This is a genomic window from Bradyrhizobium betae (assembly GCF_008932115.1).
In the GTDB taxonomy this organism is placed as follows: domain Bacteria; phylum Pseudomonadota; class Alphaproteobacteria; order Rhizobiales; family Xanthobacteraceae; genus Bradyrhizobium; species Bradyrhizobium betae.
On record NZ_CP044543.1, the window covers coordinates 729699 to 1191071 of the forward strand.

The following is a 461373-nucleotide window of genomic DNA, read 5'->3' on the forward strand; positions in this document are numbered from 1 at the left end:
CAGCGAGGGATCGCCCCAGATCAGCAGCGCGACCTTGCCGTCACTGCCAAGATGGCTCGCGATCGTCCGCGACCAGGTCGCGGCAACCGCATCGTGCCAATCGTCTACGCCCTTGCGGTAGTCCGCCTCACCGGCGTCGCGCACGGGAAGATCGAACTCGGCGATCCCAGTCTTGTCGTTGGTCAGCACGTCCGTGCAGAGCGTCCGCCTGAGATCGGCGAGATCGGATTTCGCGCTTCCCTTGCGCGGGATCAGGACGAGATCGGCCGCGTTGATGGCACGGATCGCGGCGCGCGTGAGCTGCTCGGGATCGCCGCAACCGATGCCTATCAGGGAGAGCGTGAGCATCGCGAGTGCGAAGGGCGGCCGCGATGGCCGCCCGTTCGCTTGTCTCTCAGGCCGCGTTGTGCAGGCGCGGGGTGACGAGGCCGGGTGCGGTGACGCCGCGCAGCGACTTCGCCAGCGCCAGCACCGCCAGATCGGCCAGCGGCTCGATCACGATGACGAGCGCATAGGAGGCCGCAAAGGTCGCGATGTTGGCGAGGTTGCTCATGGCAAAGCCGGAGCCATACAGCGCCCAGAACGCGACCCAGCCGATCACGCCGGCCTGGTAGGTCGTCGAAAGCGCCAGCGCCTGGCGATAGCTGAGATCGACATAGGCGGTGTTGCGCGAAATGATCCGCGCCGCAATCGCCTGGATGGCGAACAGCGGCACCAGCAGCGTCGTGACGTTCATGCCGAATTGCGGCAAATCCGGCGGCTCGAAGAACACGCCCTGGAACAGCAGACCGAAGGCTAGGCCGAGAGCTGCGGGGGCCGCCCCGAACAGCAGGAACAAGGTCGAGCCGAGAATGAAGTGCACCTCGGAGACGCCGACCGGGAAGTGCGGCAGGATTTCGAAGAAGGTGAAGACGAGCGCGGTGGTGGCGAGGGTGCGCAACGCAAGCGAGCCGATGCCCTGCTCGCGCACGGTCTCGACCGCGAGCTTCAGGGCAACGCCGCCTGCGGCGATGCCCGTTGCGTAACTCAACACGAGCTTGGCGCCCGTCACGATCCCGGGTTCGATATGCATGGCTCAGATCCTTCCTGCCGTCACACCCGACGGCGTTGGCCTCAAAACACGCACGGCCGGTCTCCTGGCTCGCGGCTCACTGGGTTCTCCGGCCTTCCCGAGCCTTGCGGCCCAGTGGCGGTTCGGAGTCCCTTCACCGCTTACAGTCGCGGGGGCGGCTGGGGTTTGGGGCGCCGCAATTGGGTCCGCCCATCCCCATTCCCGATTATGCTCCGGCGCTTTGCGCCGCGTCGAGCACCATGCATCTCCTGTGTGCCCCTTTCGCGGAGCCTGCGTCAAGGGGCGAGCGGCGGCCGGAGCGATCATGACGGATAATCCCCCGCCAGCGCACCGAACAGGATCACGGCCGCCGTCGACGCCGCGCCGCCGCGCGCAAGCTGCTCCGCCAGTTCGGCAATTGTGGTGCGGACCAGCCGCTCATCGGGGCGCCCGAGAGATTCGGCGAACAGCGCCGGAGTGCCTGGCGCCAGACCGTGTTCGATCAATTTCGCGACAAGCGCCGGAAAGGTGCGGCGGCCCATATAGACCACGGTGGTCGCTTCGGGATCGGCCAGCGCCGCCCAGTTCAGGTTCTGCGGCAGCTCACCGGTGACATCGGCCCCGGTGACGAACTGCACCCGGCGCGAGGTGTGGCGCCGGGTCAGCGGAATGCCGGCTTGCGCCGCAGCGACGCAGGCCGTGGTGACGCCGGGAATGATCTCGTAGCCGATGCCGGCTTCGCGCAGCGTCTCGAGCTCCTCCTCAAGGCGGCCGAAAATGCCGGCATCGCCGGACTTCAGCCGCACCACACGGACGCCGGTCGCAGCATAGTCGACCAGCAGACGGTTGACGTGGTGCTGCTTGGTCGAGGGCCGCCCTGCCCGTTTCCCCACCGCGACGAGATTGGCGCCGGGCCGGGCGAGTTCGAGGATCGCGCCGGAGGCGAGATCGTCATAGAGCACGACGTCGGCCTCGCGCAGCCGCGCGGCCCCCTTCAGCGTGAGCAGCTCGGGATCGCCGGGGCCGGCGGAGACGAAAGTGACAAAACCGCTCACCGGTCCTCCGCGATCAGATGGAAGAACGTGCCGGTGGCGTGTCCGCGGCGCGAGCCGGTCTCGGCGATGACGGCGCCAGTCGCATCGTGCACCACCGCGAGCGGCGTATCCGGCTGCGCGACGATCGTCGAATAATGGAACTCGTGGCCGCGCAGCCGTGCGCCGACCCGATGCCCCGGCATCGGGGCAGCGAGCGCAGCGAGACGATAGCCCAGATGCATGCGGCGCTTGGCAAAGCTCGTCTCCAGGCCGAGCAGCCCCGTCATCTCATGGCGGATGCCGTCGGCGTCGGTGAGGCCTTCACCCAGCACCATATAGCCTCCGCATTCGCCGTGCACCGGCCGCGTTTCGGCGAAGGCGCGCAAACCACCACGGAACTGCGCATTGGCGGCGATCTTTCCGGCATGAAGCTCGGGATAGCCGCCGGGCAACCAGCACACATCGGCGCTTGCGTCAGGCACCTCGTCGGCCAGGGGCGAGAACGGCAGGATCTCGGCGCCCGCCGCGCGCCAGGCTTCCAGCATGTGCGGATAGACGAAGGAGAACGCGGCATCACGCGCAAGCGCGATGCGCTGCCCGGGCGGCGTGACGTTCAGGCCGTTCGCCGCAGGCTGCGGTGACCAGGCCGCGGCCGATCGCAACACCGCATCGAGATCGACATGCTCGGCAACGAAGCGCGCGGCCTCGTCGATCAGCGAGCCGATCTCCGCCTGCTCCTCGGCCTGCACCAGGCCGAGATGCCGCTTCGGCAGGCTGATCTCCGCATGGCGCGGCAGAGCGCCGAACATGGTGATGCCGGCCTCGAGCAGCGCATGCCTCACAAGGTTTTCGTGGCGCGGACTTGCGACGCGATTGAGCACGACGCCGGCAAGCCGCACGCCGGGCCGGTAGTCGCGCAGGCCTGCGGCGATCGCCGCCGCCGTCTGCGCCTGCCCGGAAGGGTCGATCACCAGCAGCACCGGCCAGCCCAGCATCTGCGCGATATCGGCGGTGGCGCCGGTGCCGGAGACGCCAGGCGCGGCGACGCCGTCGAACAGGCCCATCGAGCCCTCGGCAAGCACGACATCGGCATCAAGGCCGCGGCTGACGAGATGCGCGATCGTCGCGCGATCCATCGCCCAGCTATCGACGTTGACCGAGGCTCGCCCCGTCGCGGCGGCATGAAAGGCAGGGTCGATATAATCGGGCCCGCTCTTGAAGCACTGCACGTTCAAGCCGCGATTGCGCCAGGCGCGCGCGAGCGCCAGCGTGAGCGTGGTCTTGCCGACGCCGGAGGCCGGCGCGGAGATGACGAGCCCGGCCGCCATCACGACGCCTCCGGAAAGCGCGGCTCGGCGCCGACAGGCCGATAGCGGCGATCATAGTCGGCGGCATAGAGACGGCTCTCGTCAAAATTGGCTGCGCCGAGCGTCCTGCCGACCAGGATGAGCGCGGTGCGTTCCATCTCGGCGCCGACAGCGGCATCGAGCGTCGCCAGCGTGGCGCGGACGATGCGCTGGTCCGGCCAGCTCGCGCGCCAGACGATCGCGACGGGACAGTCCGCGCCGTAATGCGGCATCAGCTCGGCGATGACCTTGCCGAGCAGATGGATCGACAGATGGATGGCGAGCACCGCGCCGGTCGCTGCGAATGCAGCGAGATTTTCGCCCTCGGGCATCGCACTGGCACGTCCCGGCGTGCGCGTCAGCACCACCGTCTGCGCAAGGCCGGGCAACGTCAGCTCAGCCTCCAGCGCAGCCGCGGCCGCCGAGAAGGAGGGCACGCCGGGTGTCACCGTGCAGGGAATCCCGAGCGCGCGCAGGCGGCGGAGCTGCTCGCCCATCGCCGACCAGATCGAGAGATCGCCGGAATGCAGCCGCGCGACATCCTTGCCGTCCGCATGCGCGGCAGCGATCTCCGCGATGATGTCGTCGAGCGACAGGGCTGCGGTGTTGACGATGCGCGCGCCGGGCGGGCAATGCGCCAGCACACCCTCGGGCACCAGCGAACCTGCATAGAGGCAGACCGGACAGGCGGTGATCAGGTCGCGGCCGCGCAGTGTCAACAGATCGGGGGCGCCAGGCCCCGCGCCGATGAAGTGCACCGTCATGCGCCGTCTCCTTCGGCGATCGCCGCAGTCGCGGTCCGGTCCTGCGAGACCACGCGCGTCGCAATCAGTCGCGCGCGAGGGCCAGCGGCCGCGAGCGCTGCGGCTTCGGCGACCGAGCCCGTGCCGAACTTTTCCACAACGAGATTCGACTGCGTCGGCGTGTCGATCTTCGCGAGCACGTCGGCCGGAACAGCCTTGATCGGCACGCCGCATTCGCGCGCGAGCTGCTTGAGCACCTCCGCATCAGCCTTGTCGCTGACGGTCGCCACCGCCGCAAGGCCCGCGGGACCACCAGCCGCCAGAAGCGCCTCGCGCAGCGAAGCCAGCGTGACATCCTTCTTGAACCCAAGTCCGGCGACCTTCATCGAACCGTGCTCCACTGCACCACCGGTCGTGCCGCCTCCCACGACCGGAAGCGGCCGAGCGGCGCGGCGTGCGCAATCTCGACCCGCATCAGCTCGCCGCCATGGCGCTGGTGCAACTCGCCGAGCAGCGCCTCCGTTTCCAGCGTCACTGAATGAGCGACGAGGCGCGTACCGGGCGCGAGCAGCGGCCAGACGGCATCGAACATCGCGCCATCGAGGCCACCGCCAATAAAGACGGCATCCGGTGCCTCCAGCGCTGCAAGGGCCTCGGGCGCTTTCCCGGCAATGACGCTGACACGATGCGCCAATCCGAACGCCGCCGCATTGCTACGGATATTCCCGACACGATCCTCGCGCGCCTCGATTGCGGTCGCTGTCCCGCCGCACAGCGCCCACTCCACCGAGATCGAGCCCGAGCCGGCGCCGATGTCCCACAGCCGCTCACCCGGGCGCGGCGCCAACGCCGAGAGCGCGAGTGCGCGCACCGGCCGCTTGGTGATCTGGCCGTCGTGGACGAAGAGATCGTCCGGCAGTCCCGAGTTGCGGGGAATGCCCTGAGTTCCCCTCGCCAGCAGCGCGACCGCAACCAGTTTCTCCGAAAGATCATCTGCAAAGAGGTCGACGCGATGCTGGTCGATGCTTTCGCGTGGACCGCCAAGCGCAGCGAGAGTCCACAGGAGCGAAGAGCCCCACCCGCGCTCCGTCAGCCATTTCGCGAGATCGCCGACTGCCGCTGCGTCGCGCACCAGACAGATGATGCGTGCGTCTTTCGCCAGATGCGGCACCAACCGCTCGAACGGGGCGGCATGAAGCCCAAGACACGCGACCGATTCGAGACGCCAGCCAAGCCGCGCAGCAGCGAGCGAGAATGTCGAGGGACCCGGATACGCGATCCATTCGTCGCTATGGAGCTTCTCGGCAAGGCTCGCGCCGGCGCCATACCAGAACGGATCGCCGGAGGCGAGCACGGCGGTTGGCCGGCCACGGCGGCTCAGCACGATTTCCGCATCGAACGGCACCGGCCAAGGGCGACCGCGGCCGGTCAGGCCGGCGAGCGCCAGATGCCGCTCGCCGCCGAACACGGTTTCGGCATCGTCGAGCGCCTTTCGGCTTGCCTCGGACAGCCCGGCAAGGCCATCTTCGCCGATACCGATGATGGTCAGCCAGGGATCAGCCAAGGAACTAGCCATGAACCGCGCCCTCATTCTGGGCGGAATTGCCGATGCGAGCCTGCTCGCCGCGGCGATCGCGCGCGCGGGCATTGATGCCGTCTATTCCTATGGCGGCCGCACACGCGCGCCTGCCGACCAACCGCTGCCGATCCGCATCGGCGGCTTCGGTGGCGTGAGTGGGCTCTCCGACTACATTCGCGGTGAAGGCATCACGCATGTGATCGACGCGACGCATCCCTTTGCCGCCGAGATGAGCCGTCATGCGGTCGATGCGTGCACGGAGACCGGAACTCCGCTGCTGGCGCTGGAGCGCGCGCCCTGGACGAGGGCGCCCGGCGACACCTGGATCGAGGTCGCCGACGTCAATGCCGCCGTCGCCGCGCTGCCTGAGGCGCCGGCAAAAGTATTCCTCGCCATCGGCCGCCAGCACATTGCGCCATTCGCGGCCAAACCCCAGCACGCCTACACACTGCGTTTCGTCGATCCGCCCGAGGCCGCGCTGCCCTTCCCGGCCGACGTGATCGTGTCGCGCGGACCATTCACCTTCGACGGCGAACTGCAGATGATGCGCACGCGCGGCATTGCCTGGATCGTCGCCCGCAATTCCGGCGGCGACGGTGCGCGTGCCAAGATCGACGCGGCCCGCATGCTCGGCCTGCCCGTGATCATGATCGCGCGGCCACGATTGCCCGAACGATTGCGGGTCGAGAGCGTGGCGGAGGTCATGCAGTGGCTCGGTCATCGGACCTGCCTCGGCGCATAGACCCAGCGGCCGACACGGCGTGTCTGCGCGTTGCAGACAATCACGAGCGTACGCATGTCGGCCATCTCTGGCGTTGCGTCGTTCAGTATCACGGTCTCGATTGTCTCGTCAGCGGCACTGACCGCGCGGGCGAAGATCACCAGGTGCTCGCCGCAGCCGGCTTCTTTCAACACGGCGAGCGCGCGGACAAATCCTTCCGGCCGGCTCGCTGAACGCGGATTGTACATCGCAATGGCAAAATCGGCTTCGGCGGCAAGCCGCAGACGCTTCTCGATCACCGCCCATGGCTTGAGATTATCCGACAGATTGATCGCGCAGAAATCATGCCCAAGCGGCGCCCCGGCGCGGGCGGCCGCCGCCAGCATCGCGGTGATGCCCGGCAGCACGCGAATGGGAAGCTCCCGCCATTGCGGCGCTTGTTCGAGCGCCTCGAACACGGCCGCGGCCATCGCGAACACCCCGGGGTCGCCGGAGGACACGACCACGACCTGCCCGCCTTCGGCGGCAAGCCGCAACGCCTCGCTCGCGCGTTGCAGTTCCTCGCGATTGTCGGATGGGCGCAAGTTGAGACCAGGGCGCGGCGGCACGCGCGCGACATAGGGCGCATAACCCAGAATGTCGGTCGCAGCCGCAAGCGCGGCGGAGACCTCGGGCGTCACCAGGGCATCGCTGCCCGGCCCGAGGCCCGCGATGGTCAGCGTGCCCGTCATTCGGCGGCGTCCGGACGCCGGCCCTTGCCGTGCACGAGCACGATCGCGAAGTAAGGACAATCGGCGGCATCGATCTCGGCAAGACGCACCACGCGCTCGCCCGGCATGGTGCCGCGCTCGACCAGCCAGGCGTCATCGAGCCGGCCGGCGCAGGCGAGCGCGCGGCGTACCTTTGCGAGATTACGCCCGGTCTTCATGATCACGAGCGCATCGGAATCGCGCATGCGGCGTTCGAGCTCGCCTTCGGGAAGCGTGCCCATCAGCACCGTCGTCACGTCGTCGCCGAGCGCGATCGGTTGTCCCACGCCATTCCAGCAGCCGACCATGCCAGGAATGCCGGCAATCACCTCGAGCTCGACCCGGCCTTGCAGGCGCGTGTGCAGATGCATGAAGGAGCCGTAGAAATAGGGATCACCCTCGCAGAGCACGACGACGTCGACCGCGCGCGCCAATCTCGCCAGGCGCTCGGCCCATTCGTCGTAAAAGCCGGCCAGCAGCCGGACGTAGTCGGGACTGTCGAACGCAATTTCCGTCGTAACAGGATATTCCATGGGATATTCGGTGATGTCGGCCGCCAGCATACCCTCGACGATGCGCCGCGCCTGCCCGGGCCTGCCCTTCTTGCGGAAATAGGCGACATGCTGCGCGCCGCGCACCGTGCGGTCGGCGCGCACGCTCATCAGATCCGGATCGCCAGGGCCGAGACCGCAACAGATGATGCGTCCCATGGCTACTCGCTCCGGCTCGCCAGCGCGTTCACGGCGGCAACGGTCATCGCCGAGCCGCCGAGACGGCCCTCGACCGTCAGGGCGGCGACCTTCGGATCGGCCATCAGCGCCGCCTTGGATTCGGCTGCGCCGACGAAGCCGACCGGGCAACCGATGATCGCCGCGGGCCGCGGGCAATCCGGGTCATCCAGCATGTTGAGCAGATGAAACAGCGCGGTCGGCGCGTTGCCGATCGCGACGATCGCACCGCCCAGATGCGGCCGCCACAGCTCCAGCGCCGCTGCCGAGCGGGTGTTGCGCATGGATTGCGCGAGCGCCGGAACGGCTTCGTCGCCCAGCGTACAGATGACGGCGTTGGCCGCAGGCAATCTCGCGCGTGTAATTCCTTCCGAGACCATGCGCGCGTCGCACAAGATCGGCGCGCCCTTCTGCAAGGCCGCGCGCGCAATGGTCGCCATGCCTGATGTGAAACGGATATGTGCCTCCAGGCCGACCATGCCGGCGGCGTGGATCATCCGCACCACGACCTGCTCCTCATCCGCCGTGAAGCGCGCAAGATCCGCCTCGGCCCGGATGGTCGCAAAGGATTGCCGGTAGATCGCCGCACCATCGGTTTCGTAGACGTGCGGCATCAGTGCCCTCCGACCAGGATGGAGGGATCGCTGACGATATCGGCGCCGTTGAGCCCACGCAGGACGGGCTCGTCGCGCGTCGAGCCGCCGCGGACGAGGTCGAAGCCGGCGCTGGTCGCCACTAGCGTCACCGCGGACGCGCCGGAACGGGCGCAGCCCTTGGCGCAGCCGGAGACGTGCAGCCGCGTGTCGAGCGCGATGCGCGGCGCGAGCGCCGCCGCCAGCGCCCGCGTGTCGGCGTGGGCCTCGCGGCAGCGCGGCGCGCCGCTGCAGGCAATGACGCGTAGCGCCGGATCGAAGGGTTCGGTGATGAGGCCCGCCCCGCTCGGCATCTCGCGCTTGCCCTCGCTCAGCACCATCCGCCACGGCGTCATGCGCAGCGCATGACCGCAGCCGGAGAATTGATGCAGCGTCGTGTGCAGCATCTGTCCGAACGCAACGCCGACCAGGGCGCCGTGCGGATAGTGCCCAGGCCGCGACGCGGCCATCACGGGAGCAGGCTCGGTCTCGCCGTCCAATGCCTGGGGCAACGCCGCGCCGGCCGCGATGTGCGCCGCCATGCGCCCTCGCCCGCCCTTCGCGCCGCCGGAGGCGATGAACCAAGAAGCGAATGCGAGCGCGGTGCTCACGACCTCTCCACGCCCAACGGAACGGCCAAGCTTTGCGCCGTCGGCCCGTACCAGCAGACGGCCGTCCCGGTCGCGTTCGATGCGCACGTCGGCGGAATCGCCGGCGAGCACGCGCGATTTTCCGTCATCGATGGCGAAGCCGAATTTGGTGGGAAGCTCGAGCGCGCTGTCCGCCAGCGCTTCCTCGAGTTCCGCGGCAAGCGCCTGCGTCTCGTCGCCGGAGTTCCAGAACGGCGTCACCAGGATGTTGCGCCGGGCTTCGATGGCGGTGTCGGGATCGAGCAGCCTCAGCAATGCAAGTCCATCGAGCAGCCGGCGATGGCTCTGTTCGGTCACGCCCCTGATCTGGAGATTGGCGCGGCTGGTCACATCGACGAGGCCATTGCCGTAGCGTTCGGCGAGCTCGGCAAGCCCGGCGACCTGCCCGGCTTCGAGACGACCGCCGAACGGACGCACGCGGACCACGAGCCCGTCGCCCGATTGCATCGGGCGCAGTGCACCAGGACACCAGCCCTTCACCGAAGCCGCGCTCATGACGCCTCCCGCAATGCAGCCGCGATCGAATTGCGCCGCGTTCGCCAGAGCGAGGCGTCGTGCAGGCGCGCGAAGCAGCTTTCCATTGCGGCGAGCGCCGCCGGATTCTCGCGGGCCATGAAGGCGCGAACATCGGCATCGCCGAGCGTCGCATCGTAATAGAGATCGAACAGATGCGGCGGCACGGCGTCGGCCAGGTGGGCAAAAGCGGCCATGTGCTCCAGCGTTGCCGTGATCTCGGCGGCGCCGCGAAAACCGTGGCGCATCATGCCGGCGATCCAGCCCGGATGGGCCGCGCGCGCGCGAACGACACGGGAGATTTCCTCGGTCAGCGTCCGTGCATGCGGCCGCTCGGGCCGCGTCGTATCGAGGTGATAGAGCGACGGCGCCGTTCCGCCGAGATGCACGGCTGCCGCCGCAATGCCGGCTTCATGCGCGGCATAGTCGGCGGCAAGCAGCAGATCGGTTTCCGGCAAATCCTGAACGTGCACGAAGGCGTCGGCAGACGTGAGTCGCGCCTCGATGCCGGCGCGATCGGGCTTGATCTCACCATCGGCGGAGAACGCCCAGGACGATGCCGACAGCCAGGCCTCGCCGGCTGCATCGCGGGTCTCGGGCGTGAAGGCATCGGGGATCGCCGAGAGGCCGACACCATATTGTCCCGGCCGCGGCGCGAACACGCGGGAGGCGCGGTGGCGATAGGGATTTTCATCACCCTCCTCCTCGCGGCCCGCGAGCGCCTCGGCAGCGGCCTCGAACAATTGCGCAAGGCTGGAGAAGACATCGCGGAACAGGCCCGACACGCGCAGCGTCACGTCGATCCGGGGGCGGCCGAGTTCGGCCGGCGCGATGATGTGGTAACCGGTGACGCGGCCGGAGGCGTGGTCCCAGCGCGGCGCAAGCCCAGCCAGATGCAGCGCCATGGCGAATTCCTCGCCCGCGGTGCGCATCGTCGCCGAGCCCCAGAGATCGACGACGAGCCCTTTCGGCCAGTCGCCATGATCCTGCAAATGACGACGCAGCAATTCTTCGGCGAGCTTGATGCCCTGCGCGTGCGCCGACGGCGTCGGCACGGCGCGCGGGTCAACGGCAAACAGATTGCGCCCGGTCGGCAGCACGTCCTGGCGCCCGCGATAGGGCGAGCCCGACGGTCCCGGCGCGACGCGCTGGCCGGCCAGCGCGGCCCGCAGCGCGTCCCGCTCCGCGTCGCCGCAGGAGCCGCGGCCGAACACGTGCAGGCCGTCGCCGAACTGGCTTTCCTTGAGATCGCAGACGAAACGATCGATCCGCGGGATCGCCTCGGCCGGTGCGGCCGAGGCATCCAGACCAAGATCGTCTTCAAGACCCGCCGCGCGCGCCTCGTCACGGATCGCGGCGATCAATCGTTGGCGACGCGCGGGGTCGAGACCATCGGCCGTCGAATATTCGTCGAGGAGCTGTTCGAGACGGCGGAGGCTCTCCGGCACCGCAGACGCTGCGAGCGGCGGCGGCAGATGGCCGATGGTGATAGCTCCGATGCGCCGCTTGGCCTGCGCGGCCTCGCCGGGATCGTTGACGATGAAGGGATAGATGACGGGCACATCGCCGATCAGGGCTTCCGGCCAGCAGCTCGATGACAGCGCCACGGATTTCCCGGGCAGCCATTCCAGCGTGCCATGCGCGCCCATGTGCACGAGCGCGTCGCAGCGCTGTTCCCGGAGCCAGAGATAGAACGCGACATAGGCGTGGCGCGGCGTGCGGGCGAGATCGTGATAGTCGCCATCCCGCGTCGTCGTATCGCCGCGCTCGGGCTGGACCGCGATGGTGGATCGGCCGCAAGGGATCGCGGCGAAATGGAATGCGCCATCGCGGCAGCCCGGATCGTTCTCCGGAGCACCCCAGGCTTGCGCGAGATCATCCTGCAGGCCTTGCGGCAGGCGCGAGAGCGCTACGCGATACTCAGCGACACTCCAGGTCAAGTTTCGCTTCAGCAACGTCTTGCCAAGTGCCGGAACGGGCGCGACATCGAATCCGGCCGCAGCGAGATCGGAGAGCAACGCCTCGACCGACGCCAGCGCATCCAGGCCAACCGCATGCGCGATCTGGTGCGGGCGTCCCGGATAGTTCGACAGCACGATCGCCAGCCGCTTGTCGCCGGCGGGCGTCTCTGCGAGCCGTCGCCAGGCCGCGACGCGCGCGGCGACAGCTTCCACGCGTTCGTCATCGGCTTGATGGGCAAGGTGCGAGAATTGCAGGTCGGGATCGCGCATCCCGGCCGATTTGAAGCTGACCACGCCCGCGAACAGGCGGCCGTCGACCTCGGGCAGCACCACATGCATCGCAAGATCGCCCGGCGACAGACCGCGCAGCGAACTCGCCCAGTCATCGCGCCGTGCCGTGGAGAGCGCGACCTGGAACACCGGACAGGATGCGGCATCGAACGGCGTCGAGCCGTCGTCACCCAGCGCCGAGAACGCGGTCGCATTGACGATCGCAGCCGGAGGATTTGTCGCAAGATGCGCCCGCAGCCAATCCGCAACCCCTGGGGCCTTCAACGAGGTGACGAACACGCCGTAGGCATCAATCCCCTTCTTGCGCAACGCGGCGATCAGGGCATCGACCGGGCCGGTATCCGCGGCGGTGAGATAGGAGCGATAGAACGTCACGAGCGCGCGTGGCTTCGCGCCGCTCGCCGGCGTTGCCGCGATGACGCCGCGCGCGGGATCGTAAAAACCCATCTCGGGAACGGTCGTCTCGCCGACGACCGGTCCAGCATAGAGCCCCGAAGCCAGCGCGAGCTGCGCGATCGCGGCTTGAGCCGCGACAGGACCGCCGGTGTCGCACAGCACCTTCAGCCGCCGCAGCGTCGAGACCGGCAAGGTCGAATATGCGTCGAGCCGTGTATCGTCGCGGCCATCGGCCGGCAGCGCGGCGAGCACGATCCCACGATCCTTCGCGAGTTGCTGAAGAGCCGCGAGACCATACGACCAATAGGACTCGCCGCCGATCAGGCGCACCAGAATGCCGCGCGCCTGCGCCAGGGTGCGCTCGACATAGGTGTCGACCGACAGCGGATGGCGCAGCTCCGAAAGATTGGCGAGCCGCAGCGACGGCAGGCTGTCACGGCCGCGCCGCCAGCCGGCCGCGAACGCGGCCAGATCGGAATCCGAATACGAGAGCACCACGAGATCGGCCGCGTCCTGGCCGATGTCCCTTGGCGTCGCAGTCTCCTCGAGACCGCGGCTCTCGCGGAAGACGACGTGCATCAGACACCAAGTCCCGCTTTGATCGCGGCCTCGTCGATATCGCCGTGCTCGCCGATCACAACGAGCTTCGACTGCCTGCTGCCCGCGCCCCAGGGCTTGTCGAACTGGTGGCGCACGCGCTCGCCGACCGCTTGCAGCAACAGGCGCATCGGCTTGCCTTCCACTGCGATATAGCCCTTGACGCGCAGCACGTTCTGCTCGCGCGACAGACGCTGCACCGAGGCGACCAGTGCGTCGATGTCGGTGACTTCAGGAAGATCGATCACGACGGAGGCGAAATCATCATGCTCGTGATCCTCCTCGCCGTCATGATGCGAGGGGCGTGCGGAAAGATCATTCTCCGCGGCAGCGCCGAGACCGAGGATCACGCGGGCATCGATCGCGCCGTCGGTGACGGAGAGCATCGGCACGCGGCGCGGCATCTCGGCGGTGATCACAGCCCTGGCGGCTTCGAGTCCCGCCGCGCCGGCAAGATCGGCCTTGGTCAGCAGAACGATATCCGCACAGGCGATCTGGTCCTCGAACACTTCCGACAGCGGCGTCTCGTGATCGAGATTTTCGTCCGCCGCGCGCTGCGCTTCGACCGCATCCGGATCGGGTGCGAAGCGACCCGCCGCCACGGCCTCGGCATCGGCCAGCGCAATCACGCCGTCGACGGTGATGCGCGAGCGGATCTCCGGCCAGTCGAACGCCTTGAGCAGCGGCTTCGGCAGTGCCAGGCCCGAGGTCTCGATCAGGATGTGATCGGGCCGCACCGGACGCGCCAGCAGCTTCTCCATGGTCGGAATGAAATCATCGGCGACGGTGCAGCAGATGCAGCCATTGGCGAGCTCGATGATGTTGTCTTCCGGGCAATTGGCATCTGCACAGGACTTCAGGATCTCACCGTCGACGCCCTCGCTGCCGAACTCGTTGACGAGCACGGCGAGCTTCCTGCCGTCAGGGTTTGCGAGCAGGTGCTGGATCAGCGTCGTCTTGCCGGAACCGAGGAAACCCGTGACCACCGTCACCGGAACCTTTGCGAGCGAATTCATTCGGCTGCCTCCGGCACGACGACAATGGGGGGAATGCGCGCGAGCGACTGCTTGCGAAAGATTTCGGGGCGGCTGCGCCAGGGCACGAGACCGTCCGGCGCGGCCGCATAGGCGGCGACGCCGGCGACGACGTCGTTCGCATGGGCTTCCGAGAGGCGGCCATAGACATAGGACCAACGTCCGGGCGCGCTGAGCGCGACCGAACAACCCTGGCTGCATGCAGACAGGCATTCGACGGGAACCACCGCGACACCGTCGGGCACGCCTGCGTCGAGGATCGCACCATGCAGGCGCTTGCCGGGCGTGGCCTCGCCCTCGCCAAGCGTCTCGCCGGCGCGGCAGGTAATGCAGACGTAAAGTGTGACGGTCATCGCCTCTTCCAGGATATTCAGCGGGAGGCGAAGAGGCACACGGACCATTCCCCCGAAGGCCCGTTTTCCCCGTCGCGGAACACCCCGTCCGCCGGTCCAAAAATCGTCCGCGCTGGCAGGTCTCCCGGCTTGCGGAGCAGGGCTTTTGGCCCTTCGATCCCCGCCTTCCCGATCCCCTGGGGGGATCAGTGGCTTTGGACATCTCTCCGGTCACGGTCGCGGGGGCGGCTGCAGTTTGGACCCAAATCTTGCAGATTCGGACCCTATCGCATTCCCTCTTCGCCTGTCATAGGACAGGAACCAACGCCGGGCCACCATTTGCCCCCGGCCGCCTCTTGTCAAGCCGAAGGACCGGGACCGATGACGCCTGAACCGGATACCCAGACGGGTGAGCAAACCGACGCCCGACACGCCCAGAAAATGGCAAAGAAGAAGGCCGCCCGCGACAAGATCATGGCGACCAAGAGCGGCGAAAAAGGCCTCATCATCGTCCACACCGGCGCCGGCAAGGGCAAGTCCTCCTCGGCCTTCGGCATGATCGTCCGCTGCGTCGCCCATGGCTTCCCCTGCGCGGTCGTGCAGTTCATCAAGGGGGCCTGGGACACCGGCGAACGCCGCCTGCTCACCGGCCATTTCGGCGACCTCTGCCAGTTCCACGCCATGGGCGAAGGCTTCACCTGGGAAACGCAGGACCGTGCCCGCGACATCGCCGCCGCACGCGCCGGCTGGGAGAAGGCCAAGGAGCTGATCCTCGATCCCGATTTGCGCATGATCGTGCTCGACGAGATCAACATCGCGCTGCGCTACGACTATCTCGACATCGCCGAGGTCGTCGAATTCCTGACGACCTCGAAGCCGCCGATGACGCATGTCGTTTTGACCGGACGGAACGCCAAGGACGAACTGATCGAGATCGCCGATCTCGTCACCGAGATGACGCTGGTCAAGCATCCCTTCCGCTCCGGCATCAAGGCGCAAGCCGGCGTCGAGTTCTGAAGATAGTCGCGATGGCGCGCGCATTGATGATCCAGGGAGCCGGCTCGGACGTGGGCAAGTCGCTCATCGTCGCCGGCCTCGCGCGCGCCTTCACGCGGCGCGGTTTGCGCGTGCTCCCCTTCAAGCCGCAGAACATGTCGAACAACGCCGCCGTCACCGTCGATGGCGGCGAGATCGGCCGCGCCCAGGCGCTGCAGGCGCTCGCCGCCGGGGTCGAGCCGCACACCGACATGAACCCGGTGCTGCTCAAGCCCGAGACCGATGTCGGCGCGCAAATCATCGTCCACGGAAAGCGCGTCGCGACTGCGCGTGCGCGCGACTACGCGGCGATGAAGCCCTCGCTGATGGGCGCCGTGCTGGAAAGCTTCGAGCGCCTGAAGGCGCGCGCCGATCTCGTGCTTGTCGAGGGTGCCGGCAGCCCCGCCGAGGTGAACCTGCGCAAGGCCGACATCGCCAATATGGGCTTTGCCCGCAGGGCCGACGTCCCCGTCGTGCTGGTTGGCGATATCGATCGCGGCGGCGTCATCGCCCAGCTCGTCGGCATCAAGACGGTGATCGACCCGGACGACGCCGCGATGATCCAGGGTTTTGTCATCAACAAGTTTCGCGGCGATCCCACGCTGTTCGACGATGGCTACAAGCTGATCGAGCAGACGACGGCCTGGCGCGGGCTTGGCGTGTTGCCCTGGTTCGCCCGCGCCGGCGAGCTGCCGGCCGAGGACGCACTCGGTCTCACCGACGCGCGCAAGCCGGGCCAATGCAAGATGGCCTGCCTTGCGCTGTCGCGGATCGCTAATTTCGACGATCTCGATCCGCTCAAGCTCGAGCCCGGCGTCGATCTCATCATGGTGCGTCCGGGCGAAGCGATCCCCGGCGATGTCAGGCTCGTCATCATCCCGGGCTCAAAATCCACCCGCGGCGATCTCGCCTTCCTGCGCGCGCAGGGCTGGGACATCGATCTGCTGGCGCATCACCGCAGGGGCGGCCATGTGCTCGGCCTCTGCGGCGGTTATCAGATGCTCGGCCGCAGCGTCGCCGACCCCGATGGCATCGAGGGCCCCGCGGGCGACACGCCGGGCCTCGGGCTTCTGAACGTGGATACGGTGATGACCCCGCAGAAGACGCTGACGCGTGTCGCGGCCGTGCACGCCGCCACGGAGCAGCCGATCGAGGCCTACGAGATTCACATCGGCCGCACCGACGGGCCCGATCGCGCCCGCCCTTTCGCGAAGCTGAACGGCGAGCCGGAAGGCGCGATCTCGCGCGATGGGCGCGTGCAGGGCAGCTATCTGCACGGCCTGTTCACATCGGATGATTTCCGCAAGGCGTATCTCGCCAAGCTCGACATTGCCGCCGGCGACGAGCCCTATCACGCCAGGGTCGAGAGCGCGCTCGACGCGCTCGCCGATCACATCGAACAGCATCTCGACGTCGAGGGCCTGCTTGCGCTAGCGCGCTAGCAACTCGGCAAGGCGCGTCCATTCGGCTTCGTTGCCGGGAAGTCCGAGGCGCAGCCATCCCGGCTCTCTCGCGAACACACGCGACCAGATCTGGCCGCGCGCTAGTTGTTCCTGCGCGGCAAGCGCATCAGGCGTCTCGTAGAGACGAAACAGCGATGTGCCACCGACGAGACGCCAGCCTTGCGATCGCGCGATGTCGTCGAGGCGACCACAGTCGCGCGCCAGCCGCGCTGACGTCGCCTCGGCCCAGGCATCATCGCGCAAGGCGCGGCAGCCGATCGAGATCGCAGCTCCCGAGACCGGCCATGGACCCGACATCGTCGCCAGATTCTCGATGTCGGCCGCATTGCCGATCGCGAAGCCGAGCCGCAGGCCGGCCAGACCATAGAACTTTCCGAACGAACGCAGGATCAGCAGTCCCGGCCGATCCGCCTCACGCACCAGCGATAGTTGCGGAACGGCGTCGGCAAAGCTTTCATCGATGACGAGACGGCCGACGCGCGGCAGCAGCGTGAGCAGATCCTTTGCGGGATGGCATCGGCCGTCGGGATTGTTCGGGTTGACGACGATCGCAACATCCGCGCCCGCCAGCGCGGCGAGCTCGCCGACCTCCTGCACGTCCCAGCCAGCGGCCGACAGCACGCCCGCATATTCATTGTAGGTCGGCGCGAGGATGCGGGCCCGGCCGGGTGGCGCCAGTTGCGGCAACAGTTGAATGGCAGCCTGCGCACCGCCCGTCGCCACGACCGGCGCGCTGGTGCGATAGGCGTGATGCGCCGCGTCGTGCAGGGCTTCTATTTCGGCGCGCGACGGCAATGCCTGCCAATGATGCGCGCTCACCTCGCCCACCGGATAAGGCAGCCGGTTGATCCCCGTCGAGAGGTCGATCCAGTGCTCGGCGCGTCCGCCAAAACGCTGCTGGGCCAGATCGAGATTTCCACCGTGCTCGCGCATGCCCCGTTCTTTCACGCGAAGGCGAGGATCGCAAGCACAGCAGCGAGCAGCAGCATGGCACGGCGGTAGACCGTCAATCCTTCGCCAATATCGGCGGCGAGCGGATCGCGCGCGCCTTCGTTGAGCCAGGGCTCGTGGGTGGTGCTGCCGTGATAGATGCGGGGGCCGCTGAGCCGCACGCCGAGCCCGCCCGCCATCGCCGCTTCCGGCCAGCCGGCATTGGGTGAGCGATGCCGGCGCGCGTCGCGCGTCATGCACGACAGCGCCTCGGATCGCCTTGGCGCCAGCAGCACGAACAGGAATCCGGTCAGGCGCGCCGGAATGAAATTGGCGACATCGTCGATGCGGGCCGCAGCCCAGCCGAAGGCTGCGTGCCGTTCGCTGCGATGGCCGATCATGGAGTCGAGCGTGTTGATCGCCTTGTAGCCGAAAATCCCGGGCAGTCCGAACAGTGCGCCCCAGAACACCGGCGCGACGATGCCGTCGGAAGCATTTTCGGCAAGGCTCTCGATCGCTGCGCGCGCGATGCCGGCTTCATCGAGCGCCGCGGGATCGCGGCCGACGATACGCGAGACTGCGTCGCGCGCAGCGGCGATGTCTCCGGCGCGCAACGGTTTCGCGACGGCTGCCACATGATCATGCAGCGAGCGCAGCGCGACCAGTGGCCAGGCCAGCACGCCCACCAGCACGGCCTGCCCCCATCCCCAAGGCAGCAATGACTGCAGCAATGACTGGAGCACCCAGCCGAGCGCGACCGAGAGCGCGATCACCAGGAGCGCGCCGGCGACGCCGGCAACGCGGCGAAATGCCGGCGGATCGGATGGGCGATTCGACATGGCGTCGATGACGCTGATCAGCCGGCCGAGCCAGGTTACGGGATGGCCGATCCGCGCGAACAGCCATGCCGGCCAGCCCATGAGGGCATCCACCGCCATCGCCACCATCATCGCGCCCGCAAAGCCCACACCCACTCCCAAGGCTGCCTCCTGTCCCGCCCCTGTTGCGCAAAGCGACGGCGGAGCGCAAGCCCCTGCCCGTCTGATTTCGGCTTTGTCTTTGGCCGCGTTTGGTGATTAGTCAGGCCCGATAGGAGACCTTCATGGCCGTCATCTTGATCACGGGCGGAGCGCGATCGGGCAAGAGCAAGCGTGCGGAAATACGCACGCGCGCCTTCCCGGGACAGCCTGTCTATGTCGCGACGGCCGAGGCGCTGGATGCCGAAATGGAGGCGCGAATCGCCATGCATCGTGCGCGCCGCGGAACCGACTGGATCGAGCGCGAGGTGCCGCTCGACCTCGTGCCCGCGCTGGCCGCAAGTGATGGCGGCGGCGCCAGGCTGGTCGATTGCCTGACGCTATGGCTCTCCAACCTGATGCATGCGGAGCGCGACTGGGAGCGCGAGGTGAGCGAGCTCGCCGCCGCCCTGCCACGCCTCAAGAGTCCCGTCGTCCTCGTGACCAACGAAGTCGGCCTCGGCATCGTGCCCGACAACGCACTGGCGCGCAGCTATCGCGACGCCGCCGGGATCATGAACCAGACCATCGCGGCAATTGCCGACGAGGTCGAATTCGTGGTCGCCGGCCTGCCGATGAAACTGAAATGATGCCGCGCGCCGAATTCCTGAAGGACGTCGTCGCCGATCTCAGGATGGCAGCTTCGTTCGTGACGATCCTTCCCGTCGCGTCGTCGACGCCCGCGGCCGACGGCGCCGTCGCGCGCGCGACCTGGGCGCTGCCCGTCGCCGGACTGCTGGTCGGCCTTGCCGGCGCGTTGGTCTACAAGATCGCCAGCCGGTTCGGACTGGCGCCAAACCTTGCCGCCCTGCTCGCACTCGCGACGACCGCGCTCATCACCGGCGCGCTGCATGAGGACGGGCTTGCCGATACCGCCGACGGGCTCGGCGGCGGCCGCACCCGCGCGCGCAAGCTCGAAATCATGCGTGACAGCCGGATCGGCACCTACGGCACCTGCGCGCTGATCCTGTCATTCGGCCTGCGTTGGAGCGCGCTCGCAACAATCGCCAGTCCGTGGTTGGTCACGCTCGCGCTGTGCGCCGCGCACGCAGGCGCGCGCGCGGGCGTGCCGGCCTTCATGTCGCTGGTGCCGCCTGCACGGCCCGACGGGCTGTCGGCAAGCGCGGGCGCGCCGCCGGGCCGCAGCGTCGCCATTGCGTTTGCGCTCGGCACGCTGGTACTCGCTCTCGCGCTTGGGCCGGGCAAGGCCCTCGCCGGGCTGATCCTGCTGTCGCTCGCCGGCCTGCTGCTGGCGCGGCTTGCGATCCGCCAGATCGGCGGGCAGACCGGCGACATCCTCGGTGCGTTCGAGCAGCTCGGCGAGATCCTGATCCTGCTGGTCGCAGCGGCCTTCCTGGGGGGACGCTGACCTCATGGTCGAGTTCGACGACACCTTCCGCCAACACTTGCGCGAGCTGTTCGTGTGGCGCCGCGACGTGCGCCGCTTTCGCAGCGATCCGTTGCCGGACGGCGCAATGGATCGTCTGATCGAGACCGCCTGCCTTTCGCCCTCGGTCGGACTCAGCCAGCCATGGCGCTTCGTCATCGTCGATGATCCCGCGCGCCGCCGCGCCGTCATCGACGACTTCAAGGCGTGCAACGCCGACGCGCTGAATTGCTATTCCGGCGAACGCGCCGCGCGCTATGCCGCGCTGAAGCTGTCGGGCCTGGAACAGGCGCCCGCCCACCTTGCCGTGTTCGCCGACAAGGCCAGCGACATCGGCCACGGTCTCGGCCGCGCTACCATGCCGGAGACGACGGAATATTCCGTGGTCGCCGCCATCATCGCGATGTGGCTCGCCGCCCGCGCCGAGGGTATCGGGCTTGGCTGGGTCTCGATCCTGAACCCGGCGCGCATTCACACCGTTCTCGACGTGCCTGATACCTGGAAATTCATCGCCTATCTCTGCATCGGCTATCCCGAGGCCGAATGCGACCAGCCCGAGTTGGAGCAGGCGAAGTGGGAGCATCGGCGCGGCGCGGAGGAGTTCACGCTGCGGCGCTGAGCGCCGCGCCCACGCATCCATCCTCCGTCATTGCGAGCGCAGCGAAGCAATCCAGGCTGTCTCCGCGGAGAAATTCTGGATTGCTTCGCTGCGCTCGCAATGACGATGGAGAGAGCGGCGACCTGCAGCTACGACCTGCTCTTGCCCGCGACTGCCGCCACCGGTGCCGGGCTTTCCTGCTTCTGGAACATCAGCAGCGGCCGGAAGATGACGCGACCATAGGCCTCGTAGTGGTTCTGGGTCGACACCGCCATCTTCAGCGGCGTCGCGTAGTTCGCCTCGAACGTCATGAACGACGCGTAGGTCCAGGAGAAGCCGACGCCGACCGAGCCCATTTCCGTCACGCCAGGGAATGTCGAATACACCGCACCCCAGTCGGTGAAGATGTAGGTGTCGAATCCCCTGAGCCATTGCGACCAGTTGTAGTGCAGCTCGGCGTTGAAATAATAGCCGCTGTCGCCGGACGCCGCGTTGGAGGGATAGCCGCGCACGGTGGTGGGGCCGCCGATCGAGAAGATCTGGTCGCCCGGCAGCAGCTTTTCCTGCGTGTACTGCCAGCTCGCCAGCACGTTGGCGCTGAAGTTCGCCGGCCCTGCGGCGCTGGTCGCGATCAACGAGCCGGTATAGGTGTTGAACGTGCGGTTGTTGCCGAGCACGTGGTCCTGCCACTCGATGTAGTTCACCGCCGGCGAGACCGTGATCGAATAGGTGTTGCCGGAATTCGTCACCGAGACGCCGGCCGTGGCCTTGTCGTAGTGGTCGTTGGTGACGTCGACCGTGGCGAAGCGGCTGACCGTCTTGCCCTCGGTCTCGGCGGCATTGAGCAGCACCAGCCAGTTCTGCGACACCCAGACCGGCTGGCTGAAGTTGATCGCGGCCTGGCTCGAGCGTCCTGTGACGTCGAGCGCGACGAACGGTCCGTTGAGGATCTTGATCTTGCCTTCGGTGTAGCTGACGCCGACGCGGCCGCCCCACGGATTGACTGGAACGCTGTAGGCGACGTTGCCGTTGAGATTGCCGTCGGAGCGGACGCCGTAGAACGTCAGGCGATCGTCGACGCCGAACAGGCCGTGGCGCTTGTAGAAGGCCCCGCCCTCCCAGCGCCCGGTGTTCTCAGGGCCCTGGTTGTCGGTGAAGAGCTGCAAGGTGTCGACCGGCGGCTCGATCACCGCGAACTGGAGGTCGGTGAGGCCGAAGCTCGTGCCGGGCTGGAGCAGCGCCTTGATCTGCACGTCGTTGGTGCGGTTGAACCAGGTCACGTCGCGGTTGAGTTTGGGAACGTCGAGGACCTCGCCTTCGGGCTCCTTCACGCGCTGCAGGATGTAGTCGGTGCGGGTCTGCTTGTTGCCTTCAATGGACGTCTTCTGAAGCCGGCCCTCGGTCAGCTTGATGCGGACGACGCCGCCCTTGGCATCTTGATCTGGCAGCGTCGCGATGCCCGTGACGATGCCGCGCTCGGTGTAGATGGCGTTGATGTCGGCGACGAGCTGCAGCAGCGAGGCGATGTCGACGTTCTTGCCGACATACTTTCTGGCGATCTCGTCCAGCTCCGCCGGCGTGATGAACTTCGACGCATCGAATTCGACTCTGCGCAGGCGAAATTTCGGCCCTCCCGGCTTCAGCAACTGGGATTTCTCGCGCTCGCCGCCGATCACCGCGGGACCGGTGAGCTTGGGAGGCGCGCTCTGCTGTTCGAGCTGGCGGCGCTGCCGGTCGACGTCGTTCTGGATCACGCCGGGATTGATCGACTGGGCGCGCGCCGATGCGATGCAGCAAGCTGCAATCCCGACTCCCAACGCTGCCCTCCAAATCCGCATCCCGAATCCCGCTACCAGGCCTGTGCGAGGCGGCCGACGGCCGGCCGCGTCGTTTCGACAGAAGCGTCCTTCCAGCCGGGGCGACCGACGCGCTGTCCCTGACGGCGCAGCTTGCGCAGGTCGCTCAGTCCCTCGATGTTGACGGCGGGACCGGAGCCGATCGTCTCGACCGGCCGCGGCGTCATCAGCGCATCGAGCCGCGCCTTGCCGGAGAGGCCGAGCAGATAGAACGACCCTGCCCCGTCCTTCCTGGCGATCCAGGTCTCGATGCTCTCCTTGCCCTCGCCGTCGACCGGGATGTTGCGCACCATGCTGGCACCGGTGAAACCCTCGCAGCAGGTGTGGCCCGGCCCGTAATTGATCACGGTCGCCGAGACGTCGCCGCTGTAGAACACCACATAGGCATTGGTGACATTGGCGTTGCCGATCTGGGTCATCGTGAACACGCCGCCCGGCTGATAGAGCTGCAGCGTCGGCCAGCTGGACGGCGCCGGCGTGCGGTTGTCGAGCAGCACCTGCTGGGTGGCCGTGGTCAGCATCAGCTGGCCCGGGACATAGCCGTTCAGGATCGTGACCGCGTGCGCGTCGGTGAAGACGTTGGCGTCCACCACCCTGAGCTGGTTGATGATGATGCTGTCAGGGTCGATCGAGACGTTGGCGGACTTCGCGACGCCGCCGTTGTAGCCGGTGATGTTCAGGATCAGCGGGATCGCCGGGTTCGAGCGGATCTGCTCGCCCTTGACGTTGATCGTGTCGGCCGCAAGATCGAGCTCCCTCACGACGCTGACCCAGTTGATCGTCAGGTCACCCGACGACGTCATCTTGACGGTGTCGCCGCTGATCCGGTCGAACGAGGCCGATCCGGCAACATCGAAGCGCGTCTGGCCGTTGGCGGTGATCGATCCGCCATGGAGCGAGCCCGTGTCGGACTTGACGTTGAGGTCGCCCGCATCGCCCGGGATGCCCGTCGTGGTGAGCTGGCTGAAGACGATGTCGCCAAGGGCATGCAGGGTCTGCGTGCCGCCGCTGATGGCAGTGCCGACGGTGATCCCTCCGGCCGTCGCGGTGACGTCGAGCGTGCCGCCCACGTTGAGATTATCCCAACGAACGACCGTGCCGCTCAAGACCGCGTTGCCGGTCGCCGCCGTGAGGCTATGACCGGTGTTGGTGCCCGCCGCGATCAGCCGGGCCGAGCCATGAGCCGAGACCGAGCCGAGCGTGGTCACGCCACCGGACATCACCGTCTGCGCCAGGATGAAGCCGTTGTCGGCGGTGACGTCGATGTTGCCGGCGTCACTGGAGGAGCCGGTGGCCGTGAGCGATTTGAACGTCACATTCTGGCTGGCGTGAACCGTCTGCGAGCCGCTGCTGTCGACGGTGCCGACGATGATGCTGCCATTGTCGATGACGGCGCTGAATTTGCCGCTGGCGCCGGTCGCGGTGCCCGCCACCACCCGGTCGATCGTGAGCGCCTGGGTGCCGATGATATCGACGTTACCCTTCAGCGCCGACAGCAGCGTCGCTTCCGTGCCGGTCAGGGCCTGGAGATAGATACTGCCATCGGTCGTGCTTGCCGAGAGCAGCGACGCATTGAAGCCGAGCCGCCGCGTCGTGCTGCCGATGCCGTTCGACGCCGTGAGGTCGAGGCTGGCGCCGGCTCCTGAGCCCATGAAGGTGGTCTGGCCGTCGCCATTGCCGAGGATCGCACCAAGCGACGCCACGCCGCCGGCACTGACAACGATCGACGGTGCACCGCCGGCCGCGGCATAGGACAGCGGCGTGTTGAGCTGGCCGAGGATCGCGTCGCCGGTCGTGGCAATCGTGATGACCTTGGCCGCATCGATCGCGGAATAGGCGCCCATCGACAGCGTTGCGGCGGCCAGCGTCACGCCCTCCGCGCTGCTGGTCACGAGCACAGGCGCCGCGCTGGTGCCGCCCGCAATGGTGACGGCGCGGTTGGCGAGCAGCTGCATCAGCCCGTTGCTGGTGAGGCTGGTGTTGATGGTGAGCGCGCCGCGCGCCGCGTTCAGCGTCAGCGCGCCACCGGCGCTCAGCGTCCCATAGGCGCCGCTCGCACCGACCGCGAGATCGCCGGTCACCGCGAGGATGCTGAGATCGCCGACCGCCGAGCCGGTCACCGTGCCCGAGATATTTACCTGCAGCGGCTGGAAGGACGCGCCGTTGAAGCCGATGCTGCCGCCGGCGCGCAGGTCGAGGTCGGCACCCAGAATGTGGATCGCCGTACGGTCCGTGAAGCCGGCTTCGGCGTAGATGCTGCCGGCCGCGGCGATCTGGATCTCGTTGCCGGCCGAGATGTTGCCGAGAATGAGATCGCCGGTGGTCTGCTTCACATAGATGCCCTGCCCGGACGAGGCCTGGTCGAGCTGGTCGTTGGCGGGGTCCGAAAAAGCGATCTGGATCGCGTTCGCGTTGCTCGCGGGATTGCTTCCGGCGGTTCCCGAGGGGGCACCGATATTGCCGTGTTCGGCGATCAGGGTCAGGCTGGCGATATCGCCTGTGATCACGGGCACCCCGGTCACGCCGGCGGCCGCGGTGATGCCGGTCACGGCGTCGAGCTTGACGTCGCCGCGGCCCATTACCTGGATGCCGTTGGCCTGCGCCGCCGCGATCGGACCGTAATTCGCGGTGATGCCGCCGAGCGTGAGGCTGTTCTTGCTGCCGAGATAGATGTTCGACAGCGCCTTGGCCGAGATCGCGATCGGGTTGTCGACGATGACGAGGTTCTGCTGCGAAAGGCTGACCGTATAGGTCGTGACATGGGTGGTTGGGTCCGTGGTCGCGCCGACCGTGAGCTGGCCGGGACCGGCCGACGAGAGCAATGCCTTCTGCTCCGTCGAGAGCGCCGAGGAATCGACGCTGGTGAAGGTGAACGTCTGGGGCGCGGCCGAATTTCCGACCGATCCTTTCGGCGCGTAGAGCATGATCTGGCTCGCGCTGACATTGGCCGCGACGTCCGGATCGATCGGTGGCGGCGCCGCGCCGACGGCCGATGACGAGACCGTGTAGGCGAGCTGGTCATGCGTCCACTGCGAACCCGAAGTGATGATGCCGTAGACCCGCTCGGTCGACGCCAGCGTGTAGTTGTAATTCGCGTTGTAGGTGGTCAGCGCAGTCTGCAGCGCGGTGTTGGTGGGCAGGCGTTGATCGGCGGCGGCGACGCCCTGGAACAGGCTCGTGAACAGGCCCGACGAGAGCGTGGTGCCGAACACGGTCGCCAGCGCGTCGGTGGGCGCGCTTCCGAGCAGCGTCGTCAGCGAGCTGTTGAGCTCGGCGGTGGAGATCTTGCCGAGCAGGAACTGGTCCCTCAGGAACCGCGTCGTCGCCTCGACCTTCATATCCGTGGTCGAGACGTTGGCGGGATCGATGCCGAGCTTGGCGGCCACCTGCGCACGCAGCACCGTCAGGCCCACCGAGGTCGGATTGTAGGTGCCGTTCGCGAAGGCGATGTTCTTGAGCTGGAAGTAGTCGTTGTAGGCCGCCGTGACCATCGACTGGTAGCTGTTGACGGCAGCGGTGGCGGGATTGCCGTTGAGCAGGCCGAGATTGTCCCACACCGCCTGGAGATGCGCGCTTTCCGCCGCGCTGATACCGGCAGCCGGGCGGCCGTTCAGGATGCTGGCCGGGTTGTTGTCGGAGCCGGCCGCCTCGAGGAAGACCGGGCCGCCGCTCGACTGGATCGTGCCGAGGCGCAAATCGCCCTTGGACTGGACGATGTAAGTGCCGGTGGCCGAGGCGCTGTCGAGAACGCCGCCATCGACGGCGCCGCTGGCCTGGACCGTGCCCGTCGCCTGGATCACCAGCGGATTGATGTTGGTCAGGGTGGTCGCGCCATTGACGACGCTGCTCGTCGCGCCGATCGCGCCGCCGGAGGAATTGATCTCGATGTTCTTGCCGACCACGACCGGGTTCGTGACGTCGTAAGCGGCCACCGAGTTGATGTCGCCGGTCGCGGAGAGGAAGACGCTGCCCTGCGGTGTGGCGCCCAACGCATTCGCCTTGACATGGTCGATCGACAAGGAGCCGGTGGCCGCGATCGCGATGTCGCGGTCGATCGTATCGGCCTTCAGGCTGCCGCCATAGACCTGCACCTGGACGGGAACACCGTTCGTGCCGCGCGTCCCGATGCCACCATCCGCCGACAGCGTCACGTTCTTGCCCGAGATCATCGGATTGTTGGCACTCGCGCCCGACGTAATGGCCGAATTGGCACCGGTGGCGATGACCGTCGTATCACCCGAGAGGTTGTTGATCGGGCCGTTGATGACGATGCCGGAGTTCGAGCTGACATTGACCGTGCTCACGCCGCCGCCGCTGAACTGGATGTTGATCGGGTTCGACGCCTTCACCGTGTTGGTGAGCGTCAGGGTCAGGTGATCGTAAATCTGCTGGAACCAATCGTAATGACCATCCGCACCGCAGCACAGGCCAGCCGACGTGTTGTAGCCACCCCCATGATAGTTGCCGGTCGCCGTGACGACTTCCTGGAAGTTGGCGGTTTGCAATTGGCCGGTATTGCCGCCTCCGCCCGTGGCCTGCATCACGTTCTCGACCAGGCTGACGGTGCGGGTCCAGTTGTCTCCGGACGCGTTCGGCGTGTAGTGCCAGCCATAGTCGAACTGCGTGCTGGTCGTCGGACGATCCAGCGTCGCCGTGTCGACCCATTGGTAGTACATGTTTGGCTTCACGGCGTACTGGATGCCTGCCGTGCCGCTGAGGCTGGTCAGCATCGCAGGGTTGTACGCGCTCGCATTGACGCTGTTGGTCCGATACGTCGACACCTGCTGGCCGCCCGACGCGGATGGATTGTAGACGTACCACGTCGTCTGCTGCTGGAGCTGATCGACGATCTGGATCACGCTGGGCGCGCTGACGCCCGTATTGATCGTGTTGGTGACGAGCTGGAGTCCGGTCGAGTTGTTGACCGTGATCGTGCCGGCACCACCCTTGACCGCGATCGTTCCCTGGGCGGTGCCGTCGGTCGAGGTCGAGATGATCTTGCCGTTCAGGTAGACGTAGCCGCCCGAGCCCTGCACCACGCCGTTCACCATGATCTGGTCGGTGAGCGCGTTGTACTTCACCCCGATCTTGATATCGCTCGAGAACTGCGTCGTCGCAGCCGCCGTGATGTCGTAATAGCTGCCGTTGCGCGCATTAGCCTGGGCCTGGGCGAAGTCCGCGCCATTGTTGCTGGTCTTGAGGCCGTTGATGGCGGACAGCACGCCGCTGCCGATATCGACCGAGTAGTTGCTGCTGGTGCCGCTCTGGATGAGTCCGTTGACGTTGATGACCCCCGCCGAGATGATGATCGCCTGGCCGAGGATGAAGGGCGCGTTGGCGGGGTTCTGGTACCCCGACGGCGTGGTCGAACTCCAGTTCGAAGGCGCGTTCGAGCTCGCGGTCCTCGGCGTGATCACGTCGTTCTGGATATTGACGACCTGGAAATAGGCCGAACATCCCGAGCAATTGAACGGCGAGTAGAACGTGGACGTGTGGTTGGTGGTGGTGGTGTGCCCCTGGGCGTCTGTCGAGGTCGTCGTATAGTCGTAGGTCGTGTTGCTGTAGACGCCTTGGCCGGTATAGGTATTCCGCTCCCACGGCGCGGTCGAGATGGTCTGGACCGTCGGGCCTTCCATCGCCGCAAGCGTGGAGGTGCTGCCCACGCTGCCGCCGCCTCCGTTGGGCGAGCCGTTGCCCATCGGCAGGAAGATCGCCGAATAGAGCGACAGACCGTCATAATACGTCATCAGCATGCGCGCGGTGAAGACGGTGCTGTTGGCGGCGGTCTGCTGGACGCCGCCATGGCCGTCGACGCAGCAATAATAGAAATACGGGTGCTGGCCGCCGTCGCCGATATGCGGGCTGGTCGCGTAATCGCCATAGGCGCCGAGATAGGTCGCCGCCGCCATCACCGCCGTTAGCGTGTCGTTGTCGGCCGGCTTGTACTCGACCCCGGCCCATTGCGAGGTGACATCGTGGTTGGAGTTGTAGAAGCTGCCGACGCCGCCGAGGAAGATGAACGAGCCGTTGGGCGCCACCATCTGGATGGTCGCGGCATTGAGCGACTGCGACGCGACGACGCTGCCGAGCTGGCTGGTGATCTTGAGCAAGCCGTTCTCGTTGGTGACGATGCCGTCGAAGTAAATGTCGGGCTTGCGCGTCAGCTGGTTGCCGTTGCCGTCGACGCCGAGCCCGGTGCTGGGATCGACGCGGTTGTAAGTGGCCGAGATGTCGATGATCGGCGTCGCGCTCGGCGTGGCGGTGAAGGTCACGTTGGAATGCGAGTCGGCGTCGACATGGTCGATCTGACGATAGCTGATGTTTCCGCCGGTCACATTGGTGACTGTGAGATTCGCGAAATCCATGAAGTCGAGGCCGCGATTCTCGACCTTGATCTTCGGCGAACTCTGCGCGGTGACCGATGGCGCCGTGTGACCGGACAGGCTGTTTCCGGTCAGCTTCTGCGCGAGGATCGAGACATTGCCGGCGGACACCAGGATGTCGCCGAACGCGAAAGCGTTGCCGGCGGCGTCGGAGGTATACGGCGCCTGCTGGATAAGTGCGTTGATCTGGCGCTGGGCGTCGCCGGTCGGATCGGCGCCGGACGGCGCCATCGTGGCGGGATGTGCGGACGTCGAGGTCGAGAGCTGGGTCCGGATCTGCGTCGCGGTCAGGCCGGTCAGCGTGGCCAGCTGGTTGACGATGTTGTCATAGGGATTGAAGCCGCCGACGATGGTGTACTGGATCGTCTGGTGGTCCCAGCTCTTCACCGGGCTGAAATGATCGACGTCGTCGACGTATTCGAGCGTGGGCGGCGACGACAGGTTGGGCTTGAGCGGCGAATAGGGACTTGAGGTGCTCAGCGTCGGCGCGCTTGCACCAAGATCGATCGTGATCGTCACGTCGTTGTTGATGCCCGCGACCACGATGCCATTGAGCGCGACATCGCCGGTCCCGCTGGTGTGGCTGTGGTTGTCGCTGTTCTTCGCGCTGAAGATGTCCAGATACGGATTGTAGTTGCTGCCGTTGCCGGACGCGGTGACCTGCCCTTGCGTTGCGCCAAGATAGATATCCCGTACACCGAGCACCTTCGAGCTGTCGGCAAGCGTCAGGCTGGAGTCGTTGCCGGCATTGGCCGTGCCGCGGTACAGCGTGGAGATCGGAACGGCGGTGTTGTTGTAGACGACGGTTGTCGCGGTCGCCTGCACGCTGCTGAAGGTGATGGTATCGCCGGATATGCCGGCAAGGATGTTGATGTCGCGCCAGGCTTCGATTGTCGTGCTGCCGCTGACGGTGACGGCCTGGTTGGCGTGCACCCAGGTGTTGGTGCTGGCGCCGACGCCGGCGATCGCGCCGTAGAGGCTGGCATTGGCATTGTTGGCCGCCGCCATCTTCGCGGCCGAGCCGACATAGATCTTGCCGACGCTGAACAGCTCGCGGGCATTGATGTTGACCGCTAGCGTGGCGTTCGCCGTCATGTTGGATTCAGCGCCGCCGCCGGCGAAGAGAGCCGCCGTGGCGAGACTTGCCGTATCGACGGTGTTCAGCGTGTTGTAGGCCTCGATGTCGATCACCCCCGTCGCGGTCCGCGGATCGCCGTTGAGGCTCAGAACGGTGCCGGCACCGATATTGGTGGTGACGGTCTGGGTGACAGTGGAGTTGCTCAGCGCCGCAGCACCGGCGAACATGCCGCCGGAGCCCGAACGCGCACCGCCGCCGGCCTGATTGACGATGTCGTTCGAGATGACGGCGATGTTGCCGCCGTCCGAGTTGATGATCAGATGCGTTCCGATCTCGGCGGTGGTGGTGGTGTTGACGTCGTTCTGCGCCGCGCCGCCGGACACGCCGGCCGTGGACGCCTGGTAGGCGTCGCCGCTGGCCGCGTAGTTCGTGGTGTGCTTGGCCTTGACGCTGAGGCCGCCGAAATAGAGCGTGTCGTCCGTCGTGCCGCCGTCGAACCGCGCATTGGTGACGGCGGTCGAACTGGTCGTGGCGACCGCTGCGGCGCCGGCATAGGTACCGCCCGCGCCGACCGTCGCGTTGGAGACGTTGGCATCCGTGCCGGTCGCCGAGATCTGGAGGATGCCGGTGTAGTCGGTATGATTGAGATGGGTGGCGTCCATATCGGCGGGCGCGCCCAGATAGGCGTATGTGTGCGCGCTCGACGATGTCTGCGCCACTGTCGCGCCGAGCGCGAGGAAGCCCGTCGAAAGGCCGGTCGCCTCGGCGTATTGGGCGCTGTCGTTCTGGGCTGCGATCACCACGTCGGCATTGGGCAGCGCGATCCCCGTCCCGCCATAGGCGCTGACCGTCGCGTTCTCGGACGCCTGGGCCAGGCTGCCCTGCGCGCCGATCAGCGAGCCGCCGCCGCCGGCGAGCGCCCAGGCGTAGGTCGTCGTGCCGCTGGTGGGAACCAGCGCCATCGCGGTCACGGCGAGCGCTCCACCCGCGAAGACGACGTTGTCGCCGACATCGGCCGTAACAGTGGCTCCGACTGTGGACTTGGCGATGGCGATGCCGACGGCGCCGCCGCCGACGGAGACGCCGATCGCGCTGCTGGAAAGATTAGGCATGATCGACGCCGTCACCAGCGTTCCGACACCGGTCGCGGACGTGGTGATCGAGGCGCCGCTGCCGATCTCGGCGGTCACGCTCGAGTTCTCGTGGGCTTCCGCATCCGCACCAACGCCGGCAACGATCCCGCCGCCGAGCGCGGTCGCCGTCGTGGTCAGCCTGCCGGCGCCGGATGCACCGACCGCCAGGGTCAACATATCGACGACGGCGTTGTCCAGAACCTGCGCCGCGACCGTGCTCGATCGTCCCGCCGTGGCGACGGAAGCGCCAACCGCCGCGGCGCCGGCGGTAACGCCGCCGGTGAAGACGACCTGTGTCGTGGAATCCTGCGCCATCACGGCGGCGCCGGTGCCGCCCGTGCCGGTGACATGGCCGCCGAGCCGGGCCGTCACGTCGTTGGCCACGTTGCCGATCGCCACGGCCGCATCCGCGCCGAAGTAGAGCGCCGCGCCGCCGGCGATCGCCTCGGTGTCGATGGTCTTGCCGGCGTAGGGTCCGGTGCTGGCGTCCTTGACCACCGCGGCGACCGTTACGGAGGGCGCCGTCACGTTCGCGGTCAGATCCGCAAGCACGTAGCTCTTGACGCTGGTGTAGCCGATGCCGGCCCCGATGCCGACATTCTTGGCGAAGCCGGCGCCGAGCAGGTACATCTTGGCCGCGTTGGCGCTGGTGGCGGCGACATTGACCTGCGTGGCCGTGACATTGCCGCCAAGGACCTGCGCCGTGACGCCGTCCCGGCCGGCGTCGGTCAGCACACCGCTGACATTGTAGGTCGACGTTACGCTGGCGCCGTTCGGGTTGCCGGCGGTGCCGCTCGCGACCGCATCGCTACCGTGCGAAGTATTGGTTCCGGAGTTCGCGGCGCCGATGGTGCCGTCGAGCTGCGATTGCTCGTGCGTGTCGCCGAGATTGGCCCCGATGATGATGACCCCCACGGTCGCACCGATGCCGACACTGCCGCCGATCCCGGCGGTCACCGCGTAGGACAGCACCTCCTTGGTGCTGAGTGCGTTGACGTTGATCGCGCCGGACGAATTCAGGTTGCTGTTGATGCTCTCGGCCGTGGTCTGGCTCTTGAAGACGAGGACGTTGGCGGCGGCGCCGATACCGACGCCTCCCCCGCTGGCGCCAACCGCGAGCGCGCCGGCGATTTCCTTGATCGCGACGTCCTCGGTCGCGTTGATGGTGACCGCGCCGGCCGTGCCGCCCGTCGGCGACTGCAGCGTGACGTCGTAGACGCCCGCGATCGTGGTGTTGCTGGCGATCTCGATGTTCGCCATGCCCGCGATCGCGGCCGATCCCGTCGCGAGCGCGCCGCCCACCGAATAGGCCTCGAAGCGGTTCTTGGTTTTGGCCTCGACGTCGAGCGCGCCGGTCAAATTGATCGCCGTCGTGTGAGTCGCCGTGCCGCCGTGATAGGCGAACTCGTCGCCGACATGGGCCTCGGTGCGGTTCGAGGAGACCTGGACCAGGAAGGCGGCGCCGATCGCGGCCTGGCTGCCATAGGCGCCCGAGCCATTCGCGGAGAAGATGCCGGTGTTGTTGTTGGCGTTCACCGTCAGCGACGCGGCCGTCAGCGCGCCGCCGTCGACATAGGCCTCCGTCGTCGCCTGGAAGACGTTCAGCCCGACCGAGCCGGTGTTGAACCCGATCGCGATCGAGGACGCATCCTGCTCGGCATTGGCCTTCACGGTGACGGCGCCGACCGTCGGGCTCGACGACTGGACACCCCCGATGGTGGCATTGGTGATGGTGGCGAAGGTATCGCGCGACATCGTCGTGCTGATGATCGTGGCGCCGCCGCCGCCATTGCCCGTTGGCGGAATGATGCCGGCACCGAACGTTCCGGAATAGGAGAAGCTCGACGCCGCAACCTCGATCTGCGGCGCCAGCGTCGAAGACGTCAGGCGCGTGTCGATAGATGCGCTATCGATATAGGCCCGGGTCCCTCCGCTCATCACGTTGGTGATCGGGTTGATCATGATGGCGATGCCGCTGCTGGCGGCAAGCGAAGCGACGTTGGCCGTGACCGCCTGATGCGAGCTCGCGACGACGGCAAGGCCGCGGACGGCGTCCTGGTTCTCGGAGAGGTCAGGCGTGGTGTCGCTCGGCGCGTGGGCGGTGCCGAGATCAAAGCCATGGACGAGCGTGCCGTTGTTGACCGAGAGCGTGTCGGTGGTGCTGGTTCCGAGCGCGTCGACCTTGGTGTTGGCACCGCTGATATAGGCTGCCGTGGTCCCGGTGATCTTGTTGGTCACCAGCGAGCCCGCCCCGCCGCCCGCGCCCTTGCTGATCGACACGGCGCCGGCGAACACCGCCGCCTTGTCGTTGTTGCCGGCGGTCACGCCGACGTTGTTGGTGGCGGTCACGTCGGCGCCGTTGATACCGTTGGTGCCGGCAGCGGTGATGCTGGCGGTGACGTTGGTCCCCATCAGATTGGTGGCGACCGAGCCCGCCAGCCCGACCTGCGAGGACATCGCGATACCGACGGCAACGGTCGAGATATTGGCGTTCGAGTTCGCGCTGACGGCGACGTTGCCCGAGGCGGTCAGCTTGGAGCCGGTGACGCCGGCGCTGACATTGTTAGCTATGCTGCTGTAGACGAGTGCCAGACCCGCGGCGCTTCCTTGCGTCGAGGCACCCGCGACGGCGGCGGTTCCGGTGATGCTCGAATTGTCGGTCGCGGTCACCAGAATGCTCTTGGCTGTGATGGCCGATTGCGACGCGCTGGACAGGTTGTTGCCGATGGCCGCCGAAACGGTATTGGCGATGCTGCTGATCGTCGTGCCGCCGACGCCCGCAAACTGTCCGGTCGCCAGGCCAAAACCGATCGTGACCGACTGGATCTTCGAGGAATCGACCGCACTCACGCTGACATTGCCGTTGACACCCGCCGTCAGCAGCACGTTGGCGATGTAGGCCGAATGCGTCGTCGTGATGGTGTCGTACACCAGCGACGCACCGACATTGTTCTTGCCGGCCTGGATGGTGCCCGCAACGGAGATGATGCTGGCCCCCGGACCGTTGCCCGCACCGTCGTTGAGCGCCGCCGCGCTGAAGTCGATGCAATTCTGCCCGCCCGTGCCGCCGGCGACCGTGCAGGTGTCCGAAGCGAGATGGTTGTTGTTCGACTTCTTGACGAGGTTGCCGAGCGCCGTGTCCAGCGCCGACACCGCGCCGCTGTCCGCCAGCACCGTGACGCGTCCGATGTTGATGGTCACCGTCGCGCCGCTGTTGACGTAGGCGGTCGTGGTGGGCGAAATCTCGTTGACGACGATCGCGCCGGCCAGTCCGTTGGCGCTGGCCCCTCCCCCGCCCGAGGCCGCACCGGCCGCAATCACGCTGGCGCTGTCGGCCATCACCAGCAGGGTGTCGTAGTTCGAGAGCGCGGAGGTGCGGATGTGCGCGTCGGTGGCATTGCCCCCCGTGGGATCGGCGATCGACGCATAGGTCAGCCCGATGCCGACCCCGACCTGGCCACCCGACATATAGAGAGAACCGCCACCGATCGCGATGTTCGTGGTCTGGTAGGCATCGACCTCGAGCGCGCGATTGACGCCGCTCGCCTGCCCCGTGATCGTCGAGCTCTCGATATAGGCGTTGGCGCTGTCCGTCATGATGCCGACGGAGGCCGACAACGATGCCGAATTGGATTTCGATCCCGCCACGCCGAGGGCGACGACGGTTTCCGAGCCGCCATTGAGCGCCTGCACCGTCACCGAACTCTGATTGTTCATGGTGGTGCCGTAGATATAGGCGAGCGTGGCGTTGCTCGACATCGCGGCCGCGATCGCGCCGCCGATCGCAGCTCCCTGTGCGGATGCCCCGGCCAGATTGAACGCTGCGGAGCCGGAGCCGTTGCTGAGAATGGTGTCGTTGAGCGCCTGAACGATTGTATTGGTCGTGACGGCGCTGGCCGTGGTGTACTTGTTGACGCTCGTATTCTTGATATAGGCGCTGGTGCCGAGCGAGACGTCCGTCACCGACGAGCTGCCGGCGAGATCGACGCTGAAGCCGTCGGTGCTCGATCCCGAGGACGAAGCAATCTTGCTCGCGGCCGTCGTTATGGCGGCGGTGCCTCCGGTCGAGGCCGCGCCCGCGGCGCCCGCCTTGTCGGAGACATTGGACGCCGCCGGGTCTGAGACCGCTGCCGCGACGGCCGCGGCCGTGATGCGCCCCGACGTCGTTGCGCTGATCGTCAGATTGTCGACATTGACAGACCCGGCTCCGCCGCTGGTGCCGGCAAACGGATCATTCGCACTGAACACGCCGGGGCGGATATCGGAATGGTTGTCGCCGATATAGGCGGAGGTGTCGGCATTTGCGCCCAGATAGGCAACCGCCAGGCCGACCGCCGAACCGCCGCTGCTGTTGAAGTTCATCGCGCCGGACAGCGTCACGACCGACAGATCCTGCTGCGCCAGAACGTTCACGGTCGCGGCATAGACGGTGGCCTGGCTCGAGATCGACGCGTGCGTCGTATTGTTCAGGAAACCGAGCGAGGTGATCCCGTTCAGCGCCAGCGCGCCGGCAGCCTTGCCGGAGGATGGCGCGACGGCGACGAACTGGTCCGAGGTGATCGCGTTGACGGCGATATCGTCTGCCGCACGCAGCGTTGCGCGGTCCGAAACGCCGGCGATGGTGTTGGTGTTGAACTGGACGAGATTGACCGCACCGCCCACCGACGAGCCGCCCGAGGTGTTGCCCGGCAGGAAGCCGAGCGTGCCGACATTGCCGGCGGCGTCGATCGACGCCGTCGTCGTGGTGGCTGCAATCTGGATGCTGGCGTCGTAGGTGTGGACGTCGCCATTGTCCACCGTCGCGGCGCTGCCGCAAGCCGTCGTGCATGTGGCGGTCAGGCTGGCGCTGCCGGCCACCCACGCCGTCGTGTTGTTGTTCACGACGAAATGGTTCAGCGAACCGGCAAGACCGATCGTGTCGCCGGCGTCCGCCGTGGCGTTGGCATAGCTCGTCAGGATGTTGCCGCCGACGCCGAGATTGCCGTTGAGGTGGCCGAGGACCTCGGTCAGACCATCCCACTTCAACCAGGTGTTGGTGATTGGCATCCAGGTGCTGGCGTCCACGGCGATGTTGGCCGCGTTGATGGTGGTGCCGCTACCGATATAGGCGTCCGAATTGTGGTTGAAATTGCCCCAGGCGACCGCTGCGCTGATCGCGACGCCCTCACCGCTGGTGGCGTCCTTGGTGATCGCGGAAGCCGTCGCATTGCTGCGCACGCCCCGATCGATGAGGGTGCTGACGACCGCGACGTTGCCGCTGACATAAAGGCTGGGCGCGCCGCCGCTCGGATTCTGGCCGATCGATGCCGTCGCGTTTTCAGTGCTGTTGGCCAGCGACAGCGCACCGGCGGCCTTGAAATTGAAGTTCACCGGCATCAGCGAGACCATCTGCTGAGCCATCATCCCCGTCAGGCTTGGGCTGGAGACCAAGAACTCCTGGATCGCGCCGACCAGGGCCGGGGTACCGACAATGGTCGACGCCATGGTCGAGTTGCTCGTCGTGTTCGAGGTCGCCTCGACCAGGACGGAGCCGTTCATCCGCGACGACGCGCTGGTGCCCAGCGACGAGCCGAGCTTCGCGTTTGCGGATGTGGTGACGTCGCTGATCGCGAGCGCCCCGCCAACACCACCGCTGGCGGTCGGCGTGCTCAGTGCGACCGAGGTCGCACTGGTCGCGAACGAATTGTTGTTGATCGCACGCACCGTCAGCAGATTGCCGGATGCGTTCACATTGCCGACGGAAAGGTTCGCGCCAGTCGCGACATTGGCCGTGGTCGAGACCGAGCCGGTCGAGTAGGCCACCGTCTCGACGAACTGCGCGCTGGAGGTCGCCGCGACCGCAGCAACGCTCAGCGTACCGTCGTTGATGGCGTGGATGCCGAGGTTGCCGCCCGCGCTGATCGTAGCGCCGGAGGCAACGTTGGTGGTGACGTTGCCATCGATCTTGCCGACGACGGCCGAAGCGCCGATCGGCGAGCCGCCGAGCAAGGTGCTCGCAATTGCCGGATCCTGCGCCGTCTCCGAGCCGTGCGAGGCGATGGCGACGTTGCCGGTGCCGTTGATGTTGGCGTGGCCGTTGATATTGACCGAGGCAGTGGCGCTCGCGGCCACGTAGCCGCCGTTGATGCCGAGCATCGAGGCCGCTAGCGTGGTGCCCACCAGCGTGAAGAGGCCGGGGACCGAGCTCGTGAAGCTCGACGTCGCCGTCGAGACCGATGCGATCGTGATGTTGCCGCCGGTGATCCGGCCGTCGACCGTAATTGCTGTGGTCGCAGTGGCCTGGCCGGCCAGCTTGATGTCGCTCGCTGTCGCCCGCAGCGTCACATTGCCGTCGGCGTAGGTTGTTCCGCCGAAATTGACCGACTGGGCCAGGATCTGCGCGCCGTTCATGATCGCGATGTTCGGCGCGTCGATGATGACGTTGTTGGCATTTCCAGTCGAATGGCCGGAGCCATCGAGACGGCGGGCATCGATCATCGCGTGCGCGGCGAGCGTGATGGAATGATCGGCCTGGAGGAGGTAGTCGGCCCCGGCGCTGAGCCCGGCGAGCGCATTCACGATGGAGCTGTTCGACAGCGTCACGCCGGTGTCGCCCTGGGCGGCATCGCCGACGACCATGTCGGTCGGGTCGATCAGCAGCGTGCCGGCCTTGCCGCCGTCCGCGCTGAGGTTGACCTTGATGCCCTGGCCGATGTCGATGATCCCGTTCGCGCTGAAATCGACGAGGCCGGCATTGCCGGTCTTCGCGCTGGCGTCGAAACTGGCGCCGCCCGCCACGGTCAGGTTCTGTGCCGCCTTCAGGCGAATTTCGCCGGCATTGCCGGTCGTGCTCGCGATGTTCAGCCTGGCGTTCTTGCCGACATCGATGTTGTTGCCGGCCTGCACCGTGATGTTGCTCGGCGTCGAGGTCTTGCTCTGCGCGGTCAGGCGCCCGTTGACGCGTGCGTTGTTGACGGCGCCGATATGGATCGAGCCGTTGCTGACGGTGATGGCGCTGGCGCTGCGCAGGCCCTTCGAATTGACCGAGGCCGCGAACTTGGCGGCATGGTCGAGATTGGCGATGTCGCGTTGGGTGGCGCCGCCGACATAGACGTTCTGCCCGGTCAGCCGCACGCCGTCGATGGCGTTGATCCGGCCATAGATGCGGATGTTGCCGTCCGGCGAGACCGGGAACGATCCGGCCATCAGATTGCCGACCGCCGACTGGTTGATCGCACCGTTCGCGCCGATCAGGCTGTCGGTGAACTCGCGCGTCGGCGTCGAGACATTGAGGCTGCCGACGTTTACCGTGCCGGAACGGCCGACCACGAACCCCTTGGGATCGGCGAAATAGACGTTACCGCCGATCGCACCGTTCATGTAGGAGTTCAGCGTACCGTTGACGTAGACCGGCGCGTCGCGAACGATGTTGACGAGGTTTTGCGTCCCGGTCGGCAGTTGCAGGTTGACGGTGTTGCCCTGCCCGACGCTGAACTGCGAGAACGAGTTGAAGGCGTTGTTGCCCGAGACCGTCGACGTCGTGACGTTGGTGACGCTGCCGGAGGTCTGCAGGCTTGTGCCGGTGCGCCCGTCCGGCGTGATCACGTTCGCCGTCTGCGCCTGAACGCGGACGCTGTACACCGGCAGGAAGACCATCTGCATCGCGCAGAGCAGCGACATCGAACGGAAGTGCGAAAGCCTCCGCAGCGTCGTCGGCTCGTCATTGTCTCGCGTCGCAGACGGTCTGCGCATTTCAGATCCTCGTCATCGGCATTTGCGCCGATCAGAACTGGCCGGGCGGCAGCTTGAAGATGTCGGGGCTCTTGGCATCGGCCACGTAGAACAGCAGCAGGCTGGTGGGCGTCAGCACACGCTGGTTGTTCTCCTTGTTCTCGAACGTGCCCTGCAGCAGCAGGATCACCGAACGGTCCCTGGCGTCGCTGCCGCGGAACATCACGATGCCGCCAGCAACCGGCATGTTGACCGCGATGGAGTCCGGCTTGAAGCCTTCGCCCATGAAATGAGCGCGCAGGATGTTGGCGTTGGAAAACAGCTTCTCCGGCGTCATCGCCGTGTCGGTCCCCTTCGACCAGACCGCGCCGACCTGGATCAGCGACTTGGACTTGTAGCCGAACACGTAGGAGAGCTCGGCGGTGCCGCCGTTGGGCAGCAGTTCCGGAACGGCGAGCAGCAGGCTGCGCGTCAATTCCGACGCGTTGTCCTGGATCTTGATGGCGTCGGGCTTGGCGTTGAAATCCTTCGTCATCGCCGCGCGCACATCGGCCTCGTTCATGCCGAACTTGGCGGAGCGGAAGCCATCGATCGCCTTGGCCGTCTTGTCCTCGCCCGTGGGGGTCTCGGCCGCAGCCGTCGACGTCGCGCCAGCGGTTGGTGCGCCGGCTGCGGCAGGCGCAGCACCGGCCGCGGCGGCTCTGGGGACGGCCTTCTGCTTCGGCACCGCGCCTTGGGCCGCAAGCGGTCCGGCTGCAACAGAGGTGAGCAGGCCGACGAGGGCCGGGATGAGGTAGATTCTGCGCATCGTAAACCTTCGAAAAAGCTTGAAACAACGGCTCAAAAATCAGCAGTCACGAAATCGGCTTCCCCGAACCGTCGTCGAAACCGAGACGGGAATGTTGCAATGCCACAAGGCCTTACAAAACGTCACGGAGCAGACAAGGCTCGAAACAGCGACTCCCAAGGCGCGTAGGAATACGGTATCGGGCTGCCCAATGCTGCGAATGAACATTCATACGCGTCGATTTTCATCAATTGTGGCCGTTAGCCTTTCGCGTTATGCACACGGCTGGAAATAAGTTTTGCGAAACATTTCATGATCAAGCGGCCTGCTCCTGCCCACACCGTGCCGGCGCCTGCCCGCCGCGATTTCCTCCGCCTTGCAGGTACAACTGCCGCGGGATTCTTCGCGCTCGGCGCAACATCGGATCGCATGCGAATCGTGGCGTCGCTGACCAGCCTGTCGCTCGATGACGAGCTGACCAGAAGGAACATGTCCGACGGCAACACGACCTCTCGCCTCGGCGGCCTCATCGCAGGGTTGAAGCAGCGCGGCTGGGTCGAAGGGGTCAACTACCGCTTCGAGATCCGTTCGACCTTCGGCGGACCGGACAAGCTGAAGACCGCGGTGCAGGAGCTGATCGGGCTCAAGCCGGACGTCATCCTGACCGGCTCGACGATCGAAACCGCGGCGATGCTGGGTGCCACCAGGACGATTCCGATCGTTTTCGCGACCGCAAACGATCCCGTCGGCAACGGCTTTGTGGAAAGTCTCGCACGTCCCGGCGGCAACGTCACCGGCTTCACCAGCAGCACCGCCGAGATGGGCGGCAAATGGCTTCAGCTCATCAAGGAGGCCGTGCCTGATATCGCGCGCGTCGGCGTCCTCTACAATCCGGCGACGACACCGCGCGCCGGCCGCTTCTTCCTCGATTCCGTCGAGCAGGAGGCCGCGGCAGCCGGCGTCGGCGTGGTCCTCGCCCCCGTCAGCGCGCCCGCCGACATCGACGCCGCGATCGGCCGCTTTGCCGCGCCGCCGAAGGCCGCGATGATCTCGCTGGTCGACAGCTTCCTGGTGATCAACCGGCAGGCGATCGTCGCGACAGCCGCGAAATACCGCGTTCCCATGATCTATCCGTTCCACTATTTCATGGATGCGGGCGGCCTGATGAGCTACGGCCCGACGCTCGAAGTGCGCTCGGCCGATTATGTCGACCTGATCCTGCGCGGCACCAAGGCCGGCGATCTGCCGGTGCAATCGCCGCGAAAGTACGAACTGCTGATCAACCGCACGGTCGCCCGCACGCTCGGATTGACCATCCCCTTCACATTGCTCGCGCGCGCCGACGAGATCCGCGAGTGAACGAAGCGGTCGACCAGGAGCAGTTGCGGACGCCTCCGGGCCGGCTGTTCCGAAAATACCTCGTCTCGATCGTCGCACTCGTCTTTGCCGCCCTCGCCATCAACACAGGCTTCGACGTCTGGTTCTCCTATCGCGAGCAGAAGCAGCTGCTCGCGGCGACGCAGCGCGAGCAGGCCGCATCCGCGGCGATCCAGATCGGCCAGTTCATCGGCCAGATCGAGAACCAGATCCGATGGCTCTCGCGCCTGCCCGCGGAGCTGTCGACCAACGAAGACGATCGCCTCAACGCCATCCGCCTGCTGCGCCTCTCACCCGCGATCGCGGAGATTACCGAACTCGACGCGCAAGGCCGCGAGCAGGTGCGCGTGTCGCGTCGCGTCGCGGACAGGGTCGGCAGCAAGGTCGACCTCTCCACCTCGCCGGCCTTCCGCGGCGCCAACGAAAGCCGGGCCTATTACGGACCGGTCTACTTCTTCGGCGACACCGAGCCGTTCATGACGCTCGCCACGCGCGGGACCGGCCCCGCGCCGAATGTGGTCGTCGCCGAAGTCAATCTGCGCTTCATCTGGGACCTCGTCGCCGGGATCAGGGTCGGTAACACCGGCAAGACCTATGTGGTCGACCGCAAGGGCGTGCTGATCGCGCATCCCGATCTGTGGCCGGCGCTGCGCCGCTCCGATCTCTCCGGCCACGCCGACGTGCGCGCCGCGCTCGACGGTGTGGGGCCGTCCTCGAACGGCCTGGTCAAGGAGGACCTGTCGGGCCAGCGCGTGCTGTCGACCTATGCGACGGTCCCCTCGCTTGGCTGGGTGGTGTTCGTCGAGCTGCCGCTCACGGAAGCCTATGCACCGATCTACGCGTCGATCGGACGCTCGACGTTTCTCCTGGTCATCCTGCTCGCGATCGCGGTTCTGGTGTCGCTCTTCCTCAGCCGGCGCATGACCGTGCCGATCCAGATGCTGACGCAAGGCGCCAAACGGATCGGCAGCGGTGATCTCGGCCTGCGGCTCGCGATCAAGACCGGCGACGAGCTGGAGGCGCTCGGCGATCAGTTCAACCGGATGGCCGCGCATCTGCGCGACTCCTACGCCACGCTCGAGCGCAAGGTGATCGAGCGGACCTCCGAGCTCGAGAAGGCCCGCGACCACGCCCTCGCCGAACATGACTCAGCCGAACGCGCGCGCGGCGTTGCGGTTGCCGCCAACCAGACCAAGTCGCGTTTCCTCGCCGTCGTCAGCCACGAGCTGCGCACGCCGCTGAACGGCGTCATGGGGGTGCTGCAACTGCTCGATGACGGCAGCCTCGGCGACGCCGAGCGCCGACATCTGGCGACCGCGGCGGCGTCGGGCGAGACGCTGATCGCGCTGGTCGACGCCATCCTGGAATATGCCCGCCTGGAGGCCAGCACGGAGACGCTGGAAACGCGCGACTTCCGCCTCCACCAGCTGATCGAGACCGCCGTGGACCTGATGCGGCCGCAGGCCTTCGCCAAGGGCCTGACATTCGACCTCGCCTTCGACGAAACGATCAACACATCGGTGCATGGCGATCCTGTCAGGCTCAACCGCATCCTGCTCAACCTGATCGGCAACGCGATCAAGTTCACCCCGCGCGGCGGAATTGCCTTGAAGGCGACGGCCGAGCGGCACGTCGATGACGTGCTGCTGCACGTCACCGTCCGCGACACCGGCATCGGCATCGCGCCCGACATGCACGAGCGCATCTTCGACGATTTCGTCCAGGCCGACGACAGCATCGCGCGGCGGTTCGGCGGCACCGGGCTTGGCCTTGCGATCGCGCGGCGCCTCACGGGCCTGATGCGCGGCGAACTGACCGTGGAGAGCACGCCGGGCGCGGGCAGCACCTTCACGCTTAACGTGCCGCTCGGCCATGCCGCGAGCGGCATCGCGCAAGGTGCGCTTCCGCCGCCGTCGCGGCAGCTCCGCGTGCTGCTGGTCGACGACGATCCCGTCAATTGCGAGGTCGGCGAAGCGATCCTGAATCGGCTCGGCCATCACCCCACCATCGCGCGCAACGGCGCCTCGGCCATCGCGCTCGCCCGCGAGCAGGCCTTCGACGTCATCCTGATGGATCTGCACATGCCCGACATGGACGGCGTCGAGGCGGCCTCACGGATCGGCAAGCTCGGCCTGCCGAAGACGCCGCGCATCATCGCCGTCACCGCCGACGTGTCGCGCAGCGCCCGCGAGCGGCTCGCGGGCGCCGGCATCACCAGGATTGTCGGCAAGCCGATCCTGATCAATGCGCTGCGCGAGGCGATCGAAGACACCCCGGACGCGCCGGCAGCAGCGCAACTCGCCGCAGGTGCGTTGATCGACCGGCATTTCCTCGACGACCAGAAGGAGCTGCTGGGTCCGGCGCAAATCGCAAAGCTGCACCTATTGCTAGAAGAGACCAGCGACAAGCTGATCGAGGACATCGCCAAGGCCGCGGCGACCGGCGATCACAAGCAGCTTGCGCGCTCCGCGCACCAGCTCGGCAGCGCCGCCAGCGCGCTCGGCCTCGTCCGCCTGTTCGAGCGCTGCCGCGAGGTCGAGGAGGCCGCCAACTCGATGTCCCGGCCCGAGTGCCAAAGCGCCGCACGCCAGCTCGCCGCGCTTCGCGATGCTTCGATGAATGCGCTGGATGATCTGCTTGCCCCTGCCGAGCAGCGGTCGATCAACTAGCCGCTACTCCCCCAAACCGCTCCACCAGAAAATCGATGAACAGCCGCACCTTCACCGACAGATGTCGCGTCGGCGGATAGACCGCATAGAGCGCGAGCGGCGGCGCGGAATAATCGTCGAGCACCGTACGCAGCTCGCCCTTCTTCAACGCGTCGGCGGCGATGAAGTCCGGCAGCAGCGCGAGCCCCCTGCCCTTGATCGCGACGTCGCGCAGCACTTCGGCATTGTTGACGCAGAGTGTCCAGGCCGGCTGGATCCAGTGGTCGCCATCGCCGCCGGTGAGCTTCCACTGGTTGCCGGTGAGCAGGAAGCCGTAGGTTAGCGACACATGCTCGCGCAGATCCTGCGGATGCTTTGGCGTGCCGTGTCTTGCGAGATAATCCGGCGACGCGCAGATCATGCGCGCGACCGGCATGATTTTTCGCGCGATCAGGCTGGAGGATTCCAGCTCCGCGATCCGCAGCGTCACGTCAAAGCCGTCCTGCACGGGATCGAGCAGATCGTCGCTCAGCACGATCTGGAGCTGAAGCTCGCCATGGCTCGCCATGAAATCAGCGAGCACGGGACCCAGCCGCATGGTGCCGAACGACATCGGCGCGTTGACGCGGAGCAGCCCGCGCGGCACCGACTGGGCCTGCGTCACCGCCTGGTCGGCGGCCTCGATCTCCGACAGGATCACGACGGCGCGCTCGAAATAGCGCTGGCCGATCTCGGTCGGGCTGGCGTGGCGGGTGGTCCGGTTCAGCAGCTGGACGCCAAGGCTTCCCTCGAGGTCGGCGATGTACTTGCTGATCGCCGAGCGCGACAGCCGCAGCTGGCGGCCGGCCTCGGCAAAGCTGCCACTTTCGACCACCTTCACGAAGGCCCGGAGGCTGCCAACCTTATCCATGGGCCGGCCCCGGCGATTGTTTCCAAATCGTAGACATAGACGTCATATTTGCATGGATTGTCTCCAATCCAAACCGGAACGATATTTCCGCCCAGAGAGCGATACCGCTCGTACGAATTCTGGAGGACGACAATGTCTGGACTGCACCACGTCACCGCGATTGCCGGCGACCCCATCCGCAATTTCGGCTTCTACACCCGGGATCTCGGCCTGCGCTTCGTCAAGAAGACGGTCAATTTCGACGATCCCGGCACCTACCATTTCTACTATGGCGACGAGACCGGCCGCCCCGGCACCATCCTGACCTTCTTCCCCTGGGCTGGCGCGGCCCCCGGACGTCGCGGCGTCGGCGAGACCCATCAGACTGCCTTCCGTGTGCCGCAGCGCTCGCTGGGCTATTGGACGCAGCGCTTCACCGAGAAGGGCATCGCCTACGAGGCGCTGGAGAAGCGTTTTGGCGAGTCCGTGCTGCCGTTCACCGACCCTGACGGCATGGCGCTGGCGCTGGTCGGCATACCCGGCGCCGAGAACGAACCCGGCTGGAGCAATGGCGAGGTGCCGGCCGAGCACGCGATCCGCGGCTTCCACGGCGTGACCCTGCTGCTCGACAGCGCGGCGAAGACGGCTGCCGTCCTCACCGACGTGTTCGGCTTCAAGGAAACCGGCCGCGAAGGCTCCGTGATCCGCTTCAAGGCGCCGGGCGATGTCGAGGGCAGCGTCGTCGACATCTACGAGGCCAAGGGTTTTCTGCGCGGGCATCAGGGCGGCGGCTCGGTGCACCACATCGCGTTCCGCGCGGCTGACGATGCCGAGCAGGGCAAGATGGCGCAAAAGCTCGTGAGCAATCACGGCCTGCATCCGACCGAGCAGCGCGACCGCAACTACTTCCGCTCGATCTACTTCCGCGAACCCGGCGGCGTGCTGTTCGAGATCGCGACCGACATCCCCGGCTTCGCCGTCGACGAGCCCGTCGCGACGCTGGGACGGGACCTGAAGCTGCCAAGCTTCCTCGAGCAACACCGCAAGCAGATCGAGGGCGTGCTGCCGAGCCTGGAAGAGAGCGTGTCATGACCGAGAGTGCATTCATCCACCATTACGAGCCCGCGACCAGCGCGGGCTCTCCCCCGCTCCTGCTGCTGCACGGCACCGGCGGCGACGAGAACGACCTGCTGGGCCTCGGCAAGATGATCTCGCCCGGCTCCGCTCTGCTCTCGCCGCGCGGCCGCGTGCTCGAGCACGGCATGCCGCGCTTCTTCCGCCGTCTCGCGGAAGGCGTGTTCGATGAGGAAGACGTGCGCCGGCGTGCGCTCGAGCTTGGCGACTTCGTCACGGAGGCACGGAAGCAGTACGGCATCGCCGCGCCTGTGGCCGTAGGTTTCTCCAACGGCGCCAACATCGCAGCGGCGCTGTTGCTGCTTAAACCGGACGTGCTATCAGGTGCGATCCTGCTGCGCGCCATGGTGCCGCTGTCGGATCCGCCGAAGGCGGAGCTCAATGGCAAGCCGATCCTGCTGTTGTCCGGACAGACCGATCCGATCGTGCCGGCGAGCAATTCGGCAAAGCTGGCGACGTTGTTGTCGGAAGCCGGTGCACGTGTCGAGCACAAGGTGCTGCCATCAGGTCATCAACTGTCGCAAGCCGACGTGACGCTGGCGCGAGGCTGGATCGGCAAGGTCGACGCCAAGGCGGCTTGATCTCGAGGCCGCTTGAACCAACGAGCGGCGCATCGTTTTTAAGCGGTGCGCCGCTTCGTGTCGCCGGGCCGATGCACGCCCACAACAGGCGGCAAAAAATCCCCCGCTCGATACCGGCGGCCCGACGCGATTGTCGCTAGCCGGGCCTAAAGGTTCATGCCGAACGAACGGTACTCAGGAATTTCCCAACCTCGAGTTTAAGCCGGTTGCTGTCACCCGACAGTGACTTTGCGGCGGCGAACACCTGGGTCGACGCCGATCCCGTCTCGGTGGCCCCGTGCTGAACGTCGGTGATGTTTGACGAGACTTCCTGGGTGCCCACGGCAGCCTGTTGCACGTTCCGGGAAATTTCCTGCGTCGCGGCGCCCTGCTCTTCGACGGCCGAGGCGATCGTGGCGGAAATCTCCGAGAGCTTTTCGATTGTCCCGCTGATCTCCTTGATGGCACCCACCGAGTCCTGCGTAGCACGCTGGATGCCGTCGATCTGCTGGCTGATCTCGCCGGTCGCCTTGGCGGTCTGTTCCGCGAGTGCCTTGACTTCGGAGGCCACGACTGCAAAGCCACGGCCCGCCTCGCCGGCTCGCGCGGCCTCGATCGTGGCATTCAGCGCCAGCAGGTTGGTTTGACCCGCAATGGAGCTGATCAGCTCGACGACATCGCCGATCCTTGAAGCTGCCCGCGACAGCTCCGATACCCGATCATTGGTTCGTCGGGCCTGGTCGACGGCCTCGTTGGCCATCCGCGCCGATTCCTGAACCTGGCGGCTGATTTCGACCACCGAACTGGTGAGCTCTTCGGTCGCGGAGGCGACCGACTGGACGTTGGTCGAGGCTTCTTCCGAGGCCGCGGCCACCGCCGCCGTCAGGTCCTGGGCGCGTTCCGCGGTCGCCGTCAGCGTGCTTGCTGACGCCTCCAGCTCGGTCGAAGCCGATGAGACCGTATCGACGATCTCGCCGACCGCCCCTTCGAAGTCGTCGGCCATCTTGATCATGTCGGCCTTGCGCTGCTGCGCGACCATCTGCTGTTGCCGGGCCTGGGCTTCAGCCTCGTCGCGCGCTTTCTGCTCGGCATTTCGGCCGATCACCACGACCGTCTTGGCGATGTCGCCAACCTCGTCACCACGGTTTGAACCGGGGATCTCGACATTCAATTCGCCGTCGGCCAATTTCGTCAGGGCGCCGTTCAGCCGCGTCAGCGGCCGTGCGACGCCGACGAAGGTGAAGATCACCGCGCCGATCAACGAGATGATGACGGCAATCGCGGCTGCAAACGCGACGCGGTTGGCCTGGGTCAAATCTGCGGTCGCCTGCTCTTTCGCTTCGGCGGCCATTTTCTCGGCGATATCCACCGCGGTTCGCATCAGTTCGATGGCCCGACTGGCGCGCGGAAGCGTCTGGACCTCGACCATATCCTTCTTGACGATTTCCAACTGGAGGGCCTCAGCCGTTGCGGACGCAAAGCCTTTCGCGTCTGCTGAAAGTGTATCGACAAAGGCCGACAACTCCTTCGAGTCGGCAGCAACCTTTGCCGCCTTTCCGAGCGCACTGGTCAGTCGTACGCCGCGGGCCTCAATCGCCTTCTTTTGGGCCTCTTCGCCCTTCGACGCGAAACGCCAGGTCGCAGCACGCACCGCATTGAACATGGAATCCGCTTCAAAGAGAGTCTTCTCGATCTCGACCCGGTTCGTCGCTGCCGCCAGCGCGGGCGACGCCATCGCATCGTCCATCGCCTTGGCCCAGCTGGTGCTGAGCGCGTTCCTTTTCTCCAGGACGGCGAAGATCTTTGTCTGCGTATCAGCAAGCTCGGTAGCCGCCTTGTGATACTGTGCCATGAGCGCGTCGATGTTGACCAATCGTTCCCTGTTCTCGGGCCGGACGACGCGTTCGAGCGCAATCCCCAGCTCCTTCTTTGCCCTGGCAAACGCTTCGTTCAGCGCCTTTCCGTGCTTCTCCACGTCGGCGGACGTCGTCGACAGGCGGAGGTCGCGGACCGACAGCTGCATTCTTCGCAGCCCGACATTGGCCTCCAGCGCGTGATTGGCAATCGTCTCCTGGGCGTCGGCTCGCTGGTTCGACCGCACAATCGACACTTCGGACATCATCTGATTGACGAGCATTCCGCCCGCGAGCACGACGCCGAGTATTCCGACCGCGCCAAGCTTGTTGCCGATGCGATTGATCTTGATCATTGAAAATAGCCTTTAGAAAATCGGGAAAGACCTGCCTCATCAATATAGGCCTGTCCGTGCCGGTCGCCGTTAATCGACCCAACCGTGAAATTACGGAGGAAAACTCTGATCTGGATCAAATGCGAAAGCAAAGGCGTGCGTTTGCCGCCTGCAGTTCTGCCGGTTTCCGATACGCGCCGTATCCCCGCACCGCACGCCTATCGAAATTCCTCAATTCCTATTTTCTGAATTCATTAACGGCCGTTGCAGGCGCGGCGATACGCCGCAATCGTGGACTTCCGGAACGGCCGGGAATCTAAAGCGTCGATAACCGCGGCGGCGGCTTGCGCATGTTCGAGGCCTGCTCATAGGCGTAGGCCAGACGCAGCAGCTTGTGCTCGCTCCAGGCACGGCCCGCGAAGGTGATGCCGAGCGGATAGTCGGGCGTGTCCTTGTCGTCGGCCCCCGAGATGAATCCGCCCGGCACCATGACGCTGGGATAGCCCGCTTTCGCGGCGATCACGCAGCCTGCCGCGCCAGGAAACAGCACCGCGTCGAGCTTGTGCTGGTTCATGTAGGCGTCCATGCCGCGCGTCCTGGCGGAAAGCAGGTCCATGGCCCGAGCCGATTTGTACTCGCGCTCGCTGAGATCGCCTCTGGTCATCTCGGCGGCGAGAAACAGGTCCTGGCCGAAACGCAGCGCGTTCTTCGCATGCGCCGCGTTGAAAGCCACGATATCCGCCATGGTCTTCATGTCGGTATTGGTCGCCCAATCCCTGAGGTAAAGGTTGAGATCGCGCTTCAGCTCGTAGAGGAAGACGATCGGCGGCGTCGCCACATTGCCCTTGTGACGGCTCAGCGGATTGCGGTTGAGCACATTCATGCTCGTCCCCGGTCCGCCGATCCATCCAGGTGTGGGCATGTTGGCACGCACGATGACGGCACCGAGATCCTCCAGCACCTTGATCGCGTCGGCCATGACCTTGGCCGATCGGGGCGGCAGCTTGCCGTAATAGCGATCGTTCAGCGGATCGTCCGCGTCGCTCGGCACGCCGATGCGCGCGCCCTTCATCGCGTCGTTCGCAAGATCGGCGGTGTAGTCGGCCGGCCGCCGTTGCCGCTCTGTCGCGGGATCGAGCGGGTCCTTCGCCGCCAGCACGTTGAGCAGCAACGCCGCGTCACGCACGGTGCGCGTCATCGGCCCGGCGGTGTCCTGGCTGTGCGAGATCGGCACGATGCCGGCACAGCTGACCAGCCCGACGGTCGGCTTCACGGTAACGAGGCCGTTCATGCTGGCGGGATACAGCAGCGAGCCCGAGGTCTCGGTGCCGATCGAGGCCGCGCACAGGCCGGCCGCCACGGCGACCGCCGAACCCGCGCTCGATCCGCCCGGCAGCACGACCGGAATGCCGCGATCGTCCATCAACTCCGGCGCATAGGGGTTCTTCACCTGACCACCCAGCGAGGAGTAGCCCGCAGGCATGTCGGCCGCGAGGATGTTGGCGAACTCGGTCAGGTTTGCCTTGCCCAGGATCACCGCACCGGCCTTGCGCAGCAATTTGACGACGGTGGCGTCTCTCCTGGCGCGCGCACCCTCCAGCGCCAGCGAGCCCGCCGTGGTCGGCTGCGTGTCGGAGGTCGCGATGTTGTCCTTCACGAGGATCGGGATGCCGGCCAGCGGCCGCCTGGCCGACGGTTTTGTCTCGTCGAGCTTGCCCGCGATCGACAGCGCATCGGGATTGAGCGCGCGCACGGCGTTGAGTGCGGGCCCGCCGCGATCATAGGCTTCGATGCGCGCGAGGTAAGCCTTGGTCAGCGCCGCCGCCGTGACCCGCCCGCTGGCCAGGGCCTGAGCGATCTCGCTCATGGATGCATTGTCGAGTTGCAGATTGGCCGGCGCCCCGGTGCTGACAGCAGTCGCGGCGAGGCGAGCCTCGCGACGGGATGGCTTCTTCATGGCGTGCCTCGCCTGACGGCGCGTCCGAACCATGACGCCGCGATGATGCTATATTGCCAGTGTTTTGCCCGACGGGTCAACGACACCGCCGGCCCGCGCAAGCCGCCGCGTGGATCGCGCAAGCCATTGAAATTACTCACCCCGGCTACTGTGCATGGGGTTGTTTTTCAGCTTTTTGTTTTTGGGCTCACAAAAAATGACCTCTCTCCGATGGAGAGAGGCCATTGTTCAGCGACGACTTGATTTGATCGAGCGCCCTACTCCCAGGACCAGGTCGAGAAATCGTTCTCGTATTGCGGGATGTCCTTCCAGACGCCCTTCAGCTTCTTGTTGGTGATGGTGATCAGCTGCGGCTGGTAGAGGAAGCCGGCGACCGCGTCGGTCGCCAGCATGCGCTGGGCATCGCCGAGCAGCTTGGCGCGGCCGGCCTCGTCGGGCGTCGCGACGATCTGCTTGTAGAGCGCGTTGAACGCCTCGTTGTTGTAGCCGAGGTAGTAGTCGGGCTCGGTGATCTTGACGAGGTCGATCGGCTCGACATGGCTGACGATGGTGAGGTCGAAATTGTGCGGGCCGTTGCCGGCGAACACCTGCGACAGCCACTGCGCCCATTCGACGTTCTCGATCTTGGCGATGATGCCGACCTTGGCGAGCTGGGCTGCCAGGATCTCGCCGCCCAGTCGCGCATAGGACGGCGGCGGCAGCTTCAGCGACAGCTCGAGCGGCGTCGTCACGCCAGCTTCCGCAAGGAGCTTCTTGGCCTTCTCGGGTCGTAGGGGTTGATGCCGGTGGTGTCGACATAGCCGAGCGCGCCGGGCACGTAGAAGCTGCCGATCGGCGTGCCGAAGCCGTCGGCCGCGCCGTCGATCATCGCCTTGCGGTCGATCGCCGCGAGGATGGCGCGGCGCACGCGGACGTCGTCGAGCGGCTTCTTGCGTTCGTTGATGCCGACGATGGTCTTGGCGCGGGAGCCGCCGACCATGACGTTGAAGCGCGGATCGGCCTTGAACTGGCCGATGGCGCGCGCCGCCGCAACGCGCGGGAACGCATCCACGTCGCCCGAGAGCAGCGCCGCGGTCTGCGCCGCGGGATCGGAGATGAAGCGGATCGTCACCTTCGACAGCTTGATCGCGGCGGCGTTGCGATAGTCGGCCCATTTGTTCAACGTGATCGAGGAGCCCTTGGCCCAGGCCCCGAGCTGATAGGGCCCGGTGCCGACCGGCTGCGTGCCGTTGGTGCCGGCGCTCTTCGGCTCGACGATCGAGCCGCTCGCCTGTCCGAGCAGGAACGGCAGGTTCGGCTCGGAATATTTCACCGAGATCACGACCGTGTCGGCGTCTGGCGCGTCGACTTTCTCGAAAGCCTGGAACAGGCTCTTGTCCTTGTTGGTGCTGGTGGCAATCGCGTTGCGCTCGAACGAGAACTTCACGGCGGCGGAATCGAACACCTCGCCGTTCTGGAATTTGACGCCCTTGCGCAGCTTGAACGTGTAGGTCTTCAGGTCAGCCGATGCGGTCCAGCTCTCCGCCAGCAGAGGCGAGACCGAGCCGTCCTCGTTGATCTTGGTCAGCGTCTCGTAGATGTTGTAGAGCGTGACTTCGGCGATCGCGGCCGCAGCCGCAATGGTGGGATCGAGCCCCGGCGGCTCCAGCGCCATCGCCATGACGACGCTGTCCTTCTTGCTCTGCGCCAGCACCGGCAGCGGTGCCGCGACCAGCGCGGCGGCAAATGCGACGATCGATAGTTTCTTGAGCATGCGTAACTCCCCGGCCTTCTCTGCTTCCCAGCCTACGCCAATTCCATGGGGATACTAACCTTCCATGGCCGCTTGCGGCAACGCCATCACCGCCTCCGCCTTGTGGCAGGCGGCAAGATGCGTCTCGCCGACCTTGCGTAGCTCAGGCAGGACCTCGCGGCAATGCTGGTCGGCGAGCGTACAGCGCGCGACATAGGGACACCCGCTCGTCACAGCCGATTGCGAGGCGATCGCCTGGGCCCCGCGCCGTCGCCGGCCCCCGCCGGCGCGCGCCCGCGGCACGGCGTCCAATAGCGCCCGCGTATAGGGATGGGCGCAGCGCTCGAACAGATCATCCGGCCGTCCCTGCTCGACGATCCGGCCGAGATACATCACCGCGACCTCGTCGCAGAGATAGTCGACCACGGCGAGGTCGTGACTGATCAGGACGTAGCTGAGGCCGAACTGCTCCTGGAGGTCCTGCATCAGGTTCAGCACCTGCGCCTGCACCGAGACGTCGAGCGCGGAAACCGGCTCGTCGGCGACGATCAGCTTCGGCTGCGTGATCAGCGCACGCGCGATCGCGATGCGCTGGCGCTGGCCGCCGGAGAATTCGTGCGGATATTTGTCCATGTCCGCCTCGCGCAGGCCGACCTGTTTCAGCACCGCCGCGACGCGGGCGCCGAAGGTGGTGCGGTCGGCGCCGCCAAGCACGGTCAAGGGCTCAGCGACGATACGCGCGATAGTCTGGCGCGGGTCGAGCGATCCGTAGGGATCCTGGAACACCATCTGGAAGTCGCGGCGGGCGCGGCGCAGCTCGTCGGCGGAGATCTGATTGAGGTCGCGCCCGAGCAGCGCGACCTGCCCCGACGTCGGCCGCTCCAGCGCCATCACCACGCGCGCAAAAGTGGACTTGCCGGAACCGGATTCGCCGACGATGCCGAGGCTCTTTCCCGTGGCCACCTGCACGCTGACGCCGTTGAGTGCGCGGACCTGCCCCGGCGGACGGAACAGGCTTTCGCGCGGCAGCGTGTAGCGCTGCTCGAGATCTTTGACGTCGAGAAGCGGCGCCACCGTCATGCGGACGCCCCGACATTCGCGGCCATTGAGACATCGGTGCGCACGCAGCGCACGCCATGCCCGGCTCCGACCTCGACCACCGCCGGCAGCGCCGCGCGGCACTTGTCCTCGACCAGCGGGCAACGATCGCCGAACGTGCAACCGGCCGGCAGGTCGGCAAGCTCCGGCACCGTGCCCGAAATCGTCGTCAGTCGCGTCCCCTTGCGCGCACCGAGTTTTGGGCGGGCGCGGAACAGGCCTTGGGTATAGGGATGGCCCATGCGGCGAAACACCTCGTCGGTCGGCCCGCTCTCGACCACCGTCCCGCCATACATCACCATCATGCGCTGCACGTTCTCGGCGATGACGCCGAGGTCGTGCGAGATCAGGATCATCGACATGCCGCGCTCCTCGACAAGATCGGCGATCAGATCGAGGATCTGGCCCTGGATGGTGACGTCGAGCGCCGTGGTCGGCTCGTCCGCGATCAGGAGGTCCGGCTCGCAGGCGAGTGCCATCGCGATAGTGACGCGCTGGCGCTGGCCGCCGGAAAACTGGTGCGGATAGGCATCGATCCGCCTGGCCGGATCGGGCAGTCCGACCCGGTCGAGCAAGGCGATCGCTTCCCGCCGCGCCTGCGCTGCCGAATATCTCTTGTGACGCCGCAGCGGCTCGGCGACCTGATGGCCGATCGTGTGCATCGGATTGAGCGCGGTCATCGGCTCCTGGAAGATCATGCTGATGCGATTGCCGCGCAGCTTGCAATAATCCGCATCGGGCAAACCGGCGAGCTCGCTGCCGTCCAACTTGATGCTGCCGGTGACGACCGCGCTATCCGGCAACAGCCCCATCAGCGACAGCGCCGTCACCGACTTGCCACAACCGGATTCGCCGACGAGCCCGAGCGTCTCGCCGCGCCTGAGTGCAAAGCTGACGCCGCGCACCGCCTGCGCCGGCCCGCGGCTGGTATTGAGGCGCACGCCGAGATTGTCGACGGCGATCAGCGGCGCAGCTTCGTGTGCAGCCATCGTCAGCGCTCCCGCGCCAGTCTGGGATCGAGCAGGTCGCGCAGGCCGTCGCCGAGCAGATTGAGACCGAGCACCGCGATGGCGATCGCAGCACCCGGATAGACCGCGAGCATCGGCGACTGGAACAGCAGCGTCTGCGCGTCGTTCAGCATCCGGCCCCAGGATGGTTGCGGCGGCTGCGTGCCGAGGCCGAGATAAGACAGCGCGGCTTCGGCGAGGATGGCGAGCGCGAACTGGATGGTGACCTGCACGATCAGGATCGACAGGATGTTGGGCAGCACGTGCTCGATGGTGATGCGGAACTTGCCCTTTCCCGACGCGCGCGCAGCCAGCACGAATTCGCGCGCCCAGATCGCGTTGGCGGAGCCGCGCGTCAGCCGGGTCAGCGTCGGGATCTGGAAAATGCCGATCGCGACGATCGAGGTCACCATGCCCGGTCCCACGACCGCGGCGAGCATGATGGCGGAGAGCACGGCCGGAAACGCGAAGGCGAAGTCGGAGAACCGCATGATGATCTCTTCAGTCCAGCCGCGCCGGGCCGACGCGATCAGGCCGAGGCAGACGCCGAAGGTGAGACCGATGCTCACCGCGATGACGCCGACCAGGATGGTCGAGCGCGCGCCCGCGAGCAGCAGCGAGACGATGTCGCGGCCGAAGGAATCGGTGCCTAGCCAATGCGCGGCCGACGGCGGCCGCAGTTTCGCGGCGATGTCGATCTCGTAAGGCGACCACGGCGTCCACACCAGCGAGAGCAGCGCCGAGGCAAGCACGATGAGGCTGAGCGCTCCGCCCAGCACCAAGCTGCGGTGGCGCAGCGCGCGGGCCCAGAAGGTCCGCGCCGACAACCGGCGCACCACGACCGGCGCATCAACCGAACTGGTCAGGGGCGCGCTCACAAATCGTGGACCTTGATGCGGGGATCGATAAAGGCGTAGAGCACGTCGACCACGAAATTGACGATGACGACCATCGCGGCCAGCAGCATCACGCAGTTGCGCACGACGATGAGGTCGCGATTGGCGATCGACTGGAAGATCAGGCGGCCGAGCCCCGGCAGGTAGAACACGTTCTCGATCACGATGGTGCCGGCGAGCAGATTGGCGAATTGCAGCCCCATCACCGTCATCACGGGAATCATGGCGTTGCGCAGCACGTGGCTCCACAGCACCTCGCGCTTGCCGAGCCCCTTCGCGCGTGCGGTGCGAACGAAGTCTTCGCGCAGCACTTCGAGGACCGCCGAGCGCGTGACACGCGCGAGGATCGCAGCCTGCACCACGGCGAGCGAGACCGCCGGCAGCAACAGCGACTTGATCCCCAGCCAGATGCCGTCCTCCCAGCCGGGAAAGCCGCCCGCGGACAACCATTGCAGCCGCACCGAGAACAACAGCACGAGGAGAATCGCGAACCAGAAGTTCGGCAGGGCGATGCCGATTTGCGTCAGCGACATCACGCCGACATCGCCGAGCTTGTTGTGGTTGGCGGCGGTGTAGATGCCGGCCGACAGCGCCAGCGTCACCGTGATCAGCATGGACATGATCGCGAGCGGAATGGTCAGCACCAGCCGTTCCGCGATCAGGCTGCCGACCGGGGTGCCATAGACATAGCTGTTGCCGAGATCGCCGATCAGCAGTCCCTTGATCCATTGCAGATAGCGAACCGCCAGCGGCTGGTCGAGCCCGAGCTTGACCGTGAGCGCGCGGACCGCGTCCGCCGAGGCGTCGGCTCCCATCAGCATCTGCGCGGCATTGCCCGGAAGTGCGTCCAGCACCAGGAAAATGATCACGGATGCGCCGACCAGCGTCGCCAGCAAGGTCAGGACACGTCGGAGGACAAAGACGCTCATGCGTGCTCAGGTTCGGGGCTCATCGGCGGCACGATCAACATGTCCGGCCGCCGGACGCAAGCCCTTTGCAGCGCGCGCATCCGTTCAGCCGGGCCGGCGCGACAGAAGATCGTGCGAAGCCTCGAACAGCGCGCTGGCGCGCAGCAATTCCGCGTCGGCACGGAAGCGGCCGACGAGCTGGAGTCCGATCGGCAGGCCGTCGCTGCCGAAGCCGCAGGGCAGACTGATCGCGGGGTGGCCGGTCATGTTGAACGGCATGGTCCAGGGGAACCAGTGCGGCCGGACGCTGTCGAAATGCGCCCCGTCGATCTCGATGGTACCGAACAGGTCCTGGTCGATCGGCAGCGCGGTGCGGGTGATGGTCGGCATCGCCAAGAGATGCCCGCGCGCAAGCAGGGATTGCACGCGGCGGAACAGCGCGGTGCGCGCGAACATCGCCTCCTGATAGGCAACGCCGCTGACATTGGTGGCGAGCGCGACCTGCTTGACGAAGGCCTCGCTGAGGACGTCGCCATGCTCGGCAACCAGTTTGGCGAAGCGCGTGCGCCAGACGGTGTGATTGATCGCGCGCCAGATCGGCTCGACGTCAAACCCCTCGCCGGAAAATTCCTCGAGCTCGGCCCCGAGGCTTGCCAGCCGGTCGAGGCTCGCCTTGAAGCTGGCCGCGACATCGGCGGACACCGGCCGTCCGGGAGGCGAAGCGCAGAACAGGATCTTTTGCCCGCGCAGATCGCCGCGCGGGGCGGCCGTGCCGATGAAATCGGGCACGGGGACACCGATCGACCAGGGATCGCAGGAATCCTCGCCGGCCATGGCCTGCATCATCAGGGCGGTGTCGGCGACATCGCGCGTCATCGGCGTGACGTAGGTCTGGTTACCGAACGCATCGAGCGCCTGGCTATGTGCGATCACGCCATTGCTCTGCTTCAGCCCGACCACGCCGTTGCAGGCGGCCGGAATGCGGGTCGAGCCGCCGCCATCGGTCGCGATCGCCAGCGGCGCGATGCCGCTCGCGACGGCCACCGCCGCGCCGCCGCTGGAACCGCCGGAGGAGCGCCGCGCGTCCCACGCGTTGCGGGTCCGGCCGAACAGTGGTGAATCGGTCAGGCATTTGCTGCCGAACTCGGGCGTCGTGGTCTTGCCGATCAGGATCGCGCCTGCCGCGCGCAGCTTGGCGACCGCGACGGCGTCCTCGGTCGGCACATTGTCCTTGTAGGGAACGGCGCCGAACGTGGTCTTCACGCCGCGCGTGTTGACGATGTCCTTCACCGTGACGGGGATGCCGTGCAACAGGCCCAGCGGCTCGCCCGCCATAAGCTTGCGCTCGGCGGAGCGTGCCTGCTCCATCGCCTCCTCGCCGCAGAGCGTGATGAAACAGTTCAGCTTGGGCTGGAGCGCCTCGGCGCGCGCGAGGACGGCCCGCGTGACCTCGACCGGGGAGATCTTCTTGCCATTGATGCGCTCGCGCAGCTCGACGGCGGACAGGAAACAGAGATCGGTGCTCATGGATGGACGGGCTCGCGTCGGGACGCGCGGACCTTGCCAGCGCGCACCTCACCTGTCCATTTCGGCTGACGCATGGCCGCAGTCCGCCGGGACATCTCGGAGAATGCCTGGACGGCCTGCTACCAGCTTGAACTCACCTCGTGGCTCCAGGGCGGATCGGCGCCCGGACGGGTGCAGGTGATGCCGGCGCAATTGGCGGCAAAGGCCAGCGCGCGACGGAGTTCGTCGATGCCGATGTCCTTGAGCCGTTGCCGGGCGAGCCGCCCCTGCTTGTGCAGGGCAAACAGCAACGCCGCCTGAAAACTGTCGCCGGCGCCGATGGTATCGGCAACCGCGACCTTCGGCGCGGGAACTTCGACCTGCCCTGCCTTGGCGTGCCACGCGATCGCACCGTCGCTGCCGCGGGTGATGACGACGAGGCTGGTGCCTTGCCCGAGCAGCGCGCTCGCGCGTTGCTCGTAAGGCTCGGTTCCAAAGAGATAGGCGAAGTCGACGTCCGACATCTTGATGAGATCGGCGGCCTCGGCGAACTCGGCCATGCGCGCGAGATAAGCCGGCTTGTCCTTGACCAGATTGGGGCGGCAATTCGGATCGAAGCAGATCGTCGACGACGCCTGCGCATCCGCGACCAGCGCCTTCGTCTCGGCCGCGCCTTGATCATTGACCAACGTGGTCGAGCCGAAATGGACGGCTTCGCCATCTGCAAATGGTACTGTCCCTCGCCGGTACGTCCAGTTCCGGGCCGCGGTCGCCTCGTCGTAGAAGGCGTAGTTCGACTCGCCCGCAACGATGCGAACGAAAGCCAGCGTGGTCTGGTGATCGCTGCGGGTGGCGAGACCGAGCTCCACGTTGGAGGCTGCGGCGTGGTCTGCGATCATCCGCCCGAACAAGTCGGTCGAGATGCCGCCGACGAAACCGGTCGGCGCACCCAGCCGCGCCATGCCGATCGCGACGTTGAGGCAGGAACCACCAACCGCGGGCATCACGGCCTCACGCCCGTCGGCGTTTCGCGTCGGCACGAAATCGATCAGCGCATCGCCGCAGGATATCAGCATGTGGTCTCGCCGGAGTCGGCGCGAACCTACCAGCAAGTGCCGCCACCATCTACCCGCACGATACGACTGGCCGCCAGGCCCGCGGCCTTTGCCATTCAGTGAGCGACCTGCCTGTAGATCGCCGGCAGCGCAGCAGGCAGCCGGCGGATGTTGCCGACGATGGCGTAGCCGCTGCGGCCGAACAGCGTCGGAAAGTAGGACTGCGCCGCGGCATCGACGGTGACGCCGAAGACCGCGATGCCGAGCCGCCGCGCCTGATGCACGGATTTGCGGGTGTCCTCGACCGCGAACCGCCCCTCGTAGTGATCGACATCGTTCGGCTTGCCGTCGGTGAGAACCAGCAGCAATTTCTTGCGCTGCGGCTGGCGCGCGAGCTCGGCCGTCGCGTGGCGCACCGCCGCGCCGATCCGCGTGTAGTAGCCCGGCCTGAGCGCGCCGATCCGGCGCTCCACCGCCCCGCTCATCGGCTCGCCGAACGCCTTGACGGTCTCGAGCCGCACCCAGGAGCGCCGGCGCGAGGTGAAGGTCAGGATGCTATGGTGATCGCCGCAAGCCGAGAGCCCGTGCGCGAGCACGAGGAGCGCCTCCTTCTCGACATCGAGCACGCGATAGCCATCGACCCAGGCGTCGGTCGAGAGCGAGACGTCGACGAGCAGCGTCACGGCCAGATCGTGCCCCTGCGGCCGCATCGCCATGTGGACGCGATCGAGACCCGCACCATTGCCGCCAGCGCGAAGATCGCAGCGTGCGCGCACGAGGGCATCGAGGTCGAGGTCATGCCCGTCGGCCTGGGCACGCATCAATTCGTGACGCGGCCGCAGGATCTCGAAACGGCGGCGCACCTGCCGGATGTGCCTGCGCATGGTCTCGTCCGGCGTCCAGCTCTCGCCCAGCTCGGAGGCTGGCGCTGCGAGGACGCGGCAATGATCGGGCAGATAGGCGCCGGTGCGGTAATCCCATTCGGGATAGGCCAGGTCCGCGTTCAATCGCGAGGCATCGAGCGCTTGAGGCGGCAGATCGAGATCGAATTTGAGCCGGCTCGCCGGCTTGCCGCTGCGGCGGGTGAGCGTGATCTCCTCGAGATCGTCGGCCGCCTTCTGCGCGTCCTCGTCATCGCTGTCGTCGGCGGGACGGTCGACATTGACCATCTCTGCCATCGCCAGGATCTTTTCGAACCGGTTGAGCACGAACGGGTCGCGGCGATTGGCACCGTCCTCGCGCTCACGGACGGCGAAACGTTTGCGATCGTCCGAGGCCGCAGGCGCAGCGGCCGGGGCGCACTCATCGTCCCCGGCATGTAGCGGCGAGAGCTCGCGCGTCCAGCAATCGCCCCAGAGCGGGCACGGCAGGATCGAACGATAGCCGGGCGGCGCCTTGTCCGGCAGCGGCCCCGTCCCCATCATCGCCGGCCACAGCTGGCCCGCGGGCGGCGTATCGGCACCGAGCAGAGCGAGCACGATCTGCTCCACATCCTGCTCGATGCGCGGCAACGGGCGGTGCGGCCGCGCCATGGCGGTCGCCGCCGCCAGCTGCGCATAGTCGTCGGCAAGACCTGGACATTGGGTCAGCACGAGGACCGCGATTTCGCTCGCACGCCGCAACATCAGCAAATCCCGCCGCAGCGGATCGGCCTCCTCGATCGCCTCGGCGGGCGCGAATGCGAACCACGCAGCGAGCCATCGGTACAGCGCGGCGTTGAGCCCGCGGTCGGCAAAGATCGCAATGCTGTCGGGCAGAAAGATCGTCGCGGCATCGCGCCCCGGCTGATCGACGCGCTCGTCGCCGAGCCCGATGCGCTGCCGCCATCCGAGCCGGTGGCCGGTCCGGCGGGCACTGGCGCTCGCGATCTGAACGCCGCTCTCACCACCGAACGCGCGGAACATGATCGCGATCCGGTTGCGCATGTCCGCAAGTGACACCGCGTGCTCGGCATGGACCGGATAGCTGGCGGTACCCCCGACCAGACGATGCCAAGCGCGACCGACGGTTTCTTCAAGCTCGAGGAAATCGAGCATCACGCCACCCTCAGGAGATCACGGCACGCGCGACGTCGAGCAGCGCTGCCTTGACGTCGGCGTCATCCGTCAGCGGCTCGATCATGCCGGCGAGCACGGCATCGGCAATCGACGCGCCTGCGGCGATCAGGGTGGCGCAATAGACGACGAGACGGGTCGAAACGCCCTCCTCGAGATCGTGCCCCTTCAGCGCGCGCAGACGACCGGCCAGCAGGACCAGCGGCCGCACATAGTCGGGCGCAAGCCCGCTTTCGGCCGCGACCACCGCGATCTCCTGCTCCGGCGGCAGGAAGCCGAACTCGATGGCGACGAAGCGTTGCCGGGTCGACGGCTTCAGCGCCTTGAGCAGCGTCTGGTAGCCGGGATTGTAGGACACAACGAGCATGAATCGCTCCGGCGCGGCGAGTTCCTCGCCGGTGCGCTCCAGCGGCAGGATGCGGCGGTCGTCGGTCAGCGGATGCAGTACCACCGTGACGTCCTTGCGGGCCTCCACGACTTCGTCGAGATAGCAGATGCCGCCTTCCCTCACCGCGCGCGTCAGCGGACCGTCGGCCCATACCGTATCGCCGCCCTTCAGCAGATAGCGGCCGGTGAGATCGGCCGCAGTGAGATCGTCGTGACAGGCGACGGTGTGCAGCGGCAATCCCAACCGCGCCGCCATATGCGCGACGAAGCGCGTCTTGCCACAGCCGGTCGGCCCCTTGAGCAGGATCGGCAATTGATGCCGCCAGGCGTGCTCGAACAGCGCGCATTCGTTGCCGCTTGCGACATAGGCCGGCAGCGTGGGCGCGGGCGCCGCCAGGGCGTGGAGTGTTGCGTTCATGATCATTCTCCGAAAGATCGGTTTGAAAGGCGGCCGCGACGTTCGCGGCCGCCTTCGCGTTCACTCGGCAGGCTGCAAAGCAGCCGGGATCGTCGCCTGCCTCTCGCGGCCCGGTACCAGCACCGCCCAGACGAACATCAGCGCGGAAATCGCGACGAACACGCCGGAGCCGAGCCGGACCCAGTAGAACATCGCCAGTTGGTCCTGCACGTCCATGTAGCTCTGGCCAAGCACGCGCTGGAGATGGACCTGGACCACCCCGGCGAAGGTCAGCGCGAACGTCATGGTCATCATGGCCGTGCACATGATCCAGAAGCTCGCCATCGAGAGCCACTGATTATAGGGCGCGCGTCCCTTGAGCTGCGGGATCGCATAGGCCATCACCGACAGGTTCAGCATCACATAGGCGCCGAAGAAGGCGAGATGGCCGTGCGCCGCAGTGACCTGGGTGCCGTGTGTATAGTAGTTCACCGAGGACAGCGTGTGCAGGAAGCCCCAGACGCCCGCGCCCAGGAACGCCATGACCGAGCAGCCGACCGACCACAGCAGCGCAGCGCGGTTCGGATGCTTGCGGCCGGCCTTCCAGGTCATCTGCACCGTGAAGATCACCATGGTGAAGAACGGCGCAACCTCGAGGGTGGAGAACAGCGAACCGATCCACTGCCAGTAGCCGGGCGCGCCTATCCAGTAGAAATGATGGCCGGTGCCGAGGATGCCCGAGAACAGCGCAAGGCCGATGATCACGTAGAGCCACTTCTCGACGACCTCGCGGTCGATGCCGTTGAGCTTGATCATGAGATAGGCGAGCACGGAGGCCATGATCAGCTCCCAGACACCCTCGACCCAGAGATGGACGACATACCACCAGTACATCTTGTCGACGGCGAGGTTCGCCGGATTGTAGAAGGCGAACAGGAAGAAGATCGCGACGCCCCACAGGCCGAATAGCAGGATGTTGGTGACCGTGGTCTTGCGCCCTTTGAGCGCCGTCATGGTGACGTTGAACAGGAACATCAGGCAGACGACGACGATGCCGACCTTGATGATGAAGGGCTGTTCGAGGAACTCACGTCCCTCGTGGTAGTGGAAGAGATAGCCGACCACGGCCACACCCGCGGCGCCGAAGAACATCCAGAACTGGATCTTCGCCAGCAGCGGGCTGTACAGCTCGGTCTCGGTTTCCTCGGGCAGCAGGAAGTAGGTGGCCCCCATGAAGCCGATCAGCGACCACACGATCAGCGCGTTGGTGTGGATCATCCGGACGATGTTGAACGGGAGCAGCACCGACAGCGTATTGGGCAGGACGTAGATGGTCCCGGCGAGCAGGCCGAACAGGACCTGGGCCAGGAACAGGGTCAGCGCGCCGTAGAAGTACAGCATCGCGACTTTCTGGGTTTGGTATTTCATCTCGAGTTCTCTCTGTCTTGAAAGAGGCAAGGTCTTGAAGGAGGCAGGCCCTCAGCCGGCCTTGTTCGGCGGCCATTCCTGGCGCTTGATCTTGCTGGCCCATTGCAGGAAGTCGGCGAGATCGTTGAGCTCCTGGTCGGTGAGGTTGAACTGCGGCATCTGCCGCCGCCCTTCCACGCCGGAAGGCTGCGACTGCATCCAGGCTTTCAGCGTCTCGCGCGCGCCGGCCGGATCCTCGTTGCCACCCCAGCGATCCCAGACGTTGCCGACTTCGGGCGCGAAATAGGCGCCCTCACCCAGCAGCGTGTGGCAGTTGATGCAGGAGTTCTTCTCCCAGACATGCTTGCCGCGGGCGACCGACGACGTCAGCGTCGAGGCGTCCGTCGATGTCGTGACCATGTAGTAATGGCTGTGCGCCGTCAGCCCTAAGAAGATGGCGAAGAAAAAGGCCGAGCCGCCGTAGAAGACGTTTCGAGCGGCCGACTTGGTCAGGCGTTCAGCCATTGCCAATCCTTTCCGGTTTGATTCCTATCGGGAAACGCGATGTTGCGATTTATTGCCGCTTCGTACCGCCCGTTCTTTGTCAGGGCGCAATGAGCGCGTCAGATCAGGGCGACGACGGCGGATGCGAGCCAGGCAAACAGCACCACGATGAGAATCCACGCGCCGACGAGGCCGCGCCACAGCGTGGGAACGTTCCGAAGATCCATGAAATCGAGCGCAATCCTGCGACCCTTGATGGCGGCCAGGGCCAGCAACAGCGCATTGCCGAGCAGGGGCCGCGGCATCAGCGGAGGCAGCAGTATGGTTGCGAGCGCGAGGCCGATCAGCACGACCCAGGTGACGTTCAGGCGATCTGGCATCGTCACCGCACCAGGTACAGAATCGGGAACATGACGATCCAGACCAGATCGACCATGTGCCAGAACGCGGTCCCGGTCTCGACGCCGGATATCTCGGCGCGCCGGCAGACCACAGCGAGGATGACGATGCCGAGACCGACATGCAGGAGATGGAAGCCGGTCAGGAGGAAGTAGAGCGTAAAAAACGGGCTGGTTTCCAGGCCAGCGCCGCGACCGATCTCCCCGGCATACTCGGCGAGCTTGATCGCGATGAAGAAGCCGCCGAGCGCCATGGCGATCAGGAGCCAGCGGCGCGAAATCCGCTTCTCACTGGCCCGCGCGGAATTGGTAGCCCGGGCCGCAGCCCAGCCGCTGGTCACCAGCACGACGGTATTGAGGCCTGCGAGATTCGAATCGAGTGCCGCCTGCCCCGCCGCGAACACTGCCGGATGGATTGCGCGGGCGACCGTGAATGCACCGAGGAACAGACCGAACGCGACGAGCTCGCTGAAGATCAGCACCCAGATCATGGGATCGCCGGGGAGATCTTCCAGAATCCCCAGCCGGTTCCTTCTTGTTCGCAATCGGCCGTGGACATCGTCTTTCCGGATCAGGACACCGGCCAGACTTAGCTTGCCGGCTCCGATCCGAGTTTGTTGCCGGACAAACTGGCGGACACCGGATCGCGGTACGAACCGGCCCGGGGTCCCCAGAGAGCTGTGAGCGACGACATGAGCGATGCACAAATCGGGCTGATGACCGCCACACCCATCATCATCGTTTTCGCGATCGCGCTAAGGCGCATGGGGTATTGTCGACGGTAGCGACCGTATCGGCCGTGAGTCTCTCCGTCGCGATCGCCACTGTGCTGTTCACGACGCAGTAATAGCTGCCGTAGCCCGCATCACCGCCGCTGATTATACACGTCGATGCACACCGCCCCGAGCAGCACCAGGCCCTTGATGACCTGCTGGTAGTCGATACCGATACCGAGGATCGACATGCCGTTGTTCATCACACCCATGATCATCGCGCCGACCACGGCACCGCCGACGCGTCCGACGCCGCCATAGGCAGAGGCGCCGCCGATGAAGCAGGCGGCGATGACGTCGAGCTCGAAGCCCAAACCTGCCTTGGGCGTCGCGGTGTTGAGGCGTGCTGCAAAGACGAGGCCGGCCAGCGCGGCCAGCACGCCCATGTTGACGAAGGTGAGAAAGGTCAGCCGCTCGGTCTTGATGCCCGACGGGCTCGCCGCCTTGGCGTTGCCGCCGACAGCATAGATCTGGCGGCCGATCACGGTGCGGCGGGTGACGAAGCCATAGAGCGCGATCAGCCCGCCCATGATCACCAATACGTTCGGCAGGCCACGATAGGTCGCGATCAGATAGGTGAAGTAGAGCACCGCGCAGGCCAGCACGATGCTCTTGCCGAGGAAAAACGCGTAAGGCTCGACCTCGATGCCGTGCGAGAGCTCGCGCGTGCGGCTCCTGGCGCTGGCATAGACCAGCCCCAGCGCCAACAGAGCCCCAATGAGCATCGAGGTCGGATGCAGCGTGCCGGCTTCGGGCAGCAGTTCCGGAATGAAGCCAGACGACAACTTCTGGAAGGTCGGCGGGAACGGCCCGAGCGACTGGCCCTGCAACACCGCGAGCGCAAGGCCCTTGAACACCAGCATGCCGGCCAAGGTCACTATGAAGGACGGGATCTTGAAATAGGCGACCCAATAGCCCTGCGCCGCGCCGATGGCGGCGCCGACCGCGAGGCAGACGATGAAGGCGAGCGTGTAGTCGACCTTGTAGGTCACCATGAGAAGAGCGGCCACGGCACCGACGAAGCCTGCGACAGACCCGACCGAAAGATCGATGTGTCCGGTGACGATCACCAGCAACATGCCCAGCGCCATGATGACGATGTAGCTATTCTGCAGCACCAGGTTGGTGAGGTTGAGCGGCTGCAGCAGCGTGCCGCCGGTCATGACCTGGAAGAACAACATGATCGCGATCAGCGACAGCAGCATGCCGTAATTGCGCAAGTTGTTCTTGATGAAGCTGCCGTGCCGGCGCTCCTCGGGCAGCGAAACCGTCTTGTCGGTCATGGCTGCGATCCTCCCATCTCCGCGGCCTCGGGCGCGCTGTTTCCGTTGCTTCGTTCATTGCGCATGATGGCGCGCATGATCTTCTCCTGCGTCGCCTCCGCGCCCTTGAATTCCCCGACGAAGGCGCCGTCGTTCATGACGCAGATGCGGTCGCAGATGCCGAGCAACTCGGGCATCTCCGAGGAGATCACCACGACACCGCGGCCGGCCTCGGCGAGCTCGTTGATGATACCGTAAATCTCGTATTTCGCACCGACGTCGATGCCCCTTGTCGGCTCATCCAGGATCAGGACCTTGGGATCGGTCATCAGCCATTTCGACAGCACGACCTTCTGCTGGTTGCCGCCGGAGAGCTGGACGGTCTCCTGATAGACGTCGGAGCAGCGGATCCGCATCCGGTTCCGATAGTCGCTCGCAACCTTCAGCTCGGCGATATCGTCGATCACCCTGTTTGGCGCGACCTGGTCGAGGCTGGCCAGCGTGATGTTCTTGCGGACGTCGTCGGCGAGGATCAGGCCAAGCTGCTTGCGGTCCTCGGTGACATAGGCAAGGCCGGCGTCGATCGCGGCAGCCACGCTCGGCAGCACGATCTCATGGCCTTCGAGTCTGATACGGCCGCTGATATTGGTTCCCCAGGAACGGCCGAACAGGCTCATGGCGAATTCGGTGCGGCCGGCGCCCATCAGCCCGGCGATGCCCACGACCTCGCCGCGCCTGACACTGAAATTGACGGCCTTGATTACCTGCCGCTCGGGATGAATGGGGTGATGGACCGACCAGTTCGCGACCTCGAGCACGGGTTCACCGATGGTCGCGCTGCGCTCGGGAAAGCGATGGGCGAGATCGCGGTTGACCATGCTGCGGATGATGCGGTCTTCCTGGATCGGCTCGGCGTGGCAGTCGATGCTGTCGACGGTGCGGCCATCGCGCAGCACCGTGATGTGGTCAGCGACGCGGGCAACCTCATTGAGCTTGTGCGAGATCAGGATCGAGCCGATGCCCTGCTCGCGGAATGCCATGAGGCGCTCCAGCAGCGCGGCGCTGTCGGCCTCGTTGAGGCTCGCGGTTGGCTCGTCGAGGATCAGCATCCGCACCCGCTTGGAGAGGGCCTTCGCGATCTCGACCAGCTGCTGCTTGCCGACACCGAGATCGGTGATCAGCGTATCCGGCGATTCCTTCAGGCCGACCTGGGCCAGAAGCTCCCGCGTGCGCCGGTAGACCTCGTCGCGATCGATCACGCCGAATTTCGACGGCGGATGCGACAGGAAGATGTTCTCGGCGATCGACATCAGCGGGATCAGCGCCAGTTCCTGGTGGATGATGATGATGCCGAGCGCCTCGGAATCGTTGATGTCGCGGAAGCGGCGTTCCTCGCCGTCGAAGACGATGGTGCCCTCGTAGCTGCCATGGGGGTAGACGCCGCTGAGCACCTTCATCAGCGTCGACTTGCCGGCGCCGTTCTCGCCGACGAGGGCGTGGATCTGTCCGGCGTCGACCGAGAAGTTGACATCGCGCAGCGCCTGCACGCCGGCAAAGCTCTTGCTGACGTTGCGCATCTCCAGCATGGCGGTCATCGTGCGTCCCCGAGAATTCCAAGGCTTCAACCGTCAAGGCTTCAACCGTCGTTCCGGGGCGCCCGAAGGGCGAACCCGGAACCTCGAGATTCCGGGTTCGATGCTACGCATCGCCCCGGAATGACGGAACAAGATGGTCTACTGAAACTGCGACTTCTTGTAATAGCCGCTCTCGACCAGCAGCTTCTCCCAATTGTCCTTGTAGACCACGACCGGCTTGAGCAGGTAAGACGGGATCGTCTTGACGCCGTTCTCGTAGGTCTTGGTGTCGTTCACCGTGACCTGCTTGCCGGCGAGCGCGGCGTCGACCATGTCGGCGGTCACCTTGGCGAGGTCGCGGGTGTCCTTGAAGATGGTCGAATACTGGTCGCCGCGCAGCATGGCCTTGATCGAGGGCACCTCGGCGTCCTGGCCCGAAATGATCGGCATCGGCTGGCCGGCGCTGCCGTAACCGACGCCCTTCAGCGATGAGATGATGCCGATCGAGAGGCCGTCATAGGGCGACAGCACGGCGTTGACCTTCTTGTTGCCGTAGTAGGCGCTGAGCAAATTGTCCATGCGGGACTGGGCGGTGGCGCCATCCCAGCGCAAGGTCGCGACCTTGTCCATGCCCATCTGGCCGGAGGCGACGACGAGCTTGCCGCTGTCGATGTACGGCTTCAGCACGCTCATCGCGCCGTTGTAGAAGAAGTAGGCATTGTTGTCGTCGGGCGAGCCGCCGAACAGCTCGATGTTGAACGGACCCTTGCCGTCCTTCAGGCCGAGCCCTTGCTCGATCGACTGCGCCTGGAGCACACCGACCTGAAAGTTGTCGAAGGTCGCGTAGTAGTCGACGTTCGGCGTGCCGCGGATCAAGCGGTCATAGGCGATGATGATAATGCCTTTTGCTTTCGCTTGCTTGAGCACGTCGGACAGCGTGGTGCCATCGATCGCGGCGATCACCAGCGCTTTGGCGCCCTTGGTGACCATGTTTTCGACCTGCGAGAGCTGGTTCGGGATGTCGTCCTCGGCATATTGCAAATCGGTGTTGTAGCCGCGCTCCTTCAGCACCTTGACCATGTTGTTGCCGTCGTCGATCCAGCGCGCCGAGGATTTCGTCGGCATGGCGATGCCGACGGTCGCCTTGTCCTGGGCAGAGGCATTAGCGCCTACGGCCATCGTCGCAGCGCCGGCCAGTGCCAGTGCCAGGAATGTCGTCTTCAGTTTCAGCATGTTTCACTCCCTTGGGTGTCAGACTGTTTCTTGGTTTCGTCGCGAACGTCGGTCGTGGGCGGCCTCTGGTCTCCTATGCGAGCTTGACGTCGGGCTCCGCGCGACCGCGCGCGGATGCCTCCAACAGAAAAGTGCAGCCGGCCTGCGGATCATCGGCGCGCGCCGCGGCGTCCATGTCCTGCCAGGCCGAGGTGACGAGCAGACGCGACAGATTCGGGCCGACGAAGGCCGGGCAGCTCGCCTGCTTTGCCGGCACGCCGAGTGAGCGCAGACGCTCGCCTTGCGGCGAATAGACATCGATACGGCTCGCGCCCCAGCAGGCGTTCCAGATCTGTCCGTCGGCGTCGCACACCGAGCCGTCGAGCCCGCCAATGCCGGAGTGGCGCAGCAGCACCTCCGGCTCGCCGCGCGGCAGGCCGCTCGCAGGATTGAGCGGCACGGCGTAGAGCACGGCGCGGGCGGTGTCGGTGAAGTAGCCGGTGGTGCCATCCGGCGAGAAGCAGATCGAATTCGGAATGCTGATGCCGGGAAACAGCGTCGAGATCTTGCCGCGATGAAGCGCATAGATCGCCCCCGCCCCGCGCTCAGCCTGCTTGCCCATGGTCCCGATCCAGAAGGTGCCGGATTGGTGCACGCGGGCATCGTTCGAACGCGTGCCGGGATTGTCGGCTTCGAGCGGACAGAACAGCGCCATCACGCCATCGGCTATGTTGCGGATGTAGAGACCGTCCTCCGCGACGATCAGCTGCCGTTCGGCATCGACGCGCCCGAGCGCGCTCGCCATCCGGCCGAGTGGGTGGACGCGAATGCTGCCGCTGCCAAGATGTGCCTCGAACAGACGTCCCTCGCGAATGTCGAACCACCATGCGGTATCGGTTGCAACGTCATAGGTCGGCCCTTCGCCGAGATGGCACGGCTCGGCCGAGAGGACGGAGGTCGGCACCTGCTCCATCATGGCGCCCTTACCCCAAAGCGATAGACGGTGTGATGGCGATAGACACTGCCGGGATCGAGGCGCGGGCTCGGAAAGTCCGGCCGGTTCGGCGCGTCTGGCCAGATATGCGGCTCCAGGCACATCGCGTCCGACTGCCGGATCAGCTTGCCGCCCTTCCCCGAGATCGTGCCGTCGAGATAGTTGCCGGAATAGACCTGAAGCCCGGGCTGATTGGTGAAGAGCTCCATGATGCGCCCCGAGCGCGGCGCCTCCAGCCGCGCCGCGAATGCGAGCTTGCCATCGCGCCCCAGACAATAAGTGTGGTCGTAACCCTTGCCGTGGCGCAATTGCTCATCGTTGTCACGGATGCGCTCGCCGACGGGACGCGCATCGCGGAAATCGAACGGCGTACCGGCCACCGCGCGCGGCGGCTCCGGCAGCGGGATCGCGGTGGGGTCAATGGCGAGGAAATCATCGGCTGCGACTGTCAGCTTGTGGTCGAGAATGGGCGTGGCTGACGTGGCGCCTTCCAGATTGAAGAAGCTGTGGTTGGTCAAGTTGACGATGGTCGGTCGATCCGTTCGCGCCTCCATGATGAGCGACAGCTCGGTCGGGCCGGTGATGCGATAGGTCAGGCGCACATCGAGCCGCCCGGGATAATTCTCCTCGCCATGTGGGCTGACATAGGTGAGCGTCACCGCCGGCTCGGTGCCGTCGTCGATCCCGACAATCTCCCAGAGCTTGCGGTCAAACCCGTCCAGCCCCCCATGCAGCGCATTCGGGCCGTTGTTGACCGGAAGCTGAAACGTCTCGCCGTCGAGCGAGAACTGTCCCCTGGCAATACGGTTGGCGTAGCGGCCGACGGTAGCGCCGAGAAACTTTCGTTCGGCGAGATAACCGGCAAATGCATCATGGCCGAGCACGACGTCGTCGTGGTTTCCTTTGGCGTCCGGCGCGATCAGCGCCTGAATCACCGCGCCATGGGTGATGATGCGGGCTTCGAAGCCGCCCTCCCCGCGCAGCATGATGCGCTCGACGTTGCGGCCATCCGGCAGCGTTCCGAAGACGTCTTTTTCTGTTCTCGAGCCAGCCATGGTCAGTCCACAAAAGGTTCGACGATCGTGCGCTTGCCGAGCAGGAAGGCATCCGCGACGAGACGCAGCGGCGCCAGATCGACATCGCTCGCGCCTGTGACGGAGAGCTTGACGAAACGCCGATACAATTCGCGATATTCCTGATCCGGTGCCTCGGCGACGGCGTTGCCGTCGATCGACATGCGCCGCCCGCCGCCGGACAACGTCATCTGCCCCCGGTCGGTTTCCACGGCGATGTCCCAGCTCTGCGGACCGGTCTGGCGGAAGTCGAATTCGGCGGTGACCGGCAGACCATCGATGTCGGCCAGCGACAGCTTCGCGGCAATCGGCGCCTGGCAATTGGCGGGAAAGGCCAGTTCCGCCGCGGTGACGAAGACCGGCTTTGGTAGGATACGGGTCAGGATCGAGAGCGCGTTGATGCCGGGATCGAACACGCCGAGACCGCCCGGCTGCCAGATCCAGGCCTGCCCGGGATGCCAGATGCGGACATCCTCTTTCCAGTTGATGTGCACGGACTTGATGTGGCGCGCCATCAACCATTCGCGCGCGGGTTCGACCGCCGGCGCACAGCGCGAATGCCAGGCCGCAAACAGCGTCCGCTTCGCCTCCGCCGCCAACGCGATCAGGGGATCGAGCTCGGCAACGCCTGCGCCGGGAGGCTTCTCCAGCATGACGTGCTTGCCGGCAGCGAGCGCTGCCGCGGCCGCGGCACGCCGCGCTTGAGGCGGTGTGCACAACGAGACCGCATCGATCGGCGGCCCCTTCTCAAGCAACTCCTCGACGCCGGTGAAACACGGCACTCCCGGGAGCGAACCATCGTGGCTGGCAATGGCGGCCAGCGTCGCCCCCGGCGTCGCGGCGATGGCGCCGACATGCTGGTCGCGCGCGATCTTGCCGAAGCCGACGATGGCAATGCGGAGTTCGCTCACGCCGGCTCTCCCGTATCAGCGGATGGCAGCGCCCCGGCGGGCTCAACCTCGATCACAGTGCCTTCATGGCGCCGGATGCCGTTGTGAATGACATGGACCATAGCCTCCGACGCGGCTTCGGCATCGCCGGCCGCGATGGCATCGACGATCTTCTGGTGCCAGAGCAGTACGGTGTCACGGTCTTCCGGTGCGACCGGAGCGCTGAGCAGGAACGAGGCACGCAGCGCAGCCTCGATGACGTGCCCGATCGAGCGCATGAACAGATTGCCCGAGGCTCGCGCCACCGCGACATGCAGCGCGAGATCGGCATCTGCGAAGCCGACGGAATCGGACGCTTCAAGCCGCATGCGCTCCATGCTGCGACGAAGCTCGGCGACATCCTCCTCGGACCGCTGCGCCGCCGCGAGCACAGCCGCGCGCGGCTCGACCGCGAGACGGATCTCGGCGAGATCATTGAGGAAGCGCCTGTCGATGCCCGCATCCAGATGCCACGCCAGCACATCGGCGTCGAACATGTTCCAGGCCGCGCGCTCACGCACGACGGTGCCGACCCGCGCCTTGGTGGTGAGCAGGCCCTTGGCGACCAGCGTCTTCACGCTCTCACGCAGCACTGGTCGCGACACGCCGAACATCGCGATCATCTCGGCATCGCCCGGCAGCCGCATCCCCTCCGGATAGCGGCCGGCGATGATGTCGATGCCGATCGAGCGGGCAACTTCTGCGTGGTTGGAATGCGCGCGCTTGGTCGGAATGACCACGATGCGCGAGGTCATGAGACGCCTCTCCCGAATGCCGGCGAGCGTCCATTTTGGTAAGATGGCACCCACACGCGCTCCATTTGGAGCAATTTGGGCTAGTATTTCACGGAAGCTCAGGGCTGACTAGTCATATTATCTGACTATTCGTCTATCCCTTGGGATTGCGCGGGCGGCACATCCTATGACACGCCGAGCGCGATTTTGTTCCAGACATGCAACGCCAAGATGAAGGCGCAAACGCGACGGCCGACCGAAATCTTCGGCCGCCCGCGAACGCCGGAGCCTAGATCAGCTTCCGCTGCGCGAGGTTCTTCATCAGCGCGCCGATCCCGAAGGTCCAGGGCTCGCACTCGTCGCTGGTCCGCATGCGGTTGACGAGCTTGCCGAGCTGGGGTGCGGCGATCGTGACGATGTCGTCGCGCTTGTGGGTGAACCCCTGCCCCGGCGCATCGCGATCCTTCACCGGCGCGAACATCGTGCCGAGGAACAGCACGAATCCATCAGGATATTGATGCACCTTGCCGATGGTCTGCTCGACGAGGTCGGTGGGATCGCGGCTGATCATGCTGATCGAGGAATGGCCGTCGAGGACGAAACCATCCGCCCCCTTCACGTTCAGGCTGATGTCCAGCTTGCGCGCGTCGTCGAGTGAAAAACTGTCGTCGAAAAGGCGCAGCAGCGGGCCGATCGAGCAGGACGCATTGTTATCCTTGGCCTTCGACAGCAGCAGCGCCGAGCGTCCCTCGAAGTCGCGCAGGTTCACGTCGTTGCCGAGCGCGCCACCGACGATCTTGCCGCGGCTCGACACGAACAGCACAAGCTCGGGCTCCGGATTGTTCCAGGTCGACTTCGGATGCAGCCCCGCATCCATGCCGGTGCCGACCGAGGACAAGGTTGGCGCCTTGGTGAAGACCTCGGCATCGGGACCGATGCCGACCTCGAGATATTGGCTCCAGGCGTTCTGATCGATCAGCACCTGTTTCAGCCGCATCGCCTGGTCCGAGCCCGGCTTGAGCTTTGACAGATCGTCACCGATCAGCCGCGTCACCTCTTTGCGGATCGCTTCGGCTGACGCAGGATTGCCCTTCGCGCGTTCTTCGATGACGCGCTCCAGCATCGAGATGGCGAAAGTGACGCCGGCGGCCTTCAGCGTCTGGAGATCGACCGGCGCGAGCAGCCACGGCTTTTTCGGATCGCGCCGATCGGGCGGCGTGTTGGCGACGATCGCATCGAGATCGCCGATCCGCTCGCCCTTCGTCGCGGCAAGCGCCTTCGCCGGAGCATCCTCTTCGCAGAGCGCACTGACGGTTGGAAATCTCGCGGTGACGTCGAACACGCCGTCGCCGCGCACGGCGACCACGGCCGGGCCGTTCGCCTGCGGCAGCCAGACACGGCCCACCAACGTTCCCCGCGTGCCGTCCTCAGGGAGAAGATCCTTGGTCGTCAGTGTCGTCATGGCCGCGTCCTCGCTGTTTCTTGGCGAAGACCAATAAACGTCTGGCTCCGGAAGTCCAGAGCGGCAGGATGCCTCTCGGCTATGCCCCTGCCCGCGCCTTCCGGGCCGCGATCTGCTGGAGCGCCCAGCGCGCATTCTTGCGCACGTCGGGATCGGCGTCGTCGGCGATGACCGCCAGGAACGCCTCGCCGTCGGGATGGGCAATCTCGCCAAGCGCGGCGGCGGCCTCCTTGCGCAGATTGGCCTGGTCGTGATTGATGCAATTTCCGATCGGGCGTACCGCGCGCTCGATCTTCATCCTGCCGAGGCTGCGGATGGCTTTCAGCCGCACCTGCCAGAATTCGTCAGCGAGCGCGCCCACGAGCTGGTCGGCGGCGATCGAACCGTTGACGTTGAGGCCCAGCGTTTCCGCCGCCATCTCGCGGACCATCCAGTCGGAATCCTTCAGCGCGCGCGTGATCGTCTCGGCCGCCGGCTTCAGCTGGGAGAACGCCAGCGCGCTCACGGCGGCACGCCGCACATGCGCGTCCGGATCGTTGATCAACGCAGTCAGAGCGGGGATGGATTCTTCGAGCTTGAGGAATCCGATCACGCCGATCGCCTGCACGCGCACGGCAGCGTCCGTATCAAGCAACGCTTCCAGCGCCGGCTTCAGCGTGTCCTTGCAGCGCAGCTCCTTCAGCGCACGCAGCGCGCCCATGCGGACGAACGCATGGGCATGCTTCACCAGCGGCAGGATGATCTCGGCACAAGCGGGATTCTTGAACTCGGCTATGCTGTCGGCCGCGGCGGCAGCGACGATTCTCTCAGGATCGACCAGCAACTTGACCAGCGCGCTCGCAGCCTCCGGCCCGTCGAACTCGCCGAGCGCCATCGCGACCTGCTGGCGCACGCCCGCGTCGGGATCGGCGACCATATTGGCGAGATGAGGAACCGCTGCCGGATCACCGGAATGACCGAGCGCGATGACCGCGACGCGGCGCTCGCCGGGGTCGGCGGCCTGAAGCCGCTCGTCGGCGTCTTCGAGATCGTCGTAGGATTCGAACGGGCTCGACATGACTACCTCAGGAGATAGGGAATGTTGACGGTGACGGCGCCGGTCGGGCAATCCGCCTCGCAGGGCGCGCAGTACCAGCATTCGTCATAGGCCATGTAGGCCTTGCCGGTCATGTCGCTGATGCGCAGCACGTCGAGCGGGCAGACGTCCACGCACACGGTGCAGCCCTTGTCGGCGATGCATTTGGCGTCGTCAACGACCACCGGAACCGATGTCTGATAGGAAGCGAGAGGCATCGTTGATCTCCTGTTGCTAAGTTGCGGTGGATCAGGCGGAGGCGCGGATGCGCTGCTTGTCGTAGAGGTCCTTCTCGTCGTCGGCGATCGGGACGACGTACGGCTCCACTGCGCGCTTCTCGCTGGTCATCTTGCCGCTCTGCTTGGAGAGCAGCGTATGGCAGAACCAGTTTTCGTTGTCCTTCTCCGGGAAGTCCGTGCGCCAATGATAGAGGCCCCAGCGGCTCTCCTCGCGGTAGAGCGAGGCATGTACCGCCATGTCGGCGCAATCCATGATCGACTGCACTTCGAGGGCGCGGAGCAATTCGTGCGCATTGCGCGCAATCATATGCTCCTGCATGTCCTGCCGCGTCTCGGCGAGGCGGCGCATGCCGAGCTCGTATTTGCGCGTGACCTTCGGCGGCTGGAGGTAGTCGTTGACGAGACGCCGGGTCTTGTACTCGACCTGGTTCGGCGGAATGCCGTCCTCGCGCTTGGTCGGCGCCAGCACGCGGTCGCGCTCCCTGGCGACGTCAGCGGCGTCGAACTCCGCAAAGTCGTGATTGTCGGCGAACTCCATCGCGTCGATGCCGGCGACCGAGCCGTTGGTGAAAGCGCCGAGCATGTAATTATGCGGCACGCTTGCCATGTCGCCGGCGGCATAGAGGCCGGGCACGGTGGTGCGGGCATTGTCGTCGACGAACACGCCGGAAGCGCTGTGGCCTGAGCAGAATCCGATCTCGGAGATGTGCATCTCGATCGACTCGTTGCGATAGTCGACCCCGCGCCCCTGCTGGAACAGGCCGCGCGTCGGCCGCTCGACCTTGTGCAGCGTGGACTCGATCTCCGAGATCGTGTCGGGGTGCAGATGCTTGAGCTGGAGGAACACCGGGCCCTTGCCGGACAGCAGCTCGTTGTAGAACTCCAGCATCATCTGGCCGGACCAGTAGTCGCATTCGATGAAGCGCGAGCCCTCGTTGTTGGCGGTAAAGGCGCCGAAGGGGCCGGCGACATAGGCGCAGGCGGGGCCGTTGTAGTCTTTGATCAGCGGGTTGATCTGGTAGCATTCGAGGTTCGCGAGCGCGGCGCCGGCGTGATAGGCCATGGAATAGCCGTCGCCGGAATTGGCGGCGTTCTCATAGGTGCCGAACATGTAGCCGGAGGTCGGCAGGCCGAGGCGGCCGGCGGCGCCCATGCAGAGGATCACGGCCTTGGCCTTGATCACCAGCATTTCGGCGGTGCGGGTGTTGACGCTGATCGCGCCGGCGATGCGGCCGTCGCTCGATTTGAGCAGCCGCGTCGCCATGTAACGGTTGGAGATCAGGATGCGGGCACGCCGGAGCTGGCGATACAGCGCCTTCTTCACGGTCTCGCCGTTCGGCATCGGCAGAACGTAGGTGCCGATGTGGTGCACCTTCTTGACGGCGTAGTCGCCGTTCTCGTTCTTGAGGAAGCGGATGCCGAAGCTGTCGAGTTCCTCGATGATGCCAAAACAGTTCTGCGCGTATTTATAGACCGCCTTCTGGTCGACGATGCCGTCGTTGGCGATGGTGATTTCCTTGGTGTACTGCTCCGGCGTCGCATAGCCGGGGATGACGGCGTTGTTCAGCCCGTCCATGCCCATCGAGATCGCGCCGGAGCGCTTGACGTTGGCCTTTTCGAGCAGAACGACATTCGCCTTCGGGTTCTTCAGCTTCGCCTTCAGCGCCGCCATCGGGCCGGCGGTGCCGCCGCCGATCACCAGCACATCGCAGGAAACTTCCGAAAGTCCGTCGACGATCTGATCTAGTGCCATCGCTTGCTCCTGGTCCGCCGGCAGGTCCGGCGCCTTTGCATCAGATTTGTTCAGGGGGCTTTCCGGCGATAGCAATTAGTTGTCGCCGAAGATCGATTTGCGCCTCAGCGCTCGACGAAAGCCTTTTCGATCACGAAATGACCTGGCTGGCTGTGGTTCCCTTCGACGAAGCCCCGCGCGGAAAACATCGCCGGGAGTTCCTCGAGCATCGCCGGGCTGCCGCACAGCATGATGCGGTCCGTCTCGATATCGAGGCCGCCTTGTCCGATGTCATCGAACATCTGGTTGGAGGCGATCAGGTCGGTGATCCGGCCGCGATTCCTGAACGGTTCGCGGGTCACGGTCGGGTAATACACCAGCTTGTCGCGGATCAGGGGGCCGAAGAATTCGTGGTTGCGCAGGCCTTCCACGAGGTGCTCGCCATAGGCAAGCTCCGAGACCTGGCGGCAGCCATGGGCGAGCACGATGGTCTCGTAGTTCTCGTAGACGTCGGGGTCCTTGATCAGGCTGGCAAAGGGCGCGAGCCCGGTGCCGGTCGAGAGCAGCAGCAGGCGCTTTCCCGGAATGAGATTGCCGGTGATCAGCGTGCCCGTCGCCTTGCGGCCGACCAGGATGATGTCGCCTTCCCTGATCTTCTGGAGGCGCGAGGTCAGCGGGCCGTCCTGCACCTTGATCGAGAAGAACTCGAGCGCCTCTTCGTGATTGGCGCTCGCCATGCTGTAGGCCCGCATCAGGGGTTTGCCCTCGACCTCGAGGCCGATCATCGCGAACTGGCCGTTCTGGAAGCGGAAGCCGGGATCGCGCGTCGCGGTGAAGCTGAACAGGGAATCGGTCCAGTGCCTGACCGACAAAACCGTTTCCTTCTGAAATGCGCTCATCCGTCAGCTCTCCTTGCCTGCGTTGGCGCAAGGTTTCGGAGCGGGAGGAATCGGGCAATGCGGAAGTGGGATTCCCGGTCGATTAGTTTCACATTTCACCGGCGACGACCGGCGAGAAGGCAGCGCCGCTGCGCCGGCGCCGGCAATTAGTTGCTATTCGCGCTCGCCTGTAATGACGTAGAAGCCAGCATGACCATGATCTCCGTGGCACCAACCGTGGCCGACTACGAAGCCAGCGCCGATCTCGCGACGCTCCTCATCCGCACCACGCAGGACGATGCGCTGAGCCTGCCCGCCGAGCAGCTTCGCCTCTCCTGCAAATGCGCCCACTGCACCCGCGCCCGCTTCGACGGCCGCTTCCCCGAAGCGTTTCCGGGCATCGCGATTACCGGGATCGGCGATCTCGGTTATGGGCTGAACATCTCGTTTTCGGACGGGCACAACAGGGGGATTTATCCGAAGCCGTATTTGCTGAGTTTGGCGGGGCGGTAGGCACCTCCAACTCCACTGTCATTCCCCGCGAAAGCGGGGAATCCAGTACGCCGCGGCTTCTCCGTATCCCATTGACGTCTCTGGAATACTGGATCGCCCGCTTTCGCGGGCAATGACACCAGTGTGAGCGCTCCCACCCCATCTGGCACGGACATTGCTCCTCTTTAGAACGGTTTGAACGTTCCGGAGGCGGATGATGTTGCAGGCGGCCAATGTGGTTCGCGGGGCTGTTCCCCCGATCGTTCGGCCTGCGGGTGGTTCCTCGCTGCTACTCACCGAAAACCAGCAATGGATCGGCGGGCCGCCGCCGCTGATGGACAAGCTGACACCGCGCGAGCGGGAGCTGGTGTTGAAGCAGGGCCGCCGAAAGGTGCTCAACCGCGGCCAGACGCTGTTCAGCCAGGGCGGCAAGCACGACGGCATCTGGCTGATCGAGAGCGGCCGCATCCGCGTGTTCTACACCTCGCCGCTCGGGCGCGAGATTACGCTCGCCTACTGGCATGTCGGCAATTTCGTCGGCGGACCCGAAGTGTTCGAAGGCACCGTGCATCAATGGTCCGGCGTCGCATCCAGCAATTGCAGCGTCGTGCACCTGCCAGGGAAGGAGCTGCGCTCGCTCGCGGTCGAGATCCCGAATCTTGCGATCGGCCTGATCGAGGGTCTCACCTTCAAGGGCAAATGCTATTCGGCGCTGGCTCAGATGCTGGGAACGCGCTCGATCACGCAGCGCCTCGCGCATCTGCTGCTGCATCTCGTCGAGCTCTACGGCGTCGAGGATGCCGACGGCCGGGTGATTGCCGCCGCCTTCACCCATGCCGACATCGCCCACATGGTCGGCGCCACCCGGCAATGGGTGACGATCAGCCTGAAGCGGATGCAGGAGAAGGGAATCGTCGTGACCAAGCGCTCGCAGATCGTGGTGTGCCGGACCGACGTGCTGGAAGAGATGCGCGGCCAGAGCGGCGACAAGGGTTGGTGCACAGGCAAGCGGCTTTAAAGTGCAGGACTGCCCAAGGAGTATGCAATCAGCTTTTCCCGGCAACTAATCGACTGCGGTGCTCATTCCGGATTTGCCCTGCCCGAGCCCTCACCCAATCATGGCAACCACAGCACATCCAACGGAATGAGGATGAGAATGGTCCGCCATCTTCCCACGCTCTCGATCGCGATGTCGGTGACGTCGCTGGCGCTCCTGCTCGCGCAGCCGGCTTCGGCGGAAACCGTCACGCTTGGCATCGGAACGCAGGACACCACGACCAATACGGTGACCGCCGGCGTCGTCATCCGCCAGCTTCATCTTCTCGAAAAATATCTGCCGAAGGACGGCAAATATTCCAGCATCAAGTTCGAGATGGAGTGGCAGAACTTCACGTCCGGCCCGCCCGTCACCAATGCGATGATGGCGAACAAGCTGCAGATCGGCATGATGGGCGACTATCCGCTGATCGTGAACGGCTTCACCTTCGACAGTAACCCCGAGAGCAAGAGCCGCCTGATCGGAATTGCCGCTTACAGCCTGTCCGGTTCCGGTAACGGCATCGTGGTCCACAAGGATTCGCCCTACTACGATCTCGCCGATCTCAAGGGCAAGCTCGTCAGCGTTCCCTTTGGCTCCGCCGCGCATGGCATGGTGCTGAAGGCGATGCAGGATCGCGGCTACGCGTCCGATTTCTTCCAGCTCGTCAGCCAGAGCCCGGAGGTCGGTTCGACCAACCTCCAGGAGAAGAAGATCGACGCGCATGCCGACTTCGTCCCCTTCGCCGAGCTCTTGCCGTTCCGCGGCTTCGCGCGCAAGATCTTCGACGGCGTCGAGACCAATCTGCCGACCTTCCACGGCATCGTGGTGCGCACCGACTTTGCCGAGAAATATCCGGAAGTCGTGGTTGCCTATTTCAAGGCGCTGATCGCCGCCAACCAGTGGCTGCGCGACGATCCCAAGCTCGCCGCCGAAAAGATCCAGGAATGGACCGGGATCAACAAGGAGGTCGTCTACATCTTCCTTGGACCCAGCGGCAACATGACGACGGATCCGACGGTCAAGCCGGCACTGGTCGACGCAGCCACGACCGACGTCAAGGTCCTGCAGAATCTTGGCCGCATGAAGGAATTCGATCCGAAAAAGTGGGTCGACGACAGCTACATCCGCAAGGCCTATGCCGAGATGAAGCTCGACTATGATGCGCAGCTTGCGAGCACCAGCAATTACGAAATCAAGGGCGAAGACGCCTTCTGCAAGAAGCCGATCACCGATCCGCGCAAGGCCGGTGAGGTCTGGGTCGACGACGCCGGCATCCTGCCGTACTCGTCGGCGAGCTGCACCTTAGGGGCCTATGCCGACTTCAAGGCCAAGGGCAAGAAGATCAACGTTGCCTATGTCTTCGATACCACCCGCGGCATCAAGCTGTTCGCCGACCAGGCGTTCTTTGCGGTCGGCAATGGCGAGGTTGCGCCGTTCCTGCTGAAGAAGGACGCCGAAGCCCACGCCGCCAAGATCAGCGGCAAGGTGCTCGGCTTCGACGACGCGGTGAAGGCAGCGGTCGGCGGAGGCAAGACGTGAGCAGTCCCGCCATCCTCAGACATTCCGAGGACAGCATGCCGGCAAGCGCAATCGCAGAAGCGGGCCGCGCGCCCGCCGCTACACCACAAGCGACACCGCCCTCGTTCGGCACATTCGCGCTGCGCTGGTACCGGCTCAACCGGGCGGGGCTGCGCGCGACCGCGATCGGCATCATCTCACTGCTCGCGTTCTTGCTGGCCTGGCACCTGCTGACGACCTATCGCGTCGTGTTCTTCGTGCGCTTCACCAACGTGCCCACGCCGCTGGCGGTCTATGCGAGCTTCACCAAGGCGACGCACGATCCGAAATTCCTGATGCACATCGCCCTGAGCTGCCGGCGCATCCTCGTCGGTTTCTCGCTCGCGGCGATCGTCGGCGTGCCGCTCGGCCTGATCATGGGCCGCTTCAAGCTCGTGCACGAGATCGTCTTCCCGGTCGCGGAGGTGCTGCGGCCGATCCCGGCGATCGCCTGGGTACCGATGGCGATCATGCTGTGGCCGACCAACGAGCAGAGCATCGTCTTCATCACCTTCCTCGGCTCGTTCTTCCCGATCCTGATCAACACGCTGCACGGCATGTCGCTGGTCGACCCCGTCCTGGTGCGTGCCGCGCAGTGCCTCGGCGCGCGCGAGCGATCGATCTTCCGCGACGTGTATTTTCCGGCCTCGCTGCCGCACATCTTTACAGGCCTCACCGTCGGCATGGGCGTGGCCTGGGTGTCGCTGATCGCCGCCGAGATGATCTCCGGTCAGTACGGCATCGGTTACTTCACCTGGGAGGCCTATTCGCTGGTCCAGTATGCCGACATCGCACTCGGCATGATCGCGATCGGCGTATTAGGCCTCGGATCGAGCCTGCTCATCAGGGGCGCGGGACAATTGGTGATACCTTGGAGGTCGACATGAGCGAGATGCTTGCAAACCCGCCGAAGGGCCACATCGAGGTCAGGAATTTCTCCCTCAGCTATGACAGCATCGAGGGGCCGGTCCAGGCCGTCACCGACACGCAGATCCATGTGAAGCCCGGCGAATTCGTCTCGATCGTCGGCCCTTCCGGTTGCGGAAAGTCGACGCTGCTCAATGCGGTCGCGGGCTTCCTCAAGCCGACGACGGGTGTGGTCACCGTCGACGGCGAGCGTGTGAACGGCCCTGGGGCCGATCGCGGCATGGTGTTTCAGCAATATTCGCTGTTTCCCTGGAAGACGGTGCGGGAGAATGTCGAGTTCGGCCTGAAGATGCGCGGCATGCCGCGCTCGCAGCGCGAACGCGCCGCGCGCACGCTGCTGGGGCTTGCCGGGTTGGAGGCCTTCGAGAAGCACTATCCGGAAAAACTCTCCGGCGGCATGAAGCAGCGCGTCGGCATCGTCCGCGCGCTCGCGACGGGGCCCAAAGTACTGCTGCTCGACGAGCCTTTCGGCGCGCTGGACGCACAGACCCGCGTCATCATGCAGCAAATCCTCACCAACATGTGGCAGCGGCTGAAGATCTCGGTGCTGTTCGTGACCCACGACATCGATGAAGCGATCTTCCTCTCCGACCGCGTCTACTGCATGACCGCCCGCCCCGGCTCGATAAAGGCGGAGATCCCAATCCCGCTGGAGCGACCGCGACAGCAAGCGATGATGATGTCGTCGGAGTTCCTGGCGCTGCGCCGCGGCCTGATGTCACTGATCCGCGAGGAAAGCATCAAGGCGATGGGCGGCGAGATCACCGATCTCGGCATGCAGGGGCTGAACATCGAGCTGCAGGGGCACTCGCTGGCGGACGTGATCTAGGTTACCGCGCCCCGCTTACGCGGATGACGGCCTCGTAGGGTGGGCAAAGCGAAGCGTGCCCACCATTTTTATCACGAATGCTGATACATGGTGGGCACGGCGCTTTCGCGCCTTTGCCCACCCTACGGCAGTTACTCTCTATTCACTTGAACCAGTGCACCAGCGCGATGCTGATGCCGAGCAGCAGCATCAGTGACAGCGTCACCGCAGCCGTCACCCTACCCCCGACATTGGCAAGCACCCTCACGTCCACGCCCAGGCCCAGCGCCGCCATCGACACCACGGTCAGGAAGTTCGTGATCTTCGTCACCGGCCCCACCACCGTGCCCGGCACGATCTCCAGCGAGCGCAGGGTCGCGAGCGCGAGAAAGCCGAGGATGAACCAGGGCACGAGGCGGAAGAAGCCGACATTGGTCTTCTTCGCGCCGGTCTGCCACCGCGAGGCGGCGAGCGAGAGGCCGACGACGACCGGCCCGAGCATCAGCACACGCATCAACTTCACGAGCGTGCCGATCTGCGTGCTGACGAGCCCCGCCGGCACCGTCGCCGCCAGCACCTGCGGCACCGCGTAAACGGTCAGACCTGCCAGGATGCCGTATTGAGTAGCCGTCAACTGCAACAGCGGGATCAGCAGCGGTAGCCCCAGCACCATCATCACGCCGAGGATCGCGGTGAATGAAATCGAGGACGCGATCTCGTCGTTGTTGGCGCCAATGATCGGCGCCACCGCCGCGATCGCCGAATTGCCGCAGATCGAGTTGCCGCACGCGATGAGGATCGACAGCCGCGTCGAGAGGCCTAGCAGGCGGCTGAGGCCGAAGGACGCGGACAGCGCGACCACGACGACCGCGGCGATCGACGCCAGCAGCGCGATTCCCGACGCCGCGATGGCGGCGAAGCTGATGGAGGCCCCGAGCAGCATGACCGCGACTTCGAGCAGTTGTTTGGCGCTGAAAGCGATGCCGGCCTGCCAGCGCGGCGCGGGTTTCCAGAAGCTGCGGAGCGCCATCCCGAGCAGGATCGCCATCACCAGCGCCTCGACATAGGGATGCTCGAAAACGCCCAGTTCCGCCCGCTCGAGCAGGGCCGAGACACCGGCGACCAGGACGCAGAGGAGAATGCCCGGAATCAGCGTCGCAATGCGACTCGCGGCGGTGGCCGGCTTGGCGTCAGCCGGGCTGGATGCATGATTCTGCGACACAAATCTCTCCAAGAGGAGAAGGATTTATACGCAGGACGATTAGATTGGGGAATAAGTTTTCGGCATATCAGGGCCGAGGGAAGTTCTGTGCTCGGCCCGGAATAATCCGGCTCAGAAGATCAGGCATTTGGCAAGCGAGGCGACGCGGCTGAAGCCGTCATAGACGCCGGGCTCGAAGAAGGCCGCGCGCGCAAGCACGATGCCGGCGACCAGCGACCAGAACAAGCCCGTGCCGACCCGCAGCAGGATCTTGGACGCACGCGACCGCGGCTGGGTGTCCGTTGCGGACACCAGCTGCTCGCCGAAAGGTTCAAATCCAGTGCGTTCCATGGCCGTCAGTCCATCAATTTCTGGATGGAATGTCGTCGTTTCGGTCCCAAACGGCAATGGAAGCGATTGGCGTTTTTGCCCTCCGGAGGGAAAGCTCCTTCCCCAGGATGGTCCAGAGGCAATGGTTTTCTTCTTTCGGCCTATTCGGGCACCGGCGGTCGGCTTACAGGGCCAGATATCGCCGCCGGATTGCGTCATTGGCCTTCAGCTCGTCGATTCCGGCGGCGTAGACGATCTGGCCCTTGTCGATGACGGTGGCGTGGCTGGCCAGCCCCAGGCAGAAATGCATGTTCTGCTCGGCGATCAGCACGGTCGATCCGAGCTGGCGAAGCTGCCGCAGCAGTTCCCCGATCCGCTGCACGATGATCGGGGCGAGCCCCTCGCTCGGCTCATCCAGCAGTAACAGCGCGGGATTGCCCATCAGCGTGCGCGCGATCGCGAGCATCTGCTGCTCGCCGCCGGACAGCCGCCCCGCGATGCGGTGGCGCAGCGGCTCGAGCAGCGGAAAGACCTCGTAGATGCGCTTGATCGGCCATTCGTCCTGGCCCTCCGGCCCCTTCTTGCGACCGATGACGAGGTTGTCCTCGACCGTATGCTCGGGAAAGATCTGGCGATCCTCCGGCACGAAGCCGAGGCCGGCGCGCGCGATATGGTGCGGCCTCTGGCCGGAGATCACCGCGCCGCGCAGGCTCACTCTGCCGCGACGCGGCGGCGCCAGCCCCATGATCGCCTTCATGGTGGTGGATTTGCCGGCGCCATTGCGGCCGAGCAGCGCCATGGTCTCGCCCTGCCGCACCGAGAGGCCGACGCCGAACAGGATCTGGCTGGTGCCGTAATAAACGTCGAGATCGGCGACCTCGATGATGGCTGCGCTCATGCGGCGGCTCCCGCATGTTCGGTGCCGAGATAGGCCTCGATCACGGCGCTGTCGTTGCGGATTTCGTCCGGCGTGCCGGTCGCGAGGATGCGGCCGTAACAGAGTACGACGATCTTGGGCGCGATCATGAACACGATATCCATGTCGTGCTCGATGAAGACGACGGTGATCTTCTGCGTGTCCCAGAGCTCGCGGACCTTGTCGATCATGCGCCAGCGCTCTTCCGGACCCATGCCGGCGGTCGGCTCGTCCAGCAGCAGCACTTTGGGTTCGAGCACCAGCGCAAGGGCAATATCGAGCAGCTTCTGGTCGCCATGCGACAGCGTCGCGGCCGTGCGATGGCGTTTGCTCGCGAGGCCCAGCAGTTCCATCACGTGCTCGGCGCGGTCGCGCGTCTGCGGCAGCGGGAAGCGCTTGTGCAGCACCGCGGACGTCCGCTGGTCGGCGCTGACGGCGGCGAGCATGGTCTCCTGCACCGTCAGCGATTTGAAGATGCTGGCAACCTGGAACGCGCGGCCGATGCCATGGCGCACGATCTCCGGCGGCGAACGGCCGGCGAGATCGACGCCGTCGAGCAGCACCTGGCCGGAATCCGGCTTCAGCGCGCCGGTGATGAGGTTGAAGAAGGTGCTCTTGCCCGCACCGTTCGGACCGATCACGGCGGTGAGTGAGCCGTCGGGAAAGTCGAGCGATACGTCGTTGGTAGCCTTCACGCCACCGAACGATTTTGCGAGGTTACGGATCTCGAGCATGGCTAGCGCCCCTCGCCCGCATCGCGCCGATGCGCGAACCATTCGGCGGTGAAATCGAGCAGGCCCTTGCGCAGGCCCAGCGCGAAGAACAGGATGACCACGCCGAGCACGATGCCGTGATATTCGGTGAAGCGCGTCACGGTGTCGTTGAGCAGCAGCAGCAAGACGGTGCCGACCATCGGCCCCAGGAAGGTCGAGACGCCGCCGAGCATGTTGATGAAGATGCCCTCGCCCGAGATCGTCCAGTAGGCGAACTCCGGATAGGCGCCGGAGACGAACAGCGCCATCACCATGCCGCCCATCGAGGCGAACAGCGCCGCCAGCACGAAGACGGTGAGCTTGGCGCGCCAGACGTCGATACCGAGAAAACTCGCGCGCGCGGCGTTGTCGCGGATCATGCGCAGCGTGTAGCCGAACGGCGACTGCGCAATCTGGCGCATCGCGAGCAGGCCGAGGATCAGCAGCGCGCAGCTGGCGATGTAGAGATGCACATGGTCGGCGAGATTGATGCCGAGGAATGTGGGACGCGGAATGCCGCCGCGCAGGCCCTGGTCGCCGCCGGTGAAAGAGGCCCACGACAAAATGGTCGAGTGGATCAGCATCTGGAAGGCCAGCGTGACGAAGGCGAAATAGATCTCCTTCAGCCGCACGCAGATCGCACCGATGACGGCAGCAATCACCGCCGTAATCGCCAGCGTCGCGATGAAGGCCACGGGAATCGGCACGCCGAGCTTCTGCATGATCAGGCCGAAGCTGTAGGCGCCGAGGCCAAAGAACATGCCATGGCCGAACGAGGTCAGCCCGGTATAGCCGACCAGCAGATTGAGCGAGGTCGCGAACAGGCCGTAGGCTGAGCAGCGGATGACGAAATCGAGCAGCGCCTTACTGCCTGACAACAGCGGCAGGCTCGCCAGAACCGCGAAGGCGACAAGCGCGATCAGGACGTCGCGATAGCGATGCAGCGCCGCGCCATCGCGCGCCGGCACCAGCGTCTCGGCGCGCCCGGCCTCCAGCTCGGTCATGCCGCCTCCTTGCCGAACAGGCCGGTGGGTTTTGAGACCAGCACGATCACCATGAACAGATACATCAGCCCTTCCGTGAACAGGGGAAAGCCTAGCGAGCCGTAGGACCTGATCAGGCCGAGCAACAGCGCGCCGATCAGCGCGCCCAGGATCGAACCCATGCCGCCGATCACGGTGACGATGAAGGATTCGATCAGCACCGAAAATCCCATCCCCGGCGTCAGCGACCGCACCGGGGCCGCAAGTGCGCCGGCAAGGCCGGCCAGCATGCCGCCGAGCGCGAACACGCCGCCATAGATCAGGCCGGTATTGATGCCGAGCGCCGACACCATGCCGGGATTATGCGCGGCCGCGCGGATCACCTTGCCGATACGGCTGCGCGACAATCCAATGCCGAGCACGATGGCCGCGACCAGTGCGACGCCGATCAGTAACAGATAATAAGGCGGCACCACGCCGCCGGCGATGAACAGCGGCATCACCTGGAACGCCGCCGGCATGCCCATCGACCTGAATTCCGGCCCCCAGATCAGGCGCACGACATCGTCGAAGATCAACACGAACGCATAGCACACGAGAAGCTGCATCAGCACATCGGCGCCATAGACGCGGCTCATGAAGACGCGCTCGAAGATGAGGCCGAGAATCGCTGTGCCCGCCGCGCCAGCCAGCATCGCCAATGCAAAGCTTCCGGTGAGCTGATAGGCCGTCATCGCGAAATAAGCGCCAAACATATAGAAGGCGCCGTGGCTGAAATTGACGATCTTGAGCACGCCGAAGATCAGCGTCAGCCCGACCGCGACCAGGAACAGCAGCATGCCGATGATGAGGCCGCTGGTGGTTTGCGTCACCAGGCAGGAGGAACTGGAGAGGCAGCCGGCAAGCGCGTCGAGATCCACGGAAACACTTTCATTGCAGCGCGCCAGAAGCGGCGCGGGGAGCCAAACGAAAACGGCGGAGACGGTCGCCCGTCTCCGCCGCGTGTCGGATCAGGTGTAACCCTTGCTCTTCTTCCACTCGGCCTCGAGCTCGAAGATGGTCTTCCAGTCGCCGGCCTTGACCTCGGGCACGTAAGGCTCCTGCGGGATCGTGGTGCCCCAGCCGATCGCGTAGCCGACCAGCGTGTGGTCGTCGCCGCGCATCGTCACGGTGCCGTCGGCGCCGAACGGGCACTTGATGGTGAGGCCCTTCAATGTCTCCGCGATCTTCTTGCCGTCGGTGGAATTCGCCTTCTTCGCGGCTTCGGCGAGGAACATCACGGCGGTCGCGTTCTGCCACGACCAGTTGGTCGGGTACTCGTTGTACTTGGCCTTGTAGGCATCGCCCCAGGCCGCATTCTCCGGCGTGGTCGGGAAGGTCTTGATGTAGCGGTTGCCGGAGTGGATGCCCTTCGGCAGGTTCTTCACCACGGTGAGCGCGGTGTAGTCGGCCATGTTGACCGCGAACACCTCCATCTGGCCGAACATCGCGTAGATGTTGGCCTGGTCGATGTAGGAGGTGAGATCGCCGCCCCACAGGCAGGAGTACAGCGCCTGCGGCTTGGCCTGCAGAATCTTGGTTACCACCTCGGTGTAGTCGGGCTGGAACAGCTTCGGCCAGGATTCACTGATGATCTCGACGTCGGGCGCGAAGCGCTTCAGATACAGCGTGAACTCGCCGGTGGTGTCGCGGCCATAGGCATAGTCCGGCGAACAGGTCGCCCATTTCTTCAGGCCCTTGGCCTTGGAGATCGCGGCTGCATAACTGCCGCCGACGATAGAGTCGTGAATGCCCTGCCGCACACAGCGGAACGCGTTCGGGATGTGCTGCTTGGGATCGGCGGTGAGCGAGGACGCTTCCGAGCAGGTGTGGACACAGAGTACGCCGAGATCCCGAGCCACTTCGTGAACCGCGAACGATCCGGACGAGGCCTCACCGTCGATCAGCCATTCGCAGCCGTCGGTGTTGACGAGTTCGCGCGCGACGCGGGCGGCTTCCTGCGGCTGGCCCTTGGAGTCGCGGATCACCATCTCGATCTGCCGTCCGGCGAGTCCGCCGGCCGCATTGACCTTCTCGACCTCGAGCATCACCGCATTGCGCGACGACGTGCCGAGCTGCGCGACGCGGCCCGACAGAATCGTCGGCATGCCGACCTTGATGGTCTTGGCTTGGGCCCGCGCCACCCACGGCGCGGCAACACTCATCGCACCGGCGCCCATCAGCGCCAGCGTTGAACGGCGGCTGATGCCCGGCGTGCGGGTTCTCGTCATTTTTCCCTCCCTCTGTCGGGTCGGCGTGTCCTGATCCCTGTCGGAGATCGTCTCGTCTCCGTGGTCTCAAGGATTTCAGAGGTAGGGGGGTGACGTCAAGCCAAAGATGAATTACGAGTCAGAATTCATCGAGGGAGACAACGAGGCCACAACCGGCCCAAAACCCGCGCAATGATCAACCTGTCGAGCTTCATCGCCTTTCATGCCCGGCGCACGCCGGACCGGCCTGCGCTGAAATATCGCGGCGAGGAGATTTCCTATGCCGTCTTCGATGCGCGCATCCGCAAGGCCGCCGGCTGGCTCGCCGCGCAAGGCATCGGCGCCGGTGATGTCGTGGCGGTGCTGATGAAGAACAGCGCGGCATTCCTCGAGCTCGTCTTCGCCACCAGTCATCTCGGCGCGGTGTTCCTGCCGATCAATTTTCGTCTCTCCCGCGACGAGGTCGGCTACATCACAGCCAATGCCGGTGCGCGCCTCCTGATCGTCGATGAAGAGCTGGCTGCGAATGCCGCGGGCGCAAAGACTGTCGTGCTCGACGAGGCCGCCCAGCAAAGCGTCATACGCCTCGCGAGCGACGCGCCTGCCGCCCCGATGCATGTTCGCCAGCCATCCGACCTGATGCGGCTGATGTACACGTCGGGCACGACCGACCGCCCCAAGGGCGTGATGCTCACCTACGACAATTTCTACTGGAAGTCAGCCGACCAGACGATTGCGCTCGGCCTCAGCGCCGGCACGCGGCTGCTCGTCGTCGGCCCGCTCTATCACGTCGGCGCGCTCGACCTGCCCGGCATCGCCGTGCTCTGGCATGGCGGTTTTATCCGCGTCGAGCGTAATTTCGAGCCGGAGGCCGCACTCGCGGCCATCGCGGAAGACAAGCTCAACGCCGCCTGGTTCGCACCCGTGATGACCACCGCGATCCTCACCTGCCCGGCGCGCGAGAGCTACGACGTCTCCAGCCTGGCATGGGCGATCGGCGGCGGCGAGAAGACGCCGGAGGCGCGCATCCGCGCCTTCTCCGAATACTTCCGCAATGCGCGCTACATCGACGCCTACGGCCTCACCGAAACCTTCGGCGGCGACACGTTCATGGACGCCGGCCGCGAGATCGAGAAGATCGGCTCGACGGGGCGCGCCATCGCCCATGTCGAGATCGAAATTCGCAACGAGGACGGCAAGTCGCTGCCGGCGAACGTCAACGGCGAAATCTGCCTGCGCGGCCCCAAAATCACGCGCGGCTACTGGAAGGATCCCGACAAGACCGCGGCCGCCTTCTTCGGCGACTGGTTCCGCAGCGGCGATGTCGGCTATCTCGACGACGAAGGCTTCCTGTATCTGACCGACCGCAAGAAGGACATGATCATCTCCGGGGGCGAGAATATCGCTTCCTCCGAACTCGAGCGTGTCATCTACGATCTGCCTGAGGTGCGCGAGGTCGCGGTGATCGGCCTGCGCGATCCGCGCTGGGGCGAGCGGCCGGTCGCGATCGTGGTGCTGGCCGAAGGTGCGAACCTCGAGCTCCCTGCCCTCACCCAACATTGCCGCGCGCGGCTGGCGAGCTTCAAGGTGCCGAAACAGCTCGTCATCCGCGACAGCCTGCCACGCAACCCGTCGGGCAAGATTCTCAAGCGCGTGCTGCGCGCCGAGCTGGAGACGCCTGAATGACGCAAGCGAATGCAAAGGTCGCAAAACTCAATCGCGTCGAGCGCAACGCCTGGACCAAGCAGAAGATCTTCGAGGCCGCCACCAAGGTCGTCGGCAAGCATGGCTATGCCGAAGCCTCCGTCGCCCGCATCACCGAACAGGCCGGCGTCGCGCAAGGCACCTTTTACAATCATTTCGAAAACCGCCAGGCGCTGCTCGACCAGCTCCTGCCCAAGATCGGTCTCGACATGGTCGAGTTCATCCGCGCCCGCACCGGCAATGCCGATGCGGCCCGCCAGGAGATCGCGCGCTTCTCCGCCTTCTTCGACTTCATCCGCGAGGTGCCGGAATTCCTGCGCATCCTCAACGAAGCCGAGTTCTTTGCGCCCATCGGCTACCAGAAGCATCTCGACAACATCTCGGTCGCCTATGTTCGCATCCTGCGACGTGCCCGCGGGGCCGGCGCGATCGAGAATTACAGCGACGAGGAATTCGAGGCCATCGTCCACATGCTGATGGGCTCGCGCGGCTATCTCAGCCGCCGATACTCCTATTCGGAAGGCGGCGTCACCGCCGTGCCCGACCACGTCATCTCCGCCTACCGCAAGCTGATGACGCGCGGCCTGTTCAGTTCATCCGGAGATCAGAAAACGCCATGAACATCGAATCTCCACGCCGGCCGCTCGACCTCGCCTCGGCGATCGCCGAAGGCGACATCCGCTGCCTGCTGATGGTGCTGGTGCACATGACCGGCGATACGCGCTGGCTCGAGCCGCCGTACTTACCCAAGCGCGACATCCGCCTCATTCCCGATCCCGAAGCCGGGGTGCCGAAAGAGGTCCAGGACGAGATCCGCGCCGCTGTGGTCAAGCTCTTTGCCGACGGCACGCCCAGGCCCGTCATCGCCGATCCCGGCGAGGAGCTGCTGCTGAAGATGATGCGCACCTGCCTCGGCGAGAACGTCGCGCCGGAATACGCGCCCTTGATGCGCGAGGAGATGGGATTCGTGCCGCGCGAGCCGCGCTGGACCAGGCGTCCCTCCGACGAAAGGCTCGCGGAACAGCATGTCCTCATCGTCGGCGCCGGCGTCTGCGCCATCGCGCTCGGCGTCGCACTCGGCCATCTCGGCATTCCCTACACCATCGTCGAGAAGAACAGCGAGCTCGGCGGCACATGGTGGATCAACCGCTATCCCGGCTGCGGCGTCGACACGCCGAACCACTCCTATTCCTACTCGTTCGGCTCGCACAACGAATGGACGCGCTACTTCTGTCAGCGTGAGGAGCTGCTCGGCTATCTCCAGAAGGTCGCCGAGGAATACGGCATCCGCAAGCATCTGCGTGTCAACACCGAGCTGACATCATCGCGATGGGATGAAGCGAAACGACGTTGGATCTCGACGCTCAAGACCGCGAACGGCGAAGAGACATTCGAATCCACCGCGCTGGTCTCGGCCATCGGCCAGCTCAACGATCCCTCGCGCGCCCATTTCAAGGGCGAGGCAGACTTCAAGGGAACGATCCTGCATTCGGCGCTGTGGTCGGACGACGTCAAGATTGACGGCAAGCACGTCGCCGTCATCGGCACCGGCGCGACATCGATGCAGCTCGTACCGTCGATCGCCGGCCGCGTCGCTTCGGTCACAGTGTATCAGCGGAGCCCGCAATGGGCGCGGCCGGTGAAAGGCTATGCCGACCCTATCAGCGAAGGCGCGCGCTGGCTGCTCGCGCATCTTCCATTCTATGTGCAGTGGTATCGCTTCAACATGTTCTGGCGCTACGGCGACGGCCTGCTGCCCTTCCTGCGCAAGGACCCGGCCTGGCCGCATCCCGAGCGCGCCGTCAACAAGGGCAATGACCGGCACCGCCAGGAACTGACCGACTTCATCCTCACCGAGCTGAAGGACCGGCCCGACCTGATCGCGAAGTGCGTGCCGACCTATCCGCCCTACGGCAAGCGCATCCTGCTCGACAACAACTGGTTCAAGACGCTGACGCGGGACAATGTCGAGCTCGTCACCGACACGATCGATCATTTCGACGAGGGTGGCATCGTCACCGCCGACGGCGAGCGCCGTCCCGCCGACATCATCGTGGTCGCAACCGGCTTCAAGGTCACGGAAATGGCGGCGCGCCTCAACATCAGCGGTCGCGACGGCAAGGATTTGCGGCAGGCCTGGGCCAACGACAATCCGACCGCGTTCCTCGGCCTCACCGTGCCGGGCTTTCCGAACTTCTTCTGCATGCTTGGGCCAAACTCGGGCCCGGCACACGGCGGCAGCGTGATTTTCCAGTCGGAGTGCCAGAGCCGCTACATCTCCGCCTGCCTCGCCGACATGATCGAGCAGGACGTCGCCGCCGTCGACGTCCGTCCGGAGGTACTCGACGACTACGTCCGCAAGGTCGATGCCGAGCACGAGACCATGATCTGGACCCATCCGGGCATGAGCACCTACTACCGCAACTCGAGTGGCCGCGTGTTTTCCGCGATGCCCTGGCGGTTCGTGGACTACTGGCGCATGACGCACGATCCCGATTTGGGGCAATATAGGCTGACGAAGGCGTGAACGTTGATCGCGCGGCGATGACGGTGCACCCTCTCCCCTTGCGGGAGAGGGTGGCTTCGCAAAGCGAAGCCGGGTGAGGGGTTCTATCCTCACGAACGGTATTGCGAGTGGACAGAACCCCTCATCCGGCGCTTCGCGCCACCTTCTCCCATAAGGGGAGAAGTAAGAAGACGAGCTCCGCGGGAGGAATCATCTCATGCCCAAGCCGCTTGTGCGCATCTACACCGACTACAAGAGTCCCTACGCATTCGTCGCAAACAAGCGGCTGTTCGAGCTCGAAGAAGCGCACGGCGTCGAGCTGGAATGGCTCCCCTATACCCTGCGCGTCGCCGAATTCATGGGCACGGTGGAAGAGCGCACGCCACACTTCTGGCGGAAGGTGCGCTATGCTTACATGGACGCGCGGCGCTATGCCAACGCGCAGGGGCTCGTCATGAAGGGGCCTCGGCGAATCTACGACGCCTTCCATGCCAGCGTCGGGATGCTGTTCGCGCAGCGCCACGGCTTTTTCCGCCCCTACCACGACACGGTGTTCCGCAAATTCTGGAGCCATGAGCTGGAGATCGACGAGCTCGCCGACATCACCAGCGTCATCACCGCCTGTGGCGGCTCGGCCGGCGAGTTCGAGGCCTATGTCCACGGTCCTGCTCGCGCCGAACACGACCGCATCATCGACGAGGCCGAAGCTCTCGGCGTGTTCGGCGTGCCCACCATGGTGTTCAACGGCGAGCTGTTCTGGGGCGGCGACCGCATCGACCTGCTGATCGAGCGCATCGAAAATCCGGAGACGGCCGCGGCCGCGCTCGGCAGCCGCCACCGCAAGCCGATGTGATCCCCGTCATCGAATTGTCATCGAATGTGCCGAGACGTGTGGCGGGGCATATTCGGGACCGCACATGGATTATTTCAAGCGCTTCAACTTCCTGTTCGCCGCACCGGTTTTCGACGCCGACGACCTCGAAGGCAACCGCTTCAACCAGATCATCGAGGAGATCCAGCGCTCCGGCTTCGAGGTGGTCCGGGCCCGCAAGCTGGAAGACGCCGAGATGGCGGTGCAGACCGATGCCGCGATCGGTTGCATGGTGGTGGACTGGGGCAAGAAGGGCCTGGAGGGCAAGACCTCCGCGCTGATCAATTTGATGCGCCGCCGAGGCCTCGACTTCCCGATCATCCTCCTGATCCGGCGCAAGCGGTTCGAGGATTTGCCGGTCGAGGTGCTCGACTTCATCGACGGTTATGTCTTCCTGTCCGAGGAGACGCCGACCTTCATCGCCAAGAACCTGATCAGCCGGCTCAAGCAATATGCCGAGACGCTGAAGACGCCGTTCTTCGGCGCGCTGGTCGACTATGCCGAGGAAGGCAACCAGCTCTGGACCTGCCCCGGTCATAACGGCGGCGTGTTCTACAACCGCAGTCCGATCGGCCGGGTCTTCGTCGAGCATCTCGGCGAATCCGTGTTCCGGGACGATCTCGACAATTCCGTACTCGACCTCGGCGACCTGCTCACCCATGAGGGCCCGGCGCTGAAGGCGCAGAAGGAAGCGGCAGCGATTTTCGGCGCGGAGAAGACCTATTTCGTTCTCAACGGCACCTCGACCTCCAACAAGGTCGCGCTCGGCGCGCTCGTCACCGACGGCGACCTCGTGCTGTTCGACCGCAACAACCACAAGGCCGCCCATCACGGCGCGCTGATGATCAACGGTGGCATCCCGATCTACGTGCCGACCATCCGCAACGCCTGGGGCCTGATCGGGCCGATGCGTTGGGACGCGCTCGACGAAAAGGCACTGCGCGACGCCATCCGCAACCACCCGCTGGTCGAAGACAAGGACGCCTGGCGCAAGGAGCGGCCGTTCCGCGTCGCCGTGGTCGAGCAGTGTACCTATGACGGATCGATCCACAGCGCCGAGATGATTTTGAAGCGTATCGGCCATCTCTGCGAATACATCCTGTTCGACGAGGCCTGGGCCGGCTTCATGAAGTTCCACCCGCTCTACGCCGGCCGCTTTGCCATGGGGCTGGCCAACCTTCCGCCGGAGGCGCCCGGCATCATCGCGACGCAGTCGACCCACAAGCAGCTCGCGAGCTTCTCGCAGGCCTCGCAGATCCACATCAAGGACCGCCACATCCGCGGCCAGAAGCGGCGCGTCGAGCACCGTCGCTTCAATGAAAGCTTCATGCAGCACGCCTCAACCTCGCCATTCTATCCATTGTTCGCTTCGCTCGACGTCGGCGCCCAGATGATGAAGGGCCGCTCCGGCGAGGTGCTGTGGGACGACACGATTCGGCTCGGCATCGAACTTCGCAAGAAGATCCGTGCGATGCGCCGGGAGTTCGAGGAGAAGGAGCCAAATCCGGACCGCCGCTGGTTCTTCGAACCGTTCGTGCCCGATCGCGTCGCCATTCCCGACGTCAGCCGTCCCGGCGCCGCGCACAACGTCGCCTGGGAAACGCTCTCGACCGACGAGCTCGCCACCAATCCAGCCCTCTGGCAGCTCTCTCCCGATACCAGCTGGCACGGCTTTCCCGATCTCGCGGAAGGCTTTGCCATGACCGACCCGAACAAGCTGACCCTGCTGACACCCGGCTTCGACCGCGCCACCGGAGCCTATGCGGAGCACGGCATCCCGGCGCCGATCGTCGCGCAATATCTGCGCGAGAACCGCATCGTCCCCGAAAAGAACGACCTCAACTCCCTGCTCTTCCTGCTGACGCCCGGCGTCGAGGCGAGCAAGGCCGGCACGCTGATCTCCGGCCTCGTCGCGTTCAAACGGCTGCACGACGACAATGCACTGCTGGCCGACGCGATCCCGGAATTCTATCAGCGGCGACAGACGCGCTACGCCGGCGTCCGGCTGCGCGATCTCTGCGGCGAGATGCACCGCTTCTTCCGTGATGCCAATGTCAGCGCGCTCCAGGCCCGGCAGTTCCTGCCCGAGCACATGCCGGAGATCGCGATGTCGCCGCGCGATGCAGCGCGCCGCCTGATCCGCAACGATGTCGACTATCTGCCGATCGAGGCGATCGCGGGCCGCATCGCGACCACGCCCTTCGTGGTCTATCCGCCCGGCATCGCGACCATCGTTCCCGGCGAACGGCTGACGGAACGGGCCAAGCCCATGGTCGATTATCTCAAGATGTTCGAAAGCTGCTTCAATACATTTCCGGGCTTCGATGTGGAAATCCAGGGCGTCTACAAGGAGGTCGATGCCCATGGCCGCATCGGGCTCTATACCTACGTCGCCGTCGAGTAGGTGTTGATGACCGAAACAGCGATTGCGCGTCCAGACGACGAGCCGGTGCTGGTCCGGCCCTCACGCGAGAGCGATATCGAGGCGATGCTGGCGATCTACCGCCACCACGTCCGCAACGGCGTGCCGCGCGACGTCGAGGGAACCGGCGCGCCGGAGCCGGACGATCTACGCGACCGGCGCAAGAATCTGAAGCAGACCCGGCTGCCGCATCTGGTCGCGACCTTTCGCGGCGAAGTCGTCGGTTATGCCTATGCGGTGCTGTTCCGCAAGCGTCCGGCCTATCGCTTTACGGCGAAGCACTCGATCTACGTCCACCACGCGCATCTCGGCCGCGGTGTCGGACGTTTGCTGCTCCAGGAATTGATCGACGCCTGTGCGGCGGCCGGCTTCCGCCAGATGATCGGCTATATCGACGCCGACAACGCCCCCTCGCTGGCGCTGCACGAGAAATTCGGCTTCGCACGCGCCGGCCTGCTTTGCGGTGTCGCCTATCGCCACGGCCGCTGGTCCGACACCGTCATGGTGCAGCGATCGCTCGGAACCGGCGCGACCGCGCCGCCGCCGGGAACCGCGCCGGGACGATAAGCCTCAGGACGGAAAATCAGCCGGCTTCACATGGATGCGGTCGGCATGCAGCGACCAGTGATTCAGCGCCTGATCCTGGCAGAACTTTGCCTTGGCCCGCTCCTTGGCTTCGTTTTCGTCGGCCGCGTCGATCTCCAGCGTACCCTGGCAGATCTCGCTCTGCCGACCGTACTCCCCGAGCACGTCCTTCATGAACCTGACGACATAGATGGACATGGGACCTCCTGCTGCCCCGGCAGCCAATCTAATCCCATTTGGCCTGAATAGGGGAAGGAGATTTTGACGGGGATCAAGGTTGATGACCCTTGCGCGAGATGCATTGCGGAACTTTCCGCGCGGGTTTAAGGCCAAGCGCCGGCCACCGATGAGGATCTCGACTTGCACTTTGTCTCCGATACCGAAGTCACGAATGCCCTGACGTTTCCCGTCCTCATCGCGGCCCTGGAAGAGGCGCACCGCCGACCGAAGATGGAGGTTCTGGACGCCTTCCTCGGAGACGAGAAAGGGCAATACGTCATCCGCAGCGCCGTCGATCCCGGCCGGTACATGGCAAGCAAGATGTTCACCAGCTTTCCGACCAATCTGGCGGAAGGCAAGATGCCAGCGGTGCAGGCCGTCTGCGTGCTGTTCGACGGCACCAACGGACGGCCACTGGCGGCGATGGACGGCACCGAGATCACGCATTGGCGCACCGCCGCCGACTCCGCGCTGGGTACGAAACTGCTCGCCCCGTCCAATCCCGAGACCTTGCTTTGCGTCGGCGCCGGTGAGATGTCGGAATGGCTGATCCGGGGGCATCGAACGGTCCGGCCGTCGCTGCAACGCGTGCTGATCTGGAACAGGAGCGCGGAACGGGCGGATGATCTCGCCAGGCGACTGGCCGCGGACGGCGTGAAGACGGAAACGGTCGCGGACCTCGACGCCGCGACGCGCGAAGCCAACGTCATCACCACCTGCACCCGCGCGCATCAACCGCTGATCAAGGGCCGCAATTTGCGGCCGGGTACGCATCTCGACCTCGTCGGCGGCTATACACCGCAAACCCGCGAGGCCGATGACGAGGCCGCAAAGATGTCGCGTGTCTTCGTGGACCGGCGAGAATCCGCCTTCCATGGCGTCGGCGACATCCTGCAGCCGATCGCGAGCGGCGCGATCAGCGAAGAGGATGTTCTCGGCGATCTCTACGATCTCGCAAGCGGCCGCGTGCAGGGGCGCATATCACCCTCCGACATCACGTTCTTCAAGAACGCAGGCGGCGGCCATCTCGACCTCATGACTTGCGAAGCTGTGTTCAAGCAGCTCGGCGCAAAGCTGGGGTAGACGGACGGGATGCCGGCAAGACAGGGCCGGCATCAGCCATCACGCCTTGATATCGAGGAGTGTGGCTTCCGTCTCGGCGTAGGCCTGAATGACCTTCGCATTGGCAATGAAGCTGTACTTTGCGGTCGCCAGCTGAGCGAACTCATTGGCGAGATCGACATTCGGCGCTGCGACCAGGCCATCCTGGTTTGCGAAGGGAGCACTCGGGTCGGATTGCGCGGTGTAGCTCGGCGAAACCGTCGACACGGTCGCAACAGTACCGCCCGGTGTCGAGCCGCTCGATTGAGAGACCTGATCGACTCGCAGCGGCACATAGGCCGCCGGAAACGTCGGAGCAATGCCCGCACCGGCCGATGAGTTCGATCCGCCCGACGCGGGCAGCGGGCCGGTCGTGTTGACGTTGGCGATGTTGCTCGCGGCGACGTTCACGCGCAGGCTCGCTGCAGAAAGTCCGGATGTCGCAATCGAAAATATGCTCATGCCCCCTGATCTAGAGGACAAGTCATACGCGTTCCCTCACGCCATCAGTAAAATCCGCCGCATTCTGTTTGCACCCTCGTAACCAACGGCCAGAGCGCGATCAGACCTCGCGCGCCGCTACCGCGGCGCCACGCCAAAGGCCTGCTTGAAGCGCTCGGCATAGCGCGGCCAGACCTCGGGATTGATGATGCGCGGCGGGCGCTTGCCGTCGAGCGTGTCCAGTACCTGCTCGGCGGCGATGCGGCCCATGTTCTGGCGGGCCTCGATGGTGACACCGGCGGTGTGCGGGCTGGCCAGCACGTTGTCGAACTGGAGCAACGGATGCTCCGGCGGCGGCGGCTCCTTGGACCAGACGTCGAGGCCGGCGCCCGCAATGCGCTTGTCGCGCAAGGCCTGGAGCAGCGCGTCCTCGTCGTGGATGAAGCCGCGCGCGGTGGTGATGAAATAGGCATGCGGCTGCATCAGCGCGAATTCGCGCGTGCTGATCATGTTGCGGCTGTTCTTGTCGAGTGGACAGGAGATCGAAACGAAATCGGCGCGGCGCAAGAGCTCGTCGAGCTCGACCTTTTCGCCGCCCCGCTCGGCCATCACCTCTGCCGTGAGGTAAGGATCGTAGGCCAGCACGGTCATGCCGAACAGGCCCTTGCAGAGGGCGGCGATGCGGCGGCCGACATTGCCGAGGCCGATGATGCCGACGGTCTTGTGCTCGACCTCGTTGCCGACCAGTTCGTTGCGGTTGACGTTGGACTCCCTGCGGAGCTTGCGGTCGGACTGGATGATGCGCTTGGACAAAGTCAGCATCATCGCCAGCGCGTGTTCGGCGACCGAATGGGCGTTGCCGCCGGACTGGTTGACGACCAGCACGCCCGCATCGGTGCAGGCCTCGACGTCAACCGGGTCAAAGCCGGCGCCATTGCTCGACACGAGCAGCAGGTTCGGTGTTCGCTTCAGGAAGGCGGCGTCGACATGGAAATGCGGGGCAAGTTCGTCGCGGGCGGCGCCGATCTGGTAGACGTGGGCCGCGCTCAGGATCGGCGCGTAGAAGTCCTCGGTGCTCTCGTTCTCGATACGATCGAGCCGGACGTCGGGCCGCGCCTGCAGGATATCGATATAGATCGGATTGGCCAGATATTTGACGTAGAAGACGCGCTTGCTGTTGACGGACATCAGGACCCTTCCGGCTCTCTCGAGGTGACCCGCAAGGTCAGCGCGATGCGCGCCCCGTCCATGCGTCCCTCCCGTTTTCTCGTTATCGCCGCTTATGGCATGGCGGTGCCGGCCACGGCAGGCCGTCTGGCGCAGATCACGGTGTCGGCCCCGACATGTTGACAATCCCGCTGCCTGCGTCAAGTTCGGCAGACTGCCGCGACGGCCAGAACCAAGAAGCATGCGCGGCCCAAGGGAGAACGCAATGGCGATTGCGGAGCAGCAGACCTCGCCCCAGGTAACACAGGGGTCCAGCGACAAGAGCTGGCATGGCATCGTCCTGCAAACGCTGAAGCGGAACGAGATCAGCCTCATCCCCTACGTGCCCGACCGCGTGCTGACGCCGCTGATCAAGAATTTGCACGCCGACCCCTTCTTCACGACCTTTGCCACCGCCCGCGAGGAAGAGGCCGTCGGCATCGTCTCGGGCGCCTGGATGGGCGGACGGCGCGGCGCCGTGCTGATGCAGACGTCGGGCTTTGCCACGCTCGCCAACGTGCTGGCCTCGCTGGCGGTGCCCTACCAGATCCCGCTGATCATGTTCGTGTCCGAGCGTGGCACCCTCGGCGAGTTCAACTACGGCCAGTCGCTCGTCTGCCGCACCATGCGGCCGGTGCTGGACTCACTGGCGCTGGAGCATCACACCATCACCCGGCTCGACGAGCTCGAATTCATCGCCGACCGCTCGATCAAGCAGGCCGTCACCACCCAGGCGCCGGTGGCTCTGATCCTCAATCCGCTGCTCACCGGCGGCAAGACGTTCGACAAGTGAGGTCAGTGATGGACACGCGCAATACCAAGGTGATGAACCGCTTCGATGTCACCTCGCGCCTGATCGCAAAGCTCAAGCACGAGGAAGCCGTGATCGGCGGCATCGGCAACACCAATTTCGACCTCTGGGCCGCCGGCCACCGCCCGCAGAATTTCTACATGCTCGGCAGCATGGGCCTCGCCTTCCCGATCGCACTGGGCGTGGCACTGGCGCAGCCCGATCGCCGCGTCTTCGCGCTCGAGGGCGACGGCTCGCTGCTGATGCAGCTCGGCGCCCTCTCGACGATCGCGACGTTGAAGCCGAAGAATCTCATCATGATCGTGATGGACAACGGCATCTACCAGATCACCGGCGCACAGCCGACGCCGGCCGCTGGTATCGCCGACATCGTCGCCATCGCCGCGGGGTCGGGCCTCGCCAACAGCACGTGGGCCGCGGACGAGGAGGATTTCGAACGGCTGGTCGAAAAGGCGATGTCGGCCTCCGAGCCGAGCCTGATCGCCGTCCGCATCGACGACAAGCCGGGCGTCGGCGCCACAAGGCGCGATCCCGTGCAGATCCGGGAACGCTTCATGCACGGACTAGGCGTGCGCGAGCCACTTTAACGTTTCGTCATTAACTACACGACGATCTGATCCCGCCCGCGTAACAGGCTGTTGCAAATCCGTGCTATCCGCAACGGATGTCCATTTTCATTCGCTGTTTTGCCTGGTTGCTTGCCGCCGCCGTGACCTTTGCAACCCTCGGCCCGCCCGGCCTGCGGCCCCATTCCGACCTCGGCCAGGATGGCGAGCATGCGCTCGCCTTCATCCTGGTGGGACTGGCCTTTGGCCTTGCCTACCGGAATCGCCGCTGGGTCGTCGTCGCCATCGCGGTGGTCCTGATCGGCGTGCTCGAACTGATGCAATTCTGGGCGCCGGGACGCCACGCCCGTCTGGAAGATTTTCTCGTCGATGCCGGAACGGCCTGCATCGGCTTTGCACTCGCCGCTGTCGCCGACTGGGTCCTGATGCGCGTCCGCGCAAATCCCACCCTCACGAGCCAGGGCCCCGCGGAGTAACACTCCGCAGGGCCCGGCCCTTTAAGTTCGGCCTGCCGATCAGTCGATGATCTTGACGACACGGCGCGTACGCGGCTCGACGATCACGCGGCGATCGTTCACGACAGCATAGCGATACTCGGTGTAATTCGGCACGGGACGCAGCACCACAGTCGCGGGCAACGGCTCGCCGACCACGACGCGCTCCTCCACCACGACAGAGTCGGAGCGTGGGATTCCGCCGAGGATCGCGTTCGGGATTTCCAGGCCCGCGCCGACAGCCGCACCCACGGTGCCGCCGACCATCGCCCCGACCGGACCGCCGATGTCGCCGCCCGCGCGCGCGCCGTCCCTGGCGCCCTGTTCGGTCGTCGACTGGGCAAAGGCTGCGCTCGAGAACAGCAGCGACACGGCAGCCAACGAAATTGCAAGACGGGTCTTCATGTCCACACTCTCCAGTGTTTGTTGATGCGCCTTCAACCACGGGACCGGACCATTGTTCCAGTTCCCCCGCGACGAAAAATGCACCACTGCCGAAAGAGTGTTACCGCGTAACGGTTCAGGTCGCGGCGATCTCGTGCCCCGCCATCAGTTCCAGCGCCCGTACCATCGCCGAGTGATCCCAGCCCTTGCCGCCATGCGCGGTGCAGGATGAAAACAATTGCTGCGCCAACGCCGTGCTCGGCAACGACAGGCCGAGCGCGCGAGCGCCTTCGAGCGCGAGGTTGAGATCCTTCTGGTGCAGCTCGAAGCGGAAGCCGGGCTCGAAATTACGCTTCACCATGCGCTCGCCATGCACCTCGAGGATACGCGAGGATGCGAACCCTCCCATCAACGCCTTGCGCACCAGCGCTGGGTCGGCCCCGGCTTTGGATGCGAACAACAGCGCTTCGCTGACCGCCTCGATGGTCAGTGCGACGATGATCTGGTTGGCGACCTTCGTGGTCTGGCCGTCGCCATTGGAGCCGACATGCGTGACGTTCTTGCCCATTCTGTCGAAGATCGGCTTCATGGTGTTGAAAGCCCGCTCAGGCCCGCCGACCATGATGGTGAGGCTTGCAGCCTTGGCGCCGACCTCCCCGCCGGACACCGGCGCGTCGAGATAGTCGGCGCCGAGCGCCTCGATCTTCCTGGCGAACTCCTTGGTCGCCAGCGGCGAGATCGAGCTCATGTCGACGACGATCTTGCCCCTGGAAATGCCGCTCGCGACCCCGTCCTTGCCGAACAGCACCGCCTCGACATGCGGCGTATCCGGCACCATGATGATGACGGCATCCGCCTCCTCCGCGACCCGCTTGCCCGACTTGCAGGGTACGCCGCCGGCAGCGATCAGCTCAGGGGCAACAGGCATGACGTCATGCAGGAGAACACGATGGCCTGCGGCCAGGAGATGACCGGCCATCGGCCGTCCCATGGTGCCAAGTCCGATGAAGCCGATGTCGATCATGATCAGATGTCCTCAGGTCTCGAATGTCTGCGCTGCGTGCCATGACAGACCTTCCAGCGTCGTGGTGCGCGGCTTGTATTCGCAGCCGATCCAGCCGCGATAGCCGATCGCGTCGAGATGGCGGAACAGGAAGGGATAGTTGATCTCGCCGGTGCCGGGCTCGTTGCGCCCGGGATTGTCGGCAAGCTGGATGTGCGCAATCTGCGGCAGATATTCCTGCATGGTACGGGCGAGATCGCCCTCCATGATCTGCATGTGATAGATGTCGTACTGAATGAATAGATTGTTCGACCGCACCTCGGAGATCAGTTGCACTGCCTGCTCGGTGCCGCTCAGGTGGAAGCCGGGAATGTCGAGCGTGTTGATCGGCTCGACCAGTAGCCTGATGTTTTCGCGCGCCAGCGTCGAGGCCGCAAAACGCAAATTACCAACCAGCGTCTCCTGAAGCTCGCGCGGATCGGCATCGACAGGCGCGATGCCGACGAGGCAGTTGAGCTGCTCGCAGTCGAGCGCCTTGGCGTAATCGATGGCGCGGAACACACCGTCGCGGAATTCGGCGGTGCGATCAGGCAGGATCGCGATGCCCCGCTCGCCATTGGCCCAATTGCCCGCCGGCAGATTGTGCAGCACCTGCGTCAGCCCGTGAGCCCCGAGCTGCTCGCGCAACTGCGCCTTGTCGAAATCATAGGGAAAGAGATACTCGACCCCGGCAAAGCCCGCCGCTTTCGCCGCGGCAAAGCGGTCGATGAACGGCATCTCGTTGAAGAGCATGGTGAGGTTGGCGGCGAATTTCGGCATGATGCTGACCCCTATTCCGCCGGCTGAAGCACGCCGGGCCTGATGGTCCCGACCCCGTCGAGAGCCAGGTCCAGCACCTCCTCGAACTCGACGATGTTGTCGATCTCCGTGCCCATGGCGATGTTGGTGACGCGTTCGAGGATGAACTCGACCACCACGGGCACACGGTGCTTCGCCATCAATTCGCGCGCGGTCGCGAACGCCGCCCGGGAGTCTCTGGGGTCGGTGACGCGAATCGCCTTGCACCCGAGGCCTTCGGCGACGGCAACATGATCGACACCATAACCGCCGAGCTCGGGCGCATTGATGTTCTCGAAGGAAAGCTGGACGTGATAGTCCATGTCGAAGCCGCGCTGGGCCTGACGGATCAGACCGAGATAGGAATTGTTCACGACGACGTGGATGTAGGGCAGATTGAACTGCGCCCCGACCGCGAGCTCCTCGATCAGGAACTGGAAGTCGTAATCGCCCGACAGCGCGACGATGTCGCGATCAGGGCACGCCGCGCGCACGCCGAGCGCCGCCGGCAGCGTCCAGCCGAGTGGACCCGCCTGCCCGGCATTGATCCAGTGGCGCGGCTTGTAGACGCCGAGGAATTGCGCACCCGCGATCTGCGACAGGCCGATCACCGTGACATAGGTGGTGTCGCGGCCGAACGCCTTGTTCATCTCCTCGTAGACGCGCTGCGGCTTGATCGGCACATTGTCGAAATGGCTCTTGCGTAGCATCGTCTTCTTGCGATCGCGGCAGGCAGCGGGCCACGCCTGGCGCTCGCGCAGCCTCCCTGACCGGCGCCACTCCCTGGCGACGGTGACGAAGAGCTCGAGCGCCGCCTTGGCGTCCGAGACGATGCCGAGATCAGGATTGAACACGCGCCCGATCTGGGTCGGTTCGATGTCGACATGCACGAAGGTACGGCCCTTGGTGTAGGTCTCGACCGAACCGGTGTGACGGTTGGCCCAGCGATTGCCGATGCCGAGCACGAAATCGGATTCGAGCATGGTGGCGTTGCCGTAGCGGTGGCTGGTCTGAAGGCCGACCATGCCGGCCATCAGCACGTGATCGTCGGGGATCGCACCCCATCCCATCAGCGTCGGCACCACCGGCACGTTCGCGATCTCGGCGAACTCCACCAGCAACTCCGAGGCATCGGCGTTGATGACGCCGCCGCCCGCCACGATCAGCGGCCGCTCGGCCGCATTCAGCATTTCCAAGGCCTTCTCGACCTGCTTGCGCGTCGCCGCCGGCTTGTAGACCGGCAGCGGCTCGTAGGTCTCGTCGTCGAACTCGATCTCGGCGAGCTGCACGTCGAGCGGCATGTCGATCAGCACCGGCCCCGGCCGCCCCGAACGCATGACGTGAAACGCCTGGCTGAACACCCGCGGCACCAGCGCCGGTTCGCGCACCGTCACCGCCCATTTGGTAACGGGCTTTGCGATCGACTCGATGTCGACCGCCTGGAAGTCTTCCTTGTAGAGCCGCGCCCGCGGCGCCTGCCCGGTGATGCAAAGGATCGGAATGGAGTCGGCGATCGCCGAATAGAGCCCGGTGATCATGTCGGTGCCGGCTGGCCCCGACGTGCCGATGCAGACGCCGATATTGCCGGCCTTGGCCCGCGTATAGCCCTCGGCCATGTGCGAGGCGCCCTCGACATGCCGCGCCAGGATGTGGCGGATCGAACCGCGCTTCTTCAGCGCCGAGTAAAGCGGGTTGATCGCGGCCCCGGGAACACCGAAGGCCGTCGAGATGCCCTCCTTCTCCAGAATTCGCACGGCCGCATCGATAGCTCGCATCTTCGCCATATCGGACCTCGCTCAGGTTGCGTCAGCGAGCGAGATCATCAGGCGCACGGAAGCCGATCTCAACGAGATCGGTTTTATTTTCCACGATGCGGCAGCCGTGGAAAAAACGCGGCGGCCTCAGTCGGTTAGGTCGAGACATCCGTGAAAGCGGATCACTCGAACAGCGGCACAAGCTCCATCTGCGGGACCAGCACGAGACCCTTGTCGGTGATGCGAATTTCCGGAATGACCGATAGCGGAATCAAATTGAACCCCATGTAGGGGATGGTGCAGCCGGCTTCCGTCCATTCCTTCTTCAGCACCTTGACCTCTTCGGCGACCTCCGTGACGCGTTTGTCGGAGAGCAGGCCGGCAATCGGCAGCGGCACCAGCGCCCTCACCTCGCCGTCGGCGACGACGCAGACCGCGCCCTGATGCTGCTTGATGGCAGCGATCGCCACATGCATATCCGGCTCGTTGGTTCCGGCAACGATGATGTTATGGCTGTCGTGGCCGACGCTGGAGGCGACCGCGCCGCGCTTCAGGCCAAAATCCCTGAGCAGGCCATGAGCGACGTTGCCGGCCGATTTGCCGTGGCGCTCGACCACCGTCACGAAGCACAGGCCGTACCGTTCAAACAGCGACGGCCAGTCCTTGGCCGGTTCGACCGCGACCTTCTCATGGATCAGCGTGATCCCCGGCAACGCGGTCTTGATGGCGTTGACCGTGCAGGCCTTCGCCGGCAACTCCGGCGTCAGCTTCATCTTGTCCGGCAGCTTCACCGTCGCATAGGCCGCCTTCGGGTATTGATAGCGCTGCGACAGCGCCTGATCGAGACGCGGCGTGATCTTGCCGTGCTCGACCACCAGCTCGCCGCCGTACCAGGTGCATTGCGGCTTGAACTGATCGTCCATCAGCACGAGATCGGCGCGGCGACCTCCGCCGAGCCCGCCGATATTGCCGTCCATGCCGAAGCGCGTCGCGCCATGCAGCGAGCCCATCGACCAAGCTTGCTCCGGCGACATTCCGGCCTTCACCGCCTCGCGCACCACCCAGTCGAGGCCGAACAGCAGGAGGTCGTCGGCATCTCGGTCGTCGGTGCACACGGCGGTGCGCTTGTGCGAGGCGCCGAGCTCGGTGATGGTACGGATCGCCTGTGGCAGCGAATGCCAGGGCGTGGTCGGCGGCCCGCCGCGCAGAAACACCCAGACGCCGGCATCGAGCAGATCGTCGGCGATATCGCGGTCGATCGCCTCGTGCGTGTCGGTGACGCCTGATGCCGCATAGGCCGCAACGAATTCGCGGCCGTAGACGTGGCCGGACACCGGCCGCCCCCGCTTCAAGGCAGCAGCGAGAATCGCGTGGCTGCGCTCGTCGCTCATCGTCACCGGCACGAAATCCATCTTCTCGCCGAGCGCCACCGCCTCAGGCCAGCGGTCGAACAGGCCGGCGATCTTGTCAGGCGTGAGATCGCCGCCCGCCGTCTCCAGTTCGGCCGAGGTCGCCGGAACAGTCGACGGCACCGTCAGAAAGATCGAGAGCGGCGCCTCGCGCGCGTCCTCCAGCATTGCCTCCACGCCGGCGACATCCATGACGTTGCCGATCTCGTGGCTGTCGCAGAAGATCGTGGTGGTACCGTTGAGAAGGGCGGCCTCCGCATAGGCGCAGGCCGTCACCATCGAGGATTCGATGTGGATGTGCGGGTCGACCAGGCCCGGCGCGACAATGCCGCCGGCCGCGTCGTAGAGCGGAACATCGCGCCAGACCTTCTTCGCCGCCCCGGCCGGCTTCACCGCAGCAATGCGGCCGCCGGTGATCCAGACCTCGCGGTTGGCGTGGATGCGCTCTGAATAGGTCGAGAGCACCCGTGCACCCGTGAGGACGAGATCCGGCGCGACGCGCGCGGACGCGGCATCGGCCAGGCGCCGGGTCATCGCATGCAGCGGTGCGACGGCGAAGCGGGTAAGTTTTGTCATCGGGACCCTCGCGTGGCGTTACAGCCAGGCGATGGTTACGCCCTGCACTCAACCGGGCAAGCGCAAATATAGCGGCACGCCCTGCTCAGGCCTTAGGCGCCGAACCGCCAGCCGTGACCGCCTTTGCAGGTCTGCGCGGGTTCCGCCGTCTTGGCGATGGTGCGGCAGTGGGCTTGACCCGAATCCGCATCGACCGGCCCTTGGATTCATCGATCTCGAAGGAATTTGTCTTTCGCACAAGATCGCTCAGCTTGCGGGAGCCGTAGGTTCTCGAATCGAAATCGGGGGCGAGGTTGGTCAACCCTTTTCCGACTTCCCCGAGAGAGACCCATCCGTCTTCGCTTTCCATCTGGGCGATGACTTTCTTGATCATGGGGATGGCTGCGTCAGGGGGTTGAAGCAGCGGCGACCTCGAGGCGGCATCCTGGGTGTTCGCCGGGACAGCAAGCAGATTCTCGGTGTAGACGAACCTCCGGCAGGCCTGCCGGAAGCTTTCCGGCGTCTTCTGCTCGCCGAACCCGAAGACGTCGACGCCCTGCTCCCGGATGCGGGCGGCCAGACGGGTAAAGTCGCTGTCGGAGGACACCAGGCAGAAGCCATCGAAGCGGCCGCTATGAAGCAGGTCCATGGCGTCAATGACCAGGGTTATGTCGGACGCATTCTTTCCCGTCGTATAGGCGAACTGCTGCTGCGGGATGATGGCGTGTTTCGACAGGATGTCGGCCCAACCCTTCGATCGCGCATTGGAGAAGTCGCCGTAGATGCGGCGAACGCTGGCCTCGCCGATCTTGGCAATCTCCTCGAACAGCCCATCCGCGATTTTCGCGGAAGCATTGTCAGCATCGATCAGGACGGCGAGACGGGGCGAGCGAAGTTCCGACGGCATGGCATTTCCCCAGGAGATTGACGCAGCATTAGACGACGCGAGCGCAGCGACGGCTAGTCCTCGTTCGCCTTGAAGCGTCCCATCCCCTTCAGCACGAATGGGGCCAGCAGTGCAATCAGCGCGAGGCCGAGCAGCGTCGCCGAGATCGGGCTCTGGAGCAGCGTCATGGGATCGCCGAGGCTGATCGCGAGCGCGCGGCGCAACTGGCTCTCGGCGATCGGGCCGAGGATCAGGCCGACGACGACGGGCGCGATCGGAAAATCGAACCGGCGCATCAGGAAGCCGAGCACGCCGAAGCCGGCCAGCATCGACAATTCGACCACCGACGGCTTTGCCGCGATGGTGCCCATGGTCGCGAACACGAGGATGCCGGCATAGAGCCAGGGCTGCGGGATCGCGAGCAGCCGCACCCACAGGCCGACCAGCGGCAGGTTGAGCACGAGCAGCATGCAATTGGCGATGAACAGGCTTGCGATCAGGCCCCACACCAGGTCCGGCCGCTCGGCGAACAGCAGCGGCCCCGGATTGAGTCCGTATTGCTGGAAACCCGCCAGCATCATCGCGGCGGTTGCCGAGGTCGGCAGCCCGAGCGTCAGCAACGGCACCAGCGTGCCGGCGGCGGAGGCGTTATTCGCGGCTTCCGGCCCCGCGACACCTTCGATCGCACCCTTGCCGAATTCTTCCGGGTACTTGGTCAGCCGTTTCTCGCAGGAATAGGACAGGAAGGTCGGGATCTCCGCGCCGCCCGCCGGCAGCGCGCCGATCGGAAAGCCGAACATCGTGCCGCGCAGCCATGGCTTCCACGACCGTTTCCAGTCTTCCCTGGTCATCCACAGCGAACCGCGCACCGGCTCGAGCTTTTCCTCAGTGTGGTGACGACGCGATGCGACGTAGAGCGCCTCCCCCAGCGCGAACAGGCCGACCGCGAGGGTCGTCACCTCGACGCCGTCGAGCAATTCAGGGACACCGAACGCAAGCCGCGCCTGACCGGTCAGCTTGTCGATGCCGACGAGGCCGAGCGTCAAACCGATGAACAGGCTGGTGAGGCCGCGGACCGGGGAATCGCCGAAGGTCGCCGACACCGTGACGAAGGCGACGCACATCAGCGCAAAATAGTCCTCAGGTCCGAAGCGCACGGCGAAATCGACCAGCCACGGCGCGAGGAACGCAAGACCAATGGTGGCGATGGTGCCGGCGACGAAGGAGCCGATCGCCGAGGTCGCGAGCGCCGGCCCGCCGCGGCCGGCCTTGGCCATCTTGTTGCCTTCGAGCGCGGTCGCCATCGAGGCGCTCTCGCCGGGCGTATTGATCAGGATCGCGGTGGTCGATCCGCCATACATGCCGCCGTAATAGATGCCGGCGAACATGATCAGCGAACCGCCGGGGTCGAGCTTGTACGTCACCGGCAGCAGCAGCGCGACGGTCAGCGCCGGGCCGATGCCGGGCAGCACGCCCACGGCGGTGCCGAGGAACACGCCGATCAGCGCATAGAGCAGGTTCATCGGCTGGACGGCGACCGCCATGCCATGCGCCAGCGCCGCAAAAGTGTCCATCACAGCAGTCGCTCCAGCGGGCCGGTCGGGAGGCTCAGCGTCAACAGCCGGTCGAACGCGAGATAAATCAGGGTCGACATCACGAGGGCGATGATGGAGTCGACAAGGATGGCACGGCGCCCGAACGCCGCCGACGTCGTCACGAACAGCGCCGACGTCGCCAGGATGAAGCCGCCGCCGAGGCCGATGATGGCGATCAGCAGCGCAAGGCCGACGAGGATCAAAACCACCGGCACGGGATCGGCGCTCTCGCGCGCCGGCAAATTGCCGCGCAGCGCGTCGACGAAGTTGCCGATCGCGAGCAGCGCGAGACCGCAGGCGATCACGACCGGCATCGCCTCGGGCCCCATCCCGTACATCGTCGTGGATTGCAGACCGTGCGCATCCCAGACCAGCACCGCGGCGAGCGCGGCGAGCAACGCAGCGATGACGATGCCGGCGCGATCGACGCGCCGCGGCGGCTGGGCGGGATCGCCTGAGGTCATGACTTGACGAGGCCGACCGACCTCAGCACGTCGGTGACGCGCACCGTTTCCTTCTTCAGGAAGTCGGCGAAGGCGTCGCCGCCGAGATAGGCGTCTTCCCAACCCTTCTGCTTGAGGATTTCTTTCCAGGCGTCCGACTTCACCATCTTCTCGACCGCATCGCTCAGGGTCTTGCGCTGCTCCGGCGTGATGCCGGGAGGCGCGACCACCGAGCGCCAATTGGCGATCACGAGGTCGATGCCCTGCTCCTTGAAGGTCGGGATGTCGCTGCCTGGGATGCGCTTCTCCGAGGTCACGCCGATCGCGCGCAGCTTGCCGGACTTGATCTGCCCGTCATATTCGCTGAGCCCCGAAATACCCGCGGTGACCTTGCCGCCGAGGATCGCGGCGAGCGACTCGCCGCCGCCGGAGAACGGAATGTAGTTGATCTTCTTGGCGTCGGCGCCCACGGCGCCGGCGAACAACGCCGCCATCACATGATCGACACCGCCGGCCGAGCCGCCGGCGAAGGTCACCTTGGCGATATCGGCCTTCACCGCGGCAGCCAGATCCTGCGCGGTCTTGATCGGCGAATTCGCGGGGACCACGATCACCTGGATTTCCTCGGTCAGGCGCGCGATCGGCGTCACCTGATCGAGGGTGACGGGCGATTTGTTCATGGCGAGCGCACCCACCATGACGAAGCCGTTGACCATGAGCTGGTTGCCGTCACCCTTGGCACCGTTGACGAACTGGGCGATGCCGACGCTGCCGCCGGCGCCGGGAACGTTGACGACCTGCACGCTGCGCGCAACACCCGCGGCAACCAGCGCCTGCTGCATCGAACGCGCGGTCTGGTCCCAGCCACCGCCCGGTGCCGCCGGCGCCATCAGCTTCAGCTCGAGCTGCTGGGCCAAGGCCGGCATGCCCATGGCAACGGTCAACGCGACGGCCGCGCCGACAAGGCGCGCGGGAAACTGAAACATGAGGGCATTCTCCAGGCTCGTGCGGACGCTCGCCGCATTGTGTCGTTTGGTCGCATATCAGCCAAAATAGCCGATGCTGTCCAGCGACAGGCCTGTGTTCCAAGCTAGCCGGAAGCCGGCATCCTTCCGCCAAGCGCGACCGTCAGCTCGCCTGCGACTTCGCGCACGATCTGGCCGATTTCCGGCAATCGGTCGTCGGTCATGCGGCTGGTCATGCCGGAGACGGAAATCGCCGCGAGCGGCTCGGCACAGTCGTTGTAGACCACTGCGGCAATACAGCGCAGGCCCATGCAAGCCTCTTCATCGTCGAGCGCGTAGCCCTGCTTGCGGATTTTCTCGAGCTCCTTGAACAGGTCGCTCGGCCGCACGATCGACTTCTCGGTCAGCCTGGGCATGCCGTGATGACGGATGACCGCGCCGACATCCGCGTCGGAATAGGTCGCGAGCACCGCCTTGCCGACGCCCGACGTCACCATGGCGACGCGGCCGCCGACCTGGGTCAGCGAGCGCATGATCTCGCGGCTCTCCATCCGGGTCAGCATGATGATGAATTCGTCGTCGACCATGGCGAGGTTGGCGGTCTCGCGGGTGAGATCGCGCAGCTTACGCAAATAGGGAATCGCCTGCGCCGAGAAATTGCGCCGCCGCGCGAAGCTCGCACCCACCGTGAAGCTGCGCACGCCGACATGCCATTTGGATTCGGCGCGGTCGAACTGGACGAAACGGCGGCTCTCGAGCGTCGCCAGCAGGCGGTGGACGGTGGAGGCCGACAGTCCGGTGCGGACGGCGAGATCGCTGAGACGATAGCCTTCGTCGTCTTCGGACAGTGTCTCGAGGATCGACAGCGCGCGGTCGACCGACTGCACGCCGCCGTCGCGATCGGCGTCCGACGAAGATCGAGGCTCGAGCGATTTGCGCCGGATCACGTTCTTGCTCATCGCGACCTGACTTTTCTCACCTCTCCCTATCTTTTTTCCCTCTCCCCGCTTGCGGGGAGAGGGTCAGGGTGAGGGGGAGTCTCCGCAAGGACGGTGACAGTCTGACTCGTGGAGAGTCCCCCTCACCCGAATTCGAGCTTCGCTCGAATTCGACCTCTCCCCGCACGCGGGGAGAGGTGAAGTAGCAGCTCAGAGCAACCCTGCCCCGCGCGCCCATTTGTACTTGGCACCTAGCACCTCGACCGGCAGCTCGGTCGAGTAGGCATAGGCCGGGATGCCGTTCTGGTAGAGATATTCGGCGGCTTCCTCGACCTCGACGTCGCCAGCGAGCGAGGCGACGATCGGCTTCACGAAGCCCTTGGCCTCCATCTCCTTCTTCACCTCGACCATGTTGCGGGCGAACACCATCGGCGGCGTGACGATGGTGTGCCAGTAGCCGAGGATCAGCGAATGGATCCGCTCGTCCGACAGGCCGAGCTTGACCGTGTTGACGTAGGTGATCGGCGGCTCGCCGCCGGTGATGTCCACAGGATTTCCCGCAGCACCGAACGGCGGGATGAACTTGCGGAAGGCCGCATCCAGATCCGGCGGCATCGACATCAGCGACAGGCCGTTGTCGACACAGGAGTCCGACAGCAGCACGCCCGAGCCGCCCGCGCCGGTGATGATCAGCACGTTCTCGCCCTTCGGCGTCGGCAGCACCGGCACGCCGCGGGCGAATTCGAGCAGTTGCCGCAAGCTGCGGGCGCGGATCACGCCGGACTGCGCCAGCACGTCCTCGTAGATCTTGTCGTTACCGGCGAGCGCGCCGGTGTGCGAGGACGCCGCCTTGGCGCCGGCCGAGGTGCGGCCGGCCTTGAGCACGATGACCGGCTTTTTCTTGGAGACGCGCTTGGCGGCTTCCGCGAAGGCGCGGCCGTCCTTGAGGTCTTCGCAATGCTGCGCGATCAGGTTGGTGTTCGGATCCTGTTCGAAGAAGGCGAGCAGATCATCCTCGTCGATATCAGACTTGTTGCCGAGACCAACGATCGCCGACACGCCCATCTTGGCCGAGCGCGAGAAGCCGATGATGGCCATGCCGATGCCGCCGGACTGCGACGACAGTGCCGCATGGCCCTTGACGTCGTAGGCGGTGCAGAACGTGGCGCAGAGATTGGCTGGCGTATAATAGAAGCCGTAGATGTTCGGCCCCATCAGGCGGACATTGTACTTCTGGCCGATCTCGACGATCTCGGCCTGCAGCTCCGGCGCGCCGGCTTCAGCAAAGCCCGACGGGATCAGGACCGCGCCCGGGATTTTCTTCTCGCCGCATTCGACGAGCGCGCCGGCAACGAACTTCGCGGGGATCGCAAACACGGCGGTGTCGATCACGCCCGGCACGTCCTTGACGCTCTTATAAGCCTTGTAGCCGAGGATCTCGGCGGCCTTCGGGTGAATCGGATAGATGTCGCCCTTGTAGCCGCCGTTGATGAGGTTCTTCATCACGGAGTTGCCGATCTTGCCGTCTTCGGCCGAGGCGCCGACCACGGCAACCGCCTTCGGCTGCATGATGCGGTTCATGGCCGCGACGATTTCTTCAGTCGGACGCGGCTTCGGCTTGGGCTTGTAGGCGAAGTCCACCACGATGCGCACGTCGGCGGCGATCGCGTCCTTCGCCGTCGCGAACACCGGGTTGAGGTCGAGCTCGACGATCTCGGGGAAATCGGTCACGAGCTGCGAAACCTTGACGATGACGTCGGCGAGCGCGGTGCGGTTCACCGGCTCGCCGCCGCGAACACCCTTGAGGATTTCATGAGCCTGGATGCCGTCGAGCATCGACAGCGCGTCTTCCTTGGTCGCGGGCGCGAGGCGGAAGGTGATGTCCTTCAGGACTTCGACCAGCACGCCGCCGAGACCGAAGGCGACCAGCTTGCCGAACGAGCCGTCGGTGATCGAGCCGACGATGACTTCGGTGCCGCCGGCCAGCATCTGCTGCACCTGGACGCCCTCGATCTTGGCATCGGATCTATATTTCCTGGCGTTCCCGAGAATGGTCTCGTAAGCCTTCTCGGCATCCTCGGCCGTCTTGAGGCCGACGATGACGCCGCCGGCTTCGGTCTTGTGCAGAATGTCGGGCGAGACGATCTTCATCACGACAGGGAAACCCATCGAAGAGGCCATCTTGCCGGCCTCGCCCGCCGACCTCGCCACGCCCTCCTTCGGCACCGGAATGCCGTAGGCGTCGCAGACCAGCTTGCCTTCCGGGGCCGTCAGGCTGGTGCGGTTGTCCGCCTTGACCTGGTCAAGCACCTTGCGGACAGCATCTTTGGAATTGGACATGTGGCTTCTCCCTTGACCTCAGTTAGTTCTTTTCAAAGCGCGCGCGTGTTGCGGCGGCCCGTCATGCTTGCCATTCGCCGCGCTCTGTTCCATGTCGCGGAACGGAGTGGCATAAAGCCCGAGATGACTCCGCCTGCTTGGATCGAAAATGGCTGACGATGGCATTTGGTATGCCAGAAGCCAACTTGTCAAGCTGCGGAGCACCCTAGAAGGCTGCAAAAAATAGGCAGCTTGACATTCTGGCATTTGGTATGCCAAAAACTTTCCCGTTAATAATCCTGTAAAAGACGACTCCCACTGGAGGAGATTCGTCGTGTCACTGCGGAAACCAACCAAGGCGTTGCCGAACATGGCCGAGGCAGATATCGCAATCGTTCGTATTGCCCCGGAGAGCAGCTTCAAGAACAAGGCGTATGACGCCTTGAAGGAAGCCATCCTCAAGATGGACATCTACTCGACGCCCGAGCCGGTGATGCTCGACGAGCGCGCGCTGTCCGAGCGCCTGGGTGTCAGCCGCACGCCGATCCGCGAAGCGATCGCGATGCTCGAGCAGGACGGCTTCGTGAAGACCGTTCCGCGCCGCGGCATCATGGTGGTGCGCCGGACCAAGAGCGAGATCGTCGACATGATCCGCGCCTGGGCGGCGCTGGAGAGCATGGCGGCGCGCCTCATCACCACCACCGCGCGCAAAAAGGACATCACGGCGCTGCGCGACTATTTCAAGGACTTCAGCAAGGACCGTTTGCCTGAGGATCACGTCGAGGAATATTCGCGAGCCAACATCGCCTTCCATCAGGCGCTGATCTCGCTGTCGGAATCGCCCGTGCTGGTCGATCTCACCAACGATCTGCTGCTGCACGTGCGTGGCTATCGCCAGCTGACCATCGGACGCAAGGACCGCACCGCGACCTCCCTGCCCGAGCATCTCGGCATGATCGAAGCGCTGGAAGCGCGCGATACCGAACTCGCCGAGAAGCGCGCCCGCGACCACACCCTTGGCCTTGCCGCTTACGTCGAAGCGCACGGGCAGGAACTCTTCTAGCAACGTTCACCAGAAGGGCGAAAAACTCGCCCCAGTACTGAGAGACCAGGGAGACAAGGCCCATGCTGAACACCGCGACCAAGTCCGAGGCACCGGGCACCGAGCAGGAACTGACGGATGGCTTCCATCTCGTCATCGACGCGCTCAAGCTGAACGGCATCAACACCATCTATAATGTGCCGGGCATCCCGATCACGGACTTGGGCCGCATGGCGCAGGCCGCCGGCATTCGCGTGATCTCCTTCCGCCACGAGCAGAACGCCGGTTACGCCGCGGGCATCGCCGGCTATCTCACCAAGAAGCCCGGCGTCTGCCTCACCGTCTCCGCGCCCGGCTTCCTCAACGGTCTCACCGCGCTCGCGCACGCCACCACCAACTGCTACCCGATGATCCTCGTGTCCGGCTCGTCCGAGCGCGAGATCGTCGACCTCCAGCAGGGCGACTACGAGGAGATGGACCAGCTCGCCATCGCCAAGCCGCTGTGCAAGGCGGCCTATCGCGTGCTGCACGCCCAGGACATCGGCATCGGTTTTGCCCGCGCCATCCGCGCCGCCGTCTCGGGTCGTCCGGGCGGTGTCTATCTCGACCTGCCGGCAAAACTGTTCGGCCAGGTGATGGACGCCGAGGCCGGCCGGAAATCGCTGGTCAAGGTGATCGATGCTGCGCCCGCGCAGATCCCCTCGCCCGCTTCGGTGAAGCGCGCGCTCGACGTGCTCAAGAGCGCCAAGCGTCCGCTGATCATCCTCGGCAAGGGCGCGGCCTACGCGCAGGCCGACGAAGAGATCAAGACTTTCGTCGAGACAAGTGGCGTGCCTTTCCTCCCCATGAGCATGGCCAAGGGCCTCCTCCCCGACACGCATCCGCAGTGCGCCGGTGCCGCCCGCTCGACCGTGCTGAAAGAGTCCGACGTCGTCATGCTGATCGGCGCGCGGCTGAACTGGCTGCTCTCGCACGGCAAGGGCAAGAGCTGGGGCGAAGCGCCCAAGAAATTCATCCAGGTCGACATCGAACCGCGCGAGATGGATTCCAACGTCGAGATCGTCGCGCCCGTCGTCGGCGACATCGGCTCGGTCGTCTCGGCCTTCAACCAGGCGATCGGTGCGGGCTGGACTGCGCCTCCGGCCGAATGGACCAAGGCCATCGCGTCAAAGCGCGACGAGAACGTCGCCAAGATGGCGCCGAAGCTGATGAACAACAAGTCGCCGATGGACTATCACGGCGCGCTCGGCGTGCTGAAGAACGTGATCAAGGATCATCCCGAAGCGATCCTCGTCAACGAAGGCGCCAACACGCTCGACCTCGCCCGCGGCGTCATCGACATGTATCGCCCTCGCAAGCGTCTCGACGTCGGCACCTGGGGCGTGATGGGCATCGGCATGGGCCAGGCGATCGCCGCTGCGCTCGAGACCGGCCACCCCGTGCTCGCGGTGGAAGGCGACAGCGCGTTCGGCTTCTCCGGCATGGAGGTCGAGACCATCTGCCGCTACAATCTGCCGATCTGCGTCGTCATCTTCAACAATGACGGCATCTATCGCGGCACCGACGTCAACGGCGCCAATTCAGATCCGGCCACGACGGTGTTCGTCAAGGGCGCGCGCTATGACAAGATGATGGAAGCTTTCGGCGGCGTCGGCGTGAATGCCACCTCACCCGACGAGCTCAAGCGCGCCGTCAACGAGGCGATGGCCTCACGCAAGCCGACGCTCATCAACGCGGTGATCGATCCGGCCGCGGGCTCGGAGAGCGGCCGCATCGGCAACCTCAATCCGCAGAGCGTTCTGCAGAAGAAGAAGTAAGTCCACCGCCGGGTCATTCCCCGCGCAGGCGGGGAATCCAGTAACCGCCAGACCACATGGGTGGCGAGCACTGAGCCCAACTGAGACGACAGCGAATACTGGATGCCCGCCTTCGCGGGCATTACGAAAACAAAGTGGTAACAGGAGCAACACGATGACCAAAGCGCTCGAGGGCGTTCGCATTCTCGACTTCACCCATGTCCAGTCCGGACCGACCTGCACACAGCTGCTCGCCTGGTTCGGCGCCGACGTGATCAAGGTGGAGCGTCCGGGCGTGGGTGACATCACCCGTGGCCAGCTGCAGGACATCCCGAACGTGGACAGCCTGTATTTCACCATGCTCAACCACAACAAACGCTCGATCACGCTCGACACCAAGAACCCCAAGGGCAAGGAAGTCCTGACCGAGCTGATCAAGAAGTGCGACGTGCTGGTCGAAAATTTCGGCCCCGGCGTGCTCGATCGCATGGGCTTCCCCTGGGAGAAGATCCAGGCGATCAATCCGAAGATGATCGTCGCCTCGATCAAGGGTTTTGGCCCCGGCCCCTACGAAGACTGCAAGGTCTACGAGAACGTCGCGCAGTGCACCGGCGGCGCCGCCTCCACCACCGGCTTCCGTGACGGTCTCCCGCTCGTCACCGGCGCGCAGATCGGCGACAGCGGCACCGGCCTGCATCTGGCGCTCGGCATCGTCACCGCGCTCTATCATCGCACCCACTCGGGCAAGGGCCAGCGCGTCACGGCCGCGATGCAGGACGGCGTGCTCAACCTCTCCCGCGTCAAGCTGCGCGACCAGCAGCGCCTCGCGCACGGTCCGCTCAAGGAGTACAGCCAGTTCGGCGAAGGCATTCCGTTCGGCGATGCCGTGCCGCGCGCCGGCAACGATTCCGGCGGCGGCCAGCCCGGCCGCATCCTGAAGTGCAAGGGCTGGGAAACCGACCCCAACGCCTACATCTACTTCATCACCCAGGCCCCGGTCTGGGAGAAGATCTGCGACGTGATCGGCGAGCCGACCTGGAAAACCGATCCGAACTACGCCAAGCCGGCGGCGCGCCTGCCGCGGCTAAACGAGATTTTCGCCCGCATCGAGCAGTGGACGATGACGAAGACGAAGTTCGAGGCGATGGAAATCCTCAACAGGGACGACATCCCCTGCGGCCCGATCCTGTCGATGAAGGAGCTTGCCGAAGACCAGTCGCTGCGCGCGACCGGCACGGTGGTCGAGGTCGACCACCCCACCCGCGGCAAGTACCTCTCGGTCGGCAACCCGATCAAGCTGTCGGACTCACCGAGCGACGTCGAGCGCTCCCCGCTGCTCGGCGAGCACACCGACGAGATCCTGCGCTCGGTGCTCGGCTTCAGCGACCACCAGGTCGCCGAGATCCACAAGTCCGGCGCGCTCGACCCGCCGCAAAAGCAGGCTGCCGAGTAAACGGCTCTGTCAGAGACACGAAAGGCCGCCAGATTCGGCGGCCTTTTTGTTGGCGCGGAGAGAGAACGGACCAACCAACACTGGCTTGAGAACCCGTCCAAGGGAACAAAAGTCGTTCCAGGCCGTTATCGTTTCGCCGGCGCGTTCTCGGAAATGCGTACCGCACACCCAGCGAGCGACCCGGCCTCGCAAAAACCTGCCCACAAACGAAGAAATTGTCCGCCTTGTCTTCTTGATGATGACAGGCCGGTCCATAGTGAGAGGCGCTGCCCGGCCAGAGTCGAGGCCCCGCTCGTCGATCAAGTCGAGGACGACATGTTGAAAGATCAATCCACCAATCGCGCCAAGCTTGAAGCCAACAAGGCGTTCAAGCCTGTCGAGACGCAGAAGCCGGTCAATGACTATGCCAGGGATCAGCACTCCTTCAACGAGAACCGCGAGCGGCTGAAAGCGGAGCGATTGGCCCGCGAGGCCAAGCCCAAAGGTCACGCCGAATAGCGAGCGTTTCGAGCGAGCGACATCGACCTAGAGCATCGAGAGCACGACGATCCCGTCCTCGAGCTCGCCTGAAGCCAGTCGTATCCGCGCGATACGCTCGAACTCCGTCCGGTATTTCTGGAGGTAGCTGAAGGCCTGCTTCTGGGTTCGAAAATTGGTGGCCAGCCGGCACGTCTGTCGACCCGCGCCCAGCGCGAGGAAGAAGGTGATTGTGCCGCCGCCATCCGGCTTGATCCTAGGCACGATCCGCAATCTCTGGCATGTGATCGGCCTTCCTGGAATGATCGTCGGCGCTATGAAACGCGACTATCGCGGCGATTTCTTCGCACGCTTCTTCGGCACAGGGGCCGGCAACGATGCGCGAAGATTTGCATCGGCGATTTCCTTGGCCTCACGCAACTCGCGAAGCCGCGCCATGTTCTTGCGGACATCGAAGGACTGCCGCTCGGCATCCGCCATCGCCCGCGCGCCCTCCTCGGCTGCCGCGCGTTGACGCTCGGAACGCGCGATGCCTTCGGGTGACGGGCCGGCCGATCTCTTGGTGCTCATCTTCCACCCTGTTCAGCAACGGACAAAACCCGCTCAATCCTTACGATCGAGCGGGTCGCATGGCCGTTTCAGTACATCCGTGAAACGGCACTGGAGAGCTTAGGCCAGCGAGAGATTCTCAGCGCTGACCTTGCCCCGCATCTTGTCGGTCTTGGCCTCGAAGTTGACCTTCTGGCCCTCGGCGAGACCCGCCAGACCAGCACGCTCGACCGCGCTGATGTGAACGAACACATCGTTGCCGCCGTCGTCGGGCTGAATGAATCCGAAGCCCTTCTGGCCGTTAAACCACTTCACTGTACCTGTCGGCATTTTTCTTCTCCAAAGCGCACATGCGTGCATTCCGCGTGACACTCACGCGGAACCGATTCAATTCGTCGATGTCGATGGAAAAGGAGCCCGCGGGCGCATTCAACAAGGCACAGCGGCTGAACGAACAACCCTAAGGTATACCTCCCCGGCGTTACTTGCAAGGCTTGCCGAGACTTAATTGCCGCAGCGTCTCGGCCGAGCAGGTTCAAGGCAGACTTGCCGAGGCAAGATCCGCACACCGGTACCGGGCTGGTAACGTATCCTTGTGGACAGACCTGACGCCGGTTTCATGTTAAGGTTTGTCATCACCGCCCGGCATGTGGCTTTTACCGGTGATGAGAACGCTAGTTGCGCTCCCGCCTCATCAGCAAGGGAGATGCGCCATGGAACGGCGTCGTTTCAAGCAGACTGAAACTCTCAGCCAGAGGCTCACGAAGGAAGTCGAACGCTTGCGCCAGGAGATGCGCACGCTTCCGCCAGGTCGTCGCCGCGAGCTGCTGCTGCGAAAGGTCCGACAGGACGAGACCGCCATCCAGATCGAAGCATGGATCGGCTCTCCGGGGCTGAGAGCGCCGACCTGACGCAGCCTTTCGCCTAACCTGAGACGCCGTGTCGGATCGGCAGCGTCTCGATCGTCCTCGGGACATGAACGGGCCGTAGACGCCAACGTCGGGCCCATCAAGTCACAGGGATGACCACCATGCCGAACACCGTCCGCCTGCACCGCGTTCTCTCCACCAGCCCGGATAAACTCTATCGCGCCTTCATCGAAGCGGACGCACTGGCGAAATGGCTGCCGCCGAACGGCTTCACCTGCACCGTGCATCATCTCGAGCCGAAGGTTGGCGGCACGTTCAAGATGTCGTTCCGCAACTTCACGACGGGCGCCGGCCATTCATTCGGCGGTGAATATCTCGAGCTCGTCCCCGGCGAACGTCTCCGCTACACCGACAGGTTCGACGATCCCAACCTGCCCGGCGAGATCGAGGTCACCGTGATCCTGAAGAAGGTCTCGGTCGGCACCGAGCTTGATATCACCCAGGCTGGCATCCCGGACGTCATTCCTCCGGAGGCCTGCTATCTCGGCTGGCAGGAATCGCTACGGAATCTGGCAAGGCTCGTCGAGCCCGAGATCAATCAATAACATCCAGACGGCGCCAGCGTCGGGACGGCCGAGGCTACGCGCCCGCCTTCGGTTCGAGCCCGCCGCTCGCGGTCCAGCGATCCGGATCGGGACTGTGCCCGATCAGCGCGAGCCCGTAGGCGATCGATTCGAACTGGTCGCCCGACATCAGCCGTTCGTTGCCGAACCGGTCGGCGAACAGCTTTCGGACGGCGGGCACGAACGAGGTCCCGCCGGTCAGGAACACCTTCTCCACTTCGCGCGCGGTGATGCCGGCTTCGTTCAGCACCTTGTCGACGGTGGACCCCAGCCGGGCGATGTCGTCGGCGATCCAGGAGTCGAAGTTCTTTCGCGTGATGGCCGCGCCGATGTCGACGCCGCCGCCCTTGAAGCGGAAGTCGACTTCGTCCTTTGCCGAAAGCGCGACCTTGGCATCCGACACCGCTCGATAAAGTGAGAAGCCGAGGTCGAGGTCGACGATGGTGATGAAATCCTCGAGCAGCTGCGGTTTCAGCGCACTGCGGGCAAGCTCGCGAAGCTCGCGCAGATCGCCGTTGCTCTTCATCATCGCGAGCTGATGCCAGCGCGCGAGGTTGGTGTAGTGGCCGGTGGGGACCGGCAGCACCTTGTCGAACGAACGGAAGCTGGAGCCCTTGCCCAGCCGCGGCGAGACGACGTGGTCGACGATGCGGTAGTCGAACGTGTCGCCCGCGATCCCGATGCCGGCATGGCCGAGCGGCTCGGCGCGCAAGACGCCGCCCGTGCGCGAGAAACGCATCACCGAGAAATCGCTGGTGCCGCCGCCGAAATCCGCGACCAGCACGGTCGCATCGCGCTCCAGCCGGCGGGCGAAGGAGAACGCGGCGCCCACGGGTTCGTAGACATAGCGCGCGTGGCCGGCGCCGAGACGCTCGAACGCGGCCCGGTAGCGCTGCATCGCCAGCGCTTCGTCGGGATTTCCGCCGGCGAAGCGCACCGGACGGCCGACCGTGATGGTGGAGGTCTCGAAGCTGAATTTGTCGCCGCCATGGCGCGCCAGTGTCCGCAGGAACGCCGCCAGGATGTCCTCGAACTTGAAGCGCTGCCGGAACACCTGCGTTGTGTTGAAGCTGCTGCTCGCGGCGAAGGTCTTGAACGACTGGAGGAAGCGGTAGACGTGGCGTCCTTCGAGGAACGTCTCGATCGCCCACGGGCCGCCTTCGGCCTGGGCGCCGGCTCCCGGCCGGTCCTCCCAGAAGCACAGGGCCGACACATAGACGCTGTGCCGCTGGCCGCCATGGTCGAAGCGGATGGCCTCGACCCGGCGGTCATCCGCCGCGATCGCGACGACCGTATTGCTGGTCCCGAAATCGATGCCGATCGAGACAGCGGACGAACCGCTCGACATGAACCACTCTGACGCTTGATTGGAAAAGGGGGCAGACCACTAACGGCTTTGACCTGCTCTGCCAAGGCCGCAGATGCTGCAGCGCGGTCGGAGGGACGCTCCGAAATGTTGCCTATCCTGGCAATGCGAGCCAAGAGCGCGAAGCATTTTCCGGGCGTTTCGGCACCAGATCCGCCGTTTCGGGACGTTACTTAGCTATTTTAGGCCCAAGGCGGCCGCCTTGACGGATGATTATGCTGCAATGCGGGAGCGTGCATGCTGCCATGCAATGGCATGCATAGACACTGGCATCTGGTATACGTAGATTGCCTTTCGAAATGAGACAGCAATACTGACTGTCTCGAGAAAGGAATTCCGATGTCCAAGACCGCTTCCGTCGCCCTCGCCCCGTCCTCCTCGCTGTTCGCGCGCTTCATGGCCGCGGTGGACCGCTTCCTGATGGCGAGCGCCGAAATCTCCAATCACAACGGCGACCTGCCCCGCTTCGGCCTGTAAGCAGCGCCGCCCGCACTGCGGAGCGCGACGCGCCGGTTTCCGGACCGTCGATATACTACTTTTGATGAATGGCCCCGCACGACGGGGCCATTTCTATTTGCGTTGTCCGATTCACAGCCGGGCCGGAAAGGTCCTGCGGCATTTGCGCACGGTGACCGGACCAGCGCTTGAACCTTGGCATAATGAATACAAGAATGCCGCTCCAGCGCTCGAAGAAAAAATAGAGGCGCCACGGGAGGCTTTATGACGGACATGGTGCAGGCAACGGCCCCTACAGCCGCGCGCGTTAGCGACACGTATCGCTGGGCGCAATTGGCGGTCGGTGTAGCGGCGATGGTGATGATCGCCAATTATCAATACGGCTGGACGTTCTTCGTCCCCGACATCCAGAAGAAGTTCGGCTGGGATCGCGCCTCGATCCAGTGGGCCTTCACGCTCTTCGTCCTGTTCGAGACCTGGCTGGTGCCGATCGAAGGCTGGTTCGTCGACAAATACGGCCCGCGCCTCGTCGTGCTGGTCGGCGGCGTGCTCTGCGCCATCGGCTGGGCGATCAACGCGCAGGCCACCACGCTCAACGGCTACTATCTCGGCATGATCATCGCGGGCATCGGCGCGGGCGGCGTCTACGGCACCTGCGTCGGCAATGCGCTGAAATGGTTTCCGGACAAGCGCGGTCTCGCCGCGGGCATCACCGCCGCGGGCTTCGGTGCGGGCTCCGCGCTGACCGTCGCGCCGATCCAGGCGATGATCAAGGACAGCGGCTTCCAGACCACCTTCCTCTATTTCGGGCTCGGACAAGGCATCATCATCTGCGTCCTCGCCTTCTTCCTGCTGGCGCCGAAAGCAGGCCAGGTGCCAAACGTCGTGGCGAACGCCAATCTGCTGCAGACCCGCCGCAACTATCAGCCGACCGAGGTGCTGCGTCAGCCGATCTTCTGGCTGATGTACTTCATGTTCGTGATCGTCGGCTCCGGCGGCCTGATGGTGACGGCCAATCTGAAGCCGATCGCGGCCGACTGGAAGGTCGACAACGTGCCGGTCACGCTGATGGCGGTGACCATGACGGCGGTGACCTTCGCGGCCACGATCGACCGCGTGCTCAACGGCCTGACGCGTCCGTTCTTCGGCTGGATCTCCGACATGATCGGCCGCGAGAACACGATGTTCATCGCCTTCGGCATGGAAGGGTTCGGCATCTGGATGCTCTATCTCTGGGGCCACGATCCGATCTGGTTCGTGCTGCTCTCGGGCTTCGTGTTCTTTGCCTGGGGCGAGATCTACTCGCTGTTCCCCTCGACCTGCACCGACACGTTCGGCGCCAAGTTCGCGACCACCAATGCCGGCCTGCTCTACACCGCGAAGGGCACGGCTGCGCTGCTGGTGCCGATCGCGAACTACATGCAGCAGTCGTCGGGCACCTGGGACAGCGTGTTCATCATCGCGGCCGGCGCCAACATCCTGGCCTCGGCACTGGCGATCGCGGTGCTCAAGCCCTGGCGCAAGATCGTGGTCGCGAAATCGACCGCCGCCTGACGCGCTTCACCACAGCCCGTTCGAGCGCGACGCCCGGCCTTGTGGCCGGGCGTTTCGTTTTGCGCGAAACCCCTTCGATTCCGGGGATCCGAACGGAACCGGATATTTTCTGAGGCGAGCCCCAGATAGGGCTTGCCTTCTGGAATATGGTATACCAATCTCCCCGCCGCGCTTGCGACGATAAGCCACAACATTTGCGACACTGGGTCATCTTGCAATCCCAGGTCGTGACAAATCAGGCGCATTGGGAGGGTCTTGATGATGTCCAGCACGGATGGCGCCGTCACAGCTGCGCCGCTTCGCACCGGTTTCCGTTGGTTTCAGCTCGCCATGGGCATCGTCTGCATGGCGATGATCGCCAACCTGCAATACGGCTGGACGCTGTTCGTCGATCCGATCGATGCGGCCCACCATTGGGGCCGCGCCGCGATCCAGCTCGCTTTCACCGTCTTCGTCGTCACCGAGACCTGGCTGGTGCCGGTCGAGGCGTGGTTCGTCGACAAATACGGTCCGCGCATCGTCATCATGTTCGGCGGCGTCATGATCGCGCTGTCCTGGGTGCTCAACTCCTACGCCGACTCGCTCACCCTGCTCTACGCGGCCGCGATCATCGGCGGCATGGGCGCGGGCGCGGTGTACGGAACCTGCGTCGGCAACGCGCTGAAATGGTTTCCCGATCGCCGCGGTCTTGCTGCCGGCGCAACCGCCGCCGGCTTCGGTGCCGGCGCCGCACTCACCGTGGTGCCGATCGCGACCATGATCGCATCGAGCGGCTACCAGCACGCGTTCCTCACCTTCGGCATCGGCCAGGGCCTGATCGTGTTCGTGCTCGCCTTCTTCATTCAGCCGCCGCGGATTTCGATCCCGCCGAAGAAGAAGCAGCTCAACCTGCCGCAGACCAAGATCGACTTCACCCCGCCGCAAGTGCTGCGCGCCCCTATTTTCTGGGTGATGTACCTCGTTTTCGTCATGGTCGCGTCCGGCGGCCTGATGACCGCGGCGCAGATCGCACCGATCGCGCACGACTTCAAGATCGCCGACACGCCGGTGACACTCGCCGGATTCCAGATGGCGGCCTTGACGTTCGCGATCTCGCTCGACCGCATCTTCGACGGCTTTGGCCGTCCGTTCTTCGGCTGGGTGTCCGACACGATTGGCCGCGAGCACACCATGTTCATCGCGTTCGGCACCGCGGCGGTGATGCTGCTGACGCTGTCGGCCTACGGCCACGTTCCGATCGTGTTCGTGCTCGCGACGGCGGTGTATTTCGGCGTGTTCGGCGAGATCTACTCGCTGTTCCCCGCCACCTGCGGCGACACCTTCGGCTCGAAATACGCGACCACCAACAACGGCATGCTCTACACCGCGAAGGGAACGGCCTCCCTGCTCGTCCCGCTCGCCAGCGTGATCTCGACCGCCTATGGCTGGAAGGCCGTGTTCGTGGTGGCGGTGGCGCTGAACGCGACGGCAGCATTGATGGCGCTGTTCGTGATCAAGCCGCTGCGCCGCTCCTTCATCCTCGGCAAGGAGGCCGAGAGCGCCCGCACCGCGACCGGCAGCGCCAAGACCGAGACGGCGTAAGCCGCCACACGCCAAGACATGACCGAGAAAGGGGCGCAGCGATGCGCCCCTTTCTTTTTGGCGCCACGACAAACGTCAGCAGCCCTGTCGCAAGATTTTTCGGATCAGCCAAATCGATCGCTTGACGATTGGCATTATGTATACCACACTTGATCCGTCATTCACCCCAGGGAGGTTGCAATGCTGGTCGGAGACATTCTGCGCAAGAAGACACCGCGCGTTGTCACGGTGCGAATGAACGAAACGGTGGGTATCGCCGCCAAGCTGATGCGCGCCAACAACATCAGCGCGCTGGTGGTCAAGGACGTGGTCCGCTCCGAGGGCAACACCGCCGTCGGCATGTTCACCGAGCGCGATGTGGTGCGCGCCGTCGCCGAGCACGGCGCGAACGGCGTCAACGTCAAGGTCTCACAGCTCGTCTCGGTGCAGCAGCTCGTCTCCTGCACCTCCTCGGACACGATCGAGCACGTCCGGCACCTGATGAACCGCAATCACATCCGGCACCTGCCCGTGATCGACGATTACAGTCTCGTCTCCGTCATCAGCATGCGCGACATCGCCGCTGCCGTCGACGAAGCGATCAACGGCACGCCGCAGGCAGCAGCCTAAAGCGGCACGCCCCTTCGCCTGCGACGACCAGCCCCGGCTCGGATCCATCCGAGCCGGACAGGATCCTTCGTCCCGAAATTCCGGCCACCCGCGAGGATTTCATGAAGATCTGCATCTACGGCGCCGGCGCGATCGGCCGATATCTCGGGGTTCAGCTCGCGCGCGCGGGCGCCGATATCAGCCTGGTCGCACGCGGCGCCCATCTCGCCGCGATGCGCGAGCGCGGCCTGACACTGCTCACGGGCGAGGAGAAACACACCGTGCATCCGCGCTGCACCGACGACCCCGCCGAGCTCGGCGAGCAGGATTTCATCATCATCACGCTGAAGGCGCATTCGATCACCGGCGTGATCGAGAAGATGCAGCCGCTGCTCGGGCCGCACACCCGCATCGTCACCGCCGTCAACGGCATACCCTATTGGTACTTCTACAGGCACGGCGGCTCGTACGAGAATGCGACGCTGGAGAGCATCGACCCCGGCGGGCGGCAGTGGCGCGAGATCGGCGCCGAGCGCGCCATCGGCTGCATCGTCTATCCCGCCACCGAGATCGAGGCGCCCGGCGTGATCCGCCACGTCTACGGCAACAATTTTCCGCTCGGCGAGCCCTCCGGCGAGATCACGCCGGACGTGCAGCGCCTTGCCGATCTGTTCGTCTCGGCCGGACTGAAAGCGCCGGTGCTCGACCGCATCCGCGACGAGATCTGGCTGAAGCTGTGGGGCAATGTCTGCTTCAACCCGATCAGCGCGCTCACCCATGCGACGCTCGACGTGATCTGCACCGATCCGTCCACGCGTGCGCTGTCGCGCGCGATCATGGTGGAGACGCAAGGCATCGCCGAGACCTTCGGCGTCAAATTCCGCGTCGATGTCGAGCGCCGCATCGAAGGCGCCCGCAAGGTCGGCGCGCACAAGACCTCGATGCTGCAGGATCTCGAGCGCGGTCGCCCGATGGAGATCGATCCGCTCGTCACCGTGGTGCAGGAGATGGGGCGCCTGACCGGAATTCCGACGCCCGCGCTCGACTCGGTGCTGGCGATGGTGACGCAGCGCGCCCGCGTCGCCGGCCTCTATGATGGCGTCTCGACGCCGGCCGATCCGCATGCCCTGGCGGTGGCATGATGGCGGACGTCACCAAATGGCTTCGCTTCCGCCACGCCGGCGCAACCGGCTTCGGGACACAGGCCTCATCGGGCATCAGCGTGCATGAGGGCGAAATGTTCGGCCGCAATGCGCCCACCGGCAAGACGCTGGCGCTGTCGGACGTCGAGCTGCTCGCCCCTTGCGCGCCCAGCAAGATCGTCGCGCTCTGGAACAATTTTCACGCGCTCGCCGCCAAGCTGAACCAGCCCGAGCCGCCGGAGCCGCTCTATCTGCTCAAGGCCACCACCAGCATTACGACGCCCGGCGCCGTGATCCGCCGCCCCTCGTACTACGACGGCAAGACCACCTATGAAGGCGAGCTCGGCATCGTCATCGGCAGGACCTGCGCGCGCGTCTCGCCTGCGGAGGCGGACAGCTTCATCTTCGGCTACACCTGCGTCAACGACATCACCGCCAACGACATCCTGACCAGCGATCCCACCTTCCCTCAGTGGGCCCGCGCCAAGGGCATCGACGATTACGGCCCGTTCGGCCCGGTGATCGCAACCGGGCTCGATCCCGCAAAGCTCACGGTGCGCACCATCCTCAACGGCGCCGAGCGGCAGAACTATCCGATCGCGGATATGATCTTCTCGGCGCAGGAGCTGGTCAGCAGGATCTCCCACGACATGACCCTGCTCCCCGGCGACCTCATCGCCGTCGGCACCTCGGTTGGCGTCGGCGTGATGAAGGAGCCGGTGAATGTCGTGACCGTCGCGATCGACGGCATCGGCGAGCTGACCAACGAGTTTCGGCTGTAGCTCTCGCAGTCATTCCGGGGCGGCGCAGAGCGCCGAGCCCGGAATGACGACTGAGGACTGGGCCAGCGCAATCCCCCATTTCGGGAAAACCCGGCAACCTCAGGCATGCCCCTTCACCGATCCGCCGACGGGATCCGGCGCCGATCGCGCGATCCGAGGTGTCGGCCCCCTTGATCTCGGTTCCGCTCTCCAATAGCAACTATGGCGATATTGTGTGCCGGCGTGAGGAATTCACGATGTGGCTGTTTTTCCTGGTTGCCTGGTTTGTCCTGCTTGTCGCCATCGCGATTTTCGCCCAGCAGGCGTTTGGTTACGACGTTGCCCACCTGCCCGCCTGGTTCGCGGGCCTGCCGATGCCGCAGCGCATCGCGACCGGCGCGATTCTCGCCGTCGCGCTGGCGCTGATCGGCGCCTCCGTCTGGCGGCTGTCGCGCCAGGACCGGCGCCTCAACACGCTGCGCGACCGCCTCAAGAAGACCCGCGAAGACGTCGTCGTCGCCCACGCCCTGCAGAACCACCTCGACGCCACTGTCCAGCACCTGATCGAGAGCGACCCCCGAGAGGCTGTCTCTGCCCTTCACGACAAGCTGGGCGAGGTCGAGCAGCGCGCCCTGCTCCAGCAGGGCCGCAACGAATCCACCGATATGCACGACCAGCTCGCCGAAATCCGCCGCCGCCAGCAGGCGCTGCGCGAGATGGTCGGCAAGGTCGCCGATCAGCGTCGCGCGGTCGAACCCGTCTTCACCGAAATCCGCGACCGCCAGAACCAGCTCGAACGGTCCCTGCATGACCTCGAGACCGACGACCGCAAGAACAGCCTCGCCGACCGGCTCAAGAATATCGCGGGCGACGTCTCGACGCTGCTGACGCGGGTCAACACGGTCCAGACGACCTTTGCGACCCTCAACCAGTACAAGGAAGATCTGGCGAAATCCCATGCCGAGTTGGTGCCGCTGCGCGCGACCGACGCCGGCATCAATGCCCTGATCGGCGAGCTCGGGCTCAGCCATGACCGCCTCTCCAAGAGCATCGACGAGCTCGAGACCGGCGGCGAAGCGCCGCTCGGCACCCGCGTCGAGACGCTGTCGAAGAACAAGATCGAGATCGAGCAGCGCCTCGCGCGCATCGACGACAGCTTCAACATCCTCAAGGCCGTCAGCCTCGACTTCGAGGAGCTCGCCCAGCGCCGGGCTCAGCTCGAACGCTCACTCGCCGACGTCGAAACCGATTCCGACGGCAAGTCCCTCGCGGAGCGCCAGAACGCGCTGAACGATTTCGTCGTCCAGTCGCGCCAGCGCCTTGGCGCGTTGCAGGAAACGCTCGCCACGCTGAACGCCTTCAAGGTGGAGCTGTCGAAGTCGCAGGCCGACCTCGTCCCGTTGAAGGCCCCGGTGTTCGGCATCGAGGCCCTGATCGCGGAGGTCGGTGCCACCCGCGACCTCCTCGCCAGGACCGTCGGCGAGATCGAGGCGAGCGGCGATGTCACCCTCACCTCACGCGTCGAGGCGTTGACCAAGAGCAAACGCGAGGTCGAGGACCGGCTCACCCGCATCTTCGACAATTTCAACGCGCTCGATGCCTTGCGCAAGGACATCGGCGGCATCTTCTCGACGATCAGAAACAGCCTGAACCGGATCGGGTAAGCTGCCGCGTGGGATGGGTAGAGCACAGCGAAACCCATCATCTCTCCTCACTCAAACGGCCGATGGGTTTCGCTGCGCTCTACCCATCCTACAGACCTCGAACCGAAGTTGATGCCGGCGCGACCAAAGCCTGCATGCGCATCATCCTCGGCCTCCTCTCCGCCTTGCTCGGCGCGCTCGCCGGCTGGTCCGCGCTTGCCGCGCTGGTGATGGCGCTGGCGGGGCCGGACCGCGATGGCGGCATCGCCATGGGCGCCGTCTTCGACATCGGCCCGATCGGCGGCGTGGTCGGCCTGGTCGCCGGCATTTGGCTGTTCGTGCGCATCGGGCTCGTTCGAAACGCCGCGTCGCCGCCGGTGGAGGCATCCGACGCCGCGCCGCGCGCCCCGACGCAGCTGTCTTTGCCCTTTGCCGTCACCCTCCTGCTCATCGCGAGCATTTTGGGCTGGTGGGGATGGTACGAATTCATCCGCTCGCCCTATCTCAGCCACGGCTTCATGACGCTCGAACTCGAATTCCGGCTTCCCGCCGGCGCGACCTTGCCGGACAACAAGGACGACGTGCGGATCGAGGTCGAGGAAGCGCGGGGATATGCGATCGCCAGCCCTGCCGTGAATTGGCGCGCGCATGACGGCGACCGTCCGGCCATCATTGCCACCGCCGCGCTGATGTACAAGACGCGCCACCGCGTCGCGCACCTGACGCTCCCGGGCATGCCTGCGCGAAGCTGGCCGATCGATCTTCCCTCCGATCCGGACCCGACGCCCGGCTATTCGCCCTGGCGCATTGCGAGCGATCCGTCGCAACCGGAAATCGAGCTGCATTTCCGGCTGCGCGCCGACCGCTAACGAAGACGGCGCGACGGCGAAATATTCCGACACATCACATCTGCGCGCACCCGACAGATGCCGCCAACATGTCGCGCGGGTGCCGCAACTTGGACGCATTCCGCCGCCCTTTTGTCAGGCGTGTCTGGGGGCACGGCGTTGCCGTGTTTGGACCAAACCTTCAGGGGTATGACTGTGAAGAAGATTGTAATTGTTCTGGGTGCTACGCTTGTTCTGGTGACGGCTGCGAACGCTGCGGATCTGCCGCGCCGGCAGCCCGTCTACGTCCAGGAGCAGGCTCCGATCGGGAAGATGCCGATTGGCAAGAGCCCGGTTGGAAAGGCCCCGATCGGCAAGGCGCCCGGCCCGGTCGTCTCGCGCTACTGACGCGCAGCATCGTAGACGACCAGCGTAAACGGCCGACAGTCGAGGGGGCTAGCGTGACGGACAAACCTGATCGATCGGGATCCTGCATCCTTGCGGGACTGGCGCTCGCGGCGATGATCGCGTGCACGCTGCCCTCGGCCTCGGCCCATGAAGCGAACAAGCGCGTTGCCGATGCCAACGCGCTTGCCACGTCCGACTCCGCGTCACGAGGCGCGCCGCAATCGGCCCGGCGCTCGGTCGCGCGCACAGAGAAAGGTCCCTACTACGTCGACTTCCGTGCGCGGACGGCGGCGAGCTGGGGCCATGCCTTCGTCTGGTACGGCAAGACCAGCGAGCGCGCCGTCGAGGTCGCAGGGCTCACGCCCGCCGGCGACACCTGGGCCTACGTGCTCGGCCATCTCACCTGGGTACCCTCCGAGACCGGCGCGAGCTACGGCGATCTCGATCCCGACTATCTCACCGCGAGCTACCGGGTCTATCTGAACGAAGCCGACGCCAAACGCGTGTTCGCCTATATCAAGAAATTGCAGGCGAGCTCGCCGGTCTGGAACGCCGAGACCACCAACTGCACCGGCTTCATCGGCGACATCGCCGAGTACATGGGATTGAAGGTCCCCTACCGCTGGCAGCGCCCGGAAAACTTCGTCAACAGCCTCAAGGACATGAACGGTGGCCGCCAGTTGGTGCGGCTGACGTCGGAGTAGCCGGCTACGAGATATTGCGTTGCCCGACGGGCAAAACACCCAAGCGATCGGTCAACGCGCGTCGGCAAAAATATTCCGCTTTACCGAAATTCGGAAACAGCGTATCCATCGCCTCGACCCGGCCCAACGAAGAGGGGCGTATCGCGATCGTCACGAACGCGGGCCGGACGGCGGTGGACGTGGGCCACATCGGTGCGACGGTGATCGCAGGGCGGGAAACCGTGAGCGAGGCACATCGCACGTACGACCGGTGTGATCTGCGTACGGCAAAATCGTGTGGTCCTGGCGCCCGCAGGCTGGCGTCAAGCGTTGCGGTGATGTGGCGGCCCGACCGGGCGCGCGCATCGTCAGTCGCAAGGCGACGGGGGCAAGAGTGCATCGCTCCCCGGGGAGAGCGCGACATAAGCCGTAAAGCCACTGCGCAGGGAAGGCCGGATGTTTTGGCTACGCCTGTATGCCGCTGTGCAAATTTCTCACCGCAACTCCGCACAGTGGACCGCGGGTGCCAGCCGGCACCCGGTCTTCCCTGCGCCCTCTTTCATTGGGGGTGAGCCGACCAGGCAAAGCTCGGGCGTATCAGCCGCGAGGATGCGAAGGTGTGTCTTGCGAGGATGCGAGTTCGGTATTGCAGCGAGCCTAGCCTATGACCATCACCCTGAGGTGCGCGCCCTGTGGCGCAATTGCGCCGCAGGGCAAGCCTCGAAGGGCGACAGCCCGGCTCTCGCAGCGCGGCCGTTCATCCTTCGAGGCTCCCTGCCCGGTGCTACGCACCGCGCAGCTCGCCCCTCAGCGACTGTGTTCGAAGTCAAGCGTTTTGCCATGGTCTATTGTCTCTGATGATGGCGTTGAGGGTGATGAGAAGCTTCCGGGCGACTGCCACCAGAGCAACCATCTTCGGCTTTCCGGCGCTGAGGAGGCGCTGGTAGAAAGTCTTGAGGGCGAGGTTGCAGCGGCTCGCCACCAAGGCGGCCATGTGGAGGACTGTGCGAACGCTGGCTCGGCCGCCGCCGATCATGCTCTTGCCTCGCCAGCGGCCTGATTGCCGGGTGTAAGGCGCAAGGCCGGCGAGGCTGGCGATTTCCCGACGGCTCAACCGGCCAAGTTCAGGCAGCTCGGCGAGCAGAGTTCTGGCGACGATGTTTCCTATCCCAGGCACCGAGGCGAGAAGATCCTCCTTGGCGCGCCAGACCGGCGAGCCACGAACCATGGTCTCGATGTCTCGGTCGATGGCATCGAGCTCCTTCTGCAGCATGGCGATGTGACGCTGCAGACCTTTGCGGATCCGGACATTGCTTGCCCGTTTCTCACGCTGGCCTTCCGCGGTCTTCATCTCGATGATCTGCCGGCGGCGACTGACCATTTCGGCCAGCAGGCGCGCTTCCTGGTCAGGCAGCTCGCGCGGCTCCGGCCGGAGCGCATCCGCGAAGTGAGCAATCACGGCAGCGTCGATCGGATCGGTCTTCGCCCGTTTGCCGGCCGCCTGGGCGAAGTTGCGGATTTGGGCAGGATTGACCACCGCCAGCGGGATTGAAGCGCCGGCAACGGCCGCAGCCACAATGGTTTCGAAACCTCCGGTCGCCTCCACCGCGACCAAAGTGGGTTTCAGCTCTAACAGCCGTTCGACGAGGCTCTCGAGCCCTTTGCCGTCTCGCGTGACAGCGAACATTTCTCCGCTCGGACGTACGTGAACGTCCAGGCGGTCCTTGGAGACATCGATTCCCACGAATGACAATTCCATCGGCACCCCTCCTTGCGCAACCGGGCTCGCCAGGCGGCCCACGCGACTGTTCGGGTTCAACGGACTTGCAGATGGGGAGCCGAGCTGAGGGACGGGCTTTGCGGCCCTAGAATGAGACGGTCTCCCATCTGCAGCCGAACGGCCAAGCCTAGATCGCCGACCGGTCTTTGGCGAGTTACAAGGATGACGGATTGAAAACCCAATTATCCGCCCTGCGGAATCACCCTCGTCTCCCGCATGATCGCCCCGCCCCCACCGCGCACCCCCGCAATAGACATTTCCCGACCCCGGCGGCATCCTCCCGCCATCAACCGATAACAGAGCGCCACACAGGCGGGGGAAACAGATCATGTTGCAGACACGGTTCACCAGGCTCGTCGGCGTCGAGCACCCGATCGTCCAGGGCGGCATGCAATGGGTTGGACGCGCCGAACTGGTCGCCGCCGTTGCCAATGCCGGCGCGCTCGGCTTCATCACGGCGCTGACCCAGCCGACCCCGGAGGATCTGAGGAAGGAGATCGCGCGCTGCCGCGACCTCACCGACAAGCCGTTCGGCGTCAACCTCACCATCCTGCCCGCGATCAAGCCGCCGCCCTATGCCGAGTACCGCGCCGCCATCATCGAGAGCGGCATCACCGTGGTCGAGACCGCCGGCAACAAGCCGCAGGAGCACGTCGACGAGTTCAAAAAGCACGGCGTCAAGGTGGTGCACAAATGCACCAGCGTCCGCCACGCCCTCTCGGCCGAGCGCATGGGCGTCGACGCCATCTCGATCGACGGCTTCGAGTGCGCCGGCCACCCCGGCGAGGACGACACCCCCGGCCTGATCCTGATCCCGGCTGCCGCCAACAAGATCAAGATCCCGATGATCGCCTCGGGCGGCTTCGCCGACGCCCGCGGCCTGGTCGCCGCGCTGGCGCTGGGGGCCGAGGGCATCAACATGGGCACCCGCTTCATGGCGACCAAGGAAAGCCCGATCCACCAGCTCATCAAGGAGAAGATCGTCGCCAACGACGAGCGCGACACCGAGCTGATCTTCCGCACCATGCGCAACACCTCGCGCGTCGCCAGGAACGCGATCTCGACCAAGGTCGTCGCGATGGAAAAGGAGGGCGCCAAGTTCGAGGACATCCGCGAGCTCGTTGCGGGTGCCCGCGGCAAGATGGTCTATGCCACAGGCGATTCCGACGAAGGCATCTGGTCGGCCGGACAGGTGCAGGGCCTGATCCAGGACATCCCGAGCTGCGCCGAGCTCGTCTCCCGCATCGTGCGCGAGGCGGAGGCCATCATCCGCGGTCGACTCGAAGGCATGATCGTTCATCCGACGGCGCAAGCTGCCGAATAATCACTGCAAGAAGCGAGAGTAATTCATGAAGGCTTATGTCTACGGCGCTGATGGCGCTCGGATTTCCGACGTCGCTCAACCAAAACCTAAAGGCACCCAAGTGCTGGTGCGCGTCCGTGCCTGCGGGCTGAACCGCGCCGACACCGGCATGCGCAAGGGCCACGCCCATGGCGCGGCCGGCGGCGTCGGCACCGTGCTCGGCATGGAATGGGCCGGCGAAGTTGCCGAACTCGGACCCGATGCGAAGGGCGTGAAGGTCGGCGACCGCATCATGGGCTCGGGCGGCGCGGCGTTCGCGGAGTATACGCTGGCCGATCACGGCCGGCTGTTCCGCGCCCCCTCGAACATGAATTTCGAGGAAGCCGCCACCCTCCCCGTCGCGCTCGCGACCATGCATAACGCCGTCGTCACCGTCGGCGGCGTGCAGCCGGGCCAGAGCGTGCTGATCCAGGGCGCCAGCTCCGGCGTCGGCCTGATGGCGATGCAGATCGCCAAGCTCAAGGGCGCAAAGCTCGTCATCGGCTCCTCGACCGATGCCTATCGGCGCGACCGGCTGACCGACTACGGCGCCGATCTCGCGGTCGACTCTTCCGACCCCAAATGGGTCGACGAGGTCCTGAAGGCGACCGGCGGCGACGGCGTCGACCTCATCGTCGACCAGGTCTCGGGCCAGGTCGCCAACCAGAACCTCGCGGCAACGAAGATCCTGGGCCGCATCGTCAATGTCGGCCGGCTCGGCGGCACCCACGCCGACTTCAACTTCGACCTGCATGCCGCCCGCCGCATCAGCTATATCGGCGTCACCTTTCGCACCCGCACCATCGAGGAGGTCCGCGAGATCTTCGACGAGGTCAGGAAGGACATCTGGGGCGCGGTGGAGTCGCGCAAGCTGCAACTGCCGATCGACAAGGTCTACGCGTTCGACGACATCGACCAGGCCTTCGCCCACATGGAGGCGAACAAGCACCTGGGGAAGATCGTGGTGACGGTGTAGCAGCGGCGGAGGTCTCGTAGGGTGGGCAAAGCGCAGCGTGCCCACCATCTGTCAGCGATCGCGGAGAAATGGTGGGCACGGCGCTACGCGCCTTTGCCCACCCTACGAAGAAGAGGTGTCACTTCGCTCCTGCAACTCACTAGCGACTACGGCTGTGGATCATCGCTTGATGTTCGGCCATGGGCTGCTAAATCCCCCGCCATGACCTCCCAGCACAGCAAAACCTCGGTCGCCGCGATCTCGATCTTCGCCAGCGGCGGCATGGCCGCGGCCAAGTTCGCGGTCGGAATCGCGATCGGCTCGCTCGCGCTGATCTCCGAAGCCCTGCACTCCTCGATCGACCTGGTCGCGACCATCATCACCTGGGCCGTGGTGCGGGTGTCCGACAAGCCGGCGGACGACGAGCACCATTACGGCCACGGCAAGCTGGAGAGCATTTCCGCGCTCGGCGTCACCGCCCTGCTTTACGTGCTGGCCGGCGGCATCCTGGTGGAGTCCTATAGCCGCCTGCGGGAGGGAACCTCGCCGCCGACCATTTCGGCCGTGCCGTTCGTGGTGCTGGTGATCGACATCGTCGTCAATTTCTGGCGGGCCCGCGCGCTGCACCGCGCCGCGCGTGAGACCGGGAGCCAGGCGCTCGCGGCCGACGCGCTCCACTTCGCCTCCGATGTCATGGGCTCGTTCGCCGTGATCGCGGGCCTGATCCTCGCCGCCCTCGGCTTCTGGTGGGGCGACGCGGCCGCCGCCGCCGCGGTCGCCGTGATGATCGCCCTGCTCGGCCTGCGCATGGCCGGCTCGACCGTGCAGACGCTGGTCGATCGTGCGCCGGAAGGCGCGCATGAAAAGGCCACGGCCGCGATCCGCAGCGTTCCCGGCGTGATCGACGTCGAGCGGCTGCGGGTGCGCATGGTCGGGGCGACCACCTTCATCGACACCATCGCAAAGGTGCCGCGGACCTATCCGATCGACCGCGTCGAGGAGATCAAGCGCAAGGCGCAGGCCGCCGTCGAGACGGCATTCGGCGATACCGACCTTACCTTCACCGCGGTCCCCGTCGCGCGCGACAACGAGACCGTGCGCGACCGCATCATGGTGATCGCGCACAATTCGGGCCTCGCCGTCCACCACGTCACGGTCCACGAGCTGGGTACGACTCAAGACTTGGGCGCCAAGTTGATCGTCAGCATCGACCTCGAGGTCGACGCCCGGATGCAGCTCGACGCCGCCCATGAGGTCGCCAACACGCTGGAGCGGAACATCCAGGAGGAGTTCGGCGCGGACGTCGAGGTCGACGTCCACATCGAGCCGCTGGAACCGGAACTGCCGTTCGGGGTCGATGCCGCGTCGGAACGCGTGCAGACCATCGCGGCCGCGCTCACCGAATATGCCGCCGGCGGCGAGATCCACGACATTCATAACGTGCGCGTGCGCGACACCGAGGGCGGCGAGATCGTCAACTTCCACTGCCGCGCGGCGCCGTCGATGAGCGTGATCAAGGTGCACGAGCATGTCGACGCGATCGAGCGCGCGCTGCGCCGTGCCTTCCCGAGCGTGAAGCGCGTCATCAGCCACGCCGAGCCGCCGCGCGCGTGACGCGGAACGCGCGGGGAGTCGCGCGTTCTCGTTTCGGACTCATCGCGTACGTCGAACTACGGACGTAAAGCGCGCGAACTCTCCGTTGGATAAGAATAATTTCGCGTTAACGTTTCGTTGACTCTCGACAGCCTGCGCAAAGTGGATTCAAATCGCCTTGATTCGAAAGTGATGTGGGGCTGCTTTCGAATCGAGTCGCAGCAAGTTTCCCGGGGGCTAAAGGCATGGCGCGTGCAGACGCCGCGAACGCGTGCGTCCAATCCGATTCGATCAAGGGATTGGCGCAATCGATCGCGAAACCTGCCTATCATCGGCTCCTGATCGCGGAGCCGGCGCTGCGCCGCGCCGTGCCGACGCTCATCATCGCGTTCCTGATCACGATCTGCCTCGGTGCATTCGTGCAAGTCGTCGATCAGACGCGCCAGAAGCGGCTGGTGATCCGCCACGACATCTCGGCCCTGGCTGACCTGCTCGCCGAGCGCCTCGACCGCCTGACGTCGTCCCGGCAGGAGCGCCTGAAGAACATCGAGAACCTGCCGGCGCTGCTGACCGATCTCATCCCGACCTGGGGCACGGCCTCCGGCCGCCACGTCATCGTCAACTCGGCCGGCATCGACCGCCGCATCCTCGCCCGCATTCCCGTCGACAGCGATCGCTCGGGCAACGACCGTCTGCTCGACGCGATCACGACGGCGCAGATGCTGGCGGCGCCGCCCCGCGACAACGCCATCTCCGACATGACGCTGCCGAACGGCAACGCCGCGATGGCGACCTCGCGGCAGATCAAGTCGATGCCGGGCCTCGTCACCGTGATCCAGGAGCGCAACGAGCCGATCTGGGGCTCGGACGCCGCGCTCTCGGTGACGCTCTCGGCCACCACCGGCTTCGTCGTGCTGATCCTCGGTTTCGCCTTCCACTGGCAGTCGACCCGGGCCCGCGAGGGCGACCTCATCAACGACGCCGTGCGCGGCCGCATCGACACCGCGCTCAACCGCGGCCGCTGCGGCCTGTGGGACTGGGACCTGTCGCGCGGCCGGATCTTCTGGTCGCAGTCGATGTTCTCCATGCTCGGCCTCGACGGCCGCAACGAGCTCCTGACCTTCGGCGAGGTCAATGCGCTGGTAAAGTCCGACGACATCGACCTGTTCGAGATCGCCGACCAGCTCATCTCGGGTCAGATCGCTCACATCGACCAGACCTTCCGCATGCAGCATGTCGACGGCCACTGGATCTGGCTGCGCGTCCGCTGCGAGAAGACGCGCGGGGCGACCGATTCCAGCGTTCACCTGATCGGCATCGCCGTCGACATCACCGAGCAGAAGAGCCTCGCCGAGCGGACCGTCGAAGCCGACCTCCGGCTGCGCGACGCCATCGAGACCATTCCGGAAGCCTTCGTGCTGTGGGATGCGAGCGACCGCCTGGTGCTCTGCAACTCGCACTTCCAGCGCCTGCACAAACTGCCCGACTCGGCCGTCATTCCCGGCACCTCCTACGAGACCGTGCTGGAAGTCGGCCGCATGCCTGAGGTGCGCACCCGCCACAACGAGACTGCGAGCCGGGGCCCGGGCGCCCGCACCTTCGAGGCCCAGCTCGACGACGGCAGCTGGCTGCACATCAGCGAGCGCCGCACCAAGGACGGCGGCTACGTCTCGGTCGGCACCGACATCACCCGGATCAAGGAGCACGAGCAGAAGCTGGTCGACAACGATCTGCGCCTGCGTGCCACCGTCATCGACCTGAAGCGTTCGCAGGCAGCCCTCGAGCGCCAGACCAACGAGCTGGCCGATCTCGCCGAGAAATACCAGCGCGAGAAGACCCGCGCCGAGGAAGCCAATCAGACCAAGTCGAAATTCCTCGCCAATATGAGCCACGAGCTGCGCACGCCGCTCAACGCCATCATCGGCTTCTCCGAGATCATGGGCTCGGGCATGTTCGGTGAGCTCGGCAGCGAGAAGTACCAGGAATACTGCCACGACATCCTGACCAGCGGCCACTACCTGCTCGAGGTCATCAACGACATCCTCGACATGTCCAAGATCGAAGCCGGCCGCATGAAGCTCGACATGGAAGAGCTCGACCTCGCACAGACGCTTGCGGAGTCCCTGCGGGTCGTCACCGGCCGCGCCCAGGACAAGAATCTGACGGTCGATGCCGATATCGAGACATCCATCTCGGTCGTCGCCGACCGCCGCGCCACCAAGCAGATCATCGTCAACCTGCTCTCCAACGCGGTGAAGTTTACCCCCGACGGCGGCCGCATCGTGGTGCGCAGCCGGCAGCTCGACGACAGGATCGTGCTGATGATCGCCGACACCGGAATCGGGATCGCGCAGCATTCGCTGGCCCGGCTCGGCCGCCCGTTCGAGCAGGTCGAGAGCCAGCTCACCAAGACCTATCACGGCTCCGGCCTCGGGCTCGCGATCGCCCGCTCGCTGGCGCAGCTCCACGGCGGCTCGATGCGGCTGCGCTCGAAGATCAATGTGGGCACCGTTGTCCGCGTGACGCTGCCCCGCGATGCGATCAAGGCGGCGTCCGGGGTCTCGGTCGCGGCCTGAACCCTACAGCTGCAGCGACGGCGCGACCTCACGCGCGACATTGACCAGCGCGGCGATCAGCGGGGTCATCGGATCGCGCTGCGGGATCACCATGCCGATGCTGTAATTGACGTCGGGATCGGTGATCGGGATCGAACGCACCGTGTCGGACAGGCCGAGTGTCTCGGCCAGCTTGGCCGGCATCACGCTCGCCCAGCGTCCGGTCTTCACATGCGTGAACAGCACGAGCAGCGAGTTCGACGTCAAGGTCGGCGTCGCCTCCGCGCCGACCGAACGCAACGCGCGGTCGATGATGCGGCGGTTCTGCATGTCGGGCGTGAGCAGGCACAGCGGCACCTGCCCGACCTCCTTCCACGTCACCGTCTCGCGGTCACCGAACATGCCGTCGGGCGCGGTGAGCAGGCGGTAGGTCTCGCTGTAGAGTGGAATGGTGCGTACCTTGCCGATCGGCTCGTTCTCGATATAGGTCAGCCCCGCATCGACCTCGAGATTTTCCAGCAGTCCCAGCACCTCCGACGAGGTGGTGGAGCGGATGCTGAAGCGCACCTCGGGATGCCGCGCGCGGAACGGCGTTGTCAGCGCGGCGACCATGCCGAGCACGGTCGGGATCGCGGCGATGCGGATCTCGCCGGAGAGCTGATGCTTCAGCCCGTTGATCTCGTCACGCATCGCGCGGGCATCGCCCACGATCCGCCGCGCCCAGTCCAGCGCCCGCTCGCCTTCGGGCGTAAAGCCCTGAAAGCGTGAGCCGCGCTGGACCAGCATCACGCCGAGGATTTCCTCGAGCTGCTTCAGCCCGGTCGACATGGTCGGCTGCGTCACGCCGCAGGCCTCAGCCGCGCGTCCGAAATGCCGCTCCTTCGCCAGTGCCAGCAGCAATTCAAGTTTGTCGATCAACCGGACGTCCCCTCGGATTTTGCCGTGGCATGCAAGCTAGCACGGCCCATCCCTGCCAACACGCAAAAACCGCCCCGCAGAGCGGCGTCGATTGCAATTTCGCATCGTTCGATCGCGGTTGCAAATCGATCTGAATTCGCAATCGCCGCATGAGACAGCTTTATTGATCTTCGAACGATTCCAAATAGTTTGCGAGGAAGGGACGCTCAATCCGAGAATGATGAATGACAGCGCTTTACGAGCCTTCGCACGAGCCTTGGAACGAGACGCGCGGCGCCGAGATCATCGCCGAACATTCCAAACAGGAAGGCGCAACGCTCGTCATTCTGCACGCGCTTCAGGAGGCGTTCGGCTATGTGCCGGAGGCCGCCGTTCCGATGGTGGCGCAGGCGCTGAATCTGTCGCGCGCCGAGGTCCATGGCGTGGTCACGTTCTATCATGATTTCAGGCACAAGCCGGCCGGCCGCCACGTCCTGAAGCTGTGCCGCGCGGAGGCCTGTCAGGCCGCTGGCGGCGATGCGCTGGCTGCGCGCGCCGAGGCGAAGCTCGGCGTGCCGCTCGGCAACACGACCGCCGATGATCGCGTCACGCTGGAGCCGATCTACTGCCTCGGCCTGTGCGCGACCGCGCCGTCCGCGATGCTCGATGGCCGCCTCATCGGCCGCCTCGACGAGAAGCGCCTCGATGCGCTGGTTGCGGAGGCGCAGCGATGAGCATGCGTCTATTCGTCTCACGCGATGCCGGCGCAATTGCCGTCGGCGCCGACGAGGTTGCGCTGGCGCTGCAACAGGCCGCGGCCAAGCGCGGCGTTGCGATCGAAATCGTCAGGACCGGCTCGCGCGGCTTATACTGGCTGGAGCCGCTGGTCGAGGTTGCGACGCCGCACGGCCGGATCGCCTTCGGCCCCTTGACCGAAGCCGATGTCCCCTCGCTGCTCGACGCACTCGCCAGCAACACACCGCATCTGCTGCGGCTCGGCGCAACCGACGAAATTCCCTGGCTGAAGCGCCAGACCCGCCTCACCTTTGCCCGCTGCGGCGTGATCGACCCGCGCTCGCTCGACGACTACCGCGCTCATGGCGGCTACAAGGGACTGGAGCGCGCGCTGTCGCTCGGCTCGGATGCGATCCTCGACGAAGTGACCGCATCGGGCCTGCGCGGTCGCGGCGGCGCGGGCTTCCCGACCGGCATCAAGTGGAAGACGGTGGCGCAGGCCAAGGCCGACCGCAAGTTCATCGTCTGCAACGCCGACGAGGGCGATAGCGGCACCTTCGCCGACCGTATGATCATGGAGGGCGATCCCTTCCTGGTCATCGAGGGCATGACGATCGCGGGCATCACCGTCGGCGCTACCAAAGGCTACATCTACACCCGCAGCGAATATCCGCACGCGGTCGAGGCGATGAGAGCCGCCGTCGTGGCGGCCAGACGTGGTGGCTATCTCGGCAGCAAGATCGGCGGCTCCACCTCCGATTTCGATCTCGAGGTCCGTGTCGGTGCCGGCGCCTATGTCTGCGGCGAGGAGACCTCGCTGCTGGAGAGCCTCGAAGGCCGCCGCGGCATCGTGCGCGCCAAGCCGCCGCTGCCGGCCCATCACGGCCTGTTCGGCAAGCCGACCGCCATCAACAATATCCTGTCGCTGGCGGCCATTCCCTTTATCCTCGCCGAGGGCGCCAAGGCCTACGCCGATTACGGCATGGGCCGCTCGCGCGGCACGATGCCGATCCAGCTTGCCGGCAATATCCTCCACGGCGGGCTGTACGAGACGGCGTTCGGCGTCACGCTTGGCGAGCTCGTCGACGACATCGGCGGCGGCACGTTCACGGGCCGCCCGGTTCGCGCCGTTCAGGTCGGTGGCCCGCTCGGCGCCTACTTCCCGCGCGCGCTGTTCGACACGCCGTTCGACTACGAAGCCTTCGCCGCACGCGACGGCCTGATCGGCCATGGCGGCATCGTCGTGTTCGACGACAGCGTCGACATGCGCAAGCAGGCGCGCTTCGCCATGGAATTCTGCGCCATCGAATCCTGCGGCAAGTGCACGCCCTGCCGGATCGGCTCGACCCGCGGCTTCGAGACGATCGAGAAGATCATCCGCGGCGAGCGCGTCAGCGAGAACCTCGCGCTCGTCGAGGACCTCTGCAACACCATGAAATTCGGCTCGCTCTGCGCACTCGGCGGCTTCACGCCCTACCCCGTGCTCAGCGCGTTGAGGCACTTCCGGGAGGATTTCGTCCCGGCGCCAACCACGCTTCAGGCCGCGGAATAGGAGAGCAACGATGTCTCTGATCGAAGAAATCGACTACGGCACGCCGCGCTCCAAATCAACCACGATGGTCACGCTGACCATCGACGGCAACGAGGTCACGGTGCCCGAGGGCACCTCGATCATGCGAGCCGCGATGGACGCGGGCCACCAGATCCCAAAACTCTGCGCGACCGACATGGTCGACGCCTTCGGTTCCTGCCGGCTCTGCGTGGTCGAGATCGAGGGCCGCGCCGGTACGCCGGCCTCGTGCACCACGCCGGTGATGCCCGGCCTCGTCGTGCATACCCAGAGCGAGCGGCTGAAGAAGCTGCGCAAGGGCGTGATGGAGCTCTACATCTCCGACCATCCGCTCGACTGTCTCACCTGCGGCGCCAATGGCGACTGCGAATTGCAGGACATGGCCGGTGCCGTCGGCCTGCGCGAGGTGCGCTACGGCTATGAGGGCGAGAACCACGTCTTCGCCAAGACACCTTGCAAGTCCAACGGCGAGATCAACGCCGCCTGGATGCCGAAGGACGAGTCCAACCCGTACTTCACTTACGATCCCTCCAAGTGCATCGTCTGCTCGCGCTGCGTCCGCGCCTGCGAGGAGGTGCAAGGCACGTTCGCGCTGACGATCTCCGGCCGCGGCTTCGACAGCCGCGTCTCCCCCGGCATGAGCGAGAGCTTCCTCGGCTCCGAATGCGTCTCCTGCGGCGCCTGCGTGCAGGCCTGCCCGACCGCGACGCTCACCGAGAAGTCCGTGATCGAGATCGGTCAGCCCGAGCATTCGGTCGTCACCACCTGCGCCTATTGCGGTGTCGGCTGCGCCTTCAAGGCCGAGATGCGCGGCGAGGAAGTCGTGCGCATGGTGCCGTACAAGGACGGCAAGGCCAATCGCGGCCATTCCTGCGTCAAGGGGCGCTTCGCCTGGGGCTACACCAATCACAAGGAGCGCATCCTCAAGCCGATGATCCGCGAACGGATCGAAGATCCCTGGCGCGAAGTGTCGTGGGATGAGGCGTTCTCGTTTGCTGCCGCCAGGATGCGCGGCATCCAGAAGAAATACGGCCGCGACGCCATCGGCGGCATCACCTCGTCCCGCTGCACCAACGAGGAGACCTATCTGGTCCAGAAGCTGATCCGCGCCGGCTTCGGCAACAACAACGTCGACACCTGCGCCCGCGTCTGCCACTCGCCGACCGGCTATGGCCTCTCGCAGACCTTTGGCACCTCCGCCGGCACGCAGGATTTCGACTCGGTCGAAGACACCGATGTCGTCGTGATCATCGGCGCCAATCCAGCCTCCGCCCACCCGGTCTTCGCCTCACGCCTGAAGAAGCGGCTGCGCCAGGGCGCCAAACTGATCGTGATCGATCCACGCCGCACCGAAATGGTGGAGTCGCCGCATGTGAAGGCGCTGCACCTGCCGCTGATGCCCGGCACCAACGTCGCCGTCGTGACGGCGCTGGCGCATGTCATCGTCACCGAGGGCCTCGTCAACGAGACCTTCGTGCGCGAGCGCTGCGACTGGGCCGAGTTCGAGGAATGGTCGGCCTTCGTCGCCCAGCCGAACAACAGTCCGGAAGCCACCGCCATCCTCACCGGCGCCGATCCGAAGGATCTGCGCGAAGCCGCTCGCATCTACGCCACCGGCGGCAACGGCGCGATCTATTACGGGCTCGGCGTCACCGAGCACAGCCAGGGCTCGACCACGGTGATCGCGATCGCGAACCTCGCGATGGCCACCGGCAATATCGGCCGTTCCGGCGTCGGCGTAAACCCGCTGCGCGGCCAGAACAACGTGCAGGGCTCGTGCGACATGGGCTCGTTCCCGCACGAGCTGCCCGGCTATCGCCACATCTCGGGCGATGCCGTGCGCGACCAGTTCGAAGCACTGTGGAACGTCAAGCTCAACCCGGAGCCGGGCCTGCGCATCCCCAACATGTTCGACGCCGCGATCGAGGGCTCGTTCATGGGCATCTACGTGCAGGGCGAGGACATCCTTCAGTCCGATCCCAACACCAAGCATGTGGTGGCCGCGCTGTCGTCGATGGAATGCGTCATCGTTCACGACCTCTTCCTGAACGAGACCGCGAACTACGCCCATGTGTTCCTCCCCGGCTCGAGCTTCCTCGAGAAGGACGGCACCTTCACCAACGCCGAGCGCCGTATCCAGCGCGTGCGTAAGGTGATGTCGCCCAAGAACGGCATGGCCGACTGGGAGGTCACCATCGGCCTCGCCAGGGCAATGGGCTTCGAGATGAACTACAAGCACCCGTCCGAAATCATGGACGAGATCGCAGCCCTGACGCCGACCTTCGCCGGCGTCTCCTATGCCAAGCTCGACGAGCTTGGCTCGGTGCAGTGGCCCTGCAACGAGAAGGCGCCGGAAGGCACGCCAGTAATGCATATCGACGGTTTCGTCCGCGGCAAGGGCAAGTTCATCGTCACCGAATATGTCGCCACCGACGAACGGACCGGCCCGCGCTTCCCGCTGCTGCTCACGACCGGCCGCATCCTCAGCCAGTACAATGTCGGCGCGCAGACAAGACGCACCGAGAACGTGGTCTGGCATGCCGAAGACCGGCTGGAAATCCATCCGCACGACGCCGAGCTGCGCGGCGTGCGCGACGGCGACTGGGTACGGCTGACCAGTCGCGCCGGCGAGACCACGCTGCGCGCGGAGATCACCGACCGCGTGTCGCCGGGCGTCGTCTACACGACCTTCCATCACCCGGATACGCAAGCGAACGTGATCACCACCGACTATTCGGACTGGGCGACCAACTGTCCCGAATACAAGGTCACGGCGGTGCAGATCTCGCCGTCGAACGGTCCGTCCGACTGGCAGAAGACCTACGACGCGCAGGCGCGGCACTCCCGCCGTATCGCCCCGGCCGAGGCTGCGGAGTAACGGCATGCACGTGCCGGTCCAGGCCATCGACCGCGAGATCTGGCGCGACGGTGTCACGTCGGAAGGAACGCGGCTGATCCCGGAGGAGACGCCGCTGGCGCTGACCTACAATGGCGGCACCTACGCCGTCATGATGGGCACGCCGCAGAACCTCGAGGATTTTGCTGTCGGCTTCAGTCTGGACGAAGGCATCATCAAGTCGGTCGACGACGTCAGATCGCTCGAAGTGGTTCGCCTCGACGACGGTATCGAGCTGCGCATGTGGCTCGACCCGAAAGACGCCACGCGCATCAGCGAGCGACGGCGTCACATTGCCGGTCCAACCGGCTGCGGCATCTGCGGCATCGACTCGATTGCCGAAGCCGTGCGGCCTGCAGCCGTGGTGCCGCCGGGGCAGACTTTCACGCCGCAGCAGGTCATGGCGGCGATGCAGACTATCGCCCCCCTGCAATCGATCAACATGCAGACCCGCGCGGTCCATGCCGCAGCGTTCTGGTCGCCGTCGAACGGCATTGTGGCGTTGCGCGAAGACGTCGGCCGCCATAACGCACTCGACAAGCTCGCAGGCGCGCTGGCGCGCAGCCGGGCGGATGCAAGCACCGGCATGGTGCTGCTGACGAGCCGCGTCTCGGTCGAGATGGTGCAGAAGACGGCCGCGATCGGCGCGCCCGTACTGGTCGCGGTCTCCGCGCCCACCGCACTCGCGGTGCGCACCGCGGAAGCCGCAGGCATCACGCTGATTGCGATTGCCCGCAGCGACGGATTTGAAGTGTTCACGCACCAGGGCCGCGTCACGGCTCGTCGTGCCCAGGAGATCATCGATGTCGTCGCTTGACCGCCTCGTCTACATGGCCAACCAGATCGGCACGTTCTTCCGCAGCCAGGGTCACGACAAGGCCGTGCCGGGGATCGCCGAACACATCAAGAAATTCTGGGATCCCCGGATGAAGCGCGCGATCTTCGCGCATCTCGATGCCGGCGGCGCGGGCCTGGAGCCGAACGTGCGCGAGGCCCTCACGTCGCTGCAGCAGACTGTTTCCCTTCCAGAAGCGCACTGAACACGCGCCGCACCTCGCCCTGCGTTTCCTTCACGCGGGCCTCGAGCGATGAGAAATCGGGCGCGTCGCCGGCGCGCGCCATCACGCGCTGAAGGTCGGTGCCCGCGGTCTCCGGCTTGAAACGATCGCTGACGCAGAGCCGCAGGATCTGCGTCAGGTCGTGATAGAGCCGTGCGGCGGCACGCAGGATCTCCGCCTCCGACTGCGGGAGCACGCCGAGCTTGGCAGCGTTGTCCAGCACCTGCATCGTACCGACGTCGAGAATATCGGGCTTGTCGTGGGCGTGCACGAGCTGGAGATATTGCGCGATGAAGTCGATATCGACCATACCGCCGGCGGCGTATTTGAGATCCCAATGGTCGCTCTCGCCCTTTTCCTGCGCGATGGCGCGGCGCATGTCTGCGACGTCGTTGGCGACGACGGCGCGGTCGCGGCGGCGCGTCAGGACATCGCGGATGATGCGCTCGATCCGCTCACGGAAGGCATCCGATGAAGACACCACGCGCGCGCGGGTCAGGGCCATGTGCTCCCAGGTCCAGGCCTCGTTGGCCTGGTAGTCCGCAAAGGAAGCAAGGCTCGACGCCACCGGGCCGGCCCGCCCGGAGGGACGCAGCCGCATGTCGATCTCGTAGAGCACGCCGTAATTGGTGCGCGTGGTGAAGGCACTGATCAGGCGCTGGGTGAAGCGCGCGAAGTAGTGCGCGCCGTGCAGCGATTTGGGCCCGTCCGAGTCCGGGGCCTCGCCGTCGAAATCGTACAGCAGGATCAGGTCGAGATCGGACGACGCCGTCATCTCGCGGCTGCCGAGCCGGCCCATCGCGATGATCGCGGTCTCCTGCCCCTTGATGCGGCCGTGCTGCGCGGCGAAGCGCTCGGCGACGAGACCGTGCACGGTGTGGACCGTGCCCTCGGCGACGTCGGCAAAGGCCGTGCTCGCCTGTTGCGCCGAGACGGTGCCGGAGAGGATGCGCGTGCCGATCAGGAACAGGCTCTCCTGCCCGAACAGGCGCAGGCGATCGAGGAATTCCTCATAGGAGCCGGCGTCGCGCACCGTCGCGGCCAATCGCGCCGACAGTTCCTGCTTGTCCGGCATCGCGCCGAAGAAGCGCGGATCGATCAGCCCGTCCATGAGCTGCGGCTTCCGCGCCAGCATCTCGCCGAGCCGCGGTGCCGCGCCCAGCACCAGCGCCACCAGCGCGACGAGATCGCGGTTCTGGGCGAGCAGCGTGATCAGCCGGCCGCCAAGCTGGAGCGCCCCGAGGAAATGATCGAACGTCACGACGGCGCGGTCCGGCTCCTCGGCATGCGCGAGGCCGTCGATCAGGGCCGGCACGAAATCGACGAAGGCGCTTCGCGTCGCCTCGTTGCGGAACGCCCGGTAGTCGCCGGTGATCCAGTCACGCAGGGTCTGGGCCACTGCGGCCGGCTTCTTGAAGCCGAGCGTCGTCAGATATTGCAGCAGGCGCGGATCTTCAGGGCCCGCGCCGTAGTCGAGCGCCGGCAGCTTTGCCGTGCCGGTCGGATCATCGCCCTCGAACAGCTTCTCATAATGGCCCTGGACGATCTCGAGTTGCCGCAACAGATCGCGCGCGAAGGCTTCGCGATCCGGATAGCCGAAGAAGCGCGCAAAACGCTCGACCGCCTCCTTGTCGTCGGGCAGCGCATGGGTCTGCTCGTCCGCGATCATCTGGAGACGATGCTCGACCCGGCGCAGGAATTCATACGCAATGGTCAGTTCATCGCGCGCGGCAAAGGTGATCCAGTTGTTGACAGCGAGCACATTGAGCGCGGCGAGCGTCGGCCGCACCCGCAATTCCGGATGGCGGCCGCCGGCAATCAGCTGCTGCGTCTGGGCGAAAAACTCGATCTCACGGATGCCGCCGCGGCCGACCTTGACGTTGTGGCCCTCCACCGCGATCTCGCTCTGGCCGCGATAGGTCTGCATCTGCCGCTTCATGTCGTGCACGTCGGCGAGCGCGGCGAAGTCGAGATGCTTGCGCCAGACGAAGGGGGCGATCTCGGCAAGCAGCGCCTCGCCTGCCCTGGGATCGCCGGCGCAGGCGCGTGCCTTGATCATTGCGGCGCGCTCCCAGGTGCGCCCTTCGCGCTCGTAGTAATGCAGCGCAGCGTCGCGGGAAATCGCCACCTGGGTCGAGGACGGATCGGGCCGCAGCCGCAGATCGACGCGGAAGACGTAGCCGTCATAGGTCCGCTGCTGGAGGAGGCGCGCCATACCCTGCGTCACCCGGACGAAGAACGGCTGCGGCTCGATATCGGGGGCAAGCGTCGTGTTGTCGGGATCGAAGAACACGATGAGATCGATGTCGCTGGAATAGTTCAGCTCGCCCGCGCCCATCTTGCCCATCGCCAGCACAATCAGGCCGCAGCCCTTTTCCGGCGCCTCGGGATCGGGCGGCAGGATTTTTCCACGTGCGGCTTCCTGCCGCAGCTGGTACTGGAGCGCCGCCTGCACCGAAGACACCGCGACATCGGTCAGCGCCGCCGTCACCCGCATGACCGGCCAGACCCCACCGATGTCGCACAGCGCGGTCAGGAGCGCGGCTTCCGCCTTCATCCGGCGAAGCAGCCGCATCACCTCGGCTTCGTCGGCCGCAGCAAGCACAGCGTCCCTCGCCTCGGCGATCAGCGCGGCGAGATGCGTATCCGGATCACATGCCAGCAGCCGGATCAGGCGCGGCGCATCGGCGCGCGCCAGATCGAACAGATACGGCGAGAATTCCGCGATGCCGGCCAGAATTTCCCGCGCGAAGGGATGCACCAATAGCGCTTCGAGACGGGCCGACTGTGCCGGCTCGAGTTCGGCCAGCCAGGTGTCAAAGCGTCGTTCGTCGGTTGTGGAAGCGGCAATATGGGGAGCCTCCGCGAAGCGCGCGGCCAAGCCCTCACCATGCTTGTCCGCGTTTCCCGGCGCGGAGTGGTTCATGCCACCTTCTGTGGCACATCCGGTATTGGAGGAGCAACCCTGTCGCCGGCACCTGCGCGCGCCGGCAGCACCAGCGTGGCTACGAGACCCGGATGGGCATCGCCCAGCCGCAATTCCCCGCCATGCAGCGTCGCAACTGCGGAGGCGAGGCTGAGGCCGAGGCCGGAGCCCGGGAGCGTGCGGCTGGCCTCCAGCCGCACGAATCGCTCGACGGCATGCTTGCGGTCGCCTTCGGGGATACCGGGGCCGCGATCGGTGACGCTGAGCAGCACCTGGTCGCCCTCGCGCCTGGCCTCGATCGTGATCTGCCTGCTGTCCATGCTGACCACGGTTCCCGCCGGCTGCGCGGCCGGCTTGCCGTATTTGATCGCGTTCTCGACCAGATTGGCGAGTGCCTGGCTGATCAATTCGCGGTTGGCATGAACCGGCGTCGGATCGGCCTTGACCTTGAGGGTCATGCCGTCGTCCTCGGCGAGCGGCTCGTAGAGCTCGTGGATGCCGCCCGCCACGTCAGCTGCGTCGAAATCATCCATGTTGCCGCGCGCCTGGCCGGATTCGGCACGCGCGATCATGAGCAGCGCATTGAAGGTGCGGATCAGGCCGTCGGATTCCTCGATGGTCCGCTCCAGCGCGGCACGGTAATCGGCTTCGCTGCCCGATTTCGCCAGCGCCTCCTCGGCGCGGTTGCGCAGGCGCGTCAGCGGCGTCTTGAGGTCGTGGGCGATGTTGTCGGAAACTTCCTTCAATCCCGCCATCAGCGCCTCGATCCGCTCCAGCATGGCGTTGAGGTTTTCGGCAAGACGGTCGAGCTCGTCGCCGCTGCGTCCCACCGGCAGGCGCCCGCTGAGATCGCCGGTCATGATGCGCTGCGCGGTGCCGGTCATGGCGTCGATGCGCCTGAGGACCCTGCGCGCGACGAACACGCCGCCGCCGAGACCGAGCACCACGACGATCAGGATCGACCATTGCGCGGCCTTCGCGACGATGCCGAACAGGCGCCGCCGCTCGTCGAGATCACGGCCGATCAGGAGCCGGAAGCCGTTTTCCAGTTCGGTGACGCGCACCAGCGCGCGATGATTGCGTTCGTTCCCGTCCTCGATCCGCCGGTAGGCCGTCTCCGTCCAGCCGCGCGTTGCCATCACGCCCGGTGCCAGCGAGCCGACATTGCCGGCGACAGCCTGCCCGGTCGGCGTGGTCACGAGGTAGAGATTGGCGCCCGGCCGCAGCGCGCGATACTCGATCGCGCGCACGAGGCCGAACAGGCCGCGCCTCCCGTAGATCTCGTTGATTTCCGAGGTCTCGGAATTGACCGTCTGCGTGATCTCCTCGGTGATCAGCCGCCGCGTATTCCAGGCGAAGTAGCCGAGCAGCGACGCCGCGAAGATCGCGAACAGGAACAGGTAGGCCAGCGTCAGCCGGAACGCCGTGGTGCGGACGAGTTTACCGAATGCCGTCACGGATCATGTACCCGGCGCCGCGGATCGTGTGCAGCAACGGCCGCTCGAAGCCCTTGTCGATCTTGGAGCGCAGCCGCGAAATGTGCACGTCGATCACGTTGGTCTGCGGATCGAAATGATAGTCCCAGACGTTCTCCAGCAGCATGGTGCGCGTCACCACCTGCCCGGCATGCTTCATCAGATATTCGAGCAGGCGGAATTCGCGCGGCTGCAGCGTCAGCTCGTCCTTGCCGCGGGCGACGCGATGGGACAGCCGGTCGAGCTCGAGGTCGCCGACACGGTAGAGCGTGTCCTCGGCCGGGCCGCCGCGGCGGCGCGACAGCACCTCGACACGGGCCAGCAGCTCAGCGAAGGAATAGGGCTTCGGCAGATAGTCGTCGCCGCCGGCGCGCAGGCCCTTGATGCGGTCGTCGACCTGCCCGAGCGCCGACAGAATCAGCACCGGGGTCGTATTGCCCTTGTCGCGGAGCAGACCGATCAGCGACAGGCCGTCGCGCTTGGGCAGCATGCGATCGACCACCAGCACGTCGTACTCGCCGTTCTCGGCCATGGCGAGGCCTTCCTCGCCGTCTGCGGCGTGGTCGGCAATATGTCCGACCTCGCGAAACGCCTTCACGAGGTAGTCGGCGGATTCGCGGTCGTCTTCGATGATGAGGAGGCGCATCGTGCGTTCGGCGGCGGTCAAGGGGTCAACCTTCTCTGAACATGGCGCGAGCGGCAATCGCATGCAAGCCAGACAAATGGGACTTGGTTGAGTATCTGGGTCGGCAAAAAGGCGGGCGGTGAAGCTGGGGGGACCTCACCGCCCTAGGCCTTCCGACGGAGGGGGGCGTAATTCCACCGGAAGGTAGACTGGGGAAGCGAAATTTACGCTGCTCCCCCGAAGGGCGCCGGCGGCTGGGGCGACTGATGCCGGCGACACCCTTCATCTCTTGGGCCTCCTGAGGCTCACCCCTTGGCGAGGGGGATCGCGACGAAGCGGGACTGACCGCCGCTCTTCACGCGCATCAGGACGCTGTTCTTGTTGTCGGTCCGCGCCGTGTTGATGGCGTCGCGGACGTCGCCGGCGGAGCTCACGCTCTTGCCGCCGACTTCCAGAATCACGTCGCCTTCCTTGAAGCCGCGTTCGGCCGCGGCACTCTTCGGATCGACTTCGGTGACCACGACGCCTTCCTTGCCGGCGCCGGCCACGGAGTCGGCGGGCGCAACGGTCATGCCGAGCTTGGGCACGTCGGTGCCGCGGCTCGCACCCTTGCCGCTGTCCTTGTCGGTGTCGGCCTTGGCCTCGACCGTGTTCGGCAGCTGGCCGAGCGTCAGGTTCACGACCTTGTCCTGGCCCTTGTGCAGCACGTTGAGCTTCACGGTCGCGCCGGGCGAAAGGCCGCCGATGGTGCGGGCGAGCTCACGGGCGTCCTTGACGGCTTCGCCGTTGACCGAGGTGATCACGTCGCCGGACTCGATGCCGGCCTTGGCAGCCGGACCGTTCGCCTGGGGTTCTGCCACCAGCGCGCCTTCGGCCTTCTTCATGCCGAGGCTGTCGGCGATGTCAGACGTCACCGGCTGGATCTGCACGCCGATCCAGCCGCGGCTGACCGAGCCCTTGTCCTTGAGCTGGGCAACCACCGTCTTCACGGTGGAGGCCGGGATCGAGAACGCGATGCCGACGCTGCCGCCGGAGGGCGAGTAGATCGCGGTGTTGACGCCCATCACTTCACCGTTGGTGTCGAAAGCCGGACCGCCGGAATTGCCCTTGTTCACGGGCGCGTCGATCTGGATGAAATCGTCATAGGGGCCGTTGCCGATATCGCGACCGGCGGCCGAGACGATGCCCGCGGTCACGGTGCCACCGAGGCCGAACGGATTGCCGACCGCGAGCACCCAGTCGCCGATCCGCGGCTTGCCGTCGGCAAGTTTGGCGAACGGGAAGTTCGAGCTGCCCTCGACCTTGATCAGGGCAAGGTCGGTGCGCTGGTCGGTGCCGATCACCTTTGCGGTGTAGGTCTTGCCGTCGTCGGTGGTGACCTCGACCTTGTCGGCGCCGTCGACCACGTGATTGTTGGTCACGGCAAAGCCGTCAGCCGAAATGAAGAAGCCGGAGCCCTGTCCCTGCACGACACGGCCACGGCCGCCGCCGCCACCCTTCTGGCCCGGGAAGCCATCCGGACCGCCGAAGCGGCGGAAGAAGCGCTCCATCGGCGAGCCCGGCTGGAACGGCGAGGAGGAATCATCGCCGTCATCGTTGCTGGCGGTCTTTTCCTTGATGTTCACCTTCACCGAGATCACCGACGGCTTCACGCGCTCGACGATGTCGGCGAAGCCGATCGGACGCTCGACCTTGCGGACCTCGTTGTTGACCTGCGCATGCGCCGGGCTCGAGAACAGGTCGCTCGGCGAAGTCGACGGGCTGAAGCCATGGACGGCGATGCCGAGGCCTGCGACGACCGAGGCCATCAGCGCGATCCTGCGCGCGGAGAAAACCGAGCGGCGGGGCTGGCGGTAGGACGGAAGGTTGGTGAGGTCGGGACGGTCGGTCATGCAGAGATCTCCAGGGCCTTGAAATCCATTTGGTGCCGGATGGCAGCACCTTACGGTCCTGAAGATGGGGGCTCCCGCCTTACCGCGCGCTGGCGGCGGGGTTAAACTTTTGTAATGAACGGCCACGCGGATGCGGCCGTTTATCGCAGCCCGAAAATCGTGGTGTGACAGGAACTTAATCGAGTTCCCGAGATCTGCGCATACCCGCGTATTCCGCGGCCTCAGCTCGCCCTGACGCTGACGATAAATTCGTCCACTTCGCGCTTCAGGGTCTCGGCCTGCCGCGACAGGTCGACGGCGGAATCGCGCGCTTCGGCAGCCATGCGCCCGGTCTCCGCCGAGGTCGAGGTGATCTGGACGATGTGATTGGAGACGTCGAGCGTTCCGTGTGCGGCGTCCTGCGCGCTGCTCGTGATGTCCTGTGTGGCGTTGCGCTGCTGGGCGGTGTCGACCTCGATGCCGGACATGATCGACGAGATCTCCGACAGGGTCTTCGAGATCCCGTCGATCGCGCCGCGCGTCTCCGCGGTGATGCCCTGGATGCTGGCGACGTGCGAGGTGATCTCTTCCGTCGCCTTGCTGGTCTGGTGCGCGAGGCTCTTCACCTCGGAGGCGACCACGGCAAAACCCTTGCCGGCCTCCCCTGCCCGCGCCGCCTCGATGGTGGCGTTGAGCGCCAGCAAATTGGTCTGCGATGCGATCGCCTGCACGAGCTGCACGACCTCGCCGATCTTGTCGGCGGCATCCGACAGCGTGTGGATGGTGTCGCGGCTCTTCTCGGCCTGGGACGCTGCGCCTTCGGCGCGCTGGGTCGCATCGGTAACGCGGCGGCTGATCGTGCCGATCGAGTTCGTCATCGCCTCGGCCGAGCCCGCGACCGTCTGGACGCTGACGCTGGCCTGGCTGGCCGCGCTCGCGACCGCACTGGCCTTCGTGCTGGTGTCGTTGGCCGTCCGCGACAATGTCTCCGCGTTGCTCTTCAGATGCACGGCCGACGACGCCACGCTGTCGACGACGCCGGCGACGAGATCGTTGAAGCGCTTGATGCGGTCGTCGAGAAATTGCGAGCGCTCGGACTGATGCTGCGCTTCGCGCAGCTGCTGCTCGGTGAGCCGGCGCCGCTCGATCCCGTTGGTCTTGAATACCTCCAGCGCCCCGGCGAGCAGGCCGATCTCGTTGGTGCCACCGAGGCCCGGAACGGATGTCTCGAACTTCTGGTCGGCGACCTCGCGCATGGCATGCACGATCGCCGCCAGCGGGCTGAGGATGCCGTTGCGCACGGCGAACCAGGTAGTGAGGCAGATCGCGACGGCGACGACCGCAATCACGCCGCAGGCCATCAGAAAATAGGAAAACGCCGTCTGCGCCTGCTGGTAGATCTGCATCGCGTGGTCGCGCGCGGGGCCGCTCAGCGCTGAGAAATCCGACGACAGGCTGGTGATCTCGTTGTTGAGATAGAGCACCGCGACGAAGCCGGTGCCGCCGCCGATGCCCAGCAGGAACAATAATGCTGCGACGACGGCGCCGACCAGGAAGCGGATCGTCAGATTGCTGTTCGTGAACATCGGGGAGCTCAGAGGCTGGAATCGAATCTTGCGCCAAGCTTCCAGATAAAGGTCAATATAGCGTGAAACAGACCATCGCGAGCGGTCTAAGTATCATTACGTAGGCGCGGACGACGTCATGCCGCTAGGAGGATTTGGCTTCGTCCGACATCAACGCGGCGAGCCGCGTCTCCTCCTCGGGCGTCAGCGGCGGCGCTGGTACGTCTGCACCGCTTCGCGAACGGCGACGAATCTGTAGCCAGAGCGCCAGGCCGCCGGCGATCAGCAACAGCGGCCCGAACAGCCACAGCAGCATGGTCTGGCGCTCGAAGCGCGGCTTGAGCAATACGAACTCACCATAGCGCGCGACAAGGAAGTCGAGCACCTGCGAATTGCTGTCGCCGGCCGCGATGCGCTCGCGCACCAGCAGGCGCAGATCGCGCGCGAGCGGCGCGTCGGAATCATCGATCGACTGGTTCTGGCAGACCATGCAGCGCAGCTCACGCGACAGGTCGCGCGCGCGGACTTCCTTGGCAGGATCCGACATGATCTCGTCGGGCTGCACGGCGTACGCCACGGGCATGGCCAGCAGCATCAGCGCGACGATCGCAAGCATCATCCGCCGCATCGGATCACTCCGCCGGCTGGAGGCGTTGCTTGGCCCGCGCCGGCTTCGGCGCGCCGACCCGCAAGCGCCGGTCGGACAGCGACAGCATACCGCCGAACGCCATCAGCACCGGTCCCCACCAGATCAGCAGCACCAGCGGCTTGTGATAGATGCGCACCGCAATGGCGCCCTCTGCATTTGCATCGCCGAGCGAAACGTAGAGCTGGCTAGCGCCGCGCGTCAGCAGCGCGGCCTCGGTCGTCGAGGAGCCGCGCGTGGTGAAACTGCGCTTGGACGGCGTCATGACGCTGATCGCCTCGCCATCGCGGCTCACATTGAACTCGGCGATCATCTCGCGGAAGTTCGGCCCCTGGCGCTGAAACAGGCCGTCGAGCTTGAGATCGTAGCCGGCGACATGGGCGACGTCGTTCTGCTTCATCGTCGCGATATATTCGCTGTTCCAGGTGGTCTCGCAGACGATCCCGATCAGCGCGACGCCGAGGCCGGCATGCGCGAATGCCGTGCCCCAGGCCGAGCGCGGCAGGCCGCGGGCGCGGTGCAGCGCCGTTCCGAACGGCAGCCGCACCAGACCGGTCCGCTCGACGATGTCGGTGACGGCGCCGGCGATGACGAAGACGCCAAGCCCGATCGCGAGCGGCGCGAGCGCGCTGCCGCCGCGCGTCCAGGCCCAGACGATGGCGATCACAACGAGGCCGGCAACGCCGGCCGCGAGCAGGCGCTGGGTGACGCCAAGCAGATCGCCGCGCTTCCACGCCAGCATCGGCCCGAACGGCACCGCCAGCAGCAGCAGCGTGAACAGCGGGGCGAAGGTGAGATTGTAGAAGGGCGCGCCGACCGACATCTTGAAATCGGCCAGCAGTTCCATCGCCAGCGGATAGAGCGTGCCGAACAGCACGACCGCGCAGGCCACCGTGAGCAGCAGATTGTTCAGCACCAGCGCGCCTTCGCGCGAGATCGGCGCGAACAGCCCCCCCTGCTTCAACGAGGTCGCGCGGCCCGCGAACAGCGACAGGCTGCCGCCGATGAACAGGCAGAGGATCAGCAGGATGAACACGCCGCGGGTCGGATCGGTGGCGAAGGCGTGCACGGACGTGATGACGCCCGAGCGCACCAGGAACGTGCCGAGCAGCGACAGCGAGAAGGTCAGGATCGACAGCAGGATGGTCCAGACCTTCAGCGCATTGCGCTTCTCCATGACCAGCGCCGAGTGCAACAGCGCGGTGCCGGCCAGCCACGGCATCAGCGAGGCGTTCTCGACGGGATCCCAGAACCACCAGCCGCCCCAGCCGAGCTCGTAATAAGCCCAGTAGGAGCCCATCGCGATGCCGAGGGTGAGGAATATCCAGGCCACCAGCGTCCACGGCCGCACCCAGCGCGCCCAGGCCGCATCGATGCGGCCCTCCATCAGCGCCGCGATGGCGAAGGAGAACGAGATCGAGAAGCCGACATAGCCGAGATAGAGCATCGGCGGATGCACGGCGAGGCCGATGTCCTGGAGCACCGGATTGAGATCGCGTCCCTCGACCGGCGGGTTGGCGATCCGCAGGAACGGATTGGATGTCACCAGGATGAAAAGATAGAAGGCGCTGGCGATCCAGGCCTGCACGGCCAGCACATGCGCACGCAGCGACAGCGGCAGATTGTTGCCGAAGGCCGCAACCAGGCCGCCGAACAGCGCCAGGATCGCCACCCAGAGCAGCATCGAGCCTTCATGGTTCCCCCACACGCCGGTGATCTTGTAGAGCAGCGGCTTCATCGAGTGGGAGTTCTCGTAGACGTTGGCGACGGAGAAATCCGAGTTCACGTGCAACGTCACGAGCGCGATGAACGAGGCGCCGACGAACAGCAGCTGCGCCAGTGCGGTCGAGCGTGCCACGTTCATCAACGCGGCATCGTGCAAGCGGGCGCCGATCAGCGGCACGACCGACTGGATCAGTGCCAGGGCAAGCGCCAGCACCAGCGCGTAATGTCCGGATTCAGCGATCACCGCACTGCTCCCTGCGAATTGCCCTGCGCCGTCGTTGCCGCAGGCTTTGCGCTATCAGAAGCTTTCGCCCCGTAATCGTCCTTCCAGTGCCCCTGCTTCTTCAGGGCGTCGGCGACGTCCTTGGGCATGTAGGTCTCGTCATGCTTGGCAAGCACGGTATCGGCCTTGAACACGCCGTTGGCATCGAGCGCGCCTTCTGCGACCACGCCTTGCCCTTCGCGGAACAGATCCGGCAGGATGCCCTTGTAGGCGACGGGCAGCTTCGCGCCGCCGTCGGCGACCTCGAATGTCACCGCAAGATTGTCGCCGCGATGGAGCGAGCCGGGCTGCACCAGCCCGCCGAGGCGAAACCGCTTGCCGGGCTCGACGTGCTTCTCGGCAACCATGGTCGGCGTCGAGAAGAACACGATGGAGTCGCGAAGTGCGTTCAGCACGAGCGCGGCGGCGAGCGCGAGCACGGCAAGCGAGCCGCCGATGATGGTCATACGTCGCTGCTTCCGCGTCATGGCGTATCCGTTCCCTGCTGGTCTCGCCGCAGCATCGTCATCCGTCGAGCCCGAGCGTCTTGAGGCCTTCGTTGAGCTGACGCAGCCGCACGGCATCGTTGGCAACGGCCTGGCGGGCATCGCCCGATGCGCCGACCGCCTTGTCGCGATCGCCCATCACGAGATAGGCGCGCACCAGACGCAACCAACCCTCGACGTCGTCGCCGTTCTGCTTGAGGCGCGTGGCGAGGCGTTCGACCATGCTGCGCACCATAGCATTACGATCGCCCTCGTTCATGTCCCTGGACGCGGCGAGGGTCTCGTCCGACAGCGCCGGCATCGTGCCGCCGCCGACCCGCGCCAGCGAAGACTGCACCAGGGAACGCCAGGGCGCATCCTCCGGCGCCTTCGCCAGCAGCGCGCGCCAGATGTTGGCGGCATCGTCCTTGCGGCCGTCCTGCTCGGCGGCAAGGCCGAGAAAGTAGTTCGCCTTGGGATCGTCGGCGTTGAGCGCGTGCGCGCGCTCGAATTCGCCCTTGGCTTCGGCGGTCACCACGCCATTTGCGGCGGCGGCGATGGCTTCGCCGAGATCGGAGCGGCGCTCCGCGCTCTCGCCATTGTAGGTGAGCGAGTTGCGATAGGCGCGCACCGCATCGTCGAAGCGGCCGAGCCGTTGCAGCACGGGCGCGAGCACGTTCCAGCCGCGTCCGTCAGTCGGGTTCTTTTCCAGATGCTGCTCGACCTGCACGACGAGATTCTCGAGCGACTGCGCCATGCCCGCCCCGGAACCGCGCTCCCGCTGCGCCAGCGGATAGTCCTGAAGCCTGGGCGAGCCAAGCGGCATGTAGACGCCGATCGCAACGAGCGGCAGGCCGGCGAGCGCCAGCACGGCCGCCGCACGGCGCCATTTGAGGCTCGACGTCGGCGTCTGCGCGGCCTCTGTGCCGGCCGCGGCAAGCAGCCTGCGGCTGATCTCGACGCGCGCGGCTTCGGCCTCGGGCGCAGCGATCAACCCGGCGGCGAGGTCACGCTCGATCTCGGCCAGCTGGTCCTTGTAGACCGCGACCTCGCTGCCCTGATTTTGCGCGCGTCCGCTGCGGCCGAGCGGCAAGAGCACGGCGAAAATCGCCGCGACCGTCATCAGCGCGAACACGAACCATAGCGTCATCTGGCAAGCTTCCGGCAGCGCGCCACCCGCGCCCACAGGTGGCTTTACACCACGGCCGGATGATGCGGCAATTGACAATTGTCAATTCACCGCGACCGCGCATAGTCCCGAAACGGTGACAATCCAACGGCTTAGCCGATCTCGAAGTCCACACTCTGCGCGGCATCCTCGCCGTGCCCGTTGATGGCCTTCAGGAAGTACGTCCCTGGCGTGATTGCGTCGGGCAATCTGATGCGCAGCGCCCCGACCGGAACAGGTGACGCAACCCGGGTGATCGTCTCAGGCAGCTGCCGACCGCTTGCCTTCTCGACCAGCACCACCTTCGCGCCGGTCATCAGCCTTCGATATTTGGCAACAATGACGCGGTTTTCAATTTCGATGGAGCTGATAAGGGGTTTCATGCGCCCACAGATAGAAATTCCAAAACTTGCACGGAGACCGTAGGGCCCGCCACCGGCATCGTCAACCAGAAATTGTGATCACGAAAAAATGCTCTCAAATCAGCTGGCGCGCGACGATTTGCGCTCACCTGTCGCCGCGTTCTCCGCGGCACGGCTCATCAGCGAGGCGTAATCGTCGCCGAACAGCACCTGGCAGAATCGGATCGCGGCCTGCACCTGCTGCTGACGATAGGTGCGGACCTTGAGATCGGCGGCGCGCAGCGACTGCACCAGTTGCTCGGTCGACCGTTCCACATATTGCTGGAGGTCGGAATAGGTGCGCAGCGTCACCTCGTTGATCGCAAGCTCGCTCGCGTAGTTGCGGCAGGTCGCGACGAAATCGATCAGCGCCACGGTTTCCTCGACCTCGGTGCTGTCGATCCGCGCTCCCGGCGGAATCTCCTTCTCGGGGCGCTGGCGCAGGATGCGGCGCACGCGGCCGGGAACACTGTCGATCTCCGACTGCAGCGCGTTGGAAATGTCGGCCCGGATCGAGGTCAACTGCTTGCCCCAGGGGGAATCGTTGCGCAGGTCGAGTTCCGTGCGCAGGCCGCGCACACCGTCGTGCAGCGCCTTGAGGTTGTCGGCGACGTTGTCGAAATGGCCGCGTTTGATGTCCATGCGCAGGATCGCGGCCACGCAGGACAAATCGTGCAGGGCGATCGTGACGGCGGCGCCATAGGGCGTTGCCGCGACGCGGATCTCGTCGTCGGACGCCGCAATCTTGATGGCGAGGCGGATGATCTGCCACGGCGCGGTCATGCGCTGAACCACCATCGACAGCGCGAATGGCAGCATCTGCGGCGTCTGGAGCACTGGAATATTGAGCGCGGCCGTCACCGACGCGATCTGGGCATCGCCGAAGGCGCGCAGCGAGCGCGGCAGCTTCTCGCTCAGGGTGGCGATGGCTTCCCGGACCTGAAGTACCGCGCCGATCGAATAGAGGTCCTCGATCACATTGGGCGGACCGACACGGGCGAGCGCGCGCGACTTGTCGCCGCCGCCCGGTCCCGTCAGTTCGAAGATAGCGTCCGCAGCCACCGCCTGGAGTTTTTGCGCGAGGGCCTCGACCTGGCCGGCACTGTCGGCAACCGGCATGCGCGCCAGCGCCGCTTCGAATTCGCTGACCTTGTCCGGGGCGCCGTCACGGCCGAGCCATTGCCAGATCGGGTGCAGCGAGGAGCGCCGGATCTGGCCAACCCGGATCGGGATGCCTGACTCGGCCAGGAACGGTTCCAGCACCTGGAACAGCAGCCGCGACAGATCGTCCGTGCGCGGCGGCGGGGCTGTGTCGGCTTCGGTCTTGCGGACGATCTTGCGCAATTGCTCGAGCACGAGGGTCGCCACGGCCGTGTCCTGGCCGCGTTCCAGCGCGCGCTCGAACTCCCGCATCAGCAGAGCCTGCGCCTGCGGCGGGAGCTGCGCGAGATATTCCCTCAGCCGCTCGATCGATGTCTGGCTCATGCGCCCGGGTAATGCATGGTAAAATGGCAGACGTAGGGTGCGTCCTGCGCGATCATAGGTGGGACCCACTTAAGAAGCCGTTTAGGAAGTTGCCGCGAATGCCTCCGGTTTCGCGCCGATCGGCTTTACGCGGGCGAAATAGTCACGTCGGAACAAAGGATTATATTCCGGGCAGCACCAGCTGCGCCCGCAGCCCCCCGATCGGTGCGCCACTGAGCGAGAGGCTGCCGCCATAGAGCGCGGCAAGGTCGGTCACGATCGACAGCCCCAGCCCCGAGCCGGGCTTCGACTCGTCGAGCCGCTGGCCGCGCCGCGAAACCTGGGCGCGTTCCGCCTCCGACAGGCCGCGCCCGTCGTCGTCGACGATGATTCGCAGGCGCGGGCCAGTACCCGCCTGCTGCGCCGCCTCCACCAGAACCTCGATGAAGACCCGCGAAGCCGCCCATTTGCAGGCGTTGTCGACGAGATTGCCGACCATCTCCTCCAGATCCTGCCGCTCGCCGCGGAATTTGGCCGACGGATCGGCCTTGGCCTCGACCACGATGCCGCGGTCGCGATGGATCTTCTCCATGGTCCGCCGCAGGGCCTCGATGGCGGGCGCGACCTCCGTCACGGTTCCGACCACCGAGACGCGCGCCGCGATGCGGGCGCGCTCGAGATGATGGGCGAGCTGGCTGCGCATCACGTCCGCCTGCTCCATGACCTTGGCCGCAAAGGGATCGGCGACATGGGCGCCGGCCTCGTTGACGATCACCGAGAGCGGCGTCTTGATCGCATGGGCGAGATTGCCGACATGGGTGCGGGCCCGCTCGACGATCTCGCGATTGGCGTCGATCAACGCATTGGTCTCGCGCGCCAGCGGCGCGATCTCGACCGGGAATTCGCCTTCGAGCCGCTCCGCCCGCCCGGAGCGGATGTCGGCGATGGATTCCGAGATGCGCTTGAGCGGCGCAAGGCCGAAGCGGACCTGGAATACCGTGGTCAGCAGCAGCACGATGCCGAGCGCGGTGAAGGTGCCGCCGAGATAGTAATCGAAACTCCGCGTCTCGTCGAAGATCTCGGTGTCATCACCGGCGACGCTGACCAGATATTTGCCGTCCGCACCGAGATCGACGGGACGCTCGACCATACGCAGATTCTGCCCCTCGGGCCCGTCGACATAGGCGAGGCGAATGCCGGCGGCTGTGAGCTCGGTGCCCTGCACCTCCAGCTTCGGCAGCTTCTTGTCCCAGAGCGAGCGCGAGGAGCGCACCTCCGGCTTCTCGGTGTCGGTGCGGGTGATCTGCCAATACCAGCCGGACAGCGGCAGCTCGAACAGGGGCTCGCCGAGCGACTGGAACTGACGGTCCGGCGGCTCGTCGGGGGTCGCGACCTCGGCGATCAGCGTGCGCAGATAGAGATTGAGCCGGCGGTCGAACGCACGCTCGGTGGCATTCTTGTAGACCGACGACAGCACCACGCCGGTGATGGCCAGGATCACCACGAGCCAGGCCGTCGCCGACAGGAACAGGCGATTGGCGAGCGAGCTGGCGGGCATCGGAATGATCCCGGGGGCGCGAGGCGGCAGGGCGTCGGTGGTCATGACGCGACCAAGGCCCCTGTTCGCTCGCCCGTCAAGTCCGGACGCTTCAGGCGCCCGGCGCGGCCGGTGGGGTCAGGAGATAGCCGAGACCACGGACGGTCTGGATGATGTCGACATCGAGCTTCTTGCGGATGCGGCCGACGAAGACCTCAATCGTGTTGGAGTCGCGGTCGAAATCCTGGTCGTAGAGATGCTCGACCAGCTCGGTGCGGGACACGACGCGCCCGGAATGATGCATCAGATAGGCCAGAAGCCGATATTCATGCGAGGTCATCTTGACGGGATTGCCGGAGACGCTGACCCGGCCGGTCCTGGTGTCGAGGGTAACAGGGCCGCAGCTGAGCTCGCTCTGGGCATGGCCGGTTGAGCGGCGCAGCAGGGCGCGGATGCGCGCCAGCACCTCCTCCAGGTGGAACGGCTTTGCGACATAATCGTCGGCGCCGGCATCGAAGCCCTGCACCTTGTCGCTCCAGCGGTCGCGCGCGGTGAGGATCAGGACCGGCATGGTGCGGCCATTGCGGCGCCAGGCTTCCAGCACCGAGATGCCGTCCTTCTTGGGCAGGCCGATATCGAGCACGACGGCATCGTAGGGCTCGTTGTCACCGAGAAAATGCCCCTCCTCCCCGTCGAAGGCGCGATCGACGACGTAACCGGCGTCGCTCAGCGCCTTGGTGAGCTGGCGATTGAGATCGGGGTCATCCTCAACGACGAGCAGGCGCACGCTTCTCTCCAGAAATAGGCCGCATGAACTCCGCCAGAGATGAGCAATTCCGGCGTGAACTGAATATGAACGCGGGGAACCGCCTGCGTTACTTTTTGGTCATATACGACCTCTCGCGTGCCGACGCGACTGCGCCCGCCAGGCCGACGGACGAACCGGCGGCATGGCGGGCGCAATGTGCCGCGTACCGCGGCTATTCGGAAGGTCCGCCCTTCCCGTCGAGATGCGGCCGTCAGGTCCGGAAGAACACGAACCAGATGACGGCGAGGATCAGGATGGCCAGTCCGGTCGAGATGGCGAGCAGGGCTGCAACCGACGGACCGGGCTCGCCCGCGCGCGCTTCGGTCGCGGTCTCGACGATCTGATGCTGGTCTCGCGTGGTTGCCATGGTGACCTCAATATCTGGCTGTCACGGTGGCAACGCGTGATCCGATGCGATGTTCCGGTCTTTGCCGCCGGATCAGTCAGCAACCGAAGACCCGGCTGCCGGTTAACGCAGTTGCAAGATTCCACGGCGTGCCTTGCTATGATTCGGTGTCCCCCGATGGTATCCTCATAAGTCTGTCCCTGTTGCGTTTGGAGTAGCCCATGGCCCCCCGCGCCAATTGGAAGGGTTTTCTGCGTCTGTCGCTCGTGACCTGTCCGGTCGCGCTGTATCCGGCCACTTCGGATACAGAGAAGGTGTCGTTCAACCAGATCAACCGCAAGACCGGCCACCGGATCAAGTACCTCAAGGTCGACGCCGAGACCGGCGACGAGGTGACCTCCGAGGACATCGTCAAGGGCTACAAGGTCGACACCGACACCTATATCGAAGTCACCAAGGACGAGCTCGACGACATCGCGCTGGACTCGACGCACACGATCGAGATCGACGAATTCGTGCCGAAGACCGACATCGACAGCCGCTACCTGATCCGTCCCTATTATCTCGTGCCCGATGGCAAGGTCGGCCACGACGCCTTCGCGGTGATCCGCGAGACCATCCGCAGCATGAACAAGGTCGCGATCGGCCGCGTCGTGCTGACCAACCGCGAGCACATCATTGCGATCGAGCCGCTCGAGAGCGGCCTGATGGGCACGCTCCTGCGCTATCCCTACGAAGTGCGCAGCGAGAAGGAATATTTCGACGACATCCAGGACGTGAAGCTTACCAAAGACATGCTCGACCTCGCCAAGCACATCGTCGAGAAGAAGTCCGGCACGTTCGAGCCCGAGCTGTTCGAGGACCATTACGAGACCGCGCTGATCGACCTCATCAACAAGAAGCGCGCGGGCGCACCGATCGCAGCCAAGGTGACGCCGAAGAGCAGCGGCAACGTCATCAACCTGATGGACGCGCTGAAGAAGAGTCTCGCGAGCGAGAAGGACGCAGCTCCCGTGGCCAAGGTCGCCAAAGGCAAGAAGCCGAAGAAGCGCGTCGATGGCCAGCGCGAGATGCTGCTGCCGATCGCCGGCAAGGGCGGCAAGACGGCAGCCGCCAAGGACGCGCCCCCCAAAAAGGCCGACAAGCCGGTGCGCGCGACGGCGCGGACGAAGAAGGCCGGGTAGGCACATCGCGTCTGCCGTCGCGCCGTGATGCCTCCCCTCGCCGATCGGCCGGCCTGACATGCCCTGGTCGACGGCATTCGACGATCCCGTTCAGGTCGGCGGCAAGCGCAGGCTGCTGACGCTGCAGCAGGCGGCGGACTACATCATGCAGCTGCCCGAGGACGCGCAGCACGAAGCCCACTGGCAGACCGCGATCGAGACCCTGATCCATGCGGCCGAGACCGGCGGCGGCTGGCTGACGTTCGCCCGCATTGCGATGTTGCGGGCACTGAATGCGGCCGGACGGCACGGTGATGAATAGGGTCAACAATCGGTTAAGGAGCCCGGGCCAGGGTATTCCTACGGGAGACAAAATTAACCGCCGATTGCCGTTGCGCGGAACATGGTCGAACTCGCCGATCGAACCAGGGTTTGCACACCGTGCAGCAGGACGTCAGAAAGAACTACATCAGCATCGTGAACGACGCGCCGGCGAACGAGCCGGCCGCGGACACGTTGGCGCGATCGCGGCCGGGCACGGTGAAGGATCTGGTAGACCGACTCGCAGCCGTACTGAAGCGGCGCCTCCATGGCGCGGCGGGCCCGACGATCCGTCACTGACAGGTTCACAGTGCCGTCACGCGGAAATCGGCCGATTTGAATCCATTTGGATCCACCGGTGGAACTCAAATTTAATGAGTGCCATCGTATCAGGCGGAGGCGCCTACCCCGGGCTCAATTGTTTTGGCGCGCCATAAAACTCTATTCGATCAATTTACCGGTTCGAAAACGACGCGGCCATAGATTTGGGCCGGATGAACAGGAGTTGGCAATGCGTTTGATGAAGTCTTTCCTTGCCGATGAGACTGGCGCCACCGCCATCGAGTACGGCCTGATCGCCGCCGGCATTGCGCTTGCCATCGTGACCGTCGTGAACAACACCGGCAGCGCGCTCCTCAGCAACAAATTCAACTCGATCAGCACGTCGCTGAAGTAGCAGCGGCCGAAGTTCGAAGCGATCGTGCGCTTCGCCCAGGTCGCGCTGACCGCGCGACCATGATCTGCGTCAAGCGCATCGCGACTGCGGCGGTCTAGCATTGGCTCAGCCCTCCCCGCCGGCGCCGTCCATGCAACCAGATCCCCACCGTCCCCAATTGAAGATTCGCCGCGTTCGCCTCGACACCGGACGCGAGAACGTCGTCGTCATTTCGAGGCGGTCGAAGGCGTTGCGCGCCGAGATCTTTCGCGGCTTCAGCCGCGTCGAGCTCCGCCTCAACGGCAAGGTGCTGCTGGCGACGCTGCTGATCACCGATGACGACACGCTGGCGGCCCACGACGAGATCGGCCTGTCCGAGCCCGCATTCCGCCGTTTCGCCGAACCGGTCGGCACACTGGTCGCGGTCACGCCCGCCTCTCCTCCCGAGAGCCTCGAAGCGGTGCGCGCGAAGATCCGTGGTCGCACATTGAGCGAGGCCGAGATCGGCGCGATCATCAACGACCTCGCACATTATCGCTACTCCGACATGGAGATCGCCGCCTTCCTGATCGGCTCGGCGAGCTTCATCACCAGCGATGAGCTCCTGGCCCTGACCGGTGCGATGGCGCAGGTCGGCACGCAGTTGACCTGGCCGGATCCGATCGTCGTGGACAAGCACTGCATTGGCGGCATTCCGGGCAATCGCACCTCGATGGTGGTGGTGCCGATCGTCGCCGCGCACGGCCTGCCGATCCCCAAGACCTCCTCGCGCGCCATCACCTCGCCCGCCGGCACCGCCGACACGATGGAGGTTCTGGCGCGCGTCAATGTCGGCGTCGAGGAGATGAAGGCGATCGTCTCCGCGTGCAACGGCTGCCTGATCTGGGGCGGTCACGTGAATCTGTCGCCGGCCGACGACGTCCTGATCTCGGTCGAGCGCCCCCTGAGCCTCGACACCCGCGAGCAGATGGTCGCCTCCATCATGTCGAAGAAGATCGCGGCCGGCTCGACCCATCTGTTGATCGACATCCCGGTCGGTCCGACCGCGAAGGTCACCAGCGCGGTCGAGGCGATGCGGCTGCGAAAGCTGTTCGAATTCGTCGGCGACCGGTTCGGCCGCACGGTCGAGGTGATCACGACCGACGGCCGCCAGCCGATCGGCAACGGTATCGGGCCCGTGCTCGAGGCCAATGACGTGATGGCGGTGCTCGGCAACGATCCGGACGCACCGCGCGATCTGCGCGAGAAATCGCTGCGGCTCGCCGCCCACCTGCTGGAATACGATCCGAAACTGCGCGGCGGCGCCGGCTATGCGCGAGCGCGTGAACTGCTGGACAGCGGCGCGGCGCTGAAGCAGATGCAGAAGATCATCGACGCACAGGGTCCCTCGACATGCAGCACCGAGCTGGGCTCGCTCAGCTTCGACGTCAAGGCTGCGAGCGACGGCGTAGTGACCGCAATCGACTGCCTGCGCCTCAATCGTCTCGCCCGCACCGCCGGCGCGCCGCTCGACAAGGGCGCCGGCATCCGCCTGTTCAGGAAGATCGGCGACCGCGTCGAGCAAGGCGAGCCGCTCTATCGCGTCTACACCTTCGATCGCCCCGAGCATGATCTGGCTGCCTCTGCCGCAGCAGAGCAGACCGGCTACATCGTCAACGGTCACGAGGCCCTCCTGGGCAAGGCGCCGTGAGCGCGATCTCGCTCCAGACCCTGCCCTTCGGCACCGATGCGGCCAGGCACCTCGCTGCGCGGCTTGGCCTTGCCTGCGACGAGATCGCGCTGCACCGCTTTCCGGACGGCGAGCTGCGCGTCGCGGTCGCGCCAGTTGCAGACACCACCATCCTCTATGCCCCGCTTGATCAGCCGAACGACAAGCTGATCGCCCTGTTGTTCGCCGCGGAGGCGCTGCGACGCGGCGGCGCGAAGCGGCTGGTGCTGGTCGCGCCCTATCTCTGCTACATGCGCCAGGACATCGCGTTTCATGCGGGCGAGGCCATCAGCCAGCGCGCCATCGGCTCGCTGCTTGCGGGGATCGTAGACCGCGTCGTCACCGTGGATGCGCACCTGCATCGCACCCCCGAGATCGGCGCGGTATTTCCCGGTATCGAGGCCGCGAACCTGTCCGCAATGCCGGCGATTGCCGACGCGCTGGCGACAGCCGGCATCGATCCCGCAACCATCGTCATCGGCCCTGATGCCGAATCCGAACCCTGGGTGACAGACCTTGCGAGGCGGCTGGGTCTGCAGCATACGGTCGCGCGGAAGCTTCGGCGCGGCGATCGCTCCGTCGAGATCCATTTTGCCGATGCCGCCCTGCTCGCGGGACGGCCTGCGCTGATGACCGACGACATCGTCTCCTCCGGAACCACCCTGATGGTCGCGGCGAAGGCGCTCAAAGCGCTGGGCGCGACCAGCGTCGACGCGGTCATCACCCACGCGCTGTTTCCGCCTGCGATGGTCGCTGCATTCGCCGACGCCGGCATCCGGTCTGTTCGTTCGACCGACAGCGTGCCGCATCCGACCAATGCGATCGCGCTCGACGAGACCCTCGCGGCCGCCCTGCGGTCCGAACTGAGCAAGACACCTTCGCCGGAGACGACACCATGAGCATCACCGTCCGATTTTGCGGCGCCGCCCGCACCGTGACCGGCTCGAGCTATCTGTTTCAGACTGCAAACGGCCGTTTCCTGGTCGATTGCGGCCTGTTCCAGGGACAGAAGACGCTCAAGGAGCTCAACTACGGCGCCTTCCCGTTCCGACCCGCCGACATCGACGCCGTGCTGCTGACGCACGCGCATATCGACCACAGCGGATTGCTGCCGAAACTCGTGCGCGCGGGATTCGAGGGACCGATCCTGGCCACGCGCGGCACCATCGACCTCTGCTCCTACATGCTGCCCGACGCCGGCAGCATCCAGGAATCGGAAGTCGCGCAGCTCAACCGGCGCAACGCAGCGCGCGGCCGCAAGGAAGTGCAGCCGATCTACACGCAGGCGGACGCGATCGCCACGCTGCAATCGTTCCGTCCCGTCGACTATGAACGCTGGACCGACGTGATTCCGGGGGTCCGCGCCCGCTACTGGAATGCCGGCCATCTGCTCGGCTCCGCCTCGATCGAACTCGAAATCGCCGAGCCGGGTTCGGCGCGTCCACTGCGCGTGCTGCTCTCCGGCGACGTCGGGCCGGAGGCCAAGCTGCTCCAGCCCGATCCCGAAGCACCCGTCGACCTCGACTACGTCATCTCGGAAGCGACCTATGGCAACCGGCTGCGCGCCGCCACGACACCTGCGCTCCGCAGGCAGCACCTCGCAGCCGAGGTGCGCGATGCGGCCGCCGCCGGCGGCGCCCTGCTGATGCCCGCCTTCGCGGTCGAGCGCACCCAGGAGCTGATCGTCGATCTCGTCGAGCTGATGGAGCACGGCGAGATCCCGACGGCGCCGATCTTCCTCGACTCTCCGCTCGCGATCCGTGCCACCGAGGTTTTCCGCCGGCATGCCGCCAGCCTCGACCCGACCGTCGATGCCGAACGCCTGCTCAACTCGCCGCATCTCAAATTCACCGAGACGGCGGAGGAGAGCAAGGCGATCATGCGCCTGTCCGGATTTCACATCATCATCGCCGCGAGCGGCATGTGCGATGCCGGCCGCATCCGCCATCACCTGAAGCGCTGGCTCTGGAACGAGCGCGCGACCGTGCTGCTCACCGGCTTCCAGGCCAACGGCACGCTCGGCCGCTTCCTGCAGAACGGCACCAAGGCCGTGCGGATCCAGGGCGAGGAAATCAGGGTCGCGGCGCGGATCCGCATGATCGACGAATATTCCGGCCATGCCGACGGCGCCGGAATGGCCGGCTGGATCGCGGCACGCCGCCCAATCGCTCGCGGCCTGTTCCTGGTCCACGGCGAGGAGGACGCGATCGCAGGGCTCGCCGAGCGTGTCGCCGAACGCATCATCCCCGCGGCGAAGGTCTACCAGCCGGTGCTGGATGACATCTACGAACTCGCCGCAGCCGAACCACGCCTGCTCGATGTCGATCACCGCCGGCGGCTGGCACCGGAGGCCGTCACCCATCTCGACTGGCACAATGACATGTCGGAACTGGTGCTGGACATCAACGACAAGGTTGGCGCGGCCGCCGACGACCGCGCCCGCGGCGTCATCATCCGGAGGCTGCGGCGCGCGCTGGAGGAGAAGGCATAGGAGGACGCTGGACGGCATTTGGCGGCCTAGCCTCTCCCCGATCTCGTCATTGCGAGCGCAGCGAAGCAATCCAGAATCCCTCCGCGGAAACACTCTGGATTGCGTCGCTGCGCTCGCAATGACGGAGGTTGGGACGACATCGCTCACTAAAACGCGTTTTCACTTGCAGACGCACCTTCGCGACCTCGCGGCGCGTTTCGCCCGAGCTTTGCTTCGTTGCGTCGCCCTCATAGAAAGGGCGCAGGGAAGGCCGGGCGCCGGCTGGCACCCACTGTCCCGCGTGTGCTGAAGAACGCGCACGGGGTGGACGACAGGTGTGCCGGTCGCCCGGCCTTCCCTGCGCGATGGTTTGAACGGTGTCCTTCGTGCTCTCCTCGGGGAGCGATGCACTATTGCCCCCGTCGCCCTTACGGATGACTGATGCGCGCACCGGTTGGCCGCCACATCACCGCAGGACTTGACGCACAGACCCCGGGCGTCAGGACGACACGACTTCTCCGTCCGCGCACATTCCCGCCCGCGCCCCCGACGGCTGGCGTGCGCTCACCGTCGAGACCGAACAGAAACGCTGTCAGCGCCGTGTCGTACCGCGCAGGCAGCTGCTCACGGGATTTCCGCCCTGCAACCAACCTCGCGCGCCGACGCCGTCGCGGCCACCGCATCCCGGCCCGCGTCTCGTGACGATCGCGAAACGCCCCTCGTGGCGGGCGGGATGCGCCGATATCTACGTCAAATCAGAATTTCTGTAAATACGAATATTTTGCGCGCCGGCGATTGACCCAGCGCTGGCGTGTTTTGCCCGCCGGGCCGCACAATGGATTGTGGCACGGTCGGCACGCTTGAGCGGACGGGACAGCCCGGCTATCCTCGCCGCGTCAGAATTGAGGCCGCCTTGCCGACACTCATCGCCGTTGTCGCAGCGTTGCTTGTGGGTCTCTGCAGCGCGAACGCCGCCCCTCAGCAGCTCTATGGCAAGGGAATTCACATCCAGTATACCGTCACGGCGACGATCGAGACGCCGCGGGGGCCTCACAGCGGCACCTCGAGCGTCGACAGGACGATCTACGTCAGCAACACTGGCCGACTGTTCGAACGCGCCGTCTGGTCGACCCGCGGCGCGAGGGGCGTCTCCGACAACTCGCCGGGCGCGACGACCAACAAGGCGGGCGAAGCGCGCGGCATGTCGTTCCGCGGGAACGAGCTTGTCGCACACATCGCCTATTTGTCGGGCGCCGGCCGGATGACGATCCATTTCGACCCGACCTTCTCGACGTGCGATGGTGAGTTGGTGTTCGGCGCCGAGCCGGGCAAGGCGATGTCCCGGCGAGCCATCGGGGGTTCGGGGACCTTCCAATTCAGGTCGCTGCAGCCATCCAGGATCACGTGCAGCGTGACGGCTGGCAACCCGCTCCAGTAAATCGACTGCAGAGGCCGTCATCCCGGATTGCGCCGGGCTTCGACACGGCGTGGCCCGGCGAGTCATGCTATCAGTCGCTAAACCAAATCTGATCGAGGAACGCAGATGAAAAGCGCGACGCTGTTGGCTCTTGGCTTCGTGGTTGGCGGCGTCTGGTCGCTGGACGGCGCGCGAGGACAGACTCCAGCCACTCCGCCGGTTTCGCTTGCTCCGCCCAAAGCATCGCCACAAGCCGGCGCCCGGAATTCCCCGGCCCCGTCCGACCGTGCGTCGTCGACACCGGCGACCAGCGGGCTTCCAGCGGCGCCGACTTCAGCCGTCGACTACGATGGCTTGAGCGTCGACAACGCCGAAGCTGGTGACGCACCCAATCAGTCGACGCGCCCTATGGGATCACGCACCCAACCCAATCTGGACAAGAAGGGCGCCGCGTCGCAGCAATTGATCGATCAAGAAGATGAGGCTTTGAAACGCAAGCTGACCATCTGCCAAAGCTGCAAGTAGCGGCTGAACGTTCGCAGTGCATAGCTGACCAACGGCCGCCCTCACGTGCCCGCGCTTTACGCCTCTCCAATTTCCTGATCCTCTCTCCCCAACTAGCCGGATCAACCGGCCTCGCCAAGGAGAGAGAGACGCCATGAAGCTCGGCACCGCCATTGCGGAAATCATGAAGCGCGAGGGGATCGAGATCCTCTGCGGCTATCCGTCAACCATCTGATCGAGCACGCGGCGAAGGCGGAGATCCGGCCCGTCATGGTGCGGCAGGAGCGCGTCGGCGTGCACATGGCGGACGCGATCTCGCGGGTGACGTCGGGGCGAACGATCGGCGCGTTCTGCATGCAGCATGGGCCCGGCGCGGAGAATGCGATGGGCGGCGTCGCGCAGTGCTTTGGCGAATCCGTCCCCGTGCTGGTGCTGCCGATGGGCTATCAGCGCAGGCTGGCGCATATCGAGCCGAACTTCAATTCCAGCGAGGCGATGAAGCCGTTCTCGAAATCGTCCGAGCCAATCATCCTCGCCGCCGAAGTTACCAACATCTTCCGCCGCGCCTTCACCAAATTGAAGAACGGCCGCGGCGGGCCCGTCATCGTCGAGATCCCCGCCGATATGTGGAACGAGGAGGTGCCGGAGCCGCTGAACTACACGCCGGTGCTGCGCACCCGCTACGGCGCCGACCCCGTCCATGTGAAGGAGGCCGCCAGCCTGCTCGTCAACGCGAAGAGGCCGGTGATCTATGCCGGACAGGGCGTGCATTACGCGCAGGCCTGGCCGCAATTGAAACGGCTGGCCGAACGGCTCGCCATCCCCGTTACCACCAGTCTCGGCGGCAAATCGTCGTTCCCGGAAACCCATCCGCTCTCGCTCGGCTCCGGCGGCCTCGCGGTGCCGCGCGCGGTGCCGAAATTCCTCAGCGAGGCCGACGTCATCTTCGGCATCGGCTGCTCCTTCACCGAGACGAGCTTCGGCATCGCGATGCCGAAGGGCAAGACCATCATCCATTCCACGCTCGATCCGAACCATCTCAACAAGGACGTGGAAGCGACAATCGGCCTCGTCGGCGATGCCGGCCTCGTGCTCGATGCGCTGCTGGAGGAGATCGGCAAGACCGTCACCGCGGACCGCGATGCATCGGCCGTCGCGGCCGAGATCGCGGCCTCGCACGAGGAGTGGCTGGCGAAATGGATGCCGAAGCTGACCAGCAACGACGCGCCGCTCAATCCCTATCGCGTGCTGTGGGACCTGCAACAGACCGTGGACGTCGAGAACACCATCATCACCCATGATGCCGGCAGCCCGCGCGACCAGCTGTCGCCGTTCTGGAAGGCGGTCACGCCGCTCTCCTATCTCGGCTGGGGCAAGACCACGCAACTCGGCTACGGCCTTGGCCTCGCGATGGGCGCCAAGCTCGCCAGGCCCGACAAGCTCTGCATCAATGTGTGGGGCGATGCTGCGATCGGCTTCACGGGCATGGATTTCGAGACAGCGGTGCGCGAGCGCATCCCGATCCTATCGATCCTGCTCAACAATTTCTCGATGGCGATCGAATTGAAGGTGATGCCGATCTCGACCGAGAAATATCGCTCGACCGACATCTCCGGCGACTATGCCGCGATGGCGCGCGCCTTCGGCGGCTACGGCGAGCGCGTGACCCGCCCCGAGGACATCATCCCCGCGATCAGGCGCGGCATCCAGAAAACCAGAGAAGGCGTGCCTGTGCTGCTGGAGTTCATCACCAGCAAGGAGACCGAGGTGTCGCGGCCGGGGACGTGAGCCGGACAGTCCCCTATTCCGCCATCTCCACCTGGGCAGTCGCGGTGACGGGACCGGCCAGCGGCCGCTCCTCCATCATGATCAGGCAGAGCGAGGCGGTCGCCATCAGCGCGGTGGCGGCGCCGAAGACGTAGCGGAACGCGTGCCGCATGTCGTCGGCGGGGATCGCAGGCAGGCCGCCTGCGGCGTGATGCTCGCCGGCAAGCGGAATGTCGGTGCCGAGCGCGATCAACAGGATTGCCGCGAAGGCCGCCACCGTGAACGAGGACATCAGCGAGCGGAAGAAGTTCATCGCGCCGGTGATGGTGCCGACCTGCGGACGCGCGACGGAGTTCTGCAGCGAGACCACGCAGACCGGGAAGGTCGTGCCGAGGCCGAGCGCAAACGCGGCCATCAGCGTCAGCAATCCCCACAGCGGCAAGGTGGTGAGCGTGAGGCCCAGCGCGCAGATCGCGGCCCATGACGTGCCGATGATGGCAACGCGCTTGTAATGCTTTGCACGGGCCATGGTACGGCCGGCGACGGCCGCGCCGATGGTCGAGACCGCCGCGAGCGGGATCAGCGCAAGGCCCGCCTCGCTGGCGCTCAAATGGTAGACCGACTCGTAATAAAGCGGCAGCTGCACGGTGAGGCCGGTGATCGCACCCAGGCCGCAGCCGCCGGCCGTCAGCGCGAACGGCGCGACCTTTCCGGTCAGCAGCTTCAAGGGCAGGAACGGCTCGTCGGCGCGGCGCGCGTGCCAGACGAAGCTGACCGCGAGCGCCACGGCGCCGCCCACCATCGCAAGCACGGTCGGCGAGAGCCATGGATAGCGCGTGCCGCCCCAGGTCAGCACCAGCATGAAGACGACGGCGGAGGCCATCAGCAGGACGCCGCCGACCCAGTCGACCTTGCGCTTGCGGTGGAACACCGGGATCTTCTTCATCTTCGGCAGCAACATCACGATCGCGGCGGCTGCGAGCGGCAGGTTGATCCAGAAGATCATCGACCAGTGCAGATGTTCGGCGAACACCCCGCCGATGACCGGACCGAGGATGCCGCCGACCATCCAGACGCTGGAGAAATAGGCTTGATACTGGCCGCGCTCGCGCGGGCTCACGACGTCGGAGATCACCGTCTGCACCACCGGCATGATGCCGCCGCCACCGAGCCCCTGCAGACCGCGCGCCAAAATCAGCATCGGCATGTTCGGCGCGATCGCGCACAGCACCGAGCCTGCGACGAACAGGCTGAGCGAGATGATGATCATGGCCTTGCGGCCATAGATGTCGCTGAGCGTCCCGAACACCGGCGCGACCGCGGTCGAGGCGAGCAGGTAGGCGGTGATGACCCAGGAGAGATTGGAGACGTCGTTGAACTGGCGGCCGATGGTCGGCAGCGCGGTGGCGACGATGGTCTGGTCGAGGGCGGCCAGGAACATCGTCAGCATCAGGCTGATCACGATGGTGCGGACCTCGTCCTGCGACAGTGGCGCCGGCGGCGCGAGCGAGGGAGCGTCGTCGATGCTCAAGACCTCGCCCGGAAGGCGGGACAGCTCTTCGGCGATCTCGTCGGGCAATGTCTGGAGGTCGGCAGAACTGCTCTGCCGGTCGAACTTGTTCATCTCGATCGGAAGCCGTGAGGCGGCGCAACGCCGCGAAGGATTCGTTATATCGAGACAATGTAGACAGCAAAGTTCTTCTCAGGCAGGCACCGCGACGCATGGGTGCATCCCACCCCCGGGCCATCCCGAACGAGTGATCCGACGTCGCAGGCGGCTCAGTCCTTCGGGCGTCGCTTCAGGCGTGCCCGTTTCGGCAGCTGCGCCGGCCATTGCACGATGTGGTCCTCGAGATCCGCATCCGGGATCTCCTCCTCGCTGCCCTCGACCCGGCCGCGGACGGAGACGCCGGCCTCGTGCACGGTGTTGGGATCGCCCGAGACCAGCGGGTGCCACCAATAGAGGTCGCGGCCCTCGGCGACGAGCTTGTAGCCGCAGCTCGGCGGCAACCAGTTCAAGGTGCGGACGTTGGCGGGGGTCAGGCGGACACAGTCGGGAACCTTGTCGGAACGATTCGCATAGTCCTTGCAGCCGCAGGTCCCGGCATCGAGCAGCTTGCAGCCGACATGGGTGTAATAGATCTCCCCGGTGTCCTCCTCCTCGAGCTTGTTCAGGCAGCAGCGGCCGCAGCCGTCGCACAGGCTTTCCCATTCGGGCCCCGACATCTCTTCCAACGTCTTGGTTTTCCAGAAGAATCCTTCCTGGCCTGAAGGTCGTTTGGGAGCTGCGGTCATGCGCCTCAACAAATTCGAAAGAGCTACGGCTGACGCCATCTAGGGCGAGCGGGCCGGATGCTGCAAGCAACGCCGCCGTGAAGCCCGTAATGAACCGGGGTTCAATTAGGTCTGTTGTTCAAAATCGCGAGCCTGACCATTGGTTTATGGACCCTGCTCGGCTAGAAGGAACGGCAAGTCCCCTCGGACGCGAACCGGGCGCCTTGGGTTTGCCGCAACATTCCCGCAAGACGTCTCGATGCCGCCCCGGCCGGGTGCTTGAACGCTGACGCAGCGAGCCTCAAGGGTTCCAGGTGGACCAGAACACACCATCCAATTGGAAGAGCCGCATCCGGAATTTCTTTCTGGACCTCGACGCGCGCATCGACTCCTCGCTGTTCTCCTCGGCCAAGGGCATCCGCGAGCTCTATGAGCGCTACTCGACCTTCATGGACCGGTTCTATGTCGGGCGGTGGAAGCGCTGGGTGTTCATCGAGCCGCTGTCGGAGGCCGCGACCCTCGGGCTTGGCGGCCTGGTCCTGATGCTCACGCTCGCCATTCCCGCCTTCCGCGAGACCGCGGACGAGGACTGGCTGAAGAAGTCCGATCTCGCCGTGAGCTTCCTCGACCGCTACGGCAACCCGATCGGCAGCCGCGGCATCAAGCACAATGATTCGATCCCGCTGGAAGATTTCCCCGACGTCCTGATCAAGGCGACGCTGGCGACCGAAGACCGCCGCTTCTACGAGCATTTCGGCATCGACATCGCCGGCACCGCGCGCGCGCTCGTCACCAACGCCCAAGCCGGCGGCGTTCGCCAGGGCGGCTCCTCGATCACCCAGCAGCTCGCCAAGAACCTGTTCCTGAGCAACGAGCGCACCATCGAGCGCAAGGTCAACGAGGCCTTCCTCGCGGTCTGGCTGGAATGGCGCCTGACCAAGAACGAGATCCTCAAGCTCTACCTCGACCGCGCCTACATGGGCGGCGGCACCTTCGGCGTCGACGGCGCGGCGCATTTCTACTTCAACAAGTCGGCGCGCGACGTGACGCTGTCGGAAGCCGCGATGCTCGCAGGCCTGTTCAAGGCCCCGACCAAATACGCGCCCCACATCAACCTGCCCGCCGCCCGCGCCCGCGCCAACGTCGTGCTCGATAATCTCGTCGACGCCGGCTTCATGACCGAAGGCCAGGTGTTCGGCGCCCGCCGCAACCCGGCCTTCGCCGTCGATCGCCGCGACGAGGCTTCGCCGAACTACTATCTCGACTACGCCTTCGACGAGATGCGCAAGCTGGTCGACACCTTCCCGAAATCCTACACCGAGCGCGTCTTCGTGGTGCGCCTCGCGATCGACGCCAATGTGCAGAAGGCGGCGGAAGACGCGATCGAGAACCAGCTGCGCCAGTTCGGCCGCGACTATCACGCGACGCAGGCGGCAACCGTCGTCTCCGATCTCGACGGCGGCATCCGCGCCATGGTCGGCGGCCGCGACTATGGCGCCAGCCAGTTCAACCGCGCCGTCGACGCCTATCGCCAGCCCGGCTCGTCGTTCAAGCCTTACGTCTACACCACGGCGCTGCTGAACGGCTTCACGCCGAACTCGATCGTGGTCGACGGCCCGGTCTGCATCGGCAATTGGTGTCCGCAGAACTATGGCCATTCCTATTCCGGCGCGGTGACGCTGACGCAGGCGATCACGCGCTCGATCAATGTGGTGCCGGTGAAGCTGTCGATCGCGATCGGCCAGAAGGAGCAGCCGAAGGCGCCGAACCCGGCCAAGATCGGCCGCGCCAAGATCGTCGAGGTGGCCCGCCGCTTCGGCCTCAAGGCGCCGCTGCCGGACACGCCGTCGCTGCCGATCGGCTCGGACGAAGTCACCGTGCTCGAGCACGCGGTTGCCTATGCGACCTTCCCGAACCGCGGAAAGGCCGTCACCCCGCACTCGGTGCTGGAAGTGCGCACCGGCGCCGGCGACCTCGTCTGGCGCTGGGACCGCGACGGCCCGAAGCCGCGGCAGGCGATCCCGGCGTCCGTGGCCTCCGACATGGCGGGCATGATGAGCCACGTCGTCAGCGAAGGCACCGCGCGCCGCGCCGCGCTCGACGGCATTCCGACCGCGGGCAAGACCGGCACGACCAACGCCTATCGCGACGCATGGTTCGTCGGCTACACCGGCAATTTCAGCTGTGCGGTCTGGTACGGCAATGACGACTACTCACCGACCAACCGCATGACCGGCGGCTCGCTGCCGGCGCAGACCTGGCACGACATCATGCTCGCGGCGCATCAGGGCGTCGAGGTCCGGGAAATTCCCGGCGTCGGCATGGGCCAGAAGCTGCCGCCCGAACGCGTGGCCAACGCGCAGGCCAATGCGGCGCCGAAGGTGCTGGAGACCAAGCCCGGCCCGCCGCCCGTGCTGACCAAGCGCGGCGCCGACATCCTGGTGCGCGTCGAGAAGCTGCTCGACGACGCCGCCAGGACCGCGAACAAATCCACCGCCGACGACGGCAAACAGCCCAAGCCGGCTTCATCGACCAGCGCGCTCGCCTTCCCGCAGAACTATGCGGAAGAGAATGCGAACGCGTCCGCCCCGCGCAAGAACTGACAAGATCCCGTGCGGCTGATCCTGACCACATTGACGGCCCTGCTGCTCGCGACCGCGGTCGGCGTCGGCGCGACCTGGATGACGACGACGCGCGGCACCGAGATCGGCGCGCTCACCATCGGCCCCTGGACCGCGCGTCCGCGCACCGGCACCGCCGACGTCGATCCCTATTCGCGCGCCACCATCGTGCGCAACGGCGAGCTGCCGATCGGCACCGGCGACGGCGTCGCCTTCACCGCGACCGCCGATGACAAGAAGAAGGCGCTCGACGGCCGCTGCGATGTCGTCGTCTCCGGCGTGACACCGCCGGCGCGGTTCTGGACGCTGACGCTGTACGACCGCAAGGGCCACCTCGTCGCCAATTCGCTGCAGCGCTACGGCTTCACCAGCCAGGAGATCGTGCGGCAGTCGGACGGCTCGTTCGAGATCCGCATCGCCTCGCGCTCGCGCGCCGGCAACTGGCTGCCGACCGGCGGCATCGAGCGCTACGCCTTGATGCTGCGCCTCTACGACACGCCGGTCGGGGTCGCGACCCGCACCCAGCGCGATGCGCCGATGCCGACGATCTCGACGGTGGGCTGCTCATGATCCGCCTGCTGTTCACGATTCTCGCGGGCGTGGTGCTGGGCCTCCTGGTCCACCTCGTCAGCGTGCTGGCGCTGCCGCGGATCGCGACGCAGGACGCCTATTCGCGGCTGTCACCGATGACCAAGCTGAATGGCGTCACCCAGCTTCCGCTTGCCGATCCCAACACCTCGCCGATGCCGTTCATGGACCCGGCCTTCGCGCTGGCGATCTGCCGCTACGATCTGTCGAACGGGCCGATCAAGCTGATGGTGCCGGTGAGCCAGGCCTACACCTCGGTGTCGTTCTACACCCGCAACGAGATCGCCTATTACGCCATCAACGACCGCTCCGCGGGCCGCAAGGTGATCGAGCTCGATCTGATGACCGAAGCGCAGCACGGCGAGCTGCCCGAGGACGAAGAAATCACCGCAGCCGACCGCCTGATCATCGACTCGCCGAGCACGACGGGCCTGATCGTGATGAAGGCCCTCGCCGCCGAGCCCGGCCTGATGCCGCAAGCACAAGCCTCGCTTCAGGCCGCGAGCTGCGGTCCGCAGACCGAGCAGCCGGCCAAGGCGGAAGCGCCGCGCGGACGGCGCTGACGCACTCGCGTTTTCGCCTGCTCAAGACAGGACCGCGAAAACAACCCCATGCACAGTAGCGGAAGCGTTGAGATCATTCGCGTTTTCTTGAAGTCGCGCCAGGCAGACATTTGCCGGACCAAGGCCGCCCTGCCCGACGCCCCTTTCGGCTTTGACACGTCGGGCAAAACACTGGCAGAATGGCAGCATCGAAAGTTCGTCACACCCGCGCGGAGAAATCCGCCGCGGGTTTTTTCATGCCGGAGCCGATGGTCATGATCGATTGTTGAACACAAGCGGACCTTCGACGCACACCTCGAACCGGCGTCCTTGCTCCTCAAAATCCCGCGCGTAGAAGCGACCTGACTTGTCGAGCCGGTAGCCGATGCAGCGATGTTCCGCCAGTTCGCGCGGCGGTTTCGGTGCAGGATGGCTCTCAAAGCAGGACGGCGCACCGACCACGCTCATGCGGCCCAACTTGGACATCAAGCCCGCGGCACCCTGCCACGCGCATGAGCGCTCCTGGCCATTTCGGACCAAATTTCGCCTAATTCGTATCGGTTTCTAGCTGCGGGCAGGACTGTAACATTTGGAGTCCTGCATGTTTAAGAGTGCGCTGGTTGCGTTAGTCTTTGTCCTCGTTGGGTCGATCGCTTCTGAAGCCGGACTGTCCGTCCCGCTCATCCAACCGAATGCAATGTGACCATGCCTTGCGATTTTTCCTTCGCAGGAACGCCGCCAAAGCAATCCGCGACGGTCGCAACTTGGGGAGCGAACCTTCGAGAGCCAAATCACCGTTGCCGGTCTCGACGTAAGCCGAGGACAAGTCGTTGGAGGTCGCCCGGCCGGTTGTCCTCGTTCTTTCTGTGGTTGCGGGGCTGCAGTACGGGTGTTCGGACGTATCGTGCCTGAATTGAACCTTGCATCCAATTGGCTACGCTTCCCGCGTGCAGCCCCAGCGCCTGGAATGGTCGCAGCGCGACACGGACATGTCTTTGTTTTGGAACAGCACATCGGCGGCGACACCTGGTTGGCATACGACGCTAACTCGGGGGGACACGCTACGCGCCTTCACGCCCGTTCGCTTAGAGGCTATACGGTCGTCAATCCTCGCGCTGCATGAGGCCGACGCGGCCGAGAGAAAATCCGGAGTAGGATAGCGCTCTCTTCCGCTGTTGCCGCATGCAACTGACGAAAACGGCGATTAATTGCGCAGCCGAGGAAACGGCAGTAATGCTGCGTGGCCGGGACCGACTGCCATCATTCGTGGGCTCTCGGTAGCCTGGCGAAGCGGAGCGAGGGAGTACATCGTGGCATTGCAGCACGCGAAACCGGGAGAGATCGTCGACTTGCGTCCGCTTGGAGGCAAATTAAGGGACGCCAAAACGGCAGCGATCATAAAATCTGAACGTTTCGAGGCGGTCCGGCTGATTGTCCTGGCCGGAACGAAAATCGCCCCGCACAAGGTGCCCGGCAACGTCATGCTCCACTGCCTGGAAGGACGAATATCGCTTGGCTTGCCGGATTCTGCGGTCGTGTTGAGTGCGGGCGAGTGGGTCTACCTCACGGGCGGCGTGATCCATTCGCTGGACGGCATCGAAGATTCCTCCCTCCTTCTCACGATCCTTCTCGGGAGCTGACGGGGGAGCGCGGCGCGAGAGGCCTCGGAACAAGAAGCGGCAGCGACGTCAGCGCCGCCAATTATTGGCGGTCGCGACGGTCTGGAAGTGTACGGCAATCACGTGTGACGTCGCGATAAGTGGTCGAACCGTTATCCTCCCCGCAGCACCAAATCCCATAGACGACTCGATCCGTGTGGTTCAACGTGGCGGCCAGGCAACACTGAGAGACGTTCGGCCCAATGCGTCTTTGCGCGCGTTTGACTCGCTCTCTCGCTGTGGTAGTGCAGCCACAGGGGTTGAGTGATGACGGGGATCGCTTTCAAGCGACGGATCGGCTGGGGCGCTGCATTCATTGCGGCCTACGCTCTGGTTTTCAACGTCATCCTGTCCAGCATTCTCGTCGCAAGCATTTCCCCTCTCGCAGCGGCGGGTGCTCATGAGCTCTGCATCAGCGGCGAAAACGCAGATGTCGCGCGAACCGACACCGACAAGCACAGCGGCAAGACGACAGCGCACTGCCCGCTCTGCGTCGGGCATTATGTTTCCGGTGCGCTGCCATCGCCCCAATCCACGCTGGCTGATCGCATTCCGCTCACGGCGAGTGCGGTCTACTCCTTTCGTCAGCGGATCGTCGCCCACGCACGATCGTTCGACCACCTGTCCCGTGGACCTCCCGCACTGACCTGACGTTGCGCCAGTCCGGCGCGAACGTCGCCTGACCGGCTCTGCTCTCGTGCCCCCTCCCGCGTTTAGCGCGCGCACGGAGCCGGAGCGGCTTGTCCACCCGCTATTTCCAGCATCATCGGCAGGGGCTGCCAAAGCGCGCCCTGCTTCCGTCACGCGTCAGCACAACCGCTGGCCAAGAATAGAAACACACATATGCCGAACCCATCAATCAGCCTGCGCCGGTCCATTCTGTCCGCGACGACGCTGCTCATTCCGCCTTCACTGCTCGCCACCGCCGCCCTGCTTCCATCCTTCGCCACATCAGCACTCGCGCAGGCGCGGGAGACACTGCCGCCCGTGACCGTGGATGCCCCACAACAGCGCAAACGGAAGTCGCGCGGCGTTGTCACCGCCGCGCCGGCTGCTGCAACACCGGAACGAGTCAGGGCCGCAGCGGATGAACGCCGTAATTCGGTGCCGGCCTCCGCCGAACTGCCGCCGAAAGCCGGTCTCGACCGCGGCCTGTCGTCGAGCGACTCCGCCTCGCTCGTCACCGACCTGCCCGGCGGCGCGGCATGGGGCGCCGGCGGCGTCTCCAGCCTGCCCGCGATCAACGGATTCGGCGCAGACAGGCTGCAAGTCGCGGTCAACTCGATGCTCATCAGCCCGGCCTGTCCAAACGAAATGAACCCGCCTTTGTCGTTCGTCAATCCGGCGATGATCGCCAAGATGCGGGCCTATCTCGGCGTCGGCCCGGTGTCGGTCGGTGGCGACTACATCGGCAGCCGCATCGATGTAACAACAGCCCCGCCCGCCTTCGTCCCAGTGCAGTCCGGCTGGGTCACCAGCACGCAACTGTCGAGCTTCTTCCGCAGCAACGGCAATGCGTACGGGGTCGATGCCACCGCGACAGTCGCCAACCACGACACGAGCGTCACCTACGCCGGCGGCTGGGTCCGTGCGAGCGACTACAAGGCCGGCGACGGATCGACGATCAAGTCGACGCTCTACGAGACCCAGAACCATTCGATCAGCGTCTCGAAGCAGACCTTCGGCAATCTCTTCACATTCCAGATCGGCGGCCAGTTCATTCCCTATCAGGGCTACGTCAACCAGTACATGGACATGGTCTACAACCGCGGCCTGTACGCCAACGGCCGCTACGAAGGTGTGTTCGATTGGGGCAAGCTGGAGGCGAGCGCCTTCGTGCATCAGGTCCGGCACACCATGGGGTTCATCGCGCCCGACAAGGTCAGCGACATGCCGATGGACACCAGGGGCCTCGACACCGGCTATTCCGTGAAGGCGACGCTGCCCGTCTCGGGTCACGACCTACTGCGGATCGGCAACGAGCTGGCGGTCAACCGGCTGGACGATTGGTGGAGCCCGGTGGCGGGATCGATGATGATGAGCCCGAATACGTTCATCAACATCAACGGCGGTACGCGCGACCGCGTCGGGACCTTCGTCGAGTGGGAACGCCATTGGGATCGCCAGTGGACGTCGATCGTCGGTCTGCGCAACGATGTGGTGTGGATGAACACCGGCAATGTGCAGGGCTACAACGCGATGAGCTATGGTGCGGATGCAGCCGCATTCAATGCGCTCGACCGGGCGCGAACTGACGTTCATGTCGACGGCTCCGCCCTCCTCCGCTACGAGCCGAGCGATGTGAGCCAGTACGAGTTCGGCTTTGCCCGCAAGACGCGCTCGCCCAATCTCTACGAACGCTACGCCTGGTCCACGAATGCCATGGCGATGCAGATGATCGGCTGGTTCGGCGACGGCAACGGCTATGTCGGCAATCTCGACCTCAAGCCCGAGAAGGCCCACACCGTCAGCTTCACCGCCGGGTGGCATGATCCCGCCCAACGGATCTGGGACGTCAAGGTGACGCCCTATGCGAGCTACGTGCAGGATTATATCGACGTCGACCGCTGCGCGACCGCAAGCTGCCTCGCCAGCAATCCGGCCAACCTGACCGCCAACACCGGCTTCGTCTACCTTCAGTTCGCCAATCACGACGCGACGCTCTACGGCGTCAACGTGGAGGGCCGGCTGAGCGTGTGGGATAATTCGGTCTATGGTCTGGGACAGCTGCGCGGCCTGATCGGCTATGTTCGGGGCCAACGAACCGACGGTGTCGACCTCTACCACATGATGCCTGTTAACGCGAAGCTCGCGCTCGACCATCGCCTCGGCGGCTGGACCAGCAGCGTCGAGCTGCAACTCGTCGGCTCGAAGGACCAGGTCAGCCACGTCCACAACGAGCTGACGACGCCGGCCTACGCGCTGGTCAATCTGCGCACGGGCTACCAGTGGCAGCACGTGCGCCTCGACCTCGGCATCGACAATCTGTTCAACCAGAACTACGACCTGCCGCTCGGCGGCGCCGATCTGGTCGACTACAAGGTCGTCTCGATGATGGGGTCTTCCGCTGCTTACGGCTACAACGTCAAGGGACAGGGCCGCTCGTTCAATGCGCGGCTGGGCGTCAGCTTCTGAAGATATCAAACGCCACGCGGCGACGCATTCACGTTCGCCGCGTGGCGCCCTGCGCGCTCGTCATTTTCTCAAGCGACGTCTGCCCCGGACACTGACCGCACAGAATCCGGCCGCCTGTCGTCTCACTTCGCGCTCATCTCCGACAGATGCTTGCTGGCATCGGACCGTCGCGCCCAGAGCAGCGCGAGCGGGCCCACCGCAATTCCCGCCGCGAGCACGATGAACACCAGCAGCCAGCCGCTCGCACTCTGCGGGCCGCCGGCAGCATCGAGCGCGGCACCGGTGCCCCAGGCCCCGAGCGCCGACAGGCCGAAGCCGACCGTCGAGTGCAGGGCCAGCGTCGCGCCGCGATGTTCGGACACGGCCGCCGCCGACATGCCGGCGGTCAACGCGCCGGAATCGGCCGGCACGGTCAGGCCGTAGGCGAGCAGCAGCAGTGCGAGCACCCATGCCGGCGCGGTCGCATTGAGTCCGATGACCAGCGCGACGCAGGCGGATGCGATCATCACCACCGTGATCGCGCGATGGCGGCCGAATTTCAACGCGGCCTCGTTGCCGAGGATGCTCGCCGGCATCGAGAGCACCGCGAAGCCAAAGCTCAGCACGACGGGGCTCAACCACGACGGCGCGCCTTGATGGGCGACGACGAAGGTCCAGAACCCCACCAGCCAGGTGCGGATGCCGTAGAGCTCGAAGCAGTGGGCGCCGTAACCGAGGATGTAGCCGAGCGCTTCGCGGTTGGCGAAGACGGGCGCGAAATTGAGCAGACGCCCCGCCTTCGGCGCGGGCCGCTGCCCCTGCATGAGCAGGCACGCGACGACCATTGCGATCGGCCCGAAGCCGGTCACGAGGAAAGCGGTCCGCCAACCAAAACGGTCGGCGATGAGTTGCGCTACCAGGAACGAGAGGCCGACACCGACCGAGAAGCTCGACGTGTACAGCGTGACGGCGCGTGAAGTGTCGCCGGGAGGGAGCCGGTCGGTCAGCGCCTTCAGGCCCGGCATGTAGGTGCCGGCAAATCCGAGGCCCGCGAGCGACCAGATCGCGGTCGCCGACCAGAACCCCTGCGCGAAGATGCCGAAGGCCACGGTCGCGAGCCCGCTGACGATCGAGCCCCAGAGCAGGACGAGACGCGCGTCGATCCTATCGGTCAACGTTGTCAGCACGGGCACCGCGAGCATGTAGCCGAACGCATAGCCGCTCGCCATCAAGCCGCCTTCGGCGGCGGAGAGTCCCCACGCCGGCATCAGATGCTGCGCCAAATTGGCCGACAGCGTCACATGCGGCAGCAGATTACCGACCTGGCCGATGCACATCACCGCAATCAGGGAACGGCCGCCGAGCTTACGAATTCTGTCCTCCCGCCTGAAGCGGCGTCGATATTGCCCGCTCCGTGCGAAGCAGCAAGAGCGCAAGGAAGGCCGAGACCGAGACGAGCGCGCTGATCCACAGCGCATTGCTGCCGATATGCTCCACCATCAGCCCCAGTGCGAGCGGCGCGGCCGCACCCGTGATCCTTGACGGCAGCGAGATCATGCCGACGCGCCTGCCGAATCCCGCCGGCCCGAACAGCACCAGGGGGAGCGTGCCGCGGGCAATGGTGATGATGCCGTTGCCCGCGCCATACAGCACGGTGAAGGTCGACGCGAGCAAGGGTCCGCCCAGAACCAGCGCGACGACACCGATCGGGTTCATGAGCATGGCCAGCCGCGCGGAAAGCAGCGGATGAAACCGGCCGAGCCATCCCGCCTCAAGAAGGCGCGCGCCGACCTGCGCGGGCCCGACCAGCGCGCCCGCGAGCAAGGCCTGTGCCGGCGTCGCGCCGAACGCAACCAGCATGGTCGGCAGAATGGCCGAGATGCCCGAGCTGACGAAGCTTGCCGCCGCGAACATGTAGGCCAGCAGCACCATCGCGAAGGTCTCGCTCTGGGCTCCGGGTTGCGCGCCCGCCCGCACGGCCGGTTGAGGCATCTCGTCCAATGGGACCACACGCGGCAGCGACAGATTGAGCGGCAACGCCAGAACGATGTGGATCGCCGCCCATATCTGGCAGGCGACGCGCCAGCCATATTCGGAATCCAGCCAGGTCGTGAGCGGCCATCCGAGCGTGCTGGCAAAACCCGCGATCAGCGTGATGCCGGTGATGGTTCGTCGCGCATGGGTGCCGTAGATGCGCGTCAAGGTCGCGAAGGCCGCCTCATAGAGCCCCATGCCCATGCCGATCCCGAGCAACGCCCAGGCGGCGATCAGCACCGCCGCGCCATGAGCCACGGACAGCAGGAGCAGGCCTGCCGCGAACACCATGTTCGAGAACGCAAGCAGGCCCCGCCCCCGAACGTATCGATGGCATGGCCGACGCGCGGGCCGAGCAGGCCGGAGATGACCAGCGCGCCCGACAGCGCCCCGAATATGTAGGTCGGCGCAACACCGAGATCGCGCGCGATCGGCGCGGCCAGGATGGCCGGAAGATAATAGCTCGACGCCCACGCGATGGTCTGCGCGGTGCCGAGCGCGAACACGATGGCGAACGGACCTCGGACCTGGCTCGCAGGGAGCAGGCTCATGAACAACCGCACCCCGACGCACCGGCTTTCTTCGCGGTTTCATCGGCGGCGCAGCAGGCGGACACATCCTCCTTTGCCGGCCCGCCGCAACATCCCGACGCGGCCTCGGCAGACTCGACGCCGCCGCGCGTGCAGACGCCGGTCTCGGGCAGCACGAGCTCGACCCTCGCCGCGGCCTCCTTGTCGCCGGCAAGTTCAGCCGCGATCGAGCGGACCTGCTCATAGCCGGTCATCATCAGGAAGGTCGGCGCGCGGCCATACGACTTCATGCCGGCGAGATAAAAATTCGGCTCGTCATGCGCGAGCTCGCGCGCGCCGTGCGGGCGGACCGTGCCGCAGCTGTGCTCGTTGGGATCGATCAGCTGCGCGAGGGCAACGGGCGCCTCGATGGCGGGATCGAGCCGCAGCCGCAGCTCGGACAGGAACGACAGATCGGGACGAAAGCCGGTCGACACGATCAGCTCGTCCGCGACCACGCTCCGCGCGCAGCAGCAGCCGCCGGACGCGATCGTGAGGCGACCTTCGGACTCCGAAAGGTGCGTGACGCCGAATTCGGTCTCGACCTTGATCCTGCCGGCGGCAACAAGCGCGGCAAAGGTGCTGCCAAGCTCGCCGCGCGCGGCAAGCTTGTCGTTGCGGCCACCGCCAAAGGCCTTGGCGGGATCGGCGCCGCGCAGCAGCCAGATCGCTTGCGTCCCCGGCGCTTCGTCCGCGAGGTGTACGAGATCGATCAGCGTGCCCACCGCGGAATGACCGGCGCCGAGCACCGCGACGGTCTTGCCGGCATATCTGGCGCGAGCGGCGCCCCGGACATCCGGCATGCCGTAGGCGATGCGGCCGGCGCATTCACGCTCGCCGATCGCCGGCAAGCCGTTGCGGCCGGCCGGATTGGGCGAGAACCACGAGCCCGACGTATCGATCACGGCATCGGCGCGCAGCACTTCGGGTCCCTTGCCGTTCTGATAGCGGATCTCGAACGGCGCCTGCTCTCTCCCTTTGGTCTTCGCCTTGTCGAAGCCGGCGCGGCTGATCGCCGAAACGCGGCTGGAGGTGCGGATCACATCGCGCAGCGGCGTTCGCGTCGCAAGCGGCGTCAGATATCGATCGAGCAGCTCGCCGCCGGTCGGATAGGACTGCGGGTCCGGTGAATTCCATCCGGTCGGTGCGAGCAGGCGCGCCGCGGCCTTGTCGACATTGTATTCCCACGGCGAGAAGAGCTGGACATGGCTCCACTGGCGAACCGCGTGCCCCGCTTCGGGCCCGGCCTCCAGCACGATGGGCGATAGGCCGCGTTCCAGCACATGGGCTGCCGCGGCGAGGCCAACCGGTCCTGCCCCGATGATGGCAACTGTCTTTGCGTCGCTCATGTCACTACTCCCATCATTCTAGAATTATCGAATAGTTTGGCCGCGAAAACTCAGGCCGCCGTCTGCGCATCCTTGCATCCGACGTCGTCCGCACAGCACTCCGCCGCCAGGAACTCCACCAGCCCCCGCATCGCATCGAAATTGGCGTGGCACACCAGCGTCGTGGATTCGCGGACCTGACTGACGAGCCCGACCGCGACCAGAGACTTGATGTGATGCGACAGCGTCGATGCCGGAATCTTCAGCTTCTCCTGCAAGCGGCCGACGGGCATACCCGAATGTCCGGCCCGAACCAGGGCCCGGTAAATCTGCAGCCGTGTCCGGTTGCCCAGAGCTTCCAGCCGTGCTGCTGCGTCGTCGATCTTCATGAGCGCAAGATAAGTGGGTCCAGCCTCGTCGCCAACCGTATTTCTAGAATATTCGAAATAAAGATTCCATACGCGAGACGGCTCGAGAAAATCCGGATTGACGGCGGCTCCATATTTCCATATGTCTGGATATATGGAAACTGAAGAAGCCGTTCTCGCGCTCGCCGCACTGGCCCAATCGACCCGGCTGGAGGCGTTCCGGACGCTGGTCCGGCACGAGCCCGACGGCCTTGCGGCCGGCGATCTCGCGCGCCTGCTGGAAGTGCCGCAGAACACGCTCTCGGCGCATCTGTCGATCCTGACGCGCGCGCGCCTGGTGACCTCCGAGCGGCACAGCCGCTCGATCGTCTACCGCGCCAACCTCGCCGAATTCCGCGACGTCGCGGTTTTCCTGCTGCGGGATTGCTGCGGCGGGCGGCCTGAGGTGTGCGAGCCGGTGGTCGACAGCCTGCAAGCCTGCTGCACTCCAAAGCGAAAGGGACGCGTCCGTGCCTGACAAAATCGACGATATCCTGCTCCGCCGCACCGGCGCTTCAGCGCCTGCGACGTGCTGGCCGGGCTTCGGGGCGTCTCTTTCCAACGACGACGTGGCCTAGCTGATGGGACTGTTCGAACGATACCTCACGCTCTGGGTCGCGCTTTGCATCGTGGCCGGCGTCGCGCTGGGACATGTCATGCCCGGCTTCTTTGCCGCGGTCGCGACCGCGGAAATTGCCAAGGTCAACCTGCCAGTCGCGGCGCTGATCTGGCTCATGATCGTGCCGATGTTGCTGAAGATCGACTTCGGCTCGCTGGGCCAGGTTCGTGAGCATTGGCGCGGCGTGGGCGTCACCCTCTTCATCAACTGGGCGGTGAAGCCATTCTCGATGGCGCTGCTCGGCACGTTCTTCATCGGCCATGTGTTCGCGCCGATGCTGCCGGCGGGCCAGATCCCGTCCTACATCGCGGGCCTGATCCTGCTCGCCGCCGCGCCCTGCACGGCGATGGTGTTCGTCTGGTCCAATCTGTGTGAGGGGGAGCCCCACTATACGCTGAGCCAGGTCGCGCTCAACGACGTGATCATGGTCTTCCTGTTTGCACCGCTCGTCGGGCTGCTGCTGGGCGTGGCTTCCATCAGCGTTCCCTGGGGCACGCTGATGCTATCAGTCCTGCTCTACATCGTGGTCCCCGTGATCTTCGCGCAGGCGTGGCGCAGGGTGCTGCTGCAAAAGGGAGGCGATGCCTTCGACCGCAGCCTGCGGACGCTGCAGCCTCTTTCGCTCGCCGCGCTTCTGGCCACACTGGTGTTGCTGTTCGGCTTTCAGGGCGAGCAGATCGTCAAGCAGCCGGGCGTCATCGCGATCCTCGCCGTCCCGATCCTCGTCCAGGTCTATTTCAATGCGGGCCTGGCGTATTGGCTCAGCCGGCGGTTTGGCGTGGCCTGGTGCGTCGCCGCCCCAGCCGCCCTGATCGGCGCAAGCAACTTCTTCGAGCTGGCGGTCGCGGCCGCGATCAGCCTGTTCGGCCTCGACTCCGGTGCGGCGCTTGCGACTGTCGTCGGCGTTCTCGTCGAGGTCCCGGTGATGCTATCCGTCGTGCGCATCGTGAAGGCGACCAGAGTCTGGTACGAAGCAGGCGCCGGCAAAGCCCCGACGGCAGTCGAGGCGCGCCAGTGAACGACGACAAATGACGGCCTACGGCCCGGTCCCGATCGCGGAGACAATCGCATGAGCGTCACGATCTATCACAACCCCGACTGCGGCACCTCGCGCAACACGCTGGCGATGATCCGGCAGAGCGGCGTCGAGCCCACCGTGATCGAATATCTCAAGACGCCGCCATCGCGCCAGACGCTCAGGCAATTGGTTGCAGCGATGGGACTATCGGTGCGCGCATTGCTGCGCGAGAAGGGAACGCCCTACAAGGAGCTCGGCCTTGCCGATTCCAAGTGGAGTGACGACGAGCTGCTCGACTTCATGACGGCGCATCCGATTCTCATCAACCGTCCGATCGTGGCGACGCCGAAGGGTACGCGGCTGTGCCGCCCTTCCGAAGCCGTCGTCGATCTGCTGGACAATCCCGTCGGCCGCTTCGTGAAGGAAGACGGCGAGGTGGTCGAGGCGCGATAGGCGCGCATCGCCCGCCCCGCGTGGCTGAATCAGATCTTCGGGAGCTTGGCGCGCTCCACCACGCCGGTCCATTTGGTGATCTCCGTCTCGATCAGCTTCTTCATCTCCTCCGGCGAGCTGCCGCGGACCTCACCGCCGACCGCCGTCTCGAGGCGCTGCTTGAGGTCGGGATCGCCGAGCGCTTCGAGCGTCGCCGCATTGAGCGTGGCGATGATGGCGGGCGGGGTTCCTTTCGGGGCCAGCAGGCCGGCCCAGGTCCGCACGTCATAGCCCTGGATGCCGGCCTCCTGAACCGTCGGGACATTGGGCAACAAGGCGGTCCGCGCCGGCGAGGTCACGGCCAGGCCGCGGATCGCTCCGCCCTGGATCTGTGACGCGAGCAGCACGGGCGTGCCGACGATGACCGGAACCTCGCCGCCGAGAAGCGCGGTGACCGACTGGGAATCGCCACGATACGGCACATGCACGATCTCGACGCCGGCCATCGCATTCAGCAGTTCGCCGGCAAGGTGATGCGTGCTGCCGAAGCCGACCGATCCGAAGCTCAACGCGCCGGGCTTCTCCTTGGCCATCGCGATGAGATCACCAAGCGACTTGGCGGGATGGTCGTTGCGCACGGCGATGACGAGCGCGTAGTAGACCAGCGTCGAGACCATGTCGAAGCTCTCGGCCGGCTGGTAGGCGAGGCTCTTGTAGGTCGCCGCGGAAATCGCGTGAGCGCCGGTGACGAGACCGAGCGTGTAACCGTCAGGCGCGGCCTTCGCGACCGCATCCGCGGCAATGTTGCCGCCGGCACCCGGCTTGGCCTCGACGATGATCGGCTGACCGAGCTTCTTCGAGAGCCCGTCGGCGATGATGCGCGACAGCGTGTCGGCCGCGCCGCCGGCGGCAAATCCGTGCAGCAGCCGGATCGGACGCGACGGGTAAGTCTCGGCCGAGGCCGGACCGTTCGCGAGAAATACGCCAAGAAAAACGCCCGGCAGGAAAACCGCCGCAACAAGCCGCTTCATCCATGGCATGGATGCATCCTTCCTCTGTTTGTTATGTCGTTGGCCGCGCCGAAGCGGCGTTCTTCCAGTCCCGATCGCGGCCGTCGAAGTGTGAGCATGATCCGTTCGGAAAACCGCTTCACACTTTTCCGGATCATGCTCTAGCGCGCGAACTCCGTGCACTCCGGTGATGGCGGCAAGCCCCAGACGTCGCGCGGCAGGCCGACCCAGATTTTCGGCCGCTGCGGACGATCGCGATGCCAGGGACGCGGATCGAAATAGCCGAGCTCCTCGTCGGCCATGCGGTCGAGGTCGTAGAACAGCTCGACCATATGTCCGTCGGGATTGCGGTGATAGATCGCAACGTTGTGCCCGGGGCCGTGACGAACCGGCCCCCAGAGAACACCGTGCTTATGCCGCGCGAGATGGTCGCAGGCCTGCTGCATGTGGGCGGCCCCGCGCAGCTCGAAGGCGAGGTGATGAAGACTGCGGGCGGGCGCGCGCGCGAAGTTCAGCGTGTGGTGTTCGTGGCCGCTGCGCATGAAGACGAAGCGGTCCTCGATCCAGTCTGAAACACGCAACCCCATGAATTTCGCGTAGAACTCCGACGCCGCGAGCGGATCGGGCGTGCGAAGCGCGACATGGCCGAGCTTGGTGACGGCGAGCGCGCCGATCCGTTCCTGCGCGGGCGTCGGCGTCCAGCCCTGGATGAGTTCGAAGCGCGTTCCTTCGGGGTCGTTGAACGACAGCAGCCGGGAGACACCGGGCAAGGGATCGCTATGAAGCTCGGTCCGCAGATCGGCCTGCTTCAGCGCAGCGCCCAGCGCCTCGATCTGGACATGCGGGGATATCTCGAAGGCGATGCTCTTCAGCGCCGCCGGCCCCGGCTCGATCACGAGCGCAAGCTGCTCGGAATCGCTGGCGAGGAAAATCCGGTCGCCGTCGCGACCGACCAGCCCGAGACCGATCACGGCGCGGTAGTAGTCGAGCAGCCGCTCGGGATCGGGAGAGGCGAAGGTCGCGTGCCGCAGCCGGGTGAACCGGGCGATGGGTGCCTGTGTCGTCATCGTGCGATCCACCCTCTCATGGCGTCATGATGATCTTGCCGAGCGCAGAGCCCTGCTCGAGCAATGTGTGGGCCTGCCTGACCTGATCGAGCTTCAGAACCGCCGAGATGGCCGGCTTGATCTCGTTGCGGCTCAGCGCGTCGATCACGTTGCGCATCAGGGCACGGCGGCCATCGCGGTCGTGATCGTAGATGTGGAAGGAGAAGCAGCGTATCGCCGGGCAGATATCGAGGTGATCCCGCATCGCCGCCATCAGGTTCTCTTCCGGAAGACCGGCGAAGGCGTTGTACGAGAGCAGCGTTCCCCATTTGCCCAGCGCGCCGAGATAGGACGTGAACTCCGGCCCGCAGACGTGATCGAGCACCAGGCCGACGCCCTCCCCGCCGGTCAATTCACGCGTCCGCGCCACGACATCCTCGCGGCGATAGAAGATGATGTGATCGGCGCCGTTGCGCGTTGCGAAGCTTGCCTTCTCTTCGGTGGACACCGTGCCGATCACGCTCATCCGCGCGAGCTTGGCGAGTTGCACCAGCGCGGTGCCGACGCCGCCGGCAGCGCCAATCACCAGCACGCTTCCCGGCGCGCGCGGATGGCGGCACTCGTGCAGCAGCGCGTAAGCCACCTGATAGTTCGAGAGGCACACCGCCGCCTGCAGATCGACATTGTCAGGCAGCGCATGAACCGCGTCCGCAGGCGCGACCACGACGTCGGCATAGCAGCCGCCGCGCTGCGACAGGTCGCGCGCGCTCAGCAGCACCTTCTGGCCGATGGCAAAACCCTCGACGCCGGGCCCGAGCGCGGAAATGCGGCCCGCAACGTCGTTGCCCGGATTGGCCGGCAGCGGCGGCATCCATTTGTAGACGCCTCGCCGGATCAGCACATCGGGCTGTCCTACCCCGAATGCCTCCGCCCGGATCTGCACCTGGCCGGCGCCGGGCACAGGCACCGGAAGCTCGACCACCTCAAGCGCATCCGGCCCGCCCGGCTGACGCACCAGCACCGCCCTCATGATTCCACTCCCCTCCCAACCCTGATTTTCGAAAATAATATCGTTTACGAAAATTATTGCAAGATGGTCGTTCGCGCGTCATCTTGAGGCATCGATTCATTGGCAGAGCCATGCCCGACAGCGCCATCCGCCCCCGCAAGGAATTCGGCAAGACCATTGCCGCCGACATCACCCATCGGCTGCGGGAGGAGATCGTCACCTGCGGGCTGGCACCGGGCGAGCCGTTGCGGTTCGACGTCCTGCGCGAACGGTTCGGCGCGAGCTTCACGACGTTGCGGGAGGCCCTGACCGCACTCGCCGCCGAAGGGTTGGTCGACGCCCAGGAGCAGCGCGGCTTTCGCGTCGCGCCGGTCAGCCGCCAGGACCTCGCGGAAGTCACCGATGCCCGGGTTCTGATCGAGATGGAGTTGATCCGCCGCGCGATCGAGCGCGGCGATGACGACTGGGAAATCGCCGTGATCTCGACACTGCACAGATTGAAGCGGATCGAGCAGCGCGATCCCGAGCACCCGCTGCGGGATCCCGAATGGAACATCGCCCATCGCCAGTTCCACCAGGCGCTGGTGTCCGCCTGCGGCTCGGCGACACTTCTGGCGATTCGCGCAGACTTGTTCGATCGCGCCGAGCGCTATCGGCACCTGTCAGCCGGTTTCCGGCCGCGTCCGCGCGACAAGGCCGGCGAGCATCAGGCGATCATGCAGGCCGCCATCTCGCGCAATGCCGATCTCGCGGTGCAGCTGATCGAGACCCACATCCGCTCGACCTCCGACAACGTCGCGAAATACGCCGGGCATCTGCTCGACGCCGACTAGGCGGCACCGGCATTTTCCTGCAGGGGCTTGCGCCCCGTCAAATTTTCGAAAATAATACGTATATCGAAAATCATGACCCTTGGGGCGAAACCATGAAGCTGCTGTCGTTCTTGGACGGAAACCGGGAAAGCTGGGGAGCCGTTGTCGAAAACGGCGTCGTGGATCTGGCCCGCGCCCTGCCCCGGTACCCGACGCTTGCGGACTTCCTCGGCAGCGATGACTACGCCCGCCGCGAGTCCATCGTCGCCGGGCAAAAGCCCACACTGGCGCTCAGCGACATCAAATATCTTCCGGTGATCCCGCGGCCGGAGAAGATCGTCTGCGCCGTGCGCAATTATCTCGACCACCACCATGAGGCGGTGGCGTTCGGCATGAAGCGCGAGATCACCGAATTCCCGCCGATCTTCCTCCGGGTCTGGCGCTCCCAGGTCGCGCACAACGCGCCGGTGATCCGGCCGAAGGTCTCGGACAATTTCGACTGGGAAGGCGAGCTCGCCGTCGTCATCGGCAAGGGCGGCCGTCACATCAGCCAGGCCGACGCCTGGAACCACGTTGCGGGCTACTCGATCTACAACGACGTCAGCGTTCGCGACTGGCAGCGCCACGCGCAGCAGATCGCCTCCGGCAAGAACTTCGTCGGCACCGGCCCGTTCGGACCGTGGCTGGTCACGCCGGACGAGATCGGCGATCCCACCAAGCTGAAGCTCGAGACCCGCATCAACGGCACCGTGATGCAGTCGTCCGACACGTCGATGCTGATCTTCTCGATCCCGCGGCTGATCGAATATTGCTCGACCATTTTCGACCTCGTTCCCGGCGACGTCATCGCCACCGGCACGCCGGCCGGTGTCGGCTTCACCCGCAAGCCGCCGATTTTCCTCAAGCCCGGCGACGTGGTCGAGGTCGAGATCGAGAACATCGGCGTGCTGCGCAATCCCGTCGTCGACGAAGCGTAAGGCCCGGCATGTCGTCCCATGACATTCGCAAGACCGCGCTCGGCGTCGAGACCATCTGGCACGAGCGCGGCCCCCGGCTGGAGAGGCCGCTGCTGGTCGGAACGGCGATTGCGGTCATCCGCAATCCGTTCGCGGGCCGCTTTGAACCCGATCTGATGCCGTTCCAGGCGTCCTTGCGCGAGCTCGGACGCGAACTCGCAACGAGCCTGATCGCGCAGCTTGGCGGCGCGTCACGCATCGAAGCCTACGGCAAGGGCATCATCGTCGGCGAGGACGGCGAGCTCGAGCATGGCGCCGTCTGGCACGAAGCCGGCGGCCACGGCATGCGCGAGGTGCTTGGTCAGCCCAGTGGTCAGCAGCCAAAGGCGATCGTCCCGGCAGCGAAGACCATCGGCGGTCCCGGCACGCGCCTGATGGTGCCGCTCGGCCATATCCATGCCGCCTATGTCCGCAGTCATTTCGGCACGGCGGAGATGACGCTGTGGGATGCGCCGAGGCGCGACGAGATCGCCTTCGGGCTCGTGATGGCGACCGGCGGCCGCCCGCACGCCCGCATCGGCGGCCTCAAGACGTCCGATATCTCCGTGCACGACGGGCAGCGCTGACGGATTGGCGATGCGCTCGTCCCGGTCCAATGCCGTCGCGGCGCTGGAAAGCACCAGGCATCAGCCCTTCGAGACGACCGCGCGGCCGTAAGGCGGCTGGGCTGCGACCGGCGGGTTGGCGGTCTGGGCGGCGAGCTCGCCGATCAGGCGGTCGGCGTCGGCGGCCATGCCGTCGGGCGCCTGGATGACCAGGCGTTCGAGCGCCCAGCGGTAGGACGAGACGCGCTGTTCGAGAGAGAGCTGCACCCACTGGATGATCAGCGAGTTCTCCTGCATGCGCTCGACCGCGTCGGCCTTCTCCGCCGGCGAAAGCCCGGAGACGCGCGCCATGCTGGCGTTGCGCTTCTTGTCGAGGTCGATGACGCGGATGGCGCAGCCGAAGAACGGCTCGAAGCGGCTGGTGTCGTTGCGGACGTCCTCGATCAACTGTGCATAGCGCGAGGAATGCGAACGGTGCGGCTCGTCGATCAGCGTGCGCCCGTACATGGTGCGGTCGAACACGATCTTCTGCCGCCAGGGCGACGGCAAGGCCTTGTAGTCGCCGAACACGCTCTTCCAAGCGGGGCGCGACAGCGGCGGCTCGATCATGGGATAAGCGAGGTCGCGCAGCTGGCGCTCTTCATCGGTGAGCTGGAATCGCGACGGCTTCAAGCCGACGCTGGAGGTGACCTCGGCGCCGAGCCAACTATGCATGTCGTCGCTGCGCATGTCGGCGCGGGTGCGGCCGAAATCACCGCCGCTGCAGGCTGCGAGCGTCGCGCCCGTGAATGCGAGCAGGATGGCCGTTACGACGGGGCGGATCTGGCGGATGAGGTCCGGCATTGCAAAAGCCGGGTGCTAGCGGCGCCGACGACGGCGCCCCGGCGCTGTGCCCGCTTCCGGCCCGCGACCGTCGCTGGTTTCGTCCGTCTCGCGCTCGATGCGGATCACCGGGAGGATCAGAACCGTTCCCGTTTCCGTGCGCGGTGCGGCCTCCCCCGACGAGCCTACCCGGCGACCGGCCGGAAATTCGATAATGGTCCCCATATCAGCTCTCTATCAATTGCCGCGCGATCGAGCGCGCTCGTGCAATGTGCAGTCATTAAGATCAGGTCATGGTTAACGGGGTGTAAACGCGCCTGCCGGACCGTAACCGCACGGGCCGCCTGCCAGCGTCCCGTTGCGGCACGGCGACGCCGCAATTTGCGGCGCGAACTTCACGCCTCGTTTTCCTTAACGAGCCTTTAAAGGAACCTGCGATAGGCTGACGGCCGAGTATCTTTTCCAGGTCGCGTATCTCTCCATGACCAAGTCGCTGTTTCCCGGATTCGACGGGCTGATGAGCCTCTCCCGTCGCGAAGGCGTCGATGTCCGCCCGACGCTGCTGCGCGTGCTGACCGACCTCTATGTCCAGACGCGCGTCCACAGCGACGACGAACAGCGGCAATTCGTCGAGCTCGCCACACGCTTGATCGACCAGGTCGACGACGCGACGCGCGCGGCCGTCAAGGCGCGGCTTGCGATCTATCCGTCGACGCCCGTCCCGGTGCTGCAGAAGCTCGGACTGGTCGCGGCCCAGGAAGGCCGCAGGGTTCCGCTGGCGCGCGAAATCCCCACACCCGCGTCCGCCCCCTCGCCCGCCCGCACGCCGACCGACGCGGAATTGCGCATGGCCTCGAACATGGCGATGCAGCCGAAGGACGCAGCCGAGATCCACGACATGTTCTTCGGCGCCGATGCGTCCCAGCGCGCGCTGATCCTGCACAATCTGGCCCAGACCCCGCTGAAGGCCGCGCCGCGGATCCCGCCCGTGCGCGCCAAGCGCGCGATCCAGATCCTGGAGATGGCGGCGCTCGCGGGCGACATCGAGAACTTCACCTACGAGCTCGGCGACAGCCTGATCCTGCCCTCGCGCGTCGCGGCGCAAATCGTCGACGATGCCGGCGGCGAAGCGCTCGCGGTCGCCGCGCGTGCGCTCGACATGCCGAGCGCCAACTTCCAGCGCATCCTGCTGTTCTTCAAGCCGGAGATCGGCAATTCGGTGGATGCGGTCTACCGGCTGTCGCGGCTGTACGATCGCCTCAGCGACCGTTCCGCGCTGGTGATGCTGGCGGCCTGGCGCGGCTCCACGCTCGCCGTCACGCGGGCGAAATACCAGTCGTCCCTGCACGACAACGAACGCCAGCGCGCACGCGCCGGCGCGGGCCAGACGCGGCCGGCCGTGCAGCCGGGCTCCGCGCCCGGGATACGGACAGGCACCGACGGATCGTCGGATCGCTAGGTCTTCGCAAGGTCGAGGAAATGCCGTCCCGCGCGGTCTTCGGTCTCGACGATCCAGGCGTCGGGATCGAAGCGGACCTCTTTGGTCAGACGCTCCTCGACAGCAGGCTCCGGCATCGGCTGCGGGGTCAGCGGCACGAAGTAGCGGTCGACCGGCCGGCCGTCGTCATAGGAGGTCTGCGGCGCGGGCACGTAAAGCATCGCATTGCCGTCGAGCAGCGCCACCTTCACGAACACCGCACCGGCCTCCTCGGCGCCGCGGCGGCGCACGGCGCCGAACACGCCTTCGGTCTGGCAGCGGCGCAGATAGGCGGAGACCCAAATGTTTGATTTCAATCGCATGAGCGCACGATAAGCCAGTGCTGCAATCAGCGCCAGCCGTCAGGACAGCGCAACACTCATTCGACGGGATGGCCGATCGCGGCGCCGAGCTCGCGCAGCAGGCGGTCGGACACCTGGCCGGTGACCTGCATCTTGTGCTCGCGCTCGAACTTCTGGATGGCGGATTGGGTCTCGCCGCTCATCGCGCCCGTGACCTTCAAATTGCCATAGCCGTATTCGGACAGCGCGCGCTGCACGCCGGCGATGCGCCGCGCGGCCGGGCTCTGCTGCACCGGGATCGGCGCCGGCGGGCGCGCGACGGCGACGGACGGCGGCGTCGACGTCGTGGCCTTGACCAGATTGGTCATGGGATCGCCCGCGCGCGGCGTCGATGCGGTCGACTCGACGGGTTTTTCAGGCGCCTTCTCGGCCGGTTTCGGCTCGACACGAAACTCGGTCGCCTTCGGCTCGAGCGGCGAGGTATCGGCACCGACGGGGCGCGGACGCGGCAAGGGGTTCGACAGCGGCACCGACGACGGCGCGGGAAGATTGATCACGGTGCCGAACATCGGCGCGGGATGGCGGCCGGTCTGCAGGAACAGCGCATTGGCAACGATCGCGCTGATCGCGGCAATAGCGATGAGGCCTGCCAGCGTGTCCTTGGGACTGTGCAGCAGCACCCGCATCACAAGATTGCGCTCGGTCTCGATGTCGACGACCGCGGCCTTGGCGCCACGACGGCGCGGAGCGGCTTGGTCCTTGGCAGACTTCTTAGGCACTTTTTTTCACCAGAGCAGGTTGGTCGTGAACTTGTTCCAGAGTTTCCTGACGCAGCACCGGCGTCAAGGTCGCGATCTTGCTCTCTGCGGGCATTCCATCGGCAGGTTTGGCCTGCGGCGGCGTGTAGACGAGCGGCAGCTTGACGGTGACGGCGGTGCCCTCGCCGAGCCTGCTTTGTACCGTCAATTCACCGAGATGCAACGCCACGAGACTCTTCACGATCGACAGTCCGAGGCCAGTGCCTTCGTGACGGCGCTGGTAGGTCTTGCCGGCCTGGAAGAACGGCGCGCCGATGCGCTTGAGATCGTCAGGCGCGATGCCGACGCCGTTGTCGCTGATGCGCAGCGCAAGCTGCGAACCGGACACCGCGGCCACGACGGAGACCTGGCCGCCGCGCTCGGTGAACTTGATGGCGTTGGCGACGAGGTTGAGCACGATCTGCTTGAAGGCGCGCGGATCGCCGGTCATGACAGGCAGGTCCTGCGGCGCGTCGGTGACGAGATCGACGCCGTTCTCGCGCGCTTTCAGCGCCAGCAGGTTGCAGCAATGCATCAGCGAGGCACGCGGCGCGAACGGCTCGGACGCAATCTCGAAATTGCCCGATTCCATCTTGGACATGTCGAGGATGCCGTTGACGACCGACAGCAGATGCTGGCCGGAATCGTTGATGAGCTGGGCGTATTCCCTGCGCTGGGCCGCGCTCAGCATCAAGGTCTGCTCCTGCGCGATCATCTCGGAGAAGCCGATGATGGCGTTGAGCGGCGTGCGCAGCTCGTGGCTCATGGTGGCGAGGAAGCGCGTCTTGGCGGCGTCGGCCGCTTCCGCGGCGCTGCGTGCCTGATCGAACGCCTGCCCGGACAGTTTGCGATCGGTGACGTCGCGCATCACGCCGACGACCTCGGCCTCTTGCGCGGCATCACGGCCCGGATTCTGGTCGAGCGGGCGGCAGCGCATCTCGACCCAGATGAAATCGACCTGACCGCGCTCGGAGCCATCGGGCTCGCGCCGCAGCCGGAACTCGACGCTGCGCACGTCGCCGCGCGCGGCATCCGACAAGGCGGTGAGATAGGCGGGGCGATCGGCGACATGGACGCGATCGAACAGGCCATGGCCGAGCAGTTGCGCCACCGGCATGCCGAGCATGGCTTCCACTGCCGGCGAGATGAACTGCACCGCGCCGTTGCGCTGATGCCGGGAAATGACGTCGCTCATGTTGCGCGCCAGCAGGCGATAACGTTCCTCCTCGCGCGACAGCAGCGTGACGCTGGTGCGCGTGAGCGACTCCGCGCCGAAGGCGAGACCCGCGGCATAGAGCGTCGCCGACGCGACGCCGAGCGCCATCAGCACGCCGCGTTCTGCGGCGCTGGGGTCCGCGTGCGGCAGCCAGCCGAACTGGCTGACGAGGATCAGGATCCCGGCGCAGGACAATGCCAGCAGCGACGCAAAGGCCGCGACGCGGCGCGAGGCCGAGAGCGCGGCCTCCAGCGGAACCACGACCAGCCAGACCGCGGCGAACGATTCGATGCCGCCGGTAGTGGCCGCAATCGCCATGATCAGGCCGGCGAGCGCCAGCGACGACAGCACATGCGCGCCTTCATAGCGGCCGGTGCGCGACAGGAACCACGACAGCATGATCGGCGCGATCAGCCAGGCGAAGGCGGCGACCTCGATCGCATTCGGCGCGCCGCGCATGGCGAGATAGACGGGAAATGCGGCAAAGGCGGCCAGGCTTCCCAGAAGCCGCGGCGCCATGAAGGCACGATGGCGCGCTCGCGTCAGCGCATCGTAACGCGCGGAGGGATGCAGCAGCGCATCGAGACAATCGCGGATGATACTCAAAACTGTCACGGGTCTCGCGCTTCGGCTCATTCGTCGAGAAGACGCGCCGGAACGCCTCCTTATCGTTGAGCCACCGTGTCAGAGCGACCTTAAACGAGTGCTAAGGCGGATGGTTCTGCCGCCGGACACCGTGTCATCGCGAAGATTTTTAGACGATTTGACGACGTCATCATCGGGGATGGTGAACACAGGGTTTCACCGTTCCTCTCATGGTTTCGAATTGGTGGATGAGGGACCCCGGCAAAATCACGGGCGCCGGCGTCAACCGAAAATTTACGAGACCGGCAGTTGCGAAGATTTTTGCGTCAATTTTCCGCGAATTAAGCGGAAGGCAATCACTTGCGATTTATCGAGAGTTGCTAGGTCCGATGCGCTCTGCGGGAATCGCCGCGGCGGGATCTAACATACAGGTCGACAAGATGCGCTTTCTGCTCCGCATCACATTCTGGCTCGGGCTGGTGCTGGTGCTCCTACCGCGGGACAAGACACCCGAATCGGACAAGCTGCCGCAGATCGGCGCTGCCGACGCGGTTCAGGCTGCGACCGCGGCCGTCTCCGACATGACCCAGTTCTGCAAGCGCCAGCCGGCGGCCTGCGAGGTCGGCGGACAGGCCGCGACCATCATCGGCCAGCGCGCGCAGGATGGCGCCAAGAAAATCTACCAGATCATCAACGACAAGAAAGAGCAGCTCGAGAAGACCGACAAGAAGGCGCCCGACCACACCGGCTCGATCGCGCTGGCCGGCGAAGGCGATGCCGCATCGAACGAGATGCCGCACGAGACCCTGACCCAGGACGACCTCGCGCTGGAATGGCGAGGCCCGGGCCTGGCGAATTAGGCTTCAAACCCTATCGATTTCGCGGCCTTGCGTCCCTATATTCGCGGGAAGCGGGAACCGTGGGCCAGCATGACGACGATTGACGAAATCCGGGACAATTTCGAGATTCTGGACGAGTGGGACGACCGTTACCGGTACGTCATCGAGCTCGGCCGCACGCTGGAGCCGATGCCCGAGGCGGAACATTCCGCCGCCAACAAGGTCAATGGCTGCGTCAGCCAGGTCTGGCTGCAGAAGCTGGTCGATCGCAGCGATGGCGCGCCGATCCTGAAGTATCGCGGCGACAGCGACGCCCATATCGTGCGCGGCCTGGTCGCGATCGTGCTCTCGCTCTATTCAGGCCGCACGCCGCAGGAAATTCTCGCGACCGATGCGATCGCCGTGTTCGACGAGTTCGGCTTTCGCGATCATCTGACCCCGCAGCGCTCCAACGGCCTGCGCTCGATGGTCGATCGCATCAAGACCGACGCCAAAGAGGCGCTCGCGGAAGCATCGTGAAGAAGACCCTCATGGTGAGGAGCGCGAAGCGCGTCTCGAACCATGCAGGCCCGTCTCTCGCCTGTGGCCATCCTTCGAGACGCCCGCTTTGCGGGCTCCTCAGGATGAGGGTGGAGTGCGTTGCAAGCTAGGACGCTGGGCTACTTCCGCTTCCGCTGCTGCTGTCCCAATCCCATCTGCTTCGCCAATTGCGAGCGCGCCACCGCGTAGTTCGGCGCGACCATGGGATAGTCGGCCGGCAGGCCCCATTTCTCGCGATACTGCTCCGGCGTCATGTTGTACTGGGTGCGCAGATGGCGCTTCAGCGACTTGAAGCGCTTGCCGTCTTCGAGGCACACCAGATAATCCGGCGCGATCGACTTCTTCAGCGACACCGCGGGCTTTGCCGGCTCGAGCGGCACGGTCTCTACGCGGCCTGTCGAGACCCGCACCAGGGCGCCGTGCACCTGGCTGATCAGGTTCGGAATCTCGGCGGCCGGCGTCGGATTGTTGCCGAGATAGGCCGAGACGATGCTCGCCGTCAGCTCGATGAAGTTCTTAGCCCCGGCGTCCGACATGGGCCCGACCTTTCCTTAAACGCTGCGTCTCATGTGTTAGTCTCTTGGGAAAGACGTCACCAAAGTATTTTGTGTCGACAAGAGGTTCGGCTGAAACAAGACGACTGACGAATATGAGCTGATGACCGACCGTGTGACAAGAACGCTGGCGCCTTGATCGAGCGCAGGCTTCAGCCACCCCGCTGGTCGAGATGGGCGCGCAGTTCGTCGATCGAGGCAAAGCGCATCATGCCTTCCGGCATCTGCGCTTCGATCGAGCCATCGGAATAGAGCGAATAGGCCATGCCGTCGACGACGCCGGATTTGAGCACCGTCACAGGGGGCTGCTCGACCACCGGCCCCGGCTCGGGTGCCGGCGGCGGCGGGGCAGCAGCTTCCGCAAAGGTCGACGGCGAGCGCTGAGGCGAGCGGCGCGAAGCGGCCGGCGGTTCCGGTGGACGCATGCGGTCCGGCTTCGGCCAGGCGTCGTCGAAGCTCGCGGGCGGAATCTCCGGGGCGGCAGGTGCCGCGGGTTCTTCAGGAGGCGTCGGCGAACCATCGGGCGTCTTCGACTCCGCGCGCTCGCGCTCCTTGCGCGACGTCGAGGCGAACATCAGGTTGCGGCGGCGCGGCGGCTCCGGAGCCGCGGGAGGCGTTGGAGCTTCCGGCTCCGGCTGCGCCTCGACGCGCGGACGCTCGCGCGCAGCGACTTCGCCCTGCCAGGGCGGCGGGCCCCCGGCAGGCGGTGGCGGCGGCGCCGATGGCTCGATCCTCGTGGCCGGCGCCGGCTCGGGCGCACCAGGCACCCCGAGGCCCGGCAATACGGGCCTGACCCGTACCTCGGGCGCCGCGGCGGATCCGGCCAGCCGGCGGGCGATGCCCTTCAGTTCCATGACGACGGTATGGAGGCCGGCCAGTAACATTCCGGAGCAGACGCCGATGGTGCCGGAGATTATGAGGGTGCTGCCAACGCTGAAATCCCTGTTGGCGTAGCCGAACAGGATCGCAAGGAGGCCCGCCACAACGGCGAAAATCCCAGCGATCAACAATGCCAACGTCATCGAACTCACCCCCGGCCGCGCATCCACACGCGACACCCGTCTCGGCACGATACCGTCATCCAGTGTGCCTCGCCAACGGCGAATTGTACCCCGCGTTCCTAAAGGGAAGGAAATCAGGGACTTATTCACATTCCCTTCAGCTACGGCTCGCTACTGCTGTGTACTCCCAGTTGCAAGGATTTGCTGCGTCGCATCAGGAATTTAGCCATAATGCCCAATTACTTGGTAATGGAACTGCGCTATAGGGATTCCGGGGAAGTGGCCCGCGCGCACCAGCAGGGCCAAGAGGGGATTCCGGGTCACCAATAGCCATGACATCCATCACGACTTCGGCGATCGACACGCCCCTGCGGCGCTCGGTTGAACGGACTTGCGACGATCTCGCCATGCTGGTGCTGGCTGCGGTCGCCGTCATCGCAGGCTTGACCTTCCGCGACTACGGGCTCGGATGGGACGACTACACCCACGCTGAATATGCCGATCTGTTGCTGCGCTTGTTCGGTTCCGGCTTCAGGGACACAGCGGCGCTCTCCTTCGCCAATCTCTATATGTATGGCGGCGGCTTCGACATGGTCGCGGCCCTGCTGCACAAGGTCATTCCGCTCGAGCTGTTCGAGACGCGACGTCTGCTCGGCGCGATCGTCGGCGTAGTCGGACTTGCAGTGACCTGGCGGCTCGGCCGCCGCATCGGCGGACCGCTTGCCGGGCTCGCGGCGCTGCTGTTGCTCGCGCTCTGCCCGATCTTCTACGGCCACATGTTCATGAACCCGAAGGACGCGCCCTTCGCGGTGGCCATGATCATCCTGATGCTCGGCCTGGTCCGGCTCGCCGAGGAATATCCAAAACCCTCGCCGCGCACGATCCTGATCGTCGGCCTGGGTGCGGGGCTGTCGATCGGCTGCCGCATCCTCGGTGGGCTCGCGCTGGTCTACGCCATGATCGGCTTCATCCCGCTGTTCCTGGAAGAACTGCGCACTGAAGGCGTCCGCGAGGCGGCCCGCCGCTTCGCCCATGTCGTCTACGTGCTGCTGCCCGGCCTCGTGTTCGGCTACCTCGTGATGGGCCTGATCTGGCCATGGTCGATCATGGAGCCCGGCAATCCGTTCGAGGCGCTGACCTACTTCTCGCACTTCTTCGAGAAGCCCTGGAAGGAGATGTTCGACGGCGCGATCGTGTCCGTGCCCGACATGCCCTGGTCCTATCTGCCGACGCTGTTCGCGCTGCAATTGCCCGAGGTGATGCTGATCCTGATGGGCGGCGCCGTGGTCAGCACCTTCGCCATGCTGACGCGCCGCGAGGTTCCTGCCCGCCGCAAGACCGTCATGCTGATGCTGACGCTCGCGGCTACGCTGCCGCTCGCGATCGCGATGGTGAAGCGGCCGGCGCTGTACAACGGCATCCGCCATTTCGTCTTCGTGATCCCGCCGATGGCGGTGCTCGGCGGCGTCGCCTTCGCCTGGACCATGGAGCGCCTGCGCACCAACCACCGCACCTGGCAGCCGGTCGTGCTCGCGACCTTCTGCTTCGGACTCGCGCTCTCGCTCGCCGAGATGATCCGGCTGCATCCCTACCAATACACCCACTTCAACCACATCGCCGGCACCGTGCGCGGCGCCGACGACCGCTTCATGCTCGACTATTGGGGCCTCGCGTTGAAGCAGGCCTCGGACGAGCTGCGTGAGCAGATCGTCGAGCGCCAGGAAGTGCCGCCCGGCAATCGCAAGTGGAAGGTCGCGGTGTGCGGTCCGCAGCGCCCGGCGCAGGTCGCGCTCGGCCCCGACTTCACCATCGGATGGGATTCCAACGCGGCCGATTTCGCCATGACGCTCGGCGAGTTCTATTGCAAGGGTCTCACCGCGCCCGTGATGGTCGAGATCAAGCGCGATGACGTCGTGTTCGCCCGCGTCTACGACATCCGCGGCCGCAGCATTTCCAGCCTGCTGTCGATCCCGGCGCCGTAATTTATTTCTCCGGCCCTGTAGATGGGGTAACGGGCCCCGGCGGCCTTCCAGTCAAGCCGCGCTAGCTACGGCGCTATTTTGATTGCGCGCGTCGCGCGGCTTGACTGGAAGGTTTGCGGTCGTCCCTCACATTGATGGTGTAGCGGAGTCGAGGCCTAAGCTTCGCTCCAAGCATCAAGGAGGAACGACCATGGACTACTATGCCGGAATCGACGTGTCATTGGAATGCTCCAGCGTGTGCGTTGTCGACGCGAGCGGAAAGATCGTTCGGGAGGTCAAGGTTGCCAGCGAGCCTGTGGCGCTGATTGGCTGGTTCCGCTCGCTCGGGTTCGAACTCGCCAGGATCGGGCTGGAGGCCGGACCGCTGTCTCAGTGGCTTTATACAGCCATGAAGCACGAGGGCCTCGCGGTCGAGCTCCTGGAAACGCGGCACGTGAGCGATGCCTTCAAGGCGATGCCGGTGAAGTCGGACCGTAACGACGCCCGCAACATCGCGCAATTGATGCGGCTCGGCTGGTTCCGGCCGGTGCATTGCAAGTCGATGAGTGCCCAGGAGACCCGTGCGATGCTGACGGCGCGCAAGCTGATCCAGGCCAAGCTTCAGGACATCGAGAACAGCCTGCGCGGGATCCTGCGCGGCTTCGGATTGAAGGTTGGCAAAACGACGAAGCGCAGTTTTGCGGCACGCATCCGTGAGCTGGTGGCCGGCCATCCGGCCCTCGAGACGATCGCTACTGCGACGCTGGCGGTTCATGCAGTGCTACTGCGCGAGTTCAACGGCTTTGAGAAGCGGGTGCGGGCGATGTCGCTTTTGGATGCCAAAGCCAAGCTGCTGATGTCGACACCGGCCGTGGGACCGATCATCTCGCTGACCTTTGCCAGCGCCATCGATGACCCCTCGCGCTTCAACTCGGCGAAGCGCGCGGGACCGTTGTTCGGCTTGACGCCGAAGAAGTACCAGTCAGGCGAGACCGACTACTGCGGCCGCATCAGTAAAAATGGCGACGCCTCCGTGCGCGAGGCGCTCTATGAAGCCGCCCACATCATCCTGACCAAGCCGATCAAGGGCTGCGCGCCGCTCAAGAGCTGGGCCATGCGGATCGCCAAGCGCGCCGGCATGAACAAGGCCAAGGTAGCGTTAGCACGCAAGCTCGCCGTGATCATGCTGCGCATGCTCAAGGACAACGCACCGTTCAGGACGACTGCCATGGCTTAAAGCAAGAGCACACAGATTCGGGCGGGCATCACACCAGCCTCCCCGAAGCGAAGTCCCTTCGCCGGGACGATGGATCAGGCCAGGCCGTCATCCGGGTTGTCGACGCATCCGTCGATGCGATCACGCTTCCGTAGATTGGCCGACCTGCTCCTCTCTAGAACCCCATCAGGCGACGGCCTCCGCGCCGATCCCGTACAGAAGCAGGTTCCCGGCGAGTGGACGACGCAAAAAGGGATTGACTAACCAGGGCCCGTTACAGAAGCCCGGATGGAACGCAAGCGAAATCCGGGACAGACCTTCCAGCATGGCGCTTCGCTCCATGCGGGCTACGCTGAACAGCCGCGCTTCCACCGCCTTGCCGCCGGCCACCGCCAAGACTAGGCTCTCGCTCCGCAACAACTGGGTTCGGAGAGATCAGCCATGTCACCAGCAGAAGCGCGCCTGAGGGAAGTGCCCTCCAACATGACGGAGGCCGAGTGGCAACAACGGGTCGATCTCGCCGCCTGCTACCGCCTCGTCTCGCTGTACGGCTGGGATGACCTCGTCGACACCCACATCTCCGCCCGCGTGCCAGGCCCGGAGCATCACTTCCTGATCAATCCCTACGGGCTGATGTTCGACGAGATCACGGCCTCGAGCCTCGTCAAGGTCGATTTGCACGGCAACCAGCTCTCCGAGAGCGAGTACAGCATCAACCCGGCCGGCTTCACCATCCATTCGGCGATCCACGAGGTCCGCGAGGACGCGATCTGCGTGCTGCATCTCCACACCCTCGACGGCACCGCGGTATCGAGCAGCGCCGAAGGCCTGCTGCCGCTGAACCAGACAGCCCAGCTCGTCACCCACGACCTCGCCTATCACGACTATGAAGGCATCGCGCTCGACCATGACGAACGGCCGCGGCTGCAGAAGGACCTCGGCGACCACAACCACATGCTGCTGCGCAATCACGGTACGCTGACGGTCGGACGCTCGGTCGCCTCCGCCTTCGAGCGCATGTACCACCTCGAGCGGGCCTGCTCGATGCAGGTGCGCACGCGCGCGCTGGGCACGCCGGTCTATCCGGTCGACCACGTCGCGATCGACAAGAACACCGAGCTGCTCGCCAACCGCGACCGCGCCGAGCTGCGCGCCACGAAGCTGGTATGGCCGCCGCTGCTGCGCAAGCTCGACCGCGAGCTGCCGGGTTATCGGTCTTGAGATTTTCGAGGTTTCGTGTAGGGTAGGTCTCAACACCCTCTACACATTTCGGAATGAAACGCCGCCCAATTCCGGGCGGCGTTTTTGTTTTAGGACAACGCCCCTCACCGTCACCCTGAGGCGGCCGCTTCTTCAGCGGCCCTCGAAGGGCGACGGCCTGGCTGCATCTCGGCCGTTCATCCTTCGAGGCTCCCGGCGCAATGCGGTGCAGCGCGCCAGTCGCACCTCAGCGACTGTGTTCGAAGTCAAGCGTTTTGCCATGGTCTATTGTCTCTGATGATGGCGTTGAGGGTGATGAGAAGCTTCCGGGCGACTGCCACCAGAGCAACCATCTTCGGCTTTCCGGCGCTGAGGAGGCGCTGGTAGAAAGTCTTGAGGGCGAGGTTGCAGCGGCTCGCCACCAAGGCGGCCATGTGGAGGACTGTGCGAACGCTGGCTCGGCCGCCGCCGATCATGCTCTTGCCTCGCCAGCGGCCTGATTGCCGGGTGTAAGGCGCAAGGCCGGCGAGGCTGGCGATTTCCCGACGGCTCAACCGGCCAAGTTCAGGCAGCTCGGCGAGCAGAGTTCTGGCGACGATGTTTCCTATCCCAGGCACCGAGGCGAGAAGATCCTCCTTGGCGCGCCAGACCGGCGAGCCACGAACCATGGTCTCGATGTCTCGGTCGATGGCATCGAGCTCCTTCTGCAGCATGGCGATGTGACGCTGCAGACCTTTGCGGATCCGGACATTGCTTGCCCGTTTCTCACGCTGGCCTTCCGCGGTCTTCATCTCGATGATCTGCCGGCGGCGACTGACCATTTCGGCCAGCAGGCGCGCTTCCTGGTCAGGCAGCTCGCGCGGCTCCGGCCGGAGCGCATCCGCGAAGTGAGCAATCACGGCAGCGTCGATCGGATCGGTCTTCGCCCGTTTGCCGGCCGCCTGGGCGAAGTTGCGGATTTGGGCAGGATTGACCACCGCCAGCGGGATTGAAGCGCCGGCAACGGCCGCAGCCACAATGGTTTCGAAACCTCCGGTCGCCTCCACCGCGACCAAAGTGGGTTTCAGCTCTAACAGCCGTTCGACGAGGCTCTCGAGCCCTTTGCCGTCTCGCGTGACAGCGAACATTTCTCCGCTCGGACGTACGTGAACGTCCAGGCGGTCCTTGGAGACATCGATTCCCACGAATGACAATTCCATCGGCACCCCTCCTTGCGCAACCGGGCTCGCCAGGCGGCCCACGCGACTGTTCGGGTTCAACGGACTTGCAGATGGGGAGCCGAGCTGAGGGACGGGCTTTGCGGCCCTAGAATGAGACGGTCTCCCATCTGCAGCCGAACGGCCAAGCCTAGATCGCCGACCGGTCTTTGGCGAGTTACAAGGATGACGGGACGGACAATTCGCTCATTGCCAGAGCGCAAGGTTCGTCGGACAGGCAAAGTGACTCGCCCTACTTCACCTCGGCCAGCGCGGCGAGGATGCGGGCCCAGGAGCGGATGCCCTTCTGGAAGCTGCGGAGGTCGTACTTCTCGTTCGGCGAGTGGATGTTGTCGTCGTCCAATCCAAAACCGACCAGCAGCGAGTCCAGGCCCAGCGTGCGCTTGAAGTCGGCGACGATCGGGATCGAGGCGCCAGAGCCCATCAGCACGGTCTCCTTGCCCCATTCCTCCGTCAGCGCCTTCTTGGCCGCGGCAAGCGGCTTCATGTTCCAGTCGAGCGCAACCGCGGGCGCGGCGGAATGGTCGCCGAATTCGACCTTGCAGTCGCCAGGAAGTCGCGCCGTCACGTAGTCGCGGAACGCCTTGCGGATCCTCTGCGGGTCCTGGCCCTCGACCAGACGGAACGAGACCTTGGCCGAGGCATGCGACGGGATCACCGTCTTGGAGCCTTCACCGATATAGCCGCCCCAGATGCCGTTGACGTCGCAGGTCGGGCGCGACGAGGCCTGCTCGATCAGCAGCCGGCCCTTCTCGCCGGCCGGGATCGACAGGCCGATCGGCTTCAAGAACATCTCCGGCGTGAGATTGAGCTTCTTCCACTGCTCCAGGATATCGGGCGGCAGATCCTTCACGCCGTCATAGAAGCCGGGGATGGTGATGCGGTTGTCGTCGTCGAACAGGCCGCCGAGAATTTTCGTGAGCACGCGGATCGGGTTCATGGCGCTGCCGCCGAACACGCCGGAATGCAGATCGCGGTTGGCGGCGGTGATCTTCAGCTCTTCGTACAGCAGGCCGCGCAGCGAGGTCGTGATCGCGGGCGTGTTGCGGTCCCACATGCCGGTGTCGCAGACCAGCACGTAGTCGGCCTTGAACTCGTCCTTGTTGGCCTCGATGAACGGCACGAAATTCTTCGAGCCGACCTCCTCCTCGCCCTCGATCAGGAAGGTGACGTCGATCGGCAGCGATCCCGTCACCTTCTTCCAGGCGCGGCAGGCCTCGACGAAGGTCATCACCTGGCCCTTGTCATCCTCGGCGCCGCGCGCGACGATGATCTTGCGGCCGTCGGCGTGGTCGGTCACGACGGGCTCGAACGGCGGACGGTGCCAGAGATCGAGCGGATCGACCGGCTGCACGTCGTAATGACCGTAGAAGATCACATGCGGCCGTCCGCCCGCTCCAGTCTTGCCGACGATCGCCGGATGTCCCGCGGTCGGCCGCACTTCGGTGGCGACGCCCAGGCTTGCGATATCCCTGGCGAGATGCTCGGCCGCGGCCTTGCAGTCATTGGCAAAGGCCGGATCCGCGGAGATCGACTTGATCCGCAACAGCGAGAACAGGCGCTCCAGGCTGTTGTCGAAATCCTTGTCGATGTGGTCGAGCACGGATTGAAGCTGCGCATTGGCCATGGTCGTATTTCCTGCTTCTGAGTCTTAGGAGGTCCCGGGTTTTAGCGCCACGGCGGGCGCGGAGCCAGCCGCCACCGACGGATGCCGGATGTGCCATGCGAGGGTACCTGCGAGAACGGCGGTCGCGGCAAGGTTATTTCCCCAGGCCTGGAAGGCATTGGGGAACCACGGCAACGCCAGCAGCATGAGGATTCCGGCCGCGCCGAGCGCAAGCCAGGTCCCCAACCGCACATTCGCCCGCTCGTCGAAGGCGGCCCGATGCATCAGCACCGTCATCGGGAAGAACAGCCACATGAAGTAGTATTGCCGTGCCAGCGGCGACGCCACCGTCATCAGGCAGAACAGGATGCCGAGCTCCTCGGCATCCGAGCGCGCCGTTCGCTTCGCTTGCGGCGGCATGACCGCGACGAAGCCGAGCCCGAGCAGCGCCGACAGCGCCAGCACGATCCAGTTCGCCGTCTTGTAGTCGACGTCGATGACATTCATCGTGCGCGGCGGTTTGTTGGGATCTTCCTGATTGTAGTTGATGGGCCGGACCAGACGGTGCGTGACGGCAATCAGGGACTGGTTGACCCACGACCAGTTCTGCTCGTCGCGCTGGCCAAAACCCTTTTCCGAGCTCGAGCCGACCATGCCCTGGTACCAGGTCTTGAGTTCGGCCGCGTTGCGCTCGAAGCCGCGGATCGGCGCCGGCGCGATATAAAGAAGGATGCCGGTGAAGGCGACCGTCGCGACGGCGGCGGCCCACTTCCGCCGCCAGACCAGATAGGGCAGCACCGCGATCGGAAACACCTTGATCGCGGTGGCGAGCGCGAACACGAAGCCTGCGAGCCACGAGCGCCGATGCTGCAAGCACCAGAAGCCGCAGAGCATCATCGCCAGCAGCACGAGGTTCGGCTGGCCGAGGTCGAACATGTCGAACACGAAGGTCACGGTGACCAGGGCCGGCAGCGCCTCCAGCCATGGGCCGGGCCAGCGGCCCGATCCCGTCATGGCATTGGAGAGCATGCCGGTGTACCACCACGCCGCCGCGTTCAGGATCGACAGCACGACATAGAGCGGGATCTTGCCGAACCAGCTCGGGATCGCCAGCAGGATCGCCGGCAGCGGTGGATAGATGAACTCGAAATACTCGCGGAGATCGCCCGGATAGAGCGGCCCGCCCTCGAGGACCTGCTGTCCGGCCCAGTACCACAGCCCGTAATCCTTGGTCTTGCCATGGCCGAAGATCTCGGGAACGAGCACGTCGGCCGTCAACAGGACGCAGCAGAACAGAAAAAGCAGGTCGAGCGGCGCACGCAGCGACAGCTTTCTGAGCGAACCGGATTTGGGGAACGGGTCGGTTGAGGTCACAATGTGGTCCAGTCAGGGAACACAGGACCTAGCAGACCGACGGACGCTTGGAGAGCCCCCCTCACCTGAATTTGTACCGGCCGCCCGCTCGACCTCTTCGCGGAAGCGGCCGAAGTTGCGGGCGAATTGCCTCGAACAGGGCTTCCTGCCTACCTCCGCAGCAACCCGCCGAGCGCGCCGCGGACCAGTGTGCGGCCGATGGTGCCGCCAAGCTGGCCGCCGACCGACTTGCCCAGATTGGCGGCCATGCCCCCGATCACCTGGTTGGTCACCGATCGCGTCACGTCGCGCGCGATGACCTGGCCCGCCGACAGGCGGCCGCGCTTGACGTTGGTGCCGAAGATGGTGCCGACGATCGAGCCGATCTGGCCGAGGATGCCGCCGCCGCTTGCGCCAGCAGGAGCATCCGCCGTCGCCGCGGTGCCGGCGATGCGCTTCTGGATCATCTCGTAGGCGGACTCTTCATCGACGGCGGTGTCGTATTTGCCCTTCACCGGGCTCGCATCCATGATCGCCTTGCGCTCTTCCGGCGTGATCGGTCCGATACGCGCCGATGGCGGCCGGATCATCACCCGCTCGACCATGGTCGGCGTGCCGTTGCCTTCGAGGAAGGACACCAGTGCCTCGCCCTTGCCGAGCTCCGTGATCACCTTGGCGGTGTCGAGCTTCGGGTTGGGCCTGAAGGTCTGCGCCGCGGCGGCGACCGCCTTCTGGTCGCGCGGGGTGAAGGCACGCAGCGCATGCTGCACACGGTTACCCAACTGACCGAGCACGCGGTCCGGGACGTCGATCGGGTTTTGCGTGACGAAATAGACGCCGACGCCCTTGGAGCGGATCAATCGCACCACCTGCTCGATCTTGTCCATCAGCGCCTTCGGCGCGTCGTTGAACAACAGGTGCGCCTCGTCGAAGAAGAACACCAGCTTGGGCTTCGGCAGGTCGCCGGCCTCGGGCAGCTCCTCGAACAATTCCGACAGCATCCACAGCAGGAATGTCGCGTAAAGCCGTGGACTCTGCAGCAGCTTGTCGGCGACGAGGATGTTGACCATGCCGCGGCCGTCGCGGTCGGTCTTCATGAAGTCCTTGAGCGACAGCGCCGGCTCGCCGAAGAACTTGGTGCCGCCCTGGTTCTCCAGCACCAGAAGCTGGCGCTGGATGGTGCCGACGGTGGCCTTGGTGACGTTGCCAAAACCCTGCGCCGCCTTCTTGATGGCGGCAAGCGGGCTTTCCTCGGCATCCGCGGCCTTCTTGCCGGCATCCGGCACGATGGCGTCGAGCAGCGCGCGCAGGTCCTTCATGTCGATGAGGGTCAGCCCGTTGTCGTCGGCAACGCGAAAAGCGACATTGAGCACGCCTTCCTGCACATCGTTCAGGTCGAGCATCCGCGCCAGCAGCAGCGGCCCCATCTCCGTGACGGTCGCCCGCACCGGGTGGCCCTGCTCGCCGAACACGTCCCAGAACACCGTCGAGAACTGGTCGGGCTGGAACGTCAGCCCCATCTCGGTGGCGCGCTTGACGATGAAATCCTTGGCCTCGCCGACCTCGGAGATACCGGAGAGGTCTCCCTTGATGTCGGATGCGAAGACCGGAACACCGGCGCGCGCAAATCCTTCCGCCATGACTTGCAGCGATACCGTCTTACCGGTTCCGGTTGCACCGGTGACGAGGCCGTGGCGATTGGCGAGCGCCAGCGTCAGCCACGCCTGCTCGTCTCCCTTGCCGACGAAGATCTTGTCGCCGGTGTCGCCGAGCTTGCTGTCCTGAGCCGTCATTATTCTCTCTGATCTCTCTGCCGTGTTTCGCATATTGAAACGCGAATGCACCTATTCCGTAGTTTAACGCATCTCGCGTGCCGATTGAAACCGTTCAACGTGCCCCGAGCATGCGACATTGTCGGAAACATCGGCACGGCATCCGCCGAAAGTAGGAACGCCGCATTCGCACCGCGGCAATTTTTCGCCGATTCCATCTCCGCTCTTGCATCGTTGCAACACCTTTTGCGTCATCGAGAATGAATCGGAACGTTGGCCGCGTTCATCGCTTGTATTTCACATCACACCGGCTCAAGATCATTTTCGAAAGCAATACTCCGGGTGCAAACCGGCTGAGGGGCGGGCCTTATGGACGAACTGATCGGGCGGCTGGCGTCGAACGCCAGCATAGATAGTGCTGTCGCTGAAAAGACCGTTGGCATTATCCTGGGCTTCCTCCGCAACGAGGGACCTTCCGACAGCGTGCAGACCCTGATCGATCAGATCCCCGGTGCCGAAGCTGCGATCGAGGCGTCCAAGAGCGGCGGTGGATTGTCGCGACTGATGGGCGGCGGCCTGATGGCCGTCGGCACGCGCCTGATGGGCCTCGGACTTGGCATGTCCGAGATTCAGACCATTGCCCGTGAACTTTTCCGCTACGGCCGAGACAAAATCGGAGCGGATCAGATGGGCAAGATCATCGCAGGGACGCCGGGCCTCAGCCAGTTCGCCTGAGCGACGCTTTTCATATCGAGTATCATGACATATCCGATCTCCGAGATTGAGGGCCTGCCGGCCTTTGCCGCCAACAAGTTGAAGGCGCAAGGAATCCGCACGACCGATGCGCTGCTCGAGGCGGCCTCCACCGTGAAGGGCCGCAAGGCGCTCTCCGCCAGGACCGGCATCAGCGAGCAGCAGCTGCTCGAATGGGCCAACGTCTCCGACTACATGCGCATCCCCGGCATGGGCCGCGCCAAGGTCGGCCTCGTCCGCGCCGCCGGCGTCACCACCGTGCGCGAGCTCGCCTATCGGAATCCAGCAAGGCTCGCCCAGAGCATGCGCGAAGCCAACGAGAAGAAGAAGCTGGTTCGCATTCTTCCGTCCGAGAAGTCGGTCGGCGACATCATCGCCAAGGCGAAGAAGCTGGCGCCGAAGATCACGTATTAGCCCACACACTCTCCCCGTCATCCTGAGGCGCGAGTGGCACGATGCTACGCATCGTGCCGGGAGCCTCGAAGGATGCACGGCCACGCTGCCGCCGCACGGAGAGAACCGGGCCGTCGCCCTTCGAGGGCCGCTGAAGATGCGGCCACCTCAGGGTGACGGACTGGCGCGTATCCCCCCTCCCGCCTTGAACTCCCCCTCGCCGACCGCTAAAGCGGGCGGCATGAACGCCTCGCCATCCCCATCCGTCCTCCAGGCTGGCTCGGCCGGGCCTGATTTGCTGCGGACATTGCTGGAACGGCCGATCCCGGCGGTGATGGGCGTGCTCAACGTCACCCCGGACTCCTTCTCCGACGGCGGCGAGTTCATTGCGCCCGCGCTGGCGTTGCAGCGGGCACGGGCGATGATCGATGCCGGCGTCGACATCATCGACATCGGCGCGGAATCGACCCGGCCCTACACGGGCGCCCGGCCCGTCACGGCGGCGGACGAGATCGCCCGGCTGAAGCCGGTGCTGGCCGACCTGGTGGCGCTCGGCGTGCCCGTGTCGATCGACAGCATGAAGGCGGAGGTCGTGGCTTTCGCGCTCGACCAGGGCGTTGCGATCGCCAACGACGTCTGGGGCCTGCAACGCGACGCCGCCATGGCGCCGCTGGTCGCCGCCAGGAGCGTCCCCGTCATCGTCATGCACAACCGCGACAGCGTCGATACCGCCATCGACATCGTCGCGGACATGAAGGCGTTCTTCCTGCGCTCGCTGGATATCGCCGCCAAAGCCGGCATTGCGCGCGAGAAGATCGTGCTCGATCCCGGCATCGGCTTCGGCAAGACCGCCGAGCAGAGCATGATCGCGCTGGCGCGCTTGCGCGAATTCGACATGTTTGGCCTGCCTATCCTGGTCGGCGCCTCGCGCAAGCGCTTCATCGCCTCGGTGTCACCATCGGAGCCGAGAGAGCGGCTCGCCGGCTCGATCGCCGCGCACCTGATCGCCGCGCAGCGCGGCGCCAGGATCATCCGGACCCACGATGTCGCCGAGACCTTGCAGGCCCTGCGGGTGGGGCACGCAATCGAGAGCAAGCAATGACCGATACGATCTTCGTGACCGGACTGTCGATCCACGCTCGCCACGGCGTCATGGATCACGAAACCGAAGTCGGCCAGCGCTTTATCATCGACCTCGAACTCTGTACCGATTTGTCGGAGCCTTCGCGCAGCGACCGGCTTTCCGATACGGTGTCCTACGCCGAGGTCGTGGCGACCACGACGGCCGCATTCAAGAATACCAACTACAAGCTCCTGGAGCGCGCGGCCGGCGCGGTCGCGGACGCCATCCTGTCGCATTTCCCGCGCATTCGTGCGGTGAAGATCACCGTGCACAAGCCGCATGCGCCGATCGCCGCGATCTTCGACGACGTCGGCATCATGCTGACGCGCTCGCGGCACCCTTGAGGTGGCGAGCGTACTCATTGCGCTCGGCGGCAATGTCGGCGATGTCCGTGCGACGTTCGGAAAGGCGATCGCGCATGTCTGCGGCATGACGCAGGGCGTGCTGGTCGCGCGCTCCTCGGACTATGCGACGCCGCCCTGGGGCGACGAAGACCAGGATCCCTTCATCAACGCCTGCGTCGAGGTCGAGACCGGCCTCGATCCGCACGCGCTGCTGTTCGTGCTGCAGAAGGTCGAACAGAAATTCGGCCGCACGCGTACCAAGGAGCGGCGCTGGGGTCCGCGCACGCTCGATCTCGACATGATCGCCTACGACGATGTGTCCATGCAGAAGCCTGACCTGACCTTGCCGCATCCGCGCCTGTTCGAACGCGCCTTCGTGCTGGTGCCGCTCGCAGAAATCGCGCCCGATCGCATGATCTCAGGTATTCGTGTCCGCGATGGGCTCGCCAGCGTCTCGACGCAAGGCATTGAGCGGCTTCCGGATACCGGTTAACTAAAAACAACCGTTTGCAGCGACGCCCGGCCGTGGCAATTTCGCCTGCGAATAACAAAGCCGTTTGGGAGCCCTTGGCCGTATGACCTCCGTGACTGACGACCTGCCGCTGGCGGCCGATTTTCCCAAGGCGACCGTCGAAGACTGGCGCAAGCTGGTCGATGGCGTGCTGAAGGGCGCGCCGTTCGAGAAGCTGGTCGGCAAGACCTATGACGGGCTGAAGATCGATCCGCTCTATCCGCGTGCCAAGGGCGTTGCGCCGGTGGCCGGACGGGCTGCGGCTGCGCCGTGGCAGATCATGCAGCGGATCGACCATCCCGATGCGATGGCGGCGAATGCACAGGCGTTGCAGGATCTGGAGAACGGCGCGACGGGACTTGCGCTGGTGTTCGCCGGCGCGAACGGCGCCCGCGGTTTCGGCCTGGAACCGACGGCGGATGCAGTCGCGAAGGTCTTGAAGGACATTCATCTCGACGCCGGTATCGGCATCGAGCTCGATATCGGACCGCAGTCGCGGATGGCCGCGATCCATGTTGCGGAATATGTGAAGAGCAAGGGCCTCGATCCCGCCGCCTGCAACATCCGCTTCGGGCTCGATCCGCTCGCGGCCGGTGCAGTGTGGGGCCACAGCCCTTATAGCTGGGACGAAATCGTTCCCCCCATCACCGGTGCGATCAAGGGCCTCGCCGCGCTCGGCTTCAAGGGACCGTTTGCCTCCGCCGACGGCCGCGTGATCCACGATGCCGGCGGCTCCGAGGTGCAGGAGCTTGCCTTCGTGCTCGCCTGCGGTGTCGCCTATCTGCGCGCGATCGAAAGCGCGGGCGTTCCGCTGGAGCAGGCACAGGGCATGGTCTATGCGCGCCTCGCCGCGGATGCCGACCAGTTCCTGACCATGGCGAAATTCCGCGCGCTGCGGCTGCTGTGGGCGCGGATCGAGACGGCGTGTGGGCTCACGCCAAAACCGCTGTTCATTGCCGCCGACACGGCGTGGCGCATGCTGACGCAGCGCGACCCTTACGTGAACATGTTGCGCGCGACCATCGCGACATTCGCGGCGGGCCTTGCCGGCGCCAATGCGATCACCGTGCTGCCGCATACGCTCGCACTCGGCCTGCCCGATCCGTTCGCGCGGCGGGTGGCCCGCAACACCCAGCTTCTGCTGCTGGAGGAGAGCAACCTTGCCAAGGTCAGCGATCCCGCGGCCGGCGCCGGCGGCATCGAGACGCTGACCGCGCAGCTCTGTGAGGCCGCCTGGACGCTGTTCCAGGACAGCGAGAAAGCCGGCGGCGCCTTCGCCGCGCTTGCGCAAGGCGTGTTCCAGAGCAAGGTCGCGGCCACACGAAAAGCGCGTGACGCCAACATCGCAAAGCGCCGCGATGTGCTCACCGGCGCCAGCGAGTTTCCGAACCTGCATGAGCGCGAGACGGCGGTGCTGACGGCCACACCGGTCGCGCTCGCACCTTACGGCGAGCAGAAGTACAAGTTCGATCCGCTGCCGCCGATCCGGCTGGCGCAGCCGTTCGAGGCGCTGCGCGACAAGTCGGATGCAGCGTTGAAGGCGCGTGGCACGCGGCCGAAAGTGTTTCTGGCCAATCTCGGCACGCCCGCCGATTTCACGGCGCGCGCGACCTTTGCAAAAAGCTTCTTCGAGTCCGGCGGCATCCAGGCCGTCGACAGCGAGGGTTTTGCCGATCCGGCCAAGCTGGCGGCAGCGTTCAAGGCCTCGGGCGCGGAGCTTGCCTGCATTTGTTCCAGCGACAAGGTCTACGCGGAACACGCAGAAGCCGCGGCGAAGGCCCTGCAAACCGAAGGCGGCCAACATATCTATCTGGCAGGCCGCCCCGCGGAGGCCGAGGCGGCGCTGCGTGCGGCCGGCGTCACGGGCTTCGTCTTTGCCGGCGGCGATGCGCTTGCGACGCTGCAGGACGCCTATCGGCGAATGGAGCAGGCATGACCGTGGCCAGCAAACCCGTTCTCACCGGCGGCTGCCAGTGCGGCGCGGTGCGCTTTGCGCTGACGGCAGCACCGGAGAAGGTTTCGATCTGCCATTGCCGGATGTGCCAGAAGGCCAGCGGCGCGCCGTTCGCCTCCTTAGCTGACATCAACCGGACCGACTTCGCCTGGACCAAGGGGCAGCCGTCGTTCTTCCGCTCCTCCTCGATCGCCGATCGCGGCTATTGCGCGGCGTGCGGCACGCCCTTGAGTTTCGGCCGCATCGACGGCGAGCGGATCGAGATCATGACCGGCGCCTTCGACCGCCCGGACCGGCTGGTGCCGACCCGGCAATACGGAACCGAATCCCGGCTCGGCTGGGTGGTCGGAATCTCCAATCTGCCGAGCCAGACCACGCAACAGAATTACGGGCCGGAAAAGATGGCGACCATCGTCAGCCATCAGCATCCGGACCATGATTGAAGCGCCTATGATATGGTTGAAACCATGAGCCGCATTCCTGACTTCGCTGACATCGCCTTCGAACGGATCGCAACCGCGTCTCCTACGGGCAGCGCCGAGCCGTGGCTGACGCCCGAGGGCATCCTGGTGAAGCCTGCCTATGGCGAGGCTGATCTGGCCGGGCTCGATTTCCTCGAGACCTATCCGGGCATCGCGCCCTTCCTGCGCGGCCCCTACCCGACCATGTATGTCAACCAGCCCTGGACCGTCCGGCAATATGCCGGCTTCTCCACGGCGGAGGATTCCAACGCCTTCTACCGCCGCAATTTGGCTGCCGGTCAGAAGGGCCTTTCGGTCGCCTTCGACCTTGCCACCCATCGCGGCTATGACTCTGACCATCCGCGCGTCGGCGGCGACGTCGGCATGGCCGGTGTTGCCATCGATTCCATCTACGACATGCGCACGCTGTTCGCGGGGATTCCGCTCGACCAGATGAGCGTGTCCATGACCATGAACGGCGCGGTGCTGCCGATCCTGGCGCTCTATGTTGCCGCGGCGGGCGAGCAGGGCGTGCCGCCGGAAAAGCTGTCGGGGACGATTCAGAACGACATTCTGAAAGAGTTCATGGTGCGCAACACCTATATCTATCCGCCCGCCCCCTCGATGCGGATCATCTCGGACATCTTCGCCTACACCTCGCAGAAGATGCCGAAGTACAACTCTATTTCCATCTCCGGCTATCACATGCAGGAGGCCGGCGCGACGCAGGACCTCGAGCTCGCCTATACGCTCGCCGACGGCGTCGAATATCTCCGTGCCGGCATTGCGGCGGGTCTCGACGTCGACCGCTTCGCACCGCGGCTGTCGTTCTTCTGGGCGATCGGCATGAACTTCTTCATGGAAGTTGCCAAGCTGCGCGCCGCGCGCCTGTTGTGGGCGAAGCTGCTGAAGCCGTTCAATCCGAAGGACCCACGCTCGCTGTCGCTGCGCACGCATAGCCAGACCTCGGGCTGGTCGCTGACCGCGCAGGACGTCTTCAACAACGTGATGCGCACGACGGTCGAGGCGATGGCGGCAACGCAAGGCCATACCCAGTCGCTGCACACCAATGCGCTCGACGAAGCGCTGGCGCTGCCGACCGATTTCTCGGCGCGCATCGCCCGCAACACCCAGCTTTTCCTGCAGCAGGAGAGCGGCACCACCCGCATCATCGATCCGTGGGGCGGCTCGTATTATGTCGAGCGCCTGACGCGCGATCTCGCCGCCAAGGCGTGGGGCCACATCCAGGAGGTCGAGGAGCTCGGCGGCATGGCGAAGGCCATCGAGGCCGGCGTGCCGAAGCTGCGCATCGAGGAGGCCTCGGCCAAGACCCAAGCCCGCATCGATGCCGGCAAGCAGGCGGTGATCGGCGTCAACAAGTACAAGCCGACCGATGAGGCGCCGATCGATATCCTCAAGGTCGACAACACCAACGTCCGGCGCCTGCAGATCGACAAGCTGGCGCGGCTGAAGGCCGAACGCAGCCAGAAGGACGTCGACGCCGCGCTCGCCGCGCTGACGCGCTCGGCCGGCGAAGGCAACGGCAATCTGCTCGCGCTCGCGATCGACGCGGCACGGGCGAAGGCGACCGTCGGCGAGATTTCGGATGCGATGGAAAAGGTGTTCGGCCGGCACCGCGCCGAGATCAAATCCATCACCGGCGTCTACAAGCGGGAGGCGTCCAGCATGGGCAACCGTGTCGAGAAGGTTCAGGCGCTGATCGACGCCTTCGAGGAGGCCGAGGGCCGCCGTCCGCGCATCCTGGTCGCCAAGATCGGCCAGGACGGCCACGATCGCGGCCAGAAGGTGATCGCCTCAGCCTTCGCCGACATCGGCTTCGACGTCGACATCGGACCGCTGTTCGCGACCGCGGATGAAGCCGCGCGGCAGGCGGTCGAGAACGACGTCCACATCCTCGGTGTCTCCTCGCTCGCCGCCGCCCATCTCACCGCGGTACCTGAACTGAAGGCCGCGCTGAAGAAGCAGGGCCGCGACGACATCATGATCATCGTCGGCGGCGTGGTGCCTCCGCAGGATTACGATGCGCTCTACGCTGCCGGCGCCGAAGCGATCTTCCCGCCGGGAACCGTGATCGCGGACGCGGCCGAGGAGCTGATCCACAAGCTGAATGCCCGGCTCGGGCATAGCGAGGCGGCGGAGTAAGTCCGCCGCCGATCTCCGGATTACAAAGGATACGCGTCATGTTCTCCGCGCCAACATTCGTGCGTGCGCTGGCCATGGTCGTGGCTTGCATCGCATTCCAGGGTGCGACCCACGCCGCCGACCCCAAGCCCGACGCCGTCATCAAGACCAAGAGCATCGAGGCGCGGGTCTTCCTCGACGACAGGACCAAGGCCGATACGGCGCTGGCGGCGGACTGCCTGGCCGAGGGCAAGAAGTGGCTCGACAAGAACGCAGCCGAGGCCGCCGCCGCGCGCAAGCAGGATCCGCAGTTCTTCAAGGACGGCGGCTGGGATTTCGAGCGCAAATATGCGGTCCGCTCGGTGGTCGCCGACCGCTATGTCAGCGTGCTGCGCAACGACTACATGAACACCCGCGGGGCGCATCCCAATTCCGACGTGAACACGATCCTGTGGGACAAGGCCGAGAACAAGCGCATCTCGATCCGCCCGTTCTTCACCGAGACCGTCGACAAGGGCCCGACCATGAAGGCGATGGCGAAGGCCGCGATCGCCTCGCTGAAAATCGAGAAGAAGAAGCGCGATACCAGCGAGACCGCGACCGACGAATGGTTCAAGGGCGTGGCGCCGAGCCTGCTCAAGATCGGCGCGGTGTCGCTCGCGCCGTCGACCGAAGCGGGCAAGAGCTCCGGCCTCACCTTTCACTATCCGCCCTACGCAGTCGGCCCCTATGCCGAGGGCGAATATGTCGCATTCGTGCCGTGGGAAACGCTGAAGCCCTACCTCGCCCCAGAGGGCACACGCATCTTCGGCGGCGCGCGGCCGAAGGGGGACGTGGACGCGCCGCAGTGATCATGTCCTGAGCAGCAACAGGTTGCTCACAGCGCCGTGGTAGCGCTACCTTGCAGCGACCCGGCAAAGCCGACTAGAATGCCGCCATTGACAAGAGCGCCCGGTTTCACGGGCGCCGCTGGGAGGCATTGATGTCCAAGATTACGCGCCGCGTCTTTGCGGCCTCTTCCGTTGCGGCTGCAGCATCCGCCGCATTCGGCCTTACACCAGCGCGCGCACAGGCCTATCCGGCCCGGCCGGTCACCGTGATCGTGCCCTGGGGCGCGGGCGGCGGCACCGATGCGACCGCGCGCATCGTCGCAGCGCTGCTGGAAAAGGATCTCGGACAGCCCTTCAACGTGGTCAACCGCACCGGCGGCTCCGGCGTGGTCGGCCACACCGCGATCGCGAGCGCGCAGCCGGACGGCTACACCATCGGCATGCTCACCGTCGAAATCTCGATGATGCACTGGCAGGGCCTCACCGAGCTGACGCCGAGGAGCTATACCCCGCTGGCGCTGATGAACGAGGACCCGCCGGGCATCCAGGTCTCCTCCTCCTCGCCCTACAAGACGGTGAAGGAGCTCGCCGACGCCATCAAGGCCGCGCCTCCCGGCAAGTTCAAGGCCTCCGGCACCGGCCAGGGCGGCATCTGGCATCTGGCATTGGTCGGCTGGATGCAGGCGATGGGCCTGCCGGCCAATCAGGTTGCCTGGGTACCGTCGAACGGCGCGGCGCCCGCGATGCAGGATCTCGCCGCCGGCGGCCTCGACCTCACCACCTGCTCGGTGCCGGAAGCGCGTGCGATCATCGAGGCCGGCAAAGCCAGGAGCCTTGCGATCATGGCGCCGGCACGCAACCCGATCTTCAAGGACGTGCCGACGCTGAAGGAGGCGATGGGCATCGATTACGCGACCGGCGCCTGGCGCGGCATCGGCGCGCCCAAAAACCTGCCGCCGGAGCTCGCAACGAAGCTCACCGCGGCGCTGAAGAAAGTCTACGACTCCGCCGAGTTCAAGGACTTCATGAGCAATCGCGGCTTCGGCACGGTGTGGGGCGACGGCAGCCAGTTCGGCAGCTTCATGGACAAGGGCGACGCCCAGATGGGCGAAGCGATGAAGGCCGCGGGCCTGAGCAAGGCGTGATCTGCACCTGCGACGCGCTGATCGCCTCTCCCCGCTTGCGGCGAGAGGCCGGAATTCGCGCGAAGCGCGGATTCCGGGTGAGGGGGACTCTCCGCGAGTCCAACTCTCACCGCCCTCGCGGAGAGTCCCCCTCACCCCGACCCTCTCCCCGCAAGCGGGGCGAGGGAGATCTTCTCTCATAGGACTTTTCCCATGCGTCTTCCCGACTCCGTCACGGGATCGTTTCTCGTCGCGCTCGGTGCGGCTTCTGCCTATGGCGGCTACATCCTGCCGCCGGTGCCGGGGCAGCCGGTCGGCCCCAACGTGTTTCCGCTGGTGATCGGTATCGGGCTCGCGCTGTGCGGGCTCGCGATCGTATTCGGCATCGGCCACACCTTCGAGGAGGAGGAAGAGCTGATCCCGCTGGAGGACGGCCAGACTGCCGCGGCCCCGCCGCCGCAAAGCAAACTCTACGGCCTGCGCGCGCTGCTGCCGCCGGCGCTGCTGCTGTTCTACGTGATCGCGGCCGACCGGCTCGGATTCATCATCACCGCTGCGCTCATGGTCTATGTGACCTCGACGGCGCTGGGGGCGAAGTGGAAGCTGGCGCTGCCGCTCGCGGCGCTCTCCCCGTTCGCCATCCACCTCATCTTCGGCAAGCTCCTGCGCGTGCCGCTTCCCGCCGGCCTGCTGCCGACGCCCTGGTGACCCCATGCTGAAGACCCTCATCGAAGCGTTTGCGCTGATCTCCACCTGGGAGGTCATCATCGCGATGTTCGCAGCCTCCGTGTACGGGCTCGTGATCGGTTCGCTGCCCGGCCTGTCGGCGACGATGGCGACCGCCCTGCTCGTCCCCGTCACCTTCTATCTGTCGCCGATCGCGGCGATCGCGACCATCGTCGCGGCGTCCTCGATGGCGATCTTCTCCGGCGACATCCCCGGCGCGCTGCTGCGCATCCCCGGCACGCCCGCCTCCGCCGCCTATGCTGACGAGGCCTACGCCATGACCCGCAAGGGCCAGGCCGAGCTGGCGCTCGGCGCCGGCGTCTGGTTCTCCGCCGTCGGCGGCATCGCCGGCGTGCTGTCGCTGATGATTCTGGCGCCGCCGCTCGCCGAGGTCGCGCTGTCGTTCTCGACCTTCGAATATTTCTGGCTGGCGCTGCTGGGCCTGATGTGCGCGACGCTGGTGGCGCGCTCCTCGCCGGTGAAGGCGATCGCCGGCATGTTCCTCGGCCTCCTGGTGTCCTGCATCGGCATCGAGAATCCCGGCGGCGTGCCGCGCTTCACCTTCGGCCTCACCGATCTGTTCGGCGGCATCGAGCCGATCCCGGCGCTGGTCGGCGTGTTCGCGGTGGCGCAGGTGATGCGCGCGATGCTGACGCCCGAACCGCCGCCGCTGCCGCGACGAAAGTTCGGAAGCATCATGGCCGGCCAGTGGAAGCTGACCAAGAAGTACCATTGGCAGATGACGCGCGGGAACATCGTCGGCATCATCATCGGCGTGCTGCCCGGCGCCGGCGCCGACATGGCCGCCTGGGTCTCCTACGCGATGTCGAAGCGCTTCTCCAAGGAGCCGGAGAAGTTCGGCACCGGCCATGTCGAGGGCCTGGTCGAGGCCGGCGCCAGCAACAATGCCAGCATCGCCTCGGGCTGGGTGCCTTCGCTGCTGTTCGGCATTCCCGGCGACACCATCGCCGCGATCGCGATCGGCGTACTCTACATGAAGGGGCTCAATCCCGGCCCGACGCTGTTCACCGAGAAGGCGTCGAGCATGTATGCGATCTACCTGATGTTCATCATCGCGAACATCCTGATGATCCCGCTCGGCATCGCCATGATCCGGGTCGCCGCCTACATCCTGCTGGCACCGCGCTCCACGGTGATGCCGATCATCATGCTGTGCTGCGCGGTCGGCTCGTTCGCGATCGGCAACAACATGTTCGGCGTCGTCACCGTCGCGGCCTTCGGCGTGATCGGCTACGTGATGGAGGCGAACGGCTATCCCGTCGCTGCGATGGTGCTCGGAATCGTCATGGGCACCATGGTCGAGCAGGCTTTCGTGACGTCGCTGATCAAGTCCGACGGCAGCATCCTGCCGTTCTTCGAGCGCCCGGTCGCCGCCATCCTCGCCGCCATGGCGATCGGCGCCCTGCTGTGGCCGGTGATGGTGTGGGTCTGGCGCAAGGTGAAACCGGTGCGGACGGCGGTGGCAACAAGCAGGTGATACCGGGCGAGTGGCCCTCGCCAGCCTGGCCGGGGCGACCGGACCGCCTCGGCCATGCTGGGCCGGGCGGCCGCCCTGTGCTAGGGTCCGGTCATGACCGAGGTGGCAGATATTCCACTCCAGACAATCGTCGGGAAGCTCAAGGAGCTTGCGCCCGCCTTGAAAGCTGCTGGCATCAATCGCCTGTTCCTGTTTGGGTCCCGCGCGCGCGGCGACGCGCGCCCTGACAGCGATCTCGATGTTCTGGTCGAGACGACTCCGCATGGGGAAGAGCCACGTTTTGATTACTTCAAGGCCGTGAGCCTGATCGAAGACCAAGTCGGCCTTCAGGCCCAGATATCGATGCGGGACCTGCTGAAGCCGCGCATCGCCGAGCGAATCGCAGATGATCTGGTCGAGGTATTCTGAATGCCGCCGACCCTGGAAGACCGACTGCGAGATATTCTGGAAGCCATCACGGACATCGAAAGTGTCGTGAAGGGCTTCACATTCGACAAATTCGTCTCTGAAAAGACTGCCCGGCTGGCAATCGAACGTCTTCTCGAGATCATCTGCGAGGCGTCGAGATCTATTCCAGATGACGTGAAACGAGCTGAGCCGGGAATCGACTGGCGAAAGATGATCGACTTCGGAAATCTGCTGCGTCACGCCTATCACATGACAAAAGCCGAGGTCGTTTGGGATATCATCCAAGTCCACCTTCCCCCGTTGAAATCCTGCGCTGAGAGACACATTCGCATGTCGAGCCGCTAGAGGCTGGACGCGAAGACAATGATGACCAACAGCAAATCCATCGACATCAAATCCCTCGCCCGCGATCTCCGTTCCGGCAGCCGCGCGGCCCTCGCTCGGGCCATCACGCTGGTCGAGAGCCGCCGTAGCGACCATCAGGCGCTGGCGCGCGAGCTGGTGCAGATGCTGCTGCCCGACACCGGCAAGGCATTTCGCGTCGGCATCACGGGATCGCCGGGGGTTGGCAAATCCACCACCATCGACGTCCTCGGCACCTATCTGATCGAACGGGGCAACAAGGTCGCCGTGCTCGCGGTCGATCCGTCCTCGGCGCGCAGCGGTGGCTCGATCCTGGGCGACAAGACGCGGATGGCGCGATTGTCGGCCTCCGACGACGCATTCATCCGCCCCTCGCCGTCTTCGGGCACGCTCGGCGGCGTCGCGGCCAAGACGCGCGAGGCGATGCTGCTCTGCGAGGCCGCCGGATTCGACGTCGTGCTGGTCGAGACCGTCGGCATCGGCCAGTCCGAGACGGCGGTCTGCGACATGACCGACTTCTTCCTCGCCCTGATGCTGCCGGGCGGCGGCGACGAGTTGCAGGGCATCAAGAAAGGCCTGGTCGAGCTCGCCGACATGATCGCCATCAACAAGGCCGACGGCGACAACCTCAAGCGCGCCAACGTCACCGCCGCCGACTATCGCGGCGCGCTGCATATTCTCAGCCCGAGGTCCGAGCACTGGCATCCGCCGGTCGAGACCTATTCGGCGTTGACCGGCAACGGCATCGCAAAAATCTGGCAGAAGGTTCTGGATCACCGCAAGGCGATGAACGCGTCCGGCGATTTCGCCGCGCGGCGACGCGAGCAGCAGGTGAAATGGATGTGGTCGATGCTGGAGCAGCGCATGCTGGCGCGGCTGCGGAGCGAGGCCTCGGTGCGGACGAAGGTCAAAAAGATCGAAGCCGAGGTCGCCGAAGGCCATCTAACACCGGCCATCGCCGCCGAGCAAATTCTGGAGTTGCTGCAATGAGCCAGAAGCTGCGCATTCTCCTGACCGGCTTCGGGCCGTTCCCCGGCGCGCCCTACAATCCGACCCAGCCGCTGGTCGCGCGGCTGGCGCAACTGCGCCGCCCCGCGCTCGACGACGTCGCGATCGCGAGCCATATCTTCCCGGTGACCTATGCCGCGGTGGACCGGCAATTGCCGGAGGTGCTCGCAAAGGAGAAGCCGGATGTGCTGCTGATGTTCGGCCTCGCCTCCCGCACGTCCTATTTGCGCGTCGAGACCCGCGCGCGCAACGCCGTCACCATGCTCTGGCCCGATGCCGCCAACACCCGCTCGAGCAAGCGCGGCATCGCCGGCCATGCGGACGCGATGACGTTCGGCCCGCACACGGCAAAACTGCTGCGCGCCGCGCGCCTCACCGGCATCGACGCGCGGTCCTCGCGCGATGCCGGCGCCTATCTCTGCAATTACCTGAGCTGGCGCGCGATCGGGAATGTCAGGGCCGGCGGGCCACAGCTTGCCGCGTTCATCCATATTCCGCTGCTCGCGCGCAGCGGCGCGGTGCGACGCAAGGGTGCGCCGCGGATCACGCTGGACGAGTTGGTGGATGCCGGCGAAGCGATGCTGATGGAGCTGGTGGGATTGGCGCGGAAGGCGCGCGCTTCGTAGGGTGGATTAGCGCAGCGTCATCCACCTCTTCTGCATCGGCAGGTTCCGTACTCGCGGTGACATGGTGGGTTAGCCCTACGGCGCCTCGCCTTGCGGTAAACATTTAACCCTACCGCGAATAATCCTGACGACCACAGCCGCCCTGCGCTACCTAATCCCCGCGGACACGTCCCGCGTCCGCGGAAGGACGCGTCATGGATCTCAACCGCCGTCATCTCATCGGAGCCTCGACCGCCGGCATCGCCGGTGCGCTCGCCATGCCGGCCGACGCCGCGCGGGCCGCGCCGCTGACGTCCCTGCTCGGCCGCGATGCGACCCAATATGGCGTGCGGCCCGGCAGCAGCGAGGACCAGACGCGCGCGCTGCAGCGCGCGATCGACGAAGCCGCGCGCGCGCAGGTGCCGCTGGCGTTGCCGCCCGGCATCTACCGCACCGGGCTGTTGCGGCTGCCGAATGGCGCGCAATTGATCGGCGTGCGCGGCGCGACGAAATTCGTCTTCACTGGCGGGGCCTCCGTGATCCAGAGCGACGGCTCGGACTCGATCGGCCTCACCGGCATCAGCTTCGACGGCGGCGGCATTGCGCTGCCGACGCGGCGCGGGCTGGTCCACGTGCTCGGCGGCCGCGACGTCCGCATCACCGATTGCGAGATCACCGGTTCCGGCGGCAGCGGCATCTGGCTCGAGCAGGTGTCCGGCGACATCTCCGGCAACATCCTTGCCAACATCGCGGTGACGGCCGTGGTCTCGTTCGACGCCAGGGGCCTCAGCGTCTCCCGCAACACCATCACCGGCACCAACGACAACGGCATCGAGATCCTGCGCACCGCGATCGGCGACGACGGCACGCTGGTTGCCGACAACCGCATCGAGGACATCAAGGCCGGCCCCGGCGGCTCGGGCCAGTATGGCAATGCCATCAACGCCTTTCGCGCCGGCAACGTGATCGTGCGCGACAATCGCATCAGGAACTGCGATTACTCGGCCGTGCGCGGCAACTCGGCCTCGAACATCCACATATCAGGCAACAGCGTCAGCGACGTGCGCGAGGTCGCGCTCTATTCGGAGTTCGCGTTCGAGGCTGCGGTGATCGCCAACAACATCGTGGACGGTGCTGCCGTCGGGGTCTCGGTCTGCAATTTCAACGAAGGCGGCCGCATCGCGGTGGTTCAGGGCAACATCATCCGCAATCTGATCCCGAAACGCCCGATCGGCACCGCGCCCGACGACGATGCCGGTGTCGGCATCTATATCGAGGCTGATTCATCGGTGACCGGCAACGTGATCGAGAACGCGCCGTCCTACGGCATCGTCGCCGGCTGGGGCAAATATCTGCGCGACGTCGCGATATCAGGCAACGTGATCCGCAAGGCGCTGGCCGGAATCGGCGTCTCCGTGGTGCCGGGCGCCGGCACCGCGCTCATCAACAACAACATGATCTCGGAAACCCCGCGCGGTGCCGTGGTCGGGCTCGATCACGCGCGCGCGGTGACCTCGGACCTGTCGGCGGACGGCGCGCAGCGGTTTGCGCAGGTCGTGGTCGGCGGGAACGCGGTACGGCGTTAGGTGCGCGGCAGGCAGACGGGCGGCTCATCCTCGAGGCTCTCCACGTGACGCGTTGCGTCACGTGTCTCGCACCTCAGGATGACGGGATGAGAAGCGGAGCTTGGCCGACGCCGCTTAGATCGAAGCAAGCTCGGCCACAGACTCGAACGTTGCTGAGTCAAACATTGACAACAAGCCCACTGCCGTCATCCTGAGGTGCGAGCCGTGCGGCGCGCAGCACTGCGCGGGGAGCCTCGAAGGATGAAGTCGTGGGCATCTATGTCTACATGCTGCGTTGCGCAGATGGTTCTTTCTACATTGGAAGCGCCACCGGCGAGGACACGTCGAAGAGGATCGACGAGCACAATGCCGGCGCCTATCCCGGATATACATATTCGCGGCGCCCGATCGTCCTGGTCTGGTCGGAGCATTTCGATCGCATTGCGGCCGAGCGGCAGCTCAAAGGATGGAGCCGCGCCAAGAAGGAAGCGCTCATTCGTTCGGATTGGGCGTCTGTGAGCCAGCTTGCGCGGCGGCGCGCGGGAGCGCCTCGGCAAAAGAAGTAAGGGTTTGTCCGGGATGCGTCTGGGCCGCTCATCCTTCGAGGCTCCCCACGTGACGCGTTGCATCACATGTCTCGCACCTCAGGATGACGGGGTTGGAAGAGGGCACGGTTGGGTAGCGTTTACGTTAGAACGCGTTCCGTAGCAGCGGGTACTTCGCTTCCAGGCCGTCGAGGCTGAAGGTGAATTCGACGACGCGCTCGGGGGCCGTAACGATTTCGGCGGCCGGGGGGGCGAACTGGGGCAACAGCGACGCCATTGCGGCGGGCCTGGTGGACGGTGGCTTCACAGCCGGCGCGGTGAACGGCGCCATGGCAGCGTGTGCAGCGACTGGCGGCCTTACGAGGGGTGCGGTGAGCGGCGCCTTCGCAGCCGGTGCCTTGAGCGGTGCGACGGCATCAGGTGCCGTGAACAAGGCCACCGCGGCAGGAGCCGCAGGCGGCGTGATCGGGACAAGCGGGGCTTCGGTGATTTCGGCCAAGACGTCCGGCCTGGGATCGAGCCTGACCGGCACGGCGGTCTCGGGGGCGATGTGCACGACCTTCGGCTGCATGGTCTGCGCGGGCTGCTCGCGCGGCGCCGTGCGGGGCATTGCCGCCGGCGACCAGCCAAAGGCGGGCGTAACCCGCGCAGCTGCCGCAGCGACGTCGTCGCCGGTGACGAGCGCGCGCCAGGCCTGGACGGCACGCTTGGCTTCCTGGATGTTTTCGAGGAATGCGATCTCGGAGTGATAGCGGCGCCAGCGTCCCGTCTCGAACATTTCGGAGAGATGCTCCAGCCGCTGCTCGGCGAGAGCGCACCAGCGTGCTGCAACTTCACGGCTGACTGCCGCGGCACGAACAGACCCGCTAATAGACTCTTGGCGATGTGTCATGAACCAGCCCGTCGAGAAAAAAATACGGACGCGACGCAACGCAAACGAATCAATTTAGACGCGACATGAATATTTTGTGGAAAAGTTTTGACTTGTCCAGCAACGACAAGGCGTTCGCCCGGAAACACCGTAGTCGTGCGGAGATTTGCTGTGTTTTCGAGTCAAGCTTCGCGCAAGCATGGCGGACGTGCGGCATTCCGCCCGAGCGGTTGCGATGAACGCGGGCGCGATCTTTCAACCGGAAGCTGAACGATCGGCAGGCTTCAAAGAAACAGACGCCCCAAAAGAAAAGACCCGTCCGGGGGGACAACCGGACGGGTCGAGCCATATGGGCGCTTGGGGTGGATGGGCGCTCGCGCCTAATATGACTGATGGGGAGGGATGACCGCTCCCACATAATTTGGTCGTGGCAGCGGGCAGGACGTTCAATGCGGCGTTCGATTTTTTAACCTTCGCAGCGCGCGCAATCTTGTCGCAGCCGCTATCGCGTCGCCGACCTATCCGCCTGAGAAACCGTGGGTTTATCGTCCGCGCTCGACAACGAGGGTTGCTCGATGGCGCGAACGCCGGGCTCGTCGCGACGCTTCTCGGCATCTTCACGTTTTGTTGTACCGGAGGCCGCCGCGACCGGCGTCGCACTGTCGGCGGGAACAGCCATGACCGCGGCAAAAGCATCGGCCTCGCCGTCGCCGAACAGATCATCACGCCCGGGAGAACCGAGGTCGCGCGCGGTCTTCGCCAGCGTCATGCGCAGCGCCTCCGGCTTCAGCGCGTAATTGCGCTCGAGCAGCAGCGCGGCAACGCCGGAGACATAGGCCGCCGAGAACGAGGTTCCCGAGGTCATCTGGTACTTGCCGTCGGGCGCCGGCAGGAAGATGTCGACGCCGGGCGCCGCCAGCGCGATGTAATTGCCGCGGTTGGACGCCGTGAAAAGCTTGTCCTGCTGGTCGGTCGCGCTGACCGCGATCACGTTGGGATTGGCGGCGGGATAGAGCGGCGGCGATTTGGCGCCTGCGTTGCCCGCCGCCGCGATCAGCACGAGCCCGCGCCCGGCGGTCGCGGCGATGGCACGCTCGATCACCGCATCCTTGGGGCCCGCAAAGCTCATATTGACGATCTGCGCGCCGTGCTCGGCGGCGTAGTTGAGCGAGCGCAGGATGACGTAGGACGAGCTCTGGGCCCCGCCCGTGGTGCCGCCGAAGGCGCGGATGGCGATGATGCGCGCCTCGGGCGCGCTGCCCATCAGCTTGGCATGCGCCACGATGGCCCCGGCGATGCCGGTGCCGTGGACGTGCGGGCCCTCGGTGCTGCCGAGCGCATCGAAATTGTCGGCGATGGAATTGGCGAGCTCGGAATGCCTGGCATCGATGCCGGAATCGATCACGGCAACCGTCACGTTGGCGCCGTGCGCCAAAGTATGCGCCTGCGGCAGGCGAAGCTTGGCCAGCGCATATTGCGCGGGGTCGCCTTCGATCGGCACGGACGATTTCTGGTCCTGGAGCACATAACGGAAGTTCGGCTGGACCGAGCGCACGCTGCCGTCGGCGGCGAACTCGCGCCGCACCGTCTCGGACGGCCGGCCGTCGGTGATGCGGAACAGGCCGATGGTGGCCCCGATCAGCGGAAAATTCTCGGATGAGACGCGCGTCAGGCCGTGCCGGCGCGCCAGCTCGTCGGCCTCAGTCGGCGACAGCGCGCTGTCGATCTCGGCGACGAATTCGCCTGCGAAGGTCCGCAGGTTCACGGCAACCGGCGTGTTGTTGCGGCGGCCGTTGCCGGCGCTCTTCTTGCCGGACTTTCCGGTGCCGTCGCCATCTGCATCCGGCTGCGCCAGGCACTCGCCGGCGGCGTCTCGATAGGGCGCGGTGCAGGCCGGATAGAGGTTCGGCGAATAGCGCGCATAGGGCAGCACCGGCGTCGGGGCCATCCGCGCCGAGATCCGGGGCGTCGTGGCGGCGATGGTGGGCGGGCCACGGTCAACGGACACTGCTCTGGCGGCCACGCCTGGACTGGTGCGCGCAGCGATGCTGGGAGAAATGGTCGGCGTGCGTGTTGGGACGCTGATCGTGGGCGTGCGCATGATCGCCTGCGCCTGCGCGACCTCGACGCCAAGACAGGCAGCAAGCAGCAATCCAGCTCCGACCGACGAAGCGTAGGCCCCGGATCTTGCCCCACTCTCGGACTCGCGTGTCATCGGTTCAGCGCCGCCCTACGGCGACGCAACGGCGAGGTTGACGAACTTCTCGCGCGACATCTTGCCAAGCAGCGAGGTGAGTTCGTCCTGGCTCATCGCCCGGTCGAACTGGAGACGGAACATGCCGCCCTTGGCATCGCCGATGATCGAAGCCTGGTAGCTGTCGAGCAGCGCGGTGATGTCGCCGACGCGCGCCTCGGGCGTGAAGCGCACCAGCGCGCGCGCCGGTGCAGCGGCAGCCCCGAGCTCGCGCGTGATCGACGAGCTGGTCGAGAGCGAGGCGGTCTGGAAGGTCGCGGTCTGGGTCTTCATCAGCACCGCGCCGATGATGCCGGCCTGCAGCAGCAGCGCGATGGCACCCAGGCCCGCCGACCAGGCCAGCGCGCGCGGCGACAGGCTCGCAAAGAAGGTCGAGATACGCGCCGACAGCGGCAGCGACGTGATCGCCCGCGCCGGCTCGGCGTCGATCGCGGCGAACAGCTTCTGCATCGCGCGGGCCGACGGAGCCCCGAGGCTCTCGTTCAGATGGATGGTCTCTTCGTATTCGCCCCGGATCGCGGCATATTGCTTCGCAAGCGTCGGATCGCGCGCCAGCGCTTCCTCGACGCGGCGGGCGTCGCGCGCGTTCAGCGTGCCGGCTGCGTGCCAGGGCAGCAGCATCTCAATTTCACTGGGCTCTTGCTCCAGCATCTTCTTGCTCAATGCCATCATGGCCAGCCTCGCTCAACGCCGGCTGCCTTCAGCAGTTCGGCCAGTTTCTTGCGCGCATAGAAGAGGCGCGTCTTCACGGTGTTCTCCGGTATCCCGACGATTTCGGCCACCTCTTCCACGGATTTCTCGTGGTAGTAGACGAGATCGACGATTTCCCGATGGTCCGGCGAGAGGCCCGTCAGACACTCCCGCAACGCTTCACTCGTATCCTTTTTCTGCACCGCGATTTCCGGATCGTCGGACGAATCCTCGATCGCGTTGGCAGCCTCGTCGTCCAACCCAACGTCCTTCCTGCGCCGGAGCGCAGACAGGGCCTTGAATCGGGTGATTGCCAGCAGCCAGGTGGAAACGGCGGATCGGCCCTCGAACTTGCCGGCTTGACGCCAGACGTCCAGAAACACCTCGCTGATGAGGTCCTCCGCCGCCTGCTCGTCCCGCACGAGCCTCAGCCCGAACCGATACACCCTGACATGATGCCGCCCGTACAGCACCTGCATGGCGAGCCGGTCACCTTGAGCGATCCTGGCGATCAGGACCTCGTCCGAAGCCGCTTGTGTCACGCTCAATGCCCGTCTCGCAAAGTTGGTCGGGTCAGAGCGGCGGACGGTTCGACGGGAGGTACGAGATTCTTCAGCCTACCGCAGTCATACGGGGGCCCGTGTGATCTACCCCACATACGCGTATTTCTTTCGTCCCACCCGCGGGGGCTGGCTGCCTGGATCCAGATCGGTAACATAATACTGAAGCACTTTCCTGCGGAGTGCCCTCCGGGCACGGGCGGCGCGACCAAGTTCGGTTCAATAGCAGCCTTGCAGCACATATGTCTCACGAAGCCCCGCTTTGGCTCGACGGCATCGCAAACGATGCCTAATCGCCGACGAAATTCCCCTCCGCCGGTCAATGTCATCCTGTACTGCGCTACACGGTTCGGATTCGGCTTCAAAGGATACCAAACCTAAAGGCTTGCCACGTAGATTTTCGGGCTGACATCCACCACCGGCGAGACCATGAGCACGGCCGCGACGTCCCTTCCGGAGAGGAATGCCGCTGAGGTCGCGGATCTCGTGCTCGCGCCCGAGGTCGCCGCGCCCCTGGTGCTGGCACGCCGGACCCGGCAGCGCCGCCAGATGTATGTCGGCCAGGTCGTGAGCTACTCGCTCGGCGCCTTCGTCCTGCTGCTCTACGGCTTCGACGGCACCGTTCCGATGCACGTGGCGTCGCTGTTCTGGGTCGGCGGCCTCTCGATCATCGGCATCTTCGTCGTGATGTCGGAAGCCGGCGTCGGTGACAGGTCGACCGACCACTATCTCACGGTGTTCCAGATCTCCGCGCACATGGCGCTGCAGTTCGTCTTCCTGGTGTCGGTGCCGACGATCGGCATCTCCTTCATCAGCGTTCTGTTCCTGATCTTCGCGTTCGGCACGCTGCGCATGACCTCCGCCCAAGCCATGCTCACCTGGGCATTCGCAGCCACCGGCCTCGCTGCCGTCTTCCTCGCCTCCGACCTGCCGATCGGCATGCCCGTTGCGACGAGGCTCCAGCGGACCGCCTCGATGCTGTGCTTCGTGCTGGTGATCGGCCAATGCGCTTTCCTCGGCCTGTTCGGCGCCACGCTGCGCAAGATCCTGTACCAGCGCAGCATCGAGCTGAAAGCAGCCTACAAGCGCATCGAGGAGCTTGCCGAGCTCGACGAGCTCACGGGTTCCTATAACCGCCGCTGCATCATGCGCCTTCTCGACACAGAGATCGAGAAGTCACGGCAGGACTCCACACCTTGCGCGATCGCGCTGATCGACCTGGACTGGTTCAAGCGCATCAACGACGCCCACGGCCACCCGACCGGCGACGAAGTGCTGCGCACCTTTGCGATCACCATCTTCGCCAACATCCGCCCGACCGACAGCTTTGGCCGCTATGGCGGCGAGGAATTCCTGCTGCTGCTGCCGGACACCACGAGCGACGCCGCGCAACGCATGCTCGAGCGGCTCCGCGGGATCGTCGCCGATCTCGACTGGAGCGCATTTTCTCCGAGCATGCACGTCACCATTTCCGCCGGCGTCGCCACGCTACGCGACAATGATACTGCCGACACGTTTCTCGCGCGCGTCGACGGCGCGCTCTATTCCGCCAAGGCGCAAGGGCGCAACCGAATTGCAACGAGCTGACCTATTCATTTTCTTCCGGCGCGTCAGAAGCCGCTGCCGGATCGAACGTTCCAGGACAGGGCCATGAGATCCAGATCCGCCAAATCATCCAAGAACCTGCTGGAGGAATTGCAGGCAGCGCTCTCGCACGGCACCGTCGCACGCCGGGTCGAGACGTTGCGCCGCGTCACCGATCTCTTCATTGGCAACGCGGTAGATTATTCCGACGAGCACACCGGCGTGTTCGACGACGTATTTCACTGCCTGGTCGAGCAGATCGAGACGTCGGCCAGAGCGCTGCTCGCCGACCGTCTCGCGCCGATCGCAGCGGCGCCGCCGAAAATCATCCGCACGCTCGCGCTCGACGAGGTCATCGAAGTCGCCGGCCCCGTGCTGTCGACATCGGAACGGGTGGACGAGGCGACCCTGATGGAGATCGCGCGCACGCGCGGCCAGGCGCATCTCAAGGCGATCTCGCTGCGGCGAGTGCTGTCGGAAGCGCTGACCGACGTGCTGGTGACTCGCGGCAACGAAGACGTGGTGCAATCGACCGTCAGCAACCCGGGCGCACAGCTCTCCGAGGGAAGTCTCACCGATCTCGTCACACGCGCCGAACGCGACGACGACCTTGCCACCTGCATCGGCCTGCGGCCCTATTTGCCACGCCATCACTACCTGAAGCTGATTGCGAAGGCCTCCTTGAGCGTGCGCAGGAAGCTGGAGGCCGCGCATCCGGAGCTCGCTGACGAAGTTTCGAGCGCGGTCCAGCAGGCAGCCCAGCGCGTCCGCGCCGCCGCCATGACCCGGCAGACCGAAATGGCGCGCGCGCTGGTGAAATCGCTGCACGAGGACGGCCGTCTCGACGAATCGCAGGTCACGACCTTTGCGGAGCAGGGCAAGTTCGACGAGACCAATGCGGGGCTCGCCGCGCTCGCAGGCGTCGCGGTCGAGACCGCCGAGACCATGATGATCGAGAGCCGCACCGAGGGCGTGATGATCCTGGCCAAGGTCGCGGGCATGCAATGGTCGAGCGTGCGCGCGATCGTCGCCATGCGCGAGAAGCTCTCAGGCGGCTCGCAGACCGACATGCTGACGCTGCGCGATACCTACGAGGCCCTGCGCTCATCGACCGCGCAGCAGGTGCTGCGCTTCCACCGCATGCAGAGCACGACGTCGGCGGCCTGAGCCGCCGGGGCGACGTTCAGTAGCGCAGGACTTTCGAACCCACGAGCGCTCCCACCGCGGCCACGAGCGCGGTCGCAAGCGTGTACCAGGTCGCGACGAACAGCGGCGAGTCGTCGGTGCAGTGCGAGGCGTAGAGCGTCGCGGCGAGGCCGGCCGACACCAGGCCGGCGAGCGCACCGGCGAGCGCGGGGTGCGACGGCGCGCCGTGACGCAGGCCGAACAGCGCGCCGGCAAGCAGCGGCAGCGACATCGCCGGGATCGCAAGCAGGCAGACCCTGGAATTCTTGCCCATCAACCGCATCGTCATCGGCATCGCCGGCGCCATCATCGCCTCGCCGCCGATCGCGACCGCAAGCAGGCCGACGGGCAACAGCAGCAGCCAGCCCCAGCCGCGCATCAGGGCTTCGGGGCGCGACAGATGCAGGCTGACGATGATCGCGGGGATCGCGAGCGACAGCGTGACCGCGAACTTCATGTCGAAGAACGGATTATGCATCGCGCTCATCACGTCGGACCGAACGCCGAGGAACGTCGCGAAGATCAGGATAGACAAGGGCGCGGCCACCAGCAGCGCCATGGTCAGCATGGCGCCGACGCGCGGCGCGCGATGGGCGTTGTCGGCCGCGAGAGTGCGAATGAGTTGATCGGTATCCATGACTAGTGGTCCCGCAGTTTGGCGGTCAGCGCCGCAAGTCCGCGATGCAGTGCGACCCGCACCGCGCCTTCGCTCATCGAAAACTTCGCAGCCGTGTCCTTGATGGAGGCAGCCTCCACCGCGATCGACTGCAACACGTCGCGCTGGCGCTGCGGCAGCGTGCCGAGCTGCGTCGCGACCTCGGCCGCCGAGGCCGTCTCCTCCGGCATCTCGCCCGGCAGCGTCTCGGCGAAATCGTCGATGTCGACGAAGATCCGCCTGCCCCGCCGCCTCAGCGTATCGATCAGCTTGTTGCGGCCGATCGCGAACAGCCACGGCGCGAAGGGGGCTTCGCTGTCCCAGGTGTGCCGCTTCAGATGCACCGCCAACAGAATCTCCTGCACGATATCCTCGGCCTGGTCGGGAGGCTGCCCGGCCCGCGCCAGGCCCCGCCTCGCGGCAGCGCGCAGCACCGGCGTGACCGCCTTCAACAGGCGATGATAGGCCGCGTCATCGCCTGCCATGGCCGACCGCATCAGGTCGGTCCACTCGTCCTCACGTCCGCGCACGCGCGCCCCTCACCATGCAATTCGGCCGCTCTTTCAATTTGTTACGCTGGCGCACGCATTATCACGAACTCGTGATCAATGCGTGGCGCCTGCGTTCCGAGGCAGCCGCAAGACCCCCGACGGCTCATAACATCGATCGGCCTCGTCCGCACCCGGCGGCCGGCCGCGGGAGGCGGCTTGCCCCGTTTTCGCCAAGTGTAGCCCGAAGATTCCCATTTTTTGCCCCGGTGTCGTCATGCACCGGGGTCTCTGTTCGCTCCCGGGATGGCGTAATCGGGGAGATCGTCAACATGTTGAAAGCCAGCAGGCGTGCGGCATTGCTTCTTACTGCCGCTGTATTCGTGCTGTTCGGCGGCGCCGCGCAGGCCGCACCGAGCTCGGCCGCGAGCTCCAGGGCGGACGGTGCGAGCAAACAGGCGGACGTCGTCAAATCCGGCAAGCAGCGGCGCTCCTATTCGCACCGCCGCAGCGGGAGCAAGACGGCGCAGAAATCATCCGACGACAAGGCCGACAGGAAGGACGCTGCGGCCAAGCCTGACGAGGCCAGGACGGACGACGCGCCGGGCTCCAGCCAGATGCCGCCGGACGTCGCCAACGCCAATGCGCAGCTCGCCGCCGCCGACACGCCGACCGCGGCTTCCGCGATGACGGCCCGCGCCAATGACAATGTGCAGGCAGCATCCGATAATACCGCCGCCCCCGATGCCGAGACGCAGGTGGTGGCGCCCGACCAGCTCAACGACATCGACCGCGCCCTGCAACAGGACAACCCGCAGGCGCAGAAGGCGGTGGTTGCCGCAACCGACGCGCAGCCGCGGCCCGCTCCGGTCATGGCCAGCAGCCAAAGCTCGGCCTGGGACCAGAGCTCCCTGATCGGCAAGATCTTCATCGGCGTGGGCACGCTGCTAACGCTGGCCTCCGCCGCGCGGATGTTCTTGGCCTAGTTTCTGGCCTGATCACCGGCCTCGTCCGGAACGCGCAGCTCGTCACGCGTTCCGGCGGCTGTTGGCCCCTTGAAGCCCACCGCGCCAGCGGGCACATTGCCCGCTCAATCAAAAGCGTGGGTGGAGCATGAGCACGTTCGAACATATCATCGTCGAAACCATCGGTGCGGTCGGAATCATCAAGCTGAACCGGCCGAAGATGCTCAACGCGCTCTCCTTCGGCGTCTTCCGCGAGATTGCGGCGGCCGTCGACGATCTCGAGGGCGATGACGCAATCGGCTGCATCGTCGTGACCGGCAGCGAAAAGGCCTTCGCCGCCGGCGCCGACATCAAGGAGATGCAGCCGAAGGGCTTCATCGACATGTTCTCGGAGGATTTCGCCGCGATCGGCGGCGATCGCGTCGCGCGCTGTCGCAAGCCCACCATCGCCGCGGTCGCGGGCTACGCGCTCGGCGGCGGCTGCGAGCTCGCCATGATGTGCGACTTCATCATCGCCGCCGACACCGCCAAATTCGGCCAGCCCGAGATCACGCTCGGCACCATTCCCGGCATCGGCGGTACCCAGCGCCTGACCCGCGCGATCGGCAAGTCCAAGGCCATGGACCTCTGCCTCACCGGCCGCATGATGGATGCGGCCGAAGCCGAACGCAGCGGCCTCGTCAGTCGCATCGTGCCCGCAGACAAGCTGATGGACGAAGTCATGGCCGCAGCCGAGAAGATCGCCGCGATGTCGCGGCCCGCGGTCGCCATGGCCAAGGAGGCGGTGAACCGCGCCTTCGAGACCACGCTCGCCGAGGGCATGAGCGTCGAGCGCAACCTGTTCCACGCGACATTCGCGCTGGAAGACCGCTCCGAGGGCATGGCCGCCTTTATCGAGAAGCGCAAGCCGGTGAACAAGAACCGGTAATACCGGCGAGCGGTCAGGCTGGTGTAAGGCTCCAGCGTCTTCCCGCAAAAATGCTGTGACGCACCTGCAACAAGCACGGAATACATGGGGGTTATCCCCGCGGCAGTTTGCATGCGGGACCTTGGCTGGTTAAACAGTTAAGAGGCCACCGTCGGCGGGGGCGGACAGCCGGGGTTTTGCGGGATTACATGATTGGGCGTGCCGCCAGAGCTGGTCGCGTGATGACGCGGCGTCGATCGGGCGTGGGTCCTGTGCTTGCGACATGGACCGCGCTGGCGCTCTGTTGCGCCCTGCCCGCCGCCGCACGGGCGGAAGCCCTGCCCGAGGCGCTCGCCAAGGCCTACCAGACCAATCCGCAGCTCAACGCCGAGCGCGCACGGCAACGCGCGACCGACGAGAACGTGCCGCAGGCACTGGCCGGCTACCGGCCGCAGATCGTGGCGAGCCTCAGCGCCGGCCTGCAATCGGTTCGCAATCTGCTGCCCGACAACACCATCCAGACCGCGAATTTGAAGCCGTGGGTGATTGGCGTCACCGTGACGCAGACGCTGTTCAACGGCTTCCGTACCGCCAACAACGTGCGAGCCGCGGAGCTCCAGGTACAGTCCGGCCGCGAGGCGCTGCGCAATGTCGGCCAGGGCGTGCTGCTCGACGCGGTCACCGCCTACACCAACGTGCTGGCGAACCAATCGCTGGTCGAGGCGCAACGCTCCAACGTCGCGTTCCTGCGCGAGACGCTCTCGGTCACCCAGCGCCGCCTCAACGCCGGCGACGTCACGCCGACCGACAGCGCGCAGGCCGAGGCCCGTCTGAGCCGCGGGCTCGCCGATCTCAACGCCGCGGAAGTCGCGCTCGCGGTGAGCCAGGCGATCTACGCGCAGGTAATCGGCAACGCACCATCGCAGCTTCGGGCCGCCGAAGTCGTCGATCGCTATCTGCCGAAGAGCCGCGAGGACGCGCTGACGATGGCGATCCGCCAGCACCCGGCGGTGATGGCGGCGGGCTTCGACGTCGATGTCGCCTCGACCAACATCCGCGTCGCCGAAGGCGCGTTGCTGCCAAGCGCCAGCCTGCAGGGCAGCGCCAGCCGCAGCCGCGACAACGACCCGACGCTGGGCACCCGCGCCTCCGACCAGGCCTCGATCGTCGCCAACGTCACCGCGCCGATCTATGACGGCGGCCAGGCCGCCTCGCAGACCCGGCAGGCCAAGGAGATCACGGCGCAGAGCCGGCTCGTGCTCGACCAGGTGCGGAGCCAGGCACGCACCGCCGCGACCAGCGCGTGGGTTGCCAATGAAGGCGCCAAGATCGCGGTCTCGGCCTCGGAGTCCGAAGTCAAGGCTGCGACAGTCGCGCTCCAGGGCGTGCAGCGCGAAGCCGCAGGCGGCCAGCGCACCACGGTCGACGTGCTGAACTCGCAGGCCGATCTGGTCCAGGCCAAGGCCCGCCTGATCGGCGCGCTGCGCGACCGCGTCATCGCCTCCTACACGCTGCTCAGCGCAGTCGGCCATCTCGACGTCAAGACCCTGAGCCTGAACACGCCGGACTACCTGCCCGAAGTGCACTACCAGCAGGTCCGCGATGCCTGGCACGGCCTGCGCACGCCGTCGGGACAGTAGGCGCCGAAATTCACTCTTCCTGCTTTTGCGAAGATCGCATCGTTGACAGTTGGGCTATCGAAGGCCTGCTCACGCCTGCCCTGTGTGGTATTGTCAGACACGCAACAACAATACAGAACCGGGGAGAAACCATGCTCAATCGACGCAGCGTCCTGCTTGCCTCACTTGCCGCCGGAGTCACCATGACCAGCAAAGCCCACGCCCGCGCGTCGCAGCCCGCGACGCCGCTGAATTTCGACGTCCCGGCGCATGCCTGCGACTGCCACACGCACATCCATGGGGATGTCGAAAAGTTTCCGTTCTTTGCGGGACGCGTCTATACGCCGGAGCCGGCCTCGCCGGAGGAGATGGCCGCGCTGCACAAGGCGCTGCATATCGAGCGCGTCGTGATCGTCACGCCGAGCGTCTACGGCACCGACAATTCCTCCACCCTGTTCGGCATGAAGGCCCGCGGCGCGACCGCGCGCGGAGTCGCGGTGATCGACGACAAGACGACCGAGGCCCAGCTCGACACGATGCAGCAGGAAGGTTTCCGCGGCATCCGCCTCAATCTCGCGACCGGCGGCGTCAACGATCCCACCGTCGGCCGGCCTCGCTTCACCGCCGCAGTCGAACGTATGAAGGCGCGCGGCTGGCACGTGCAGCTCTACACCACGCTGCCGATGATCTCGGCGATCAAGGACCTCGTCGAGAGCGCGCCGGTCCCCGTCGTATTCGACCATTTCGGTGGTCTCGAAGCATCGCAAGGCCTGGAGCAACCGGGCTTCTCCGATCTCGTCGCGCTGGTGAAGTCCGGCAAGGCCTATGTGAAGATCTCCGGCGCCTATCGCTCGTCGAAGCTCGCGCCCGATTACCAGGACATGGTTCCCTATGCGCGCGCGCTGATCGCGGCGAATCCTGATCGCATCGTCTGGGGAACCGACTGGCCGCATCCGGACTCGAGCCGGGTCGAGGGGCGCAAGGCCACCGACATCGCGCCGCTCTACCAGATCGACGACGGCCGCCTGCTGAATCAGCTTCCGGTGTGGGCACCAGATGCGGATGTGCGCAAGAAGATCCTGGTCGATAATCCGGCGCGACTCTACGGGTTCTGAGTCGCGGCACGCACCATTAGGTTCAACGGCGCGCGATGTAATTCCAACACGCGCCATGGAACTGTTGTCGCGAGAGCACAACGACGTTTGACTCACACGAACGTGTTTGAGTTTCCTTTAGCCTTTCACCCCTTCGGTTGAGGCAAGGATTCCATTTCATCGCTACGCACGCACAGATTTCATTTGTGCGTGCGAATGCATGTCTTTGTCGCAATATCTTGCCGCGCTTTTCTCCGGCATTGGAATTGGCTTCACCGTCGCGGCACCGATCGGGCCAATGGGCATGCTGTGCATTCAGCGCACGTTGGCGTCGGGCATGGCGACAGGCCTCGCCACCGGCTTCGGCGCGGCGACCGTACACCTTGCCTACAGCGCCTTGGCGGTGCTGGGTCTCGGCGCGCTCGCACGGCCTTGGGTCGAGGCCAATGCCGTCGGCTTCGGCATCGTCTCCGCGCTCATTCTGCTGTGGTTTGCGGTCCGGACGCATCGCGGTTCCGTCACGCTTTGCGAGACGGGCGAATTCGACCGGGTGCGTCTGGCGCGCGCCTATCTCAGCGCCATCGCGCTCGGGTTCACCAATCCGCTCACGGTCATCCTGTTTTTGGCCGCGCTGAACGCGTTCTCGACGCAATCCGCAGCGACGCCGCTGATCGCGGGCGTGTTCGTCGGCTCTGCGGTGTGGTGGACGATGCTCAGCACGACGGTGGCAGCCGCGCGATCACGGCTGACGCCGCGGATGCTGTCGTTGAGCCGCCGGTTCGCCAGCCTGATGCTGCTCGGGCTCGGCACCACCATGCTGGTGCGGATCGCACAGCGGATGCTGTGACGGGCCGCGGTCAGCGCGCGCGGCGGGAGAAGAAGGAGATCAGGACCGGCAAGGTCACCAGGATCACGACCGGCGCCAGCATCATGCCGGTGACGACCACGACCGCGAGCGGCTTCTGCACCTGCGAACCGATGCCCTCCGACAGCGCCGCGGGCAACAGGCCGATACCCGCAACGACGCAGGTCATTAGCACGGGCCGGAGCTGCAACTCGCCGGTGCGTATCACCGCACTCATGCGGTCCATGCCCTCTTCGATGAGCTGGTTGAACTGCGACAGGATGATGATGCCGTCCATCACGGCGATGCCGAACAGCGCGATGAAGCCGATCGCGGCCGAGACGCTGAACGCGGTGCCGGTGATCAACAGCCCGAGCACGCCGCCGAAGATCGCCATCGGGATCACGCTCATCGCCAGCAGCGTGTCGACCATCGAGCCGAAATTGAACCAGAGCAGGACGCCGATCAGCGCCAGCGAGATCGGCACCACGATCGACAGCCGCCGGATCGCGTCCTGGAGATTGCCGAACTCACCGACCCAGTCCATGTGCGCGCCGGGCGGCAATTGCACCTGGTCGGCGATCTTTTGCTGCGCCTCGCGGATCGCGCTGCCGAGGTCGCGCTCGCGCACCGAGAACTTGATCGGCAGATAGCGCTCCTGCTGCTCGCGATAGATGTAGGCCGCGCCCGACACGAGGCTGATGGTGGCGACCTCGCTCAGCGGGATCTGCGTGACGGTGCCGTTCGGCCCGGGCGCACCGATCCGCAGATTCTGGATCGCCTCGGCGCTGCGACGGTACTCCGGCGCGAGGCGCACGATGATCGGGAAATGACGGTCGCTTCCCGGCTCGTAGAGATCGCCCGCGGTATCGCCGCCGATCGCGACCTTGATGGTCGCGTTGATGTCGCCGGGCGCGAGCCCATAGCGCGCGGCCTTGGCGCGGTCGATGTCGATCTGGACGGTTGGCTGGCCGAGCGAGGTGAACACCGCCAGATCCGTCACGCCCTGGACGGTGGCCAGCACCGACTTGATCTTATTGGCGGTATCCGTGAGCGCCTGGAGATCGCTGCCGAACAGCTTGATCGAGTTCTCGCCCTTCACGCCGGAGACGGCTTCGGAGACGTTGTCCTGCAAATATTGTGAGAAGTTGAACTCGACGCCCGGGAAGCGGTCGTCGAGCTGCTTGAGCAGCTGTGCCGTCAGCTCTTCCTTGTCGCGGGTACCGGGCCATTGGCTGACGGGTTTCAAGGGGGCAAAGAACTCGGCGTTGAAGAAGCCGGCGGCATCGGTGCCGTCGTCGGGGCGGCCGTGCTGCGACACCACGGACTCGACCTCGGGCCGGGCACGGATCACCTTGCGCATCTCGTTGACGTAGGAGTTGCCCTCCTGGAGCGAGATGGTCGGCGGTAGCGTCGCACGGATCCAGAGGTTGCCCTCCTCCAGCTTCGGCAGGAACTCAAGACCGAGCAGCCGGATGAGAGCCACGGTCATCAGCACGAGGCCGGCCGCGGCGCCGAGCATGATGCCGCGGTTGGCGACGGCCCAATTCAGCACCGGCATGTAGATCCGGTGCAGGACCAGCATCACCCTGGTCTCGGTCTCATGGACATGCGCGGGCAGGATGATCGCGGACAGTGCCGGCGTCACCGTGAACGTCGCGAGCAGGCCGCCGGCGAGCGCGTAGGCATAGGTGCGCGCCATCGGTCCAAAGATGTTGCCCTCGACGCCGGACAGCGTAAACAGCGGCAGGAACGCCGCGATGATGATCGCCGCGGCAAAGAAGATCGAGCGCGACACGTCGGCCGCGGCGCTGAGGATGGCATGGCTCTTCATGCCGAACAGCGTCTCGTGCGACATGTGCTCGGCTTCCGACATCGGTGTCGTCTGCGTCAGGCGCCGGAAGATCGCCTCCACCATGATGACGGTGGCGTCGACGATCAGGCCGAAATCGATGGCGCCGACCGACAGCAGGTTTGCCGACTCGCCGCGCAAGACCAGGATGATCACGGCGAAGAACAGCGCGAACGGAATGGTGGCGCCGACGATCAGCGCGCTGCGGAGATCGCCGAGGAATATCCACTGCAGCAGCACGATCAGCAGGATGCCGACCACCATGTTGTGCAGCACGGTGTGGGTGGTAAGCTCGATCAGGTCGCCGCGGTCGTAGATGCGCTCGATGCGCACGCCGGGCGGCAGGATGCTGGACTCGTTGATGGTTTGGACGAGCTGGTGGACGCGCTTGATGGTCGGCGAGCTCTGCTCGCCGCGGCGCATCAGGACGATGCCCTGCACGATGTCGTCGGACTCGTCGAGGCCGGCAATGCCGAGACGGGGCTTCTGGCCGACGGTGACGGTGGCGACGTCCTTCACCAGCACCGGATTGCCGCCTGTCTGCGACACCATCGTATTCGCGATATCGTCGATGGAACGGATCAGGCCGACGCCGCGCACCACGGCCGATTGCTGGCCGATATTGACGGTGTTGCCGCCGACATTGACGTTCGCATTGCCGACCGCCTGGAGCAGTTGTGGCAGGGTCAGGCCGTTGGCGACGAGCTTGTTGAAATCGACCTGGATCTCGTAGGTCTTGCTCTTGCCGCCCCAGCCGGTGACGTCGATCACGCCGGGCACGGCGCGGAAGCGGCGCTGCAGGATCCAGTCCTGGATGGTCTTGAGGTCGAGCACGCTGTAGTTCGGCGGACCGACCAGGCGATAGCGGAAGATTTCGCCGATCGGGCTGAGCGGCGAAATCTGCGGCTGCACGTTGCCGGGCAGCGGTGCGAGCTGCGCCAGGCGGTTCAAGACCTGCTGCAACGCCTCGTCATAGGTGTAGGCGAAGGAGAACTGGATTTTGACGTCGGACAGACCATAGAGCGAGATGGTGCGGATGGTCGTGATGTTCTTCAGACCCGCGACCTGGGTCTCGATCGGGATCGTGATGTAGCGCTCGATCTCTTCGGCCGAGAGGCCCGGGCTCTGCGTCACGATATCGACCATCGGCGGGGTCGGATCGGGATAGGCCTCGATGTTGAGCTGGTTGAAGGCAATCAGGCCGCCGATGAGCACGGCGACGAACATGCCCACCATCAGGAAGCGCCGGTTGACGGCAAGGGCGATGAGACGATCCATTCAGGTCTTCAGTTTCTTGGGTCGTCGATCAGCTACCGGACGCCGCGCGGTCGATGAACAGGCTGCCCTTGGTGACGATCTGTTCGCCGGGCTTCAAGTTGCTGGTGACTTCGACGAGATTGCCGTTGATGAGGCCGATCTTGATCTGGCGCAGCTCGACCGACTTATCCTCGCGCGCGACCCAAATCCGAACCTGGTCGCCCTCGTAGATCAGCGCCTGCTTCGGCACCGCGGGCGCAGCCCGGTCGCCGGCGGAGTAGATCGTGACGTTGGCGAACATTTCCGGCTTCAGCACGCCGTCCTTGTTGTCCATGGTGGCGCGCACCAGGAGGCGGCGCGTGGCGGGGTCTATCGCCGTGGCCACGTAGTTGATTTTAGCCGTCAGCGGACGGCCCGGCAGCGCCATCACGTTGACGGTGATGTCCTGCCCGATGCACACCGCGGCCGCATCGCTCTCGCGCACGAAGGCGGTAAGCCAGACCGTGGAGAGGTCGCCGATCACGAAGACCGGATCGCTGGCGCCGGAATTGACGTACTGGCCGGGGCCGATCTTGCGCTGCACGACCGTGCCGGAGATCGGCGCGTAGATCGTGACCTCCGGATTGATCGCGCCCTTGTCCTGAAACGCCTTGATGGTCTCGTCGGTGAAGCCGAGGATGCGCAGCTTGTTGCGCGCAGCCTCCAGCGCCGTCCCCGAGGAGCGCACGTCATTCTGCGCCTGAACCTGGGTCGCTTCCGCCTGCTGATAGTCCTTCAGCGGAATGGCGTGGCCTTCATAGAGGTCCTTGGCGCGCTTGAACTGGATGTCGGCGAGATCGACCGCGGACTTCGCCTTGTTCTGCGAGGTCATCGCGGCGATGAAATCGTTCTGGGCCTGCACGGTGTCGGCGGCCTCGATCGTGAACAGCGGTTGACCCTGCTTCAGCATCTCGCCCGGCTTGGCAAGCAGCTTGGTGACCCGGCCTGCGTACGGCGAGAACACCGGCGTCGATCGGTCCTCGTCGACTGCCACCTTGCCCTCGGTGACATACTCGGCCCGGAAGGTCCTGGCCTTGACCGGTTCGATCGTCAGCGTCGCCCATTCGGACGGCGTGGGCGTGAAGTTCTGCGCATTCCTGCGCGACTGGCTGGAGATCTCGGAAGGCTTCTTGTCCTTGGCCCCCGCGTAGAGGAAGCCGTAGGCCCCGGCACCGGCAAGAGTTAGTAAAACTACGGATGAAATCACCCGTCGTTTCGTAAGCACCTGCAATCGCTTGGTATTTTCAACTACCATGGGGCCCGGTCGTGTCTGCGACGATCTTGGCAGACGCCTGCCTTATCGGTCGCGCTAATAGTGCCGAATTGCGATTTCAAACAACCTAAAAAACGCCTGCCACCTTTCGGTTTGCGTTAAAATTTTGCGACACGTCAGCTTCACGTCAGCTTCGCGCCGGCCACTGCGCCGGATGACTGCCGAGCGGCATCGCCGGACGGCTCCATCGCGCCGGCGTGGCCGACAGCAGCGCCGAATGACGCACCGCTTTCAGCATGCCGAAGCCTGATGGCATGGGCTCGATGAACGCAGCATGTACGGCCTCGCCCGTGAGATCGGGGGTGTTCAAGCCGCCGTCGAGCCGGCCGAGATTCCACAGCCAGCGCCCGGTCTGCGCCAGCGACACGCGCACGTGCCAGCTGCCACCTTCGCGGGCCTGGCGCGCCCTGGCCATCATCGCGCCGAACGCCATCAGATAGCCGGTGGCGTGGTCGAGCATCTGCGCGGGCAATTCCTTGGGACCGTCGATGCCGGCAGCCTTCCCTTCCGCATCGTTGAAGCCCGTCGTGGTCTGCACCAGCGAATCGAAGCCGCGCCGTTCGGCCCAGGGACCGGCATGGCCATAGGCCGACAACGTGACGTAGACGATGCCGGGATTGATGCTTGCCGCCTCCTCCGGCGCGAAGCCTAGGGCGGCGAGCGCGCGCGGGCGATAGCCTTGCGAGAAGATGTCGGCGTCCTTCAACAGCGCGCGTAGCTGCGCCCTGCCCGCCTCGCTCTTGAGTTCAACGAAGGTGGTGAGCTTGCCACGACCGGTGTCGATCGTGAGCCAGGGAATGGCAGGCAAATCCGGGCCTGAGACGAGCAGCACATCCGCACCGTGTGCGGCGAGCGTACGGCCGGCGACGGGGCCCGCGATGACGCGGGAGAGATCGAGCACGCGCAGGCCTGCGAGCGGACGACCGCCTTTCGGCCAGGGCTTTGGCGGAGCTTCGCCGATCTTCTCGATCGAGATCAGCGGCAGCTCGGCGAGCGCGCGCGCCTGCGGCTGCGCGGACCATTCGTCGTAGGAGCGCATCAGGGCAACGACGCCGCCGGCAGCGTAAGCCGCGGTTTCGAAATCCTCGCCCTTCCATTGCATCAGCGCAGCCTGCACCTTCTCGCGCTCGGGTTCGCAACCGAGCACATTGCAGACGGCATCACGGTGATGCGGGAAGTTGGTGTGGCAGCGAACGAAGCGGTTGTCGCCGGTCTTGTAGACGCCGGCGATGGCGTCCCAGGCCGGCGGCGGCGGCTTGTCGTCGAGACGCAGATAGCGCTCGGAGCGGCATTCGGCGACGGCGTGGCGCATGTCGACGGAGACATCCTGTGTCTGTCCGCTGCGCTGCCGCCAGATCTCGGCGGCGGCGAGGCCTGCGGCAGCGATCGTGGTCTGTCCGGCAACGGCGACGCGAAACGAGGACGGGATTTGCGGCTCTTCGCCGGTCAGCCGGACACGCGCAAGTGCAGCCGGCTCGCCGCCCGCGGAGGTCCAGATATCGCTGAGAATGTCGGCGGGACTTTGCATGCCGCTCCTCTCCCTCTACTTTTCGCGACCATGTCATGACCGCAGAAAGGAATGCAATGGCCGCGATCGATCCCCTCACCGCAGGCGCCGTGTTCATCGCAACGGCGGCCACAGACGCGGTCTATGTCATGTTCACCTCGGCGGTGATCGCGCGCAAGCGCGTGCCGGCGGCGAACTGGAGCGCGGTGTGGTATCTGCTCTCGTCCTACGCCGTGATCAGCTATACCGAAAACGCCTTCTACGTCGCCTTCGCGGCGATCGGCTCCTGGGCCGGCGCCTACGCCTCGCTGACCTTCCTGCACCGCCCGCCCGGCGGCCCGCCGGTGGGGGCGGCGCCGGAGTGAGGGTGGAATTATTTCGAGTCCTTCATTGCCAGCCCCGTCATCCTGAGGTGCTCAGCTTGCGATGCAACGCATCGCAAGCTGAGCCTCGAAGGATGCACGGCCGAGGTGGCAGCCGGGCCGTTGTCCTTCGAGGCCTCCGCTACGCTCCGGCACCTCAGGATGACGGTGATAGAGCAAAATTTGCGACGACGACGCATTCGCGACTAGAGTGCGTCGATCAACAAAAAGGAAAACCAAGCAATGGATCTCGGTCTCAAAGGAAAGAACGCCATCGTGCTCGGCGGCACGCGCGGCATCGGGCGGGCGATTGCGGCGACGCTGGCCGGTGAAGGCACCAATGTGGCGGTGTGCGCGCGCAATGCGAATCAGGTCGCGGCTACTGTTGCCGAATTGAAGGCCGGCGGAATCCGCGCGACCGGCGGCCCGGTCGACGTCACCGATGGTGCTGCGCTGAAATCGTGGATCGAAGGCGCGGCAAACGAGCTCGGCGGCATCGACATGCTGTTCTCCAACGCCGGCGCGATGGCGCAAGGCCACGATGCGGCATCCTGGGAGCAGAATTTCCGGCTGGATCTGCTCGGCGCCGTGCATGCGTTCGATGCCGCGCGTCCGTTCCTCGAAGCCAGCGGCGAGAAGAGCGGCGATGCGGCCTTCGTCATCATCTCCTCGATCTCGGCGGCGCAGGCCGATCTCGCCAGCTCCTACGGCCCGATCAAGGCGGCGCTGATCCACATGGCCAAGGGACTGGCGCGGCAATACGCCAAGAAGAAGATCCGCGTGAATGTCGTGTCGCCCGGCACCGTCTATTTCAAGGGCGGCGTCTGGAACATGATCGAGCAGAACATGCCCGAGCGTTACAATGATGCCATGAAGCGCAACCCCACCGGCCGCATGGCGACGCCGCAGGAGATCGCGAGCGCGGCGGTGTTTCTGGCGAGCCCGGTGTCGGGGTTCACCACGGGATCGAATCTCGTCGTGGACGGGGCGATCTCGAACCGGGTGAATTTCTAGGAGCTGGCGGTCCTTGCCAATTCCGTCATCCTGAGGCGCGAGGCATGCGATGCAACGCATCGCGTGCCGAGCCTCGAAGGATGAGCGGCCCCGATGCAGCCGGGCCGTCGCCCTTCGAGGGCCGCTGAAGAAGCGGCCACTTCAGGGTGACGGTTTGAGAGCACTGTTGTGAGCGACAACCCTCAATGGAAATCCCGCGACGGCGGCAGGATGCGGACGTTGCGGGGGTGGCGGACTTTTTGCGCTGGCATGTCTGCGTGGTCGCGGCGGTCGTCATTGAGCGGCTCGACCACGGTAGCGCCGGCCGGCACTGGGTGCTCGCGGCTGAGCGCATCGTTGGTGAGGCCGACCAGGTCGTGCGAGCGGTCGATCATGCGCTGGGCGATGAGATGCGTCACCTTTTCGGGGCTGCTCTGGATGTAGCCCTCGACCAGGATGAGGCGCGCGCCCATCACCTCCTTGCGGTACTGCTCCATGATCTTGGGCCACACCACGACATTGGCGATGCCGGTTTCGTCCTCGAGCGTCATGAACACGACGCCGCTGGCGCTGCCCGGCCGCTGCCGGACCAGCACCACGCCGGCGCAGCGGACGCGCCGCCGTTCGTTCTCGTGGCTGATTTCCCTGCACGCCACCACCCGCTCGCGCGAAAACATCTCGCGCAAGAACTCCATCGGATGGCCCTTCAGCGACAGCCGGATGGTCTGGTAGTCCGCGACCACCTGCTCGGCACGCGGCATCAGCGGCAACGGCTGCGCGTGCTCGTCGGGCTGCTCGCGGGCGGTCGCCGCCTCGAACAACGGCAGCGGCACATCGTCCGGCAGCCGCCGCACCTGCCACAACGCCTCGCGGCGGTCGAGCCCGAGCGAGCGGAACGCGTCGGCATCCGCCAGCAGGATCAACGCACGCTTGGGCAGGCCGGTGTCGCGGGCAAAATCCTCGAGCGAGGTGAAGGGACGGCGATTGCGCGCGGCGATAATGCGGTCGGCCCAGTCCTCCTGGTTGACATAGTCCTTGCCTTGCCGCCTTGCCTGCTCCTTCCTGAGCCTCTCCTCATCCTGATCGAGCCAGTGGAAGCCGTCGATCTGGCGGAAGCCGAGGCGCACGGCGCAATATTCGTCGCTCCCTTCCTCCAGCGTGTTCTGCGCAAAGCTATGGGATACGTCGATGTCGCGCACCTCGACGCCGTTCTTGCGGGCGTCGCTGACGATCTGCGCCGGGGCGTAAAAGCCCATCGGCTGCGAATTGAGGAGCCCGCAGCAGAACGCATCGGGGTGGTGATATTTCAGCCAGGAGGAGATGTAGACGAGCTGGGCAAAGCTGGCCGCGTGGCTTTCGGGGAAACCGTAGGAGCCAAACCCCTTGATCTGGTCGAAGCAATTTCTGGCGAACTGGGGATCGTACCCTCGCCTGATCATGTTGCCGATCATTTTCTCTTCGAAATTGCCAATGGTCCCGACGTTGCGGAATGTTGCCATCGCGCGCCGCAATCCGTTGGCCTCTTCCGAGGTAAACTCCGCGGCCACGATCGCAATCCGCATGGCCTGCTCCTGAAACAAGGGCACGCCGAGCGTCTTGTGCAGGACCTCTCGCAGCTCGTTCTTTTTGCCGCCCTTGGGGTAAGGATACTCGATGTCCTCCGGCTTCATTTTCCGCCGCCGCAAGTAAGGGTGCACCATGTCGCCCTGGATCGGCCCAGGGCGCACGATCGCGACCTCGATGACGAGATCGTAGAAGGTCCGCGGCTTCAGTCGCGGCAGCATGTTCATCTGGGCGCGGCTCTCGACCTGGAACACGCCGAGGGATTCACCCTGGCATAGCATGTCATAGACCTTGGCATCGTCCTGCTCCACCGTTGCCAGCTCCAAACGCTTGCCCTTGTGCTGATCGATCAGATCAAAGCACTTCCTGATGCAGGTCAGCATGCCGAGCGCGAGCACGTCGACCTTCATCATGTTGAGCGCGTCGACGTCGTCCTTGTCCCATTCGATGAAGGTGCGGTCGTCCATCGCGGCGTTACCGATCGGCACATAGGTGTCGAGCCGGTCCTGCGTCAGCACATAGCCGCCGACATGCTGGGAGAGATGGCGCGGGAATTCGATCAGCTCGGTCGCAAGCTCGACCGCCAGGTTGATCATCGGATTTTGCGGATCGAGCCCGGCCTGCCTGACCTGCATGTCGTTGAGGCCACGGCCCCAGCTTCCCCACACCGTGTCGGCGAGCGCGGCGGTGACGTCCTCGGTCAGGCCCAGCGCCTTGCCGACGTCGCGGATGGCGCTGCGCGGACGGTAATGGATCACGGTGGCGATGATCGCGGCGCGGTGGCGACCATAGCGGCGATAGACATATTGCATCACCTCCTCGCGCCGCGAATGCTCGAAATCGACGTCGATGTCAGGCGGCTCCAGCCGCTCCTTGGAGATGAAGCGCTCGAACAGGAGGTCGACCTTGGTCGGGTCGACCGAGGTGACGCCGAGCACGTAGCAGACGGCCGAATTCGCCGCCGATCCGCGCCCCTGGCACAGGATGTTCTGGCTGCGCGCGTAGTGGACGATGTCGTGCACGGTGAGGAAATAGTGCGCGTATTTGAGCTCGGCGATCAGCGCGAGCTCTTTCTTCAGGGTCGCGCGCAGCTTTGCGTCAATATTTTCGATACCGCCAAAGTAGGTGTCGACGCCCGCCCAGGTCAAATCCTCCAGATGCCCCTGCGCGGTCTTGCCCGGCGGCACCGGCTCGTCGGGATACTGATATTTGAGCTGGTCGAGCGAAAAGTCGATGCGGTCGGCAAAGCGCATGGTCTCCGCGATCGCCTGGGGAAAGTCACGGAACAGCCGCGACATTTCGCGGGGCGTCTTCAGGAAGCGCTCGGCATTGGCTTCCAGCTTCCGCCCGACCGCCTCGATCGTGGTCTTCTCCCGGATACAGGTCAGTACATCCTGAAGCGGACGGCGGCCGGCATCGTGATAGAGCACCTCGTTGGTCGCGAGCAGCGGCACCTTGGCTGCCACCGCGAGATCATCGAGCCGCGCCAGACGGCGGCGGTCGTCGCCGCGATAGATCAGGCTGGCCGCCAGCCATACGCCATCGGCGCGGCTTGCTTTCAGCTTTGCAAGAACATCCAGCGCCTGCGCCGCATCGAAGCGATGCGGCAGCGTCAGGACCAGGAGCTGGCCTTCGGAAAACGCCAGGAGATCGGCGAAGGTGAGATGGCACTCGCCCTTCTCGATCCGCGTGATGTCGTCGCCGCGCTTGCCCCTTGTGAGGAGCTGGCAGAGCCGGCCATAGGCCGCGCGGTCGCGCGGATAGACAAAGATGTCGGGCGTGCCGTCTACGAAGACGATGCGCGCGCCGATCAGCAGCTTCGGCTTGTTCAGCACCTCGGCATTGTCGAGTTCCTTCCAGGCCCGCACGACGCCGGCAAGCGTGTTGTGATCGGCGATGCCGATGACGGGGATCTCAAGCTTGCTCGCCTGATGCACATAGGCGCGCGGATCCGAGCCGCCGCGCAGAAAGGAGAAATTCGTGGTGATGCCGATCTCGGCATAAGCGGGCGTGCTCATGCGAAGAGACCGTGGACATACCAGCCGGGAGAAGCGGGCTTGCCATCGCCGTCGAACACCTCCCCTTCGTAAAGGCCATCGCGGAAAATCCAGAAGCGCAGGCCTTCAGCATCCTCGATGCGGAAATAATCCCGCGTCAGCTGCCTGCCGTCCTGCCGCCACCATTCCATGGCGATGCGCTCGGGTCCTTCCACCCGCACCACCGCATGTAGCGCGCGGCGCCAGGTGAACTGATGCGGCGGCCCATCGGGCACGGTCGCGAACGGCACATTGATCGGCTCCGGTCTGTCGAACAGCCGCAAGGGACGCAGCGGCGGCTCGCTCTCGGCGCGCGCCGGCCATTCGGCCTGCATGGCGACGGCGAGATGGTGCTGCGCCGGCGCGGCCAGCACCGCACATTCGGGGATATGCGTATCTTGCGGCAGGTGCACGACGACACGTTTTCCGCCGATGCGCGCGGCGATGCGGTCGATCAGCGCGGCGAGCTCGTCATTGTCGTGAACATGGGCGTCGAGATCGCGCTGCTCCTGCACCACGATCTCGGTACGGCTCGCCGACAGCCGCACCATGTCGAAGCCGAAGCCGGGATCGAGGGGATCGGCGAGCGCGTCGAGGCGTTCACGGAACAAGCGGTCGATGACCGCGCTTCGCGTCACCGGCCGCCCGGTCTCGACCATGATCGCGCGCACCGCGCCGTCGGTGCGGAAGAAGGCGGCCTCCAATCGCCGCGCACCTTTGCCCTGCTTCTCCATGGACGCGATCAATGTGTCGGCCAGGCGCGACAGCGTCATCGCGATCATGGTGTCGGTCGCGATCGGCTCGGCAAAGCGCTTCTCCACGATGTAATCGGGCAGCGGCTTGCGCGGATTGATCGGCGCATCGCCCTGCCCCAGCGCATGCGCGAGCAGCGTCGAGAACCGCGCGCCGAACCGCGCCGTGATCTCGCCCGGCGCGCGCGCGGCGACATCGCCGATGGTCTTCAGCCCGGCGCGGCGCAGGCCTGTGGTGATGGCCTCGCCGGCGCCGAGCGCGGACACTGGAAACCGGTCGATCGCCGCCGCTTCCCCGCCATCGGCAACGATGGTCCCGGACGTCTGCCGCGTCAGCGTGCGCGCACAGACCGAGGTCCCGGCAACGGCCGCGCTGACCGCAAAGCCTTGCCGGGCAAGCGCACGGACCAGAGTCTGCAACAATGCAGCCTCGCCGCCGAACAGATGCGCGCAGCCGGTGATGTCCAAAAACAAGCCGTGCGGCGGATCGAGCGCCACCAGTGGGGTGAAGCGGTCGCACCAGTCGGCGATGTCGCTGAGCGTCTTTGCGTCAGCTACCGCATCGGCGTCGAACACTTTCAAGTCCGGGCACATCGCCCGCGCATTGGCGAACGGCTGGCCGATATACAGCCCCAAACGCGACGCAGCGTCGTCCAGCGCATGGAGCACCAGCGCATTGTTGTCCTTGATGACGACGATGCATGGCTCTTGGTCCTTAACCAGCGCGCCGTTGAACCGCTGGATCCGGTCGATGGGCAGACGCGGCAGCCACAGGCTGAGGATGCGCCGACGGTTCACTGAACTGGCACTCATCACATTTCCATTCCATGATCCACCGGCCGCACGGGCCATGACGATTGCGCAACAGCTCGGCATCGAAGCGCGGCGCGCCCCATGCACTCCACATCGCGCCCGGCGGCGAATGCGCCGCGCGCAGCATCCACCGCGTCTCGGCGGTCGAGGGCAGCGGCTGCGCCGCCATCCGCAGCATCAGGCCGGTGACACCTGACGATTGCGCGGCCAGCGTCAGCTTGCGGCTCGCCACCAGATCAAACTGCCGCGTCTCACCCCAGAGCTCGAGTACGACGGCGCCGAGCGCATCGCAGGCGAGCGCATCGGCCGAGCTGCGCAGCGCGCTCTCGACATCGGCGGCGCGCACCATCACCACGCGGCGCGGATCGAGGCCGAGTTCGGCAAGCCCGCTCATCGACAGCGCACCGGTTTCCAGTTCCGAAAAATCCTGCCGCACCCACAGCAGCGGCCGCTGCGCCGAGACGCGGCCTGCGAGGCCCATGACGAACCCCGTCGCGGCCGTCCCCTGCCGCCCCTCGCAAAACACCTCGTGGATCACCGCGCGCGCGAGCCCGCCCTTCAGCGCGCTGTCGACCTCGCGATGGCCAAGCGCGACGTGATCGCGCTGATGGGCGACCTCCGCCGCCTCGATGCGCTCGATCTGGCCGCGCAAGGTCGCAAGCGCGCTTGTTCGTGCGCCGCTCATGCACGCCGCTCCTTCAGGGTGATTGCCGAGGCTCTCAAAAATAAGAACCTGCGGCTGGCTCATTTGTTCATGATATGTTCTAATATAAAGCTAACGGCGGTCCGGGAGTCAATCGAATTGGCATTCGGTCTGATTCATGAGCAGAATCAAAGGGATCCCACGATGGACGTACAACGCAAGCTGGAGATCCTGGCGGACGCCGCCAAATACGACGCGTCCTGCGCCTCCAGCGGCTCCGAGAAGCGGGATTCCAGCGACGGCAAGGGCATGGGCTCGACCGCGCCGGGCATGGGCATCTGCCACTCCTACGCGCCGGATGGACGCTGCATCTCCCTGCTCAAGGTGCTGCTGACCAACGCCTGCAATTACGATTGCCTCTATTGCGTCAACCGCGCCTCCAGCAACGTGCCGCGCGCCCGCTTCACCATCGACGAGGTGGTCAAGCTCACGCTCGACTTCTACCGGCGCAACTACATCGAGGGGCTGTTCCTCTCCTCCGGCATCATCCGCAGCCCCGATTACACCATGGAGCAGGTGGTCGGCGTCGCGCGCAAACTGCGCGAGGAGCATCACTTCCGCGGCTACATCCACCTCAAGACCATTCCGGAAGCCGACGACGCGCTGATCGCCGAAGCCGGCAGATATGCCGACCGCCTCTCCATCAACATCGAGATGCCCGAGGAGACGAGCCTGCAGCAATTCGCGCCGGAGAAGGACGTGCGCGCGATCCGCCGCACCATGGGCCGGCTGCGGCTGAAGCTGGACGAGGCCGAGGACAACCGCAGCGCAAGGACCAAGGCCAGGCCGCAACGTTTCGCGCCCGCCGGCCAAAGCACACAGATGATCGTCGGCGCAGATAGCGCCTCCGACCACACCATTCTCCACACCAGCGCCAATCTCTACGGCTCATACCGGCTGAGACGCGTCTATTACTCCGCCTTCAGCCCGATCCCCGATGCCAGCCGCGCGTTGCCCTTGCGCGCGCCGCCATTGCTGCGCGAGCACCGGCTCTACCAGGCCGACTGGCTGATGCGGTTCTACGGCTTCGACGTTGCGGAGATCGTCGACGACAGCGCCATGCTGCCGCTCGACATCGACCCCAAGCTCGCCTGGGCGCTGCGCAACCGCGACCGCTTCCCGCTCGACATCAACCGCGCCAGCCGCGAGGAGCTGCTGCGCGTGCCCGGCTTCGGCACCAAGACGGTCGAACGCATCATTGCAACGCGGCGCACCACCACGATCCGCGTTGCCGATCTGGCGCGGCTGCATGTTCCCCAGAAAAAGGCGCTGCCGTTCATCGTCCTCAGCGATCACCGGCCCGCCCCACATCGGCTAGATGCAGCCGGGCTCATCGAGCGGTTCAAGCCGAAGGCAACGCAACTGGGATTTGGCTTCTGATGCAGTACATCACCCTCGATACCGAAACCGATTTTGACGGCTGGCGCAAGGCCGCACGCAGCCTCGTGCTGCATCACATACAACCCACCGACATCACCTGGACCGTGCAGGGCGGCGAGGCGGAGCTGTTCGCACCGCCCGCACCGTCTCCGATCCTCGAGGTGAACGACGGCACCTTCAACGTATCAGGCAAATTCGTCGACCTCGCACAGTCAGCAATTCTGCACCGCGATCCCCAGCGTTTCGCCATCCTCTATCGCCTGCTCTGGCGATTGAAGGACAATCACGATCTCATCGAGGTCGCGACCGACCCTGATGTCGCGCAGGTCATTGCGATGGCAAGAGCGGTCCATCGCGACGAGCACAAGATGCATGCCTTCGTCCGCTTCCGCGAGATCGGCCGGGAACGGCAGGCGCATTATGTCGCCTGGTTCGAGCCGGAGCACCACATCGTCGAGCTCGCCGCGCCATTTTTCGCCAGGCGCTTTGCCGACATGCCCTGGTCGATCCTGACACCGGACCTGTGCGCGCATTGGGACGGTCACGCACTCTCGTTCACGCCGGGCGTCAGCAAGAGTGAAGCACCCGGCGAAGACCGGCTGGAGGAGACCTGGCGGCGTTACTATGCCAGCATCTTCAATCCGGCGCGGTTGAAGGTGAAGGCAATGCAGGCGGAGATGCCGAAAAAATACTGGCGGAACCTGCCGGAAGCCTCGATCATTAAGCCCTTGATCGAGGACGCCGAGCGCATGACCGGCGCCATGCTCGCCAATGCCGCAACCGACCCGCACAAGCCCCAGAAACGGCCGGAGGCTCCGATGACCCGCAAGCTTGCTGCCGACGATCTCGATGCGCTCCGCGAGGAGGCCTCCCATTGCCGCGCCTGCCCGCTCTACAAGGACGCGACGCAGACCGTGTTCGGCGAAGGTCCCAAAGACGCCACCATCATGCTGGTCGGCGAGCAGCCCGGCGACAAGGAAGACCTCGCCGGTCACCCCTTCGTCGGTCCGGCCGGCCAGATGCTCGACCGCGCGCTTGCGGACGCCGGCGTCGACCGCAAGAAGGTCTACGTCACCAATGCGGTGAAACACTTCAAATTCGTGCCGCGTGGAAAAGTCCGCCTGCACCAGAAGCCGTCGACGCCGGAGATCAAGGCGTGCCGGCAATGGTATGAGCGGGAGCTTGCGGTGGTTCAACCCGATCTTGTCGTCGCGATGGGTGCGACCGCCGCGCAAAGCGTGTTCGGCAAGATCACGCCTGTCGGCAAGACCCGCGGCCGGCTGATCGATCTTCCCGACGGCCGCAAGGCACTCGTGACAGTGCATCCGTCCTACCTGCTGCGACTGCCTGATCCGGAAGCGAAGGCGCTGGAATATCAGCGCTTTGTCGAAGACCTGAAGATCGCGGCCGGCTTGCAGAAGAAGGCCGCACGCGCCGCATAAATACCGGTGAGAAAGCGACAATACGACGCAGCTGTCATCCAGCCTTTCAAATCCATCGCGGACAATAGCCCTTCAAAAAAGCCAAGGGGCGTCCAAAAATGACAGATGTTGCATTCGACCGTGCGGTAGGCGATCCGACGCCTGTCCAGCCGGCTTCCCGGCCCAATCTCGACAAGGGTTTCAACCCGCTGACGATGATCCTGTTCTTCGGCATCCTCGCCGCGGGCCTGCTGTTCGTCGCCTACAGCATCTATGTCGACGTCAACGCGACCGGAACGAAGGTCACGACCTATCTGCCCTACATGCTGTTGTTCGTCGCGCTGCTGATCGCGCTCGGCTTCGAGTTCGTCAACGGCTTCCACGACACCGCCAATGCGGTGGCGACCGTGATCTATACCCATTCGCTGCCGGCCGAATTCGCGGTGATGTGGTCGGGCTTCTTCAATTTCCTCGGCGTGCTGCTCTCCTCCGGTGCGGTCGCCTTCGGCATCGTCTCGCTGCTGCCGGTCGAGCTGATCCTCCAGGTCGGCTCCAGCGCCGGCTTCGCGATGGTGTTCGCGCTGCTGATCGCCGCGATCCTGTGGAATCTCGGCACCTGGTATTTCGGCCTGCCCGCCTCCTCCTCGCACACGCTGATCGGATCGATCATCGGCGTCGGCATTGCCAACGCCGTGATGCGCGGCCGCGACGGCACCTCGGGCGTCGACTGGAGCAAGGCCACCGAGATCGGCTACGCGCTCCTGCTGTCGCCGCTGTTCGGCTTCGTCTGCGCCGCCGCGCTGCTGTTGCTGCTCAAGTTCGTGGTGCGCAACCCCGCCCTGTATGCGGCACCTGAAGGCAACAAGGCGCCGCCGCTCTGGATCCGCGGCCTGCTGATTGCGACCTGCACCGGCGTCAGCTTTGCCCACGGCTCCAATGACGGCCAGAAGGGCATGGGCCTGATCATGCTGATCCTGATCGGCACCGTGCCGACCGCCTACGCGCTTAACCGCGCGCTGCCGGAATCCCAGGTCGCCCAGTTCCAGAAGGCCTCGGAGTCCGCCGCCAAGGTGATCGCGGCCAAGGGTGCCGGCCACAGCATCATCGGCGATCCCCGTCCGGCGGTGACGCAGTACATCGCCCTGCATAAGCTCAACGAGGGCACCTATCCCTCGCTCGCCGTGCTGGTAAAGGACGTCGGCGACCAGGTCGCCAAGTATGGCTCGCTCAACAAGGTGCCGGCGGAAGCCGTCGGCAACACCCGCAATGACATGTACCTGACCTCGGAAGCGATCCGCTTCCTGATGAAGGACAAGGAAAACGACCTCAGCAAGGACGATGTCGCGGTGCTCACTGCCTACAAGGGCTCGCTCGACGCCGCCACGAAGTTCATCCCGAACTGGGTGAAGATCGCGGTCGCCACGCGCTCGGCCTCGGCACCATGATCGGCTGGAAGCGTATCGTGGTCACGGTCGGCGAGAAGATCGGCAAGACCCATCTCACCTATGCGCAGGGCGCCTCCGCCGAGCTCGTCGCCGCCGCCACGATCGGCGCGGCCGACGTTTTCGGCCTGCCGGTCTCGACCACCCACGTGCTGTCGTCCGGCGTCGCCGGCACCATGGCCGCGAATGGTTCGGGTCTGCAAATGGCGACCATCCGCAACCTGCTGATGGCCTGGGTGCTGACGCTGCCCTGCGCGATCGCGCTGTCGGCCACGCTCTACGTGATCTTCTCGCGGATCTTCGGATCTTCCTTCCCTCTCCCCGTTCTTACGGGGAGAGGGTTAGGGTGAGGGGCTGCATCCGCAATCGCGGTGAGAGACGGACTCGCGGAGAGTCCCCCTCACCCAAATTCGATCTTCGATCGAGTTGACCTCTCCCACAAGCGGGGCGAGGTGAACAACAAGCCTTACGACGCCGCGAGCTGTTCCTCGACCAGCTTGACCCAGTAGGACGTGCCGAACACGATCGCCTCGTCGTTGAAATTATAGGCGGGGTGATGCAGGCCAGCGCTGTCGCCGTTGCCGCAGAAGATGAAGGCGCCGGGCCGCGCTTCCAGCATGTAGGCGAAATCCTCGGCGCCCATCAGCGGCGGCATCTCGTGCACATTGCCATCGCCCGCGACCTGCTTGGCGATGCGCTTGGCCACCTCGGTCTCCGCGGCGTGATTGATCACGACGGGATAGTTGTTCTTGTAGTGCAGATCGATCCTGGCACCGGTGATCTGCGCGACGCCCGCCACCACTTCGCGCACGCGCTTCTCGACCAGCTTGCGCACCTCCGGCGACAGCGTGCGGATGGTGCCCCTCAAGGTCGCGGTCTGCGGAATGACGTTGCGGGCGTTGCCGGCGTGAAACTCACAGATCGAGATCACGGCCGATTCCAGCGGATCGACGCTGCGCGCGACGATCGACTGCAAGGCAGTGATCACTTGCGCGCCGACCAGCACGGAATCGACGCATTTGTGCGGACGCGCGGCATGGCCACCGACGCCTTCGATGTTGATGTCGACCTCGTCGGTCGCCGCCATGATCGCGCCCGGCCGGATCGCAAACGAGCCGACCGGAATGCCCGGACCGTTGTGCATGCCGTAGACCTGCTCGATGCCGAAGCGCTCCATCAGGCCGTCCTTGACCATGGCCGCGCCGCCGGCGCCACCCTCCTCGGCCGGCTGGAAGATCACTACCGCGTCGCCGGCGAAGTTGCGGGTCTCGGCGAGATAGCGGGCTGCACCGAGCAGCATCGCGGTGTGGCCGTCGTGGCCGCAGGCGTGCATCTTGCCGGGCGTCTTGGAGGCGTAAGGCAGGTTGGTCTGCTCGTCGATCGGCAGCGCGTCCATGTCGGCACGCATGCCGATCACCTTGAGCCCCTCACCGGCCGGCTTGCTGCCCTTGATCACGCCGACCACGCCGGTCTGGCCGAGCCCGGTCACGACCTGATCGCAGCCGAACTCGCGCAGCCGGTCCGCCACGAATGCTGCGGTGCGGTGAACGTCATACAGCAGCTCGGGATGCTCATGGATGTCCCGGCGCCAGGCCTGAATATCGGGTTGAAGGTCGGCGACGCGGTTCACGATGGGCATGAAGGATCTCAAACTTTGTTGAAAATACAGGACTGTCTACCATGCAAGGGCGAGTCCACCCAACCTGCCCAGCTGAGGCCTAGCCCTGCCCGCCCGGCATGGCCGGACTTGTCCCGCTCGGCCACGTCTGCCTATTAGGAGGGAACGTTAAGTGACCATCCGGGTGGAAGTAGAATGCCAAGGCGGCTCGAAGGTGAGTTTGATTATATCGTCGTCGGAGCCGGCACGGCCGGCTGCATCCTCGCCAACCGGCTGTCGGCCGTACCAGGGAACCGCGTCCTCATCCTCGAGGCCGGAGGCGACGACAACTGGATCTGGTTTCACATCCCGGTCGGCTATCTCTTCGCGATCGGCAATCCACGCTCGGACTGGATGTTCAAGACCGAGGCCGAGCCGGGCCTGAACGGCCGCGCGCTCGCCTATCCCCGCGGCAAGGTCATCGGCGGCTGCTCCGCGATCAACGCCATGATCTCGATGCGCGGACAGGCCGCCGACTACGACCACTGGCGCCAGCTCGGCATGACCGGCTGGGGCTATGACGATGTGCTGCCGCTGTTCAAGCGGCTGGAAGATCATTTCCTCGGCGCGAGCGAGCACCACGGCGCCGGCGGTGGCTGGCGCATCGAGGCGCCGCGGCTGTCGTGGGATGTCCTCGATGCCGTCGGCGATGCCGCGGAAGAGATGGGCATCAAGCGCATTCCGGATTTCAACACCGGCGACAACGAAGGCACCAGCTATTTCCACGTCAACCAGAAGCGCGGCCGGCGCTGGTCGTCGGCGCGCGGCTTCCTCAAGCCGGCGCTGAACCGGGCGAACCTGCGGCTCGAGAAGCACGTGATGGTCGACCGCCTCATCATCGAGCAGGGCCGCGCCGTCGGCGTGCGCTTCATCCAGAACGGCGAAATCGTCGAGGCGCGCGCCAAACGCGAGGTGGTGCTCTCGGCAGGCTCGATCGGCTCGGTGCAGGTGCTGCACCGCTCCGGCATCGGGCCCGCCGACTGGCTGTCGCCGCTCGGCATCGATATCGTGATGGACAAGCCCGGCGTCGGACGCAATCTGCAGGACCATCTGCAGCAGCGGGCGATCTACAAGGTCGAGGGCGTGCGCACGCTGAACGAGACCTATTACAATCTGTTCCGCCGCGGCATGATGGGGCTCGACTATGCGTTCCGCCGCCGTGGGCCGCTGACGATGGCGCCGTCGCAGCTCGGCATCTTCACGCGCTCCGATGCGACGCGCGCACGCGCCAACATCCAGTTCCACGTGCAGCCGCTGTCGCTCGACAAGTTCGGCGATCCGCTGCACCGCTTCCCCGCGATCACGGTGAGCGCCTGCAATCTCCAGCCGACCTCGCGCGGCACCGTGCGGCTGCGTTCGGCGACGCCTGATGAAAAGCCGATCATCGCGCCGAACTATCTGTCGACCGATGACGACCGCCAGGTCGGCGCCGACGCCATCCGCACCACGCGCCGCCTCATGCAGCAGAAGGCGCTGGCAAAATATCGCCCGAGCGAATATCTGCCCGGCCCCACCGTCGGCAACGACGATGCCTCGCTCGCCAAGGCCGCCGGCGATATCGGCACCACCATCTTCCATCCCGTCGGCACAGCGAAGATGGGCGCGGCGAACGATCCGATGGCGGTGGTCGACGAGCGCCTGCGCTTCTATGGCCTCGGCGGCCTTCGCATCGTCGACGCGTCCATCATGCCGACGATCACCTCGGGCAACACCAACACACCGACCGCGATGATCGCCGAGAAGGGCGCGACCATGATCCTGGAGGATGCGAAGTAGCGTCGCACTACCATGATCAATCCGCGCCGCTTTTCAATCGGGGCCGCCGACGCAGAGATCGCCATGCTGCAATGGGGCGAGAGCGGCAAACCGGCTGCGCTCCTCGTGCACGGCACCGGGTTCGTCGCCGATGTCTGGGACGAGGTCGCGCGCGATCTCGCCTCGACCTACACCGTCTATGCACTGGACCGCCGCGGCCACGGCGCCAGCCACAAGCCCGGCGCCTATCAGTTCCTCGACTATGCCGAGGATGTTCGCCGGGTGGTCGATGCGCTTGAGCTGCGCGAGGTCTACGGCATCGGCCACAGCGCGGGCGCGACCGATCTTCTGCTTGCGGCACAACTTCGGCCGGGACGTTTCACAGGCCTGTTCGTGATGGAGCCGACGGTCATGGACCCGCGCGCGGCACGTTGCGGAGGATTGAACGACGAATCTCTCGCCCGCGTCGAGGGCACGCTGCGCCGACGCGCCGAGTTTGACAGTGCCGACGCCGTGTTCGAGCGCTACCGCACCGCTCCGGCATTTGCGGATTGGACCGAGACGTCGCTGCGCGCCTATGTACGCCACGGCTTCGTCCCGCTCGACGATGGCCGCGTTCGGCTCCGCTGCACGCCCGAGATCGAGTCGGCGATCCTGCGTCCGATCTACGAGGCGATGGAGCAGGTCTATGTCGGTGATACCCGCGGCAACCCGTTCATGGGGCTCGCCGAGATCAATTGCCCGGTGTGCGTCACGACCGCTGCGAAATCGGGGCCGATCTACAAGGAGATGGCGCGACGCGCCGTGTCGCTAATTCCGCGCGTCAGCACGCTGGTCTTTGAGGGAGCCGGGCACTGCGTGGCGCAGGAGGTCCCGGAGCGCGTGGTGGAAGCCGTGAGAGAGTTCGCGAAGTAAGTCTCGTGCCCCGGACGCGCTGCAGCGTGAAACGCTCCTGCGCAGAGCCGGGGCCAGAGCGCTCGAGTGTCGTGGGTCCCGGCTCTGCGGCGCACCGCCAAGAGCTGCACCGCGTCCGGGACACAAGGGCGAACTCCCCCTCACGAAAACGTCATCGCAACCGGGAATAAGTCCCTCCCTCCTCCAATCACCTCCCCGAAGCCCAATTCCGGGCGAGAGGAGCTGCGCGATGAGCGGACACGATCACGGCGACGACGGCGTCAGCCGCCGCAAGGTGCTGGAGTGCATGACCTGGGCCGGCACCGGGGTGCTCTGGACCATCACGGGCGGCGTGCCGCGCTCGCTCGGCATCATCGATTCCGCGCAAGCCGCGACCGCGGCCGCATCAGGCATGACCTTCCTCCAGATCAGCGACAGCCATGTCGGCTTCGACAAGCCGGCCAATCCCAACGCGCTCGGCACGCTGGAGGAAGCGGTCAACAAGATCAACGCCATGCCGGCCAAGCCGTCCTTCATGATCCACACCGGCGACATCACCCATCTGTCGAAAGCCGCCGAGTTCGACAATGCCGAGCGCATCATCTCGCAGAGCAAGCTCGATGTGCACTACGTGCCCGGCGAACATGACTTCCTCGACGAGGACGTGAAGTTCTATCGCGAACGCTACGGCCGCGGCACCAGGGGGGCGGGCTGGTATTCCTTCGACGCCGGCGGGGTGCACTTCATCGGCCTCGTCAACGTCGTCGATCTCAAGGCCGGCGGCCTCGGCAATCTCGGCGCCGAGCAGCTCGCCTGGCTCGAGGACGATCTCCGCGGCAAGTCGAAATCGACACCGATCGTGCTGTTCGCCCACATCCCGCTCTGGACCGTCTATCCCGAATGGGGCTGGGGCACCGAGGACGGCGGCCGCGCGCTCGAATACGTCAAGGGCTTCGGCTCGGTCACCGTGCTGAACGGCCACATCCACCAGGTGATGCAGAAGGTCGAGGGCAACGTCACCTTCCACACCGCGCGCTCGACCGCGTTCCCGCAGCCGGCACCGGGGACCGCCCCGTCGCCCGGACCGATGAAGGTCGAGGACGCCAGGCTCCGCGCCATGCTCGGCGTTGCCAGCGTCAACTTCAAGCAAAACGAGCAGCGGCTCGCGATCATCGACACGCCGCTGCAAGGCTGAACGGAAATTGACAATGAAGATACTCAATCGCCGCGACTTCGGTGTCGCTGTGGCCGCGGCCATCCTGCTGCCCGCAACAACTGCCCGTGCCGACGACATGGACGTGCACATCGACAATTTCGTTTTCCAGCCGGCCGAGCTCACCGTCAAGGTCGGCACCACCGTGACCTGGACCAACCGGGACGACATCCCGCACACCGTGGTGTCGGCCGGCAAGTTCAGGTCCAAGACCCTGGACACCGACGACAAGTTCTCGTTCACCTTCACCAATGCGGGCGACTACAAATATTTTTGTTCGTTGCACCCGCACATGACGGGGATGATCAAGGTTGAGTAACGCATCCAACCAAGGCATCAACGTCTTGCCCGGCCGGTGGTCCCACGCCGGCCGGGCTCGTGTGCCCTCGGTCACACATGCCGACCAAACGAGCCTGGACGAAACGACGCGACGCGCAGAACAAGAGGCAAAGCGAGGAGCGATGCCCGCTATCGACGATCTGCAGAAGGCACAGCGCTTCCGCGAGGCGGCGCTGCCCTATCTCGACGACGTCTACACGCTCGCGCGCTATCTGCTGCGCGACGCCTCCGACGCCGAGGATGCGGTGCAGGAATGCTATCTGCGCGCGCTGAAGCATTTCGACAGCTATCGCGGGCCGGCGATGAAGCCCTGGCTGTTCGCGATCCTGCGCAACGTCTGCAACGCCGAATATACCCGGCGCGCGCACAGGCATAGCGCGATCGAGGACACGCCCGGCGCCGCCGAGCAGACGCCGATCTGGCAGGAGAGCGAGGCGAGCCCGGAAACCGAGGTGCTGCGCAGCGGCGATGCCGGCGCGATCCGCAAGTTGATCGACGCACTCGCCGAACCGTTCAAGGAAACATTCGTGCTGCGGGAGATCAACAGCCTGTCCTATCGTGAAATCGCCGAGGCCGCCGGCGTGCCCGTCGGCACCGTGATGTCCCGCCTCGCCCGTGCCCGCGCCATGCTGCGTGCGGCCTGGACGGCGGAAGAGGAGCAAGCAAGATGACCTGCGACGAAGCAAAAATCCTGCTTCACGCGCTGCTCGACAACGAGCTCGATGCCGGCCACGCGCGCGAGGTCGAATCCCATATCGCCGGCTGCCCGGCCTGCGCCGCGGAGCTTGCCGCTCAGCGCGAGATGCAGCGTGTGCTCTCCGACACCAATCTGCGCTACAGCGCGCCGGCAGGCCTGCGTAGCCGGATCGAGGCCTCGCTGCCGCAGCCGCAACGCCAGCCGACCCGCCGCTCCGTGCTACGTGGCTTTGCGATGGGCTCGGCGGTCTCCGCGCTCGCCGCAACCGGCATCGTCGCATTGGTGCTGCGCCAGGACGACCAGCAGCGCATTCTCTCGGAAGTCGTGTCCGCGCATCTGCGCTCGCTCCAGGCCGGCCACCTCATCGACGTGGTTTCCACCGACCAGCACACCGTCAAGCCGTGGTTCAACGGCAAGCTCGACGTCGCTCCGCCCGTGATCGATCTCACCGCGCAGGGCTTTACGCTGGTCGGCGGCCGCCTCGACTATATCGACGCCCGCGCCATCGGCGCCGTCGTCTACAAGCGCCGGCAGCACGTGATCAATTTGTTCGTGTCGCAGACCACGAGCACCGAACACCGGCCGCCGAAGACCCAGACCATGCAGGGCTTCAACTGTCGCCGCTGGGGCGAGCGCGGCCTGAACTTCTGGGCCGTCAGTGATATCGGGGGCGACGAGCTCGCCGAATTCGTCGACAAGTTCGAGGCGGCGATGAAGGCGAATGTGGAGGGGTAGCAAATCCGCGCCACGCCTGCGCGGCGGTCGCTCCGCCATCGTGACGCGTCTCACGGTTCTCCCGACAGCTTTGCGGCAGATTGGAGCCGTCGAGGAGAACGAAAATGATTGCGTTGATGATCACCTGCGCCGGCTTGCCGTCGATGTTCGCTGTCGCATGCGCTACTTTGCTGGCGTTGAAGGACCGCAAGCAGTGGGTCTGGTTCGCCGGCCTCGCCATACTCGCTGGCTTCGCCGGTCTGACGGTCCTGAACATGCTGGAGCTCTGGCGGTATAGCGTGCATTCCTGAGCGGCCAGCGCAGCCCCTCAGTGCAGTGTCGTCAACGAACCATTACGCCGACCGCCGCACCGCGTTGTCCACCAGCGTCTTGCCGAGCGACCAGATCGCGCCGGGGACCTTGTGGCTGCCGGCGATGACGTCGTCGAACGCCTTCTCAATCCAGCTGCAGTCTTCTACGGTGATCGTGAGCGGCGGCAGCAGCTTGATCGTGTGGCTGCCGTGGCCGGCGACTTGCGTGAGGATCTTGTGATCCTTGAACAGCGGCACGGTGATGAGCTGACAGAACAGACCCTTGTTGGCAGCCTCGAGCACGTTCCAGGACGCGCGCAGCCGAAGCGACTTCGGCGGCCCAAACTCGACGCCGATCATCAGGCCCTTGCCGCGCACTTCCTTCATCAGCTCGTAGCCGGGCACCATGCGCGTCAGCGCGAGCCGCAGCTCGGCGCCACGCTTGGCGGCGGACTCGATCAGCTTCTCGGACTCCATGACGTCGAGCGTGGCGATGCCCGCGGCCATGGCGAGATCGTTCTTGGAGAAGGTGGAGCCGTGCACCACGGCCCGGTCCATCTGGTTGAATATCTTGTCGAAGATGGCCTTGCGCGTCAGCACCGCGCCAACTGGCACGTGGCCGCCGGACAGCGACTTCGACAGCAGCACCATGTCGGGCTCGACGTTCCAGTGCTCGACCGCGAGGAAGCGGCCGGTGCGGCCCATGCCGGTCTGGATCTCGTCGGCGACGAACAGCGTGCCGTATTTCTTGCAGAGCGCGGCCGCGCCGGGCAGGAACTCGTCCGTGGGCATGTTGACGCCCTTGCCCTGGATCGGCTCGACGACGAAGGCCGCAACCTCGCGCGAGGCCAGCGCCTTTTCGAGCGCGGCCAGATCGTTGAACGGGATCGAGGTGCAGCCGGGCAGCAGCGGCTCGAAGCCGGTGCGGAAATTCGAATCACCCGTCAGCGAGAGCGCGCCATAGGTCAGGCCGTGATAGCCATGCGCGCAATAGACGATGCCGGGGCGGCCGGTCGCGCCTCGCGCGAACTTGATCGCCGCTTCGACGCATTCGGCGCCGGAATTGGCGAAGAACGCCTTGTCGAGATAGGGGACGTACTTCAGGAGTCGCTCGGCGAGCACGCCGGCGAGCACCGAGACGTCGAACTGGACGAGATTGGGCAGGTCGGCATCGAGCACGCTCTTGAGCGCCTCGCGCATGACGGGGTGATTGCGCCCGATCGCAAACACGCCAAAGCCGGACAACAGGTCGAGATAGCGGGCGCCGTCGCGATCGTAGAGGTACTGCCCCTGCCCCTTCTGGAAGCCGACGTCGTAACCGATGGTCTTGAGAACCCGAACGAACTGCTCGTTCAGATACCGGTTATGCAGGGCGCTGCGCTGGGCCTGACGGTCCGCGAATAGCTGAGACATGTCTGGATTTTGGCTTTGCATCCGCTACATACTTCGATTGAGGACCGTCTCGTCAACTGAAAACGGTGAGTAACTGAAAACGGTCTGTGCGGCCTTTTGCCCTTTTTCGGACCATCTTCGCAAGCACAGCTTTAGACCATGTTGCACTGCCGAGGAACTATCATGCGTTTGGCCCTTTACACCGGAATATTACTGGCTGGCGGTTACACCTGCCTGACACCTGCGCTTGCCGCCGATCCCACCGGCGACTGGCGGGTCGCCGACGGCGTCGCCAACATCCGCGTCGCCCAATGTAATGGCAGCATGTGGGGCGCGGTTTCCTGGGAAAAGCAGCCCGGCGGACGCGACGAATACAATCCAGATGCATCAAAAAAGAACAGGCCGACGCTCGGCATGGCGACTCTGATCGACATGAAGAAGAAGCCCGGCGTCGATCAGTGGGAAGGGCAGGTCTACAATGCGAAAGACGGCCAGCTCTACAGCGCGACCATCACGCCGGCCGGGACCGACCAGCTCGAGATCAAGGGCTGCGTGATGGGCTTTCTCTGCGGCGGCGAGACCTGGACCCGGGTCGCTCCGCCGATTCCCTTGAGCCCCTCGAACGCGATGGCCAAGGGCGCGCCCAAGTCCGGCGCGGCTCCAAAAGCTGCAGGCACCACGGTTGCCGCAGCGGCGCCTGCCCCCGCGGCCCCGAAGGCCGCGACCGCGGCCAAGCCCGGTCAGAAGAGCGCCGCCGACCCGGTCGGCGACATCTGCCTACTCCCTGAGATTGCGGGGTTTGCCCATTAGGGCCGGCTGAAACAGCAACACCGCGGCAAGCGTCGTCACCAGCGAGAGCGCGAGCAGCTTGCCCATGCTGGACGTGCCGGGATGGCTCGACAGCCACAGGCTGCCGAACGCCGTCGCCGTGGTCAGCGCGCTGAAGAAGATCGCTCGCGTCAGGCTGGTCTGAAGCAGGTTTGTTCTGCCCGAGCGCCAAGCCACGACATAATAGATCTTGAAGGCGACGCCGACGCCGAGCAGCAGCGGGAACGCGACGATGTTGGCGAAGTTGAGCGGCAGGCCGATCAACACGCAGATCTCGAGCGTCACCGCGCCCGCAACCAGCAGCGGCACCAGCGTCATCAGCACGTCGACGAACCGCCGCAGCGTTACCCACAGCAGAAGGCCGATCACCAGCAGCGCATAGATACCGGCGTGGATGAATGCCTTCACCACGGTATCGCCGGATTTCAGGATCGAGACCGGCCCGCCGATCGCGGTCGGCTCGGCCGCGAGCACCGCTGCCGCAAACTTGCGCAGCGTATCGTTGTCGTTGGGATCGCCCTTGGGCAGCGCCTCGACACGGATGACGCCGTCCTTGCTCTTCCAGGCGCTGACGAGATCCGGCGGCAATGACTTCAGGGTGACCGGCTCGGCCTGCATCGCATTCCTGAGCTGGTCGAACACGATCTTCATCGGCGTGACGAAGACGTCCTGCGCCTTGTTGCGCGTGGCCTCGTCGCCATCGGCGAGCTTCTGCAGCGCATCCGCCAGCCGGCGCGAGGCGACCGCGCCCGGGCCCTTCTCCTCACCCGCGGTTCGGCGCAGATTGTCGACCGAGGACTTCAGCGAATCGACGTTCTCCTTGTCCGTGGGCGCCGCGTCGATCTGGTCCGGATTGAGCGCGGGATTCAGCACCTTGGCGCCCTGCGCGAGCAGCTTCAGCTTCGGCGGCTGGTCGGCCGGCACGAAACTGTCGAGCGACATCACCCGAAGTACCTCCGGCACCTTCTCCAGCTTCGCCTCGACCTGCTTTGCCTGCTCCTCCGACGTCGTCATCACGTTGACGGCATTGGCGCCGGTGTTGGGATCCTTGCGCAAATCGAGGAAGGTCGCGATCGACTCGGCCTTCGGGTTGCGCAGGTTCATCGGGTTGAAGTCGAATTTCATGAAGTAGAGCAGCGGCAGGCCGGCGACCGCGAGCAGCAGCGTGCCACCGACGACCAGCACGCGGTGCGTCTCAAGGAAATGGTCGACCGGTGCCAGGAAGGCATAGCCGACCGGCTCCTTCTCGCCGGGCGGATTGAGCAGCTTCAACATCGCCGGGAGTACGGTGATGCTGGTGAGGAACGCCACCAGCATGCCGACGCCAGCGATCTGGCCAAGCTCCGAAATGCCCTTGTAGTCGGTCGGCATGAAGCAGAGGAAGCCGGCGGCGGTCGCCATCGCCGCCAGCGACAGCGGCACCGCTGAGCGCTTGGCGGCCAGCACCAGCGCGCTCGAGAGATCGTTGTGCTTGTAGCGCTCGGAACGGTAGCGGACGCTGTACTGGATGCCGAAATCGACGCCGAGACCGACGAACAGCACCGCGAACGCGATCGACAGCAAATTGAGCGAGCCGACCATCATCAGACCGGCAGCGGTCGTGAGCGCAAGGCCGACGAAGAGATTGACGAACACGGCGAAGATGATCTTCGCCGAATGCAGCGCCAGCCACAGGATGAGCAGCACGACGAGAACCGTGCCGACGCCGTTGACGACGGCGCCCTCCTGCACGGTGGCGTATTCCTCGTTCGCGATCGGCACCGGGCCGGTCAGCCGCACCCGCGCCTGGTATTTGCCAGGGAAATCCAGATCGGCCGCGGCCTTGCGGATCGCGTCGGTGGCGCCCTTGCCGGGCTCCAGCGCGTTGTAGTCGAGGATCGGCTTGAACTCGATGAAGGCGCGCTTGTCCGAATCCGTCAGCGGCTCGTCGCTGACCAGCTCGCGCCAGGAGAAGCTCGCATTGCCCTTGTTGAGGACGGTCTCGACGGTTTGAGCGATCTGGTTGAAGGGCCGCGCGGTGTTGTCGAGCTTGACCTGGCCGCGCTTGACGCCGGCAAGTCCCGTCTCCAGCGCGCCGGTCAGGCCGCGGATCGAGGGATCACCCGCCATGATCTCGATCAGGGGCGCGGCGGATTCGAACTGAGAGGTGATCTTGCCGACTTCCTCGGTCGGCAGGAACAACAGGCCGTTCTTCTCGAAGAACTCGCCGGTGCCGAGCTGCTGCATCGACTGGAAGTTGGTCTTGTCGTCCTTCAGCTTGGCGAACAGCGCGTCCGCCGCGGCGGTTGCCATCTCCGGCGTCCTGGCCTCGACGACCGCCGTGATGGTCGCGTCGCGGTCGAAGGCGCGGTCGAATTGCTGGTCGCGCTGGCGCCAGTCCAGATTTTGGGCAATCAGCGAATTGATGTCGGTGTTGATGGCGAAGTGCTGCGATGTGTAATAGCCGGCCCCCACCGACAGCAGGAGCCCGAGAACGACGACGAGGGAGGCAAACCGGGTGCAGGCCCTGACGATGGCAACGACGACGCTTTGCAGCACTTCTTTTCTTTCTGCTGTTAACAGCTTGCCGGAAACGCCCGCTGTTTATCGGAGTTCCCGGGCGAAACCTATTGATGTTTTGAGTGGCACTCGCCGGAACAAGGTTCGAGGTAAACGGCGGGAGGCCATGAAAAAATCATTGCGGGCGGTCGGTATAGCCGGGGAGTTGAGGCGGGAAAGTGGCGAAGGGATGAGCACAAATGTCGCCATTTTCCCCAAGGCGATTCCTGTACTATAACACCGCCAAATTGAGCCGGAGCGGAACCCGGATTTCATCCCACCTTCCCTTTCTGCCGATTTTTTGACACAAATTGCTGTGCCTCCATGCGCTGGGGCCCAGTTGGAGTGGGCGGTTACCGCGTGCGCGAAACCAATGGTGCGGTTATTGCAACTCATTGGGCAGTACCGGGGTGCCGCCGGAGACCTGAGAAGCGGATTGGTGCAACTTGCGTGATGGGCGTCCTATGGAAGTTTATCTGGCGCAGCCGCGCGGCTTTTGCGCAGGCGTGGTGCGCGCGATCGAGATCGTGGAGCGGGCGCTGGAGAAGTACGGCCCGCCCGTCTACGTGCGCCATGAGATCGTGCACAACAAATACGTGGTCGAGAGCCTGAAGAACAAAGGCGCGTTCTTCGTCGAGGAGCTGTCCGAGGTTCCGCCGAAGGCTGTGACCGTTTTCAGCGCCCACGGCGTCGCCCGCAGCGTCGAGGAAGAGGCCGCCGCGCGCGACCTGCCGGTGCTCAATGCCACCTGCCCCCTGGTCACGAAAGTTCACAATCAGGGGAAGCGCTACATCGCCAGGGGCCGCACCCTGATCCTGATCGGGCATGCCGGCCACCCCGAGGTCGAGGGCACGATGGGCCAGGTTCCCGCCCCCGTGCTGCTGGTTCAGAGCGTCGAAGAGGTTAACGCCCTGACCTTGCCTGCGGATACGCCAGTGGCCTACATCACCCAGACCACCCTGTCGGTGGACGACACCAAGGACATTATTGCGGCCCTGCAGGCCCGCTTTACAGATATTCAAGGCCCGGACATCCGGGATATCTGCTATGCGACACAGAACCGCCAATCTGCGGTAAGGGACATGAGCAAGCTGGTCGACGTGATCTTGGTGGTGGGCGCTGCCAACAGCTCGAACTCGAACCGGCTCCGCGAAATCGGCACCGAGGCCGGCGTTGCGAGTTATTTGATTGCCGACGGCAGCAAGCTCAATCCGGAATGGTTGAAAGATGCCAGGACCGTCGGCGTCACGGCCGGCGCTTCGGCGCCCGAGGTGCTCGTGGATGACGTGATCGAAGCGATGCGGCGGATCGGACCGGTCAAGGTCCAGGTTTTGCCGGGTCGCGAGGAAAACATCGAATTCCGGCTTCCGGCCCAATTGGCTGCGAGCTGACCCACCCGAATTCCAAGCCCAGAAAGAAACTTTGTAATGGCTATCCCCTTCTTCAAGGAAATGCGTATCGGCGCCTATCTGCTCAAGCAGAAAATGCTTGGCCGCAAACGCTATCCGCTCGTGCTGATGCTGGAGCCGCTGTTTCGCTGCAACCTCGCCTGCGTCGGCTGCGGCAAGATCGATTATCCGGATGCGATCCTCAACCGCCGCATGACCGCACAGGAGTGCTGGGACGCGGCCGATGAGTGCGGCGCGCCGATGGTCGCCATTCCCGGCGGCGAGCCGCTGATCCACAAGGAGATCGGCGAGATCGTGCGCGGCCTCGTGGCGCGCAAGAAGTTCGTCTCGCTCTGCACCAACGCGCTGCTGCTCGAGAAGAAGCTCGACCTGTTCGAGCCCTCGCCCTACCTGTTCTTCTCGGTGCATCTCGACGGCCTGAAGGAGCACCACGACAAGGCGGTGTCGCAGCAGGGCGTGTTCGACCGCGCGGTGTCCGCGATCAAGGCAGCCAAGGCGCGCGGCTTCACCGTCAACGTCAACGCCACCATCTTCGACGGCCACCCGGCCGAGGAGATCGCAAAATTCCTCGACCTCACCGTCGAGCTCGGTGTCGGCGTCTCGATGTCGCCGGGCTACGCCTATGAGCGTGCGCCGGACCAGGAGCACTTCCTGAACCGCACCAAGACCAAGAAGCTGTTCCGCGACGTCTTCGCGATGGGCAAGGGCAAGAAGTGGAACTTCATGCATTCCGGCCTGTTCCTGGACTTCCTCGCCGGCAACCAGGAATACGAGTGCACCCCCTGGGGCATGCCCGCGCGCAACATCTTCGGCTGGCAGAAGCCCTGCTACCTGCTCGGTGAAGGCTACGCAAAAACCTTCAAGGAGCTGATGGACACCACCGACTGGGAGACCTACGGCACCGGCAAGTACGAGAAGTGCGCCGACTGCATGGCCCATTGCGGCTACGAGCCGACCGCGGCGACCGCAGCCCTCAACAACCCGATCAAGGCGATGTGGGTGTCGCTGCGCGGCATCAGGACCACCGGTCCGATGGCGCCTGAGATCGACATGACCAAGCAGCGTCCGGCGCAGTACATCTTCTCGTCGGAGGTGCAGAAGCGCCTGTCCGAGATCCGCAAGGACGAAGCTGAGGCTGCGCAGGCGAAGGCCGCGCGGAAGGCTTCGACGGCGGCGTAAGCGCGCACGCAAGTCACGAACGAAAAAGGCCCGGTCGCTCATGGCGACCGGGCCTTTTGCTTTTTCGGCGCATGCGCCCTCGGGAGGACGGAGTCATTGCGGAGGCTACGCTCCTTGCCCTCCTTGCTTGTCTGGCCCGGGAGCCCTCCCGCAAAAAGATGAAAAACAACCCCATGCACAGTAGAGCCACGACCGCTGCCCGACACGGGACCCGCTCCGTCAAGCCATTGCAGCATCGATCAAATCAGCCGCAAACGGCGAGCATCGCAGCGCGGGTTGATTTGCGCAGCCAGACACGTCGCGAGCCAACACGATCCAGAGTCGGCAAGAATTCGATTTTTACGAAAACAATTTGACGCGTCGGGCAAAACAGTGGCATTATGCCATCGTGCCTGCTTGGCGCAGTCCGGGTCAGTTGCCGAGGCCAAATGACCTTGTATGTGTTGATCTGAGGAGCGCCCACGCCATCATCGCGCTGGTGACACGTCGCTCAGAGCCACTCCCGCGCCGTATTGCATCCACCGAATAATCACCACAACGCAGTTGTTGGAATGCAGATCAATCCCGCCATGCATCATCTTCGCTTCCTCGCGGTCAAAAGCGATTCGTTGATTGCGAACTCACTTTAGCTCCACCACCCCGCGGTCGCGGAGGCCGGCTAGATGATCTTCAGTGCTGGACTGCATTGGTAATATCGCAATACGTCGCCGTAGTCCCATCCGATGGGCGAACCTGACGCCAGCGACCAACCATAGGCTGCGAGCACTGCGCGCCTGTGGCTCAGCAGTGACAGCATTTTTGCGTCTGCCTTGGTCTAGTCGCGGCGATCACGGCGCCAGCCAACCTCAGGATACGAAATTGAAAAGAATTGCTTTCGCCGCGCTCGCAGCGCTGGCGGCCACCTCCGCGTCGGCTGCCGACATGGCTGCTTCCAACTACACGAAAGCGCCAGCGATGGCCGCCGTCGCAAGTTGGACCGGCTTCTATGCCGGCCTCAACGTTGGCTATGGGTTCAATGATCCGGTTGCGACCTTTACGGCGAATGATGTCGTCTCCAATTCGATCATTGGAAACGTCGGTACGGCCGCATCGCCGGTCGCCTACGATGTCAAAGGTGTTCTCGGTGGCGCGCAGGCTGGTTACAATTGGCAGGTATCGCCGAACTGGTTGATCGGCTTTGAGGCGGATTTTCAGGGCAGCGACATCAAGGGATCTGCGGCATCTCCCTACGCGGTTATCGGGCGACCGGGTCAGATCGAAGCGCAACAGAATGTCGAATGGTTCGGAACGCTTCGCGCGCGCGCCGGATTGCTCGCGACCAACAAGCTGCTCGTCTACGGCACCGGCGGCTTCGCCTACGGATCGGTCCGCGAAGATTCCATTCTCAGCAACACGATCGGTTTCACCGCCGTGGCGGGAGGCGGCGGCGTGAGCGCTGTCTGCGCGGCTGCGGCAGCCTGCTACACGGGACCAACGACCAAAATCCTGACCGGATACGCGGTGGGTGGCGGATTTGAGTACGCCGCCTGGCGAAATGTTTCCTTGAAGGCCGAGTATCTCTACGTCAATCTCGGAAGCAGCAACGTCACGTCAACGGCGCCTGCGACTCCCGGTACGACGGCTTCGACCATCGGCACGCACTTCAGTGATCTGGACTTTCATGTCGTGCGCGTCGGCGCGAACTACCACTTCTGATGTCTTCATTGATGAATTCAAAGCCCGGCCTCAGCGCCGGGCTTTTTGTTGGCAGCGCGTAGAGCGGATCGGGTCAGCGTAGTCCGCCCAGTCAAACCGCGCGATAGACGAACACATGTCGCCGGAACTACCGTGTCTTACGTCAGTGGTGCAGTCCAGTGCATTCAATTGGCCGCGCGCATGCATCGACGACGATTCAAGCGGTCAAGCGCACTTAGGCCCCACTGCGTCAATTGACGTCGCCGCAACTACCACGCGTCGCGCACTCCCTGATACCCAGCCGCTTTCGCCGCCCTGATGAGCGTGCGATCGAAGGTGACGAAACCGTCGCAATGTCCGGATCTTGTCAGATGCAGTGCGTCCGCGAAATCCATGCCGGTCTCGGCAAGATCAAGCGCCACCGCAACCATCGCGCCGTCCTCGACCGTGACGGTCGGAAGCCCCGCGAAGACGCGAAGCGCGCGCGCGACGTCCGCCGCCGGGTACGCGTAGGCGCTTCGCAGCACCCATTCAACTTCGAGTATCACTGTGACGGCGGCGAAGACCGACTCGCCGTCGATCAAGGCGCGTGCACGAGCGGACTGCTTGGCGTGGTCCCCCGTCAGGTAGCGGACGATCAGGTTGGTATCAATCGCGAGCATGGCGCCGCCTGGCTTCGGCAAGCACGCCTGCGTCCATCTCTTCCAGTGTCTTCGGCTTGCCCTTGTAGGCCAGGACGCCGAACACGTCCTCCGGCCGCGTTTCGGCAAAAGCCGGCGCCGGCTTCAAGAGCACGCCCTCCGGCGTGTCCTCGACCGTGAGCCGCGTTCCCGCCCCCATTCCCGCCGCTGACGAATGGCGCTGGGCAGGATGACCTGTCCCTTGGTCGAAACGGTGGTGGTGAGCTTTTTCGCGCCGGCCATCGGCCCGCCCTTCCTGAGGTAAGACGAACGTAAGATAGGCTTGAATGGGCTCGCATTCAAGCCATTAGGTGACGGTGCCGAGATTGCATTGAGTGAATGCGACCTCACCTGTGATGACGATTGCGCCGCCCAAAAGAAAAGGCCCGATCGCCAATGGCGACCGGGCCTTTTCTTTTGTCAGATCGGCGCCCCCGCTCAGGCCGCCTTCGACACCAGCGTCTCGCTCTCGATCAGCTCCGTCCCGATCAGATAATCCCGGCAGCCGCGCAAGGAGCGCAGCGCGCGGTTGAAGTCGATGCCGGTCGAGACCAGCGCATGGAGCGTGGCCGGATTGCGGACGATGCCGCGCAGGACGGCGGCGAGGTCGATCTGGCCGTTCGGCTTGATGGCGGCGCGGGCGATCGCCGGCAGCGCGCGGTGGGCGGGATCGCTGATGACGCGGACCGCGGCGAACGGCAAGCCAGCCTCGGCGGCGTAGGCGGCCGCGATGTGGCTTTCCATGTCGACGGCGGCGGCCCCGGTCTCCGAATGCAGCGCCGCCTTGCCGGAGCGCCCGGTGACCACTTCCTCGGCGCCGGCGAGGCTGCCGCGCACCACGCGGCGGCGGCCCGAGGTCAAGCTGTCGATGAGGTCGTCGCCGAGCGACAGGCCTGCGGCCCAGCGGGTATCGCCGGAGAGCACCTCGGTCGCCAGCACGACGTCGCCGGAGCGCAGCGTCGGGTCGAGCCCGCCGGCCACGCCGAACGAGATCACGCCGCGAATCGTTTCGGGGTCTACCACGGTCAGGAGCGCCCGCAACTGGGTCGGGCTGCTCGACGAGCAGATCACGGCCATTCCGGGCCCGGCCGCGATGCGGGCCTCCTGAACCAGTCCGGTCACGATCAAGATCGGCCGCGGATCAATGGCATTGCCCGCGGTAAGATAGTCCCCCGTCCCCAAAGTCACATTCCGACCCCTACCACCCTGCTGTTGGTGTTCCGCAAGTTCCGATACCGCGCCAACGCCCACAGCGGGAAGAACTTCGGGTAACCATGATATCGAAGGTAGAATACACGAGGAAAGCCTGTGGCGGTGTACCGCTGCTCGTCCCACAGTCCTTTTTTGTTCTGTGTTGCAATCAGGTACTCCACCCCCCGGGCGACGGCCGGGTGATCAACCTCGCCAGCTGCCATCAAGGCAAGCAAGGCCCATGCCGTTTGCGAGGCGGTCGAGGGCGCGGCCTCCCAGCCCTTGTAGTCCAGCCGGTAGCTGACGGCATCCTCGCCCCAGCCGCCGTCCTCGTTCTGGATCGAGGCCAGCCAGGCGGCGGCCTTGCGCATCATGGGGTCGTCGTGGCGGACGCCAGCCATGTTGAGGGCGCAGAGCACCGACCAGGTCCCGTAGATGAAGTTCATGCCCCAGCGGCCGTACCAGGAGCCCTCGGGGTGCTGGGTCTTCCGGAGGTAAGCGATCCCGTCGGCCACGTGCTTGCTGGTCTTCTCGGTCTCACCGAGCTGGGCCAGCATCGAGATGCAGCGGGCGGTGACGTCCTCGGTCGGCGGGTCGAGCAGCGCGCCGTGGTCGGAGAACGGGATGTTGTTCAGATAGTATTCGAGATTGTTGACGTCGAAGGCAGCCCAGCCGCCGTCGTCGCTCTGCATGCCCTCGATCCACTCCCGGCCGCGGTCGATCGCAGCGTCATAGCCGGCGACGCCGTGCTCTCGGCGCATGCGGTCCATCGACATCACTACGACAGCGGTGTCGTCGAGATCGGGGTAGTGGGCATTGTTGTACTGGAAGGCCCAGCCGCCCGGACGCACGTCCGGCCGCTTCACCGCCCAATCGCCCTTCACGCTGAGCTCCTGCTTCGGGATCAGCCAGTCGAGGCCTTGCCTTGCCGCAGGCACCGCCTTGTCGCCGCCGGCTTCCAGCAGTGCATGGGCGGTCAGCGTCGTGTCCCACACCGGCGAGACGCAGGGCTGGCAGTACGCCTCGTCGTCGTTGATCACCAGCAGCTTGTCGATGCCCCGGCGCGTGATGGCGCGCGGGGGGAAGTTCTCGTCCTTGCCGAGCGCGTCGTACATCATGACGATGTTGGCCATGGGCGGATAGATCGCGCCCATGCCGTCCTCGCCGTTGAGCCGCTCCTCGGTGAAGGCGAGCGCCGCATCGATCGCACGCTTGCGCAGGCTCTTCGGAAACATCGGCTCGACCACGCGCAAAATGCCGTCGAGCGCGCGGAACAGCACGAACCAGGCCAGGCTCTGGTGCGGCGCCTTCGCAGTCATGCCGATCGAGCGCGGATCCTGGAGAAACAATTCGTCGATGCCGACGCCCTTCGGATTCTTCGCCCGCGGCTTCAATGCGGCAAGCACCATCAGCGGCACCATGGTGGTGCGCGCCCAGTAGGAGATCTTGTTGAGGTGGAACGGCGACCAGAACGGCAGCAGCACGATCTCGATCGGCAGCACCGGCACCGCGCGCCAGGTCGTGACGCCGAACATCGCCAGCATGAAGCGCGTGAAGACGTTGCTGTGAATGGCGCCGCCCCGCGCGTGCATCGCCTCGCGCGCGCGCACCATGTGCGGCGCGTCGACGGAATCGCCGATCATCTTCAGCGCGAAATAGGCCTTCACGCTGGCGCTCATGTCGAACTCGCCGTCATGCACCAGCGGCCAGCCACCATGGGCACCCTGGACGCGGCGCAGATAGTTGCCGATCTTGGCTTCGAGCACGGTGTCGACGGGCTCGGCGAGGTAATGGCGCAGCAGGATGTACTCGGCCGGAATCGTGCAGTCGGCCTCGAGCTCGAACACCCAATGGCCGTCCGGCTGCTGGAAGCCGATGACGCCGTCCGTGGCCGACGCAATGCTCGATTCCAGAATCTTCGATTCCAAGATCCTGGGTTCTTTGGCTTCGCGGCTGGTCGCGTTCACGGAATCCATCTCGCTCGATTGCTCCGATAGTCGATTGAAATTGACCGGGACCTTTGCCCGTCAGGGCCGCTTTGCGGCCAAAACCAGATCGGCGGCGCGATCACCGGACCGAACCGATCCCTCGATGGTTGCAGGCAATCCCGTAGCAGTCCAATCGCCGGCGAGAAACAGGTTTTTCAGCGCGGTGACCGGCCCCGGACGCAGGGCATTCTGGGCCGGCGTGGCGGCGAAAGTGGCCCGGCGCTCGCGCACGATCTGCCAGGGCGGCAACGGAGGCGGCACGTCGCCGGACACCCCGCCCGCCTTGCAGACGTCGTTCCAGATCGCCTGCGCGAGTTCCTCGCGCGGCATGTCGACCAGCCGATCGCCGTTGCTGATGGTGACGGAGAGGCGGTTCGGGAAGGCGAACAGCCATTCGAAGATGCTGCCGATCACGCCGAGGATCGGCGGCGAACCCGGCGGCGGCTCGAAGCGGAAATGCGCATTCACGATGGCGCGGAATTCGGTCGGCGTCTTCAGGCCCGGCAGCAGGCTAGCTGCGGCGCGCGGCGGCACCGCCATCACGACGACGTCGCCCTCACCGACCTCGATCACATCCTCGCCGCCAAAATTCAGCGCGCCGACCTTGCCGTCGCTGGTCGCAAACGAACGCAGTTCATGGCCGAGCTGAACGCTGTGGCCTCGCTCCTGCAGGAATTTCACCGCAGGCTCGATCAGCACTGTGCTGAGCCCCTCGCGTGCGATCAGCGGACGGCAAGCCTGTCCGCCGGCCAGCAATGTCTCGCGCACGATCGCGCCGGCAAGCCCGGCCGAGCCCTCGGGCGGATCGACGTTGAGCGCCGCCAGCAGCAGCGGCTGCACCAGGCGCTGATAGAGCACGCCTTCGGTCGGAATCGACTTGCCGACCAGCGTCTGCTCCGACGCCCAGATCAGCGGCGCCAGCTTGAGATAATCGGTGAGCGAGGTGTCGGGAACGCGGCGGCTCTCGTCGAGCACCCAGGTCGGCAGCCGGCCTTTGCCGAGATCGATCTGCCAGCGCTGCCCGGTCGTGAGGTCGACGAAGGGAAACTGCGCGCTCTCGGGACCGACGAGGCCGGCCTCGGTGCCGATCGAACGGGCATAGGCCCGCGCGTGGCTGTTGCCCGACAGCAGCAGGTGATTGCCGTTGTCGATGGTGAGACCGGTCGCGCCGTCGAAATAGGAACGGCAGCGGCCGCCGGCCTGTTGCGTCGCCTCGTGCACGGCGACCTTGAAGCCGGCATTGGCGAGCCGCACGGCGGCGGAGAGGCCGGAAATGCCGGCACCGATGATGTGAGCTGTGTGTTGCATCAGATGAAAGCGTAACGAAGCAGGATCAGCATGCGTGTGACCTTCGACACACGCACCGGCTCACGCGGCGCGTTGAAGCCGCGCGCGATCAGCAGATCCAGAATGGCGTGATAGTATTTCGACATGATCCGCGGCGCGCGCACCGCGCGGCGCTTGTTGCGGTTCATGATCTCGTCCGACTGTTCGAAATGCGTCTTCGCGCGCTGTGCCAGCGGCAGGCAGACCTTCGCCAGTGCGCGCTCGACGATCACGCGGTTCGGATCGTCGGAGGTGATGCCGGCATGCAGCAGCGCCTCGCGCGGCAGATACAGCCGGCCGAGGCCGGCGTCCTCGTCGATGTCGCGCAGGATGTTGGTGAGCTGGAGCGCGCGGCCGAGATGATGAGCGAGCAGGATGCCGTCCTCTTCGGGCAGGCCGAACACCCGCACCGACAATCGTCCCACGGCGCTGGCGACGCGATCGCAGTACAGATCGAGCGTCGCCATGTCGGGCGCGCGGATGTCCTGCGGCACGTCCATCTCCATGCCGTCGACGATGGCGAGGAAATCCTCCCGCTTCAGCCTGAACGTCTTCACCGAGCCGACGTAGTCGGCAAGGCGCGGCGGCGGATGGTCCTGATAGAGCGCGTCGATGTCGTTGCGCCATTCCTGAAGCGCGACGAGCCGCTCGTCGCGCGGACCGTCGGAATCGGCGATGTCGTCGACCTGGCGGCAGAAGCTGTAGATCTGGAACATCGCCTCGCGCTGGTCGCGCGGCAGGATTCGCATCGCAGCGTAGAAGGAGCTGTTCGATGCGGTCGAGCCATAATTGGCGCCGGGCGAGGTCGCCTCAAGCGTCATGTGCAGTCCCCGGTCTGGAAATGGCCTTGCGTCCGATCGCCCGGCGGCCGACTTCGCCGATCATCCCGGCAAGGCTGAAGATGAGAAGCTCGAACTTGTTCAGATGCACGCGCTCGCGCAGCGGATCACGCACCTTCAACAGGCGCACGATACGGTCGGCATAGGCCTGGATCACCGCGACGTCGATGCCGAGGCGGACGTCCCGGATCTCCGCAGCCAGCGACCTGCCCTCGTCGAGCAGCGCTTCGTTGCGCGCGGCGAGCGCCTGAAGACAGGCCAGCATCGCCGGCGGCGACTGCGTCAGGCCAAGCTGCTCGACCGAGGCGCCGCTTGCGGACAGCGCATCGCGCGGCAGATAGACGCGGTTGAGCTCGCGGAAATCCTTGCCGCAATCCTGCAGATGGTTGTTGATCTGGAGGCCTGCGCAGAGCGCGTCCGATGCGGCCCAGGTCGATGTGCTCTCGCCATGGACGTCGAGCATGAAGCGGCCGACCGGCATTGCCGAATAGCGGCAATAGTGGATGACCTCGTCCCAGTCCTCGTAGCGCAGCTTGGTCACGTCCATGCGGAACGCGATCAGCACGTCGAGCGCATGGCGCGGCGCCATGCCGCGCTCGGCCAATGCGCGCCGCAGAATGACGGCTTCAGCCTGGGTGTCGCCGTTGCCGAGCAGCTCCGCCTCGAGCAGGTCGAGATAGGAGAGCTTCTGGTCGGGCGGCAGCGTCGCGTGATCGGCGATGTCGTCGGCGGTGCGGACGAAATTGTAGTACGCCAGGATCAGCGCACGATGACGCGGATGAATGATCCAGGACGCGACGGGAAAATTCTCGTCGCGGTCACCCTTGCCGGATCGCAATTCGCTCGCAGAGGTCATCGAGGGCTGGTCAACAATCGTTTGGACAGGAAGGGCTTTTTCGCTTGCGCAGGCTCATGCCGGCGATGCCGCCGCGGCCCCCATATAGGGGAATACGGCCGCAAAACCAATCCTGTCTGTCGATGGCAGCCGGCGCCGATCGGCCCCGAAAAGGCGGCCCGGGTCCGCCTTTTGTAGGCCAGCGGCCGAGCTTACTGGTTGTGGCTCTTCAGAACCTGGTCGCAGGCCTGCGAGATCTTGGGGCGATTTTCCTTGAGGCAGGCCAGGATGGTGAAATCGCCCTGGTCGATGACCGGACGGCAGAACTTCTGCACATCGCGCGTGCAGGCCTTCTGTTCGGCGTCCGTGCCGCGTCCTGCCTGGGCGAATGCCGCCGTCGAAAGGGATGCCGACAGCAGGGTGAGAGCGACGAGAAGCTTACGCATTGTATTCCTTCGTTCTGACGGCAGAATCGCACCGATCCCGGGCAGCACAGGGCGGACGGCCGGAACGGATGGTTCTGGTGGCAAGTTCGCCGCGGAAAGCGCGGCATTCGGAGAAGGCACAAGCGCTGGTAAATGCGGCCAAATTGGCGCCGCGCTCACCAAACCAGGCCTTCGCCCAAGTTTCATTGGCAGATGTAAGAGATTGATACTACGTCATAATTCAGTAACGCCGCGTTTTGCCGCGCACCTGTTGCAGTGCTGCATCTCTCGACCGGCCTTTTTTGGCGGAAACACATCGAAACACCGGGCGTTGCAGTATCGGAGCCTGTTGCAAGGGGCGTGGTGAACCGCCATCTCTGGCGGTCAGGCTTTGAACCTGACACAGGCTCGGAACACTAAACTTTCGATGTGGCGAGACGTTCTAGACAGTCAGCGAACGTCGTTCGAAAACGGGATATTCAAAATGCAATTCTTTGGACGATCTGGACAGGCGATCAAGGCGGCCGGCATCGGGGCTGCGCTGCTCTTTTCAGTCTCGGCAAGCCATGCTCAGTCGTCCGGGCCGTTCGCCGGTTTCGACGGCGCGTGGACCGGCACCGGCACGGTGTCGCTGTCCGACGGTTCCACCGAGCGTATCCGCTGCAAGGCCGACTACAAGGTCGCCGGCAGCGGCCTCAACCTCAAGCAGGCGCTGCACTGCGCGTCCGACAGCTACAAGTTCAACCTCACCAGCGACGTGACGAGCCAGGGCGACCGCATCTCCGGCAACTGGAGCGAGTCCAGCCGCAACATCTTCGGCAATCTGCAGGGCACCGCCGGCGGCGGCCAGATCGAAGTGTTCGTCGAGGCCAACGGCTTCGCCGCCAATCTGTCGCTCCGCACCAACGGCACCAAGCAGACCGTGCAGATCAGCTCCAAGGGCGAGATTCGCGGCGTCAACATCACGATGACGAAGGGCTGATCGCCCGCCGTACTTCAAATCTTCACATCAAGACAAAAACCCCCGGTTCTCGCGAACCGGGGGTTTTTCCATTGCGGACCGCATCGTCGGCCGCGAGTTCTCAGATCGCCGGCTTGTCCGAGCCTTGCAGCCTGGCGTGCAGGTTGATCAGCCACATCGCCGTCGGCCGCAGGATGAAGAGATCGGCGACGAGGGCCATCACCATCGAGAAGGCACTGAGCCAGCCGAACAGCCGCAGCGACGGCAGGTCGGAGAACACGGTGACGACGAGGCCGCAGGCCAGCACCAGCGTGGTCAGGATCAACGCCGGCCCGACCAGCACGGTCGCGCGCTCGACAGCGAGCGCCGAACCGACGCCCGGCTTGCTCTCCAGCCTGAGGCGATTGAGGAAGTGGATGGTGGCGCTCAAGCCCAGACCGAACGAAACGGTCAACGCCACGACACTGGCGAATTGCAGCCCCTCCCCCATCGCCCACAGCACCGTTCCCGACATCACCACCGGGAAGATGCCGGGCAGGATGCAGGCGAGCATCACAACCCAGGAGCGGAAGGCGAGGCCGATGAAGATCGCGACCAGGGCGAATTCGACGGTGAGCCCGCGGTTGAGCTTCTCGATCATGCCGGCCGAGTTGCGCGCGGCAATCGCGGCAAGACCCGTGACCGCCACTTCGTAGCCGGGATGCTTCTTGCGGACGGCGTCGAGCTCGGAATCGAGCTTGTCAACGATCGGCAGCAGCTGGCTGGAATCCTTGTCCGGCACGCGGCCGGCGACCACGACGGCGTCCTGCTCGGCATCGATGAAGCGCCGCACCAGATGCTCCGGAATGACGCTGACATATTCCTTCAGCGTCGCGACGTCGGCATTGCCGGCCTTTTCCGCCAGCCAGCGGCGCAAGGTTTCGACCGACCAGACATTGCCGACACCCGCCGCCTTCTCCACGGTGGCGTGGACGTCCGCGATCGTCTGCAGCGTCTCCGGCGAGTAGAGCGATTCATCCTTGGGGAACTCGATCAGCACGTTCACCGGGTTGGCGCCGGTGAGCTTGGCGTCGAGCCGGTCGCTGGCGGCAACGGCCTGACGCTTGTCCGGCACCTGGTCGGCGAGCCGGTAGCGCGGCTCCAGATTGGCGTAGATGACGCCGAGGCCCGCGACGAACAGCACCGCGATCAGGCTGAACAGGCCGGGCCGGCCCACCATGCGCACCGCGATCCAGTAGCAGAAATTGCGCAGCGCCTGCACGCCGGCATCCGCGCTCTGGAACTTGGTCGCGAAGATCTTCTCGTTGCGCACCAGCAGCACGCCGAACACCGGCACCAGCGACAACACCGCGACCAGCGCGATGATGGTGGCGGCGAGCCCCGCCTCGCCGAACTTGCGGATCAGGTCGGAGTCGGAGAACTGGAGCGCGATGAAGGAAATGCCGGCGGTACCGTGGGTCAGCACGCAGGCCGGGCCCACCACCAGCACCGCGTTCTTGAACGCGGTGAACTTGTCCTGGCCCGCGATCAGCCGGTCGCGCGCGGCGAAGGTGAGCTGCATCGAGTCCGAGAAGCTGATCACCATGATCAGCGGCGTCATCACGTTCAGGAACATGTTGAGATTGAAATTGGCCCAGCCGAGCGCGCCGAGCGCCAGCAGGATCGCGATCATCGGCGGGAACGCCGCCGCCACCATGAACGATATCTTCCGGAAGAAGATGATGGCGATGACGCAGCCGGCGAGGATGCCGAGGATGTTGTAGGTGAGCCCGTCACGCTCGACCGCGTTGCGGATCTCGAGCTGCATCACCGGGACGCCGGAGAGCTGCACGTTGAGGCCGGTATCGCTGAGGTCTTCCTTCATCAGCGCGCGGATGTCGCCGACGGTCTTGGTCAGCTTGTTGGAAGCGACCACCTCCGGATCGAGCGACAGCACGATCAGCGCGAGCGTGCCGTCCTCCGACAACAGCTTGCCGCGGATGATCTCGTTGTTCTTGACGGTCTCGATGAACTTGTCATAGGCCGCGCCCTCGGGCAGCTCGGACGGGAATAGCGCCGCCGGCAACTTGCCCGGCGCCGGCGCCTGGCGCGCCGAGAACAGCGAGACCAGGCCGCGTGTGCCTTCGACCAGTTGCATGTCGGTGACGAAGTCGCGCAGCTTTTCGAGGTTGTTCCGCGCCAGCAGGGTCTTGCCCTCGACCACGACGAGCACGTCGAATTCCTCCGCCGGGAACTTCTTCGTCACCTCTTCGTACTGGCGGAATTCACGGGTGTTGGAGCGGAACAGCTGCGACAGCGAATCGTCGATCTTGATCCGGTGGATGCCGAACACGGCGCCGACGATCAGCACGAGCAGGACGATGCAGGAAACGATCGGCGCCCGGACGGCGATCAGCCCGATGCGCTCAAGCCCAAAGGCGATCGAGGACGCAGATCCCTGCTCGACCTTGTCGACATGAACCTCACTCTCGCTGTGCTTTTCGAGCATGCCTTGTCCAGTTCCTAAATCGGCTCGGTCTGTGAGCTTATTGCGCCCCGCGAACGGCTTGAAAATGCCATACCAATGGGAGGCTTGCCCGTTGAAAATGCGCGGAAAATCGCCGCGTGGGGTTTAGCAGGTCAATCACCCTTCTCGCAAGCAGGCGAAGGGTGGCCAAACCGATCAAGATGCGGCGATTTTGCCGGAATGCCCGTCATTCGGGCAAAGCCGTGCCAATTCGACGCGGCGCCCGGTCCGCGCTCTCGTCTTTCAGCGCCACGCCGGTTGCTTCCCGCGCCAGCCCCTCGCGCACGAGCCAGGCGATCTTGAACGCCGCCTCGTCATAGCTCAACCCGGCCTTGTGGATGTTCGACACGCAATTGCGCTCGGCATCGGTGCGGCCGGGCCTCGGCGCGAAAGTCAGATAGGCGCCGAGACTGTCCGGTGCGGACAGGCCCGGCCGCTCGCCGATCAGCGTCACCAGCATCTGCGCGCCGAGAATGGCGCCGATCTCGTCGCCGAGCGCGACGCGCGCGCCTGAGGCGACGACGATTTTGCCGATCGCGACGCCATCCGCTTCCGCGAACAGCGGCAGCAGATGCTTCACCAGCTCGACCGCATGGGCATGGACCGCCGCCGCCGACAGGCCGTCGCCGATCACGACCGCGAGCCGGCACGGCTGCGAGGCACTTCGCGCCAGAAGCTTCGCCGAATCGACATCGAGCTGTCGTCCGAGATCAGGCCGCCGCAGATAGTCCCTGCGGTCGGCCGCCTGGCTCCGCGCCTCGGTGACGACGAGGCCAAGCGCGCCGAGATCGGATACCAGCCGCGGCGCATCGAAGACCGCATGCACGGCGTCACGGGCGCGGGCATGGTCCAGCGTGAAATCGAGCAGAGCGTGCGTCGGCACGCTCGCGCCGCTGCGCCCGAGCGCGACGCGAGCGGGCGTGAGGGACCGCAGATCGAGGGTCGGGCGGCGGGGGACGGCCGGATCAGACATGTCGCATCATTCGGCAGGAACGGAGGCCTCGCGCAGCCGAATCGAGTAGTTCGAGGCGTTCTGCTTGCCGCTGGAGGCGGCGCGCGCAAAGGTGATGAGGTGATGCGCGATCAGGGTGCAGCCGATCAGCCCTTCGAGATCGCCGCGCTTGATGCGCCCCAGCGCGAACTTCCAGAACACCCGCTTGTAGTCGCCGAGCACGCCGACCTTCCAGAAGATGTTGCGCAGCATGACGAGGCCGCGCCTGATGTTGCGCCAGGTCTTCATCTCGTCCGGCACCGGCATCTTGAGGCGGTGGGGATAGGTGTGGTCGCATTGATACTGGAAGCGCGCAAACACCTTCTCGGGCTCGTAGGCGACGCCCATGCAGTGCTTCCAGGACGCGACGACGTCGTCATAGGGCAGCAGGAAATCGACGTTGGAATCGCGGCCGTCGTCTTCGATGAGGCGGCCTTCCCGCTCCAGCCGGTCCCACAGCGGCGTCTTCGGCAGCGCCTGGAGCAGGTTGATGGTGAGCAACGGAATCTGGGATTCCTCGACGAAGGCCAGCAGCGCATCGGAGGTCTTCGGCTTGTCGGTGTCGAGACCCATGATGATGCCGGACACCACCTCCATGCCGTAGGAGTTGATGGTGCGCACGCCCTCCAGGATCGGGACCATCATGTTGTGGTCCTTCTGCATCGCCTTCAACGCGTCGGGATCCGGCGTCTCGATGCCGCAGAAGATGGTGACGAAATAGGCCTCGCGCATCTTCTCGAGGATCTCGGGCCGCTTGGCGATGTTGAGCGTCGCCTCGCAGGCGAGCCGCACCACGTAGCCGGTCCGCTTCTGCCATTCGATCAGATGCGGCAACAGGTCCATCGCCGCCTTGCGGTTGCCGATGAAATTGTCGTCGACGAAATAAACCGTGTCGGTCATGCCGCATTCGCGCAGGCGGTCGAGCTCGGCGATGATCTGCTCCGGCGACTTGATGCGCGGATTGCGGCCGTAGAGGCCCGGGATATCGCAGAACTCGCACTGATAGGGGCAGCCGCTGGAATACTGGATGCTGCCGAGCATGTATTTCTTCACATCGGCAAGCTCGTAGGCCGGGATCGGAAACTCCGTCATCGGCACGCGGTCCTTGGTGGTCAGCACCACCTGCTCCTCGGGCCGCGAGACATCGCGCGACAGGATCTCGATCAGCTGGTCGGTGGCGTCGCCGAGCTCGCCGACATGGAGATAGTCGAACGACGGATAATAGTCCGGGCAGGCGCTGACGGAGGGCCCGCCGAGCGCGACCGGAAGGTCGAACTCATGGGCGCGGCGGCAGATGTCGTTCATCTGCTGGCGCTGGATGTGCATGCCGCTGACGAAGACGGCCTCGGCCCACTCGAATTCGTCCCTGGTCGCCGGACGGAGGTTCTCGTCGACGAATTTAACCTGCCACTGCTCGGGCAAGTAGGCCGCGAGCAGCAACAGCCCCTGAGGCGGCATGAAGGCGCTGACGCCGTCGGTCAGCGGATAGGAGTGCTCGAACGTACCGAACGAAGAGGTGTACCGCGGAAACAAGCAGAGGATCCGCCGGGACGTACCGTTGCTTTCAGCTCGCATCAAAGTTCCCCCAGCCACGCTCGATATATGGTGCGGAATAGCCGGACATATAACGTAACGCTGCCGCCGAAATTTCTCAATATTGTGGCATCATCCTAATTCGCGAAGGGCGCCAATGGTTTCCTTGACTTCCGTGGATGGCGCGCGACTGCACGTTCACGCGATCAGCCGCGAGGCAAAATCGGGCAGCAGGCCTGCATCGCCGGCCAGCCGGAAATCGGCACCCGCCAGCCCCGCCTGCACCAGCCAATCGTCGAACTCCGGCGCGCGGCGCAGGCCGAAGACGTCGCGGACATAGAGCGCGTCGTGAAAAGACGTCGACTGGTAGTTCAGCATGACGTCGTCCGCGCCCGGCACCCCCATGATGAAGGTGACGCCGGCGGCAGCGAGCAGCGTCAGCAGATTGTCCATGTCGTCCTGATCCGCCTCGGCATGGTTGGTGTAGCAGATGTCGATCCCGAGCGGCAGGCCGAGCAACTTGCCGCAAAAATGATCCTCCAGCCCCGCCCGGATGATCTCCTTGCCGTCGTAGAGATATTCCGGGCCGATGAAGCCGACCACGCTGTTGACCAGCAATGGCGCATAGGCGCGGGCGACCGCATAGGCGCGCGCCTCGCAGGTCTGCTGGTCGACGCCGTGATGGGCATTGGCCGACAGCGCCGAGCCCTGCCCGGTCTCGAAATACATCACGTTCTGGCCGACCGTGCCGCGCTTCTGCGACAGCCCGGCCTGCTGCCCTTCCTTCAGAAGCGCCAGGTCGATGCCGAAGCTGCGGTTGGCGGCCTCGGTGCCGGCGACCGACTGGAACACCAGGTCGACCGGCACGCCCTGCCCGATCAACGACAGCGTCGTGGTGACATGGGTCAGCACGCAGGCCTGGGTCGGGATCTTCAGCCGCGCGATGACCTCGTTCAGCAGCCGCAGCAATTGCGCTATCACGGCCGGATCGTCGCTCGCCGGATTGATGCCGATGCAGGCATCGCCGGCGCCTAACAAGAGGCCGTCGAGGATCGAGGCGGTGACGCCCCTGGCATCGTCGAAGGGATGATTGGGCTGGAGCCGCGTGCTCATCCGCCCCTTCAGGCCGATGGTGTTGCGGAAGGCGGTGACGACCTCGCATTTCCGCGCGGCCAGGATCAAATCCTGGTTGCGCATCAGCTTGGAGACCGCGGCCGCCATTTCCGGGGTGATGCCGGGCGCCAGCTTGCGCAGGATCTCGGGCGTGGCGGCATCGGACAGCAGCCAGTCGCGGAAGCCGCCGACCGTGAGCGAGGCCACCGGCGCGAAGGCTTTGGCATCATGGCTGTCGATGACGAGGCGCGTGACCTCGTCGGCTTCGTAGGGAATGACGGCTTCCTGCAGGAACTGCCCAAGCGGAACGTCGGCCAGCGCCATCCGCGCCGCGATCATCTGCTCGGCGCTCCCGGCGGCAACCCCGGCCAGCCGGTCGCCCGAGCGCGGCGGCGTCGCCTTGGCGAGGAGGTCGCGCATATCAGGGAATGTATAGGTCGTGGCGTCGATGGTGTGGCGGTAGACCAAAAGCCCCTCCGGGGTCCGTCGGCAAATCGCCGACATGGCACCAGTCTATCGCGCTGGGATACGCGGTTGGCAGCCTTTGCGCATGCCGATGCTTGCAGCATTCCATGTCTTTCGCGCGGCGGAAGCCGCAGCCCCGGCAAACACCTGATAAAACTTGACTTTTCGACGACTAACGGCTGCATCGCGCGGCCCCCCCCGCGTTAACCGTGCATGCACCTTCCTCCTGCATAGTTTCGCATCAATTTTCTAAACGACCGCGCGCACCGGCCGCTCCCGGCCATTCGGGCCCCTGAACACCATGACCACCGACCGATCTGGGAATGCCAGCCGCCTGGCAGGCCGCTTCACGCTCGCGACCAAGCTCTACGCGATCTTCGCGTTGTTCGCGCTGCTCACCGCCGCGATCGCGCTGCTGTCCGACTACAACAGCCGCCGCGGCGCCGAGCTGACCAGCGCGATCGAAACCGCGAACGCGGCGGCGCTGAACGTCGAGCGCGTCAACTCGCTGGTCTATGCCGTGGTGATGGAGTCGCGCGGCGTCTACATGTCGGCCGAACCGGCGGTGGTGAAGAAATACGGCGAGGGCCTGCTCAAGTTCAACGAGCAGATCCTGAGCGTCGTGAAGGGTTGGGAGGGCATCGTCAAAGCCGACGATGCCGAGCAGTTTGCCACCTTCAAGAAGCGCATCGAGCAGTTCGTCGACTTCCGCAAGGAGCTGGTGCGGCGCGGCGTCGAGATCAACGCGGCCGCTGGGCGCGAATGGGGCGACAACGACGCCAACCGCGCCGTGCGCTCGGCGCTGAACAAGGATCTCGAGGCGCTGTCCAAGGTCTATGCCGGGCGCGCCAAACAGATCGCGCAGCAGACCGAGACCAATCGCACGTTGTCCTTCGTGCTGACCTGCCTCGGCGGCGTGGCGCTGGCGCTGGTCGTGATCGGCATCGTCATCATCGCCCGCTCGATCGCGCGGCCTCTCTCGGCCATCACGGCAACCATCAAGCAGGTCGCCGACGGCGCAGACAATGTCGTGGTGCCGCACTCCGACCGCGCCGACGAGATCGGGGCGCTGGCACGCGCCATCCAGATCTTCCAGGACGCGATGGGCCGCAACCGCAACCTCGCCTCGCAGGTCTCGCTGGACTCGGCGGCGCGCGAGCAGCGCGCCCTTCACATCGAGCAATCGGTCGAAGAATTCCGCGGCGCCATCGGCGCGGTCATGCGCGGCCTCAGCGACAACGCCTCCGTCATGCGCGAGACGGCGCAAACCATCACCCGCGTCACCGCGGACGCGAGCAGCCGCGCCGGCATGGCTGCGAAGGCCACCGAGCGGGCCGCGCGCAACGTCACCGCGGTGGCGAGTGCCGCCGAGGAGCTGTCAGCCTCCGTCGAGGAGATCGATCGCCAGGTGCAGCAATCTGCCGGCGCGGTCGTGCAGACCGGACAGCGCACCGAAAAATCGATCACCGAGATCGAAAGTCTCGCGGCCGTCACACAGCGCATTGACGGTGCGCTTGGCCTGATCCAGGCCATCGCCGAGCAGACCAATCTGCTCGCGCTCAACGCCACCATCGAGGCCGCCCGCGCCGGCGAAGCCGGCCGCGGCTTTGCCGTCGTGGCTCACGAGGTGAAGGCGCTCGCCGGCCAGACCGCAAAGGCCACCGCCGAGATCAGCGAGAGCATCACCATGATCCAGGCGTCGACGCGCAACGCGGTCGATGCCGTCCGCGGGATCGGCGGCGCGGTGCACGAGATCAACGAGGTCACCACAGCCATTGCCGGCGCCGTCAGCCAGCAGGACGCGGCCACGCGCGAGATCTCCTCCAACGCGCAATCAGCCGCGCAGGGCAACGAGACCCTCGTGGCGAACATCGCCTCGCTCCGCGACGCCATCGGCGAGACCGACACGGCGGCATCCTCGGTGCTGACGGCGGCGAGCAGCCTGACCACGACGGCGGACACGCTGTCGCGCGAGGTGGAAAAGTTCTTCCAGAACCTGCGCTCGGGGTCGGCGGACGGCCGTAGCGCCAAGGCGGGATGACGCCACGTCCGCCGCTGCGGAAATAGCAGCCACGCACTCCATCCTAATCCTGAGGGCCCGCCGTAGGCGGGCGTCTCGAAGGATGGCCACAGGCGAGCTCTCTGCCGTGTTTTTCCCCACGTGCGATAGCCCCACACTTCGATTCGCATTTTGCCTCATCCCGCGATACTGATCCATCGCGGCAAGAGATCAACGTGCGCCGGCGCGACTGAACTTTCGTCAGATTGTACAAGCAAGACCAAGAAGGAATTCCATGAGCCAGACGCGGCGCGTTCTCTCGGCGCAGATTGCCCACGAGACCAACACTTTCTCGATCGTTCCAACCACGCTCGAGGACTATCGAAAGCGACTATTTCTCCTCGATGCCGAGATCGCGCCGGCGCTGGCCGACACCCGAATGGAGATCGCCGCCCATCTGGCCGCAGCCAAACGTTACGGCTGGACCCTGGTGCAGCCGATCGCCGCCTCGGCCACCCCATCCGGGAAGGTGACGGCCGAGTGCTGGGCCGAACTGCAGCGCCTGGTCTACGCGGCCTGCGAAACGGGGCCGCTCGACGGCGTCATCCTGGCATTGCATGGCGCGATGGTGACCGAGACAGACGACGACGCCGAGGGGGCGCTGCTCGAAGGCTTGCGCAAGCGCCTGGGCGATAAGATCCCGATCGCGGTGACGCTCGATCTGCATGCCAACGTCACCGAACGGATGGGCCGGCTGGCCAACATCATGCTGCCCTACCGAACCTACCCGCATATCGACCAGTATGAAACGGCGTTCCGCGCCGCTGAACTGCTGCAGTCGGCGATGGACGGCAAGACCCGCCCGAAAGTCTTCCGCCTGCAGGGACCTCTGCTCGAGGGATGCAATCACGGCCGGACCCAGGGCGGCGTGATGAGCGACCTGCTGGCGCGCGCCGCGGAGATGCAAACGCAAACGCCCGGCCTTCTGTCCGTCGACGTCTGCGCGGGCTTCAGCCGCTCGGACATTGCCGAGGTCGGCCCCAGCGTTCAGGTCACCTATGATGCCTCCCACAACGCCGCCGAGGCGGCCGCCCGGCAGGCCGCGACCGCGCTCAACGACGAGATGGTCCGCCGGCGCGCCGAAGCCACCGTCACGGTGCTCGACTTGCCGACCGCGACGCAACTTGCCGTCTCAGCCGCAGCCGATGCCGCGGATACCCGCCCCCTCGTGATCGCCGACTTCAGCGACAACCCGGGTTCGGGCGCCTACGGCGACGGTGTGCGCCTGCTGGAGGCGCTGCTGCAGGCCGAGGTCCGAAGCGTGCTGTTCGGCGTCCTCGGCGATCCCGAAGCCGCGGCCCGCTGCCATGAAGCGGGCCTCGGGGCCAGCCTCGATGTCGTCGTCGGCGCCAAGCGCGATCCCGCCAGCTATGGACCTCCGCTGACGCTGACCGGACGGGTGACGGGCCTGTCGGGCGGCGCCTTCGTCTGCGAGGGGCCGATGAATGCCGGTCAGCCCATGACGCTGGGGCCCGCGGCCTTGCTCGAGGTCAACGGCATCTCCATCGCGATTTCGACCAACACGCTGCAGACCTACGATCAGGAAATGTTCCGCATTCTCGGCGCAGAACCGGCTCAATTCCGCATCGTCGCGGTCAAGTCCGCGCACCACTTCCGGGCTGCCTTCGGGCCGATGGCCAAGGAGGTGATCCTGGCCGACAGCGGCGGCCTTGCCACCTTTGACCACACCAAGCTGTCCTACCGAAAAGTCCGCCGTCCCGTCTGGCCGCTCGACGAGATCCCGGCGGGCTGATCTGCCGGCCCGGGCTTCTGCTCGACGGCACGCCGAAGATTCACTTGATCCGGCGCGCCGCCGATGCGGATGAAACGCTTCCCCGTCATTTCCCGTCGAGGAAAGCGCGCACCTTGCTCACGGTCTGCGCCGGCTGCTCTTCCATGATCCAATGTCCGGAGCCGGTGATGATGCCGCCGTCGACCCTGGTGCCGACGTCGCGCATGATCGCAGCTTGCTGATCGCCAAAGGACTTTTCGGCGCCAAGAGCAAGGATCGGCATGTTCAGCTTGGTCCCGGCAAAAACCTTGTTGTCGGCGGCGTCCTTGCCGAACGCGGCGAACTGCTCGAAGGCGTAGTGCATGTTGCCGGGCCGGGCGTAGAGCTTCGCATAATGGTTGCGCGTCGCTTCGTCGATGGCCTTGGGATCAGCCGACAGCTCGTTGTAGAACCGGTCGAGATAGATGCGCTCGCGGCCCTTGACGAGGCGATCGACGTCGGGCCCGCGGAAATTGAAGTGCCACAGCATGGGGCTTTTCAGGATTTCGTCCCAGGGACCGATACCCGGCAGCGGCGCGTCGATGACGACCCATTTGGTGATGCGATCGGAATATTGCGCCGCCAGCGCATAGCCAACCATGTTGCCGATGTCGTGAGTCACCAGATCGGCCTTCTGGACATTGAGCTTGTCCATGAGCATGGCGATGTCGACGCCCTGGTTTTTCTTGTCGTAGCCGCCTGCGGATTGCGACGACAGCCCCATCCCGCGCAGGTCCGGAACGATCACGGTGTGGTCCTTGTAGAGCGCCTTGGCGAGCGGCGCCCACATGTCGCCGGTGTCGGCAAATCCATGCAGGAGCACGACCGCAGGTCCCTTTCCGCCAACGCGGACATGCAGGGTGACGCCGTTGACCGAGACACGCTCGATTCTGAAATCCGCGGGAAAGGGCTCGACCGCCGCAAGCGCGGATCGGCCGCTACAGATGATCAGGATGGTGAGGATGGAGGCGAAAATGGCCGCGATGGACCGCGCGCCGGAGGTCCGGCTGCCCGGGACGAAACTGAACATTGTTGACCTGCTCGCAGATGTGCCGAGCGCAACAACGTCGGCAGTGACGCACCAAAGAATCCGGCGCATCAGAGCACACCATGCTACCTACTGACCAGATGCGCACACAAATTTTTGCGCGATCGCCCGAAAAGCTGTCTGCCTACGCGATCACCCCGCCGCGCTTGATCAGTTCCTTGCCCACGGCGGCCAGATGCACCTGATCCGGCCCGTCGCCGATGCCGATGAAGCGGGCGTAGACATAGGCGCGGGCCAGGAAAGTATCCTGCGAGACGCCGGCGGCGCCGTGGATCTGGATGGCGCGGTCGATGACGCGGGCGGCCATGCTGGGCACCACGATCTTGGCGGCGGCGATCAGGTCGCGCGCGGCCTTGTTGCCTTCGCGGTCCATCCTGTCGGCGGCTTGCAGCGTGAGCAGACGGGCCTGCGCGATCTCGCAGAAGGAATGTGCAATGTCCTCCTTGACCGAGCCCTGCTCGGCGAGCGGCTTGCCGAAAGCGACGCGGGAGACCGCACGCTGGCACATCAATTCCAGCGCGCGCTGGGCGCAGCCGATCAGGCGCATGCAGTGGTGGATGCGGCCGGGCCCGAGCCTGCCCTGCGCGATCTCGAAGCCGCGGCCTTCGCCGAGCAGGATGTTCTCAGCGGGCACTCGGACGTTCTCGTAGACGATCTCGGGGTGACCGACCGGCGCGTCGTCATAGCCGTAGGTGAGCATGTCGCGGACGATGCGCACGCCCGGCGTGTTTTTGGGCACCAGGATCATGGATTGCTGGCGATGACGGTCGGGATCGTCGGGCGCGGTCTTGCCCATCACGATCAGGATCTCGCAATCCTCGTTCATCGCACCCGAGGTGAACCATTTGCGTCCGTTGATGACGTAGCTGTCACCGTCGCGCTTGATCTTGCACTGGATGTTTGTGGCATCGCTGGAGGCGACCTGCGGCTCCGTCATCGAGAAGCCGGAGCGGATGCGCCCCTCCAGCAGCGGCTTCAGCCAGCGCTCCTGCTGCGCCGGCGTGCCGTAATTGGCGAGCACCTCCATGTTGCCGACGTCCGGCGCCGAGCAGTTGAACACCTCGGGCGCCCAGAGGATGCGGCCCATGATCTCTTTCACCGGCGCATATTCGAGATTGGTAAGCCCGGGACCGTGCTCGCCGGAGAGGAACAGGTTCCAGAGCCCCTGCTCGCGCGCCAGCCGCTTCAGGTCCTGCAGGACCTGCGGCGTCCTGTAACGCGTGGCCTCAGGCTTCACCTGCTCGTAATAGAGCTCCTCCACCGGCTCGACATGCGTCCGCATGAACTGGCGGACGCGCTGTTGAAGCTCCAGCGAACGGGCGGAGTGTTGAAAGTCCATGGTGTTCTCCTCTTCCCTTCTCCCCTTGTGGGAGAAGGTGGCGCGAAGCGCCGGATGAGGGGTCTCTCTCCGCGAACGCAACAGACAGTTTCGCGCGCGGAGAGAAACCCCTCACCCGGCTCGCCGCTTCGCGACGATCCACCCTCTCCCACAAGGGGAGAGGGTGCACCGTTCCCGTAGCCCCTCACTCGGCCTTGTGCCTCACGTCCCCCGCAGCAGCTCGCTCGCCACGACCCAGTCGTTGCCGTCGAACTGCAGCATATAGCCGTCCTTGATCGGGCGGAAATCCTGCGGCGTGGTGTTGAGCGTGATGCCCGGCAGCAGCAGCGACAGCGGCACGTTCTTCAGGTTCGTCGCCTGCGCCATGATGTTCTCGCGCGTCAGATTGTCCTTGCACTGCTTCAGCACCACCACCAGCGCCTCGGCCACCGTATAGCCGTAGAGCGCGGCGACGTTGTTGATGTCGGCATTGGGCAGCCGCTTCTTGACGAAGTCGATATAGGCCGACATCGCCGGATCGTCCTTCGGGTGCTCGACGAACGGCTTGAGCGAGCCGAGCGACAGCACGCCCTTGCCGGCATCGAGGCCGGCCGGCACCATCACGGTCGCCTTGTTGGCGCAGCCGCTTGCCAGGAAGCGCGTCGCCACCCAGCCGACTTCATGAGCTTTCCGGATCGCCTGCGCGCAGGCGCGCGGCGTCACGGAGTAGATCATGAAGACATCGGCCTTGGTGCTCGCCAGCGTCAGCACCTGGGAATCGACGGTGGGATCGGTGACCTCGAAGCTCGAGGCCATCGCGATCGCCTTGTCGGCATCGGCGCCGAGCGCTTCCTTGACGCCGCGAAGATATTCCTTGCCGGCGTCGTCGTTCTGGTAGAGCACCGCGAAGCGCGCATTCGGGTTCTTGGTGCGGGCATAGGCGACGTCGATCGCGGCCTCGCTGGTGTAGTTCGGCGCCCAAGGCAGCGCCATCGACCACGGCATGTTGGCGGGGTCGTTCCATTTCGAGGCCGAGCTGATCAGGAACAGCTGCGGCACCTTGTTGCTGTTGAGATATTTCGCGATCGCCGAGCTCGGCGCGGTGCCCATGGTGGCGAAGATGAAGGCGACGCCATCGCCCTCGACCAGACGCCGCGCGGCTTCCATGGTCTTGGGCGGCGAGAACGCGTCGTCGAGCGACATGAGATTGAGCTTGCGGCCGTTGACCCCGCCCTTCTCGTTGACCTCGTCGAAATAGGCAGCAATCACTCGGCCGGTGATGCCGAGCGGCGACGCCGGGCCGCTATAGGGCATGGTGTTGCCGATCTTGATCTCGGTGTCGCTGACGCCGGGACCGTAGGATTTCTGCGCGGAGGCGGGCATCGACAAGCAGGCGGCAGCCAGCGCTGCGGCCAGGGCCAAAGCGGCTTTCATGGTTTCTCCCCAGTGATTATCGTCCGCGCGGCGCGGCGTGCTGCTTTTTGTCAGCGCGTCAGATCAGCGGAGTTCCGCAAGATGGTCTTGCGTCGAGTTGCTGGTAAGCTAGTGGCGCTGCTTCAGGCTGAAGCCGAGACTGATCCAGCCCGCGCCGGCCATGATCAGGTCGATGCCGAGGAACAGGCCGAGGATGTAGACGCTGTTCACCGGCCAGCGCGCCAGGATCAACAGACCGAGCAGCAGCGTGATGACGGCGGACAGCGCCACCCAGACCCACGGACTTTCGCGCTTCATGCTGAAGGCGAGAAACAGCCGCACCGCGCCCGAGGCGATCAGCGACGCGCCGAGGAACAGCGTCAGCAGCACTGCCGCGAATACCGGGTTCTCGAAGGTCAGGAAGCCCGCGACGACATAGAGCACGCCGAGCAACGCCCAGATCAGGAACTTGCCCCAGCTCTTCAACTGGAACGCGCCGATGATCTCGGCCGCGCCGGCGACGATCATCATGGCGCCGACCACGATCACGCTCGCCACCGTCGCCATCACCACGCTGCCGAGCGCGACGAAGCCGGCGACGAGATAGACCACACCGAGCGCGACGATCCAGCCCCATTTGGCATGCAGCGCCGCGATGCCGGAGCCGAGGCTTGAATGATGAGATGTATCCGAAGCACTGGTCATGACGCCACTCCCGCATGTGAAGCCCGGAGGCACAATTCAGGATAGCATGGGCCGGACCGGGACGACAGACAGCAAAGCAGCCCGGGCCGGCCGAACATTGACGCAAATCAAGATCGCATGCGGAGCTTCGCTCGCAGCGCCTCCTTGGAAGCTCAGCCGCGCTCCGCCGCCTCGCGCACATCGAGCACCGCCTGCGCCCATTCGGCGGGGCGTTCCTGCGGCAGATTGTGGCCGGCCCCGGCGAATACGCGCCGCTCGAAAAATCCCTCGAACTTCCTCGCATGATGGGCGGTGCCGGGATTGACGCCGTCGCTGTCGCCGTCGATCGCAATGGTCGGCACGCGCACCGGCGGCTGGCCTGCAAGCTTCGCCTCGATCGCGGCATAGGCGGGATCGCCCGCGACCAGCGCGTAGCGATGGCGATAGGAATGGATGACGACGTCGACGAAATCGGGGTTGTCGAACGACGCCGCGCTTGTCTCGAAGGTCGCGTCGTCGAACGCCCAGGTCGGTGACCACATTGACCAGAGCTGGCGCGCAAAGCCGCGGCGGTTCCGCTCCAGCGCGCGGCGGCCGCGCTCGTTGTGGAAGAGATATTGATACCAGAGCGCCGCTTCCTCCGGCGGCGAAGCCGGCTCCATCGCGCGGGCGATGTTCTGGATGTTATAGGAATTGCCGGAGACGAGCCCGATCACGCGCTCGGGATACAGCACCGAGACGACGCAGGCCGCGCGCCCACCCCAGTCATAACCGCCGACGACCGCGCGTTCGATGTCGAGCGCGTCCATGAACGCGAGCAGATCGGCACCCAGCGCCGCCTGCTCGCCGGAGCGCAAGGTCTCGGCGTAGCGAAATCGCGTCGGCCCGTAGCCGCGCAGCCAGGGCACCAGCACCCGCGCGCCTGCCGCTGCAATGATCGGCGCGGCCTCGGCATAGGCGTTCACGTCATAGGGAAAACCATGGCCCATGATGCAGGGCCAGCCATCGGGCGCGCCGTAGTCGAGATAGGCGATCTCCAGCACATCGGTGGTGACGATTTTCGGCTGCATGCTGCGCACCTCGCTTCGCGGGCAGGATAAATCGGCTGCCACAAACGATCCATCCCCTTTTGGGCATCGTTTCCTCATCGAACCCAGGCGATCGAGAGGGGCAGCATGGTCTATGTCTCCATGACCGGCTTTCGTCCCCGGGGCATCGCGCAATTGCCGGTGTTCTGGTGGCGGACGATCCGGTCATTCACACAGGCGCAACGCGCACCCGGCAATCTTGTGGCCGCGGGCCGGCTCGTCGACGGGGTCTATCATACCATGACGGTGTGGTCGGACCTGGCCAGCATGCGCGCCTTCGTGGCAAGCGGCGCGCATCTGAAGGCGATGAAGAATTTTCGGCAGCTCGGAAGCGGCCGGACCCATGGTTTCGCCTGCGACGAAATTCCCGAGTGGAGCACCGTCTACGACCTCTGGAGGCGCGATGGTCGCGATATCTGACCGCGACCTCAGGCGGCCACGACCTTCGCGCGCTCGTCCTGTGCCTCCTGCCCGGGTTCCGCGGCTTTCTGCTCGTCGATCATCCGGTTGATGACATCGACCGGCATCGGTCGGCCGAACAGATAGCCCTGCACGCTGTCACAGCCTTCCTCGCGGAGGAAATCCAGATGACGCGTGGTCTCGACGCCCTCGGCCAGCACGGGAATGTTGAGACTGCGCCCGAGCAGCAGCGTCGCCTTGACGATCGCGGCCGCATGCACGCTGGTCTCGACCGCCTGGACGAAGCTCTTGTCGACCTTGATCTTGTCGAACGGAAAGGCCTGCAGCGTCGACAGCGAGGAATAGCCGGTGCCGAAATCGTCCATGGCGACGGTCACGCCAATGCTCTTCAGGGCAAGCACCACCTGGAGCGCATGCTGGCGGTCGGCGATGATGCCGCTCTCGGTCAGCTCGATCTCCAGCCGCGCCGGCGGCAGTCCCGTTTCCTTCAGAATTTCCGCGACCCGCCGCGACAGGTCGTGGTTCAGCTGCATCGGCGCGACGTTCACCGCGACCTTGTACGGCAGGCGCCACCGCGCGGCGGTCTGGCAGGCCGTCCGCATCACCCAGTCGCCGATCTCGATGATCAGGCCGGTCTCTTCCGCGATCGGAATGAAGGCATCCGGCGGGATTCGCCCCTTCTGCGGGTGGTTCCAGCGGATCAGGGCTTCGAAGCCGACGATCCCTCCGGTCTGCGTATCGTTCTGGACCTGATAGTACAGTTCCAGCTCGTTGCCGATCAGCGCGCGCTTCAGATCGATCGCAAGCTCGGCGCGGGTGCGGCTGGCCTCGTCCATCGACGGCTCATAGGTGCAGATCTTGCCGCGGCCGAGGCTCTTCGCGCGATACATCGCAAGGTCGGCGCGCTGGGTGAGACACTCGCCGGTCTGCCCGTGCTCGGGAAACAGGGCAACGCCGATGCTGCAACCGACCGCAAGGGTCTGATGCTGCCACTCGACCGGCTCGAGCACGACCTTGCGCAGCCGCTCGGCGAACTTCACCGCCTCTCCGCGCGCGAAAATCTCGCTCTTGACGGCGACGAATTCGTCGCCGCCGATCCGGGCCAGGAACTCGCCCTCCCGCAATTCGCCGGAGATGCGCCGTGCCACCTGCTGCAGCAGATAGTCGCCTCCGATATGGCCGTGGACGTCGTTGATGTCCTTGAAGCGATCGAGATCGATCGCCAGCACGACGACGCGCGCGGTGTCGTCGCCACGTCCGGCAATCAGATCGTGCAGCCGCTGCGACAGGCCGTTGCGGTTCGGCAGACCGGTGAGCGGGTCGTGCATCGCCAGTTGCTTGTAACTTTCGGTCGCTTCGTTGGCGGCCTGCAGGTCGATCGCGTAGGCCGAGGCTCCCATCGCCATCATCAGGCTGACCCCGACGATGACACTGGTGATCATGAAAGTGTCGGACAGGGTCTGCGGCGGCACGGCCATGTCGAAGACCGGGTATATCGTCACGGCGGCCATGCCGGTGAAATGCAGCGAGACGATCGCCAGGATCATCGCGAGCGTGCCGCCATATTTGCAGAAGCGGGTGATCGGCCGCGCAATGCGGTTGGCGGCCACGGCGCCGAAGCCGGCCGCGAACACGACGGAGAGTGCAACGAGCGGGTAGTTCCAGCCGAGCACGCCCGGGATCTCGAAACCCGCCATCCCCGTGTAATGCATCGCGGCGATGCCAAGACCGAAGATCGCGCCGCCGCCCTCGATCGCGGGTCCGAGCCGCGTGCGGGTCGTCATGAAGAATCCCACCCAGGCCAGGATCACGGCGATCATCAGCGAAGCAAACGACAGCGCTGGTTCAAAGGCGCGCGCGACCGGCGCATTGTAGCCGAGCATGGCCGCAAAATGGGTGGTCCAGACGGTGCCGCCCGCAACCAGTCCGGACAGGAACAGCAGATGCAACCGCCGCATGCCGGTATTGCGACGAACCCGCGCCAGCAGCCGCATCGACAGCAGCGAGCCCAGCACGCAGACGAGCGCCGCAGCTATGACGTAGCTGAGGTCATGCTGCGCAGGCAGACAGGTCAGGGCTTGCCACATCGAATGATTTCTCCCGAATGCGAGATACGGGCTTGGCGTGAGAACGGATCAGAGCAGTTCGAATGTTGGTTAGAAAAGTGCGAATGGCGGCCCGGCGCATGGAAGCGCAGGCAGGCGATCGGGCCATGCCGGGCCTTAAAAGCCGGTTAGGGCGCCCCTCCCGCACCGGCTTTGAAGGGAACAAAGCGCAAGCAGTATGAAGAAGGGGTGAGCGGCCACTGCGCCACTGACGGCAACTGGAACCCCGCTTGTCGCAGGCCGGACGAACGCCTAAGACATGACCACCCGGCAGGTGATCCAAACGGCGGCGTCCATCGTTTCCGAGCGGATATACCAACCGAGGCTTCATGAACGCCGGTCTTCCAGCCCTGAGCAGGTCCGTACGGAGCAGGCCCTCCCTGCCCGCTCGTCGCTGGATCCGGTTGCAACGGACACCATTGGAAAGGCCCAAGGCGACGGTGGAATGGGCTGAATTGATCGGACGTGTCGCGGCCCATGGCGATCGCGATGCCTTCAAGCTTCTGTTCGAGCATTTTGCTCCTCGCGTGAAGGGTCTCCTGATGAAGATCGGGACGGACGCCGACACCGCGGAGGAAATCGCGCAGAGCACGCTGCTTGCCGTCTGGCGCAAGGCGGCTCAATTCGATCCGTCGTCCGGCGGCGCAGCCGCGTGGATCTTCACCATCGCGCGGAATCTGCGCATCGACGCGGCCAGGCGCGCGGTGCGACAGGCGCGTGCCGACCAGCCCGGCTTCATCGATGACGCTGACGACGTCGTCGACTCACCTGAGATCCTCATGACCCGAGGCGAGGACGTCTCGCGCGTTGCGGCCGCGCTGCTTCGCCTGTCGGAGGAGCAATCCAGGGTGGTCCGGATGTCGTTTATCGAGGAGCGCCCACATGCAGAGATCGCCGAGAGCCTCGGCATTCCCCTTGGAACCGTGAAATCACGCATCCGACTGGCCATGAATCGGCTGCGAGACCTGCTGGACGAATCGACATGACCATCAGTCACCACCCACCGGACGAACTGCTTGCCGATTTCGCAACGGGCCGACTCGACGAGGCCGATCATCTCGTTGTCGCCGTGCACGTCGCGCAGTGCCCGGCGTGCCGCCGCTTTGCCGGGGCGATGGAGCATCTGGCCGGCGCCGCGCTCGAGGAGACCGCACCGGTTGCGATGAAGGCCGATGCGTTCGCGGCGATCATGGCGAAGCTCGATGAGCCGCAGCCGGCGCCGCGCGAGGATGCCCAGCCGCCTGCCGAGCTTCCGGATGAGGATTTGCCGGAGATATTGCGCCGCTGCCGGTTCGGCAAGCAACGCCGCGTGGCGCCCGGCCTGAAGCTTCAACCGATCATTCTGCCGAGCGCGAAACAGTCGCGCGCGTTCCTGCTGTGGTCCGCGCCCGGCGCACGCATGCTGCAACACTCTCACAGTGGAACGGAGCTGACCTGCGTGTTGAAGGGCAGCTTCAGTCACGAAGCCGGCCGCTACGGCCCGGGCGATTTCGATTTCGGCGACGGCGAGGTCGATCATCAGCCTGTCGTGGGGCCGGAGGAACCCTGCCTGTGTCTGGTCGCCATGACCGGAGACCTCGAATTGCATGGACTGCTTGGCCGGCTGATTTCGCCCTTCGTCCGGCTTTGAGCGCGGCCTCCGTTCGCGGAGGTGATCCAGCGCCGCGCGGGCATCGTTTCCTTGCTGACTGATGCGGGAGACGAGGCATGAGCTGCGGTCGCGCCGTTCAAAGGGATTCAAGCATCGAGCGGTTGAGTGCCCTGCTCCGGCGCGCCGGAAACGGCGACCAGCGGGCCTTTGCGGAATTGCACGCGTCGACCCGCAACAGGTTGCGCAAGACCGCACTGGCGGTGTCGCCATCGATCGTCGATCTCGACGATCTGCTTCAGGAAGCCTATCTGAAGATCTGGAAAAACGCCGCGAGTTTCGATTCACGACGCGCCTCGCCCATCACGTGGATGTGCACGATCATGCGCAACACCACAATCGACGCGCTCCGGCTGAAGCAGGTGGCCACGACCGATCTGGACGAAGCCTTGTCCGTGCCCGATGCAGGCGGGCGGGATACCGACCCGTTCGACTACGATCTCGTTCAGCCGATCGCGGCCGGTGTTCTCGACAGACTTCCACGGGATCGCCGGCATCTGCTCTCGCTCGCCTATCTCGAGGGTGAAAGCCGGCTGAGCCTGTCGCGGCGGTTCGGCGTGCCCGTCGGCACGATCAAGACCTGGCTGCATCGGACGCTCGCTTCGGTCCGCACCGATTGCCTGGCTTGTGCGTCAGGTGCTGCCGCACCGCAGCCCCATCCGTGAGCCTGCCATTGGACCGATCCAGCGGGCCGGAGGACGTCCGCCATCTCGTCGTCGTGCTCGGAGACCAGCTCGACGCCGACGGCGCCGCATTCGACGGCTTCGACCCCGCCCACGACCTCGTGCTGCAGATGGAGGTGATCGAAGAGACCTCGTACATCCCGCAGCACAAAAAGCGCATCGCCTATTTCCTCGCCTCGATGCGACACTTCAGGGACGAACTGATCGCGCGCGGGCGGCGTGTGCACTATGTCTACATCGACGAGCACGACAATACCGGGCGCTTCGAAACCGAGATCGCGCGGGCCCAGCGTGGGTTCAGGCCCTCCCGGACGATTGTGGTCGAGCCGGGCGACTGGCGCGTCGCCGAGAAGCTGCGCCGCCTGCCGCAGGTGCCGGAGATCCGCAGCGACAGCCACTTCCTGTGCTCGCGCGAGGAGTTTGCGGCCTTTTCTGAACGACATCCACGCCCGGTGCTTGAAACCTTCTACCGCGCCATGCGCCGGAAGACCGGGCTTCTGATGGATATCGCCGGACGACCTGTCGGCGGCGCGTGGAATTTCGACGCGGAGAATCGCAAATCCTTCGGCAGGACCAACCCCTCCATACCGCCGCGACCCGCATGTCCGCCCGACGCGATCACGACGGAGGTGCTGCGGCTCGTCGCCGCACGCTTCGCAGGCAGCCCTGGCAAGCTCGACGGCTTCGACCTGCCTGTCACGCGGACACAGGCGCTCGCGCAGCTGGACGACTTCGTTGCCGAGCGGCTGCCGCAGTTCGGCGACTATCAGGACGCGATGCGATCCGGCCAGCCTTTCCTCTACCACTCGGTCTTGTCGGGCCCGTTGAACCTGCACCAATTGCGCCCGCTGGAGGTCGTCCGGTCCGCGCTTCGAAACACCACGGCCCCGCTGAACGCGCTGGAAGGCTTCACCCGCCAGATCATCGGATGGCGAGAATTCGTCCGCGGCATCTACTGGCAGCGCATGCCGCACTATGCGCAAGCGAACGCGCTCGGCGCCGAATTGCCGATGCCGAAATTCTACTGGACCGGCGAGACCGACATGCGCTGCCTCGCCGAGGCGATTGGTCACACGATCGACTACGCCTATGCCCACCATATCGAGCGGCTGATGGTGCTCGGGCTGTTCGCCATGCTGCTGGGCGTGCGGCCCTACGACGTCCATCGCTGGCACATGTCGATGTTCTGGGATGCGGTCGATTGGGTTTCCCTGCCGAACACGCTCGGCATGAGCCAGCATGGCGACGGCGGCATTGTCGGCACGAAGCCCTACGCGGCGTCGGGCAACTACATCCACCGCATGAGCGATCATTGCCGGCATTGCCGCTTCGATCCCAAAAAATCGATCGGCGAGGATGCCTGTCCCTTTACCACGCTCTACTGGAATTTCCTGGACAAGCACCGCCATCGCTTCGCCGCCAACGGCCGGATGAAGAACCAGTATGCCAATCTGGCCCGCAAGGATGACGGAGAATTGCGCTCGATCCGGCGCCAGGCAGCCAGCATCGCCGAGGCCTTAACCTGAGCCGCGGCTCAGTTGAGCCAGAAAATGCTGGCGTTGAGCAGGGTGGCAAAAGCCACCCAGGCGAGATAGGGCACGAATAGCGCCGCGGCGACCCGGTCGGCCTGCCAACGCTCGACGATGAACCCGATGATGGACAGCAGCATCGCGACAATCACGGCCAGCGCCACGCCGGTGCGATGCCAGGTGAAGAAGACCGGCGACCAGGTGAAATTGAGCAGCATCTGCACGGTCCAGAGCAGCATGCCCGCACCGCGCGGCGTCCGCTCCCAGGTCCGTGCCCCGGCCAGCGCGATCAGCAGGTAGATCACGGACCACGCCGGCGCGAACACCCAGTTCGGCGGGTTGAACGGCGGCTTGGTCAGCCCGGCATACCAGCCGCCCGGCAGGTTTGTACTACCGATGACAAAGCCGATCCCGACCACGATCAGGATGAACAGTGCCACTCTTGCATAACTTGCCATTAGCCAACGTCGCGCGTGATACACATAGGGAGTATCGACTTAACGCTGCAGCAGCCGCATTGGATCACTGACGGGACGCGGCGCAACGCCCTGCTCGGCCTTATTTCTGGGGTCCTGACAGCGAAATCTCGCGCTCGGCGCGGAAGACGTTGCTGTAGAGGTTGGCGATCCACTGCCGGCCGATCTCGGTCTTGTTGAGATAACCGATCTCGGTCTGGATGTGGGGTGCGACGCTGTTCCAGTAGAACTGCGGATAGCGGTTCACGATGTCTGCGGGCGAGTCGTAGCCGAGTTGGCGGTTCATGCCGACCTCCTCGAACTCGTAATAGAGCGCGTTGGCCTTGCGCAGATAATTGGGATCACCAAGCTGGCCGATGAAATCGGCGGCGCGCAGGATCGAAGCGTCCTCGTCGTAGTCCTGGCCCTCGCGGGCCGGAAAACGCGTGCCCTCGATGGCGCGGGCGATGCGCTCGCTGTCGAGCCCCTCGACCGGCCGTAGCCGCTGCTCTACGTATAGTTTCGACCGGTCGACGTGATACATCATGAGACTGGCATCCGATGCACCCCGCGGCAGAGAGACCTTGCTCCCCGCCGCGTCGATCACGAAGCCGTCCTCGTCGTCGTCCTCGAACAGGCCACGGACGTAGCCGATGTCGTGGGCGAGGCAGGCGACGAGGATGTGGGTATAATCCTCCGCCGAGAGGTGCCCATGCAGATGCCGGCCCTGGAGGATCGCCTGGCCGGCCAGCGTCACCAGCATGGTATGCTCGATATTGTGGTAGAGGGCGTCACTGTTGCCGATGCACTCCAGTGCCGTGCGCGTCGCCCCCTCTACGATCCTGGCAGAGTCCTCGTCGTAGCGCCGACGCATGAACGTGCCCAGCAACTTCTCCAGGGATTCGGCCGCCAGTCTTGGCAACGTGATCATGGATTCAGCCCCGTTTGTCGGTGGTGTCCCACGCGTTCTCCCGACGCCCCGCTCTTGTCCTCGACGCAGGGGCCAGCATAGACCATCTTGGGCCACCTGACCAAATCCCGGGAACCCAAATTTGGCAATATGTTACAATCCCGCTACGCAACATCCCGGTTGAGGTCACATTTCGTCACACCTTGAGGGTGGGCAGGGAACGGTCCCGGTCCGACCGCCCCTTCAGGGCGCAGCCAGGATGTCGGCGCCCTCGGCCGAGCGCGACAGACTTCTGGCCAGATAGAACAATTCGACCAGTTTGCCGCGTCTGCCGGCCAACGAGAAGATGTATTCGGGCGACTCCGCCTTGATTTCTGCGATCGCCACCTTGGCGATACGGTCGACGCGGCTCGAGCCGTGCTCCCAGACAAACCCGACACCGAGCCGATTGGCGACCGCCTCCAGCATGCCCTCCCGCGTGTTGACGATGATCGCTGGACTTGCGCGCAGATTGACGGCGCGAAACGCCCTGTCCACGGCGCGCTGGGTCGACGAATCCCGGGTCCGAAACACCAGCGGATACTGCATCAGGCCGGCGACGGACACGCGCGATTCACGGCTCAGGTCGTGAACGGGATGGCAGATCGCGACGACGCGCTGCTGCACGCAGGGCTCGCGACGGAAGCGATTGTCCTGCGGCACCTCCGGCAGCACAGCGACGTCGACGCGCTGGTCGACCACCGCCGCCATGATCGCCGACCAGCTTCCGATCTCGATGTTGATCTGGATCTTCGGATAGAGATTGCGAAAGGCCGCGATCAGCGCCATGCCCGGCATGGCGTTGCCGAGCCCGATCCGAAGCTCTCCCCCCATCAGCTCATCGCGCTGCTCCAGGATGGCCAGCGCGTCCGCCTCGATCGCCTGCATGCGGTTTGTCGAGGCATAGAGCCGACGGCACAACGACGTCGCGACCAGGTTCTGGCCGTGCCGATCGAACAGCGCAACGGCGAATTCGGCCTCCAGGTCGCGCACAAGCTGCGCAACCGCAGGTTGCGACACGCCTAGTCGCCTGGCTGCGGCCGCAAAGCTGCCGGTCTCGAACACCGCATTGACCGCCCTGACGCGCGACGACGTCAGCGCCACGACACACATCCCAAGGCCGATATTCCCCGTTCAGGACCACCCAAAAGCAAAACCTGGGATGCCTATAAGCCAGGCCATTGATCGTTATGTGAATGTCGCACGCGCTCCCTACTCCTCCGTGCGCCGCAACAGGCAGCAGGGAACCAGCGCGAATGGCGCAAATCGAGCTTTCCGCAATCCGCAAATCCTTCGACGGTACCGACGTCCTGAAGGGCATCGATTTCCGGATCGAGGACGGCGAGTTCATCTCGCTGGTCGGTCCGTCCGGCTGCGGGAAATCGACCCTGCTGCGCATCATTGCCGGGCTGGAGCCACAGAATTCGGGCCAGATCCGCATCGACGGCGTCGCGGTGGACGGCATTCGCCCGAGCGCGCGCAACCTCGCGATGGTGTTCCAGTCCTACGCGCTCTATCCGCATTTGAGTACCTTCGACAACATCGCGGTGCCGTTGCGGATGCGGCGCCTCTCCACGATCGAACGGCTGCCGCTCCTGGGCGCGCTGCTGCCGAGCCGACGTGCCAAGGAACGGCTCATCAGTGCCGACATTGCCGGGATCGCCGAGCAACTCGACATCGCTCCGCTGCTGCGGCGCAAGCCGGGCCAATTGTCCGGCGGACAGCGGCAACGCGTCGCGGTCGGCCGCGCCATGGTGCGCGAGCCCCGGGCGTTCCTCTTCGATGAACCGCTCTCCAATCTCGACGCGAAACTGCGCGTCCACATGCGCGCAGAACTCGCTGAACTGCACCGCCGTCTCAAGGCAACGTTCGTCTACGTCACGCACGACCAGGCCGAGGCGATGACCATGTCGAGCCGGATCGCCGTCATGATGGCCGGTGAATTGATCCAGGCCGGGACGCCCGCGGAGATCTACAACGACCCCGACGATATTCGTGTGGCCGAATTCATCGGCAGTCCCAAGATCAACATTCTCCCCGGCCGGATCCGGAAGGACGGCGGCATCGACGTGCTGGGGACGGCCCTGAAGCTTGCGTGCGGTGCGACGGCCGGCGACTGCCGCGTCGGCGTACGTCCGGAGCGGATCGAGCTCGGCGCAGGGCCATTCTCCGGAACGGTCGTCCATCTGGAAAACCTCGGCGCGGAGGCATTCGTCCATCTCGCGGTCGAAGGCGCCGCCTTGCGCCTGATCGCGCGGCTCGCGGATGTCAGGCACATGCCTGTGATGGGCAGTCGTGCGGCCTTTGGCTTTGCCCCCGACGCAGTGCGGGTTTTCGATCCCGCCGGAAAGCGGATCGAGCTCAGGCTGGAGCAGAGCGAGCGCATCCGTGAGCACGCCCATGTCTGACGGCTCCATGACGATCGATGCGGCCATCGTCTCCGCCGATGCGCCAAGGCGCGCGCCGCAAGCTCACGGCAGCCGGCGTACCTACTCCGCCTACGCCCTGGTGACGCCGGCCGCAACACTCATGCTGGCCATGCTGCTTGGTCCGCTCGCCGGCGTGATCGCCCTCTCCTTCACCGACTATCAGCTCGGCGCGCCGCATTTCTCCTGGATCGGGCTGGCCAATTACCACGACCTGTTCGCCGACAGGGTATTCTGGATCGCGCTGCGCAACACGCTGACCTATGTCGTGATCGTGGTGCCCGGCGCCGTGATCGCGGGCCTTGTGATCGCGCTGCTGATCCAGAGCGGGACCAGCCTGCGCAGCTTCTATCGGACGATCTACTTTCTGCCAGTCATGGCGACCCTGATCGCCATGGCAGTGGTGTGGGAGTTCATGCTGCATCCGCAATTCGGCCTGGTGAACGGGCTGTTGCGCAGCGCGGGCCTGCCGGCCTTCGCCTGGCTGCAGGACCGCAGCACCGCCCTCTACGCGCTGTGCGCGATCGGCATCTGGCAGGCCGTCGGCTTCAACATGGTGCTGTTTCTCGCCGGCCTCGTCTCCATCCCCAAGCAGCTCTACGAAGCGGCCGAGATCGACGGCGCATCGAGCGGCTGGGCCCGCTTCCGCCTCGTGACCTGGCCGATGCTGGGGCCGGTCACGACCTTCGTCGTGGTGATCTCCGGCATCCGCTCCTTCCAGGTGTTCGACACCGTGCACGTGCTGACCAAGGGCGGCCCGTCGAAATCCACCGAGGTGCTGATCCACACCATGTACACGGAAGGCTTCGAGTTCTTCCGCTCCGGCTACGCTGCCGCGATCACCGTGGTTTTCCTGGTCTTCGTTCTCGCCCTCACGCTCGTCAAATCGAGGCTCGCCGATCGCGGCGTGCATTATACATGAGCCATTCGCATCCCATCCCGTACCGGGCGATACTCCGCCACGTCCTCCTGATCGCGGGTGCCGCGATCATGCTGGCGCCCTTCATCTGGATGATCTCGACCGCATCCAAGCCGCAGACCGAGGTCTTTTCCAGCGAGCTGCATCTGATCCCGCACCATTTCGCGCTGTGGGAGAACCTGCGCGAGGCCTTCGCCAAGTCCAATCTCCTGCGCTTCCTGATCAACGGCGTCATCGTCACGGTCTCGATCTTCGTGCTGCAGATCATGGTGGCGCTGCCGGCGGCCTACGCGCTGGCGAAACTTCGCTTCGTCGGCCGCGAGACGCTGTTCGCACTCGTGCTGTTCGGGATCCTGATTCCGCCGCAGGCGACCGCGATCCCGATCTTCCTGTTGCTGCACAAGCTCGGCCTGCTCGACAGCTATGCCGCGCTCGTCCTGCCTTTCACGATTTCCGTGTTCGGCATCTTCCTGATGCGCCAGTTCTTCAAGACCGTGCCGGACGATCTCGTCGATGCCGCGCGGATGGACGGCATCTCCGAGTTCGGCATCGTCTGGCGGGTGATGCTGCCGGCCGCGATCCCGGCCGTCACCGCCTTCGGCATCTTCTCGGTGGTCGCGCACTGGAACGACTATTTCTGGCCGCTGATCGTGCTCAACAGCGAGCAACTGCGTACCCCGCCGCTCGCCGTTGCGCATTTCCGCAACAACGAGGCCGGCACCAGCTATGGCCCGCTGATGGCCGCCGCGATGGTGATCATCTCGCCGCTCGTCATCGCGTTCCTCTTTGCCCAGCGCCGCTTCATCGAGGGCATCACCCTCACCGGCATCAAGTGACCGCGTTACCTCAACCAGGGAGACTATCCATGCTGAAGTCCTTCATCGCCGCCGCGGCTCTGTCGCTTGCGGCCGGCTCTGCGCTCGCGCAGACCCAAACCGAGATCGTGATGCAGTATCCTTATCCGGAGCTGTTCACCGAGACCCACAAGCGCATCGCCGACGAGTTCGCCAAGGTGCACCCGGAGATCAAGGTCACCATGCGTGCGCCTTATGAATCCTACGAGGACGCCACCCAGAAGGTGCTGCGTGAAGCGGTGACCAACCAGATGCCCGACGTGTCCTTCCAGGGGCTGAACCGCATCCGCGTCCTGGTCGACAAGAACATCCCGGCCGAACTCGGCGGCTACATCGCCGCCGAAAAGGATTTCGACAAGCAAGGCTTCCATCAGGCGATGTATGACATCGGCACCGCCGGCGGCAAGGTCTATGCCCTGCCCTTCGCAATCTCCCTGCCCATCGTCTACGTCAATCTCGATCTGGTGAAGCAGGCTGGCGGGGACATCAACAACCTGCCGAAGAGCTGGGACGAACTGATCGCGCTGGCCAAGAAGGTCAAGGCACTGGGCAACGACACCAACGGCGTCACCTATGCCTGGGACATCACAGGCAACTGGTTGTGGCAAGCGCCGGTGTTCGCGCGCGGCGGCACCATGCTCAACGCCGACGAGACCAAAGTCGCGTTCGACGGACCGGAGGGCAAGTTCGCGATCAACATGATCGCACGGCTCGTCAATGAAGGCGGCATGCCCAATCTCGACCAGCCCTCGATGCGCGCGGCGTTCGCGGCCGGCAAGACCGGCTTTCACATCACCTCGACCTCGGACCTCAACAAGGTCACGCAGATGATCGGCGGCAAGTTCGCGCTGAAGACGATACCGTTCCCCGACGTCGCCGCTTCCACCGGCCGGCTGCCGGCCGGCGGCAATGTCGTGCTGATCCTCGCCAAGGACAAGGCCAAGCGCGATGCCGCCTGGGAAGCGGTGAAGTTCTGGACCGGTGCCAAGGGCGCCGCGATCATGGCCGAGACCACCGGTTACATGCCGCCCAACAAGGTTGCCAACGAGGTCTATCTGAAGGACTTCTATGTCAAGAACCCCAACAACTTCACCGCCGTCGGCCAGCTCGCGCTGCTCACGAAATGGTACGCCTTCCCCGGCGACAACGGCCTGAAGATCACCGACGTGATCAAGGATCACTTGAACTCGATCATCTCCGGCGCCCGCGCGAAGGAACCCGATGCCGTCCTCGCCGACATGACGGCGGACGTGCAGAAACTGCTGCCGAAGACCACCGGCGCGGCGCGCTGAGCGTCCCGACATCCACTGGCACAGGGCGCCATCGGCGCCCTGTGCCTCCACAGCCGGAGATGACGATGAAGCTGCTTCATCTGAGCGACATTCACCTGACGGCACCGGGCGCCACCATCGGCGGCCGCGATCCACGCGCCAATTTCGAGCGGGCGCTTACGCATGCCCTGCGGGATCATCACGACGCCGGGTTGATGGTGATTACCGGCGACCTCTCGGATTGGGGCGATGTTGCCGACTATCAATGGCTCAAGCAGCGCCTCGATGAATATCCGCTGCCGGTCCGGCTTTGCATCGGCAACCACGACCGGCGCGCTGCCTTCCTGAGCGTCTTCCCCGATCTCGCCGATGAGAACGGCTTTGTCCAGGGCATCCACGATACAGCCGCCGGCCGCTGCCTGTTCCTCGACACCGCCCACCCGGAGACGCATGCCGGGCGCTATTGCGAAGATCGTCTTGGCTGGCTCGAGGCACGGCTTGCCGAGCACGATGGGCCGTTTCTGCTGTTCATGCACCATAACCCGATGCCGGTGCATCTCGCTCCCTTCGACCAGATTCGCCTGCTCGACGAAGCTCCGTTCCGGCAGCTCGTCGGCCGCCATCGGACAAAAATCCGCCACGTCTTCTTCGGCCATTGTCACCTGCCGCTCGCCGGCTCGGTTGCAGGGATCCCCGCCTCGTCGCTGCGTGGCACCAACCATGCGAGCTTTCCGCTGTTTTCCGAGACCATGCTGCTGAGCGCGTCCGACCTGCCGCAGGCCTATGGCGTCGTCTTCTTCGGGGACGACTACGTGACCGTGCATATGGTGGAATTCGGCTACGACGGTCCCATCCGCGTCGAAGGCTCGCCCGACTACCAGGCCTGGGACCGCGAAACCATGGTGCGATGATCGGCGCGCGCCGATCATCTGCTACTCCACCAACAACACGTCGACGGCGACGCCGAGCTTCTGCTTCCGCGAGCCGACGATGATGCCGTCGACCGGCGAGACGTCGGAAAAGTCGCGTGCGACCGCGAGCACGATATGGTCGTTTGCGACCAGGAGATCGTTGGTCGGATCGAAATCGATCCAGCCAAGCTCCGCCCCGCACCACAGCGACACCCAGGCGTGGGTGGCATCGGCGCCCTGCAGACGCTGCTGGCCCGCAGGCGGAATGGTGCGTAAGTATCCGCTGACATAGGCGGCGGGCAGACCGAGCCCGCGCAGGCCCGCGATCATCACATGGGCGAAATCCTGGCAGACGCCATGGCGCTTGTCGAACACCTCGTCGAGCGGCGTCGAGATCACCGTCGCCTTGGGGTCGTAGCGAAACTCGGTGCGGATGCGATGCATGAGATCTGCGGCGCCGGCGAGGATTCCCGCGCCGGGCGCAAAGCTCAAAGCGGCATAGGCGCTGACCGGACGCAGCACCGGCACCAGCGGACTGGCAAAGACATAGCCGACCGGCGAGGACGGCCCGAGACTGGTCGCCTCAAACGCGAGGTCGCGGATGCTCTCCCAGGCCGGGCTCGCGGCATCGCGCGCCGGCGGCTTGCGCGAGACCGACACGCGCGAGCGCGAGTCGATGCGCAGATTGCGATGCGCCGTCTCGATCACGATGCTCTCGGTCAGCGTGCCGAAGAAATCGCGGCGGACATGCCGCTCGGCGGGCCGCGGACGGATCTCGACACGGTGCGAGATCAGCTCCTGGCCGTCTCCGTTCTTCGGCTCCAGCCGCAGCGTGCAGCGAGCGAAGCTGACCGCGCTCTCATATTCGTAGGTGGTGACGTGCCGGATGTCGTAGATCACGCCAGCCCCGTCAGCTTTTCCGGCCGGCTGGCATTCGGGCCGTGCGGGAAGTAATGCAGCCCGATCGCCTCGGCGAGGCTGAGCAAATCCTGCTCCAGCGAGAACAGCGACTTGACCTCCAGCTTCTCGGCTTCGGCCGTGGTCAGCATCGCCTGCACCGCGAGCGCGAGCCGCTGCGGCCGCTCGATCAGGCCGTGCTCCTTCAGGCTCGGCAGCGCCGCGATGTGCTCGTTCAGGGTCGCCACCTGGAACGCCACCGACCGCGGATTGTAGCTATCGAGCACGGCGAGGTCGCGCACCGGGGCCAGGATCGGCGCCAGCAGATAGCGCGAGCGGTAGGTGATCTGGGAATCCACCAGCGTCAGCAGGATGTCGAGATCCTCGTCGCCGGCCTCGTCATAGGCGAACTGGCGCGCGAAGCGCGCGGTGTTGATGGCGCGCTCGGTGCGGCGGCCGACATCGAGGAAGCGCCAGCCGGCGGCGCGGTTCATGTTCTCCTGGGCAAGGCCGGCAAAGCTCGCGAGCTCCTGCAAGGTCAGCTCGGCCGCGCTCAGCACGCTGTCATCGTCCTCGACCTCGACGGCGAGCCGCTCGGCCATCTCGGTGATGACCTGCCAGGCATCGGGCGACAGCCGCTCGCGCAAGGAGGTCGCCGTGCGCTGCGCCGCGCGCACCAGCGACAACGCGGAGCCGAAACGATCGGCGTTCTGCAGCGCTTCGGCGGTGACGCGTCCCGGCGTCGCGCGCGAGGCTTGCGAGATCGCGCCCCAGGCCACCAGCAGGCGCTGGATGCGCTCTGCCGATTGCAGCGAGGCCGCGGTGCCCTTGCTTGGCCCGCTCGGCGAGCCCAGCGCCCGCACCAGCCGCAGCGTCGCTTCGGCGCGCTCGAGATAGCGGCCGAGCCAGAACAGGTTGTCGGCGGCGCGGCTCGGCAGCACGCCGGCGATGCGGCGGATGCGCACCTTGTCGGTCGCCGGCAGCAGCGTCGCGGTCGCGACCTTCTTCTCCGAGACGACCCAGACGTCGGCGGCGCGGGCACCGTCGCCCATCGACACCGCACGCGCATCGGCCTGCTCGGCGATCCGGCAGAAGCCGCCGGGCATGATGGCCCAGCCGTCGGGCGTCGCGGCCGCGAACACGCGCAGCACGAAGGGGCGCGGCGTGATCTGGCCATGCTCCCACACCGGCATGGTCGAAAGCCGCACCACCTCCTGGCCGACATAGTCCATACCGCGCCCGGTGATGGAATCGATCAGGCGCTGGCGTCCGCTTGCGTCGAGCTCGCTCGCGAGCACCGGACCGTTGCTGTCGAAACCGGGAACGCCGCGCCCGTAGGCGCCTTCGATCGCGACCTCGTCGAGCCGCGACAGCACCTCGTCGCGCGCGGTGCGCTGGCCGCACCACCAGGTCGCGATGTGCGGCATCTTCAGCTCTTCGCCGAGCAGGCGGCGGCTCAGCGCCGGCAGGAAACCGAGCATCGCGCGCGCCTCCAGCACGCCGGAGCCCGGCATGTTGGCGACGACGACGCCATCCTTGCGCAGCACGTCGATCAGACCGGGCACGCCGAGATGCGAGGACGCATCGAGCTCGAGCGGATCGAGCGAGTTGGAATCGACACGGCGGAGCAGAACGTCGAGCCGCTTCAGGCCGGCGACGGTGCGGATGTGAACGCGGTCGTCACTGACGGCGAGATCGTCGCCCTCGACCAGCAGAAAGCCGAGATAGCGCGCCAGCGTCGCATGCTCGAAATAGGTCTCGCTGAAGCTGCCCGGTGTGAGCACGCCGATCCGCGGCTCGTCGCGATCGGCGCGCGCGCGCAGGCTGTCGCGGAACGCCTCGAAGAACGGCGCGACGCGCGGCACGTTCATCGACTTGTAGAGATCGGAGAAGGCGCGCGAGAGCACCAGGCGGTTCTCCAGCGCGTAGCCCGCGCCCGACGGCGCCTGCGTGCGGTCGCCGAGCACCCACCAGCGGCCGTCGGGGCCGCGGCCGACGTCGGCGGCGTAGAGCGAAAGGTAGCGCCCGCCCGGCGGCGGCACGCCGCAGACCGGACGGAGATATTCGGGACTGCCGGCGATCGCGGCCGCCGGCAGCGCGCCTTCCGCGACCAGCCGGCCCTCGCCATAGATGTCGCGCAGGACGAGTTCGAGCAGCTCGGCGCGCTGGGTGATGCCGGCGGACAGCTGCTTCCAGTCGGCCTCGTCGATCAGCAGCGGCAGATGGCTGAGCGACCAGGGCCGGTCGGCGCCGTCGCCGGGGGCGCGGTAGGTGACGCCGGCCTCGCGGAGGTGGCGGTCGGCCATGCCGAACCGCCGCTCGATCTCGTCGGGCGCAAGCGCGCCGAAGGCGTCGAAAAAGCGGCCCCAGACCGCGCGCGGGGCGCCGTCGGGCCCCAAGAACTCGTCGGGGATGCCGGGCAGGCGGCGATAGTCGCGGACCCATTGCGCGAGGCGGCGCTGGCCTTCGCGCTGGCTCTCACGTTGTGTTGGCGCCTTACCCGCCCTGTCGTCCTCTTCGGCTGCGCCCTCGCCCATGCGCCTCTCCCTGCCCCGCCCTCATACTCATTGCAGGAGCGGGGTCCGCAAGTCGAGGGTCAGGGGAAACTCATTTGTGCGTTCCTCGGGCGGCGGCTGCATCGGGCCCGGCGTATGGCCGTGGTCCTGGAAGCGCGCCAGCCGCCGCGCCTCGGCCTCGTAGGTGTTGACCGGCTTGGTATCGTAGCTGCGCCCGCCGGGATGGGCGACGTGATAGACGCAGCCGCCGAGCGAGCGGCCGTTCCAGGTGTCGATCAGGTCGAAGGTCAGGGGCGCGTGAACGGGGATGGTCGGGTGCAGGCCGGAGGCCGGCTGCCAGGCCTTGAAGCGGACACCGGCCACGGCTTCCCCGGAGCGGCCGGTCGAGGTCATCGGCAGGCGGCGGCCGTTGCAGGTGACGATGTGGCGTCCCTCGACGAAGCCCTCTGCCTTGACCTGGAGCCGCTCGACCGAGCTGTCGACATAGCGCACCGTGCCGCCGGCCGAGCCCTCCTCGCCGAGCACATGCCAGGGCTCCAGCGCCTGCCGCAGCTCCAGCGTGACGCCGCCATGATGGATACGGCCGAAGGCGGGGAAACGGAATTCGAGCTGAGCCAGATACCATTCCGCCTCGAACGGGTAGCCGGACTGCTTCAGCTCGGACAGCACGTCCTGAAAATCTTCCCAGATGAAATGCGGCAGCATGTAGCGGTCATGCAGCGCCGTACCCCAGCGCACGAACTTGCCGGATTGCGGCTCGCGCCAGAATTTTGCGATCAGCGCGCGGATCAGCAGCTGCTGCGCCAGCGACATGCGCGGATCGGGCGGCATTTCGAGCGCGCGGAATTCGACGAGGCCGAGCCGCCCCGTGGTCCCATCCGGCGAATAGAGCTTGTCGATGCAGATCTCGGCGCGATGGGTGTTGCCGGTGATGTCGACGAGCAGGTGCCGGAACAGGCGGTCCACCAGCCAGAGCGGGGTCTGGTAGCCCGGCGGCGGCACGTGGGAGAGCGCGATCTCGAGCTCGTAGATGCTGTCGTGCCGGGCTTCGTCGATGCGCGGCGCCTGGCTGGTCGGGCCAATGAACAGGCCGGAGAAGAAGTAGGACAGCGACGGATGCCGCTGCCAGTACAGCACAAGGCTCTTGAGCAGGTCGGGACGGCGCAGGAACGGCGAGTGCTCCGGACTGGAGCCGCCGATCACGACATGATTGCCGCCGCCGGTGCCGGTGTGGCGGCCGTCGACCAGGAAGCGGTTGGCACCGAGTCGCACCTTGCCCGCGTCCTCATAGAGACCGGTGGTGATATCGACCGCGTCGCGCCAGCTCTTCGCCGGCTGGATGTTGATCTCGACGACGCCGGGATCGGGCGTCACCTTGATCACCTCGACGCGCGGATCGAACGGCGGCGGGTAACCCTCGACATGGACCTGGAGCTGCATCTCCTCGGCGGTGGCTTCGAGCGCCGCGATCATCTCGAGATAATCCTCGATGCGCTCGACCGGCGGCATGAAGGCGCAGAGCACGCCGTCGCGGACTTCGACGGACAGCGCGGTGCGGACCGGGATCGACGTGTTGAGCTGCTCGAGCGGAGCCCGCGGCGGCGCTTCCGGGCGCGCTTCGAGGGTGAACACCGGCAACTTGCCGCGCGGCTCCATCGGATCGCGCTCGACGATGTAGGGATATTGGTTGGGTGGAACGTAGCCGAGCGACCCGATCGGCAGGCGCAGGCCGAGAGGGGAATCGCCTGGCATCAGGAACAGATGATTGCGCCGCAATTGCCAGCGCTCGCTGCGCCAGCGCGGCGGCGCGTTCCAGCGCTGCACCGGCAGCACGAAGCCGCGCGGCGTGTTGAGGCCCTGCTCGAACACGCGCGCCATGCGCGCGCGATCCTCCGGATTGGCCAATTTGGAGTCGGACGGATCGACGTTGACGGGAAGCTCGGCCTCCTTCTGGAGCCAGAGCGCGGTGTCCTCATAGGCCGGCATGATGTAGCCGGGATCGAGCCCGAGCCGCAGTGCCGCGCCCTCCATGAAGGTCTCGGCGTCCTTTGCCTCGGCGCGGCGGGGCTGCTCGATTTTCGCGATGAGATCGGCGTTCTTCCAGATCGGCACGCCGTCCTTGCGCCAGTAGAGGCCGAAGGCCCAGCGCGGCAGGCTCTCGCCCGGATACCATTTGCCCTGGCCGTAGTGCAGAAGGCCGCCCGGCGCGAAGCGCGTGCGCAGGCGGCGGATCAGATCGTCGCCGAGCGCGCGCTTGGTCGGGCCGACCGCCTCCGTATTCCACTCCGCCGCTTCGAGATCGTCGACCGAGACGAAGGTCGGCTCGCCGCCCATCGTCAGCCGCACGTCATCGGCGGCGAGATCGCCGTCGACCTGCTCGCCGAGATCGTTGAGCCGGGCCCAGGCCTCGTCGGAGAACGGCTTGGTGATGCGCGGCGCCTCGCGGATGCGCTTGACGCTCATGTCGAAGGCGAACTCGACTTCGGCAAAGCCCGCGCCGCCGGAGATCGGCGCCGCCGAGCGATAATGCGGCGTGGCGGCGACCGGGATGTGCCCCTCGCCCGCGAGCATGCCCGAGGTCGCGTCGAACCCGATCCAGCCCGCGCCCGGCAGATAGACTTCGGCCCAGGCGTGCAGGTCGGTGAAGTCGTTCTCCACCTCCGGCGGTCCCTCGATCGGATCGATGTCGGGACGGATCTGGATCAGGTAGCCGGAGACGAAACGCGCGGCGAGACCGAGATGACGGAAGGTCTGGATCAAGAGCCAGGCGGAGTCGCGGCAGGATCCGGCGCAGGAGGTGAGCGTCTCCTCCGGCGTCTGCACGCCCGGCTCCATCCGGATGATGTAGCTGATCTTCTTCTGCAGCTCCCTGTTCACGTCGACCAGGAAATTGACCGTGTTCGGGGCTTCGTGCGGGATCGTGTCGAGGTATTTCGCGAACAGGCGATCGGGCTTGATGGTCTCCAGATACGGAGCCAGCTCCGTTTTCAAGTCCTTCGGATATTCGAACGGAAAACTGTCGGCGTAGGGCTCGACGAAAAAGTCGAACGGATTGACCACGGTCATCTGCGCCGTGAAATCGACCTCGAATTTCAGCTCCGTCGCTTTCTCCGGAAAGACGTAACGCGCCAGCCAGTTGCCTTGCGGATCCTGCTGCCAGTTCACGAAATGGTTGGCCGGAGTGACCTTGAGCGAATAGCTCAGGATCGGCGTGCGCGTGTGCGGCGCCGGCCGCAGCCGGATGGTCTGCGGACCGAGATCGATCGGGCGATCGTATTTGTAGTGGGTGACGTGGTGTAACGCGACGTGGATCGACACGGGATGCGATGCTCCAGCAGCTTTTTTGAGCAGAACACCTGAGGTCTGTGCGATCAAGCACTAACAACGGGCAGACCGTGCCTACGCAAGGTGCGGGCCGCCCGCTTTCTTCCTTCCCCCTTGCGGGAGAAGGTGGCGCGAAGCGCCGGATGAGGGGTTCTCTCCGCTGGCAAGACCGTTCGTGAGGACGGAGACCCCTCACCCGTCTCGCCGCTTTGCGGCGAGCCACCCTCTCCCACAAGGGGAGAGGGGTTGCAGCGTGCTCTTGGTGAAAACCTTACGCCGCCGAGGTCAGCCGCTGCAGGAACTGGGTCACCTCGCGCCGGAGCGTCTCGACTTCGCCATGGACGCGTTCGGAGGCGCTGTTGACGCGGCTGGCGACGCGTCCCGTATCGGCGGCGGCCTCGCTGATGCCGGTGACGTTGGTCGAGACCTGCGATGTGCCGGACGAGGCCTCGTGAACGTTGCGGGCGATCTCGCGGGTCGCCAGACCCTGCTGCTCGATCGAGGTCGCGATCGAGGCGGTGATGCCGTTGATCTCGGTGATGGTCTGCGCGATCACCTCGACGGCCGCGACCGAATTGGTGGTCGATTGCTGCATCTCGCCAACCTTGGCGCTGATCTCCTCGGTCGCCTTCGCGGTCTGGTTGGCGAGGCTCTTGACCTCGGAGGCCACGACCGCAAAGCCGCGGCCGGCCTCGCCTGCACGCGCCGCCTCGATGGTGGCGTTGAGCGCGAGCAGGTTGGTCTGCTCGGCGATCTCGCTGATCAGCTTGACGACGTCGCCGATCCGGAGCGCTGCGTCCGCAAGCGAACGGATCTCGCTGCCGGCGCGATTGGCTTCGTTCACCGCGCGACCCGTGCTCGTGGTCGAGCCGGCCACCTGACGGCCGATATCGGCAATCGAGGATGCGAGCTGCTCGGCCGCGCTCGCGACCGTCGCGACATTGCGCGAGGCCCGGTCGGAGGCGCTGAGCACGCCGGAGGTCTGCCGGCTGGTCTTCTCGGCCGCCGCCGCCATCTGGCCCGCGTCGGATTCGAGATCGGTCGCGGCGCCCATGAGCGTGCCCGCGACCCCATCCAGATGCGTGCCGAACTGCTTTGCGAGATCCGCGATCTCGACCACACGACGGCCGAGGCTGTTGGTGCCGGAATTGATCACGATCGCAGAACGACGGAACGAGCCGGGCAGACCGCGCGCGAGGATCTTGCGGAAATACTTGCCGCGGCTGGCATAGTCCATCGACGCCGAGGCTTCGCGCTGGAAGGCGTCGGTGATGTCGAGCATGTCGTTGACCGATTTCTCGATCGCGCCGATCCGTCCGGCCTGCCGGTTGCTGAGAATGCGCGCCTCGAGATCGCCGCGCGCCGCCTTGCGGCAGACGTCAGCGACCTCATCGACGGCCACCGCCGTGCGCTGCTGGCACCAGACGGCGTAGCCGAGCAACGCGACTATCGCGCCAGCCAATGCCGCGCCGGCGATGCCGGTCACACCGAGCAGCGAGACGGCGAATGCAACGACGGCAAGAACACACGCGAGCGCGGTCGCTCCCTGCGCCTTAGAGAGAGAGCACAAATTCATCGTAACCGACACCCTGTTGCTTGAGCAGTTCGACCATCGCGCCGAAGCTGGCATGCATGCCGTCCTTGGCATTGGCATGCCGCGCCTCTTCGGCGCACAGCGTCTTGTAGATCGGCTTGATGCGTTCGATCTGCGCCGGATCCGGCTTGCGGCGGTTGGAATGGTAGCCGACGATATTACCGCGCTCGTCGAAGGTCGGCGTGACGTGGGCGAACACCCAGTAATGGCTGCCGTCCCCTGCAAGATTGACGACGTAGGCGAAGATCTCCTGCCTGGACTGCACCGTGTCCCACAGCAGCTTGAAGACACAGCGCGGCATGTCGGGATGGCGAATCATGCTGTGGGGCGCGCCCATCAGCTCCGCGTAGGAGTATTTCGCCATGCGAATGAAGACGTCGTTGGCGTAGGTGATCCGGCCCTTGAGATCGGTCTTCGACACGATCAGTTCCTCCTCGCCGAGGAGATTTTCCACACCGGTCGGCCGTATCGAACGCGTCATCGTTGACGTTTCCTCACGAAGGGCAGCGCCCTCGAAGGAGTGGCCCGCATCATCATCAGGATTACGGCAGGAAATATTAATCTTAAGTGAGCACCGGAACCCGGGCGGGCGGCTACGTGCCGGCTCCGTAGATGTACGGAGCCGCCCGCTGATCCTGCATATTTCCGCAGCGAAGCGCGCTGGGCGCAGCTACATCGTCGCGCCGAGCACCCAGGGCGCGAACTCGGCGCCGCCGAAATCGAAACTCTCGCTCTTGGTCGGCTGGCCGGAAGCGGTCTTCAGAATCAACTCGAAGATGCGCTGGCCGCATTGCTCGACCGTCTCCTCGCCTTCGAGGATGGTGCCGCAATTGACGTCCATGTCGTCTTCCATGCGCTTGTACATGGGCGTGTTGGTGGCGAGCTTGATCGACGGCGCCGGCTTGCAGCCGAACACGCTGCCGCGGCCGGTGGTGAAGCAGACCAGATTGGCGCCGCCGGCGACCTGCCCCGTGGCTGCGACGGGATCGTAGCCGGGCGTGTCCATGAACACGAAACCACGCTTGGTCACGGGCTCGGCATAGCGCAGCACGTCGACGAGATTGGTGGTGCCGGCTTTGGCCATCGCGCCGAGTGATTTTTCCAGGATGGTGGTGAGGCCGCCAGCCTTGTTGCCGGGGCTCGGATTTGCGTTCATCTCGGCGCCTTCGCGCGTCGTGTACTCGTCCCACCAGCGCATGAGATCGACCAGCTTCTCGCCGACCTCGCGGCTGACGGCGCGGCGAGTGAGCAGGTGCTCGGCGCCGTAGGTCTCCGGCGTCTCCGACAGGATCACGGTGCCGCCGTGACGCACGATGAGATCGCTGGCGGCGCCAAGGGCCGGATTGGCTGACACGCCGGAATAGCCGTCCGAGCCGCCGCATTGCAGCGCCACGGTGAGCTCGCTCACCGGAACGGACTCGCGCTTCACCTTGTTGGAGTCGGCGAGGGCCTCGCGCACGAAGGCGATGCCGGCTTCCACCGTCTTGCGGGTGCCGCCAACCTCCTGGATGTCCATCGCGCGCAGACGGCCGGCGAGCTTCTGCTCTTCCATCAGGCCGCCGATCTGGTTCACCTCGCAGCCGAGGCCGAGCACGATGACGTGGGAGAAGTTGACGTGCCGGGCATAACCGCCAAGCGTGCGGCGGAGCAGCGCGAGCGGCTCGTTCTGCGTCATGCCGCAGCCGGTCTTGTGGGTCAGCGCGACCACGCCGTCGACATTGGGGAATTCGGCCAGCGGGTTGTCGCCGGTGAAGGGATTCTTCTTGAAGATATCGGCGACGAGGCTCGCGACATGCGCGCTGCAGTTCACCGAGGTGAGGATGCCGATATAGTTGCGCGTGGCGACACGGCCGTCCGGGCGGCGAATGCCCTCGAAGGTCGCCGGCAGATCGAAGTTCGGCGTCGGCTTGACGTCGACGCAATAGGCGTAGTCCTTGGCGAAATCGCCCATGCCGCAGTTCTGCACGTGCACGTGCTGGCCCGGCGCGATCGGAATGGTCGCAAAGCCGATGATCTGGCCGTAGCGCTTGATGGGTTCGCCCACCGCGATCGGCTTGATCGCAACCTTGTGGCCGGAGGGAATGCGCTCGACCGTCGTCACGCCGTCAGCCACCAAGGTGCCCGGCGGCAGGCTCGCGCGCGCAATCAGCACGCCATCATCGGGATGCAGGCGAATGACGGGGCTGATGGTCATGGAAGGTCTCCTTGGGTCTTCAAGCATCGCGCCCCGGACGCAGCGCAGCGTAAAACGATGCGCTGCTGAGCCGGGGCCTAGTTGTCACGTCATGTACTTCGCAAGCCTCCGGGTCCCGGCTCTGCGAAGCGGCGCTACACGCCGCATCGCGTCCGGGACACGAGACCTTACGCCTTGCCGCCGGAATCCTTGCGGGTCGCGTTGACCTGCATCTTGGCGTAGGTCGCCATCAGGCCGACTTCGTTCGAGAGCGTCACGAGCTTGAAGCCCATGTTGATGGCGCGCGCCGCGCCTTCGGCGCCGCTGCAATGGATGCCCGGGTTGAGGCCGCGCTTGCCGCATTCCTTGATGATCTTGTCGTAGATCGCGAGGATCTCGGGCTCGGTGCGGTCGAGCTTCGGCTCGAGGCCGTAGGAGAAGCCGAGATCGGACGGGCCGATATAGACGCCATCGATGCCCTCGACGTCGAGGATCGCTTCCATGTTCTCGACCGCGGTCCGGGTCTCCATCATCGGAAGCAGCACGATATCGTCGTTCGCCGTCTTCTGGTAGGAACCCGCGGTGCCGTACATGCCGGCGCGGATCGGGCCGTTGGAGCGCACGCCCTTCGGCGGATATTTGGAATAGGAGACGAGGTTCTTGGCCTCCTGCGGCGTGTTGACCATCGGGCAGATCACGCCATAGGCGCCGCCGTCGAGCACCTTGCCGATGATGCCGGGCTCGTTCCAGGGCACGCGGACCATCGGGGTGACCGGATGCTTGTCCATCGCCTGGAAGCACTGCACCATCGACAGATAGTCCTGCACGCCGTGCTGCATGTCGACGGTGACGCTGTCGAAGCCGCATTGCGCAACCATCTCGGCCGAGAAGCCGGAGGGTATCGCCAGCCATGCGTTGACCACGGCCTTGCCCGACTTCCAGATTTCCTTGACCTTGTTCGCCACGTTGCCTTCCTTCTTTGTTGTTGGGGTCTTCGGCACCACGCCGAACGCCGCGACAGCACGACCCTGTTGTTAGCGCCAACCTGGCCGCCGCGCTACGCTCGCAATGACGCAAGACCTATGCGCTCGCCCACTGGGTGCGGACCTCGAGGGCGGCGACAGTATCGCCGCCCGGGTTCATCCGGCAAGGGGACGCCAACCCGGATTGTGCCCCTGGACGGAACCCTCCGGTTAAGCACTCACCTTGGCGTGGCCGCCGAGATAGGCGGCGCGGATGGCTTCGTTGCCCCAGAGCTCGTCGGGCTTGCCGCCGAGCACGATACGGCCGGTCTCCAGCACATAGCCGTAATCGGCCACGGACAGGCCCATGCGCGCATTCTGCTCGACCAGCAGGACGGTCGTGTTGCGCCGGATCTCGGAGATGATCTTGAAGACGGCCTGCACGATCACGGGCGCAAGGCCGAGCGACGGCTCGTCCAGCAGCAGCAGCCGCGGCTTGGCCATCAGCCCGCGCGCCACCGCGACCATCTGCAGCTGGCCGCCGGACAGCGTCCAGCCGAGCGCGTTGGTGAACTTGCGGATATCGGGGAACAGGTCGAACATCGCATCGGCCTCGCGCGAGATCTCCGAGGTCGAGGCCCGGCGATTGGACGCGCCGAGCATGATGTTCTCTTTCACCGTCAGTCCCGGGAAGACGCGGCGGCCTTCCGGCACGTGGCTGATGCCCATGCGGACGATCGCTTCGGGCCCGAGGCCCGCGATCGACTTGCCGTCGAACAGGATGTCGCCCGAGGTCGGCTTGGCAAGGCCGGATATCGCGCGCAGCGTCGTCGACTTGCCGGCGCCGTTGGCACCGAGCAGCGTCACCACCTGGCCCTGCTCCACGGCGCAGGTCACGCCGCGCAAGGCTTCGATCTCGCCGTAGCGCACCACCAGATTGCGGATTTCGAGCAACGGCATCATTCGCTCCCGAGATAGGCGGAGACGACGTCGGGATGACGCAGCACGGCCAGGGATTCGCCGTCCGCGATGCGGCGTCCGAAGTTGAGCACGGTGATGTGCTGGGCCGCTTCCGAGACCAGCGTCATGTCGTGATCGATGATCAGGATGGTGAGGCCTTGCGCCGCGATGCGCTTGAGCAGCTCGTGCAATTCGAGCTTCTCGGTCGAGTTCAGGCCGGCCGCGGGCTCGTCGAGCAGCAGCAGCGTCGGGTTCGAGGCGAGCGCACGCGCGATCTCGATCAGGCGCTGATGGCCGTAGGAGAAGCTCGAAATCAGCTCGTTGGCGCGGCTGCCGAGGCCGACGAAGGTCAGCGCCTCCATCGCGCGTTCGGTCAGGGCGTCGTCGCCCTTCCCGACCATGGTGTTGCCGGGCCGCTCCGCGCCGATCTCGACGTTTTCCAGCGCCGTCATCGACCGGAACAGGCGAATGTTCTGGAATGTGCGCCCGAGACCGGAGGCCGTGCGCTGATGCGGCGGCATGTTGGTGATGTCGGTGCCGTCGAGCACGATCTTGCCCGCCGTCGCCTGGTAAAGGCCCGAGAGCACGTTGAGCGTCGTGGTCTTGCCCGAGCCGTTCGGGCCGATCAGCGCATGCACGCCGCCACGCTTCACCGCGATGTCGACACCGTCGACGGCCTTGAGGCCGCCGAAATGCTTCGACAGGCCGATGACCTCCAGCACGATGTCGCCGCCGACGGTCGCCGGCTTCAACTGCAACGCAGCCGCCGCCGGTGTCGCCTTGATCTTGGCGCGCCAGCGCGTGAAGGCGTCGGCGACAAAGCCCCAGATGCCGTCGGGCATGAAGCGGATGATCAGGATCACGAACAGGCCGTAAATGGCGAGGTAAAGGCCCGGCACGCTCTTGAGGAAGCGCAGCCATTCCGGGATCAGGATCAAAAGGCCGGTGCCGATGGCCGAACCGATCGGCGAGGCCACGCCGCCGAGCAGCGACATGGTCAGGAACACGATCGATTCCGCGAAGGAGAACTGATCGGGGCTGACATAGGCGAATCCGCCCGCGAAAAGTCCGCCCGCGAGCCCGCCGAGCAGCGCGCAGAGTGCAAACGCGTAGATCTTGGTGCGGAAGACGTCGATGCCGTTGACCCCGGCCGCAAGCTCGTTGTCGCGGACCGCGCGCATGGCGCGGCCGAGCTTGGTGTCGGAGAGATGCCAGACCAGATAGCCGACGATCGCCAGCATCGCCACGCAGAAGGCCAGATAGCTCTGCGACGACTGGAACAGGTCCGGCCGCTTGATGTTGGAGACGCCATCGGGGCCATGCGTCAGCCAGATCGCGTTGATCATCACCAGCGTGACGATCTGCTGGAACGAGATCGTGACCATTGCGAGGTAATGCCCGCCGAGCCGCAAGGTCGACATGCCCAGGAACGCGCCCGCCAGCAGCGAGATCACGCAGCCGCCGATCAGGCACAGCCAGAAGCTGACATGCAGATCATTCGTTCCGATGCCGACCGCGTAAGCGCCGAGCCCGAAGAACGCGGCCTGCGCCAGATTGATCTGGCCGCACAGGCCGAGCACCACCGAGAGCCCGAACACGGCGATCGAGAACGTGGTGGCCTGCAGCAGGATGTTGTGGACGTATCCGTCGAAGCGCATGTTGGCCGCGAGCGCGACGAGGATCGCCGCCCCGATGAAGTACGGCAGGTGCCGGACCACGAGCGGTTTCGAACGGATGGCGGGCGCCGGAATCGGCATGTTGTCGCTGGGTGCGCTCATGCCTTTTCCGCCACGCGTTCGCCGAAGATGCCTTGCGGCCGGAAAATCAGGAAGGCGATCAGCACCAGGAACGCAAAGCCGTCCTTGTAGGGCACCGAGATATAGGCCGCGCCAAAGGTCTCGATTACGCCGAGCGCGAGGCCGCCGATGATGGCGCCGGCGACGTCGCCGAAGCCGCCGATGATGGTGGCCGCGAAGGCCTTGAGCGCGATGGTCGAGCCCATCTGGATCGAGACGAACAGCACGGGCGCGACCAGAATGCCGGCGAGGCCGCCGAGCACCGCCGAATAGATGAAGGTGATCATGATCATCGTGGAGACGGAAATGCCGAGCAGCGAGGCCATCTCCTTGTCCTGCGAGGTCGCCTGCAGCTTCTTGCCGAGCAGGGTCTTCTCGAAGAACCAGAAATTGAAGATCACGAGGCAGATGGTGACGCCGATGATCAGGAGATACTGGCTGTCGAGATAGACCGGGCCGACCTGAATGCCGGGCGTTTCAAACCAGCCTTCCAGCACCTGCGGCTGCGGGCCGTAGATCGCGAGCACGGAATTGGCGAGCAGGATCGAGGCACCGATGGTGGCGATGATCACGGGCAGATAGGTGCGGTGGCGCAGCGGATAGTAGACGCCGAGATTGAAGATGACACCGAGCAGCGCCATGCCGAGCAGCGCAACGATGAAGGCCGCCCAATAGGGCAGACCGGCTTCGACCGCGACGACCATCAGATAGGCCGCGACCATGGAGAACTCGCCCTGGGCGAAGTTCACCACGTTGGTGGCACGGAAGATCAGCACGAAGCCGAGCGCGACGAGCGCGTAGACGGCGCCGATCCCGACGCCGGTAAAAAGGAGTTGTAGGGCGAGATCCATGACAAGCGTTCTGTTGGAGGTCAGATTCGTCCAGTGAGAGACGTATCGACCTCCCCGATGTTGTCGGGGAGGTCGATCGAACGTCAGTCGTTGAACTCGATGTGCTTGTCGAAGACGATTTTGCCCTTCTCGTTCTTTACGATGTTGTAGCCGTGGAGACCGTCGCCATTCTGGTCGAAATTGTACTCGCCCTCGGCGCCCGGGAACTTCTTGATCGCGAGAATGGATTCGCGGATCTTGCCGGGATCGGTCGAGCCGGCCTTGTTGATCGCCGCTGCCAGCACCGTCACGGCATCATACGTCCATGAGCTCTGGTTGTCGGGCGCGACCTTGACCGCATCGCGGTAGAGCTTGCCGAACGCCTTCGAGCCTTCGCTGGCGTCCTCGGCGTAATCGGCCACGCCGTAGGTGTTGTAAAGCGCCGGTCCCGCAAGCTTCAGCGCCGTGATGTTGACGATCGAGGGCGAGCCGACCCAGGGAATGTTGACGCCGAGCTGGCGCAACTGGCGGGCAAAGATGCCGAGATCGTTCTCGAAGGTGAAATAGGAGCCGAGGATATCCGCGCCCGACTGCTTGATGGCGAGCACGACAGGTGTGAAGTCCTGGCTCTGGTTGGCGTAGCCTTGGTCGAGCACCGGCGGAGCGCCGAGCTTTTCGAGCGCGCCGGTCAGCGCCTTGCCGCCCGCGGTACCGAACGCATCGGTCGAGTGCAGCACCGCCCATTTCTTCTTGCCCAGCGTGCTGACGCCGTATTCGGCGATGACGCGGCCGGAATAGCTGTCATTGGGGCGGAAGCGGAACAGCCATTGATTGCCCATATGCGTGAGGTTCGGGTCGGTGCCGCCGATCATCACCGGCTTGCCGAGCTTGATGACGTCGGGCGCCATCGCGTGCACCTGGGTCGAACGAATCGAACCAAGGAACCCGACGATATCGGATTGCGCGGCGAGCTTGGAAAAGGCGAGCACAATGCCGGGATTGGTGGTCTGATCGTCCTCGACGATCAACTCGCCCTGCTTGCCGAGGATACCGCCGGCCTTGTTGACGGCTTCGAGCGCCAGCCTGGCGCCCTTGATGGCGTAACCGCCGGACTCAGCGGCAGGCCCCGTGACGGGCGCGCACATGCCGATCTTGATCGTGGCACCCTGCGCATTCGCGCTCTTGATGAGGTAGGGCGCGGCAACGCCGGCAGCAATTCCGGCCGCGAAATCGCGTCTCGTCAGTCTCATTCATTCCTCCCTGGGACCGGGCATCCTTGTCGGCCCTTCTTGATCTGCTTGGCTCTATCGCTGAATACAGAGCCGGATGCTAGTTACGAATTCTGCCGATACGAGTAAATTGATATTGCGCCAACATCGACTAAGTGCGCAGAGCGCGCGCCCAGAGTGATCAACACCCGCGACGGCGATCTATTCTCGGGCTGTTTACCCGGGATTTCGCGCCGCGAGCGCTGCCCAAGCGTTATGCAATGATGACAGTCATGCGTAACGATCAAGTCATCATGCAAATTTGCCGTTACGCTTCGTCCGTGATCTCGTCACCTACGTCGACGGACGCGAGGCACAACTCCAGCTGTCCGAGCATGTCCTGCAACTCGGCGAGCTTGCGCGCACCGAAGCGCTGCGTGATCTCCGCATAGATCGCTTCCGAGGACGGCGCGACCGCAGCCATCAGCTTCACGCCCTCCCTGGAGATCGACACCATGCTGCGGCGCTGGTCGGCCTTCGCGGTCTTGCGCTCGATCAAGTTGCGCGCTTCGAGATCGCGCAGGATGCGCGAGAGGCTCGGCCCGAGGAGAAACGCGGTGCGCGCGAGTTCCGTGACTTCCGCAGCCTCGATGGACGCGAGCGCACGGAGGATGCGCCATTGCTGCTCGGTGAGGCCATGTTCGCGCAGCTTGGGGCGGAACTGCCGCATCACCGCTTCGCGCGCCCGCAGCAGCGACATCGGCAGCGAACGCGAGAAGTCGCGCATCGGCACTTGCCGCGCGGCAGGCGCATTTGCGTCTGCGGGATCAGCAGGTCTCTTCGCCATATCGTCCTTTCAAGCCGCAGAACGTTTGCAGTGCAGCAAGATCAATTTGTGTTTGACGCATTCACTTAACATGTTAAGTATTTCCCGGCACCACGATTTGTAAGATCACAGATGGCGCTTTCCAGCGACGATATCCAAGCTTGCGCGAGGCGTCTGCACCAGGCGGAGAAGACCCGCACGCAGATCCGGCAGCTCTCGCAGGACTTCCCCGGCATCACCATCGCCGATGCCTACGCGATTCAGAAGGCCTGGGTCGACGTCAAGATCGCCGAGGGGCGCATTGTCAAAGGCCACAAGATTGGCCTGACCTCGAAGGCGATGCAGAGCTCGCTCAATATCAATGAGCCGGATTCCGGCGTGCTGCTCGACGACATGTTCTTCGCCGATGGCGGGATCATTCCGACCGAGCGCTTCATCGCCACGCGAGTCGAAGCCGAGCTCGCCTTCGTCATGAGCAAGCGTCTTGCCGGCCCCGACTGCACGATGTTCGACGTTCTCAACGCCACCGACTTCGTCGTGCCGGCGCTGGAGATCCTGGATACGCGCATCGAGCGCGTCGATCCCAACACCAAGGCGACGCGAAAAATCTACGACACCATCGCCGACAACGCCGCGAATGCCGGCATCGTGCTCGGTGGCCGGCCGATCCGTCCGCTGGACGCAGACCTGCGCTGGATCGGCGCGCTTTGCTTCAGGAACGGCCAGCTCGAGGAAACCGGCCTTGCCGCCGGCGTGCTCAATCATCCCGCGACCGCCGTGGCGTGGCTTGCCAACAAGATCGCGCCGCTCGGTCTTGCGCTGGAGCCCGGCCAGGTCGTGCTCGCCGGCTCCTTCATCCGTCCGATCGAGGCTCGCAAGGGCGACACAATTCAGGCCGATTATGGCGCCTACGGCTCGGTCAGCTGCTACTTCGCTTGAGCCGACAAAAACACAGGGAGTGAAACCGCGATGCCGCATTTCACCATCGAATATTCGGCCAATCTCGACGGTCGCATCGACATGAGCCTGGTGTGCGAGGTCGTGCGCAAGGCGGCCGTCGAAACCGACATCTTCCCGCTCGGCGGCATCCGCGTTCGCGCGATCAAATGCGAGCATTATGCGATCGCTGATGCCCGCAACGACTACGGCTTCCTCGACATGGTGCTGCGCATCGGCGAAGGCCGCGACCTTGCGACCCGCCAGAAGGCCGGCGATCACGTCTTCCAGGCGCTCTCCCGACATCTCGATCCCGTCTTCGCCGCCAGCAAGTTCGCCTTGTCGTTCGACATGCAGATCAACGACAAGGACACCAGCTGGAAGCGCAACAACATCCACGACGCCCTGAAAGTGGAGGCCGCCCATGGATAAGTCCACGCCGAAAGCCAATGTGTTCCAGGCGAACCGCGACCGCGTCGCGCCGCTGCTGAAGAAACTGCAGGGCGACGGCATCGGCCACATGATCGACGGCAAGATCGTGCCCTCGATCTCGGCGCAGACTTTCGAGACCAAGTCGCCGGTTGATGGCGCGACGCTGGCGAGCGTCGCGCGCGGCAACGCCGAGGATATCGACGCCGCCGCCACGGCCGCAGCCCTCGCCTTCAAGTCCTGGCGCGACATGGGACCGGCGATGCGGAAGAAGCTCCTGCATCGCGTCGCCGACGCCATCGAGGACAATGCCGACGACATCGCGGTGCTCGAATGCATCGACACCGGCCAGGCCTATCGCTTCATGGCCAAGGCCGCGATCCGCGCCGCCGAGAATTTCCGCTTCTTCGCCGACAAATGCGCGGAGGCGCGTGACGGCCAGAACACCCCGAGCGACGAGCACTGGAACATCTCCACCCGCGTGCCGATCGGTCCTGTCGGCGTGATCACGCCGTGGAACACGCCGTTCATGCTCTCGACCTGGAAGATCGCCCCTGCTCTCGCAGCCGGCTGCACCGTCGTACACAAGCCGGCGGAGTGGTCGCCGGTGACGGCCGCCATTCTGGCGAAGCTGGTCAAGGAAGCGGGGGTTCCCGACGGCGTGCTCAACACCGTGCACGGCTTTGGCGAAGAGGCCGGGAAGGCGCTGACCGAGCATCCTGCCATCAAGGCGATCGGCTTCGTCGGCGAGAGCGCGACGGGTTCGGCCATCATGACGCAAGGCGCGCCGACGCTGAAGCGCGTGCATTTCGAGCTCGGCGGCAAGAACCCCGTGATTGTGTTCGACGACGCGGACCTCGACCGCGCGCTCGATGCGGTCGTGTTCATGATCTACTCGCTCAACGGCGAGCGCTGCACCTCCTCCAGCCGCCTGCTGATCCAGCAGAACATCGCGGACAGGTTCATCGAGAAGCTGACGGCGCGCGTGAAGGCGCTGAAGGTCGGCCATCCCCTCGATCCCGCCACCGAGATCGGGCCGCTGATCCACGAACGGCATCTCGCAAAAGTCTGCTCCTATTTCGACATCGCCCGCCAGGACGGCGCCGTGATCGCAGTGGGCGGCAAGGCCTATGACGGCCCCGGCGGCGGACATTATGTCGAGCCGACGCTGGTAACCGGCGCGAGCGGCAAGATGCGCGTGGCGCAGGAGGAGGTGTTCGGCCCCTTCCTCACCGTGCTGCCCTTCAAGGACGAGGCGGATGCGATCGAGATCGCCAACGACATCCGTTATGGCCTGACCGGCTACGTCTGGACCAACGACGTCGGCCGTGCGCTACGAGTCGCCGACGCGCTTGAGGCCGGCATGATCTGGCTCAACTCGGAGAACGTCCGCCATCTGCCGACGCCGTTCGGCGGCATGAAAGCCTCCGGCATCGGCCGCGACGGCGGCGACTACTCGTTCGACTTCTACATGGAAACCAAGCACGTCTCGCTGGCGCGGGGCACGCACAAAATTCAGAAACTGGGAATTTAGGGAAACGGTCATTCCGGGGCGGTGCGAAGCATCGAACCCGGAATCCATTCATCGACCAAATCTGCTGCGCGATGGATTCCGGGCTCGGCTCTGCGAGCCGCCCCGGAATGACAGGAGATCGAGGGGAAACGCCAATGCCGGTACCGCAACACGTCTTCGAGCCGCCGTTCAACATCATCCGCTGCAGCCACGTCGTGCTCGACGTGACCGATCTGAAGCTCAGCCGCGCGTTCTACGAGACCACCGTCGGCCTGCATGTCGAGGATGCCGACGACAAGGTCGTCTACCTGCGCGCCGCCGAGGAGCACCAGCATCACTCGCTAGTGCTGCGCAAGGCGGCGGTGCCTGCCTGCGCGCGGCTTGGCTTCAAGGTCGGCAATGACGGCGATCTCGACAAGGCCGCGGCCTTCCTCTCCGAGAATGGCCTCAGCTACGCCTTCGTCGACCAGCCCTTCCAGGGCCGCACGCTGCAATTCACCGATCCCTTCGGCTTCCAGATCGAGCTCTATGCGACGATGGACAAGCGGCCGCATCTGCTCCGCCGCTTCGACCTCTACAAGGGCTGTCACCCGCAGCGGCTCGACCATTTCAATGTCTTCGCCGCCGAGGTGCAGGACACGGTCGAGTTCTATGCGCGGCTCGGCTTCCGCCTCAGCGAGTATGCCGAGGAGGACGGACCGAACGGCCGCATCGCCGCGGCCTGGATGCATCGCAAGGGCAACGTTCACGACTTCGCTTTCACCAACGGCAAGGGCCCTCGCCTGCACCACTTCGCCTATTGGACGCCAACGGCGATGAACATCATCCATCTCTGCGACGTGATGGCATCCTCCGGCTACGTCAAGAACATCGAGCGCGGGCCCGGGCGCCACGGCATCTCGAATGCGTTCTTCCTCTACGTCCGCGATCCCGACGGCCACCGGCTGGAGCTCTACACCAGCGACTACTTTACCGGCGATCACGACCATGAGCCGCTGCGCTGGTCGCTGCGTGATCCGCGCCGCCAGACCCTGTGGGGCGCACCGGCGCCGCGCTCCTGGTTCGAGCAGGGCTCGCCGTTCACGGGGCAGACGGTGCGCGAACCGAAATTCGTCGCCGACGTGCTGGTGGCGGATTAAGCGATGAAGCTCCCTCGCCTCGCCACCTATTCCGTCAAGGGTGAAACCCGCTATGGCGCCGCGCTGGAGGGCGGCATCGTCGATCTCTCGCCGCGCTACGCCAAAGACTATCCGACGTTGCGCGAGGTGATCGCGGCCGGGAAGCTGGTGAGGCTCGCCGAACAGGCCGCCAGCCTGACGCCGGACCATTCGCTCGGTGACATCATTTGGTTGCCGCCGGTGCCGGCACCGGAAAAGATCATCTGCATCGGCGTCAACTATCCTGATCGCAACGCCGAGTACAAGGACGGCCAGGATGCGCCGAAATATCCGAGCATGTTCATGCGCTCGCCCCGCTCCTTCGTCGGCCATGACACGCCGCTGGTGCGCCCACGCGCCTCCGCGCAGCTCGACTATGAGGGCGAGATCGTTCTGGTGATCGGCAAGGCCGGCCGGCACATTCCGGAAAGCGCCGCGCTAGACCACATTGCCGCGCTCACGCTCTGCAACGAAGGCTCGGTGCGCGACTGGCTGCGCCATGGCAAGTTCAATGTCACGCAGGGCAAGAACTTCGATTCCAGCGGCAGCCTCGGGCCTTGGCTGGTGCCCTACACGAAGGAAGCGCAGATCGCCGACATCCGCCTCACCACGCATGTCAACGGCGAGCTGCGGCAGGACGACCGCACCAGTCGGCTGATGTTTCCGTTCCGCACTCTCATCAGCTATATCTCGACCTTCGCAACGCTGGTCCCGGGGGACATCATCGTGACGGGCACACCGACCGGCGCCGGTGCGCGGTTCGATCCGCCGCGCTATCTGAAGCCAGGCGATGTCGTCGAGGTCGCGGCCGAAGGCATCGGCAGCTTGCGCAACGGCGTCGTCGACGAAGCCTGACCAACAATCGAAGTGGAATGAAGCAATGACCACCCTCACCGGCGGCGAAGCGATCGTAAGCGGCCTTGTCGCCCATGGCGTCGACACCGTGTTCGGCCTGCCCGGCGCACAAGTTTACGGCCTGTTCGACGCCTTCCACCAGGCCCAGCTCAAGGTGATCGGCGCGCGGCACGAGCAGGCCTGCGGCTACATGGCGTTCGGCTATGCGCGCTCCAGCGGCAAGCCCGGCGTATTCAGCGTGGTGCCCGGCCCCGGCGTGCTCAACGCCAGCGCAGCGCTGCTCACCGCGTTTGGCTGCAACGAGCCGGTGCTGTGCGTCACCGGACAGGTGCCGACGCAGTTCCTGGGTAAGGGCCGCGGCCATCTGCACGAGATGCCGGACCAGCTCGCCACCTTGCGAACCTATGTGAAATGGGCCGAGCGGATCGAGCATCCCGGATACGCCCCGACGGTGGTCGCACGTGCCTTCCAGGAGATGACCTCGGGCCGCCGCGGCCCCGCCTCCGTCGAGATGCCCTGGGATGTCTTCACCCAGCGCGCGGACACGGCGGCGGCACAGGTGCTGGAGCCGCTGCCCACGCCGCGGCCCGACCCCGATATGATCAAGCAGGCCGCCAGGCTGATCAAGGACAGCAAGGCGCCGATGATCTTCGTCGGCAGCGGTGCGATCGAGGCTGGCGAGGAGATCCTCGCGCTCGCCGAGATGATCGATGCGCCCGTGGTCGCCTTCCGCAGCGGGCGCGGCATCGTCTCCAACGCGCACGAGCTCGGGCTGACCATGGCGGCCGCCTACAAGCTGTGGGCGAAGACCGACCTGATGATCGCCATCGGCACGCGCGCTGAGCTGCCGGTATCGGGCTTTCGCTGGCCCTACCAACCGCCTGGCCTGAAGTCGGTTCGGATCGATATCGATCCCGCCGAAATGCGCCGTGTTGCCTGTGACACCGCGATCGTCGCCGACGCCAGGGCCGCGACCGCCGATCTCACTGCTGCCGTCAGCAAGGCCGGCTACGGCAAGACCGCCGGCCGCCGCACCGCGATCCGCGAGGCGACTGCGGCCGCGCAGTTGGAAATCCAGCGCATCCAGCCGCAGATGGCGTATCTCAACATCCTGCGCGAGGTGCTGCCGGCGAATGCGATCGTGACTGATGAATTGTCGCAGTTCGGCTTCGCCTCCTGGTACGGCTTCCCGGTCTACGAGCCGCGCACCTTCATCACGTCAGGCTATCAGGGCACGCTCGGCTCGGGCTTCCCGACCGCGCTTGGCGCCAAGGTCGCCAATCCCGACAGACCGGTGGTGGCGATCACCGGCGACGGCGGCTTCATGTTCGGCGTGCAGGAACTCGCCACCGCCGTGCAGTTCAACATCGGCGTGGTGACGCTGGTGTTCAACAACAACGCTTACGGCAACGTCCGCCGCGACCAGCGCGAGCGCTTCGACGGCCGCGTGGTAGCGTCCGATCTCGTCAACCCGGATTTCGTCAAGCTGGCGGAATCATTCGGCGTCGCGGCGACGCGCGTCACCGCGCCGGATCAGTTCAAGGCGGCGATGGAGAAGGCCCTGGCCCATGGCGGGCCGTACCTGATCTCTGTCGAAGTGACGCGGGATTCCGAGGTCAGCCCGTGGGCGTTCATTCACCCGCCGAAGCCTTGAGGTGAGCGCCACCCTGTAGCCGCGCGGCCGCGATCACCAGCAAGCCGGCGCCTGCGACCGACCAGCAGGCGACCGGTGCCCAATGCAGCAGGGGCACGTAGTCCGGCATCTTCTGCAAGCCGCCGGCGACCGCCGCCATGCGCGCGAAGGTGCCGAGCGCCAGTGCCGAGAAAACGAGGCCGGTGACCTTGCCTTCCGCACCGGTCGAGCCAATCGCCAGCGCAGCCGAGACCGCACTCATCAGCATGCAGCCCCAGGCGGCGCCGGCGAGAAACTGCGCGGCAATCAGCGTGTTGAGGCTGCCGGCGAGCTCCGCTGCCGCGATCGCGGCGGCGCCGAGCAATCCGGCGGCACCCATCACGATCAGGCCGCCGCGGTGCTTGACGACGAGGCTCGCCGGAAACATCGCGATGTTGAAGCCGATCCAGAACACCGGCATCAGCCATGGCAGCTCGTCGGGCCTCGCAAAGCGCAGATAGGACGGCGCACTGTTCATGGCAAAATGCAGCTGAAAGCCGAGTGCCAGCGCCACCATCGCAACGATGAAGATGATCGGCACCAGGCCCAGCGGCTTTGCCGCCTCGGCCGGCGTCGGCGGCGACGTATCGCGCGCGACATCGTGCTCGATCCGCGACAGACCCAGCGCCGTGAGCAGCAGCACGACGCTGGAGATCACGAAGGGCAGCCGCGCATCATGCTCGCGCATCACCACGCCGAGATAGGGCGAGACCGCACCGGCGACGCCATAGCCGAGCATCGCCAGGGCGGCGAGGAACGGCACCTGCGGCCTTGCGCGGTATTTGCCGAGCAGGGTCAGCGGCGGCGCCCGCAAGGCAGACGAGGTGATCGACCAGACCACGATCAGCGCAATGAACCAGACCTGCGCTGCCGCGCCGACGCCGGCAACGAACGGCAGCGCAACGAACGCGCCGCAGGAGATCGCGGCCACGAGCCCGACGAACAGGCCAAGCCTGCCGACATGGGGCGCGAGCCTGTCCGCGGCGATCCCCATCGCCGTGTCGGCGATGGTGAAGATCGCCTGGTCCAGCATCAGGATGAGGATCACGGCGGATGGCGCGATGCCGACCTCGGCCGCGAGCTTCGGCAGATAGATGACGTAAGTGGTCCAGCCCAGCGTGAACGCCAGTTGCAGCACGGCCAGATAGAGGCCGGTGCGGTTGGCCGTCGCAGTACCGGCCGAGAGTTGTGTGGTCGCCATGTCACTGTCTCCCCCGCCGGAACCTTAGACGAGCGAGGGCTGCGGGGAAACGTGTCAGCGCGTCCGGCGGAAGGTCAAATTGATCCGCTTGCGCCCGAGCAGCGGGTGCTCGCCGTCGGCGAGCGGGGCCACGCCGTGATAGGCGAGCCTGCTCGCCCCGCCCCAGACCACGACGTCGCCATGGACCAGCCGGAAGCGGCGCGGCTTGTCGTTGCGCGCCATGCCGCCGAACAGGAATGTCGCAGGCAGCCCGAGCGAGACCGAGACGATCGGCGCCGAATAGTCCAGCTCGTCCTTGTCCTGATGCAGCGACAGCCGCGTGCCGGGCTCGTAGCGGTTGACGAGGCAGGCATCGGGCGCGAAGCCGGCGAACCCGCCCTGCTCAGCCGCGTGCCGGGCGAGATCCCGGAGCACCGGCGGCATCGCCGGCCATGGCGCGCCGGTCTTCGGGTCGATCGGATCGTAGCGATAGCCGGTGTGATCGGTGATCCAGCCGCGCTCACCACAATTGGTCATGGCTACCGACATCAGATAGCCGCCCGGCGTCGTCATGCGCCGGAACGGCGACTGCGCGACGATGGCGCGCACGGCTTCGATCAGCTCGCTCTCGATCGGCTTGACGAATCCGCGCAGCAGAACGGCGCCGTCGGCGATCTCCTCGCGCGACGGCTGGGCTTCGGCGACGGTGTCGAACAGGTCACCCGTCAATCGCAGCGCTCATTTGGCATCATGAAAAATCACACCGACCGTATGGCGCTGGCCGGACCTGATCCGGCTGACGCCGTGGCGGAGATTAACGCGGTAGGTGCCGCGTGTCCCCTGCACCGGGCGATGATGCACAGCGAAGGCGACCGCATCGCCCTGCGCAAGCGGCACCACCTCGGCGCGGGACTGCATGCGCGGGCGCTGCTCGGTCAGCACGAACTCGCCGCCGGTAAAATCGCGGCCGGGCTCGGATAGCAGGATCGCGACCTGAAGCGGGAACACGTGCTCGCCATAGAGGTCCTGATGCAGGCAATTGAAGTCGCCGGCTTCATATTGCAGCAGCAGTGGCGTCGGGCGCGCCTGGCCCGCGTCATGGCAGCGCTTGAGGAAAGCGGCGTGCTGCGCGGGGTAACGGATGTCGATTCCCATCGCCTCGTTCCAGCGATTGGCGACGCCTTGCAGCTGCGCGTAGAGCGCCGGGCGCAGCTCGGCGATCAGGTCGGGCAGCGGATAGGAGAAATATTTGTATTCGCCGCGGCCAAAGCCGTGGCGACCCATGACGATGCGGCTGCGGAAGCCTGCGTCGTTGGGGTAGAGGGCGGCGATGGCGCGGCATTGGTCGGGGGTGAGCAGGTTCTTGAGGACGGCACAGCCCTGGGAGTCGAGTTCCGCGGTGATGTGGGGCCAGTCGAGGGAGTCGACGTGGGCGACTAGGTCGGTGGACGGCTTCTCGGGTGATTTGCGCGCGGTCATTGTCATAGCAATCATCCTCGCAGTCCGGCGTTCGCCCCGCCACCCGATTTCCGATCACTATCTCCCCGTCATTGCGAGCGCAGCGAAGCAATCCAGAGTCCCTCCTCGGGGGCAGTCTGGATTGCTCCGTCGCATCCGTGCAAAATTGCTACGCAATTTTGTCACGAGCTCCTCGCAAAGACGGTGGAGAGACGTCAGCCACGCACCGGCAGCGTCACCACGTCGTATCCGTGCTTGATCGTCCGCTTCAGCACGGGGTCCTCCAGTTCGAAATCGAAGCGGTCGGCGGGGCGGATGCCGCCCTTGGCCGCAAAGGTGCCGCCGAACATGGCGCAGCCGTCGGGGAATTTTCCGCCCTCGAAACCGCGCGCGATGAGGTCAGCGACCGGCAGCATCGCATCCAGCGTGCCCTCCTGGTAGAGCACCCGCTCGCCCTTGATGGTGGCATAGGAGCGCAGGATCATCCTGTCCCAATGGCCGATGACGTCCTCGAGCTCCCACAGCGTGGAAGCAATCGGCTTGTCGCACATCTGCTTGGACACGGTGACATTGTAGGCCTCGACCTTGCGGTCGGTATGATCGGAGCCGCAGCCGACGAAGATGCGGCCCTGCCAGCCGATCAGCACGAACTCGACCTCGCCGGAGGAATCGCCACCGGTGCATTCGATGCGCTCTTGCTGGGTGAGCCGCCGCGCCGCGCCGCGATAGTAGATCGGCGTCGAGGCCGGCGGGGCGATGCCCATCTCCTGCAGCTCTTTGATGTGCTTGTCGCGCGCGACAGGATCGCGGCCGGTCCAGCCGGCGATGACCATCTGGTCGATCGCCAGCGTCAGCGGCGTGGTGGTGTCCCGGGCGTCGACGGTGAAAGTCAGGTCAAACACGAATAACGGCCTCCATGCCGGCAGCAAGTTCAAAGATACGACGGTCCGAGCCGCCCGCGCCTGCAAGCATCAGGCCGACGGGAATTTCGCCCTCGCGATGGGCGGGCAGCGAGATGGCGCAGCCGTCGATCATGTTGATCAGGGTGCAATTGCGCAGCGCGCGCAGGTTCTGCGTGGTGAACGCCTTGTCGTCGGCGAGATCTGCGATCTTGGGCGGCGTGTTGGCGGTGGTCGGCAGCACCAGGGCGTCATAAGGCGCGATGCGAGCGTTGACGCGGGCGATCAGCGAGCGGCGCTCGTTGAGGAGATCGATGTAGTCGGCCGCGCTCTGCGCCTCGCCGCGCAGGATGCGGACGGAGACGCGGGGATCGTAGACGTCACCCTTGGACGTAAGCAGGTAGCGGTGCCAGGCATAGCTTTCGGAAGCTGCAAAGCCGCCCTTGGCGTTCATCGGGCCGATGTCGTGGAATTCGGCCATCTCGATGCGCTCGATGATGGCGCCGTGGTCGGCGAGGCTCTTGAGCGCGCGCTCGAACGTCTCGGCCACGTCCTTGTCGAGGTCGTCGAGCGCGATCGTGGTCGGCACGGCCAGCCGCATGCCCTTCACGGGACGCGGCTTCAGCGCGACGATCGGCTCGTTCGCGAGCACCGCGTCCAGAATGGCACAGCAGCTGACCGATCGTGCCAGCGGCCCGATGCTGTCGAGCGAGAACGACAGCGGCACCGAGCCATCGAGCGGCACGCGGGCCTGTGTCGGCTTGTAGCCGACGATGCCATTGTAGGCCGCCGGAATGCGGCAGGAGCCGCCGGTGTCGGTGCCGAGCGCGCCATGCGCCATGCCGTCGAGCACGGAGACGGCGGCGCCCGAGGATGAGCCTCCGGGCACGTGGCCCTCGGCCCGGTTCCAGGCCCCCTTCGGCGTGCCGTAATGCGGATTGATACCGATGCCGGAATAGGCGAACTCGGTCATGTTGGTCCGCCCGATCACGACGAACCCGGCCTTGCGCAGCCGCGCCACCGTGGCGGCGTCCTGCTCGGCGGGCGACGAATCGTCGAGCGCGCGGGAGCCGGCGCGCGTCACCTGGCCCCTGATGTCGAACAGATCCTTGATCGAGACCGGGATACCGGCATAGCGCGAAGGCGCGGCCTTGGCCTTGCGCAAGCCGTCCATCGCGTCCGCTGCCGCAAGCGCGGCGTCCTTGTCGACGTGGATGAAGGTGCGCTGGCCCTCGCCGGCGGGATCGGCGATCCTGGCGATGCAGGCCTCGACCAGCTTGCGGGAGGTGGTGCGGCCGCTTTCGAGGTCGTCGGCGAGCTTCGCCAGTGTCGGAAAATCGGGCATGTCTGTCTCACGGAATATTGCGCGCGCAATCTATAGCGCCGGCTCAGTTCGACACAAGCATTGTGCGCATGATGGCATGCATGCACATTGCTGGACCGTTGACGCGCCATGGTCGATTGTCGCATCAAGATCGAAACAGGCAGGTCTGAAACCTGAGCCTTTTTGGGAGGAGCTGCCGACATGGCCGAACCGCAGCGCGCGCGACCGAAACCGACACCGGAGACCCAGCATTTCTGGGAGGGCACCAAGGCGGGCGAACTGCGCCTGCAGCGCTGCGACGCCTGCGCGCATGTCTATTTCCCGCCGCGCCCGTTCTGCCCGTCCTGCGCCTCGCGCAAGGTCAGCATCTTCAAGGCGAGCGGCAAAGGCTTCCTCTACAGCTACGTGATCAACCACCGCCCCGCAGCACCCGGCTTCACGCCGCCTTACGCGATCGCGGTGGTCGAGCTGGCCGAGGGGCCGCGGATGATGAGCAACATCATCGACTGCCCGCAGACCCCGGAGGCGCTCGAACTCGACATGAAGCTCGAAGTTGCGTTCGAGGCGCTCGGCGACAAGATCACCCTCCCCGTCTTCCGTCCGGCGAAGGGGTAGACCATGCGCAGCAACCAGGTTGCCGTCGTCGGCGCGGCCGAGACCACCGAGCTCGGAATCATCCCCAACGCCTCGCAGCTCCAGCTTCATGCGGACGCGGCGCTCAATGCCATCGCCGATGCCGGGCTGAAGCTGTCCGACATTGACGGCTTTGCCACCGCGGTCGAGACGCCGCAGCAGGTCTGCCACTATCTCGGCATCAAGCCGACCTGGGTGGACGGCACCTCCGTCGGCGGCTGCTCGTTCATGCTGCATGTTCGCCATGCCGCAGCGGCGATCGAGGCCGGCCTGTGCAAGACCGTGCTGATCACGCACGCCGAGAGCGGCAAGTCGATGATCGGCAAGGCGCCGCGCTCGATCCCGGCCGACAGCCTGCAAGGCCAGTTCGAGGCGCCGTTCGGCGTCTACGGACCGCCCAGCATGTTCCCGATCCCCGTGCTGCGCTTCATGAAGACCTACGGCATCACCCACGAGCAGTTGGCCTCGGTGGCCGTGGTGCAGCGGGAATGGGCGGCGAAGAATCCGCGAGCGATGATGAAGGGCCCGATCACGGTCGCCGACGTGCTCAACTCGCGCATGATCGCCTATCCATTCCGCCTGCTGCAATGCTGCCTCGTCACCGACGGCGGCGGCGCGCTGATCCTGACCTCGGCCGACAGGGCCAAGGATTTTCCGCGCAAGCCGGTCTACATCATGGGCACCGGCGAGAGCGTGGAGACGCCGATGGTCAGCCAGATGGAGACTTTCAACTCCTCGCGCGCGTTCACGACCGCAGGTCCCCTGGCGTTCAAGGAGGCCGGGATCGCGCACAAGGACGTCGATCATTTGATGATCTACGACGCGTTTGCGCATCTGCCGCTGTTCGGCCTCGGCGATCTCGGCTTCATGCCGCATGAGGAAACCGGGAAGTTCATCGCGGACGGCAACACGCGTCCTGGCGGGAAGCTGCCGCTCAACACCAACGGCGGCGGACTGTCCTACATGCATTCGGGCATGTATGGCATGTACGCGCTCCAGGAGAGCGTGCGGCAGATGCGCGGCATCGCGCCGGCGCAGGTGCCGAACGCGAAGATTTCGGTGTGCCACGGCGTCGGCGGCATGTTCGCCGCCAGTGGCACGATCGTGTTTACGAACGAGAGGTAGTGGCTGTCATTCCGGGGCGGCGCGAAGCGACGAGCCCGGAATCCATACTCCCGATCGTGGTTATGGATTCCGGGCCTGCGCCTTTCGGCGCATCCCGGAATGACGGCGGAATTTGGAACGGCTAGCGGAGAACCCACATGAGCAAATCACTGCAGGACAAGGTCATCATCGTCACCGGCGCAGGCCGCGGCATCGGGCGGGAGATCGCGCTGCTGTGCGCGGCGGAAGGCGCCAAGGTCGTCGTCAACGACCCCGGCGTCGCCGCCGACGGCGCCGGCACCAGCGCCACACCCGCCGAGGAGGTGGTGGAGGAAATCAAGAAGCGTGGCGGGAGTGCAGTGGCCAATTTCGAGTCGGTGGCGGAAGCGATCCCCGCCAGCAAGATCGTGAAGGCTGCGACCGATCATTTCGGCCGGCTCGACGGCGTCGTCAACAATGCCGGCATCCTGCGCGACATGATCTTCCACAAGATGAGCGTGGAGGCGTTCGAGGCCGTCATCAAGGTGCATCTGATGGGCTCGTTCTACGTCAGCCACGCCGCCGCGCGCATCTTCCGCGAGCAGGAGTCCGGCTCCTTCGTGCACTTCACCTCGACCTCGGGCCTGATCGGCAATTTCGGCCAGGCCAATTATGCCGCCGCCAAGCTCGGCATCGTCGGCCTGTCGAAATCGATCGCGCTCGACATGGGCCGCTTCAACGTTCGTTCCAACTGCGTCTCGCCGTTCGCCTGGACCCGCATGATCGGCACCATCCCGACCGAGACCGAGGCCGAGAAGGCGCGCGTCGAGAAGATCAAGCAGATGGGCCCGGAGAAGATCGCGCCGATCTGCGCCTATCTGCTCTCCGATGCCGCCAAGGAAGTCACCGGGCAGATCTTCGGCGCGCGCATGAACGAGCTGTTCCTGTTCAGCCAGAACCGCCCGCTGCGCTCGGTTCATCGCAGCGAAGGCTGGACGCCGCAGTCGATCGCCGAACACGGCATGCCGGCGCTGAAGGGCTCGTTCTACAAGCTCGACCGTTCGGCGGATATCTTCCCGTGGGATCCGGTCTGAGCTGACTTCACCTCTCCCCGCTTGCGGGGAGAGGGAGCGCACCGCCGTCGTGGCGAACACCTACCCCGTATTCCTGAGCCCCGCCGAAATCCCGTTGATGGTGAGCTGAATCCCGCGCAGCACCTGCTCGTCCGGGTTCTGCGCGCGGTGCTCCTTGAGCAGCTCGACCTGCACGTGGTTGAGCGGATCGAGATAGGGGAAGCGGTGGCGCACGGAGCGCTCCAGCAGCGGGTTGCCCTGCAGCAGGCGGTCCTGGCCCATGATGTCGAGCAGCGTCTCGATGCAGGAATGCCATTCGCGGCGGATGCGGCCGAAGATTTTTTCGCGCAGGGCCTCGTCGGGCACGAGCTCGGCATAGCGCGAGGCGATCGCGATCGAGCTCTTGGCGAGCACCATGTCCATGTTCGACAGCAGCATGCGGAAGAACGGCCATTCCCTGTAGAGCTCTTTCAGGAACGGCATGCCCTTGTCCGGATGCTGCGCGATCCATTGCTCGACCGCGCTGCCGAAGCCGTACCAGCCCGGCAGCATCAGGCGGCACTGCGCCCATGAGAACACCCAGGGGATCGCGCGCAAATCCTCGATCGCGCGGGTCTTCTTGCGCGAGGCCGGACGGCTGCCGATGTTGAGCGTCGCGATCTCGTTGATCACGGTCGAGGCCCAGAAATAATCGACGAAACCGTCGGTCTCGTAGACGAGGCCGCGATAGGCCTTGAAGGCAAGGCCCGACAGCTCGTCCATCGCGGTGAGGTATTCGCGGCGCGGCGCGCTCTGGCGCGGATGCAGCAGGCTCGCCTCCAGCGTCGCGGCCGCGAGAATCTCCAGATTGCTGCGGCCGACCTCGGCGTTGGAATATTTCGACGAGATGATCTCGCCCTGCTCGGTGATGCGGATCTGGCCGTTCACGGCGCCGCCCGGCTGGGCGATGATGGCGTCATAGCTCGGACCGCCGCCGCGGCCGACCGAGCCGCCGCGGCCGTGGAACAGGCGCAGGCGCACGTGATGCCGCTCGAACACTTCGACGAGACCGATCTCGGCCTTGTAGAGCTCCCAGCCCGAGGTGACGAAGCCGCCATCCTTGTTGCTGTCGGAATAGCCGAGCATGACCTCCTGCACGCCGCCACAGCTGTCGACGAGGCGACGGTAATCGTGCAGCGACAGCATCCGATCCATGATGACGGAGGAGGCCTGCAAATCCTCGATGGTCTCGAACAGCGGCACGATGTTGATGGCGCTGCGCCCGGAGGGATGGACGAGGCCGACTTCCTTCAGGAGTACGGCGACCTCGAGCATGTCGGACATGCTCTTGCACATCGAGATGATGCATTGGGGAATGGAGTCCGAGCCGAACTTCGCATGCGCCTCCGCGGCGGCGTGGAAGACGTTGAGCTCGCCCATGGTCTCGTCGCTGTACTTGACGAAGGGCGACACCAGCGAGCGCGGGCTGCGCAATTCGTTGGTCAGCAGCGAGATGCGGGCGTCCTCGCCGAGCGCGAGATAGGACATGCCGGGGTTGGCGGCGTCCATCAGCTCGGCGATGGTGCGCTCGTGCACAGCGGAATTCTGACGGATGTCGAGCCGCGCCAGATGGAAGCCGAAACAATCCACCGCGCGCCGCAGCAGCCGGAGCCTGCCGCGCGCGATGACGCGGGCGTTGTTGGAGATCAGCGAGCGGTGCAGCACGTCGAGATCGGCCTGCAACTCCCTGACGCTCCCATAGGGCGCGCCCTTGCCAACCGGCCGGCGCGTGATCTCGACCTGGAGCTTTTCGGCCGTCGCGGTCAGGCGGGCGTAGATGCCGGAGACCGCGAGGCGATACGGCTCGCCGATCCGGTGCGGCGAGGTATCGGGCGAGCGCTCCGCCAGGTTGCGCAGCTCCTCGGAAATGTCGGCAAGATGCGCCGCGATCGACAGCTCGGAGCCGAGCACGTGCAGCTCCTCCAGATAGAACTGCATCACCCGGCTCGACTGCAGCCGCAGCGTGCCGCGCATGACGTCGGCGGTGACGAAGGGATTGCCGTCGCGGTCGCCGCCGATCCAGCTGCCCATGCGCAGGAACGAGGCGAGCTCGCCAGCGGCCTGCTCGCCGCCCTCCTCCAGTCGATCCTCCAGCGTGTTGACCAGCCGCGGCACCTCGCGCAGGAACGTGTAGTCGTAGAACGACAGACCGTTGGCGACCTCGTCGAGCACGGTGAGCTTGGTCCGGCGCAAGAGATTGGTCTGCCATAGCGTCAGCACCTCGCGGCGCAGCTGCTCGTCGCTCGCTGCGGCCTCGTCCGCGGTCAGCGCGACGCGCTCGCGGCGGTCGAGCAGAGCTGCGACCTCCATCTCGCGGTCCATCGTGCTCTTGCGGCGGACCTCGGTCGGATGCGCGGTCAGGACCGGGCTGACCAGCGCGGTCTTGAAGAAATTGCGCAACGCATCGGCGCCGATCCCCGCGGCCTTGGCATGGGCCAGCGTCTCCGCCAGCACGCCGGAGCCGCTGGCGGCACTGCGGGCACGCATCTGGCGGATGTTGTTCTGGTCCTCGGCGATGTTGGCGAGGTGGGAAAAATAGCTGAAGGCGCGGACGATCCGCACCGTCTCGGAGGTCGACATGCTGTCGAGGATCTGCTCGAGCTCGCGGCGGGCGAGCCGGTCCTCGTCGCGGTGGAACCGGATCGAGGTCTGCCGGATGCGCTCGACCAGGTCGAACAGATCGGCGCCCTCCTGGTCGCGCACCGTGTCGCCCAGAATGCGCCCGAGCAGGCGGATGTCGTCCCGCAGCCGCGCATCCGCGTCCAGTGCCTGAATGTCCTCGGGGCGATTGGCGCGTTGATCGGCGGCGTCGGATGATACGGTTTGGAGGGACATCGGCGCGCGCTCCTTCTAGAGCTCCCTATGGCTCCCCGGCCCGGTCGAGTGTGCAAGTTTTTTGCCGCAGCGCAAGATGAGTTTGGGGGCGGCGCACATTCGTGCCACGCCTTCGCGGTCTCGCGGCATAGTCTGCCCGAGCTTTGCTGGTCCGCTTCGCCCTCGCGAGAACAAAGGGCGCAGGGAAGGCCGGGCGCCGGCTGGCACCCAGGGTCCGCACGCGGAAGACGCACGCGGGGTGACCACAGGTGATGCCGGTCGCCCGGCCTTCCCTGCGCAATGGTTTTACGGCTTATGGCGCGCTCTCCCCGGGGAGCGATGCACTGTTGCCCCCGTCGCCTTGCGGATGATCGATGCGCGCACCGGTTGGCCGCCACATTACCGCAAGCCTTGACGCCAGCCTGCGGGCGTCAGGACCACACGCTTTTGCCGTCCGCGGACGTCCCTCCCCGATCATTCCAGGGCTCGCGCGTGCTCGCCCCAAAAGCCGAAAAGAAACGCTGTGACCGCGCCGTGTCGATCCCGCGGATCGTGATGGCTCACAGGCATAGCCCGCCCTGCCCTCCCGTCACGCGCCGGCGCTGCCGCGTCCATCGCATCCCGACTCACGTATCGTGACGATCGCGAAACGCCCCTTTGGCGGGCCGGGATGAAATGCGGTTTACCCGAAGACAAAACTTCGGTCAATCAGAATATCTGGTAGGCGGCGCTTGACCTGCATGTGGCGTGTTTTGCCCGTCGGGCAACGCGAGGAATGGTGTGAGGTGTGTAGGATGGGGAGAGCGAAGCGAAACCCATCACGCTTCGTCACCAGCGGACGAATTGATGGGTTTCGCTTCGCTCTCCCCATCCTACGAGCTGCGCGTTCGCCCTAAGCCGGCACGATCACCTTGCCGATCGGCCACAGCGCGATGCCCGCGAGCTTGAGATGCGCCCAGGCGAAGGGGATGCCGATGATGGTCACGGCGAGCACCAGGGCGGTCACGAGGTGGCCTAGCGCCAGCCACCAGCCGGCCAGCACGAACCAGATGATGTTGCCGATCACCCCGAGCGGGCCGGTGCCGACATCCTCGACGCCGGTGACCTCATAGCGATTGACCGCCCGCGAGCCGAACGGCAGCAGCGTGTAGATGGCGATGTTGAAAGCCGCCCGCGCCCAGGGCAGGCCGATGATGGTGACGGCCATGATGACCGCAGCCACCAGCCAGCCGAACGCCATCCAGGCGCCGCCGATGAGGATCCAGAGGATGTTGAGCAGCATGGAAACGGGGGTCATGGTTTTATCCGCGGTCAATGATCCCGCCTATATAGGCGCGAAAATCATCGCTGCGAAGACGGCCAGCGGCTCCGCCGCGTCCGATTGCCTCAAATGGCGCCGCCCGCGCACCACTTCATCGAACTGACGCACGCGACGACCAGAATGGCACGGCGATTGAAACAAACAGGACGCCATGGCGTTGCTGTCGCGGCCACTGGCGCCTGGGGATTTACATGTCCGATTTCGTCATCGAGGAAGGCCTGCCTTATCCGCTGGGTGCCCATTGGAGCGGCAAGGGCACGAACTTTGCGGTATTTTCAGCGAATGCCACCAAGGTGGAGGTCTGCCTGTTCGACGGCGATCGCGAGACGCACCGTTTCGAGCTGCCGGAATACACCGACCAGGTCTTCCACGGCTACATCGCGGGCGTCGGGCCCGGCACGTTTTACGGCCTCCGCGTTCACGGGCCCTATCAGCCCGAGGCCGGTCATCGCTTCAACCCGAACAAGCTCCTGCTCGACCCCTATGCCCGCGCCCACGCCGGCACCCTGACATGGGACCCGGCGGTGTTCGGCTATAAGATGGAGACGGGCGACGACACCACCTTCGACGAGCGCGACAGCGCGCCGTTCATGCCGAAATGCGTCGTGGTCGATCCCGATTTCGACTGGCAGGCCGAGGCGGCGCGGCAGAACGTGCATTGGGACGAGACCATCGTCTACGAAACGCATGTCAAAGGATTTACGAAGAAGCACCCCGACGTGCCCGAGCATCTGCGCGGCACCTATGCCGGCTTTGCCGCGCCCGAGATGATCGGACACCTGACCTCGCTCGGCGTCACCTCGGTCGAGCTGCTGCCGGTGCACTCCTTCATCAACGACGACTATTTGCTGAAGAAGAACCTGGTCAACTACTGGGGCTACAACACCATCGGCTTCTTCGCGCCCGACCCGCGCTATGCCTCCGACGTGCCGAACTCCTTGCGCGAGTTCAAGGAGATGGTGTCGAAGCTGCACGGCGCCGGGCTCGAGGTGATCCTCGACGTCGTCTACAACCACACCGCCGAAGGCAACGAGCTCGGGCCGACGCTGTCGTTCAAGGGCATCGACAACGCCAGCTATTATCGCCTGCTGCCGGACCGGCGGCGCTATTACATCAACGACACCGGCACCGGAAATACCGTCAACCTGTCCCATCCCCGCGTCATCCAGATGGTGATGGACAGCTTGCGCTACTGGGCCGGGCACATGCATATCGACGGCTTCCGCTTCGACCTCGGCACCATTCTCGCCCGCGAGGTCTACGGTTTCGACGAGCAGAGCGGCTTCCTGAAGGCGATGGACCAGGACCCGCTGCTGGCGACCGTCAAGCTGATCGCCGAGCCCTGGGATTGCGGCCCCGGCGGCTACCAGGTCGGCGGCTTCCCGCCCGGCTGGGCGGAGTGGAACGACAAATATCGCGATATCGTGCGCGACTATTGGCGCGGCGAGGCGCCGCCCTCCGCGCTCGCCGCGCGGCTGCTTGGGTCGGCCGACATCTTCGGTCGCTGGGGCGGCCGGCGCTCATGGGCGAGCATCAATTTCATCACCGCCCATGACGGTTTCACGCTGAACGACTGGGCGAGTTACAACGACAAGCACAACGACGCCAATGGCGAAAACAACAAAGACGGCAATTCGAACAATTTGTCGTGGAATTGCGGCGCCGAAGGCCCGACCGACGACAAGGAGATCATCGCGCTGCGCGAGCGGCAGAAGCGCAACATGCTGGCGACGCTGCTGCTCTCGCAGGGAACGCCGATGCTGCTCGGCGGCGACGAATTCGGCCGCAGCCAGCAGGGCAACAACAACGCCTATTGCCAGGACAGCGACATCTCCTGGTTCGACTGGACCATGGGCGACGATGCGCAGGCGCTGCTCGCCTTCACCAAGCGCGTGATCCAGCTCCGGCGCGACTACCCGATCCTGCGCCGCAGCCGCTTCCTCACCGGCGCCCACGACGCGCAGCTCGACATCCGCGATGTCGTCTGGGTCAATGCCGGCGGCGGCGAGATGACGAGCGCCTATTGGGAGAACGGCTGGTTGAAGTGTTTTGGTGTCGTGCTGGACGGCCGGGCGCGCAAGACCGCGATCCCGCGCCACGGCGAGGACGACAGCGTGCTGATCATCCTCAACAGCTACGAGGGCGAGGTCGACTTCAAGCTGCCACACACAACGGCCGGCCCGTGTTGGTCGCTGTTGCTCGACACCAATTCCGCCGACGGCGCGTCGGGCGATCGGTTCGAGTTCGACAGCATCTACAAGGTGCCGGGCCGGTCGTTCCTGCTGTTCGTTGGCGGGGAGCTGGCGTAGGGGTTCGGATCAGCGCCCCTCGAACTTCGCCTCGCGCTTTTCCATGAAGGCTTTCATGCCTTCGGCCATGTCCTGCGTCTTGAACAGCGGCAGCAGCTGGAGATAGACGTGGTGGACGTGGTCGGAGAAATTTTCGTTCAGGCCCATGCGCATCATGCGTTTTGATGCTTGCACCGCGAGCGGCGCGTTGGCGGCGATCTCGCGGGCGATCGCGTTGGCGCGGGTCATCAGCTCGGCGTCCGGCACGACCTCGTTCGCGAGGCCCCAGTCGAGGCACTCGCGCGCACTCAGCGTCCGGCCGGTGAAGATCAGCTCGGAGGCCTTGGCCCAGCCGAGCATCCGCGGCAACAGCCAGGTGCCGCCGGATTCCGGCACGACGCCGCGCTTGACGAAGGCCGCGGCAAGCTTGGAGGATTCCGCCATGATGCGAATGTCGCAGCCGAGCGCGGTGTCCATGCCGTAGCCGGCCGCGCCGCCGTTGACGGCGCAGATGGTCGGCTTGTCCATCGCCTGCAACACCGTCGGCGGCGTGTTGCGCAAATTGATCGTGGTCGGTGACGACGCCGCGCTGAGACCGTTGCCGTCGCGCTCCTTGCGCAGGTCGAGGCCGGCGCAGAACGCCCGCCCCTTGCCGGTCAGGATGACGACGCGGACGTTCTTGTCCTCGTTGGCCTCGGTCAATAGCCGCGCCAGATCGTTGAGCATCGGCCCGGAGATCGTGTTCATGCGCTCCGGCGCGTTGAGCGTGATGGTCGCGATGTGGTCGGCGACGGTGTAGAGGACTTCGTTGGCGGCGTCGGTCATGTGAATATTTCCCGTCATGCATCTCGTAGGGTGGGCAAAGGCGCGAGCGCCGTGCCCACCATGTTTCCTCAGTGCTGAAATTGGTGGGCACGCTACGCTTTGCCCACCCTACGGGTCATCGTCTCATCGTCAGATCTTCCGTCCCGCCTGCTCCCAATAGGGATCACGCAGGCGGCGCTTGAAGATCTTGCCGGAGTCTTCGCGCGGCAGCCCGGTGCGGATCTCGATATGCTTCGGCACCTTGTAATCGGCGAGCGAGGTCTTCAGCCTTGCGCGGATGCCGGCGGCATCGAGCGTGATACCCGCCTGCGGCTCGACCACGGCCATCAGCGCCTCACCGAACTCGGCATCGGGGATGCCGAACACGGCGCAATCATGCACGCCGGGGACGGCGTGCAGCACGGATTCGATCTCGGCCGGATAGATGTTGACGCCGCCCGAAATCACCATGTCGCGCTTGCGATCGCAGATGAAGACATAGCCGTCTGCGTCGATGTAACCGACATCACCTGAGGTGATGAAACCGTCGCGATCGATCTCGGCGCGCTTCTCCGGCTTGTTGTGGTAGGTGAAGTCCGCCATCTCCGCCATGCGGGAATAGATCTCGCCGATCTCACCAACCGGCAACACGCTTCCGTCCTCGCCGATGAAGCGAAGCTCGGCGCCGGGCGAAATCCGGCCGACCGTGCCGGGCTTCTTCAACGCGTCCTCGGAGGTCGCGAAGGTGACGGCGCTGGATTCGGTCGAGCCGTAGAATTCGTAGATCACCGGCCCCCACCACTCGATCATGGCGCGCTTGACGTCCGCCGGACAGGGCGCTGCAGCGTGGATGATGTGGCGCAGCGAGGAGACGTCGTACTTCTTTCGCACCGCCTCCGGCAGCTTCATCAGGCGGATGAACATGGTCGGCACCATGAAGATGGTGTCAATCTGGTAACGCTCGATCAGTTCAAGAAACTCCTCGGGCTCGAAGCGCGGCATCAGCACCAGGACGCCGCCGAGCTTTCCGGCGCGGATGCCGAACGAGTTCGGCGCGGAATGATAGAGCGGCCCCGGCAGGATGGCGCGGGCACCGGGTTTCAGCCCGTAGATCATCGCGCGCATGCGCTCGCCGGCCGCCTGCTGCGCCGGCGTCGGTGCATTGCGCCGCACACCCTTGGGATGGCCTGTCGTGCCCGAGGTGTAGATCATGTTCATTGGCTGTGGCACGACCGGGCCGTCATAGGGCTGGTACTGCACGAGCCAGGTTTCGAAATCGATCGCAAAATCCGGCGTTGCCAGATGATCGGGATCGACCTTGTAGTTCGACAGAATTTCCGGCGGCGTTGGGACGCTGAGCACGGTGACGCCCTTCGGAATCGTATCGCGCAAGGCGTGCAGCATGTCGGCGTGTCCGATCAGGACGGAGGTGCCGGTGTCGCCGAGGATGTAGTTGATCTCCTCAGGCTTGAAATGCCAGTTGATCGGCACGCCGTAGGCCCCGAGCCGCATCGCGGCATAGGCAGCCTCGAGGAAGGCGATGTCGTTGCGCATCAGCATGCAGACGCAATCGCCCTGCCTGACGCCGATCTGGGCGAGGCCGGAGGCGATGCGATCGGCACGGGTGGCGACTTCCGCATGGGAACGGCGGCGCTCGCCGGAGACGATGCCGAGGAATGGGGACGTTTCGCTCATTTTGTTTTTCTTTGTTGTTTGGCGACGATGCCAGTTAGTCGTCATCACCGGGCTTGTCCCGGTGATCCACTTCCTTGCTTCGTCGCAATCGGCCAAGAACGTGGATGGCCGGGACATCTCGTGCGAAGACGCGCTTCGCGCTTTTGCCAGGCCATGACGGAGACCATCAATCCACATACCTCGCCGCGCGCTTCTCCAGATTGGAGCGTACCGCTTCGGTCTGGTTGGCGCTGCCGATCAGCTTCTGTTGCTCGACCGACTCCGCCAGCAATGCGGGACCGGGATCAACCGAGAGATTGTTGAGCAGGCGCTTGGCGGCGCGGATCGCATCGGGGCTCTTGCCGGCGATCTCGCGTGCAACTTCGAGCGCGGCGGCGCGCGGGTCGTCGCAGATGCGCGTGGCGAGGCCGTAACTCATCGCCTCCTGCGCGGAGAAGATGCGGCCGGTGTAAGTGAGATCGCGCAAAATGTCGTCGCGCACCAGCGAGGCCAGGACCGGTGTGCCCGCCATGTCAGGCACGAGGCCCCATTTGATCTCCATCACCGACATCCGCGCGTCGGGGCTCAGGAAGCGCATGTCGGCGCCGAGCGAGAGCTGGAAGCCGCCGCCGAAGGCGACGCCGTGCACGGCCGCGATCACCGGAACCGGAAGCTGGCGCCAACCCCACACCGCCTGTTGCGGGAAGTTCGCCTGGCCATGCGTGCGCTTGGTGAGGTCGCGATTTTCGCCACCCGGAATTCCGTTGCCACCCCCCTCTTTCATGGCGGCAAAGCGCCCCATGTCGAGACCGGCGCAGAAGGCGCGGCCCTCGCCGGAGAGAACGACGGCGCGCACGCCCTTTTCCTTCGAAAGCCGTTCGGTTGCGGCAACGAGGGCCTCGAACATCGCCTGATCCAGCGCGTTCATCTTGTCCGCGCGCACCAGCCGCACGTCGGCGACGCCTTCCGAAATCGAGATCGAGACGCGCTCTTCCATGGATCAATTCTCCCCTGGTTCTTGCCTGTTCTTGTTCGGTGCCGCTTTACAGGAAGACGGCGCCCGGATTTAGTCAATCGACCAATTAACTGACAATCCGTACGGGAGAAACAGCCATGTTCAAGGAAAATCTTTTGGCTGGACGGCGCATTCTCGTCACCGGAGGCGGGACCGGGCTCGGCAAGTCGATGGCGGCGCGCTTCCTCCAGCTCGGCGCCGAGGTGCATATCTGCGGACGCCGCAAGGTCGTCTGCGACGAGACCGCGACCGAGCTGATGGATCAATATGGCGGCCGCGTCACCAGCCACGGCGTCGACATCCGCAACGCGCTCGCGGTCGAGGAGATGGTCGAGACCATCTTTCGCGACGCGCCCCTCACCGACCTCATCAACAACGCCGCCGGCAATTTCATCTCGCGCAGCGAAGAGCTGTCGCCGAAAGGCTTCGACGCGGTCGCCAACATCGTCATGCACGGCACGTTCTACGTCACGCAGGCGATCGGCAAGCGCTGGATCGCGCTGAAGCAGCCCGGCAACGTCGTCTCGATCACCGTGACCTGGGTCCGCAACGGCTCGCCCTATGTGGTGCCGTCGGCGATGAGCAAGTCGGCGATCCACGCCATGACGATGTCGCTCGCGACCGAATGGGGCCGCTACGGCATCCGCCTCAACACCATCGCGCCGGGCGAAATCCCGACCGAGGGCATGAGCAAGCGCATCAAGCCGGGCGACGAGGCCGGTGCGCGCACCAAGGCGATGAACCCGATGGGCCGCGTCGGCACCATGGAGGAGTTGCAGAACCTCGCCGTGTTCCTGATCTCCGGCGGCTGCGACTGGATCAATGGCGAGACCATCGCCATGGACGGCGCACAGGCGCTCGCCATGGGCGGCAATTTCTACCAGCTGCGCGACTGGAGCGACGCCGACTGGAAGACCGCGCGCGAAAGCATCATGGCGCAGAACGAGAAGGACCGGGCGAAGCGGGGGTAGCGTCGCTCTCTCGTGCCCCGGACGCAGCGCAGCGCAAGAGCGCTGCAGCGCGTCCGGGACACGAAACCATCGATGGCCCCTCCCATCTTGTCTTCACCCGCGGATGACGCCACACTCCCAGGCATAAAAACAAACGTCACGGGAGAGATATGTCCACACAGCCATTGGCCAACCTCGCCGACATGGTGCGCGAGCGCGCCAGGAGCCGCGGCAACGCCACCGCCTATGAATTCGAGGGCCGCGTCACCAGCTTTGCCGAGTTCGACATCAAGACCAACAAGGTCGCGAACGCGCTGCTCGCGATGGGCGTGAAGAAGGGCGAGCGCATCGCCTATCTCGGCAAGAACAGCGATCTCTATTTCGAGCTGTTGATGGGCGCGATGAAGGCCGGCGTGGTGATGGCGCCGGTGAACTGGCGGCTCGCGGGGCCCGAGGTCGCCTTCATCGTGGGCGACTGCAAGGCGCCGGTGCTGTTCGTCGGGCCGGAATTCATTGCGCAGGTGCGCCAGATCAAGGATCAGTTGCCCGGCGTGCGCACCGTCATCACCACCGAGGGCGGTGCGCCGGAATGGCAGGATTTCACGGCATGGCGCGACGCGCAGAGCGGCGACGACCCGAAGGTGCCGATCGCTACCCAGGACATCGCGATCCAGCTCTACACCTCCGGCACCACCGGCAAGCCGAAGGGCGCGATGCTGAGCCACGCCAACTTCCTCAACCTCGTGCAGACCGGTAACGCCGCGGACAAGCCGGAGTGGAACCGGTGGTCGACCGAGGACGTGTCGCTGGTCGCGATGCCGATCTTCCATATCGGCGGCTCCGGCTGGGGTGTGATGGGGCTCTATCACGGCGCTCGCGGCGTCATCGCGCGCGAGTTCGATCCGACCAAGGTGCTGGATTTCTTCGAACAGTCCGGCATCACCAAGCTGTTCATGGTGCCGGCGGCGATGCAGTTCGTGGTGCGGCAGCCACGCGCCAGGACGGTCGACTTTTCGCGACTGAAATACATGCTGTACGGCGCCTCGCCGATTCCAGCCGCGCTGCTGAAGGAATGCATCGAAGTCTTCAAATGCGGCTTCGTGCAGATGTACGGCATGACCGAGACCACGGGCACCATCGTCGCGCTGCCGCCGGAGGACCACGTCGAGGGCCTCGAGCGGATGCGCTCGGCCGGCAAGGCGCTGCCCGGCGTCGAGATCGCGATCCTGGACGTTGACGGCAAGCCGCTGCCGCCGCGACAGGTCGGCGAGATCGCGACGCGCTCGGGCTCCAACATGGCCGGCTACTGGAATTTGCCTGAAGCGACCGCCTCGACGCTGCGCGGCGATGGCTGGCTGCGCACCGGCGATGCCGGCTACATCGACGAGGACGGCTATCTCTACATCCACGACCGCATCAAGGACATGATCATCTCCGGCGGCGAGAACATCTACCCCGCCGAGGTCGAGAGCGCGCTGTGCGATCACCCTGATGTCGCCGAGGCCGCCGTGATCGGCATCCCCGACGAGAAATGGGGCGAGGCGGTGAAGGCCGTGGTGGTGATGAAGCCGGGCAAGCAGGCGACGGCCACCGACATCATCAACTTCACCCGCGAGCGCATCGCCGGGTTCAAGACGCCGAAGAGCGTGGAGTTCCTGCCGGCGCTGCCAAGAAATCCGTCAGGCAAGATTCTGCGGCGACAGTTGCGCGAGCCGTATTGGGCGGGGAAGGATAGACGGGTGAATTGAACGCGTAGGGTGGGTTAGCCCCGCGGATTGCGCGAAGCGCAAACCGCTAGGCGTAACCCACCATGCCTCCGCGTGCGCGGGGCGAAGTCGGTGGGTTACTCTTAGCTACCCCCCTACAAATTGCGTTCTAGTGCTTCCCCGGCCCCATATAGCCGAACAGGAACCCCGCCACTTTCCGGATCTGTATCTCCTCGCTGCCTTCCGTGATACGATACCTCCGGTGATGCCGATAGATGTGCTCGAACGGCTTGTGGCGTGAATAGCCCATGCCGCCGTGGACCTGCATGGCGCGGTCGGCGGATTCGCAGCAGAGGCGGTTTGCCCAATAGTTGCACATCGAGACGCGGTCAGAGAGCGTGCGCTCGATCTGCTCCTCGGTGAGCTTGTCCATCTCCCATGCGGTCTTGCGGATCAGCAGGCGCAGCATCTCGGCCTGGGTGGCGAGCTCCACCAGCGGAAACTGGATCGCCTGATTTTCGGCCAGCGCCTTGCCGAACGGCTTTCGCTCGCGCGCGTATTTGACGCTTTCGTTGATGCAGTAGACGGCGGCGCCGAGCGAGCTTGCCGCCTGGCGGATACGGTTCTGGTGCACGAAGCACTGCGCCAGCGACAGGCCACGGCCGACCTCGCCGAACTGCGCGTCTTCCGGCACGAACACGTCGGTGAAGCTGACGCGGGGATGGTCGGTCGGCATGTTGAAGGTCCACATGTACTCCTCGACCTTGACGCCGTGGCTCCTGGCCGGCACCAGGAAGCAGGTGATGCCGCGCGCGTCGCCGTCATTGCCGCTGGTGCGCGCGAACAGCGCGCAATGCGTGGCGACGTGCATGCCGGTGGTCCACATCTTTTCGCCGTTGATGATCCAGCCCTTGACGTTGTCGCGGGTCGCCGGCACCGCGCGCGTCTCCATGTGCGTGGCGTCCGAGCCGTGATTGGGCTCCGTGAGGCCAAAGGTGATGCGGTACTTGCCCTTGATCGAGCCGTCGATCATCGCCTTCTGGTCGTCGCGGCCGTAGCGGTCGAGCATGGTCGCGACGGGAAAATTGCCGACGATGGAATGCTCATTCTGGAGATCGTTGTGCAGGCCGAGACCCTTTGCGGCAAAATGCTCGCGGATCACCGCCATCCAGAGGTTGGAGCCGTCCTGGCCGCCATATTGCTTGGCCACGGCAAAGCGCAAATGGCCCGCCGCATCGGCGAGATCCTTTGCTTCGCGCAGCAGCACCTCCCATTCGTGACGCGGCAGGCCGCCGTTGTCGAAATCGGTGCGCGCCCATTCGCGGCGATGGTCGAAGAATCGAATGTTGTCGTCGGCCGCTTCCAGCGGCTTGATTTCGCGTTCGATGAAACGATCGAGCTCTCCGAGATAGGCGACGAGATCGGCAGGCAGTGAGAAATCCACGGTTCGCTCCCGGATGATTTTATCGTTTTGCGTTAAGGCGCTAGGCCCATTTCTGCTTCGCGTGATTAAGGTGAGAAGAGCGCGGACAAGTCAAGCAAGGCGAGGCGTGTAAGGGGCGCAAGGCGTGCCCGCGCAAATCGATGGTGTCGCAGCGCTCGCTCGCGCTAGTATGACGCCAATATTCCTTCACGAGAAAATGCCGGAGCGCGCGATGGAGCTGAAGTTTTCAAAGGTGGAACGCAAGGGGCCGATCACGATCGTCACGCTGTCGCGGCCCGAGGTCTACAACGCGCTGCACACCGATGCGCATTTCGAACTGCAAAAAGTGTTCGACGATTTCTCCGCCGACCCCGAGCAGTGGGTTGCGATCGTCACCGGCGCCGGCGACAAGGCGTTCTGCGCCGGCAACGATCTGAAGTGGCAGGCGGCGGGCGGCAAGCGCGGCTGGGACAAGGGCGGCTTTGCCGGCCTCACGGCGCGGTTCGACTGCGACAAGCCGATCATCGCCGCGGTGAACGGCGTCGCCATGGGCGGCGGCTTCGAGATCGCGCTCGCCTGCGACCTGATCATCGCGTCGGAGAATGCGACCTTCGCCCTGCCCGAGCCGCGCGTCGGTCTAGCGGCGCTTGCCGGCGGCCTGCATCGGCTGCCGCGGCAGATCGGGCTGAAGCGCGCGATGGGCATGATCCTCACCGCGCGCCATGTCGGCGCCAAGGAAGGTTTCGAGCTCGGCTTCGTCAACGAAGTGGTGCCGCAGGGCGAGGCGCTATCAGGCGCGCTGCGCTGGGCCGAGATGATCACCAAGAACTCGCCGATGTCGATCCGGGCCTCGATACAGACCATCCGGAAGGGGCTTGGCGTCTCGCTGGAGCAGGCGATCGAGGAACAGCGCGAATACCCGGCGGTGAAGGCGATGGTGGCCTCGCAGGATTACATCGAGGGGCCGAAGGCGTTCTCGGAGAAGCGGCCGCCGAAATGGGTGGGGAAGTAGGGCGCTTTCCGCGGAGACATGCAGTCAAACCACCGCTGTCATGCCCCGGCTTGACCGGGGCATCCAGTACGCCGCGGCTTCGCGGTTCAATCACCGCCGTCTCTGGAATACTGGATCGCCCGCCCCAGTGCGCAAGTGCGCACAAGGCGGGCGATGACACCGAGTATGGAGGCACGCCTACCCGCCTCGCCCCTGCTCCCGCTTGTAGGACGCGTAGTTCGGCTGATCGACGGCGAGCTTGTCCATCGTGGTCGCCCATAGATGCTCCGCAAGCCCGGGCGTTGACAGATCAACCTCGCCCTTGGCGATGCGCTCGGCGAGCGCGCGGTTGAGGTCAGTCACCGAGCCATCCATGCCGAGCAGCGCGCGCAAGCGCTCCACTTCGGCGGCGTCGCTCCCCTCCTCCCGCGTCAGCTGCCGCGTGACGAGATCGAGGATGTTGATCGCGACACGCAGCTTGAAGGCCTGGTGGCCGGAGATCAGCGGGGTGATGTCGTTGCGGAGGAAATCGGCCACCGCCTTGGTCAGCTCGATCGGGGTCGGTTCGTCCTGCATGTCTCAACTCCCGCGCGGCGCCAGCAGCCGCAACAGATCGATCTCGGTCTCGGAGGCGCGGCGGCCGATCATGGCGCGCTCCATGGAATGATCCGGACCTTCGCGGAACCGCTGCATCATGCCGCCGCACATGATGCCCCAGCGCAGCGTCCCCATCACTTCCCAGAACTTGACCCGCGCCGGATCGCATTTGCGCCCCGCAGCCTCGTAACCCGCGAACAGCTCCTCGCGTGACCCAAAACCGCCGACCGGCTTGTCGATCTCGCCAAAGCGCCAGGAGTTGACGCAGACCCAGCCGAGATCCTCCATGGGGTCGCCGAGATGGGCGAGCTCCCAGTCCAGCACGGCGCGGACGCCGTCAGCGCCGATGATGAGATTGCCGTTGCGGAAATCGCCGTGCACCAGCGTCGTCTCGGCCGAGGGGCCGGGATCGTGGTCGCGCAGCCAGCGCAGCGCCAGCTCGAATACGGGCTTGGGCCAGTTCAGGCTGCGATAGTCGCGCTCGAACTCGTCAATCTCCTGCGTCGCGCCGCGGCTGCGCAGTTCGGGCAATTTGTCCTGCGGCAACTTGTGCAGGCCGGCGAGCACGCCGCCGATCTGCCGCGCGAGATGCGGCCGCGCCGCCGCGTATTCGTCATCGCGCAGAATCTTGCGCGCGATGGTCTCGCCTTCGACCCGCTGCATGATGAAGCCGGTGCCGAGCTGCTCATCCGGCGTCAGCACATGCATCACGCGCGGCGACGGCACGCCCGCCTCGTAGGCGAGCTGCATCAGCTGCGCTTCGGCGGCAAGACCCGCCGCGCGGGTCGGCGCTGCGCCATAGCCCTTCGGCGAGCGGCGCAGGATCGCGCCGATGGGCCCATCGGTATGCACGATGTCGAAACGCCACGTCTCCTGACTGGCGCCGCCCGACAGCTTTGCCGCGCCGGTGACGCCGGTCGCGCTCGGGCACCAGCGCTGAACGCTGCGGGAAAGTTCGGCCTCGATCATTTGCCTTTGATCATTTGCCGTTGAACTTGGCCGGACGCTTCTCCAGGAAGGCACCGACGCCTTCACGGAAATCCTCCGTGTCGCCGGCGCGCAGCTGGCACTGGAATTCGAGATTGAGCTGATCCTCGAAGGAGTTTTCCGGGCTGTCCCAATACAGCTTGCGGATCAGCGACAGCGCCACGGTCGGGCCGCTGGCGAGGTCGCGCGCGAGCTTCATCGCCTCCTCCATCAGCACGCCGTCGTCATGGACGCGGTTGACGAGCCCCCATTCCAGCGCCTTCTCCGCCGGCAGGCGCTCGCCCAGCAGCGACAATTCGACCGAGCGCGCCTTGCCGATCAGGCGCGGCAGCAGCCAGGTCGAGCCGCAATCCGGCACGAGGCCGATGCGGCGGAACGCTTGCAGAAAATAAGACGATCGCGCGCACAAGATGATATCGCCGAGCAGCGCGAAGCTCATGCCGGCGCCTGCGGCCGGGCCGTTCACCGCGGTCACGATCGGACAATGCAGGTTGCGGATGCGGCGCAGGAACGGATGGAAGCCGGTCTCGAGCGTCATGCCGGCCTTGGTCTTCTTCGACTGGTTGTTGCGGCCCTGCAGGTTGGCGCCGGTGCAGAACGCCCGCCCCGCACCGGTCAGCACGACGCAGCGCACCTCGTCCTTCTTCTCCTCGATCGCATCGAGCGCGTCGGAGAGACCACCCAGCATGTCCACGGACACCGCGTTCATCACCTCCTGATGGTCGAGCTTGAGGATCGCGACCGAACCATCGAAATCGAGCGTGACGTGTTTGAACTGCATGGTTTCCTCGTCAGTTGCGGGCGGCGATGTTTCGCAGGCCGGAATTGGTTTTGTCCGGCGCATATTTGATTTTTGTCGCGGCCTTGTCCATGGTGGTCCGAACATACCTTGTCGTCGTATCGCACAATCTTGCGCGCACAGGCTGGCGCGTGCAGACCTAAGAAACATCGCCAAAAACAGGAAACGCCCCATGAGCATCTTCGACCTCTCCGGCCGCGTGGCCGTGATCACCGGCGGCAATGGCGGTATCGGGCTCGGCATCGCACAGGCGCTTGCCGCCCAGGGCTGCAACGTCTCGATCTGGGGCCGCAATGCTGACAAGAACAAGGCTGCTGCCGCGAGCATGGCGGGGCTATCAGGCAAGGTCGACAGCCGCATCTGCGACGTCACTGATCCCGCCTCGGTCAATGCCGCGATGAAGGCCACGCTCGATACATTCGGCCGGGTCGACGGGTGCTTTGCCAATGCCGGCATCGGCGGCGGCGGTCGGCGCTCCTTCATCGAGCGCACCGAAGAGGAATGGCGCACGATGTTTGCGACCAACCTCGACGGCGTGTTCCATGCATTCCAGGCGGCGGCAAAGCACATGACCGACCGCGCCAATGCCGGCGATCCCTTCGGCCGGCTGGTTGCGACCTCCAGCCTCGCCTCGATCTTCGGCACCGCGCGCAACGAGCATTATGCTGCGACCAAGGCCGCCATCAACGCGCTGGTGCGCGCGCTGGGCGTCGAGCTGGCGCGCCACGGCGTCACCGCGAATGCGATCCTGCCCGGCTGGATCAAGAGCGACATGACCGCCGGCATCATGGCCAACGAGAAGTTCGTCGCCAACGTCATGCCGCGGATTCCGATGCGGCGCTTCGGCGAGGCCAGCGATTTCGGCGGCATCGCGGTGTACCTGATGAGCAAGGCGTCATCGTATCACACGGCGGATACGTTCGTGATCGACGGCGGATATACCGCGTTTTGATTTCTTGTAGGGTGGGCAAAGCCGCACTTGCGGCGTGCCCACCATCAGCATTTTAGATTGTCGTGGTGGGCACGCTGCGCTTTGCCCACCCTACGGCTTCTCGTTTTGTCAGCGCAGAAGGGAATGTGCAAATGTTTTCACACATCATGATCGGCACCAACGACCTCGACAAGGCCAAGGCTTTCTACGACAATCTGCTCAGCACCCTCGAGGTGCGGCCCGCCAGGGTCGACGGGCACCGCATCTTCTACATCACCAAGACCGGCGTATTCTCGGTGTCGAAGCCGATCAACGGCGAGCCCGCGACCTGCGCCAACGGCGGCACCATCGGCTTTGCCTGCGCTTCGCCCGAGCAGGTCGATGCCTGGCACGCAGCCGGCCTCGCCGCCGGCGGCGCGTCGATCGAGGATCCCCCCGGCGTGCGTCAGGGCCCGGGCGGCAAGCTCTATCTCGCCTATTTGCGCGACCTCGACGGCAACAAGATTTGCGCGATGCACCGGATGCCGAACTGATTGCTGCAGGACGCTGTCATTCCCCGCGAAGGCGGGGAATCCAGTACGCAGCGGCTTCTCCGTGAATCGCTGACGTCACGGAGTACTGGATCGCCCGGTCAAGCCGGGCGATGACAACGGTGGGTGCGGCCCGCGCCTGCCCGCCTCACCATTCAAACAACATTTCAAACGCCCCCGCGATATTCCATCGCGTGGCATGGTTCACGTGAAGAACGGCTCGCGTGAAATGCGCGCTCGCGCTTTGGCCGCGCTGCGACTATTCTTTCGTCCAACGCGATCTCAGTGACCCCGGGAGGAACAATGACAAAACACGCCTACATACCCCGCACCACCAACTACACCCTCAATCCCGGCGACGAGCTCAACGACCTGCGCATGTCGGACCAGGTCCGGCCGCTCTACGATCACGTCAGGAAGTTCATCCGCGACACTGTCGAGCCGATGTCGATCGAGTTCGCCAAGGCGGGCGAAGGCAAGCAGGATCGCTGGAGCTTCACGCCGAAGCAGCTGGAGGTGCTCGAGGTCGCCAAGAACAAGGCGAAGAAGGAAGGCCTCTGGAACTTCTTCCTGCCCGATGACGACACCGGCCAGGGCCTGAAGAACCTCGATTACGCCTATATCGCCTCCGAGCTCGGTAAGAGCCCGCTGGCCTCCGAGACCATGAACTGCTCGGCGCCCGACACCGGCAACATGGAAGTGCTGGAGCGCGTCGGCACCAAGGAGCAGAAGGAGAAGTGGCTGAAGCCGCTGATGAACGGCGAGATCCGCTCGGCCTATGTCATGACGGAGCCGAACGTCGCTTCTTCAGATGCCAAGAACATCTCGACGACCGCCAAGCTCGTTGGCGACGAGTGGGTCATCAACGGCGAGAAATACTACATCTCCGGCGTCGGCGATCCCCGCTGCAAGATCCTCATCGTGATGGTGAAGACCAGTCCGGATGCGGCGCCGAGCAAGCAGCAGTCGCAGATCCTGGTGCCGCGCGACACGCCCGGCGTCGAGGTGCTCGGGCCCATGTACGTGTTCGGCCAGGACCACGCGCCGCGCGGCCACATGCACATGCGCTTCAACAACGTGCGCGTGCCGAAGGAGAACATGCTGCTCGGCGAAGGCCGCGGCTTCGAGATCTCGCAGCTCCGCCTCGGACCCGGCCGCATCCATCACTGCATGCGCACGATCGGCAAGGCCGAGAAGGCGCTCGACCTGATGGTGCAGCGTGGCCTCACCCGCGAGGCCTTCGGCAAGAAGATTGCCCATCTCGGCGGCAACATGCAGATCATCGCGCAGGCGCGCTGCGAGATCGAGGCGATGCGGCTGATGGTGCTGAAGGCCGCCAAGGCCATGGACGTGCTCGGCAACAAGGAGGCCCGCGTCTGGGTCTCCATGGTCAAGGCCATGGTGCCCGAGCGCGCCTGCAAGATCATCGACCAGTCGATCCAGATGCACGGCGCCACCGGCATCTCGCACTGGACCCCGCTCGCCGAAATGTATCAGGACGTGCGCCATCTGCGCTTCGCGGATGGTCCGGACGAGGTGCACTGGATGGTGGTGGGACGGCATGAGCTGAGCATGGCTTAAGAGACTCTCTCCTCTCCCTCTCCCCGCTCTTACGGGGAGGGGTTGGGGTGAGGGGCTGCTTCAACGAATTCAGTATGAGACGGACTCGTGGAGAGTCCCCCTCACCCGCCGCGCTCGGGCGATGCTTCGCATCGCTCGGCGCGCGTCGGCCTCTCCCCGCAAGCGGGGAGAGGCGAAGAAAGCAACGGAGCCCCCATGGACTACGCCGCCAGCGAGCTGACGCCACGCGAGCGCTACAAGGTGCTGACGTCCTTCATCCTGCCGCGGCCGATCGCGTGGGTGACGACGGTCGGGCCGACCGGCGTGGTCAACGCCGCGCCGTTCAGCTTCTTCAACGCCTTCTGCGAGGATCCGCCGCTGTGCATGTTCGCGGCGAACCGCAAGCCTGATGGCCGGGACAAGGACACGTTCCTCAACATCCAGCGGACCGGCGAATTCGTGGTCAACATCGCCGACGAGCCGCTGGCGAGAGCCATGCACGAGAGCAGCGGCGATTTTCCCCCTGACATCGGCGAGCCCGACTATCTCGGGCTGAAGCTCGCGGCGTCGAAGACGGTCGCAGTGCCGCGGCTGGCCGACACGCCGTGGGCGATGGAGTGCAAGCTCTGGAAGATGATCGACGTCAACGACGATCGCCGCCTGATCATGGGCGAAGGCCTGCACTTCTACATCCGCGACGAACTCTGGGACCACCAGGCGATGCGGGTGCACATGGATCGCTATCACCCGATCGGGCGCATGTTCGCCGACCGCTATTGCCGCACGGACGACCGCGTGGTGTTTCCGGCGGCCGAGGGTGTGAAGGGGAAGTAGGGCGTGGGCGCTTCCCTTACCTCGCCCCGCTTGCGGGGAGAGGTCGGATTGCGAAGCAATCCGGGTGAGGGGGACTCTCCGCAAACCAAACTCTCACCGTCCTTGCGGAGACTCCCCCTCACCCCAACCCTCTCCCCGCAAGCGGGGCGAGGGAGCGCACCAACTACGTCGCCGGCGCGACCTTGTCCTGGGTCTTCGTCTCGAAATCGGATGCGTCGTGGCGTTCGTGCAATTGGCTGGCGGGATCGCCGGAGACGCGATTGACCATGCGGCCGCGCTTCACGGCGGGGCGCTGCGCGATCTGGTCGGTCCAGCGCTGCACGTTCTTGTAGTCCTGCACCGACAGGAATTCGCCGGCGCCGTAGACCAGCCCCTTGGCGAGCGCGCCGTACCAGGGCCACACCGCGATATCGGCGATGGTGTAGTCCTTGCCCGCGAGGTATTCGTTGTCGGCGAGGCGCCGGTCGAGCACATCGAGCTGGCGCTTGACCTCCATCGCAAAGCGGTCGATGGCGTATTCGATCTTGAACGGCGCGTAGGCGTAGAAATGGCCGAAGCCGCCGCCGAGATAAGGCGCGCTGCCCATCTGCCAGAACAGCCACGACATCGCCTCGGTGCGGGCCTTGATCTCCTTCGGAAGGAAGGCGCCGAACTTCTCGGCGAGATAGAACAGGATCGAGCCGGACTCGAACACCCGGATCGGCTCCGGGCCCGAGCGGTCCATCAGCGCCGGGATCTTCGAGTTGGGGTTGATGTCGACGAAACCGCTGCCGAACTGGTCGCCGTTGCCGATCTTGATCAGCCAGGCGTCGTATTCGGCGCCCTTGTGACCGAGCGCCAAGAGCTCCTCCAGCATCACGGTGACCTTCACCCCGTTCGGCGTCGCCAGCGAATAGAGCTGCAGCGGATGCTTGCCGATGGGCAGCTCCTTGTCGTGCGTCGCGCCGGCGATGGGGCGGTTGATGCTGGCGAACTGCCCGCCGTTCTCCTTGGTCCAGGTCCAGACTTTGGGCGGCACGTAGGGGGCGTCGGTCATGCGGGGGCTCCGGCGGAAAGATGCGCCTGCATTAATTAGCTCGCGAACGGCGGATGGCAAGCCCTGCCGGCCCTGCGTCCGGCGCGGGCCTCAAGGCCGCGTCATGCGTCCAGCTTGCTAGCAGCCTGCGCCGCTAATGATCACCCCATGGTCCGTCCAGGACGCAACGCCTGCGCGCAAGATACTCGCCCAAATCCGGCGTGGCATCGCAGACCTATGAGGGGCTGGCGTCGAACGCGCTCGCAAGGCAAAACAACGCGAAGGCCGCCGGGAGAGAGCCATGAAATCGCCGATCTGCGACATGCTGGGAATCGAGTTCCCGCTGCTCGCCTTCAGCCATTGCCGCGACGTGGTTGCCGCCGTCAGCCGCGCCGGCGGTTTTGGCGTGCTCGGCGCGACCGTGCACACGCCCGACACGCTCGAACGCGAGCTGAAATGGATCGACGCGCATGTCGACGGCAAGCCCTACGGCATCGACGTGCTGATCCCCGAAAACATCTCGACCGCGGGCGAGAAGGACGTCACCTGGAAGAGCCTGGAAGCCCGGGTGCCGCAAGAGCATCGCAGGTACACGCGCGATCTCCTGAAGAAATACGACATCGAGCTGACCACGACTGATGTGGCCGACAACCAGCCGCAGCCGTTCGACGCGAAGACGGCGCTGGCATTGCTCGAAGTCTCCTTCAATCATCCGATCCGCCTGATCGCCAATGCGCTCGGCGTACCGCCGAAAGCGATGATCGAGATGGGCAAGAAGCATGGCGTGCCGGTCGCGGCGCTCGTCGGCGCCAAGGAGCATGCGCTGCGCCAGGTCGCGGCCGGCGTCGACATCCTCGTGGTGCAGGGCACCGAAGCCGGCGGCCATTGCGGCGAGGTCTCGACCCTGGTGCTGGTGCCGGAGGTGATCAAGGCGATCAAGCCGATCCGCGACGTGCCGGTGCTGGCTGCGGGCGGGATCATGACAGGGCGGCAGATGGCGGCCTGCATGGCGATGGGCGCGGCCGGCGCCTGGACCGGCTCGGTGTGGCTTGCCACCGTCGAGGCCGAGACCACCGAGATATTCCGCGAGAAGATGATCGCCGCGTCTTCGCGCGATGCGATCCGCTCGAAGGGCCGCACCGGAAAGCCGGCCCGGCAGCTCCGCTCGGTCTGGACCGATGCCTGGGACCGCGCGCCGGAGAGTCCGGGTTCGCTGCCGATGCCGCTGCAGAGCATCATCAGCCGCGACGCCTTCAACGCGATCGATCGTGCGGCGGCAGGCGGCAACGCGCGGGCACGCGACCTCGTCAGCTATTTCGTCGGCCAGGGCGTCGGGTTGATCGACAGCGTGAAGTCCGCCGGCGCCGTGGTGCAGGAGTTCAAGGAAGACTTTGCCGAAGCCGTCGAGCACATGAATGCGCTGGTGGAGTAGCAACTGCCCCGTGGCCGAAGTCGTGCCCGTGGCCCATCCTTCGAGGCTCGCTCATCGGCGCGATGCGCCGCTGAACGAGCACCTCAGAATGACGCCTCCCCCGTAGCCGTCATCCTGAGGTGCCGTAGCGTAGCGAAGGCCTCGAAGGACGACGGCGTGCCAAGATCTCAAACGTGAAACAAGAAAACATGACCAGCATCCCCGAAGACCGCATCCCCGTCATCGTCGGCATCGGCGAGATCGTCGACCGCCCCAAGGAGATCACCGAGGGCCTCGAGCCGCTCGACCTGCTCGAACAGGCGCTGCGGCGCGCCGAAGCGGATGCGGGCGCAAAGCTGCTCGGCGAGGTGCAGTCGCTCGACGTCGTCAATTTCCTGAGCTGGCGCTATCGTGATCCCGAGAAGCTGCTGGCGCAACGCCTCGGCATCACGCCCGCGCATTGCTATTACGGGCCGGTCGGGGGCGAGAGCCCGATCCGCTTCATCCACGAGGCCGCCAAGCGCATCGCGCGCGGCGAATGCAGCGTCGCGGCGGTCTGCGGCGCGGAAGCGCAATCGACCGCGACCAAGGCCGAGCGCGCCGGCGCGAAGCTGCCATGGACGCCGTTCGCCCATGACGTCGAGGAGCCGAAGCGCGGCGCGGCGTTCCAGAAACCGCTGGCGGTGACGCTCGGCGTGTTTCGCCCCGTCACGGTCTATCCGTTCTACGAGGCGGCCTCCTCCGCGCATTGGGGACAAACACCACGCGAGGCGATGGCGGAGTCCGGTACGCTGTGGTCGCGATACTCCGAGGCCGCCGCGCAAAATCCCAACGCCTGGTTGAAGCGGCGCTATGCGCCGGACGAGATCACGACGCCAACGGCGGACAACCGCCTGATCGCCTGGCCGTACAACAAGCTCATGGTCGCCAATCCCAGCGTCAACATGGGCGGCGCGCTGCTGCTCACCAGCCTCGCCAAGGCGCGAGCGGCCGGGATTCCGGAGGACAAACTGGTCTACCCGCTCGGCGGAGCCTCCGCGGAAGAGCCGCGCGACTATCTGTTGCGCGACCAGTTCTACGAGAGCCATCCGCAGAACGCCGTGCTGAACGCCGTGATGGACCTCGCTGGCGGCGACGGCGGGAAGTTCGATGCGATCGAGCTCTACAGCTGTTTCCCCTGCGTGCCGAAGATGGCGCGGCGGACGCTGGGCCTCGGCGCCGACGTACAACCGACCGTGACCGGCGGCCTCACCTTCTTCGGCGCGCCGCTCAACACCTACATGACGCATGCGGCCTGCGCGATGGTGCGCCGCGTGCGCGATGGCGCAAGGCTCGGCCTGCTCTACGGACAAGGCGGGTTCGTCACCAAGCACCATGCCCTGGTGGTGTCGAAGAGCTCGCCGCGCGAGGCGCTGGCACAGGAGACCAGCGTGCAGGCTGAAGCTGATCGCAACAAGCGAGCGGTGCCGGAGTTCGTGACGGAGCCGAGCGGCACGGGCAAGGTCGAGAGCTTTACCGTGCTGTACGGCCGTAGCGGCGATGTCGAGCACGGCGTGGTCATGCTGCGGACGCAAGACGACCGGCGCACGCTGGCGCGGATTCCAGCGAGTGACAGCGCGACATTGGCACACCTGCTCAACATGGACCGCACGCCGGTGGGTTCGCTCGGCGAGATCATGATGGCCGCGGATGGCGTGCCGGAGTGGCGGGTGGCTTAGTCAGCCCTCGTGTCCCGGACGCGGTGCGGCATGCAATGCCGCTCCGCAGAGCCGGGGCACAAGACGACCGCCTTTAACTCTTCGGCGCCTGTTTTTCCGACGCGGTGGCCGGCTTGCTCTTGGCGCCGGCGCCAACCACGCGAACGGCATCACCGTCTGAGAGGCCATCCGGCGGAGCGGTGATGACACGATCATCCGCTGCAATGCCCGAAGCAAGCTCGATCTCGCGGCCGAGATCGCGGGCGATGGTCACGGGCTTGAACAGCACCTTGTCGTCCGGGCCGACGGTGGCGACGCGCAGGCCGCTGCCGTTGAAAATCAGGGCGCTGGCGGGAATGCTGAGCGGCGCGCTGTCGCGCTGCAAACTGAGCTTCACGCTGGCGTAGCCGCCGGGCATCAGCTCGCCGCTCGAATTGTCGAGCCCGAGCTGCATGCGCGTCGTGCCCGAGGCGACGTCGACGGCCTGCGAGGACGCCTCCACCGTAGCCTGGAATGTCCGGTTCGGGTATTCCGGCATCACCATCGTGGCCTTGGCACCGATCTTGATCGCCGGCACGTAGTTCTGGGGCACGTTGACGTAGACGCGCAGCTTGGTGATGTCGGAGACCACGAACATCGCCGGGCCCGAGCCGCCGCCCGCGTTGATCAGCGCACCGACGTCGGTATCGCGCGCCGTCACCACGCCGTCGAACGGCACCGAGATCTTCTTGTAGCCGGCCAGCGCTTCCAGCCGCTCGACATTGGCCTGGCCTGAATGAACCGCGGCGTTCTTGTTGGAGAGGTCCGCGGTGCGCTCGTCGATCTCCTGCGCCGAGACGAAATTCGAGGCGACAAGCGTCTTGCGTCGGTTCAGCGTGGCTTCCGACAGCCTGGCGCTGGCCTGCTGACTGGCGAGGTCGGCGCGGGCCTGCAGGAGCTGCTGGTCGAGGTCCGGCGCCTCGATCTCGGCGATCACCTGCCCCGCCTTGACGCGGGCGCCGATGTCGGCGCTCCAGCTCTTCAGGTAGCCGGAGACGCGCGCGAAGATCGGGGCGCGGTAATAGGCTTCGAGCCGGCCCGGCAGATCGATAGTGGCATTGCGGGTCTTGGCGTTGGGCAGAGCCACCGCGACGCTGGGAACCGCCTGGTCGTCGGTCCATTCCTTCAGCCTGGAGCCCTGCTCCTCGCGAGCGCGAATGCCGGTGCCGACGATGAGGCCTGCCGCGATCAGCGCCACCACGCCGAAGATGCCCAGTTTCCGGTGCGACACCGGGGAGCGGGGTTCAGTGGGCGACATGCGGAGACTCCAATGGGGCGGCGGCTTTGGCGCCTTGTTTCTTGTGTACCATACTGAACACCACGGGAACAAACATCAGCGTGGCGAAGGTTGCAAAGATCAGGCCGCCGATCACGGCGCGGCCAAGCGGCGCGTTCTGCTCGCCGCCCTCGCCCAGCCCCAGCGCCATCGGCGCCATGCCGATGATCATGGCGAGCGCGGTCATCAGCACCGGGCGGAACCGGACGAAGCCGGCTTCGAGCGCGGCCGCGACGGGATCGCCGAGCTCCTCGTAGCGCTCGCGGGCGAACGAGATCACGAGCACGCTGTTGGCGGTGGCGACGCCCATGCACATGATGGCGCCGGTCAGTGCCGGGACCGACAGCGTGGTCTGGGTCGTGAACAGCATCCAGACGATGCCGGCGAGCGCTGCCGGCAGCGCGGTGATGATCACGAACGGATCCGACCAGGACTGGAAGTTCACGACGATCAGCAAATAGATCAGCACGACAGCACCGAGCAGGCCGAACAACAGGCCGGTGAAGGCGCTGTTCATGGTCTGCACCTGACCGAGCAGCGCAACGGAAGAGCCCTTCGGCACGTCCTTGGCGGTGTCGGCGATCACCTGACGGATATCGTTTGCCACCGCGCCGAGATCGCGGCCCGACGTCGTCGCAAAGATCTGCACCAGCGTCTGAATGTCGTATTGCGACACCACCGCGCTCGACGTGGATCGCTTGATGTCGGCGATGCCCCCGAGGATCGGCGACTGCGAATTGCCGGTCGCCGTGATCGGCAGCGTCTGAAGCGCGCTGAGGGAATCGATCTGGTATTGCGGCGTCTGCATCACGATCGAGTACGACACGCCGTTTTCAGGGTTGAGATAGTAGGTCGGCGCCACCTGCGAGGAGCCGGCGAGATTGACCACGAGGCTGTTGGTGACGTCGCGCTCGGTCAGGCCGACATATTGCGCACGGGTACGGTCGACATCGATGTTGAAGGTCGGATTGTTCGGCGACTGCTGGATGCGCGCATCGGCGACGCCGGGAATCTTGCGGACCCTGGCCAGCAGATTGTTGGCGTAGGCAAAGTTGCCGCTGATATTGGCGCCGCGGATTTGCAGGTCGATCGGCGCCGGCGCGCCGAAATTCAGGATCTGGCTGACGATGTCAGCCGGCAGGAAGGAAAAGCTGACACCCGGGAACAGGCGGGGCAGCTGTTCACGCAGCACCTTCACGTGCTCTTCGGTCGGCTTGTGACCTTCCCTGAGCTTGATCTGGATGTCGCCGTCCTGCGGGCCGATCACGCCGGTGTTGTTGTAGGTCATGTTGATGCCGGAGACCGGCATGCCGATGTTGTCGGTCAGCGTGTCGATCTCGCCCGGGATCAGCTTGCGGACCGCCTTCTGCACATCGGCGAGCTGGTTGGCGGTCTCCTCGACGCGGGTGCCGACCTGGGTGCGGACATGCATCAGGATGTTGCCGGCATCCACCGCGGGGAAGAAGTTGCGCCCCAGGAACGGCACCAGCGCGAAGGACGCGCCGACCACGCAGAGGAATCCGATCACGAACACCGCACGGTGCGCCAGCGCGAGCCCGAGGAAGTCATGGTAGCCGCCGCGAATGCGTTCGAACCGGTTCTCGAAACCGCGCTGGAACCAGACCAGCGGATTGCGCGACTTCGGCGGCTCGCCTTCGTGATGGACATGCGGGTGCAGGAGGTAATTCGCGATGGTCGGCACCAGCGTGCGCGACAGGATGAACGACCACATCATCGCGAACATCACCGCTTCCGCCATCGGCACGAACAGGAAGCGCGCGACGCCGGTGAGAAAGAACATCGGCACGAACACGATGCAGATGCAGAGCAGCGAGACGAAGGCCGGCGTCACGATCTGGTTGGCGCCGTCGAGGATCGACTGCTCGACCGGCTTGCCCTGCTCCAGATGGTAGTTGATGTTCTCGATGGTGACCGTGGCGTCGTCGACGAGGATGCCGACCGCAAGCGCAAGGCCGCCGAGCGTCATGATGTTCAGCGTCTCGCCGATCGCCGAGAGCATGATGATCGCGCCGAGCACGGAGAGCGGGATCGACAACGCGATGATCACGGTCGAGCGCCAGCTGCCGAGGAACAGCAGGATCATGACGCTGGTGAGCAGCGCGGCGATCACGCCTTCGAAGGCGACGCCCTGGATCGCGCCGCGGACGAACACCGACTGGTCGCCGATGAAGCCGATCTTCAGCGCTTCGGGCATCTGATCCTTGACGTCGATCACCTTCTGCTTGATGCCCGCGATGATGTCGAGCGTCGAGGTCGCGCCCGCCTTCAGCACCATCATCAGCACCGAGCGGTTGCCGTCGACATGGACGATGTTGGTCTGGGGCGGATTGCCGTCCCTGACGGTTGCGACATCCCGCACGTAGACCATCGCGCCGTTGACGGTCTTGATCGGCAGATTGCCGAGCTCGTCGATCTTGAGCGGCGAATTGTTGAGCTGGATGTTGTACTCGAAGATGCCGATCTTCTGGGTGCCGACCGGCGTGATCAGGTTCTGCGCGGCCAGCGCATTGGCGACGTCCTGGCCGGACAGGCCGCGGGCCTGGAGCGCGGTCGGGTCGAGGTCGATCTGGATCTGGCGCTGCTTGCCGCCGAACGGATACGGGATTGCCGCGCCGGGCACGGTGACCAGCGGCGTGCGGAGCTGGTTGATGCCGATGTCGGCGAGGTTCTGCTCGGTCAGCCCGTCGCCGGAGAGCGCCACCTGGATGATCGGCACGGTCGAGGCGGAGTAGTTCAGGATCAAGGGCGGCGTCGCACCGGGCGGCAGCTGCTTCAGCAGCGTCTGCGAGATCGCGGTGACCTGGGCGTTGGCGGTGCGGATGTCGACGGTCGGCTGGAAGAAGATCTTGACGATACCGAAGCCGTTATAGGAGTTGGCGACGATGTGCTCGATGTCGTTGACCGTCGTCGTCAGCGAGCGCTGGAACGGCGTCGTGATGCGGCCGGACATCTGGTCCGGCGGCAGGCCGGTGTACTGCCAGACCACGCCGATCACGGGGATGCGGATCTCGGGAAAGATGTCGGTCGGCGTTCGCAGCGCCGCCAGCGGTCCGATGATCAGGAGCAGGAGCGCGAGCACGACAAACGTGTAAGGTCGGCTCAGGGCAATACGAACCAGAGCAATCATTCGTCGGGCAATTCCAAATCTGAGGAGATCGCGGACGCGCCCCCGCGGGTTCCCTCACTGCTTACCCGAACACCGCTGAAATGGCCAACGACAGCGGGTCACAGGTGGTCACTTCCCTGCTATCGCACAGCGAAATCGCATTCCAGATATGCAGCTTCTGCCCGAATGATGGCGGAGGCAGTTCTTGGCGTGAAGAGGCGGCGCCTGGAAGCGCCGCTCCTGGAAGCGACGCACCTCAGGCGGCGCGGACGGAGCCCAGGAACTTGCTGACCTCGAGCCTCAGCCGGTTCGAATCCCGCGACAGCATCTGCGCGGCCGACAGCACCTGCGTGGACGCCGAGCCGGTCTCGACAGCGCCGCGCTGGACGTCGCCGACATTGGACGAGACCTGCTGGGTGCCCTGAGCGGCCTGCTGCACGTTGCGGGCGATCTCCTGCGTCGCCGCGCCTTGCTGCTCCACAGCCGCGGCGATCGCCGACGATATTTCGGAGAGGCGCGCGATGGTGCCGCTGATCCCGCTGATGGCGCTGACCGACTCCTGGGTTGCGGCCTGGATGCCGCCGACCTGCTGGCCGATCTCGCCGGTCGCCTTGGCCGTCTGCTCGGCCAGTGCCTTCACCTCGGATGCCACCACGGCGAAGCCGCGGCCGGCCTCGCCGGCCCGCGCCGCCTCGATCGTGGCATTCAGTGCCAGCAGGTTGGTCTGGCCGGCGATGGCGTTGATGAGCTCGACGACATCGCCGATCCGCGCCGCGGCCCGCGACAATTCACCGACGCGCTCGGTGGTGGCCTGTGCCTGGCTGACCGCATCGCCGGCGATCCTGGAGGAGTCCTGCACCTGCCGGCTGATCTCTCGCACCGACGACGACATTTCTTCGGCGGCGGATGCCACCGAATGGACGTTGGCGGACGCTTCCTCGGAACCGCCTGCGACGACCGTCGCCAATTCCTGGGCCCGGCCGGCGGTCGAGGACAGTGTCGAGGCCGAGGCCTCGAGCTCGGTCGCAGCCGATGAGACGGTCTCGACGATTTCGCCGATCGCAGCCTCGAAGCCGTCGGCGAGCTTCGTCATGTCAGTTTTGCGCTGCGCCTCGGCACGGCGCTGCACCGCCTGCACCTCGTCACGGCTGAAGCGGATGATGGTCTGCACCGTCTGGAGGTTGCGCAGGGCCTCGCCGATCTCGTCATCGCGATCGATCACGATGCGGTTGTCGAGCTTGTCCTGCACGAGATTGAGCATGGTGTCATTGAGCTGCCGCATCGGCGCCTGGATCGCACGCATGGTCGCCATGCCGACGAAGCTGCCGAACGCTGCGCCGACGAGGGCCAGCAGCACCAGAGCCATGCTGGTCGAACCGCCGGTCGCGAGCGCACCGCCGATACCGATTGCGAGCATGAACAGCGCCTGCACCGCCATCATCGTGACGAGGCGCGCCTTCAGCGTGCGCGTGAAGATCGCGAAGCGGTCGAGCAGCGAACGGCGGCGGATGATGCCACCGTCGATGCGATAGCCGTGCGGCTTCTTCTCGCGGATCGCGGCGTAGACCTCCTCGGCGAGCTTGCGCTGATCGGCCGGCAGCTTGGTGCGTATCGAGGTAAAGCCAGTGACCTGGCCGTTCTCGCGGATCGGCGAGGCCGTCGCCAGCACCCAGTAATAGTCGCCATTCTTACGGCGGTTCTTCACCGCGCCGAGCCACGGCTTACCTGTCTTGAGCGTGTCCCAGACGTTCTGGAAGGCTTCCGACGGCATGTCCGGGTGGCGGACGATGTTGTGAGGCTGCCCCATCAGCTCTGCGGACGTAAAGCCCGCGGCCGCAATGAAGTCCTCGTTGAAATACGTGATCTTTCCCTTGAGATCCGTACGGGAGACGATCAGCGTCTCGTCACTGACGGGATATTCGATTTCGGTGATCGGAAAATTCTTGCGCATCAAAGCCCCCAAATGAAACGCGATGCGATCAATCCCACCCGGACTGCGCTGTTCAAAACGTTTAGCAATTCTGATCAAACGAATTTAACTATCGATGAAATCTACTTCCCGTGTGACTACGGGTAATTATGCATGATACCACTCATAGGACACATCAAGTTACCGGCGACAGAAAACGAGCGGCGCTTCCAGCGCCGCCCGTCGTCAGATCGTCGGGTGTCGTCGACAGGGCGTATCGACAATTCCTGCGGAGACTTTACGCCGCGCGGACGTTGGTCAGGAACCTGCTGACCTCGGTCTTCAGTCGATTGGAATCCCTCGACAGCATCTGCGCTGCTGAAAGCACTTGCGTCGAGGCCGCCCCGGTTTCCGCGGCGCCGTGCTCGACGTCTCCGACGTTGGAGGAGACCTGCTGCGTGCCCTGAGCAGCCTGCTGCACGTTGCGTGCGATCTCTTGCGTCGCCGCGCCCTGTTCCTCCACGGCAGCGGCGATCGCCGAGGCGATCTCGGCCAGCTGGGTGATCGTGCCGCCGATGTCGCGGATCGCGTCGACGGATTCCTGCGTCGCAGATTGCATCCCGGAGACCTGCTGGCCGATTTCGCCGGTCGCCTTGGCGGTCTGCTCCGCCAGCGCCTTCACCTCCGATGCCACCACTGCGAAGCCGCGACCGGCCTCGCCCGCGCGCGCCGCTTCGATCGTGGCGTTGAGCGCCAGCAGATTGGTCTGCCCCGCGATCGAGTCGATCAATGCGACGACGTCGCCGATCTTCGCAGCCGCTCGCGACAATTCGCCGATGCGCTCGTTGGTCCTTCCCGCCTGATCCACGGCTGTGTTGGCCATTCGCGCCGTGTCCTGGACCCGGCGGCCAATCTCGTTGACCGAGGACGAAAGCTCTTCGGTCGCCGATGCCACCGACTGCACGTTCGCCGAAGCCTCCTCCGAGGCTGCGGCGACCACTACGGCAAGCTCCTTGGCGCGCCCGGCAGTGGCATTCAGCGTGCTTGCCGACGCCTCGAGCTCCGTGGACGCCGACGAGACCGTGTCGACGATCTCCCCGATCGCGGCCTCGAACTGATCCGCCAGCCTGTGCATCTCGGTCTTGCGCTGCTCGGCGGCAATCCGATCCTGCCGGGCCTTGGTCTCTGCCTCGTCGCGCGCCTTCTGCTCCGCCACGATCTTGAACCGCTCCACGGCATGGGCCATGTCGCCGACCTCGTCCTTGCGATCGAGACCGGGGAGAGCCACGGCGAAATTGCCGGCGGCGAGTTCGCCCATGGCGCGGGTCAGTGCGGACAGCGGCCGCACGATCCGGGAGAACGCGATCCAGAAACTCAGCAAGACCAGCGCAACGCAGCTCGCCAGGATCAGGCCGGCGACGATCAGATTGGACGTTGCCTTGGCGGCCTGACCGGTCGCTTCGATATCCGCGGCCGCTCCGATCGCATCGGACAGGCGGAGGATCGCATTGATCCCCGTCGTCGCACTGGCGAAATAGTCATTGCCACTGATCCTGTAGTCTCCGCTGGCCGCCGCCGCGAGCACGCCCTTGCGCGTCGCGTCATAAATCCGGAAATAGTCCTGCTCGACGCCCTTGATCGCTCCGGCGACGTCGCCCGGAACGTCGGCTCGCTCGGCCAGCGGCGCGATCGTCCCCCAGGCAAGTTCGACGTAGCCCCGGAAACCGGCAATCCGGCTCAACTCTTCGGGCGTCATCCTGCTGCCCGAGCCAATCGCGCCTCCGAGGAAAGCCCGTTCACGCCCGGCCTTCTCGGCCATCTCCGCAGCAAGATGCCGAAGACCGACGAGACGCGACATCGTCGACGAAGGCGGAGTAGCCAGCGTTTCCAGGATCAGGCGCAGCCGGATGGAGGTCAATTCGATCAGCTCGGTGACGGCGGGCACGAATCCGTTGACGATGTCCGCATTGCGGGCCGCCGCCGGCCTGGCGAGATTTTCGTCGACCCTGCGGCGCAAATCTTCGACGTTCTGAAGGGCTCGTTCAGCCGCATCGATGCGGGGGCCGGCCACGTTGAATTCGCTCATCGCGCGAAGGCGGCGCGCAGCGTCGCGAAAAGTCTGGTCCGAGCTGATCCGTAGTTTCACGATCTCGGACCGCCGATCGGCGGCAGTCACCTCCGGCGACCTCAACGCGGCATTGGTCATGCCTCGCTCCAGGGCCCACTGCCCCGCGCTCTGCAACAACAGCCGCGAGACGCCGTTGAGGTCGACGAAGGCGTCCGCCGCATGCCGGTCGCGGTATGCCTGCAGCGATGCATAGCCGGTCGCGGCCACGCCCATCAGAGCCAGCGCCGCAATGACAAGGGGCAGGACCGTTCCGATTCTCAAATTCACTGTTCGCATCCTTCTCGTCAGCACCGGCCCCGGCATCGGAGAGCGGTCGGCGACAAGGAATATCCGAAGTCGACAATACTATGTTGTCCTGTGTCAAGGATCGTGGTGGAACGCGGTTGGTTCGCCCTGCGGTTGAACGACAGGCTTACCAAATGGTTGCGGCCAATGGTACGACCGGAACGATCGCGATGCCGCAAAACGAAACGAGCGGCGCCTCTGGCGCCGCCCGTCGTCGGATCGACAGTTGGTTGCGGAGGTTACGCCGCGCGAACGTTGGTCAGGAACTTGCTGACCTCGGTCTTCAGGCGGGTCGAGTCGTTCGACAGCATCTGCGCCGCCGACAGCACCTGCGAGGAAGCCGTGCCGGTCTCGGTCGCGCCGCGCTGCACGTCGGTGATGTTGGAGGAGACCTGCTGGGTGCCCTGGGCGGCCTGCTGCACGTTGCGGGAGATCTCCTGGGTCGCTGCGCCCTGCTCTTCCACCGCGGCCGCGATGGCCGAGGAGATTTCCGACAGACGCTCGATGGTCGAGGAGATTTCCTTGATGGCGCCGACCGAGTCGTTGGTCGCCACCTGGATGCCGGAGATCTGCTGGCCAATCTCGCCGGTCGCTTTCGCGGTCTGCTCGGCCAGCGCCTTCACCTCGGAAGCGACCACCGCGAAACCGCGGCCGGCTTCACCGGCGCGCGCCGCCTCGATGGTGGCGTTCAGCGCCAGCAGGTTGGTCTGGCCGGCGATGGTGTTGATCAGCTCGACGACGTCGCCGATGCGCGAGGCCGCCTTGGACAGCTCGCTGACGCGCTCGGTGGTCGACCGGGCCTGGCCGACGGCATCGCCCGCCATCCGTGCCGATTCCTGCACCTGCCGGCTGATCTCGCTCACCGACGAAGCCATTTCTTCGGTCGCCGAGGCCACCGACTGCACGTTGGTCGAGGCTTCCTCCGAAGCGCCGGCAACCGTGGTCGCCAGCCGCTGGGAGCGGTCGGCGGTCGAGGTCAACGTCGAGGCGGAGGCTTCGAGCTGGGTCGAGGCCGACGACACGGTCTGGACGATCTCGCCGATCATCGATTCGAATTCGCGGGTGATGTTGTCGACGCGGCGGCCGCGCTCGATCTTGGCTTCGGCATCGGCCGCGGCAGCCTCGTCGGCGGCCTTCTTGGCAACCAGCGCCTCCTTGAAGATCTGGAGCACGTCGGCCATGGCGCCGATTTCCGTCTTCTCGCCGCGATGCGGGACGTCGGCGGAAAGATCGCCGCGACCCAGCGCCTGCATCGGCTCGATGATGGAGTTGATGCCGCGCGAGACGTCCTGGACGAGATAGAAGCCGACGCCAAGGCCGGCGATGATCGCCGCACCGAGGATGATCGCGACGAGCATGAAGGCGTAGTAGAAGGTGTCGGCGGCATCGACGGCGGCCTGATCGCCGCCCTTGACGTTGAGCTCGGTGTCCTTGGTCAAGACTTCATCCGCCGCAAGGCCGATTTTGTTGACCGTCTTGGAATTCAGCTCCTGGGCGTCGTGCGGGACCTTGCCGGCCTCCTTGCGGGACAGCGCGAACACATCTTCGGTGCCCTTCTTGTAGTCTTCCCAGAGCTTGGACCAGTCGTTGTAGAGCTTGCGTTCCTCCGGCGAGGTGATCATCGTCTCGTAGTTCTTGCGAATCTTGGCGAGCGCCTCGATCACGGTCGCCGCGGTCTTTTCCGTCGCGAGCTTGTCCTCGAGGGTCTCGGCCAGCATGTGCTGGCGGACCACGTTGCGGTAGGTAATGACGCTGGCGCGCAGGTCGCCGATCACGCGGACGCTGGGCATCCAGTTCGTGGTAATGTCCACGGTGTTGGCGTTGATCGTCCGCATCTTCATGACGGCGAGCAGGCCCATGCCGGTCATTGCGACCAGCAGGAACGCCACGGCGCTAATGATCTTGGTACGGATGGAGATGGTGGCGAACATAATGGGTCTCTTTGCGTTGGCGCGGTCGCGCGTCCTAAAACGTGGTCAACCAAAAGGAGCGGCGCCGATATCAAACAACAAAGCGACTGAGCAGTTGTTAACTATGACTCCGTACGAGTACGGAACCTTAAAGAAATGAAGGAGGGACTAAAAACGCCCTGCGCTCAGCGCATGAGCCCAAGCGCATCGGCGAAAAAGCCGGGGCCACCGAAGTTGCCGGACTTCAACGCGAGCAGCATGTCGCCTGCTTCCGCACCGACGGCGCGCAGCACCGGGACACCGGCCGCGATCTCCGCTCCGACCAGAAAACCGGGAATCCCGAGGCGGTCGACGACCGCGCCAGAGGTTTCGCCGCCCGCGACAATCAGGCGCCGAACGCCTGATTTCACTAGGTTTTCCGCAATGTCCGCCATCGCCTGCTCGATCGCGTGACCGGCCGCGTCGCGGCCGTGACGTGCCTGCAACGCGGCGACCTGATCCGGCGTTGAGCTCGACGCGATCAGCACCGGACCGTCAGCGAGTCGCGGCCTCGCCCAGGCGAGTGCGCGCTCCACTTCGCCCTTGTCCGTAAGAATACGGTCCGGGTCGAGACGGTGCACCGGCATGACGGATTCCGCCCTGGCAATCTGCTGCAACGTCGCCTGCGAACAGCTTCCCGCGAGGCATGCCGCAGCGCCACCAACGGTGGCGCCCTGCGCACTGCTCGCTGAAGCCGACCCGACCTTGCCGGACGAGACCAGCGCGCGCGCAAGGCCGAGGCCCATGCCGGAGGCGCCGACCGACAGCCGGTGCCGGGCCGCAACGAGACCGATGGTCTCGAGGTCGCGGTCGAACACGGCGTCGATGATCGCGGCGCCGATGCCCTTGCCCGCGAGGTCAGCCAGCCGCGCCCGCACTGCTTCCGCGCCGCGGCTGACGGTTGCCAGATCGACCAGACCCACCTGCGTCTTGCTCTGGCGCGCCAGCACCCGCACCAGATTGGAATCATGCATCGGGTTGAGCGGATGGTCCTTCAGCGGGCTCTCGTTCAGCGGCACGGCGCCGACGAAGAGATTGCCCTGATAGACGGTGCGGCCGGTCTCCGGGAAGGCCGGCGTCACCAGCACGACGTCCTCGCCGCCATCGGCGCGCAGCGCGTCCATCACGGGGCCGATATTGCCCGCATCGGTCGAATCGAAGGTCGAGCAGATCTTGAACAGCACATGGCGCGCGCCGCGGCCACGCAGCCACGACTCCGCCGCGCGCGAGCGCGATACGGCAAGCCCCGCCTCGATCGAGCGACTCTTCAGCGACACGACGACGGCATCGACCTCGGGCAGCGCGAGATCGTCCGCCGGCACGCCGATGGTCTGCACCGTGCGCAGGCCCGCGCGCGTCAGCGTGTTGGCGAGATCGGAGGCGCCGGTGTAGTCGTCGGCGATGCAGCCAAGCGAGATGTTCGCTGCAAGCGTCACGGCTTCACTCCCGCATAGGGCTTGAACCAGGCGAGGCCATCGGTGGTCTTGCCGCGCGGATTGTATTCGCAGCCGACGAAGCCGGCATAGCCGAGCCGGTCGAGCTCGGCGAACAGGAACGGGTAGTTCAGCTCCTCTCCGTCAGGCTCGTTGCGCGAGGGAATGCTCGCGATCTGGATGTGGCCGATGATCGGCATCATCTCACGCAGGCGCATGGTGACGTCGCCATGGATGATCTGGCAGTGATAGATGTCGAACTGCAGCTTCAGGTTCGGAAGCCGCAACTCCTGGATCAAGTCGCGCGCGAAGCCGAAATCGTTGAGGAAGTAGCCGGGCACGTTGCGCGCATTGATCGGCTCGAGCACGATGTCGATGCCGTGGGCTGCGAAGAATTCGGCGGCCCAGGCCACCGATTTGTAGAACGCCTCGATCGCGACGCGCTCACCGCGGTTGGCGATGCCGGCCATCAGGTGCAGCCGCTTCACGCCGGTCGCCTTGGCGTAAGGCAGTGCCGTCTCCAGGCTCGCCTTGAGGTCGGAGAACCGTGCCGGCAGCGACGCAAAGCCCTTCTCGCCGGCATTCCAGTCGCCCGGCGGCAGGTTGAACAGCGCCTGCGTCAGGCCGTTGCGCTTGAGCCGCTCGCCGACCGCCTCGGCCGGATGCTCGTAGGGAAAGAGGAATTCGACCGCGGTGAAACCCGCTTGCGCGGCGGCGTCGAAGCGGTCGAGGAACGGCACCTCGGTGAACATCATCGAGAGATTGGCGGCAAAACGGGGCATTGGAATCCTCTTCCTTACTTGTCGCCAGGCAGCTTCACGCCGGTGACCTGCGCATACATCCGCGCCACCGAGGCGTCGTCGTCCCGCCCCATGCCGGCGGCGGATGTCATCAGGAACATCTGGAGGGCCGCGGCGGAGACCGGCACCGGGAATCTGGCGCTGCGCGCCATGTCCTGGATGATGCCGAGGTCCTTGACGAAGATCTCGACCGCGCTGCGCGGCGTGTAGTCGCCATCGAGCACATGCGGCATGCGGTTCTCGAACATCCAGGAATTGCCGGCGGAGGCCGTGATCACCTCGTAGACCTTGCGGATGTCGAGGCCCTGCCTGGCCGCGAACGCCATCGCTTCGGAAGCAGCGGCGATATGCACGCCGGCGAGCAACTGGTTGATCATCTTGAAGGCCGCACCCTGCCCTGCGGCATCGCCAAGCTCGTAGAGCTTTGCCGCCATGGCATCGAGCGCCGGCCTCGCCTTTGCAAAGGCAGCCGCGCTGCCGGACGCCAAAATCGTCAGCTCGCCCTCGGCTGCGCGCTGAGCGCCCCCGGAGATCGGCGCATCCAGGTAATGCCGCCCAGTCGCTTCCAACTGCTTGGCCAGACGCCGCGCCACATCCGGGTCCATGGTGGCGGACGACACGAAAACGCTGTCCTTCGGCAGGGTCTCGGCGACGCCGTCCTTGCCGAACAGGATCGTCTCGGTCTGCGCGGCATTGACGACGACGCTGACGACGATGTCGGCGCCCCTGGCCGCTTCAGCCGGCGTCGTCGCGCCCGCCCCGCCATCCTTCACGAAACGCGCCACGGCGTCAGTCGAGACATCGCAGCCGGTGACGGCGTGGCCGGCGCGCTTCAGCGAGGTCGCCATGCCAAAGCCCATCGAGCCGAGCCCGATGACGGCGATGCGCTGATTCTGTGAGGTGGAGGCGGCCATGCAACTAACCCTTGCGAACGTTTCCCGGACGGCCCCCTTTGCGGCGGCTCTCACCTCGAATAACACGGCTTGGCCGCGCTGCCAAAGCGTGAGACAAGCGGGCATGACGGCCATGAGTAACGAAACACGGCTGCGCGAGGACATCTGCCGCTTCGGACGGTCCCTGTTCGAGCGCGGGCTGACGCCGGGCTCCTCCGGCAATATCAGCGTCAAGATGGACGATGGCGGGTGGCTGGTCACTCCCACCAACGCCTCGCTCGGTTTCCTCGACCCGGCGCGGCTGTCGCGGCTGGATGGACGGGGTCGGCTGCTCTCGGGCGACGCACCGACCAAGGAAGTTCCGCTGCACACCGCACTCTACGATACGCGCGAAGGCGCGCGCGCGATCGTGCATCTGCACTCCACCCATTCGGTCGCACTCTCGATGCTGCCCGAGATCGACCCGCGCGCGGCGCTGCCGCCGATGACGGCCTATTACCTGATGAAATGCGGCGCCACCGCGCTCGTGCCCTATTACCGCCCCGGTGATCCAGCGGTCGCGGACGCGATCAAGGGCCTGGCGGGCAAATATTCATCCGTGCTGCTCGCCAATCACGGCCCGGTCGTCGCAGGCGACACGCTGGAGGCAGCCGTGTTCGCGACCGAGGAGCTGGAGGAAACGGCCAAGCTGTATCTGCTGCTGCGCGGGCTGAACCCGCGGTATCTGTCGCCGGAGCAGGTGAATGATCTGGTGAAGGTGTTCGGGGTGGCGTTGCCGGAGCATGGGCACGAGCATTGAGCCCGGCGTGATTGCGAGGTCGGAAGAGACCGCCCCATCCACCGCTGTCATCCCCCGCGAACGCGGGGAATCCAGTACGCCGCAGCCTATCCGTATCTCTCTGATGTCTCGGAGTACTGGATCGCCCGCTTTCGCGGGCGATGACACCGAGAGTATTGCGCGAGTGCGCCCTACACTTTGCCTTAAAGCCCCAGATACGCCTTGCGCACGTCCGGATTGCCCCTGATTTCGGCTGCCGGGCCCTGCATCAGCACGCGGCCGGTTTGCAGGATGTAGGCGCGGTCGGCGATCTCGAGGCACTCGGCCATGCGCTGCTCGACGATCAGCACGGTCATGCCGGCGTCGCGGATGCGCAGAACCGCCTGGAAGATCTCGTCGACCAGCTTCGGCATGATGCCTTGCGACGGCTCGTCCAGCATCAAGAGTCGCGGGCGCGTCATCAGCGCGCGGCCGATCGCGAGCATCTGCTGCTCGCCGCCGGAGAGCGTTTCGGCGCGCTGATCGAGACGCTCGGAAAGGCGCGGGAACAGCGTGAAGACGAGATCAAGCGGGCTCTCGCGATCCGCCTCACCGCGGTAGAGATAACTGCCGAGGCGAAGATTGTCGCGCACCGACAGGCGCGGGAACAGCCGGCGGTTCTCCGGCACATAGGCGATGCCGGCCGCCGTGATATGGTGCTGCGCCATGCCGTTGAGCCGCTTGCCGTCGAAGGTCACCGTGCCAGAGCGCGGACGCTCGGCACCGGCGATCGACTTCAGCAGCGTCGACTTGCCGGCTCCGTTCGCGCCGGCGACACAGACGATCTCGCCCTTCGTGACTTCGATACTGACCGCGGAGATCGCGACCAGGCCCTGATAGGCGGTCGTGACTTCATGCACCGACAGCATGACGATCTCCCAGATATGCCTTGATCACCTTGGGATCGCGGACGACGTCGGCGGGTTTGCCCTCGACCAGCACCTTGCCGAGGTCGAGCACGATGGCGCGGTCGACCAGCGGCATCACGATCTCCATGACATGCTCGACCATCAGCACGGTAATGCCGGTATCGCGCACTTTCCGCACCAAGGCCACGCCGGTCTGCGCTTCCGTCGGCGTGAGGCCGGTGAGGACCTCGTCGAGCAGCAGCAGTTTCGGTTCGGTTGCGAGCGCACGCGCGACTTCGAGGCGACGCTTCTCCGCCGGAACGAGGTCGCTCGCGAGCACGTCGGCACGCGCGGCAAGGCCGGTGAACTCCAGAACCTCATGCGCCTTGCGGCGGGCTTCGCGCATCACCGTGTTGCGCACGAGCGCGCCGACGATGACGTTGTCGATGACCGTCATGGTCTCGAAGCTCTTGACCACCTGGAAGGTGCGACCGACGCCGCGCTGGCAGCGCTCCGCCGCCGGCAAGGCCGTGACATCCTCACCGTCGAACCAGATCGAGCCCTGGGTCGGCGGCAGCACGCCGGCGATGAGATTGAACAGCGTCGACTTGCCGGCGCCGTTCGGGCCGATCAGGCCGACGATCTCGCCGCGACCGACCGAGATCGAGACGTCGCTGTTGGCGACGAGGCCGCCGAACCGCTGCCAGACGCCGCGGGTTTCAAGGAGAGCGGTCATCGCGTTGCTCCCTTCGTCTTCGTCCGCGACAACAGGCTCACCAGGCCTTGCGGCAGGGCCAGCGAGATCGCGACGATCAATGCACCATAGACGATGAGATCGACGCCGCGGCCGGAGCCGCCGATATAGGAGCGCGTCAGCTCCGTCATCGGGATCAGGATGACCGCGCCAAGCACGGGGCCCCAGAGGGTGCCGATACCGCCGAGCACCGCCGGCAGCGCCATCAGCAACGAGAACTGGAAGCCCATCACGCTCTCAGGATCGATATAGGCGAGAAACTGCGCATAGAACGCACCGCCGATGGCGACGAGGAAGGCGGAGACGGCGGCCGCCCCCATCTTGGAGTTGAACACGACGACGCCGAGGCTCTCGGCCGCTTCCGGATTGTCCTTCACCGCACGCCACCAGAAGCCCCATTTGGAATCTTCGAGCCACCAGGTGACGAACCAGGCGAGGCTGCACAGCACCAGCGCGAAATAGAAGTACGGCAGCTTGCTGCGCATGAACTGGAATTTCAGCCAGCTGTCGCCGCGCACGGGAACGGTGATTCCCATGGCAGCTCCCGCCCATTCCCAATTCTGGAACAGCAGCAGCCCGATCTCGGCGATGACGATGGTCGCGATCACGAAGTAATGGCCGCGCAGACGGAAGAAGGGATAGCCGAGCCCCATGGCGATGATCGCGGCGATCACGCCACCGGCCAGCATGCCAAACCAGGGCAACACGCCGAACTTGGTGAACAGCAGTTCGGTGGTGTAGGCGCCGATGCCGAAATAGAGCGCGTGCCCCAGCGAGATCTGACCGCAATAGCCGGAGAGGATGTTCCAGCTCTGCGACAGCGCCGCATACATCAAGGTCAGGATCAGGATGTTCTGAACGTAGACATCCTTGATAACCAGCGGCGCGAGTGCTGCGAGCCCGGCGAGGACCGCGGCGATGATGAGGTCGCGGCGGCGCCGCGCGGTAAAAGTCTTGTCCATCACATCGACCCGAACAGGCCACGCGGCCGAATGAAGACGACGAGCAAATAGACCGCGTAGATACCGACCGATTTCAGCGAAGGCGGCAGCAACAAGGCGGTGGTCGCTTCGACGAGGCCAACGATGATGCCGCCGGCGAGTGCGCCGAACACGCTGCCGAAGCCGCCGAGCGCCACCGTGACATAGGCGATCAGGGCGAAGGACGCGCCAACGTCGGGATAAATGTAGAAGAACACCGCCATGATCGCGCCGGCCAGACCGACCAGCGCGGCGCCGAGGCCCCAACCGAACGCGAACACGCGGTTCTTGTCGATGCCGACCAGCGCGACCGCACCGGGATCCTCGCGGGTCGCTTCCAGCGCGCGGCCGAAGTCAGTGCGGTGGATGAAGAAATAGAGGCCGCCGAAGGCCGCGATCGAGACCGCCGCTCCGATCAGTTGCGGCTCCGGCAGGAAGATGCCGGCGACCGAGACGGTCTTGCCGCCCACCCAGGACTGCGGAATGCTGCGATAGTCCGGCGTGAAGAAGAACTGCGCAAGACCGCGCATGAGGATGGCAAGGCCGAAGGTGGTGAAGATCTGCACCATGCCGGCATTGGCCTTGGCCCGCATGGCGAAGCGCACAACGAGCAGGTAGACCACTGCTCCGAACACGAACATTGCCGCCGCGACCAATGGCGCCGACAACAACGGATCGATCGCGAAGAACGCGAACAGGAAGAAGGACAGGTACATCGCGATCATCAGGAACTCGCCATGAGCGAAGTTCGTGACGTCCATCAGGCCGAAGATCAGCGCGAGGCCGACGGCAATCAGTCCGTAGAGCAGGCCCATGAGCAGGCCGCTCGCGAGACTCTGGATAATGGCTTGGGCTGTCAAAAGTCTGTCCCCCGAAATCGATCCACATCCTGAGGAGCGCGCACCAGCGCGCGCCTCGAAGGATGGCCCAGCCCTCGTCCTTCGAGACGCGGGCCAAGCCCGCTCCTCAGGATGAGGGCGGGAGCTACGTCCGAGCTCCCGCTTCCAAGTCTTGCTTCTAAGTCTTACTTCATCGGCCAGGTCGCTTCGGCGATCGCGGCCTGCGGCGGGAAGATGGTGACGAACTTGCCGCCAGTATATTGCAGCAGCACCGGATCGGCGTCGTTGTTCTGCCCGGTCTCGTCGAACTTGACGCGCTTCCAGGGCATGATGGTCTGCTCGCCCGGGATATCGGTCGCAGCCAGCGCGTCGCGGATCTTCTCACCGTCGGCCGACTTGGCGCGGTTGATCGCGTCGGCGAGGATGATCAGGCCCATGAACTGGCGCGAGGTGAGGTCGTTGAAGTCCTTGCCCGAGCGCGTCTTGAACATCTCGTTGATCTTGCCGACCATCGGGCGCTTCTGCGCGAGGTCGAGCGAGAAGGTGCCGCGCGAGATGACGCCTTCGAGCTTGTCGCCGACGGCGTCGTAGAGCGCCTTCTCGGAGAAGCCGGCGTCCTGCGCCACGATCGCGTTCGGCTTGTAGCCGAGCTCGGCCATGGTCTTGACGAGCAGGATGCCGTCGGTGGTGTAGCTCGAGGGCATCAGCACGTCGGCATTCGCAGTCTTGAGCTGCTGCACCTCGGCCGAGAGCGAGGGCGAGTTGGCGCGGTACTTGATGTCGGAGACGATCTTGTAGCCGCGCTCGCCGGCGATCTTGGCCTGGGCGTTGCCGGAGTCCGTGCCGAAGATGGTGTCTTCGTGGAACAGCGACAGCGTCTCGATCTTGATGCCCTTCTTCTTCATGGCGTCGAAGAAGTCGAACATGGCGGCTGAGTACATCTCGTCATGCGGAGCCGCGCGGAAGTAATATTTGAGGCCGCGGCGATGCAGGCTCGGCGAGGAATTGTCGGCCGAGACGAACGGGATCTGGTAGCGCTCGCAGATCTGGCTGATGGTGACGGCGACCGCGCTCTGATAGGTACCGATGATGGCGGAGACCTTCTCCTGCGTGATCAGGCGCTCGGCTTCGGCGCGTCCCTTCTGCGGATCGGCCTGATGGTCGGCGAACACGAGGCGCACCTTGGCGCCGCCGAGACCCGGCAAGCCTTCGCCCTTCGCCAGCGGCAGGTCGAAGTCGGTGTCCTTGTTGATGACCTCGAGCGCGGTCTCATAGGCTTTCTGCGCATCGATGCCCTGCTGGGCGCTGCCGCCGGAGAACGGGTAGATGACGCCGATCACGACTTCCGAGGTCTGGGCGCGTGCGGCGAGCGGCACCAGCGCTGCAGTGGCGGTGGCTCCTAGCAGCACGTCGCGGCGAGAGATCGTCATGGCAAAGTCCCCTGTTACTGAATTTCGACTGATCGAATGAAGCGATTGATGGATGCGGTAAAGCCCGAAGAAGCAGCAAACGCTGCCTACTAAATCACGGCCATGTTCCTGTTCTTCAGATCCGTCACCAGCATGAGGCCGGGCGAATGCGTGATCGCGAACGGGACCTTCGCAGCGTTGATCACCGATTGCGGCGTCACGCCACAGGCCCAGAATACCGGAATCTCGTCATCGGCGACAGGCACGGGATCGCCGTAGTCGGGCTTGGCGATGTCCTTGATGCCGATCAGGTGCGGATGGCCGAGATGTACAGGCGCACCGTGCACGGCGGGATAGCGCGAGGTGATCTGCACCGCGCGGATCGCATCGGCCGGCTTGAACGGACGCATCGACACCACCATGGGACCGGCGAACGGACCGGCCTCGCCGCAGGCGATGTTGGTGCGGTACATCGGCACCCGCACGTTCTGCTCGATATGGCGGATCGGCATGCCCTCGTCGAGCAGCGCCTCCTCGAACGAGAAGGAGCAGCCGAGCACGAAGGTCACGAGATCGTCGCGCCAATATTTGGTGACGTCGGTCGGCTCCTCGACCACCTCGCCGTCGCGCCAGACGCGGTAGCGCGGCACGTCGGTGCGGATGTCCAGATCGGCACCGAGCGCGGGGATGTGCGGGCTGCCGACATCGGACATGCCGATGATCGGGCACGGCTTGGGATTGAGCTGGCAGAAGCGGTGAAAGGCGCTGGCATATTCCGCTGGCAGGATCGCCAGATTGCCCTGGACGAAGCCGGGAGCGACACCAGCCGTGGAGCCGACCTGGCCGCCGCGGTAAGCCAACCGGGCCTGGCGGCTCGGGAGGGTGTCGGGTGTTTCAGTTTGCTGCGCTGCCACCAAAACAGTCATTCGATCGACCTGCCTATAAACTCGACAAAGACAGCCAACACCAAGCATGCTATAAAGTCTAATCTTCCTTTCTAATCGATATCGATAAATTCAATTTATCGATCGGGAAAATCCTTCCAATGCTGGACTTCAGGTCGATCGAGACATTTCTCTGGGTTGTGAAGCTCGGGAGCTTTCGCGGCGCTGCAGCGCGGCTCAACACCACCCAGCCGGCGATCTCCCAGCGCATCGCCCAGCTCGAGCGCGAGATGGGCGTCAAGCTCCTCAACCGTGACCATCGCGTCGCCTCGCCGACACCGAGCGGCCGGCAGATGATGGTCTATGCCGAAAAGCTGATCGGCCTGCGTGCCGCGATGGTGGCCGAGGTCGGCGACCGCTCCGCGATGCGCGGCGTGATGCGTCTCGGCGTCGCCGAGACCATTGTGCACACCTGGCTGCCGCGCCTTGTGAAGAGCATGAACGAGGTCTATCCGAACCTGTCGCTGGAGATCGAGGTCGACATCACGCCGAACCTCACCGCGCGCCTGCTCGCGCAGGAGATCGAGCTGGCCTTCGTCGTGGGACCGCTGTCGGGCTCCGGCGTGCATAATCGCCTGCTCGCCGATTACCCGATCGGCTTTCTCGCAAGCCCCTCGCTGGGCCTCGGCAACGGCCCGGTGTCGCGCGCCGAGCTTGCGCGGTTTCCGATCATCACCTTCCCGCGCAAGACCAGGCCCTACGAGGTCGTGCGCGAGGTGTTCGACCGGCCGGAGCTGCCGCCGATCCGCCTGCATGCGTCCGCGTCGCTCGCGACCGTCATCCACATGGCCGTCGAAGGGCTCGGCATCGCCGTGATCCCCGACGCCATCGTCGAGAACGAGCTCGCCGACGGGCGGTTGCAACTGCTCGACACCGATCTCGCAATCGCACCGCTGACATTCACCGCAAGCTGGCTCGCCTCGCCCGACGTCGTCGCAGTGGAGCGCGTCGCCGAACTCGCACGGCAGATTGCGCAGAGCAGCCTCGCGGTTGACGAGCCCGCGCTGGCGCGTCATTGAAAAAGGCGCCGGATAATCGAGAGACCGACCGCATGAGCCGAGCCGCCACCAATCTGCAAATCGATTCCGCCCGCCTCTGGGGCTCCATCCACGAGACCGCGCAATTCGGCGGGACGGCCAAGGGCGGCGTGCGGCGGCTGACGCTGAGCAGCGAAGACAAGCAGGTGCGCGACTGGTTCCGCAAGGCCTGCGAGGACGCCGGTCTCGAAGTGCATGTCGACGCGCTCGGCTCGCAGTTCGGCCTGCGCAAGGGCCGCGACATGTCGAAGCCGCCCGTCGGCATCGGCTCGCATCTCGACACGCAGCCGACCGGCGGCAAGTATGACGGCATCCTGGGAACGCTCGGCGCGTTGGAAGTGATCCGCACGCTGAACGACGCCGGCATCGAGACCGACGCGCCGATCTGCATCGTCAACTGGACCAACGAGGAAGGCTCGCGCTTTGCGCCGGCCATGATGGCCTCCGCGGCTTACGTCGGCGACTTCACCACCGATGACATCCTCTCGCGCAAGGACGTCGAGGGCACGACCGTCGGCCAGGCGCTCGACCGCATCGGCTATCGCGGCGACAAGCCGGTCGGTTTCCAGAAGCTCGGATGTTTCGTCGAGCTGCACATCGAGCAAGGCCCGATCCTCGAGGCCGAAGGCAAGACCATCGGCGTGGTCGATTCCGGCCAGGGCGTGCTGTGGTACGACGGCAAGATTTCCGGCTTCGAGAGCCATGCCGGTTCGACCCCGATGCCATTGCGGCGCGATGCGCTGGCAACGCTGTCGGAGATCGTGCTGGCGATGGAAGCCATTGCCAGGAAGCACGGGCCGAACGCGGTCGGCACCATCGGCGAGGCCGTCATCGCAAATCCCTCGCGCAACGTCATTCCCGGCGAGATCGCCTTCACCATGGATTGCCGCAGCGCCGATGGCGCGATCATGGATGCGCTGGATCGCGATCTTCGTGCGGCCATCGCCGAGATCGCCGCGCGCCGCAAGGTCGAGGTCAAGATCGATCTGGTCTGGCGCAAGCCGCCGACCCATTTCGATCCCAGGCTGATCGCGGCGGTCGAGAATGCTGCGACGACCCTTGGCTATTCCTCCCGTCGCATCACCTCCGGCGCCGGCCACGACGCCTGCAACCTCAACACGATCATGCCGGCGGCGATGGTGTTCGTGCCCTGCAAGGACGGCATCAGCCACAACGAGCTGGAGGACGCCACGCAGCCCGACTGTGCCGCGGGCACCAACGTCCTCATGCACACCGTGCTGGCGATCGCCGGCGTGGCATCCTGACCGGAGACAGCCATGCGCGGAGTTTTCGTCGACGCCAACGAAGCCCTCGCCGTGATCATGGAGCGGCTGGAGAAGCCCGGCGATCCCAAGGTGCGGATTCACCGGGATCCCGATATCAAGCCCGAGCACTATCCCGACATCCTCGCCGGCGCCGAGATCGCGATCGTCGATCACACCGCGCTGCCGACCGAGGTTGCAAGGAAGTGCACGGGCCTCAAGCACGTCGTGTTCCTCGGCACCGGCGCGCGCAGCTACATGAATCCGGAGGAGCTCGCCGAGCTCGGCATCTCCGTGCACCTGATCAAGGGCTATGGCGACACGGCGGTCGCGGAATCCGCGATGGCGCTGATGTGGGCCTCTGCCCGCGTCATCGCGATGATGGACCGCGAGATGCGCGCCGGCAACTGGCTGCGCGAGGACGGCATGCAGCTCACCGGCAAGACGCTCGGCCTGATCGGCTTCGGCGGCATCGCGGCTGAAGTGGCGCGCATCGCGTCCGGCAGCGGCATGAAGGTGATTGCCTGGAACCGCTCACCGAAGAGCCATCCGGGCGTCACGTTCACCGATCTCGATACGGTGCTGGCGACGAGCGACGTGGTTTCGCTGCATCTGCTGCTCAACGACGAGACGCGCGGCATGATCACGCGCGAGAAGATTTTTGCGATGAAGCCGGGCGTCATCCTCATCAACACGGCGCGTGCCGCAGTGGTCGACGAGCAGGCGATGATCGACGCGCTGAAGTCCGGCCACATCCGCCATGCCGGCCTCGACGTCTTCAACATCGAGCCCCTGCCCGGCGATCACCCGCTGACGAAGCTGCCGAACGTGACGCTGTCGGCCCATTCCGCCTTCCGCACGCCGGAAGCCAGTGAGAACCTGATTGAAGCGGCATGGATCCACTGCCGCAGGATCGTGAAAGGATAAGAGCAACAACAATGGCCGACTATCGCACCATCAAGGCTGAGCCGCTCACCAACGCCATCCGCGCCATCGTCAAGGCCGGCGGCTCCTCGGACCGCGAAGCCGAACTCGTGTCCACCAATCTGGTGGAAGCAAATCTCAAGGGGCACGACTCGCACGGCGTCGGCATGATCCCGCGCTACGTCCAGAGCGTCACCAACGGCGGCCTCGCCGTGAACGCGCACGTCAAGACCGTGCTCGACACCGGTCCGCTTCTCACCCTCGACGGCCTCACCGGCTACGGCCAGGTGATCGGCCATGAAGCGATGGAGCTGGCGGCAGAGCGCGCCAAGCAGAATGGCGTGTGTCTCGTCGGTCTCTCCAATTCGCATCACATCGGCCGCATCGGCCACTGGGCCGAGCAGTGCATCGACCACGGGCTGGTCTCGATCCACTTCGTCAACGTGATCTCGCGCCCGATCGTGGCGCCCTGGGGCGGCAGCGATGCGCGCCACGGCACCAACCCGTTCTGCGTCGGCATCCCGCGCAAGGGCAAGGACCCGATCGTGCTCGACTTCGCCACCAGCAGGATCGCGCAGGGCAAGACCCGCGTCGCCCACAACAAGGGCGTCGAGCTGGAGCCCGGCACCATCATCGACAACGAGGGCAAGCCGACCAACAATCCGCGCTACACCGTGATCCCGCCGCACGGCGCCATCCTGCCGTTCGGCGAGCACAAGGGTTCGGGGCTGGCGCTGGTGTGCGAAATCCTCGGCGGCGCGCTCTCCGGCGGGCAGGTGGTCAAGGGCCCGTCCGACGGCAAGCATAACGTCCTCAACGGCATGCTCTCGATCGTCATCGACCCGGACAAGCTCGGCACCGGTGAAAACCTCGCGCGCGAGGTCGAGAGCTTCGTCGCCTGGCACACCGGCTCGCCGCCCGCCGCCGGCGTCGACAAGGTCAAGATCGCCGGCGAGCCCGAGCGCGAGACCAAGAAGAAGCGGCTTGCCGAAGGCATTCCGGTCGATCCGACCACCTGGCAGGAAATTCTGGAGGCCGGGAAGAAGTTCGGGCTGGATCAGGCGGCGATCGAGAAGATCGCGGGCTGATCTTCCCTTCTCCCCTTGTGGGAGAAGATGGCGCGAAGCGCCGGATGAGGGGTTCGCTCCGCAGGCGAAAAACTTGCGGATGAGAAGCCTGTCTCCGCGGAAAGAAACCCCTCACCCGTCTTCGATGCTTCGCATCGAAGCCACCCTCTCCCACAAGGGGAGAGGGTAGGCGGCAGACTAATCCACCATCTCCGCAACCGCCTTGCCGCAAGCCGTCGTGTCGGCGTTACCGCCGAGGTCCTTCGTCCGGAGCGTGCGTTCGGCGAGCGTGCGCTCGATCGCGTCCACGATCGATTTGCCGGCGACCTTCTCGCCGAGATGCTCAAGCATCATCGCGCCCGACCAGATCGCACCGATCGGGTTGGCGATGCCCTGCCCCGCGATGTCGGGCGCCGAGCCGTGCACCGGCTCGAACACCGACGGGAAATCGCCTTCGGGGTTGATGTTGCCGGAGGGCGCGATACCGATGGTGCCGGTGCAGGCCGGGCCGAGATCGGAGAGGATATCGCCGAACAGGTTCGAGCCGACCACGACGTCGAACCAGTCCGGATGCAGCACGAAGTTCGCGGTCAAGATGTCGATGTGGTACTTGTCCCACTTCACGCCTGGATACTTCTTCGCCATCGCCTCCACGCGCTCGTCCCAATAGGGCATGGTGATGGAGATGCCGTTCGACTTGGTCGCCGACGTCAAATGCTTCTTCGGCCGCGACTGCGCGAGCTCGAAGGCGAACTTCAGGATGCGGTCGACACCCACGCGGGTCATCACGGTCTGCTGGGTGACGAACTCACGGTCGGTGTCGGGGAACATGCGGCCGCCGACGGACGAGTACTCGCCTTCGGTGTTCTCGCGCACCACCCAGAAGTCGATGTCACCGGGCTTGCGGCCCGCCAGCGGCGACGGCACGCCGGGCATCAGCCGCACCGGGCGCAAATTCACATACTGATCGAACTCGCGGCGGAATTTGATCAGCGAGCCCCACAGCGAGACATGGTCGGGAATTTTCGCCGGCCAGCCGACCGCGCCGAAATAGATCGCATCGTGCTTGCCGATCTTCTCCTTCCAGTCGTCCGGCATCATCTGGCCGTGCTTCTCGTAATAGTCCCAGGACGAGAAGTCGAAATGGTCGAAGTGCAGGGAGACCCCATGCTTCTTGGCCGCCGCCTCCAAAACGCGCAGGCCTTCCGGCATCACTTCCTTGCCGATGCCGTCGCCGGGAATGACTGCGATCCGGTATTGTTTCTTGCTCATCGAGAACGTCCCTGGTTGGTCGGCAGCAGCCGCCTTTTTGACCGCAATGCAATGGACCAAAGTCGCCGACGGTGCAACGCTGCACTGCAATGTTGACCGTGGCGCGGCCGAACGCCTACTGATTTCATCCTGTCCCCACCAAGCGAGTACCCCTCATGGATCTGCATCTGCGTGGCAAGCGCGTCCTGATCACGGGCGCGTCCAAGGGCATTGGCGCGGCCGCTGCTGAGGCGTTCGCCGAGGAAGGCGCTCATCTGCTGCTTGCCGCCCGCAGCGGCGACGCGCTCAAGGCGCTGGCCGACCGCCTGCGCTCGGCGCACCAGATCGACGCCGCGACGAGCGTCGTGGACTTGCGCAAGCCCGAGGACGTGGCGCGGCTCGCCAGGGAGGCCGCCGACATCGACGTGCTCGTCAACAACGCCGGCGACATCCCCGGCGGCTCCATCGACAAGATCGACGAGGAGGCCTGGCGGCACGCCTGGGAATTGAAAGTGTTCGGCTACATCAACCTCACGCGGCATATCTACGCGCAGATGAAGGCGAAGGGCGGCGGCGTGATCGTCAACGACATCGGCGCAGCCGGCGAGAAATTCGACGCCAACTACATCTGCGGCAGCGCCGGCAACGCCGCGCTGATGGCGTTCACCCGCGCCCTCGGCGGCAAGAGCCTGGCCGACAACATCCGCGTGGTCGGCATCAATCCCGGCCCTGTCGGCACCGACCGCCACGTTACCCTGCTCAAGACCCGGGCAAAAAATCAGTTCGGCGACGAGAGCCGTTACAAGGAATTCCAGAAGGGCCTGCCGCTCGGCCGGCCCGCGCATGCGCGCGAGATCGGCGACCTGATGGCGTTCCTCGCGTCGGATCGCGCCGGCTATACGTCCGGGGTCATCTATACGGTGGATGGCGGCATCAGCGCCGGCTGGGGTTAGGTTTCACCGTCATTGCGAGCGCAGCAAAACAATCCGGAAATGCCCCCCGGGGCGACAGATTGCTTCGCTGCGCTCGCAATGACGACACAATAAGCACAGGAGTAAGATAGTTGTCTCAAGACCTGATCCGCGAAACGGCCTGCACCGTCGTCGACAAGCTGCGCTCCGGCGACGTCTCGCCGCTCGAGCTCCTGGATGCGCTGGAGAAGCGCATCGGTGAGGTCGACGGCAAGGTCAACGCGCTGCCGACGCTGTGCTTCGATCGCGCGCGGGATAGCGCCAAGGCATTGATGCAGAAACCGGCCGGCGCACGCGGGCTGCTTGCAGGCCTGCCGCTGCCGATCAAGGACCTGACCGACGTTGCGGGCGTACTGACCACACAGGGCTCTCCGATCTTCAAGGACAGCATCGCTTCGAAGTCGGACATCGTGGTCGAGAACCTCGAGGCCAACGGCGCGATCGTCTACGCCAAATCCAACACGCCGGAATTCGGCGCCGGCGCCAACACCTTCAACGAGGTGTTCGGCGCGACACTCAATCCCTGGGATACGACGAAATCCGCGGCGGGCTCCTCCGGCGGCGCAGCGGTGGCGCTGGCCACCGGTATGGCCTGGCTCGCGCAGGGCTCCGACATGGGCGGCAGCCTGCGCAGCCCGGCGGCCTTCTGCGGCATCGCCGGCATGCGGCCGAGCATCGGCCGCGTCGCGCATACGCCCAAATCGGCCGTCGACCGCAATCTCGGCGTCCTCGGCCCGATGGCGCGCAACGTCGAGGATCTCGCGCTGCTGCTGGATGCCATGAGCGGCGACTACGCGGCCGATCCGCTGTCGCTGCCGGCGCCGGCGACCTCGTTCCTGTCGGCGGCGCGCTCGGGGAAGAGGCCGAAGCGCATCGCCTATTCGCCCGATCTCGGCATCACGCCTGTCGATCCCGAGGTCAAGGCGATCACGCGCAAGGCTGCCGAACGCTTCGCCGAGGCCGGCGCCATCGTCGAGGAGGCGCACCCGGACTGGCGCGAGGCGCATGAGTGCTTCCACGTACTGCGTGCCTTCGATTTCGCGATCACCAAGGCCAATCTGCTGCGGACAAAACGCGATCTGCTCAAGCCCGAGGTGATCTGGAACATCGAAGAAGGCCTCAAGCTCACCGTCGAGCAGCTCGCGCGCGCCGAAGCCCAGCGCGTCGATATGACCGCCCGCGCGGTCGAGTTCTTCAAGACCTACGATCTGCTGCTGGTGCCGACGACGATCGTGCCACCCTTCCCGATCGAGCACCGCTACGTCGCCGAATGCGCCGGCAAGCGGTTCGACAATTACGTCGAATGGCTCGGCATCGTCTACGCCATCACGCTGGCCTGCTGCCCGGCGCTGTCGCTGCCCTGCGGCTTCACGGCGTCGGGCCTGCCGGTCGGCATGCAGGTGGTCGGCGCGCCGCGCGCGGATGCACAGGTCATCGCCGGTGCGAAGGTGCTGGAGGATATTCTGGGCGTGCGCGGGACGACGCCGATCGATCCGCGGGTGAAGAAATAAAGAAAGCTGCTCGCCGTACGTGCGGTGCGCTCCCTCGCCCCGCTCTTGCGGGGAGAGGGTTGGGGTGAGGGGCCTGCTTCCGCAAATGCGGTGCGAGTGCGACTCGCGGAGACTCCCCCTCACCCGCCACGCTTCGCGTGTCGGCCTCTCCCCGCATGCGGGGAGAGGCGAAGAGCCTCACCTTCCGCCCGTCGCTTCCAGACTCCGGCTATAGCGCGACATCGCAAAGCAAAACACGAAATAGATCGCGGCGACGAAGATGTAGACCTCGACCGAGAATTGCTGCCAGCCGGGATCGATGATCGCGGTCTTGGCCGTCGTCAGCAGGTCGAAGATGCCGATGATCAGCACGAGGCTGGTGTCCTTGAAGAAGGCGATGAAGGTGTTGACCAGTGGCGGAATGACGTGGCGGATCGCCTGCGGCAGGACGATCAGCCGGTGCTTGCGCCAGTAAGACAGCCCCAGCGCGTCGGCGGCCTCATATTGCCCGCGCGGCACGGCCTGGAGCCCACCGCGGATGACTTCCGCCAGATAAGCCCCCGCGAACAAGATGATCGCGATCTGCGCACGCAGGAGCTTGTCGATGTTGAAGCCGTTGGGCATGAACAGCGGAAACATCACGCTCGCCATGAACAGCAGGCTCACCAGCGGCACGCCGCGGATCAACTCGACATAGAGCACGCTGAGCGAGCGGATTGCCGGCAATGTCGAGCGCCGGCCGAGCGCAACGAGGATGCCGAGCGGGAATCCGAACGCCAATCCGAACGTCGCCAGGATCAGCGTCACCGGCAATCCGCCCCAACGGTCCTGCGAGACGAAGCTCAGCCCGAACACGCCGCCCCACATCAACACGCTGATCAGTGCCAGCGCGCCGATCCAGAGATAGGCCAGCTCGCGCCGCCACAAGGCGCGTCGCGTTGAGACGTAGAACAGCGTGATGAAGACCAGCACCGACAGCGCCGGCCGCCATTGCTCGTCGAACGGATAGGTGCCGAACAGAATGAAGCGATATTTTTCGGGGATGATCGCCCAGCAGGCGCCGACGCCGCGGACGGCACGGCAGGCGCTGGAATCATTGGCCGGCGTCAGCCAGACCGCGTTGGCGATGCCCCACTGAACGAAACTGAAGATGCCTTTGCCAAGCACCGCCAGCAGCACCACCGAGAGGATGCCGTTCGGGATCGACGAGAACAGATTGGTGCGGAGCCAGCGCAGCACCGGATTGCCGATCTGGGGACGGCGGGCCGCGCGCGGTGCGTCCGGAATGTCGGCGATCGCGGTCATGATCAGCGCTCCACCAGCGCGATGCGCGAATTGTACCAGTTCATGAAGAAGCTGATCGAGAGACTGATGGTCAGGAACACCGCCATGATGAGCGCGATCGCCTCGATCGCCTGACCGGTCTGGTTCAGCGTGGTGTTGGCGATCGAGACCACGTCCTGGTAGCCGATCGCGACCGCGAGCGACGAGTTCTTGGTCAGGTTGAGATACTGGCTCGTCATCGGCGGCACGATGACGCGGAGCGCCTGCGGCAGGATGATCTGCCGCAGCATGAAGCTGCGGCGCAGGCCGAGCGCATTGGCCGCGTCCCATTGCCCGCGCGGCACCGACTGAATGCCGCTGCGCACGATCTCGGCGATGAACGCCGACGTATAGGTTACGAGCGCGATCACCAGCGCGAAATATTCCGGAGCGAGCGTCAGGCCGCCGACGAAATTGAAGCCGCGCAACGCAGGCCACTCGATCGTCCAGGACACGCCGAGCAGCACGGACACCAGTGCCGGCAGCGCGACGATCAAGCCAATGGCAAATGGCCAGGCCGGCCGTGGCTTGCCGTCGCGCATCTGCTGCGCGATCTGCCAGCGCCGGATGAGATAGAACACGGCAAGCCCGAGCACCGCCGTGCCCAGCACCCAAAGCTGCGGCGAGCCAACCGGAATCGCGGGCAGGATCAGGCCGCGATTTGACAGGAATACGCCCTCGAAAGGTCGCCACGCCGCACGCGCGGCCGGTAGCGCCTGCATCAGCACGTACCAGAACAGCAGCTGGAGCAGCAGCGGGATGTCGCGGAGCGTTTCGACATAGACCGCGGCAAGGCGCGACAACAGCCAATTGGCGGACAGGCGCGAAATGCCGACCAGCGTGCCGAGGACGGTTGCGAGCACGATGCCAATCACCGCGACGCGCAACGTATTGGCGACGCCGACGGCGAAAGCCCAGAGGTAGCTGTCCCTCGGATTGTAGGAGAGCAGGCTGTCGGCGATCGGCATGCCGGCTTCGCGGCCGAGAAAGGCAAACCCAGTCGTGATGCGGCGGGCCGAGAGGTTGGTGACGGTGTTGGACCAGAGGAAGGCGATGACCGCGACCGCGATCCCGACCACCAGCACCTGCCAGAACAGGCCCTTCAGCGCGTTCGGCCCGAGCGCGTCGGAGAGGCGACGGCGCGGCGGCGGCCTGGGATCATCCGATGTCACAGCACAAAAATCCTTCTCGACAACAGCGATTTCCGGCGGCGCACGTCAACTGTTGCACCAAATATTATTCCATGCAACAAATGTTTCATGGTCGAGCCCGCGAAATCCTCGCCGCTGAGCGAACTGCGCATTGCGCTGCCGTCGCTCCCCCTGCGCTTGCAGGAGGTCGGCCGTTTCGTCGCCGCCAATGATTACGACGCTACAACCCGTTCGATGCGCGATCTCGCCGCCGTCGCCGGCGCCGATCCCGCCGCCTTCACGCGACTGGCGAAGGCGATCGGCTATTCCGGCTGGGACGAATTGCGCGCCGCGCTGACCGAGGCACGACGGCCATCGCAAATCTCCCCCTTCTCCGGCCGCGCCAAGAACCGCCGCAACGGGCCACACGCCGATGTCGCGCTCGTCACCGACAAGCTCGCGGCCGAAGCCGCCGGACTTCCGCGCATCCCGGCCCAGCCGATCGCGGAAGCCGCACGCGCGCTGCACGACGCCAAACGGATCTGGATCACCGGCTATCGAAGCTGCCGCAGCGTCGCGGAACTGCTGAACTACGAACTGCGGCTGTTCCGCCCCGAACAGGTGCAGCTCGTCGGCGCGTCCGGTCCTGACGATCTCGACCTCGGTGCCTTCAGGCCCGGCGAAGCCGTCATCGTCATCGGCTTCCTGCCTTACACGCATGCGAGCGTCCGGGTCGCACAAGCCGCCTATCGCGCCGGCGCCACGCTGATCGCGATCGCCGACAGCCTCTCGGCGCCGATGGCCGAAGGTGCCGACCACGTGCTGCTGTTCGAAGCGGACTCCTCCCCCGGCTTCTTTCCAAGTCTCACCGGCGCCATTGCGATCGCGCAGTCGCTGGCCGCGGTGACGTTCTCGCTCGGCGGCATCGCCGCAAAGAAGCGCCTGGAGAATACCGAGGCGCGGCTCGCCGCAGCCTCCACCTATATCTCAGAGAAAGGTTGACCCCATGGCCGCTCGCACCAGCCGCGTGCTGCACCGCTCCTTGCGTGAGACGCCGCCCAAGGCGATCGGCGGCGAAGGAATCTATCTCCTCGCCGAGGACGGCCGGCGTGTGATCGACGCCTCCGGCGGCGCGGCGGTCTCCTGCCTCGGCCATCAGCATCCGCGCGTGATCGCGGCGATGGCGAAGCAGGCCTCGACACTGGCCTATGCGCACACCGCCTTCTTTTCGTCCGAGCCGGCCGAGGCGCTGGCCGAACGGCTCGTCGGGCACGAGCCCGGCGGTCTCGCTTATGCCTATTTCGTCAGCGGCGGATCGGAGGCGATCGAAGCCAGCATCAAGCTCGCGCGACAATATTTCATCGAGCGCGGCGAGCCGCAGCGGCAGCACTTCATCGCCCGGCGGCAGAGCTATCACGGCAACACGCTCGGCGCGCTCGCCGCCGGCGGCAATGCCTGGCGCCGCGCGCCCTATGCACCGCTGCTCTCGACCGCCTTCAGCCACGTGACGCCGGCCTTTGCCTACCATGAGAAGCACGAGGGCGAGTCGGACGCGCAGTTCGTGGCGCGGCTCGCGGCCGAGCTCGAAGCCGAGTTTCAGCGGCTTGGCCCTGATACCGTCGCGGCGTTCCTCGCCGAGCCTGTGGTCGGCGCCACCGCCGGCGCGGTGACGGCGCCAGAGGGCTATTTCAAGGCGGTGCGCGAGATCTGCGACCGGCACGGTGCACTGCTCATCCTCGACGAAGTCATGTGCGGCATGGGGCGTACCGGCACGACGCACGCCTGGGAACAGGAAGGCGTTGCCCCGGATATTCAGGCGATCGCAAAAGGGCTCGGCGGCGGCTACCAGCCGATCGGCGCGATGCTCGCGAGCGGCAAGATCATCGACACCATCCGCGCCGGCTCGGGCGCGTTCCAGCACGGCCACACTTATCTCGCACATCCCCTCGCCTGCGCGGCCGCACTCGCGGTGCAGGATGTGATCCGCGACGACGGCCTGCTCGATCGCGTCAAGGAGCGCGGCAAGCAGCTCGAACAACGACTGACCGAACGCTTCGGCAACCACCGCCACGTCGGCGACATCAGGGGCCGCGGGCTGTTCTGGGCGATCGAGCTCGTCGCCGATCGCGCCAGCCGCACCTCGTTCGATCCGGCGCTCAAGCTGAACCAGAAGATCAAGGCGGAAGCGTTCACGAGCGGGCTCGGTTGCTATCCCGGCGGCGGCACCGTCGACGGCGTGCGTGGCGACCACGTGCTGCTGGCGCCGCCTTATATCGTCTCCACTGAGGAGATCGACCTGATCGTCGACAAGCTCGGCACGGCGGTCGACAATGTGTTGCGTAGTGTCAATCACTGAGGGGAGTCCAGTATGATGAGGAAAGTGGTTATCGCGGCAGGCGTGTTCGCCGCATCGACGGTTGCAGCGTCGGCGGCGACGCTCGACACGGTCAAGAGCCGCGGCACGCTGGTGTGCGGCGTCAGCGCCGGCTTTGCCGGCTTCTCGGCGCCGGACTCGCAAGGCAACTACAAGGGACTCGACGTTGACTATTGCCGCGCACTCGCAGCCGGCGTGCTCGGCGATGCGACGAAAGTGAAGTACGTCTCGCTGACCGCGCAGAACCGCTTCACCGCGCTGCAGTCCGGCGAGATCGACGTGCTCTACCGCAACTCGACACAGACTTATCTGCGCGGTGTCACGCTGGGCCTGCGGCAGGGTCCGGTGAACTTCTACGACGGCCAGGGCTTTGTCGTGAAGAAGGACCTCGGCGTGAAGGAGATCAAGGATCTCAAGGGAGCCACCGTCTGCGTCGCGCAGGGCACCACGCATGAAGTCACCCTCGGCGACTACGGCCGCGCCAACGGTATCGACTGGAAGCCGCTGGTGTTCGACCGCATCGACACCATGTATCAGACCTTCTTCGGCGGCCGCTGTGACGCCATGACCCAGGACGCCTCCGCGCTCGCCGGTGCCGTGACGACGGCTGCGCCGAACGCGGCGGACTATGTCGTGCTGCCGCAGACCATCAGCAAGGAGCCGCTCGGTCCCTTCACCCGCAACGGTGACGAAGTCTGGAGCGATATCATCACCTGGCTGCATTACGGCTTGATCGAAGCCGAAGAGCTCGGCGTCACCCAGGCCAATGTCGACGAGATGGCAAAGTCGCAGACGCCGGCGATCCAGCGGCTGCTCGGGGCCTCCGGCGATCTCGGCTCGCGGCTGGGGCTCGACAACAAATGGCTGGTGACGGCGATCAAGGCGACCGGCAATTACGGCGAGATCTTCGAGCGCAATGTCGGCAAGGCGAGCCCGCTCAAGCTCGAGCGCGGCCTCAACGGCCTCTGGAGCAAGGGCGGCTTGATGTACGCGGTGCCGTTCAAGTAAGGAGTTCACCTCTCCCCGCCTGCGGGGAGAGGTAGGATTGCGCAGCAATCCGGGTGAGGGGAATTCTCCACGAGTCCAACTCTCACCGTCCTCGCGGAGACTCCCCCTCACCCCAACCCTCTCCCCGCAAGCGGGGCGAGGGAGAAGAAGCAGCTAACGAATGCGCATCGCCCTGATCCACGCTCTCAAGCACTCCATCGCCCCGATCGAGGCGGCGTTCGCGACCGCGTGGCCGGAGGCGCGGCTGATGAACCTGCTCGACGACAGCCTGTCGGCTGATCTGGCGCGTGACGGCGCGCTCAACGACGCCATGACCGAGCGCTTCCTCGCGCTCGGCGATTATGCGGCGGCGACCGGTGCGGATGGGATCCTGTTCACCTGCTCGGCCTTCGGCCCCTGCATCGAGGCCGTCGCGCGCAGACACACGCCGATGCCGGTGCTCAAGCCGAACGAGGCCATGATCGAGCGTGCCGTGACGATGGGCAAGAGAATCGGCCTGCTCTCGACGTTCCCGCCGACGCTGGCCTCGATGCCGCCGGAGTTTCCCGCCTCGGTCCAAATCGTGCCGAAACTTGCCGAGGGCGCCTTGGCCGCACTCGACCGCGGCGACCGCGCCACGCATGATCGGCTGATCGTGGACGCATCGAAGGACCTGCGCGATTGCGACGTCATTGCGCTCGCGCAGTTCAGCATTGCCGCGACCGCGCCGCTGGTCGCGGAGGCCACCGGCCGCCCCGTCGTCACGACGCCGGACAGCGCGGTCGAGAAACTGATGGTGCTGCTGAAGGCGAAAGCTTAGGCGCCGGGCTTTCCCGGGCGCCGCGCGCCCTTGATCGCCGCCGCGAGCACAGCCTTGGTTTCGCTGACGAAATCCTCGACCAGCTCTTCGCGCGTTGCGTGCGCCGCCTCACCGGTGAACAGGCCCTGCTCGGCCAGCATCACCACGCCGTGCAGCGCCGCCCAGATCTTGAGCGCTTGCCGCTCGCGCAGAAACCCCACCGCCGGCGCTTCCAGCGCCTCGATCACCAGCGCAAACGTCTCGCGCGTGGCCTCGTGCAGCTCGCTGCCCTTGGCGGCGCAGGACACCGTGCGCGAGGCGAACATCAAGCGGTAGATACCGTTGCGGCGCAGGCCGAAATCAAGCGTTGCCTGCGCGAGCCGCGACAGTTTCGACTGCTTCGACGGTTTGGCCATCGCCTCCCGTAGAATCGCACTGAGCTGCCGGAACGCCTCCGCCGTCACCGCTGCGAGCAGCGCCTCGCGATCGGCAAAGTGCCGGTAGGGTGCCGGCTGCGAGACGCCGAGCTGTTTGGCCAGCGCCTTGATGCTGATCGCTTCGGCCCCGCCCTGCTCCGCCTCGCGCAACGCCGCCTTGATCAAGGCGTCGCGGAGATCGCCGTGGTGGTAGGTGTTCTCCGGCTTGCGGGCAAGTTGTGAGCGCATGTTGCGCGCGAGCCTATAAGTTTGCGCTTGACAGGGGAAGCCCGTCGCGAATGTAATATACTATAACTTTAAACAAGCGGCACATGCCGCCGACAAAATCGATCAAGAGGAACGCGCCGCCCTTCGGGGCCCGCGCACACGACCGAGGAAAGCCGCCATGACTGAGCGACTGAGGGTTCACGTCGATCCCGACAAATGCCAGGGCCATGCCCGCTGCAAGGCGCTCGCGCCGGAGCTGTTCGAGCTCGACGAATATGGCAACGCCCACGAGGCCGGGGACGGCATCGTTCCTCCGGGGCTTGAAGACAAGGCCTGGCTTGCCAAATCGAACTGTCCGGAAATCGCAATCGAAGTGATCGAGGAATAGCGCGGCCTCTGCCGCTTGCGTGCCATTAGCGAACACGAGCCCCAAAAGAGATTCAAAGGGATTCTCCTGCGATGTCCGACGTCAGCCAGCCCGCCGCCCATCCTCCCGTGACCGACTGGGTCCATGATTTCGACCACACCGCTCCGCAGTGGACGGAAGATCCCTTCCCGATCTGGGATGAGCTGCGCGCCGCGAGCCCGGTCGTGCATACCGAGCGCTTCCTCGGCTGCTACATGCCGACAACCTACGAGGCGGTGCGCGAGATCGCCAACGACACCGAGCATTTCTCCTCGCGCAGGATCATCGTCCGCGACGTGCGGCCGGAGGTCACCAGGAACGCGGCGCCGCCCATCACCTCCGATCCGCCCGTGCACAAGCCGGCCAAGCAGCTGCTGCTGCCGCCGTTCACGCCGGATGCGATGAAGAAGCTTGAGCCGCGGATGCGCGCGATCTGCAACGAGCTGATCGACGGGTTCATCGCCGAAGGCAAGGTCGACGCCGCGGCGCGCTACGCCAAATACATCCCGGTCCGGGCCATCGCCCACATGCTCGGCATTCCCGAGTCCGACAGCGATCTCTTCATCAACTGGATCCACATGATCCTGGAGCTCGGCATCAAGGACGAGAGCAAGTTGCTCCAGGCCGTGCAGGAGATGAGCGCCTATTTCAGGGCGCATATCGAAGAACGGACATCGAAGCCGACTGGCGATCTCATCTCCTATCTGATGAATGCCAGGGACAAGGAGGGGCAGCCGCTGGAAGAGTCCCACGTGCTGGGCTCGCTGCGCCTGCTGCTGATCGCCGGCATCGACACCACCTGGAGCGCGATCGGCTCCTCGCTCTGGCATCTCGCCAGAACGCCCGCCGACCGCGAGCGCCTGATCGCCGAGCCCGGACTGATCCCGATCGCCGTGGAGGAGCTGCTGCGAGCCTATTCGCCGGTGACGATGGCCCGCGAGGTGGTCAAGGAGACCACGATCTCGGGATGCCCGGTCAAGGCGGGCAACATGGTGCTGCTGTCGTTCCCGGCGGCGAACCGCGACCCCAAGGTGTTCCCGGACGCTGACAAAGTCGTGATCGACCGCCGCGAGAATCGCCACGCCGCTTTCGGCCTTGGCATTCACCGATGCGTCGGTTCCAACCTGGCGCGCATGGAGATGCAGGTTGCGCTGGAGGAATGGCTGAAGCGGATTCCGGACTTCCGGCTCGATCCGGCAGGCCCCGTGACCTGGTCGCAGGGCACGGTGAGAGGGCCCCGCCAGTTGCCATTTCTGTTTGGAAAGGCGATGTAGGCTTTTCCAAACAGCGATGCGGAGAGGCCGGACGTGACTGAGCAAGCAACCAAACCGGCCTCCGACCACATCGACATTGCCGACGCCGAGCGCCGGATCAAGGCGATCCTCATCGGCTCGATCGGCAATCTCGTCGAATGGTACGATTTCTACGCCTATACGGCGTTCGCGCTCTACTTCGCCCCCGCCTTCTTCCCCGGCAACGACCCCGTCGTCCAGCAATTGAACGTCGCCGTGGTGTTCGCTGCGACCTTCCTGATGCGCCCGCTGGGCGGCTGGTTGTTCGGCTATATCGCCGATCATTATGGGCGGCGGATCTCGCTGACCCTGTCGGTCGTCTTCATGTGCTTCGGCTCGCTGATCATCGCGCTGACGCCGACCTATGCCACGATCGGCTTCGCCGCGCCGGTGATCCTGGCGCTCGCCCGCGTCATCGAGGGCTTGAGTCTCGGCGGCGAATATGGCGCCAGCGCCACCTACCTCAGCGAAGTCGCCGACCCCAGGCACCGCGGCTTCTATTCGAGCTTCCAGTACGTCACGCTGATCGGCGGCCAGCTCACCGCCATCGTCGTGCTGCTGCTCCTGCAAAAGGTGTTCTTGACGCCGGAGGAGCTGAAGGCCTGGGGCTGGCGCATCCCGTTCGCGATCGGTGCGGCGCTCGCGATCTTTGCCGCTGTGATGCGGCGCAATCTGCACGAGACCGAGGCTTTCGAGGAAGCCAAGAAGGTCGTGAAGCCGACCGGCTCGATCACCAATCTGCTGCGCTACCCGCGCGAGCTGTTGCTGGTGGTTGGCCTCACCGCCGGCGGCACCGCGGCGTTCTACACCTTCACCACCTACATGCAGACCTTCGTCAAGCTCTCGGTGGGCCTGACCGAGGACCAGACCACATTCGTGATCTTCGGCACGCTGATCTTCGCGACCATCCTCCAGCCGATCTACGGCGCCATCTCCGACAAGATCGGGCGCAAGCCGCTGCTGATCTTCTTCGGCGTCGCCGGCACGCTCGCGACAGTGCCGCTGCTGATGACGCTGAAGGAGACCAAGTCGCCGTTCATCGCGTTCATCCTGATCTGTTGCGCCTGGCTGTTCGTCGCCGGCTACACCTCGATCAATGCGGTGGTGAAGGCCGAACTGTTCCCGACCAATGTCCGCGCGCTCGGCGTCGGCCTGCCCTACGCGATCACGGTCTCGATCTTCGGCGGCACGGCACCGGCGATCGCGCTGTATTTCAAGAGCATCGGGCACGAGGAGTGGTTCTACTACTATCTCGCCAGCATCATCTTCCTGTCGCTGATCATCTATTCCACCATGCGCGACACCAAGCACGCCTCCGCGATGCATCGCCACGAGTAGCCATTCACGAGTAGCCCATGGCCGACGACGAGACGCCGCCCGACAGCAAGCTGACGCGCACCAAGCAGACCTGGGCGCGCGAGGGCCGCTTCCTCACGGGCAAGATCACGCGCCCGGAGGATCAACGCCTGCCGCCGGGCCAGCACCTCACCAAGGACTGGCCAGTGCTCGATCTCGGCGTCATGCCCCCGGTGTCGCGCGAACGCTGGCGGCTCGATGTCTACGGTGCGATCGAGAATCCCGTATTCTGGACCTTTGCCGAGTTCACCGCGCAGAAGCAGGAGCAGTTCATCTCCGACATCCACTGCGTGACGACGTGGTCACGCTACGACAATCTTTGGGAAGGCCTCGCCACGCGCGAACTGCTGGCGGCCTGTCAGCCGCGCGAAGATGCACGCTTCGTTGTGCTGCATTCTTCTGACGGCTACACCACCAACCTCGCGCTGGAAGACTTTGCCGCAGAGGACGCCCTGCTCGCCCATAGCTGGTCGGGCCAGCCGCTGACCGAGGAGCATGGCGGCCCGGTGCGGCTCGTCGTGCCGCATCTGTATTTCTGGAAGAGCGCGAAATGGCTCCAGGCCATCGAATTCGTGACCGAGGACGCGCCGGGCTTCTGGGAAGTCCGCGGCTATCATAACCGCGGCGACCCATGGGCCGAGCAGCGCTATTCGGGCGACTAGATCAGGCAAACACGAGGGGAACGCCCATGCCGACGGAACGGTTCCAATTCACCGGTGAAGGCGGCCACCAGCTTGCGGCCGCGCTGGAGCTGCCGGACGGTGAGCCCGCGGCCTACGCGCTGTTCGCGCACTGCTTCACCTGCGGCAAGGACACGCTGGCGGCCAAGCGCATCTCGGTCGCGCTCGCCGCCCGGGGCATCGCGGTGCTGCGCTTCGACTTCACCGGGCTCGGCTCCAGTGAAGGCGAGTTCGCCAATTCGACCTTCTCCTCCAATGTCGCCGATCTCGTGCGCGCCGCCGATCATCTGCGCAACACCCGCAAGGCGCCGTCGATCCTGATCGGCCACAGCCTCGGCGGCGCCGCGATCCTTGCGGCCGCCGGCAAGATTCCGGAAGCCAAGGCGGTCGCGACCATTGCGGCGCCGTCCGATCCGGCCCACGTCACCGGCCTGTTCAGGGAGCATCTCGACACCATCCGCGCGCAGGGCGAGGTCGAGGTCTCGCTCGCGGGGCGTCCATTCCAGATCAGGCGCGAGTTCCTCGACGACATCGCCGAGCACGCGTTGATGAAGGACGTCAGCGGCCTGCACAAGGCGCTGCTGGTGATGCAATCGCCTGTCGACGACACCGTCGGCATCGACAACGCGACGAGGATTTTCGTCGCGGCAAGACATCCCAAGAGCTTCGTCTCGCTCGACCACGCCGACCATCTCCTGAGCAAGCCGGCCGACGCGCTCTACGCCGCCGACGTGATCGCGGCCTGGGCGAGCCGCTACATCGACGCCGCAAAGCCAATCGATCTCGCCGAACCGCGCAAGGTCGTCGTGCAGGAGACCCGCAAGAGCAAGTTCAACCAGACCATCACCGTCGGTCCGCATCATCTGGTGGCTGACGAGCCGGTTGCGGCCGGCGGCGAGGATGCCGGCCCAGGCCCCTACGACTACCTGCTTGCAGGCTTGGGCGCCTGCACCTCCATGACCATGCGGCTCTATGCCGATCGCAAATCGCTCCCGCTCGAGCGCGTCACGGTCACGCTGAAACATTCCAAGATCTACGCCAGGGATTGCGAGGAGTGCGAGACGCGCGAGGGCATGCTTGACCAGATCGAGCGCGACATCGCGATGGACGGCGCGCTCGATGTCGAGCAGCGCAAGAAGCTGATGGAGATCGCCGACAAGTGCCCGGTGCACCGGACTTTGACCTCGGAGATCCGCATCGTGACCAGGGCCGTGGACTAGCGAGTTAGAAACAAGACGCCATCGTCTTCACCGCCGCGCTGATCTCGTTCTCGCGCCACGCCGCAAAGCCGAGCAGCAGGCCGTGATCGCGCGGACGGTCCAGTGCCAGGCTCGACAGGGCGCGCGTCACGACGCCCGCGGCGCCCAGCCGCTCGACCGCCGCCTGATCGGCGCGACCGCGCTTGAGGCGCGCGACGAGCTGGATGCCGCCCGAGGGGACCTCGACCGAAAGCACCTCGCCAAGTTGGCGCTCCAGTCCCGCGGCGAGGTGATCGCGGCGCGCATGATAGAGCCGGCGCACCCGGCGCAGATGCGCCAGGAAATGCCCGTCGGCAATGAACTCGGCCAGCGCCTCCTGGACGTGGCAGGCGGCGATCAGCCCGATATGCCGCTGCGCGATCTCGAACGTACTGACCAGTGCCGGCGGCACGACGAGATAGCCGAGCCGGATATCCGACGTCATCGCCTTCGAGAACGTGCCGACATAGAACACGCGGCCATGGGCGTCTAACCCCTGCAGCGCCGGCACCGGCCGGCTGTCATAGTGGAATTCGCCGTCATAGTCGTCCTCGACGATCCAGGTCTTGCCGGGCCTGCTCAGCCTGAGAAGCTCGGTGCGGCGGGCCAGCGACATCAGCCGCCCGGTCGGGTGCTGATGCGATGGCGTCATGAAGATCAGCGTTGGAGCCACCCGGCCCGGCATCCGTTGCATGCCCTGCTCGTCCAGCGCGATACCGGCGAGCCGCGCACCGGACGCGCGGAAAGCCGCCGCCGCGCCGGGATAGCCGGGGTCCTCGACCCAGACCTCGTCGCCGGGCGTGATGATTGCAGCCGCAATCAAGGTCAGCGCGGCCTGTGCACTCGGCAGGATCACGATCTGGTCCGCGGTAGCGCGGACGCCTCTGCTGGTCGCAAGATAATGCGCCAGCGCCTCGCGCAGGCTGGACCGGTTGACTGATCCAGGTTCGCGCCTCGCCGCCTGCATGGCGCTGCGACGCAGGCAACGCGCCCAGAGCTCGTTCGGAAACTCCCTGACATCGCCGTGCCCCGGACGCAACGGCTTGAGGGGAGCCTGATAGGACATCGGCCAATCGGTCTGCTTGAGCTTCGAAGCCCAGGGTGAGAGCCGCGGCTTGCCCGGACGCGCGCCCGACGCGACGGCGCCGGCCCCCTCGACACGCCCGCCGCCATCGACCGTGACCACGGGACGACGACCGTGCGACGCCTCGAGATATCCCTCGGCGGCGAGCTGCTCGAACGCATAGGTGACGGTGTTGCGCGAGACGCCGAGATCGCTCGCAAGCCGGCGGCTCGACGGCAGCGCCCGCCCCTTGCCGAGACGGCCGCTAGAGATCAGGCCCCGGAGCTGGCTCGTCAGTTGCGCCACCAGCGCCCCGTCGTCGGTCCGCTTCAGCTCGATCAGGGCGGAGATCACACCTTCGGAAACTGGCACCTTGTTCCTTTCTGATCTGGCACTTTTTCAGGTGCCAATCCGGATGCTATCCGCCTGAGAGAACTGCTTCAAGGATCTCAAGATGAACTCCCTGTCACCCCGCGCGGCCGTCGGCCTGTTTCTCATCGTCGTGCTGGCGTGGGGCGTGAACTGGTCGGTGACGAAACAGCTCGTCCAGTTCCTTCCGCCGCTGTGGACGTCGGCGATCCGGAGTTGGATCGCGCTGACCGGATTGTTCGTGATCCTCGGACTGAGCAACAATCTGGTGATCCCGAAGCGGCGCGACATTCCCGTGGTCCTCAGCGTCGCGCTGCTGCACATGACGATATTCTCGGTGCTGGTCGCGGCCGGCGTGCGCTTCCTGCCCGCCAGCAAGGCCATCGTGCTCGGCTATACGACGCCGCTCTGGGTCGCGATCGCCGCGCCCCTGCTGGGGAAGGATACGCTGACCGCGCCGAAACTCGCTGGCGCATTGCTCGGGCTGATCGGCCTTGCCGTGATCCTCAACCCGGCCTCGATCGACTGGACCAATACCAACGTCGTGGTCGGTGCCGGCATGGTGATCCTGGCCGCGATCTCCTGGGCTGCGAACATCATCTATATCCGCGCGCATCGCTGGATCGCCTCGCCGCTCCAGCTCTTGATCTGGCAGGTGCTCGTGGCAACGGTCGTACTGACAGTGTCTGCACTCATCACGGAAGGCCTGCCTCACGCGGAATTGTCACGGAAGCTCATCCTGCTGTTCCTGTACTCCGGCCTGATCGGAACGGCACTGGCCTATTGGGCGATGTCGATGGTCAACAAGAGCATCTCGGCGCTGACGACGGCACTCGGCACCACCGGGACGCCGCTCGTCGGTATCGCCAGCGCTGCGATCCTGCTGGGTGAACCGATCGACATGAGCCTTGTCATTGCGGCCGCGCTGATCGTCAGCGGCATTGGCCTTGCGTCGCTGGGCGACCGGCTGCTGCGCCGTCAGGCCACCGCGAGCGGCTGAACGCGCAAGCTACCGCGAAGACCGGCCGCCCCGCCGAGCAGGATGCCGGCGAGCGCGACGAACGAGGCCAGCGCCAGCGTCGATACGCCGGTGAGCCCCTGCCCGATCGAGCAGCCGAACGCCATCACGCCGCCGATCCCCATCAGTGCGGCGCCGCCGGCCGAGCGCAGCATGTGGCGCGGGGAGGAATAGCCTTCGAGATGGAAGCGACCCGTGGCGAGCGCGGTGACGAGACTGCCGGCGAAGACGCCGGCGACCGTCGCGATGCCGAAGTTCAGCGTCAGGCCGGTCGAGAGCATGGCGTATTGCAAGGCATCCGCAATCGGCGCGATGAAGGTCAGCGAGGTTACCGGCACCGGGTTGAAATCATCGGCGCCGAGATAGCCTGTGACCAGCCATCCGCTCGCCACCAGCAAACCAACGATGATCCCTGCCGCGATCTGGCCCGGCGAGCGACGGAACGCCGGATGCTTGAATGCGAACAGGATCAGCGCAACGACGATCAGGGCAGCGGCCAGCGCGCGCGAGACCGCATCGCCGAGACCTGGCGTCGCCAGCAAGGACGGTAGCGAGTTGGCGCTCATCGTGGCCTGCGAAGCCTGAACCAGCGCGATGCGCGCCGGCGCGATCAGGCCCTTGAGCGTCATCTGCGCGGCGATGCCGAGCACGATCACGACGACGAAGGAGCGGAGATTGCCGCGGCCGAGCAGCACCAGTGCGCGCGAGCCGCAGCCGTTCGACAGCACCATGCCATAGCCGAACAGCAGGCCGCCGAGGAACAGCACGGGCGCCGAAAAAGTTGGTTGCAGATAGATCGACTTGCCGAGATCGACCATGCCGCTGCCGGCGAGAAATTGACTGGCTGCGATCGCAACGGCGATCGCCAGCGCATAGGTCCGCACCAGGCGTCCGTCTCCCTCTGCGAGCCAGCCTCGCATGCTGCTCATCAGGCAGAAGCCGCTGAGCAGGCCGACGGCGCCGTAGATCAGACCGATGACGAGGCCGGCAAGAATGACGAGTTGGGTGGATTCCATCGGTTATTCTCAGGCCTCTCGCCATTATCCGCCATTGCGAGCGCAGCGATGCAATCCAGACTGTCTCCGCAGGTACATTTCTGGATTGCTTCGCTGCGCTCGCAATGACGGTGTGTTACGGCTTCAGGATCACGCGATCGCGGGACGAACCTGCAACGGCAGCATAGGCCTCCTTCGCGCGTTCGAGCGGATAGACAGCATTTGCCTTGATCGGAAACGGCTTCAGGTGTCCGCTCGCAAAGCCGGGGCCGAGATCGCGCAGCACCGCGCCCGTTGCCGCCGACGACAGCCCCAGCGTGTCGATGCCGACATAGGTGTGCTGCCCGCGGTAGAATTCGAGAATGTTGAACTGCACGATGCGATCGATCGCGGCGATCAGGATCTGGCGGCCACGAAGTGCGAGCGACTTGTGCGCGGCCTGGAAATAGGGATCGCCGACCGTGTTGAAGACGATGTCGGCTCCCTTGCCGCCGGTCAACTCGCGCACGCGCAACGCAACATCGGTCGCGGAGGCGTCGATCACCTCGACCGGCGCGTTGGCATGGCCCTCATAGGCTTCCGCCTTGCGCACCACGCCGATGACGCGCGCGCCCTGCCACGTCGCGATCTGCACCGCGGCCTGGCCGACCTTGCCGTTGACGCCGAACACCAGAACAGTCTCGCCGCTCTTCGGCACACCGGCGCGGCGAAAGCCTTCCATCGCTGTGACGAAGGGCACGCCGATGCCGGCGGCCTCCTCCCAGGACACGGTCTTCGGCTTCTCGACGACAGCATCGGCCTCGACGACGAGATGGGTGGCATGGGTGCCGTCACGGCGGATACCGAGATCACCGGAGGAGCCGAACACTTCGTTTCCGACCGTGCCGGCCGGACCGCCGATCACCACGCCGGCATAGTCGCGGCCAGGCGTGCGCGGGAACACGGCGTAAGGCATAAGCCCGGTCGCGGCCTTGACGTCGGATGGATTGACCGCGGCGGCCTTGACTTCGATCAGGAGATCATTCGGACCGCGCGCCAGCGCATGACGCTCGACATCAGGCGCAATCGCCGCCGCGTTCTCGGCCTTGGCATTGAGACGCACACAGCGCGCCTCGACGGTTTTAATATCGGTGGCAGACATGAAATGACCCACGATTGATCGCGGGCCTTGTCGCCCTTGGAGAGACCCAAGTCAATCCGTCAAGTCAGTCCTTGGGCCGCTTGTCGTAGAGCCGCCTGGCCTTGCCGAGCGAGCGCTCCAGCGTATCGGGGGGCACCACCTGAACCTTCGAGCTGATCCCGATGGTGTTCTTGATGTGGGTCGCAACCCGGTCGGCATGGTCGACGAGCCCCCGGCCGTCCCAGCTCTCCGACCGCGCCTCGGCGATGATGGTCAGCTCGTCCATGCGACCCTCGCGGGTCAGCTCCAGGATAAAATGCCCGCCGCACCAGTCGGTCGCGAGCAGCACTTCCTCGATCTGGGTCGGGAACAGATTGACGCCGCGCAGGATGATCATATCGTCGGAGCGGCCCGTCACCTTCTCCATCCGCCGCATGCCCGGCCGCGCCGTGCCCGGCAGCAGCCGCGTCAGGTCGCGGGTGCGATAGCGGATCACCGGAAAGGCTTCCTTGGTGAGCGAGGTGAACACCAACTCACCCTTTTCGCCATCCGGCAGCACTGCGCCGGTCTCGGGATCGATCACTTCGGGATAGAAATGGTCTTCCCAGATATGCAGGCCGTCCTTGGTCTCGATGCATTCCTGCGCAACGCCGGGGCCGATCACCTCCGACAGACCGTAGATGTCGGTCGCGTCCATATCGAAGGCGTCCTCGATCTCGCCGCGCATCGCATTGGTCCATGGCTCGGCGCCGAAGATGCCGACCTTGAGCGAGCACTGGCGCGGATCGAGCTTCTGGCGCTTGAACTCGTCGAGGATCGCCAGCATGTAGCTCGGCGTCACCGTGATGATATCAGGCCGGAAGTCGTTGATGAGTTGCACCTGCCGCTCGGTCATGCCGCCCGAGATCGGCACCACCGTGCAGCCGAGTTTCTCGGCGCCATAGTGTACGCCGAGCCCGCCGGTGAAGAGACCATAGCCATAGGCATTGTGGATGATCATGCCGGTGCGGCCGCCGGCGGCGCGGATCGAGCGCGCCATGACGTCCGACCATGTGTCGATGTCGGCTTGCGTGTATCCGACCACGATCGGCTTGCCCGTCGTGCCGGAGGAGGCATGCACGCGCACCAGCTTTTCGCGCGGCACGGCGAACATGTTGAAGGGATAGTTGTCGCGCAGGTCGGTCTTCACCGTGAACGGGAATCTGGCGAGATCGGACAGCTCGCGAAAGTCGGACGGATGCACGCCGGCCTTGTCGAAGGCTTTGCGATAATGCGCGACATTGTCGTAGGCGTGCTTCAGCGACCAGGCCAGCCGCTGCGTCTGCAGCGCCATGATCTCGTCGCGAGAGGCGCGCTCATGCACGTCCATCTCGGCACGATAGGCGTCGCCACCTTGCTTGGGCCTCGTCAGAGCCATCCTCGTTTCCCCACACCATTGGTTCGTTTTTTTGTTGGTCGCTTTATTCGTCCTGCGCAGGCAGCCATGTGCCGGGAATGACCCGTGAATGCCCGCGGAATTCCGCAATGACGGTGTCGCCTGCGGTGACGCGGACGTCGTAGATGCCGGACCGGCCGCCACGGGCGATCTCCCGCGCCTTCGCGACGAGGCGGTCCCCGAGCTTGCCCGGCTTGATGAACGTGATCTGGCCTTGGGCCGCGACCACGCGATCGTTGTGCGAGTTGCAGGCAAACGCAAAGGCTGAATCGGCGAGCGTGAAGATGAAGCCGCCATGGGCGATGCGCTGGCCGTTGACCATGTCCGGCCGCACCGTCATTGCGAGCGTCGCAAAACCCGGGCCGATCTCGACGATCTCCATCCCGAGCCCCTTGGACGCGTCGTCCTCGGCCCACATCGCATCGGCGCAGGCGCGCGCAATATCCTCAGGCGACAAGGTGGCTTTGACGTTCACGCGCTTCTCCCGGCCGATTGTTTGCACATGATGTTCTGCTGCCTGGCCCAAGCTGTCAAATAATGCGACGCATTTGCATCGTCGGGCCCTGATACGCCCGGTCAGACATGGTCGTAGTCGACCACGACCCGCTCCGACGACGGCTTGGCCTGGCAGGTCAGGACGAAGCCGGCCTTCAGCTCCCAAGGCTCCAGCGAATAATTGATGTCCATCGGCGCCTCCCCCTCGACCAGCTTGGCGCGGCAGGTCGAGCACATGCCGCCCTTGCAGGCGAAGGGCAGATCGACGCCGGCGCGCAGCGCCGCATCGAGGATCGCCTCGTCCTCGGCGACCGGCACGTCGCGGCGCTTGCCGTCGATGATCAGCGACGCGATCGCCTTCGGTGGCGCGTCGGGCGCAACGGCCTTCTTCGGCCGCGGCTTGCCGCCAAACTCGGAGACGAAACGCTCGACGTGAATGCGATCCTCCGCGATGCCGAGATCGCGGCAGGTCGTCTCGATCTCCTCGCTCATGCCTGACGGGCCGCAGACGAAGACGTGATCGACGCTCGCCGCCGGCACCAGCGAGCGCAACAGCACCCTCACCTTGTCGCCGTCGAGCCGGCCATGCAGGATCGGGATGTCCTGTTCCTCGCCGGAAATGACGTGAAAGATCGAGAGCCGATCGATGAAGCGATCCTTGAGCTCTTCGAGCGCCTCGAGGAACATGATGTTGTCGGTCGAGCGGTTGCCGTAGAACAGGAAGAAACGGCTGCCCCGCTCGCGCGACAGAATGCCCTTCACGATCGACAGGATCGGCGTGATGCCGGAGCCTGCGGCAAAGCCGACATGGATGCGCCCGTCATCATCAGGAGCGACCACGCCGAAGCGTCCGGTCGGCGTCATCACGTCGAGCTCGTCGCCGCATTTCAGTTCGTCCGCCGCCCAGCTCGAAAACGCGCCGCCATCGACCTTCTTCACGGCGATGCGGATCTCACCGTCGTCAGGGCCGGAGCAGATGGAATAGGAGCGGCGCACTTCCTCGCCGTCGAGCATGGTTCGCAACGTGAGATACTGGCCGGGCGTGAAGGCGTAGTCCCGGGCGAGTTCGCCGGGGATGGCGAAGGTCATCGAGACGGCGTCCGACGCCTCGCGGCGGAGGTCGTTGACGGCCAGGCGGTGAAAGCGTGGTGCGGCTGCGGACATGGTCAATGACACTTGAAATAATCGAAGGGCTCGCGGCAGGCCGTGCAGCGCCAGAGCGCCTTGCAGGAGGTCGAGCCGAACTCGGACAACAGCTCGGTCCTCTCCGAGCCGCATTGCGGGCACGCGACGACCTGGTCGCCGAACAGCGCGCGGCGCGAGCTCGACGCTTGCGGCGGCGCGATGCCGTAGGCGCGCAGCTTCTCGCGGCCCTCCTCGCTCATCCAGTCCGTGGTCCAGGCTGGCGACAGCACGGTGCGGATCTTCGGACGATGGAATCCGGCGCGCTCCAATGCGACCTCGATTTCGAGTGCGATCATGTTCATGGCCGGGCAGCCGGAATAGGTCGGCGTGATCGCGACCTCGACATGATCGCCGGCGAGGACGACATCGCGGAGCACCCCGAGATCGGCGATGGTCAGCACGGGAATTTCAGGATCGACCACGCTCGCAGCCGCATCCCAGGCGCGCCGGCGCAGCTCGGCGTCGCTCTCGAGCACCATCACCATGTCAGCCCCGGAAACGTCCGCTGCATCGATTGCAGCTCGGACAGAAGATGGCCGAGATGCTCGCTGTGCCGGCCGGAGCGGCCGCCCTGCTGCATCCAGTCGTTCTGCGGCAGCACCAGCGTTGCCTCGCTGACGACATCGGAGAGCGTCGTCAGCCAGCGGCCGCGCAGAGTCCCGGGATCAATGGCGATGCCGGCATGGATCAGGGCGCGTTCGCCGTCATCGACCGAAAACAGCTCGCCGGTGAAGGCCCAGAGATGATCGATCGCGGCCTGCACACGCCTGTGACTCTCCTCGGTTCCGTCGCCGAGCCGGATGATCCATTCCGAAGCGTGGCGCAGATGATAGGCGCTCTCCTTCTCCGACTTGGCGGCAATCGCGGCGAGCGTCGTGTCGCGTGAGGTCATCATTGCGCGCCAGTAGAGATCGGCGAAAGCGGAATAGAAGAACTGCCGCACCAACGTCTGGGCGAAGTCGCCATTCGGCTGCTCGACCAGCAGCAGATTGCGGTACTGCCGCACGTCGCGCAAATAGGCGAGCTTGTCTTCGTCGTTGCCCTTGCCTTCGGCCTTGGCGGCGTAGGTGTAGAGCTCACGCGCCTGACCGATGAGGTCGAGCGCGATGTTGGAGAGCGCCATGTCCTCTTCAAGCATCGGCGCATGCCCGCACCATTCCGACAGCCTGTGGCCAAGGATCAGCGAATCGTCGGCGCGGCGCAGTGCGTAGAGCACCAGTGGCGTTTCGGAGACTTCCGTGTTGGCGATCCCCATCACATGTGTCCCACTTCTTCCGGCACCTCATAAAACGTCGGGTGCCGGTAGATCTTCGATTCCGCCGGCTCGAACATCATGCCCTTCTCGGCGGGATCGCTCGCGGTGATCGCGCTGGACGGCACCACCCAGATCGACAGGCCCTCACCGCGCCGGGTGTAGATGTCGCGGGCGGCCTGGAGGGCCATGGTGGCGTCGCTGGCGTGCAGCGAGCCGACGTGCTTGTGCGCAAGCCCGTTGCGGCTGCGAATGAAGACTTCCCACAGTGGCGTGTTCGGCGTGGCCATCGTGCTTCTCCTATTCGGCAGCTTGTGCGGTCGGACGTTGCGCGCGCTTTGCGGCATAGGCGGCTGCCGCCTCGCGCACCCAGGCGCCCTCCTCGTGCGCCTTGCGGCGCGCGGCCATGCGGTCGCGGTTGCAGGGCCCGTTGCCGGCGAGCACCTGCTTGAATTCGGTCCAGTCGATCTCGCTGTAGCGCCAGTGCCCGTCGGCATCCTGAACCATGCCGGGATCGGGAATGGTGAGGCCGAGATATTGCGCCTGCGGCACGGTGGCATCGACAAACTTCTGGCGCAGCTCGTCGTTGGAGAAGCGCTTGATCTTCCACTTCGTCGAGGTATCGCTGTGCTGACTGGTGGCATCGGGCGGGCCGAACATCATCAGCACCGGCCACCACCAGCGGTTCAGCGCATCCTGCGCCATCGTCTTCTGTTCATCCGAGCCGCGACACAGCGTCACCATGATCTCGTAGCCCTGCCGCTGGTGAAACGACTCTTCCTTGCAGACGCGGATCATCGCGCGCGCATAGGGACCGTAGGAGCAGCGGCACAGCGGGATCTGGTTCATGATCGCGGCGCCGTCGACCAGCCAGCCGATGGTGCCGATGTCAGCCCAGGTCAGCGTCGGATAGTTGAAGATCGAGGAATATTTGGCCTTGCCCGCGAGCATGGCATCGACCAGCTCTTCGCGCGAGGCACCGAGCGTCTCGGCGGCGGCGTACAGATAGAGCCCGTGGCCGCATTCGTCCTGCACCTTGGCGAGCAGCGCCGCCTTGCGGCGCAGGGACGGCGCACGCGTGATCCAGTTGCCTTCGGGCAGCATGCCGACGATTTCGGAATGGGCGTGCTGGGAGATCTGGCGGGTGAGCGTCTTGCGATAGGCCGACGGCATCCAGTCATTCGGCTCGATACGTTCCTCCGCATCGATGCGCGCCTGGAATTGCGCAGCCTTGGCCGCATCCTCGAGACCGCGATCGTCGGTCTCGGTCGTATTCAGCGCCTGGGTGTACATGCGCATCCTCCCATTTTATTGGGAGGCAATATATAACAAGAATTATATCCGGCAAGATATTTCTGTAACATATTACTCAGGCCTCGAACCGCCTCTCCAGGAGCTTTCGCGCCGGCGGCAGCGGCCCCTTCTCGTTGGTTCCGTGGCCATCCAGCCAGTGTTCCGACGGAGCAAGCAAGGCGCGATAGATATCGCCACAGAGCTCGCGGGCGGCCCTGCCCGGCCAATCCGCCGGCAGCAGGCTACCCGGCAGCAGCGGATCGCGCAGCACGACGCGGCGGTAATGGTGGATCAGCAGGATGCGTGCGGTGAACGCGTCGGCTTCGGACAGATCCGTGCCGCGCGCGAGTGCGGCGCGCAGCGGCTCGAACGTCTTCATGAATTTCAGATAGGCATCCGCGGTGCGTTTCAGCGGCCAGCTCGCACTGAGCAGGCGGCGACCGCTGTCATCCTCGGCCGAGACTTCGAGACGGATCGCAGCCGCTGCTTCGTCGGGCACCGGCACGCCTGACGGCGCGACCCACACGCCCGGCAGCGGACTGCCGAAACCGGCGTTGCGCAGCGCCTCGCGCGAGGCGTCGCGATCCTCGCCATTGCCGATCAGCAGGAGTTCGAAACGGCCGGTCCAATCCGACGGCGGCGGATCATAGATGTGGCGTGTCGCTGCTTCAAAGGTCTGGCGGCCCTTGTCGGCCAGCCGATAAAAGCTGTTTCGGCCGACCTTCTCGCGCGTCAGCCAGCCATCGGCGGCGAGGCGCGACATCGCGGTACGCACGACACCGCTGTCGATATCAAGGCCTTCGAAGAATTCCAGCAGCGTACCGAGCCACACCACACCGCCACGCGGCACGATGGCATCGCCGAACACGGTGATGACGATGGAGCCGGTGCGCGACGGTTCGCGCTTGAGCTGGTCGATGATGCGGGAGAGCGGATGCGCCATGCGCGAGGCATAGCGCGTTTGATGCGGGCGCGACAATGGACGGGAACGACAAAGCCTCTACTCCTTCTCCCCGCCTGCGGGGAGAAGGTCGGGATGAGGGGGAGTCTCCGCAGAGTCGGTGAGAGTTGGATTCGCGGAGACTCCCCCTCACCCGGAATTTGCTCTTCGCAAATTCCGGCCTCTCCCCGCACGCGGGGAGAGGCGAAGCATCACCGATGCGGATCGGGATACGCCAGGCTGCGCCAGCCGCTGCGGTCGAAGGGCCGCCACTGGCCTTCCTTCTGCGCGAGGCGGTCGGCGACGGCGTAGACGACGGCAGGATGATGGCCCATGCCGCAATGGCTGCTGTCGACCTCGATGCTCTCGGTCTCAGCTCCCGTCTTCTCCATGCAGCCTTGCCAGGCGCAGACACCGTCGGTGCGGCTGAAGATGGCGGTGGTCGGAACCGGCGGCGGAACGGCCAGATCGCTGCCGAAGTTTGGATCGACCTGATCAGCACGCTGGCCGCTTGCCCATTCGTAGACGCGCCAGGCATTGGTCGATTTGGGATCGCCCGCAAAGGGACTGCCGAGCGTAATGACCTGCCGCACGCGATCAGGCATCATCTTGGCGAGCTGGCGCGCATAGAGGCCGCCGAGGCTCCAGCCGACCAAGCTGATCTTGCGACCATGCGTGTCGCTGAGCTCATGGACCAGATCCATCATCGCGTTCTGCACGCCCTCGCGTAGGCCGTAGTTGCGGCCCTGGCGCCAGCCGCTCACCTCATAGCCCTTGCCCGACAGAAATGTGCGCAGCGCGCGTGTGGACTCATCAGACGCCACGAGGCCGGGCAGCACCAGCACCGGATGCCCGTCGCCGCGCGGGGCGAAGCTGAGCAGCGGCAGCGCGCCGAGGAATGCGCCGAACTCGTGGATCGCGCGCCCTTCCAGAAACATCAGAGTACGGGACGGCGGGCGCAGCGTCTGGGCGGTAGCGGTCATCATTGTATCCCTTGAGAAGGCGCCGGCCGCGATACCGGCAAATGGGCATGAATTCCAATACGCCGGCTTCTTGAACGTTCCGCAGCGCAGCATGAATCAGCTAGGCGGCCGGTTCCGGACATTCAAGCCGGTGGAACGCGGGGCGACAATAGGCCCGCGCGCTAATGCTGGCGCCCGTGACGCAAAAGTCACAACAACCGGAGCAGGGATTCTACGGAGTAGAGCGCGAGCCCGGCGAGGCCGCCGATCAGCGAGCCGTTGAAGCGGATGTATTGCAGGTCGCGCCCGATGTTGATCTCGATCAGCGAAATCAGCTGCGCCATGTCCCACGATTTGACCTGATCGGAGATGAAGGTCGAGACGCCGCTCTTCTGGTCCGCAACGAAGCTGCGCAGCACCGCCACCAGACCCTTGTTGATCTCGCCGCGCAGCTCGGCATCGCCCGCGAGCGCTTCGCCGGCGGCGACGCACATACCGGCGAGATGATGCTGCAGCACTTGCGTCTCACCGCTCGCGCTGCGCTCGATGAAGGAGCGCGTATTGGCCCAGACGGTACGGGCAAGATCGGCAAGCTCGGGCCGCGCCAGCAGGTCGCGCTTCAGGCCGTTGATGCGATCGACATAGGCCTGGTCGGTGCCGAGCCGGTCGACGAAGCTCAGCACCATGCGATCGAACTCGCCGCGGAACGGATGTTTGGGATCGGCGCGCACTTCGTCGAAGAACGCCGTCGCCGACGCTACGATCTTGTTCACCAGAAACTTGTCGGCGCGGTAGAGCCGCAGCAGGGTCGGCAACTCCGCGCGCACCTTCTCGCGGATCATCGCCATCGTGTCTTTCTGATTGAGCGTCTCGTGCATCACGCGCAAGAGATCATCGAACAGGATCTGATGCCGCCTCTCCGCCACGAAGCCGCGCAGCGTGCCGGCGGCGAGCGGCGCAAGGTCGATTGACTGGAGCTGCGAGGACATGCGGCGGATGATGAAGGTCATCAGGCCCGAACTCTCGGTCGCGGCGACGGCCTCCGGCAGCAGGCGCAACGCGAAGCGCGCAAGGTCATCGCTGCGCTTGCGGTCGCGCAGCCAGTCGGCGACGAAGGAGCCGAAATCGATCTCGTTCAGCTTGGCCTCGACTGGGCCTGAATCGAGGAAATGCACCTGGATGAACTCGCCGAGCTTGTCGGCGATGCGGGCCTGGTTGCTCTGGATGATCGCGGTGTGCGGAATCGGCAGGCCGAGCGGCCGCTTGAACAGCGCGACCACGGCATACCAGTCGGCGAGCCCACCGATGGTCGCGGCTTCCGCGAAGGCGGCGACGAAGCCGAATATTGGATGCACGGGCAGCAGCCATTTCGCTACGGCGAACAGCGCAAGCGTCGCCGCCAGCACCAGCGTCGCCAATGCTTTCACGCGCCGCAGCTCGGCCGCGCGTTCGGCATCGCCGGGGGTGTCGAAGGAGAAGGAGGTGGGTCGAGTCATCGTAGATACTTAGCGCGCCGATCTCCGCGTGTCCCGGACGCGGTGCAGCGTGCAACGATGCACCGCAGAGCCGGGACCCAGCGAGTAACGAAGACAAGTGGTCCCCGGATCAGCAGTGCACCACGCCGCAAGCGCGGCGCGCTGCACTGCATCCGGGGAACGCAAAGCAAAACAAAGGCCCGCCGAAGCGGGCCTCAAATTTCAGTTTATCTACTCAGGTCGCCGGATCAGGCGGTCTTGTTGTAGACCTTGGCAAAATTGTCCTGAGCGGACTTCGCACCGTTGGCGGCGAGCTTGCCGAGATAGTCGGTGGTCGCCTTGGCGCGCGAGACGAACGCTTCGCCGCGGGCGCGGAGCAGGCTGGACTGGATCTCGACGGCTTCGCTGAACGACTTGGCGGACGCCAGCTTGTCGATGCCCGAGAAGAACGCCTCGGCGTCCTCGTAGATCGCCTGCTGAATGTTGCGGCTGATCTTGCCGGCTTCAGTAACGGATTCGGTCACCGCGTTCTCGACGGCAGCGGTCACCCGCTCGGAGCCGGCGAAAGCCTCGGCCGCACGATCCTTGGCGGTGTTGGCGGTCTTCTTGACGAACTCGCGGGCAGCCTCGGGAACTTCCAGGTTCTGGATGTTCTTGAATGCGTCCTTGAAGCCTTCGAAAGCGGTGTTGGTTTCGGTGGTCATTGGGGTTCTCTCCATCCTCATTGGGTTGAGCTATGGGCTCACCCCGTCCTTGTTGGCCCGGGGCACCTCTTATATGACATAGCTAATGGTGCACTGCAATATTCATATTGCAGTGCGGTATCACAAAACCGTGAACGGCTTCAGCGTGGGGCAATCTGCTGCCTTCCTAGCCCCTTGCCTACTGTGCATGGGGTTGAATTCGATCTTTCAGTGCTGGACGGCGCCCGGCAGGCCATAAGCCTCCATCTGGGCCTGGACCTGCGCGACGTTGTGGCCGAGCACGACGATGTCGTGGGTCTTGCCGTCGACGTCCCGGACATGGTCCCGCAGCAGCGCCTCGGCCTTGAAGCCGAGGCTCTCGAACAGCGTGATCGCGGCCTGCTGGTCGACCGTCATCTGGACGGCGAGCTTCTCGAGGCCGGCACCGAGCGCGAGCGCAAAGGTCTCCTGCGACAGCACCCGCCCCACGCCCTTCCCGCGCACGTCGAGCGACACAACCATGCGGATCTCGCCGACATGGGGCGACCAGGAATGCGGATCGCGCACCAGTGTGCCGCAGCCGACGACCTTGCCATCTTTCACCGCGAGCAGGCTGGTGATCGCGCCGCGCTCGATCTCCTTGACCCAGGCCGACAGCACCTTCGGCTGGCTGATGTTGCGCGGCAGGAACAGGAGGTCGTGGGTCGGCAGGCCCTGGCCGAAGGCAAGCACCGCGGCCTCGTCCGCAGGCGACATCAGACGGATCTCGATATCGCCGGCGTCGGTCCTGACGTGGCGCGGATAGGAACGCTGCTCACTCATGTCGATCTCTTCCCCAGCCAGGAATCCAGTTTCGGCCACAACCGCTTCACCGCGTTGGCGCCGGCGACGAGCGAGACGTGACCGCCCTTCAGCATCACCTCTTCCTTGTCCTCGGACCCGATCTTGGCGATCAGGTGCTTGGCGGCATCATACGGCACGATGTGATCGTGCTCGGCGACCGCGTGCAGGAACGGCACCTTGATGTCTTCCAACTTTGCTGCGCGGCCACCGACCGACATGGTGTCGTTGAACAGCTTGTTGTCCCACATCAGGTCCTTGGTGATGGTACGGAAATATTCGCCCGCCAGCGGCAGCGTGTCGGTCGCCCAGCGGTCGAACATCCGGTAGGACTTCACGAACTCGTCGTTCCAGATGTTCTCCCAGAGCTGGATCTGGCTCGCCGCGCGCGAAGCCGGGCGCAGCATCTCGAACGAGGACAGGATCATCTCCGGCGGGACGTTGCCGACGCTGTCGACGAGGCGGTCGACGTCGAAATAGCGGCGGTCGGAGAAGTTCGAGAACAGCTTCATCTGGCGGAAGTCGATCGGCGTGGTGAAGCAGATCAAATTCTTCATCGGTCCGTCCTTGTGGATCGAGCCGTAGAGCAGCGACAGCACGCCGCCGAAGCAATAGCCGATCACGGAAACGTCCTGCTCGCCTGAATCCTGCTGCACGCGGCGGACGCAATCCGGGATGAAGTCGAGCACATAGTCCTCCATCCGCAGGCTCTTCTCCTCCGGCCGCGGCGCGCTCCAGTCCAGCATGTAGACGTCGTATCCGCGCTTCAGGAGGAACTCGATGAAGCTCTGTCCGGGCACAAGGTCGAGAATGTAGCCGCGGTTGGTGGTCGCCATCACGATCAGGACCGGCACCCGGTAGATCTCGTCGGACATCGGCCGGTAGTGATACAGGCTCATCGTGCCGCGCGAATGCAGCACGTCCTTCGGAGTCGCGCCGAGTGTCGGGCCCGAGGTCGAGAAATATTCGACGCCCTTGATGCTGCGCTGGATGGCGCGCTGCACCTCGGACTGGATACGCTCCGGGATCCCCGCGAGATCGAGTCCAGCGGGAGCATTCATGCCTGCTCTCCGCCTTCGGATGGCGGGCGCTTCGTGCGCGGCGGCCGCGATGCAGTATCGGAGCCTTGAGACAAGCCGGAACTTGCGGCCATCTGGCTCAGCATCGATTTGATCTCGCCGATCTGGCCTTCCATCGCCTGCAGCCGTTCGGCAAGGCCGGTGACCTGCTCGCGGCTCGGCAGGTTCATCGTGACCAGGTATTTCTCCATGAGCTCGCCGAGCTGCTTCTGTGCACCTGCAGCAACGCCACCGGCCCGGTTCACGACTTGCGAAAACTCGGGCGAGGCCATGGCCTGATTGGCAAAGGAGTTGAACCCCTTCTCCATCTCGCCAACCATCTTCTGCCACATGGCGACAGGGTCATGGGTCTTGTCGGTCATCGGCGTCCTCCTGTGATCGAGAGCTGCGATGCCCTTCTTTTTGCGCCATACCACACCGTTGCGAGGAGCCGGTCAACCGGCAAGGCCCGCGCGCGCGGCTTCATTGCGACCGCAAACCGTGCGATACAGCATGGGTCAGAAGCGAAGGGAACGCAGCCGTGACCACCCATCAGCCGCCCCAGACCGTCCGCGCCAATGGCATCGACATCTGCTACGAGATCTTCGGCAACGACAATGCCGAGCCGCTGCTGCTGATCATGGGGCTCGGCGCGCAGATGATCCATTGGGACGATGCGTTCTGCGAGCAGCTCGCCGCGCACGGCTTCCGCGTGATCCGCTTCGACAACCGCGACATCGGCAAGTCGAGCCATCTCACCGGCGGCAAGCGCCTGACGCCGCTCGAGCTGTTGAAGCTGCGCTTCCTCAGGATTCCCGTCGCGGCAACTTACAAGCTGATCGACATGGCAAAAGACACGGTCGGGCTGATGGATGCGCTCGGCATCAAGTCGGCGCATCTGGTCGGCGCCTCCATGGGCGGCATGATCGCGCAGGAGGTGGCGCTGTCGTTTCCGCAGCGCGTGCGCTCGCTGACCTCGATCATGTCGACGACGGGCAATCCACGCGTCCCGCCGCCGACACGCGAGGCGGCAACCATGCTGATGGCGCCGCCGCCGCGCACCAAGGAGGAGTTCATCGTCCGCTTTGGCCAGACCTGGAAGGTGTTGCGCGCCGGCTCCTTTCCGGAAGAGGAAGCGCTCGATCTCGATCGTGCCGAACGCGTGTTCGCGCGCGGGCTCAATCCGGCCGGCGTCGGCCGGCAGCTCCGCGCCGTGCTCGCGTCCGGCAGCCGCAAGGAACGGCTGCATAGCGTGAAGGCGCCGACGCTGGTCATCCACGGCACCGTCGATCCACTGGTGCGGCCCGAAGGCGGCAAGGACACCGCGGAGTCAATTCCCGGCGCAAAGCTGCTGATGATCGAGGGCATGGGTCACGCGCTGTCGATGCGCTTCTGGCCCGAGATCATCGGCGCCATCGACAAGCATGCGCACGGCGCGGTGGCCGACGCGGCCTAAGCCTTCTTCGCCAGCCAGATCACGTGGCGCGCTCCGCCGCCTCTGCCGGTGGCGCGGACAGCGACTTCGTTGACATCGAAGCCGACGCGCTTCAGACGCTTGGTGAAGGCGGGGTTCGGCCCGGACGACCAGACCGCCAGCACGCCGCCCGGCCTTAGCGCCGTCTTCGCCGCCGTCAGCCCGCTCGCACTGTAGAGCGCGTCGTTGCCCTTCCGAGTCAGCCCCTCCGGCCCATTGTCGACGTCGAGGAGAATGGCGTCGTAGGCTGCGCTCTTCGCTCGGATGATTTCGCCGACGTCGATCTCGCGGATCTTCACTCTTTCATCATCGAGACTGTCCCCGAACACCTCGGCCATCGGGCCGCGCGCCCAGGCGACCACCGCCGGCACCAGTTCGGACACCACGATCTTCGCCTTGCTTCCGAGCACGGTCAGCGCCGCACGCAACGTAAAGCCCATACCGAGGCCACCGATGAGGACGACGGGCTTTGCGACCTTCTCGATCTGCTTGGCCGCGAGCGTCGCAAGCGCCGCTTCCGATCCCGACAGGCGGTTGTTCATCAGCTCGTTGGTGCCGAGCTTGATGGAAAACTCCTTGCCGCGCCGCATCAGGCGGAGCTCCTCGTCGGAGCCGGGGATTTTGGCGGTGTCGATCTTTTCCCAGGGAATCATGGCAGAGCTTTAGCATGATCGGAATTCGTAGGGTGGGTTAGCCACAGGCGTAACCCACCTCTTTACGTTCCGGTCGGACAGAAGTGGTGGGTTACGCCGGGCGGGTGCGCTTCGCACACCCACCCAGCTAACCCACCCTACAATCTGGCCTCAACCGCCCGCCCACACGTCCAGCACGTACCGGTTCTTCGCCCCCATCTCCTCGATCCAGCGCGCGCTCGCCGCCGCATCGCTGCCGCTCTTCTCGCGATGGATCGCGACGAGGGCCGCCTTCACGTCGGGCTCCATCTTGCCGCCGTCGCCGCAGACATAGACGATCGCGCCCTGCTCGATCATCGGCCAGACCTTGTCCTTCTGCGCGGCGAGCACGTGCTGCACATAGGTCTTCGGTCCGTCCGCGCGCGAGAACGCCGTGAACAGCTCGGTGATGCCGCTTGCCGCCAGCGCCTTCAGCTCGTCCGCATAGAGGAAGTCCTGATCAGGGCGGCGGCAGCCGAAGAACAGCATGGCCGGACCGAGCGCGGCACCCTTCGCCTTGCGCGCGGCGCGCTCCTGGAGGAAGCCGCGGAACGGCGCAAGTCCCGTGCCCGGGCCGATCATGATGACCGGCACGGACGGGTCGTCGGGCAGCCGGAAGCCGGCCTTGGTCTCGCGCACGGTGGCGTAGATCGCATCGCCCGCCCGCCGATTGGCGAGATAGTTCGAGCAGATCCCCTTGTAGGTCCCGCGCCCAGAGGCGGCCGGCCCTTCGACCACGCCGACCGTGATGCTGCAACGCGCCAGGTCGACCGACGGCGAGGACGAGATCGAGTAATAGCGCGGCGCCAGCAGCGAAAGCATTTCCAGGTAAACGTGGAACGGCAATTCGCAGGCCGGATATTCAAGCAGCAGGTCGAATACCGATTTGCGCCTGGCCAGGATCTCGGTGCGGTAACGCTCGAGCGGCTCGGCCTCCTCGCCGACGAAGGCCAGCAGCTTCGGCTTGGTGACCGGGCAGCGGGTATGCTCCGCCATGATCTGGATCTGCTTGCGTGTCGCCACCTGCTGCAACTCGACGAACTCGCTCAGGAGGCGGCCGACCGACACGGCGTCGCCGACCGGCAATTGCGCGCGGCGGCCCCCGGCGACCTGAAGCCGGATCTGGTCAGCCGGCACAAAGCCGAAGCGGCGGGCGACCGAATCCACCAGCGTCGGATCGTTGCGCGGGACGACACTCAGATGATCTCCGACGCGATAGGTGACGTTGGCCGGCAGCTGCACCTCGATATGCCGCGTCGAACGCGGCGACGGATTGGCCCCGCCCTTGTTCTGGAGCTCGTCATTGGCGAGCACCTTCATCGCCACGGCTCCACCCTGCGCCACGATCGTGTTCACGGCGGTCACCGCGACAGGCTCGATCGCATAGAGCGGATCATCTTCAGCCGTGCGGGTGAAATTCCAGTCGATGCCGAACTCCTTGGTCGCGACCTGGGCGGCCGCCGGGAACCATTTCTGGAACTGGCCGTCGAGATCGCTGCGCGCATCGCCCTCGCCGCGCGGATAGACAGCCCGCGCGCCATGCGCAGACAATTGTTCGTCGATGAGGCGCGGCACCGATTGATAGGTCGCCGCCCAGTCGCTGTTGCCGCAGCCGAACACGGCATAGCGCACGCCGGCAAAGGCATCCCTCGGCAGATCGTCGCGCAGCCATTTGACGAATTGCGTCGCATTGTCCGGCGGCGCACCGTTATAGGAAGCACAGATGATCAGCACGCCGCCTTCCTGCGGCAGCTTGCCGACGTAATCGTCGAGTGCCCCGAGCTGCACGGCAAAGCCGTTGATCTCGGCGAGGTCGGCCATGCGCGTCGCCAGTTCCTCGGCGGTGCCGAGATTGGAGCCGTAGAGCACCAGCATCGGCGTGTTGTGGCCGGGCCGCGCGGTCGGCTGACGCGGCGCCTTCGGCGCGGCAGACGCTGCCAACGGTCCACCATAGGCGCCTCGCTCGCGATCGGCGCGCGGGCGCACCTTGATCTTGAAGCCCTCGGGCTTCATCGTCAGGGTTTCCTTCAAATGCATCTGGTAGCGCTGGTGGTCGATCAGCTTGAAGCGCTGCAGGATCATACCCAGCGCAAGCGCAGCCTCGTGCATGGCAAAACCACGACCGATACAGGCGCGCTGGCCGTTGCCGAACGGCTTCCAGGCATTGATCGGCCGCTTGGCTTCTGCCTCGCGGCTGAAATTCTCGGGATCGAAGGCGTCGGGATTCGGTCCCCAGACTGAGGGATCACGGTGCAGCGCCGTGACGAGGATGGTCGTGAACGTGCCTTTCCGCAGCTTGTACTTGCCGCCGCCGATGGTCTCATCCTTCAGCGGCGAAATGCCGTAGGCCGGCGCCGGCGGCCACAGCCGCAGCGCCTCCTTCAGGATCTGCGTGATGTAGCTGAGCTGCGTGACCTGTTGGTAGGTCGGCTTCGCATTGACGTCGGGACCGAAGACGCGGTCGACCTCGTCATAGGCTTTCTTGAGAATGTCGGGATGCTTGAGCAGCGCATAGATCGTGCAGGACAGCAGGCCGCTTGTGGTCTCGTGGCCCGCGATCAGAAACGTGTTGATCTGGTAGCGGATATTGACGTCGTCGAGCTGCTCGCCGGTCGAACGATCGACGCCGGTCATCATGGCGGCGAGCATGTCCTTCTTGTCGTCGATCCCCTCAGCGCTCTTGCGGCGCTCGACGATGATCTCGTCGACCATCTTGTTCATGAAGGCGACGTCTTCGCCCAAGGTCTTGCGCCGCTTCTGCATCCAGAGCTGCTCGAACGGCAGGCCGCGCGTCATCATGATGGTCTCGAGCGAGCGCACCAGCGACTCGACGAAGGGATGATAGTCGCGCCGGTAGAACGAATTGAACCGGTACTCGAAGCCGCACAGGCCGATCGTGTCCAGCGTCAGCGCCGTCATATCGTGGACGACGTCGATCTCGTCGTCGGCGTTGAGCCGCTCCCATTTGTTGACGAGTTGCTCGGCGATGTCGACCATGCTCGGATGATAGGACTGCATGGCGCGGTTGCCGAAGGGCTGAAGCAGGATGTTGTGCGCCTTGCTCCAGTTCGGCTCCCTGGTGTCCGCCGTGAACAGGCCATCACCGCCGACCGCGCGCACACGCCGCAGCGCGCCGCGCACCGTCTTGTCGAAACGTTTCTCGTCGGACAGCTCGTCGACGAGATCGTGGCCGGAGACGACGACGATCGGCGAGCCCATCATGTCGAGCCAGAAGATCGGGCCGAGCTCCTTGGCAAGCCGCGTCAGGTGTTGCACCGGAGCGGCCGAGTCCAGCGACAGCATGTTGCCGACCACCGGCTTGGTCGGCGGCTGCGGGATCGGGTCCAGTCGGTTCTTGGATGACATTAAAAGTGCTTCCCCCTGATCGCGTCATTCCGGGGCGATGCGCAGCATCGAGCCCGGAATCTCGAGATTTCGGGTCCGGTCCTTCGGACCGTCCCGGAATGACGTCTCATTTGCATCGACGACTGCGTCGCTAGCCAAACCGCCTTCTACGCCATTCGATCAGCTTGGCGCTGACCTCTTCCGGCTTCTCCTGCTGGGTCCAATGACCACTGTCCTTGACGAGATACTTCTCGAGGTCGCTCACGAGCTTCTCCATGCCGTCCGCCGCCGACGGCGGCAGCACCGCGTCGTTTTCCGCCATGATCATCAACGACGGCACGTGGATGTGGTGGTCGAGCCCCTTCGAGCGCTCCCAATTGCGCGTGAAATTGCGATACCAGTTGATGCCGCCAGTGAAGCCGGTCTTCGTGAAGGTGTCGACGAACACCTTCTTCTCGTCGGCAGACAGGATCGGCGTCCGCGGATCGACCTTGGCGTCATAAGCCGCAATCATCTGGGGAAACGCCAGGTTCGTCTTCGACGAGGCGCCGACGCCCGCGATCGGCGGCTCATCGGGCTTTGCCGCCGGTCGCGGCAGCGGCTTGCGCATGAAAGCATCGAACGTCTGCTCGACACGGCTGCCAAAGATCTTGTCCGGCTCGCGCGCGGGATCCTGGAACTGGACGATGTACATCTGGTCGCCGAAGCGCTGGCGGAACAGTGCGATCGGATCGATCGGCGCGCGATCCCAATGCGGGGTGTTGACGCCGACGACGCCAGCGACGCGCGCGGGATGGCGCAGCGGCATCTGCCAGACAACGAAGCCGCCCCAGTCGTGTCCGACGAAGATCGCCTTGTCGATCCCGAGATGATCCAGCAGCCCGACGAGATCGCCGGTCAGGTGCTCCATGTCATAGGCTTCGACCGGTTCCGGCCGGTCGGTTGCGCCATAGCCGCGCTGGTCGGGGGCGATCACCCTTATGTCCGCCTCGCTCAACGCCTTGATCTGGTGGCGCCAGGAGAAGGCAAGCTCTGGCCAGCCGTGACACAGCACGACCGGCGGGGTGTCCGTGACCGGACCCGCCTCGTAATAGCCCATGCGGATTCCATTCGTCTGCGCGAATTTGAGCGGCGGCATTTCAATCATCATGAGATTCCTGGCAAAATTCCTATTCCGCGGCGCCCTTGATGTCGGCCGCGGGCGGCGCATAGGCCGCCTCGAGCGCGGCAAACTCTGCCGGCAGCATGTCGCACATCACCTGCACATGCGGAATGATGTTGGCGCCGACGATGAAGCCGAAATCGAGCTGGTCGCGATAGCTCTGCACGGTGATGTTGAGCGCCTGCCCGTGGGTCGAGATCGACACCGGGAAGATGTGCAACAACTCGGCGCCGGCGGCATAGAGCGTCTGCCGCGGCCCCGGCACGTTGGACACCGTAATATTGGCGGCCGGCGGCAGCACATCGGACAGATTGGAGCGGCTGTAGAGCAACGCCAGGATCTGCACCATCATCGGCGCACCGAGCATCGAGATGTTGGAGACCTGCGGCATCAACGCGCGCAGCGGGTGCGACATTTCCTTGGACTTGGTCGACTGCGCGATGATGGCTTCCAGCCGTGCCTTGGGGTCCTCGATATTGGTCGCGATCGAACAGATCATCCCGAACACCTGGTTGTTGGCCTCGGTGTTGCCCTCCTCGCGGAGCGAGATCGGCACGGCGGCGGTCAGGGATTTGGCCGGCAGCGTACCGTATTGCTGGAGGTAGCGCCGGACCACGCCGGAGGCGAGCGCCAGCACGACGTCGTTGAGCTTGCCGCCAGCCTGCTTGGCCAGCGCCTTCGCCCGCGACAGCGAGATCGACACACCGGCAAAACTCCGCTCCGACGAGATCGTCTTGTTGAGCATGGTCGGGGGTGACACCATGCTGGCGAGGCTCTCGCGCGATTTGGGATCTGAGATCTTGCCGAGCACGTCGGAGACGCTCTTGACCATGGTCGGGATGTTGCCGGCGAAGCGCACGGCGCTCTCGATCTGGTACATCGCATTGTCGAACAGGATCGAGCCGATGTCGCTTTTGCCGGTGCGCGGCAGTTGCAGGTTCTTCGCGGCCGCCGGGGCGTCGAGCGGCTGTGTGAAGAGTTGCTGGTAGGAATCGAGCAGGTTCGCCGCGATGTCGCGCGGCTCCTGTCCTGGCTTGGCTCCGGCCGCCGGCGGATCGACCTGTCGCGGGATCGGCGAGATGTCATAGATCATGTTGGTCAGCGCCGCACCGGCGCCACCGTCGATCGCGGCATGATGCATCTTGGAATAGAGTCCGACTTCGTTGTCCTTCATGCCCTCGAAGACGTAGAACTCCCACAGCGGGCGAGCGCGGTTCAGGAGCTTGGCGTGCATCCAGCCGACGATGCGCTCGAGCGTGGCGCGATCGTGGGGCGCCGGCAAGCTGGCGCGGAAGATGTGACGGTCGATGTCGAACTGGTCGTCCTCGACCCAGGAGGGATGGTCGATGTCGAGCGGTGCCTTCTCCAGCCGCGCTTTCAGGATCGGCGCGATGTGCAGGCGCGAGACGATCATCGCCTTGAAGTCTTCGAAGAAGTCGCCCTTGTAGTCGTCTGGCAGGCGAAAGATCGCCATGCTGCCGACATGCATCGGCATCTCCGGCGTTTCCAGATAGAGAAACGATGCGTCCAGCGACGACAGCTTCCGACCGTCAGCCATAGTTCCCTCCCACGCATACCGACGGGCGCCTTGGCCGGCACTTCTCGTCAGGCCGATATTGCCTGTTCCGGCGGGGCATATGCAATGGCAAACGGGCCGGCCCGGTCAAATGGGGAGAACTCCCCCTCCGGTTGCGCCAGGCGGTCCGCCACGGCCCACAGCGCCGCGGGGTTCACGCCGAGCCCGATATGGCTCGCCAGGCGCACCTCGATGTTCTCGGCGCGGTCGGAGGGCCGCAACAGACAGGTGCGCCAGTTCACGACGCCGTCGGTGCGCGAATAGATCGACGTCGCCGGCACCGGAAGATCGCCGGCGATCGCCTCGCGCGCTTCCGCAAAATCCTCGACACGTTCGCCGGACATCATCTCGTAAAGCCGCGTCGCATTGGTCGCCCGCACGTCATTGGCAAACGGGCTGCCGAGCGTGACGACGCAGCGGACCATCTCGGGCGCCCGAAGCGCGAGATCGCGGGCATAGACGCCGCCGAGGCTCCAGCCGACCAGGCTGACCTTGCGCCCGCTCGCGGCATGGATCTCGGCGAGACGGGCGTGCAAGGCCTCACGCATCCGCCCCAGCCCACCGAGATTGCGCCCCATCCGCCAGGCATGCGCCTCGTAGCCGAGTTCGCTGAGATAGCGCCGCATCGGCGCCATCGACAGGTCGCTGGCGAGAAAGCCCGGCAGCGCCAGAACCGGATGGCCGTCGCCCCTGGGCGCGTGCATCAGGACCGGAGACAGCAGCAGGCTGGCGTTGAACTCGAACAGGCTGCGGGCTTCGGCAAGCAGCAGGCCGAGGCCCGGCGGACGAAGCCGACCTGACGCCTGCGGCCCGTCCGGCCCGCGCGACATTATTTTTTCTTGTCGCCGGCGCGCGTGCCGCCGAGGCCGGCCATGGTGACGAACATGTCCTGAAACCGCTCTGCGATCTTGGGATCGAAGGTGAACCAGCTCTGGATCAGGGATTCGGGCGAGACCTTATCGATGTTGGACATCATCTGCTGTTGCAACTTGTCCATCACGGCGGTCTGCATCGGCATCACGTCGGGTAGTCCGAAGAACTGGCGGGCTTCAAGGGGGGTACAGTCGATTTCGATGTTAACTTTCATGTCCCCTCCGGAAGAGATTCGAGCAGCGTTCCATAGTATCGCCGCGACACGGTGTGCGACGCAAGCGACCTGAGGCAGGCAATCGGGCCACGGCTTCGCGATCAGCCGGTATGGTCAATCAAATCCGCCCCTCGCCCCAAGATTGTTGGTCAACATTGCTGCACAGCGGCGCAACTTGGCGCGTTCCTTGCTGGAATGGCGCTTGCACGGGTCGAGAACTCTGGGCAACATGGATCGATCAGCCCCGCCGAACAATCAAAAATGACGGTGCGGGCGAGTGGAGAGGGTCAAGAATGTCAGTCGGACGAAGTCTGTTTGCGGCGACGCTCGCCGGTATGCTTGCGTTGACGGCCTCGCCGGCGTCGAGCCAGACGCTGCGCTACGCCAACCAGGGTGAGCTCAAATCGCTCGACCCCTACACGCTGAACGAGTCGACCACCAGTGCGCATCTCGGCCACGTCTATGAGGGCCTGGTCGCCCGCGACAAGGACCTGAAGATCATCCCGGGGCTTGCCGAAAGCTGGGAGACGCCGGAGCCGACACGCTGGCGCTTTCACCTGCGCAAGAACGTAAAATTCCACAATGGCGACCCCTTCACCGCCGATGACGTCGTGTTCTCGGCCGAGCGCGTGCGGGCGAAAGGCTCGAATTTCCAGAGCCGCGTTCCTGCCGACGCCAAGGCGATCAAGATCGACGATTACACCGTAGATTTCGTGCTGACCTCGCCCAATCCCATCCTGACGGCGCTCTGGGCGACCTGGTACATCATGGACAAGAAATGGGCAGAGGCGAACGATGCGGTGGCACCGACACCGGCCGCCGCAACGACTCCGAGCTACGCCTCGCTCCATGAAAACGGCACCGGCCCCTTCATGATCGATAGCCATCAGCCGGGCGTGAAGACCGTCTTCAAGGCCAATCCGAACTGGTGGCGCAAGCCGGAACATAATCTGAAGGAGATCGTCTTCACGCCGATCGCAAACCCGGCCACGCGTGTCGCGGCGCTGTTGTCGGGCGAGGTCGACGTGATCGAGCCGGTTCCGGTGCAGGACATCGAGCGCGTCAAAGCAAGCCCCAACGCGACCGTGCTGACGGGACCTGAACTCCGCACCATTTTCGTCGGCATGGATCAGGCGCGCGACGAACTCTTGTACTCCAACATCAAGGGCAAGAATCCGTTCAAGGACATCCGCGTCCGCGAAGCGGTTTACCGGGCGATCGATGTCGACCTGATCAAGAATCGCGTCATGCGCGGGCTGTCCACGCCGTCCGCTTTGATGGTTGCACCGGAGATCTATTCCGCGAAGAGCTTCACTCGGCCGAAGTTCGACCCTGACGCCGCCAAGAAACTCCTGGCGGATGCTGGCTATGCGGACGGCTTCGAAGTGACCATGGACTGCCCGAACGACCGCTACGTCAATGACGCCGCGATCTGTCAGGCAATCGTCGGTATGCTCGCCCGCATCAACATCAAGGTGGACCTGCTGGCGCAACCGAAGGCCCAGTATTTCGCCAAGGTGTTGAAGCCCGGCGGCTACAAGACCTCGCTGTTCATGCTGGGCTGGACCCCGGATACGCTCGACTCCCAGAACGTGCTGCACGACATCATGGGCTGCCGGGATGACCCGAAGGATCCCAACCGCGGCGAAGCCAACCTCGCCGGCTATTGCAACAAGGAGTTCGACGATCTCGCGGACAAGGTTCTCCTTGAGTCTGATACGGCCAAGCGCGATCAACTGATCAAGCAGGCTTTCGAGGTCTCGATCAAGGATTGGGCCTATGTCCCGCTGCACCAGCAGGCGCTTGCCTGGGGTGTGTCGAAAAAAGTGAAACTAACCCAGCGCGCGGACAATCAGGTCCTGCTCTACTGGGCGACCAAGCAGGACGAGTAATTGTCGACAAGTTGTGAAGTCCCGGAAGCGATGGCTTCCGGGACTTGCATTTTCAGGCTAACGCGATGACGCGTGCCGCTGAAGAGATGTGAAAGGAACAGATGCTCGCTTTCACACTGCGCCGGGCCATCCAGGCCATCGGCGTCATGATCGCCGTCGGGATCATCTCGTTCTCGATGTTCCGTTTCGCCGGCGATCCCGTCAACCAGATGGTCGGGATGGATACGTCGGGCACCGAACGCGCCGCGATCCGCAAGTCGCTCGGCCTCGACGATCCCGTCATCGTGCAGTTCGGCCGCTATGTCGGCAACGCTGCACAGTTCAAGTTCGGCGTGTCCTACCAGTTCCGCCTGCCGGTCACGAGCCTGCTGATCGAGCGGATGCCTGCAACGCTGGAACTCGCGATCTGCGCCACCATCTTTGCGATGGTCAGCGGCATCCTGATGGGGGTCTATTCCGCGCTTCGCCGCGACAGCTGGCTCGCGCATGTCTTCCAGGCCGTCTCGCTGATCGGCATCTCGCTGCCGACCTTCCTGATCGGCATTCTCATGATCTACCTGTTTTCGGTGACGCTGGGCTGGCTGCCCTCGTTCGGGCGCGGCGACGTCGTTCATATCGGCTGGTGGACGACAGGCCTTCTGACACTGTCGGGCTTGAAAGCGCTGATCATGCCTTCGATTACGCTTGGCTTGTTCCAGATGACGCTGATCATGCGGCTCGTCCGCGCGGAGATGCTGGAAGTGATGCGGACCGACTACATCCGCTTCGCTCGTGCGCGCGGACTGACCACGCGGGCGATCCATTTCGGCCACGCGCTGCGCAACACGCTGGTTCCCGTCATCACCGTCGCCGGCCTGCAATTTGGCTCGGTAATTGCATTCGCGATCATCACCGAAACCGTATTCCAGTGGCCAGGCATGGGCCTCCTGTTCGTGCAGGCCGTTCAGAACGTCGATATCCCGATCATGGCGGCCTATCTGATGATGGTGTCCCTGATCTTCGTCACCATCAATCTCGTGGTTGATATCCTCTACACCATCGTCGATCCGCGGCTGCGCTCGACGGTCAGCCGGGCGCATTGAGATGAGCGAGGCGGTCGTTCCGCACGAGATTGAGAAGCGCGCTGCGGCCGTACCGCACAGGTTCAGGCGCGCGCTCGACAGCGACCTGTTCTATTCGTTCCGCCGCTCGAAGATCACCATGATCGCGGCCGCGGTGACGCTGCTGTTCTTTCTTCTGGCGATTTTTGCCGCGGTGCTGTCGGTACAGAACCCGTTCGACCCGGCACAGCTGCAGCTGATGAATTCGCGCATCTCACCGCTCTGGACCGCCGACGGCCAGAGTCCATTCCTGCTCGGGACCGACGAGCAGGGCCGCGACGTTCTGTCTGCGATCCTCTACGGCCTGCGCATCTCGCTGCTCGTCGGCGTACTCGGCGTGGTCTTGTCCGGGGCGATCGGCATCCTGCTTGGTTTGACCGCCGGCTATTTCGGCGGCGCAATCGACGGCCTGATCATGCGCATCGCCGACGTGCAGCTCTCCTTTCCGGCCATCCTGATCGCGCTTTTGATCAATGGAATCGCCAAGTCCGTCTTTGGCAACAGGCTGGACGAGATGAGCATGCTCGCGGTCCTGGTGTTCGCGATCGGCCTGAGTTTCTGGGTGCAGTATGCCCGCACCGTGCGTGGCTCGGTGCTGATCGAGAAGAACAAGGACTATGTCGCGGCCGCGCAATTGATCGGCCTGCCTGCTCCCGTGATCATGCTGCGCCACGTGCTGCCGAACACGACGGGTCCGATCCTCGTGATCGCCACCATCAACCTCGCGCTCGCCATCATCACCGAGGCGACGCTGTCCTTCCTCGGCTCGGGCATGCCCGAGACCATGCCGTCGCTCGGCACGTTGATCCGCATCGGCAACGGCTATCTGTTCGCGGGCGAATGGTGGATCGTCGCCTTCCCGGGAATCGCGCTCGCCGTGCTGATCCTGTCCATCAACCTGCTGGGCGACTGGCTGCGCGACGCGCTCAACCCAAAGCTCCGATGACCGAACCCGTCCTCTCCGTGCGCAATCTTCAGGTGGAGTTCGTCTCCCGCCGCGGCACGCTGCGCGCCATCGACGGCGTCTCCTTCGACATCGCCAAGGGCGAGGTGCTGGGCGTGGTCGGTGAATCCGGCGCCGGCAAGTCCGTCACGGGCCTCTCGGTGATCGGCCTGATCGATCCGCCCGGCCGCATCTCCGGCGGCGAGATTCGCCTGTCGGGCCTGCGCATAGACAATCTGCCGCCGGAGGAGCTGCGCCGCGTCCGCGGCAAGCGCATCGGCATGATCTTCCAGGATCCGCTCACTTCGCTCAATCCGCTGTACCGGGTCGGCGACCAGATCGTGGAGACGATCCGGACCCATCTCAATCTGTCCGAGACCGCCGCCCGCCGCCGCGCCATCGACCTGCTGGCCGAAGTCGGCATTCCCGCGCCGGACAAGCGCATCGACGGCTATCCGCACGAATTCTCCGGCGGCATGCGCCAGCGCGTGGTGATTGCGCTCGCCATCTGCGCCGAGCCCGAGCTGATCATCGCGGACGAGCCGACCACCGCGCTCGATGTCTCCGTGCAGGCGCAGATCATCACGCTGATCAAGCGCCTCGGCCGCGACCACGGCACCGCCGTGATGCTGGTGACGCACGACATGGGCGTGATCGCCGAGACCTCCGACCGCGTCGCCGTGATGTATGCCGGCCGCGTCGCCGAAATCGGTCCTGTCCAGGACGTCGTGAAGAATCCGCTGCACCCCTATGCCAAGGGCCTGATGGGCGCGATCCCGACGCTTGCCGGCGAGGACAAGCGCCTGGTGCAGATCCCCGGCTCGATGCCGCGGCTGTCGGCGATCCCGCGCGGCTGCTCGTTCAATCCGCGCTGCGAATCCGCGTTCGACCGCTGCCGGGTCGACCGGCCCGAGCCGCTGCCGCGCGGCACGCAATCGGTCGCCTGCCATCTCTATGACAGCGCGCCGGCGGAGAGCGCGGCATGAGCGCCCCCTTCGTCCAGGCCACAAATCTGCGCCGCGTGTTCGACGTCTCCAAGCCGTGGCTCAACCGCGTCCTCGAAGGCGGCCAGCTCGAATACCTCAAGGCCGTCGACGGTGTCAGCTTCGACATCCGGAAGGGCGAGACCTTTGCACTGGTCGGCGAGTCCGGCTCCGGCAAGACCACGGTGGCCCGGATGGTGGTCGGCCTGCTGCCGCCGAGCTCCGGCGACGTGCTGATCGACGGCGTCTCGATGACCGACCCGCGGCAGGCCCAGACGCGGCGAAAGCTGCGCCGCCGCATCCAGATGATCTTCCAGGATCCCTATGCGAGCCTGAACCCGCGCTTCCGCGTCGATGCCGTCATCGCCGAGCCGATCCGCGCCTTCGACCTGATCCAGGGCGAGCGCGACATCCAGGCGCGCGTCGGCGAGCTGCTCAGCCTCGTCGGCCTGCATCCCGACGACCGGTTGAAATTCCCGCACGAATTTTCCGGCGGCCAGCGCCAGCGCATCGCGATCGCGCGGGCGCTCGCCTCCGACGCCGAGTTCATCGTCTGCGACGAGCCGACCTCGGCGCTCGACGTCTCCGTGCAGGCGCAGATCCTGAACCTGATGCGCGACCTCCAGGACAAGTTCGGCCTGACCTACATGTTCATCAGCCACAACCTCGCCGTTGTCCGCCACATGGCGAGCCGTGTCGGCGTGATGTATCTCGGCCGCATCGTCGAGATCGCGGAAGGCAAGGAATTGTTCTCCCGTCCGCGCATGCCCTACACCAAGATGTTGCTGGGCGCCGTGCCTGATCTGGCCATGAGCGGCCGCCAGCGCATTCCGGTGAAGGGCGAGATCCCCAACCCGATCAATCCGCCGCCCGGCTGCGCCTTCAATCCGCGCTGCCCGCTGGCGTTCGATCTCTGCCGCAAGCAAGCCCCCGAACTGATCGACGGCGTCGCCTGCCACGCGGTAAACACCGCGCCGGTCCCGGCGTGACGCGCGCGTGCCATGCGGCCTGCGCATTGGCGGCGCGGCATCCCCTGTGATCAATTGCGCGCGCCGAAAATAAGGTAGCGAAATCCCATGTCCAACATCAATCCAGATCCCTTCACGACGCGCCCCGAGATCGAGGGCACGTTCGGGGTCGTCGCCACCACGCACTGGATCGCAACCGCCGTCGGCATGGCCATGCTGGAAAAGGGCGGCAACGCCTTCGACGCCGGCGTCGCCACCGCCTTCACGCTGCAGGTGGTCGAACCGCATCTGAACGGCCCCGGCGGCGACGTGCCCGTCATCGTCCACGACGTCAAGCGCGGCCGCACCGAAGTGATCTGCGGCCAGGGCCCGGCGCCAGCCCGCGCCACCATCGCGCATTACAAGAGCGAAGGCCTCGACATGGTGCCCGGCACCGGCCTGCTCGCGGCCTGCGTCCCCGGCACCTTCGAATCCTGGATGATGCTACTGCGCGACTACGGCACGATGCGCGTGCGCGACGTGCTGGAACCCGCGATCGCCTACGCGCGCGACGGCTATCCGCTGGTCGAGCGTGCCTGCGCCACCATCCAGACCGTCGAGCAATTGTTCCGCAAGCACTGGCCGACCTCGGCCGCGGTCTATCTTCCCAATGGCGAAGTTCCGAAGCCCGGCACGCTGTTCACCAACACGACGCTGGCCGCCACCTACGCCCGCATTCTCAGCGAAGCCGAGAGCGGCGGTGGCGGCCGCGACGCCGAGATCGAGCGTGCGCGCAAGGCCTGGTCACATGGCTTCGTTGCGGAAGCGATCGACAAGTTCTGCCGGACGCAAGAAGTCATGGACGTCAGCGGCACGCCGCATCGCGGCGTGCTATCCGCCGACGACATGGCGCGCTGGCAGCCGACCATCGAGGCGCCGCTCACCTACGACTATGGCCGCTACACCGTCTGCAAGGCAGGCGTCTGGAGCCAGGGCCCGGTGACGCTGCAACAGCTCGCTTTGCTGAAGGGTTTTGCGCTCGACGGGCTCGACCCGACCGGGCCTGAGTTCATCCATCTCCAGATCGAATGCGCCAAGCTCGCCTTCGCCGATCGCGAAAAATTCTACGGCGACCCCAAATTCAGCGAGATCCCGATCGGAACGCTGCTGTCCGATGCCTACAACGACGAGCGCCGCAAGCTCGTCACCGACAAGGCCTCGCTCGATCTCCGGCCAGGCGCGATCGAGGGGCTTGGCGGTGTGGTCAAGCTGCGCCGCGCCGAAGGCCAGCGCGAAGCCGTCGGCGCGCTCGGCGCGGGCGAGCCGACGGTGGGACGATTTGGCGAGGTGCGCGGCGACACCGTGCATTTCGACATCATCGACAAGGCCGGCAACATGATCTCGTCGACACCGTCGGGCGGCTGGTTGCAATCCTCGCCTGTCATTCCCGAGCTCGGCTTCTGCCTCGGCAGCCGCGCGCAGATGTTCGATCTGGAAGAGAACCAACCGAGCTCGCTGGCACCCGGCAAGCGGCCGCGCACCACGCTGTCGCCGACCATGGCACTGCGCGATGGCGAACCGTATCTGGCCTGGGGTTCGCCCGGCGGCGACCAGCAGGACCAGTGGATCACGCAGTTCTTCCTGCGCCACGTCCATTGCAACCTCAATCTCCAGGAAGCCATCGACGCGCCGGCCTGGCATTCCGAGCATTTCCCGATCTCGTTCTGGCCGCGCACCGCGCGCCCTGGCGTGCTCGTGGTCGAGAACCGCGTGCCGAAGGCAACGATCGAGAACCTCAGGGAGCGCGGGCATATCGTGGAAGTCGGTCCCGACTGGTCCGAAGGCCGCCTCACCGCGGCCTCGCGCGTCGGCGTGCGCCGCCGCGCCGCCGCCAATCCACGCGGCATGCAGGGCTACGCCGCGGGGCGCTGAAGGCAGCACATGAGTGCGACTCCCCTCATCGAGATCAAGGACCTGCGCATCCGCTTTCACGGCGACGACGGCCGCGTCACCCACGCGGTCGACAGCGTCGATCTCAGCGTCGCCAATGGCGCCACGCTCGGCCTCGTCGGGGAATCCGGCTGCGGCAAGAGCGTGACGTCGCTGGCGATCATGGGGTTGCTGCCGAAGCAAAGCGCTGAAATATCCGGCGCGATCCGTTTCGACGGCTTCGATCTGCTGAAGACCCCGGACCAGATGCTGCGCGATCTGCGCGGCAACCGGCTGGCGATGATCTTCCAGGAGCCGATGACCTCGCTCAATGCCGCTTACCGAGAACTGGCGCGCCAGCCTGGCGGCGACCATCATGCCCGCCTTCGTGCTCGGCAACGCGATCTCCGCGATCCTGATGCGGCACACCCGCAGCGCCATGCTTCAGGTGCTGGAGAGCGACTATGTCCGCACCGCGCGCGCGAAGGGATTGTCGGAGCGCTCCGTGATCCTCAAGCATGCCATGCGCAACGCGCTGACGCCGATCATCACGCTCGGCGCGCTCGAACTCGGCACGCTGCTGTCGGGCGCGGTGCTAACCGAGCAGATATTCTCAATTCCCGGTTTCGGCAAGCTGATCGTGGATGCCGTGTTCAACCGCGACTACGCCGTGGTGCAGGGCGTGGTGCTGGTGACGGCCACGGTCTACATCACCCTCAACCTGATTGCCGATGTCGCCTATGTCCTCGTCAATCCGCGGCTGCGAGGCTAGGCGATGACCGACGCCGCATTGCCAGCCAGCCCCGCCACCACCCGGGCCGATGAGCTCGACAGCCCGGCCCGCCGCGCCCGGCGCCGGCTGTTCAAGCGCAAGGCGGCCGTGTTCGGGCTCGTCGTGATCACGGCCTTCATCCTCCTTGCGGCGCTCGCGCCGCTGGTCGTGCCCTACGATCCCATCGCGACGAGCTGGAGTCTGGTACGCAAGCCGCCCACCGCGGCGCACTGGTTCGGAACCGACGATCTCAGCCGCGACATCCTGAGCCGAGTCGTCTACGGCGCGCGGGCCTCACTGATGGCGGGTTTGATCTCGGTCGCGATCGCGCTCGGCATCGGCGTGCCGCTCGGACTGCTGGCCGGCTATCGCGGCGGCTTTGTCGACGCGCTGATCAGCCGGATCACGGATGCGATGCTGGCTTGCCCGTTCCTGATCCTGGCGATTGCGCTGGCGGCGTTCCTCGGCCCGAGGCCCGGCAACGCCATGATCGCGATCGGAATCTCGGCCACCCCGATCTTCATCCGCCTGACGCGCGGCCAGGTGCTGGTCGTCAAGGCGGAAGACTATGTCGAGGCCGCCCGCGCGCTCGGCAATCCGCCGTGGCGGATCGCGTTCTCGCACATCCTGCCGAACATCCTGCCCGCGTTGCTGGTGCAGGCAACGTTGTCGATTGCGGCTGCCATCATCGCCGAGGCGGCGCTATCGTTCCTCGGCCTCGGCCAGCAGCCGCCGGCGCCGTCCTGGGGCAGCATGCTCAATTCGGCCCAGCGCTTCCTCACCCAGGCGCCGTGGATGGCGATCTGGCCGGGGCTTGCGATCTTCCTCGTGGTGCTGTCACTGAACCTGCTCGGCGACGGCCTGCGTGACGCGCTGGACCCAAGGCAGCGCTAGATCACCGCCTCGCGAATCACGCGGCGGCAATCCATCTCGTATTCGAGATCGACCACAGGGGGCCTGGCGAAATGCCAGGTCAGGCCGGAGCGCAACGCGCCGCGGCGGACCAGTTCGTCCGCCAGAGCATGGTGGAAATCGCGGATCGAATAGGCCTGCACACCCGTGGTGTCTCTCCAGCCGAAACCGAACGCCGCCATCCGGTTTTCCATGTGCGATGTCGTGACGCGCACCTTCTCCCGCAAACCATCCGGGGTGAGATCGCGGTAGCGCACGATGCGCTCGGGATAGGTGCCACTGCCCTCGCGCGCTTCAGCGCCGCCTGCGATCACGAAGGTCGGCGTCTTCGCGCGCGTCGGGCGCGTGAAGGAGAACGCATAGAAGGACGGCTCGGACGGCGGATCGATCTCGGGGCAGACATTGCTGCGCGCCACCGGATTGGTGGTGCCGTCGAAGATGCCCCATTCGGACAGCGTCTTGACGTAATGCAGGTTGAAGGCGCGAAACCCTTCCTCGCTGAAGGCCGCGGGCGACCGCAATTCGCAGGCGCAGAATGCCGTCAGCGGCCGACCCGCCTCCTGGATGAATTTCGCCGCCAGCGCGAAGCCTTCGGCGAGCGGCACCAGCCGATCGAACCTGACCCGCTCGATCTCGTAGCCGTCGTCCGCGGCCGCACCCGACGAATACTGGAACACGGCCGGGATGAAACGATAATTGCCGGCCGAAAATTCGCGCGTCATGTCCCGCCCCTTCATTCCAATGCAGGTCGGCGCCCCTTTGGCGCCTGGGCAAGACTAGCACGGGACAACAAAAAAAGCGGCAACAGCTATCGCTGTTGCCGCTTTTGCGGTTTCGATGACTGCGTCCTCAGGTCGGCCGCAGCGCCTTGGCGCCGAGGTCGAACTCGTTGACCTGCTTGGTCCGATCGGAATCCGCCGCCGCACGATGGTCGGTCGCCAGAACCACGTAGACAGCAGGCAGCACGAACAGCGTGAACAGCGTGCCGATCGACATGCCGGCCACGACGACCAGGCCGATCGAGAAACGGCTGGCCGCGCCGGCGCCGGTTGCCGTCAAGAGCGGGATCAGGCCGGTCACCATCGCGGCCGTGGTCATCAGGATCGGCCGGAGGCGGATGCGCGCCGACATCTCGATCGCCGAGCGGCGGTCGAGCCGCTCGTTGACCTGGAGCTCGTTGGCGAACTCCACCATCAGGATGCCGTGCTTGGTGATAAGGCCGACCAGGGTGAGCAAGCCCACCTGGGTATAGATGTTCATCGTCGCCATGCCGAAGAACAGCGGGATGAGCGCGCCGACGATCGCCATCGGCACCGAGATCATGATCACGAGCGGGTCGCGCAAGCTCTCGAACTGCGCGGCCAGGACCAGGAAGATGATGATCAGCGCAAAGCCGAAGGTGATCGCGAGCTGGTTGCCTTCCTGCACGTACTGCCTGCTATCCGCGAGATAGTCGTGGCTGAAGCCGGCCGGCAGTTTCTTGGCCTCGCCTTCGAGGAAGTCGACCGCCGCACCGACGGTCACGCCGGGCATCGGCACGGCCGAGAAGGTCGCCGAATTGAGCTGGTTGTAGTGCGTCAGCGAATTCGGAGCGGTCTTGGTCTTGACCGAGACCACGGTCGACAGCGGAAGCTGCTGTCCGGTGTTGGTCGTCACGTAGTAGCCGCCGAGCGATTCCGGCGACAGTCGGCTGCTGCGCGGCACTTGCGGGATCACCTGGTAGGAGCGGCCCTCGAGGTTGAAGCGGTTGATGTAATTGCCGCCGAGGAGAACCGCGAGCGTCGAGCCGAGGTTCTGCATGTTGACGCCGAGATCCTGCGCCTTGGTGCGGTCGATCGTGACCTCCACGTTGGGCTGGTTGTAAGCGAGATCGCTGTCGGAGACGATGAACATGCCGCTCTTGCGCGCAGCGTCCTTCAGCTTCTCCATCTGCTCGAAGACCGTCTGGAAACCAGCGGTGGAATTGATCACCATCTGCACCGGCAGACCGCCCGGTCCGCCCGGCAGCGGCGGCAGGTTGAACGCGAAAGCCTGCACGCCCTCGATCTTGGAGAGTTCGGCCTGCATCAGCGGCTTCAGCTGGATCGACGAACGCTTGCGCTCTTCCCACGGCTTCAGCAGCATGCCGGCGATACCGCCCTGCGGGCCGTTGATGCCGTTCAGCACGAAGCGCAGATCGGTCTCCGGGAATTTCTGAAACTCCTTGTCGAGCTTCTCGCCGTAGAAATCGACATAGTCGATGTTGGCGTATTTCGGCGCCTTGGTCACCGCGAACACGATGCCCTGATCTTCCTCAGGCGCCAGCTCCTTCGACGTGTGCATATAGAGGAAGCCGACGAGCCCGAGGATGGTCACCGCGAACAGACCGGTGATCGCCTTGTAATCCAGCGAGCGGTCGAGCCTGCGGCCATACCACCGCGTCAGCCCGCCGAACACACGGTTCACGAGCTTGGCGAAGCGGCCCTCTTCGGTGTTCTTCAGCAGCACCGAGCACATCATCGGCGATAGCGTCAACGCGATCACGCCTGACACGATCACCGAGCCGGCGAGCGTGAAGGCGAATTCGCGGAACAGCGAGCCGGTGAGGCCGCCGAGGAAGCCGATCGGCGCGTACACGGCGGCGAGCGTGATCGTCATCGAGATGACGGGCCCCACGATTTCGCGCGCGCCCTCCACCGCCGCCTGGACGGGCGTCTTCCCCCCTCCTCCAGATGTCGATGGATGTTCTCCACCACGACGATGGCGTCGTCGACCACGAGGCCGATCGCGAGCACCATCGCCAGCAGCGTCAGCAGGTTGAAGCTGAAGCCCAAAGCCAGCATCAGCGTGCAGACGCCGATCATCGACAGCGGAATCGTGACGACCGGAATGATGACTGAACGGAGCGAGGCCAGGAACAGGAAGATCACCACGATCACGATGATCACGGCTTCGCCCAGCGTCTTCTCGACCTCGTCGATCGAGGATTGGATGAACTTGGTCGAGTCGTAGGCGACCTTCATCTTCATCGACGGAGGCAAATTGCGCTCGAGCTCCGGGAACAGCGCGCGCACGCCCTTGACCAGCGTCAGCGGGTTGCCTTGCGGCGTCGCGTTCACGCCGATGAAGATCGCATGCTCGCCGTTGAAGGCGACGCTGGCATCCGTGCTTTGCGCGGCGAGCTCGACCGTGGCGATGTCCTCCATCCGCACGAAACCGCCGTCCTTGGCCTTGACGATCATCTTTCTGAACTGGTTGACGTCGGTCAGGCTGGTGTTCGTCGAGATGTTGGAAACGATCAGATAGCCCTTGGTCTGTCCCGCCGCGGACTGGAAGTTGTTGGTGGTGATGGCGGTGGCGACGTCGGCCGGCGACACGTTGCGGCCGGCCATCTTCACCGGATCGAGCCACAGCCGCATCGCGAAGGTCTGGCCGCCGAGAATGTCGGCCGAAGCCACGCCGTCGACGGTCGACAGCACCGGCTGCACCACGCGCGTCAGATAGTCCGAGATCGCCGAGCCCGACAGCTCCTCGGAGGAGAAGCCGAGATACATCACGGCCGTGGTCTGGCCCGTCGTCTTGGTGACGATCGGGTCGTTGGATTCCTTCGGGATCAGGTATTTGACCGAGTTCGTCTTGGCCAGCACTTCGGTGAGCGCCTGGTTCGGATCGAAGTTCAGCTTGATGTAGACCTGGATCGTCGAGGTGCCGAGCACCGAGGACGAGGTCATGTAGTCGACGCCTTCGGCCGAGGCGACCGCCTGCTCGATCGGCGTGGTGATGAAGCCCTGGATCAAATCCGCGGACGCGCCGGGATAGACGGTCGTGATGTTGATGACCGTGTTCGAAAGCTTCGGATATTGCCGGATCGGCAGCACCATCGCCGCGCGCAGGCCGATCAGCAGGATCAACAGGCTGACGACGACCGACAGGACCGGGCGTTTGATGAAAATGTCGGTAAAGCGCATCGCGGCGATCTCGATTCTATGTCTCGACAGACGTGATCCGGCCGAGCCGGATCACGCGCGTGTAGTGTCAGTAGCGCGGCGGCTGCGCCGGGATCGGCGGACCGGGGTCGGCCGAAATCGCGACTGCGGCGCCCGATTGCAGCTTGAGCTGTCCGACGGCGACGACCTTGTCGCCGGCCTTGACGCCCTTGACGATCTCGACGCGGCCATCGATCCGGCTGCCGGTCTGCACGAAGGTGCGCACCGCGGAGAGGCTGGTCTTGCCGTCCTCTTCCTTCTTCTCGGTGATGACGAACACGGAGTCGCCGTACAGCGTGTAGTCGACCGCCGTCTCGGGCACCGTGATCACCGCCGGCTTGTCCGGCAGCACTACCGTGGTGGTCACGAACATGCCGGGCTTAAGGATCTTTTCCGGATTGGCGATGGTCGCCTGCACGCGGATGTTGCGGGTGTCAGTCGCGATCTGCGGCTCGATCGTGGTGATCTTGCCCTCGAAGATGCGGCCCGGATAGGCGTCGACCTTGAGCCGGACCGTCTGGCCGACCTTGAGGCTGCCGGAATCCTTTTCCGTCACCGTGAAGTTGGCCCACAACTGCGACAGATCGGTCAGTGAGACGATCGCCGTGCCGGCGGTCAGATACTGGCCGACCTCGACCTTGCGGACGCCGAGATCGCCGGAGAACGGTGCGCGCACCAGCTTCTGCGAGATCAACGCCTCGGTCTTGGCGATGCCGGCCTGCGCCTGGTCGTAGGCGGCCTGCGCGGAATCGACGGTCGCTTGCGGGCCGAACTGGCGCGATGCCAGTTGCTTGGCGCGGTCGAGCGAAAGCTGCGCGACGGTGGCCTGCGCCTTGTAATTGGCGAGGTCGCCCTGATCCGGCGCGTCGAACAGCTGCACCAGCGGCGTGCCGGCTTCGACATGCGCGCCCGGCTCGAACTTGATCTCGGTGACCCGGCCGTTGACGTCGGCGCTGACGTCGACCTGGTGCACGGCGACGAGGCCGCCGACCGCGGTCAGCAGGTTCGGCACCACTTCGGACTTCGCCTCGGCCGCGGTGACCGCTGTCGGCGGCGGCTTGTTGTTGGCGAAGAACTGCTTGATCATCTGGCCGCGGAAATAATTGAACCAGACGAGGCCGCCAACGAGCGCTGCAAGCAACGTCCCGATGATGATGAACCAAAGCACCGGCCGAACCGGACGCTTGGGGGCCTTGGCGTCGATCGGTTCGCCCGAAATCTTGTGTTCGGTTACGATGTTCATTGTCATGCGCTTTCTGCAATCGCCGTCTTGTCCGCACCTGCGGCCTGATCCTGGCCCAAATGCGAAGCAATTGCGGCGTCGTTAAGTCCGATACCCCTCAGGAGAAACTCACACAGCTGCCGCTCGAGGTCGCCAGCCTTGCCGTAAGCGAGGCAAGGCGCGGCCGGCAGCCTGGTCAGCGCAGCGGTCATCACCGTGTGATGCGCAAACCAGAACAGGTTGAGCGGATCGCCGCTGAACGGCCGCGCGTCTCCGGCCGCAACCGCCCGCTCGAGCGAGGCGAGGAAGACCGCCCCGATCAGCTTCTCGATCTTGGCATATAGCAAACGGGCGAACTCGCCGTCATCCAAATGGCTGGTGGCCATCAGTCGCAGGCGCTGGGCCTCCTCCTGATCGGGACCGTCGGCGATGTGAAGGAAATGCTGGACCATGCCCCGGGTCAATTCGACCAGGGTGGCCGTCGACGGCTTCCGCTCGAGCAGATCCGTCAGTGCCGGGTCTGCCTCGCATTCGTCACTGAGGATTTCGGCATAGAGCGCCGCCTTGGAGGGGAAATGCTTGAACAGCAACGCTTCGGAAATGGCAGCGGCGGCCGCCACGCTCTTTGTCGTGGTGCCGGTATAGCCGTGTCGGGCAAAGCAGCGTTTTGCGGCGCCGAGGATCAATTGACGCCTCAGGTCGCTCGTCATTCGCAATGAGCTCATGTTAGTGAGTAAGCACTCACCCACGCAAAAGTCAAGCACTATGCTGCATCGCAACCTAGATGGGTGCCGATCCGTTGGAAATCGGCCACACCTCCACGCCCGCCAGAAAGTGGAGGCCGAGCGTGCAGTCTGAGGCCGTCAGATCGGCTGGAAGCCGAGATCGCCGCGGATCCGGTTGACGATGTAGGTCCCGTCCCGGGTGGGCAGGATCCGCTCGACGCTGGCGCTGTCGATCTTCACATTGGCAAAGTGCGGCCCCGCCGCGACGTCGTGGATGGCTTTGGCGAAGGCCTCGACCTCGGCCATGGTCGAGATCGCACGGGCGTCTGCGATCCCGCAGGCTTTGGCGACGCCGACAAGGTCGGCGGCGGCCGAAGTGTGACTGGTCTGGCCGCCGGTCTCACCATAGGCCTCGTTGTCGAGTACTGCGATCGAGAGGTTGGACGGCTTCTGCAGGCCGATGGTGGCAAGGCTGCCCAGGCCCATCAGCATCTCGCCGTCGCCGGTGATGACCAGCACCGGCAGCTGCGGCTGCGCCAGCGCCAGGCCCAGCCCGATCATCGCGGCGCCGCCCATGCCGCCCCAGAGATAGAAGTTGCGCGCATGGTCGCCGGCGGCGGTGATGTCGTTGGTCGAGGCCCCGAGGCCGCCGATCGCAACGACGTCCTTGCGGTTCGCAAGCAGCGTGGAGACCACCTGACGGCGGTCGAGGAGATTGGCCTTGCTCATTTGGTGAAAACCTTGGCGCCGATCAGGCGCTGCGACAGAAGGACAGCAGTAGGTGTGAGAGCGTTGTAGGCCTGCGCGGCGGCCGCCTCCATCACGGCCGGCACTTCGGCCGCGTTGGAGGCGCGCAGCACCTTGACGCCGGAGAGCTCGAACACGCCCTGCGTCGTCGATCCCATCGGCACCTGCCACGGATTGAACTCACCCCATTCGCCGCGCATCGTCACCAGCGTGAGGAACGGAAAGCGCAGGATCGGAATCAACGACAGCATGTTGATGCAATTGCCGACGCCGCTCGACTGCATCAGCAGCACGCCGCGGTGTCCGCCGGTCCAGGCGCCGGCGAGCAAAGCCACGCCCTCCTCCTCCGTCGTCAGCGGAATGCCACGCATGTTGGAAGAGCCGAGCACGCGCTGGATCAGCTTCGAATGGCCAGCGTCAGGCACGTAAGGCACCTGCCGGACGTCGTAGCGTTGCAAGGTCGCGAAAATATCGTCGGGCCAATTCGGCGCCGTGTCGGCTGCGTCAGTGCGAGCGTGCATTTTCCCGTCCGGTCGGCTTGCAGATCACGGCACGACTGTAGACGGTGATCCGCATCGCTCGATAGAGCGAAAACGGCATATCGGTCTCAACCGGCGAGTATGGCGGATGAACGCAAGTGCGAAAGAATTGGCGACCGGGTTCGATCTAACGAGGCTGACACCCGAATTCTACGACGATCCCTACCCGACCTATCGTGCACTGCGGGAGAACGAGCCCGTCAAGCGCCTGCCCAACGGCACTGTGTTCCTGACCCGCTATGACGACCTCGTCACCACCTACAAGAACACGAAGTCGTTCAGCTCGGACAAGAAGCGCGAGTTCGCGCCGAAATACGGCGACACGCCGCTCTTCGAGCATCACACCACCAGCCTCGTCTTCAACGATCCGCCCGCGCACACCCGCGTGCGCCGCCTGATCATGGGCGCGCTGTCACCGCGCGCGATCGCGGGGATGGAGCCTGATATCGTCAGGCTGGTCGACGGCCTGCTCGACGCCATCGCCGCCAAGGGCGCTTGCGAACTGATCGAGGACTTCGCGGCTTCCATTCCGATCGAGGTGATCGGCAATCTGCTCGATGTTCCCCACGACGAGCGCGGGCCGCTGCGCGACTGGTCGCTGGCGATCCTCGGCGCGCTTGAGCCTGTCGTATCTCCCGAGGTGGCGGCGCGCGGCAACAAGGCGGTGACGGACTTCCTCGCCTACCTGCAGACGCTGGTGGCGCGCCGGCGCGAGAAGCCGGGCAATCCTGAGCGCGACGTGCTCACGCGCCTGATCCAGGGCGAGGAAAATGGCGAGCGGCTGACCGAGAAGGAGTTGCTGCACAACTGCATCTTCCTGCTCAACGCCGGTCACGAAACCACCACCAATCTGATCGGCAACGGTCTCGTCGCGCTCGACCGGAATCCGGACCAGAAGCGGCGGCTGATCGACAACCCCGACATGATCAGGACCGCGGTCGAGGAGATGCTGCGCTACGAGAGCTCGAACCAGCTCGGCAACCGCATGACCACCGAAGCCGTCGAGCTCGGCGGCGTGATGCTCGACGCCGGCACGTCGGTGACGCTGTGCATTGGCGCTGCCAACCGCGACCCCGCGCAGTTCACGGCCCCCGAACGCTTCGACATCGCGCGCACGCCGAACCGGCATCTCGCCTTCGCCACCGGCGCGCATCAATGCGCCGGCATGGCGCTGGCGCGGCTGGAAGGCGCGATCGCGATCTCGCGCTTCCTGGCACGCTTCCCGAACTATGCCGTGAGGGACAAGCCGGTGCGCGGCGGGCGGGTACGGTTCCGGGGGTTCTTGAGCGTGCCCTGCGCGATCGGTTGACCGTCCAAAACGAAAAACGTCGAAAACAACCCCATGCACAGTAGCCGAGGGGTTGGCGGAAAATGCCCGGTCGATCTGCCCAACGATCTGATACGTCGGGGCAAATAGGCGGCGCGCGATCAGGGTCGGCGGCTTTCCGGCAGTGTCACACGAAGGGGAGGAAGATATCGGGACGCTTGGGCAGAAGCCGCCGAAAATAGCGCCGCCCTTCGTCCGAAACGGTGTTGCTGCCGACAAGGAAATCGTCGGGCATATGGCGTGTCTTGCCGGCCACGCGATCGAGTGGCACGAGCCTGGGTTCGACGCGCTCGCCATCATAATGCAGCACCACCGAGCCGCTGCCGGTAAAGGCGCTTTGCGACGCAAATGCGCCGGCGTCGAAAGCCTCCTTGCGGTCGGTTTCGTCGATCACACCGATATAGGCGCGTGGCAGATAGCCCAGCGTGTCGACACGCGACCTCGCCTTGGGAAAACGCGATTTCAGCGCTTTTTGAATCTCCATGCCGAGATCACCGCCCGTCAGTTGTAGATTTCCATGGGCGTCGCGCTCGACAGCCTCGCCCGCCAGCGCCTCGGCGAGAGGCCGGCCGGCTTCGTCCTGCACGCCCTCGGACATCGAGACGATACAGCGGCCCAGACGCGTGTAGACCGCATCGACGTCGTCGAGGAACTGGACGACCGAGAACGGTCTTTCCGGCGTATAGATCAGATGCGGAGCATCGTCGGGCGATTGCTGCCAGCCTGCCGCCGCGGCGGAGAGGAAACCGGCATGGCGGCCCATGACGATGGCCACATAGATGCCGGGCATGGCGCGAAAATCGAGATCTATGCTGACAAGGGCACTGGCGACGAAGGTGGCTGCCGAGATGAAGCCGGGGACATGATCGTTCTCCATCAGGTCGTTGTCGATGGTCTTGGGGGCATGCACGAAATGGCATGGGCCACGCGACTGCTGCCGCAGCAGTTCGAGCGTTCCGGCGGTATCATTGCCGCCGATATAGACAAAGGCGCGGGCGTCCAGCCGGTCGAGAGCCGCGAGGATATCAGAGCACGCGCCAGAATCTGGCTTGTCGCGGGTCGATCCGAGAGCCGAATTGGGCGTGTTGCCGAGACGGCGGAGTTCGGCCTCGGGCAAGGTGGAGAGGTCGACGACGTTTACCTGCGTCAGGCCTCTCACACCGTAGCGCGCGCCCAGAATGCGCAGGGACGGATCATGCCTGCGCGCGGCAATAATGGCGCCACACAAGGTCTGATTGATCACGGCGGTGGGGCCGCCGCCCTGGGCGATGACGATTGATGGCATGGAACCTCAATGACTGGTTTCTGGCTGTGACGCCAGCGGACAGTGAGGGACGATTGAAGCGAAGATTGGCCGATGCTGCAACGGGCGGCCTACACTACCGTCCTGTGCCGTTCGATGCAGGTACGCAG

394 protein-coding genes, 8 pseudogenes and 2 riboswitches (2 of these 404 running past the window's edge) are annotated in these 461373 nt (G+C 65.3%); of the genes and pseudogenes, 179 read left to right on the forward strand and 223 right to left on the reverse strand.

All coding sequences use genetic code 11. From position 1 onward, the window contains the following. The 7 genes from cobF to cbiE all read right to left on the reverse strand — a co-directional run. Positions 1 to 348: the start of a precorrin-6A synthase (deacetylating) gene (gene cobF / locus F8237_RS03775; protein WP_151642461.1), read on the reverse strand. It extends 402 nt beyond the left edge of the window; 348 of the gene's 750 nt are visible here — the first part of the coding sequence; its start codon is at positions 346 to 348; its stop codon lies off the left edge, out of view. A gap of 46 nt (positions 349 to 394) precedes the next feature. Further along, positions 395 to 1072 carry an energy-coupling factor ABC transporter permease gene (locus F8237_RS03780; RefSeq protein ID WP_151642462.1) on the reverse strand — a complete coding sequence of 226 codons (678 nt, stop codon included), beginning with the start codon at positions 1070 to 1072 and terminating at the stop codon, positions 395 to 397. A 37-nt stretch (positions 1073 to 1109) separates the two neighbouring features. After that, positions 1110 to 1329: riboswitch (cobalamin riboswitch) on the reverse strand. A 45-nt stretch (positions 1330 to 1374) separates the two neighbouring features. Then, entirely contained in the window at positions 1375 to 2106 is a 732-nt protein-coding gene (cobA, locus tag F8237_RS03785) for a uroporphyrinogen-III C-methyltransferase (protein ID WP_151642463.1), read from the reverse strand. After that, positions 2103 to 3413: a cobyrinic acid a,c-diamide synthase CobB gene (locus F8237_RS03790; protein WP_151642464.1), complete on the reverse strand. Its 1311-nt coding sequence runs from the start codon at positions 3411 to 3413 to the stop codon at positions 2103 to 2105. The genes cobA and F8237_RS03790 overlap by 4 nt, the downstream gene beginning before the upstream one ends. After that, positions 3413 to 4195, reverse strand: coding sequence for a precorrin-4 C(11)-methyltransferase (gene cobM, locus F8237_RS03795; protein ID WP_151642465.1), 783 nt, complete (start codon positions 4193 to 4195; stop codon positions 3413 to 3415). Before cobM ends, F8237_RS03790 begins: the two co-directional genes overlap by 1 nt. Continuing rightward, a complete protein-coding gene (locus F8237_RS03800) occupies positions 4192 to 4560 on the reverse strand; it encodes a cobalamin biosynthesis protein (protein WP_151642466.1) in 369 nt (122 codons plus the stop codon). Before F8237_RS03800 ends, cobM begins: the two co-directional genes overlap by 4 nt. After that, positions 4557 to 5738, reverse strand: a complete 1182-nt coding sequence (cbiE, locus tag F8237_RS03805; RefSeq protein ID WP_151650448.1) for a precorrin-6y C5,15-methyltransferase (decarboxylating) subunit CbiE — start codon at positions 5736 to 5738, stop codon at positions 4557 to 4559. Before cbiE ends, F8237_RS03800 begins: the two co-directional genes overlap by 4 nt. 10 nt (positions 5739 to 5748) lie before the next feature. Here cbiE and F8237_RS03810 point away from each other — a divergent pair, with 10 nt between their 5' ends. Then, positions 5749 to 6495: a cobalt-precorrin-6A reductase gene (locus F8237_RS03810; RefSeq protein WP_151642467.1), complete on the forward strand. Its 747-nt coding sequence runs from the start codon at positions 5749 to 5751 to the stop codon at positions 6493 to 6495. On the opposite strand, the gene cobJ is transcribed toward F8237_RS03810, so the two are convergent. Genes cobJ through F8237_RS03845 form a run of 7 tightly spaced genes read right to left on the reverse strand, consistent with a single transcriptional unit; the run spans position 6471 to position 14378 of the window. Further along, positions 6471 to 7205: a precorrin-3B C(17)-methyltransferase gene (cobJ, locus tag F8237_RS03815; RefSeq protein WP_151642468.1), complete on the reverse strand. Its 735-nt coding sequence runs from the start codon at positions 7203 to 7205 to the stop codon at positions 6471 to 6473. The two genes, F8237_RS03810 and cobJ, sit on opposite strands and share 25 nt — an antisense overlap. After that, a complete protein-coding gene (locus tag F8237_RS03820) occupies positions 7202 to 7933 on the reverse strand; it encodes a precorrin-2 C(20)-methyltransferase (RefSeq protein ID WP_151642469.1) in 732 nt (243 codons plus the stop codon). Before F8237_RS03820 ends, cobJ begins: the two co-directional genes overlap by 4 nt. A gap of 2 nt (positions 7934 to 7935) precedes the next feature. Further along, the gene (locus F8237_RS03825) at positions 7936 to 8565 is read right to left on the reverse strand and encodes a precorrin-8X methylmutase (protein ID WP_151642470.1); all 630 of its coding nucleotides are present in this window, start codon (positions 8563 to 8565) and stop codon (positions 7936 to 7938) included. After that, positions 8565 to 9728: a precorrin-3B synthase gene (gene cobG / locus F8237_RS03830; protein WP_151642471.1), complete on the reverse strand. Its 1164-nt coding sequence runs from the start codon at positions 9726 to 9728 to the stop codon at positions 8565 to 8567. Before cobG ends, F8237_RS03825 begins: the two co-directional genes overlap by 1 nt. After that, positions 9725 to 12973: a cobaltochelatase subunit CobN gene (cobN, locus tag F8237_RS03835; RefSeq protein ID WP_151642472.1), complete on the reverse strand. Its 3249-nt coding sequence runs from the start codon at positions 12971 to 12973 to the stop codon at positions 9725 to 9727. Before cobN ends, cobG begins: the two co-directional genes overlap by 4 nt. After that, positions 12973 to 14007: a cobalamin biosynthesis protein CobW gene (gene cobW / locus F8237_RS03840; protein ID WP_151642473.1), complete on the reverse strand. Its 1035-nt coding sequence runs from the start codon at positions 14005 to 14007 to the stop codon at positions 12973 to 12975. The genes cobN and cobW overlap by 1 nt, the downstream gene beginning before the upstream one ends. After that, on the reverse strand, positions 14004 to 14378 hold the full coding sequence (locus F8237_RS03845) for a DUF1636 family protein (protein ID WP_151642474.1): 375 nt from the start codon (positions 14376 to 14378) through the stop codon (positions 14004 to 14006). Before F8237_RS03845 ends, cobW begins: the two co-directional genes overlap by 4 nt. Positions 14379 to 14475: 97 nt before the next feature. Continuing rightward, positions 14476 to 14698: riboswitch (cobalamin riboswitch) on the reverse strand. Positions 14699 to 14738: 40 nt separating this feature from the next. Here F8237_RS03845 and cobO point away from each other — a divergent pair. Beyond that, entirely contained in the window at positions 14739 to 15374 is a 636-nt protein-coding gene (cobO, locus tag F8237_RS03850) for a cob(I)yrinic acid a,c-diamide adenosyltransferase (protein WP_151642475.1), read from the forward strand. A gap of 11 nt (positions 15375 to 15385) precedes the next feature. Then, positions 15386 to 16834: a cobyric acid synthase gene (locus tag F8237_RS03855; protein ID WP_151642476.1), complete on the forward strand. Its 1449-nt coding sequence runs from the start codon at positions 15386 to 15388 to the stop codon at positions 16832 to 16834. On the opposite strand, the gene cobD is transcribed toward F8237_RS03855, so the two are convergent. Together cobD and cbiB are read right to left on the reverse strand one after the other, a co-directional pair. Beyond that, the gene (gene cobD, locus F8237_RS03860; RefSeq protein WP_162005861.1) at positions 16823 to 17788 is read right to left on the reverse strand and encodes a threonine-phosphate decarboxylase CobD; all 966 of its coding nucleotides are present in this window, start codon (positions 17786 to 17788) and stop codon (positions 16823 to 16825) included. The two genes, F8237_RS03855 and cobD, sit on opposite strands and share 12 nt — an antisense overlap. An 11-nt stretch (positions 17789 to 17799) precedes the next feature. Then, the gene (gene cbiB / locus F8237_RS03865) at positions 17800 to 18735 is read right to left on the reverse strand and encodes an adenosylcobinamide-phosphate synthase CbiB (RefSeq protein ID WP_151650449.1); all 936 of its coding nucleotides are present in this window, start codon (positions 18733 to 18735) and stop codon (positions 17800 to 17802) included. 152 nt (positions 18736 to 18887) lie between these two features. On the opposite strand from cbiB, the gene cobU reads away from it, so the two are divergent. The 3 genes from cobU to bluB are packed head-to-tail and all read left to right on the forward strand — an operon-like array spanning position 18888 to position 20807. Then, positions 18888 to 19391, forward strand: a complete 504-nt coding sequence (gene cobU / locus F8237_RS03870) for a bifunctional adenosylcobinamide kinase/adenosylcobinamide-phosphate guanylyltransferase (RefSeq protein ID WP_151642478.1) — start codon at positions 18888 to 18890, stop codon at positions 19389 to 19391. After that, positions 19388 to 20170 (forward strand): adenosylcobinamide-GDP ribazoletransferase, encoded by a 783-nt coding sequence (gene cobS / locus F8237_RS03875; protein WP_151642479.1) that lies wholly within the window; start codon positions 19388 to 19390, stop codon positions 20168 to 20170. The genes cobU and cobS overlap by 4 nt, the downstream gene beginning before the upstream one ends. Before the next feature lie 4 nt (positions 20171 to 20174). Further along, positions 20175 to 20807: a 5,6-dimethylbenzimidazole synthase gene (bluB, locus tag F8237_RS03880; RefSeq protein ID WP_151642480.1), complete on the forward strand. Its 633-nt coding sequence runs from the start codon at positions 20175 to 20177 to the stop codon at positions 20805 to 20807. 128 nt (positions 20808 to 20935) lie between these two features. Here the strand turns inward: bluB and F8237_RS03885 are convergent, their stop codons facing one another. From F8237_RS03885 to F8237_RS03895, 3 genes are read right to left on the reverse strand one after another with little or no spacing between them, the layout of a single operon-like run. Continuing rightward, on the reverse strand, positions 20936 to 22624 hold the full coding sequence (locus F8237_RS03885; RefSeq protein WP_151642481.1) for a ShlB/FhaC/HecB family hemolysin secretion/activation protein: 1689 nt from the start codon (positions 22622 to 22624) through the stop codon (positions 20936 to 20938). Positions 22625 to 22635: 11 nt separating this feature from the next. Then, complete coding sequence (locus tag F8237_RS03890; protein ID WP_151642482.1) at positions 22636 to 38967, reverse strand: leukotoxin LktA family filamentous adhesin; 16332 nt, start codon at positions 38965 to 38967, stop codon at positions 22636 to 22638. A 31-nt stretch (positions 38968 to 38998) separates the two neighbouring features. Next, a complete protein-coding gene (locus tag F8237_RS03895) occupies positions 38999 to 39754 on the reverse strand; it encodes a hypothetical protein (protein ID WP_151642483.1) in 756 nt (251 codons plus the stop codon). Positions 39755 to 40045: 291 nt separating this feature from the next. Between F8237_RS03895 and F8237_RS03900 the strand changes: the two genes are divergently transcribed. Together F8237_RS03900 and F8237_RS03905 are read left to right on the forward strand one after the other, a co-directional pair. After that, on the forward strand, positions 40046 to 41092 hold the full coding sequence (locus F8237_RS03900) for an ABC transporter substrate-binding protein (protein ID WP_151642484.1): 1047 nt from the start codon (positions 40046 to 40048) through the stop codon (positions 41090 to 41092). After that, positions 41089 to 43779, forward strand: a complete 2691-nt coding sequence (locus F8237_RS03905) for a hybrid sensor histidine kinase/response regulator (RefSeq protein WP_151642485.1) — start codon at positions 41089 to 41091, stop codon at positions 43777 to 43779. The genes F8237_RS03900 and F8237_RS03905 overlap by 4 nt, the downstream gene beginning before the upstream one ends. On the opposite strand, the gene F8237_RS03910 is transcribed toward F8237_RS03905, so the two are convergent. Further along, a complete protein-coding gene (locus F8237_RS03910) occupies positions 43772 to 44668 on the reverse strand; it encodes a LysR family transcriptional regulator (RefSeq protein ID WP_162005862.1) in 897 nt (298 codons plus the stop codon). The genes F8237_RS03905 and F8237_RS03910 overlap by 8 nt on opposite strands. Before the next feature lie 132 nt (positions 44669 to 44800). Here F8237_RS03910 and F8237_RS03915 point away from each other — a divergent pair, with 132 nt between their 5' ends. Beyond that, entirely contained in the window at positions 44801 to 45739 is a 939-nt protein-coding gene (locus tag F8237_RS03915; protein ID WP_151642486.1) for a ring-cleaving dioxygenase, read from the forward strand. Then, the gene (locus F8237_RS03920) at positions 45736 to 46362 is read left to right on the forward strand and encodes an alpha/beta hydrolase (RefSeq protein WP_151642487.1); all 627 of its coding nucleotides are present in this window, start codon (positions 45736 to 45738) and stop codon (positions 46360 to 46362) included. Before F8237_RS03915 ends, F8237_RS03920 begins: the two co-directional genes overlap by 4 nt. Before the next feature lie 154 nt (positions 46363 to 46516). Here the strand turns inward: F8237_RS03920 and F8237_RS03925 are convergent, their stop codons facing one another. The 27 genes and pseudogenes from F8237_RS03925 to F8237_RS04055 form a co-directional block, all read right to left on the reverse strand. Then, positions 46517 to 48550, reverse strand: a complete 2034-nt coding sequence (locus F8237_RS03925) for a methyl-accepting chemotaxis protein (protein WP_244626074.1) — start codon at positions 48548 to 48550, stop codon at positions 46517 to 46519. Between the two features lie 295 nt (positions 48551 to 48845). Further along, positions 48846 to 50486 (reverse strand): amidase family protein, encoded by a 1641-nt coding sequence (locus F8237_RS03930; RefSeq protein ID WP_151642488.1) that lies wholly within the window; start codon positions 50484 to 50486, stop codon positions 48846 to 48848. A 257-nt stretch (positions 50487 to 50743) separates the two neighbouring features. Next, positions 50744 to 52239, reverse strand: a pseudogene (locus F8237_RS03935) (ABC transporter substrate-binding protein). 54 nt (positions 52240 to 52293) lie between these two features. Beyond that, a complete protein-coding gene (locus F8237_RS03940) occupies positions 52294 to 53298 on the reverse strand; it encodes an ABC transporter ATP-binding protein (RefSeq protein WP_151642489.1) in 1005 nt (334 codons plus the stop codon). Then, positions 53295 to 54305 (reverse strand): ABC transporter ATP-binding protein, encoded by a 1011-nt coding sequence (locus F8237_RS03945; protein ID WP_151642490.1) that lies wholly within the window; start codon positions 54303 to 54305, stop codon positions 53295 to 53297. Before F8237_RS03945 ends, F8237_RS03940 begins: the two co-directional genes overlap by 4 nt. A gap of 2 nt (positions 54306 to 54307) precedes the next feature. Then, the gene (locus tag F8237_RS03950) at positions 54308 to 55201 is read right to left on the reverse strand and encodes an ABC transporter permease (protein ID WP_151642491.1); all 894 of its coding nucleotides are present in this window, start codon (positions 55199 to 55201) and stop codon (positions 54308 to 54310) included. Further along, the gene (locus F8237_RS03955) at positions 55198 to 56148 is read right to left on the reverse strand and encodes an ABC transporter permease (protein ID WP_151642492.1); all 951 of its coding nucleotides are present in this window, start codon (positions 56146 to 56148) and stop codon (positions 55198 to 55200) included. The genes F8237_RS03950 and F8237_RS03955 overlap by 4 nt, the downstream gene beginning before the upstream one ends. 84 nt (positions 56149 to 56232) lie before the next feature. Then, on the reverse strand, positions 56233 to 57654 hold the full coding sequence (locus tag F8237_RS03960) for an amidase (RefSeq protein ID WP_151642493.1): 1422 nt from the start codon (positions 57652 to 57654) through the stop codon (positions 56233 to 56235). A 119-nt stretch (positions 57655 to 57773) separates the two neighbouring features. Continuing rightward, positions 57774 to 58709, reverse strand: coding sequence for a carbohydrate kinase family protein (locus tag F8237_RS03965; RefSeq protein ID WP_151642494.1), 936 nt, complete (start codon positions 58707 to 58709; stop codon positions 57774 to 57776). A gap of 95 nt (positions 58710 to 58804) precedes the next feature. After that, positions 58805 to 60724, reverse strand: a complete 1920-nt coding sequence (locus tag F8237_RS03970; protein WP_151642495.1) for a nitric oxide reductase activation protein NorD — start codon at positions 60722 to 60724, stop codon at positions 58805 to 58807. 10 nt (positions 60725 to 60734) lie between these two features. Further along, the gene (locus tag F8237_RS03975) at positions 60735 to 61547 is read right to left on the reverse strand and encodes a CbbQ/NirQ/NorQ/GpvN family protein (RefSeq protein ID WP_151642496.1); all 813 of its coding nucleotides are present in this window, start codon (positions 61545 to 61547) and stop codon (positions 60735 to 60737) included. Between the two features lie 60 nt (positions 61548 to 61607). Continuing rightward, positions 61608 to 62954, reverse strand: a complete 1347-nt coding sequence (locus F8237_RS03980; RefSeq protein WP_151642497.1) for a cbb3-type cytochrome c oxidase subunit I — start codon at positions 62952 to 62954, stop codon at positions 61608 to 61610. A 51-nt stretch (positions 62955 to 63005) separates the two neighbouring features. Next, positions 63006 to 63458: a c-type cytochrome gene (locus F8237_RS03985; RefSeq protein WP_151642498.1), complete on the reverse strand. Its 453-nt coding sequence runs from the start codon at positions 63456 to 63458 to the stop codon at positions 63006 to 63008. Between the two features lie 98 nt (positions 63459 to 63556). After that, the gene (locus tag F8237_RS03990) at positions 63557 to 63817 is read right to left on the reverse strand and encodes a cytochrome C oxidase subunit IV family protein (RefSeq protein ID WP_151642499.1); all 261 of its coding nucleotides are present in this window, start codon (positions 63815 to 63817) and stop codon (positions 63557 to 63559) included. 2 nt (positions 63818 to 63819) lie between these two features. After that, complete coding sequence (locus F8237_RS03995; protein ID WP_151642500.1) at positions 63820 to 64326, reverse strand: cytochrome c oxidase subunit 3 family protein; 507 nt, start codon at positions 64324 to 64326, stop codon at positions 63820 to 63822. Between the two features lie 374 nt (positions 64327 to 64700). After that, a complete protein-coding gene (gene mmsB / locus F8237_RS04000) occupies positions 64701 to 65891 on the reverse strand; it encodes a multiple monosaccharide ABC transporter permease (RefSeq protein WP_151642501.1) in 1191 nt (396 codons plus the stop codon). Continuing rightward, positions 65888 to 67465: a multiple monosaccharide ABC transporter ATP-binding protein gene (gene mmsA, locus F8237_RS04005; RefSeq protein WP_151642502.1), complete on the reverse strand. Its 1578-nt coding sequence runs from the start codon at positions 67463 to 67465 to the stop codon at positions 65888 to 65890. Before mmsA ends, mmsB begins: the two co-directional genes overlap by 4 nt. 138 nt (positions 67466 to 67603) lie before the next feature. Further along, positions 67604 to 68677, reverse strand: a complete 1074-nt coding sequence (chvE, locus tag F8237_RS04010) for a multiple monosaccharide ABC transporter substrate-binding protein (RefSeq protein WP_151642503.1) — start codon at positions 68675 to 68677, stop codon at positions 67604 to 67606. A gap of 73 nt (positions 68678 to 68750) precedes the next feature. Next, complete coding sequence (locus F8237_RS04015) at positions 68751 to 69629, reverse strand: SMP-30/gluconolactonase/LRE family protein (RefSeq protein ID WP_162006345.1); 879 nt, start codon at positions 69627 to 69629, stop codon at positions 68751 to 68753. Continuing rightward, on the reverse strand, positions 69629 to 70705 hold the full coding sequence (locus F8237_RS04020) for an aldose epimerase family protein (protein WP_151642505.1): 1077 nt from the start codon (positions 70703 to 70705) through the stop codon (positions 69629 to 69631). Before F8237_RS04020 ends, F8237_RS04015 begins: the two co-directional genes overlap by 1 nt. Before the next feature lie 2 nt (positions 70706 to 70707). Beyond that, on the reverse strand, positions 70708 to 71634 hold the full coding sequence (locus tag F8237_RS04025) for a Gfo/Idh/MocA family protein (protein ID WP_151642506.1): 927 nt from the start codon (positions 71632 to 71634) through the stop codon (positions 70708 to 70710). Continuing rightward, a complete protein-coding gene (locus F8237_RS04030) occupies positions 71631 to 72407 on the reverse strand; it encodes a FadR/GntR family transcriptional regulator (RefSeq protein WP_151642507.1) in 777 nt (258 codons plus the stop codon). The genes F8237_RS04025 and F8237_RS04030 overlap by 4 nt, the downstream gene beginning before the upstream one ends. 268 nt (positions 72408 to 72675) lie before the next feature. Then, the gene (locus F8237_RS04035) at positions 72676 to 73848 is read right to left on the reverse strand and encodes a fumarylacetoacetate hydrolase family protein (protein ID WP_151642508.1); all 1173 of its coding nucleotides are present in this window, start codon (positions 73846 to 73848) and stop codon (positions 72676 to 72678) included. Positions 73849 to 73927: 79 nt separating this feature from the next. Further along, positions 73928 to 74905, reverse strand: a complete 978-nt coding sequence (locus F8237_RS04040) for a HEAT repeat domain-containing protein (protein ID WP_151642509.1) — start codon at positions 74903 to 74905, stop codon at positions 73928 to 73930. Positions 74906 to 74907: 2 nt separating this feature from the next. After that, positions 74908 to 75141, reverse strand: coding sequence for a 4Fe-4S dicluster domain-containing protein (locus F8237_RS04045; RefSeq protein WP_151642510.1), 234 nt, complete (start codon positions 75139 to 75141; stop codon positions 74908 to 74910). A gap of 31 nt (positions 75142 to 75172) precedes the next feature. Further along, positions 75173 to 76915, reverse strand: coding sequence for a fumarate reductase/succinate dehydrogenase flavoprotein subunit (locus tag F8237_RS04050; protein ID WP_151642511.1), 1743 nt, complete (start codon positions 76913 to 76915; stop codon positions 75173 to 75175). A 104-nt stretch (positions 76916 to 77019) separates the two neighbouring features. Then, on the reverse strand, positions 77020 to 77793 hold the full coding sequence (locus F8237_RS04055) for a ferredoxin--NADP reductase (RefSeq protein ID WP_151642512.1): 774 nt from the start codon (positions 77791 to 77793) through the stop codon (positions 77020 to 77022). A 195-nt stretch (positions 77794 to 77988) separates the two neighbouring features. Between F8237_RS04055 and F8237_RS04060 the strand changes: the two genes are divergently transcribed. The 5 genes from F8237_RS04060 (at position 77989) to F8237_RS04085 (ending at position 82616) form a co-directional block, all read left to right on the forward strand. After that, entirely contained in the window at positions 77989 to 78285 is a 297-nt protein-coding gene (locus F8237_RS04060; RefSeq protein ID WP_162006346.1) for a gamma-butyrobetaine hydroxylase-like domain-containing protein, read from the forward strand. Positions 78286 to 78478: 193 nt separating this feature from the next. Continuing rightward, positions 78479 to 79282, forward strand: coding sequence for a Crp/Fnr family transcriptional regulator (locus tag F8237_RS04070; RefSeq protein ID WP_151642515.1), 804 nt, complete (start codon positions 78479 to 78481; stop codon positions 79280 to 79282). Between the two features lie 138 nt (positions 79283 to 79420). Next, positions 79421 to 80842 carry an ABC transporter substrate-binding protein gene (locus F8237_RS04075; RefSeq protein ID WP_162005863.1) on the forward strand — a complete coding sequence of 474 codons (1422 nt, stop codon included), beginning with the start codon at positions 79421 to 79423 and terminating at the stop codon, positions 80840 to 80842. Between the two features lie 35 nt (positions 80843 to 80877). Beyond that, complete coding sequence (locus F8237_RS04080; protein ID WP_162006347.1) at positions 80878 to 81747, forward strand: ABC transporter permease; 870 nt, start codon at positions 80878 to 80880, stop codon at positions 81745 to 81747. Then, positions 81744 to 82616: an ABC transporter ATP-binding protein gene (locus F8237_RS04085; RefSeq protein ID WP_162005864.1), complete on the forward strand. Its 873-nt coding sequence runs from the start codon at positions 81744 to 81746 to the stop codon at positions 82614 to 82616. The genes F8237_RS04080 and F8237_RS04085 overlap by 4 nt, the downstream gene beginning before the upstream one ends. A gap of 142 nt (positions 82617 to 82758) precedes the next feature. Here F8237_RS04085 and F8237_RS04090 read toward each other — a convergent pair whose 3' ends face one another. The 7 genes from F8237_RS04090 to F8237_RS04120 form a co-directional block, all read right to left on the reverse strand. Then, entirely contained in the window at positions 82759 to 83817 is a 1059-nt protein-coding gene (locus F8237_RS04090) for a YeiH family protein (protein ID WP_151642519.1), read from the reverse strand. Between the two features lie 111 nt (positions 83818 to 83928). Further along, the gene (locus tag F8237_RS04095) at positions 83929 to 84147 is read right to left on the reverse strand and encodes a hypothetical protein (protein ID WP_151642520.1); all 219 of its coding nucleotides are present in this window, start codon (positions 84145 to 84147) and stop codon (positions 83929 to 83931) included. A 163-nt stretch (positions 84148 to 84310) separates the two neighbouring features. After that, on the reverse strand, positions 84311 to 85024 hold the full coding sequence (locus tag F8237_RS04100) for an ABC transporter ATP-binding protein (protein WP_151642521.1): 714 nt from the start codon (positions 85022 to 85024) through the stop codon (positions 84311 to 84313). Beyond that, positions 85021 to 85776: an ABC transporter ATP-binding protein gene (locus tag F8237_RS04105; protein ID WP_151642522.1), complete on the reverse strand. Its 756-nt coding sequence runs from the start codon at positions 85774 to 85776 to the stop codon at positions 85021 to 85023. Before F8237_RS04105 ends, F8237_RS04100 begins: the two co-directional genes overlap by 4 nt. Before the next feature lie 2 nt (positions 85777 to 85778). Next, positions 85779 to 86798 (reverse strand): branched-chain amino acid ABC transporter permease, encoded by a 1020-nt coding sequence (locus F8237_RS04110; protein WP_151642523.1) that lies wholly within the window; start codon positions 86796 to 86798, stop codon positions 85779 to 85781. Then, the gene (locus F8237_RS04115; protein ID WP_151642524.1) at positions 86795 to 87697 is read right to left on the reverse strand and encodes a branched-chain amino acid ABC transporter permease; all 903 of its coding nucleotides are present in this window, start codon (positions 87695 to 87697) and stop codon (positions 86795 to 86797) included. Before F8237_RS04115 ends, F8237_RS04110 begins: the two co-directional genes overlap by 4 nt. Before the next feature lie 90 nt (positions 87698 to 87787). Further along, complete coding sequence (locus tag F8237_RS04120; RefSeq protein WP_151642525.1) at positions 87788 to 89047, reverse strand: ABC transporter substrate-binding protein; 1260 nt, start codon at positions 89045 to 89047, stop codon at positions 87788 to 87790. A 171-nt stretch (positions 89048 to 89218) separates the two neighbouring features. Here F8237_RS04120 and F8237_RS04125 point away from each other — a divergent pair, with 171 nt between their 5' ends. The 6 genes from F8237_RS04125 (at position 89219) to F8237_RS04150 (ending at position 97096) form a co-directional block, all read left to right on the forward strand. Continuing rightward, positions 89219 to 90712, forward strand: a complete 1494-nt coding sequence (locus F8237_RS04125) for an AMP-binding protein (RefSeq protein ID WP_151642526.1) — start codon at positions 89219 to 89221, stop codon at positions 90710 to 90712. After that, the gene (locus tag F8237_RS04130) at positions 90709 to 91350 is read left to right on the forward strand and encodes a TetR/AcrR family transcriptional regulator (RefSeq protein ID WP_151642527.1); all 642 of its coding nucleotides are present in this window, start codon (positions 90709 to 90711) and stop codon (positions 91348 to 91350) included. Before F8237_RS04125 ends, F8237_RS04130 begins: the two co-directional genes overlap by 4 nt. Continuing rightward, positions 91347 to 93257, forward strand: coding sequence for a flavin-containing monooxygenase (locus F8237_RS04135; protein WP_151642528.1), 1911 nt, complete (start codon positions 91347 to 91349; stop codon positions 93255 to 93257). Before F8237_RS04130 ends, F8237_RS04135 begins: the two co-directional genes overlap by 4 nt. A 196-nt stretch (positions 93258 to 93453) precedes the next feature. Further along, complete coding sequence (locus F8237_RS04140) at positions 93454 to 94089, forward strand: 2-hydroxychromene-2-carboxylate isomerase (protein ID WP_151642529.1); 636 nt, start codon at positions 93454 to 93456, stop codon at positions 94087 to 94089. A 64-nt stretch (positions 94090 to 94153) separates the two neighbouring features. Continuing rightward, complete coding sequence (locus F8237_RS04145) at positions 94154 to 96511, forward strand: Orn/Lys/Arg family decarboxylase (protein ID WP_151642530.1); 2358 nt, start codon at positions 94154 to 94156, stop codon at positions 96509 to 96511. Between the two features lie 6 nt (positions 96512 to 96517). Next, the gene (locus F8237_RS04150; protein ID WP_162005865.1) at positions 96518 to 97096 is read left to right on the forward strand and encodes a GNAT family N-acetyltransferase; all 579 of its coding nucleotides are present in this window, start codon (positions 96518 to 96520) and stop codon (positions 97094 to 97096) included. Positions 97097 to 97099: 3 nt separating this feature from the next. Here F8237_RS04150 and F8237_RS04155 read toward each other — a convergent pair whose 3' ends face one another. Next, on the reverse strand, positions 97100 to 97312 hold the full coding sequence (locus F8237_RS04155; protein WP_151642532.1) for a hypothetical protein: 213 nt from the start codon (positions 97310 to 97312) through the stop codon (positions 97100 to 97102). Positions 97313 to 97474: 162 nt separating this feature from the next. Between F8237_RS04155 and F8237_RS04160 the strand changes: the two genes are divergently transcribed. Continuing rightward, positions 97475 to 98416 (forward strand): ornithine cyclodeaminase family protein, encoded by a 942-nt coding sequence (locus tag F8237_RS04160; RefSeq protein ID WP_151642533.1) that lies wholly within the window; start codon positions 97475 to 97477, stop codon positions 98414 to 98416. A 39-nt stretch (positions 98417 to 98455) separates the two neighbouring features. Here F8237_RS04160 and F8237_RS04165 read toward each other — a convergent pair whose 3' ends face one another. Then, complete coding sequence (locus F8237_RS04165; protein WP_151642534.1) at positions 98456 to 98896, reverse strand: flagellar basal body rod protein FlgC; 441 nt, start codon at positions 98894 to 98896, stop codon at positions 98456 to 98458. Between the two features lie 117 nt (positions 98897 to 99013). After that, positions 99014 to 100063, reverse strand: a complete 1050-nt coding sequence (locus F8237_RS04170; protein WP_151642535.1) for a hydroxyacid dehydrogenase — start codon at positions 100061 to 100063, stop codon at positions 99014 to 99016. A gap of 244 nt (positions 100064 to 100307) precedes the next feature. On the opposite strand from F8237_RS04170, the gene F8237_RS04175 reads away from it, so the two are divergent. From F8237_RS04175 to F8237_RS04185, 3 genes are all read left to right on the forward strand, one after another. After that, positions 100308 to 100874, forward strand: a complete 567-nt coding sequence (locus F8237_RS04175) for a thiamine pyrophosphate-binding protein (protein WP_162005866.1) — start codon at positions 100308 to 100310, stop codon at positions 100872 to 100874. Between the two features lie 8 nt (positions 100875 to 100882). Continuing rightward, positions 100883 to 101479, forward strand: coding sequence for a thiamine pyrophosphate-dependent enzyme (locus F8237_RS04180; protein ID WP_162005867.1), 597 nt, complete (start codon positions 100883 to 100885; stop codon positions 101477 to 101479). Positions 101480 to 101556: 77 nt separating this feature from the next. After that, positions 101557 to 101934 carry a VanZ family protein gene (locus tag F8237_RS04185; protein ID WP_151642538.1) on the forward strand — a complete coding sequence of 126 codons (378 nt, stop codon included), beginning with the start codon at positions 101557 to 101559 and terminating at the stop codon, positions 101932 to 101934. Positions 101935 to 101973: 39 nt separating this feature from the next. Here the strand turns inward: F8237_RS04185 and F8237_RS04190 are convergent, their stop codons facing one another. From F8237_RS04190 to F8237_RS04240, 11 genes are all read right to left on the reverse strand, one after another. Continuing rightward, positions 101974 to 102357 (reverse strand): DUF1236 domain-containing protein, encoded by a 384-nt coding sequence (locus F8237_RS04190; protein ID WP_151642539.1) that lies wholly within the window; start codon positions 102355 to 102357, stop codon positions 101974 to 101976. A gap of 115 nt (positions 102358 to 102472) precedes the next feature. Further along, entirely contained in the window at positions 102473 to 103360 is an 888-nt protein-coding gene (locus tag F8237_RS04195; protein ID WP_151642540.1) for a 2-hydroxy-3-oxopropionate reductase, read from the reverse strand. 12 nt (positions 103361 to 103372) lie between these two features. Then, on the reverse strand, positions 103373 to 104158 hold the full coding sequence (gene hyi, locus F8237_RS04200; protein ID WP_151642541.1) for a hydroxypyruvate isomerase: 786 nt from the start codon (positions 104156 to 104158) through the stop codon (positions 103373 to 103375). An 11-nt stretch (positions 104159 to 104169) separates the two neighbouring features. Beyond that, positions 104170 to 105960: a glyoxylate carboligase gene (gene gcl / locus F8237_RS04205; RefSeq protein ID WP_151642542.1), complete on the reverse strand. Its 1791-nt coding sequence runs from the start codon at positions 105958 to 105960 to the stop codon at positions 104170 to 104172. Between the two features lie 152 nt (positions 105961 to 106112). Further along, positions 106113 to 107915, reverse strand: coding sequence for an adenine deaminase C-terminal domain-containing protein (locus F8237_RS04210; RefSeq protein ID WP_151642543.1), 1803 nt, complete (start codon positions 107913 to 107915; stop codon positions 106113 to 106115). Between the two features lie 85 nt (positions 107916 to 108000). Beyond that, on the reverse strand, positions 108001 to 108801 hold the full coding sequence (locus F8237_RS04215; RefSeq protein ID WP_151642544.1) for an NYN domain-containing protein: 801 nt from the start codon (positions 108799 to 108801) through the stop codon (positions 108001 to 108003). A gap of 53 nt (positions 108802 to 108854) precedes the next feature. Continuing rightward, positions 108855 to 110354, reverse strand: coding sequence for a tripartite tricarboxylate transporter permease (locus tag F8237_RS04220; RefSeq protein WP_151642545.1), 1500 nt, complete (start codon positions 110352 to 110354; stop codon positions 108855 to 108857). Further along, complete coding sequence (locus F8237_RS04225) at positions 110354 to 110839, reverse strand: tripartite tricarboxylate transporter TctB family protein (protein WP_151642546.1); 486 nt, start codon at positions 110837 to 110839, stop codon at positions 110354 to 110356. Before F8237_RS04225 ends, F8237_RS04220 begins: the two co-directional genes overlap by 1 nt. Next, complete coding sequence (locus tag F8237_RS04230; RefSeq protein ID WP_151642547.1) at positions 110836 to 111804, reverse strand: Bug family tripartite tricarboxylate transporter substrate binding protein; 969 nt, start codon at positions 111802 to 111804, stop codon at positions 110836 to 110838. Before F8237_RS04230 ends, F8237_RS04225 begins: the two co-directional genes overlap by 4 nt. A 104-nt stretch (positions 111805 to 111908) precedes the next feature. After that, positions 111909 to 112742 (reverse strand): IclR family transcriptional regulator, encoded by an 834-nt coding sequence (locus F8237_RS04235; protein ID WP_151642548.1) that lies wholly within the window; start codon positions 112740 to 112742, stop codon positions 111909 to 111911. 189 nt (positions 112743 to 112931) lie between these two features. Next, the gene (locus F8237_RS04240) at positions 112932 to 115061 is read right to left on the reverse strand and encodes an acetate--CoA ligase family protein (protein WP_151642549.1); all 2130 of its coding nucleotides are present in this window, start codon (positions 115059 to 115061) and stop codon (positions 112932 to 112934) included. Between the two features lie 349 nt (positions 115062 to 115410). On the opposite strand from F8237_RS04240, the gene F8237_RS04245 reads away from it, so the two are divergent. The 4 genes from F8237_RS04245 to F8237_RS04260 all read left to right on the forward strand — a co-directional run bounded on the left by F8237_RS04245 (position 115411) and on the right by F8237_RS04260 (position 119829). Beyond that, on the forward strand, positions 115411 to 116103 hold the full coding sequence (locus tag F8237_RS04245) for a GntR family transcriptional regulator (RefSeq protein ID WP_162006348.1): 693 nt from the start codon (positions 115411 to 115413) through the stop codon (positions 116101 to 116103). 62 nt (positions 116104 to 116165) lie between these two features. After that, positions 116166 to 117899, forward strand: coding sequence for an oxalyl-CoA decarboxylase (oxc, locus tag F8237_RS04250; RefSeq protein WP_151642550.1), 1734 nt, complete (start codon positions 116166 to 116168; stop codon positions 117897 to 117899). A 154-nt stretch (positions 117900 to 118053) separates the two neighbouring features. Next, positions 118054 to 119331 carry a formyl-CoA transferase gene (gene frc / locus F8237_RS04255; RefSeq protein ID WP_151642551.1) on the forward strand — a complete coding sequence of 426 codons (1278 nt, stop codon included), beginning with the start codon at positions 118054 to 118056 and terminating at the stop codon, positions 119329 to 119331. Positions 119332 to 119646: 315 nt separating this feature from the next. Further along, positions 119647 to 119829, forward strand: coding sequence for a hypothetical protein (locus tag F8237_RS04260; RefSeq protein WP_151642552.1), 183 nt, complete (start codon positions 119647 to 119649; stop codon positions 119827 to 119829). 27 nt (positions 119830 to 119856) lie between these two features. On the opposite strand, the gene F8237_RS04265 is transcribed toward F8237_RS04260, so the two are convergent. The 3 genes from F8237_RS04265 to F8237_RS04275 form a co-directional block, all read right to left on the reverse strand. Further along, entirely contained in the window at positions 119857 to 120081 is a 225-nt protein-coding gene (locus tag F8237_RS04265) for a hypothetical protein (RefSeq protein ID WP_151642553.1), read from the reverse strand. A 54-nt stretch (positions 120082 to 120135) separates the two neighbouring features. Continuing rightward, positions 120136 to 120378: a hypothetical protein gene (locus F8237_RS04270; protein ID WP_015687317.1), complete on the reverse strand. Its 243-nt coding sequence runs from the start codon at positions 120376 to 120378 to the stop codon at positions 120136 to 120138. Between the two features lie 99 nt (positions 120379 to 120477). Further along, entirely contained in the window at positions 120478 to 120687 is a 210-nt protein-coding gene (locus F8237_RS04275) for a cold-shock protein (RefSeq protein WP_008134109.1), read from the reverse strand. A gap of 383 nt (positions 120688 to 121070) precedes the next feature. Between F8237_RS04275 and F8237_RS04280 the strand changes: the two genes are divergently transcribed. Both F8237_RS04280 and F8237_RS04285 read left to right on the forward strand, forming a co-directional pair. Beyond that, positions 121071 to 121268 (forward strand): hypothetical protein, encoded by a 198-nt coding sequence (locus F8237_RS04280; protein ID WP_151642554.1) that lies wholly within the window; start codon positions 121071 to 121073, stop codon positions 121266 to 121268. 119 nt (positions 121269 to 121387) lie between these two features. Then, positions 121388 to 121831, forward strand: coding sequence for an SRPBCC family protein (locus F8237_RS04285; RefSeq protein ID WP_151642555.1), 444 nt, complete (start codon positions 121388 to 121390; stop codon positions 121829 to 121831). 34 nt (positions 121832 to 121865) lie between these two features. On the opposite strand, the gene F8237_RS04290 is transcribed toward F8237_RS04285, so the two are convergent. Further along, the gene (locus tag F8237_RS04290; protein WP_151642556.1) at positions 121866 to 123197 is read right to left on the reverse strand and encodes an Hsp70 family protein; all 1332 of its coding nucleotides are present in this window, start codon (positions 123195 to 123197) and stop codon (positions 121866 to 121868) included. 357 nt (positions 123198 to 123554) lie between these two features. Here F8237_RS04290 and F8237_RS36230 point away from each other — a divergent pair, with 357 nt between their 5' ends. The 10 genes from F8237_RS36230 (at position 123555) to F8237_RS04340 (ending at position 132879) form a co-directional block, all read left to right on the forward strand. After that, positions 123555 to 123692, forward strand: coding sequence for a hypothetical protein (locus F8237_RS36230; protein ID WP_015687321.1), 138 nt, complete (start codon positions 123555 to 123557; stop codon positions 123690 to 123692). 243 nt (positions 123693 to 123935) lie between these two features. After that, entirely contained in the window at positions 123936 to 125225 is a 1290-nt protein-coding gene (oxlT, locus tag F8237_RS04300; protein ID WP_151642557.1) for an oxalate/formate MFS antiporter, read from the forward strand. A 258-nt stretch (positions 125226 to 125483) separates the two neighbouring features. After that, entirely contained in the window at positions 125484 to 126806 is a 1323-nt protein-coding gene (gene oxlT, locus F8237_RS04305) for an oxalate/formate MFS antiporter (RefSeq protein WP_151642558.1), read from the forward strand. Positions 126807 to 126986: 180 nt separating this feature from the next. Further along, complete coding sequence (locus tag F8237_RS04310) at positions 126987 to 127415, forward strand: CBS domain-containing protein (RefSeq protein WP_151642559.1); 429 nt, start codon at positions 126987 to 126989, stop codon at positions 127413 to 127415. 101 nt (positions 127416 to 127516) lie between these two features. Next, complete coding sequence (locus tag F8237_RS04315) at positions 127517 to 128536, forward strand: 2-dehydropantoate 2-reductase (protein ID WP_151642560.1); 1020 nt, start codon at positions 127517 to 127519, stop codon at positions 128534 to 128536. After that, complete coding sequence (locus F8237_RS04320; protein ID WP_151642561.1) at positions 128533 to 129318, forward strand: fumarylacetoacetate hydrolase family protein; 786 nt, start codon at positions 128533 to 128535, stop codon at positions 129316 to 129318. Before F8237_RS04315 ends, F8237_RS04320 begins: the two co-directional genes overlap by 4 nt. A 236-nt stretch (positions 129319 to 129554) precedes the next feature. Then, the gene (locus F8237_RS04325) at positions 129555 to 130961 is read left to right on the forward strand and encodes a hypothetical protein (RefSeq protein ID WP_162005869.1); all 1407 of its coding nucleotides are present in this window, start codon (positions 129555 to 129557) and stop codon (positions 130959 to 130961) included. A 134-nt stretch (positions 130962 to 131095) separates the two neighbouring features. Next, entirely contained in the window at positions 131096 to 131809 is a 714-nt protein-coding gene (locus F8237_RS04330) for a hypothetical protein (RefSeq protein ID WP_151650454.1), read from the forward strand. Between the two features lie 168 nt (positions 131810 to 131977). Next, complete coding sequence (locus tag F8237_RS04335; protein WP_151642562.1) at positions 131978 to 132175, forward strand: hypothetical protein; 198 nt, start codon at positions 131978 to 131980, stop codon at positions 132173 to 132175. A 53-nt stretch (positions 132176 to 132228) separates the two neighbouring features. After that, positions 132229 to 132879 carry a hypothetical protein gene (locus F8237_RS04340; RefSeq protein WP_151642563.1) on the forward strand — a complete coding sequence of 217 codons (651 nt, stop codon included), beginning with the start codon at positions 132229 to 132231 and terminating at the stop codon, positions 132877 to 132879. A gap of 805 nt (positions 132880 to 133684) precedes the next feature. On the opposite strand, the gene F8237_RS04350 is transcribed toward F8237_RS04340, so the two are convergent. Next, the gene (locus F8237_RS04350; protein WP_151642564.1) at positions 133685 to 134617 is read right to left on the reverse strand and encodes an IS110 family RNA-guided transposase; all 933 of its coding nucleotides are present in this window, start codon (positions 134615 to 134617) and stop codon (positions 133685 to 133687) included. A 349-nt stretch (positions 134618 to 134966) separates the two neighbouring features. Between F8237_RS04350 and F8237_RS04355 the strand changes: the two genes are divergently transcribed. The 4 genes from F8237_RS04355 (at position 134967) to F8237_RS04370 (ending at position 141104) form a co-directional block, all read left to right on the forward strand. Beyond that, positions 134967 to 135962 carry an NAD(P)H-dependent flavin oxidoreductase gene (locus tag F8237_RS04355; RefSeq protein ID WP_151642565.1) on the forward strand — a complete coding sequence of 332 codons (996 nt, stop codon included), beginning with the start codon at positions 134967 to 134969 and terminating at the stop codon, positions 135960 to 135962. Positions 135963 to 135987: 25 nt separating this feature from the next. After that, complete coding sequence (locus tag F8237_RS04360) at positions 135988 to 136956, forward strand: zinc-binding dehydrogenase (protein WP_151642566.1); 969 nt, start codon at positions 135988 to 135990, stop codon at positions 136954 to 136956. A gap of 201 nt (positions 136957 to 137157) precedes the next feature. Then, complete coding sequence (locus F8237_RS04365) at positions 137158 to 138549, forward strand: cation diffusion facilitator family transporter (RefSeq protein WP_151642567.1); 1392 nt, start codon at positions 137158 to 137160, stop codon at positions 138547 to 138549. A gap of 224 nt (positions 138550 to 138773) precedes the next feature. Then, complete coding sequence (locus tag F8237_RS04370) at positions 138774 to 141104, forward strand: PAS domain-containing sensor histidine kinase (RefSeq protein WP_151642568.1); 2331 nt, start codon at positions 138774 to 138776, stop codon at positions 141102 to 141104. A 3-nt stretch (positions 141105 to 141107) separates the two neighbouring features. On the opposite strand, the gene F8237_RS04375 is transcribed toward F8237_RS04370, so the two are convergent. Beyond that, entirely contained in the window at positions 141108 to 142001 is an 894-nt protein-coding gene (locus F8237_RS04375; protein ID WP_151642569.1) for a LysR family transcriptional regulator, read from the reverse strand. 224 nt (positions 142002 to 142225) lie between these two features. Between F8237_RS04375 and F8237_RS04380 the strand changes: the two genes are divergently transcribed. From F8237_RS04380 to F8237_RS04400, 5 genes are read left to right on the forward strand one after another with little or no spacing between them, the layout of a single operon-like run. After that, a complete protein-coding gene (locus F8237_RS04380) occupies positions 142226 to 142714 on the forward strand; it encodes a formate dehydrogenase subunit gamma (protein ID WP_151642570.1) in 489 nt (162 codons plus the stop codon). Further along, the gene (locus F8237_RS04385) at positions 142711 to 144267 is read left to right on the forward strand and encodes a formate dehydrogenase beta subunit (protein WP_151642571.1); all 1557 of its coding nucleotides are present in this window, start codon (positions 142711 to 142713) and stop codon (positions 144265 to 144267) included. Before F8237_RS04380 ends, F8237_RS04385 begins: the two co-directional genes overlap by 4 nt. 10 nt (positions 144268 to 144277) lie before the next feature. Continuing rightward, positions 144278 to 147163: a formate dehydrogenase subunit alpha gene (fdhF, locus tag F8237_RS04390; RefSeq protein WP_151642572.1), complete on the forward strand. Its 2886-nt coding sequence runs from the start codon at positions 144278 to 144280 to the stop codon at positions 147161 to 147163. A gap of 4 nt (positions 147164 to 147167) precedes the next feature. After that, complete coding sequence (gene fdhD / locus F8237_RS04395; RefSeq protein ID WP_151642573.1) at positions 147168 to 147998, forward strand: formate dehydrogenase accessory sulfurtransferase FdhD; 831 nt, start codon at positions 147168 to 147170, stop codon at positions 147996 to 147998. After that, the gene (locus F8237_RS04400; RefSeq protein ID WP_162005870.1) at positions 147985 to 148221 is read left to right on the forward strand and encodes a formate dehydrogenase subunit delta; all 237 of its coding nucleotides are present in this window, start codon (positions 147985 to 147987) and stop codon (positions 148219 to 148221) included. The genes fdhD and F8237_RS04400 overlap by 14 nt, the downstream gene beginning before the upstream one ends. Here the strand turns inward: F8237_RS04400 and F8237_RS04405 are convergent. The 14 genes from F8237_RS04405 to F8237_RS36235 all read right to left on the reverse strand — a co-directional run bounded on the left by F8237_RS04405 (position 148178) and on the right by F8237_RS36235 (position 165564). Further along, on the reverse strand, positions 148178 to 151165 hold the full coding sequence (locus tag F8237_RS04405; protein ID WP_151642575.1) for a bifunctional [glutamine synthetase] adenylyltransferase/[glutamine synthetase]-adenylyl-L-tyrosine phosphorylase: 2988 nt from the start codon (positions 151163 to 151165) through the stop codon (positions 148178 to 148180). The two genes, F8237_RS04400 and F8237_RS04405, sit on opposite strands and share 44 nt — an antisense overlap. Then, a complete protein-coding gene (locus tag F8237_RS04410; protein WP_151642576.1) occupies positions 151162 to 152622 on the reverse strand; it encodes a sensor histidine kinase in 1461 nt (486 codons plus the stop codon). The genes F8237_RS04405 and F8237_RS04410 overlap by 4 nt, the downstream gene beginning before the upstream one ends. Beyond that, a complete protein-coding gene (locus F8237_RS04415) occupies positions 152606 to 153286 on the reverse strand; it encodes a response regulator transcription factor (protein ID WP_162006349.1) in 681 nt (226 codons plus the stop codon). Before F8237_RS04415 ends, F8237_RS04410 begins: the two co-directional genes overlap by 17 nt. 284 nt (positions 153287 to 153570) lie before the next feature. Then, positions 153571 to 155157 carry a Do family serine endopeptidase gene (locus F8237_RS04420; protein WP_151642578.1) on the reverse strand — a complete coding sequence of 529 codons (1587 nt, stop codon included), beginning with the start codon at positions 155155 to 155157 and terminating at the stop codon, positions 153571 to 153573. A 221-nt stretch (positions 155158 to 155378) separates the two neighbouring features. After that, positions 155379 to 156722, reverse strand: a complete 1344-nt coding sequence (locus tag F8237_RS04425) for a methyl-accepting chemotaxis protein (protein ID WP_151642579.1) — start codon at positions 156720 to 156722, stop codon at positions 155379 to 155381. 124 nt (positions 156723 to 156846) lie between these two features. Next, entirely contained in the window at positions 156847 to 157329 is a 483-nt protein-coding gene (locus tag F8237_RS04430; RefSeq protein WP_151642580.1) for a cytochrome c-type biogenesis protein, read from the reverse strand. 4 nt (positions 157330 to 157333) lie between these two features. Then, a complete protein-coding gene (locus tag F8237_RS04435) occupies positions 157334 to 159316 on the reverse strand; it encodes a heme lyase CcmF/NrfE family subunit (RefSeq protein WP_151642581.1) in 1983 nt (660 codons plus the stop codon). Next, complete coding sequence (ccmE, locus tag F8237_RS04440; RefSeq protein WP_151642582.1) at positions 159313 to 159822, reverse strand: cytochrome c maturation protein CcmE; 510 nt, start codon at positions 159820 to 159822, stop codon at positions 159313 to 159315. The genes F8237_RS04435 and ccmE overlap by 4 nt, the downstream gene beginning before the upstream one ends. Before the next feature lie 37 nt (positions 159823 to 159859). Then, on the reverse strand, positions 159860 to 160969 hold the full coding sequence (ccmI, locus tag F8237_RS04445) for a c-type cytochrome biogenesis protein CcmI (RefSeq protein ID WP_151642583.1): 1110 nt from the start codon (positions 160967 to 160969) through the stop codon (positions 159860 to 159862). Between the two features lie 131 nt (positions 160970 to 161100). Further along, positions 161101 to 161370: a hypothetical protein gene (locus tag F8237_RS04450; protein WP_015687349.1), complete on the reverse strand. Its 270-nt coding sequence runs from the start codon at positions 161368 to 161370 to the stop codon at positions 161101 to 161103. A gap of 99 nt (positions 161371 to 161469) precedes the next feature. Then, complete coding sequence (locus F8237_RS04455) at positions 161470 to 162873, reverse strand: hypothetical protein (RefSeq protein WP_151642584.1); 1404 nt, start codon at positions 162871 to 162873, stop codon at positions 161470 to 161472. Between the two features lie 160 nt (positions 162874 to 163033). After that, a complete protein-coding gene (locus F8237_RS04460) occupies positions 163034 to 164410 on the reverse strand; it encodes a sensor histidine kinase (protein WP_151642585.1) in 1377 nt (458 codons plus the stop codon). A gap of 91 nt (positions 164411 to 164501) precedes the next feature. Continuing rightward, positions 164502 to 165176 carry a response regulator transcription factor gene (locus F8237_RS04465; protein WP_143844227.1) on the reverse strand — a complete coding sequence of 225 codons (675 nt, stop codon included), beginning with the start codon at positions 165174 to 165176 and terminating at the stop codon, positions 164502 to 164504. Between the two features lie 232 nt (positions 165177 to 165408). Then, the gene (locus F8237_RS36235) at positions 165409 to 165564 is read right to left on the reverse strand and encodes a hypothetical protein (protein ID WP_015687353.1); all 156 of its coding nucleotides are present in this window, start codon (positions 165562 to 165564) and stop codon (positions 165409 to 165411) included. 200 nt (positions 165565 to 165764) lie between these two features. Here F8237_RS36235 and ku point away from each other — a divergent pair, with 200 nt between their 5' ends. From ku to F8237_RS04515, 10 genes and pseudogenes are all read left to right on the forward strand, one after another. Next, positions 165765 to 166727: a non-homologous end joining protein Ku gene (gene ku / locus F8237_RS04470; protein ID WP_151642586.1), complete on the forward strand. Its 963-nt coding sequence runs from the start codon at positions 165765 to 165767 to the stop codon at positions 166725 to 166727. 58 nt (positions 166728 to 166785) lie between these two features. Continuing rightward, on the forward strand, positions 166786 to 167028 hold the full coding sequence (locus F8237_RS04475) for a hypothetical protein (RefSeq protein WP_151642587.1): 243 nt from the start codon (positions 166786 to 166788) through the stop codon (positions 167026 to 167028). Between the two features lie 119 nt (positions 167029 to 167147). Next, a complete protein-coding gene (locus tag F8237_RS04480; protein WP_151642588.1) occupies positions 167148 to 167327 on the forward strand; it encodes a hypothetical protein in 180 nt (59 codons plus the stop codon). A 211-nt stretch (positions 167328 to 167538) separates the two neighbouring features. Then, complete coding sequence (locus F8237_RS04485) at positions 167539 to 167703, forward strand: Flp family type IVb pilin (protein WP_151642589.1); 165 nt, start codon at positions 167539 to 167541, stop codon at positions 167701 to 167703. A gap of 130 nt (positions 167704 to 167833) precedes the next feature. Next, complete coding sequence (locus F8237_RS04490; RefSeq protein ID WP_151642590.1) at positions 167834 to 169372, forward strand: thymidine phosphorylase family protein; 1539 nt, start codon at positions 167834 to 167836, stop codon at positions 169370 to 169372. Further along, positions 169369 to 170289 carry a ribose-phosphate diphosphokinase gene (locus F8237_RS04495; protein WP_151642591.1) on the forward strand — a complete coding sequence of 307 codons (921 nt, stop codon included), beginning with the start codon at positions 169369 to 169371 and terminating at the stop codon, positions 170287 to 170289. Before F8237_RS04490 ends, F8237_RS04495 begins: the two co-directional genes overlap by 4 nt. Then, complete coding sequence (locus F8237_RS04500) at positions 170286 to 171881, forward strand: MBL fold metallo-hydrolase (protein WP_151642592.1); 1596 nt, start codon at positions 170286 to 170288, stop codon at positions 171879 to 171881. The genes F8237_RS04495 and F8237_RS04500 overlap by 4 nt, the downstream gene beginning before the upstream one ends. An 892-nt stretch (positions 171882 to 172773) precedes the next feature. Continuing rightward, a complete protein-coding gene (locus F8237_RS04505; protein ID WP_151642593.1) occupies positions 172774 to 173298 on the forward strand; it encodes a hypothetical protein in 525 nt (174 codons plus the stop codon). Between the two features lie 105 nt (positions 173299 to 173403). Further along, positions 173404 to 173802 (forward strand): hypothetical protein, encoded by a 399-nt coding sequence (locus F8237_RS04510; protein ID WP_151642594.1) that lies wholly within the window; start codon positions 173404 to 173406, stop codon positions 173800 to 173802. 133 nt (positions 173803 to 173935) lie between these two features. Continuing rightward, positions 173936 to 175569, forward strand: a pseudogene (locus tag F8237_RS04515) (thiamine pyrophosphate-requiring protein). Between the two features lie 13 nt (positions 175570 to 175582). Here the strand turns inward: F8237_RS04515 and F8237_RS04520 are convergent. After that, the gene (locus tag F8237_RS04520) at positions 175583 to 177172 is read right to left on the reverse strand and encodes an MDR family MFS transporter (protein WP_151642595.1); all 1590 of its coding nucleotides are present in this window, start codon (positions 177170 to 177172) and stop codon (positions 175583 to 175585) included. A 155-nt stretch (positions 177173 to 177327) separates the two neighbouring features. Continuing rightward, positions 177328 to 177843 (reverse strand): YcgN family cysteine cluster protein, encoded by a 516-nt coding sequence (locus tag F8237_RS04525; protein WP_151642596.1) that lies wholly within the window; start codon positions 177841 to 177843, stop codon positions 177328 to 177330. 293 nt (positions 177844 to 178136) lie between these two features. Here F8237_RS04525 and F8237_RS04530 point away from each other — a divergent pair, with 293 nt between their 5' ends. From F8237_RS04530 to F8237_RS04540, 3 genes are read left to right on the forward strand one after another with little or no spacing between them, the layout of a single operon-like run. Then, the gene (locus tag F8237_RS04530) at positions 178137 to 180425 is read left to right on the forward strand and encodes a transglycosylase domain-containing protein (protein WP_151642597.1); all 2289 of its coding nucleotides are present in this window, start codon (positions 178137 to 178139) and stop codon (positions 180423 to 180425) included. 9 nt (positions 180426 to 180434) lie between these two features. After that, positions 180435 to 181013 carry a DUF1214 domain-containing protein gene (locus F8237_RS04535; protein ID WP_143844217.1) on the forward strand — a complete coding sequence of 193 codons (579 nt, stop codon included), beginning with the start codon at positions 180435 to 180437 and terminating at the stop codon, positions 181011 to 181013. Next, the gene (locus F8237_RS04540; protein WP_151642598.1) at positions 181010 to 181594 is read left to right on the forward strand and encodes a DUF1254 domain-containing protein; all 585 of its coding nucleotides are present in this window, start codon (positions 181010 to 181012) and stop codon (positions 181592 to 181594) included. The genes F8237_RS04535 and F8237_RS04540 overlap by 4 nt, the downstream gene beginning before the upstream one ends. A 252-nt stretch (positions 181595 to 181846) precedes the next feature. Here F8237_RS04540 and F8237_RS04545 read toward each other — a convergent pair whose 3' ends face one another. Next, a complete protein-coding gene (locus F8237_RS04545; RefSeq protein ID WP_151642599.1) occupies positions 181847 to 182041 on the reverse strand; it encodes a type 2 periplasmic-binding domain-containing protein in 195 nt (64 codons plus the stop codon). Between the two features lie 842 nt (positions 182042 to 182883). On the opposite strand from F8237_RS04545, the gene F8237_RS04555 reads away from it, so the two are divergent. Then, positions 182884 to 183213, forward strand: coding sequence for a cupin domain-containing protein (locus tag F8237_RS04555; RefSeq protein WP_151642600.1), 330 nt, complete (start codon positions 182884 to 182886; stop codon positions 183211 to 183213). Positions 183214 to 183261: 48 nt separating this feature from the next. On the opposite strand, the gene F8237_RS37440 is transcribed toward F8237_RS04555, so the two are convergent. Continuing rightward, on the reverse strand, positions 183262 to 183372 hold the full coding sequence (locus tag F8237_RS37440; protein ID WP_151642601.1) for a hexameric tyrosine-coordinated heme protein: 111 nt from the start codon (positions 183370 to 183372) through the stop codon (positions 183262 to 183264). Positions 183373 to 183498: 126 nt separating this feature from the next. Between F8237_RS37440 and F8237_RS04565 the strand changes: the two genes are divergently transcribed. Then, positions 183499 to 183882 carry a DUF2946 family protein gene (locus F8237_RS04565; RefSeq protein ID WP_244626133.1) on the forward strand — a complete coding sequence of 128 codons (384 nt, stop codon included), beginning with the start codon at positions 183499 to 183501 and terminating at the stop codon, positions 183880 to 183882. A 192-nt stretch (positions 183883 to 184074) separates the two neighbouring features. Then, positions 184075 to 186366 (forward strand): TonB-dependent receptor, encoded by a 2292-nt coding sequence (locus F8237_RS04570; RefSeq protein WP_151642603.1) that lies wholly within the window; start codon positions 184075 to 184077, stop codon positions 186364 to 186366. A 122-nt stretch (positions 186367 to 186488) separates the two neighbouring features. Here the strand turns inward: F8237_RS04570 and F8237_RS04575 are convergent, their stop codons facing one another. From F8237_RS04575 to F8237_RS04590, 4 genes and pseudogenes are all read right to left on the reverse strand, one after another. After that, positions 186489 to 187682 carry an MFS transporter gene (locus F8237_RS04575; protein WP_151642604.1) on the reverse strand — a complete coding sequence of 398 codons (1194 nt, stop codon included), beginning with the start codon at positions 187680 to 187682 and terminating at the stop codon, positions 186489 to 186491. Between the two features lie 28 nt (positions 187683 to 187710). After that, positions 187711 to 188930: pseudogene (locus F8237_RS04580) on the reverse strand (MFS transporter). Next, complete coding sequence (locus F8237_RS04585; protein WP_151642605.1) at positions 188927 to 190297, reverse strand: NAD(P)-binding domain-containing protein; 1371 nt, start codon at positions 190295 to 190297, stop codon at positions 188927 to 188929. Before F8237_RS04585 ends, F8237_RS04580 begins: the two are co-directional and overlap by 4 nt. A 50-nt stretch (positions 190298 to 190347) precedes the next feature. Further along, entirely contained in the window at positions 190348 to 190665 is a 318-nt protein-coding gene (locus tag F8237_RS04590) for an ArsR/SmtB family transcription factor (RefSeq protein WP_151642606.1), read from the reverse strand. A gap of 133 nt (positions 190666 to 190798) precedes the next feature. On the opposite strand from F8237_RS04590, the gene F8237_RS04595 reads away from it, so the two are divergent. The 3 genes from F8237_RS04595 to arsC all read left to right on the forward strand — a co-directional run bounded on the left by F8237_RS04595 (position 190799) and on the right by arsC (position 192773). After that, a complete protein-coding gene (locus tag F8237_RS04595) occupies positions 190799 to 191161 on the forward strand; it encodes an ArsR/SmtB family transcription factor (protein WP_151642607.1) in 363 nt (120 codons plus the stop codon). A 103-nt stretch (positions 191162 to 191264) separates the two neighbouring features. Beyond that, positions 191265 to 192320, forward strand: coding sequence for an ACR3 family arsenite efflux transporter (gene arsB, locus F8237_RS04600; RefSeq protein WP_151642608.1), 1056 nt, complete (start codon positions 191265 to 191267; stop codon positions 192318 to 192320). A 51-nt stretch (positions 192321 to 192371) separates the two neighbouring features. Then, complete coding sequence (arsC, locus tag F8237_RS04605) at positions 192372 to 192773, forward strand: arsenate reductase (glutaredoxin) (protein WP_151642609.1); 402 nt, start codon at positions 192372 to 192374, stop codon at positions 192771 to 192773. Between the two features lie 29 nt (positions 192774 to 192802). Here the strand turns inward: arsC and F8237_RS04610 are convergent, their stop codons facing one another. The 3 genes from F8237_RS04610 to F8237_RS04620 all read right to left on the reverse strand — a co-directional run bounded on the left by F8237_RS04610 (position 192803) and on the right by F8237_RS04620 (position 195838). Then, on the reverse strand, positions 192803 to 193792 hold the full coding sequence (locus F8237_RS04610; RefSeq protein ID WP_151642610.1) for a tripartite tricarboxylate transporter substrate binding protein: 990 nt from the start codon (positions 193790 to 193792) through the stop codon (positions 192803 to 192805). Positions 193793 to 193923: 131 nt separating this feature from the next. Then, positions 193924 to 194829 (reverse strand): VOC family protein, encoded by a 906-nt coding sequence (locus tag F8237_RS04615; protein ID WP_151642611.1) that lies wholly within the window; start codon positions 194827 to 194829, stop codon positions 193924 to 193926. 16 nt (positions 194830 to 194845) lie between these two features. After that, on the reverse strand, positions 194846 to 195838 hold the full coding sequence (locus tag F8237_RS04620) for a zinc-dependent alcohol dehydrogenase family protein (protein ID WP_151642612.1): 993 nt from the start codon (positions 195836 to 195838) through the stop codon (positions 194846 to 194848). Positions 195839 to 195948: 110 nt separating this feature from the next. On the opposite strand from F8237_RS04620, the gene F8237_RS04625 reads away from it, so the two are divergent. The 3 genes from F8237_RS04625 (at position 195949) to F8237_RS04635 (ending at position 198211) form a co-directional block, all read left to right on the forward strand. Then, positions 195949 to 196650, forward strand: coding sequence for a GntR family transcriptional regulator (locus F8237_RS04625; RefSeq protein ID WP_151642613.1), 702 nt, complete (start codon positions 195949 to 195951; stop codon positions 196648 to 196650). A gap of 92 nt (positions 196651 to 196742) precedes the next feature. After that, entirely contained in the window at positions 196743 to 197606 is an 864-nt protein-coding gene (locus F8237_RS04630; protein WP_151642614.1) for a fumarylacetoacetate hydrolase family protein, read from the forward strand. Between the two features lie 8 nt (positions 197607 to 197614). Continuing rightward, complete coding sequence (locus F8237_RS04635; RefSeq protein WP_151642615.1) at positions 197615 to 198211, forward strand: amino acid synthesis family protein; 597 nt, start codon at positions 197615 to 197617, stop codon at positions 198209 to 198211. Positions 198212 to 198271: 60 nt separating this feature from the next. Here the strand turns inward: F8237_RS04635 and F8237_RS04640 are convergent, their stop codons facing one another. Together F8237_RS04640 and F8237_RS36815 are read right to left on the reverse strand one after the other, a co-directional pair. Next, positions 198272 to 199033, reverse strand: a complete 762-nt coding sequence (locus F8237_RS04640) for a hypothetical protein (RefSeq protein ID WP_151642616.1) — start codon at positions 199031 to 199033, stop codon at positions 198272 to 198274. 15 nt (positions 199034 to 199048) lie between these two features. After that, positions 199049 to 199237, reverse strand: a complete 189-nt coding sequence (locus F8237_RS36815; protein ID WP_151642617.1) for a hypothetical protein — start codon at positions 199235 to 199237, stop codon at positions 199049 to 199051. Between the two features lie 256 nt (positions 199238 to 199493). Here F8237_RS36815 and F8237_RS04650 point away from each other — a divergent pair, with 256 nt between their 5' ends. Then, positions 199494 to 200471: a DUF2336 domain-containing protein gene (locus F8237_RS04650; RefSeq protein ID WP_151642618.1), complete on the forward strand. Its 978-nt coding sequence runs from the start codon at positions 199494 to 199496 to the stop codon at positions 200469 to 200471. Here F8237_RS04650 and F8237_RS04655 read toward each other — a convergent pair. From F8237_RS04655 to F8237_RS04665, 3 genes are read right to left on the reverse strand one after another with little or no spacing between them, the layout of a single operon-like run. Continuing rightward, complete coding sequence (locus F8237_RS04655; protein ID WP_151642619.1) at positions 200468 to 200812, reverse strand: DUF1491 family protein; 345 nt, start codon at positions 200810 to 200812, stop codon at positions 200468 to 200470. The two genes, F8237_RS04650 and F8237_RS04655, sit on opposite strands and share 4 nt — an antisense overlap. A gap of 56 nt (positions 200813 to 200868) precedes the next feature. Next, the gene (locus F8237_RS04660) at positions 200869 to 201570 is read right to left on the reverse strand and encodes a peptidoglycan-binding domain-containing protein (protein WP_151642620.1); all 702 of its coding nucleotides are present in this window, start codon (positions 201568 to 201570) and stop codon (positions 200869 to 200871) included. Beyond that, entirely contained in the window at positions 201563 to 203440 is a 1878-nt protein-coding gene (locus F8237_RS04665; protein WP_151642621.1) for a PAS domain-containing sensor histidine kinase, read from the reverse strand. Before F8237_RS04665 ends, F8237_RS04660 begins: the two co-directional genes overlap by 8 nt. Positions 203441 to 203829: 389 nt before the next feature. On the opposite strand from F8237_RS04665, the gene F8237_RS04670 reads away from it, so the two are divergent. After that, positions 203830 to 204249 carry a DUF5330 domain-containing protein gene (locus F8237_RS04670; RefSeq protein WP_151642622.1) on the forward strand — a complete coding sequence of 140 codons (420 nt, stop codon included), beginning with the start codon at positions 203830 to 203832 and terminating at the stop codon, positions 204247 to 204249. A 69-nt stretch (positions 204250 to 204318) separates the two neighbouring features. Continuing rightward, positions 204319 to 204747: a SufE family protein gene (locus tag F8237_RS04675; RefSeq protein WP_151642623.1), complete on the forward strand. Its 429-nt coding sequence runs from the start codon at positions 204319 to 204321 to the stop codon at positions 204745 to 204747. Positions 204748 to 204887: 140 nt separating this feature from the next. Here F8237_RS04675 and F8237_RS04680 read toward each other — a convergent pair whose 3' ends face one another. Both F8237_RS04680 and F8237_RS04685 read right to left on the reverse strand, forming a co-directional pair. Further along, positions 204888 to 205304 carry a Ros/MucR family transcriptional regulator gene (locus F8237_RS04680; protein WP_151642624.1) on the reverse strand — a complete coding sequence of 139 codons (417 nt, stop codon included), beginning with the start codon at positions 205302 to 205304 and terminating at the stop codon, positions 204888 to 204890. Positions 205305 to 205474: 170 nt separating this feature from the next. Then, positions 205475 to 206344: a DUF308 domain-containing protein gene (locus tag F8237_RS04685; RefSeq protein WP_162005872.1), complete on the reverse strand. Its 870-nt coding sequence runs from the start codon at positions 206342 to 206344 to the stop codon at positions 205475 to 205477. Positions 206345 to 206655: 311 nt separating this feature from the next. On the opposite strand from F8237_RS04685, the gene F8237_RS04690 reads away from it, so the two are divergent. Both F8237_RS04690 and F8237_RS04695 read left to right on the forward strand, forming a co-directional pair. Next, the gene (locus tag F8237_RS04690) at positions 206656 to 208305 is read left to right on the forward strand and encodes a glycosyltransferase family 39 protein (RefSeq protein ID WP_151642625.1); all 1650 of its coding nucleotides are present in this window, start codon (positions 206656 to 206658) and stop codon (positions 208303 to 208305) included. A gap of 190 nt (positions 208306 to 208495) precedes the next feature. Further along, positions 208496 to 209521: an IS110 family RNA-guided transposase gene (locus F8237_RS04695; protein WP_151642626.1), complete on the forward strand. Its 1026-nt coding sequence runs from the start codon at positions 208496 to 208498 to the stop codon at positions 209519 to 209521. A gap of 165 nt (positions 209522 to 209686) precedes the next feature. Here the strand turns inward: F8237_RS04695 and F8237_RS04700 are convergent, their stop codons facing one another. Then, on the reverse strand, positions 209687 to 209896 hold the full coding sequence (locus F8237_RS04700; protein ID WP_151642627.1) for a hypothetical protein: 210 nt from the start codon (positions 209894 to 209896) through the stop codon (positions 209687 to 209689). Between the two features lie 45 nt (positions 209897 to 209941). On the opposite strand from F8237_RS04700, the gene F8237_RS04705 reads away from it, so the two are divergent. Next, positions 209942 to 210721 carry a class II aldolase/adducin family protein gene (locus F8237_RS04705; protein WP_151642628.1) on the forward strand — a complete coding sequence of 260 codons (780 nt, stop codon included), beginning with the start codon at positions 209942 to 209944 and terminating at the stop codon, positions 210719 to 210721. A 245-nt stretch (positions 210722 to 210966) separates the two neighbouring features. Here F8237_RS04705 and F8237_RS04710 read toward each other — a convergent pair whose 3' ends face one another. The 4 genes from F8237_RS04710 to F8237_RS04725 form a co-directional block, all read right to left on the reverse strand. After that, positions 210967 to 211899, reverse strand: a complete 933-nt coding sequence (locus F8237_RS04710) for an IS110 family RNA-guided transposase (RefSeq protein ID WP_151642564.1) — start codon at positions 211897 to 211899, stop codon at positions 210967 to 210969. A 250-nt stretch (positions 211900 to 212149) separates the two neighbouring features. Next, positions 212150 to 213544, reverse strand: a complete 1395-nt coding sequence (locus F8237_RS04715) for a M20/M25/M40 family metallo-hydrolase (protein WP_151642629.1) — start codon at positions 213542 to 213544, stop codon at positions 212150 to 212152. A 24-nt stretch (positions 213545 to 213568) separates the two neighbouring features. Continuing rightward, positions 213569 to 214897: a glycosyltransferase family 87 protein gene (locus F8237_RS04720; protein WP_162005873.1), complete on the reverse strand. Its 1329-nt coding sequence runs from the start codon at positions 214895 to 214897 to the stop codon at positions 213569 to 213571. Between the two features lie 149 nt (positions 214898 to 215046). Next, entirely contained in the window at positions 215047 to 216669 is a 1623-nt protein-coding gene (locus tag F8237_RS04725) for a helicase HerA-like domain-containing protein (RefSeq protein ID WP_151642631.1), read from the reverse strand. Between the two features lie 348 nt (positions 216670 to 217017). Between F8237_RS04725 and F8237_RS04730 the strand changes: the two genes are divergently transcribed. The 18 genes from F8237_RS04730 (at position 217018) to F8237_RS04815 (ending at position 233022) form a co-directional block, all read left to right on the forward strand. After that, the gene (locus F8237_RS04730; RefSeq protein WP_015687407.1) at positions 217018 to 217383 is read left to right on the forward strand and encodes a hypothetical protein; all 366 of its coding nucleotides are present in this window, start codon (positions 217018 to 217020) and stop codon (positions 217381 to 217383) included. A gap of 24 nt (positions 217384 to 217407) precedes the next feature. Continuing rightward, positions 217408 to 217815: a DUF4332 domain-containing protein gene (locus F8237_RS04735; RefSeq protein WP_151642632.1), complete on the forward strand. Its 408-nt coding sequence runs from the start codon at positions 217408 to 217410 to the stop codon at positions 217813 to 217815. A gap of 220 nt (positions 217816 to 218035) precedes the next feature. Continuing rightward, positions 218036 to 218896 carry a dihydropteroate synthase gene (gene folP, locus F8237_RS04740; protein ID WP_151642633.1) on the forward strand — a complete coding sequence of 287 codons (861 nt, stop codon included), beginning with the start codon at positions 218036 to 218038 and terminating at the stop codon, positions 218894 to 218896. Then, on the forward strand, positions 218893 to 219261 hold the full coding sequence (folB, locus tag F8237_RS04745) for a dihydroneopterin aldolase (protein ID WP_151642634.1): 369 nt from the start codon (positions 218893 to 218895) through the stop codon (positions 219259 to 219261). The genes folP and folB overlap by 4 nt, the downstream gene beginning before the upstream one ends. Position 219262: 1 nt before the next feature. Continuing rightward, entirely contained in the window at positions 219263 to 219754 is a 492-nt protein-coding gene (gene folK, locus F8237_RS04750; RefSeq protein ID WP_151642635.1) for a 2-amino-4-hydroxy-6-hydroxymethyldihydropteridine diphosphokinase, read from the forward strand. A gap of 82 nt (positions 219755 to 219836) precedes the next feature. Further along, positions 219837 to 221708, forward strand: coding sequence for a methylmalonyl-CoA mutase family protein (locus F8237_RS04755; protein ID WP_151642636.1), 1872 nt, complete (start codon positions 219837 to 219839; stop codon positions 221706 to 221708). Next, positions 221705 to 222169, forward strand: a complete 465-nt coding sequence (locus F8237_RS04760) for a GFA family protein (RefSeq protein ID WP_151642637.1) — start codon at positions 221705 to 221707, stop codon at positions 222167 to 222169. The genes F8237_RS04755 and F8237_RS04760 overlap by 4 nt, the downstream gene beginning before the upstream one ends. Positions 222170 to 222193: 24 nt before the next feature. After that, positions 222194 to 224350: a methylmalonyl-CoA mutase gene (gene scpA / locus F8237_RS04765; RefSeq protein WP_151642638.1), complete on the forward strand. Its 2157-nt coding sequence runs from the start codon at positions 222194 to 222196 to the stop codon at positions 224348 to 224350. Between the two features lie 74 nt (positions 224351 to 224424). After that, positions 224425 to 225180 carry an RsiV family protein gene (locus tag F8237_RS04770; RefSeq protein ID WP_151650457.1) on the forward strand — a complete coding sequence of 252 codons (756 nt, stop codon included), beginning with the start codon at positions 224425 to 224427 and terminating at the stop codon, positions 225178 to 225180. A gap of 131 nt (positions 225181 to 225311) precedes the next feature. Then, on the forward strand, positions 225312 to 226304 hold the full coding sequence (locus F8237_RS04775; protein WP_151642639.1) for a tripartite tricarboxylate transporter substrate binding protein: 993 nt from the start codon (positions 225312 to 225314) through the stop codon (positions 226302 to 226304). Positions 226305 to 226496: 192 nt separating this feature from the next. Next, positions 226497 to 226991, forward strand: coding sequence for a tripartite tricarboxylate transporter TctB family protein (locus F8237_RS04780; RefSeq protein WP_151642640.1), 495 nt, complete (start codon positions 226497 to 226499; stop codon positions 226989 to 226991). 4 nt (positions 226992 to 226995) lie between these two features. Further along, positions 226996 to 228507, forward strand: a complete 1512-nt coding sequence (locus F8237_RS04785) for a tripartite tricarboxylate transporter permease (protein ID WP_151642641.1) — start codon at positions 226996 to 226998, stop codon at positions 228505 to 228507. Positions 228508 to 228600: 93 nt separating this feature from the next. Next, positions 228601 to 228915, forward strand: a complete 315-nt coding sequence (locus F8237_RS04790) for a nucleotidyltransferase family protein (protein ID WP_151642642.1) — start codon at positions 228601 to 228603, stop codon at positions 228913 to 228915. Then, the gene (locus tag F8237_RS04795; RefSeq protein WP_151642643.1) at positions 228916 to 229260 is read left to right on the forward strand and encodes a HepT-like ribonuclease domain-containing protein; all 345 of its coding nucleotides are present in this window, start codon (positions 228916 to 228918) and stop codon (positions 229258 to 229260) included. Between the two features lie 21 nt (positions 229261 to 229281). Continuing rightward, the gene (meaB, locus tag F8237_RS04800) at positions 229282 to 230268 is read left to right on the forward strand and encodes a methylmalonyl Co-A mutase-associated GTPase MeaB (protein WP_151650458.1); all 987 of its coding nucleotides are present in this window, start codon (positions 229282 to 229284) and stop codon (positions 230266 to 230268) included. Further along, positions 230265 to 230912: a pyroglutamyl-peptidase I gene (locus F8237_RS04805; RefSeq protein ID WP_151642644.1), complete on the forward strand. Its 648-nt coding sequence runs from the start codon at positions 230265 to 230267 to the stop codon at positions 230910 to 230912. Before meaB ends, F8237_RS04805 begins: the two co-directional genes overlap by 4 nt. Positions 230913 to 231106: 194 nt before the next feature. Then, positions 231107 to 232477, forward strand: coding sequence for a TIGR03808 family TAT-translocated repetitive protein (locus F8237_RS04810; protein WP_151642645.1), 1371 nt, complete (start codon positions 231107 to 231109; stop codon positions 232475 to 232477). 248 nt (positions 232478 to 232725) lie between these two features. Next, on the forward strand, positions 232726 to 233022 hold the full coding sequence (locus F8237_RS04815) for a GIY-YIG nuclease family protein (RefSeq protein ID WP_151642646.1): 297 nt from the start codon (positions 232726 to 232728) through the stop codon (positions 233020 to 233022). Between the two features lie 124 nt (positions 233023 to 233146). On the opposite strand, the gene F8237_RS04820 is transcribed toward F8237_RS04815, so the two are convergent. From F8237_RS04820 to F8237_RS04835, 4 genes are all read right to left on the reverse strand, one after another. Further along, entirely contained in the window at positions 233147 to 233893 is a 747-nt protein-coding gene (locus F8237_RS04820; RefSeq protein WP_151642647.1) for a TIGR03809 family protein, read from the reverse strand. A 481-nt stretch (positions 233894 to 234374) separates the two neighbouring features. Then, positions 234375 to 236087: a S8 family serine peptidase gene (locus tag F8237_RS04825; protein WP_151642648.1), complete on the reverse strand. Its 1713-nt coding sequence runs from the start codon at positions 236085 to 236087 to the stop codon at positions 234375 to 234377. Positions 236088 to 236102: 15 nt separating this feature from the next. Further along, positions 236103 to 236798: a hypothetical protein gene (locus F8237_RS04830; RefSeq protein WP_151642649.1), complete on the reverse strand. Its 696-nt coding sequence runs from the start codon at positions 236796 to 236798 to the stop codon at positions 236103 to 236105. Then, entirely contained in the window at positions 236795 to 237364 is a 570-nt protein-coding gene (locus F8237_RS04835) for a sigma-70 family RNA polymerase sigma factor (protein WP_008140099.1), read from the reverse strand. The genes F8237_RS04830 and F8237_RS04835 overlap by 4 nt, the downstream gene beginning before the upstream one ends. A 441-nt stretch (positions 237365 to 237805) precedes the next feature. Between F8237_RS04835 and F8237_RS04840 the strand changes: the two genes are divergently transcribed. Then, the gene (locus tag F8237_RS04840) at positions 237806 to 238963 is read left to right on the forward strand and encodes a GGDEF domain-containing protein (RefSeq protein WP_151642650.1); all 1158 of its coding nucleotides are present in this window, start codon (positions 237806 to 237808) and stop codon (positions 238961 to 238963) included. A gap of 63 nt (positions 238964 to 239026) precedes the next feature. Beyond that, the gene (locus F8237_RS04845; protein WP_151642651.1) at positions 239027 to 240127 is read left to right on the forward strand and encodes a DUF2336 domain-containing protein; all 1101 of its coding nucleotides are present in this window, start codon (positions 239027 to 239029) and stop codon (positions 240125 to 240127) included. A 16-nt stretch (positions 240128 to 240143) separates the two neighbouring features. Here the strand turns inward: F8237_RS04845 and F8237_RS04850 are convergent, their stop codons facing one another. Together F8237_RS04850 and F8237_RS04855 are read right to left on the reverse strand one after the other, a co-directional pair. Beyond that, positions 240144 to 240782 carry an NrsF family protein gene (locus tag F8237_RS04850; protein WP_151642652.1) on the reverse strand — a complete coding sequence of 213 codons (639 nt, stop codon included), beginning with the start codon at positions 240780 to 240782 and terminating at the stop codon, positions 240144 to 240146. Positions 240783 to 240784: 2 nt separating this feature from the next. Then, complete coding sequence (locus F8237_RS04855; RefSeq protein ID WP_151642653.1) at positions 240785 to 241330, reverse strand: sigma-70 family RNA polymerase sigma factor; 546 nt, start codon at positions 241328 to 241330, stop codon at positions 240785 to 240787. Between the two features lie 290 nt (positions 241331 to 241620). Between F8237_RS04855 and F8237_RS04860 the strand changes: the two genes are divergently transcribed. The 5 genes from F8237_RS04860 to F8237_RS04880 all read left to right on the forward strand — a co-directional run bounded on the left by F8237_RS04860 (position 241621) and on the right by F8237_RS04880 (position 246720). Then, complete coding sequence (locus F8237_RS04860) at positions 241621 to 242274, forward strand: hypothetical protein (protein ID WP_151642654.1); 654 nt, start codon at positions 241621 to 241623, stop codon at positions 242272 to 242274. A gap of 127 nt (positions 242275 to 242401) precedes the next feature. Beyond that, complete coding sequence (locus F8237_RS04865) at positions 242402 to 243181, forward strand: enoyl-CoA hydratase (protein WP_151642655.1); 780 nt, start codon at positions 242402 to 242404, stop codon at positions 243179 to 243181. Between the two features lie 188 nt (positions 243182 to 243369). Then, a complete protein-coding gene (locus tag F8237_RS04870) occupies positions 243370 to 244800 on the forward strand; it encodes a TolC family outer membrane protein (protein WP_151642656.1) in 1431 nt (476 codons plus the stop codon). Between the two features lie 131 nt (positions 244801 to 244931). Continuing rightward, entirely contained in the window at positions 244932 to 245894 is a 963-nt protein-coding gene (locus F8237_RS04875) for an amidohydrolase family protein (RefSeq protein ID WP_151642657.1), read from the forward strand. 199 nt (positions 245895 to 246093) lie between these two features. Then, complete coding sequence (locus F8237_RS04880; protein ID WP_151642658.1) at positions 246094 to 246720, forward strand: LysE family translocator; 627 nt, start codon at positions 246094 to 246096, stop codon at positions 246718 to 246720. Between the two features lie 10 nt (positions 246721 to 246730). On the opposite strand, the gene F8237_RS04885 is transcribed toward F8237_RS04880, so the two are convergent. The 3 genes from F8237_RS04885 to F8237_RS04895 all read right to left on the reverse strand — a co-directional run bounded on the left by F8237_RS04885 (position 246731) and on the right by F8237_RS04895 (position 252666). Further along, the gene (locus F8237_RS04885; protein ID WP_151642659.1) at positions 246731 to 249847 is read right to left on the reverse strand and encodes an efflux RND transporter permease subunit; all 3117 of its coding nucleotides are present in this window, start codon (positions 249845 to 249847) and stop codon (positions 246731 to 246733) included. A gap of 28 nt (positions 249848 to 249875) precedes the next feature. Beyond that, positions 249876 to 251120: an efflux RND transporter periplasmic adaptor subunit gene (locus F8237_RS04890; protein WP_151642660.1), complete on the reverse strand. Its 1245-nt coding sequence runs from the start codon at positions 251118 to 251120 to the stop codon at positions 249876 to 249878. 145 nt (positions 251121 to 251265) lie between these two features. Further along, positions 251266 to 252666 carry a CoA transferase gene (locus F8237_RS04895; RefSeq protein ID WP_151642661.1) on the reverse strand — a complete coding sequence of 467 codons (1401 nt, stop codon included), beginning with the start codon at positions 252664 to 252666 and terminating at the stop codon, positions 251266 to 251268. Positions 252667 to 252722: 56 nt separating this feature from the next. Here F8237_RS04895 and F8237_RS04900 point away from each other — a divergent pair, with 56 nt between their 5' ends. Both F8237_RS04900 and F8237_RS04905 read left to right on the forward strand, forming a co-directional pair. Next, the gene (locus F8237_RS04900; RefSeq protein ID WP_008136644.1) at positions 252723 to 253010 is read left to right on the forward strand and encodes a hypothetical protein; all 288 of its coding nucleotides are present in this window, start codon (positions 252723 to 252725) and stop codon (positions 253008 to 253010) included. 240 nt (positions 253011 to 253250) lie between these two features. Further along, complete coding sequence (locus tag F8237_RS04905; protein ID WP_151642662.1) at positions 253251 to 254021, forward strand: SDR family NAD(P)-dependent oxidoreductase; 771 nt, start codon at positions 253251 to 253253, stop codon at positions 254019 to 254021. Positions 254022 to 254203: 182 nt separating this feature from the next. Here the strand turns inward: F8237_RS04905 and F8237_RS04910 are convergent, their stop codons facing one another. Genes F8237_RS04910 through F8237_RS04920 form a run of 3 tightly spaced genes read right to left on the reverse strand, consistent with a single transcriptional unit; the run spans position 254204 to position 259849 of the window. After that, positions 254204 to 257581, reverse strand: coding sequence for an error-prone DNA polymerase (locus F8237_RS04910; RefSeq protein WP_151642663.1), 3378 nt, complete (start codon positions 257579 to 257581; stop codon positions 254204 to 254206). Beyond that, positions 257578 to 259164, reverse strand: coding sequence for a Y-family DNA polymerase (locus F8237_RS04915; RefSeq protein ID WP_162005876.1), 1587 nt, complete (start codon positions 259162 to 259164; stop codon positions 257578 to 257580). Before F8237_RS04915 ends, F8237_RS04910 begins: the two co-directional genes overlap by 4 nt. Beyond that, a complete protein-coding gene (locus tag F8237_RS04920) occupies positions 259067 to 259849 on the reverse strand; it encodes an ImuA family protein (protein ID WP_151642664.1) in 783 nt (260 codons plus the stop codon). The genes F8237_RS04915 and F8237_RS04920 overlap by 98 nt, the downstream gene beginning before the upstream one ends. A gap of 162 nt (positions 259850 to 260011) precedes the next feature. On the opposite strand from F8237_RS04920, the gene F8237_RS04925 reads away from it, so the two are divergent. The 3 genes and pseudogenes from F8237_RS04925 (at position 260012) to F8237_RS04935 (ending at position 264460) form a co-directional block, all read left to right on the forward strand. Next, on the forward strand, positions 260012 to 261247 hold the full coding sequence (locus tag F8237_RS04925; RefSeq protein ID WP_151642665.1) for a putative DNA modification/repair radical SAM protein: 1236 nt from the start codon (positions 260012 to 260014) through the stop codon (positions 261245 to 261247). Continuing rightward, on the forward strand, positions 261247 to 262689 hold the full coding sequence (locus F8237_RS04930) for a UdgX family uracil-DNA binding protein (protein ID WP_151642666.1): 1443 nt from the start codon (positions 261247 to 261249) through the stop codon (positions 262687 to 262689). The genes F8237_RS04925 and F8237_RS04930 overlap by 1 nt, the downstream gene beginning before the upstream one ends. 98 nt (positions 262690 to 262787) lie before the next feature. Beyond that, positions 262788 to 264460: pseudogene (locus tag F8237_RS04935) on the forward strand (inorganic phosphate transporter). A 116-nt stretch (positions 264461 to 264576) separates the two neighbouring features. Here the strand turns inward: F8237_RS04935 and F8237_RS04940 are convergent. After that, a complete protein-coding gene (locus F8237_RS04940) occupies positions 264577 to 265749 on the reverse strand; it encodes a M20 aminoacylase family protein (RefSeq protein WP_151642667.1) in 1173 nt (390 codons plus the stop codon). 174 nt (positions 265750 to 265923) lie between these two features. Between F8237_RS04940 and F8237_RS04945 the strand changes: the two genes are divergently transcribed. The 7 genes from F8237_RS04945 to F8237_RS04975 all read left to right on the forward strand — a co-directional run bounded on the left by F8237_RS04945 (position 265924) and on the right by F8237_RS04975 (position 271690). Continuing rightward, entirely contained in the window at positions 265924 to 267543 is a 1620-nt protein-coding gene (locus F8237_RS04945; protein ID WP_151642668.1) for a GMC family oxidoreductase, read from the forward strand. A 12-nt stretch (positions 267544 to 267555) separates the two neighbouring features. Next, positions 267556 to 268437 carry an alpha/beta fold hydrolase gene (locus tag F8237_RS04950; protein ID WP_151642669.1) on the forward strand — a complete coding sequence of 294 codons (882 nt, stop codon included), beginning with the start codon at positions 267556 to 267558 and terminating at the stop codon, positions 268435 to 268437. Between the two features lie 229 nt (positions 268438 to 268666). Continuing rightward, on the forward strand, positions 268667 to 269611 hold the full coding sequence (locus F8237_RS04955) for a metallophosphoesterase family protein (RefSeq protein ID WP_151642670.1): 945 nt from the start codon (positions 268667 to 268669) through the stop codon (positions 269609 to 269611). Positions 269612 to 269624: 13 nt separating this feature from the next. Continuing rightward, positions 269625 to 269948, forward strand: a complete 324-nt coding sequence (locus tag F8237_RS04960; RefSeq protein ID WP_151642671.1) for a cupredoxin domain-containing protein — start codon at positions 269625 to 269627, stop codon at positions 269946 to 269948. 142 nt (positions 269949 to 270090) lie between these two features. After that, the gene (locus F8237_RS04965; protein WP_162005877.1) at positions 270091 to 270639 is read left to right on the forward strand and encodes a sigma-70 family RNA polymerase sigma factor; all 549 of its coding nucleotides are present in this window, start codon (positions 270091 to 270093) and stop codon (positions 270637 to 270639) included. After that, positions 270636 to 271400, forward strand: coding sequence for an anti-sigma factor family protein (locus tag F8237_RS04970; protein WP_151642672.1), 765 nt, complete (start codon positions 270636 to 270638; stop codon positions 271398 to 271400). Before F8237_RS04965 ends, F8237_RS04970 begins: the two co-directional genes overlap by 4 nt. A gap of 104 nt (positions 271401 to 271504) precedes the next feature. Continuing rightward, on the forward strand, positions 271505 to 271690 hold the full coding sequence (locus F8237_RS04975) for a hypothetical protein (protein WP_151642673.1): 186 nt from the start codon (positions 271505 to 271507) through the stop codon (positions 271688 to 271690). 42 nt (positions 271691 to 271732) lie between these two features. Here F8237_RS04975 and hpnO read toward each other — a convergent pair whose 3' ends face one another. Beyond that, positions 271733 to 273124: an aminobacteriohopanetriol synthase HpnO gene (gene hpnO / locus F8237_RS04980; RefSeq protein WP_151642674.1), complete on the reverse strand. Its 1392-nt coding sequence runs from the start codon at positions 273122 to 273124 to the stop codon at positions 271733 to 271735. 141 nt (positions 273125 to 273265) lie between these two features. Here hpnO and F8237_RS04985 point away from each other — a divergent pair, with 141 nt between their 5' ends. Beyond that, positions 273266 to 273892 carry a DUF2147 domain-containing protein gene (locus F8237_RS04985; RefSeq protein WP_162005878.1) on the forward strand — a complete coding sequence of 209 codons (627 nt, stop codon included), beginning with the start codon at positions 273266 to 273268 and terminating at the stop codon, positions 273890 to 273892. Here F8237_RS04985 and hpnN read toward each other — a convergent pair. Beyond that, entirely contained in the window at positions 273860 to 276448 is a 2589-nt protein-coding gene (gene hpnN / locus F8237_RS04990; RefSeq protein ID WP_151642676.1) for a hopanoid transporter HpnN, read from the reverse strand. The two genes, F8237_RS04985 and hpnN, sit on opposite strands and share 33 nt — an antisense overlap. 464 nt (positions 276449 to 276912) lie before the next feature. On the opposite strand from hpnN, the gene ispH reads away from it, so the two are divergent. The 3 genes from ispH to F8237_RS05005 all read left to right on the forward strand — a co-directional run bounded on the left by ispH (position 276913) and on the right by F8237_RS05005 (position 280731). Next, positions 276913 to 277839: a 4-hydroxy-3-methylbut-2-enyl diphosphate reductase gene (gene ispH / locus F8237_RS04995; protein ID WP_151642677.1), complete on the forward strand. Its 927-nt coding sequence runs from the start codon at positions 276913 to 276915 to the stop codon at positions 277837 to 277839. Positions 277840 to 277875: 36 nt separating this feature from the next. After that, positions 277876 to 279036, forward strand: a complete 1161-nt coding sequence (hpnH, locus tag F8237_RS05000; protein WP_151642678.1) for an adenosyl-hopene transferase HpnH — start codon at positions 277876 to 277878, stop codon at positions 279034 to 279036. Between the two features lie 786 nt (positions 279037 to 279822). Further along, on the forward strand, positions 279823 to 280731 hold the full coding sequence (locus F8237_RS05005) for an outer membrane protein (RefSeq protein ID WP_244626075.1): 909 nt from the start codon (positions 279823 to 279825) through the stop codon (positions 280729 to 280731). A gap of 248 nt (positions 280732 to 280979) precedes the next feature. Here F8237_RS05005 and F8237_RS05010 read toward each other — a convergent pair whose 3' ends face one another. From F8237_RS05010 to F8237_RS36040, 8 genes and pseudogenes are all read right to left on the reverse strand, one after another. Then, positions 280980 to 281372 carry a type II toxin-antitoxin system VapC family toxin gene (locus tag F8237_RS05010; protein WP_151642679.1) on the reverse strand — a complete coding sequence of 131 codons (393 nt, stop codon included), beginning with the start codon at positions 281370 to 281372 and terminating at the stop codon, positions 280980 to 280982. After that, positions 281359 to 281633: pseudogene (locus F8237_RS05015) on the reverse strand (AbrB/MazE/SpoVT family DNA-binding domain-containing protein). The gene F8237_RS05010 and the pseudogene F8237_RS05015 overlap by 14 nt, the downstream one beginning before the upstream one ends. 195 nt (positions 281634 to 281828) lie before the next feature. Beyond that, entirely contained in the window at positions 281829 to 282578 is a 750-nt protein-coding gene (locus F8237_RS05020) for a phosphorylase (protein ID WP_162005879.1), read from the reverse strand. Then, complete coding sequence (shc, locus tag F8237_RS05025; protein ID WP_151642681.1) at positions 282575 to 284557, reverse strand: squalene--hopene cyclase; 1983 nt, start codon at positions 284555 to 284557, stop codon at positions 282575 to 282577. Before shc ends, F8237_RS05020 begins: the two co-directional genes overlap by 4 nt. Before the next feature lie 51 nt (positions 284558 to 284608). Continuing rightward, a complete protein-coding gene (gene hpnE, locus F8237_RS05030) occupies positions 284609 to 285877 on the reverse strand; it encodes a hydroxysqualene dehydroxylase HpnE (RefSeq protein WP_151642682.1) in 1269 nt (422 codons plus the stop codon). Further along, entirely contained in the window at positions 285877 to 286716 is an 840-nt protein-coding gene (gene hpnD, locus F8237_RS05035) for a presqualene diphosphate synthase HpnD (RefSeq protein WP_151642683.1), read from the reverse strand. The genes hpnE and hpnD overlap by 1 nt, the downstream gene beginning before the upstream one ends. Further along, positions 286706 to 287590 (reverse strand): squalene synthase HpnC, encoded by an 885-nt coding sequence (hpnC, locus tag F8237_RS05040; RefSeq protein ID WP_151642684.1) that lies wholly within the window; start codon positions 287588 to 287590, stop codon positions 286706 to 286708. Before hpnC ends, hpnD begins: the two co-directional genes overlap by 11 nt. 191 nt (positions 287591 to 287781) lie before the next feature. Next, positions 287782 to 288015: a hypothetical protein gene (locus tag F8237_RS36040; protein WP_015687467.1), complete on the reverse strand. Its 234-nt coding sequence runs from the start codon at positions 288013 to 288015 to the stop codon at positions 287782 to 287784. Between the two features lie 463 nt (positions 288016 to 288478). Between F8237_RS36040 and F8237_RS05050 the strand changes: the two genes are divergently transcribed. Further along, positions 288479 to 288976: a hypothetical protein gene (locus F8237_RS05050; RefSeq protein ID WP_151642685.1), complete on the forward strand. Its 498-nt coding sequence runs from the start codon at positions 288479 to 288481 to the stop codon at positions 288974 to 288976. 100 nt (positions 288977 to 289076) lie between these two features. Here F8237_RS05050 and F8237_RS05055 read toward each other — a convergent pair whose 3' ends face one another. The 4 genes from F8237_RS05055 to F8237_RS05070 form a co-directional block, all read right to left on the reverse strand. Beyond that, entirely contained in the window at positions 289077 to 291443 is a 2367-nt protein-coding gene (locus F8237_RS05055; RefSeq protein WP_151642686.1) for an efflux RND transporter permease subunit, read from the reverse strand. A 205-nt stretch (positions 291444 to 291648) separates the two neighbouring features. Beyond that, positions 291649 to 292434, reverse strand: a complete 786-nt coding sequence (gene eutC / locus F8237_RS05060) for an ethanolamine ammonia-lyase subunit EutC (RefSeq protein ID WP_151642687.1) — start codon at positions 292432 to 292434, stop codon at positions 291649 to 291651. A gap of 6 nt (positions 292435 to 292440) precedes the next feature. Next, on the reverse strand, positions 292441 to 294027 hold the full coding sequence (locus F8237_RS05065; RefSeq protein ID WP_151642688.1) for a B12-binding domain-containing radical SAM protein: 1587 nt from the start codon (positions 294025 to 294027) through the stop codon (positions 292441 to 292443). A gap of 156 nt (positions 294028 to 294183) precedes the next feature. Beyond that, positions 294184 to 295566 carry an ethanolamine ammonia-lyase subunit EutB gene (locus F8237_RS05070; protein WP_151642689.1) on the reverse strand — a complete coding sequence of 461 codons (1383 nt, stop codon included), beginning with the start codon at positions 295564 to 295566 and terminating at the stop codon, positions 294184 to 294186. Positions 295567 to 295864: 298 nt separating this feature from the next. On the opposite strand from F8237_RS05070, the gene F8237_RS05075 reads away from it, so the two are divergent. Together F8237_RS05075 and F8237_RS05080 are read left to right on the forward strand one after the other, a co-directional pair. Next, positions 295865 to 297604, forward strand: coding sequence for a methyl-accepting chemotaxis protein (locus F8237_RS05075; protein ID WP_151642690.1), 1740 nt, complete (start codon positions 295865 to 295867; stop codon positions 297602 to 297604). 253 nt (positions 297605 to 297857) lie between these two features. Next, complete coding sequence (locus tag F8237_RS05080; protein ID WP_151642691.1) at positions 297858 to 299375, forward strand: M81 family metallopeptidase; 1518 nt, start codon at positions 297858 to 297860, stop codon at positions 299373 to 299375. Between the two features lie 85 nt (positions 299376 to 299460). Here the strand turns inward: F8237_RS05080 and F8237_RS05085 are convergent, their stop codons facing one another. The 5 genes from F8237_RS05085 to F8237_RS05105 all read right to left on the reverse strand — a co-directional run bounded on the left by F8237_RS05085 (position 299461) and on the right by F8237_RS05105 (position 304926). Continuing rightward, a complete protein-coding gene (locus tag F8237_RS05085; protein ID WP_151642692.1) occupies positions 299461 to 300423 on the reverse strand; it encodes an alpha/beta fold hydrolase in 963 nt (320 codons plus the stop codon). A gap of 142 nt (positions 300424 to 300565) precedes the next feature. Next, positions 300566 to 301780 carry an acyl-CoA dehydrogenase family protein gene (locus tag F8237_RS05090; protein WP_151642693.1) on the reverse strand — a complete coding sequence of 405 codons (1215 nt, stop codon included), beginning with the start codon at positions 301778 to 301780 and terminating at the stop codon, positions 300566 to 300568. Positions 301781 to 301981: 201 nt separating this feature from the next. After that, complete coding sequence (locus tag F8237_RS05095) at positions 301982 to 303193, reverse strand: ABC transporter substrate-binding protein (RefSeq protein ID WP_151642694.1); 1212 nt, start codon at positions 303191 to 303193, stop codon at positions 301982 to 301984. 108 nt (positions 303194 to 303301) lie between these two features. Next, entirely contained in the window at positions 303302 to 303877 is a 576-nt protein-coding gene (locus F8237_RS05100) for an HdeD family acid-resistance protein (RefSeq protein WP_151642695.1), read from the reverse strand. 152 nt (positions 303878 to 304029) lie between these two features. After that, positions 304030 to 304926, reverse strand: coding sequence for an alpha/beta fold hydrolase (locus tag F8237_RS05105; RefSeq protein ID WP_162005880.1), 897 nt, complete (start codon positions 304924 to 304926; stop codon positions 304030 to 304032). Between the two features lie 105 nt (positions 304927 to 305031). Between F8237_RS05105 and F8237_RS05110 the strand changes: the two genes are divergently transcribed. Continuing rightward, positions 305032 to 305364, forward strand: coding sequence for a DUF3291 domain-containing protein (locus tag F8237_RS05110; RefSeq protein WP_151642697.1), 333 nt, complete (start codon positions 305032 to 305034; stop codon positions 305362 to 305364). Positions 305365 to 305372: 8 nt separating this feature from the next. Here F8237_RS05110 and F8237_RS05115 read toward each other — a convergent pair whose 3' ends face one another. Further along, on the reverse strand, positions 305373 to 307451 hold the full coding sequence (locus F8237_RS05115; RefSeq protein WP_151642698.1) for a putative bifunctional diguanylate cyclase/phosphodiesterase: 2079 nt from the start codon (positions 307449 to 307451) through the stop codon (positions 305373 to 305375). 458 nt (positions 307452 to 307909) lie between these two features. Here F8237_RS05115 and F8237_RS05120 point away from each other — a divergent pair, with 458 nt between their 5' ends. The 4 genes from F8237_RS05120 (at position 307910) to F8237_RS05135 (ending at position 311326) form a co-directional block, all read left to right on the forward strand. Continuing rightward, positions 307910 to 308455 (forward strand): sigma-70 family RNA polymerase sigma factor, encoded by a 546-nt coding sequence (locus F8237_RS05120; RefSeq protein ID WP_151650463.1) that lies wholly within the window; start codon positions 307910 to 307912, stop codon positions 308453 to 308455. Continuing rightward, positions 308452 to 309099, forward strand: coding sequence for a ChrR family anti-sigma-E factor (locus F8237_RS05125; RefSeq protein WP_151642699.1), 648 nt, complete (start codon positions 308452 to 308454; stop codon positions 309097 to 309099). Before F8237_RS05120 ends, F8237_RS05125 begins: the two co-directional genes overlap by 4 nt. A 77-nt stretch (positions 309100 to 309176) precedes the next feature. Further along, on the forward strand, positions 309177 to 309782 hold the full coding sequence (locus F8237_RS05130; RefSeq protein ID WP_151642700.1) for an RNA polymerase sigma factor: 606 nt from the start codon (positions 309177 to 309179) through the stop codon (positions 309780 to 309782). An 8-nt stretch (positions 309783 to 309790) separates the two neighbouring features. Then, the gene (locus tag F8237_RS05135; protein WP_244626076.1) at positions 309791 to 311326 is read left to right on the forward strand and encodes a cryptochrome/photolyase family protein; all 1536 of its coding nucleotides are present in this window, start codon (positions 309791 to 309793) and stop codon (positions 311324 to 311326) included. Positions 311327 to 311334: 8 nt separating this feature from the next. Here F8237_RS05135 and F8237_RS05140 read toward each other — a convergent pair whose 3' ends face one another. The 3 genes from F8237_RS05140 to F8237_RS05150 all read right to left on the reverse strand — a co-directional run bounded on the left by F8237_RS05140 (position 311335) and on the right by F8237_RS05150 (position 313846). Next, positions 311335 to 311787: a TspO/MBR family protein gene (locus tag F8237_RS05140; protein ID WP_151642702.1), complete on the reverse strand. Its 453-nt coding sequence runs from the start codon at positions 311785 to 311787 to the stop codon at positions 311335 to 311337. A gap of 100 nt (positions 311788 to 311887) precedes the next feature. After that, positions 311888 to 312715: a metal-dependent phosphohydrolase gene (locus F8237_RS05145; protein WP_151642703.1), complete on the reverse strand. Its 828-nt coding sequence runs from the start codon at positions 312713 to 312715 to the stop codon at positions 311888 to 311890. 222 nt (positions 312716 to 312937) lie between these two features. Continuing rightward, positions 312938 to 313846 (reverse strand): LysR family transcriptional regulator, encoded by a 909-nt coding sequence (locus F8237_RS05150; RefSeq protein ID WP_244626077.1) that lies wholly within the window; start codon positions 313844 to 313846, stop codon positions 312938 to 312940. Between the two features lie 143 nt (positions 313847 to 313989). Here F8237_RS05150 and F8237_RS05155 point away from each other — a divergent pair, with 143 nt between their 5' ends. The 5 genes from F8237_RS05155 (at position 313990) to F8237_RS05175 (ending at position 319114) form a co-directional block, all read left to right on the forward strand. Beyond that, positions 313990 to 315141 (forward strand): ABC transporter ATP-binding protein, encoded by a 1152-nt coding sequence (locus F8237_RS05155; protein ID WP_151642705.1) that lies wholly within the window; start codon positions 313990 to 313992, stop codon positions 315139 to 315141. Beyond that, positions 315134 to 316081, forward strand: coding sequence for a carbohydrate ABC transporter permease (locus tag F8237_RS05160; RefSeq protein WP_151642706.1), 948 nt, complete (start codon positions 315134 to 315136; stop codon positions 316079 to 316081). Before F8237_RS05155 ends, F8237_RS05160 begins: the two co-directional genes overlap by 8 nt. Next, positions 316078 to 316914: a carbohydrate ABC transporter permease gene (locus tag F8237_RS05165; RefSeq protein WP_151642707.1), complete on the forward strand. Its 837-nt coding sequence runs from the start codon at positions 316078 to 316080 to the stop codon at positions 316912 to 316914. Before F8237_RS05160 ends, F8237_RS05165 begins: the two co-directional genes overlap by 4 nt. Positions 316915 to 316943: 29 nt before the next feature. After that, positions 316944 to 318224: an ABC transporter substrate-binding protein gene (locus F8237_RS05170; protein ID WP_151642708.1), complete on the forward strand. Its 1281-nt coding sequence runs from the start codon at positions 316944 to 316946 to the stop codon at positions 318222 to 318224. 65 nt (positions 318225 to 318289) lie between these two features. Further along, positions 318290 to 319114, forward strand: a complete 825-nt coding sequence (locus F8237_RS05175; protein WP_151642709.1) for a phosphodiesterase — start codon at positions 318290 to 318292, stop codon at positions 319112 to 319114. Between the two features lie 21 nt (positions 319115 to 319135). On the opposite strand, the gene F8237_RS05180 is transcribed toward F8237_RS05175, so the two are convergent. The 12 genes from F8237_RS05180 to hpaR all read right to left on the reverse strand — a co-directional run bounded on the left by F8237_RS05180 (position 319136) and on the right by hpaR (position 336221). After that, positions 319136 to 320014: a transglutaminase family protein gene (locus F8237_RS05180; RefSeq protein WP_151642710.1), complete on the reverse strand. Its 879-nt coding sequence runs from the start codon at positions 320012 to 320014 to the stop codon at positions 319136 to 319138. Then, positions 320011 to 322548: a circularly permuted type 2 ATP-grasp protein gene (locus tag F8237_RS05185; protein ID WP_151642711.1), complete on the reverse strand. Its 2538-nt coding sequence runs from the start codon at positions 322546 to 322548 to the stop codon at positions 320011 to 320013. Before F8237_RS05185 ends, F8237_RS05180 begins: the two co-directional genes overlap by 4 nt. 27 nt (positions 322549 to 322575) lie before the next feature. Beyond that, complete coding sequence (locus F8237_RS05190; RefSeq protein ID WP_151642712.1) at positions 322576 to 325845, reverse strand: transglutaminase family protein; 3270 nt, start codon at positions 325843 to 325845, stop codon at positions 322576 to 322578. A 277-nt stretch (positions 325846 to 326122) separates the two neighbouring features. Then, entirely contained in the window at positions 326123 to 327427 is a 1305-nt protein-coding gene (locus tag F8237_RS05195; RefSeq protein ID WP_162005881.1) for a methyl-accepting chemotaxis protein, read from the reverse strand. After that, a complete protein-coding gene (locus F8237_RS05200) occupies positions 327405 to 327926 on the reverse strand; it encodes a PAS domain-containing protein (RefSeq protein WP_151642714.1) in 522 nt (173 codons plus the stop codon). Before F8237_RS05200 ends, F8237_RS05195 begins: the two co-directional genes overlap by 23 nt. Before the next feature lie 189 nt (positions 327927 to 328115). Further along, positions 328116 to 329639: a UxaA family hydrolase gene (locus tag F8237_RS05205; RefSeq protein ID WP_151642715.1), complete on the reverse strand. Its 1524-nt coding sequence runs from the start codon at positions 329637 to 329639 to the stop codon at positions 328116 to 328118. A 167-nt stretch (positions 329640 to 329806) separates the two neighbouring features. Then, entirely contained in the window at positions 329807 to 330583 is a 777-nt protein-coding gene (locus tag F8237_RS05210; protein WP_151642716.1) for an HpcH/HpaI aldolase family protein, read from the reverse strand. 228 nt (positions 330584 to 330811) lie between these two features. Then, on the reverse strand, positions 330812 to 331540 hold the full coding sequence (locus tag F8237_RS05215; RefSeq protein WP_151642717.1) for an ABC transporter ATP-binding protein: 729 nt from the start codon (positions 331538 to 331540) through the stop codon (positions 330812 to 330814). Next, positions 331540 to 333318: a branched-chain amino acid ABC transporter ATP-binding protein/permease gene (locus tag F8237_RS05220; protein ID WP_151642718.1), complete on the reverse strand. Its 1779-nt coding sequence runs from the start codon at positions 333316 to 333318 to the stop codon at positions 331540 to 331542. Before F8237_RS05220 ends, F8237_RS05215 begins: the two co-directional genes overlap by 1 nt. Further along, positions 333315 to 334187, reverse strand: coding sequence for a branched-chain amino acid ABC transporter permease (locus tag F8237_RS05225; RefSeq protein ID WP_151642719.1), 873 nt, complete (start codon positions 334185 to 334187; stop codon positions 333315 to 333317). Before F8237_RS05225 ends, F8237_RS05220 begins: the two co-directional genes overlap by 4 nt. 83 nt (positions 334188 to 334270) lie before the next feature. After that, entirely contained in the window at positions 334271 to 335416 is a 1146-nt protein-coding gene (locus F8237_RS05230) for an ABC transporter substrate-binding protein (RefSeq protein ID WP_151642720.1), read from the reverse strand. Between the two features lie 286 nt (positions 335417 to 335702). Then, on the reverse strand, positions 335703 to 336221 hold the full coding sequence (gene hpaR / locus F8237_RS05235; protein ID WP_151642721.1) for a homoprotocatechuate degradation operon regulator HpaR: 519 nt from the start codon (positions 336219 to 336221) through the stop codon (positions 335703 to 335705). A gap of 111 nt (positions 336222 to 336332) precedes the next feature. On the opposite strand from hpaR, the gene hpaH reads away from it, so the two are divergent. From hpaH to F8237_RS05265, 6 genes are all read left to right on the forward strand, one after another. Continuing rightward, a complete protein-coding gene (gene hpaH, locus F8237_RS05240) occupies positions 336333 to 337139 on the forward strand; it encodes a 2-oxo-hept-4-ene-1,7-dioate hydratase (protein ID WP_151642722.1) in 807 nt (268 codons plus the stop codon). Between the two features lie 30 nt (positions 337140 to 337169). Next, positions 337170 to 337568 carry a 5-carboxymethyl-2-hydroxymuconate Delta-isomerase gene (locus tag F8237_RS05245; RefSeq protein WP_151642723.1) on the forward strand — a complete coding sequence of 133 codons (399 nt, stop codon included), beginning with the start codon at positions 337170 to 337172 and terminating at the stop codon, positions 337566 to 337568. Continuing rightward, positions 337561 to 339099, forward strand: a complete 1539-nt coding sequence (hpaE, locus tag F8237_RS05250; RefSeq protein WP_151642724.1) for a 5-carboxymethyl-2-hydroxymuconate semialdehyde dehydrogenase — start codon at positions 337561 to 337563, stop codon at positions 339097 to 339099. Before F8237_RS05245 ends, hpaE begins: the two co-directional genes overlap by 8 nt. Before the next feature lie 134 nt (positions 339100 to 339233). After that, positions 339234 to 340217: a 3,4-dihydroxyphenylacetate 2,3-dioxygenase gene (gene hpaD / locus F8237_RS05255; protein ID WP_151642725.1), complete on the forward strand. Its 984-nt coding sequence runs from the start codon at positions 339234 to 339236 to the stop codon at positions 340215 to 340217. 3 nt (positions 340218 to 340220) lie between these two features. Next, positions 340221 to 341090: a fumarylacetoacetate hydrolase family protein gene (locus F8237_RS05260; RefSeq protein WP_151642726.1), complete on the forward strand. Its 870-nt coding sequence runs from the start codon at positions 340221 to 340223 to the stop codon at positions 341088 to 341090. A 25-nt stretch (positions 341091 to 341115) separates the two neighbouring features. Further along, a complete protein-coding gene (locus F8237_RS05265) occupies positions 341116 to 342744 on the forward strand; it encodes a thiamine pyrophosphate-dependent enzyme (RefSeq protein ID WP_151642727.1) in 1629 nt (542 codons plus the stop codon). On the opposite strand, the gene F8237_RS05270 is transcribed toward F8237_RS05265, so the two are convergent. The 5 genes from F8237_RS05270 to F8237_RS05290 all read right to left on the reverse strand — a co-directional run bounded on the left by F8237_RS05270 (position 342722) and on the right by F8237_RS05290 (position 347644). Further along, on the reverse strand, positions 342722 to 343963 hold the full coding sequence (locus tag F8237_RS05270; RefSeq protein WP_151642728.1) for an MFS transporter: 1242 nt from the start codon (positions 343961 to 343963) through the stop codon (positions 342722 to 342724). The two genes, F8237_RS05265 and F8237_RS05270, sit on opposite strands and share 23 nt — an antisense overlap. Before the next feature lie 54 nt (positions 343964 to 344017). Continuing rightward, the gene (alkB, locus tag F8237_RS05275; protein WP_151642729.1) at positions 344018 to 344671 is read right to left on the reverse strand and encodes a DNA oxidative demethylase AlkB; all 654 of its coding nucleotides are present in this window, start codon (positions 344669 to 344671) and stop codon (positions 344018 to 344020) included. Positions 344672 to 344680: 9 nt separating this feature from the next. Next, positions 344681 to 345427, reverse strand: a complete 747-nt coding sequence (locus tag F8237_RS05280) for a 2OG-Fe(II) oxygenase (protein ID WP_151642730.1) — start codon at positions 345425 to 345427, stop codon at positions 344681 to 344683. 188 nt (positions 345428 to 345615) lie between these two features. Continuing rightward, a complete protein-coding gene (locus F8237_RS05285) occupies positions 345616 to 346302 on the reverse strand; it encodes a DUF2848 domain-containing protein (protein WP_151642731.1) in 687 nt (228 codons plus the stop codon). Next, complete coding sequence (locus F8237_RS05290) at positions 346295 to 347644, reverse strand: amidase (protein WP_151642732.1); 1350 nt, start codon at positions 347642 to 347644, stop codon at positions 346295 to 346297. Before F8237_RS05290 ends, F8237_RS05285 begins: the two co-directional genes overlap by 8 nt. Before the next feature lie 180 nt (positions 347645 to 347824). On the opposite strand from F8237_RS05290, the gene F8237_RS05295 reads away from it, so the two are divergent. The 3 genes from F8237_RS05295 (at position 347825) to F8237_RS05305 (ending at position 350433) form a co-directional block, all read left to right on the forward strand. Next, the gene (locus F8237_RS05295; RefSeq protein ID WP_151642733.1) at positions 347825 to 348238 is read left to right on the forward strand and encodes a Zn-ribbon domain-containing OB-fold protein; all 414 of its coding nucleotides are present in this window, start codon (positions 347825 to 347827) and stop codon (positions 348236 to 348238) included. A 3-nt stretch (positions 348239 to 348241) separates the two neighbouring features. After that, positions 348242 to 349381: a thiolase C-terminal domain-containing protein gene (locus tag F8237_RS05300; RefSeq protein WP_151642734.1), complete on the forward strand. Its 1140-nt coding sequence runs from the start codon at positions 348242 to 348244 to the stop codon at positions 349379 to 349381. 137 nt (positions 349382 to 349518) lie between these two features. Further along, positions 349519 to 350433 (forward strand): SDR family oxidoreductase, encoded by a 915-nt coding sequence (locus tag F8237_RS05305; RefSeq protein ID WP_151642735.1) that lies wholly within the window; start codon positions 349519 to 349521, stop codon positions 350431 to 350433. Positions 350434 to 350493: 60 nt separating this feature from the next. On the opposite strand, the gene ppc is transcribed toward F8237_RS05305, so the two are convergent. Beyond that, positions 350494 to 353286: a phosphoenolpyruvate carboxylase gene (ppc, locus tag F8237_RS05310; RefSeq protein ID WP_151642736.1), complete on the reverse strand. Its 2793-nt coding sequence runs from the start codon at positions 353284 to 353286 to the stop codon at positions 350494 to 350496. A gap of 871 nt (positions 353287 to 354157) precedes the next feature. Continuing rightward, positions 354158 to 354562 (reverse strand): YccF domain-containing protein, encoded by a 405-nt coding sequence (locus F8237_RS05315; protein WP_151642737.1) that lies wholly within the window; start codon positions 354560 to 354562, stop codon positions 354158 to 354160. A 215-nt stretch (positions 354563 to 354777) separates the two neighbouring features. Between F8237_RS05315 and glgX the strand changes: the two genes are divergently transcribed. Then, positions 354778 to 356895 carry a glycogen debranching protein GlgX gene (gene glgX, locus F8237_RS05320; protein WP_151642738.1) on the forward strand — a complete coding sequence of 706 codons (2118 nt, stop codon included), beginning with the start codon at positions 354778 to 354780 and terminating at the stop codon, positions 356893 to 356895. Positions 356896 to 356904: 9 nt separating this feature from the next. Here the strand turns inward: glgX and F8237_RS05325 are convergent, their stop codons facing one another. From F8237_RS05325 to F8237_RS05335, 3 genes are all read right to left on the reverse strand, one after another. Next, positions 356905 to 357699: an enoyl-CoA hydratase/isomerase family protein gene (locus tag F8237_RS05325; RefSeq protein WP_151642739.1), complete on the reverse strand. Its 795-nt coding sequence runs from the start codon at positions 357697 to 357699 to the stop codon at positions 356905 to 356907. 129 nt (positions 357700 to 357828) lie between these two features. Continuing rightward, positions 357829 to 359373 (reverse strand): acyl-CoA synthetase, encoded by a 1545-nt coding sequence (locus F8237_RS05330; protein ID WP_151642740.1) that lies wholly within the window; start codon positions 359371 to 359373, stop codon positions 357829 to 357831. A gap of 166 nt (positions 359374 to 359539) precedes the next feature. Next, positions 359540 to 360349 carry a crotonase/enoyl-CoA hydratase family protein gene (locus F8237_RS05335; protein ID WP_151642741.1) on the reverse strand — a complete coding sequence of 270 codons (810 nt, stop codon included), beginning with the start codon at positions 360347 to 360349 and terminating at the stop codon, positions 359540 to 359542. A 116-nt stretch (positions 360350 to 360465) separates the two neighbouring features. Here F8237_RS05335 and F8237_RS05340 point away from each other — a divergent pair, with 116 nt between their 5' ends. Both F8237_RS05340 and F8237_RS05345 read left to right on the forward strand, forming a co-directional pair. Further along, the gene (locus F8237_RS05340) at positions 360466 to 361338 is read left to right on the forward strand and encodes an SDR family oxidoreductase (protein WP_151642742.1); all 873 of its coding nucleotides are present in this window, start codon (positions 360466 to 360468) and stop codon (positions 361336 to 361338) included. 149 nt (positions 361339 to 361487) lie between these two features. Next, positions 361488 to 363065: a fatty acid--CoA ligase gene (locus F8237_RS05345; protein WP_151642743.1), complete on the forward strand. Its 1578-nt coding sequence runs from the start codon at positions 361488 to 361490 to the stop codon at positions 363063 to 363065. Positions 363066 to 363192: 127 nt separating this feature from the next. Here the strand turns inward: F8237_RS05345 and F8237_RS05350 are convergent, their stop codons facing one another. Further along, positions 363193 to 364467: an acyl-CoA dehydrogenase family protein gene (locus tag F8237_RS05350; protein WP_151642744.1), complete on the reverse strand. Its 1275-nt coding sequence runs from the start codon at positions 364465 to 364467 to the stop codon at positions 363193 to 363195. Positions 364468 to 364678: 211 nt separating this feature from the next. On the opposite strand from F8237_RS05350, the gene F8237_RS05355 reads away from it, so the two are divergent. Continuing rightward, on the forward strand, positions 364679 to 365458 hold the full coding sequence (locus F8237_RS05355) for an enoyl-CoA hydratase-related protein (protein WP_151642745.1): 780 nt from the start codon (positions 364679 to 364681) through the stop codon (positions 365456 to 365458). Positions 365459 to 365635: 177 nt separating this feature from the next. Here the strand turns inward: F8237_RS05355 and F8237_RS05360 are convergent, their stop codons facing one another. From F8237_RS05360 to F8237_RS05370, 3 genes are read right to left on the reverse strand one after another with little or no spacing between them, the layout of a single operon-like run. Continuing rightward, entirely contained in the window at positions 365636 to 366013 is a 378-nt protein-coding gene (locus F8237_RS05360) for a DUF6285 domain-containing protein (RefSeq protein WP_151642746.1), read from the reverse strand. A 3-nt stretch (positions 366014 to 366016) separates the two neighbouring features. Beyond that, positions 366017 to 367003, reverse strand: a complete 987-nt coding sequence (locus F8237_RS05365) for a phosphotransferase family protein (protein WP_151642747.1) — start codon at positions 367001 to 367003, stop codon at positions 366017 to 366019. A gap of 10 nt (positions 367004 to 367013) precedes the next feature. Next, positions 367014 to 367802, reverse strand: a complete 789-nt coding sequence (locus F8237_RS05370) for an enoyl-CoA hydratase/isomerase (protein WP_151642748.1) — start codon at positions 367800 to 367802, stop codon at positions 367014 to 367016. Between the two features lie 190 nt (positions 367803 to 367992). Here F8237_RS05370 and F8237_RS05375 point away from each other — a divergent pair, with 190 nt between their 5' ends. The 4 genes from F8237_RS05375 (at position 367993) to F8237_RS05390 (ending at position 371675) form a co-directional block, all read left to right on the forward strand. Then, positions 367993 to 368772, forward strand: a complete 780-nt coding sequence (locus F8237_RS05375) for an SDR family NAD(P)-dependent oxidoreductase (protein WP_151642749.1) — start codon at positions 367993 to 367995, stop codon at positions 368770 to 368772. A gap of 131 nt (positions 368773 to 368903) precedes the next feature. Next, entirely contained in the window at positions 368904 to 369284 is a 381-nt protein-coding gene (locus F8237_RS05380; protein ID WP_015687542.1) for a VOC family protein, read from the forward strand. A 300-nt stretch (positions 369285 to 369584) separates the two neighbouring features. Further along, entirely contained in the window at positions 369585 to 370862 is a 1278-nt protein-coding gene (locus F8237_RS05385; RefSeq protein ID WP_151642750.1) for an acyl-CoA dehydrogenase family protein, read from the forward strand. Positions 370863 to 371057: 195 nt separating this feature from the next. Then, a complete protein-coding gene (locus tag F8237_RS05390) occupies positions 371058 to 371675 on the forward strand; it encodes a flavin reductase family protein (RefSeq protein WP_151642751.1) in 618 nt (205 codons plus the stop codon). A 163-nt stretch (positions 371676 to 371838) separates the two neighbouring features. Here F8237_RS05390 and yghU read toward each other — a convergent pair whose 3' ends face one another. Continuing rightward, on the reverse strand, positions 371839 to 372711 hold the full coding sequence (gene yghU, locus F8237_RS05395) for a glutathione-dependent disulfide-bond oxidoreductase (RefSeq protein ID WP_151642752.1): 873 nt from the start codon (positions 372709 to 372711) through the stop codon (positions 371839 to 371841). 280 nt (positions 372712 to 372991) lie between these two features. Here yghU and F8237_RS05400 point away from each other — a divergent pair, with 280 nt between their 5' ends. Next, a complete protein-coding gene (locus F8237_RS05400; RefSeq protein WP_151642753.1) occupies positions 372992 to 374122 on the forward strand; it encodes a nitronate monooxygenase in 1131 nt (376 codons plus the stop codon). Positions 374123 to 374310: 188 nt separating this feature from the next. Then, on the forward strand, positions 374311 to 375819 hold the full coding sequence (locus F8237_RS05405) for an acetyl-CoA acetyltransferase (RefSeq protein WP_151642754.1): 1509 nt from the start codon (positions 374311 to 374313) through the stop codon (positions 375817 to 375819). 73 nt (positions 375820 to 375892) lie between these two features. Here F8237_RS05405 and F8237_RS05410 read toward each other — a convergent pair whose 3' ends face one another. From F8237_RS05410 to ltnD, 8 genes are all read right to left on the reverse strand, one after another. Further along, a complete protein-coding gene (locus F8237_RS05410) occupies positions 375893 to 377095 on the reverse strand; it encodes an efflux RND transporter periplasmic adaptor subunit (RefSeq protein WP_151642755.1) in 1203 nt (400 codons plus the stop codon). Further along, positions 377082 to 380261: an efflux RND transporter permease subunit gene (locus tag F8237_RS05415; protein ID WP_151642756.1), complete on the reverse strand. Its 3180-nt coding sequence runs from the start codon at positions 380259 to 380261 to the stop codon at positions 377082 to 377084. The genes F8237_RS05410 and F8237_RS05415 overlap by 14 nt, the downstream gene beginning before the upstream one ends. A gap of 235 nt (positions 380262 to 380496) precedes the next feature. Beyond that, the gene (locus F8237_RS05420; protein ID WP_151642757.1) at positions 380497 to 382191 is read right to left on the reverse strand and encodes a methyl-accepting chemotaxis protein; all 1695 of its coding nucleotides are present in this window, start codon (positions 382189 to 382191) and stop codon (positions 380497 to 380499) included. 256 nt (positions 382192 to 382447) lie between these two features. Further along, positions 382448 to 384544 (reverse strand): methyl-accepting chemotaxis protein, encoded by a 2097-nt coding sequence (locus tag F8237_RS05425; protein ID WP_151642758.1) that lies wholly within the window; start codon positions 384542 to 384544, stop codon positions 382448 to 382450. 257 nt (positions 384545 to 384801) lie between these two features. Beyond that, positions 384802 to 386493, reverse strand: a complete 1692-nt coding sequence (locus F8237_RS05430; protein WP_151642759.1) for a methyl-accepting chemotaxis protein — start codon at positions 386491 to 386493, stop codon at positions 384802 to 384804. A gap of 164 nt (positions 386494 to 386657) precedes the next feature. Continuing rightward, positions 386658 to 387947 carry a 3-oxo-tetronate kinase gene (otnK, locus tag F8237_RS05435; RefSeq protein ID WP_151642760.1) on the reverse strand — a complete coding sequence of 430 codons (1290 nt, stop codon included), beginning with the start codon at positions 387945 to 387947 and terminating at the stop codon, positions 386658 to 386660. Beyond that, positions 387944 to 388726: a 2-oxo-tetronate isomerase gene (gene otnI, locus F8237_RS05440; protein ID WP_151642761.1), complete on the reverse strand. Its 783-nt coding sequence runs from the start codon at positions 388724 to 388726 to the stop codon at positions 387944 to 387946. Before otnI ends, otnK begins: the two co-directional genes overlap by 4 nt. Before the next feature lie 14 nt (positions 388727 to 388740). After that, positions 388741 to 389658: an L-threonate dehydrogenase gene (gene ltnD / locus F8237_RS05445; protein ID WP_151642762.1), complete on the reverse strand. Its 918-nt coding sequence runs from the start codon at positions 389656 to 389658 to the stop codon at positions 388741 to 388743. Between the two features lie 103 nt (positions 389659 to 389761). On the opposite strand from ltnD, the gene otnC reads away from it, so the two are divergent. Beyond that, complete coding sequence (otnC, locus tag F8237_RS05450) at positions 389762 to 390436, forward strand: 3-oxo-tetronate 4-phosphate decarboxylase (protein WP_162005882.1); 675 nt, start codon at positions 389762 to 389764, stop codon at positions 390434 to 390436. A 182-nt stretch (positions 390437 to 390618) separates the two neighbouring features. On the opposite strand, the gene F8237_RS05460 is transcribed toward otnC, so the two are convergent. The 6 genes from F8237_RS05460 to F8237_RS05485 form a co-directional block, all read right to left on the reverse strand. Then, positions 390619 to 391323, reverse strand: coding sequence for an ABC transporter ATP-binding protein (locus F8237_RS05460; protein WP_151642764.1), 705 nt, complete (start codon positions 391321 to 391323; stop codon positions 390619 to 390621). After that, positions 391307 to 392038 (reverse strand): ABC transporter ATP-binding protein, encoded by a 732-nt coding sequence (locus tag F8237_RS05465; RefSeq protein ID WP_151642765.1) that lies wholly within the window; start codon positions 392036 to 392038, stop codon positions 391307 to 391309. The genes F8237_RS05460 and F8237_RS05465 overlap by 17 nt, the downstream gene beginning before the upstream one ends. After that, positions 392035 to 393018, reverse strand: coding sequence for a branched-chain amino acid ABC transporter permease (locus F8237_RS05470; protein ID WP_151642766.1), 984 nt, complete (start codon positions 393016 to 393018; stop codon positions 392035 to 392037). The genes F8237_RS05465 and F8237_RS05470 overlap by 4 nt, the downstream gene beginning before the upstream one ends. Next, the gene (locus F8237_RS05475; RefSeq protein WP_151642767.1) at positions 393018 to 393896 is read right to left on the reverse strand and encodes a branched-chain amino acid ABC transporter permease; all 879 of its coding nucleotides are present in this window, start codon (positions 393894 to 393896) and stop codon (positions 393018 to 393020) included. Before F8237_RS05475 ends, F8237_RS05470 begins: the two co-directional genes overlap by 1 nt. 164 nt (positions 393897 to 394060) lie before the next feature. Further along, the gene (locus F8237_RS05480; protein ID WP_151642768.1) at positions 394061 to 395305 is read right to left on the reverse strand and encodes an ABC transporter substrate-binding protein; all 1245 of its coding nucleotides are present in this window, start codon (positions 395303 to 395305) and stop codon (positions 394061 to 394063) included. An 89-nt stretch (positions 395306 to 395394) separates the two neighbouring features. Further along, entirely contained in the window at positions 395395 to 396210 is an 816-nt protein-coding gene (locus tag F8237_RS05485) for a putative hydro-lyase (protein WP_151642769.1), read from the reverse strand. A gap of 119 nt (positions 396211 to 396329) precedes the next feature. Between F8237_RS05485 and F8237_RS05490 the strand changes: the two genes are divergently transcribed. The 4 genes from F8237_RS05490 to F8237_RS05505 are packed head-to-tail and all read left to right on the forward strand — an operon-like array spanning position 396330 to position 400539. Further along, entirely contained in the window at positions 396330 to 397247 is a 918-nt protein-coding gene (locus F8237_RS05490) for a LysR family transcriptional regulator (protein WP_151642770.1), read from the forward strand. Positions 397248 to 397279: 32 nt separating this feature from the next. Further along, positions 397280 to 398530: a Zn-dependent hydrolase gene (locus tag F8237_RS05495; protein ID WP_151642771.1), complete on the forward strand. Its 1251-nt coding sequence runs from the start codon at positions 397280 to 397282 to the stop codon at positions 398528 to 398530. 12 nt (positions 398531 to 398542) lie between these two features. Then, complete coding sequence (locus tag F8237_RS05500; RefSeq protein ID WP_151642772.1) at positions 398543 to 399454, forward strand: NAD(P)-dependent oxidoreductase; 912 nt, start codon at positions 398543 to 398545, stop codon at positions 399452 to 399454. An 11-nt stretch (positions 399455 to 399465) separates the two neighbouring features. Continuing rightward, positions 399466 to 400539, forward strand: coding sequence for a malate/lactate/ureidoglycolate dehydrogenase (locus F8237_RS05505; RefSeq protein WP_151642773.1), 1074 nt, complete (start codon positions 399466 to 399468; stop codon positions 400537 to 400539). Positions 400540 to 400716: 177 nt separating this feature from the next. On the opposite strand, the gene F8237_RS05510 is transcribed toward F8237_RS05505, so the two are convergent. Beyond that, complete coding sequence (locus F8237_RS05510; RefSeq protein ID WP_151642774.1) at positions 400717 to 401790, reverse strand: tartrate dehydrogenase; 1074 nt, start codon at positions 401788 to 401790, stop codon at positions 400717 to 400719. A 155-nt stretch (positions 401791 to 401945) separates the two neighbouring features. Here F8237_RS05510 and F8237_RS05515 point away from each other — a divergent pair, with 155 nt between their 5' ends. Both F8237_RS05515 and F8237_RS05520 read left to right on the forward strand, forming a co-directional pair. Beyond that, positions 401946 to 402722: an SDR family oxidoreductase gene (locus tag F8237_RS05515; protein WP_151642775.1), complete on the forward strand. Its 777-nt coding sequence runs from the start codon at positions 401946 to 401948 to the stop codon at positions 402720 to 402722. Between the two features lie 110 nt (positions 402723 to 402832). Further along, the gene (locus F8237_RS05520; protein ID WP_151642776.1) at positions 402833 to 404251 is read left to right on the forward strand and encodes an amidase; all 1419 of its coding nucleotides are present in this window, start codon (positions 402833 to 402835) and stop codon (positions 404249 to 404251) included. A 177-nt stretch (positions 404252 to 404428) separates the two neighbouring features. On the opposite strand, the gene F8237_RS05525 is transcribed toward F8237_RS05520, so the two are convergent. After that, a complete protein-coding gene (locus F8237_RS05525) occupies positions 404429 to 405535 on the reverse strand; it encodes an amino acid ABC transporter permease (protein ID WP_151642777.1) in 1107 nt (368 codons plus the stop codon). Positions 405536 to 405537: 2 nt separating this feature from the next. Continuing rightward, a complete protein-coding gene (locus F8237_RS05530) occupies positions 405538 to 406725 on the reverse strand; it encodes an amino acid ABC transporter permease (protein WP_151642778.1) in 1188 nt (395 codons plus the stop codon). 87 nt (positions 406726 to 406812) lie between these two features. Between F8237_RS05530 and F8237_RS05535 the strand changes: the two genes are divergently transcribed. The 4 genes from F8237_RS05535 to F8237_RS05550 all read left to right on the forward strand — a co-directional run bounded on the left by F8237_RS05535 (position 406813) and on the right by F8237_RS05550 (position 410864). Beyond that, positions 406813 to 407685: a MurR/RpiR family transcriptional regulator gene (locus F8237_RS05535; RefSeq protein ID WP_151642779.1), complete on the forward strand. Its 873-nt coding sequence runs from the start codon at positions 406813 to 406815 to the stop codon at positions 407683 to 407685. Positions 407686 to 407689: 4 nt separating this feature from the next. Beyond that, positions 407690 to 409039 (forward strand): aspartate aminotransferase family protein, encoded by a 1350-nt coding sequence (locus F8237_RS05540; RefSeq protein WP_151642780.1) that lies wholly within the window; start codon positions 407690 to 407692, stop codon positions 409037 to 409039. Positions 409040 to 409051: 12 nt separating this feature from the next. Further along, positions 409052 to 410065 carry an amino acid ABC transporter substrate-binding protein gene (locus tag F8237_RS05545; RefSeq protein ID WP_151642781.1) on the forward strand — a complete coding sequence of 338 codons (1014 nt, stop codon included), beginning with the start codon at positions 409052 to 409054 and terminating at the stop codon, positions 410063 to 410065. 160 nt (positions 410066 to 410225) lie between these two features. Further along, entirely contained in the window at positions 410226 to 410864 is a 639-nt protein-coding gene (locus F8237_RS05550; RefSeq protein WP_151642782.1) for an aspartate/glutamate racemase family protein, read from the forward strand. Here F8237_RS05550 and F8237_RS05555 read toward each other — a convergent pair. Beyond that, positions 410861 to 411508: a TetR/AcrR family transcriptional regulator gene (locus F8237_RS05555; protein WP_151642783.1), complete on the reverse strand. Its 648-nt coding sequence runs from the start codon at positions 411506 to 411508 to the stop codon at positions 410861 to 410863. The two genes, F8237_RS05550 and F8237_RS05555, sit on opposite strands and share 4 nt — an antisense overlap. A gap of 157 nt (positions 411509 to 411665) precedes the next feature. Between F8237_RS05555 and F8237_RS05560 the strand changes: the two genes are divergently transcribed. From F8237_RS05560 to F8237_RS05580, 5 genes are all read left to right on the forward strand, one after another. Next, positions 411666 to 411875 (forward strand): ferredoxin, encoded by a 210-nt coding sequence (locus F8237_RS05560; protein WP_151642784.1) that lies wholly within the window; start codon positions 411666 to 411668, stop codon positions 411873 to 411875. Positions 411876 to 411946: 71 nt separating this feature from the next. After that, positions 411947 to 413167 carry a cytochrome P450 gene (locus tag F8237_RS05565; protein ID WP_151642785.1) on the forward strand — a complete coding sequence of 407 codons (1221 nt, stop codon included), beginning with the start codon at positions 411947 to 411949 and terminating at the stop codon, positions 413165 to 413167. A 33-nt stretch (positions 413168 to 413200) separates the two neighbouring features. Next, the gene (locus F8237_RS05570; protein WP_151642786.1) at positions 413201 to 414523 is read left to right on the forward strand and encodes an MFS transporter; all 1323 of its coding nucleotides are present in this window, start codon (positions 413201 to 413203) and stop codon (positions 414521 to 414523) included. Between the two features lie 17 nt (positions 414524 to 414540). Then, positions 414541 to 415203: a sulfite oxidase-like oxidoreductase gene (locus tag F8237_RS05575; RefSeq protein WP_151642787.1), complete on the forward strand. Its 663-nt coding sequence runs from the start codon at positions 414541 to 414543 to the stop codon at positions 415201 to 415203. A gap of 26 nt (positions 415204 to 415229) precedes the next feature. Further along, positions 415230 to 416441 (forward strand): bifunctional alpha/beta hydrolase/OsmC family protein, encoded by a 1212-nt coding sequence (locus tag F8237_RS05580; protein ID WP_151642788.1) that lies wholly within the window; start codon positions 415230 to 415232, stop codon positions 416439 to 416441. Between the two features lie 4 nt (positions 416442 to 416445). Here the strand turns inward: F8237_RS05580 and pdxR are convergent, their stop codons facing one another. Continuing rightward, positions 416446 to 417894 carry a MocR-like pyridoxine biosynthesis transcription factor PdxR gene (gene pdxR / locus F8237_RS05585; protein WP_151642789.1) on the reverse strand — a complete coding sequence of 483 codons (1449 nt, stop codon included), beginning with the start codon at positions 417892 to 417894 and terminating at the stop codon, positions 416446 to 416448. Between the two features lie 82 nt (positions 417895 to 417976). Between pdxR and F8237_RS05590 the strand changes: the two genes are divergently transcribed. Further along, complete coding sequence (locus F8237_RS05590; protein WP_151642790.1) at positions 417977 to 418891, forward strand: DMT family transporter; 915 nt, start codon at positions 417977 to 417979, stop codon at positions 418889 to 418891. Here F8237_RS05590 and F8237_RS05595 read toward each other — a convergent pair. The 16 genes from F8237_RS05595 to F8237_RS05670 form a co-directional block, all read right to left on the reverse strand. Beyond that, a complete protein-coding gene (locus F8237_RS05595; protein ID WP_151642791.1) occupies positions 418870 to 419925 on the reverse strand; it encodes a YeeE/YedE family protein in 1056 nt (351 codons plus the stop codon). The genes F8237_RS05590 and F8237_RS05595 overlap by 22 nt on opposite strands. 115 nt (positions 419926 to 420040) lie before the next feature. After that, on the reverse strand, positions 420041 to 421045 hold the full coding sequence (locus F8237_RS05600) for a quinone oxidoreductase family protein (protein WP_151642792.1): 1005 nt from the start codon (positions 421043 to 421045) through the stop codon (positions 420041 to 420043). 64 nt (positions 421046 to 421109) lie between these two features. Next, the gene (gene paaK, locus F8237_RS05605; protein ID WP_151642793.1) at positions 421110 to 422441 is read right to left on the reverse strand and encodes a phenylacetate--CoA ligase PaaK; all 1332 of its coding nucleotides are present in this window, start codon (positions 422439 to 422441) and stop codon (positions 421110 to 421112) included. 43 nt (positions 422442 to 422484) lie between these two features. Beyond that, positions 422485 to 422934 (reverse strand): hydroxyphenylacetyl-CoA thioesterase PaaI, encoded by a 450-nt coding sequence (gene paaI / locus F8237_RS05610; RefSeq protein ID WP_162005883.1) that lies wholly within the window; start codon positions 422932 to 422934, stop codon positions 422485 to 422487. Between the two features lie 101 nt (positions 422935 to 423035). Next, complete coding sequence (gene paaE, locus F8237_RS05615) at positions 423036 to 424118, reverse strand: 1,2-phenylacetyl-CoA epoxidase subunit PaaE (protein ID WP_151642795.1); 1083 nt, start codon at positions 424116 to 424118, stop codon at positions 423036 to 423038. A gap of 2 nt (positions 424119 to 424120) precedes the next feature. Next, on the reverse strand, positions 424121 to 424624 hold the full coding sequence (paaD, locus tag F8237_RS05620; protein WP_151642796.1) for a 1,2-phenylacetyl-CoA epoxidase subunit PaaD: 504 nt from the start codon (positions 424622 to 424624) through the stop codon (positions 424121 to 424123). Continuing rightward, positions 424618 to 425394 carry a 1,2-phenylacetyl-CoA epoxidase subunit PaaC gene (gene paaC / locus F8237_RS05625; RefSeq protein WP_162005884.1) on the reverse strand — a complete coding sequence of 259 codons (777 nt, stop codon included), beginning with the start codon at positions 425392 to 425394 and terminating at the stop codon, positions 424618 to 424620. The genes paaD and paaC overlap by 7 nt, the downstream gene beginning before the upstream one ends. Further along, positions 425394 to 425681, reverse strand: coding sequence for a 1,2-phenylacetyl-CoA epoxidase subunit PaaB (gene paaB / locus F8237_RS05630; RefSeq protein WP_015687593.1), 288 nt, complete (start codon positions 425679 to 425681; stop codon positions 425394 to 425396). Before paaB ends, paaC begins: the two co-directional genes overlap by 1 nt. Before the next feature lie 10 nt (positions 425682 to 425691). Beyond that, entirely contained in the window at positions 425692 to 426684 is a 993-nt protein-coding gene (paaA, locus tag F8237_RS05635; protein ID WP_162005885.1) for a 1,2-phenylacetyl-CoA epoxidase subunit PaaA, read from the reverse strand. A gap of 76 nt (positions 426685 to 426760) precedes the next feature. Beyond that, entirely contained in the window at positions 426761 to 427627 is an 867-nt protein-coding gene (gene paaX / locus F8237_RS05640) for a phenylacetic acid degradation operon negative regulatory protein PaaX (protein WP_151642799.1), read from the reverse strand. Between the two features lie 209 nt (positions 427628 to 427836). Next, on the reverse strand, positions 427837 to 428607 hold the full coding sequence (locus tag F8237_RS05645; RefSeq protein ID WP_162006350.1) for an esterase/lipase family protein: 771 nt from the start codon (positions 428605 to 428607) through the stop codon (positions 427837 to 427839). Positions 428608 to 428795: 188 nt separating this feature from the next. Next, positions 428796 to 430082 carry a DUF445 domain-containing protein gene (locus F8237_RS05650; RefSeq protein ID WP_151642801.1) on the reverse strand — a complete coding sequence of 429 codons (1287 nt, stop codon included), beginning with the start codon at positions 430080 to 430082 and terminating at the stop codon, positions 428796 to 428798. Between the two features lie 227 nt (positions 430083 to 430309). Continuing rightward, positions 430310 to 430765, reverse strand: a complete 456-nt coding sequence (locus F8237_RS05655) for a phasin (protein WP_015687598.1) — start codon at positions 430763 to 430765, stop codon at positions 430310 to 430312. A 207-nt stretch (positions 430766 to 430972) separates the two neighbouring features. Next, the gene (locus F8237_RS05660) at positions 430973 to 431566 is read right to left on the reverse strand and encodes a GNAT family N-acetyltransferase (RefSeq protein WP_162005886.1); all 594 of its coding nucleotides are present in this window, start codon (positions 431564 to 431566) and stop codon (positions 430973 to 430975) included. Next, positions 431563 to 432645: a PHA/PHB synthase family protein gene (locus F8237_RS05665; RefSeq protein WP_151642803.1), complete on the reverse strand. Its 1083-nt coding sequence runs from the start codon at positions 432643 to 432645 to the stop codon at positions 431563 to 431565. Before F8237_RS05665 ends, F8237_RS05660 begins: the two co-directional genes overlap by 4 nt. Then, positions 432642 to 433025, reverse strand: a complete 384-nt coding sequence (locus F8237_RS05670) for a hypothetical protein (RefSeq protein ID WP_151642804.1) — start codon at positions 433023 to 433025, stop codon at positions 432642 to 432644. Before F8237_RS05670 ends, F8237_RS05665 begins: the two co-directional genes overlap by 4 nt. A gap of 158 nt (positions 433026 to 433183) precedes the next feature. On the opposite strand from F8237_RS05670, the gene F8237_RS05675 reads away from it, so the two are divergent. Then, positions 433184 to 434098, forward strand: a complete 915-nt coding sequence (locus F8237_RS05675) for an alpha/beta fold hydrolase (RefSeq protein WP_151642805.1) — start codon at positions 433184 to 433186, stop codon at positions 434096 to 434098. On the opposite strand, the gene F8237_RS05680 is transcribed toward F8237_RS05675, so the two are convergent. The 6 genes from F8237_RS05680 to F8237_RS05705 all read right to left on the reverse strand — a co-directional run bounded on the left by F8237_RS05680 (position 434095) and on the right by F8237_RS05705 (position 441957). Further along, positions 434095 to 434769 carry a spermidine synthase gene (locus F8237_RS05680; protein ID WP_151642806.1) on the reverse strand — a complete coding sequence of 225 codons (675 nt, stop codon included), beginning with the start codon at positions 434767 to 434769 and terminating at the stop codon, positions 434095 to 434097. The two genes, F8237_RS05675 and F8237_RS05680, sit on opposite strands and share 4 nt — an antisense overlap. Before the next feature lie 150 nt (positions 434770 to 434919). Beyond that, a complete protein-coding gene (locus F8237_RS05685; protein ID WP_151642807.1) occupies positions 434920 to 438153 on the reverse strand; it encodes a bifunctional cytochrome P450/NADPH--P450 reductase in 3234 nt (1077 codons plus the stop codon). A 130-nt stretch (positions 438154 to 438283) separates the two neighbouring features. Then, positions 438284 to 439279, reverse strand: coding sequence for an alpha/beta fold hydrolase (locus F8237_RS05690; RefSeq protein ID WP_162006351.1), 996 nt, complete (start codon positions 439277 to 439279; stop codon positions 438284 to 438286). A 22-nt stretch (positions 439280 to 439301) separates the two neighbouring features. After that, positions 439302 to 440852, reverse strand: a complete 1551-nt coding sequence (locus F8237_RS05695) for a WS/DGAT/MGAT family O-acyltransferase (RefSeq protein WP_151642809.1) — start codon at positions 440850 to 440852, stop codon at positions 439302 to 439304. Between the two features lie 47 nt (positions 440853 to 440899). After that, positions 440900 to 441700, reverse strand: coding sequence for an esterase/lipase family protein (locus tag F8237_RS05700; RefSeq protein ID WP_151642810.1), 801 nt, complete (start codon positions 441698 to 441700; stop codon positions 440900 to 440902). Then, complete coding sequence (locus tag F8237_RS05705) at positions 441700 to 441957, reverse strand: DUF6489 family protein (RefSeq protein WP_015687608.1); 258 nt, start codon at positions 441955 to 441957, stop codon at positions 441700 to 441702. The genes F8237_RS05700 and F8237_RS05705 overlap by 1 nt, the downstream gene beginning before the upstream one ends. 293 nt (positions 441958 to 442250) lie before the next feature. Between F8237_RS05705 and F8237_RS05710 the strand changes: the two genes are divergently transcribed. The 9 genes and pseudogenes from F8237_RS05710 to F8237_RS05750 all read left to right on the forward strand — a co-directional run bounded on the left by F8237_RS05710 (position 442251) and on the right by F8237_RS05750 (position 451417). Beyond that, on the forward strand, positions 442251 to 443849 hold the full coding sequence (locus F8237_RS05710; protein WP_151642811.1) for an ABC transporter substrate-binding protein: 1599 nt from the start codon (positions 442251 to 442253) through the stop codon (positions 443847 to 443849). A gap of 101 nt (positions 443850 to 443950) precedes the next feature. Then, complete coding sequence (locus F8237_RS05715; RefSeq protein WP_151642812.1) at positions 443951 to 444931, forward strand: ABC transporter permease; 981 nt, start codon at positions 443951 to 443953, stop codon at positions 444929 to 444931. A gap of 1 nt (position 444932) precedes the next feature. Further along, positions 444933 to 445895 (forward strand): ABC transporter permease, encoded by a 963-nt coding sequence (locus F8237_RS05720; protein WP_151642813.1) that lies wholly within the window; start codon positions 444933 to 444935, stop codon positions 445893 to 445895. Further along, positions 445892 to 446878 (forward strand): ABC transporter ATP-binding protein, encoded by a 987-nt coding sequence (locus F8237_RS05725; RefSeq protein WP_151642814.1) that lies wholly within the window; start codon positions 445892 to 445894, stop codon positions 446876 to 446878. The genes F8237_RS05720 and F8237_RS05725 overlap by 4 nt, the downstream gene beginning before the upstream one ends. Then, the gene (locus F8237_RS05730) at positions 446875 to 447864 is read left to right on the forward strand and encodes an ABC transporter ATP-binding protein (RefSeq protein WP_151642815.1); all 990 of its coding nucleotides are present in this window, start codon (positions 446875 to 446877) and stop codon (positions 447862 to 447864) included. The genes F8237_RS05725 and F8237_RS05730 overlap by 4 nt, the downstream gene beginning before the upstream one ends. Before the next feature lie 87 nt (positions 447865 to 447951). Beyond that, the gene (locus F8237_RS05735) at positions 447952 to 449754 is read left to right on the forward strand and encodes a gamma-glutamyltransferase family protein (protein ID WP_151642816.1); all 1803 of its coding nucleotides are present in this window, start codon (positions 447952 to 447954) and stop codon (positions 449752 to 449754) included. A gap of 9 nt (positions 449755 to 449763) precedes the next feature. After that, positions 449764 to 450153, forward strand: a pseudogene (locus tag F8237_RS05740) (ATP-binding cassette domain-containing protein); the annotation flags it as partial. Beyond that, positions 450083 to 450523, forward strand: a pseudogene (locus F8237_RS05745) (ABC transporter permease); the annotation flags it as partial. The pseudogenes F8237_RS05740 and F8237_RS05745, both read left to right, overlap by 71 nt. 3 nt (positions 450524 to 450526) lie before the next feature. Beyond that, on the forward strand, positions 450527 to 451417 hold the full coding sequence (locus tag F8237_RS05750; RefSeq protein ID WP_151642817.1) for an ABC transporter permease: 891 nt from the start codon (positions 450527 to 450529) through the stop codon (positions 451415 to 451417). Here the strand turns inward: F8237_RS05750 and cnbZ are convergent. From cnbZ to F8237_RS05780, 6 genes and pseudogenes are all read right to left on the reverse strand, one after another. Then, positions 451414 to 452157 (reverse strand): 2-amino-5-chloromuconate deaminase CnbZ, encoded by a 744-nt coding sequence (cnbZ, locus tag F8237_RS05755; RefSeq protein ID WP_151642818.1) that lies wholly within the window; start codon positions 452155 to 452157, stop codon positions 451414 to 451416. The genes F8237_RS05750 and cnbZ overlap by 4 nt on opposite strands. A 127-nt stretch (positions 452158 to 452284) precedes the next feature. Further along, positions 452285 to 455382, reverse strand: a pseudogene (locus F8237_RS05760) (MexW/MexI family multidrug efflux RND transporter permease subunit). Between the two features lie 67 nt (positions 455383 to 455449). Continuing rightward, the gene (locus F8237_RS05765; protein ID WP_151650464.1) at positions 455450 to 456643 is read right to left on the reverse strand and encodes an efflux RND transporter periplasmic adaptor subunit; all 1194 of its coding nucleotides are present in this window, start codon (positions 456641 to 456643) and stop codon (positions 455450 to 455452) included. A gap of 2 nt (positions 456644 to 456645) precedes the next feature. Beyond that, entirely contained in the window at positions 456646 to 457347 is a 702-nt protein-coding gene (locus F8237_RS05770) for a TetR/AcrR family transcriptional regulator (RefSeq protein ID WP_151642819.1), read from the reverse strand. A 138-nt stretch (positions 457348 to 457485) separates the two neighbouring features. Further along, a complete protein-coding gene (locus F8237_RS05775) occupies positions 457486 to 458076 on the reverse strand; it encodes a thiamine pyrophosphate-dependent enzyme (protein ID WP_151642820.1) in 591 nt (196 codons plus the stop codon). Then, a complete protein-coding gene (locus tag F8237_RS05780; protein WP_151642821.1) occupies positions 458073 to 458615 on the reverse strand; it encodes a phosphonopyruvate decarboxylase in 543 nt (180 codons plus the stop codon). The genes F8237_RS05775 and F8237_RS05780 overlap by 4 nt, the downstream gene beginning before the upstream one ends. A gap of 106 nt (positions 458616 to 458721) precedes the next feature. Here F8237_RS05780 and F8237_RS05785 point away from each other — a divergent pair, with 106 nt between their 5' ends. Further along, a complete protein-coding gene (locus F8237_RS05785) occupies positions 458722 to 459942 on the forward strand; it encodes a cytochrome P450 (protein WP_151642822.1) in 1221 nt (406 codons plus the stop codon). Positions 459943 to 460087: 145 nt separating this feature from the next. Here the strand turns inward: F8237_RS05785 and F8237_RS05790 are convergent, their stop codons facing one another. Continuing rightward, complete coding sequence (locus F8237_RS05790; RefSeq protein WP_151642823.1) at positions 460088 to 461245, reverse strand: diphosphate--fructose-6-phosphate 1-phosphotransferase; 1158 nt, start codon at positions 461243 to 461245, stop codon at positions 460088 to 460090. Positions 461246 to 461334: 89 nt separating this feature from the next. Continuing rightward, positions 461335 to 461373, reverse strand: partial view of a sugar phosphate isomerase/epimerase family protein gene (locus tag F8237_RS05795; protein WP_151642824.1) — the end only. 825 nt of this gene lie beyond the right edge of the window; 39 of the gene's 864 nt are visible here — the last part of the coding sequence; its start codon lies off the right edge, out of view; it ends in the stop codon at positions 461335 to 461337.

Excerpts from the sequence above, each read along its gene's own strand:
- F8237_RS04315 (WP_151642560.1), top strand. The coding sequence starts at position 127,517 with ATGAAGATCTGCATCTACGGCGCCGGCGCGATCGGCCGATATCTCGGG.
- F8237_RS04650 (WP_151642618.1), top strand. The coding sequence starts at position 199,494 with ATGACCAAGTCGCTGTTTCCCGGATTCGACGGGCTGATGAGCCTCTCC.
- hpnE (WP_151642682.1), bottom strand. The coding sequence starts at position 285,877 with ATGCAACACACAGCTCACATCATCGGTGCCGGCATTTCCGGCCTCTCC.
- otnC (WP_162005882.1), top strand. The coding sequence starts at position 389,762 with ATGACGGCCATGAGTAACGAAACACGGCTGCGCGAGGACATCTGCCGC.
- F8237_RS04715 (WP_151642629.1), bottom strand. The coding sequence starts at position 213,544 with ATGGCCAATGCGCAGCTTCAATCCGTGCTCGACCACATCGACAAGGAT.
- F8237_RS04945 (WP_151642668.1), top strand. The coding sequence starts at position 265,924 with ATGCCAAGGCGGCTCGAAGGTGAGTTTGATTATATCGTCGTCGGAGCC.
- hpaR (WP_151642721.1), bottom strand. The coding sequence starts at position 336,221 with ATGGCGAAGAGACCTGCTGATCCCGCAGACGCAAATGCGCCTGCCGCG.
- shc (WP_151642681.1), bottom strand. The coding sequence starts at position 284,557 with ATGGATTCCGTGAACGCGACCAGCCGCGAAGCCAAAGAACCCAGGATC.
- F8237_RS05735 (WP_151642816.1), top strand. The coding sequence starts at position 447,952 with ATGTCCAACATCAATCCAGATCCCTTCACGACGCGCCCCGAGATCGAG.
- folB (WP_151642634.1), top strand. The coding sequence starts at position 218,893 with ATGACCGATACGATCTTCGTGACCGGACTGTCGATCCACGCTCGCCAC.
- F8237_RS04415 (WP_162006349.1), bottom strand. The coding sequence starts at position 153,286 with ATGCGCCTCCTCATCATCGAAGACGACCGCGAATCCGCCGACTACCTC.
- F8237_RS04590 (WP_151642606.1), bottom strand. The coding sequence starts at position 190,665 with ATGAAGATCGACGACGCAGCAGCACGGCTGGAAGCTCTGGGCAACCGG.
- yghU (WP_151642752.1), bottom strand. The coding sequence starts at position 372,711 with ATGACCGACGCCCCCTACGTGCCGCCCAAAGTCTGGACCTGGACCAAG.
- F8237_RS04895 (WP_151642661.1), bottom strand. The coding sequence starts at position 252,666 with ATGCAAAGTCCCGCCGACATTCTCAGCGATATCTGGACCTCCGCGGGC.
- F8237_RS04810 (WP_151642645.1), top strand. The coding sequence starts at position 231,107 with ATGGATCTCAACCGCCGTCATCTCATCGGAGCCTCGACCGCCGGCATC.
- F8237_RS05325 (WP_151642739.1), bottom strand. The coding sequence starts at position 357,699 with ATGACCGACGCCGCCAACGAAGTCCTCTACACCGTCGCCGACCACATC.
- F8237_RS05215 (WP_151642717.1), bottom strand. The coding sequence starts at position 331,540 with ATGCCGTTGCTCGAAATCCGCAATCTGGTGGTGCGCTACGGCGAGATC.
- F8237_RS04460 (WP_151642585.1), bottom strand. The coding sequence starts at position 164,410 with ATGCCCGCCAGCTCGCTCGCCAATCGCCTGTTCCTGTCGGCGACGGCC.
- F8237_RS04380 (WP_151642570.1), top strand. The coding sequence starts at position 142,226 with ATGACAGCGCTTTACGAGCCTTCGCACGAGCCTTGGAACGAGACGCGC.
- F8237_RS04055 (WP_151642512.1), bottom strand. The coding sequence starts at position 77,793 with ATGAGCGCATTTCAGAAGGAAACGGTTTTGTCGGTCAGGCACTGGACC.
- F8237_RS03925 (WP_244626074.1), bottom strand. The coding sequence starts at position 48,550 with ATGATCAAGATCAATCGCATCGGCAACAAGCTTGGCGCGGTCGGAATA.
- F8237_RS05140 (WP_151642702.1), bottom strand. The coding sequence starts at position 311,787 with ATGGCAAGTTATGCAAGAGTGGCACTGTTCATCCTGATCGTGGTCGGG.
- F8237_RS04670 (WP_151642622.1), top strand. The coding sequence starts at position 203,830 with ATGCGCTTTCTGCTCCGCATCACATTCTGGCTCGGGCTGGTGCTGGTG.
- F8237_RS04080 (WP_162006347.1), top strand. The coding sequence starts at position 80,878 with ATGCCGGCAAGCGCAATCGCAGAAGCGGGCCGCGCGCCCGCCGCTACA.
- F8237_RS05390 (WP_151642751.1), top strand. The coding sequence starts at position 371,058 with ATGGACTACGCCGCCAGCGAGCTGACGCCACGCGAGCGCTACAAGGTG.
- F8237_RS05770 (WP_151642819.1), bottom strand. The coding sequence starts at position 457,347 with ATGAGCTCATTGCGAATGACGAGCGACCTGAGGCGTCAATTGATCCTC.
- F8237_RS04585 (WP_151642605.1), bottom strand. The coding sequence starts at position 190,297 with ATGAGCGACGCAAAGACAGTTGCCATCATCGGGGCAGGACCGGTTGGC.
- F8237_RS04790 (WP_151642642.1), top strand. The coding sequence starts at position 228,601 with ATGACCGAGGTGGCAGATATTCCACTCCAGACAATCGTCGGGAAGCTC.
- F8237_RS03955 (WP_151642492.1), bottom strand. The coding sequence starts at position 56,148 with ATGAGCGTCTTTGTCCTCCGACGTGTCCTGACCTTGCTGGCGACGCTG.
- F8237_RS04960 (WP_151642671.1), top strand. The coding sequence starts at position 269,625 with ATGAAGATACTCAATCGCCGCGACTTCGGTGTCGCTGTGGCCGCGGCC.
- cobW (WP_151642473.1), bottom strand. The coding sequence starts at position 14,007 with ATGAATTCGCTCGCAAAGGTTCCGGTGACGGTGGTCACGGGTTTCCTC.
- F8237_RS05115 (WP_151642698.1), bottom strand. The coding sequence starts at position 307,451 with ATGTGGCAAGCCCTGACCTGTCTGCCTGCGCAGCATGACCTCAGCTAC.
- F8237_RS05665 (WP_151642803.1), bottom strand. The coding sequence starts at position 432,645 with ATGAATGCTCCCGCTGGACTCGATCTCGCGGGGATCCCGGAGCGTATC.
- F8237_RS05105 (WP_162005880.1), bottom strand. The coding sequence starts at position 304,926 with ATGCAGCCGAAAATCGTCACCACCGATGTGCTGGAGATCGCCTATCTC.
- F8237_RS04615 (WP_151642611.1), bottom strand. The coding sequence starts at position 194,829 with ATGACGACACAGGCACCCATCGCCCGGTTCACCCGGCTGCGGCACGCG.
- F8237_RS05090 (WP_151642693.1), bottom strand. The coding sequence starts at position 301,780 with ATGGACTTTCAACACTCCGCCCGTTCGCTGGAGCTTCAACAGCGCGTC.
- F8237_RS05340 (WP_151642742.1), top strand. The coding sequence starts at position 360,466 with ATGTTCAAGGAAAATCTTTTGGCTGGACGGCGCATTCTCGTCACCGGA.
- hpaD (WP_151642725.1), top strand. The coding sequence starts at position 339,234 with ATGCCGGTACCGCAACACGTCTTCGAGCCGCCGTTCAACATCATCCGC.
- F8237_RS04420 (WP_151642578.1), bottom strand. The coding sequence starts at position 155,157 with ATGACCGACCGTCCCGACCTCACCAACCTTCCGTCCTACCGCCAGCCC.
- F8237_RS03900 (WP_151642484.1), top strand. The coding sequence starts at position 40,046 with ATGATCAAGCGGCCTGCTCCTGCCCACACCGTGCCGGCGCCTGCCCGC.
- hpaE (WP_151642724.1), top strand. The coding sequence starts at position 337,561 with ATGGATAAGTCCACGCCGAAAGCCAATGTGTTCCAGGCGAACCGCGAC.
- F8237_RS04190 (WP_151642539.1), bottom strand. The coding sequence starts at position 102,357 with ATGAAGACCCGTCTTGCAATTTCGTTGGCTGCCGTGTCGCTGCTGTTC.
- F8237_RS05360 (WP_151642746.1), bottom strand. The coding sequence starts at position 366,013 with ATGCAGGACGAACCGACCCCGATCGAGCTGACCAAGGCGGTGGCCGAT.
- F8237_RS04760 (WP_151642637.1), top strand. The coding sequence starts at position 221,705 with ATGACCGTGGCCAGCAAACCCGTTCTCACCGGCGGCTGCCAGTGCGGC.
- ccmE (WP_151642582.1), bottom strand. The coding sequence starts at position 159,822 with ATGACGCGGAAGCAGCGACGTATGACCATCATCGGCGGCTCGCTTGCC.
- F8237_RS04915 (WP_162005876.1), bottom strand. The coding sequence starts at position 259,164 with ATGAGTGCCAGTTCAGTGAACCGTCGGCGCATCCTCAGCCTGTGGCTG.
- F8237_RS05415 (WP_151642756.1), bottom strand. The coding sequence starts at position 380,261 with ATGATTGCTCTGGTTCGTATTGCCCTGAGCCGACCTTACACGTTTGTC.
- F8237_RS04130 (WP_151642527.1), top strand. The coding sequence starts at position 90,709 with ATGACGCAAGCGAATGCAAAGGTCGCAAAACTCAATCGCGTCGAGCGC.
- F8237_RS05510 (WP_151642774.1), bottom strand. The coding sequence starts at position 401,790 with ATGAGCAAGAAACAATACCGGATCGCAGTCATTCCCGGCGACGGCATC.
- F8237_RS04365 (WP_151642567.1), top strand. The coding sequence starts at position 137,158 with ATGACCTCCCAGCACAGCAAAACCTCGGTCGCCGCGATCTCGATCTTC.
- F8237_RS04735 (WP_151642632.1), top strand. The coding sequence starts at position 217,408 with ATGACATATCCGATCTCCGAGATTGAGGGCCTGCCGGCCTTTGCCGCC.
- F8237_RS05490 (WP_151642770.1), top strand. The coding sequence starts at position 396,330 with ATGCTGGACTTCAGGTCGATCGAGACATTTCTCTGGGTTGTGAAGCTC.
- ccmI (WP_151642583.1), bottom strand. The coding sequence starts at position 160,969 with ATGACGCTATGGTTCGTGTTCGCGCTGATGACGGTCGCGGCGATTTTC.
- F8237_RS05125 (WP_151642699.1), top strand. The coding sequence starts at position 308,452 with ATGACCATCAGTCACCACCCACCGGACGAACTGCTTGCCGATTTCGCA.
- F8237_RS05495 (WP_151642771.1), top strand. The coding sequence starts at position 397,280 with ATGAGCCGAGCCGCCACCAATCTGCAAATCGATTCCGCCCGCCTCTGG.
- F8237_RS04910 (WP_151642663.1), bottom strand. The coding sequence starts at position 257,581 with ATGAGCACGCCCGCTTATGCCGAGATCGGCATCACCACGAATTTCTCC.
- F8237_RS04100 (WP_151642521.1), bottom strand. The coding sequence starts at position 85,024 with ATGAGCGCAGCCATCATCGAGGTCGCCGATCTCGACGTTTATTACGGC.
- F8237_RS03960 (WP_151642493.1), bottom strand. The coding sequence starts at position 57,654 with ATGAGCACCGATCTCTGTTTCCTGTCCGCCGTCGAGCTGCGCGAGCGC.
- F8237_RS05305 (WP_151642735.1), top strand. The coding sequence starts at position 349,519 with ATGAGCAAATCACTGCAGGACAAGGTCATCATCGTCACCGGCGCAGGC.
- F8237_RS04310 (WP_151642559.1), top strand. The coding sequence starts at position 126,987 with ATGCTGGTCGGAGACATTCTGCGCAAGAAGACACCGCGCGTTGTCACG.
- F8237_RS03800 (WP_151642466.1), bottom strand. The coding sequence starts at position 4,560 with ATGAAGGTCGCCGGACTTGGGTTCAAGAAGGATGTCACGCTGGCTTCG.
- F8237_RS04885 (WP_151642659.1), bottom strand. The coding sequence starts at position 249,847 with ATGGATCGTCTCATCGCCCTTGCCGTCAACCGGCGCTTCCTGATGGTG.
- F8237_RS05515 (WP_151642775.1), top strand. The coding sequence starts at position 401,946 with ATGGATCTGCATCTGCGTGGCAAGCGCGTCCTGATCACGGGCGCGTCC.
- mmsA (WP_151642502.1), bottom strand. The coding sequence starts at position 67,465 with ATGACCGCCATGCTGGAGATGCGCAACGTCAGCAAGAGCTTTGCCGGC.
- F8237_RS05095 (WP_151642694.1), bottom strand. The coding sequence starts at position 303,193 with ATGAAAGCCGCTTTGGCCCTGGCCGCAGCGCTGGCTGCCGCCTGCTTG.
- F8237_RS05270 (WP_151642728.1), bottom strand. The coding sequence starts at position 343,963 with ATGGCGACCACACAACTCTCGGCCGGTACTGCGACGGCCAACCGCACC.
- F8237_RS05505 (WP_151642773.1), top strand. The coding sequence starts at position 399,466 with ATGGCCGACTATCGCACCATCAAGGCTGAGCCGCTCACCAACGCCATC.
- F8237_RS05485 (WP_151642769.1), bottom strand. The coding sequence starts at position 396,210 with ATGACTGTTTTGGTGGCAGCGCAGCAAACTGAAACACCCGACACCCTC.
- F8237_RS04195 (WP_151642540.1), bottom strand. The coding sequence starts at position 103,360 with ATGATCGACATCGGCTTCATCGGACTTGGCACCATGGGACGGCCGATG.
- F8237_RS05385 (WP_151642750.1), top strand. The coding sequence starts at position 369,585 with ATGACAAAACACGCCTACATACCCCGCACCACCAACTACACCCTCAAT.
- F8237_RS05590 (WP_151642790.1), top strand. The coding sequence starts at position 417,977 with ATGAACTCCCTGTCACCCCGCGCGGCCGTCGGCCTGTTTCTCATCGTC.
- F8237_RS05260 (WP_151642726.1), top strand. The coding sequence starts at position 340,221 with ATGAAGCTCCCTCGCCTCGCCACCTATTCCGTCAAGGGTGAAACCCGC.
- F8237_RS03940 (WP_151642489.1), bottom strand. The coding sequence starts at position 53,298 with ATGACGGTGGCGCCGCTTCTCGACGTCAAAGATCTCGAGCAGCGCTAC.
- F8237_RS05595 (WP_151642791.1), bottom strand. The coding sequence starts at position 419,925 with ATGGAATCCACCCAACTCGTCATTCTTGCCGGCCTCGTCATCGGTCTG.
- F8237_RS05335 (WP_151642741.1), bottom strand. The coding sequence starts at position 360,349 with ATGGAAGAGCGCGTCTCGATCTCGATTTCGGAAGGCGTCGCCGACGTG.
- F8237_RS05300 (WP_151642734.1), top strand. The coding sequence starts at position 348,242 with ATGCGCAGCAACCAGGTTGCCGTCGTCGGCGCGGCCGAGACCACCGAG.
- F8237_RS04890 (WP_151642660.1), bottom strand. The coding sequence starts at position 251,120 with ATGGTAGTTGAAAATACCAAGCGATTGCAGGTGCTTACGAAACGACGG.
- F8237_RS05710 (WP_151642811.1), top strand. The coding sequence starts at position 442,251 with ATGTCAGTCGGACGAAGTCTGTTTGCGGCGACGCTCGCCGGTATGCTT.
- F8237_RS04520 (WP_151642595.1), bottom strand. The coding sequence starts at position 177,172 with ATGAACAAGTTCGACCGGCAGAGCAGTTCTGCCGACCTCCAGACATTG.
- F8237_RS05195 (WP_162005881.1), bottom strand. The coding sequence starts at position 327,427 with ATGAATTTGTGCTCTCTCTCTAAGGCGCAGGGAGCGACCGCGCTCGCG.
- F8237_RS05280 (WP_151642730.1), bottom strand. The coding sequence starts at position 345,427 with ATGACAATGACCGCGCGCAAATCACCCGAGAAGCCGTCCACCGACCTA.
- F8237_RS03990 (WP_151642499.1), bottom strand. The coding sequence starts at position 63,817 with ATGCCAGATCGCCTGAACGTCACCTGGGTCGTGCTGATCGGCCTCGCG.
- F8237_RS04225 (WP_151642546.1), bottom strand. The coding sequence starts at position 110,839 with ATGACCTCAGGCGATCCCGCCCAGCCGCCGCGGCGCGTCGATCGCGCC.
- F8237_RS04330 (WP_151650454.1), top strand. The coding sequence starts at position 131,096 with ATGCGCATCATCCTCGGCCTCCTCTCCGCCTTGCTCGGCGCGCTCGCC.
- F8237_RS04630 (WP_151642614.1), top strand. The coding sequence starts at position 196,743 with ATGAAGCTGCTGTCGTTCTTGGACGGAAACCGGGAAAGCTGGGGAGCC.
- cnbZ (WP_151642818.1), bottom strand. The coding sequence starts at position 452,157 with ATGACGCGCGAATTTTCGGCCGGCAATTATCGTTTCATCCCGGCCGTG.
- F8237_RS04245 (WP_162006348.1), top strand. The coding sequence starts at position 115,411 with ATGGCCGAGGCAGATATCGCAATCGTTCGTATTGCCCCGGAGAGCAGC.
- F8237_RS04510 (WP_151642594.1), top strand. The coding sequence starts at position 173,404 with ATGAAAAGCGCGACGCTGTTGGCTCTTGGCTTCGTGGTTGGCGGCGTC.
- F8237_RS05645 (WP_162006350.1), bottom strand. The coding sequence starts at position 428,607 with ATGACCGCTACCGCCCAGACGCTGCGCCCGCCGTCCCGTACTCTGATG.
- F8237_RS04950 (WP_151642669.1), top strand. The coding sequence starts at position 267,556 with ATGATCAATCCGCGCCGCTTTTCAATCGGGGCCGCCGACGCAGAGATC.
- F8237_RS03890 (WP_151642482.1), bottom strand. The coding sequence starts at position 38,967 with ATGCGCAGACCGTCTGCGACGCGAGACAATGACGAGCCGACGACGCTG.
- glgX (WP_151642738.1), top strand. The coding sequence starts at position 354,778 with ATGTCCGATTTCGTCATCGAGGAAGGCCTGCCTTATCCGCTGGGTGCC.
- F8237_RS03790 (WP_151642464.1), bottom strand. The coding sequence starts at position 3,413 with ATGGCGGCCGGGCTCGTCATCTCCGCGCCGGCCTCCGGCGTCGGCAAG.
- chvE (WP_151642503.1), bottom strand. The coding sequence starts at position 68,677 with ATGCTGAAACTGAAGACGACATTCCTGGCACTGGCACTGGCCGGCGCT.
- F8237_RS04925 (WP_151642665.1), top strand. The coding sequence starts at position 260,012 with ATGGACGTACAACGCAAGCTGGAGATCCTGGCGGACGCCGCCAAATAC.
- F8237_RS05355 (WP_151642745.1), top strand. The coding sequence starts at position 364,679 with ATGGAGCTGAAGTTTTCAAAGGTGGAACGCAAGGGGCCGATCACGATC.
- F8237_RS04730 (WP_015687407.1), top strand. The coding sequence starts at position 217,018 with ATGGACGAACTGATCGGGCGGCTGGCGTCGAACGCCAGCATAGATAGT.
- F8237_RS04610 (WP_151642610.1), bottom strand. The coding sequence starts at position 193,792 with ATGCCATGGATGAAGCGGCTTGTTGCGGCGGTTTTCCTGCCGGGCGTT.
- cbiB (WP_151650449.1), bottom strand. The coding sequence starts at position 18,735 with ATGATGGTGGCGATGGCGGTGGATGCCCTCATGGGCTGGCCGGCATGG.
- F8237_RS03845 (WP_151642474.1), bottom strand. The coding sequence starts at position 14,378 with ATGACCGTCACACTTTACGTCTGCATTACCTGCCGCGCCGGCGAGACG.
- ku (WP_151642586.1), top strand. The coding sequence starts at position 165,765 with ATGGCCCCCCGCGCCAATTGGAAGGGTTTTCTGCGTCTGTCGCTCGTG.
- cobO (WP_151642475.1), top strand. The coding sequence starts at position 14,739 with ATGACGCCTGAACCGGATACCCAGACGGGTGAGCAAACCGACGCCCGA.
- F8237_RS04150 (WP_162005865.1), top strand. The coding sequence starts at position 96,518 with ATGACCGAAACAGCGATTGCGCGTCCAGACGACGAGCCGGTGCTGGTC.
- F8237_RS05465 (WP_151642765.1), bottom strand. The coding sequence starts at position 392,038 with ATGACCGCTCTCCTTGAAACCCGCGGCGTCTGGCAGCGGTTCGGCGGC.
- ppc (WP_151642736.1), bottom strand. The coding sequence starts at position 353,286 with ATGTCCCTCCAAACCGTATCATCCGACGCCGCCGATCAACGCGCCAAT.
- F8237_RS04325 (WP_162005869.1), top strand. The coding sequence starts at position 129,555 with ATGTGGCTGTTTTTCCTGGTTGCCTGGTTTGTCCTGCTTGTCGCCATC.
- F8237_RS04085 (WP_162005864.1), top strand. The coding sequence starts at position 81,744 with ATGAGCGAGATGCTTGCAAACCCGCCGAAGGGCCACATCGAGGTCAGG.
- F8237_RS36815 (WP_151642617.1), bottom strand. The coding sequence starts at position 199,237 with ATGGGGACCATTATCGAATTTCCGGCCGGTCGCCGGGTAGGCTCGTCG.
- F8237_RS05315 (WP_151642737.1), bottom strand. The coding sequence starts at position 354,562 with ATGACCCCCGTTTCCATGCTGCTCAACATCCTCTGGATCCTCATCGGC.
- F8237_RS05155 (WP_151642705.1), top strand. The coding sequence starts at position 313,990 with ATGGCGCAAATCGAGCTTTCCGCAATCCGCAAATCCTTCGACGGTACC.
- F8237_RS05660 (WP_162005886.1), bottom strand. The coding sequence starts at position 431,566 with ATGAGTGAGCAGCGTTCCTATCCGCGCCACGTCAGGACCGACGCCGGC.
- F8237_RS05170 (WP_151642708.1), top strand. The coding sequence starts at position 316,944 with ATGCTGAAGTCCTTCATCGCCGCCGCGGCTCTGTCGCTTGCGGCCGGC.
- F8237_RS03780 (WP_151642462.1), bottom strand. The coding sequence starts at position 1,072 with ATGCATATCGAACCCGGGATCGTGACGGGCGCCAAGCTCGTGTTGAGT.
- F8237_RS05790 (WP_151642823.1), bottom strand. The coding sequence starts at position 461,245 with ATGCCATCAATCGTCATCGCCCAGGGCGGCGGCCCCACCGCCGTGATC.
- F8237_RS05080 (WP_151642691.1), top strand. The coding sequence starts at position 297,858 with ATGAGCCAGACGCGGCGCGTTCTCTCGGCGCAGATTGCCCACGAGACC.
- F8237_RS04690 (WP_151642625.1), top strand. The coding sequence starts at position 206,656 with ATGACATCCATCACGACTTCGGCGATCGACACGCCCCTGCGGCGCTCG.
- F8237_RS04045 (WP_151642510.1), bottom strand. The coding sequence starts at position 75,141 with ATGCCTCTCGCTTCCTATCAGACATCGGTTCCGGTGGTCGTTGACGAC.
- F8237_RS04930 (WP_151642666.1), top strand. The coding sequence starts at position 261,247 with ATGCAGTACATCACCCTCGATACCGAAACCGATTTTGACGGCTGGCGC.
- cobD (WP_162005861.1), bottom strand. The coding sequence starts at position 17,788 with ATGCGCGAGCACGGTGGAAATCTCGATCTGGCCCAGCAGCGTTTTGGC.
- hpnO (WP_151642674.1), bottom strand. The coding sequence starts at position 273,124 with ATGCAAAGCCAAAATCCAGACATGTCTCAGCTATTCGCGGACCGTCAG.
- F8237_RS04490 (WP_151642590.1), top strand. The coding sequence starts at position 167,834 with ATGCAACCAGATCCCCACCGTCCCCAATTGAAGATTCGCCGCGTTCGC.
- F8237_RS04215 (WP_151642544.1), bottom strand. The coding sequence starts at position 108,801 with ATGCCGTCGGAACTTCGCTCGCCCCGTCTCGCCGTCCTGATCGATGCT.
- fdhF (WP_151642572.1), top strand. The coding sequence starts at position 144,278 with ATGTCTCTGATCGAAGAAATCGACTACGGCACGCCGCGCTCCAAATCA.
- F8237_RS04865 (WP_151642655.1), top strand. The coding sequence starts at position 242,402 with ATGAGCACGTTCGAACATATCATCGTCGAAACCATCGGTGCGGTCGGA.
- F8237_RS04705 (WP_151642628.1), top strand. The coding sequence starts at position 209,942 with ATGTCACCAGCAGAAGCGCGCCTGAGGGAAGTGCCCTCCAACATGACG.
- F8237_RS03970 (WP_151642495.1), bottom strand. The coding sequence starts at position 60,724 with ATGCTCGATTTCCTCGAGCTTGAAGAAACCGTCGGTCGCGCTTGGCAT.
- F8237_RS04475 (WP_151642587.1), top strand. The coding sequence starts at position 166,786 with ATGCCCTGGTCGACGGCATTCGACGATCCCGTTCAGGTCGGCGGCAAG.
- F8237_RS03945 (WP_151642490.1), bottom strand. The coding sequence starts at position 54,305 with ATGGCTGCACACGAAGCTGCGCCGCTGATCGCCGTCGACAATCTCGGC.
- folP (WP_151642633.1), top strand. The coding sequence starts at position 218,036 with ATGAACGCCTCGCCATCCCCATCCGTCCTCCAGGCTGGCTCGGCCGGG.
- F8237_RS05225 (WP_151642719.1), bottom strand. The coding sequence starts at position 334,187 with ATGGATCTCGCCCTACAACTCCTTTTTACCGGCGTCGGGATCGGCGCC.
- F8237_RS04710 (WP_151642564.1), bottom strand. The coding sequence starts at position 211,899 with ATGGAATTGTCATTCGTGGGAATCGATGTCTCCAAGGACCGCCTGGAC.
- F8237_RS05525 (WP_151642777.1), bottom strand. The coding sequence starts at position 405,535 with ATGACCGCGATCGCCGACATTCCGGACGCACCGCGCGCGGCCCGCCGT.
- F8237_RS05460 (WP_151642764.1), bottom strand. The coding sequence starts at position 391,323 with ATGCTGTCGGTGCATGAAGTCACGACCGCCTATCAGGGCCTGGTCGCG.
- F8237_RS03885 (WP_151642481.1), bottom strand. The coding sequence starts at position 22,624 with ATGCGGATTTGGAGGGCAGCGTTGGGAGTCGGGATTGCAGCTTGCTGC.
- F8237_RS05420 (WP_151642757.1), bottom strand. The coding sequence starts at position 382,191 with ATGCGCAAGAATTTTCCGATCACCGAAATCGAATATCCCGTCAGTGAC.
- F8237_RS04825 (WP_151642648.1), bottom strand. The coding sequence starts at position 236,087 with ATGACACGCGAGTCCGAGAGTGGGGCAAGATCCGGGGCCTACGCTTCG.
- F8237_RS04230 (WP_151642547.1), bottom strand. The coding sequence starts at position 111,804 with ATGTTTCAGTTTCCCGCGCGCCTTGTCGGCGCGGCCGTCGCGTTGACC.
- F8237_RS04870 (WP_151642656.1), top strand. The coding sequence starts at position 243,370 with ATGATTGGGCGTGCCGCCAGAGCTGGTCGCGTGATGACGCGGCGTCGA.
- bluB (WP_151642480.1), top strand. The coding sequence starts at position 20,175 with ATGGTCGAGTTCGACGACACCTTCCGCCAACACTTGCGCGAGCTGTTC.
- F8237_RS04640 (WP_151642616.1), bottom strand. The coding sequence starts at position 199,033 with ATGCCGGACCTCATCCGCCAGATCCGCCCCGTCGTAACGGCCATCCTG.
- F8237_RS04235 (WP_151642548.1), bottom strand. The coding sequence starts at position 112,742 with ATGAGCAAGAACGTGATCCGGCGCAAATCGCTCGAGCCTCGATCTTCG.
- F8237_RS03985 (WP_151642498.1), bottom strand. The coding sequence starts at position 63,458 with ATGGCTGAACGCCTGACCAAGTCGGCCGCTCGAAACGTCTTCTACGGC.
- paaD (WP_151642796.1), bottom strand. The coding sequence starts at position 424,624 with ATGGTGATGGTGCTCGAGAGCGACGCCGAGCTGCGCCGGCGCGCCTGG.
- cobU (WP_151642478.1), top strand. The coding sequence starts at position 18,888 with ATGGCCGTCATCTTGATCACGGGCGGAGCGCGATCGGGCAAGAGCAAG.
- F8237_RS04355 (WP_151642565.1), top strand. The coding sequence starts at position 134,967 with ATGTTGCAGACACGGTTCACCAGGCTCGTCGGCGTCGAGCACCCGATC.
- F8237_RS04170 (WP_151642535.1), bottom strand. The coding sequence starts at position 100,063 with ATGTCCGTCAACAGCAAGCGCGTCTTCTACGTCAAATATCTGGCCAAT.
- gcl (WP_151642542.1), bottom strand. The coding sequence starts at position 105,960 with ATGGCGAAGATGCGAGCTATCGATGCGGCCGTGCGAATTCTGGAGAAG.
- F8237_RS05055 (WP_151642686.1), bottom strand. The coding sequence starts at position 291,443 with ATGCTCGAAAAGCACAGCGAGAGTGAGGTTCATGTCGACAAGGTCGAG.
- paaE (WP_151642795.1), bottom strand. The coding sequence starts at position 424,118 with ATGTCCGCAGCCGCACCACGCTTTCACCGCCTGGCCGTCAACGACCTC.
- F8237_RS05160 (WP_151642706.1), top strand. The coding sequence starts at position 315,134 with ATGTCTGACGGCTCCATGACGATCGATGCGGCCATCGTCTCCGCCGAT.
- eutC (WP_151642687.1), bottom strand. The coding sequence starts at position 292,434 with ATGTCTGATCCGGCCGTCCCCCGCCGCCCGACCCTCGATCTGCGGTCC.
- F8237_RS05560 (WP_151642784.1), top strand. The coding sequence starts at position 411,666 with ATGACTGAGCGACTGAGGGTTCACGTCGATCCCGACAAATGCCAGGGC.
- F8237_RS05780 (WP_151642821.1), bottom strand. The coding sequence starts at position 458,615 with ATGCACGCTCGCACTGACGCAGCCGACACGGCGCCGAATTGGCCCGAC.
- F8237_RS04335 (WP_151642562.1), top strand. The coding sequence starts at position 131,978 with ATGACTGTGAAGAAGATTGTAATTGTTCTGGGTGCTACGCTTGTTCTG.
- F8237_RS05405 (WP_151642754.1), top strand. The coding sequence starts at position 374,311 with ATGACCAGCATCCCCGAAGACCGCATCCCCGTCATCGTCGGCATCGGC.
- F8237_RS04655 (WP_151642619.1), bottom strand. The coding sequence starts at position 200,812 with ATGCGATTGAAATCAAACATTTGGGTCTCCGCCTATCTGCGCCGCTGC.
- F8237_RS04320 (WP_151642561.1), top strand. The coding sequence starts at position 128,533 with ATGATGGCGGACGTCACCAAATGGCTTCGCTTCCGCCACGCCGGCGCA.
- F8237_RS04425 (WP_151642579.1), bottom strand. The coding sequence starts at position 156,722 with ATGTTCACGAACAGCAATCTGACGATCCGCTTCCTGGTCGGCGCCGTC.
- F8237_RS05205 (WP_151642715.1), bottom strand. The coding sequence starts at position 329,639 with ATGACCATCAGCCCCGTCATTCGCCTGCATCCCGATGATGGCGTGCTG.
- F8237_RS04105 (WP_151642522.1), bottom strand. The coding sequence starts at position 85,776 with ATGCTCGAGATCCGTAACCTCGCAAAATCGTTCGGTGGCGTGAAGGCT.
- F8237_RS04525 (WP_151642596.1), bottom strand. The coding sequence starts at position 177,843 with ATGACCGCAGCTCCCAAACGACCTTCAGGCCAGGAAGGATTCTTCTGG.
- F8237_RS04075 (WP_162005863.1), top strand. The coding sequence starts at position 79,421 with ATGGTCCGCCATCTTCCCACGCTCTCGATCGCGATGTCGGTGACGTCG.
- F8237_RS05775 (WP_151642820.1), bottom strand. The coding sequence starts at position 458,076 with ATGAGCAAGGCCAATCTCCTCGACCGCCGTCAGGTGGTCTCCACGCTG.
- F8237_RS04350 (WP_151642564.1), bottom strand. The coding sequence starts at position 134,617 with ATGGAATTGTCATTCGTGGGAATCGATGTCTCCAAGGACCGCCTGGAC.
- F8237_RS04180 (WP_162005867.1), top strand. The coding sequence starts at position 100,883 with ATGGACACGCGCAATACCAAGGTGATGAACCGCTTCGATGTCACCTCG.
- F8237_RS04725 (WP_151642631.1), bottom strand. The coding sequence starts at position 216,669 with ATGACGGCTCAGGACAGCAAGCTCGGCGACACCGGCGACAAGATCTTC.
- F8237_RS04785 (WP_151642641.1), top strand. The coding sequence starts at position 226,996 with ATGCTGAAGACCCTCATCGAAGCGTTTGCGCTGATCTCCACCTGGGAG.
- F8237_RS05765 (WP_151650464.1), bottom strand. The coding sequence starts at position 456,643 with ATGAACATCGTAACCGAACACAAGATTTCGGGCGAACCGATCGACGCC.
- F8237_RS04975 (WP_151642673.1), top strand. The coding sequence starts at position 271,505 with ATGATTGCGTTGATGATCACCTGCGCCGGCTTGCCGTCGATGTTCGCT.
- F8237_RS05410 (WP_151642755.1), bottom strand. The coding sequence starts at position 377,095 with ATGTCGCCCACTGAACCCCGCTCCCCGGTGTCGCACCGGAAACTGGGC.
- F8237_RS04145 (WP_151642530.1), top strand. The coding sequence starts at position 94,154 with ATGGATTATTTCAAGCGCTTCAACTTCCTGTTCGCCGCACCGGTTTTC.
- F8237_RS05725 (WP_151642814.1), top strand. The coding sequence starts at position 445,892 with ATGACCGAACCCGTCCTCTCCGTGCGCAATCTTCAGGTGGAGTTCGTC.
- F8237_RS03810 (WP_151642467.1), top strand. The coding sequence starts at position 5,749 with ATGAACCGCGCCCTCATTCTGGGCGGAATTGCCGATGCGAGCCTGCTC.
- F8237_RS36230 (WP_015687321.1), top strand. The coding sequence starts at position 123,555 with ATGTCCAAGACCGCTTCCGTCGCCCTCGCCCCGTCCTCCTCGCTGTTC.
- F8237_RS04040 (WP_151642509.1), bottom strand. The coding sequence starts at position 74,905 with ATGTCGAGCCCGTTCGAATCCTACGACGATCTCGAAGACGCCGACGAG.
- cobJ (WP_151642468.1), bottom strand. The coding sequence starts at position 7,205 with ATGACGGGCACGCTGACCATCGCGGGCCTCGGGCCGGGCAGCGATGCC.
- F8237_RS04695 (WP_151642626.1), top strand. The coding sequence starts at position 208,496 with ATGGACTACTATGCCGGAATCGACGTGTCATTGGAATGCTCCAGCGTG.
- cobG (WP_151642471.1), bottom strand. The coding sequence starts at position 9,728 with ATGAGCGCGGCTTCGGTGAAGGGCTGGTGTCCTGGTGCACTGCGCCCG.
- otnI (WP_151642761.1), bottom strand. The coding sequence starts at position 388,726 with ATGCCCCGTTTTGCCGCCAATCTCTCGATGATGTTCACCGAGGTGCCG.
- F8237_RS03995 (WP_151642500.1), bottom strand. The coding sequence starts at position 64,326 with ATGATCTGGGTGCTGATCTTCAGCGAGCTCGTCGCGTTCGGTCTGTTC.
- F8237_RS03920 (WP_151642487.1), top strand. The coding sequence starts at position 45,736 with ATGACCGAGAGTGCATTCATCCACCATTACGAGCCCGCGACCAGCGCG.
- F8237_RS05075 (WP_151642690.1), top strand. The coding sequence starts at position 295,865 with ATGACCACCGACCGATCTGGGAATGCCAGCCGCCTGGCAGGCCGCTTC.
- F8237_RS37440 (WP_151642601.1), bottom strand. The coding sequence starts at position 183,372 with ATGGGATTTGGTGCTGCGGGGAGGATAACGGTTCGACCACTTATCGCG.
- F8237_RS04185 (WP_151642538.1), top strand. The coding sequence starts at position 101,557 with ATGTCCATTTTCATTCGCTGTTTTGCCTGGTTGCTTGCCGCCGCCGTG.
- hpnH (WP_151642678.1), top strand. The coding sequence starts at position 277,876 with ATGGCTATCCCCTTCTTCAAGGAAATGCGTATCGGCGCCTATCTGCTC.
- F8237_RS03915 (WP_151642486.1), top strand. The coding sequence starts at position 44,801 with ATGTCTGGACTGCACCACGTCACCGCGATTGCCGGCGACCCCATCCGC.
- F8237_RS05220 (WP_151642718.1), bottom strand. The coding sequence starts at position 333,318 with ATGAGCGCACCCAGCGACAACATGCCGATTCCGGCGCCCGCCATCCGT.
- F8237_RS05065 (WP_151642688.1), bottom strand. The coding sequence starts at position 294,027 with ATGCGAGCTGAAAGCAACGGTACGTCCCGGCGGATCCTCTGCTTGTTT.
- F8237_RS04140 (WP_151642529.1), top strand. The coding sequence starts at position 93,454 with ATGCCCAAGCCGCTTGTGCGCATCTACACCGACTACAAGAGTCCCTAC.
- F8237_RS04405 (WP_151642575.1), bottom strand. The coding sequence starts at position 151,165 with ATGAACCACTCCGCGCCGGGAAACGCGGACAAGCATGGTGAGGGCTTG.
- F8237_RS05175 (WP_151642709.1), top strand. The coding sequence starts at position 318,290 with ATGAAGCTGCTTCATCTGAGCGACATTCACCTGACGGCACCGGGCGCC.
- F8237_RS04220 (WP_151642545.1), bottom strand. The coding sequence starts at position 110,354 with ATGGACACTTTTGCGGCGCTGGCGCATGGCATGGCGGTCGCCGTCCAG.
- F8237_RS04015 (WP_162006345.1), bottom strand. The coding sequence starts at position 69,629 with ATGGAGCAGGTGCCGACCTCCGTCCTCTCGGCCGAGCCGTGCCATCTC.
- oxlT (WP_151642557.1), top strand. The coding sequence starts at position 123,936 with ATGACGGACATGGTGCAGGCAACGGCCCCTACAGCCGCGCGCGTTAGC.
- F8237_RS05295 (WP_151642733.1), top strand. The coding sequence starts at position 347,825 with ATGGCCGAACCGCAGCGCGCGCGACCGAAACCGACACCGGAGACCCAG.
- F8237_RS05555 (WP_151642783.1), bottom strand. The coding sequence starts at position 411,508 with ATGCGCTCACAACTTGCCCGCAAGCCGGAGAACACCTACCACCACGGC.
- F8237_RS04985 (WP_162005878.1), top strand. The coding sequence starts at position 273,266 with ATGCGTTTGGCCCTTTACACCGGAATATTACTGGCTGGCGGTTACACC.
- F8237_RS05500 (WP_151642772.1), top strand. The coding sequence starts at position 398,543 with ATGCGCGGAGTTTTCGTCGACGCCAACGAAGCCCTCGCCGTGATCATG.
- F8237_RS04110 (WP_151642523.1), bottom strand. The coding sequence starts at position 86,798 with ATGACCGAGCTGGAGGCCGGGCGCGCCGAGACGCTGGTGCCGGCGCGC.
- F8237_RS05730 (WP_151642815.1), top strand. The coding sequence starts at position 446,875 with ATGAGCGCCCCCTTCGTCCAGGCCACAAATCTGCGCCGCGTGTTCGAC.
- F8237_RS04060 (WP_162006346.1), top strand. The coding sequence starts at position 77,989 with ATGATCTCCGTGGCACCAACCGTGGCCGACTACGAAGCCAGCGCCGAT.
- F8237_RS05685 (WP_151642807.1), bottom strand. The coding sequence starts at position 438,153 with ATGTCATCCAAGAACCGACTGGACCCGATCCCGCAGCCGCCGACCAAG.
- F8237_RS04240 (WP_151642549.1), bottom strand. The coding sequence starts at position 115,061 with ATGTCCAATTCCAAAGATGCTGTCCGCAAGGTGCTTGACCAGGTCAAG.
- F8237_RS04565 (WP_244626133.1), top strand. The coding sequence starts at position 183,499 with ATGACGGGGATCGCTTTCAAGCGACGGATCGGCTGGGGCGCTGCATTC.
- F8237_RS04965 (WP_162005877.1), top strand. The coding sequence starts at position 270,091 with ATGCCCGCTATCGACGATCTGCAGAAGGCACAGCGCTTCCGCGAGGCG.
- hpnC (WP_151642684.1), bottom strand. The coding sequence starts at position 287,590 with ATGACCTCTGCGAGCGAATTGCGATCCGGCAAGGGTGACCGCGACGAG.
- hpaH (WP_151642722.1), top strand. The coding sequence starts at position 336,333 with ATGGCGCTTTCCAGCGACGATATCCAAGCTTGCGCGAGGCGTCTGCAC.
- F8237_RS04120 (WP_151642525.1), bottom strand. The coding sequence starts at position 89,047 with ATGACGAGAACCCGCACGCCGGGCATCAGCCGCCGTTCAACGCTGGCG.
- F8237_RS04280 (WP_151642554.1), top strand. The coding sequence starts at position 121,071 with ATGGAACGGCGTCGTTTCAAGCAGACTGAAACTCTCAGCCAGAGGCTC.
- F8237_RS05655 (WP_015687598.1), bottom strand. The coding sequence starts at position 430,765 with ATGACCACCGAAACCAACACCGCTTTCGAAGGCTTCAAGGACGCATTC.
- F8237_RS05290 (WP_151642732.1), bottom strand. The coding sequence starts at position 347,644 with ATGCCCGATTTTCCGACACTGGCGAAGCTCGCCGACGACCTCGAAAGC.
- F8237_RS03930 (WP_151642488.1), bottom strand. The coding sequence starts at position 50,486 with ATGAAGAAGCCATCCCGTCGCGAGGCTCGCCTCGCCGCGACTGCTGTC.
- F8237_RS05430 (WP_151642759.1), bottom strand. The coding sequence starts at position 386,493 with ATGTTCGCCACCATCTCCATCCGTACCAAGATCATTAGCGCCGTGGCG.
- F8237_RS04575 (WP_151642604.1), bottom strand. The coding sequence starts at position 187,682 with ATGTGCATCGGCCAGGTCGGTAATCTGCTGCCGCATGTGACGCTGTCG.
- F8237_RS05200 (WP_151642714.1), bottom strand. The coding sequence starts at position 327,926 with ATGACGCGTTCGATACGGCCGACCGGTGTGGAAAATCTCCTCGGCGAG.
- F8237_RS04850 (WP_151642652.1), bottom strand. The coding sequence starts at position 240,782 with ATGGATACCGATCAACTCATTCGCACTCTCGCGGCCGACAACGCCCAT.
- F8237_RS05565 (WP_151642785.1), top strand. The coding sequence starts at position 411,947 with ATGTCCGACGTCAGCCAGCCCGCCGCCCATCCTCCCGTGACCGACTGG.
- F8237_RS05380 (WP_015687542.1), top strand. The coding sequence starts at position 368,904 with ATGTTTTCACACATCATGATCGGCACCAACGACCTCGACAAGGCCAAG.
- F8237_RS04845 (WP_151642651.1), top strand. The coding sequence starts at position 239,027 with ATGAGATCCAGATCCGCCAAATCATCCAAGAACCTGCTGGAGGAATTG.
- F8237_RS04030 (WP_151642507.1), bottom strand. The coding sequence starts at position 72,407 with ATGACCTCGCGCATCGTGGTCATTCCGACCAAGCGCGCGCATTCCAAC.
- F8237_RS04095 (WP_151642520.1), bottom strand. The coding sequence starts at position 84,147 with ATGGAACGCACTGGATTTGAACCTTTCGGCGAGCAGCTGGTGTCCGCA.
- F8237_RS04940 (WP_151642667.1), bottom strand. The coding sequence starts at position 265,749 with ATGCCCATCGTGAACCGCGTCGCCGACCTTCAACCCGATATTCAGGCC.
- F8237_RS04680 (WP_151642624.1), bottom strand. The coding sequence starts at position 205,304 with ATGTCGGACGCCGGGGCTAAGAACTTCATCGAGCTGACGGCGAGCATC.
- F8237_RS05715 (WP_151642812.1), top strand. The coding sequence starts at position 443,951 with ATGCTCGCTTTCACACTGCGCCGGGCCATCCAGGCCATCGGCGTCATG.
- F8237_RS04795 (WP_151642643.1), top strand. The coding sequence starts at position 228,916 with ATGCCGCCGACCCTGGAAGACCGACTGCGAGATATTCTGGAAGCCATC.
- F8237_RS04275 (WP_008134109.1), bottom strand. The coding sequence starts at position 120,687 with ATGCCGACAGGTACAGTGAAGTGGTTTAACGGCCAGAAGGGCTTCGGA.
- F8237_RS04625 (WP_151642613.1), top strand. The coding sequence starts at position 195,949 with ATGCCCGACAGCGCCATCCGCCCCCGCAAGGAATTCGGCAAGACCATT.
- F8237_RS04035 (WP_151642508.1), bottom strand. The coding sequence starts at position 73,848 with ATGACGACACTGACGACCAAGGATCTTCTCCCTGAGGACGGCACGCGG.
- F8237_RS05085 (WP_151642692.1), bottom strand. The coding sequence starts at position 300,423 with ATGTTCAGTTTCGTCCCGGGCAGCCGGACCTCCGGCGCGCGGTCCATC.
- F8237_RS04260 (WP_151642552.1), top strand. The coding sequence starts at position 119,647 with ATGTTGAAAGATCAATCCACCAATCGCGCCAAGCTTGAAGCCAACAAG.
- ltnD (WP_151642762.1), bottom strand. The coding sequence starts at position 389,658 with ATGGCCGCCTCCACCTCACAGAATCAGCGCATCGCCGTCATCGGGCTC.
- F8237_RS03825 (WP_151642470.1), bottom strand. The coding sequence starts at position 8,565 with ATGCCGCACGTCTACGAAACCGATGGTGCGGCGATCTACCGGCAATCC.
- F8237_RS04620 (WP_151642612.1), bottom strand. The coding sequence starts at position 195,838 with ATGAGGGCGGTGCTGGTGCGTCAGCCGGGCGGGCCGGATGCGCTTGAG.
- F8237_RS05110 (WP_151642697.1), top strand. The coding sequence starts at position 305,032 with ATGGTCTATGTCTCCATGACCGGCTTTCGTCCCCGGGGCATCGCGCAA.
- F8237_RS05185 (WP_151642711.1), bottom strand. The coding sequence starts at position 322,548 with ATGGGCGAGGGCGCAGCCGAAGAGGACGACAGGGCGGGTAAGGCGCCA.
- frc (WP_151642551.1), top strand. The coding sequence starts at position 118,054 with ATGACCAAAGCGCTCGAGGGCGTTCGCATTCTCGACTTCACCCATGTC.
- oxc (WP_151642550.1), top strand. The coding sequence starts at position 116,166 with ATGCTGAACACCGCGACCAAGTCCGAGGCACCGGGCACCGAGCAGGAA.
- F8237_RS04820 (WP_151642647.1), bottom strand. The coding sequence starts at position 233,893 with ATGACACATCGCCAAGAGTCTATTAGCGGGTCTGTTCGTGCCGCGGCA.
- F8237_RS04900 (WP_008136644.1), top strand. The coding sequence starts at position 252,723 with ATGGCCGCGATCGATCCCCTCACCGCAGGCGCCGTGTTCATCGCAACG.
- oxlT (WP_151642558.1), top strand. The coding sequence starts at position 125,484 with ATGATGTCCAGCACGGATGGCGCCGTCACAGCTGCGCCGCTTCGCACC.
- F8237_RS04920 (WP_151642664.1), bottom strand. The coding sequence starts at position 259,849 with ATGAGCGGCGCACGAACAAGCGCGCTTGCGACCTTGCGCGGCCAGATC.
- F8237_RS04780 (WP_151642640.1), top strand. The coding sequence starts at position 226,497 with ATGCGTCTTCCCGACTCCGTCACGGGATCGTTTCTCGTCGCGCTCGGT.
- F8237_RS05265 (WP_151642727.1), top strand. The coding sequence starts at position 341,116 with ATGACCACCCTCACCGGCGGCGAAGCGATCGTAAGCGGCCTTGTCGCC.
- F8237_RS04570 (WP_151642603.1), top strand. The coding sequence starts at position 184,075 with ATGCCGAACCCATCAATCAGCCTGCGCCGGTCCATTCTGTCCGCGACG.
- F8237_RS05680 (WP_151642806.1), bottom strand. The coding sequence starts at position 434,769 with ATGATTCCCTGGGAAAAGATCGACACCGCCAAAATCCCCGGCTCCGAC.
- F8237_RS04770 (WP_151650457.1), top strand. The coding sequence starts at position 224,425 with ATGGTCGTGGCTTGCATCGCATTCCAGGGTGCGACCCACGCCGCCGAC.
- F8237_RS04270 (WP_015687317.1), bottom strand. The coding sequence starts at position 120,378 with ATGAGCACCAAGAGATCGGCCGGCCCGTCACCCGAAGGCATCGCGCGT.
- F8237_RS05600 (WP_151642792.1), bottom strand. The coding sequence starts at position 421,045 with ATGTCTGCCACCGATATTAAAACCGTCGAGGCGCGCTGTGTGCGTCTC.
- F8237_RS05100 (WP_151642695.1), bottom strand. The coding sequence starts at position 303,877 with ATGACCAGTGCTTCGGATACATCTCATCATTCAAGCCTCGGCTCCGGC.
- F8237_RS05480 (WP_151642768.1), bottom strand. The coding sequence starts at position 395,305 with ATGACGATCTCTCGCCGCGACGTGCTGCTAGGAGCCACCGCCACTGCA.
- F8237_RS05470 (WP_151642766.1), bottom strand. The coding sequence starts at position 393,018 with ATGGACAAGACTTTTACCGCGCGGCGCCGCCGCGACCTCATCATCGCC.
- F8237_RS05785 (WP_151642822.1), top strand. The coding sequence starts at position 458,722 with ATGAACGCAAGTGCGAAAGAATTGGCGACCGGGTTCGATCTAACGAGG.
- F8237_RS05550 (WP_151642782.1), top strand. The coding sequence starts at position 410,226 with ATGCGCATCGCCCTGATCCACGCTCTCAAGCACTCCATCGCCCCGATC.
- F8237_RS03965 (WP_151642494.1), bottom strand. The coding sequence starts at position 58,709 with ATGCTGATATCCTGCGGCGATGCGCTGATCGATTTCGTGCCGACGCGA.
- F8237_RS05750 (WP_151642817.1), top strand. The coding sequence starts at position 450,527 with ATGACCGACGCCGCATTGCCAGCCAGCCCCGCCACCACCCGGGCCGAT.
- F8237_RS04070 (WP_151642515.1), top strand. The coding sequence starts at position 78,479 with ATGATGTTGCAGGCGGCCAATGTGGTTCGCGGGGCTGTTCCCCCGATC.
- F8237_RS05145 (WP_151642703.1), bottom strand. The coding sequence starts at position 312,715 with ATGATCACGTTGCCAAGACTGGCGGCCGAATCCCTGGAGAAGTTGCTG.
- cobN (WP_151642472.1), bottom strand. The coding sequence starts at position 12,973 with ATGCACGTCGTCTTCCGCGAGAGCCGCGGTCTCGAGGAGACTGCGACG.
- F8237_RS05150 (WP_244626077.1), bottom strand. The coding sequence starts at position 313,846 with ATGTGTGTCGTGGCGCTGACGTCGTCGCGCGTCAGGGCGGTCAATGCG.
- F8237_RS05010 (WP_151642679.1), bottom strand. The coding sequence starts at position 281,372 with ATGCTCGCGATTGATACCAACCTGATCGTCCGCTACCTGACGGGGGAC.
- F8237_RS05575 (WP_151642787.1), top strand. The coding sequence starts at position 414,541 with ATGGCCGACGACGAGACGCCGCCCGACAGCAAGCTGACGCGCACCAAG.
- F8237_RS04955 (WP_151642670.1), top strand. The coding sequence starts at position 268,667 with ATGAGCGGACACGATCACGGCGACGACGGCGTCAGCCGCCGCAAGGTG.
- F8237_RS05670 (WP_151642804.1), bottom strand. The coding sequence starts at position 433,025 with ATGACCGACAAGACCCATGACCCTGTCGCCATGTGGCAGAAGATGGTT.
- F8237_RS04685 (WP_162005872.1), bottom strand. The coding sequence starts at position 206,344 with ATGACGTTGGCATTGTTGATCGCTGGGATTTTCGCCGTTGTGGCGGGC.
- F8237_RS04290 (WP_151642556.1), bottom strand. The coding sequence starts at position 123,197 with ATGTCGAGCGGTTCGTCCGCTGTCTCGATCGGCATCGATTTCGGGACC.
- F8237_RS05345 (WP_151642743.1), top strand. The coding sequence starts at position 361,488 with ATGTCCACACAGCCATTGGCCAACCTCGCCGACATGGTGCGCGAGCGC.
- F8237_RS04125 (WP_151642526.1), top strand. The coding sequence starts at position 89,219 with ATGATCAACCTGTCGAGCTTCATCGCCTTTCATGCCCGGCGCACGCCG.
- F8237_RS04665 (WP_151642621.1), bottom strand. The coding sequence starts at position 203,440 with ATGAGCCGAAGCGCGAGACCCGTGACAGTTTTGAGTATCATCCGCGAT.
- F8237_RS04805 (WP_151642644.1), top strand. The coding sequence starts at position 230,265 with ATGAGCCAGAAGCTGCGCATTCTCCTGACCGGCTTCGGGCCGTTCCCC.
- F8237_RS05230 (WP_151642720.1), bottom strand. The coding sequence starts at position 335,416 with ATGAGACTGACGAGACGCGATTTCGCGGCCGGAATTGCTGCCGGCGTT.
- F8237_RS03910 (WP_162005862.1), bottom strand. The coding sequence starts at position 44,668 with ATGGATAAGGTTGGCAGCCTCCGGGCCTTCGTGAAGGTGGTCGAAAGT.
- F8237_RS05370 (WP_151642748.1), bottom strand. The coding sequence starts at position 367,802 with ATGCAGTTCAAACACGTCACGCTCGATTTCGATGGTTCGGTCGCGATC.
- F8237_RS04775 (WP_151642639.1), top strand. The coding sequence starts at position 225,312 with ATGTCCAAGATTACGCGCCGCGTCTTTGCGGCCTCTTCCGTTGCGGCT.
- mmsB (WP_151642501.1), bottom strand. The coding sequence starts at position 65,891 with ATGACCGACAAGACGGTTTCGCTGCCCGAGGAGCGCCGGCACGGCAGC.
- paaB (WP_015687593.1), bottom strand. The coding sequence starts at position 425,681 with ATGGCCACGCCGAACACGCCACTGTGGGAAGTCTTCATTCGCAGCCGC.
- hyi (WP_151642541.1), bottom strand. The coding sequence starts at position 104,158 with ATGCCGAAATTCGCCGCCAACCTCACCATGCTCTTCAACGAGATGCCG.
- F8237_RS04905 (WP_151642662.1), top strand. The coding sequence starts at position 253,251 with ATGGATCTCGGTCTCAAAGGAAAGAACGCCATCGTGCTCGGCGGCACG.
- F8237_RS04370 (WP_151642568.1), top strand. The coding sequence starts at position 138,774 with ATGGCGCGTGCAGACGCCGCGAACGCGTGCGTCCAATCCGATTCGATC.
- F8237_RS04595 (WP_151642607.1), top strand. The coding sequence starts at position 190,799 with ATGGAAACTGAAGAAGCCGTTCTCGCGCTCGCCGCACTGGCCCAATCG.
- F8237_RS05580 (WP_151642788.1), top strand. The coding sequence starts at position 415,230 with ATGCCGACGGAACGGTTCCAATTCACCGGTGAAGGCGGCCACCAGCTT.
- F8237_RS05050 (WP_151642685.1), top strand. The coding sequence starts at position 288,479 with ATGCAATTCTTTGGACGATCTGGACAGGCGATCAAGGCGGCCGGCATC.
- F8237_RS03975 (WP_151642496.1), bottom strand. The coding sequence starts at position 61,547 with ATGAACGCAACACTCCACGCCCTGGCGGCGCCCGCGCCCACGCTGCCG.
- F8237_RS04175 (WP_162005866.1), top strand. The coding sequence starts at position 100,308 with ATGGCGATTGCGGAGCAGCAGACCTCGCCCCAGGTAACACAGGGGTCC.
- arsC (WP_151642609.1), top strand. The coding sequence starts at position 192,372 with ATGAGCGTCACGATCTATCACAACCCCGACTGCGGCACCTCGCGCAAC.
- F8237_RS05705 (WP_015687608.1), bottom strand. The coding sequence starts at position 441,957 with ATGAAAGTTAACATCGAAATCGACTGTACCCCCCTTGAAGCCCGCCAG.
- F8237_RS04500 (WP_151642592.1), top strand. The coding sequence starts at position 170,286 with ATGAGCATCACCGTCCGATTTTGCGGCGCCGCCCGCACCGTGACCGGC.
- F8237_RS05130 (WP_151642700.1), top strand. The coding sequence starts at position 309,177 with ATGAGCTGCGGTCGCGCCGTTCAAAGGGATTCAAGCATCGAGCGGTTG.
- F8237_RS04545 (WP_151642599.1), bottom strand. The coding sequence starts at position 182,041 with ATGAGCGTGGTCGGTGCGCCGTCCTGCTTTGAGAGCCATCCTGCACCG.
- F8237_RS05365 (WP_151642747.1), bottom strand. The coding sequence starts at position 367,003 with ATGATCGAGGCCGAACTTTCCCGCAGCGTTCAGCGCTGGTGCCCGAGC.
- arsB (WP_151642608.1), top strand. The coding sequence starts at position 191,265 with ATGGGACTGTTCGAACGATACCTCACGCTCTGGGTCGCGCTTTGCATC.
- cobM (WP_151642465.1), bottom strand. The coding sequence starts at position 4,195 with ATGACGGTGCACTTCATCGGCGCGGGGCCTGGCGCCCCCGATCTGTTG.
- F8237_RS36235 (WP_015687353.1), bottom strand. The coding sequence starts at position 165,564 with ATGGCAACCACGCGAGACCAGCATCAGATCGTCGAGACCGCGACCGAA.
- F8237_RS36040 (WP_015687467.1), bottom strand. The coding sequence starts at position 288,015 with ATGCGTAAGCTTCTCGTCGCTCTCACCCTGCTGTCGGCATCCCTTTCG.
- F8237_RS05330 (WP_151642740.1), bottom strand. The coding sequence starts at position 359,373 with ATGAGCGAAACGTCCCCATTCCTCGGCATCGTCTCCGGCGAGCGCCGC.
- F8237_RS04485 (WP_151642589.1), top strand. The coding sequence starts at position 167,539 with ATGCGTTTGATGAAGTCTTTCCTTGCCGATGAGACTGGCGCCACCGCC.
- F8237_RS05650 (WP_151642801.1), bottom strand. The coding sequence starts at position 430,082 with ATGACTCGACCCACCTCCTTCTCCTTCGACACCCCCGGCGATGCCGAA.
- cobS (WP_151642479.1), top strand. The coding sequence starts at position 19,388 with ATGATGCCGCGCGCCGAATTCCTGAAGGACGTCGTCGCCGATCTCAGG.
- F8237_RS04050 (WP_151642511.1), bottom strand. The coding sequence starts at position 76,915 with ATGGCACTAGATCAGATCGTCGACGGACTTTCGGAAGTTTCCTGCGAT.
- F8237_RS03820 (WP_151642469.1), bottom strand. The coding sequence starts at position 7,933 with ATGGGACGCATCATCTGTTGCGGTCTCGGCCCTGGCGATCCGGATCTG.
- F8237_RS04360 (WP_151642566.1), top strand. The coding sequence starts at position 135,988 with ATGAAGGCTTATGTCTACGGCGCTGATGGCGCTCGGATTTCCGACGTC.
- F8237_RS05545 (WP_151642781.1), top strand. The coding sequence starts at position 409,052 with ATGATGAGGAAAGTGGTTATCGCGGCAGGCGTGTTCGCCGCATCGACG.
- paaK (WP_151642793.1), bottom strand. The coding sequence starts at position 422,441 with ATGGCTCTGACGAGGCCCAAGCAAGGTGGCGACGCCTATCGTGCCGAG.
- F8237_RS04880 (WP_151642658.1), top strand. The coding sequence starts at position 246,094 with ATGTCTTTGTCGCAATATCTTGCCGCGCTTTTCTCCGGCATTGGAATT.
- meaB (WP_151650458.1), top strand. The coding sequence starts at position 229,282 with ATGACCAACAGCAAATCCATCGACATCAAATCCCTCGCCCGCGATCTC.
- F8237_RS05535 (WP_151642779.1), top strand. The coding sequence starts at position 406,813 with ATGGTCGAGCCCGCGAAATCCTCGCCGCTGAGCGAACTGCGCATTGCG.
- F8237_RS05695 (WP_151642809.1), bottom strand. The coding sequence starts at position 440,852 with ATGGCTGACGGTCGGAAGCTGTCGTCGCTGGACGCATCGTTTCTCTAT.
- F8237_RS04970 (WP_151642672.1), top strand. The coding sequence starts at position 270,636 with ATGACCTGCGACGAAGCAAAAATCCTGCTTCACGCGCTGCTCGACAAC.
- F8237_RS05375 (WP_151642749.1), top strand. The coding sequence starts at position 367,993 with ATGAGCATCTTCGACCTCTCCGGCCGCGTGGCCGTGATCACCGGCGGC.
- fdhD (WP_151642573.1), top strand. The coding sequence starts at position 147,168 with ATGCACGTGCCGGTCCAGGCCATCGACCGCGAGATCTGGCGCGACGGT.
- F8237_RS04455 (WP_151642584.1), bottom strand. The coding sequence starts at position 162,873 with ATGAGCCAGACATCGATCGAGCGGCTGAGGGAATATCTCGCGCAGCTC.
- F8237_RS05400 (WP_151642753.1), top strand. The coding sequence starts at position 372,992 with ATGAAATCGCCGATCTGCGACATGCTGGGAATCGAGTTCCCGCTGCTC.
- F8237_RS05165 (WP_151642707.1), top strand. The coding sequence starts at position 316,078 with ATGAGCCATTCGCATCCCATCCCGTACCGGGCGATACTCCGCCACGTC.
- F8237_RS04020 (WP_151642505.1), bottom strand. The coding sequence starts at position 70,705 with ATGGCTGGCTCGAGAACAGAAAAAGACGTCTTCGGAACGCTGCCGGAT.
- F8237_RS03895 (WP_151642483.1), bottom strand. The coding sequence starts at position 39,754 with ATGCGCAGAATCTACCTCATCCCGGCCCTCGTCGGCCTGCTCACCTCT.
- F8237_RS03855 (WP_151642476.1), top strand. The coding sequence starts at position 15,386 with ATGGCGCGCGCATTGATGATCCAGGGAGCCGGCTCGGACGTGGGCAAG.
- F8237_RS04210 (WP_151642543.1), bottom strand. The coding sequence starts at position 107,915 with ATGACAAAACTTACCCGCTTCGCCGTCGCACCGCTGCATGCGATGACC.
- F8237_RS04875 (WP_151642657.1), top strand. The coding sequence starts at position 244,932 with ATGCTCAATCGACGCAGCGTCCTGCTTGCCTCACTTGCCGCCGGAGTC.
- F8237_RS04400 (WP_162005870.1), top strand. The coding sequence starts at position 147,985 with ATGTCGTCGCTTGACCGCCTCGTCTACATGGCCAACCAGATCGGCACG.
- F8237_RS04135 (WP_151642528.1), top strand. The coding sequence starts at position 91,347 with ATGAACATCGAATCTCCACGCCGGCCGCTCGACCTCGCCTCGGCGATC.
- F8237_RS04635 (WP_151642615.1), top strand. The coding sequence starts at position 197,615 with ATGTCGTCCCATGACATTCGCAAGACCGCGCTCGGCGTCGAGACCATC.
- F8237_RS05720 (WP_151642813.1), top strand. The coding sequence starts at position 444,933 with ATGAGCGAGGCGGTCGTTCCGCACGAGATTGAGAAGCGCGCTGCGGCC.
- F8237_RS04830 (WP_151642649.1), bottom strand. The coding sequence starts at position 236,798 with ATGATGGCATTGAGCAAGAAGATGCTGGAGCAAGAGCCCAGTGAAATT.
- F8237_RS04450 (WP_015687349.1), bottom strand. The coding sequence starts at position 161,370 with ATGAAACCCCTTATCAGCTCCATCGAAATTGAAAACCGCGTCATTGTT.
- scpA (WP_151642638.1), top strand. The coding sequence starts at position 222,194 with ATGAGCCGCATTCCTGACTTCGCTGACATCGCCTTCGAACGGATCGCA.
- F8237_RS04755 (WP_151642636.1), top strand. The coding sequence starts at position 219,837 with ATGACCTCCGTGACTGACGACCTGCCGCTGGCGGCCGATTTTCCCAAG.
- F8237_RS04860 (WP_151642654.1), top strand. The coding sequence starts at position 241,621 with ATGTTGAAAGCCAGCAGGCGTGCGGCATTGCTTCTTACTGCCGCTGTA.
- F8237_RS05690 (WP_162006351.1), bottom strand. The coding sequence starts at position 439,279 with ATGATTGAAATGCCGCCGCTCAAATTCGCGCAGACGAATGGAATCCGC.
- F8237_RS05700 (WP_151642810.1), bottom strand. The coding sequence starts at position 441,700 with ATGTCGCGCGGGCCGGACGGGCCGCAGGCGTCAGGTCGGCTTCGTCCG.
- ispH (WP_151642677.1), top strand. The coding sequence starts at position 276,913 with ATGGAAGTTTATCTGGCGCAGCCGCGCGGCTTTTGCGCAGGCGTGGTG.
- F8237_RS04285 (WP_151642555.1), top strand. The coding sequence starts at position 121,388 with ATGCCGAACACCGTCCGCCTGCACCGCGTTCTCTCCACCAGCCCGGAT.
- paaA (WP_162005885.1), bottom strand. The coding sequence starts at position 426,684 with ATGTACACCCAGGCGCTGAATACGACCGAGACCGACGATCGCGGTCTC.
- F8237_RS04165 (WP_151642534.1), bottom strand. The coding sequence starts at position 98,896 with ATGAGCATATTTTCGATTGCGACATCCGGACTTTCTGCAGCGAGCCTG.
- F8237_RS04430 (WP_151642580.1), bottom strand. The coding sequence starts at position 157,329 with ATGCGGCGGATGATGCTTGCGATCGTCGCGCTGATGCTGCTGGCCATG.
- paaC (WP_162005884.1), bottom strand. The coding sequence starts at position 425,394 with ATGGGGATCGCCAACACGGAAGTCTCCGAAACGCCACTGGTGCTCTAC.
- F8237_RS04840 (WP_151642650.1), top strand. The coding sequence starts at position 237,806 with ATGAGCACGGCCGCGACGTCCCTTCCGGAGAGGAATGCCGCTGAGGTC.
- paaX (WP_151642799.1), bottom strand. The coding sequence starts at position 427,627 with ATGGCGCATCCGCTCTCCCGCATCATCGACCAGCTCAAGCGCGAACCG.
- F8237_RS04540 (WP_151642598.1), top strand. The coding sequence starts at position 181,010 with ATGATCCGCCTGCTGTTCACGATTCTCGCGGGCGTGGTGCTGGGCCTC.
- F8237_RS04155 (WP_151642532.1), bottom strand. The coding sequence starts at position 97,312 with ATGTCCATCTATGTCGTCAGGTTCATGAAGGACGTGCTCGGGGAGTAC.
- hpnD (WP_151642683.1), bottom strand. The coding sequence starts at position 286,716 with ATGACGCTTGAGGCGACCTCGCCCGGCGCCAATTATGGCTCGACCGCA.
- F8237_RS05245 (WP_151642723.1), top strand. The coding sequence starts at position 337,170 with ATGCCGCATTTCACCATCGAATATTCGGCCAATCTCGACGGTCGCATC.
- F8237_RS03980 (WP_151642497.1), bottom strand. The coding sequence starts at position 62,954 with ATGAAATACCAAACCCAGAAAGTCGCGATGCTGTACTTCTACGGCGCG.
- F8237_RS04675 (WP_151642623.1), top strand. The coding sequence starts at position 204,319 with ATGACGACGATTGACGAAATCCGGGACAATTTCGAGATTCTGGACGAG.
- F8237_RS04385 (WP_151642571.1), top strand. The coding sequence starts at position 142,711 with ATGAGCATGCGTCTATTCGTCTCACGCGATGCCGGCGCAATTGCCGTC.
- F8237_RS05540 (WP_151642780.1), top strand. The coding sequence starts at position 407,690 with ATGGCCGCTCGCACCAGCCGCGTGCTGCACCGCTCCTTGCGTGAGACG.